The organism is Streptomyces sp. LX-29, assembly GCF_029541745.1.
Classification (GTDB): Bacteria; Actinomycetota; Actinomycetes; order Streptomycetales; family Streptomycetaceae; genus Streptomyces.
Genome location: NZ_CP089746.1, coordinates 3,731,199 through 4,192,571 on the forward strand (window position 1 = coordinate 3,731,199; position 461,373 = coordinate 4,192,571).

General features: G+C 72.0%; 377 protein-coding genes, 13 tRNA genes, 3 rRNA genes, 8 pseudogenes and 3 riboswitches (2 of these 404 running past the window's edge). Of the genes and pseudogenes, 207 read left to right on the forward strand and 194 right to left on the reverse strand.

Annotation, left to right across the window (positions count from 1 at the left end; translation table 11 throughout):
- The 3 genes from LRS74_RS16060 to LRS74_RS16070 form a co-directional block, all read right to left on the reverse strand.
- Positions 1–1,186: the 5' portion of a SulP family inorganic anion transporter gene (locus LRS74_RS16060; RefSeq protein ID WP_277741647.1), read on the reverse strand. The gene continues 335 nt to the left of window position 1, outside the view; 1,186 of the gene's 1,521 nt are visible here — the first part of the coding sequence; it begins with the start codon at positions 1,184–1,186; the stop codon falls past the left edge of the window.
- Positions 1,187–1,221: 35 nt separating this feature from the next.
- Positions 1,222–1,842, reverse strand: coding sequence for a carbonic anhydrase (locus LRS74_RS16065; RefSeq protein WP_277741648.1), 621 nt, complete (start codon positions 1,840–1,842; stop codon positions 1,222–1,224).
- An 811-nt stretch (positions 1,843–2,653) separates the two neighbouring features.
- Positions 2,654–3,154, reverse strand: a complete 501-nt coding sequence (locus tag LRS74_RS16070; protein WP_144383365.1) for an ATP-binding protein — start codon at positions 3,152–3,154, stop codon at positions 2,654–2,656.
- Positions 3,155–3,523: 369 nt separating this feature from the next.
- Between LRS74_RS16070 and LRS74_RS16075 the strand changes: the two genes are divergently transcribed.
- From LRS74_RS16075 to LRS74_RS16115, 9 genes are all read left to right on the forward strand, one after another.
- A complete protein-coding gene (locus LRS74_RS16075) occupies positions 3,524–4,309 on the forward strand; it encodes a hypothetical protein (protein ID WP_277741649.1) in 786 nt (261 codons plus the stop codon).
- 118 nt (positions 4,310–4,427) lie between these two features.
- Entirely contained in the window at positions 4,428–5,198 is a 771-nt protein-coding gene (locus LRS74_RS16080; protein WP_277741650.1) for a YcnI family protein, read from the forward strand.
- Between the two features lie 356 nt (positions 5,199–5,554).
- Positions 5,555–6,211: an SCO family protein gene (locus LRS74_RS16085; protein ID WP_277741651.1), complete on the forward strand. Its 657-nt coding sequence runs from the start codon at positions 5,555–5,557 to the stop codon at positions 6,209–6,211.
- Positions 6,211–6,711, forward strand: a complete 501-nt coding sequence (locus tag LRS74_RS16090) for a copper chaperone PCu(A)C (protein WP_277741652.1) — start codon at positions 6,211–6,213, stop codon at positions 6,709–6,711. Before LRS74_RS16085 ends, LRS74_RS16090 begins: the two co-directional genes overlap by 1 nt.
- A 20-nt stretch (positions 6,712–6,731) precedes the next feature.
- On the forward strand, positions 6,732–8,948 hold the full coding sequence (locus tag LRS74_RS16095; RefSeq protein ID WP_277741653.1) for a copper resistance protein CopC: 2,217 nt from the start codon (positions 6,732–6,734) through the stop codon (positions 8,946–8,948).
- On the forward strand, positions 8,945–10,426 hold the full coding sequence (gene efeB, locus LRS74_RS16100; RefSeq protein WP_277741654.1) for an iron uptake transporter deferrochelatase/peroxidase subunit: 1,482 nt from the start codon (positions 8,945–8,947) through the stop codon (positions 10,424–10,426). The genes LRS74_RS16095 and efeB overlap by 4 nt, the downstream gene beginning before the upstream one ends.
- 187 nt (positions 10,427–10,613) lie before the next feature.
- A complete protein-coding gene (gene pheA / locus LRS74_RS16105; protein WP_277744778.1) occupies positions 10,614–11,549 on the forward strand; it encodes a prephenate dehydratase in 936 nt (311 codons plus the stop codon).
- Positions 11,550–12,290: 741 nt separating this feature from the next.
- Positions 12,291–13,574 carry a serine--tRNA ligase gene (gene serS, locus LRS74_RS16110; RefSeq protein WP_277741655.1) on the forward strand — a complete coding sequence of 428 codons (1,284 nt, stop codon included), beginning with the start codon at positions 12,291–12,293 and terminating at the stop codon, positions 13,572–13,574.
- The gene (locus tag LRS74_RS16115) at positions 13,571–14,458 is read left to right on the forward strand and encodes an HAD family hydrolase (protein ID WP_277741656.1); all 888 of its coding nucleotides are present in this window, start codon (positions 13,571–13,573) and stop codon (positions 14,456–14,458) included. Before serS ends, LRS74_RS16115 begins: the two co-directional genes overlap by 4 nt.
- 124 nt (positions 14,459–14,582) lie before the next feature.
- Here the strand turns inward: LRS74_RS16115 and LRS74_RS16120 are convergent, their stop codons facing one another.
- From LRS74_RS16120 to LRS74_RS16140, 5 genes are all read right to left on the reverse strand, one after another.
- Complete coding sequence (locus LRS74_RS16120) at positions 14,583–15,032, reverse strand: phospholipase (protein WP_277741657.1); 450 nt, start codon at positions 15,030–15,032, stop codon at positions 14,583–14,585.
- A gap of 315 nt (positions 15,033–15,347) precedes the next feature.
- On the reverse strand, positions 15,348–16,454 hold the full coding sequence (locus tag LRS74_RS16125; protein ID WP_277744779.1) for a MerR family transcriptional regulator: 1,107 nt from the start codon (positions 16,452–16,454) through the stop codon (positions 15,348–15,350).
- A gap of 205 nt (positions 16,455–16,659) precedes the next feature.
- A complete protein-coding gene (locus LRS74_RS16130; RefSeq protein WP_277741658.1) occupies positions 16,660–17,562 on the reverse strand; it encodes a metal-dependent hydrolase in 903 nt (300 codons plus the stop codon).
- A 118-nt stretch (positions 17,563–17,680) separates the two neighbouring features.
- Positions 17,681–19,483 (reverse strand): SDR family oxidoreductase, encoded by a 1,803-nt coding sequence (locus LRS74_RS16135; RefSeq protein ID WP_277744780.1) that lies wholly within the window; start codon positions 19,481–19,483, stop codon positions 17,681–17,683.
- A 68-nt stretch (positions 19,484–19,551) separates the two neighbouring features.
- Positions 19,552–20,397 (reverse strand): M24 family metallopeptidase, encoded by an 846-nt coding sequence (locus tag LRS74_RS16140; RefSeq protein WP_277744781.1) that lies wholly within the window; start codon positions 20,395–20,397, stop codon positions 19,552–19,554.
- A gap of 372 nt (positions 20,398–20,769) precedes the next feature.
- Here LRS74_RS16140 and LRS74_RS16145 point away from each other — a divergent pair, with 372 nt between their 5' ends.
- From LRS74_RS16145 to LRS74_RS16160, 4 genes are read left to right on the forward strand one after another with little or no spacing between them, the layout of a single operon-like run.
- Positions 20,770–21,813: an ABC transporter ATP-binding protein gene (locus LRS74_RS16145; RefSeq protein ID WP_277741659.1), complete on the forward strand. Its 1,044-nt coding sequence runs from the start codon at positions 20,770–20,772 to the stop codon at positions 21,811–21,813.
- Complete coding sequence (locus tag LRS74_RS16150; protein ID WP_277741660.1) at positions 21,800–22,684, forward strand: ABC transporter permease; 885 nt, start codon at positions 21,800–21,802, stop codon at positions 22,682–22,684. Before LRS74_RS16145 ends, LRS74_RS16150 begins: the two co-directional genes overlap by 14 nt.
- Before the next feature lie 4 nt (positions 22,685–22,688).
- Complete coding sequence (locus tag LRS74_RS16155; RefSeq protein ID WP_144383088.1) at positions 22,689–23,606, forward strand: ABC transporter ATP-binding protein; 918 nt, start codon at positions 22,689–22,691, stop codon at positions 23,604–23,606.
- Positions 23,607–23,622: 16 nt separating this feature from the next.
- Complete coding sequence (locus LRS74_RS16160; protein WP_277741661.1) at positions 23,623–24,381, forward strand: ABC transporter permease subunit; 759 nt, start codon at positions 23,623–23,625, stop codon at positions 24,379–24,381.
- A 15-nt stretch (positions 24,382–24,396) separates the two neighbouring features.
- On the opposite strand, the gene LRS74_RS16165 is transcribed toward LRS74_RS16160, so the two are convergent.
- From LRS74_RS16165 to LRS74_RS16175, 3 genes are all read right to left on the reverse strand, one after another.
- Positions 24,397–25,365 carry an aminoglycoside phosphotransferase family protein gene (locus tag LRS74_RS16165; protein ID WP_277741662.1) on the reverse strand — a complete coding sequence of 323 codons (969 nt, stop codon included), beginning with the start codon at positions 25,363–25,365 and terminating at the stop codon, positions 24,397–24,399.
- 257 nt (positions 25,366–25,622) lie between these two features.
- Complete coding sequence (locus LRS74_RS16170) at positions 25,623–26,528, reverse strand: LysR family transcriptional regulator (protein ID WP_277741663.1); 906 nt, start codon at positions 26,526–26,528, stop codon at positions 25,623–25,625.
- Between the two features lie 311 nt (positions 26,529–26,839).
- Complete coding sequence (locus LRS74_RS16175; RefSeq protein ID WP_277741664.1) at positions 26,840–27,364, reverse strand: SMI1/KNR4 family protein; 525 nt, start codon at positions 27,362–27,364, stop codon at positions 26,840–26,842.
- A gap of 62 nt (positions 27,365–27,426) precedes the next feature.
- On the opposite strand from LRS74_RS16175, the gene LRS74_RS16180 reads away from it, so the two are divergent.
- Positions 27,427–27,879 carry a hypothetical protein gene (locus LRS74_RS16180; protein WP_277741665.1) on the forward strand — a complete coding sequence of 151 codons (453 nt, stop codon included), beginning with the start codon at positions 27,427–27,429 and terminating at the stop codon, positions 27,877–27,879.
- 26 nt (positions 27,880–27,905) lie between these two features.
- Here the strand turns inward: LRS74_RS16180 and LRS74_RS16185 are convergent, their stop codons facing one another.
- The 3 genes from LRS74_RS16185 to LRS74_RS16195 form a co-directional block, all read right to left on the reverse strand.
- A complete protein-coding gene (locus tag LRS74_RS16185) occupies positions 27,906–28,496 on the reverse strand; it encodes a hypothetical protein (protein ID WP_277741666.1) in 591 nt (196 codons plus the stop codon).
- 4 nt (positions 28,497–28,500) lie between these two features.
- Positions 28,501–29,415, reverse strand: coding sequence for a zinc metalloprotease HtpX (gene htpX / locus LRS74_RS16190; protein ID WP_277741667.1), 915 nt, complete (start codon positions 29,413–29,415; stop codon positions 28,501–28,503).
- A gap of 267 nt (positions 29,416–29,682) precedes the next feature.
- Positions 29,683–30,597 (reverse strand): LLM class flavin-dependent oxidoreductase, encoded by a 915-nt coding sequence (locus LRS74_RS16195; RefSeq protein ID WP_277741668.1) that lies wholly within the window; start codon positions 30,595–30,597, stop codon positions 29,683–29,685.
- A gap of 263 nt (positions 30,598–30,860) precedes the next feature.
- Here LRS74_RS16195 and LRS74_RS16200 point away from each other — a divergent pair, with 263 nt between their 5' ends.
- Positions 30,861–31,739, forward strand: a complete 879-nt coding sequence (locus LRS74_RS16200; RefSeq protein ID WP_277741669.1) for a Cof-type HAD-IIB family hydrolase — start codon at positions 30,861–30,863, stop codon at positions 31,737–31,739.
- A 47-nt stretch (positions 31,740–31,786) separates the two neighbouring features.
- Here LRS74_RS16200 and LRS74_RS16205 read toward each other — a convergent pair.
- From LRS74_RS16205 to hisC, 7 genes and pseudogenes are all read right to left on the reverse strand, one after another.
- A protein-coding gene (locus LRS74_RS16205) for an IS5 family transposase (RefSeq protein ID WP_277738995.1) occupies positions 31,787–32,658 on the reverse strand; the annotation gives its coding sequence in 2 pieces (ribosomal slippage) (positions 31,787–32,298 and positions 32,298–32,658; 873 coding nt in all).
- A gap of 10 nt (positions 32,659–32,668) precedes the next feature.
- Positions 32,669–33,070, reverse strand: a pseudogene (locus tag LRS74_RS16210) (M23 family metallopeptidase); the annotation flags it as partial.
- Between the two features lie 1,506 nt (positions 33,071–34,576).
- Complete coding sequence (locus LRS74_RS16215; protein ID WP_277741670.1) at positions 34,577–36,256, reverse strand: GAF domain-containing protein; 1,680 nt, start codon at positions 36,254–36,256, stop codon at positions 34,577–34,579.
- A 324-nt stretch (positions 36,257–36,580) separates the two neighbouring features.
- Positions 36,581–41,164 (reverse strand): annotated as a pseudogene (gene cydD, locus LRS74_RS16220) (thiol reductant ABC exporter subunit CydD); the annotation flags it as partial.
- Positions 41,165–41,176: 12 nt separating this feature from the next.
- Positions 41,177–42,178 carry a cytochrome d ubiquinol oxidase subunit II gene (gene cydB / locus LRS74_RS16225; RefSeq protein ID WP_277741671.1) on the reverse strand — a complete coding sequence of 334 codons (1,002 nt, stop codon included), beginning with the start codon at positions 42,176–42,178 and terminating at the stop codon, positions 41,177–41,179.
- 34 nt (positions 42,179–42,212) lie between these two features.
- Complete coding sequence (locus LRS74_RS16230; RefSeq protein ID WP_277744782.1) at positions 42,213–43,808, reverse strand: cytochrome ubiquinol oxidase subunit I; 1,596 nt, start codon at positions 43,806–43,808, stop codon at positions 42,213–42,215.
- 481 nt (positions 43,809–44,289) lie between these two features.
- The gene (gene hisC / locus LRS74_RS16235; RefSeq protein ID WP_277741672.1) at positions 44,290–45,369 is read right to left on the reverse strand and encodes a histidinol-phosphate transaminase; all 1,080 of its coding nucleotides are present in this window, start codon (positions 45,367–45,369) and stop codon (positions 44,290–44,292) included.
- Positions 45,370–45,783: 414 nt separating this feature from the next.
- Between hisC and LRS74_RS16240 the strand changes: the two genes are divergently transcribed.
- From LRS74_RS16240 to LRS74_RS16250, 3 genes are all read left to right on the forward strand, one after another.
- Positions 45,784–46,884, forward strand: a complete 1,101-nt coding sequence (locus LRS74_RS16240; protein ID WP_144383101.1) for a LacI family DNA-binding transcriptional regulator — start codon at positions 45,784–45,786, stop codon at positions 46,882–46,884.
- A gap of 915 nt (positions 46,885–47,799) precedes the next feature.
- Positions 47,800–48,837, forward strand: coding sequence for a metallophosphoesterase (locus LRS74_RS16245; RefSeq protein WP_347178197.1), 1,038 nt, complete (start codon positions 47,800–47,802; stop codon positions 48,835–48,837).
- Between the two features lie 188 nt (positions 48,838–49,025).
- A complete protein-coding gene (locus tag LRS74_RS16250; protein WP_277744783.1) occupies positions 49,026–49,910 on the forward strand; it encodes a hypothetical protein in 885 nt (294 codons plus the stop codon).
- Between the two features lie 57 nt (positions 49,911–49,967).
- On the opposite strand, the gene thiC is transcribed toward LRS74_RS16250, so the two are convergent.
- The gene (gene thiC, locus LRS74_RS16255) at positions 49,968–51,713 is read right to left on the reverse strand and encodes a phosphomethylpyrimidine synthase ThiC (RefSeq protein WP_277741674.1); all 1,746 of its coding nucleotides are present in this window, start codon (positions 51,711–51,713) and stop codon (positions 49,968–49,970) included.
- Positions 51,706–51,846: riboswitch (TPP riboswitch) on the reverse strand. It overlaps the preceding gene by 8 nt.
- 43 nt (positions 51,847–51,889) lie before the next feature.
- Here thiC and LRS74_RS16260 point away from each other — a divergent pair.
- Entirely contained in the window at positions 51,890–53,389 is a 1,500-nt protein-coding gene (locus LRS74_RS16260) for a YibE/F family protein (RefSeq protein WP_277741675.1), read from the forward strand.
- Positions 53,390–53,479: 90 nt separating this feature from the next.
- On the opposite strand, the gene LRS74_RS16265 is transcribed toward LRS74_RS16260, so the two are convergent.
- From LRS74_RS16265 to LRS74_RS16275, 3 genes are all read right to left on the reverse strand, one after another.
- A complete protein-coding gene (locus LRS74_RS16265; protein WP_277741676.1) occupies positions 53,480–53,917 on the reverse strand; it encodes an SsgA family sporulation/cell division regulator in 438 nt (145 codons plus the stop codon).
- Positions 53,918–54,457: 540 nt separating this feature from the next.
- A complete protein-coding gene (locus LRS74_RS16270) occupies positions 54,458–54,670 on the reverse strand; it encodes a DUF5326 family protein (protein WP_144383106.1) in 213 nt (70 codons plus the stop codon).
- Between the two features lie 164 nt (positions 54,671–54,834).
- Positions 54,835–55,152, reverse strand: a complete 318-nt coding sequence (locus LRS74_RS16275) for a cupin domain-containing protein (protein ID WP_144383107.1) — start codon at positions 55,150–55,152, stop codon at positions 54,835–54,837.
- Positions 55,153–55,200: 48 nt separating this feature from the next.
- On the opposite strand from LRS74_RS16275, the gene LRS74_RS16280 reads away from it, so the two are divergent.
- The 5 genes from LRS74_RS16280 to LRS74_RS16300 all read left to right on the forward strand — a co-directional run bounded on the left by LRS74_RS16280 (position 55,201) and on the right by LRS74_RS16300 (position 59,061).
- On the forward strand, positions 55,201–55,581 hold the full coding sequence (locus tag LRS74_RS16280) for a phage holin family protein (RefSeq protein ID WP_277741677.1): 381 nt from the start codon (positions 55,201–55,203) through the stop codon (positions 55,579–55,581).
- Between the two features lie 24 nt (positions 55,582–55,605).
- A complete protein-coding gene (locus tag LRS74_RS16285) occupies positions 55,606–56,118 on the forward strand; it encodes a low molecular weight protein-tyrosine-phosphatase (protein WP_277741678.1) in 513 nt (170 codons plus the stop codon).
- Between the two features lie 2 nt (positions 56,119–56,120).
- Entirely contained in the window at positions 56,121–57,407 is a 1,287-nt protein-coding gene (locus tag LRS74_RS16290; RefSeq protein ID WP_277741679.1) for a cystathionine gamma-lyase, read from the forward strand.
- Between the two features lie 215 nt (positions 57,408–57,622).
- Complete coding sequence (locus LRS74_RS16295) at positions 57,623–58,519, forward strand: LysR family transcriptional regulator (RefSeq protein WP_277741680.1); 897 nt, start codon at positions 57,623–57,625, stop codon at positions 58,517–58,519.
- 41 nt (positions 58,520–58,560) lie between these two features.
- The gene (locus LRS74_RS16300) at positions 58,561–59,061 is read left to right on the forward strand and encodes an NUDIX hydrolase (protein ID WP_277741681.1); all 501 of its coding nucleotides are present in this window, start codon (positions 58,561–58,563) and stop codon (positions 59,059–59,061) included.
- 52 nt (positions 59,062–59,113) lie between these two features.
- Here the strand turns inward: LRS74_RS16300 and LRS74_RS16305 are convergent, their stop codons facing one another.
- From LRS74_RS16305 to LRS74_RS16320, 4 genes are all read right to left on the reverse strand, one after another.
- Complete coding sequence (locus tag LRS74_RS16305) at positions 59,114–59,974, reverse strand: pyridoxamine 5'-phosphate oxidase family protein (RefSeq protein WP_277744784.1); 861 nt, start codon at positions 59,972–59,974, stop codon at positions 59,114–59,116.
- A gap of 112 nt (positions 59,975–60,086) precedes the next feature.
- A complete protein-coding gene (locus tag LRS74_RS16310; protein WP_277741682.1) occupies positions 60,087–62,126 on the reverse strand; it encodes a globin domain-containing protein in 2,040 nt (679 codons plus the stop codon).
- 363 nt (positions 62,127–62,489) lie between these two features.
- Complete coding sequence (locus LRS74_RS16315) at positions 62,490–63,122, reverse strand: HAD-IB family phosphatase (protein ID WP_277741683.1); 633 nt, start codon at positions 63,120–63,122, stop codon at positions 62,490–62,492.
- A gap of 196 nt (positions 63,123–63,318) precedes the next feature.
- Entirely contained in the window at positions 63,319–64,542 is a 1,224-nt protein-coding gene (locus LRS74_RS16320) for an MFS transporter (protein ID WP_277741684.1), read from the reverse strand.
- A gap of 184 nt (positions 64,543–64,726) precedes the next feature.
- On the opposite strand from LRS74_RS16320, the gene LRS74_RS16325 reads away from it, so the two are divergent.
- Together LRS74_RS16325 and LRS74_RS16330 are read left to right on the forward strand one after the other, a co-directional pair.
- Positions 64,727–65,266 (forward strand): MarR family transcriptional regulator, encoded by a 540-nt coding sequence (locus LRS74_RS16325; RefSeq protein WP_277741685.1) that lies wholly within the window; start codon positions 64,727–64,729, stop codon positions 65,264–65,266.
- Between the two features lie 272 nt (positions 65,267–65,538).
- On the forward strand, positions 65,539–65,994 hold the full coding sequence (locus tag LRS74_RS16330) for a GNAT family N-acetyltransferase (protein ID WP_277741686.1): 456 nt from the start codon (positions 65,539–65,541) through the stop codon (positions 65,992–65,994).
- 214 nt (positions 65,995–66,208) lie between these two features.
- Here LRS74_RS16330 and LRS74_RS16335 read toward each other — a convergent pair whose 3' ends face one another.
- Positions 66,209–67,621, reverse strand: a complete 1,413-nt coding sequence (locus LRS74_RS16335) for a serine hydrolase domain-containing protein (protein ID WP_277741687.1) — start codon at positions 67,619–67,621, stop codon at positions 66,209–66,211.
- Positions 67,622–67,873: 252 nt separating this feature from the next.
- Between LRS74_RS16335 and LRS74_RS16340 the strand changes: the two genes are divergently transcribed.
- Positions 67,874–68,599, forward strand: a complete 726-nt coding sequence (locus LRS74_RS16340) for a dienelactone hydrolase family protein (RefSeq protein ID WP_277741688.1) — start codon at positions 67,874–67,876, stop codon at positions 68,597–68,599.
- A gap of 16 nt (positions 68,600–68,615) precedes the next feature.
- On the opposite strand, the gene dnaB is transcribed toward LRS74_RS16340, so the two are convergent.
- Positions 68,616–70,115 (reverse strand): replicative DNA helicase, encoded by a 1,500-nt coding sequence (gene dnaB / locus LRS74_RS16345; protein ID WP_277741689.1) that lies wholly within the window; start codon positions 70,113–70,115, stop codon positions 68,616–68,618.
- A gap of 439 nt (positions 70,116–70,554) precedes the next feature.
- On the opposite strand from dnaB, the gene LRS74_RS16350 reads away from it, so the two are divergent.
- Positions 70,555–71,940 (forward strand): MATE family efflux transporter, encoded by a 1,386-nt coding sequence (locus LRS74_RS16350; RefSeq protein WP_277741690.1) that lies wholly within the window; start codon positions 70,555–70,557, stop codon positions 71,938–71,940.
- Between the two features lie 184 nt (positions 71,941–72,124).
- Here the strand turns inward: LRS74_RS16350 and rplI are convergent, their stop codons facing one another.
- The 4 genes from rplI to rpsF all read right to left on the reverse strand — a co-directional run bounded on the left by rplI (position 72,125) and on the right by rpsF (position 73,891).
- Positions 72,125–72,571: a 50S ribosomal protein L9 gene (rplI, locus tag LRS74_RS16355; protein WP_144383121.1), complete on the reverse strand. Its 447-nt coding sequence runs from the start codon at positions 72,569–72,571 to the stop codon at positions 72,125–72,127.
- 18 nt (positions 72,572–72,589) lie between these two features.
- Positions 72,590–72,826 (reverse strand): 30S ribosomal protein S18, encoded by a 237-nt coding sequence (gene rpsR, locus LRS74_RS16360; RefSeq protein ID WP_003978893.1) that lies wholly within the window; start codon positions 72,824–72,826, stop codon positions 72,590–72,592.
- 121 nt (positions 72,827–72,947) lie between these two features.
- Entirely contained in the window at positions 72,948–73,529 is a 582-nt protein-coding gene (locus LRS74_RS16365) for a single-stranded DNA-binding protein (RefSeq protein WP_277741691.1), read from the reverse strand.
- A 71-nt stretch (positions 73,530–73,600) separates the two neighbouring features.
- Positions 73,601–73,891, reverse strand: a complete 291-nt coding sequence (gene rpsF / locus LRS74_RS16370; protein WP_004950685.1) for a 30S ribosomal protein S6 — start codon at positions 73,889–73,891, stop codon at positions 73,601–73,603.
- 254 nt (positions 73,892–74,145) lie between these two features.
- Here rpsF and LRS74_RS16375 point away from each other — a divergent pair, with 254 nt between their 5' ends.
- The 3 genes from LRS74_RS16375 to LRS74_RS16385 all read left to right on the forward strand — a co-directional run bounded on the left by LRS74_RS16375 (position 74,146) and on the right by LRS74_RS16385 (position 76,882).
- Positions 74,146–74,469: a hypothetical protein gene (locus tag LRS74_RS16375; RefSeq protein WP_144383123.1), complete on the forward strand. Its 324-nt coding sequence runs from the start codon at positions 74,146–74,148 to the stop codon at positions 74,467–74,469.
- 180 nt (positions 74,470–74,649) lie between these two features.
- On the forward strand, positions 74,650–75,768 hold the full coding sequence (locus LRS74_RS16380) for a peptidoglycan bridge formation glycyltransferase FemA/FemB family protein (RefSeq protein WP_277741692.1): 1,119 nt from the start codon (positions 74,650–74,652) through the stop codon (positions 75,766–75,768).
- A gap of 82 nt (positions 75,769–75,850) precedes the next feature.
- Positions 75,851–76,882: an alanine racemase gene (locus LRS74_RS16385; protein WP_277741693.1), complete on the forward strand. Its 1,032-nt coding sequence runs from the start codon at positions 75,851–75,853 to the stop codon at positions 76,880–76,882.
- 22 nt (positions 76,883–76,904) lie between these two features.
- Here LRS74_RS16385 and LRS74_RS16390 read toward each other — a convergent pair whose 3' ends face one another.
- Both LRS74_RS16390 and LRS74_RS16395 read right to left on the reverse strand, forming a co-directional pair.
- Positions 76,905–78,440: a glycosyltransferase 87 family protein gene (locus LRS74_RS16390; RefSeq protein ID WP_277741694.1), complete on the reverse strand. Its 1,536-nt coding sequence runs from the start codon at positions 78,438–78,440 to the stop codon at positions 76,905–76,907.
- A 211-nt stretch (positions 78,441–78,651) separates the two neighbouring features.
- Positions 78,652–81,387, reverse strand: a complete 2,736-nt coding sequence (locus LRS74_RS16395) for a transglycosylase domain-containing protein (RefSeq protein WP_277741695.1) — start codon at positions 81,385–81,387, stop codon at positions 78,652–78,654.
- Between the two features lie 368 nt (positions 81,388–81,755).
- Here LRS74_RS16395 and LRS74_RS16400 point away from each other — a divergent pair, with 368 nt between their 5' ends.
- The 4 genes from LRS74_RS16400 (at position 81,756) to LRS74_RS16415 (ending at position 85,572) form a co-directional block, all read left to right on the forward strand.
- The gene (locus LRS74_RS16400) at positions 81,756–82,454 is read left to right on the forward strand and encodes a PadR family transcriptional regulator (RefSeq protein WP_277741696.1); all 699 of its coding nucleotides are present in this window, start codon (positions 81,756–81,758) and stop codon (positions 82,452–82,454) included.
- Between the two features lie 51 nt (positions 82,455–82,505).
- Entirely contained in the window at positions 82,506–83,588 is a 1,083-nt protein-coding gene (locus LRS74_RS16405; protein WP_277741697.1) for an inositol-3-phosphate synthase, read from the forward strand.
- A gap of 178 nt (positions 83,589–83,766) precedes the next feature.
- Positions 83,767–85,035 (forward strand): MFS transporter, encoded by a 1,269-nt coding sequence (locus LRS74_RS16410; RefSeq protein ID WP_277741698.1) that lies wholly within the window; start codon positions 83,767–83,769, stop codon positions 85,033–85,035.
- 108 nt (positions 85,036–85,143) lie between these two features.
- Entirely contained in the window at positions 85,144–85,572 is a 429-nt protein-coding gene (locus LRS74_RS16415) for a hypothetical protein (RefSeq protein ID WP_277741699.1), read from the forward strand.
- A 130-nt stretch (positions 85,573–85,702) separates the two neighbouring features.
- On the opposite strand, the gene LRS74_RS16420 is transcribed toward LRS74_RS16415, so the two are convergent.
- Positions 85,703–87,187 carry a CCA tRNA nucleotidyltransferase gene (locus LRS74_RS16420; RefSeq protein WP_144383132.1) on the reverse strand — a complete coding sequence of 495 codons (1,485 nt, stop codon included), beginning with the start codon at positions 87,185–87,187 and terminating at the stop codon, positions 85,703–85,705.
- Positions 87,188–87,370: 183 nt separating this feature from the next.
- Between LRS74_RS16420 and LRS74_RS16425 the strand changes: the two genes are divergently transcribed.
- The 7 genes from LRS74_RS16425 to trxA all read left to right on the forward strand — a co-directional run bounded on the left by LRS74_RS16425 (position 87,371) and on the right by trxA (position 97,243).
- Positions 87,371–89,737: a DUF6049 family protein gene (locus tag LRS74_RS16425; protein ID WP_277741700.1), complete on the forward strand. Its 2,367-nt coding sequence runs from the start codon at positions 87,371–87,373 to the stop codon at positions 89,735–89,737.
- A gap of 45 nt (positions 89,738–89,782) precedes the next feature.
- On the forward strand, positions 89,783–92,164 hold the full coding sequence (gene murJ / locus LRS74_RS16430; protein ID WP_277741701.1) for a murein biosynthesis integral membrane protein MurJ: 2,382 nt from the start codon (positions 89,783–89,785) through the stop codon (positions 92,162–92,164).
- Between the two features lie 118 nt (positions 92,165–92,282).
- Complete coding sequence (locus LRS74_RS16435) at positions 92,283–94,067, forward strand: protein kinase family protein (protein ID WP_277741702.1); 1,785 nt, start codon at positions 92,283–92,285, stop codon at positions 94,065–94,067.
- A 31-nt stretch (positions 94,068–94,098) separates the two neighbouring features.
- Complete coding sequence (sigM, locus tag LRS74_RS16440; protein ID WP_277741703.1) at positions 94,099–94,788, forward strand: RNA polymerase sigma factor SigM; 690 nt, start codon at positions 94,099–94,101, stop codon at positions 94,786–94,788.
- Entirely contained in the window at positions 94,785–95,810 is a 1,026-nt protein-coding gene (locus LRS74_RS16445) for a zf-HC2 domain-containing protein (protein WP_277741704.1), read from the forward strand. Before sigM ends, LRS74_RS16445 begins: the two co-directional genes overlap by 4 nt.
- A 105-nt stretch (positions 95,811–95,915) precedes the next feature.
- Positions 95,916–96,866, forward strand: a complete 951-nt coding sequence (trxB, locus tag LRS74_RS16450) for a thioredoxin-disulfide reductase (RefSeq protein ID WP_277741705.1) — start codon at positions 95,916–95,918, stop codon at positions 96,864–96,866.
- Between the two features lie 50 nt (positions 96,867–96,916).
- Entirely contained in the window at positions 96,917–97,243 is a 327-nt protein-coding gene (trxA, locus tag LRS74_RS16455) for a thioredoxin (protein ID WP_144383139.1), read from the forward strand.
- Between the two features lie 98 nt (positions 97,244–97,341).
- Here trxA and LRS74_RS16460 read toward each other — a convergent pair whose 3' ends face one another.
- From LRS74_RS16460 to rpmH, 9 genes are all read right to left on the reverse strand, one after another.
- Positions 97,342–97,959, reverse strand: coding sequence for a GNAT family N-acetyltransferase (locus LRS74_RS16460; RefSeq protein ID WP_277741706.1), 618 nt, complete (start codon positions 97,957–97,959; stop codon positions 97,342–97,344).
- Between the two features lie 179 nt (positions 97,960–98,138).
- Positions 98,139–99,248, reverse strand: a complete 1,110-nt coding sequence (locus LRS74_RS16465; protein ID WP_277741707.1) for a ParB/RepB/Spo0J family partition protein — start codon at positions 99,246–99,248, stop codon at positions 98,139–98,141.
- Positions 99,245–100,321, reverse strand: a complete 1,077-nt coding sequence (locus LRS74_RS16470) for a ParA family protein (RefSeq protein ID WP_277741708.1) — start codon at positions 100,319–100,321, stop codon at positions 99,245–99,247. Before LRS74_RS16470 ends, LRS74_RS16465 begins: the two co-directional genes overlap by 4 nt.
- Positions 100,322–100,639: 318 nt before the next feature.
- Positions 100,640–101,353: a 16S rRNA (guanine(527)-N(7))-methyltransferase RsmG gene (rsmG, locus tag LRS74_RS16475; RefSeq protein ID WP_144383143.1), complete on the reverse strand. Its 714-nt coding sequence runs from the start codon at positions 101,351–101,353 to the stop codon at positions 100,640–100,642.
- 115 nt (positions 101,354–101,468) lie between these two features.
- Positions 101,469–101,978 carry a R3H domain-containing nucleic acid-binding protein gene (locus LRS74_RS16480; RefSeq protein ID WP_144383144.1) on the reverse strand — a complete coding sequence of 170 codons (510 nt, stop codon included), beginning with the start codon at positions 101,976–101,978 and terminating at the stop codon, positions 101,469–101,471.
- Between the two features lie 14 nt (positions 101,979–101,992).
- Complete coding sequence (gene yidC, locus LRS74_RS16485) at positions 101,993–103,141, reverse strand: membrane protein insertase YidC (RefSeq protein WP_277741709.1); 1,149 nt, start codon at positions 103,139–103,141, stop codon at positions 101,993–101,995.
- A gap of 3 nt (positions 103,142–103,144) precedes the next feature.
- Positions 103,145–103,462, reverse strand: coding sequence for a membrane protein insertion efficiency factor YidD (yidD, locus tag LRS74_RS16490; RefSeq protein WP_277741710.1), 318 nt, complete (start codon positions 103,460–103,462; stop codon positions 103,145–103,147).
- Positions 103,459–103,830, reverse strand: coding sequence for a ribonuclease P protein component (gene rnpA, locus LRS74_RS16495; protein ID WP_277741711.1), 372 nt, complete (start codon positions 103,828–103,830; stop codon positions 103,459–103,461). The genes yidD and rnpA overlap by 4 nt, the downstream gene beginning before the upstream one ends.
- A 15-nt stretch (positions 103,831–103,845) precedes the next feature.
- Positions 103,846–103,983 (reverse strand): 50S ribosomal protein L34, encoded by a 138-nt coding sequence (gene rpmH / locus LRS74_RS16500; RefSeq protein WP_125638610.1) that lies wholly within the window; start codon positions 103,981–103,983, stop codon positions 103,846–103,848.
- A 414-nt stretch (positions 103,984–104,397) separates the two neighbouring features.
- Between rpmH and dnaA the strand changes: the two genes are divergently transcribed.
- From dnaA to LRS74_RS16555, 11 genes are all read left to right on the forward strand, one after another.
- A complete protein-coding gene (gene dnaA, locus LRS74_RS16505; protein WP_277741712.1) occupies positions 104,398–106,287 on the forward strand; it encodes a chromosomal replication initiator protein DnaA in 1,890 nt (629 codons plus the stop codon).
- A gap of 1,035 nt (positions 106,288–107,322) precedes the next feature.
- Positions 107,323–108,453: a DNA polymerase III subunit beta gene (dnaN, locus tag LRS74_RS16510; protein WP_277744785.1), complete on the forward strand. Its 1,131-nt coding sequence runs from the start codon at positions 107,323–107,325 to the stop codon at positions 108,451–108,453.
- Positions 108,454–108,576: 123 nt separating this feature from the next.
- Complete coding sequence (gene gnd, locus LRS74_RS16515; RefSeq protein ID WP_277741713.1) at positions 108,577–109,452, forward strand: phosphogluconate dehydrogenase (NAD(+)-dependent, decarboxylating); 876 nt, start codon at positions 108,577–108,579, stop codon at positions 109,450–109,452.
- Between the two features lie 74 nt (positions 109,453–109,526).
- Positions 109,527–110,708, forward strand: a complete 1,182-nt coding sequence (gene recF, locus LRS74_RS16520) for a DNA replication/repair protein RecF (RefSeq protein WP_277741714.1) — start codon at positions 109,527–109,529, stop codon at positions 110,706–110,708.
- Positions 110,705–111,283 (forward strand): DciA family protein, encoded by a 579-nt coding sequence (locus tag LRS74_RS16525; RefSeq protein ID WP_277741715.1) that lies wholly within the window; start codon positions 110,705–110,707, stop codon positions 111,281–111,283. The genes recF and LRS74_RS16525 overlap by 4 nt, the downstream gene beginning before the upstream one ends.
- Before the next feature lie 487 nt (positions 111,284–111,770).
- Positions 111,771–113,801, forward strand: a complete 2,031-nt coding sequence (gene gyrB, locus LRS74_RS16530; RefSeq protein WP_277741716.1) for a DNA topoisomerase (ATP-hydrolyzing) subunit B — start codon at positions 111,771–111,773, stop codon at positions 113,799–113,801.
- Between the two features lie 50 nt (positions 113,802–113,851).
- Complete coding sequence (gyrA, locus tag LRS74_RS16535; RefSeq protein ID WP_277741717.1) at positions 113,852–116,485, forward strand: DNA gyrase subunit A; 2,634 nt, start codon at positions 113,852–113,854, stop codon at positions 116,483–116,485.
- Between the two features lie 198 nt (positions 116,486–116,683).
- The gene (locus tag LRS74_RS16540; RefSeq protein WP_277744786.1) at positions 116,684–117,217 is read left to right on the forward strand and encodes a DUF3566 domain-containing protein; all 534 of its coding nucleotides are present in this window, start codon (positions 116,684–116,686) and stop codon (positions 117,215–117,217) included.
- 73 nt (positions 117,218–117,290) lie between these two features.
- Positions 117,291–117,364 (forward strand) — tRNA-Ile (locus tag LRS74_RS16545).
- 218 nt (positions 117,365–117,582) lie between these two features.
- The gene (locus LRS74_RS16550; RefSeq protein ID WP_003958712.1) at positions 117,583–117,717 is read left to right on the forward strand and encodes a DLW-39 family protein; all 135 of its coding nucleotides are present in this window, start codon (positions 117,583–117,585) and stop codon (positions 117,715–117,717) included.
- A 125-nt stretch (positions 117,718–117,842) separates the two neighbouring features.
- Entirely contained in the window at positions 117,843–119,216 is a 1,374-nt protein-coding gene (locus LRS74_RS16555; RefSeq protein ID WP_277741718.1) for a hypothetical protein, read from the forward strand.
- A 1,508-nt stretch (positions 119,217–120,724) separates the two neighbouring features.
- Here LRS74_RS16555 and LRS74_RS16560 read toward each other — a convergent pair.
- Both LRS74_RS16560 and LRS74_RS16565 read right to left on the reverse strand, forming a co-directional pair.
- Positions 120,725–121,600, reverse strand: a pseudogene (locus LRS74_RS16560) (serine/threonine-protein kinase); the annotation flags it as partial.
- Positions 121,601–121,625: 25 nt separating this feature from the next.
- Complete coding sequence (locus LRS74_RS16565; RefSeq protein ID WP_144383154.1) at positions 121,626–122,171, reverse strand: DNA-binding protein; 546 nt, start codon at positions 122,169–122,171, stop codon at positions 121,626–121,628.
- Between the two features lie 119 nt (positions 122,172–122,290).
- Between LRS74_RS16565 and LRS74_RS16570 the strand changes: the two genes are divergently transcribed.
- A tRNA-Ala gene (locus LRS74_RS16570) sits at positions 122,291–122,363 on the forward strand.
- Positions 122,364–122,621: 258 nt separating this feature from the next.
- Here the strand turns inward: LRS74_RS16570 and LRS74_RS16575 are convergent.
- The 8 genes from LRS74_RS16575 to LRS74_RS16610 all read right to left on the reverse strand — a co-directional run bounded on the left by LRS74_RS16575 (position 122,622) and on the right by LRS74_RS16610 (position 135,171).
- Positions 122,622–123,833, reverse strand: coding sequence for an amidase (locus LRS74_RS16575; protein WP_277741719.1), 1,212 nt, complete (start codon positions 123,831–123,833; stop codon positions 122,622–122,624).
- Positions 123,830–125,290 (reverse strand): hypothetical protein, encoded by a 1,461-nt coding sequence (locus tag LRS74_RS16580; RefSeq protein WP_277741720.1) that lies wholly within the window; start codon positions 125,288–125,290, stop codon positions 123,830–123,832. Before LRS74_RS16580 ends, LRS74_RS16575 begins: the two co-directional genes overlap by 4 nt.
- Positions 125,287–126,402 carry a hypothetical protein gene (locus LRS74_RS16585; RefSeq protein ID WP_277741721.1) on the reverse strand — a complete coding sequence of 372 codons (1,116 nt, stop codon included), beginning with the start codon at positions 126,400–126,402 and terminating at the stop codon, positions 125,287–125,289. The genes LRS74_RS16580 and LRS74_RS16585 overlap by 4 nt, the downstream gene beginning before the upstream one ends.
- 36 nt (positions 126,403–126,438) lie before the next feature.
- Positions 126,439–130,365: an FxSxx-COOH system tetratricopeptide repeat protein gene (fxsT, locus tag LRS74_RS16590; RefSeq protein ID WP_277741722.1), complete on the reverse strand. Its 3,927-nt coding sequence runs from the start codon at positions 130,363–130,365 to the stop codon at positions 126,439–126,441.
- Positions 130,362–131,891, reverse strand: a complete 1,530-nt coding sequence (locus LRS74_RS16595) for a hypothetical protein (RefSeq protein WP_277741723.1) — start codon at positions 131,889–131,891, stop codon at positions 130,362–130,364. The genes fxsT and LRS74_RS16595 overlap by 4 nt, the downstream gene beginning before the upstream one ends.
- A gap of 117 nt (positions 131,892–132,008) precedes the next feature.
- Positions 132,009–133,223, reverse strand: coding sequence for an FxsB family cyclophane-forming radical SAM/SPASM peptide maturase (locus LRS74_RS16600; protein WP_277741724.1), 1,215 nt, complete (start codon positions 133,221–133,223; stop codon positions 132,009–132,011).
- 191 nt (positions 133,224–133,414) lie between these two features.
- Positions 133,415–134,227 (reverse strand): effector-associated domain EAD1-containing protein, encoded by an 813-nt coding sequence (locus tag LRS74_RS16605; RefSeq protein WP_277741725.1) that lies wholly within the window; start codon positions 134,225–134,227, stop codon positions 133,415–133,417.
- 218 nt (positions 134,228–134,445) lie between these two features.
- The gene (locus tag LRS74_RS16610; RefSeq protein ID WP_277741726.1) at positions 134,446–135,171 is read right to left on the reverse strand and encodes a DUF5324 family protein; all 726 of its coding nucleotides are present in this window, start codon (positions 135,169–135,171) and stop codon (positions 134,446–134,448) included.
- A gap of 271 nt (positions 135,172–135,442) precedes the next feature.
- Here LRS74_RS16610 and LRS74_RS16615 point away from each other — a divergent pair, with 271 nt between their 5' ends.
- Together LRS74_RS16615 and LRS74_RS16620 are read left to right on the forward strand one after the other, a co-directional pair.
- Positions 135,443–135,976 carry a peptidylprolyl isomerase gene (locus LRS74_RS16615; protein WP_277741727.1) on the forward strand — a complete coding sequence of 178 codons (534 nt, stop codon included), beginning with the start codon at positions 135,443–135,445 and terminating at the stop codon, positions 135,974–135,976.
- Between the two features lie 101 nt (positions 135,977–136,077).
- The gene (locus tag LRS74_RS16620) at positions 136,078–136,977 is read left to right on the forward strand and encodes a rhomboid family intramembrane serine protease (RefSeq protein WP_277741728.1); all 900 of its coding nucleotides are present in this window, start codon (positions 136,078–136,080) and stop codon (positions 136,975–136,977) included.
- Between the two features lie 421 nt (positions 136,978–137,398).
- Here LRS74_RS16620 and crgA read toward each other — a convergent pair whose 3' ends face one another.
- Complete coding sequence (gene crgA, locus LRS74_RS16625) at positions 137,399–137,659, reverse strand: cell division protein CrgA (RefSeq protein ID WP_277741729.1); 261 nt, start codon at positions 137,657–137,659, stop codon at positions 137,399–137,401.
- Between the two features lie 148 nt (positions 137,660–137,807).
- Here crgA and LRS74_RS16630 point away from each other — a divergent pair, with 148 nt between their 5' ends.
- The 7 genes from LRS74_RS16630 (at position 137,808) to LRS74_RS16660 (ending at position 143,907) form a co-directional block, all read left to right on the forward strand.
- On the forward strand, positions 137,808–138,581 hold the full coding sequence (locus LRS74_RS16630; protein WP_277741730.1) for a DUF881 domain-containing protein: 774 nt from the start codon (positions 137,808–137,810) through the stop codon (positions 138,579–138,581).
- A gap of 92 nt (positions 138,582–138,673) precedes the next feature.
- Positions 138,674–139,345: a class E sortase gene (locus tag LRS74_RS16635; protein ID WP_277741731.1), complete on the forward strand. Its 672-nt coding sequence runs from the start codon at positions 138,674–138,676 to the stop codon at positions 139,343–139,345.
- Between the two features lie 60 nt (positions 139,346–139,405).
- Positions 139,406–139,582, forward strand: coding sequence for a hypothetical protein (locus tag LRS74_RS16640; RefSeq protein WP_186318980.1), 177 nt, complete (start codon positions 139,406–139,408; stop codon positions 139,580–139,582).
- Entirely contained in the window at positions 139,579–140,229 is a 651-nt protein-coding gene (locus tag LRS74_RS16645; protein WP_277741732.1) for an aminodeoxychorismate/anthranilate synthase component II, read from the forward strand. The genes LRS74_RS16640 and LRS74_RS16645 overlap by 4 nt, the downstream gene beginning before the upstream one ends.
- On the forward strand, positions 140,226–141,716 hold the full coding sequence (locus LRS74_RS16650; protein WP_277741733.1) for a class E sortase: 1,491 nt from the start codon (positions 140,226–140,228) through the stop codon (positions 141,714–141,716). Before LRS74_RS16645 ends, LRS74_RS16650 begins: the two co-directional genes overlap by 4 nt.
- Before the next feature lie 94 nt (positions 141,717–141,810).
- Complete coding sequence (locus tag LRS74_RS16655; RefSeq protein ID WP_277744787.1) at positions 141,811–142,500, forward strand: class E sortase; 690 nt, start codon at positions 141,811–141,813, stop codon at positions 142,498–142,500.
- A 192-nt stretch (positions 142,501–142,692) separates the two neighbouring features.
- Entirely contained in the window at positions 142,693–143,907 is a 1,215-nt protein-coding gene (locus LRS74_RS16660) for an IS30 family transposase (RefSeq protein WP_277740628.1), read from the forward strand.
- Positions 143,908–144,013: 106 nt separating this feature from the next.
- Here the strand turns inward: LRS74_RS16660 and pknB are convergent, their stop codons facing one another.
- From pknB to LRS74_RS16690, 6 genes are all read right to left on the reverse strand, one after another.
- The gene (gene pknB, locus LRS74_RS16665) at positions 144,014–146,041 is read right to left on the reverse strand and encodes a Stk1 family PASTA domain-containing Ser/Thr kinase (RefSeq protein ID WP_277741734.1); all 2,028 of its coding nucleotides are present in this window, start codon (positions 146,039–146,041) and stop codon (positions 144,014–144,016) included.
- 168 nt (positions 146,042–146,209) lie between these two features.
- A complete protein-coding gene (locus LRS74_RS16670) occupies positions 146,210–147,673 on the reverse strand; it encodes a penicillin-binding protein 2 (protein ID WP_277741735.1) in 1,464 nt (487 codons plus the stop codon).
- Positions 147,670–149,106: an FtsW/RodA/SpoVE family cell cycle protein gene (locus tag LRS74_RS16675; RefSeq protein ID WP_277741736.1), complete on the reverse strand. Its 1,437-nt coding sequence runs from the start codon at positions 149,104–149,106 to the stop codon at positions 147,670–147,672. Before LRS74_RS16675 ends, LRS74_RS16670 begins: the two co-directional genes overlap by 4 nt.
- A 22-nt stretch (positions 149,107–149,128) precedes the next feature.
- A complete protein-coding gene (locus LRS74_RS16680) occupies positions 149,129–150,793 on the reverse strand; it encodes a protein phosphatase 2C domain-containing protein (protein WP_277744788.1) in 1,665 nt (554 codons plus the stop codon).
- 75 nt (positions 150,794–150,868) lie between these two features.
- Positions 150,869–151,423, reverse strand: a complete 555-nt coding sequence (locus LRS74_RS16685; RefSeq protein WP_277741737.1) for an FHA domain-containing protein — start codon at positions 151,421–151,423, stop codon at positions 150,869–150,871.
- Positions 151,424–151,433: 10 nt separating this feature from the next.
- A complete protein-coding gene (locus LRS74_RS16690) occupies positions 151,434–152,300 on the reverse strand; it encodes a DUF3662 and FHA domain-containing protein (RefSeq protein WP_277741738.1) in 867 nt (288 codons plus the stop codon).
- A 339-nt stretch (positions 152,301–152,639) separates the two neighbouring features.
- On the opposite strand from LRS74_RS16690, the gene LRS74_RS16695 reads away from it, so the two are divergent.
- Together LRS74_RS16695 and LRS74_RS16700 are read left to right on the forward strand one after the other, a co-directional pair.
- Positions 152,640–152,723: transfer RNA gene (locus tag LRS74_RS16695), tRNA-Leu, on the forward strand.
- Positions 152,724–153,134: 411 nt separating this feature from the next.
- Positions 153,135–154,727 carry an AlkA N-terminal domain-containing protein gene (locus LRS74_RS16700; protein WP_277744789.1) on the forward strand — a complete coding sequence of 531 codons (1,593 nt, stop codon included), beginning with the start codon at positions 153,135–153,137 and terminating at the stop codon, positions 154,725–154,727.
- 73 nt (positions 154,728–154,800) lie between these two features.
- On the opposite strand, the gene LRS74_RS16705 is transcribed toward LRS74_RS16700, so the two are convergent.
- Complete coding sequence (locus LRS74_RS16705; RefSeq protein ID WP_277741739.1) at positions 154,801–155,454, reverse strand: NAD(P)H-dependent oxidoreductase; 654 nt, start codon at positions 155,452–155,454, stop codon at positions 154,801–154,803.
- Between the two features lie 143 nt (positions 155,455–155,597).
- On the opposite strand from LRS74_RS16705, the gene LRS74_RS16710 reads away from it, so the two are divergent.
- The 4 genes from LRS74_RS16710 to LRS74_RS16725 all read left to right on the forward strand — a co-directional run bounded on the left by LRS74_RS16710 (position 155,598) and on the right by LRS74_RS16725 (position 159,596).
- Complete coding sequence (locus LRS74_RS16710; RefSeq protein WP_277741740.1) at positions 155,598–155,969, forward strand: helix-turn-helix domain-containing protein; 372 nt, start codon at positions 155,598–155,600, stop codon at positions 155,967–155,969.
- Between the two features lie 398 nt (positions 155,970–156,367).
- A complete protein-coding gene (locus LRS74_RS16715; protein WP_277741741.1) occupies positions 156,368–157,798 on the forward strand; it encodes a DUF2252 domain-containing protein in 1,431 nt (476 codons plus the stop codon).
- A gap of 412 nt (positions 157,799–158,210) precedes the next feature.
- Complete coding sequence (locus tag LRS74_RS16720) at positions 158,211–159,212, forward strand: hypothetical protein (RefSeq protein WP_277741742.1); 1,002 nt, start codon at positions 158,211–158,213, stop codon at positions 159,210–159,212.
- Positions 159,213–159,251: 39 nt separating this feature from the next.
- The gene (locus LRS74_RS16725) at positions 159,252–159,596 is read left to right on the forward strand and encodes a rhodanese-like domain-containing protein (protein WP_144383179.1); all 345 of its coding nucleotides are present in this window, start codon (positions 159,252–159,254) and stop codon (positions 159,594–159,596) included.
- Between the two features lie 176 nt (positions 159,597–159,772).
- Here LRS74_RS16725 and LRS74_RS16730 read toward each other — a convergent pair whose 3' ends face one another.
- From LRS74_RS16730 to paaA, 6 genes are all read right to left on the reverse strand, one after another.
- Positions 159,773–160,924 (reverse strand): acyl-CoA dehydrogenase family protein, encoded by a 1,152-nt coding sequence (locus tag LRS74_RS16730; RefSeq protein WP_277741743.1) that lies wholly within the window; start codon positions 160,922–160,924, stop codon positions 159,773–159,775.
- Positions 160,925–161,162: 238 nt separating this feature from the next.
- Positions 161,163–162,257, reverse strand: coding sequence for a 2Fe-2S iron-sulfur cluster-binding protein (locus LRS74_RS16735; RefSeq protein ID WP_277741744.1), 1,095 nt, complete (start codon positions 162,255–162,257; stop codon positions 161,163–161,165).
- A complete protein-coding gene (paaD, locus tag LRS74_RS16740) occupies positions 162,257–162,754 on the reverse strand; it encodes a 1,2-phenylacetyl-CoA epoxidase subunit PaaD (RefSeq protein ID WP_277741745.1) in 498 nt (165 codons plus the stop codon). Before paaD ends, LRS74_RS16735 begins: the two co-directional genes overlap by 1 nt.
- Positions 162,748–163,449, reverse strand: coding sequence for a 1,2-phenylacetyl-CoA epoxidase subunit PaaC (gene paaC, locus LRS74_RS16745; protein ID WP_277741746.1), 702 nt, complete (start codon positions 163,447–163,449; stop codon positions 162,748–162,750). Before paaC ends, paaD begins: the two co-directional genes overlap by 7 nt.
- Positions 163,446–163,799 (reverse strand): 1,2-phenylacetyl-CoA epoxidase subunit PaaB, encoded by a 354-nt coding sequence (gene paaB / locus LRS74_RS16750; RefSeq protein ID WP_277741747.1) that lies wholly within the window; start codon positions 163,797–163,799, stop codon positions 163,446–163,448. The genes paaC and paaB overlap by 4 nt, the downstream gene beginning before the upstream one ends.
- Complete coding sequence (gene paaA / locus LRS74_RS16755) at positions 163,796–164,755, reverse strand: 1,2-phenylacetyl-CoA epoxidase subunit PaaA (protein WP_144383184.1); 960 nt, start codon at positions 164,753–164,755, stop codon at positions 163,796–163,798. The genes paaB and paaA overlap by 4 nt, the downstream gene beginning before the upstream one ends.
- Positions 164,756–164,939: 184 nt before the next feature.
- Here paaA and LRS74_RS16760 point away from each other — a divergent pair, with 184 nt between their 5' ends.
- The 3 genes from LRS74_RS16760 to LRS74_RS16770 all read left to right on the forward strand — a co-directional run bounded on the left by LRS74_RS16760 (position 164,940) and on the right by LRS74_RS16770 (position 168,313).
- The gene (locus LRS74_RS16760; protein ID WP_277741749.1) at positions 164,940–165,602 is read left to right on the forward strand and encodes a DUF5819 family protein; all 663 of its coding nucleotides are present in this window, start codon (positions 164,940–164,942) and stop codon (positions 165,600–165,602) included.
- A gap of 632 nt (positions 165,603–166,234) precedes the next feature.
- Complete coding sequence (locus tag LRS74_RS16765) at positions 166,235–167,536, forward strand: HTTM domain-containing protein (RefSeq protein ID WP_277744790.1); 1,302 nt, start codon at positions 166,235–166,237, stop codon at positions 167,534–167,536.
- 24 nt (positions 167,537–167,560) lie between these two features.
- On the forward strand, positions 167,561–168,313 hold the full coding sequence (locus LRS74_RS16770) for a TrmH family RNA methyltransferase (protein ID WP_277741751.1): 753 nt from the start codon (positions 167,561–167,563) through the stop codon (positions 168,311–168,313).
- 147 nt (positions 168,314–168,460) lie between these two features.
- Here the strand turns inward: LRS74_RS16770 and paaN are convergent, their stop codons facing one another.
- A complete protein-coding gene (gene paaN / locus LRS74_RS16775) occupies positions 168,461–170,164 on the reverse strand; it encodes a phenylacetic acid degradation protein PaaN (RefSeq protein WP_277741752.1) in 1,704 nt (567 codons plus the stop codon).
- A 177-nt stretch (positions 170,165–170,341) separates the two neighbouring features.
- Between paaN and LRS74_RS16780 the strand changes: the two genes are divergently transcribed.
- Together LRS74_RS16780 and LRS74_RS16785 are read left to right on the forward strand one after the other, a co-directional pair.
- Positions 170,342–171,928, forward strand: coding sequence for a 3-hydroxyacyl-CoA dehydrogenase (locus tag LRS74_RS16780; RefSeq protein ID WP_277741754.1), 1,587 nt, complete (start codon positions 170,342–170,344; stop codon positions 171,926–171,928).
- Entirely contained in the window at positions 171,925–172,512 is a 588-nt protein-coding gene (locus LRS74_RS16785; protein WP_144383189.1) for a TetR/AcrR family transcriptional regulator, read from the forward strand. The genes LRS74_RS16780 and LRS74_RS16785 overlap by 4 nt, the downstream gene beginning before the upstream one ends.
- Positions 172,513–173,147: 635 nt before the next feature.
- Here the strand turns inward: LRS74_RS16785 and LRS74_RS16790 are convergent.
- Positions 173,148–173,636: an Lrp/AsnC family transcriptional regulator gene (locus tag LRS74_RS16790; RefSeq protein WP_277741755.1), complete on the reverse strand. Its 489-nt coding sequence runs from the start codon at positions 173,634–173,636 to the stop codon at positions 173,148–173,150.
- Between the two features lie 171 nt (positions 173,637–173,807).
- Here LRS74_RS16790 and pdhA (LRS74_RS16795) point away from each other — a divergent pair, with 171 nt between their 5' ends.
- From pdhA (LRS74_RS16795) to LRS74_RS16840, 10 genes are all read left to right on the forward strand, one after another.
- Positions 173,808–174,968, forward strand: a complete 1,161-nt coding sequence (gene pdhA / locus LRS74_RS16795; RefSeq protein WP_277741756.1) for a pyruvate dehydrogenase (acetyl-transferring) E1 component subunit alpha — start codon at positions 173,808–173,810, stop codon at positions 174,966–174,968.
- Positions 174,965–176,014 carry an alpha-ketoacid dehydrogenase subunit beta gene (locus tag LRS74_RS16800; RefSeq protein ID WP_144383192.1) on the forward strand — a complete coding sequence of 350 codons (1,050 nt, stop codon included), beginning with the start codon at positions 174,965–174,967 and terminating at the stop codon, positions 176,012–176,014. The genes pdhA (LRS74_RS16795) and LRS74_RS16800 overlap by 4 nt, the downstream gene beginning before the upstream one ends.
- Entirely contained in the window at positions 176,014–177,540 is a 1,527-nt protein-coding gene (locus LRS74_RS16805) for a dihydrolipoamide acetyltransferase family protein (RefSeq protein ID WP_277741757.1), read from the forward strand. Before LRS74_RS16800 ends, LRS74_RS16805 begins: the two co-directional genes overlap by 1 nt.
- A 31-nt stretch (positions 177,541–177,571) precedes the next feature.
- Positions 177,572–178,615, forward strand: a complete 1,044-nt coding sequence (locus tag LRS74_RS16810; protein WP_277741758.1) for an NTP transferase domain-containing protein — start codon at positions 177,572–177,574, stop codon at positions 178,613–178,615.
- Between the two features lie 752 nt (positions 178,616–179,367).
- On the forward strand, positions 179,368–181,044 hold the full coding sequence (locus LRS74_RS16815) for a molybdopterin molybdotransferase MoeA (RefSeq protein ID WP_277744791.1): 1,677 nt from the start codon (positions 179,368–179,370) through the stop codon (positions 181,042–181,044).
- Positions 181,041–182,096 carry a potassium channel family protein gene (locus LRS74_RS16820; RefSeq protein WP_277741759.1) on the forward strand — a complete coding sequence of 352 codons (1,056 nt, stop codon included), beginning with the start codon at positions 181,041–181,043 and terminating at the stop codon, positions 182,094–182,096. Before LRS74_RS16815 ends, LRS74_RS16820 begins: the two co-directional genes overlap by 4 nt.
- 10 nt (positions 182,097–182,106) lie before the next feature.
- A complete protein-coding gene (locus LRS74_RS16825) occupies positions 182,107–183,084 on the forward strand; it encodes an NAD(P)H-quinone oxidoreductase (protein ID WP_277741760.1) in 978 nt (325 codons plus the stop codon).
- A 173-nt stretch (positions 183,085–183,257) separates the two neighbouring features.
- A complete protein-coding gene (locus LRS74_RS16830) occupies positions 183,258–184,052 on the forward strand; it encodes a hypothetical protein (protein WP_277741761.1) in 795 nt (264 codons plus the stop codon).
- Between the two features lie 225 nt (positions 184,053–184,277).
- A complete protein-coding gene (locus LRS74_RS16835) occupies positions 184,278–184,820 on the forward strand; it encodes a PadR family transcriptional regulator (protein ID WP_277741762.1) in 543 nt (180 codons plus the stop codon).
- A gap of 72 nt (positions 184,821–184,892) precedes the next feature.
- Positions 184,893–185,456 (forward strand): bacterial proteasome activator family protein, encoded by a 564-nt coding sequence (locus LRS74_RS16840; RefSeq protein WP_277741763.1) that lies wholly within the window; start codon positions 184,893–184,895, stop codon positions 185,454–185,456.
- A gap of 193 nt (positions 185,457–185,649) precedes the next feature.
- Here LRS74_RS16840 and LRS74_RS16845 read toward each other — a convergent pair whose 3' ends face one another.
- Positions 185,650–187,326 carry a protein kinase gene (locus tag LRS74_RS16845; RefSeq protein ID WP_277741764.1) on the reverse strand — a complete coding sequence of 559 codons (1,677 nt, stop codon included), beginning with the start codon at positions 187,324–187,326 and terminating at the stop codon, positions 185,650–185,652.
- A gap of 322 nt (positions 187,327–187,648) precedes the next feature.
- Between LRS74_RS16845 and LRS74_RS16850 the strand changes: the two genes are divergently transcribed.
- Positions 187,649–189,274, forward strand: a complete 1,626-nt coding sequence (locus LRS74_RS16850) for a protein kinase (protein WP_277741765.1) — start codon at positions 187,649–187,651, stop codon at positions 189,272–189,274.
- A gap of 293 nt (positions 189,275–189,567) precedes the next feature.
- Here LRS74_RS16850 and LRS74_RS16855 read toward each other — a convergent pair whose 3' ends face one another.
- The 3 genes from LRS74_RS16855 to LRS74_RS16865 form a co-directional block, all read right to left on the reverse strand.
- Positions 189,568–190,632, reverse strand: a complete 1,065-nt coding sequence (locus LRS74_RS16855; protein ID WP_277741766.1) for a phosphotransferase — start codon at positions 190,630–190,632, stop codon at positions 189,568–189,570.
- Between the two features lie 24 nt (positions 190,633–190,656).
- On the reverse strand, positions 190,657–191,082 hold the full coding sequence (locus tag LRS74_RS16860) for a pyridoxamine 5'-phosphate oxidase family protein (RefSeq protein ID WP_277741767.1): 426 nt from the start codon (positions 191,080–191,082) through the stop codon (positions 190,657–190,659).
- A gap of 305 nt (positions 191,083–191,387) precedes the next feature.
- Positions 191,388–192,089 carry a response regulator transcription factor gene (locus LRS74_RS16865; protein ID WP_277741769.1) on the reverse strand — a complete coding sequence of 234 codons (702 nt, stop codon included), beginning with the start codon at positions 192,087–192,089 and terminating at the stop codon, positions 191,388–191,390.
- 347 nt (positions 192,090–192,436) lie between these two features.
- Here LRS74_RS16865 and pdhA (LRS74_RS16870) point away from each other — a divergent pair, with 347 nt between their 5' ends.
- The 3 genes from pdhA (LRS74_RS16870) to LRS74_RS16880 are packed head-to-tail and all read left to right on the forward strand — an operon-like array spanning position 192,437 to position 196,009.
- The gene (pdhA, locus tag LRS74_RS16870) at positions 192,437–193,591 is read left to right on the forward strand and encodes a pyruvate dehydrogenase (acetyl-transferring) E1 component subunit alpha (protein WP_144383205.1); all 1,155 of its coding nucleotides are present in this window, start codon (positions 192,437–192,439) and stop codon (positions 193,589–193,591) included.
- 1 nt (position 193,592) lies between these two features.
- On the forward strand, positions 193,593–194,573 hold the full coding sequence (locus LRS74_RS16875; protein ID WP_144383206.1) for an alpha-ketoacid dehydrogenase subunit beta: 981 nt from the start codon (positions 193,593–193,595) through the stop codon (positions 194,571–194,573).
- A 23-nt stretch (positions 194,574–194,596) separates the two neighbouring features.
- A complete protein-coding gene (locus LRS74_RS16880) occupies positions 194,597–196,009 on the forward strand; it encodes a dihydrolipoamide acetyltransferase family protein (protein ID WP_277741770.1) in 1,413 nt (470 codons plus the stop codon).
- A gap of 177 nt (positions 196,010–196,186) precedes the next feature.
- Here LRS74_RS16880 and LRS74_RS16885 read toward each other — a convergent pair whose 3' ends face one another.
- Genes LRS74_RS16885 through LRS74_RS16895 form a run of 3 tightly spaced genes read right to left on the reverse strand, consistent with a single transcriptional unit; the run spans position 196,187 to position 198,231 of the window.
- Positions 196,187–196,531: a hypothetical protein gene (locus LRS74_RS16885; protein WP_277741771.1), complete on the reverse strand. Its 345-nt coding sequence runs from the start codon at positions 196,529–196,531 to the stop codon at positions 196,187–196,189.
- Positions 196,528–197,823: a hypothetical protein gene (locus tag LRS74_RS16890; RefSeq protein WP_277741772.1), complete on the reverse strand. Its 1,296-nt coding sequence runs from the start codon at positions 197,821–197,823 to the stop codon at positions 196,528–196,530. The genes LRS74_RS16885 and LRS74_RS16890 overlap by 4 nt, the downstream gene beginning before the upstream one ends.
- Before the next feature lie 24 nt (positions 197,824–197,847).
- Positions 197,848–198,231: a hypothetical protein gene (locus tag LRS74_RS16895; RefSeq protein ID WP_277741773.1), complete on the reverse strand. Its 384-nt coding sequence runs from the start codon at positions 198,229–198,231 to the stop codon at positions 197,848–197,850.
- 793 nt (positions 198,232–199,024) lie between these two features.
- Here LRS74_RS16895 and LRS74_RS16900 point away from each other — a divergent pair.
- The 4 genes from LRS74_RS16900 to LRS74_RS16915 all read left to right on the forward strand — a co-directional run bounded on the left by LRS74_RS16900 (position 199,025) and on the right by LRS74_RS16915 (position 203,523).
- Entirely contained in the window at positions 199,025–200,086 is a 1,062-nt protein-coding gene (locus LRS74_RS16900; RefSeq protein ID WP_277741774.1) for a type III polyketide synthase, read from the forward strand.
- Positions 200,087–200,179: 93 nt separating this feature from the next.
- On the forward strand, positions 200,180–201,379 hold the full coding sequence (locus LRS74_RS16905) for a cytochrome P450 (protein ID WP_277741775.1): 1,200 nt from the start codon (positions 200,180–200,182) through the stop codon (positions 201,377–201,379).
- A gap of 99 nt (positions 201,380–201,478) precedes the next feature.
- Positions 201,479–202,213 carry a GntR family transcriptional regulator gene (locus LRS74_RS16910; protein ID WP_277741776.1) on the forward strand — a complete coding sequence of 245 codons (735 nt, stop codon included), beginning with the start codon at positions 201,479–201,481 and terminating at the stop codon, positions 202,211–202,213.
- Positions 202,210–203,523, forward strand: coding sequence for an MFS transporter (locus LRS74_RS16915; protein WP_277741777.1), 1,314 nt, complete (start codon positions 202,210–202,212; stop codon positions 203,521–203,523). Before LRS74_RS16910 ends, LRS74_RS16915 begins: the two co-directional genes overlap by 4 nt.
- Before the next feature lie 168 nt (positions 203,524–203,691).
- Here LRS74_RS16915 and LRS74_RS16920 read toward each other — a convergent pair whose 3' ends face one another.
- Both LRS74_RS16920 and LRS74_RS16925 read right to left on the reverse strand, forming a co-directional pair.
- Positions 203,692–204,096, reverse strand: a complete 405-nt coding sequence (locus LRS74_RS16920; RefSeq protein WP_277741778.1) for a DUF1992 domain-containing protein — start codon at positions 204,094–204,096, stop codon at positions 203,692–203,694.
- 83 nt (positions 204,097–204,179) lie between these two features.
- A complete protein-coding gene (locus LRS74_RS16925; protein ID WP_277741779.1) occupies positions 204,180–205,007 on the reverse strand; it encodes a maleylpyruvate isomerase family mycothiol-dependent enzyme in 828 nt (275 codons plus the stop codon).
- 182 nt (positions 205,008–205,189) lie between these two features.
- Here LRS74_RS16925 and LRS74_RS16930 point away from each other — a divergent pair, with 182 nt between their 5' ends.
- Together LRS74_RS16930 and LRS74_RS16935 are read left to right on the forward strand one after the other, a co-directional pair.
- Positions 205,190–205,966: a carbon-nitrogen family hydrolase gene (locus LRS74_RS16930; RefSeq protein WP_277744792.1), complete on the forward strand. Its 777-nt coding sequence runs from the start codon at positions 205,190–205,192 to the stop codon at positions 205,964–205,966.
- 193 nt (positions 205,967–206,159) lie between these two features.
- Complete coding sequence (locus tag LRS74_RS16935; RefSeq protein WP_277741780.1) at positions 206,160–207,965, forward strand: NHL domain-containing thioredoxin family protein; 1,806 nt, start codon at positions 206,160–206,162, stop codon at positions 207,963–207,965.
- 76 nt (positions 207,966–208,041) lie between these two features.
- Here LRS74_RS16935 and LRS74_RS16940 read toward each other — a convergent pair whose 3' ends face one another.
- The 4 genes from LRS74_RS16940 to LRS74_RS16955 all read right to left on the reverse strand — a co-directional run bounded on the left by LRS74_RS16940 (position 208,042) and on the right by LRS74_RS16955 (position 214,366).
- The gene (locus tag LRS74_RS16940) at positions 208,042–208,893 is read right to left on the reverse strand and encodes a DUF4232 domain-containing protein (protein ID WP_277741781.1); all 852 of its coding nucleotides are present in this window, start codon (positions 208,891–208,893) and stop codon (positions 208,042–208,044) included.
- A gap of 145 nt (positions 208,894–209,038) precedes the next feature.
- Positions 209,039–211,090, reverse strand: coding sequence for an AfsR/SARP family transcriptional regulator (locus LRS74_RS16945; protein WP_277741782.1), 2,052 nt, complete (start codon positions 211,088–211,090; stop codon positions 209,039–209,041).
- Between the two features lies 1 nt (position 211,091).
- Positions 211,092–212,396: a M18 family aminopeptidase gene (locus LRS74_RS16950; RefSeq protein WP_277741783.1), complete on the reverse strand. Its 1,305-nt coding sequence runs from the start codon at positions 212,394–212,396 to the stop codon at positions 211,092–211,094.
- Positions 212,397–212,539: 143 nt separating this feature from the next.
- Positions 212,540–214,366, reverse strand: a complete 1,827-nt coding sequence (locus LRS74_RS16955; protein WP_277741784.1) for an acyl-CoA dehydrogenase — start codon at positions 214,364–214,366, stop codon at positions 212,540–212,542.
- Between the two features lie 216 nt (positions 214,367–214,582).
- On the opposite strand from LRS74_RS16955, the gene LRS74_RS16960 reads away from it, so the two are divergent.
- A complete protein-coding gene (locus LRS74_RS16960) occupies positions 214,583–215,080 on the forward strand; it encodes an SseB family protein (RefSeq protein WP_277741785.1) in 498 nt (165 codons plus the stop codon).
- Between the two features lie 308 nt (positions 215,081–215,388).
- The gene (locus tag LRS74_RS16965; protein ID WP_277741786.1) at positions 215,389–216,339 is read left to right on the forward strand and encodes a pirin family protein; all 951 of its coding nucleotides are present in this window, start codon (positions 215,389–215,391) and stop codon (positions 216,337–216,339) included.
- A 284-nt stretch (positions 216,340–216,623) separates the two neighbouring features.
- On the opposite strand, the gene LRS74_RS16970 is transcribed toward LRS74_RS16965, so the two are convergent.
- Positions 216,624–217,535, reverse strand: a complete 912-nt coding sequence (locus LRS74_RS16970; RefSeq protein WP_277741787.1) for a LysR family transcriptional regulator — start codon at positions 217,533–217,535, stop codon at positions 216,624–216,626.
- A 95-nt stretch (positions 217,536–217,630) separates the two neighbouring features.
- On the opposite strand from LRS74_RS16970, the gene LRS74_RS16975 reads away from it, so the two are divergent.
- Positions 217,631–217,981: a DoxX family protein gene (locus LRS74_RS16975; protein WP_277741788.1), complete on the forward strand. Its 351-nt coding sequence runs from the start codon at positions 217,631–217,633 to the stop codon at positions 217,979–217,981.
- 66 nt (positions 217,982–218,047) lie between these two features.
- Here the strand turns inward: LRS74_RS16975 and LRS74_RS16980 are convergent, their stop codons facing one another.
- From LRS74_RS16980 to LRS74_RS16995, 4 genes are all read right to left on the reverse strand, one after another.
- The gene (locus LRS74_RS16980) at positions 218,048–219,220 is read right to left on the reverse strand and encodes a methyltransferase domain-containing protein (protein ID WP_277741789.1); all 1,173 of its coding nucleotides are present in this window, start codon (positions 219,218–219,220) and stop codon (positions 218,048–218,050) included.
- A gap of 135 nt (positions 219,221–219,355) precedes the next feature.
- The gene (locus LRS74_RS16985; RefSeq protein WP_277741790.1) at positions 219,356–219,724 is read right to left on the reverse strand and encodes a hypothetical protein; all 369 of its coding nucleotides are present in this window, start codon (positions 219,722–219,724) and stop codon (positions 219,356–219,358) included.
- 244 nt (positions 219,725–219,968) lie between these two features.
- On the reverse strand, positions 219,969–220,163 hold the full coding sequence (locus LRS74_RS16990) for a DUF397 domain-containing protein (RefSeq protein ID WP_277741791.1): 195 nt from the start codon (positions 220,161–220,163) through the stop codon (positions 219,969–219,971).
- 11 nt (positions 220,164–220,174) lie between these two features.
- Positions 220,175–221,026 carry a helix-turn-helix transcriptional regulator gene (locus tag LRS74_RS16995; RefSeq protein ID WP_277741792.1) on the reverse strand — a complete coding sequence of 284 codons (852 nt, stop codon included), beginning with the start codon at positions 221,024–221,026 and terminating at the stop codon, positions 220,175–220,177.
- A gap of 230 nt (positions 221,027–221,256) precedes the next feature.
- Here LRS74_RS16995 and LRS74_RS17000 point away from each other — a divergent pair, with 230 nt between their 5' ends.
- The gene (locus LRS74_RS17000; protein WP_277741793.1) at positions 221,257–221,748 is read left to right on the forward strand and encodes an ATP-binding protein; all 492 of its coding nucleotides are present in this window, start codon (positions 221,257–221,259) and stop codon (positions 221,746–221,748) included.
- A 37-nt stretch (positions 221,749–221,785) separates the two neighbouring features.
- A pseudogene (locus LRS74_RS17005) lies at positions 221,786–222,817 on the forward strand (AI-2E family transporter); the annotation flags it as partial.
- Between the two features lie 5 nt (positions 222,818–222,822).
- Here LRS74_RS17005 and LRS74_RS17010 read toward each other — a convergent pair.
- On the reverse strand, positions 222,823–225,072 hold the full coding sequence (locus LRS74_RS17010; protein ID WP_347178139.1) for a SpoIIE family protein phosphatase: 2,250 nt from the start codon (positions 225,070–225,072) through the stop codon (positions 222,823–222,825).
- A 207-nt stretch (positions 225,073–225,279) separates the two neighbouring features.
- Between LRS74_RS17010 and aspS the strand changes: the two genes are divergently transcribed.
- From aspS to LRS74_RS17025, 3 genes are all read left to right on the forward strand, one after another.
- Positions 225,280–227,073 carry an aspartate--tRNA ligase gene (aspS, locus tag LRS74_RS17015; protein ID WP_277741795.1) on the forward strand — a complete coding sequence of 598 codons (1,794 nt, stop codon included), beginning with the start codon at positions 225,280–225,282 and terminating at the stop codon, positions 227,071–227,073.
- Positions 227,074–227,229: 156 nt separating this feature from the next.
- Positions 227,230–227,694, forward strand: a complete 465-nt coding sequence (locus LRS74_RS17020) for an Rrf2 family transcriptional regulator (protein ID WP_277741796.1) — start codon at positions 227,230–227,232, stop codon at positions 227,692–227,694.
- A 99-nt stretch (positions 227,695–227,793) separates the two neighbouring features.
- Entirely contained in the window at positions 227,794–228,990 is a 1,197-nt protein-coding gene (locus LRS74_RS17025) for a globin domain-containing protein (RefSeq protein ID WP_277741798.1), read from the forward strand.
- Between the two features lie 123 nt (positions 228,991–229,113).
- Here the strand turns inward: LRS74_RS17025 and LRS74_RS17030 are convergent, their stop codons facing one another.
- Positions 229,114–229,545 (reverse strand): DNA-binding response regulator, encoded by a 432-nt coding sequence (locus LRS74_RS17030; RefSeq protein WP_277741799.1) that lies wholly within the window; start codon positions 229,543–229,545, stop codon positions 229,114–229,116.
- A gap of 206 nt (positions 229,546–229,751) precedes the next feature.
- Between LRS74_RS17030 and LRS74_RS17035 the strand changes: the two genes are divergently transcribed.
- The 3 genes from LRS74_RS17035 to LRS74_RS17045 all read left to right on the forward strand — a co-directional run bounded on the left by LRS74_RS17035 (position 229,752) and on the right by LRS74_RS17045 (position 231,938).
- A complete protein-coding gene (locus LRS74_RS17035; protein WP_277741800.1) occupies positions 229,752–230,279 on the forward strand; it encodes a SigE family RNA polymerase sigma factor in 528 nt (175 codons plus the stop codon).
- Entirely contained in the window at positions 230,263–231,054 is a 792-nt protein-coding gene (locus LRS74_RS17040) for a hypothetical protein (RefSeq protein WP_277741801.1), read from the forward strand. The genes LRS74_RS17035 and LRS74_RS17040 overlap by 17 nt, the downstream gene beginning before the upstream one ends.
- A gap of 179 nt (positions 231,055–231,233) precedes the next feature.
- A complete protein-coding gene (locus tag LRS74_RS17045; protein WP_277744793.1) occupies positions 231,234–231,938 on the forward strand; it encodes a L,D-transpeptidase family protein in 705 nt (234 codons plus the stop codon).
- Between the two features lie 101 nt (positions 231,939–232,039).
- On the opposite strand, the gene metG is transcribed toward LRS74_RS17045, so the two are convergent.
- Complete coding sequence (gene metG, locus LRS74_RS17050; RefSeq protein ID WP_277741802.1) at positions 232,040–233,761, reverse strand: methionine--tRNA ligase; 1,722 nt, start codon at positions 233,759–233,761, stop codon at positions 232,040–232,042.
- 148 nt (positions 233,762–233,909) lie between these two features.
- Entirely contained in the window at positions 233,910–235,667 is a 1,758-nt protein-coding gene (locus LRS74_RS17055; protein WP_277741803.1) for a VWA domain-containing protein, read from the reverse strand.
- 284 nt (positions 235,668–235,951) lie between these two features.
- Between LRS74_RS17055 and LRS74_RS17060 the strand changes: the two genes are divergently transcribed.
- Positions 235,952–238,021: a PhoX family phosphatase gene (locus LRS74_RS17060; RefSeq protein WP_277741804.1), complete on the forward strand. Its 2,070-nt coding sequence runs from the start codon at positions 235,952–235,954 to the stop codon at positions 238,019–238,021.
- 332 nt (positions 238,022–238,353) lie between these two features.
- Entirely contained in the window at positions 238,354–239,859 is a 1,506-nt protein-coding gene (locus LRS74_RS17065) for an FAD/NAD(P)-binding protein (protein WP_277741805.1), read from the forward strand.
- Here the strand turns inward: LRS74_RS17065 and LRS74_RS17070 are convergent.
- Positions 239,827–240,915 carry an endonuclease/exonuclease/phosphatase family protein gene (locus tag LRS74_RS17070; RefSeq protein ID WP_277741806.1) on the reverse strand — a complete coding sequence of 363 codons (1,089 nt, stop codon included), beginning with the start codon at positions 240,913–240,915 and terminating at the stop codon, positions 239,827–239,829. The two genes, LRS74_RS17065 and LRS74_RS17070, sit on opposite strands and share 33 nt — an antisense overlap.
- A gap of 250 nt (positions 240,916–241,165) precedes the next feature.
- Positions 241,166–241,296, forward strand: a riboswitch (FMN riboswitch).
- A 201-nt stretch (positions 241,297–241,497) separates the two neighbouring features.
- Here LRS74_RS17070 and ribB point away from each other — a divergent pair.
- The gene (gene ribB, locus LRS74_RS17075; RefSeq protein WP_277741807.1) at positions 241,498–242,175 is read left to right on the forward strand and encodes a 3,4-dihydroxy-2-butanone-4-phosphate synthase; all 678 of its coding nucleotides are present in this window, start codon (positions 241,498–241,500) and stop codon (positions 242,173–242,175) included.
- A 341-nt stretch (positions 242,176–242,516) separates the two neighbouring features.
- Positions 242,517–244,001, forward strand: coding sequence for an MFS transporter (locus LRS74_RS17080; RefSeq protein ID WP_277744794.1), 1,485 nt, complete (start codon positions 242,517–242,519; stop codon positions 243,999–244,001).
- On the opposite strand, the gene LRS74_RS17085 is transcribed toward LRS74_RS17080, so the two are convergent.
- Together LRS74_RS17085 and LRS74_RS17090 are read right to left on the reverse strand one after the other, a co-directional pair.
- Complete coding sequence (locus tag LRS74_RS17085; RefSeq protein ID WP_277741808.1) at positions 243,967–245,682, reverse strand: ATP-dependent DNA ligase; 1,716 nt, start codon at positions 245,680–245,682, stop codon at positions 243,967–243,969. The two genes, LRS74_RS17080 and LRS74_RS17085, sit on opposite strands and share 35 nt — an antisense overlap.
- An 82-nt stretch (positions 245,683–245,764) precedes the next feature.
- Positions 245,765–245,992: a DUF2277 domain-containing protein gene (locus LRS74_RS17090; protein ID WP_277741809.1), complete on the reverse strand. Its 228-nt coding sequence runs from the start codon at positions 245,990–245,992 to the stop codon at positions 245,765–245,767.
- 121 nt (positions 245,993–246,113) lie between these two features.
- On the opposite strand from LRS74_RS17090, the gene LRS74_RS17095 reads away from it, so the two are divergent.
- The 3 genes from LRS74_RS17095 to LRS74_RS17105 all read left to right on the forward strand — a co-directional run bounded on the left by LRS74_RS17095 (position 246,114) and on the right by LRS74_RS17105 (position 248,627).
- The gene (locus LRS74_RS17095) at positions 246,114–247,247 is read left to right on the forward strand and encodes a sigma-70 family RNA polymerase sigma factor (protein WP_277741810.1); all 1,134 of its coding nucleotides are present in this window, start codon (positions 246,114–246,116) and stop codon (positions 247,245–247,247) included.
- A gap of 67 nt (positions 247,248–247,314) precedes the next feature.
- Positions 247,315–247,725 (forward strand): hypothetical protein, encoded by a 411-nt coding sequence (locus tag LRS74_RS17100; protein WP_277741811.1) that lies wholly within the window; start codon positions 247,315–247,317, stop codon positions 247,723–247,725.
- Between the two features lie 11 nt (positions 247,726–247,736).
- Positions 247,737–248,627, forward strand: a complete 891-nt coding sequence (locus LRS74_RS17105) for a hypothetical protein (RefSeq protein WP_277741812.1) — start codon at positions 247,737–247,739, stop codon at positions 248,625–248,627.
- An 89-nt stretch (positions 248,628–248,716) separates the two neighbouring features.
- Here LRS74_RS17105 and LRS74_RS17110 read toward each other — a convergent pair whose 3' ends face one another.
- Positions 248,717–248,878 carry a hypothetical protein gene (locus LRS74_RS17110; protein ID WP_186318985.1) on the reverse strand — a complete coding sequence of 54 codons (162 nt, stop codon included), beginning with the start codon at positions 248,876–248,878 and terminating at the stop codon, positions 248,717–248,719.
- A 63-nt stretch (positions 248,879–248,941) separates the two neighbouring features.
- The gene (locus tag LRS74_RS17115; RefSeq protein WP_277741813.1) at positions 248,942–249,337 is read right to left on the reverse strand and encodes a hypothetical protein; all 396 of its coding nucleotides are present in this window, start codon (positions 249,335–249,337) and stop codon (positions 248,942–248,944) included.
- Positions 249,338–249,537: 200 nt separating this feature from the next.
- Here LRS74_RS17115 and LRS74_RS17120 point away from each other — a divergent pair, with 200 nt between their 5' ends.
- Positions 249,538–250,026, forward strand: a complete 489-nt coding sequence (locus LRS74_RS17120) for a potassium channel family protein (protein ID WP_277741814.1) — start codon at positions 249,538–249,540, stop codon at positions 250,024–250,026.
- 143 nt (positions 250,027–250,169) lie between these two features.
- On the opposite strand, the gene LRS74_RS17125 is transcribed toward LRS74_RS17120, so the two are convergent.
- Genes LRS74_RS17125 through LRS74_RS17140 form a run of 4 tightly spaced genes read right to left on the reverse strand, consistent with a single transcriptional unit; the run spans position 250,170 to position 253,937 of the window.
- Entirely contained in the window at positions 250,170–251,486 is a 1,317-nt protein-coding gene (locus LRS74_RS17125; RefSeq protein WP_277741815.1) for a cytochrome P450, read from the reverse strand.
- Complete coding sequence (locus tag LRS74_RS17130; RefSeq protein ID WP_277741816.1) at positions 251,483–252,577, reverse strand: amidohydrolase family protein; 1,095 nt, start codon at positions 252,575–252,577, stop codon at positions 251,483–251,485. Before LRS74_RS17130 ends, LRS74_RS17125 begins: the two co-directional genes overlap by 4 nt.
- Positions 252,574–253,590, reverse strand: coding sequence for an NAD(P)-dependent oxidoreductase (locus LRS74_RS17135; RefSeq protein WP_277741817.1), 1,017 nt, complete (start codon positions 253,588–253,590; stop codon positions 252,574–252,576). The genes LRS74_RS17130 and LRS74_RS17135 overlap by 4 nt, the downstream gene beginning before the upstream one ends.
- Complete coding sequence (locus tag LRS74_RS17140) at positions 253,587–253,937, reverse strand: antibiotic biosynthesis monooxygenase family protein (protein ID WP_277741818.1); 351 nt, start codon at positions 253,935–253,937, stop codon at positions 253,587–253,589. The genes LRS74_RS17135 and LRS74_RS17140 overlap by 4 nt, the downstream gene beginning before the upstream one ends.
- A 398-nt stretch (positions 253,938–254,335) precedes the next feature.
- Here LRS74_RS17140 and LRS74_RS17145 point away from each other — a divergent pair, with 398 nt between their 5' ends.
- Positions 254,336–254,764: an SHOCT domain-containing protein gene (locus tag LRS74_RS17145; RefSeq protein WP_144383247.1), complete on the forward strand. Its 429-nt coding sequence runs from the start codon at positions 254,336–254,338 to the stop codon at positions 254,762–254,764.
- Positions 254,765–254,842: 78 nt separating this feature from the next.
- Here LRS74_RS17145 and LRS74_RS17150 read toward each other — a convergent pair whose 3' ends face one another.
- The gene (locus LRS74_RS17150; RefSeq protein WP_277741819.1) at positions 254,843–256,162 is read right to left on the reverse strand and encodes a hypothetical protein; all 1,320 of its coding nucleotides are present in this window, start codon (positions 256,160–256,162) and stop codon (positions 254,843–254,845) included.
- A 107-nt stretch (positions 256,163–256,269) separates the two neighbouring features.
- On the reverse strand, positions 256,270–257,667 hold the full coding sequence (locus tag LRS74_RS17155; protein WP_277744795.1) for a DUF2252 domain-containing protein: 1,398 nt from the start codon (positions 257,665–257,667) through the stop codon (positions 256,270–256,272).
- Positions 257,668–258,179: 512 nt separating this feature from the next.
- Between LRS74_RS17155 and LRS74_RS17160 the strand changes: the two genes are divergently transcribed.
- Positions 258,180–258,911, forward strand: a complete 732-nt coding sequence (locus LRS74_RS17160; RefSeq protein WP_277741820.1) for a flavodoxin family protein — start codon at positions 258,180–258,182, stop codon at positions 258,909–258,911.
- 198 nt (positions 258,912–259,109) lie between these two features.
- Positions 259,110–259,613, forward strand: a complete 504-nt coding sequence (locus LRS74_RS17165) for a hypothetical protein (RefSeq protein WP_277744796.1) — start codon at positions 259,110–259,112, stop codon at positions 259,611–259,613.
- Between the two features lie 48 nt (positions 259,614–259,661).
- Here the strand turns inward: LRS74_RS17165 and LRS74_RS17170 are convergent, their stop codons facing one another.
- Together LRS74_RS17170 and LRS74_RS17175 are read right to left on the reverse strand one after the other, a co-directional pair.
- Positions 259,662–260,027: a PH domain-containing protein gene (locus tag LRS74_RS17170; protein ID WP_277741821.1), complete on the reverse strand. Its 366-nt coding sequence runs from the start codon at positions 260,025–260,027 to the stop codon at positions 259,662–259,664.
- Positions 260,028–260,286: 259 nt separating this feature from the next.
- On the reverse strand, positions 260,287–260,889 hold the full coding sequence (locus LRS74_RS17175) for a TetR/AcrR family transcriptional regulator (protein WP_277741822.1): 603 nt from the start codon (positions 260,887–260,889) through the stop codon (positions 260,287–260,289).
- Positions 260,890–261,051: 162 nt separating this feature from the next.
- Here LRS74_RS17175 and LRS74_RS17180 point away from each other — a divergent pair, with 162 nt between their 5' ends.
- Positions 261,052–262,110: an aldo/keto reductase gene (locus LRS74_RS17180; RefSeq protein WP_277741823.1), complete on the forward strand. Its 1,059-nt coding sequence runs from the start codon at positions 261,052–261,054 to the stop codon at positions 262,108–262,110.
- 22 nt (positions 262,111–262,132) lie between these two features.
- On the opposite strand, the gene LRS74_RS17185 is transcribed toward LRS74_RS17180, so the two are convergent.
- Positions 262,133–263,098 (reverse strand): helix-turn-helix domain-containing protein, encoded by a 966-nt coding sequence (locus LRS74_RS17185; protein WP_277741824.1) that lies wholly within the window; start codon positions 263,096–263,098, stop codon positions 262,133–262,135.
- 128 nt (positions 263,099–263,226) lie between these two features.
- Between LRS74_RS17185 and LRS74_RS17190 the strand changes: the two genes are divergently transcribed.
- Positions 263,227–264,165, forward strand: a complete 939-nt coding sequence (locus tag LRS74_RS17190) for an NADP-dependent oxidoreductase (RefSeq protein ID WP_277741825.1) — start codon at positions 263,227–263,229, stop codon at positions 264,163–264,165.
- 12 nt (positions 264,166–264,177) lie between these two features.
- Here LRS74_RS17190 and LRS74_RS17195 read toward each other — a convergent pair whose 3' ends face one another.
- The 6 genes from LRS74_RS17195 to LRS74_RS17220 all read right to left on the reverse strand — a co-directional run bounded on the left by LRS74_RS17195 (position 264,178) and on the right by LRS74_RS17220 (position 272,240).
- Positions 264,178–264,552, reverse strand: coding sequence for a metalloregulator ArsR/SmtB family transcription factor (locus LRS74_RS17195; protein ID WP_277741826.1), 375 nt, complete (start codon positions 264,550–264,552; stop codon positions 264,178–264,180).
- A 175-nt stretch (positions 264,553–264,727) separates the two neighbouring features.
- Positions 264,728–267,283, reverse strand: coding sequence for an FtsX-like permease family protein (locus LRS74_RS17200; RefSeq protein WP_277741827.1), 2,556 nt, complete (start codon positions 267,281–267,283; stop codon positions 264,728–264,730).
- Between the two features lie 61 nt (positions 267,284–267,344).
- A complete protein-coding gene (locus tag LRS74_RS17205; protein ID WP_277741828.1) occupies positions 267,345–268,133 on the reverse strand; it encodes an ABC transporter ATP-binding protein in 789 nt (262 codons plus the stop codon).
- A gap of 295 nt (positions 268,134–268,428) precedes the next feature.
- Entirely contained in the window at positions 268,429–269,112 is a 684-nt protein-coding gene (locus LRS74_RS17210) for a response regulator transcription factor (RefSeq protein WP_277741829.1), read from the reverse strand.
- Entirely contained in the window at positions 269,105–270,817 is a 1,713-nt protein-coding gene (locus LRS74_RS17215; RefSeq protein ID WP_277741830.1) for a histidine kinase, read from the reverse strand. Before LRS74_RS17215 ends, LRS74_RS17210 begins: the two co-directional genes overlap by 8 nt.
- 193 nt (positions 270,818–271,010) lie before the next feature.
- A complete protein-coding gene (locus LRS74_RS17220; protein WP_277741831.1) occupies positions 271,011–272,240 on the reverse strand; it encodes a M6 family metalloprotease domain-containing protein in 1,230 nt (409 codons plus the stop codon).
- A 370-nt stretch (positions 272,241–272,610) separates the two neighbouring features.
- Here LRS74_RS17220 and LRS74_RS17225 point away from each other — a divergent pair.
- Both LRS74_RS17225 and LRS74_RS17230 read left to right on the forward strand, forming a co-directional pair.
- Positions 272,611–272,686 (forward strand) — tRNA-Trp (locus LRS74_RS17225).
- A 308-nt stretch (positions 272,687–272,994) separates the two neighbouring features.
- Positions 272,995–273,327, forward strand: a pseudogene (locus LRS74_RS17230) (DUF5994 family protein); the annotation flags it as partial.
- Between the two features lie 58 nt (positions 273,328–273,385).
- On the opposite strand, the gene LRS74_RS17235 reads toward LRS74_RS17230, so the two are convergent.
- From LRS74_RS17235 to LRS74_RS17260, 6 genes are all read right to left on the reverse strand, one after another.
- A complete protein-coding gene (locus LRS74_RS17235; protein WP_277741832.1) occupies positions 273,386–273,736 on the reverse strand; it encodes a MerR family transcriptional regulator in 351 nt (116 codons plus the stop codon).
- A gap of 784 nt (positions 273,737–274,520) precedes the next feature.
- Positions 274,521–274,838, reverse strand: a complete 318-nt coding sequence (locus LRS74_RS17240; RefSeq protein ID WP_277741833.1) for an SCO5918 family protein — start codon at positions 274,836–274,838, stop codon at positions 274,521–274,523.
- Complete coding sequence (locus LRS74_RS17245; RefSeq protein ID WP_277741834.1) at positions 274,826–275,155, reverse strand: CBS domain-containing protein; 330 nt, start codon at positions 275,153–275,155, stop codon at positions 274,826–274,828. Before LRS74_RS17245 ends, LRS74_RS17240 begins: the two co-directional genes overlap by 13 nt.
- Before the next feature lie 36 nt (positions 275,156–275,191).
- On the reverse strand, positions 275,192–276,550 hold the full coding sequence (locus LRS74_RS17250; protein WP_277741835.1) for a DEAD/DEAH box helicase: 1,359 nt from the start codon (positions 276,548–276,550) through the stop codon (positions 275,192–275,194).
- 231 nt (positions 276,551–276,781) lie between these two features.
- Positions 276,782–276,985 carry a cold-shock protein gene (locus LRS74_RS17255; RefSeq protein WP_030648194.1) on the reverse strand — a complete coding sequence of 68 codons (204 nt, stop codon included), beginning with the start codon at positions 276,983–276,985 and terminating at the stop codon, positions 276,782–276,784.
- 974 nt (positions 276,986–277,959) lie between these two features.
- Positions 277,960–279,255, reverse strand: a complete 1,296-nt coding sequence (locus tag LRS74_RS17260) for a hypothetical protein (protein ID WP_277741836.1) — start codon at positions 279,253–279,255, stop codon at positions 277,960–277,962.
- A 1,051-nt stretch (positions 279,256–280,306) separates the two neighbouring features.
- On the opposite strand from LRS74_RS17260, the gene LRS74_RS17265 reads away from it, so the two are divergent.
- Both LRS74_RS17265 and LRS74_RS17270 read left to right on the forward strand, forming a co-directional pair.
- Positions 280,307–281,155, forward strand: coding sequence for an IS5 family transposase (locus tag LRS74_RS17265; RefSeq protein ID WP_277741837.1), 849 nt, complete (start codon positions 280,307–280,309; stop codon positions 281,153–281,155).
- Positions 281,152–281,550: a hypothetical protein gene (locus LRS74_RS17270; RefSeq protein WP_277741838.1), complete on the forward strand. Its 399-nt coding sequence runs from the start codon at positions 281,152–281,154 to the stop codon at positions 281,548–281,550. Before LRS74_RS17265 ends, LRS74_RS17270 begins: the two co-directional genes overlap by 4 nt.
- Before the next feature lie 137 nt (positions 281,551–281,687).
- Here LRS74_RS17270 and LRS74_RS17275 read toward each other — a convergent pair whose 3' ends face one another.
- From LRS74_RS17275 to LRS74_RS17290, 4 genes are read right to left on the reverse strand one after another with little or no spacing between them, the layout of a single operon-like run.
- Entirely contained in the window at positions 281,688–282,452 is a 765-nt protein-coding gene (locus tag LRS74_RS17275; protein WP_277741839.1) for a GntR family transcriptional regulator, read from the reverse strand.
- Between the two features lie 4 nt (positions 282,453–282,456).
- A complete protein-coding gene (locus LRS74_RS17280) occupies positions 282,457–282,681 on the reverse strand; it encodes a hypothetical protein (protein ID WP_277741840.1) in 225 nt (74 codons plus the stop codon).
- Positions 282,681–282,896, reverse strand: coding sequence for a hypothetical protein (locus LRS74_RS17285; RefSeq protein ID WP_277741841.1), 216 nt, complete (start codon positions 282,894–282,896; stop codon positions 282,681–282,683). The genes LRS74_RS17280 and LRS74_RS17285 overlap by 1 nt, the downstream gene beginning before the upstream one ends.
- 4 nt (positions 282,897–282,900) lie before the next feature.
- Positions 282,901–283,245 carry a hypothetical protein gene (locus LRS74_RS17290; RefSeq protein WP_277741842.1) on the reverse strand — a complete coding sequence of 115 codons (345 nt, stop codon included), beginning with the start codon at positions 283,243–283,245 and terminating at the stop codon, positions 282,901–282,903.
- A gap of 79 nt (positions 283,246–283,324) precedes the next feature.
- Between LRS74_RS17290 and LRS74_RS17295 the strand changes: the two genes are divergently transcribed.
- The 3 genes from LRS74_RS17295 (at position 283,325) to LRS74_RS17305 (ending at position 288,065) form a co-directional block, all read left to right on the forward strand.
- A complete protein-coding gene (locus tag LRS74_RS17295) occupies positions 283,325–284,080 on the forward strand; it encodes a GntR family transcriptional regulator (RefSeq protein ID WP_277741843.1) in 756 nt (251 codons plus the stop codon).
- A 154-nt stretch (positions 284,081–284,234) separates the two neighbouring features.
- Positions 284,235–284,726, forward strand: coding sequence for a hypothetical protein (locus LRS74_RS17300; RefSeq protein WP_277741844.1), 492 nt, complete (start codon positions 284,235–284,237; stop codon positions 284,724–284,726).
- Between the two features lie 396 nt (positions 284,727–285,122).
- Entirely contained in the window at positions 285,123–288,065 is a 2,943-nt protein-coding gene (locus LRS74_RS17305) for a tetratricopeptide repeat protein (RefSeq protein ID WP_277741845.1), read from the forward strand.
- Between the two features lie 7 nt (positions 288,066–288,072).
- Here the strand turns inward: LRS74_RS17305 and LRS74_RS17310 are convergent, their stop codons facing one another.
- Positions 288,073–288,834, reverse strand: a complete 762-nt coding sequence (locus tag LRS74_RS17310; protein ID WP_277741846.1) for a glycosyltransferase family 2 protein — start codon at positions 288,832–288,834, stop codon at positions 288,073–288,075.
- 2 nt (positions 288,835–288,836) lie between these two features.
- On the reverse strand, positions 288,837–289,622 hold the full coding sequence (locus LRS74_RS17315) for a GntR family transcriptional regulator (RefSeq protein WP_277741847.1): 786 nt from the start codon (positions 289,620–289,622) through the stop codon (positions 288,837–288,839).
- Between the two features lie 213 nt (positions 289,623–289,835).
- Here LRS74_RS17315 and LRS74_RS17320 point away from each other — a divergent pair, with 213 nt between their 5' ends.
- The 11 genes from LRS74_RS17320 (at position 289,836) to LRS74_RS17370 (ending at position 298,786) form a co-directional block, all read left to right on the forward strand.
- Entirely contained in the window at positions 289,836–290,204 is a 369-nt protein-coding gene (locus tag LRS74_RS17320; protein ID WP_277741848.1) for a hypothetical protein, read from the forward strand.
- A gap of 107 nt (positions 290,205–290,311) precedes the next feature.
- Entirely contained in the window at positions 290,312–290,614 is a 303-nt protein-coding gene (locus LRS74_RS17325) for a hypothetical protein (protein ID WP_277741849.1), read from the forward strand.
- Positions 290,611–290,967, forward strand: a complete 357-nt coding sequence (locus tag LRS74_RS17330; RefSeq protein ID WP_277741850.1) for a hypothetical protein — start codon at positions 290,611–290,613, stop codon at positions 290,965–290,967. The genes LRS74_RS17325 and LRS74_RS17330 overlap by 4 nt, the downstream gene beginning before the upstream one ends.
- On the forward strand, positions 290,964–291,878 hold the full coding sequence (locus LRS74_RS17335) for a DUF2637 domain-containing protein (protein ID WP_277741851.1): 915 nt from the start codon (positions 290,964–290,966) through the stop codon (positions 291,876–291,878). The genes LRS74_RS17330 and LRS74_RS17335 overlap by 4 nt, the downstream gene beginning before the upstream one ends.
- Positions 291,879–292,032: 154 nt before the next feature.
- The gene (locus LRS74_RS17340; protein WP_277741852.1) at positions 292,033–294,255 is read left to right on the forward strand and encodes a cell division protein FtsK; all 2,223 of its coding nucleotides are present in this window, start codon (positions 292,033–292,035) and stop codon (positions 294,253–294,255) included.
- Between the two features lie 140 nt (positions 294,256–294,395).
- Positions 294,396–294,647, forward strand: a complete 252-nt coding sequence (locus LRS74_RS17345) for a hypothetical protein (RefSeq protein WP_277741853.1) — start codon at positions 294,396–294,398, stop codon at positions 294,645–294,647.
- A 34-nt stretch (positions 294,648–294,681) separates the two neighbouring features.
- Positions 294,682–294,921: a hypothetical protein gene (locus LRS74_RS17350; RefSeq protein WP_277741854.1), complete on the forward strand. Its 240-nt coding sequence runs from the start codon at positions 294,682–294,684 to the stop codon at positions 294,919–294,921.
- Between the two features lie 5 nt (positions 294,922–294,926).
- The gene (locus LRS74_RS17355) at positions 294,927–295,121 is read left to right on the forward strand and encodes a hypothetical protein (protein WP_277741855.1); all 195 of its coding nucleotides are present in this window, start codon (positions 294,927–294,929) and stop codon (positions 295,119–295,121) included.
- A 189-nt stretch (positions 295,122–295,310) separates the two neighbouring features.
- The gene (locus LRS74_RS17360; RefSeq protein WP_277741856.1) at positions 295,311–297,113 is read left to right on the forward strand and encodes a DnaB-like helicase N-terminal domain-containing protein; all 1,803 of its coding nucleotides are present in this window, start codon (positions 295,311–295,313) and stop codon (positions 297,111–297,113) included.
- A gap of 291 nt (positions 297,114–297,404) precedes the next feature.
- On the forward strand, positions 297,405–297,617 hold the full coding sequence (locus LRS74_RS17365; RefSeq protein WP_277741857.1) for an excisionase family DNA-binding protein: 213 nt from the start codon (positions 297,405–297,407) through the stop codon (positions 297,615–297,617).
- On the forward strand, positions 297,617–298,786 hold the full coding sequence (locus tag LRS74_RS17370; RefSeq protein WP_277741858.1) for a tyrosine-type recombinase/integrase: 1,170 nt from the start codon (positions 297,617–297,619) through the stop codon (positions 298,784–298,786). Before LRS74_RS17365 ends, LRS74_RS17370 begins: the two co-directional genes overlap by 1 nt.
- Before the next feature lie 51 nt (positions 298,787–298,837).
- On the opposite strand, the gene LRS74_RS17375 is transcribed toward LRS74_RS17370, so the two are convergent.
- Positions 298,838–298,911 (reverse strand) — tRNA-Gly (locus LRS74_RS17375).
- Between the two features lie 482 nt (positions 298,912–299,393).
- On the opposite strand from LRS74_RS17375, the gene dcd reads away from it, so the two are divergent.
- A complete protein-coding gene (gene dcd, locus LRS74_RS17380; RefSeq protein ID WP_277741859.1) occupies positions 299,394–299,969 on the forward strand; it encodes a dCTP deaminase in 576 nt (191 codons plus the stop codon).
- A 35-nt stretch (positions 299,970–300,004) separates the two neighbouring features.
- Positions 300,005–300,502 (forward strand): phosphoribosyltransferase, encoded by a 498-nt coding sequence (locus LRS74_RS17385; protein WP_277741860.1) that lies wholly within the window; start codon positions 300,005–300,007, stop codon positions 300,500–300,502.
- 131 nt (positions 300,503–300,633) lie between these two features.
- On the opposite strand, the gene LRS74_RS17390 is transcribed toward LRS74_RS17385, so the two are convergent.
- Positions 300,634–301,626: a Yip1 family protein gene (locus tag LRS74_RS17390; protein ID WP_277741861.1), complete on the reverse strand. Its 993-nt coding sequence runs from the start codon at positions 301,624–301,626 to the stop codon at positions 300,634–300,636.
- 1,352 nt (positions 301,627–302,978) lie between these two features.
- Here LRS74_RS17390 and LRS74_RS17395 point away from each other — a divergent pair.
- Positions 302,979–305,603 carry a SpoIIE family protein phosphatase/ATP-binding protein gene (locus LRS74_RS17395; protein WP_277741862.1) on the forward strand — a complete coding sequence of 875 codons (2,625 nt, stop codon included), beginning with the start codon at positions 302,979–302,981 and terminating at the stop codon, positions 305,601–305,603.
- A 134-nt stretch (positions 305,604–305,737) separates the two neighbouring features.
- Here the strand turns inward: LRS74_RS17395 and LRS74_RS17400 are convergent, their stop codons facing one another.
- On the reverse strand, positions 305,738–308,032 hold the full coding sequence (locus LRS74_RS17400; RefSeq protein WP_277741863.1) for a (Fe-S)-binding protein: 2,295 nt from the start codon (positions 308,030–308,032) through the stop codon (positions 305,738–305,740).
- A 359-nt stretch (positions 308,033–308,391) separates the two neighbouring features.
- Here LRS74_RS17400 and dnaK point away from each other — a divergent pair, with 359 nt between their 5' ends.
- The 4 genes from dnaK to LRS74_RS17420 all read left to right on the forward strand — a co-directional run bounded on the left by dnaK (position 308,392) and on the right by LRS74_RS17420 (position 312,618).
- Positions 308,392–310,242 carry a molecular chaperone DnaK gene (gene dnaK / locus LRS74_RS17405; RefSeq protein ID WP_277741864.1) on the forward strand — a complete coding sequence of 617 codons (1,851 nt, stop codon included), beginning with the start codon at positions 308,392–308,394 and terminating at the stop codon, positions 310,240–310,242.
- Positions 310,239–310,892 (forward strand): nucleotide exchange factor GrpE, encoded by a 654-nt coding sequence (grpE, locus tag LRS74_RS17410; protein ID WP_277741865.1) that lies wholly within the window; start codon positions 310,239–310,241, stop codon positions 310,890–310,892. The genes dnaK and grpE overlap by 4 nt, the downstream gene beginning before the upstream one ends.
- 63 nt (positions 310,893–310,955) lie before the next feature.
- Positions 310,956–312,134, forward strand: coding sequence for a molecular chaperone DnaJ (gene dnaJ / locus LRS74_RS17415; RefSeq protein WP_277741866.1), 1,179 nt, complete (start codon positions 310,956–310,958; stop codon positions 312,132–312,134).
- Positions 312,135–312,147: 13 nt separating this feature from the next.
- Entirely contained in the window at positions 312,148–312,618 is a 471-nt protein-coding gene (locus LRS74_RS17420) for a helix-turn-helix domain-containing protein (RefSeq protein WP_277744797.1), read from the forward strand.
- Positions 312,619–312,629: 11 nt separating this feature from the next.
- On the opposite strand, the gene LRS74_RS17425 is transcribed toward LRS74_RS17420, so the two are convergent.
- The 3 genes and pseudogenes from LRS74_RS17425 to LRS74_RS17435 all read right to left on the reverse strand — a co-directional run.
- Positions 312,630–313,385: a hypothetical protein gene (locus tag LRS74_RS17425; protein ID WP_277741867.1), complete on the reverse strand. Its 756-nt coding sequence runs from the start codon at positions 313,383–313,385 to the stop codon at positions 312,630–312,632.
- A gap of 67 nt (positions 313,386–313,452) precedes the next feature.
- A complete protein-coding gene (locus LRS74_RS17430) occupies positions 313,453–314,448 on the reverse strand; it encodes a helix-turn-helix transcriptional regulator (RefSeq protein ID WP_277741868.1) in 996 nt (331 codons plus the stop codon).
- 153 nt (positions 314,449–314,601) lie between these two features.
- A pseudogene (locus tag LRS74_RS17435) lies at positions 314,602–315,399 on the reverse strand (S41 family peptidase); the annotation flags it as partial.
- Positions 315,400–315,624: 225 nt separating this feature from the next.
- Here LRS74_RS17435 and LRS74_RS17440 point away from each other — a divergent pair.
- Positions 315,625–316,272, forward strand: coding sequence for a Uma2 family endonuclease (locus tag LRS74_RS17440; protein WP_277741869.1), 648 nt, complete (start codon positions 315,625–315,627; stop codon positions 316,270–316,272).
- Here LRS74_RS17440 and LRS74_RS17445 read toward each other — a convergent pair.
- Positions 316,250–317,521: an APC family permease gene (locus tag LRS74_RS17445; protein WP_277741870.1), complete on the reverse strand. Its 1,272-nt coding sequence runs from the start codon at positions 317,519–317,521 to the stop codon at positions 316,250–316,252. The genes LRS74_RS17440 and LRS74_RS17445 overlap by 23 nt on opposite strands.
- Before the next feature lie 181 nt (positions 317,522–317,702).
- Here LRS74_RS17445 and LRS74_RS17450 point away from each other — a divergent pair, with 181 nt between their 5' ends.
- Positions 317,703–318,062 carry a cupin domain-containing protein gene (locus tag LRS74_RS17450; RefSeq protein ID WP_144383277.1) on the forward strand — a complete coding sequence of 120 codons (360 nt, stop codon included), beginning with the start codon at positions 317,703–317,705 and terminating at the stop codon, positions 318,060–318,062.
- A gap of 17 nt (positions 318,063–318,079) precedes the next feature.
- Positions 318,080–318,373: a hypothetical protein gene (locus LRS74_RS17455; protein ID WP_277741871.1), complete on the forward strand. Its 294-nt coding sequence runs from the start codon at positions 318,080–318,082 to the stop codon at positions 318,371–318,373.
- Here the strand turns inward: LRS74_RS17455 and LRS74_RS17460 are convergent.
- Positions 318,354–318,773 (reverse strand): pyridoxamine 5'-phosphate oxidase family protein, encoded by a 420-nt coding sequence (locus LRS74_RS17460; protein ID WP_144383279.1) that lies wholly within the window; start codon positions 318,771–318,773, stop codon positions 318,354–318,356. The genes LRS74_RS17455 and LRS74_RS17460 overlap by 20 nt on opposite strands.
- 60 nt (positions 318,774–318,833) lie before the next feature.
- Complete coding sequence (locus tag LRS74_RS17465; protein WP_277741872.1) at positions 318,834–319,406, reverse strand: Uma2 family endonuclease; 573 nt, start codon at positions 319,404–319,406, stop codon at positions 318,834–318,836.
- Between the two features lie 220 nt (positions 319,407–319,626).
- Between LRS74_RS17465 and clpB the strand changes: the two genes are divergently transcribed.
- Together clpB and LRS74_RS17475 are read left to right on the forward strand one after the other, a co-directional pair.
- Positions 319,627–322,212: an ATP-dependent chaperone ClpB gene (clpB, locus tag LRS74_RS17470; protein WP_277741873.1), complete on the forward strand. Its 2,586-nt coding sequence runs from the start codon at positions 319,627–319,629 to the stop codon at positions 322,210–322,212.
- A 161-nt stretch (positions 322,213–322,373) separates the two neighbouring features.
- Complete coding sequence (locus tag LRS74_RS17475; protein WP_277741874.1) at positions 322,374–322,916, forward strand: YbjN domain-containing protein; 543 nt, start codon at positions 322,374–322,376, stop codon at positions 322,914–322,916.
- 30 nt (positions 322,917–322,946) lie between these two features.
- Here LRS74_RS17475 and LRS74_RS17480 read toward each other — a convergent pair whose 3' ends face one another.
- Positions 322,947–324,116, reverse strand: a complete 1,170-nt coding sequence (locus tag LRS74_RS17480) for a hypothetical protein (RefSeq protein WP_277741875.1) — start codon at positions 324,114–324,116, stop codon at positions 322,947–322,949.
- A gap of 155 nt (positions 324,117–324,271) precedes the next feature.
- Positions 324,272–325,477, reverse strand: a complete 1,206-nt coding sequence (locus tag LRS74_RS17485; RefSeq protein ID WP_277741876.1) for a pyridoxal phosphate-dependent aminotransferase — start codon at positions 325,475–325,477, stop codon at positions 324,272–324,274.
- A gap of 134 nt (positions 325,478–325,611) precedes the next feature.
- Between LRS74_RS17485 and LRS74_RS17490 the strand changes: the two genes are divergently transcribed.
- The 13 genes from LRS74_RS17490 (at position 325,612) to LRS74_RS17550 (ending at position 339,011) form a co-directional block, all read left to right on the forward strand.
- Positions 325,612–325,875 (forward strand): hypothetical protein, encoded by a 264-nt coding sequence (locus tag LRS74_RS17490; protein WP_277741877.1) that lies wholly within the window; start codon positions 325,612–325,614, stop codon positions 325,873–325,875.
- A gap of 300 nt (positions 325,876–326,175) precedes the next feature.
- Entirely contained in the window at positions 326,176–326,694 is a 519-nt protein-coding gene (locus LRS74_RS17495; RefSeq protein ID WP_277741878.1) for a DUF2617 family protein, read from the forward strand.
- A gap of 200 nt (positions 326,695–326,894) precedes the next feature.
- A complete protein-coding gene (locus LRS74_RS17500; RefSeq protein WP_277744798.1) occupies positions 326,895–328,544 on the forward strand; it encodes a polyamine aminopropyltransferase in 1,650 nt (549 codons plus the stop codon).
- Between the two features lie 104 nt (positions 328,545–328,648).
- Positions 328,649–329,428 (forward strand): SRPBCC family protein, encoded by a 780-nt coding sequence (locus LRS74_RS17505; RefSeq protein ID WP_277741879.1) that lies wholly within the window; start codon positions 328,649–328,651, stop codon positions 329,426–329,428.
- 43 nt (positions 329,429–329,471) lie between these two features.
- On the forward strand, positions 329,472–330,299 hold the full coding sequence (locus LRS74_RS17510) for an aldose 1-epimerase (protein ID WP_277741880.1): 828 nt from the start codon (positions 329,472–329,474) through the stop codon (positions 330,297–330,299).
- Between the two features lie 31 nt (positions 330,300–330,330).
- Positions 330,331–330,870, forward strand: coding sequence for an orotate phosphoribosyltransferase (gene pyrE, locus LRS74_RS17515; RefSeq protein ID WP_144383288.1), 540 nt, complete (start codon positions 330,331–330,333; stop codon positions 330,868–330,870).
- A 175-nt stretch (positions 330,871–331,045) separates the two neighbouring features.
- On the forward strand, positions 331,046–332,086 hold the full coding sequence (gene fbaA, locus LRS74_RS17520) for a class II fructose-bisphosphate aldolase (RefSeq protein WP_277744799.1): 1,041 nt from the start codon (positions 331,046–331,048) through the stop codon (positions 332,084–332,086).
- A gap of 190 nt (positions 332,087–332,276) precedes the next feature.
- Positions 332,277–333,878, forward strand: coding sequence for an MFS transporter (locus LRS74_RS17525; RefSeq protein WP_277741881.1), 1,602 nt, complete (start codon positions 332,277–332,279; stop codon positions 333,876–333,878).
- Positions 333,879–334,008: 130 nt separating this feature from the next.
- Positions 334,009–334,422, forward strand: a complete 414-nt coding sequence (locus LRS74_RS17530; RefSeq protein ID WP_277741882.1) for a DUF3151 domain-containing protein — start codon at positions 334,009–334,011, stop codon at positions 334,420–334,422.
- Positions 334,423–334,692: 270 nt separating this feature from the next.
- A complete protein-coding gene (locus LRS74_RS17535) occupies positions 334,693–335,583 on the forward strand; it encodes a tryptophan 2,3-dioxygenase family protein (RefSeq protein WP_277741883.1) in 891 nt (296 codons plus the stop codon).
- Positions 335,576–336,826 carry a kynureninase gene (gene kynU, locus LRS74_RS17540; RefSeq protein WP_277741885.1) on the forward strand — a complete coding sequence of 417 codons (1,251 nt, stop codon included), beginning with the start codon at positions 335,576–335,578 and terminating at the stop codon, positions 336,824–336,826. The genes LRS74_RS17535 and kynU overlap by 8 nt, the downstream gene beginning before the upstream one ends.
- 41 nt (positions 336,827–336,867) lie before the next feature.
- Positions 336,868–337,803 carry an alpha/beta hydrolase gene (locus LRS74_RS17545; RefSeq protein ID WP_277744800.1) on the forward strand — a complete coding sequence of 312 codons (936 nt, stop codon included), beginning with the start codon at positions 336,868–336,870 and terminating at the stop codon, positions 337,801–337,803.
- Entirely contained in the window at positions 337,800–339,011 is a 1,212-nt protein-coding gene (locus LRS74_RS17550) for a cytochrome P450 (protein WP_277741886.1), read from the forward strand. The genes LRS74_RS17545 and LRS74_RS17550 overlap by 4 nt, the downstream gene beginning before the upstream one ends.
- 72 nt (positions 339,012–339,083) lie before the next feature.
- On the opposite strand, the gene LRS74_RS17555 is transcribed toward LRS74_RS17550, so the two are convergent.
- Positions 339,084–340,739, reverse strand: coding sequence for an ABC transporter permease (locus LRS74_RS17555; protein WP_277741887.1), 1,656 nt, complete (start codon positions 340,737–340,739; stop codon positions 339,084–339,086).
- Positions 340,736–341,656, reverse strand: coding sequence for an ABC transporter ATP-binding protein (locus LRS74_RS17560; RefSeq protein ID WP_277741888.1), 921 nt, complete (start codon positions 341,654–341,656; stop codon positions 340,736–340,738). Before LRS74_RS17560 ends, LRS74_RS17555 begins: the two co-directional genes overlap by 4 nt.
- Before the next feature lie 105 nt (positions 341,657–341,761).
- Between LRS74_RS17560 and LRS74_RS17565 the strand changes: the two genes are divergently transcribed.
- Positions 341,762–342,394, forward strand: coding sequence for a MarR family transcriptional regulator (locus LRS74_RS17565; RefSeq protein ID WP_277741889.1), 633 nt, complete (start codon positions 341,762–341,764; stop codon positions 342,392–342,394).
- 100 nt (positions 342,395–342,494) lie between these two features.
- On the opposite strand, the gene LRS74_RS17570 is transcribed toward LRS74_RS17565, so the two are convergent.
- Positions 342,495–343,490, reverse strand: coding sequence for a hypothetical protein (locus tag LRS74_RS17570; protein ID WP_277741890.1), 996 nt, complete (start codon positions 343,488–343,490; stop codon positions 342,495–342,497).
- A 3-nt stretch (positions 343,491–343,493) separates the two neighbouring features.
- Here LRS74_RS17570 and LRS74_RS17575 point away from each other — a divergent pair, with 3 nt between their 5' ends.
- Both LRS74_RS17575 and LRS74_RS17580 read left to right on the forward strand, forming a co-directional pair.
- Entirely contained in the window at positions 343,494–343,685 is a 192-nt protein-coding gene (locus tag LRS74_RS17575; RefSeq protein ID WP_277741891.1) for a hypothetical protein, read from the forward strand.
- A gap of 207 nt (positions 343,686–343,892) precedes the next feature.
- Positions 343,893–345,179, forward strand: coding sequence for an adenylosuccinate synthase (locus tag LRS74_RS17580; RefSeq protein WP_277741892.1), 1,287 nt, complete (start codon positions 343,893–343,895; stop codon positions 345,177–345,179).
- Between the two features lie 1,473 nt (positions 345,180–346,652).
- Here the strand turns inward: LRS74_RS17580 and LRS74_RS17585 are convergent.
- The 3 genes and pseudogenes from LRS74_RS17585 to LRS74_RS17595 all read right to left on the reverse strand — a co-directional run.
- Positions 346,653–348,140: pseudogene (locus LRS74_RS17585) on the reverse strand (serine/threonine-protein kinase); the annotation flags it as partial.
- 105 nt (positions 348,141–348,245) lie between these two features.
- Positions 348,246–348,689, reverse strand: coding sequence for a MarR family transcriptional regulator (locus LRS74_RS17590; protein ID WP_277744801.1), 444 nt, complete (start codon positions 348,687–348,689; stop codon positions 348,246–348,248).
- A 227-nt stretch (positions 348,690–348,916) separates the two neighbouring features.
- On the reverse strand, positions 348,917–349,546 hold the full coding sequence (locus LRS74_RS17595; RefSeq protein ID WP_277741893.1) for a DJ-1/PfpI family protein: 630 nt from the start codon (positions 349,544–349,546) through the stop codon (positions 348,917–348,919).
- A gap of 155 nt (positions 349,547–349,701) precedes the next feature.
- Here LRS74_RS17595 and LRS74_RS17600 point away from each other — a divergent pair, with 155 nt between their 5' ends.
- The 5 genes from LRS74_RS17600 (at position 349,702) to LRS74_RS17620 (ending at position 354,523) form a co-directional block, all read left to right on the forward strand.
- On the forward strand, positions 349,702–350,361 hold the full coding sequence (locus LRS74_RS17600) for a DUF4956 domain-containing protein (protein ID WP_277741894.1): 660 nt from the start codon (positions 349,702–349,704) through the stop codon (positions 350,359–350,361).
- Positions 350,358–351,203 (forward strand): polyphosphate polymerase domain-containing protein, encoded by an 846-nt coding sequence (locus LRS74_RS17605; RefSeq protein ID WP_277741895.1) that lies wholly within the window; start codon positions 350,358–350,360, stop codon positions 351,201–351,203. The genes LRS74_RS17600 and LRS74_RS17605 overlap by 4 nt, the downstream gene beginning before the upstream one ends.
- Before the next feature lie 219 nt (positions 351,204–351,422).
- Positions 351,423–352,781, forward strand: a complete 1,359-nt coding sequence (locus LRS74_RS17610) for an aspartate aminotransferase family protein (RefSeq protein WP_277741896.1) — start codon at positions 351,423–351,425, stop codon at positions 352,779–352,781.
- Between the two features lie 116 nt (positions 352,782–352,897).
- On the forward strand, positions 352,898–353,638 hold the full coding sequence (locus LRS74_RS17615) for a GntR family transcriptional regulator (protein WP_277741897.1): 741 nt from the start codon (positions 352,898–352,900) through the stop codon (positions 353,636–353,638).
- A 234-nt stretch (positions 353,639–353,872) separates the two neighbouring features.
- Positions 353,873–354,523 (forward strand): hypothetical protein, encoded by a 651-nt coding sequence (locus LRS74_RS17620; RefSeq protein ID WP_277741898.1) that lies wholly within the window; start codon positions 353,873–353,875, stop codon positions 354,521–354,523.
- Between the two features lie 168 nt (positions 354,524–354,691).
- On the opposite strand, the gene LRS74_RS17625 is transcribed toward LRS74_RS17620, so the two are convergent.
- Positions 354,692–355,405: an SLATT domain-containing protein gene (locus LRS74_RS17625; protein ID WP_277744802.1), complete on the reverse strand. Its 714-nt coding sequence runs from the start codon at positions 355,403–355,405 to the stop codon at positions 354,692–354,694.
- A 259-nt stretch (positions 355,406–355,664) separates the two neighbouring features.
- Here LRS74_RS17625 and purD point away from each other — a divergent pair, with 259 nt between their 5' ends.
- From purD to LRS74_RS17645, 4 genes are all read left to right on the forward strand, one after another.
- Positions 355,665–356,921, forward strand: coding sequence for a phosphoribosylamine--glycine ligase (gene purD, locus LRS74_RS17630; protein ID WP_277741899.1), 1,257 nt, complete (start codon positions 355,665–355,667; stop codon positions 356,919–356,921).
- Positions 356,922–357,494: 573 nt separating this feature from the next.
- Complete coding sequence (locus LRS74_RS17635) at positions 357,495–359,759, forward strand: hypothetical protein (RefSeq protein WP_277741900.1); 2,265 nt, start codon at positions 357,495–357,497, stop codon at positions 359,757–359,759.
- A 351-nt stretch (positions 359,760–360,110) separates the two neighbouring features.
- Positions 360,111–361,694 carry a N,N-dimethylformamidase beta subunit family domain-containing protein gene (locus LRS74_RS17640; protein ID WP_277741901.1) on the forward strand — a complete coding sequence of 528 codons (1,584 nt, stop codon included), beginning with the start codon at positions 360,111–360,113 and terminating at the stop codon, positions 361,692–361,694.
- A gap of 104 nt (positions 361,695–361,798) precedes the next feature.
- Positions 361,799–362,698, forward strand: a complete 900-nt coding sequence (locus tag LRS74_RS17645; protein WP_277741902.1) for a phosphoribosylaminoimidazolesuccinocarboxamide synthase — start codon at positions 361,799–361,801, stop codon at positions 362,696–362,698.
- A 217-nt stretch (positions 362,699–362,915) separates the two neighbouring features.
- Here LRS74_RS17645 and LRS74_RS17650 read toward each other — a convergent pair.
- From LRS74_RS17650 to LRS74_RS17685, 8 genes are all read right to left on the reverse strand, one after another.
- Positions 362,916–362,991: transfer RNA gene (locus LRS74_RS17650), tRNA-Gly, on the reverse strand.
- Between the two features lie 33 nt (positions 362,992–363,024).
- Positions 363,025–363,621 (reverse strand): response regulator transcription factor, encoded by a 597-nt coding sequence (locus tag LRS74_RS17655; protein ID WP_277744803.1) that lies wholly within the window; start codon positions 363,619–363,621, stop codon positions 363,025–363,027.
- Between the two features lie 359 nt (positions 363,622–363,980).
- A complete protein-coding gene (locus tag LRS74_RS17660; protein ID WP_277741903.1) occupies positions 363,981–365,687 on the reverse strand; it encodes a histidine kinase in 1,707 nt (568 codons plus the stop codon).
- A gap of 61 nt (positions 365,688–365,748) precedes the next feature.
- Positions 365,749–366,492: an ABC transporter permease gene (locus tag LRS74_RS17665; protein WP_277741905.1), complete on the reverse strand. Its 744-nt coding sequence runs from the start codon at positions 366,490–366,492 to the stop codon at positions 365,749–365,751.
- Positions 366,489–367,508 carry an ABC transporter ATP-binding protein gene (locus LRS74_RS17670; RefSeq protein WP_277741906.1) on the reverse strand — a complete coding sequence of 340 codons (1,020 nt, stop codon included), beginning with the start codon at positions 367,506–367,508 and terminating at the stop codon, positions 366,489–366,491. Before LRS74_RS17670 ends, LRS74_RS17665 begins: the two co-directional genes overlap by 4 nt.
- Before the next feature lie 176 nt (positions 367,509–367,684).
- A tRNA-Gly gene (locus LRS74_RS17675) sits at positions 367,685–367,757 on the reverse strand.
- Between the two features lie 78 nt (positions 367,758–367,835).
- Positions 367,836–367,907, reverse strand: a tRNA-Gly gene (locus tag LRS74_RS17680).
- A gap of 133 nt (positions 367,908–368,040) precedes the next feature.
- Positions 368,041–368,358 carry an Lsr2 family protein gene (locus tag LRS74_RS17685; protein WP_277741907.1) on the reverse strand — a complete coding sequence of 106 codons (318 nt, stop codon included), beginning with the start codon at positions 368,356–368,358 and terminating at the stop codon, positions 368,041–368,043.
- A gap of 304 nt (positions 368,359–368,662) precedes the next feature.
- Here LRS74_RS17685 and purS point away from each other — a divergent pair, with 304 nt between their 5' ends.
- From purS to purL, 3 genes are read left to right on the forward strand one after another with little or no spacing between them, the layout of a single operon-like run.
- A complete protein-coding gene (gene purS, locus LRS74_RS17690; protein WP_144383312.1) occupies positions 368,663–368,908 on the forward strand; it encodes a phosphoribosylformylglycinamidine synthase subunit PurS in 246 nt (81 codons plus the stop codon).
- The gene (gene purQ / locus LRS74_RS17695) at positions 368,905–369,585 is read left to right on the forward strand and encodes a phosphoribosylformylglycinamidine synthase subunit PurQ (RefSeq protein WP_277741908.1); all 681 of its coding nucleotides are present in this window, start codon (positions 368,905–368,907) and stop codon (positions 369,583–369,585) included. The genes purS and purQ overlap by 4 nt, the downstream gene beginning before the upstream one ends.
- A complete protein-coding gene (gene purL / locus LRS74_RS17700; RefSeq protein WP_277741909.1) occupies positions 369,582–371,831 on the forward strand; it encodes a phosphoribosylformylglycinamidine synthase subunit PurL in 2,250 nt (749 codons plus the stop codon). The genes purQ and purL overlap by 4 nt, the downstream gene beginning before the upstream one ends.
- Positions 371,832–372,020: 189 nt before the next feature.
- On the opposite strand, the gene LRS74_RS17705 is transcribed toward purL, so the two are convergent.
- On the reverse strand, positions 372,021–372,419 hold the full coding sequence (locus LRS74_RS17705; RefSeq protein ID WP_277741910.1) for a nuclear transport factor 2 family protein: 399 nt from the start codon (positions 372,417–372,419) through the stop codon (positions 372,021–372,023).
- 107 nt (positions 372,420–372,526) lie between these two features.
- Here LRS74_RS17705 and LRS74_RS17710 point away from each other — a divergent pair, with 107 nt between their 5' ends.
- From LRS74_RS17710 to purM, 3 genes are all read left to right on the forward strand, one after another.
- Positions 372,527–373,351, forward strand: coding sequence for a sterol carrier family protein (locus LRS74_RS17710; protein ID WP_277741911.1), 825 nt, complete (start codon positions 372,527–372,529; stop codon positions 373,349–373,351).
- Between the two features lie 196 nt (positions 373,352–373,547).
- Positions 373,548–375,065, forward strand: coding sequence for an amidophosphoribosyltransferase (purF, locus tag LRS74_RS17715; RefSeq protein ID WP_277741913.1), 1,518 nt, complete (start codon positions 373,548–373,550; stop codon positions 375,063–375,065).
- A 171-nt stretch (positions 375,066–375,236) separates the two neighbouring features.
- A complete protein-coding gene (gene purM, locus LRS74_RS17720; protein WP_277741914.1) occupies positions 375,237–376,319 on the forward strand; it encodes a phosphoribosylformylglycinamidine cyclo-ligase in 1,083 nt (360 codons plus the stop codon).
- A gap of 298 nt (positions 376,320–376,617) precedes the next feature.
- Here purM and LRS74_RS17725 read toward each other — a convergent pair whose 3' ends face one another.
- The gene (locus LRS74_RS17725; RefSeq protein ID WP_144383319.1) at positions 376,618–376,875 is read right to left on the reverse strand and encodes a DUF3073 domain-containing protein; all 258 of its coding nucleotides are present in this window, start codon (positions 376,873–376,875) and stop codon (positions 376,618–376,620) included.
- 401 nt (positions 376,876–377,276) lie between these two features.
- Entirely contained in the window at positions 377,277–378,386 is a 1,110-nt protein-coding gene (locus LRS74_RS17730) for a Glu/Leu/Phe/Val dehydrogenase dimerization domain-containing protein (RefSeq protein WP_277741915.1), read from the reverse strand.
- Positions 378,387–378,558: 172 nt separating this feature from the next.
- Here LRS74_RS17730 and LRS74_RS17735 point away from each other — a divergent pair, with 172 nt between their 5' ends.
- Together LRS74_RS17735 and bldC are read left to right on the forward strand one after the other, a co-directional pair.
- Complete coding sequence (locus LRS74_RS17735; RefSeq protein WP_277741916.1) at positions 378,559–379,395, forward strand: hypothetical protein; 837 nt, start codon at positions 378,559–378,561, stop codon at positions 379,393–379,395.
- 557 nt (positions 379,396–379,952) lie between these two features.
- A complete protein-coding gene (bldC, locus tag LRS74_RS17740; RefSeq protein WP_020869672.1) occupies positions 379,953–380,159 on the forward strand; it encodes a developmental transcriptional regulator BldC in 207 nt (68 codons plus the stop codon).
- Positions 380,160–381,061: 902 nt separating this feature from the next.
- Here bldC and LRS74_RS17745 read toward each other — a convergent pair.
- The 7 genes from LRS74_RS17745 to LRS74_RS17775 form a co-directional block, all read right to left on the reverse strand.
- Positions 381,062–381,298: a DUF6274 family protein gene (locus LRS74_RS17745; RefSeq protein WP_277741917.1), complete on the reverse strand. Its 237-nt coding sequence runs from the start codon at positions 381,296–381,298 to the stop codon at positions 381,062–381,064.
- Positions 381,299–381,643: 345 nt separating this feature from the next.
- Positions 381,644–381,718 (reverse strand) — tRNA-Asp (locus LRS74_RS17750).
- Between the two features lie 221 nt (positions 381,719–381,939).
- Positions 381,940–385,896 (reverse strand): ATP-dependent RNA helicase HrpA, encoded by a 3,957-nt coding sequence (gene hrpA, locus LRS74_RS17755; protein WP_277741918.1) that lies wholly within the window; start codon positions 385,894–385,896, stop codon positions 381,940–381,942.
- A gap of 369 nt (positions 385,897–386,265) precedes the next feature.
- A tRNA-Phe gene (locus LRS74_RS17760) sits at positions 386,266–386,342 on the reverse strand.
- A gap of 20 nt (positions 386,343–386,362) precedes the next feature.
- A tRNA-Asp gene (locus tag LRS74_RS17765) sits at positions 386,363–386,437 on the reverse strand.
- Between the two features lie 38 nt (positions 386,438–386,475).
- Positions 386,476–386,548, reverse strand: a tRNA-Glu gene (locus LRS74_RS17770).
- 116 nt (positions 386,549–386,664) lie between these two features.
- Positions 386,665–388,044: a metallophosphoesterase gene (locus LRS74_RS17775; protein WP_277744804.1), complete on the reverse strand. Its 1,380-nt coding sequence runs from the start codon at positions 388,042–388,044 to the stop codon at positions 386,665–386,667.
- Positions 388,045–388,650: 606 nt separating this feature from the next.
- On the opposite strand from LRS74_RS17775, the gene LRS74_RS17780 reads away from it, so the two are divergent.
- The 7 genes from LRS74_RS17780 (at position 388,651) to LRS74_RS17810 (ending at position 397,822) form a co-directional block, all read left to right on the forward strand.
- The gene (locus tag LRS74_RS17780) at positions 388,651–389,001 is read left to right on the forward strand and encodes a metallopeptidase family protein (protein WP_277741919.1); all 351 of its coding nucleotides are present in this window, start codon (positions 388,651–388,653) and stop codon (positions 388,999–389,001) included.
- Positions 389,002–389,248: 247 nt separating this feature from the next.
- A complete protein-coding gene (locus LRS74_RS17785) occupies positions 389,249–389,830 on the forward strand; it encodes a hypothetical protein (protein ID WP_277741920.1) in 582 nt (193 codons plus the stop codon).
- Positions 389,831–390,243: 413 nt separating this feature from the next.
- The gene (locus LRS74_RS17790; protein ID WP_277741921.1) at positions 390,244–392,589 is read left to right on the forward strand and encodes a DEAD/DEAH box helicase; all 2,346 of its coding nucleotides are present in this window, start codon (positions 390,244–390,246) and stop codon (positions 392,587–392,589) included.
- A gap of 197 nt (positions 392,590–392,786) precedes the next feature.
- Positions 392,787–392,859 (forward strand) — tRNA-Lys (locus tag LRS74_RS17795).
- A 663-nt stretch (positions 392,860–393,522) separates the two neighbouring features.
- Complete coding sequence (locus LRS74_RS17800) at positions 393,523–394,293, forward strand: DUF6227 family protein (protein ID WP_277741922.1); 771 nt, start codon at positions 393,523–393,525, stop codon at positions 394,291–394,293.
- A 477-nt stretch (positions 394,294–394,770) separates the two neighbouring features.
- Positions 394,771–396,039: a PP2C family protein-serine/threonine phosphatase gene (locus LRS74_RS17805; protein WP_277741923.1), complete on the forward strand. Its 1,269-nt coding sequence runs from the start codon at positions 394,771–394,773 to the stop codon at positions 396,037–396,039.
- A gap of 275 nt (positions 396,040–396,314) precedes the next feature.
- A riboswitch (cyclic di-AMP (ydaO/yuaA leader) is annotated at positions 396,315–396,455 on the forward strand.
- 11 nt (positions 396,456–396,466) lie between these two features.
- Positions 396,467–397,822, forward strand: a complete 1,356-nt coding sequence (locus LRS74_RS17810) for a M23 family metallopeptidase (protein ID WP_277741924.1) — start codon at positions 396,467–396,469, stop codon at positions 397,820–397,822.
- A gap of 329 nt (positions 397,823–398,151) precedes the next feature.
- Here LRS74_RS17810 and LRS74_RS17815 read toward each other — a convergent pair whose 3' ends face one another.
- The 8 genes from LRS74_RS17815 to LRS74_RS17850 form a co-directional block, all read right to left on the reverse strand.
- Positions 398,152–398,457, reverse strand: coding sequence for a hypothetical protein (locus LRS74_RS17815; RefSeq protein ID WP_277741925.1), 306 nt, complete (start codon positions 398,455–398,457; stop codon positions 398,152–398,154).
- Between the two features lie 124 nt (positions 398,458–398,581).
- Complete coding sequence (locus LRS74_RS17820) at positions 398,582–399,799, reverse strand: Ig-like domain-containing protein (RefSeq protein ID WP_277741926.1); 1,218 nt, start codon at positions 399,797–399,799, stop codon at positions 398,582–398,584.
- A 68-nt stretch (positions 399,800–399,867) separates the two neighbouring features.
- Positions 399,868–400,722, reverse strand: coding sequence for a hypothetical protein (locus LRS74_RS17825; protein ID WP_277741927.1), 855 nt, complete (start codon positions 400,720–400,722; stop codon positions 399,868–399,870).
- Entirely contained in the window at positions 400,715–401,266 is a 552-nt protein-coding gene (locus LRS74_RS17830) for a SigE family RNA polymerase sigma factor (RefSeq protein ID WP_277741928.1), read from the reverse strand. The genes LRS74_RS17825 and LRS74_RS17830 overlap by 8 nt, the downstream gene beginning before the upstream one ends.
- Positions 401,267–401,344: 78 nt before the next feature.
- A complete protein-coding gene (locus tag LRS74_RS17835; protein ID WP_277741929.1) occupies positions 401,345–402,904 on the reverse strand; it encodes a PrsW family glutamic-type intramembrane protease in 1,560 nt (519 codons plus the stop codon).
- A gap of 185 nt (positions 402,905–403,089) precedes the next feature.
- Positions 403,090–403,815, reverse strand: coding sequence for a tRNA (guanosine(46)-N7)-methyltransferase TrmB (gene trmB / locus LRS74_RS17840; protein WP_277744805.1), 726 nt, complete (start codon positions 403,813–403,815; stop codon positions 403,090–403,092).
- 390 nt (positions 403,816–404,205) lie between these two features.
- A complete protein-coding gene (gene lhgO / locus LRS74_RS17845) occupies positions 404,206–405,642 on the reverse strand; it encodes an L-2-hydroxyglutarate oxidase (RefSeq protein WP_277741930.1) in 1,437 nt (478 codons plus the stop codon).
- Positions 405,643–405,918: 276 nt separating this feature from the next.
- On the reverse strand, positions 405,919–407,349 hold the full coding sequence (locus LRS74_RS17850; RefSeq protein ID WP_144383333.1) for an MFS transporter: 1,431 nt from the start codon (positions 407,347–407,349) through the stop codon (positions 405,919–405,921).
- Between the two features lie 759 nt (positions 407,350–408,108).
- Here LRS74_RS17850 and LRS74_RS17855 point away from each other — a divergent pair.
- Both LRS74_RS17855 and LRS74_RS17860 read left to right on the forward strand, forming a co-directional pair.
- Positions 408,109–410,202: an asparagine synthase-related protein gene (locus tag LRS74_RS17855; RefSeq protein ID WP_277741931.1), complete on the forward strand. Its 2,094-nt coding sequence runs from the start codon at positions 408,109–408,111 to the stop codon at positions 410,200–410,202.
- A 303-nt stretch (positions 410,203–410,505) separates the two neighbouring features.
- A complete protein-coding gene (locus tag LRS74_RS17860) occupies positions 410,506–414,030 on the forward strand; it encodes a BTAD domain-containing putative transcriptional regulator (RefSeq protein ID WP_277741932.1) in 3,525 nt (1,174 codons plus the stop codon).
- Between the two features lie 542 nt (positions 414,031–414,572).
- Here LRS74_RS17860 and LRS74_RS17865 read toward each other — a convergent pair.
- Both LRS74_RS17865 and LRS74_RS17870 read right to left on the reverse strand, forming a co-directional pair.
- Positions 414,573–416,696, reverse strand: a complete 2,124-nt coding sequence (locus LRS74_RS17865; RefSeq protein ID WP_277744806.1) for a sigma-70 family RNA polymerase sigma factor — start codon at positions 416,694–416,696, stop codon at positions 414,573–414,575.
- Between the two features lie 631 nt (positions 416,697–417,327).
- Complete coding sequence (locus LRS74_RS17870) at positions 417,328–418,053, reverse strand: helix-turn-helix domain-containing protein (protein ID WP_277741933.1); 726 nt, start codon at positions 418,051–418,053, stop codon at positions 417,328–417,330.
- Between the two features lie 322 nt (positions 418,054–418,375).
- Between LRS74_RS17870 and LRS74_RS17875 the strand changes: the two genes are divergently transcribed.
- Positions 418,376–419,731 (forward strand): NAD(P)/FAD-dependent oxidoreductase, encoded by a 1,356-nt coding sequence (locus LRS74_RS17875; protein WP_277741934.1) that lies wholly within the window; start codon positions 418,376–418,378, stop codon positions 419,729–419,731.
- 440 nt (positions 419,732–420,171) lie between these two features.
- Positions 420,172–422,391: a SpoIIE family protein phosphatase gene (locus LRS74_RS17880; protein WP_277741935.1), complete on the forward strand. Its 2,220-nt coding sequence runs from the start codon at positions 420,172–420,174 to the stop codon at positions 422,389–422,391.
- Positions 422,392–422,467: 76 nt separating this feature from the next.
- On the opposite strand, the gene LRS74_RS17885 is transcribed toward LRS74_RS17880, so the two are convergent.
- The gene (locus LRS74_RS17885) at positions 422,468–423,784 is read right to left on the reverse strand and encodes an MFS transporter (protein ID WP_277741936.1); all 1,317 of its coding nucleotides are present in this window, start codon (positions 423,782–423,784) and stop codon (positions 422,468–422,470) included.
- Between the two features lie 147 nt (positions 423,785–423,931).
- Between LRS74_RS17885 and LRS74_RS17890 the strand changes: the two genes are divergently transcribed.
- The 4 genes from LRS74_RS17890 to rrf all read left to right on the forward strand — a co-directional run bounded on the left by LRS74_RS17890 (position 423,932) and on the right by rrf (position 430,186).
- Positions 423,932–424,510 (forward strand): MarR family transcriptional regulator, encoded by a 579-nt coding sequence (locus tag LRS74_RS17890; RefSeq protein WP_277741937.1) that lies wholly within the window; start codon positions 423,932–423,934, stop codon positions 424,508–424,510.
- Between the two features lie 553 nt (positions 424,511–425,063).
- Positions 425,064–426,591: ribosomal RNA gene (locus tag LRS74_RS17895) — 16S ribosomal RNA — on the forward strand.
- Between the two features lie 285 nt (positions 426,592–426,876).
- Positions 426,877–429,998: ribosomal RNA gene (locus LRS74_RS17900) — 23S ribosomal RNA — on the forward strand.
- A gap of 71 nt (positions 429,999–430,069) precedes the next feature.
- A 5S ribosomal RNA gene (gene rrf / locus LRS74_RS17905) occupies positions 430,070–430,186 on the forward strand.
- Together the 16S, 23S and 5S rRNA genes form the textbook arrangement of a ribosomal RNA operon.
- Positions 430,187–430,359: 173 nt before the next feature.
- On the opposite strand, the gene LRS74_RS17910 is transcribed toward rrf, so the two are convergent.
- The 6 genes from LRS74_RS17910 to LRS74_RS17935 all read right to left on the reverse strand — a co-directional run bounded on the left by LRS74_RS17910 (position 430,360) and on the right by LRS74_RS17935 (position 438,220).
- Positions 430,360–432,363, reverse strand: coding sequence for a hypothetical protein (locus tag LRS74_RS17910; protein ID WP_277741938.1), 2,004 nt, complete (start codon positions 432,361–432,363; stop codon positions 430,360–430,362).
- A 1-nt stretch (position 432,364) separates the two neighbouring features.
- Positions 432,365–433,810, reverse strand: a complete 1,446-nt coding sequence (locus tag LRS74_RS17915; protein WP_277741939.1) for an ATP-binding protein — start codon at positions 433,808–433,810, stop codon at positions 432,365–432,367.
- 40 nt (positions 433,811–433,850) lie between these two features.
- Positions 433,851–435,404, reverse strand: a complete 1,554-nt coding sequence (locus tag LRS74_RS17920) for an SCO6880 family protein (protein WP_277744807.1) — start codon at positions 435,402–435,404, stop codon at positions 433,851–433,853.
- 2 nt (positions 435,405–435,406) lie between these two features.
- Complete coding sequence (locus LRS74_RS17925; RefSeq protein ID WP_277741940.1) at positions 435,407–436,726, reverse strand: hypothetical protein; 1,320 nt, start codon at positions 436,724–436,726, stop codon at positions 435,407–435,409.
- Positions 436,716–437,600 carry a hypothetical protein gene (locus tag LRS74_RS17930; RefSeq protein ID WP_277741941.1) on the reverse strand — a complete coding sequence of 295 codons (885 nt, stop codon included), beginning with the start codon at positions 437,598–437,600 and terminating at the stop codon, positions 436,716–436,718. Before LRS74_RS17930 ends, LRS74_RS17925 begins: the two co-directional genes overlap by 11 nt.
- 311 nt (positions 437,601–437,911) lie before the next feature.
- Positions 437,912–438,220 carry a hypothetical protein gene (locus LRS74_RS17935; protein WP_144386909.1) on the reverse strand — a complete coding sequence of 103 codons (309 nt, stop codon included), beginning with the start codon at positions 438,218–438,220 and terminating at the stop codon, positions 437,912–437,914.
- A gap of 504 nt (positions 438,221–438,724) precedes the next feature.
- On the opposite strand from LRS74_RS17935, the gene LRS74_RS17940 reads away from it, so the two are divergent.
- Complete coding sequence (locus tag LRS74_RS17940) at positions 438,725–439,732, forward strand: bifunctional lytic transglycosylase/C40 family peptidase (RefSeq protein WP_277741942.1); 1,008 nt, start codon at positions 438,725–438,727, stop codon at positions 439,730–439,732.
- A gap of 175 nt (positions 439,733–439,907) precedes the next feature.
- Positions 439,908–440,642 (forward strand): phosphatase PAP2 family protein, encoded by a 735-nt coding sequence (locus LRS74_RS17945; protein ID WP_277741943.1) that lies wholly within the window; start codon positions 439,908–439,910, stop codon positions 440,640–440,642.
- Between the two features lie 320 nt (positions 440,643–440,962).
- Here LRS74_RS17945 and LRS74_RS17950 read toward each other — a convergent pair whose 3' ends face one another.
- Together LRS74_RS17950 and LRS74_RS17955 are read right to left on the reverse strand one after the other, a co-directional pair.
- The gene (locus LRS74_RS17950; protein ID WP_277741944.1) at positions 440,963–442,570 is read right to left on the reverse strand and encodes an FAD-binding oxidoreductase; all 1,608 of its coding nucleotides are present in this window, start codon (positions 442,568–442,570) and stop codon (positions 440,963–440,965) included.
- A gap of 141 nt (positions 442,571–442,711) precedes the next feature.
- Positions 442,712–442,897, reverse strand: a complete 186-nt coding sequence (locus LRS74_RS17955) for a hypothetical protein (protein ID WP_277741945.1) — start codon at positions 442,895–442,897, stop codon at positions 442,712–442,714.
- A gap of 108 nt (positions 442,898–443,005) precedes the next feature.
- On the opposite strand from LRS74_RS17955, the gene LRS74_RS17960 reads away from it, so the two are divergent.
- Both LRS74_RS17960 and LRS74_RS17965 read left to right on the forward strand, forming a co-directional pair.
- Positions 443,006–444,046 (forward strand): hypothetical protein, encoded by a 1,041-nt coding sequence (locus LRS74_RS17960; protein WP_277741946.1) that lies wholly within the window; start codon positions 443,006–443,008, stop codon positions 444,044–444,046.
- Between the two features lie 199 nt (positions 444,047–444,245).
- On the forward strand, positions 444,246–444,443 hold the full coding sequence (locus LRS74_RS17965; RefSeq protein WP_277741947.1) for a hypothetical protein: 198 nt from the start codon (positions 444,246–444,248) through the stop codon (positions 444,441–444,443).
- 104 nt (positions 444,444–444,547) lie between these two features.
- Here LRS74_RS17965 and LRS74_RS17970 read toward each other — a convergent pair whose 3' ends face one another.
- A complete protein-coding gene (locus tag LRS74_RS17970) occupies positions 444,548–444,895 on the reverse strand; it encodes a metal-sensitive transcriptional regulator (RefSeq protein WP_277744808.1) in 348 nt (115 codons plus the stop codon).
- Positions 444,896–445,101: 206 nt separating this feature from the next.
- Here LRS74_RS17970 and LRS74_RS17975 point away from each other — a divergent pair, with 206 nt between their 5' ends.
- Together LRS74_RS17975 and LRS74_RS17980 are read left to right on the forward strand one after the other, a co-directional pair.
- On the forward strand, positions 445,102–445,722 hold the full coding sequence (locus LRS74_RS17975; protein WP_277741948.1) for a DUF47 family protein: 621 nt from the start codon (positions 445,102–445,104) through the stop codon (positions 445,720–445,722).
- Positions 445,723–445,731: 9 nt separating this feature from the next.
- The gene (locus LRS74_RS17980) at positions 445,732–446,730 is read left to right on the forward strand and encodes an inorganic phosphate transporter (protein WP_277741949.1); all 999 of its coding nucleotides are present in this window, start codon (positions 445,732–445,734) and stop codon (positions 446,728–446,730) included.
- Between the two features lie 191 nt (positions 446,731–446,921).
- On the opposite strand, the gene pstB is transcribed toward LRS74_RS17980, so the two are convergent.
- The 4 genes from pstB to pstS form a co-directional block, all read right to left on the reverse strand.
- Positions 446,922–447,698: a phosphate ABC transporter ATP-binding protein PstB gene (pstB, locus tag LRS74_RS17985; protein WP_144386918.1), complete on the reverse strand. Its 777-nt coding sequence runs from the start codon at positions 447,696–447,698 to the stop codon at positions 446,922–446,924.
- A gap of 51 nt (positions 447,699–447,749) precedes the next feature.
- A complete protein-coding gene (gene pstA, locus LRS74_RS17990; protein WP_277741950.1) occupies positions 447,750–448,829 on the reverse strand; it encodes a phosphate ABC transporter permease PstA in 1,080 nt (359 codons plus the stop codon).
- A gap of 91 nt (positions 448,830–448,920) precedes the next feature.
- Positions 448,921–449,919, reverse strand: coding sequence for a phosphate ABC transporter permease subunit PstC (gene pstC / locus LRS74_RS17995; RefSeq protein WP_277741951.1), 999 nt, complete (start codon positions 449,917–449,919; stop codon positions 448,921–448,923).
- Between the two features lie 140 nt (positions 449,920–450,059).
- A complete protein-coding gene (gene pstS, locus LRS74_RS18000; protein WP_277741952.1) occupies positions 450,060–451,184 on the reverse strand; it encodes a phosphate ABC transporter substrate-binding protein PstS in 1,125 nt (374 codons plus the stop codon).
- Positions 451,185–451,609: 425 nt separating this feature from the next.
- Between pstS and LRS74_RS18005 the strand changes: the two genes are divergently transcribed.
- Both LRS74_RS18005 and LRS74_RS18010 read left to right on the forward strand, forming a co-directional pair.
- A complete protein-coding gene (locus LRS74_RS18005) occupies positions 451,610–452,845 on the forward strand; it encodes a C40 family peptidase (RefSeq protein ID WP_277741953.1) in 1,236 nt (411 codons plus the stop codon).
- 468 nt (positions 452,846–453,313) lie between these two features.
- Entirely contained in the window at positions 453,314–454,570 is a 1,257-nt protein-coding gene (locus LRS74_RS18010; RefSeq protein WP_277741954.1) for a fused response regulator/phosphatase, read from the forward strand.
- Between the two features lie 98 nt (positions 454,571–454,668).
- Here LRS74_RS18010 and LRS74_RS18015 read toward each other — a convergent pair whose 3' ends face one another.
- From LRS74_RS18015 to LRS74_RS18025, 3 genes are all read right to left on the reverse strand, one after another.
- The gene (locus LRS74_RS18015) at positions 454,669–455,010 is read right to left on the reverse strand and encodes a DUF2516 family protein (protein ID WP_277744809.1); all 342 of its coding nucleotides are present in this window, start codon (positions 455,008–455,010) and stop codon (positions 454,669–454,671) included.
- 102 nt (positions 455,011–455,112) lie between these two features.
- Positions 455,113–455,805: a hypothetical protein gene (locus LRS74_RS18020; protein ID WP_277741955.1), complete on the reverse strand. Its 693-nt coding sequence runs from the start codon at positions 455,803–455,805 to the stop codon at positions 455,113–455,115.
- Between the two features lie 33 nt (positions 455,806–455,838).
- A complete protein-coding gene (locus LRS74_RS18025) occupies positions 455,839–456,264 on the reverse strand; it encodes a helix-turn-helix transcriptional regulator (RefSeq protein ID WP_260868049.1) in 426 nt (141 codons plus the stop codon).
- A gap of 286 nt (positions 456,265–456,550) precedes the next feature.
- Here LRS74_RS18025 and LRS74_RS18030 point away from each other — a divergent pair, with 286 nt between their 5' ends.
- Positions 456,551–457,381: a nitroreductase/quinone reductase family protein gene (locus LRS74_RS18030; RefSeq protein WP_277741956.1), complete on the forward strand. Its 831-nt coding sequence runs from the start codon at positions 456,551–456,553 to the stop codon at positions 457,379–457,381.
- Positions 457,382–457,444: 63 nt separating this feature from the next.
- Here the strand turns inward: LRS74_RS18030 and LRS74_RS18035 are convergent, their stop codons facing one another.
- Positions 457,445–458,383 (reverse strand): serine hydrolase, encoded by a 939-nt coding sequence (locus tag LRS74_RS18035; protein ID WP_277741957.1) that lies wholly within the window; start codon positions 458,381–458,383, stop codon positions 457,445–457,447.
- Positions 458,384–458,726: 343 nt separating this feature from the next.
- On the opposite strand from LRS74_RS18035, the gene LRS74_RS18040 reads away from it, so the two are divergent.
- Positions 458,727–459,356, forward strand: coding sequence for a TetR/AcrR family transcriptional regulator (locus LRS74_RS18040; protein WP_277741958.1), 630 nt, complete (start codon positions 458,727–458,729; stop codon positions 459,354–459,356).
- A gap of 345 nt (positions 459,357–459,701) precedes the next feature.
- Here the strand turns inward: LRS74_RS18040 and LRS74_RS18045 are convergent, their stop codons facing one another.
- Entirely contained in the window at positions 459,702–460,313 is a 612-nt protein-coding gene (locus tag LRS74_RS18045) for an NAD(P)H-dependent oxidoreductase (protein WP_277741959.1), read from the reverse strand.
- A gap of 52 nt (positions 460,314–460,365) precedes the next feature.
- On the opposite strand from LRS74_RS18045, the gene soxR reads away from it, so the two are divergent.
- A complete protein-coding gene (soxR, locus tag LRS74_RS18050; RefSeq protein ID WP_277741960.1) occupies positions 460,366–460,821 on the forward strand; it encodes a redox-sensitive transcriptional activator SoxR in 456 nt (151 codons plus the stop codon).
- Between the two features lie 50 nt (positions 460,822–460,871).
- Here the strand turns inward: soxR and LRS74_RS18055 are convergent.
- Positions 460,872–460,970, reverse strand: a pseudogene (locus tag LRS74_RS18055) (RNHCP domain protein); the annotation flags it as partial.
- A 154-nt stretch (positions 460,971–461,124) separates the two neighbouring features.
- On the reverse strand, positions 461,125–461,373 hold the 3' portion of the coding sequence (locus LRS74_RS18065) for an RNHCP domain-containing protein (RefSeq protein ID WP_277741961.1). 162 nt of this gene lie beyond the right edge of the window; the window shows 249 of its 411 coding nt (coding positions 163–411); the start codon falls outside the window, past its right edge; the stop codon is at positions 461,125–461,127.

A 461,373-nucleotide genomic window follows, 5' to 3' on the forward strand; every position in this document is an offset into this window, starting at 1 on the left:
GCACCACACCTTCGAACATGCTGGTCGTCACGATGGCGATGGCCGTGACGGCGAGGATGACGACCTCACCGCGGTGCTCCCGCCAGAGCGGGCCGATCTCCTTGACGGGGATCAGCTTGCAGCCCGCGTGCACCAGCACGCCCGCCAGCGCCGCGAGCGGGATGATCCCGATCGCCGCCGGCAGCAGCACGGTGAAGAGCAGCAGCCACAGCCCGTGCAGGATGCGGGAGAGCACGGTCTTGGCGCCCGCCTGGACGTTGGCGGAGCTGCGGACGATCACCGCGGTCATCGGCAGCGCCCCGAGGACGCCGCACACGGTGTTGCCCACGCCCTGCGCGACCAGTTCCTTGTCGTAGTGCGTACGCGGTCCGTCGTGCATCCGGTCCACCGCCGCCGCGCTGAAGAGCGACTCCGCCGAGGCGATCAGGGTGAAGGCGAGGACCGTACCGAGGGCGGCCACGGTGCCCAACGAGGTGAGGTCGTTCAGGGCCGGCGGCTGGATGGCGTCGACGAGCCCCTGGACCTTCACGTTCGCGACGTCCAGGTCGCCGATCGCCGTGACGGCCGTGGCCAGGGCCACCGCGACCAGCGGAGCCGGGACGAGCTGCGCCTTGGCGGGCAGCTTCTTCCAGCCGACCAGCACGACGATGGTGCCGAGGCCCACCGCGAAGGCGGTCAGGGCGGTGCGGCTGGTGGCGATGTCGCCGATCAGCCCCGGGATTCCGGCGATCTTGTCCAGGCCGGAGCGCGGCTGCTTGACGCCGGCCATCGTGTACAACTGCCCGAAGATGAGGACGAGTCCGATGCCGGCCAGCATGCCCTGCACGACCGAAACGGAGATCGCCCGGAACCAGCGGCCGAACCGCAGCAGGCCGAGGATGATCTGCAGCGCCCCGGTGGCCAGCACGATCGCGCCGAGCATGCCGAGGCCGAACTCCCGTACGGCCTCGAAGACGAGCACGGTCAGACCGGCGGCGGGGCCGCTGACCTGGAGGGCACTGCCGGGCATGAAGCCCACGACCAGGCCACCGACGATGCCGGTGATCAGGCCGAGTTCGGCGGGTACGCCCGACGCCACGGCCACGCCGACGCACAACGGCAGGGCCACGAGGAACACGACGAGCGAGGCGAGCGCGTCCTGACGGACGACGGCCGGGTTCTTGAGGTTGGAGAAGGCGGAAAGCACGGGTGAGGGTCCCCCTGTCTTCGTGTCGGGCCGGTTCACAGGGCTCCGAACGACAGACCGCCGTTGTCCGGCCGGTGCACTCTGACCGCACCGGTGTGTACCTCGTAGTACCAGGCGTGCAGGGAGAGCCGCCCCTCGGCGACGCCCTCCCTGACGCAGGGGTAGCCGCGCAACGTCTCCAACTGCGCGATGGCGTGGGCCTGTACGGCCTCCGCCACGTCCTCCGAGTCCGCCGCCAGCGAGCGGACGGACGCGTGCGGCGGCACGGCCTCCTCCAGCCAGCCGCGGACGGCGGGGACGGCGGAGAGATCCTCGTCCCGGACCACGGCGCCCACCGCGCCGCAGTGGGAGTGCCCACAGACGACGATGTCGCGGACGCCGAGCACCCGCACCGCGTATTCGATGGTGGCCGCCTCGCCCGTGGGGCGACTGTCGCCCGGGTACGACGGAACGATGTTGCCGGCGGTACGCAGTTCGAAGAGCTCACCCGGGCGCGCCCCGGTGATCAGAGCCGGCACCACGCGCGAGTCCGAGCACGTGATGAACAGGACTTCGGGGGCCTGGCCCGCTTCGAGGGCCCGGAAGGTTTCGGCGTGCCGGGGGTCGGCCACATGGGTGGCCGAGAAGGAGCGCGCGTGGTCGATCAGTGACTTCATGATGGCCTGCCTCCTGCGTCTCGACGGCGTTCGTCGAGACGCGGTGTGGTCGGGTCGGTCAAGAGCTGCGGGCGCGGCGGCGATGGGTCAGACACCACGCCCTCGGGGCTTACGCCGCGCCGCTGCGGCACATTCTGGTTCACGGCCGCATCCGGCAATTTACCAGCGCATTACCTCCCGATGACAGATTAAAATCTCGTCAAAACCGGTATGGAATCGGGCACTTGACAAGACTCCGGGTCGAACGGCCGCCACAGTCAGGGCTGTCGGAAAACCGCCGGTCGACGGACGCCCGCGGACCACGTTTGTATCGCCGACCGTCGTAGGGATCCACCTGGTCAAACCGCCGACGCGACCGCCCGGGGCGCCATCCTCGACGCCGTGCGCCAGGGAAAGATTTCAGCCACTTCCGCGACCGCCCAGGAATCGCCTCGGGCGGCCGAAGAGTGAAAAGCGACACAGCGGGAATAGCAGCGCGGCCATCGGTGCGTGGTGACCACACCGCTCGCCGCCGACGCGATCCGCGTTCCCATTCGCGACGATTGCTCGACCAGCCGAGAGCCACGCGGCGCGGCCGCTCCGGACCACCGCCGGCGCGGCGAACCGCCGCGACGCGCGACGCGAGGGGACGACGCACGTCATCACGCACGGTTCATCGATGCGCACTCGAGAAGAGACGGGGACGGGCCGGGGGACGCGGCGGGCACCGACCGTCGGGTCCGGCCCGCCGAGCTCGCCTACGGCGTGCGGGTCACGACGGCGGTCGCGAAGCCCTGCCCCCCGAAGCCCGGCCCCCGGTGCCCGTCCCCGATCAGGACGCCTTCAGCAGCGCGCCTTCCCGCCACTTGAGGATCTTGTCGAAGCTCACCACGGCGCCGGTCGCGTCCTGCCGGTTGCGATAGCGGACGTGGTCGGTCAGGGCCTCGATCAGGAACAGGCCGCGACCGTGCTCGGCGTGGACGCCGGCGGGGGCGGGCGACTCGGGGCGGTGCGGGAGGGGGGCGAGGCCCGACTCGAGGGTCGGCGGGGCGAGGGTCGGGTCCGGGGCGGGGGCGAAGCCCGGTCCGCAGTCCGTGACCTCGATGCGGCAGGTGTCGCCGTCGATGAACGCGGTGACGCGGTACGCCTCACCGGCGCCGCCTCTACCGCCGTGCTCGACCGCGTTGGCGCAGGCCTCGGAGACGGCGAGGGACAGATCGTGGCAGATCTCGGGGTCGACGCCGGCCGTCTCCATGGTGCGCCGCAAGAGCTTCCGGGCGAGGGGCACGCTGGCCAGCTCGCGCCGCAATTGCAGAGACCACCAGATGCTCATGTTCCAGCCTCCCGGCAGCGGCTCGACATACCGATACGTATTGCCGGTGTCCATGGTCGGTAAGCGCGTGGGGGATGTGACTCCACTCATCTGGCGGAAGCGCGACACGCGGCGACCGGTGTATGAGGCGGGGCGGCACCGGGCCATGTGGCGGAGGACGGCGGGCGCCGGACCGTAGCGCTCCCGCCCCGTCGTACCCACCCGTCACGGTCTCGAAGCCCTTCCGCCCCACCCGTCACGGCCTCGAAGCCTTGCCGCCCCACCCGTCACGGTCTCGCACCTCGGCCGCCGTCCCGTGGCCCTGCCGTGGGGAAGAAGCCACGCCCTGCCGTGGGGAAGAAAACGGGCCGATGGGATGATGGCGCAGCCATGTCTGCCCCCGTCGCGCGTGCCGGCGCCGATCTGCGAATGCTGCGGGCCGCGGTCTTCACCGCGGTCTGCGTCGTGCTGTCCGCGGGTGGCCACGCTCTCGCGTCGTGCGCGCCGGTGCCGCTGTGGGCGCTGGGCGTGGGATGTCTGGCGGTGTTCGCGGTGGCGGCGCCGCTGGCCGGTCGCGAGCGGTCGCTGCCCGGGATCGCGGTGGCGCTGGGCGTGGGGCAGCTCCTGCTGCACAGCCTGTTCACGATGGCCCAGCACGGCGACGCCACGGCGGTCGCCTGGGAGGCGCGACAGGACGCCCACAAGGGTCGGCTGGTCGCGTTCGCCGCGCAGATGCTGTGCGACTCCGGCCCGCGCGCCATGGACACGGAGCAGGCGAACCGCCTGATAGCGGACGCCGGCATCGACCCCGGCGCGGCCGGCGTCGCGCCGCCGCACCACGCCCCGTCCCTCTGGGAAGCGCTGCTGCCGTCCCTGCCCATGGTGCTCGGCCATCTGCTCGCCGCGCTGGCGGCCGGCTGGCTGCTGCGCCGCGGCGAGGCCGCGCTGTGGCGGCTGGCGCGGCTGTCGACGGACGGGGTCTCGGCGCGGGCGCTGCGCGTCGCCCTGCGACTGGTGCGGGCGCTGCGCGCCGGGCTGCTCGGCGGCGCCGAGGAGGCCGGCCGTGGCCTGCGGGCGGTCCGCGCGGACGAACGGGACGCCGTGGAGCCGCGCTCGGTGGTGCTCCAGCACAGCGTGATCAGGCGCGGTCCGCCGGCGGTCGAGCTCGCGGCCTGAGCCACGCGACCACCACTCCGGGCAGGGATCCGGGAGGGCGTCGCGCGGTGCCGCACGCGCCCACGCTCGTCTCTCCGCCATGACGTCTCCGACGTTTGATCCACCTGGAATATCTGCCATGAACGCCATGCTTCGTCGTCTCTCCGTCGTCGGCGGTGCCGCCGCCGGTACCGTCGCCCTCCTCGCCGCCCCCGCCTTCGCGCACGTCAGCGTGCAGCCCGGGCAGGCCGAGAAGGGCGGCTTCAGCACCATCAACCTCAAGGTGCCGAACGAGCGGGACAACGCCTCGACGGTCAAGCTCGAAGTCACTGTTCCGACCGACCACCCGCTCGCCTCGGTGATGCCGCAGCCCGTCCCGGGCTGGGACGTCGAGGTCACCAGGACCAAGCTCGACAAGCCGATCGAGATGCACGGCAAGAAGATCAGCGAGGCGGTCAGCAAGGTCACCTGGACCGGCGGCACCATCGAGCCGGGGATGTTCCAGCAGTTCCCGTTGTCCGTGGGCCAGCTCCCCGAGGACGCGGACCGGATCGTCTTCAAGGCGCTCCAGACGTACGACAACAAGGAGGTCGTGCGCTGGATCGAGGTGCCCGAGGAGGGCGAGGCGGAGCCGGACCACCCGGCGCCGGTCCTCAAGCTCGTCGAGCCCGCCGCGGGCTCGGGCGGCCACGGCCACGGAGCCGGCCACCAGGGCGGGAACGGCAAGGGCGGGCACGGCGAGGACGCCGCGGAGCATGACGCGCAGGCCGCGGCGGCGACGAAGCAGACCGCCGCCTCGAACGACGACAGCGACACCACCGCCCGGGTCCTCGGCATCGTCGGCATCGTCGTCGGCGTCGCCGGGGTCGCGTTCGGCGTGCTGGCCGGTCGCCGCCGGTCCGCCGCCTGATCGACCCGGAGCGGGCGGGTCGGGCGGAGCGCCGTGCGGCGCCTCGAACGACGACCCGTACGGACGGTGGCGATCCCCGCACGGACCGTGTCGACGAATCGACGTACCGACACCCGCGTGTCCCGGTACGTCGACCCGTCGACCGACCGACTGGTCGACTGACTGGCTCGGCGACTCGGTGATTCGGGGACTGGGCGACTCGGCGACCTGCCGACGCACCGATCCACCGACCTGTCGACCCGTCGACCCGTCGACGCGACGCCATGGCCACACGACGACGTACCGACCCGCCCGCTCCTGACCGAACCTCGATGTACCGGCCCACCGACCCATCGACCCCCTCTGGAGAGCACCCCATGCGCACCAAGATCCTTGCTGCTGCCCTGGCCGCCACGGCCGCGCTCGCCCTGACCGCCTGTGGCTCCGACGACAAGGCGCAGGACTCCGACTCCGTCGCCGACGTCAAGGGCGGCGACAGGAAGGAGTCGGCGATCGTCCTGGACAAGCCGAAGCCCAAGCCGGACCTGATCCTCAAGGACACCGACGGCAAGAAGTTCGACCTGCTGGAGCAGACCAAGGGCCGGCCCACGCTGGTCTACTTCGGCTACACCTTCTGCCCCGACGTCTGCTCGCTGGTGATGAGCAACGTCGCGATCGCGGAGCAGGAGCTCTCGCCGGAGGAGCGCGAGAAGCTCCAGGTCATCTTTGTGACCACGGACCCGGAGCGCGACACCCCCAAGCGGATGCGCTCCTGGCTGGACGGCCAGGGCGGCCAGGACTTCATCGGCCTGACCGGCGACTTCGACACCATCCAGGCCGCCGCCCGGCCGCTGGGCATCCTGGTGGATCCGCCCAAGAAGGAGAAGGACGGCAGCATCACCGTCAACCACGGCGCGCAGGTGCTCGGCTTCTCGCCCAAGGATGACAAGGCCCACTGGATCTACACCACCGAGACCACGTCGGAGACCTACACCAAGGACCTCCCGAAGATCATCAAGGGAGTCAACCCGTAATGCCCGCCACACCCGTACTGCGCACCAGGACCTACGCCGTCGCCGGGGTCACCGCCACCGGCGTGGCGCTGGCGCTGGCCCTCACCGCCTGCGGCGGCTCGGACGGGTCCGACGGCGCGAAGAAGAGCCCCGCGTCGCTGTCGGTCGACGACGCCTACCTGCCGCGGCCCGCCATGGACGACATGGCGGCCGGCTTTCTGACCGTGCGGAACACCGGCGACACCGCCGACCGGCTGACCAAGGTCACCACGCCGCTCTCCTCCGACGTCACCCTGCACGCCACGGAGGGGACCCGGATGAAGCAGGTGAGCTCGCTCGACGTGCCGGCGGGCGGGGAACTCACCCTCGCCAGCGGCGAGACCCACCTCATGCTGGGCAAGCTCGACCACAGACCCGAGGTCGGCGAGAAGGTGAGATTCACCCTCCACTTCGCCTCCTCGGACCCGATCGAGGTCGACGTCCCGGTGAAGCCGACGACGTACCGCCCCCAGCACCACTGAAACCGTAGGACCCTCCCCCCATGAGCTCCTCCCCGACCACGACCACCGAGCGGCCGGCCCGGCCGCGACGGTTGCCAGGGCCGGCCCGGCTGGGCGTCCTGCTGCTGGCCGTGCTGGCGTGCGCGCTGGGCTTCGGCGCCACCCCGGCGTCGGCGCACGCCGCGCTCACGGCGACCGACCCGGCCGACGGCGCGGTGCTGCCGACCCAGCCCCAGCGGGTCACCCTCACCTTCTCGGAGGGGGTGCTGGTCTCCGACGACTCCGTGCGGGTCCTGGACCCGCGGGGCCGGCGGGTGGACGACGGCGAGCCCGACCACCGGGACGGCGAGTCGTCGACCATGTCGGTGGCGCTCCGCGCGGGGCTGCCGGACGGCACCTACACGGTCGCCTGGGAGGCCGTGTCGGAGGACAGCCACCCGGTGGGCGGCGCGTTCACCTTCTCCATCGGCGCGCCGTCGGCGACCACGGTCTCGGTGCCGACCACCGCCGAGCCGGACCCGACCGTGGACACGCTCTACGGCGTCGGCCGGTACGCGGCCTACGCCGGCCTCGTGCTGCTCGTCGGCGGCTGCGTCTTCGCCGCGGCCTGCCGCTCGTCGAAGCCGGTGGAGCGGGTCGCCGCGGCCGGTTGGGCGACGCTGTTCGCCGCCACCGTGCTGCTGTTGCTGCTGCGCTCCCCGTACACCGGCGGCGACTCGCTCGGGGCGGCCCTCGACCCGGGCCGGCTGGACGAGGTGCTGTCCACCAAGCCGGGCGCGGCGCTGCTGGCCCGGCTGATCCTGCTCGGGGCGGCGGCCGGCTTCCTGGCCGTGCTGTTCGGGCCGTACGCGCGGCAGCGGACGAAGGCGGCGGCACGGCGCGAGCTCACCGTGGGGCTGGGCGTGGGCGGCGCGGTGCTCGCGGCCGGTCTCGGCGCCACCTGGGCGATGGCCGAGCACGCGTCGGTCGGCATCCAGCCGTGGCTGGCGATGCCGGTGGACGTGGCCCACCTGTTGGCGGTCGGCGTGTGGCTGGGCGGGCTGGTGGCCCTGCTGGTGACGCTCCGCGCGGGCGAGCCCGTCCCCGGCACGGCGGTGCGCCGCTTCTCGCGGCTGGCCTTCGGGTCGGTCCTGGTGCTGGTGGTCACCGGGCTCTACCAGTCGTGGCGGCAGGTCGGCGGCTGGTCCGCGCTGACCGGCACCGAGTACGGCAGGTGGCTGCTGGTGAAGGTGGCGCTGGTGGCCGTGCTCGTCGGGCTGGCCGCCGGCTCCCGCCGCTGGACGGCGCGGCTGACCGACGCCCCGGAGCCCGAGCCCGCGCCCCCCGGCAAGGGCGCCCGGAACAAGGCCACCAAGACCCGGGCGAAGGCGCCGAAGGCCGCGGTGCGGGAGGCCGCCGCACCGACGGCGACCACCCCGGGGGTCGGCACACGGGCGGCCGGCGCGCCGGGCCCGGGTACGCCGGGGGTGGGCTCGGCCACCTCGGGAGCGGCGGACGCGCCCCGCCACGTCCGCGCGGGGGCCGGTCTCCGTACCGCCGACACGCGCGGCCGCGCGGACGACGGCGGCAGTGGCGACGGCACCGACCGCCACGACGGCACCGGTCGCGGCGACGGCACCGGCCGCTCCGACGGCGCTCGCGCGGGGCGGCGCCGCGACCGCGCGGGGGCCGCGGCGGGCGATCCGGTGCGCGCCGCCCAGCTCGCCCGCCAGCGGGCCGCGGTGGACCGGACGGTGGGGCTCAGGCGGCGGGACGCCGACGCCGAGCGCAGCGGGCTGCGCCGCGCGGTGGCCGTGGAGACGGCCGTCGCCGTGGTGCTGCTGGCGGTGACCACCGTGCTGACCGGCACCCAGCCGGGCCGCGCGGAGGCCGCACAGGCGGCGGCCCGCGCGGGGGCCGCCGGGCCGGCCGCGGGCCCGGTCACCGTCACCGTCCCGTACGACACCGGCACCAAGAGCGGCCGGGGCACCGCCGAGCTCACCGTCGACCCCGCGCGGAAGGGCGCCAACGCCATCCACCTCTATCTGAAGGACCGCGCGGGGCGCGCCGTGGACGTGGCGGAGCTGAAGCTCTCGTTCACCCTGCGGAAGCAGGACATCGGCCCGCTCGTCGTCCCTCTTCGTCACCTGTCGACCGGCCACTGGAGCGTCGACCGCTTCCAGCTCCCGATGGCCGGCTCCTGGCAGCTGTCCCTGACCGTACGGACCTCCGACATCGACCAGGTGACCGAGGTCAAGACCGTGAAAGTCAGCCCATGACAGAGCAGAACTCCGCACGACCCAAACCCTCCAAGTCGAAGGCGGCCAACCGGCCCCCGCAGCAGAAGAACGCCAGGACCGCCGCGGCGACCGACTCCACCGCCAGGGCGGCCGACGGGACCGACGGGACCAGGGGCGCCGGTAAGGCGAAGGCCGCGGGCGGGACGGCTCCCGCCCCGGCGGCCTCGGTCCCCCCGCAGGGCGGCGTCACCCGGCGCCGGCTGCTGGGCACCGCGGGCGCGGCCGGCGCGGCGGGGCTGGTGGTCGGCGGCGCCGCGGGCGCCGCCGGGGCCGCGGCCCTGCGGGACGAGGCGCCCACCGCCCTGAGCACCGTCGGCTCCACCACCGTCCCCTTCTACCGGGAGGACCGGGCCGACGGCGCGGACGGGACCGACGGCACCGAGGGCCTGCACCAGGCGGGCATCACCACCCCGCTCCAGGCCCGCGGCCATCTGCTCGCCTTCGACCTCGCCCCGGGGGCGGACCGCAAGGCGGCCGCCGCGCTGCTGCGCCGCTGGTCGGCGCTGGCCGGGCAGCTGATGGCGGACGAGGAGCGGTTGGCGAACGACACCGGCATCGCGCTGGACGCCGGCCCCTCCTCGCTCACCGTCACCTTCGGTTTCGGCCGCGGCTTCTTCGACCGCACCGGCCTCACCGACCGGCTGCCGAACGCGCTCGCCCCGCTGCCGGACTTCTCCGCCGACGCGCTCGACGCCAAGCGCAGCAACGGCGACCTGTGGCTCCAGATCGGCGCCGACGACGCGCTCGTCGCCTTCCACGCGCTGCGCGCGCTCCAGCGGGAGGCCGGGGACACCGTGCGGCTGCGCTGGCAGATGAACGGCTTCAACCGCACCCCCGGCGCTACCGCACACCCGATGACCAGCCGCAATCTGATGGGGCAGGTCGACGGCACCAACAACCCCAAGCAGCACGACGCCGACTTCCAGAAGCGGATCTTCGTGCCCAAGGGCGGCTCCACCCGATCGCCCCAGTGGATGGCGGGCGGCTCGTACGCGGTGGTCCGACGCATCCGGATGCTGCTGGACTCCTGGGACAACCTCTCCCTCGACCAGCAGGAACGGGTGATAGGCCGCCGCAAGTCCGACGGCTCCCCGCTCTCCGGCGGCACCGAGACCACCCCCGTCGACCTCGCCAAGCTCACCAAGGAGGGCGCGCTGGCCATCGGCGGCGACGCGCATGTGCGGGTCGCGGCACCGGAGACCAACCAGGGCGCGGCGATGCTGCGGCGGCCGTTCTCGTACCACGACGGCTTCCGCGACGACGGCGCGCCGGACGCGGGTCTGCTGTTCATCGCCTGGCAGGCGGATCCGATGAAGGGATTCGTGCCGGTGCAGCGCAAGCTGGATCGTGGGGACGGACTGTCCCGGTTCCTGCGCCACGAGGCGAGCGCGCTGTTCGCCGTGCCGCCGGCGGCGGAGCGGGGCTCCTACGTGGGCCAGCCGCTGCTGGAGGGGTGAGCACCGTCTCGTCGCCGACGACGTCGGGCGCGGTGCCGCGCTCCACGGTTCCGCCGCCGGCGCCGTCCCCCACGGCCCCGCCGTCGGCCGCGTCGGCCCCGGTCCCACTGCTCGGACGGATCGAGGCCACCGGGTGTCGACGTGGGTATCGTGGCGGTTCTCGTCTGATCACAGGGAGTTCAGCGTGATGTCGGCCAGTCGCTATACCTATCTCGGGCCCGAGGGCACCTTCACCGAGGCCGCCCTGCGCACCCTGCCCGAGGCCGCCACCCGCGAGCTGGTCCCGATGGTGTCGGTCCCGGCGGCGCTGGACGCGGTGCGGTCCGGCTCGGCCGCCGCCGCTCTGGTGCCGATCGAGAACTCGGTCGAGGGCGGGGTGACCGCCACCGTCGACGAGCTGGCGACGGGCGAGCCGCTGATGATCTACCGCGAGGTGCTGCTGCCGATCGCGTTCGCGCTGCTGGTGCGGCCGGGCACCTCGCTGACGGACGTGAAGACCGTGACCGGGCACCCGGTGGCCCAGCCGCAGGTGCGCAACTGGCTCGCCGCGCACCTGCCGGACGCGGTGTGGGAGTCGGCGGCGTCCAACGCGGACGGCGCCCGGCTGGTCCAGGAGGGTCGCTACGACGCGGCCTTCGCCGGCGAGTTCGCGGCGCCCCGGTACGGTCTCGACCCGCTGGTCACCGAGATCCACGACGCGGCGAACGCGGTGACCCGCTTCGTCCTGGTCGGTCGCCCGGCCCGGCCCGCGGCCCGCACCGGAGCGGACAAGACCTCGGTGGTCATCTGGCTCGGCGACGACCACCCGGGCGCCCTGCTGGAGCTGCTGCAGGAGTACTCGGCGCGCGGGGTCAACCTGATGCGGATCGAGTCCCGTCCCACCGGCGAGGGGATGGGGCGCTACTGCTTCTCGGTGGACTGCGAGGGGCACATCACCGACCGGCGGGTGGGTTCGGCGCTGATGGGGCTGAAGCGGATCTGTCCCAAGGTGCGGTTCCTGGGGTCGTACCCTCGGGCCGGGGTGGATCCGGCGGACCTCGGCCGGCTGCGGCGCGGCACGTCCGACGACGAGTTCGTGGCGGCGGCGGACTGGTTGGCCCGCATCCAGGACGGGCGGACCTGAGCGGCGCTTGGACACCCCGGGGCCTTGGCGCCGCGGGACCGCGGGACCGCGGGACCCGTATGCCGGCGGGCCGCGATACCGGCATCACCGGATGCCGGTACTCCCGCATTCCGGTACTCCCGCATCCAGGTACTCCCGCATCCCGGCATCCCCATACACCGGCATCCCCAAGGTTATCCACAGGGCACTCACTCGACCTGGGGATAAGTCGACAGACCGATACCGCGGAGTCGACAAGTCTGCGTGGTCGCCTCTTCGGCGTCCACGGCCCCGATCGCGCTCCGACGCCACCGTCGCGTCACAGGAATTCCGCAAATCCACCCTTTAGGGCGAGGAGAAGGGAATCAATCCCACCCGAAAGAGTGCACAAAGAGGGTTTGCCACTTGAATGAACGGCGTATCGCCTCTATGCGGAATGATCAATTCCGAAGTCCACAGAACTCACACACAGGCTGTGGATAACGTCGGCTCATCCCCATGCCGCTGTGGACAAGTCCAAGCTCAACTCCGCTCACCCACAAGGCAGTCGGTCAGCCAAACCCGACGCGTATGCCCCATTTCGGCGAATGCGGGGGAATTCATTGACCCGGCCCGGAGGGGTGCCGGCGGGGGTCGCCGCGACCCCCGAGGGCGCCCCGCGATGCATTTCACCGCCTTCTTCACATCGCCCAAAAGGGATAAAACACAACACAAGGGAATATCGGGTCGAGCTTCTGGAGGACACACCGGTAACCTGGTGGGGTGATTGACCTTCGCCTGCTCCGTGAGGACCCCGACCGTGTGCGCGCCTCCCAGCGCGCCCGTGGAGAGGACGTCGCCCTCGTCGACGCGCTGCTCTCCGCCGACGAGCGGCGCAGGTCCTCCAGTGTCCGCTTCGATGAGCTGCGCGCCGAGCAGAAGTCGCTCGGCAAGCTCATCCCCAAGGCCGCCGGCGACGAGAAGGCCGCCCTGCTGAAGAAGGCCGGCGAGCTGTCCGCGGCGGTCAAGGCCGCCGACGCCGAGCAGGACGAGGCGGCGCAGGAGACCCAGCGGCTGCTGCTGCAGCTGGGCAACCTGGTCCACCCGGACGTGCCCGTGGGCGGCGAGGACGACTTCACCGTCCTGGAGGAGTTCGGCAGCGCGCGCGACTTCGCCGCCGAGGGCTTCGAGCCCAAGGACCACCTGGAGCTGGGCGAGCTGCTCGGCGCCATCGACACCGAGCGCGGCGCCAAGGTCTCCGGCTCCCGCTTCTACTACCTGACGGGCGTCGGCGCGCTGCTGGAGCTGGCCCTGGTCAACGCGGCCATGGCGCAGGCCACCGCGGCCGGCTTCACGCCCATGCTCACCCCCGCCCTGGTCAAGCCGAAGGCCATGGAGGGCACCGGCTTCCTCGGCCAGGCCGCCGAGGACGTCTACTACCTCGACAAGGAAGACCTCTTCCTGGTCGGTACGTCCGAGGTGCCGCTGGCCGCGTACCACATGGACGAGATCCTGGACGTCAGCGAGCTGCCGCGGCGCTACGCGGGCTTCTCGCCGTGCTTCCGGCGCGAGGCGGGTTCGTACGGCAAGGACACCCGCGGCATCTTCCGGGTGCACCAGTTCGACAAGGTGGAGATGTTCGTCTACACCACCCCGGAGGACGCCGAGGCCGAGCACCAGCGGCTGCTGGAGTGGGAGAAGCAGTGGCTGACCTCGCTGGAGCTGCCGTTCCGGGTGATCGACCTGGCCTCGGGCGACCTGGGCTCGTCGGCGACGCGGAAGTTCGACTGTGAGGCGTGGATCCCCACCCAGGGCAAGTACCGCGAGCTGACCTCCACCTCGAACACCACCGAGTTCCAGTCGCGCCGGCTGTCGATCCGGATGCGCGACGGCAAGCAGGTGCGCCCGCTGGCGACGCTCAACGGCACGCTGTGCGCGGTGCCGCGCACCATCGTGGCCATTCTGGAGAACCACCAGCAGCCCGACGGCTCGGTGCGGGTGCCCGAGGTGCTGCGCCCCTACCTGGGCGGGCGGGAGTTCCTGGAGCCGGTGAAGCGGACCAAATGAGCGACGCGGGCGCGGCCGCCGAGCCGCACAAGGCGACGACGGCCGCACCGCACGCGGAGCCTGAGGGCTCCGCGCCCGCGGGGCTTCCGTACCGGTTGATCGCGACGGATCTCGACGGGACGCTGCTGCGCTCCGACGAGACGATCTCGGCGCGCACCCGTGCGGCGCTGGAAGCCGTCTGCGCGCTGGGGGCGGCGCACATCGTGGTCACCGGCCGCGGCGTGCCGTGGACCCGGCACATACTGGACGACCTGGGCTACGAGGGCCTGGCGGTGTGCGGCCAGGGCGGCCAGGTCTACCACGCGGGCGAGCGGCGGCTGTTGACGTCGGTGACGATGGACCGGCAGCTCGCCGCGCTGGCGCTGGCCAAGATCGAGGCTGAGGTCGGTCCGCTGTTCCTGGCCGCGACCAGGGACGGCATCGAGGGTGAGGTGCTGGTCGGCCCCGGATACCGCACGCAGGAGGGGCCGCTGCCGGTGCGGCGGTTCGAGGATCCCACCGAGCTGTGGGCCGAGCCGATCAACAAGGTCTACATCCAGCATCCGCGGCTGGACGACGACGCGCTGGTGGCGGCGGCCCACGCGGCGGCCGGGGGCCTGGTCGGGGTCGTGTTGGCGGGTCCGGGCATCGTGGAGCTGCTGCCGCTGGGCCTGTCCAAGGCGACGGGGCTGTCGCTGGCCGCCCGTCGGCTGGGGCTGAAGGCCGCCGACACCATCGCCTTCGGCGACATGCCGAACGACATCCCGATGTTCCGCTGGGCCGGGCGCGGGGTCGCCATGGCCGACGCCCATCCGGAGCTCAAGGCCGTCGCGGACGAGGTCACGGCCTCGAACGACGCGGACGGCATCGCGGTCGTCCTGGAGCGGCTGTTCCCGATCGGCTGACGTTCCGTGTCGCCCTCGCTTCCGGAGACGGAGACGACGGCGACACGGACCGGTCACGCGCACCGAGCGGTGTACGCGCCCGCGCGGTGGCCGGGGTCGCTCGCGGTCGGGTGCGTCCGCGGGCTCAGCCGAAGATGCGCACGGCCTGGTAGTAGGTCCACGCCGTGGTGGTGCACGAGCTCTTGGTGGCGCCGCTGTAGCGGTTGCAGACCCGCTTGAGGTCCTCGTAGAAGGCACTGTCCAGGCGGGACTTGTTGGCCTCGAAGGTGCCGGCCGCCTTGTAGTTGCGGTAGCCGAAGTCGTGACGGGCACAGGAGAGTTCGAAGGGGAACCCGAAGGGGTTGTCGGGCGAGCTGCTGCAGTAGTCGGTGGACCAGTCGAAGCCGTAGGCGGACCAGCCGCCCTGGCTGGCGCGGGCGGCGGTCCAGGAGCTGTAGCTGGTGGCGCTGGTCTGGGTCCAACCGGAGAGGACCTGCTGCTTGTCCGCGGGGGCGGCCTCGGCGGGCGAGGCGAGGGCGATCGCCGCGGCCGTGGTGACGGCCGTCGCGGCGAGGCTGGTGGTCAGCCGACGCATGTGTTCCTCCGATGTCTGACGGTCCCTCCAGGCGTGCTTGTGGGGGCCTTTCGGGTGCCGTTGGTGTGGGGCGGAGCAAGAACGAGGTGACGCAGGCCAAGGGTTCGCCAGGTACCTGACAATGGTCAAGATCTCTGTCAGCGCTGGCATGAACAGGACGTGAAGCGGCGCGAAGCGGAAGCGGAACCGCCGGCCTGTCGGTCGGACCGGCTCGCCCGGAGGGCACCGGGCGCCGGGGCACCCACTCCGCTCGACCCTGTCAGCTCCGCCCGGTCAGCTCCGCCCGGTCAGGTCCGGCCTGTCAGCTCCGCCCTGTCAGCTCCGGCCGTCCGCGCCGCCTGATCCGGTCCCGCCGGCGGCTTCGCCGCGGCCGGCCACCAGGGCGTCCATCGTGCGAGCGTTCACCTCGCGGATGGCGGCGGCCGCGATGAAGGCGGGGGTGTCGGCGGGTCCGACGAGGGACCGGACGGCCCGCACCGCCTCGGCGGGGAGGAACACCGCCTCGGCGGAGAGGGGTCCCGGCTCGGCGGGGAGCGGACCCGGCTCGGCGGGGAGCGGACCCGGCTCGGCGGGGAGCGGACCCGGCTCGGTGGGAGGCGTCGTCGGGGCGGCGGGCGGCGTCAGGCGCCCGGCCGCGTGGGGTGGCGCCGTCGCCTCGTCGAGATGTCGACGCAGATAGCGGGTGGCGAGGGTGCGCATGGCGCGGGCCAGCTCGGCGTCGACCGTCTGCTGGGCGAGGGGCCGCAGCCGACGGACGAGGGCCGCTGCCTCGGCGGCCTCGGCGTCGGTCGGCGGGTGGTCCAGATACGGCTGGAAGACATGCTCGGTGGTGAAGTCGAGAAAGCGACCGGCGATGTGCTCGACCCGGGTGCGCAACTCCCGGAGGTGGCCCGAGATGGCGAGCAGGGGCACCCCGGCGGCGTGCAGCTCGGCGGCGACGGCGAGCTCCTGCGGGCTGGGGACGAGGAACTCGTCGTCGTGGCCGGGCAGCGGCTCCAGCACACCCAGCTCGAGCGCCTCCGCCACGGCCGCGTCGTCCGGCCGTCCGCCGAAGCGGGCGTTCAGCTCGGCACGGCTGATGCGGCCGGCCTCCTCGTCGGTCCAGGGGCCGTCGACCTCGGCGACCAGGCCGAGCACCCCGCCCAGGCCGCGGCCGGCGTCCCACGCCTCCAGCAGCTCCTTGATGCTGGCCAGGGTGTAGCCGCGGTCGAGCAGGTCGGCGATCTGCCGCAGTCGGGACAGGTGGGCGTCGCCGTAGACGTTGGCCCGGCCCCGCCGCTCCGGTCGGGGCAGCAGGCCGCGGTCCTGATAGGCGCGGATCGTGCGGACGGTGGCGCCACTGTGGTGGGCCAGGTCCTCGATCCGGTACTCCCGAGCCCGCCGCTCCTCACCCGGTGTGGCGGCGTGCCCGCTTCCCGGCACGTCGGGCCCCTCACCCGGCGCGACCTGCCCGTCGCCCGGTCCGCCGTACCCGTCGCCCGGTCCGGGGTGCTTCGCCTTCGGACCGCCGCGCCCGTCGCCCGGTCCGGAGTGCCGCGCCTTCTGCTCGCCGTGTCCGCCGTTCCCGCCCTGCCCGTCGTACCGCAACCGCCCGTCACCGTCGTGCTCGGACAACCTCGCCGCCTCCCTACGAGGCGGCCGCGCGGCCTGTCGCGCCCGCCGCGGCACGGGCCGCGGGTGAGGTGGCCAGATAGTCGACGGCCCGGCGCAGCGACCCCTCGTGCGAGGGATGGTACGACCTCCTGAGGTAGCGGGGTATCGCGCCGCCGAGCTCGCGCCAGCTCGGCAGCAGCCCCTTGCGCACGGCCCGGTTGTGCTCCCGCAGGGAGTACCGCAGCCGTCGGGCGAGCCGCGGGTCGTGGCGGATCAGGTAGGAGGCGCCGACGGCCCACAGCCACAGCAGCGCCGGGGCCGCCACGGCCATGCCCTCGACGCGGCGGGCGTAGCGCGGCAGGCCGGAGCCGCCGCAGTGCTGGTACATGTCGAACGCCACCGCGCGGTGCTCCACCTCCTCCGCGCCGTGCCAGCGCAGCAGGTCCAGCATGACCGGGTCGCAGTCGGCGCGGTCCAGCGCCTCCGCGCGCAGCACCCAGTCCCCGAGCACCGCGGTGAACTGCTCGATCGCCGCTATCAGCGAGAGCCGGTAGCGCAGCCACTCCCGGTCGGTCAGCGGGAGACCCAGCGGCGGCCGCTCGCCGAGCAGCCGGTCGAACATCCACTCCACGCGGCGGGTGTAGGGCCTGGTGTCCAGGCCCTGGTCCGCCAGGTGGTCCAGGACGTGGGAGTGCTGGACGCTGTGTGTGGCCTCCTGCCCCATGAAGCCCTTGACGTCCTTCAGCAGCACCGGGTCGTCCACCAGCGGCAGGGCCTCCTTGAAGACCTTGACGAACCAGCGCTCCCCGGCGGGCAGCAGCAGGTGCAGCACGTTGATGACATGAGTGGCGGTGGGCTCGTCCGGTATCCAGTGCAGCGGGGTGCGCTGCCAGTCGAAGGCGACCCGGCGCGGGCGGATCGGATAGGGGTCGGTCATCTCCCTGCCCTTCACGAGGGGTGGTCACGGGGCATCGGCGCCGGGTGGGTGCCGGGACACGGCTGCGGGGTGTGCGCGGGGCGTCGGGGGCGCCCCGCGCACACGGGCGGCCGCCGGGCTACAGCGGCGGCTTGATGCGGGCTATGGCGCGCAGGGCCCGCGGCGAGACGCGCGCCAGCAGCCGGGAGACGCGCGCCTCCGGGGTGACCGGCACCACCGCCTGGTCACGCAGCACCGCGCGCAGGATGGCGTCCGCGACCTTCTCCGGCGGGTAGTTGCGCCGCCCGTACAGTCGTGCGGCCTTCTCCTGTCGGTCCCGCTGCTCGTGCTCCGGGACGCCCGCGAAGCGCGCGGTGGCGGCGATGTTCGTGTTGACGAAGCCGGGGCAGACGGCGGAGACACCGATGCCCTGGTCGGCGAGGTCCGCCCGCAGGCACTCGCTGAGCATCAGCACGGCCGCCTTGGACGCGCCGTAGGCGGGCAGCGAGCGGGTGGGCTGGTAGGCCGCGGCCGAGGCGGTGTTGACGATGTGTCCGCCTTGGCCGCGCTCGGCCATCTGCCGGCCGAAGACCCGGCAGCCGTGGATCACGCCCCACAGATTGACGTCGAGGACCCTGCGCCAGTCGTCCGTGGTGGTGTCCAGGAAGGAGCCGGACAACCCGATGCCGGCGTTGTTGACCAGCACGTCCACCACCCCGTACTCGGCGGCGACCTTGTGCGCGAGCTTCTCCATGGCCTGCTCGTCGGCGACGTCGACGGTCTCCGCCCAGGCCCGGGGCGCGCCGATCAGCCGCGCCAGCTCGGCGGTGCGCGCGGCGCCCTCCGCGTCCCGGTCCACCGCCACCACCCGCGCCCCCGCCTCCGCGAAGGCGAAGGCCGTGGCCCGGCCGATGCCGCTGGCCGCGCCGGTCACCAGCACCAGCTGCCCGCCGAAGCGCTCGGCGTAGGCGCTGTTCACCTCGCGGGCGGATGCGGCCGGGCTCGGGACGCAGCCGCCGGTCTCCCGGCCGTCGCGCCCCTCGACCGAGGTGACGAACTCGGTGATCCAGGCCGCGAGCTGGTCGGGCCGGGTGCGCGGGACCCAGTGTTTGGCGGCGATGGTGCGCCGGGTCAGCCGCGGCACCCACTGCTCCAGGTCGTCGTAGATCCGCGGGGAGAGGAAGGCGTCCCCGGTCGGGACGATCAGCTGCACCGGCACATGGGCGTAGGCGTCCTCGCGCGGCCGGACCATCCGCTCCCGCACGTTGTCCCGGTAGAGCCAGGCGCCGTGCGCGGCGTCGTCGGGCAGCGACCGCGTCGGGTAGTCCCCGGCCGGCACCCCCTCGGTGCGCTCCAACAGCCGTGGCCAGCGCCTGCCGAGCGGGCCGCGCCACAGCGCCTCCGGGACGGTGGGGGTGTGCAGCGCGTACACATACCAGGACTTGGCGGTCTGGCCGAGCAGGTGGGCCATCCGGCGCGGGGTGGGGCGGGTCATCCGCCGCTTGATCCAGTGCCCGAAGTGGTCGAGAGAGGGGCCCGAGATGGAGGTGAAGGAGGCGATGCGCCCCTCGGCGCGGGGGACGGTGGCGCACTCCCACCCCTGGACCGAGCCCCAGTCGTGGCCCACCACGTGCACCGGGCGGTCCGGGCTCACCGCGGCGGCCACGGCCAGGAGGTCGTCGGTGAGCAGCTCCAGGCGGTAGCCGCCGCGCAGCGGGGAGGGGGCGGTGGAGCGCCCGCAGCCGCGCACGTCGTACGCGACCACATGGAAGCGGTCCGCCAGCCGCCGCGCGACCGGCGCCCAGACCTCCTTGCTGTCCGGGTAGCCGTGCAGCAGCAGCACGGTGGGGCGGTCGGGGTCCGCCGCCCCGGCGAGGCCCCACTCGGCCACGCACAGCTCGACCTCGCCGCTGCGGACCCGGCGCTCGCGCGCCTCGCCCATGCCGGGGGCGCCACCCGCGCCGGGGGCCGCGCCCCCGCCGCCGGTGCCGGGTGCCTGGGGTGCGTCGGTCACGAGACCTCCTCGTTCCAGCGCCGCACATGCGGCAGGTCGTCGTCCAGCCAGAAGGCGCTCTCCTCGGGGTCCCGGGAGTCGGTGACCACGAGGAGCTCCTCGAACTTCACTCCGGTGCCGCGGAAGCCGAGGTGCGGCTCGACCGCCCAGAGACCCGGCCGCGGCGGGTGGTCGGAGAAGCGGTGCGGGCTCCACAGCGGGGACCAGCCCTCGCGGTGGCCGCGCACCGCGTCCGAGGCCAGGCCCTTGAGGCTCTGGGTGCCGAACCCGAACAGCCGGGGCGACCAGCGGCGCTCCCGGACCCGGTCCACCCGGTGCGCGATGACCCCGAAGGGATAGGCCCGGTGTCGGTTGGCATAGCCCTGGCGGGCCATCAGCCGGTCCACGTCCGCGTAGATCTCGCGGAGCGAGCGCCGCTCGCGCACCTCGCGCAGGATCAGCTCACGGTGCTCCCGCAGGTCGGTCAGGAGCCGCTCGTGCAGGGCGTCGGGGCCGAGGCAGCCCGCGTACCCCACATCGGCCGGGTATCCCTTGAACACCGGGGCGAGATCGAGGATGAACGGCATGCCCGGCTCCAGGCGCCGGTTGGTGGGGAAGAACTGGAGCGGCACGCGGAAGCCCACGAAGGCGGTGCGGTCCCCGAACCAGGCGAAGGGCAGGTGGAACCAGTCCCGCACCCCGCGCTCGCGCAGCCACTCCCGCTGCATCCGGGCCGCCTCCCGCTCGGTCACCCCGGGGCGCAGCCGCGCGGCGACCGCCTCGGCGCACTCGTACCCCAGGCGCTGCGCCTCCCTGAAGCCCCGCAGCTCCGTGTCCTGCCACCCGCCCACCGCTGAGGTCATGGCCATGGCGCCACCGTCCCCGCTCTCCGTCTGTCCGCTCGTCCAGGGCGACGCGCGCGTGTGCGCGCTACGCGTCCGTAACGTGACACCAATGAATGTGACAATCTCCTGTGGCGACGTCAAGGGGTCTGCGCGCCCTGGGGATACTCGCGGTAACGGGCGCACGGCACAAGCCCGCGCCCCGGCCACCGACCCCAAGCCCCAGGCAGTCGCCAGCGCCCTCGCCAGGAACCCCCTCGTCGGGCACTCCCCAGACACGCCCCAGCTCCCCGCCGCGCCGGCAGGGCACGCGAAGGACCCGACCCCGCCCCCCCTACGGGTGTGTCAGACCCGAGGAGTACGCGAATCCAGCCGTCAGGACTGACGTCGGCTGTGGCGCGCGCCACTACCGTCGAAGGCGTGACTGTGATCGCTACCGAAGGCCTGAGCAAGCGGTACCCCCGGGTGACCGCGCTCGACCGGCTCTCCGTCGACATCACACCGGGCGTCACCGGCCTGGTGGGTGCCAACGGCGCCGGCAAATCCACGCTCATCAAGATCCTCCTGGGGCTCTCCCCCGCCAGCGAGGGCACCGCCCGCGTGCTCGGGCTCGACGTGGCCACCGAGGGCAGCGCCATCCGCGAGCGGGTCGGCTACATGCCCGAGCACGACTGTCTGCCGCCCGACGTCTCGGCCACCGAGTTCGTCGTCCACATGGCACGCATGTCGGGGCTGCCGCCGGCCGCCGCCCGCGAGCGCACCGCCGACACGCTGCGCCACGTCGGCCTCTACGAGGAGCGCTACCGCCCCATCGGCGGCTACTCCACCGGCATGAAACAGCGCGTCAAGCTGGCCCAGGCGCTGGTCCACGACCCGCAGCTGGTGCTGCTGGACGAGCCGACCAACGGCCTGGACCCGGTCGGCCGCGACGAGATGCTGGGCCTGATCCGCCGCGTCCACACCGACTTCGGCATCTCGGTCCTGGTCACCTCGCACCTCCTCGGCGAGCTGGAGCGGACCTGCGACCACGTCGTGGTCATCGACGGCGGCAGGCTGCTGCGCTCCAGCTCCACCAGCGACTTCACCCAGGCCACCGCCTCCCTCGCGGTCGAGGTGACCGACCACGAGGACGCGCTGCTGGCCCGGCTCACCGCCGCCGGCCTGGAGGTCGGCACCGACGGCCGGCTGCTGCTGGTCGACATCGCCGACGAGGAGACCTACGACACCGTGCGGGACGCGGTCGTCGACCTCGGCGTGGGCCTGGTGCGCATGGAACAGCGCCGGCACCGCATCGCCGAGATCTTCCGCGACGCGGACCGCGCGGCCGACACCGCGGACCGCGCGGGCGGCGCCCCGGCCCCGCACGCCCCGGGCACCGGCGACCACGCGCAGCACCCCGCACAGCAGAAGGAGGCGGTCGGCCATGACGCAGCCTGACGTCAACGTCATCCACAACATCGGCTACCGCCACTACGACGGACCGCGGCTGGGCCGCGCCTACGCCCGCCGCTCGCTGTTCTCCCAGAGCCTGCGCGGCGCCTACGGGCTGGGCCGGTCGGCGAAGTCCAAGGTGCTGCCGTTCATCCTGCTCGCCGTGATGTGCCTGCCCGCCGGGATCATCGTGGCGACGGCGGTCACCCTGAAGTCGGAGAAGCTGCCCGTGGAGTACACGGAGTACGCGCTCCTGCTCCAGGCCGTCATCGGGCTGTACATCGCCGCACAGGCCCCGCAGTCCGTCTCCCGCGATCTGCGCTTCAAGACCGTCCCGCTGTACTTCTCCCGCCCCATCGAGACGGTCGACTACGTCCTGGCCAAGTTCGCGGCCATGGCCTCCGCCCTCTTCCTGCTCACCGCCGCCCCCGTGCTGATCCTGTACGTGGGCGCCCTGCTCGCCAAGCTCGACTTCGTGGAACAGACGAAGGGCGTGGCGCAAGGACTGGTCTCCGTGGCCCTGTTGTCCCTCCTGTTCGCCGGCATCGGCCTGGTCATCGCCGCGCTCACCCCGCGCCGCGGCTTCGGCGTCGCCGCCATCATCGCCGTGCTCACCATCTCCTACGGGGCGGTCAGCGCGGTCCAGGCCATCGCCTTCGGCCAGGGCAGCACCGACGCCATCAGCTGGCTCGGCCTGTTCTCGCCGATCACCCTGGTCGACGGCGTGCAGACGGCCTTCCTGGGCGCCACCTCGCAGTTCCCCGGCCAGTACGGCCCCGACGCCGCGACCGGAGCCGTCTACCTCCTCGTCCTCCTCGGCCTCATCGCCGGCTCGTACGGCCTGCTGATGCGCCGCTACCGAAAGGCCGGGCTGTAACACCGTGACCACCATCGCCATCGACAACGTCTCGCGCTGGTTCGGAAACGTCGTCGCCGTGAACGACGTGACCATGACCATCGGCCCGGGGGTCACCGGCCTGCTCGGCCCCAACGGCGCCGGGAAGTCCACGCTCATCAACATGATGGGCGGCTTCCTGGCCCCCTCCACCGGAAGCGTCACCCTCGACGGCGCCCCGATCTGGCGCAACGAGCAGGCGTACCGGCACATCGGCATCGTCCCCGAGCGGGAGTCGATGTACGACTTCCTCACCGGGCGCGAGTTCGTGCTCGCCAACGCCGAGCTGCACGGCCTGGAGCGGCCGGTCGCCGCCGCCAAGAAGGCGCTCGCCACGGTCGAGATGGAGCACGCGGACACCCGCAGGATCTCCACGTACAGCAAGGGCATGCGGCAGCGCGTGAAGATGGCGTCGGCGCTGGTGCACGAGCCGTCGGTGCTGCTGCTGGACGAGCCGTTCAACGGAATGGACCCGCGCCAGCGCATGCAGCTGATGGACCTGCTGCGACGGATGGGCGCCGAGGGCCGCACCGTGCTGTTCTCCTCGCACATCCTGGAGGAGGTGGAGCAGCTCGCCGCGCACATCGAGGTGATCGTGGCCGGCCGGCACGCCGCCTCCGGCGACTTCCGCAAGATCCGCCGGCTGATGACCGACCGCCCGCACCGCTACCTGGTGCGCTCCAGCGACGACCGCGCGCTCGCCGCCGCGCTCATCGCCGACCCCTCCACCTCCGGGATCGAGGTCGACACCCGGGAGGGCGAGCTGCGCGTCCAGGCGGTCGACTTCGGCCGCTTCACCGAACTGCTGCCGCGCGTGGCCCGTGAGCACGGCATCCGACTCCTCACGGTCTCGCCCTCCGACGAGTCCCTGGAGAGCGTCTTCTCCTACCTCGTCGCGGCCTGAAAGGAGCCAAAGCGATATGTCCACCACCGCCGTCTCCGCCAGGTCCGGCCCCGTGCTCTACCACCCCACCGTCGCCCGGCTCACCTACCGCGCCCTGCTGGGCCGACGCCGTGCGCTGATCCTGGCGGCGCTGCCCGCCCTGCTGCTGCTCATCTCCGTCGCCGTGCGGGTGCTCAGCGGTGCCGACGACGCCACCGCCGACGGCGTCCTGGGCGGCTTCGCCCTCGCCACCATGGTGCCGCTCATCGGCGTGATCGCCGGCACCGGAGCGATCGGCCCGGAGATCGACGACGGCTCGGTGGTCTATCTGCTCGCCAAGCCCGTCAAGCGTCCGACGATCATCTTCACCAAGCTGGTCGTCGCCATCGGGGTCTCGGTCACCTTCTCCGCGCTGCCGACCCTGGTGGCCGGCTTCGTCCTCAACGGCAACAGCCAGGGCCTTGCGGTCGCCTACGCCGCGGCCGCCGCGGTGGCCTCCATCGCCTACAGCGCGATCTTCCTGCTGCTGGGCACGGTCACCCGACACGCGGTCGTCGCCGGCCTGGTCTACGCCCTCGTCTGGGAGTCCGTCTTCGGCAACCTGGTCGCCGGCGCGCGGACCCTCAGCGTCCAGCAGTGGTCGCTGGCGGTCGCGCAGAAGATCGCCGAGCACGACATGATCACCTCGGACGTGGGGCTGCCGCTCGCCGTCGTCCTGCTGGTCGGCGTGACGGTCACCGCCACCTGGTACGCGGGCCGCAAGCTGCGCGCGCTCACGCTCTCCGGGGAGGAGTGAGCCCGGGCCGCGGGCTCACTGCAGCCTGGGCGCCAAGGCCCTCGCTATGACGAGCTGCTCCTCCTGGAGCAGCTCGTCGTCGTCCTCGAAGTCGGCGGCGTCCTCGGCGTCCTCGGCGTCTTCCAGGTCCCACAGCGCGTTCTGCAGCACCCGGGTGAGCGTCCAGCGGGCGGCGCGCTGCCGGTCCAGGCCGAGCACCTCGGTCATCAGGTCGAAGCGACGACGGATCGCCCGCGGGAGGTCGTCGGTGGCGACCAGGTCCTCCCAGCGGTTGCGCAGCGCGGGCAACAGATCGAAGCCGGGGTCGCCGACGAGCGGCTTGGGGTCGATGGCCAGCCACGGTCCGCGCCCGGAGCCGGGCAGCGAGGCCAGCACGTTCTCGTAGTGCAGATCCCAGTGGAGCAGCCGGTCGCCGGGCTCGTCGCGGACCTCTTCCGCCGCCGCGAGACAGCGCTCCAGCAGCTCCCGATCATCGGCGTCGGGCACCGCCTTCAACGCCACCGGCGCGTCTGCGAGCACCCCGTCGACGACGTCGGCCAGGGTGCGCAGCCCGGCCGGGCCCGGGACGGCGACCAGCCGCGCCAGCAGCCCGGCCAGGGTCAGCAGCGCCACCTCCGGGTCCCGGACGGAGGCCAGCGAGCGCCGGCCGTCCAGCCGCTCCAAAAGCATGGTCCCGGACGGCTCGTCGTGCTCCAGCAGGCGCACGACGCCGTCGCCCGCCCAGGCTCGCAGGCCCAGCGGCTCGCCGACGGTCTCGTCGGTGACGTGCTGGAGCTTGAGCGCGGCCGGGGTGCCGTCGGCGCGCCGCACGGGCACGACGAGCGCGGCCGCGCCATGGGCCGAGGGGCCGTCCGGCCGCAGCTCCCACCGCTGGAGGAAGCCGTCCGCCAGCTCCGGCAGGGCGGCGATCCACGCCGCGGCGCTCTCGTCCCCGTGCTCCGCGTAGGCGGCGGCGAGACCGGCGGGAACGGCGATTCGGCTCATGAAGGGTGGCTCCTCGGTGCGGCTGTACGGGAACGAAGCCTCCGCACCCCTCAACGCCCCTGACCCGACGGCGCCTTATCCCCCTGCGGGCCGTCAGCCCATGGGGTGGCCCGGCGCTTCGCATCCTACGTTCGCGACCAGCGGCGAGTCCCGGGAGTACCGGGACTGCCCGGGACGCGTACAGCGCCGCCGGCGGCCACCCCCGACGGCCCGCCGGGGACGGCCCGATGACGTGTCAGAATCCGCCCTGCGGGGCGTCAGGAAGGCCCGACGGCACGTCGAACGAGGTCGGCGGTGACGGTCTCCGCGAACTCGATCGCGACCGGGCTGAGCGCCTCCCACCGCCGCACCGCCCACCCCGCCGCCAGCGGCGGAAGCCAGGGGATCGGGATCAGCCTCAGGTCGAGCCGGTCGGGCTCGCGCCAGCCGGGCAGCGCGGGCACGACCGCGTGGCCCAGGCCCAGTTCGGCCAGCAGGATGGCGGTGTCCCAGTCGGCGACGCTGGTGGTGGACACCGCCTCGGTGCCCCGCCGGGTGAGGTGCTCGTCCAGCCGCAGCCGGGACAGGGAGTTCTCGGGCAGCCGTATGTGGCGGATGGCGGCGAACTCCTCGGGCCCGATGGCCGCGCGCTCCGCGAGCGGGTCGTCGGCCCGTACGGCCAGCACCCAGGGCAGTTCGACGACGGTCCGCTGCTCCACGCCCCGCACCGGCTCCCGGATGGTGATCCAGGCCAGGTCGGCGCTGTTGGCGGCGAGCGCCTTCAGACAGCCGCGGCTGGAGTTCTCGGTCTGGAACTCCAGGCTCACCAGCGGGTGGCGGCGCCGGAAGTCCACCACGCCGGCCGCCATGAAGTGGCGGACGCTGGTCGCCCCGGTGGTCACGCGTACCGTGCCGACCTCGCCCTGCCGCAGGTCCCGCAGTCGGCGCAGCGCGTGGTCGAGGCCGCTCAGCCCCTCGGCCGCCGCGCGGTGCAGGATCCACCCCGCCTGGGTCGCCGCGACCCCGCGCGGCTGGCGTTCCAGCAGGGCGACGCCCAGCTCCCGTTCGAGCCGCTTCACCCGCTGGCTCACCGCGGACTGGGTGCAGCCGAGGTCGCGGGCGACGGCGCTGAGGCTGCCGGTGTCGCAGACGGCGACGAAGGCCCGTAGATCATCCAGAGTCACCAACCCAAGCTACGACTTGGGCCTTTGAAAGAAAATCCGAGGATTGACTTGGGGCTCGGCGCACCGCGACGATCTGTCTGGGCCCAGGGCGGCAACCCGTCCACCGCGGTCGGCCGGATCCGGACCGGACGGCCGCGGTGGGCGGGTGCCGACCCGCCGTCATCGGCGGGACCGGCGCGCCGGCTACGGCGATACGGCCGACCGCGCGGGACCGGCGTGCCGGCTTCAACGGCTTCACCCGCTTCGGCGGCTTCGGCGGCTTCGGCGGCTTCGGCGACAGGCGACCGCGCGGGCGCGGCGCGCCGCTCGCCTCAGCGACAGAGTGACTCGATGGTGCGTACGAAGCCCGGGAACTCCTCGCGCGCCCGGCGCAGCACCGCCGCGGCCGGCTGCCGCGGACCCCGCGCGTGACGCTCGGCGATGCGCGCCACCTCCGCGTTCGGGCCGGCCCCCTCCCACTCCGGGTTCTCGACGGCCTCCATCGGGCCGAAGCCGTCGGCCAGGAGCCACAGGAAGCCGTCGAGGTCGGGGGCGACCACGCCCAGGCTGCCCTCCGAGCCGAAGAAGACCACCGGCTGGTCGGCCAGCGGCCGGTCCGGGCGGGCCAGCCAGAACGCCGCGTACCCGCCGCTGCCGTCCTGGCCGAAGGGCCGGAGATCGTCGCCGTCCAGGTCGTGGTTGCCGGTCCAGTGCCGCAGCCAGAAGGTGGTCCGCTCGGCGGAGTGGAAGGCGTCGTAGGGCTCGTAGTCGACCCCGTCGCCGTCGGCGTAGTCGAACTCGACGCGGGCCAGGGCGGAGAGTGCGGCGGGGAAGTCACGATCGTCGGTGGTGGTCACCGGCGCAGGTTAACCCCGGGCACCGACACCCGGGCCACCGCCGTAGGGCAGGATCGGGTGGTATGGACCAACAACCCTTCGCCAGTACCGAATCCGTCCTCGCCGCGATCCGAGAGGTCGCGGAGGAGCGGGGACGCGCGATGGCGGTGACCCATGACATCGGGGCCGATCGGACGTCGCGGCGGCTCGCCGCGGGGGTCGGGACGGTGGCCGACGCGGACGGCTCGCTGCCGCACGAGGCGTTCGTGGAGCTGGGCGACTCGCCGCGGGTGGAGATCCAGCTGTACTCCGAGGGGGACGCGACGATCGACGTCGACGGGGTCGTCTTCCACGATCTGCCGCGGGCCGACGTGCCCGACTTCCTGCGCTCGGTCTACGGCGGAGCGGCGCACGTCAGCGGTCGACTGTTCCCTCCGGGGTGGCGGCTGGTGGTCCCGCTGCCGGGGGACCGGACCTACCGGGAGCTCGTCCAGACGCCCGGCCTGACACCCTGGCTGAGCTCGCGCGTGCGCTGAGCCCCGGCCCGGCCCGAGCGCCGGCGCTACAGCCCCGGCGCCCCCCAGACCGGGAACCACCGGTCGAGCTCCCTCTCCACCCGCAGGTCGTCCGCCAGCAGCGAGCGCACCTGGAGCTCCAGGGCGTTGTCGCGCCGCTCGCCGCGTGCGCCCGGGAGCGGGGCGAAGGGGTAGAAGGTGCCGCGCTTGTAGAGGTAGACGAGGGCGAGCACGCGCTCGGGGTCGGCGGCGCGGAAGGCCATCAGGGAGCAGAGCAGCTGTGGGCCGAAGCCGCCGTCCTGGAGGGCGGTGTTCACCGCGTGCAGGTCGTTGACGAGGGCCGGGGTGTCCTCGGGCGGCTGGCGGACCAGCAGCCAGGTGTAGCCGTAGCCGTCCCGGCTGAACTCGACGGGAACGCCGCCGCGCTCCGTGTCGGCGTCGAGCAGGGCCCGTACGTCCTGCCGCAGTTGCTCGAAGGCGCCGCCCTCCACGCTGGCGAAGCAGACGGAGCCGACGCCGGTGGGGGCGAACCCGGCCCCTGCTTGCAGGGTGATGGCCGCCGACGGCAGGGCGAAGAGCTGGTCGAGGTCGGGGCGGACCGGCTTGCTGCGCCCGAGGATGGTGTCCAGGAGGCCCACGGTCTCAGCCCCTGCCCAGCTCCGCGGAGATGCGCCCGAGCTGGTCGAGTCGCTGCTCCAGGGTGGGGTGCGAGGACAGCAGCCGGTTCAGCGCGGCGCCGGAGAAGGCCGGGGCGAAGTAGAAGGCGTTGAACGGCTCGGCCTGTCGCAGGTCGCGGGTCGGGATGCGGGCCATGTCGCCGGTCACCTTGGTGAGCGCGGCGGCCAGCGCCGAGGGGCGACCGGTCAGCAGCGCCGCGGAGCGGTCGGCGGTCAGCTCGCGGTAGCGGGACAGCATGCGGGTGAGCAGGAAGCTGATCGCGTAGACGACGGTGCTGACCAGCGGGACGAGCAGCAGGGCGAGGTGCGCGCCGCCGTCGTCCCCGTCTCCGTCGCCGTCCCCGCTGGCGAGCCCGCCCCAGAGCGCGACCCGCGTCATGAGCCCGGCCAGCACCCCCAGGAAGGAGGCGATGGTCATGACCGCCACATCGCGGTGCGCGACGTGGGACAGCTCGTGGGCCAGCACGCCCTCCAGCTCCTCCGGCTCCAGCCGCCGCAGCAGCCCGGTGGTGGCGCACACCAGCGCGGTCCGCTCGTTACGCCCGGTGGCGAAGGCGTTGGGCACGTCGCTCTCGGCGACGGCCACCCGCGGCTTGGGCATGTCGGCGAGCGCGCACAGCCGGTCCACCGCGCCGTGCAGCTCGGGCGCCTGCTCGGGGGTGACCTCGCGCGCGCCCATGCTCAGGGCGGCGATCCGGTCGCTGAACCAGAACTGCGCGACGAACAGCCCACCCGCGATGAGCAGGATCACCGGCCAGTAGCCGCTCAGCAGCACCAGCAGAACGCCGACGACGGCCACGTAGAGCAGCCCGATGAGGAACATCGTGCCGACCATCCGGGTGGCCAACCCCCGGTCCGGGGTGAATCGGGTGCGTGACATGGGATGACACCTCCGCGGGCGCACGCACCTCCGTGGGCGCGCACGCCCCTCACACACCCGATTTTCCCCTTTATCGGCCATATCAACCGAATTCCGACCGACTCACCCGAGGGCCGGTCCTCAGCCACCGAGGCCCGGTCCTCAGCCACCGAGGGCGGTTCTCAGCCCCTGAGGCCCCCTCGGTCGTCGAGAACGACCCCCGGTCGCCGAGAACGGTGCAGCCCCCGGGAACGGTCCATGGCCGCCGGGCCGGTCCGCGGCCGTCGGCTAGGCGTCCGCGCCCAGCTGCGCCGGCACCTCCATGGCGATCTTCTCGAAGATCGCCGGGTCGGACGCGAAGACCGAGTCGGCGATCGGCCAGTGCACCACGATCTCGTCGATGCCCAGCTCCGCGTGGGCGCCCGCGAAGTCCACGAAGGCGTCGACCGAGTCCAGCACCGTGTTCTGCTCCGGGGTGAAGCCGGTGAGCAGGATCCTGTCCAGCTCGGCCGCGTCCCGGCCGGCCTCGGCGCACGCCCCGCCCAGGGCCTCGATCTGCCGGGCGACCGCGTCCCGCGACTCCCCCGGGGTGCCGGTCTCGGCGAGCCTGGGGTCGCCGGTGGTCACCCACGCCTGCCCGTACCGCGCCGCCAGCCGCAGACCGCGCGGGCCGGTGGCCGCGATCGCGAAGGGCAGTCGGGGCCGCTGCACACAGCCGGGGATGTTCCGGACCTCGCGGGCGCTGTAGTACGTGCCCTCGGCGGTCACCACGTCCTCGCTGAGGAGCCGGTCCAGCAGCGGGACGAACTCGCCGAACCGCGCGGTGCGTTCGCGCACCGGCCAGGGCTCCTCGTCCGCGCCCAGCAGGGCGGTGGCGTCGAAGCCGACGCCACCCGCGCCGATGCCGAGGGTGACCCGCCCGCCCGAGATGTCGTCGAGCGAGATGAGCTCCTTGGCCAGGGTGACCGGGTGGCGGAAGTTCGGGGAGGTGACGAGCGTCCCCAGGCGCAGCCGGGAGGTGCTCGCCGCGGCGGCCGTGAGCGTCGGTATCGCCCCGAACCAGGGGCCGTCGCGGAAGGAACGCCAGGACAGGTGGTCATAGGTGTAGGCCGCGTGGAAGCCGAGCTCCTCGGCCCGCTGCCACACCTCGCGGCCGCCCTCGGACCAGCGGCGGACGGGAAGAATCACAGTGCTCAAGCGCATGCCGTCGAGGGTAAGCGGTGGCGGCCGCAGCGCGGCAGGCCACGGCGGACCGCCCGCGCGCCCGGGACGGGGCGGGGGCACGGCGCGGGGGCTTCCCCGGGCGCGCGCTGGGGCTGACGATGGGCGCGGGCGCGCATGGGGCGCGGGCCGGGCGTAAGCGGACAGTAGGCGCGCGACCCATTTCGCCTACGCCGAGTGAGCGAAACCGTGCGCAGGCCCGCGGTCCGGCCTTTCGGACGGACCTGTTCGGCATATGCGGGAGGATGGATGCCGTGACTCCAGCTACCGAGCAGCCCGAGACTCCGGCCGCGGACAGGACTCCCACCGCCACTCCCCGCCTGATCGCCACCGACCTCGACGGCACCCTGCTGCGCGACGACAAGACGGTCTCCGCCCGCACCGTCGCGGCGCTGGCCGCCGCGGAGCAGGCGGGCCTCCAGGTGTGCTTCGTCACCGGGCGCCCGGCCCGCTGGATGGACGTCGTCAGCGACCATGTGCACGGCCACGGGCTGGCCATCTGCGCCAACGGCGCGGCCCTGGTGGACCTCCACGACGGCGGGCGGCTGATCGACGTCCACCCGCTCGCGACCGCCGACGCGATCGCCGTGGTGGAGGCGGTGCGCGCCGTCGCCCCGGGCGCCTCCTTCGCCGTGGAGCGCACCTCCGGCATCCACTACGAGCCGCACTACCCGCCGTACATCGTCGACCCGAGGGCCGACATCGCTCCCGCCGAGAAGCTGCTCGCGGACGGGCACGACGCCGCCGACCACCCCATCCTCAAGCTGTTGGCTCACCACCCCGAGCTGGCCCCCGACGCGTTCCTGGAGCTGGCCCGCAAGGCCGCCGGGGCACACGGCTCCTTCACCCGCTCCAGCCCGACCGCGCTGCTGGAGATCAGCGGGCCCGGGGTGAGCAAGGCCAGCACCCTGGCCCGCTGGTGCGCCGAGCGCGGCATCCTGCCCGCGCAGGTGGTGGCCTTCGGCGACATGCCCAACGACCTGGAGATGCTGACCTGGGCGGGCACCTCGTACGCCATGGCCAACGCCCACCCGGCGGTGCTGGCCGCCACCACCCACCGCACCCACGCCAACAACGAGGACGGCGTGGCGGCGGTCATCGAGGAGCTCCTCGGCCGCCGCTGACGGACCGGGCGAGCGTGAGGCGCCCGCGCTAGGCGGTTTCGTTTGGATCACCGAGCGGACCAGAGGAAGATGCCCGCGATGTGGAGTCCGGCCAGGTAGATGACCGCTGTCTTCTCGTAGCGGGTGGCGATCCCTCGCCACTGCTTCAGGCGGTTGATGCACCGCTCGACGGTATTGCGCTGCTTGTACGCGTCACGGTCGAAAGCGGGTGGCCTCCCACCGTGTCTGCCGCGACGCAGCCGGTGGCCGCGCTGATCCGCCCGGGTGGGGATCACTGCCCGGATGCCGCGCTGGCGTAGATGCTCGCGGATCGCACGTGAGGAGTACGCCTTGTCGGCCAGGACGACGTCCGGCCTGGTGCGAGGTCGTCCACGTCGGCGGGGAACGCGCAGACGGGCCATGACCTCGCCGAAGGCGGGTGCATCGCCGGCCTGGCCGGCCGTGAGGACGAAGGCCAGGGGCCGGCAGTCGCCGTCGGCCGCGAGGTGGATCTTCGTGGTCAGCCCGCCGCGGGACCGGCCGATGGCGTGGTCGGCCGGTTCTCCAGCCGGGGCCCCCTTTTGCGGGCCCCGGCAGCGTGCTGGTGTGCTCGCACGATCGTGGAGTCCACAGAGACGGCCCAGTTCAGGTCCTCGTCCGCGTCGGCCTGGGCTATGAGAGCGGTGAACACTCGCTCCCAGGTGCCGTCGACGGCCCACATACGCAGCCGGTTGTAGACGCCTCGCCAGTTGCCGTACTTCTCCGGAAGGTGCACCCACTGGGTTCCGGTCTGGAACTTGAAGGCGATCGCGTCGATCACCTCCCGATGGTCCCGCCACCGACCACCGCGCCTCGGCGTCCGGTCCGGGAGCAACGGCTCGATCCGCGCCCACTGCGCGTCAGTCAACGGCACACCCAGACCAACGACCGGCTGATCCAAACGAAACTGCCTAGAGGCGCACGCCGCGCTTGCGCAGCCACGCCACCGGATCGATCGCCGAGCTGAGTTCGGGGGTCCGCCGCACCTCGAAGTGCAGGTGGGGCCCGGTGGAGTTGCCCGTGTCTCCGGAGAGCGCGATCCACTGTCCGGTGCGCACCGGCTCCCCCGGGACGGCGAGGACGGCGGCGAGGTGCGCGTACAGCGTGTAGTAGCCGTCCCAGTGCCGCACCAGCAGGCTCATGCCGAAGGCTCCGCCGCACCGCATGGAGACCACCTCGCCGGCGCCGACCGTCCGCACCGGGGTGCCGACCGGCACCGCGAAGTCCTGCCCGGTGTGGCGGTTGGCCCAGTGCGCCCCGGCGCTGCCGAAGCCCGCGGAGAGCTCATAGCGCTCCACCGGACGGGTCCAGGACGGTGTCGGCCGCGGCGCGGGGGAGCGCTCCTGGGCCAGCACCCGACGCGGGGTCCGGGCGTCGTAGCGCAGCGGCAGGTCGGGGCGTACGGCATAGGGGGGTACGCCGCGCAGCAGCCGCCCGCGCGGGAGGCGACGGCCGGAGGCGGGGGTGTACCGCTCCAGCGTCCTCGGGTCGAGGACGAAGCACTCCTTGTCGTCCGCCGCGTCTCTGGTCATCCAGCGCAGCCGCTCCCGCGCGACCTGCAACCTCCCCTGGACGCTTCGCTGTTCCGCGCCGAGTCGCCGCGCCCGCGCGGCGTGCACCCGCCCGGCCTCGGCCGCCCGGTCCAACTTCCGCTCCAGCCGCCGACCGTTCGCCCGTGCCGCCCCCAACCGCCGCGCCAGGGCCCGCTCTCCGCTCGGCTCGCCCACCGCCGGCGGCGGCTCCACGCGGAAGCCGCCCACTCCCGGAAGCACGGAAGGACGCGGGCCGGCCCGCCCTGCCGCGAAGGGCGGTGCCACGTACGGCGGCGTGCCACCGGCGCGCCACCGGACCGCGGAGGGTCCGTGCGACGACGGGCGCGAGACAGCGGCGGCGTGGGCCGGAGCGTACGGCGACACGGCGAGGTTCCACGGGGTGGCCGCGACGGAGCGGGGGCTGCCCGCGGCGAGGCCCCGAACGGCCGCGGCGGAGGACGGGGCGAGGGCCGCGGAGCCCCGGGACACCGTGGCGGAGGACCTGGTGACCGCGGCGGAGGAGGGGGCGAAGCCCCGGGACGCCGTGGCGGAGGACCTGGTGACCGCGGCGGAGGGGGCGTCCGCGGCCCGGCGGCTCGCGCCGCGTGGCGCCTTCGAGTCGTCCCCGCCGTCCGGTGACCCGGCCGCACCGTCCGCGCCGTAGTCGGTCGCGTCCTCCAACTGCACCACCGTGCCCCGGACGCGGCGCAACTCGCGCCAGACCCGTTCGGTGACGGCCAGTTGGTCGCGCACGGAGCGTCGCTCCCGCGTGTAGCGGCGGGCGATGCCGTCCGCACGTTCGCTGAGCCGGACCACGTCGACGCTCAACCGCGCGGCCTGCGCGGCGGCGCTCCGCTCCTCGCCGTCCACGACCCGTGTGTCCGCCCGCCCGGACTGGACCCCGGCCACCACGGCCCCGGATCCGGCCACGAGCAGCGCGCACACCGCCACCGAGAGGCGGCGCCTGACGCGGTGGGTGACGCCGTGGGTGACACCACTTCGCCGGTGCACATATCGCATGAAACGGATCGTGGCCCGCGCCGTCGGCGGCCGCCTGCCCACCCACCCGAACGCACCCGCAATCCCGTGCCGAACGGGGTACGGGGGCCGAGACGACCCCCCGTACGGCCGTACGGGGGGCACGATCGGGTCGGTCCACCGCGGCCGTGGCCCCGACGGGTCCCGGCCGCGCCGGCGGCCTCGTCCCCCGCCGGTAGACCGACCGCGCCGTCAGCCCCGACCACGCCGATAGACCGACCGCGCCGGCGGCCCGGCCGGGTCCTCGGCTCACAGCGGCGCCTCCCAGACCACCCGGGTGCCGCCGCCGCCCGGCCCCAGGCCCGGCCCGTAGACGCAGGAGCCGCCCAGCGCCTCGGCCCGATGGGCGAGGTTGCGCAGCCCGCTGCGACGGCCGCCCTCCGGAATGCCGACGCCGTCGTCGGCGACGGTCAGCCGTACCCCTTCCCGCCCGTCCGGCAGCCGCACGGTGGCGTCGACGGACACCTCGATGCGCTCCGCGCGGGCGTGCCGGAAGGCGTTGGAGAGGGCCTCGCGAAGCGCGGCGATGAGGTTCTTCGCGGTCAGCTCGCCGACCCGCGCGTCGACCGGCCCGTTGAAGACGACGGAGGGCTGGAAGCCGAGCGGCACCGCGGCCGTGCCGATCTCGCGCAGCACGCGGGTGCGCAGCCCCGACGGCACCTCGGCCGGCCCCTGTTGCAGCGCGAAGATGGCGGTGCGCACCTCGTGGATGGTGGCGTCCAGCTCGTCGACCGCCCGACCGACCTGCTCGCGCACCTCCTGTGGGGTGTCCGTGCGCCGCTGGGCGCTCTCCAGCATCAGCCCGGTCGCGAAGAGCCGCTGGATGACGAGGTCGTGCAGGTCGCGCGCGATGCGGTCACGGTCCTCGTAGACGGCGAGCTGCTCACGGTCGCGCTGCGCCTCGGCGAGGACCAGGGCCAGCGCGGCCTGGTCGGCGAACTGGGTGGCCAGGGTGCGCTCGGTCTCGCTGAAGGCCCGGTCGCCGCGCAGCCGCGGGGTGGCCAGGATGCCGAGCACCCGGTCTCCGCTGCGCAGCGGAAGCATCATGCTCGGGCCGTGGCGCCGGCCGAACTCGGCGGGCATGCGCGGGTCGGTCGCCGCGTCGTCGACGAAGACGGGTTCGCCGCCCAGCAGGTGCGGCACGATCGGCGACCGCGCGGGAACCACCGTGCCGAGCAGCCCCGCGGGGTCGTCGGCGGCCGCGGCGACGATCTCCAGGCCGCCGTCCTCCTCCGGCAGCAGCACCAGTCCGGCGGCCGCGACCGCCAACCGGCGGGCCTGTTCGGCCACGACCGACAGGGCCTCCTCGGCGTCGCCGCCGGAGAGCAGGGCGGTCGTCACCGCCACCGAGCCGTCGATCCAGCGCTCGCGCTGCCGGGTGGCCTCGTAGATCCGTGCGTTGCCGATGGCGATCCCCGCCTCGGTGGCGAGCACCTTCACCATGCCCACCTCCGACAGGCTGAACTCGCCGCCCCCACGCTTGTCGGTGAGGTAGAGATCGCCGAAGAGCTCGCCCTGGACCCGGATCGGGAACATGAGGCAGCCGGGCGCGGTGGGGGCGGCCGTGGGGTCGGCGAGCAGTTCGCGGATCCGGTCCCGGTCCGCGGGCGGAACGCCGTACATGATCACGTCGGCCAGCGCGCCGCCCCCGGTGGGGTCGAGCACCCCGATGGCGGCGCAGCGGGCGTCGGCGAACTCCGCGGCGGTCTCGGCGATCCGGTCCAGGACGGTGTGCACGTCCAGGCCGCTGCCGATGGTGCGCATGGCCTCCAGCAGGCGCGGGACGCGGGCGGTCAGCTCGAAGGACAGGCCCTGGAGGGACCGGGTCGCCTCGGTGGCGGCGTCGAGGGACTCACTGGGGTCCGGGGGCGGCTGCGCTGGTGCGCCGGAAGGGCCCTGGGGCTCCTGAGGTCCTGCGGAGGCTGCCATGCCCCGAGACTAATAAGACCCTTTTGCCAGGGAAAGCAACCGCTTGTCCTCCGCGCGCTGCCCGTCCCGATCCACCGCGGCCGCCTCAGCGCCCGGGGACGCCGCCTCCCGGTCTCCGCGGGCGCCTTCCCGCCACGCCACCTCCGGGCCTCCGTCCTCGGACGCCGCCTCCCGCTCTCCGCGGGCGCCTTCCCGCCACGCCACCTCCGGATCCCCGTCCTCGGACACCGCCTCCCGAGGCTCCCCGCCGCACCGCACCGCCGCCTCCGGGCCGTGCTCCCGCCCGCGGGGGCCCTGCTCATGTCCCGCGCCCAGGCCCTCCTGCTCCCGCTCGCGCTCCAGCATCCGCCGGAACGGCCCGTCCACGGCCGCCAGCGCCTCGTAGGCGCCGCGCTGCACCGTCCGGCCGCCGTCGAGGACGATCACCTCGTCCACCGCCCCCGCCAGCCCGGCCAGCCGATGGGTGATCAGGACCGTCGTCCGCCCGCGCGTGGCGGCCAGCAGATCGGCGGTCAGCGCGTCGGCGGTGGCCAGGTCGAGGTGTTCGGCGGGCTCGTCCAGCAGCAGGACGGGAAAGTCGGCGAGGACCGCGCGGGCCAGCGCCAGCCGCTGCCGCTGACCGCCGGAGAGTCGGGCGCCCGACTCCCCGACCAGGGTGTCCAGCCCGTCCGGCAGCCCGGTCACGAAGTCCGCCAGCCGCGCGGCGCGCAGCGCGCCCCAGAGCTCGTCGTCGGTGGCGGCGGTCCGCGCGATGCGGAGGTTCTCGCGCAGCGAGCTGTCGAAGATGTGCGCGTCCTGGGCGCACAGCCCCACCAGCCGCCGGACCCCGTCCCCGTCGGTCGCCGTGGCGTCGTGACCCGCCAGGGTGTAGGTGCCGGACTCCACGTCCACGAAGCGCAGCAGCACCTGGGCGAGGGTGGTCTTGCCGGCGCCGGACGCCCCGACCACGGCGACCCGCCGGCCGTCGGTCAGTTCCAGCGCGAAGTCCGCGAGGGCGGGGGCGGTACGGCCGGGGTAGCGAGCCGTCAGCCCGCTGACCACGAGCGGGAACGGCGACGCGGGAGCGGGCCCGTCGCCCTCGACGACCGGGGCGGGCGCGTCCACCACCTCGTACACCCGCTCCGCGGCACGGCGCACCCGCTGCCGGTACTGCACGGCGAGCGGCATCCCGGCGACGGCCTCGAAGGCGGCCAGCGGCGTCAGCACCACCACGGCCAGCCACACCCCGCCCAGCCGACCGTCCGCCACCGCGGCCACGCCCGCCCAGGCACTCGCGGCCACGGTCAGTCCGGCGGCCAGCGCGGACAGCCCCGCCCCGGCGGCGGTGGCGGCGGCGGTGCGGCGGGCGATGCCGGTGAGCGCGCGGTCGGCGCCGCGCACGTCCTCCAGCCGGCGCGGCAGCGCGCCGGCGACCGTCAGCTCCGCCGTGCCCGAGAGGAGGTCGACCACCTCGGCCGTCAGCGCGCCCCGCGCGGGGGCGAGTCGCCGCTCCGCGCGGCGGGCCACGGCGCCGGACACCAGGGGCACCAGTACTCCTGCCACCAGCAGCCCCACCGCGAGCGCGGCGCCCGCCTCGGGCAGCAGCCATCCGGTGAACGCCACGGCCACCACGCTCACGGTGACGGCCGCGCCCACCGGAAGCAGCCAGCGCAGGAAGTAGTCCTGGAGCGCGTCCACGTCGGCGACGAGCCGCGAGAGCAGGTCGCCGCGGCGCGCGTCCCGCAGCCCGGCCGGCGCCAGCTGCTGCAGCCTGCGGTACACGGTGACGCGCAGGTCCGCCAGGACCCGCAGCGCGGCGTCGTGCGAGACGAGGCGCTCGGCGTAGCGGAAGACGGCGCGGCCGATGCCGAACGCGCGGGTCGCGGTGACGGCCACCATCAGGTACAGCACCGGCGGCTGCTGCGAGGCCCGCGAGATCAGCCAGCCCGACACCGCCATGAGCCCTACGGCGCTGCCCAGCGCCAGCGCCGCCAGCAGCAACGCCGTCCCGAACCGCCCGGCCCGCGCCCGCCCCGCCCGACGCACCGCCGCCAACGGCCGCGCCGTCCCGACGGGATCGTCTCCGGCCCCCCGTCCGCCGCCCGCACCCACGGCAGACCCGGCACCGACCCCCACCGGAGGACGTACGCCGCCCTCCCGGCGAGCATCGCGGGCTCCCCCGTCCGCCCGCCCCGCACCTACAGCAGACCCGGCACCGACCCCCACCGGAGGACGTACGCCGCCCTCCCGGCGAGCATCGCGGGCTCCCCCGTCCGCCCGCCCCGCACCCACGACAAACCCGACACCGACCCCCACCGGAGGACGCACGCCACCCTCCCCGCGAGCACCGCGGCCTCCCCCATCCGCCCGGCCCGCGCTCGCGGAGGGGTCGGCACCGCCTCCGGCGACCGGACGGGCCTCCGCCCCCTCGGACTCCCCATGGGCCTCCTCGCCCGCCCGACCAGCGTCCGCACCGGCCGCCGCCGACGGGGTGGCGCCCTCGGGAACGGCCACGGCGGTGCCCACGGTGGTGCCCACGGCGGAGCCGCCGGGCGCGGCCGCCCGCGCCCCGGCCGAGAGGGCCTCGTCAGACGCGATCGCGGTCGCCCGAGCCCCACCCGGCAGCGCCGCCGCGCACGCGGGCGCGCCCGACCGGTCTGCCCGCGCGACGTCGCCAGCCACGGCCCCCGCCCCGGCTGACGGGCCCGTCATCGCCTCCCCGCCCCGCGGACCGGGACCTGCGAACGGCGAGCCGGGCATGCCGCCCTGTCCGAAAGACCGCCCCGCCCCGGCGACCGCACCCCTCGGGCCAGGGTGAACGGACACATCCTCCGACCCAGACAGCCCAGAACCACCACTCAGACCCGCGCCATCGGCCGAGCCCACCCCCGTGACACCGGCCGCTCCCCGCGGACCGGGGCGTACGGGCGAGTGGGTGGGCGCGTCCCCCGGCCCGAAGGGCCGGAAATCCCCCCGCGGCGCGGCGGACGCACGATCCCCCAAGCCTCCAGTCGCCAACGCCACCCCGCCCGGGAGCGCACCCGGCGACACGGCCCCGTCCGACAGGGCACCGTCCGACAGGTCCCCGTCCGACAGGGCACCGTCCGACAGGTCCCCGTCCGACACGGCCCCGTCCGACAGGGCACCGGGCAGGGCACCCGGCAAGGCACCCGGCAACGTGATGACCCGGTCCGCCACCGCGAGCAGCGCCGGGCGGTGGACGACCAGGAGGACGGTGCGGCCGGCGGCGAGGCGGCGGACGGCCGCCACGACGGCCGCCTCGGTCTCACCGTCGAGGGCCGCGGTGGGCTCGTCGAGCAGCAGCACCGGCCGGTCGGCGAGGAAGGCGCGCGCCAGCGCGATGCGCTGGCGCTGCCCGGCGGACAGCCCCGCGCCGTCGTCGCCGAGTGCGGCGTCCAGGCCGCCGGGCAGGGTGTCCACGAACTCCAGCGCGCCCGCCGCCCGCAGAGCGTCCCGTACGGCGGAGGCGTCGGCGTCCGGCCGGGCGATCCGCACGTTGTCGGCCACGGTGCCGGCGAAGAGACGGGGGCGCTGGGGGACCCAGGCGATCCGACGGTGCCACTCCTCGAGCGAGAGCTCGGCCAGGTCGACGCCGTCGACCAGAACGCGGCCCCGCGCGGGGCGCACAAAGCCCAGAACGGCGCTGAGCAGGGTGGACTTCCCGGCGCCGCTCGGCCCGACAAGGGCCACCGTCTCCCCCGCGCGGACCGCGAACGTCGTCTCCCGCAGGGCGGGTTCCGCCCGGCCGGGGTGTCGTACGACCAGTCCCTCGACCGCCAGCGTGCCCGGGGTGCCGGGCACGCCGGCCGTACCGGACGCGCCGGATCCATCAGCCGTACCGGACGCACGGTGGCCGTCACCCGTACCGGGCTGTCCGTCAGCCGTACCGGGCGCGCCCGGCGCTTCCCCTGTGCCGACCCCGTCCGGCACCGGCCGGCGCCCCGTCGCGGCCGGCTCGGTCTCCAGTACCGCGAAGACCTCGTCCGCGGCCGCCAGGCCCTCCGCGGCCGCGTGGTAGTGGGCGCCCACCTGACGCAGCGGCAGATACGCCTCAGGGGCCAGGATCAGGACCACCAGGCCGGTGGTGAGGTCGAGTTCGCCGTGGACCAGCCGCATACCGACACCGACGGCGACCAGGGCCACCGAGATGGTCGCCAGCAGCTCCAGGGCGAAGGAGGAGAGGAAGGCGATCCGCAGCGTGCGCAGGGTGGCCCGGCGGTAGTCGGCGGTGATGGCGCGGATGGACGCGGCCTGGGCCTTGGCGCGCCCGAAGACCTTGAGGGTGGGAAGTCCGGCCACGACGTCCAGGAAGTGGCCGGAGAGCCTGGTCAGCAGCCGCCACTGACGGTCCATCCGGGACTGGGTGACCCAGCCGATGAGCACCATGAACAGCGGGATCAGCGGCAGCGTGATCGCGATGATCAGCGCCGAGACCCAGTCGGCGGTGACGATCCGGGCCAGCACCGCCGCCGGCACCACCACCGCCAGCCCGAGCTGCGGCAGATAGCGCGCGAAGTAGTCGTCGAGCGCGTCGACGCCGCGCGTCGCCAGCGTCGTGAGCTCGCCGGTGCGTCGGGTGTCCAGCCAGCCCGGCCCCAGCCGGGTGGCGTGGGAGAGCAGCCGGGTCCGCAAGCAGGACTTGACCGCCGCGCTCGCGCGGTGCGCGGCCAGTTCGGTGAGCCAGGACACCACCGCCCGGCCGACGGCCACCGCGGCCAGCAGGGCGAGCGGCCGGGCCAGGTCGCCGGCGTCCCGGCCGCGTTCGAACGCGCCGACCACCACCTCGGCGATGAGCATCGCCTGGGCGATGACGAGCCCGGCGCCCGCCAGCCCGAGCGCCACGGAGGCTCCCAGGAAGAGGCGGGTGGCACGGGCGTGGCGCAGCAGCCGGGGGTCGACGGGCTTCATCGCGGCACCGCCTCAGTGCCCGACGGGGATGTGCTGGGTGCCTATCCGCTTGCGGAAGACCCAGTACGTCCACGCCTGGTAGGCCATGACCAGCGGCGTCATGATGAGCGCGACCCAGGTCATGATCTTGAGGGTGTACGGGCTGGAGGCCGCGTTCGACGCGGTCAGGCTCCAGGCGGGGTCGAGCGAGGAGGGCATCACGTCGGGGAAGAGAGCGAGGAAGAGCATGCCGACGGCGGCCGCGATGGTCACCCCGGACAGGGCGAAGGCCCAGCCCTCGCGCCCCGCGCGGTTCATCACCAGCGCCCCGGCCAGCGCCAGCACGGCGACACCGAGGGCGACCGCGCTGCGGCCGTTGCCGCCGTCGGCCTGGGTCCAGGCGAGGAAGGCCACCGCGAGCACCGCCGCCACCGGCCCCAGCACCCCGGCCTGGCGCCGGGCCCGGACCCGGATGTCGCCGACCGTCTTGAGCGCGGCGAAGACCGCGCCGTGGAAGGTGAAGAGCGCCAGCGTGGTGGCGCCGCCCAGCAGCGCGTACGGGTTCACCAGGTCCAGCAGGTCGCCGGCGTAGTTCTTGTCCGGCCCGATGGGCACCCCGCGCACCATGTTGGCGAAGGCCACGCCCCACAGGAAGGCGGGCACCAGCGAGCACCAGAAGATGGCGTGTTCCCAGTTGGTCTGCCAGCGCTCGTCGGTGCGCTTGTGCCGGTACTCGAAGGCGACGCCGCGCACGATCAGACAGACCAGGATGGCCAGCAGCGGCAGGTAGAAGCCGCTGAAGAGGGTGGCGTACCAGTCGGGGAAGGCGGCGAAGGTGGCCCCGGCCGCGGTCAGCAGCCACACCTCGTTGCCGTCCCAGACCGGCCCGATCGTGTTGATCAGGACGCGGCGCTCGGTGCGGCCCCGGGCCAGCGTCTTGGTCAGCACGCCGATGCCGAAGTCGAAGCCCTCGAGGAAGAAGTAGCCGATCCACAGGACGGCGATCAGCCCGAACCAGATGTCGTGAAGGTGCATGGCCTGGTGTCTCCTTGCCCGGTCGTCCGGCCGCTCAGTACGCGAAGGTCATCGGTCGGTCGGCCTCGGCCGCCGCCTCGGCGGCGGAGGCCCCCGTGCCGCCGGGGCCGCCCGGCAGCCGCAGCCGGGGGTCCTTCGCCGGCGGCCGCTCGTCGACGTCCGGCCCGGCCTTGGCGGTCTTGGCCAGCAGCCGCACCTCGATCACCGCGAGCACGCCGTAGAGCAGGGTGAAGACGCCCATGGAGATCAGCACCTGGCCCTGGCCGACGCCGGGCGAGACCGCGTCGCCGGTCTTCATCAGCCCGTAGACCGCCCAGGGCTGACGGCCCATCTCGGTGAAGATCCAGCCGAAGGAGTTGGCGAGCAGCGGGAAGCCCATGGTGAGGATCCCCAGTCGCCAGGCCCAGGCGGTGAGGAAGGGGGTGAGCTCGCGGTTCTTGGTGAGCATCAGGCGCGGCACCTCGTCCTCGCCGGTGCGGAACCGCGGCGCCAGCCACAGCTTCCTGCGGGTGGTCCACAGCCCGATGAGGCCGGCGGCGAAGGAGGTCATGCCGAAGCCGATCATCAGTCGGAAGCCCCAGAAGGCCATGAAGATGTCGGGGATGTAGTCCTCCGGCTCACCGCCGTAGAGCTCGGCCTCGCGCTCGGCGATGTCGTTGATGCCGGGCACGGGGTCGGTGAAGTTGTTGTGCGCGAGGAAGGAGAGGACGCCGGGTATCTCCAGCTCGGTGCTGTTGTGCCCCTCGCCGACCTCCCCGACGGCGAAGATCGCGAACGGCGCGGGTGCCTGGGTCTCCCACAGCGCCTCGGCGGCCGCCATCTTCATCGGCTGCTGTTCGAACATCACCTTGCCCAGCTGGTCGCCGCTGATCGCGGTGCCCATGCCGGACAGCACGGCGATGACCAGGCCGACCCGCAGCGAGGAGCGCATGGCGCCGATCTGCTTCTTCTGCTTCTCGCCCAGCTCCCGGCCCCGGTCCTGCGCCCGCTTGGCGCGCCACAGGTGGAGCGAGGAGATGCCGACCATGAAGGCGGCGCCGGTGAGGAAGGCGGCGGTGAGGGTGTGGAAGACGACGACCAGGGTGGTGTTCTGGGTCAGCACCGCCCAGAAGTCGGTGAGCTGCGCCTTTCCGGTGGCCTTGTCGATGGTGTAGCCGACCGGGTGCTGCATCCAGGAGTTCGCGGCGAGGATGAAGTACGAGGACAGCACCGTGCCCATGGCCACGATCCAGATGCAGGCGCAGTGCAGCTTCTTCGGCAGCTTGTCCCAGCCGAAGATCCACAGACCGATGAAGGTGGACTCGAAGAAGAAGGCGATCAGCGCCTCCATCGCCAGCGGGGCACCGAAGACGTCACCGACGAAGCGGGAGTAGTCCGACCAGTTCATGCCGAACTGGAACTCCTGCACGATGCCGGTGACCACCCCCATCGCGATGTTGATCAGGAAGAGCTTTCCCCAGAACTTCGTCGCGTGGAAGTACTTCTCCTTGCCCGTGCGCACCCACGCGGTCTCCAGCCCGGCCGTGATCGCGGCCAGGCTGATCGTGAGCGGGACGAAGAGGAAGTGATAGACGGTCGTGATGCCGAACTGCCATCTCGCCAGCGTCTCCGGCGCCAGGGCCAGGGTCACCGTATCCACGCAGGACTCTCCTTACCGTCGTGCCCTCCGCCCCCGCACCCCTCGTGACACACGACTATGTCCGCACAAAGAGGGACGAAACACGGAGCTTGTGAACGCGTTCACATTCACAAGCAATTATGGCGCACCCGGATTCGCCCCTTTCCACCGGGGGGTCGCAAGGGCCGAACGGGCCAATGTGAGAGTGTGGAAAGGTTGAGCCGAAAAAGACCGACCGAAACCGGTCGGTTCCCACCGGCTCGTTCCGCCGCGTCCGGCGGCTCACTCCGTCGCGCGTCGGCGGCTCGATCCGCCGCACGCCACCGCGCGCCCCGCGCCGTGCGCCGCGCGACGCCGTCCCCCCTGGCCGGGCCCGCCCCCTCGGGTGACTCGCCCGGCCCGCCACCCCCGTCAACGCCGACGAGGGCCGCCGCGCGACGCGACGACCCTCGATCACCGGGGTACGAGAGCGACCTCTCGCCCACCCTGGGTGCTACATGGCCTTGCGGAACTCCTCCGCCGCCCGCAGGAAGATGTCGTTCGCCTCGACCTCGCCGATCGTGATGCGCACACCGTCGCCCGGGTACGGACGGACGATCACGCCCGCCTTCTCACAGGCCGCCGCGAAGTCCGCGGTGCGCTCGCCCAGCCGCAGGAAGACGAAGTTGGCCTGCGACTCGGGCACCGTCCAGCCCTGTCCGACGAGCGCCTCGTAGACCCGGGCCCGCTCCGCCACCAGTGCCTCGACCCGCTCCCACAGCGCCTCCTCGCTGCGCAGCGAGGCGATCGCCGCCTCCTGGGCGATGTGGCTCACTCCGAAGGGGACCGCCGTCTTGCGCAGCGCCGCGGCGACCGGCTCGTGCGCGATCGCGAAGCCGATACGCAGTCCGGCCAGCCCGTACGCCTTGGAGAAGGTGCGCAGCACGCAGACGTTCGGCCGGTCCCGGTAGAGGTCGACGCCGTTGGGGACCTGCGGGTCGCGGATGAACTCCAGGTACGCCTCGTCCAGCACCACCAGGATGTCCGAGGGGACCCGGTCGAGGAATCGTTCCAGCTCCTCGCGGTGGAGCACGGTGCCGGTCGGGTTGTTCGGGTTGCAGACGAAAATGAGCCGGGTGCGGTCGGTGATCGCGGCCGCCATCGCGTCCAGATCGTGCGCCTCGCCCTCGGTGAGCGGCACCTGGACCGAGGTGGCCCCCGCGATCTGGGTGATGATCGGGTACGCCTCGAAGGACCGCCAGGCGTAGAGCACCTCGTCGCCCGGACCGGCCGTCGCCTGCACCAGCTGCTGCGCGACACCGACCGAGCCGGTGCCGGTGGCGATGTGCTCCGCCGGTACGCCGAAGCGCTCGGCGAGCTCGGCGACCAGGGCCGTGCAGGCCAGGTCGGGGTAGCGGTTGATGGTGCCGGCGGCGCGCGTCGCCTGCTCCAGCACCCCCGGCAGCGGCGGGTACGGGTTCTCGTTGGAGGACAGCTTGAAGCTCACCGGGCCGTCGGCGGCCGCCGGCTTGCCGGGCTTGTACGTCGGAATGCCATCCAGCGCAGGGCGCAGCTTGGGGCTCTTCTCAGACACCGCAGGTCCTCCTCGACCGTTCCGAGCACATCAGCACATCAATACTGCACACCTTAAGAGGATTCCCGGCTGCTCCGTAAGGACCAAAGGTCCAGGGATCCGGGGACCGGCGACACGCACCGGGTCGGGTGGCAGGAGACGCGAGGGCGCGGACCCGGCGCTCCCCGCGCGCTTCCGTGCGCGGGTGGCGGAAGCGGTGGCGCGCTTCACCCGTGCAGGTGAGTTGAGACCTCTTCGAAACATGGACCAATCGCCAGGTGTAGATATGCCAGGGGCCTCCGGAGGCTTACCTATTCTTCCAACTGCCTGCATTTCCAAGGTAGTTAGCGCAAGCGGTCTTGCAGAATCGTGCCTTCCCAGGGCCGTTTGGGGGACCCCGCAGACCTGCCACCCGAGCCCTACTATCGGCTCGCCATGACAGCAGCAGGGAAGCACCAGGTGAGCCGGTCGGCCGGCCGCCGGTTGGGGCGGGCGGGCATCCGGGACGTGGCCGCCGCAGCCGGTGTCTCGATCACGACTGTCTCCGACGCGCTCAACGGCAAGGGCCGGCTCCCGGACGCCACCCGCCGCCATGTCCGCGAGGTCGCCGACCGACTGGGCTACCGCCCGTCGGCGGCTGCCCGCACGCTCCGTACCGGCAAGTCAGGGCTCATCGGCCTGACCGTGACGACCTACGGGGATGAACCTTTCACCTTCACCGAATTCGCCTATTTCGCGGAGATGGCCAGGGCCGCCACCTCCGCGGCCCTGGCCCGCGGCTACGCCCTCGTCATCCTCCCCGCCACCTCCCGCCACGACGTGTGGTCCAACGTCGCCCTCGACGGCACCGTGGTCATCGACCCCTCCGACCACGACCCGGTCGTGGCCGAGCTGCTGCGCCAGGGCATCCCGGTGGTGAGCGACGGCCGCCCGGCCGGCACCCTGCCGGTCACGGCCTGGGTCGACAACGACCACGAGGCCGCGGTGGAGGGGCTCCTCGACCACCTCGCGGACGCCGGGGCCCGCCGCATCGGGCTGCTCACCGGGACCACGACCGACACCTACACCCGGCTCTCCACCACGGCGTATCTCAACTGGTGCCGCCGGGTCGGCCAGGACCCGGTGTACGAGGAGTACCCGGCCCACGACCCGTGCGCCGGGGCCGTCGCCGCCGACCGGCTGCTCGCCCGCCCCGATCGGCCCGACGCCGTATACGGCCTGTTCGATCCCAACGGCACCGATCTGCTCGCCGCCGCCCGGCGCTACGGGCTGCGGGTCCCGGACGACCTGTTGCTGGTGTGCTGCAGCGAGTCGGCGGTCTACGCCAACACCGAGCCGCCCATCACCACCCTGTCGCTCAAGCCGCGCCGGATCGGCACCGCCGTGGTCCAGCTGCTGATCGACGCCATCGAGGGGCTGGACAGCGAGCGCCCGGTGGAGCAGGTGATACCGACCGAGCTGATGGTGCGCACCTCCTCCCAGCGTCGGCCGCCGCGCACCACGATCAGCCCGCAACGGGGCCCCGCGGGCGACTGACGGCACGGCGAGCGAGCCTCGGACCGGCTCCCGGACCTGCTGGGGACCGGGCTCCGGGACAGGTCCCCGGATCGGGCCGCCGGCTCGTCCGCGTGCCCGGGCGGTGGGGTTCCGGGAGGTCCGCCGGGGACGCCGTGGCGCGTCCCGGGCCCGCCCCGTGGGACGGACGCGCGGCCTTCGGGCGGCTGACGGCCGGCCGGGCGAAGCCGGACTAGAGTCGGAGCGGACCCGCCTACCGGGCCAATTCGGGAGAAAACACCGGCCGAGTGGAGCCTCACCTCGATTGACGGCACCCTGGTGCGTCACAAGCCCTGACGGTCATTCCTATGATGGGCGGACGACACCGTGGACCGCCCTCGACCAGGCACGGTCCACAAGGTGCACGGCGGCGCGATGGTGGAGGGGTCGATGACTCAGGGGGCCGGTCTGGGACCCACGGCACGGACCACGGCGGACGTTCCGCCCGTACCCGCGTACGCCGCGTCGCCCGCGCCCGTACCCCCGCCCGTGCGCCCGCGCCCTTATGCCACCACCGAGCCCCGCGCCACCTCGCCGCAGCCACCCCATCCGGTGCCGCCGGCGGAGTACGCCTCCCCGGCCGGTGACCAGCCCGCGCCCGCCCGGCCGACCGCGGAGCACGCCGCCGCGCGACAGCCCGCGGCGGAGCACGCCCCCGCGCACCAGCCCGTGACGGAGCACGCCGCCGCGCGACAGTCCGCGACGGAGCACCCGCACGCCCAGCGCCCCACCGCTCAGCCGTCCGTCGCGGAGCACACCCACGCGCCGCACCAGGCCGCCGGCCAGCCGCACCCGCACCACCCGGCTCCGGAGCCCGCGGCACCGCCCCGGCACCCGGACGCCGAGCAGCCGCGGCCCGTCGTCGCGGAGCACCCGCACCACTCCGAGCACCCGCCCGTGGCCCCTGCCTCGCAGCCCCCGCGCCCCGAGCACCGGGAGCCGGAGTACGTCGAGCCCGCCGAGTACACCCCCACCGAGCGCAGCCTGCCGCTGATGGGCCCGGGCCACACGCTGCCGGACACCCCGCTGGTGCCGCCGGGGGGCCTCCCGGACCGCCCGACGGTGACCCTCACCCCGGTGCCCGACCCGGCCCGCGGCGCCGCACCCGAGGGCCCCGGCCCGCTGTACGTCGTCGGCGATGTGCACGGCTACCACGACGAGCTGCGCGAGGCGCTGGCCGCCGAGGGGCTCATCGACGCCAAGGGCGACTGGGCCGCGGGCAACACCCGGCTGTGGTTCCTCGGCGACTTCACCGACCGCGGCCCGGACGGCATCGGCGTCATCGACCTCGTGATGCAGCTGTCCGCCCAGGCCGCCGCGGCCGGCGGCTACTGCAAGGCGCTCATGGGCAACCACGAGCTGCTGCTGCTGGGGGCCAAGCGGTTCGGCGACACCCCGGTCAACTCCGGTGCCGGAACCGCCTCGTTCCAGGCCGCCTGGCTGCTCAACGGCGGCCAGCGCACCGACATGGAGCGACTCCAGGACCACCACCTGCAGTGGATGGCGCGGCTGGACGCGATGGCCGAGGAGGACGACCACCTGCTGGTGCACTCCGACACCACCGCCTACCTCGAGTACGGCGACTCCATCGAGGCCGTCAACGACGCGGTGACCGAGGCGCTGCAGCGCAGCGACGCCGACGAGTGCTGGGAGCTGTTCCGCAAGTTCACCAAGCGGTTCGCCTTCCGCGACGAGGAGGCGGGGCCGCAGGCGGTGCGGGAGCTGCTGGAGACCTACGGCGGCCGCCGGCTGGTCCACGGCCACAGCCCGATCCCGTACCTGCTCGGCGAGGTCGGTTCGGAGGACGGCGAGGACGACGGCGCACCCTCCGTGGACGGTCCGCACGTCTACGCCGACGACCTCGTGGTGGCGATGGACGGCGGCGTCACGATGGCCGGAAAGCTGCTGGTCGCGCAACTTCCCCTGGCCGGCTGAGGATTCGACGGAAGGCCGTGGGGGCGGGCGGGGAGTTCCACCCGGGCGGGGCCAATTCGGGAAACACCCTGTCACCCCGTCCCGGATCCGCTCTACCATCGGCTTATCCGTAGCAAGGCTCTCCTCCGTTTCCGCCCCACTGCCCGGCACCACCCGGCCGGCACCAAGGCCCTACGGAGCATCGGGGGATCCATATGAACAGCGCTCCGCACCTGCTGAAGGAGGACCGCCCGGAATTCGAGCGCGTCCTCAACGAGGCACTGCGTTCCGCGGACCGTCACCCTGAGCTGGCCGCCATGGGAGAACGGCTCACCACCGCACAGCTGCGCACCATGGCGCTCAGCGCCTCCGCCGCCATTTCCGCGTGCGCGGCCAACGAGTACCAGGCGTATGTGGAAATGCGCGAGCGTTTCCGCGCGCCCGCGCCGCGCGGTCCGCACCCCGCCGAGGGCGGTGGCGGCTCGTCCGACCCGGAGGGCGACGCGGCGCCGGGCCTCGGGAGCGGCCCCGATCCCGGTCCCGGTCCCGGTCCCGGGATAGTGGCCGTGGTGGCCGTGCTGGCGCCGGTGCTGGCCGGCGCCGCCTCGGTGATCTTCCTCATCTTCGGCTATGCGCTGCGGATGATCCACCCCGTGCCCTCCATCGCCCAGCCGATGGTCACCGCCGGCTGGCTGTTCGCCGCCCTCACCGCGGCGGGCATCCTGCTCGCCGCGGTCGGCCTGCTGCTCACGGCGGTGCGCAACGGCGCCAGCGCGATCCGCGGCGCGGCGGCCCTGGAGCGGGCGGAGGAGGTGGCGCGGGCCAGAGAGACCTGGCGCCGGGCGCTGCTGGAGCGCGGCGTGCTGCCGTTCCTGCACGAGGCCCTGACGGAGGCCGCCGCGTCCCCACCTTCCGCGGCGGCCTCCCCGCACCCTCCCCGCTCGGCGGAGGGCGCCGGCCGCACCCCCCACCTGGGCTACTCCCGTCCCGGCTTCAGCACCGACGGCGATGGCAGCCCCACCACCCGTCCCCGCTTCAGCAGTCCGGACTTCACCAGCCCCGACTTCGGGGGCCCGGAGCACGGACCGGAATGACGGAAGGACCCGAAGTCGCCTTCCTGTAAGGCGACTTCGGGCCGCCCACTCCGCGCGTCAGTCGGCGATCGGGAGATAGACCCGGTTGCCGGACGCGGCGAACTCCTTGGACTTCTCGGCCATTCCGGCCTCGGCCTCGTCCATTTCCCCGCCGTGCTGGCGCCGGATGTCCTGCGAGATCTTCATGGAGCAGAACTTGGGACCGCACATGGAACAGAAGTGCGCGGTCTTCGCGGGCTCCGCCGGAAGGGTCTCGTCGTGGAATTCGCGGGCGGTGTCCGGGTCCAGGGCCAGATTGAACTGGTCCTCCCAGCGGAACTCGAAGCGGGCGTCGGAGAGGGCGTCGTCCCACTCCTGGGCGCCCGGGTGGCCCTTGGCCAGATCCGCCGCATGGGCGGCGATCTTGTAGGTGATGACGCCGGTCTTGACGTCGTCCCGGTCCGGCAGGCCCAGGTGCTCCTTCGGCGTCACGTAGCAGAGCATCGCGGTGCCCCACCAGGCGATCATCGCGGCGCCGATGCCGGAGGTGATGTGGTCGTAGGCGGGCGCGATGTCGGTGGTGAGGGGGCCGAGGGTGTAGAACGGCGCCTCCTCGCAGATCTCCTGCTGGAGGTCGATGTTCTCCTTGATCTTGTGCATCGGGACATGGCCCGGGCCCTCGATCATGGTCTGCACGTGGTGGCGCTTGGCGATCCGGTTGAGCTCGCCCAGCGTGCGGAGCTCGGCGAACTGCGCCTCGTCGTTGGCGTCGGCGATGGAGCCCGGACGCAGCCCGTCGCCGAGGGAGTAGGTGATGTCGTAGGCCGCGAGGATCTCGCAGAGCTCCTCGAAGTTCTCGTAGAGGAAGTTCTCCCTGTGGTGCGCCAGGCACCAGGCGGCCATGATCGAGCCGCCGCGGGAGACGATGCCGGTCTTGCGGCGGGCGGTGAGGGGGACGTACCGCAGCAGCACGCCGGCGTGGACCGTCATGTAGTCGACGCCCTGCTCGGCCTGCTCGATGACGGTGTCCTTGTAGACCTCCCAGGTCAGCTCCTCGGCCTTGCCGTCGACCTTCTCCAGCGCCTGGTAGAGCGGGACGGTGCCGATGGGGACCGGGGAGTTGCGCAGCACCCACTCGCGGGTGGTGTGGATGTTGCGGCCGGTGGAGAGGTCCATGACCGTGTCGGCACCCCAGCGGGTGGCCCAGGTCATCTTCTCCACCTCCTCCTCGATGGAGGAGGTGACGGCGGAGTTGCCGATGTTGGCGTTCACCTTCACCAGGAACCGCTTGCCGATGATCATCGGCTCGATCTCCGGGTGGTTGACGTTGGCGGGGAGCACCGCGCGGCCCGCGGCGATCTCCTCGCGCACCACCTCCGGGGAGACGTTCTCGCGGATCGCGACGTACTCCATCTCCGGGGTGATCTCGCCCCTGCGGGCGTAGGCCAGCTGCGTCACCGGCTGCCCGTCGCGGCCGCGGCGCGGCAGCCGGGGCCGGCCGGGAAAGACCGCGTCGAGGTTGCGCAGCCCGCCGCGCGGCGAGGTGTGCTTGATCCCGTCGTCCTCGGGGCGCGGTGGACGGCCGGCGTACTCCTCGGTGTCGCCGCGCGCCACGATCCAGTTCTCCCGCAGCGGCGACAGCCCGCGCCGGACGTCCGTCTCGATGTCGGGATCGGTGTACGGGCCGGAGGTGTCGTACAGCGTCACGTCCTGGCCATTGGTGAGGTGCACCTGACGGACCGGGACCTTCAGGTCCGGTCGCGAGCCCGCGATGTACGACTTGTGCCAGCCGATCGCGCGCGTGCGTGCATCCTGCATGGTCATGAGACCCACTCCCTACGCCGGCATTACCCGGTAACAGGTTCAGCGGTCGACGCAGCGGCTTCCGTACGTGTCCGATCCGTACGGAGGTCAGCGCCCTCTCAGCCCGGTGCTCCGAGCTCCCGCGATTGCAAAGGTGCCCCAACGCTAACGGTTGCTCCGGCGTGCTGAACAGGGGGATGGACTTTCCTTGCGATGATCGAACGGTGAGCCCCTCAGCACAGCCCCCACCGCACCCCCCGTCCAGCGAACCGCCCGCCGCCCCCGGAGCCGGCGGCGACCACGGCGGCGGCCCCGGCGCCGGATCCGGCGGCGGCCACGGCCATGCGCACGGCCATGGTCACGGCCATGGCCCCGCCACCCCGGTCTCGGCCCACCTCCGCAAGATCATCGCCGCCGTGCTCATCCCCTTCACCGCCGCCGTCGTCGTCGGCCTGGTCGTGCTGTGGCCGGGCGGGGCGCCCGAGGGCAAGGGCGGCGAGCGCTCCGGCCTCGGCTTCGACCAGCAGACCGTCTCCGGCCGGGTGGTGAAGGTCGAGGAGGTGAAGTGCGCCGACGTCAACGCGCAGCCGCAGGCGCCGCCGCCGGGCGAACCGGGGCAGCCGGCGCAGGGGGAGCCCCCGGCCGAGAGGGACGACCTCTGCAAGCGAGCGACGATCGAGGTCACCTCGGGCAAGGACAAGGGCCGCAGGTTCTCCGAGATCGTGCAGCCGAACGCCTCGCGGCAGTACTCCACCGGCCAGGAGTTGAAGCTGGCGTACGCGCCCAAGGCACCCGAGAACCTCCAGTACTCGGTCAGCGACATCGACCGGTCCGTGCCGATGGCCGTGCTCGCCGCGCTGTTCGCGCTCGCCGTGGTGGCCGTGGGACGGCTGCGCGGCGTCTTCGCGCTGCTGGCGCTGGCCATCAGTTTCGCGGTGCTGACGATGTTCATCCTGCCGGCCATCCTCCAGGGGTCGAACCCGCTGGTGGTGGCGATCGTCGGCGGCAGCGCGATCATGCTCATCGCGCTCTATCTGTGTCACGGACTGACGGCCCGCACCTCGGTGGCCGTAGTCGGGACGCTCATCTCCCTGCTGCTGATCGGGGTGTTGGGCTCGGTGTTCATCGAGTGGGCGGCGCTGACCGGCGACACCGACGACCTGACCGGCCTGGTGCACGGCCTCTACCCGGACATCGAGCTCCAGGGCCTGCTGCTGGCGGGCGTCATCATCGGCTCGCTGGGTGTGCTGGACGACGTGACGGTCACCCAGACCTCGGCGGTGTGGGAGCTCAAGGACGCCGACCCCGAGGCGGGTTGGCGCAAACTGTACGCATCCGCGATGCGGATCGGACGGGATCACATCGCTTCGGTGGTCAACACGCTGGTGCTGGCCTACGCGGGCGCCTCGCTGCCGCTGTTGTTGCTGTTCTCGATCGCGGACAGCAGCGTCGGCACGGTGGCCACCAGCGAGCTCGTCGCCCAGGAGATCGTACGGACGCTGGTGGGCAGCATCGGGCTGGTCGCGTCGGTGCCGGTGACCACCGCGCTCGCCGCGCTGGTGGTCTCCGCCGACCGCGGGCCGGCGGGCGCCGGGCGCGGGGCCGCACGGGCCGGGGCGGGCGGCGGAGACGGCGCGTCCCGAGCCGGGGCGGGCGGCCGCGGCCGACGTCGGCGGGCGAAGCCTCGCGGGCGGTAGGAGCCCGCGCGGCACGCCGCCGAGGGATCGGGCCGCACGGGCCCGGTCCGCCTCCGTCCGCGTCAGCGGACCCCGCCGCGTCAGCGGACCTCAGCCCGCGTAGCGGTCCTCCGCCAGGATGCGGTCCAACTCCGCCTCCAGGTCGCCCACCGGGTCGATGGCGGTGCGCTCCTCGCCGAACGGCACCAACCGGTCCGTGCGGTCCAGGAACGCCACCAGCGGGGCGGCGGCGGAGCGGAACAGGGCCCGCTCGCCGCCCACCTGGAGCCGGATGAAGACGTCGGAGAGGCCCTTGGGGGAGGTGGGGGCGATATGGACATCGCCCTCGCCGGTGGGTGCGCTGAGCCCGTCGAGCAGCAGCTCCCGGGCGAAAGCCCAGGTCACCGGGGCGTCTCCGGGTAGATGGAAGGTGATCTCCACCGCGTACGGGTCGGCGCTGTCGTATCCCAGCTCGACCGGGATGCGGAAGGAGAGGTCGTGGGAGACCACGAAGGACATCGTCACTTCCGCCTGGACTGTGTCGCGCATGTCTCGCATCGTTCGCCGCCCCGAATTCGATTGGGAATGGCCAGGTTTGGATGCCAAGCCCTCTTGACGCCATGCTCCGCCGAGGGCTAGCTGATCACAAGGAGTGGGTCTTCAGATACCGAAAGAGAACGAGAGCGTGCTGATGACCCGGTCGACTCTGGAGCGTAGCGAACCGCTTGCGGAACGCAGTCATCGTGCGCGGATCAAGGGCATGGAAATGGCCAGCGCCTCCGCCCCGCTCAGCCGGAATCGGTGCGATCGATGGGCTCGATGCGGCCGATGTGCTCGATGTGATCAGGACCGGCGCATACACCGCGCCCCACTGCTCCGTCGCCAACAGGCACCCCCTGGGTGTGTCTTCACAGGAGTAATCCCTCACGGCGGCGGATGGGTGCGCGATGTCCCTCCCGAGGCGTACTTGTGGGGCGTTGACACGACGGCAGTAGGACTTCCGCCATGGGCGGGTGATGACTTTCCCATGGGTGGGGAGTGACGCCCGCCCTGGGGGCGCGGGAGTTCGTCAGGGGCGGTGCCGAAAGATCACCAATCGCGGCGCGACGAGGAGGCGGTGAATTTACGGACCGCGTAGATCAGTCCGCCGACGAGCGCCACCAGAAGCAGGATCCGGAAGACCAGCCAGAGGACGACGCTGACCACACTCATGATCAATCCGCCGAAGACCGCGAGCACCAGCACCGGAATGGCGATCCACGTCACCCACCACGGCAAACCCTTGAAGATCTTGGTGGTCACACTCGGTCCCTGCCTTCTCCTGGAATCCGTCGTCTCGCACTTTCGATGCTAGGACGCCAGGACGAGGAAATCCGGCCGCCCGGCCCCCGTCCTCCCCTGACCGTCCCCCTACGGGGTGGCCGGGGCCGCGTCGGCTCCGAGGCGGAGGAGCCGCCTCCGTGGGCTCAGCCCTCCGGCGGGGAGAAGACCACGACGACCCGCAGATCCTCGCTGATGTGGTGGAACTTGTGCGCCACACCGGCCGGCACGTACACCACGCTGCCGCGCGCCACCTGTGTCGTCTCCATGCCGACCGTGATGGACGCGCGTCCGCTGACCACCAGATAGACCTCGTCCTGGCCGTGCGGCCGCTGCGGGTCCACGGCGCCCGCGTCCAATGCGTACAGCCCCACCGACATATTGCGCTCGCGCAGGAACTGCAGATACGCGCCGTCGTTGGCGGCGCGCTCGGCCTCCAGCTCGTCGAGTCGGAACGCCTTCATGTGATCTATCCCCTTGTCCGGCCGCCGTCGTCTGCAACGATCTCAGCCATGAGGAATTTCCTAGTCAAGACGATCGCCAACGCGGCGGCCCTGGCGGTCGCCATCTGGCTGCTCAAGGACATCACTCTCACCGGAGAGAACACCGGCCGCAAGATACTGACCCTGCTCCTGGTCGCGCTTCTCTTCGGCGTGGTGAACGCCATCGTCAAGCCCGTGGTCAAACTGCTGGCGCTGCCGCTGTTCATCCTCACCCTCGGCCTGATCACCCTGGTGATCAACGCGCTGATGCTGCTGTTGACCAGTTGGCTCGCCGAAGAGTTCGACCTCGGCTTCCATGTGGACGGCTTCGGCACGGCCGTGCTCGGCGGCCTGATCATCGCCGTGGTCTCCTGGGCGATGAACGCGGTACTGCCCGATGACAAGGACTGAACACCGTCGAGGATGATGGGGCTCATGAGAGTCCCGTCATTCCGTGTCTGTTTCGTCTGCACCGGCAACATATGCCGTTCCCCCATAGCCGAAGCGGTCTTCCGCGCCCGCGTCGAGGAGGCCGGCCTCGGCGACCTCGTCACGGTCGACAGCGCCGGCACCGGTGGCTGGCACGAGGGGGACGGGGCGGACCGCCGCGCCCTGGCCGTCCTCACCGAGAACGACTACGAGCTCGACCACACCGCCCGCGAGTTCCAGCCCGACTGGTTCGACGAGCTCGACCTGGTGATCGCCCTGGACGGCGAGCACCTGAGCACGCTGCGCGACCTCGCCCCGACCCCCGAGGACGCCGCGAAGGTACGGCTGCTGCGCTCCTACGACCCTTCCGAGCCCGACGACCTGGACGTCCCCGACCCGTACTACGGCAGCATGGACCATTTCCACGAGTGCCTGGAGATGGTCGAGTCGGCCAGCGAGGGACTGCTGGACGCGGTCCGTGCGGCGGTCGCCGACCGTGGGGTCCGAGCGGCGGTGTGACCATGGGCGGCGAGGACGTGCGCGCCGGCGGGCACGAGCCCGCGAGCCCGGACCCGGCGCGAGGGACACCCACCGGCGACGGCGCGACCACCGGCGGCTCCCCGCCGACCGGCCCCGCACCGGCCGGCGAGCCGAGGCGCCGGGGCGACGCCGACGCCACCCGGGCGGTACGGGTCGGGCTCCCCGACGCCGAGACCTACCGGCCGAGCCTGCCGGGCCCCGTCTTCGCCGCGCACTACCACCTGCCCGACGCCGTCGACCTCGGGCAGGCCCCGTACGCCTACGGCCGGGACGCCAACCCCACCTGGACGCTGCTGGAGCGGGCGATCGGCGAGCTGGAATCGCCGGACGCCGCCGCCGAGACCGTCGCCTTCGCCTCCGGCATGGGCGCGATCTCGGCCGTGCTCTTCTCCCAGCTGCGCCAGGGCGACGCGGTGGTCCTCCCCGACGACGGCTACCAGCTGCTGACCGCCGTGCGCGGGCGACTGGAGGGCTACGGCATCGAGGTGCGCACCGCGCCCACCGCCGACGACGGCCAGCTGGCCGTGCTGGACGGGGCGCGGCTGCTGTGGCTGGAGACGCCCTCCAACCCCGGTCTGGACGTCTGCGACATCCGCCGACTCGCCGCCGCGGCGCACGCGCGCGGCGCGCTGGTCGCGGTGGACAACACCCTGGCCACCCCGCTCGGCCAGCGGCCCCTGGAGCTCGGCGCCGACTTCTCGGTCGCCAGCGGCACCAAGGCGCTGTCCGGCCACGGGGACGTGCTGCTGGGCTACGCGGCCACCCGCGACCCGGAGCTGGCCGCCGCCGTGCGCGCGTGGCGCAAAACGGTCGGCGCGATCCCCGGCCCCATGGAGGCCTGGCTCGCCCACCGCTCCCTGGCCACCCTCGCGCTGCGGGTGGACCGACAGGCCGCCAACGCGCTCGCCGTGGCCACCGCGCTGGCCGCGCGCCCCGAGGTCACCGGGGTGCGCCACCCGGGCCTGCCGGGCGACCCCGCGCACCCGGTCGCGGCGCGGCAGATGCGCGCCGGACGGTACGGCTGCGTGGTCTCCTTCGCGCTGCCGGACCGGGCGCACGCCCGACGCTTCCTCGACGCGCTGCGGCTGGTGGACGACGCCACGAGCTTCGGCAGCGTGCGCTCCACGGCCGAGCGCCGCGCGCGGTGGGGCGGCGACGCCGTGCCGGAGGGCTTCATCCGGCTGTCGGTGGGCGTCGAGGACCCCGAGGACCTGATCGCGGATCTGCTGGGCGCGCTGGACCGGGCCGCCGCCCGATCGGCCGACTGAACGCGCCGCACGCCCGCGCTACGCCGCCCCTACGTCAGGCGGGCGTCTCAAGCCTCCCCCCTCGTGGCTTGAGACGCCCCGGCTCTCAGCTTCGAGAGCCGCTCGAACAAGGCTAGTTGACTCTGCGTCAGTGTCCAATCACCGTAGCGACATGGCCCTATCGGCATATTTATAGTTGACCGGCGGCCAGGGCCCGTCGAGCCGAGGGGAACCGTATGGATCTGGCCCTCTTACGCACCTTCGTCACCGTGCACCGCGCCGGGTCCTTCACCCGCGCCGCCGCCCTCCTCGGACTCTCCCAGCCTGCCGTCACGGGCCAGATCCGCGCCCTGGAGCGACAGTTGGGACGCCCGTTGTTCCTGCGCAAGGCGCGCGGGGTGACCCCCACGACCGTCGGCGACGAGCTCGCCCACAAGGTCGCCCCGCACATGGACGCGCTGGTGGAGATCGCCGAGGCCGGGCTGGACGACCCGACCATGCCACGCACCCTGCACCTGGCCGGGCCCCCGGAGTTCACCGCGCTGCGCGTGCTGCCCGCGCTGACTCCGCTGATCGCCCAGGGGCTGACGGTGCGCACCGCCTTCGGCGGCACCGAGGAGTTGTTCGCCGGGATGGCCGCGGGCCACCATGATCTGGCCATCACCACCGGCCGTCCGCGCGGCCGAATGCTCAGGGCCACCCCGCTCTGTGACGAGGAGCATGTGCTGGTGGCGGCGCCGCGGTGGGCGGCCAGGCTGGGCGGCCAGGCGATGCTCCGCATGAAGGGCGTCGACGCGCTGGAACGCCTCCCGATCGTCGAGGTGCACGAGTGCCTCCCCTTCGTCAGCCGCTACTGGACCACGGTCTTCGACGCCAAGCCGGCCGCGCCCGGCACGGTGATAGCGCCGGATCTGCGCGCCGTGTTGGCCACGGTGGCGGCCGGGGCCGGGCTCGGCGTGCTCCCCCGCTATCTGTGCATGGACGCGCTGGACAGCGGTGAGGTGGTGGCACTGCTCAACCCCCCGGTGCCGCCGCTGCGCACGTACTTCCTGGTCGTCCGGGTCGGAGCACTCGCCCATCCGCACCTCGCGCGGGCGCACGAGTGGCTGCTGCGCGCCGCCGTGGACTGGTGAACCGGTGTTTCACCAGGCGCCGCGCGCGGCATCTGTCCTCTATGGCCGAACGACTCGTGGTCAAGCGCACCGCCCGCGCCATCCTGCTGGACGGCGTCGGCTCCAGCCTCGAAATGATCGTGATCAAGCGGACCAAACCCGGTGAGGCTCCCTACTGGATCACCCCGGGCGGCGGGGTGGAGCCCGGTGACGCGAGCGTCGTGGCCGCGCTGCACCGCGAGGTCGACGAGGAGCTGGGGGCGACGGTGACCCGGGTCGTCCCGGCCTTCGTCGACACGGTCGCGCACAGCCTGCACCACGCCGCGCACGGGGTGAAGGTCCAGCACTTCTTCGTCTGCCGACTGGAAACGATGGACCTGTCCCGGCGGCACGGCCCCGAGGTCGAGGAGCCGTGCGGGGAGTACGAGGTGGTGCGCATCCCCTTCACCCGCAAGGGGATCGCCTCCGTGGGCCTGGTGCCGCCCTCGCTCGCCGCCTACCTCGACGCCAACCTCGAGGGCGTGCTGGCGCTGCTCGCCGACGACTTCGGCGCCACCGGATAGCACCGTCCCGGGCACCCGCCCGGCGCACGGTCGTACGGCGGCGGGCGGCCGGTCAGCCGAACCAGTGGGTGAACGGCTGCCCCACGGCCAGATCCGGGCGCTCCGCGCGGTCCAGCGTGCGCCGCACCTCCTGGTGCCACCGCTCGTGGTGGGCCGTGGCCCGCTCCGCACGACGCTGGGGCGCCTGGGCCGCGGCGCCGAAGAAGTCACCGCCCTTGCGCCGGTGGTCGTCCGTCCCCCAGTCCCGCTCGCGGTCGCCGTCGCCGTCGGTCTCGTTCCCGCGGTCCGTACGCCCGCTCCGGCCGGCCGGGTCGCCCTCGCGGTCGACGGCGGCGCGCGGCCGGGGCGGATCCGCCCTGCGCAGCCGCGGGATGTGCTTGGAGCAGTGGATGTACGCCTCCTCGACCGTGATCTCCACCCAGATCACCGCGCGGCGGCCGGGCACCGGGTCGACCGGAACCCCGGGCCGCTCGGCGCGCAGCTCGGCGTCGCCCAGCAGCCGGGCCCGCCCGTTGACGTGCAGGCCGATACGGTCGCGGACGAAGTCCACCAGCAACAGGCCGACATGGGGGTTCTCCTCGATGTTGCCGAGGCTGGCCAGCACCCCGTTGCCCCGGTACTCGGGGTAGGCGAGCGTCCGGTCGTCGAAGACGCGGAGGAAACCGGGCGGCCCGGCGCGGAAGGTGCTGTCGCACTCGCCCCGCCGGTCGGCGGTGGCCAGGAAGAACATCTCCTGGCGGGCGATGAACTCCCGCATCCGGGGGTTGAGCCGGTCCAGCACCTGCTCGTCGTAGAAGCGGTCGGCGCGCGCGGTGGTGTCGAGGCGCTGCTGGAGCGCGCGCTCACCCTCGCTGCCCGGCCTGGCGGCGGCGCCCCGGCCCGAAGCGGGACCCTGGGCCGGCACGCCGTCCAGGGTCGGGACGGGCCCCTGGGCCGGCGCGGCACCGGGCGCCGGCGCGTCGGTCTCCCACCTCATCCCGGCCTCCCGCCCCCTCTCGGCCTCGTGGTCTGCTCGCGGCCCCAACTCAGCTCCCGGCCGCGACGAGTTCTTCGACGGAGTCATGGCGTATCCGGTGGGACGGGATGCCGATGCCCTGCAGGGCGTGCACACCGCTGCGGATCATTCCGGGCGGGCCGGACAGATAGGCGTCGTAGCTGTTCCAGGGGCCGTACTGGCGTACCGCGTCGGGGAGCCGGCCGCTGATCCCGTTGGTCGGGCCGTCCGCGACGACCGGCCGGACCGCGAGCCACGGATGCGACTCGGCCAGCCGCAGCATGGTGTCGATGTCGTAGAGGTCCTGGTCGCTGCGGGCGCCGTAGAAGACCTCGACCGGGCGCTGTCGCCCGTGCTCCGCGACGTCCTCCACCAGCGCCTTGATGGGGGCGATCCCGGTGCCACCGCCCAGGCACAGCAGGCCGTTGTCGGTGCTGTGGTCCACGGTCATGGAGCCGGCCGGGGGACCGAGGCGGATCACGTCGCCGAGTCGGGCGCGGTGCACCAGGGCGGTGGAGACCCAGCCCGCCGGGACCGCCTTCACATGGAAGGCGAGCAGGCCGTCCGGGCGGGGGGCGGCGGCGAAGGAGTAGTGCCGCCAGACCCGAGGCCACCACGGCGTCTCCAGGGAGGCGTACTGCCCGGCGAGGAACGGATAGGGCTGGTCGGGCCGGAGGGTGATCACGGCGATGTCGGAGGTGCGCCGTTCGTGCGCGACCACCTCGGCGTTCCACCAGGCGGGAGCCCGCAGCTCGTCCTCGGCCGCGGCGTCGATCATGATCTGGGAGATGGCGGTGTAGGCGCGCACCCAGGCCGCCTCGGTCGCCGCGTCCCAGGACTCCGGGGCGTAGCGGATGAGTGCGTCGATCAGACACTCGCCGACGGCCGGGTAGTGCTCGGCCAGCGTGCCGTACTTGCGGTGGCCGCGGCCGAGGTTGGTGAGGTACTCGGTGAGGATGTCGGTGTCGTCGACGTGCTTGGCGGCGGTCAGCAGCGCCTTGAAGAGCCGGTCCCGCTGGGCGTCCATGGCGGCGGGGAACAGGTCCCGCACCCCGGGGTTGCGGAGGAAGAGCAGCGCGTAGAAGTACGAGGTCGCCTTGTCGGCGATCGGCTCCAACTCGGCCATGGTGCGGCGGATGAGGATCGCGTCCGGCGACGGGGCGGCCGTGCCGCGTGGGGACGCCGCGGCCGGGAGCGGCGGCGCGGCGGGCGGCATCGGCCCGGGGAGCGGCGGCACGGCGGCGGGCATCGGCCCTGGTGGGGTGGAGGGCGTCGACGGGGCCGGGGCCGGGGTGGTCGGGGCCGGGGCGGACAGGGCCGGCGCCGTCGGGGACATCGCACCGGCCCGCGCGGTCGGCTCTCCGGCAGGGAGGGGGCCCGAGACCCCGGTGCCCGGTGCCGGGGTCGCGTCCCGTCGGGGCGGCTGGGTCCGGGCCGGAGCCGGAGCCGGTCCGGCGCCCGGTCTGGTGGCGGCAGGACCGGGTACCGACTCCGCGGAGCGCTGGTGCTCGATCCGGGCCGGGGCGGGCGGCGTCGGTGCCGGTGTCGACGCCGGGGACGGTGCTGCGGGGGCTCGGTACGGGACGGAGGCGGGGGCGGCGGCGGCCGTCCGGTGCAGAGCGGTCGCCGGGACGGCCGGGGCCGGGCCGGAGACCCGTTCCCACTGTGCCGGTGCGGGCCCCGCCGCCGGCTCGGTACGGCGCTCCGGCGCGCCGCCCGCCGGCACGGCCGGGCTCACCGACCGGCCGGACGGGTGCGGTGCTCGGCCCTCCGGGGACCAGGCCCGACCGCCCGGGCCTGGTCGGGGCGGGTCGGCCGCCAGAGGCGCGTCCGGGGTGCGGGCCGCGGCGCCCGCGGGGTCGGGGTGCTCCGCGAGCCGTGTGTGCTCGAGGCGACCGGTGTGCTCGGCGCGCTCTCCGTAGGCCGTGTTCGCCGGATACGGGGTGGGCTCGACGAGCTCGGCGTGCTCCGCGCCCTTCCCGCTCCCCCTGCTCGGGGTGAACCAGCCCCAGTCGCCGCTGTTGCCGCCGGAGTCGTCGCCGTCGGACGACGTGGTGGTCGGAGCGTCCATGGTTGCCTCGCCTCGAACATCTCTCTGCCGGTCTTCGCACTTCCACGGCGGTCCGCGATCGAGAGAGCGGAGACGCCGTGTGGTGCCCTGCGCATTCCCGTTCCGATGCACTCGGTTCAGCCGGTCTTCGAACGTTCGAGGCCGGCCGCGTATCCCGTCGTGCAGCATGCCAGCAGTCCTGGGTGGCATAGGACAAAAGCCGGAAGTCCACGTGGCGGGAGCCGATTTACCCTAGGGTGGTCGGCTGTCGCGGCACCGCGCTCCGTGCCCTCCCGGCGGGTAACCGCAGTCGACCCTACCGGCCTGGAATAAATGCACAACCCCCTGCCGTGAACACCTCGCCGATCGCGGCATTACCGGCAATTACCCGCGGTTACTCACCAATTCGTATGCCTCGCGGAGATCCCTCCCGGCATACGCGTATGACGCGATTCCACTGAGATGATGGTCGGCGTTCACCGCCACCGACCGCGGTAGCACGGCGAACAGTTCGGCGTCCGACATCGAGTCCCCGTACGCCACGCAGTCGGCCCGGGTCAGCCCGTACTCCGCGCAGAGCTCGTCGGCGATCCGCACCTTGGCGGCCGGGGTGAGGATGCCCGTCGGGTCCACCGGATCGCGGAACGGCACCGAGGGCCAGTGCGAGCCGCGCGCCGCGTGGGCGCCCCAGTCCAGCAGCCGTTCCACGAAGAAGTTGGGCGAGAGGGAGATCACCGCGCAGCGCTCGCCGCGGGCCCGGATGTCCGCCCACACCTCCCGGATCCCGGCCAGCCAGGGCGCTCCCTCGAAGGCGGCGGTCACCTGCGCCTCGGACAGCTCGCCCCACAACGCGCAGGCGCGCTCCGCGAAGCGCGCCGTGCTGAGCCCGCCGGCCGCGAACTCCCGCTCCAGCTCGTGGATTTCCCGCTCGACGCCGAGCTGCCGGGATATCTCGATCGCGGCGGCCGACCCGTGGATCAGCGTGCCGTCGAGGTCGAACAGATGCAGTCTGGTCATGGCCTTGAGGGTAGGCGTCGGCTCGGGGGCGGCCCGGTACCGGCGTCTCCCGGCCGAGCCGCCCCCGGACGTGTCCGTGACACGGGAGGGGCCGTGCACGGACAGCCGTGCCACGGGAGCGGCCGTGACACGGGGGCAGCCGTGACGCCGGGGCCGGTGGCTGCGTCCTCGCCTCCCGGCCCCCGCGGTCGGCGCGTCAGTGTGTGGCGGCCGCGGCCTCCTCCGTGGTCGGGGTCGCCGCCGCGCCGCCGCGCGTCACGATCCGACCACCGCGCGCGGCGCGCCGCTCCAGGGTGGCGGAGAGGATGGCGGTGCCGAGGGCGGCCGCGGCCATCGCGGCGCCGACCCAGCTGGTGGCCGTGTAGCCCAGGCCGCCCGAGATGACCAGGCCGCCGAGCCAGGCGGCGAGGGCGTTGCCGAGGTTGAAGGCGCCGATGTTGGCCGCGGAGGCGAGCGTGGGGGCGGTCGGCGCCTGGTCCATCACCCGCTTCTGGAGCGGCGGCACGGTCGCGAAGCCGAGCATGCCGATGAGGGCGAGGGTGACGGCCGCGGCGACCTTGTGGTGGGCGGTGAAGGCGAAGAGGGCGAGGACCACGGCGAGACCGCCCAGGGAGACGTAGAGCATCGGCATCAGCGCACGGTCGGCGAAGCGTCCGCCGATCAGGTTGCCGACGACCAGTCCGAGCCCGAACAGGACGAGCAGCCAGGCGACGGAGGACTCCGCGTATCCGGCGGCCTCGGCCATCATCGGCGTGATGTAGGTGATGGCCGAGAAGACGCCGCCGAAGCCGAGCACCGTCATGGTCATGGCCAGCCAGACCTGCGGGTTGCGGAAGGCGGCCAGCTCACTGCCGAGCCGGGCCGCGGCCGGGCCCGGGCGGGCCGGAACGAGCGCGGCGATGCCGGCCAGGCCCAGCAGGCCGAGCGCGGCGACGGCGTAGAAGGTGGCGCGCCAGCCGAAGTGCTGCCCGATCCAGGTGCCCATCGGCACGCCGACGACATTGGCGATCGTCAGTCCGGTGAACATGGTCGCGATGGCCTTGGCCCGCTTGTCCGGGGCGACGAGGTCGGCGGCGACCACCGCGCCGATGCCGAAGAACGCGCCGTGCGAGAACGAGGCCAGCACCCGGCCGGCGAGCAGCAACCCGAAACTGGGGGCGAGGGCGGAGAGCAGGTTGCCCGCGATGAAGACGCCCATGAGCAGCATCAGCATCTGCTTGCGGGTGAAGCGGGTGCCGAGGAGCGTCAGCAGTGGGGCGCCGACCGCGACACCGAGGGCGTACCCGGTGGTCGCGTACCCGGCGACGGGGATGGAGACGTCGTAGGTGTCGGCCACCTCGGGCAGCAGACCCATGATCACGAACTCGGTGGTGCCGATACCGAAGGCGCCGATCGCGAGCGCCAGCAGGGCGAGAGGCATAGGGGGTTCCTCGGTCGGGGTGCGCGGGCATCCCGGGGTGGGATCCATTGCGCCAGGACGTAAGAAGCGAACACAATAGTTGCATGCGCGCTTTACTTGCAAGGGCTGACTATTTCGCTGTTGCCCTATCCTGGGAGGGGGCCGCGTCAGGGGAGGCCCCGGTCACATCGGAAGAGGAGGGCCCATGCCGCAACAGCAGGAGCCGAAGACCGTCGAGAACGGCGCGACCGGCGACCCCGGGGGCGGACGGGTGCTGACGCGGGGCTGGTGCGCCCTGTCCTCCCTGCACGGCCGCATCGAGTCCCATGTCGAGCGCGCCCTCCAGGCGGGGCACGGGCTGAGCGCCCGCGAGTTCTCCGTCCTGGACGTGCTCAGCTACCAGCACGACGGGGACGGCGGGCACCTCCAGATGCACCAGCTCGCCGATGTCGTCGTGCTGAGCCAGAGCGCCACGACCCGGCTGGTCAGCCGCCTGGAGGAGCGCGGTCTGCTGTCCCGCTACATCTGCCCGACCGACCGGCGCGGGATCTACACGGACGTGAGCCCGGCCGGTCTCGCGCTCCTGGAGGAGGCGCGCCCCACCAATGAGGCCGCGCTGCGCGAGGCCCTCCAGGAGGCCGCCCGGCGCCCCGAGCTGGCCCCCCTGGTCGAGGCCGTGAAATCCCTGAGACCGACGGGGCCCTGGGCCCTCCTGTCGCCGCGGAAGACCCCGGCGCGCCGCTGAGCGCCGGCGCGGCGGAGAGGCCGGCGCGGCGGACAGGCCGGCGCGGCGGATACGCGGGCGCGGCGGATACGCGGGCGAGACAGGACCCGCGGGCGAGGTGGGCGCGCCGCCGGGCGGGACGCGCCGGCGCGCGGGTCCGCGGGCGAGGTGGTGGCCCGACGGCCGAGCCGCCCCGGCGCGGCGGACAGGCGGGCGAGACGGAACGCCCAGCCGGCGCGGAACGCCTCGCCGGACGCGCCGGCGGGCGAGCGACGGGCCATAGGGTCGCGGGCATGAGCGACTTCGAGATACGCCGCGCCGCCTCCGAGGACGTCCCCGCGATCGTGGCGATGCTGGCCGACGACCCGCTGGGCGCCCGCCGCGAGTCCCCCGACGACCTCGATCCGTACTACCCGGCCTTCGAGCGGGTGGCCGCCGACCCGAACCAGCACCTGATGGTGGCGGTCCGGGACGGCCGCACCATCGGGACGCTGCACCTGACCGTCATCCCCGGGCTGTCCCGGCGCGGGGCCGCCCGCTCCCTCATCGAGGCGGTGCGCATCCACGCCGACGAGCGCGGCAGCGGGCTCGGCACCCTGCTGATCGAGTGGGCGATCGAGGAGTCGCGCCGCCAGGGCTGCCAACTGGTGCAGCTCACCTCGGACGCGACCCGCACCGACGCGCACCGGTTCTACGAGCGGCTGGGATTCGTCGCCTCCCATGTGGGCTTCAAGCTCCCGCTCGGCTGAGCGCCCGCGAAGCGGGGCCCAACTCGGCTGAGCGCCCGTGGCGCGAGGGCCACTCGGCTGAGCACCCGCGAAGCGGGGTCCGTTTCGGCTGAGCACCCGGGAAACGGCGGCCACTCGGCTGAGCGCCCGTGGCACGGGGTGGCCCGGCGGCGGGCCCGCCCCGTTCCGGCTCACTCGGGCGCCATCCGGGCCTGATCCGGGCACGCTCCCGGCGTCAGAGCCCCCGCCAGCCCTGCGGGTCGACCCCGCCGGGCACCACGTCGTCCGATCCGTAGGGCTCGCGGGTGAAGACGAAGGTGCCCACGTCGAGGTGGCTGAGCGCGCCGTCCGCGTCGAGGACCACGCGCAGCGTCTCGCCCAGGTAGTAGCCGTCCAGCCCGGTCCAGGTGCCGTCCGGCTCCGGCCGGAACCGCGAGGCGCGCCCGACGGCGCCGACCGGGGACAGCTCCAGCATCCGCCCGGCCCACAGCCGCAGCACGAAGGGGGTGGCGCCCCAGAACCAGGGGCCGGTCAGCTCCAACAGCGCCGGGTCGACCTCCTCGGCGGGGAGCGGCCGCCAGGGCTCGGGGATGCGCGGCTCGTGCTCGGCCACGATCCGCACCAGGTCGGCGGCGACCGGGCCGACCTGCGGGCCGGAGGTGGCGTTCGCCAGCACGACGGCGGCGAGCCGGTCCTCGGGGCTGATCCACAGGGCGGCCAGGAAGCCGGGCATGGAGCCGCCGTGGCCGAAGAGGAACCGGTCCTGGTGGTGGGTCAGCTGCAGGCCCAGCCCCCAGCCGCCGTCCCGGTCGCCGGGCTGCTGGACGGCGGCCGGCGTACGCATCTCGGCCAGGGTCGCGGCGTCGAGCACCCGATCGTCGCCGTCGAGCAGGAACGCCGCCCACCGGCCCAGGTCCTCGGTGGTCGACCACAGCTCCCCGGCGGGGCCCATCAGCCCGGTCTCGGCGGCCGGTTCGGGCAGCAGCACATCCGCCCAGGGGTGCACGGCCCAGCCGCCGGCGTGCGGCGCGCACGGCCGGGTCGTCGTCCGGCGCAGGTCCAGCGGCTCCAGCACCTCGCGGCGCAGCACCTCGTCCCAGGGCGCGCCGCGCAGCCGCTGCACCAGCGCGCCGAGCAGCGCGAAGCCCGAGTTGGAGTAGTGGAACCGGCGGCCGGCCGGGTGCACCAGCGGCCGTTCACCGAACACGTCTCCCGGCTCGGGGCGCAGCTCTCCCGGCGTCCGCTCCCACCAGGGCCCGCGCGGCTCGGCGGCGAGTCCGGCGGTGTGGGAGAGCAGGTGGGCGACGGTGGCGGTGCCGGCCTCGGTGGCCTCCGGCAGATGGTCGACCAGCGGGTCGTCGAGGCCCAGCAGCCCCTCGTTCCGCAGCCTGAGCACCAGCACCGCGACGAAGGTCTTGGTCAGCGAGCCGATGCGGTACTGGGTGTCGCCGTCCGGGGCGTGCCCGTCCACGCAGCTGCGCGCCCCCGTCCACACCACCCGGCCATCCCGGACCACGGAGCCCACCAGTGACGGGGCGCGCCCCTCCGTCTGGCCGACCGCGAGCCGGTGCAGCAGTGCGCGGCGGGTGGCGGGGAGCGGTGCGGCGAACTCGAGGGCGTCGTACGGGGCGACGGATTCGGCGGTCATGCCCCGCACCCTAGACGCCGATGATCTCGGGACCGTAGACGACCGGCACGGCCGCCTCGCGCGGAGTGGCCGTGGTCGGACGGGACTCCACTGACGTGGTGGTGGCCGGCGGCCTGGTTCGCGTCGGTGCCGATGTGGTCCGCCGGAACCAGAGCCTCCGCAGCGCCCGCCCAACGGGCCCACACCCGCGCTGTTTCCGCCGACGGTGAAGACCGGCCCGACCGGGCTCGACGATCACTACAGTCCCGTCTTATGACGACGGTCACCACGCGCACGGTCGAATACCCCGCCGACGGCCTGACGATGGTCGGGCACCTCGCGCTTCCCGCCGGTGTCGAACGCCGGCCCGCGGTCCTGGTCGGTCCTGAGGGGACGGGCCTGAACGACTTCCAGCGCCGCCGGGCCGACGCCCTCGCCGAGCTGGGGTACGTGGCCCTGGCCTTCGACCTCCACGGCGGGCGCTGGTTCACCGACCCACAGGAGATGCTGGCGCGCGTGATGCCGCTGCTCGCCGACCCCGACCGGATGCGGGGTATCGGCCATGCGGCACTCGATGTGCTGCGGGCCGAACCGCGGACCGACCCCGACCGGATCGCCGCCATCGGCTACGGCACCGGGGGCGCGATCGCGCTGGAACTCGGGCGCGACGGCGTCGACCTGCGGGCGATCGGGACGGTCAACGCGCTGACCACGGGCCGACCGGGCGAGGCGGCGCGCATCCGTTGCCCCGTGTGGGCCGGGGTCGGATCGGAGGACCCGATCATGCCCGCTGGGCAACGGGACGCCTTCGCCGCCGAGATGCAGGCCGCGGGCGTCGACTGGCGCCTCGTGGTCTACGGCGGTGCCCTGCACGCCTTCCACCACCCGCCGGTCGACCAGCCCGTGGTCCCCGGCGTCGGCTACCACCCGCAGCACGCGCGGCGGGCCTGGCGCGACATCGTCGACCTGCTCGCCGAGTGCCTGCCCGTAACGGAGTGAGCGGGCAAGGGACGGCTCAGGTCTGGGCCATGTCCACGAAGCGTGAGTAGTGACCCTGGAAGGCGACCGTGATGGTGGCGGTCGGGCCGTTACGGTGCTTGCCGACGATGATGTCCGCCTCGCCCGCGCGGGGCGACTCCTTCTCGTAGGCGTCCTCACGGTGCAGCAGGATGACCATGTCGGCGTCCTGCTCGATCGACCCGGACTCACGCAGGTCGGAGACCATCGGCTTCTTGTCCGTGCGCTGCTCGGGGCCACGGTTCAGCTGGGAGAGCGCGATGACCGGCAGCTCCAGCTCCTTGGCCAGCAGCTTGAGGTTACGGGACATGTCCGAGACCTCCTGCTGACGGCTCTCGGCACGCCGGGAGCCACCGGACTGCATCAGCTGGAGATAGTCGATGATCACCAGCTTGAGGTCGCTGCGCTGCTTCAACCGACGGCACTTGGCGCGGATCTCCATCATCGACAGGTTCGGCGAGTCGTCGATGTACAGCGGGGCGGCGGAGACGTCGGGCATCCGGCGGGCGAGCCGGGTCCAGTCGTCGTCCGTCATCGAGCCGGAGCGCATGTGGTGCAGGGCGACGCGGGCCTCGGCCGAGAGCAGACGCATCGCGATCTCGTTGCGGCCCATCTCGAGCGAGAAGATCACGCTCGGCATGTTGTGCTTGATGGAGCAGGCCCGTGCGAAGTCCAGGGCCAGCGTGGACTTACCCATCGCGGGGCGGGCCGCGATGACGATCATCTGGCCGGGGTGGAGACCGTTGGTCAGCGCGTCCAGATCGGTGAAGCCGGTCGGCACGCCGGTCATCTCGCCGCTGCGTGAGCCGATCGCCTCGATCTCGTCGAGCGCGCCCTCCATGATGTCGCCGAGCGGCAGGTAGTCCTCGCTGGTGCGCTGCTCGGTGACGGCGTAGACCTCCGCCTGGGCCCTGTTGACGATCTCGTCGACGTCCCCGTCGGCCGCGTAGCCCATCTGCGTGATGCGGGTGCCCGCCTCGACCAGGCGGCGCAGCACGGCGCGCTCGTGGACGATCTCGGCGTAGTACTCCGCGTTCGCGGCGGTCGGCACGGACTGCACCAGGGTGTGCAGATAGGAGGCGCCGCCGACCCGGGTGATCTCGCCGCGCTTGGTGAGCTCGGCGGCGATGGTGATCGGGTCGGCGGGCTCACCCTTGGCGTAGAGATCCAGGATGGCCTGGTAGATCGTCTCGTGCGCGGGGCGGTAGAAGTCGTGGCCCTTGAGGACCTCGACCACGTCCGCGATGGCGTCCTTGGAGAGCAGCATGCCGCCGAGCACCGACTGCTCGGCGTCCAGGTCCTGGGGCGGGACCCGCTCGAACCCCGCGCCGTCCCCCCAGGCGCCGCCGTCCCGGTCGCGGTCGTGCTGGTCGTCGCGGCCGCCTCGGGCACCGCCTCCGCCTCCGCCACCACCGCCGCCGCCGCGGCGCGGCCGGGGAGCGGGGAGCCGGTCACCGGGGCCGGCGTCGGCCCAGGGGTCGTCCAGGGGCTCGGGCATGCTCACCCCGCCACCTCCTCCCGTCCGCGGTGCGGACTTCGCGGTGCCCCTTCTGCTGACGGCACGGCTCTGACAACGCTCTGAAAACTAGGGCGCTCGGGCTCCGGTCACAGCGGCGGGCGCCGGACCACGGTAGGCCCATCAGGGCCGTCCGCCAATCTGGTTATCCACAGGCCATGTGGACGAGGGAGCGCTTCCTGTGGAGAACGCGGCTGAACCTGTGCACGACACGGGGGACAGCGTTGTGGACAACACCACACACACCCCTGCGCCACGGCTCTGACCTGCGGATTCTCCATCCAAGGACTGTGAGGAAGAAAAACTTCCCCGGCCAGCGCAAGATCGCGACAAAGGGCGCAGAGAAGATCGCCTTGCGTGACGGGAAGTAAGGAGTGCAATGCACTTGAGTATCTTACCTGTGGAAGATTAGATTGACGCCATGAATCAGGCACCCGCGACCGCGCCGAGCGAGCGTTCCCGCATCCGGCGCCCGGCCCGGCGTGCCCCCCGCGGCGGCGCCCGCCGCCACGACCGCGAGATCATCGCGCTCGCCGTCCCCGCCTTCGGCGCACTCGTCGCCGAGCCCCTTTTCGTCATGGTCGACAGCGCCGTCGTCGGCCACCTCGGCACCCCGCAGTTGGCCGGCCTCGGCGTCGCCGCCGCACTGCTGACCAGTGTGGTCAGCATCTTCGTCTTCCTCGCCTACGCCACCACCGCCGCCGTCGCCCGCCGCATCGGCGCGGGCGAACCGGCCGCCGCGGTCCGCCAGGGCATGGACGGCGTCTGGCTCGCCCTGCTCATCGGCGCCGTGCTCGTCGCCGTCGCCCAGCCCGCCGCGCCCGCCCTCGTCGACCTCTTCGGCGCCTCCGGCTCCGCCGCCCCGCACGCCATCAGCTATCTGCGGATCAGCGCCCTCGGCATCCCCGCCATGCTCATGGTGCTCGCCGCCACCGGCGTGCTGCGCGGCCTCCAGGACACCCGTACACCGCTGTACGTCGCCGTCGGCGGCTTCGCCGCCAACGCCGCGCTCAACGCCATCCTGGTCTACGGGGCCGATCTGGGCATCGCCGGCTCCGCCTGGGGCACGGTCATCGCCCAGTGCGGCATGGCCGCCGTCTACCTCGCCGTCGTGGTCCGGGGCGCCAGACGGCACGGTGCCTCGTTGCGCCCCGAAGCCGTCGGGATACGGGCCTGCGCCCGCGCCGGCGTCCCGCTGCTGGTCCGCACCCTGTCGCTGCGCGCCGTGCTGCTGCTGGCCACGGCCGTGGCCGCCCGCCTCGGGGACGCGGACATCGCCGCCCACCAGATCATCATGACCCTGTGGAGCCTGCTCAGCTTCGCCCTGGACGCCATCGCCATCGCCGGGCAGGCCATCATCGCCCGCTACCTGGGCGCGGGCGACACGGAGGGCGCCCGAGCCGTCTGTCGCCGCATGGTCCAGTGGGGGATCGCCTCAGGGATGGTGCTGGGGCTGCTCGTCGTGGCTTCCCGGCCCCTGTTCATCCCGCTCTTCACCGGCGACCACGCGGTCCGGGAGGCCCTGCTTCCCGCGCTGCTCGTGGTGGCCCTCACCCAACCGGTCGCGGGCGTCGTCTACGTCCTCGACGGGGTCCTGATGGGGGCCGGAGACGGCCCGTACCTGGCCTGGGCGATGCTCGCCACGCTCGCCGTCTTCGCTCCCGTCGCCCTGCTCGTCCCCTCGCTGGACGGCGGCCTGACGGCCCTGTGGTGGGCCATGGCGCTGATGACCACGGCCCGCATGGCGACCCTCTGGTTCCGCGCCCGGTCGGGCCGCTGGCTCATCACGGGCGCGGTGCGCGGATAGCCGCTCCGCCGGGTCCCGCCGCCGGATCGCCCACCCGGGAACCACAAGGCGACCCACCTGGGAACCACGGCCGGCTCACCCGGGAACCCCGGGCGACCGCCCACGAAGCATGAGTGAGGGGCCGCACCCCCATGGGATGCGGCCCCTCACCACGCTATGCCGAGCGGCAGCGATCACGCTGCACTCAGGCGGCGACGACCTCGACGCCGAGCTTGGCGACAACGTCGCTGTGCAGACGCACGGACACCTGGTGGGCGCCCAGGGTCTTGATCGGCGCGGAGACCTCGACGCGGCGCTTGTCCACGTCCGGACCACCGGCGGCCTTGATCGCGGAGGCGATGTCGGCCTGGGTGATGGAGCCGAACAGACGGCCGGCCTCGCCGGCACGCGTGTTCAGGCGGACCTTGAGGCCCTCGAGCTGAGCCTTGATCTCGTTGGCCTGCTCGATCGTGGCGATCTCGCGGATCTTGCGGGCGCGACGGATCTGCTCGACGTCCTTCTCGCCACCCTTGGTCCAGCGGATCGCGAAACCGCGCGGGACCAGGTAGTTGCGAGCGTAACCGTCCTTGACGTCCACGACGTCGCCGGCGGTGCCGAGGCCGGAGACCTCGTGGGTGAGGATGATCTTCATGTTTCGGTCACCCTTCCCTTAGCGCGCGGTGGAGGTGTAGGGCAGCAGCGCCATCTCACGGCTGTTCTTCACGGCCGTGGCGACGTCACGCTGGTGCTGGGTGCAGTTACCGGTCACCCGGCGGGCACGGATCTTGCCGCGGTCGGAAATGAACTTCCGCAGCAGGTTCGTGTCCTTGTAGTCGACGTAGGAGATCTTCTCCTTGCAGAACACGCAAACCTTCTTCTTAGGCTTGCGAGCAGGCGGCTTCGCCATTGTCTCTCTCCAGTGTGATCAAGAAGTTTGTGCTGTCGCCCTTGATCCGCGTCGCGCGCTGTTTCACGTGAAACCGAGGCTTCACGCGACCCGCGTTTCACGTGAAACAGCGCGTACGGACCTAGAAGGGCGGCTCGTCCGAGTAGCCGCCGCCGGAGTTGCCGGAGCCACCGCCCCAGCCACCACCACCGCCGCCGCTCTGCTGACCACCGGAGGGCGCGCTGGACGCCCACGGGTCGTCGGCCGGAGCGCCGCCGCCCTGCTGGCCGCCGCCGGGGCCGCCGCCCCAGCCGCCGCCACCCTGGCCACCGCCGCCGTAGCCGCCCTGGCCGCCGCGACCGGTGGTCTTGGTGACCTTGGCCGTGGCGTTCTTGAGGCTGGGGCCGACTTCCTCGACGTCCAGCTCGAAGACCGTGCGCTTGACGCCCTCTCGGTCCTCATAGGACCGCTGCTTCAGTCGGCCCTGCACGATGACGCGCATGCCTCGCTGGAGCGACTCGGCGACGTTCTCCGCTGCCTGACGCCACACCGAGCAGGTGAGGAACAGGCTCTCGCCGTCCTTCCACTCATTGGTCTGGCGGTCGAACATGCGGGGAGTGGACGCGACACGGAACTTCGCGACCGCCGCACCGGACGGGGTGAAGCGCAGCTCGGGGTCGTCGACAAGATTGCCGACGACCGTGATGACGGTCTCGCCTGCCATGGGTGAACCTCTCGGCGGGGATTGCTTCTGGCTGCTTGTAGCTACTCGGACCCGAGCAGTGAGCTAGGAGCTCAGTGGGTCTCGGGACGGAGGACCTTGGTCCGGAGGACCGACTCGTTCAGGTTCATCTGGCGGTCGAGCTCCTTGACGACCGCAGGCTCGGCCTGCAGGTCGATGACCGAGTAGATGCCCTCGGGCTTCTTCTTGATCTCGTAAGCGAGACGACGACGGCCCCAGGTGTCGACCTTCTCAACCTTGCCGTTGCCCTCGCGGACCACGGAAAGGAAGTTCTCGATCAGGGGGGAGACAGCGCGCTCCTCCAGATCGGGGTCGAGGATGACCATCACCTCGTAGTGACGCATGTGGAACCCACCTCCTTTGGACTCAGCGGCCACGGTCGTTCCGTGGCAGGAGGGTCGTGATGCGTTCCGCACCGGCGTCGACCGTCGTTTCAGCCGTTCGCATGGTCCCGGCATCCAGACAGACACCAGTGCAGACCGTACAGAGTACCCGGCCCGGCGCTTCCGGTTGAAATCCGCCCGGGGATCGCCGCAATCTGTACGCATCGGGTGTGAGCGGCGTTACAGTGCGCCGCCTTGGCCTATGGAGGTGCCACATGGCACAGGCAGCACGGACCAACCACCGCCACGGCCTCTTCTCCCTGCTCGACACGGACGGCAAGCCACATCCGCTGGAGAACACGCTCGCGGTCGTGACGCTGGCCCTCGGCGCTGTCGCGTTCATCACCGCCCAGTTCGACCACCTGCACCTGCTCAGCTCCTGGACGGGGCTGGTGGGCATCGGGGTCGGACTGTGGGGTCAGATGATCTCGGCGACCACCGGCGAACGATTCCTGCTGATGATCGGCCTGGGCGCATCCGGTGTCGGCTTCTACCTCGGCCTGGCCCACGGCGGCCTGTGGGGCGGTGTGATCGGCTAGCGGTCGGACCCGCCGCCGGCGCGCCGCGGCCCGCTACGGGACGCGGCGCGCGAGGCTGAACGGGCGCGGCACACGGGCCTGAACCCGAACGCCCAGACGGTGCGCTCCACGGTCACAGTAGGCTTCGGCGCGAGAGCCGGAGCCCCGACCCTGGGGACAAACCTGCCGAGGAGCGCCCGCATGAGCCTGACCCTGAGGACTATCAGCCGTGAGCAGCATCTGGCGTACATCCAGAGCCTGCCCGCGGCCAGCCACATGCAGGTGCCGGCCTGGGCGGACGTGAAGTCGGAGTGGCGCTCCGAGAACCTGGGCTGGTTCGACCCCACCGGACAGCTGGTCGGCGTCGGTCTGGTCCTCTACCGCCAGCTGCCGAAGATCAAGCGCTACCTGGCCTATCTGCCCGAGGGGCCGGTCATCAACTGGTACGCGCCCAACCTGGAGGACTGGCTGCGCCCCATGCTGGCCCACCTCAAGCAGCAGGGCGCCTTCTCGGTGAAGATGGGCCCGCCGGTCATCATCCGCCGCTGGGACGCCGCCGCCATCAAGTCCGGCATCCAGAGCCCGGAGGTCAAGCGGCTGCGCGATGTGCAGCCGACCTTCATCGAGCCGCGGGCCTTCGAGGTCTCCGACAAGCTGCGCCGCATGGGCTGGCAGCAGGGCGAGGAGGACGGCGCGGGCTTCGGCGACGTGCAGCCCCGCTATGTCTTCCAGGTGCCCCTGCAGCAGCGTTCGCTGGAGGACGTCCACAAGGGCTTCAACCAGCTGTGGCGCCGCAACATCAAGAAGGCCGAGAAGGCCGGCGTCCAGGTCGTCCAGGGCGGCTACGAGCACCTGAGCGAGTGGCAGCGGCTGTACGAGATCACCGCCGAGCGCGACAAGTTCCGGCCGCGCCCGCTCAGCTACTTCCAGCGCATGTGGAGCGTCCTCAACTCCGAGGACCCCAACCGGATGCGGCTGTACTTCGCCCTGCACGAGGGCGAGGCCGTCGCCGCCGCCACGATGCTCATCGTCGGCGGGCACGTCTGGTACTCCTACGGCGCCTCCGCCAACCACAAGCGCGAGGTCCGTCCGTCCAACGCCATGCAGTGGCAGATGCTGCGCGACGCCTACGGCATGGGTGCCTCCGTCTACGACCTGCGCGGCATCAGCGACTCGCTGGACGAGACCGACCACCTCTTCGGCCTGATCCAGTTCAAGGTGGGCACCGGTGGCGAGGCCGCCGAGTACCTCGGTGAGTGGGACTTCCCGCTCAACAAGCTGCTCCACAAGGCGCTCGACATCTACATGTCGCGTCGCTAGACCCGTGCGCGGGGCCCGAACGGCCCCGCACCACTCCAGCCCTCGGATTCACCGCCGGAAACGAGAAAGGTCCGCTCCCGCCATGGCGCTCACCCTCTACGTCGACACCGCACGCTGGCGGGCGCATCAGCAGTCCGTGCTCCAGCAGTTCCCGGGCATAGTGCCCGTCTGCAAGGGCAACGGATACGGCTTCGGCCACGAGCGGCTGGCCGAGGAGGCCACCCGCATCGGCGCCGACGTCCTCGCCGTGGGCACCACCTACGAGGCCGCCCGGATGAAGGACCTCTTCAGCGGCGACCTGCTGGTGCTGACCCCGTTCCGCCGCGGCGAGGAACCGGTGCCGCTGCCGGACCGGGTGATCCGCTCGGTCTCCTCGATCGACGGTCTGCACGGCCTGGCCGGGGCGCGGGTCGTCATAGAGGTCATGAGCAGCATGAAGCGGCATGGCGTCTCCGAGCACGACCTGCCGGCGCTGCACGCGGCCATCGAGAACGTCCGGCTGGAGGGCTTCGCCATCCACCTGCCGCTGGACCGCGCCGACGGCATCGACGCGGTGGAGGAGGTCATCGCCTGGATGGACCGGCTCCGCGCGGCCGGGCTGCCGCTGCACACCATGCTGGTCAGCCATCTGAAGTCGGACGAGCTGGCCCGCCTCCAGCAGCAGTTCCCGCAGACCCGGTTCCGCGCCCGTATCGGCACCCGGCTCTGGCTGGGCGACCACGAGTCGACGCAGTACCGGGGCTCGGTGCTCGACGTCACCCGGGTCGTCAAGGGCGACCGCTTCGGCTACCGCCAGCAGAAGGTGGCCTCCGACGGCTATCTGGTGGTGGTCGCGGGCGGCACCTCGCACGGCGTCGGCCTGGAGGCCCCGAAGGCCCTGCACGGCGTGATGCCGCGGGCCAAGGGCGTGGCGCGGGCGGGTCTGGCGACGGTCAACCGCAACCTCTCGCCGTTCGTCTGGGCCGGCAAGCAGCGCTGGTTCGCCGAGCCCCCGCACATGCAGGTGTCGATCCTGTTCGTGCCGGGCGACGTGGCGGCCCCGCAGGTGGGTGACGAGCTGGTGGCCCATCTGCGGCACACCACCACGCAGTTCGACCGGATGCTCGACTGCTAGGACCGGCCACGCCGGTCGTGGATCAGCCCTTCGGGGATATCGGCGGGGGCGGCGGGGTGCCGCCGCCCTCCGGCCGGCCCCAGTGCACCACCGGGGCGTCCTCGGGCCGTCCGCGGTGGCCGTGGTGCCCGCCGAGGTCCCGCAGGACGAACACGTCGGGCGCCCCGTCCAGGACGCCGCCCGAGGGGTCGTCCGAGCCGTCCTTGCGCACCACGTCCCGCTCCGGCAGCAGCACGTCCCGCACCACCAGCGCGCACAGGTACAGCGTGCCCAGCAAGTGGATCGCGATCGCCAACTGGTAGCCCTCCGGCGGCAGGCCGTGGCGCTGGTCGCCGCTGGTGGTGTACGCGAGGTACATCCAGATGCCGACGAAGTACACCACCTCACATGCCTGCCAGATCAGGAAGTCCCGCCACTTGGGGCGGGCCAGCGCGGCGAGCGGAACCAGCCACAGCACGTACTGCGGCGAGTAGACCTTGTTGGTGAGCACGAAGGCCGCGACGATCAGGAAGGCCAACTGCGCCAGCCGCGGCCGGCGCGGCGCGCACAGCGCCAGGGCCGCCACTCCGGCGCAGGCGAAGAGCATCAGCACCGTGGCGTAGGTGTTGACGTCCTCCAGCGGGTTCCCGGTGCGCTGCGAGATGATCAGCCAGAACGAGCCGAAGTCGACCGGCCGTTCCTGGCTGAAGGTGTAGAACTTCAGCCAGCCCTCGCGGAGGTGCAGACTGCCGCCCGCGGTGCTGAGCATGATCGGCAGGTTGATCGCCAGCCAGGCCCCCACCGCCCCGACCGCCACCCGGGCGAACGCCCGCCAGCGGCCCGCGCGCAGACAGAGCAGCAGCAGCGGCCCGAGCAGGAACACCGGGTAGAGCTTGGCGGCGGTCGCCAGGCCGATGAGGATGCCCGCGTTGAAGGACCGGCCGCGTGACCACATGAGCATGGCGCCGGCGGCGAACGCCACCGCGAACAGGTCCCAGTTGATGGTGGCGGTGAGCGCGAAGGCCGGGGCGAGGGCGACCAGCAGGCCGTCCCAGGGGCGGCGCCGGTGGGTACGGGCCACGCAGACGGCGACCACCGCCGCACAGGCCATCAGCATCCCTGAGTTGACCATCCAGTACATCTGCTCGCGGTCCTGGATGGAGCCGTCCCCCGGGGTCAGCCAGGAGGCGACCTCCATGAAGAGCCCGGTGAGCACCGGGTACTCCAGGTAGTCCATGCCGCCGGAGACGTTGACCGGGATCCGGTCGAAGTACGGGACCAGGTCGGTGGCGAAGCCCCGCCCGCTGTAGAGGTGCGGGATGTCGGAGTAGCAGGCGTGGGTGTACTGGCTGCTGGCGCCGTAGAACCAGGCGCCGTTGTAGCACGGCGCCTTCTGCACCATGCCGAGGGCGAACATGCCGATGGCGACGAGCGCGATCACCCGCACCGGTGTCCACCAACTGGTGCCGAACAGCGCGCGGCGTCCTGCCGGCCCGCCGATCAGCTCGCTGCCGGCCGCCGCCACCTCGTCCTCGGCGGTCGGCCGCGTCGGCTGAGAATCGTCACGCGCGCTCTTCATGCGGCCATCCTGCCGTACGGGCCTGTGGGCGGCAGCGGGAGCCGCCCCAGTCGAGCGACCTGCGCGGTGTACGCCGTACGGGCGCACGCCGCCCACATGCGCGACCGCGCGGTCCGTGGTAGCGGGCGTGGAAAAGGCCGTGGCCGCGCGGAGCGGGTGCTCCGCGCGGCCACGGCCGTCTGGGAATGTGCCGGTGGGTTCCTCCGGTGGGCTAGTAGCCCGATCCACCGCCGAAGAAGTCCTCGTCCCCGGTCGCCGGCGGACTCGACGACGGGCTGGGGCTGGTGTCGCCGGAGCCGCCGGGGCCGTTCCCGCCGCCGTTGCCGTTGCCGCCGCCCGGGCCGCCGGGGCCGCCTCCGGAATCGCCCTCACAGGTCGGGTCGAACAGGTCGCACGACGGGCTCGGGGACGGGCTGGTGCTGGACGGGGACTGGGACGGAATTTTGGAGGGCTTCTTGGACGGCTTCTTCTCCGGCTCCTCCGTCTTCTCCTTCTCCTTCTCCTCCTCGGTCTGGGTCGGCTCGGCGGTCGTCGCGGAGGGGCTGGCGCCCTCGCCGTAGACCGTGTCGCCGATCGGACCGGGCTTCGGGAAGCTCTTGGCCTTGGTGCCCTCCAGCGCCTCGCGCATGTAGTCCGCCCAGATCTCGGACGGGAAGGAGGCACCGTGGATGGAGGGCTGGCCGCCCACGCCGTACATCGGCAGGAACTTCTGGTTGGTGGCCCGGTCGTCCACGCGCCACATGCCGATCGCGGTCGCCAACTGGGGGGTGTAGCCGGAGAACCAGGCCGACTTGTTGTCGTCGGTGGTGCCGGTCTTGCCCGCCGCCGGGCGGCCGATCTGCGCGTTGGTGCCGGTGCCCTTCTCCACCACGGTCTTGAGCACGTCGGTGACGTTGTCGGCCACCTCGGGCGAGAACGCCTGCTTGATCTCGGCGTCGTCCTTGTGGTCGTAGACCACGATGCCCTTGCGCTCCACGGACTCCACCGAGTACGGGTCGGCCTGCTTGCCGCTGGCGGCGAAGGTCGCGTACGCCCCGGCGAGCCGGATGGCACTGGGCGCCGAGGTGCCGAGCGAGAAGGTCGGGGTGATGGAGGTCAGCTGGTCCTTGTGCAGACCGGCGGCGATGGCCGCGTCCCGCACCTTGTCGGTGCCGACGTCCATGCCGAGCTGGATGTAGGGCGTGTTCACCGAGTACTGCATCGCGGTGCGCAGGTCGACCTTGCCCTTGCTCTCGTCACCGTCGTTGCGCTGGTGCCACTCCTTGCCGTTCTTGTCGTGCCAGACGGTGCCGTTGTAGTCGAGGAGGGTCAGCTTGTTGTCGCCGTTGTAGATGCTCTTCGGCGAGACGGGGGTGCGCATCGAGGCCGGCTGGTCCCGCGGCCCGCTCTTGTCGCGGACGCCGTCGGTCATCGCGGCGGCGAGCACGAACGGCTTGAAGGTCGAGCCCACCTGGACGCCCGTGTAGTCGGCGTTGTTGGTGTAGTGCTCCAGCGCGTCCTCGCCACCGTAGATCGCCACGATCTTTCCGGTCTTCGGCTCCACGGATGCGCCGCCGAACTGCACGAAGGTGTCCTTGTCGGGGCGCTCCTTCGGCTTGATGTTCTCCTTGCTCACCTTGGCGACGGCCTTCTCCAGCGCCTGCACCTTCTTGCGGTCGAAGGTGGTGTGGATCTGGTAGCCGCCCCGGTCCAGCTCGGCCTTGGAGATGGTGCTGTTGGCGATGATGTAGTTGTCGGCCAGGTCGGTCAGGTAGCCGATCTGGCCGGCCTTGTTGGTCGCGGGCCTGGGCTTCTGCGGCTGCGGGAAGCCCTTGGCGACCCACTCGTCGCGCTCGGACGCCTTGAGCCGGTCCGTCTCGACCTCGCGCTTGAGCGTCCACTCCCAACGCGCCTTGGCGCGGTTGGTGTTCTTCTTCGCGGTGGCGTTGGCGCCCACGCCGCCGGCCGGGTCGTAGAGGTTGGGGCCGTTGAGCGTCGCTGCCAGGAAGGCGCTCTCGCTCGCGGTCAGGTCCTTGCAGTCCTTGCCGTAGTACGCCTGGGCGGCGGCCTGGATGCCGTAGGCGCCCCGGCCGTAGTAGGCGGTGTTCAGATAGCCCTCGAGAATGTCGGTCTTCTTCTTGGTGGCGCCGACCTTTATCGAGATGAACAGCTCGGTGACCTTGCGCTTGAGCGTCTGCTCCTGGCCCAGGTAGGTGTTCTTCACGAACTGCTGGGTGATGGTCGAACCACTCTGGGTCTGACCGCCCTTGGCCATGTTGACCACCGCGCGCGCGATGCCCATCGGGTCGACGCCGGAGTCCTCGTAGAAGCTGGCGTTCTCGGCCGCGATGACCGCGTTCTGCATGGACTCGGGGATGTCGCTCAGCGGCACGATCTGGCGGTTGAGGTCACCACCGCCGGAGACGACCATGCGCTCGCCGTCCGCCCAGTAGTAGACGTTCTTCTGGGTCTTGGAGGCGGCCTGCGCGGTCGGCACCTCCACCAGCATCAGTCCGATGCCGACGGCCGCGACCAGCAGCGCCATGAAGGTCAGACAGGTGCCCGTGACCAGCTTCCACGAGGGCAGCCAGCGACGGAAGCCGCTCTTGCCGAACCGCGGATAGTCGATGAGGCGCTTCTTGCCGGGGCGGCCGCCGCCACCGGGGCCATGGCCCCGGCCACCCGCGCCGCCTCCTCCGCCGCCGCGGCGCCCGCCGCCGGAGCCGCCGGGGCCCGAGCCGTGGGCGGCCACCGGATCGGCTCCGCGTCGTCTGCCACCGCGCTGCGCGGCGCGCCGGGCCTCCGCCCGGCCGCCGTACGGGTGTTCCTCGCTGTGCGGGCCGGAGGCCGACCCCGTGGTGCTGTGCGGTGGTGTCGCGCGGCGCCCTGGTGGCTGCTGCGCGGCACGTCGGGCCGCTGCGCGTCCGCCACCTTGCGGCTGCGGCGGCTTGCGACGGTGCTCGCTCATGGAACGACTACTCCTCGGGCAGGCTCTATCGCCTGAAAGCGGCAGGTGGCTTCCGGTCCCCCCGATGCGCAATCCGGCCGCTGGCAGCGTCCGGGCGCACTGCATCCGGGACGAGGACGTTTTCTGGTGTCACACGGTTCCCGGTGGTCTGCATGGCGACCAGAGTACGCACGGTCAAAAGACGCTGACCCGACATCTTCACTCCAAATCAGGCAGGTTGACTCCCACGAATCGGTGATGTGATGCCGTTCACCGTGCCCCCACTTGTCGCAACAGGGGGCTCGTTCTATCGTCAGGATGTATCGAGTCGATACATCAGCACGGCATAGTCCGGCATAGGGGCACGTAAGCGACAAGGGAGGCGGGGGATGAGCAGGCGCTCCGGCATCCTTGAGTTCGCCGTCCTCGGCCTGTTGCGCGAGTCTCCCATGCACGGCTATGAGCTGCGGAAACGCCTCAACACCTCACTCGGGGTGTTCCGTGCCTTCAGCTATGGCAGCCTCTACCCCTGCCTCAAGACGCTGGTCGCCAACGGCTGGCTGATCGAGGAGCCCGGCAGCGCGCCGGAAGAGGCCCTCGCGGCCACCCTGGCCGGCCGGCGGGCGAAGATCGTCTATCGGTTGACGGCCGAGGGGAAGGAGCGGTTCGAAGAACTGCTCTCCCACACCGGGCCGGACACCTGGGAGGACGAGCACTTCGGCGTGCGCTTCGCCTTCTTCGGCCAGACCTCGCGCGATGTGCGGATGCGGGTGCTGGAGGGCCGGCGCAGCCGGCTCGAAGAGCGCCTGGAGAAGATGCGGGCCTCCTTGGCCCGCACCCGCGAGCGCCTGGACGACTACACGCTCGAGCTGCAACGGCACGGCATGGAGTCGGTGGAGCGCGAGGTCCGGTGGCTGAACGAGCTGATCGAGAGCGAGCGGGCCGGGCGCGACCAGCGCAACGGCGCCGCCGAGCCGGAGTCCCCCGGGCCGCAGGCCCGGAAACAGGACCGGTCAGAAGAAACGGGCGGCCTGCCCCGGCACCGGGGTGGTTCCCGGCCGGATCCGTCCGATGACACCGCTAAGTGAGGCTCTGCACCCCCGCAGAGCTCTGTCGAGTACACACAGGGAGCAACCGGAATGGGTTCGGTTCGCGTAGCCATCGTCGGCGTGGGCAACTGCGCCGCGTCGCTGGTCCAGGGCGTCGAGTACTACAAGGACGCCGACCCGAACAGCCGCGTGCCGGGTCTTATGCACGTGCAGTTCGGCGACTACCACGTCCGTGACGTGGAGTTCGTGGCCGCCTTCGACGTGGACGCGAAGAAGGTCGGCCTCGACCTCGCGGACGCCATCGGTGCCAGCGAGAACAACACCATCAAGATCTGCGACGTGCCGAGCACCGGCGTGACCGTCCAGCGCGGCCACACCCTCGACGGCCTCGGCAAGTACTACCAGGCCACCATCGAGGAGTCCGCCGAGGAGCCGGCCGACATCGTCCAGGTCCTCAAGGACAAGCAGGTCGACGTTCTGGTCTGCTACCTCCCGGTCGGCTCCGAGGACGCGGCGAAGTTCTACGCGCAGTGCGCCATCGACGCGAAGGTCGCCTTCGTCAACGCCCTCCCGGTCTTCATCGCCGGCACCAAGGAGTGGGCGGACAAGTTCACCGAGGCCGGTGTGCCGATCGTCGGTGACGACATCAAGTCGCAGGTCGGCGCCACCATCACGCACCGCGTGATGGCCAAGCTGTTCGAGGACCGGGGCGTCATCCTGGACCGCACGATGCAGCTGAACGTCGGCGGCAACATGGACTTCAAGAACATGCTCGAGCGCGAGCGCCTGGAGTCCAAGAAGATCTCCAAGACGCAGGCCGTCACCTCGCAGATCCCCGACCGGGAGCTCGGCGAGAAGAACGTGCACATCGGCCCGTCCGACTACGTGGCGTGGCTCGACGACCGCAAGTGGGCCTACGTCCGCCTTGAGGGCCGTGCGTTCGGCGACGTCCCGCTGAACCTGGAGTACAAGCTGGAGGTCTGGGACTCCCCGAACTCCGCGGGTGTGATCATCGACGCGGTGCGCGCCGCGAAGATCGCCAAGGACCGTGGCGTGGGCGGCCCGATCCTCTCCGCCTCCTCCTACTTCATGAAGTCCCCGCCGGTGCAGTACTTCGACGACGAGGCGCGGGAGAACGTCGAGAAGTTCATCAAGGGCGAGGTCGAGAGCTGACAAGCGCTCATGACGCGTCGGCACCCGAGCCGCTCGGCGCGTTAGGTCGGCACACCGCCGGGCTCGCCCCGCGCATCGCGCCATGCGCCGGGTCCCCCCTCGCGGAAGGCCCAACCGATGATCACCGGCCCCCGGGTAATCCCCCCGGGGGCCGGTGCGGTGTGTGAGGCTGAGCGCCATGCCTGTTGTGCGCGATCTGCGGGTGCTGCTCCAGCTACGCGACTTCCGCCACCTCTTGACCGTCCGTCTGCTGTCACAGCTGGCCGACGGCGTCTACCAGGTCGCGCTCGCCGCCTATGTCGTCTTCTCCCCGGAGAAGGAGACCTCGGCGGCCGCCATCGCCTCCGCCATGGCCGTGCTGCTGCTTCCCTACTCCGTGCTCGGTCCCTTCGCCGGGGTGCTCCTGGACCGCTGGCGGCGCCGCCAGGTGCTGCTCAACGGCAATCTGCTGCGCGGCGCCCTCGCCGGCGGCACCGCGGTGCTGATGCTCGCGGACGTCCCCGACGGCCTCTTCTACGCCTCGGCGCTCACCGTCACGGCGATCAACCGCTTCGTCCTCGCCGGTCTCTCGGCCGCCCTGCCGCGCGTCGTCGACACCCACGAGCGGCTCGTGATGGCCAACGCGCTCTCACCCACCGCCGGCACCCTCGCGGCGACCCTGGGCGGCACCCTGGCGTTCGCCGTGCGCCTCGCGGCCCCGGAGGGCTCGACCTCGGACGCGCTGGTGGTGCTGGTCGGTGCGGTGATCTACCTCGGCGCCGGGCTCGCCGCCCTCCGCATGTCGCCCGGTCTGCTGGGACCCGACCCGGGCCAACTCCAGCCACGGCTGCGTACGGCCCTGCACAGCACCGCCCATGGTCTCGCGGCCGGTCTGCGCCACCTGCGGGAGCGGCCCCTGGCGGCGCGTGTGCTGGCCGCGATGTCGCTGATGCGCTTCTGCTACGGCGCGCTCACCGTCATGCTGCTCATGCTCTGCCGGTACGCCTGGGGCGACAGCGAGTCCGACGGGCTGGCGCTGCTGGGGCTCGCCGTCGCACTCTCGGGGGCGGGCTTCTTCACCGCGGCGGTGGTCACCCCCTGGGCGGCGGCCCGCTTCGGCACCACCGGCTGGATCGGTCTCTGCGCCGCGGCGGCGGCCGTTCTCGAACCCGGCCTCGGTCTCCCCTTCGAGCCCGCCCCGATGCTCGCCGCCGCCTTCATCCTGGGGTTCACCACACAGGGCGCGAAGATCGCCACGGACACGGTTGTCCAGGCCACCGTCGACGACGAGTTCCGCGGCCGGATCTTCTCCTTCTACGACGTCTTCTTCAACGTCGCCTTCGTCGGCGCCGCGGGGGTCGCCGCGCTGATGCTGCCGCCTGACGGACGGTCGGTCGTGCTGGTGGTGGGGGTGGCGGTGATCTATGGGGTGATTGCAGCCGCTTTCCTGGGATTTCGCCGCCGGTAAGTGTCACATCAGTGCCACAGAGCCTCTGCAAATTGCAGTTCGGCGGCGACGCGCAGGTAATTTACGCCCGGCAATCACCTGTCTGCACGCATCAGTTCGAGGAACTCCGTGACCACTCCGCCTCAGGGCAACCCGTTCGCTCAGCAGCCCACTGCTCCGGGCGGGCAGTTCAACGCCTACCCGGCTCCGCCGGCCCCCGCACCGCCCCGCCGCAACTTCAAGAAGATCGCCCGGAACATCGTTCTTCCGATCGCGGGCATCGGCATCGCGGTGGGCGCGTACCTCGGCGGCGTCGGAGACGACACGCTGGAGCTGGCCGTCGGCGACTGCCTGCAGAACACCGGCTCCTCCAGCAACCCTGACATCGAGAAGCTGGAGTGCACCGATGCCAAGGCCACCCACAAGGTGCTGAAGAAGGTCGACGGCACCAGCATCTCGACGCTTGCCTGCCAGAGCACCGAGGGCACCGTCGCCGCCATCACCTGGAAGGAAGGCAGCGACTCCTTCGTGCTCTGCCTGGGCAACGCCAAGAAGTAACCCCGCGGACCCTCCACCGAGGGGCCGTTCCACGCGACGAGGGGCCGTTGTTTCACGTGAAACAACGGCCCCTCGTCGCGTGGGTCGGAGGGCGGTTTCACGTTGTTTCACGTGAAACCGCCCCGTGGCATCAGCCCTGCGCGGCCCACCACTCCTTGAGCGCCGCGATCGCCGCGTCGCGTTCCATCGGCCCGTGCTCCAGCCGCAGCTCCAGCAGGTGCTTGTAGGCCTTGCCGATCTGCGGGCCCGGGCCGATGCCGAGGATCTCCATGATCTCGTTGCCGTCCAGGTCGGGACGGATCGCGTCCAGCTCCTCCTGCTCCTGGAGTCGGGCGATGCGCTCCTCCAGGCTGTCGTAGGCACGGGAGAGGGCGGCGGCCTTGCGCTTGTTCCGCGTGGTGCAGTCCGAGCGGGTCAGCTTGTGCAGCCGGTCCAGCAGCGGCCCGGCGTCGCGGACGTAGCGGCGCACGGCCGAGTCGGTCCACTCCCCGGTGCCGTAGCCGTGGAAGCGCAGGTGCAGTTCGACGAGCCGGGAGACGTCCTTCACCAGGTCGTTGGAGTACTTCAGCTTCGTCATGCGGAACTTGGTCTGCTTCGCCCCGACCACCTCGTGGTGGTGGAAGGAGACCCGGCCGTCCTTCTCGAACCGGCGGGTCTTCGGCTTGCCGATGTCGTGCAGCAGCGCGGCCAGCCGCAGCACCAGGTCCGGGCCGTTCTCCTCCAGGGCGATCGCCTGGTCCAGCACGGTCAGCGTGTGCTCGTAGACGTCCTTGTGCCGGTGGTGCTCATCGCGCTCCAGCCGGAGCGCCGGCAGCTCCGGCAGCACCCGATCGGCCAGACCGGTCTCCACCAGCAGCGTGAGCCCCTTCCGGGGGTACGCCGCCACGATCAGCTTGTTGAGCTCATCCCGCACGCGCTCCGCGGAGACGATCTCGATCCGGTCGGCCATCGCCTTCATCGCGTCGACGACCTCGGGGGCCACCTCGAAGTCGAGCTGCGCGGCGAAGCGCGCGGCGCGCATCATGCGCAGCGGGTCGTCGGAGAAGGACTCCTCCGGGGTCCCCGGAGTGCGCAGCACCCGCGCGGCCAGGTCCTCCAGGCCGTTGTGCGGGTCGATGAACTCCTTCTGCGGCAGGGCGACCGCCATCGCGTTGACCGTGAAGTCCCGGCGGACCAGATCCTCCTCGATGGAGTCGCCGTAGGACACCTCCGGCTTGCGCGAGGTGCGGTCATACGCTTCGGAGCGATAAGTCGTGATCTCGATCTGATAGTCCTGAACGGCCGCGTTGGCGATCGGGGACTTCTTGCGGCAGCCGACCGTGCCGAAGGCGATGCCGACCTCCCACACCGCGTCGGCCCACGGCCGGACGATCTTCAGCACATCCTCCGGACGGGCGTCCGTGGTGAAGTCGAGATCGTTGCCGAGCCGCCCGAGCAGCGCGTCGCGGACCGAGCCACCGACCAGGGCGAGGTGGAACCCGGCCTCCTGGAATCGGCTGGCAAGATCGTCGGCGACGGGGGACACCCGCAGAAGTTCACTCACGGCCCGGCGCTGGGCCTGGCTCAGTTCGGTCGTCGGCTGCTGGGTGGGGCTGTCATTGTTGGCATTCGGCACAACAGAACAGGGTACGTGGCCGCACGGAGGGAAGCGTCCTCGTTTTTGCCCGGGTTTGTGAACGCGTCAATCGTGGCGTGATCTTGTGGAACCCTCCGCGGCACTTCGCTCCAGCAGGCATCGTTACCATGCGTGGACGCACAATCCGACGACCACTGACGACGACGAGGGACGGGCGAGCGCGTGGCCGAGGCGGCAGAGTTCCAGGGGACCCCTTCTGCTCCCGCCCGCCGGTGGTTCCGGCGCACCGCGGCGCTGCTCGCCGGTGTGCCGCTCCTCGCGGGGGTGCTCCAGCTCCCCGCGGCACCGGCGGCCCGGGCGACGGGACCCCAGCCGGCCGCCGCCCCCAGCGGCTCCCGCACGGTCGACGTCGACATCACCGGCCTCACCCCCACCACGCCGTCGGAGAACGACACCCTGACGATCACCGGGACGGTGACCAACAACGGCCGCTCCACGGTCAGCGGCGCCTCCGTCGCCCTGCGGGTCGGCCCGCCCATGAACAGCCGCACCGCGATCGAGGACGCGGCCGAGCGCAAGGGGTACGACTCCAGCCGTGACGGTCTGGAGATCGGCGGCAAGTACGCCAGGAAGGTCGGCAAGCTGCGGGCCGGAGTCAGCCGCGACTTCACGCTCTCCGTGCCGGTCAAGGAGCTCAGGCTGAACCAGCCCGGCGCCTACCTCATCGGGGTCGCGCTCAGCGGCGAGTCCGGCAGCGAGCCCTGGCCGCACGTGCTCGGCATCGAGCGGACCTTCCTGCCCTGGCAGCCGTCCGGCGCCCCCAAGAAGACCCGCCTCACCTACCTGTGGCCGCTGATCTCCACCAGCCACCTGATGGCCCGCACCGAGGCCGACGAGCAGCAGACCCCGATCTTCCGTGACGACACCCTGCGGGCCGACCTCGCCCCCGGCGGGCGGCTGCAGCAGATGGTCGCGCTCGGCAAGGACCTACCGGTCACCTGGGTCATCGACCCCGACCTCCTGGCCTCGGCCCATGCGATGACCGAGGACTACCTGATCGAGAAGGAGGACGGCTCCACCGAGGAGGGGGAGGGCCAGGCCGACGCCAGGCAGTGGCTCGGCGAGCTCCAGAAGGCGGTACAGGGGCACCAGGTGGTCGCCCTGCCCTTCGCCGACCCCGACCTCGCCTCGCTCGCCCACCGGGGCACCAAGGTCTCCGGGGCGCTCAGCCACCTCCAGTCGGCCACCAGGCTCTCCGCGACCACCGTGGAGTCCATCCTCGGGGTGAAGCCGCGCACGGACTTCGCCTGGCCGGTGGACGGCGCGATCGACCGCTCGATCGTCGGCGTGGCCACCTCGGCCGGCGCCCACAACATCATCGCCCGCGGCGACAGCCTGCGCGAGACCGGTGACCTGCTGTACACGCCCACCGCCGCGCGGCAGATCGGCGGCGGCAACACAGCGATCGTCGCGGACGCCCGGCTGTCCACCGTGTTCTCCGGGGACATGACCCGCGCCGAGAACGCCACCCCGGCCGTGCAGCGCTTCCTCGCCCAGAGCCAGATGCTCACCATGCAGGCGCCCGACAAGCAGCGCAGCATCGTCGTCGCGCCACAGCGCATGCCGACCACCAGCCAGGCCCAGGCCATGGCCGCCGCCCTCGGCGGGCTCCAGGGCGGCCGCTGGACCCAGCCCTCCACCCTCGGGGACGCCGCCAAGGCCAAGCCCGACCCCGGAGCCACCCGCAAGGTGCCGGGCGACCGCGCGTACCGCACCGCGCTGCGCCGCCACGAGCTGCCGACCGGCGCCTTCGAGGAGATCCAGAAGACCCAGGTGGCGCTGAACCGCTTCAAGGTCATCCTCACGGCCAAGGAGCGGGTGGTCACCCCGTTCGGCACCGCGATCATGCGGGAGATGTCCACGTCCTGGCGCGCCGACGCCACGGGCGCCACCGACTACCGCCGCTCCATCAACGCGTACCTGAAGGAGCTCAGCGGCAAGGTCAGGCTGATTCCCAAGACCAAGGTCACGCTGTCGGGGCGGAGCGCGACGATCCCGGTGACCGTGCAGAACGGGCTGGCCCAGGACGTGAAGGGGCTGACCCTGAGCCTCAAGTCCAGCCAGCCCATCCGCCTCCAGGTGAGCGACGCCCAGACGATCGACATCGAGCGCGGCCACAGCCAGTCGCTGAAGTTCGGCACCACGGCCAAGGCCAACGGCCGGGTCTTCGTCACGGCCCAGCTGATCACCGCCGACGGTCAGCCCTACGGCGAGGAGATGCCCTTCGAGGTGAACGTCACCGAGGCCACCTCGACCGTCATCCTGGTCATCGCGGGCGGCGTCCTGCTGCTGGTCCTGGCGGGGATCCGGATCTACGTCCAGCGCAAGCGCGCCGGCCATGACGGCGACAGTGACGAAAACAACAAAACCGACATGACCGACGGGTCCAAAGCCGCGGACGAGGACGAAAGGGCTGACGAGAGCGGTGGTCCGAACGCCGTCGTCCCCGAGCAGCCGAGTGACCCGACCCCGGACACCGGTTCGCAAAACGCTGAGCCATCCGGCTCAGGTGAGAAAGTGGACCATTGAGCAATGGCGGGGCCGGTCGGCCGCAGATGATGAGGTGGGGTAGCGATGAACGCGCCGTACGACGGTGATCGCGGCCATGGCCGGGGTGAGGACCCGGCAGGCCGGGTGCCGCACGCGCCCCACGATCCGTATGCCCCGGAGCCGCACCAGCAGGACCCGTATCTGGGCGACCCCCGCCAGATCTCGTACAGCCGGCTGCCGTACCTCCAGGACCCGTACGCGCACGATCCGTACGGCGGAGGCACCTACGACACCGGCACCTTCGAGGCCTACCCGTACCCGACGCAGGATCCCTATGCGCATGATCCGCTGACGGACGCCCGCTACGACCGCGCCGCGCACCCGCCGCCGCCCGCCGGTCCCCCGGCGCAGGGGCAGCTGTACGGCCAGCCAGCGCCCGGCCAGCACGCCCCGGACCCCCAGGTGTGGGCGCCCACGCCCGCGCCCCAGCCCGAGGGGCCCTCCCAGTACCTCCCGTACGGCGACGACCCGGCACACACCCAGTACGTGGGCGTGGACGACCTGGTCACCCATGCCGCCGACGACCGGCCGCAGCCGGACGCCTTCGCGCACCTCTACCGCGACCAGCAGCCGTACGGGCAGCAGACCACCATGGAGCCCGCCCACACCATGGAGTCCGCGCAGCAGCAGACCCAGCCCTACCCCCAGGTGCAGCAGCACCAGCAGGCGTACCCGCCGGTGCCGCCGCCGATGGGCGGGCCCATGCCGCCTCCCGCGGCGGAGCCCGAGCCCCTGGAGGAGACCGAGGCGCCCGCCCCGGCCACCGCCCGCAAGCGCGGCAAGGCCGCGAGCGTCCTCCAGTCCAGCGCGCTGATGGCCGCCGGCACCCTGGTCTCCCGGCTGACCGGCTTCATCCGCCAGATCGTGATCGTCGCGGCGCTCGGCGGCGCGATGCTCGGCGACGCCTACGGCGTCGCGTACCAGCTCCCGGCGATGGTCTACTTCCTCACCGTCGGTGGCGGCCTGAACTCCGTCTTCGTGCCCCAGCTCGTCCGCGCCATGAAGGAGGACGACGACGGGGGCGTCGCCTTCGCCAACCGGCTGCTCACCCTGGCCATGGTGATCCTCGGCGCCCTGGTGGCGGTGTCGATGTTCGCCGCCCCCTGGCTCATCCAGCTGCTCTCCCCCGAGATCGCGAGCAAACCCGCAGGCAACGAGGTCGCCGTCACCTTCGCCCGCTACTGCCTGCCCACCCTCTTCTTCATGGGTGTGCACGTGGTGGTGGGGCAGATCCTCAACGCGCGCGGCCGCTTCGGCGCCATGATGTGGACACCGGTCCTCAACAACGTCGTCGTGATCGCCTCCTTCTCCCTGTTCATCTGGGTGTTCGGCACCCACGCCGAGTCCAATATGACGGAAACGACGATCACCGCCGAGGGCATCCGGCTGCTCGGCATGGGCACCCTGCTCGGCCTCACCGTCCAGGCGCTGGCGATGTTCCCCTACCTCCGGGCGACCGGCTTCCGCTACCGGCCGCGCTTCGACTGGCGCGGCAAGGGCCTGGGCAAGTCCGCCAGGCTCGCCAAGTGGACCGTGCTGTTCGTCCTGGCCAACCAGGTCGGCCTGGTCGTGGTCACCCGGCTGTCCACCGCGGCCGGTGCCGAGTCCGGCGTCAAGGGCGCCGGCTTCGTCGGCTACACCAGTGCCCAGCTGATCTGGGGCATGCCGCAGGCGATCATCACCGTCTCCGTGATGGCCGCGCTGCTGCCCCGGCTCTCCCGGGCCGCCCACGACGGGGACGCGGGCGCCGTCCGCGACGACATCTCGCAGGGCCTGCGCACCTCCGCGGTGGCCATCGTCCCGGTCGCCTTCGCCTTCCTCGCGCTGGGCGTCCCCATCAGCACCCTGCTGTTCGGCGCCTCGGGTACCAACCAGGCCGTGACCATGGGCTACATCCTCATGGCGTTCAGCCTCGGCCTGATCCCGTTCTCCGTGCAGTACGTCGTCCTGCGCGGCTTCTACGCCTACGAGGACACCCGCACCCCCTTCTACAACACGGTGATCGTCGCCGCCGTGAACGCCGTCGCCTCCGCCCTCTGCTACGTGCTGCTCCCCGCACAGTGGGCCGTGGCCGGCATGGCCGCCTCTTACGGCCTCGCCTACGCGACCGGCGTAGGCGTCGCCTGGAAGCGCCTGCGCACGCGGCTGGGCGGCGATCTGGACGGCCGCCACGTGGTCCGTACGTACACCCGTCTGGCGGGTGCCAGCATCCCCGCCGCGCTGCTGGGCGGCGCCGCCGCATACGCCGTCATGAACGTGCTGGGCAAGGGCATCGCGGGCTCCCTCGCGGCCTTGACCGCGGGCGGCATTACCCTGATCGTCATCTTCTATCTGGCTGCGAAGCGGATGCGCATCGCCGAGCTGAACGCCATGGTTGGTATGGTCCGCGGACGTCTCGGCCGTTGACCTGAGCACAACCTTCGTGAGCCACCGTGTGTCGTGCATAGCGGCGGACTGTGGGCACAATTGGTCTTGGCTTTCGGCTGTGGACCAAAGCGCAACGGATGGGGAGGCAGGAACGACGGTGGCGGAACGGAGCACGGCTGCCGTCGACGTGGCTGACAGCGGCGGCGAGAAGCCGCTGACCGCTGAGGCGGACGAGGCCATGACCGACGGGGCGGGGACCGACAAGAAGGCCGGCGCGGACGCCGGGCAATCCGGCGAGGCGGCGGCCAACTCGGCTGCGGGCAAAGGCTCCGCGGCCAAGGCGAGCCCTCCTGAACTGCACAGCGGCCACAAACTCGCCAGACGGTATCGCCTCGAAGAGTGCGTCACACGTCTGGACGGATTCAGCAGTTGGCGCGCCGTCGACGAGAAGTTGCGCCGGGCCGTGGGCATTCACGTGCTGCCCGCCGACCACTCCCGCGCCCGCCCCGTGCTCGCCGCCGCGCGCTCCGCGGCGCTGCTGGGCGACCCGCGCTTCGTCCAGGTCCTCGACGCCGTCGAGGAGAACGACCTCGTCTACGTGGTCCACGAGTGGCTTCCTGACGCCACGGAGCTGACCGCGGTCCTCGCCAGCGGTCCGCTGGAGCCACACGACGCCTACCAACTCGTCAGCCAGGTCTCCCAGGCCATGGCCGCCGCCCACCGCGAGGGCCTGGCCCACCTCCGACTCACCCCCGGCTCCGTGCTGCGCACCTCCTCGGGGCAGTACCGCATTCGCGGCCTCGCCGTCATGGCCGCGCTCCGCGGGATCTCCTCCGACCATCCGCAGCGCACCGACACCGAGTCGATCGGCGCGCTGCTGTACGCCGCGCTGACCCAGCGCTGGCCCTACGAGGACGACGCGTACGGCCTCGCGGGCCTTCCCAAGGGCGTCGGGCTGATCGCGCCGGACCAGGTCCGCGCGGGGGTCCACCGCGGGCTCTCCGACCTCGCCATGCGCGCCCTGGTCAACGACGGCGCCACGGCGTCCCGCCAGGAGCCGCCCTGCACCACGCCTGAAGAGCTGGCCAAGGCGGTGGCCGCGATGCCCCGTATCCGGCCCCCGGAGCCCGTTTTCACACCTCCTGAGGCGTACCAGCACCAGAGCTACCAGCACCAGGGCTACCACCGCGGCGGATACGGTCAGCCGCCGTCCCACGGCGCCCACCCCCGTGCCGGCCGCCCCATGCCGATGCCTCCGCCGCCCCCGCCGCCGCTGCAGACCCGCACCGGCAAGGCCCTGAAGTGGACCGTCTCCGCCCTGCTGATCGCGGCCCTCGGCCTGGGCAGCTGGCAGCTGGCGGACGCCCTGCTGAAGAAGGAGCAGTCGGGGGGGCAGGACCACGGCGAGGAGAAGAAGGACGACGACAAGCCGAAGCCGGTCGCCAAGAAGCTGGACATCAAGGACGCGGCGGAGTTCTCTCCGGGCTCCAAGGCACAGCATCCCGCCGACGCAGACGACACCCATGACGGCGATGCGTCGACGACCTGGCGAACAAGCAGCTTCATCGACGGCCCCGAGTTCGCTCCCACGGTCAAGAAGGGCGTCGGGATCATCTACGACCTCGGGTCTCCGCAGAAGGTCACCGGGGCCTCCCTCGACCTGCAGTACAGCGCGAACCCGAGGGGTTACACCACGGTCACCCTCTATGCCACGGACTCCCTGACACCCTGGGCCGATACCAAGAATCCGGTCAGCGGCTTCAAGAAGCTCGCAACGACCACTGAGCCTGGCACGACCGCCAAGCTCTCCGTCCCCGAGAACAAGATCGTCAAGACCCGCTACGTCCTCGTCTGGATCACGGCGCTTCCCTACTCGCCGCCTGAGGCGGACTCCACGCACCCCTACAAGCAGGCCATCAGAGAGATCACGTTCACCGGCTGAGCAAGAGGCCACACGGGGAGGGGGTTGGACGTTGGATGACGCCGTGTACGGCGGGGTGAGCGACGCCGACCTCCTGTCCGCCCATGTGCGGGGCGATCGCGAGGCCTTCGGGGAGATCGTCCGGCGGCACCGGGACAGGCTGTGGGCGGTGGCCCTGCGCACGCTGGGGGACCGCGAGGAGGCCGCTGACGCGGTCCAGGACGCCCTGGTGTCCGCCTACCGGGCCGCTCATACCTTCCGGGGCCAGTCGGCCGTCACCACCTGGCTGCATCGCATCACGGTCAACGCCTGCCTCGACCGTGCCCGCAAGTCGGCCACGCGGCGCACCTCCCCGGTCGCCGACACCGAGCGGCTGGAGCAGCTTCTCGAACCCCATGAGTCCGCCGCCGCTCCCGCCGAGCGCAGCGATCTGCATCGGCAGGTACTGCGCGCCCTGGAGCGGCTGCCCGCCGAGCAGCGCGCCGCCCTGGTGCTGGTCGACATGCAGGGATACCCGGTCGCCGAGGCGGCGCGGATCCTGGATATCCCCATGGGAACGGTGAAAAGTCGCTGTGCCCGGGGGCGTGCTCGGCTGCTGCCGCTGATCTCGCATCTCCACCCGCGTGCGAGGGATAGCGAACCATCGGACCGGGCAAGGAACCGGACGCAGGGGACATCCGTCCCACCGGCGGCAGGACCGAACGACGCAGATGCCGTGAAGGGCGGAGGTGGGCGAGCGTGACATCCACGACCGACACGGATGAGCACCCGGAGGTCGCGGAGATCTCCGCCATGAACGACGGTCTGCTGTCGCCGACCCGCGCCGCCGATCTTCGGAAGCACCTTGAGGGCTGCGAGCTGTGTGCGGACGTCCGTACCTCGCTCGACGAGATCCGTTCCCTGCTGGGCACCCTCCCCGGCCCTGTGCGGATGCCCGCCGACATCGCGGGCCGTATCGACGCGGCCCTCGCCGCCGAGGCGCTCCTCGACGCGACCGCCCCGGAGACCCACGTCGACGTTTCACGTGAAACGCCCACCTCCACGGCCGACCGTGGCTCCGTCCTCGTTTCACGTGAAACCTCACGCGAAACCTCACGTGAGTCCGAGCACACCGCCGAACCGGCACCGAAGGTCGTCGAGAGCGTTCCGCCCACGGCCACCACGGCCACCACGGCCACCGCGTCCGACCGGCCGGCAGGGCGTCCGCGGGCCGCCAGCGGGCCCGGCCGACAGACTTCCCGCCCCGGTGGCCCCCGGCGTGGCCGGCGCTGGCCGAGGGTGCTGCTCGGCACCGCGTGCGCGGCCGCCGTGCTGGGCGTGGGCAGCCTCTTCCTCCCCTCGAGCTCCGACGACGGTCGTCACAAGGCGACGTCCGAAGGCGACACCCGCGCCGAGGCGAGCGGGTCCCCCGCCCTCTCGTCGAGCGAGCTGGAGTCCCAGGTCCGGCAGCTGCTGGCCGGCCAGCAGGGCGGGAGCCAGGCCGACGGCACACGGGGCCTCACCACCAAGGAGTCGTCCAACGCGCCGCTCCAGGGCGGGGACCTCCAGGTACCGTCCTGTATCCAGGCGGGCACCGGCCGCGCCGAGATGCCCCTTGCGGCCCAGCAGAGGACCTATGACGGCTCCGCCGCCTATCTGGTCGTCCTGCCGCACCCGGCCGACAGCGCGCGCGTCGACGCCTTCGTGATCGATGCCTCCTGTGTGGGCGACTCGCCGGCGTCCGCCGGAAGGATTCTGGTCACCGGGACCTTCAAGCGAGGCTGAGCTCGGGCGAGCGTTGGCGTCTTCGGGAATGTTGGGCCCGTAGGATCCGTTGGGTGGGATGAGCCTCCCCGACCGTCACCGTCCGCATAGACAAGGAAGACATCAGTGAGCGACGTCCGCAACGTGATCATCATCGGTTCCGGGCCCGCGGGGTACGCGGCCGCGCTCTACACCGCCCGCGCCGCGCTGAAGCCCCTGGTCTTCGAGGGTTCGGTAACGGCGGGCGGTGCGCTGATGAACACCACCGAAGTCGAGAACTACCCCGGCTTCCGGGACGGCATCATGGGCCCGGACCTGATGGACAACATGCGCGCCCAGGCCGAGCGCTTCGGCGCCGAGCTGGTGGCGGACGACGTGACCGCGGTCGACCTCAGCGAGGAGATCAAGACCGTCACGGACTCCGCGGGCACCGTCTACCGCGCCAAGGCCGTCATCGTGGCCACCGGCTCCCAGCACCGCAAGCTGGGCCTGCCGCGTGAGGACGAGCTCTCCGGTCGTGGTGTCTCCTGGTGCGCCACCTGTGACGGGTTCTTCTTCAAGGACCAGGACATCGCCGTGGTCGGCGGCGGCGACACCGCCATGGAGGAGGCGACGTTCCTCTCCCGCTTCGCCAAGTCGGTCACCGTGATCCACCGCCGGGGCACGCTGCGCGCCAGCAAGGCCATGCAGGAGCGGGCCTTCGCGGACCCGAAGATCTCGTTCGCCTGGGACAGCGAGGTGGCCGAGGTCCACGGCGACGGCAAGCTCTCCGGCGTGACCCTGCGCAACACCACGACGGGGGAGACCTCGGAGCTGGCGGTGACCGGTCTCTTCATCGCGATCGGCCACGACCCGCGCACCGAGCTGTTCAAGGGCGTTCTGGAGCTCGACGACGACGGCTACCTGAAGGTCGACTCCCCGTCCACTCGGACCAACGTGCCCGGTGTCTTCGGCGCGGGCGACGTCGTGGACCACACCTACCGCCAGGCGATCACCGCCGCCGGCACCGGCTGCTCCGCCGCTCTGGACGCGGAGCGCTACCTCGCCGTGCGGGCCGACGCCCAGGGCGCCGTCTGACCACTCCGCTTCCCTGCTTCCCCCAGCACACACTGATTAAGGAGATTGCCATGGCCGGTGCCACGGTGACCGTGACCGACGCCGACTTCGAGGAGCTCGTCCTCAAGAGCGACAAGCCGGTGCTCGTCGACTTCTGGGCGGCCTGGTGCGGTCCGTGCAAGCAGATCGCACCGTCCCTGGAGGCCATCGCGTCCGAGCACGACGAGATCGTCATCGCCAAGCTCAACATCGATGAGAACCCGGCCACGGCCGCGAAGTACGGCGTGATGTCCATCCCGACGCTCAACGTCTACCAGGGCGGCGAGGTCGTCAAGACCATCGTCGGTGCCAAGCCGAAGGCCGCCATCGAGCGCGATCTGAGCGACTTCCTCGCCTGAGCCGAGCAGACATGACGAAGGGGCCGCCCGATGGCGGCCCCTTCGTCATATGTCTCCGTATTCGGTTTCACGTGAAACCGAGCAGCGTGGAAGACCTCTCACAGCGGTCGAAGCGCCGGTTCCTTCTGCACCGCGCCCAGCAGCCGGTCCAAGGCGAGCTCGACGTCTTCCTTCCACGAGATCGTGGTGCGCAGTTCCAGCCGCAGCCGCGGATAGCGCGGGTGGGGGCGCACGGTCTTGAAGCCGACGGCCAACAGGTGGTCGGCCGGCAGCACACAGGCCGGCTCCTTCCAGCGGGCGTCGCCGAACGCCTCGATGGCCTTGAACCCCCGTCGGATCAGATCCTTGGCGACCGTCTGCACCATGACCCGGCCGAGTCCCTGGCCCTGGTACCCCGGCATCAGCCAGGCGGTCATCAGCTGCACCGCATCCGCGGCCACCGGGCTGGTGGGAAACGCCGTGGAGCGCGGCACATACGCCGGGGGCGCATAGAGCACAAAGCCCACGGGAACCTCGTCGACATAGACCACACGGCCGCAGGAGCCCCACTCCAGCAGCACCGCCGAGATCCAGGCTTCCTTCTCCAACTCCGGTCGACCAGCTCTGACAGCGGCCTCACCGCTGACGGGGTCGAGCTCCCAGAAGACACACGCCCGACAGCGCTTGGGGATATCCGGAAGGTTGTCCAGCGTGAGCGGTACGAGCCGACGCCCCATGCAGCACCAGTTCCTCACTCCATCGCCGGCCGCGCCGAGAGCAGCCGACTGGTCAATGGATGCGCCCTACCTGATCGCATCGTATCCGCGCGTACATCGCGCTGATACCGCCAAAGGAGAAAGAGAACGGGTCGTGCTCCGATCATGTGGAACCCGACCCGTCCTGTGCGCGCTCTGCCCTACTCGGACGCGCCCGCGTCTTCCTCGGACAGCTTCTGTTCCAGAACCCTGCCCTCACCCGGCGCCATCGTGCCCAGGATGCGCTCAAGGTCCTCCATCGAGGCGAACTCGACGACGATCTTGCCCTTCTTCTGACCGAGGTCCACCTTCACCCGGGTCTCGAAGCGGTCGGAGAGGCGGGTGGCGAGGTCGCTGAGCGCGGGCGAGACGCGCGCCCCGGCGCGCGGCCCCTTGGCCTTCCGGTTGCTCTCCGGCCGCTTCCCCATCAGGGTCACGATCTCTTCCACCGCACGCACCGAGAGTCCCTCCGCGACGATGCGGTGCGCGAGGCGATCCTGCTCCTCGGCGTCATCGACCGACAGCAGCGCGCGGGCGTGGCCCGCGGAGAGCACACCGGCCGCCACTCGGCGCTGCACCGCCGGGGAGAGCTTCAGCAGGCGCAGCGTGTTGGAGACCTGGGGCCGCGAGCGCCCGATCCGGTCGGCCAGCTCGTCGTGGGTACAGCTGAAGTCCTTGAGCAGCTGGTCGTACGCGGCCGCCTCTTCCAGCGGGTTGAGCTGCGCGCGGTGCAGATTCTCCAGCAGCGCGTCGAGGAGCAGCTTCTCGTCGTCGGTGTCCCGGACGATCGCTGGAATCCTCTCCAGCCCCGCCTCGCGGCAGGCACGCCAGCGGCGCTCGCCCATGATGAGCTCGTACCACTCGGGTCCCAGCTGCCGTACGACGACCGGCTGGAGGAGACCGACCTCCTGGATGGAGGTGACCAGCTCGGCGAGGGCGTCCTCGTCGAAGACCTTCCGCGGCTGCTGCGGGTTCGGCTTGATGGCATCCAGGGGGAGCTCGGCGAAGTGCGCTCCGGCCACCTTTTCGATGACCGTCGTCGCGGGCTCCGCCTCAGTCGTGGACACGAGCTCCGTTTCACGTGAAACGGGCGCCGAGGGCAACGCGGTGACCTTGGCGGCGGCCACACCCCGCTCCGGGGTCAGCACCGGCACCGCGGCGGGCGAGGTGGCTCCGGTCGAGACCGCAGGGCCGGCGCTGTCCGCCGCCTTCGGCGCGGGAGGAATCAACGCACCGAGCCCACGGCCCAGCCCTCTGCGTCGCTCGCTCACTGAATCCCCTCCTGCACACTGTGCTGGTTGTTCTGGGCCAGCACATGGGCGTGCCGGCCGTCGTAGTGCACTCCGACCCCCCGGAGCGCGAGTTCACGGGCGGCCTCCATATAGGACAGCGCGCCGCTGGATCCCGGGTCATAGGTGAGGACCGTCTGCCCGTAGCTGGGGGCCTCCGAGATGCGGACCGACCGCGGAATGCTCGTCCGCAGCACCTCGCTGCCGAAGTGGCTGCGCACCTCCTCCGCCACCTGCGAGGCCAGCCGGGTGCGGCCGTCGTACATCGTGAGCAGGATCGTGGAGACATGGAGCTTGGGGTTGAGGTGCCCCCGCACCAGATCGACGTTCCGCAGCAGCTGTCCCAGACCCTCCAGCGCGTAGTACTCGCACTGGATGGGGATCAGCACCTCAGCGCCCGCGACCAGCGCGTTCACGGTCAGCAGGCCGAGCGAGGGCGGGCAGTCGATCAAGATGTAGTCCAGCGGCTGCTCATACGCCTGGATGGCCCGCTGGAGCCTGCTCTCCCGGGCCACCAGCGAGACCAGCTCGATCTCGGCTCCGGCCAGGTCGATGGTGGCGGGGGCACAGAACAGCCCTTCCACATCGGGGACCGGCTGCACCACGTCGGAGAGGGGCTTGCTGTCGACCAGGACGTCGTAGATCGAGGGCACCTCGGCGTGGTGGTCGATGCCCAGGGCCGTGGACGCGTTGCCCTGGGGGTCGAGGTCGATCACCAGCACACGCCCACCGTGGAGCGCCAGGGAGGCGGCGAGGTTGACCGTGGTGGTCGTCTTGCCCACCCCGCCCTTCTGGTTAGCGACCACGATCACGCGGGTCTGCTCGGGCCGGGGTAGACCGTTGCCCGTGCGGCCGATCGACTCGACTGCCAGCTGTGCGGCGCCCGCGATGGGGGCGCTGTCCATCGGGGGCGGTGTTTCACGTGAAACACCCTCTCCCGCCGATTCGGTACGGGGGCCGGGGACCGGGTCGGTCATCGGCCCCGCGATGTTGGCGTCGGACCGCAAGGATTCACTCTCCTCGACATCAGGCTCGCGATGAACAGAGCCTGCCATGCTTTGGGGTTCGTGAACCAGCGAGGCCCGTTCTTCTGTGGAGGAATCCACCGTTGTGGACAACTCCGTGCCCCTCATGACGGGCTTGCGACCACGCGGCGCGGCAGCCGCGCGACCGCGACTGATGATTCCATGCAGCAGAGAGCGACGTTTCACGTGAAACACGATGCACGCGCACTACTGCCCAGCCGCCACGACACTCCGGAATGGGTAGTTTTGACAGCTTGTATGGAGCATTGTGCTTAAAATCGAAGGCCCGTCACGGGCCCAGCCAAGGCGCTGGACCCGGCAACGGGCCTTCGTTCCACGCAAGCCGACTCAGCGACGCCGGCGGGTGCCCTTCCGGGCCGCCTTGGCTCGCTTCGCGGCGAACCGCACACCTCCGGGGCTCTCACCGACCTCGACGCGCACCACGGTGGAGGGCGGGTCCACGATCCCCTCACCGACGTGCAGCACCTCGGTGTCCACCACGCCGAGCTTGCTCAGCGCCGCCCGGGCGTGCTTCAGCTCCTCCTCGGCCGTGTCGCCCTTGAGCGCGAGCATCTCCCCGTAGGGGCGCAGCAACGGGACGCCCCAGCCTGCGAGCCGGTCCAGCGGGGCCACCGCCCGCGCCGTGACCACATGCACCGGCGGCAGCTTCCCCAGGACCTCCTCGGCCCGTCCGCGCACCACCGTCACATGGTCGAGCCCCAGCAGCTCCACGATCTCCTGGAGGAAATTGGTGCGGCGCAGCAGCGGCTCGAGCAGGGTGATCCGCAGGTCCGGGCGGGTCAGGGCCAGCGGGATGCCGGGCAGACCGGCGCCGGAGCCCACATCGCACACCGAGACGCCCTCCGGGACCACCTCGGAGAGCACCGCGCAGTTCAGCAGATGGCGCTCCCAGAGCCGAGGCACCTCACGCGGGCCGATCAGGCCGCGGGTGACGCCGACGTCGGCCAGGAGCTCGGCATAGCGCACAGCCTCCGGAAAGCAGTCGCCGAATACGTCCCGAGCCACCTCCGGCGCCGGGGGGAGCTCCGCTGCTTCCGTCACGGGGACCGTCCTTCCGTACAAGCACTCTGGGAACGCTGATGTCAGGCTGACAAGATTCGGCCCCGTCTGCGAGCAGACGGGGCCGAGTACGGCATGAAGCCGGAAACCGAGCCGGTCAGGCCGGGAGGACGACCACTCGGCGCTCGGGCTCTTCGCCCTCGGACTCGCTGCGCAGCCCCGCGGCCGCGACGGCGTCATGGACGACCTTCCGCTCGAAGGGCGTCATCGGCTTGAGCTTCACCGGCTCACCGCTGCCCTTGGCCTCCTCGGCGGCCTTGGCGCCCAGGGCGGTGAGCTCCTCGCGCTTGCGGGCGCGGAAGCCGGCGATGTCCAGCATCAGCCGGCTGCGGTCACCGGTCTCCCGGTGCACGGCGAGGCGGGTGAGCTCCTGGAGGGCCTCCAGGACCTCGCCATCGCGACCCACCAGCTTCTGCAGGTCACGGCTGGTCGAGTCGCTGATGATCGACACCGCGGCGCGATCGGCCTCGACATCCATGTCGATGTCGCCGTCGAGGTCCGCGATGTCCAGCAGCCCCTCAAGGTAGTCGGCCGCGATCTCCCCCTCCTGCTCCAGGCGGGTCAGGGTGTCGACACCCTCGGCAGCGGGCGTGGTGCCTTCCGTCACGGATGGGCTCCTTCTTACTTCTTGGACGGGTGCTTGGGCCGCTGCTGGCCGCCCTTGCGCTGTCCGGACTTGGCGTTACGGGAGGAGCCAGAAGCCGTGCCGCCGGCCGGCTTACCGCCCTGCGCCCCGCCCTTCTTCTCCTTGGAGATCTTCTGCCCCGAGGGCGTCGAAGCCAGGGAGCGCTGCTCGCCGGACTCGGCCTGGTCGGCCCCCGCGGGACGCTGGGCGGTCCCGGACTGGCGCTTCGACTTCGTCTGCCGCTTCGGCTGCTGGCGAGCCGCACGGGCCGCCTCGGCGGCCTTCTTCGACTCGACCTCGGCCGGGTCCTCCTGGAGCTTGCCCTTGGCACGCAGCCGCTCCTGGCGCTGCGTGTAGGCGATGCTGCCCGGGGTGGGGTTCCGGCGGATGATGAACATCTGCTGGCCCATGGTCCAGACGTTGGTGGTCAGCCAGTAGACGAGCACACCGACCGGGAAGTTGATGCCGAAGACGGCGAACATGATCGGGAAGACGTACATCAGCATCTTCTGCTGCTGCATGAACGGCGTCTTCACCGTCAGGTCGACGTTCTTCGTCATCAGCTGGCGCTGCGTGTAGAACTGCGACAGCGACATCAGCACGATCATGGTGACCGTGACGACCCGGACGTCGAGCAGCGAGGCGCCCAGCGACTCGACCTTCTCCGCCGAGTCCATGAACTTCGCGGCCAGCGGGGCGCCGAAGATGTGGGCGTTACGCGCACTGTCCAGCAGCGCCTGGTCGTCGATGACGCCGACCGTGTGGTTGTTCGCGATCTTGTTGAGGACCTGGTAGAGCGCGAGGAAGAACGGCGACTGGGCCAGGATCGGGAGACAGCTCGAGAGCGGGTTGGTGCCCGTCTCCTTGTAGAGCTTCATCATCTCTTCGGACTGGCGCTGCCGGTCGCTCTTGTAGCGCTCCTGGATGGCCTTCATCTTCGGCTGGAGCGCCTGCATGTTCCGGGTCGCCTTGATCTGCTTCACGAAGAGCGGGATCAGGCAGATACGGACCACGACCACCAGGGAGACGATGGACAGACCCCAGGCCCAGCCACTGTCCTTGTCGAAGACAAGGCTGTACAGCGAGTGGAACTGGACGATGATCCAGGAAACTGCGGTATAGAGAGGACCGAGGATCGTGTCCACGAATCAGACTCCTTGGGCGTTGGGCTGAGTCTCGGGCTGTGCGGCAGGCGGGACGGCTGTGTGCCCACCGAGGCGGCTCCTCAGCCGCTGATGCCAGACCGGACGCTTCCGGGGAGGGACGTGGTCGACGCCCCCGAGCGACCACGGATTGCAGCGCAGGATGCGCCAGGCCGTCAGAGCCGTCCCTTTCACCGCACCGTGCACCTTGATGGCCTCATAGCCATAGTGTGAGCACGACGGGTAGTACTTGCAGACCGGTCCCAGCAGGGGACTGATGGTCCACTGGTACAGCTTGATCAGCCAGAGCAACGGGTACTTCACGTCGGCACCCCTCCCAGCAGCCGCTGCAGAGCAGTGTCGAGATCGCGGGCCAGCTGGTCGTGACCCGCTTCACCCGCACCGGGCAGCGCCCGTACGACCACCAGGCTACCTTCGGGGAACCGATCGAGGCGGTCGCGCATCAGGTGGCGCAGCCGCCGCTTCACCAGATTGCGGACGACGGCGCCGCCGACGGCCTTGCTGACGACGAAACCCGCACGCACCGGGGGAGCACTCTCCCCAGGTGCGTGCGGGTCCGTTGCACCGCTTCGAAGGTGGACGACGAGGAGCGGGCGTCCGGCCCTGCGTCCTCGGCGTACCGCGGTCGCGAAGTCCTCGCGCCGCCTCAGCCGATGCTGGTCAGGCAGCACGTCACGACCTTGCGATCAGGCGGACAGGCGCGCGCGACCCTTGCCACGGCGGGCCGCGAGGATGGCGCGACCGGCACGGGTGCGCATCCGCAGCCGGAAGCCGTGGGTCTTCGCGCGGCGGCGGTTGTTCGGCTGGAAGGTGCGCTTGCTCACTCGGGGGCTCCAGAAATGAATCGGGTGGTGGCGGGACATCGCCTGGCTGTCACCGTGCGCCCACGAGAAGCTCGCAATACGCCCGAGTGCACCGCTTCTTAACCACTATGTCTGTGGTCTTTGCCCATCGGAGGCAGGCGGCAGCAGCCATCGACAACTCGACCTGGTTACGGTACGCGCGACTACGCCATCCGGTCAAACCGGCGGGTGGTGGGTGTCCCACCGTCCTCGGGGTCGGTAGAACGCCGGGGAACATCGCATGGCACATTTGTACACACCCTGTGGACAACGACTTGAACCACGCCCCGGGCCTGACTACCGTGGCTGGGCTTCGATTCCTTCCCGCCCGTCCCGAGAACCACACATTCGTGGGACCTTTCGGCGTCCCCCACCCCGAGTGAGAGAGCGTGCCCTGTGGCTGACGTACCTGCCGATCTTGCCGCAGTGTGGCCGCGCGTGCTGGAACAGCTCCTCGGCGAAGGCCGCGGCCATGGCGTCGAGGCGAAGGACGAGCACTGGATCAAGCGGTGCCAGCCGCTGGCCCTCGTCGCCGACACGGCGCTGCTCGCGGTCCCCAACGAGTTCGCCAAGGGCGTGCTCGAAGGCCGGCTGTCGCCGCTGATCAGCGACACGCTGAGCCGTGAGTGCGGCCGCCCGATCCGCATCGCGATCACCGTCGACGACTCCGCCGGCGAGCCCCCGGCCCCGCCGCAGCGCCACCAGCCGCAGCCTCCGCAGCGCGAGGCGTATGAGAATCGCGACACATACGAGGCCCGCGACGCGTACGAGAGCCGCGACGCGTACGAGGGTCGCGACGCGTACGAGAGCCGCCAGCCGTACGAGGGCTACGGGCGCGGCGGCGACGAGCTGCCCACGGCCCGCCCCGCCTACCCCGACTACCCCTCGAACCGCCCCGAGCCCGGCGCGTGGCCCCGACCGCAGGACGACTACGGCTGGCAGCAGCAGCGCCTCGGCGGCTTCCCCGAGGGCGGCGACCCCTACGCCTCACAGCACGGCCAGCACGGCCAGCACGGCTACGAGCCGTCCGGGCGCGAGCTCCCCGAGCCGGTCGACCGGCCCCGCGGCGGACCGGGTGTCCCCGGCGGCCCCGGCACGCCCGGCAGCGGTCCGGTGCTCCCCGCCCGCCCCGGTGGTCCGGGCGGCCCCGGTGGCTCCGGCGGCCCGGGGGGTTCCGGTGGACCGGGCGGGAGCTCCGGCGGGAGCGGTGCGCTCACCGGGCAGCCCGCCCCGGCCTCCGGCCCCGGCGAGCCGACCGCGCGGCTGAACCCGAAGTACCTCTTCGACACCTTCGTCATCGGCGCGTCCAACCGCTTCGCGCACGCCGCCGCGGTCGCGGTGGCCGAGGCGCCCGCCAAGGCGTACAACCCCCTGTTCATCTACGGGGAGTCGGGGCTGGGCAAGACCCACCTGCTGCACGCCATCGGGCACTACGCGCGCAGCCTGTACCCGGGCACCCGGGTGCGCTATGTGAGCTCGGAGGAGTTCACCAACGAGTTCATCAACTCCATCCGCGACGGCAAGGCGGACGCGTTCCGCAAGCGCTACCGCGACATGGACATCCTGCTGGTCGACGACATCCAGTTCCTGGCGAGCAAGGAGTCGACGCAGGAGGAGTTCTTCCACACCTTCAACACGCTCCACAACGCCAACAAGCAGATCGTGCTCTCCTCGGACCGGCCGCCCAAGCAGCTGGTGACCCTGGAGGACCGGCTGCGCAACCGCTTCGAGTGGGGCCTGATCACCGACGTCCAGCCGCCCGAGCTGGAGACGCGTATCGCGATCCTGCGCAAGAAGGCGGTGCAGGAGCAGCTGAACGCCCCGCCGGAGGTGCTGGAGTTCATCGCCTCGCGGATCTCGCGCAACATCCGCGAGCTGGAGGGCGCGCTGATCCGGGTGACCGCCTTCGCCAGCCTCAACCGCCAGCCGGTGGACCTCGGGCTGACGGAGATCGTGCTGAAGGACCTGATCCCCGGCGGCGAGGACACCGCCCCCGAGATCACCGCCACCGCCATCATGGCCGCGACCGCGGACTACTTCGGGCACACGGTCGACGACCTGTGCGGCGCCTCGCGCAGCCGGGTGCTGGTGACCGCGCGGCAGATCGCGATGTACCTCTGCCGGGAGCTCACCGACCTGTCGCTGCCGAAGATCGGGGCCCAGTTCGGCGGCCGCGACCACACGACGGTGATGCACGCGGACCGCAAGATCCGGGCGCTGATGGCGGAGCGACGCTCCATCTACAACCAGGTGACCGAGCTGACCAACCGCATCAAGAACGGCTAGGCAGGCCGAGGGCGCCGTGCTTCTCGCCGAAGGGCGCCCCGGGGACTCTCCCCGGGGCGCCCTCGCCGTTCCCGGCGGCCTCCGCATGGGCCGCGTCGGACGTCTCCGCCGCGGCCCACAGCCACTCCACAGCCGGTGGACAACCGCGCTCCCCAGAGGCTCCCGAACGCCCTCCGACCGGCACCCGGCCAGCCCTGGGGATGGGCTCCACGGCCCGCTCCACGACCGGTTCTCGGCATCTTCCGGCCGCTTCGTGACCGCCTCTGTCGGCGTCTGTCCCCCGAACACATCCACGGCGGTGTTCGATTTCCGTGCCGAGCCGCCGGTTCTCCACAGATCCGGGGGATATCCACGATCCACACCCTGGGGAAGCGGAAGTTATCCCGAAGCTGTCCACAGGGCCGATCGCTCGAGCAAGATCCACCCAGGTCAGGGGTCTGTGGAATTGTGGCAATCGGGAGTCCACAGACTGTGGACGACGGAACTGTCCACAGGGGGCCGACTCCGTTGTCCACCGCCCGCCCACAGCCGGACCGTCGTTGCCCACAGCTTCTCCACACCCCTGTCCACTGTTCGGCAAGGAAAAGCCCTCCGTAGCTGACAAGAGTGAAAGGCGTCACACCGAGAAGCCTGGTTGGGCTGTGGGGAACCTGGGTAAAACTGGGGACAGCGCTGGGGAGAACCGGGGCTCCCCTGTGCATGGGGTGTGTGTAACTTCGCGCGGTCCACAGACACCCCCGGTTATCCACCGTGTCCGCCCACAGGGGCAGTGGATAAAAAATCCGTGTTGACCTGCGCAAACGCAGTTGTCCACGGTTTCCACAGGCCCTACTACTACGACCACGTAGTTAGAGCGAGAAATTCGGTTCGAAGCGGGGCCTGTGCACAACTCGGCTCCGCGGCGCCCGACACCCCGAACCTCGACTTGACCCCGAGCCGCACCGTCTGTCGGTGGCGTACGTCAGACTGGTCTCCGGCACTCAGCCGACGACGAAGGCCAGCAGGGCGAGCCAGCAACAGCAGGAGGCGGTTCCGGTGAAGATCCGGGTGGAGCGCGATGTACTCGCGGAGGCGGTGGCCTGGGCGGCCCGCAGCCTCCCGGCCCGTCCGCCGGTGCCCGTCCTCGCGGGCCTGCTGCTGAAGGCCGAGGAGGGCTCGCTGAGCCTCTCCAGCTTCGACTACGAGGTCTCGGCCCGCGTCTCCGTCGAGGCGGACGTCGACGAGGAGGGCACCGTCCTCGTCTCCGGCCGGCTGCTCGCCGACATCTGCCGCGCCCTCCCCAACCGCCCGGTGGAGATTTCCACCGACGGTGTACGAGTGACCGTGCTGTGCGGCTCCTCCCGGTTCACCCTCCACACCCTGCCTGTGGAGGAGTACCCGGCGCTGCCGCAGATGCCGACCGCCACCGGCACCGTCCCCGGCGAGGTCTTCGCCTCCGCGGTCGCCCAGGTCGCCATCGCCGCCGGCCGCGACGACACCCTCCCGGTGCTCACCGGCGTCCGGATCGAGATCGAGGGCGACACCGTCACCCTGGCCTCCACCGACCGCTACCGCTTCGCGGTCCGCGAGTTCCTGTGGAAGCCGGAGACCCCGGACGTCTCCGCCGTCGCCCTGGTGCCCGCCAAGACGCTGCTCGACACCGCCAAGTCGCTGACCAGCGGTGACACCGTGTCGCTGGCGCTCTCCGGCTCCGGCGCGGGTGAGGGCCTGATCGGTTTCGAGGGCGCCGGCCGGCGCACCACCACCCGGCTGCTCGAGGGCGACCTCCCGAAGTACCGGACGCTCTTCCCGACCGAGTTCAACTCCGTCGCGGTGATCGAGACGGCGCCGTTCGTCGAGGCCGTCAAGCGTGTGGCGCTGGTCGCCGAGCGGAACACCCCGGTGCGGCTCAGCTTCGAGCAGGGCGTGCTGATCCTGGAGGCCGGCTCCAGCGACGACGCACAGGCTGTGGAGCGCGTGGACGCGCAGCTGGAGGGCGACGACATCTCGATCGCCTTCAACCCCACCTTCCTGCTGGACGGTCTCAGCGCGATCGACGCCCCAGTGGCGCAGCTGTCGTTCACCACCTCCACCAAGCCGGCGCTGCTGAGTGGCAAGCCGGCCCTGGACGCCGAGGCGGACGACGCGTACAAGTACCTGATCATGCCGGTGCGGCTGTCCGGCTGAGGCCGCACAGCCGATCGGTTCGCGGCGCTCAGACTGAGCGGCTGAGCCCACAGGTGTGCACGAACCTGCGGGCGTAGGCTCGACGCAGGCACAGCGCTACGACTACGGCACGAAGGATCACTGATGGAGCTCGGTCTCGTCGGTCTCGGCAAGATGGGCGGCAACATGCGCGAGCGCATTCGCCGCGCAGGCCACACCGTCATCGGATACGACCGCAACCCGGACCTCGCGGATGTCCACAGCCTCAAGGAGCTTGTGGATTCCCTGACGGGTCCGCGGGTGGTGTGGGTCATGGTCCCGGCGGGCCAGGCGACCCAGTCCACGGTCGACGAGCTGGCCGAGCTGCTCTCCCCCGGCGATGTCGTCGTGGACGGCGGCAACTCGCGCTGGACGGATGACGAGAAGCACGCCGAGGAGCTCGCGGCCAAGGGCATCGGCTTCGTGGACTGCGGCGTCTCCGGTGGCGTCTGGGGCCTGGAGAACGGCTACGCGCTCATGTACGGCGGCGACGCCGAGCATGTGGCGCGGGTGCAGCCGATCTTCGACGCGCTCAAGCCCGAGGGCGAGTTCGGCGCGGTGCACGCGGGCAAGGTCGGCGCGGGCCACTTCGCCAAGATGGTCCACAACGGCATCGAGTACGCGATGATGCAGGCCTTCGCCGAGGGCTGGGAGCTGCTGGAGGCGGTGGACTCGGTCACCGACGTCCGCGAGGTCTTCCGCTCCTGGCAGGAGGGCACGGTCATCCGCTCCTGGCTGCTGGACCTGGCCGTTCGCGCGCTGGACGACGACGAGCACCTGGAGAAGCTGCGGGGCTACGCGGCCGACTCCGGCGAGGGCCGCTGGACGGTGGAGGCCGCGATCGACAACGCGGTGCCGCTGCCGGCGATCACCGCCTCGCTGTTCGCCCGCTTCGCCTCGCGCCAGGACGACTCGCCGCAGATGAAGATGATCGCGGCGCTGCGTAACCAGTTCGGCGGCCACGCCGTGGAGAACAAGTAGGAAAGCACGTCGGCGCCCAGGCGCCGACGTCGTGGAGTACCCAGCTCAGCAGCCGGGGGAGGTCGGCGGTCACCGTGCACGTTTCACATCTGTCGCTGGCCGACTTCCGCTCGTACGCCCGGGTCGAGGTCGAGCTCGACCCGGGCGTCACCGCGTTCGTGGGCCCCAACGGCCAGGGCAAGACCAACCTGGTCGAGGCGATCGGCTATCTGGCCACGCTCGGCAGCCACCGGGTCTCCTCCGACGCCCCGTTGGTGCGGATGGGTGCCGACCGGGCCGTGATACGGGCCGCGGTGACCCAGGGCGAGCGGCGTCAGCTGATCGAGCTGGAGCTCAACCCGGGCCGGGCCAACCGGGCCCGCATCAACCGTTCCTCGCAGGTCAGGCCGCGCGATGTGCTGGGCATCGTGCGCACGGTGCTGTTCGCGCCGGAGGACCTGGCGCTGATCAAGGGGGATCCGGGGGAGCGGCGCCGCTTCCTCGACGAGCTGGTCACGGCGCGCGCGCCGCGCATGGCGGGTGTGCGCTCCGACTACGACCGGGTCCTCAAGCAGCGCAACACACTGCTGAAGTCGGCCGCCATGGCCCGGCGGCACGGCGGTCGTTCCCTGGACCTGTCCACGCTGGACGTCTGGGACCAGCACCTGGCGCGGGCCGGCGCCGAGCTGCTGGCGCACCGGCTCGACCTGATCGCCACCCTTCAGCCGCTGGCCGACAAGGCGTACGAGCAGCTGGCGCCCGGCGGCGGGCCGCTCGCCCTCGAGTACCGGGGCTCCGCGGGCGAGGCGATGGCGGGCGCGCACACCCGTGAGGAGCTGTACGAGGTGCTGCTCGCGGCCCTCGGGGCGGCCCGCAAGCAGGAGATCGAGCGCGGCGTCACGCTGGTCGGACCGCACCGGGACGACCTGCTGCTGCGGCTCGGTCAGCTGCCCGCGAAGGGGTACGCGAGCCATGGCGAGTCCTGGTCGTACGCGCTGGCGCTGCGGCTGGGTTCGTACGAGTTGCTGCGCGCCGAGAGCCCGGCGGGCCCCGGAGGACCCGCGTACGAGGGCGCCGGGGGTCCGCGGGCGAACGAGCCGGTGCTGGTGCTGGACGACGTCTTCGCCGAGCTGGACGAGCGGCGTCGGACGCGGCTGGCGGAGCTGGTCGCGCCGGGGGAGCAGGTGCTGGTGACGGCGGCGGTCGACGACGACGTGCCGGGCGTGCTGCGGGGGACGCGGTTCTCGGTGTCCGACGGCGTGGTGGAGCGGGCATGAACGGGCAGTCGCAGCACCAGCCGGGGCACCAGCCGGGGCAGACCCCGGGGTCGGGGACCGGGGGATCCGGGACTCCGGAGCCGTCCGGCATCGATCTGGCGCGGGTGGCGCTGCGCGCCGCCAAGGAGCAGGCGCGGGCCCGCGGGGCCGCCGCCCAGCAGCGCAAGCAGGCGCGCCGCGGGGGCCTGCGCTCCGGCGCGCGCGCCGACGGCCGCGACCCGCTGCCGCTCGGCGCGGCGATCAACCGGCTGATCACCGAGCGCGGTTGGGAGACCCCCGCGGCGGTCGGCGGGGTGATGGGCCGCTGGCCGCAGCTGGTCGGCCCCGAGGTGGCGCAGCACTGCGAGCCCCAGCGGTACGACGAGGAGGCGCGGGTGCTGACCGTGCGCTGCGACTCCACGGCCTGGGCGACGCAGCTGCGCTTGCTGGCCCCGCAACTGGTGGCGCGGCTCAACCAGGACCTGGGGCAGGGCACGGTCAAGATGATCAAGGTCTGGGGTCCGGGGGGCCCGCCCCGGCGCTACGGTCCGCTCCGGGCGCCGGGCAGCTCCGGACCCGGCGACACCTACGGCTGATCGGACCGCCCGTGGTGGCCCGTCCCTGGTGGGCCGCGGGCGGTGCGGAGGCGAAGACGAGGGGCGAGGACGGGGCGCCGCACGCGCAGGGGGTCACCGCACCCGCCGGATCGCACACCAGTGCCATCGGTGCGCCGGGGGCGCGTCTTTCGGGCCCGGGTGAGCCTGCGTGCGCGGGGGGCCGGCGCGGGCGGGGTGAGCCCCCGGCGCGTGGAGATCGCCGCGGCTGTGGTTGAGACCCCGCTCACGGTAGCCGTTGGTTGACATCCCGAAGCGCTGAGTGCCGGCGTGAGCCTCCTGAAGCCCTCACCCAGATATGGGGAGTCGGTGGAGGTCGGTTCAGGGCGGCACACGCGGACTCAGGCGCCAGCAAACCCCCATTCATGTCAGTGCTACCGGTAGACTGGAAGCTAATCCCGCCTAGATGGCGGGACACGTCGACTAACGCAGAACGACGCAGCCGCTCCCGCCTGTCCGGGGCCGGCTTGTGCTGTGCCAGAAAGGGCGCTTCGTGGCCGATTCCGGCAACCTCAACGAGAACATCCCGTCCACCGACGACGGCCAGACCGTGTCAACGCCGTCGTACGACGCCAGCGCGATCACCGTCCTGGAGGGTCTGGACGCGGTCCGTAAGCGACCCGGCATGTACATCGGCTCGACCGGTGAGCGCGGCCTCCACCACCTGGTCTACGAGGTGGTCGACAACTCCGTCGACGAGGCGCTGGCCGGACACGCGGACACCATCGACGTCACGCTGCTTCCCGACGGAGGCGTGCGCGTCGTCGACAACGGCCGTGGCATCCCGGTCGACCTGCACCCGGTGGAGAAGAAGCCGGCCGTGGAGGTCGTGCTGACCGTGCTGCACGCGGGCGGCAAGTTCGGCGGCGGCGGCTACGCCGTCTCCGGCGGTCTGCACGGCGTCGGCGTCTCCGTCGTCAACGCGCTGTCCACCAAGGTGGCGGTCGAGGTCAAGCGGGACGGCTTCCGCTGGACCCAGGACTACAAGCTGGGCACGCCCACCGCGCCGCTGCAGAAGAACGAGGCCATTGAGGAGACCGGTACCACGGTCACCTTCTGGGCCGACCCGGACATCTTCGAGACCACCGAGTACTCCTTCGAGACGCTGTCGCGGCGCTTCCAGGAGATGGCGTTCCTCAACAAGGGCCTGACCATCTCGCTGACCGACCAGCGCGAGGCGCACGTCGACGAGGAGGGCAAGCCGCTCAGCGTCCGTTACCGCTACGACGGCGGCATCGTCGACTTCGTCAAGTACCTCAACTCCCGCAAGGGCGAGCTGATCCACCCGACCGTCATCGGCTTCGAGTCCGAGGACAAGGAGCGGATGCTCTCGGTCGAGGTGGCGATGCAGTGGAACACCCAGTACAGCGAGGGTGTCTACAGCTTCGCCAACACCATCCACACGCACGAGGGCGGCACCCACGAAGAGGGCTTCCGCGCGGCGCTCACCACGCTGATCAACAAGTACGCGCGTGAGAAGAAGCTGCTCCGCGAGAAGGACGACAACCTCACCGGTGAGGACATCCGCGAGGGTCTGACCGCGATCATCTCGGTCAAGCTGGGCGAGCCGCAGTTCGAGGGCCAGACCAAGACCAAGCTGGGCAACACCGAGGCGAAGACCTACGTCCACAAGATCGTCTTCGAGCACCTCGCGGACTGGCTGGACCGGAACCCCAACGAGGCCGCGGACATCATCCGCAAGGGCATCCAGGCGGCCACCGCGCGCGTCGCGGCCCGCAAGGCCCGCGACCTGACGCGCCGCAAGGGTCTGCTGGAGACGGCCTCGCTGCCGGGCAAGCTGAGCGACTGCCAGTCCAACGACCCGACCAAGTGCGAGATCTTCATCGTCGAGGGTGACTCCGCCGGTGGCTCGGCCAAGTCCGGCCGCGACCCGCAGTACCAGGCGATCCTGCCGATCCGCGGAAAGATCCTCAACGTCGAGAAGGCGCGCGTCGACAAGATCCTGCACAACAACGAGGTGCAGGCGCTGATCTCGGCCTTCGGCACCGGTGTGCACGACGACTTCGACATCGGCAAGCTCCGCTATCACAAGATCATCCTGATGGCGGACGCCGACGTCGACGGTCAGCACATCAACACCCTGCTGCTCACCTTCCTCTTCCGCTTCATGCGGCCGCTGGTGGAGGCCGGGCACGTCTACCTCTCCCGCCCCCCGCTGTACAAGATCAAGTGGGGCCGGGACGAGGTGGAGTACGCCTACTCCGACCGCGAGCGCGACGTGCTGATCCAGGCGGGCCGGGAGAACGGCAAGCGCATCAAGGACGACTCGGTGCAGCGCTTCAAGGGTCTGGGCGAGATGAACGCCGAGGAGCTGCGGGTGACCACCATGGACATCGAGCACCGGGTGCTCGGCCAGGTCACCCTCGACGACGCGGCCCAGGCGGACGACCTGTTCTCCGTGCTCATGGGCGAGGACGTCGAGGCACGGCGCTCCTTCATCCAGCGCAACGCCAAGGACGTCCGCTTCCTCGACATCTGAGTCGGCCGGCAGCAAGCCTCGGACCGCTTCGAAAGGAACTCTGACCAGCAATGGCCGACGACACTCCCACCACCACCCCGGGCACCGGCACGCCGGACGGCGAGCGGCCCACCGACGCCGTCACCCCTCAGGAAGAGGAAGGCACCGTCCGCATCGAGACCGTCGGCCTCGAGACGGAGATGCAGCGCTCGTACCTCGACTACGCGATGAGCGTGATCGTGAGCCGCGCGCTGCCGGACGTCCGGGACGGCCTCAAGCCGGTGCACCGCCGCGTGCTGTACGCGATGTACGACGGCGGCTACCGCCCCGAGAAGGGCTTCTACAAGTGCGCCCGCGTGGTCGGCGACGTCATGGGTACGTACCACCCGCACGGCGACGCCTCGATCTACGACGCGCTGGTGCGCCTGGCCCAGCACTGGTCCATGCGGATGCCGCTGGTCGACTCCAACGGCAACTTCGGCTCGCCGGGCAACGACCCGGCGGCGGCCATGCGCTACACCGAGTGCAAGATGGCCCCGCTGGCCATGGAGATGCTCCGGGACATCGACGAGGACACCGTCGACTTCCAGGACAACTACGACGGCCGTAACCAGGAGCCGACGGTCCTGCCGTCCCGCATCCCGAACCTCCTGGTGAACGGCTCCGCGGGCATCGCGGTCGGCATGGCGACCAACATCCCGCCGCACAACCTGCGCGAGGTCGCCGAGGGCGCCCAGTGGTACCTGGCCAACCCCGACGCCACCCCCGAGGAGCTGCTGGACGCGCTCATCGAGCGCATCAAGGGCCCGGACTTCCCCACCGGCGCGCTGGTGGTGGGCCGCAAGGGCATCGAGGAGGCGTACCGCACCGGCCGCGGCTCCATCACGATGCGCGCGGTGGTCGAGGTCGAGGAGATCCAGGGCCGGCAGTGCCTGGTCGTCACCGAGCTGCCGTACCAGGTGAATCCGGACAACCTGGCGCAGAAGATCGCCGACCTGGTGAAGGACGCCAAGATCGGCGGCATCGCCGACGTGCGGGACGAGACCTCCTCCCGCACCGGCCAGCGGCTGGTCATCGTCCTCAAGCGGGACGCCGTCGCCAAGGTCGTGCTGAACAACCTCTACAAGCACACCGACCTCCAGACCAACTTCGGCGCCAACATGCTCGCGCTGGTCGACGGGGTGCCGCGCACGCTCTCGCTGGACGCGTTCATCCGCAACTGGGTGACGCACCAGATCGAGGTCATCGTCCGGCGCACCCGCTTCCGGCTGCGCAAGGCCGAGGAGCGGGCCCACATCCTGCGTGGTCTACTCAAGGCGCTGGACGCGATCGACGAGGTCATCGCGCTGATCCGGCGCAGCGACACGGTCGAGGTGGCGCGTGAGGGCCTGATGGGCCTGCTGCAGATCGACGAGATCCAGGCCAACGCGATCCTGGAGATGCAGCTCCGCCGGCTGGCGGCCCTGGAGCGCCAGAAGATCGTGGCCGAGCACGACGAGCTCCAGCAGAAGATCAACGAGTACAACGCCATCCTGGCCTCGCCGGAGCGGCAGCGGCAGATCATCAGCGAGGAGCTGACCGCGATCGTCGAGAAGTTCGGCGACGACCGGCGCTCCCAGCTGGTGCCCTTCGACGGCGACATGTCCATCGAGGACCTGATCGCCGAAGAGGACATCGTCGTCACCATCACCCGCAGCGGCTACGTCAAGCGCACCAAGACCGAGGACTACCGCTCGCAGAAGCGCGGCGGCAAGGGCGTGCGCGGCACCAAGCTGCGGGAAGACGACATCGTCGACCACTTCTTCGTCTCCACCACCCACCACTGGCTGCTGTTCTTCACCAACAAGGGCCGGGTCTACCGGGCCAAGGCGTACGAGCTGCCGGACGCCGGCCGGGACGCGCGCGGCCAGCACGTGGCCAACCTGCTGGCCTTCCAGCCGGACGAGCAGATCGCCCAGATTCTCGCGGTCCGGGACTACGAGGCGGCGGACTACCTGGTGCTCGCCACCAAGTCCGGCCTGGTGAAGAAGACCCCGCTGAAGGACTACGACTCGCCCCGCTCCGGCGGCGTCATCGCGATCAACCTCCGGGAGGCCGAGGACGGCCGCGAGGACGAGCTGATCGGCGCCGAGCTGATCGGCGCCGAGGACGACCTGCTGCTGATCAGCAAGAAGGCGCAGTCGATCCGGTTCACCGCCACGGACGAGGCGCTGCGCCCCATGGGGCGCGCCACCTCCGGCGTCAAGGGCATGAGTTTCCGCGGGGGTGACGAGCTCCTCTCGATGAATGTCGTCCGGCCCGGTACGTTCGTCTTCACCGCCACCGACGGTGGATACGCCAAGCGCACCAACGTGGACGAGTACCGCGTCCAGGGACGTGGCGGCCTCGGCATCAAGGCTGCCAAGATCGTCGAGGACCGGGGCTCGCTGGTCGGCGCGCTGGTGGTCGAGGAGAACGACGAGATCCTCGCCATCACGCTCGGCGGCGGTGTGATCCGTACGCGGGTCAACGAGGTCAGGGAGACGGGCCGTGACACCATGGGCGTCCAGCTGATCAACCTGGGCAAGCGGGATGCCGTCGTGGGCATCGCCAGGAACGCCGAGGCGGGCCGCGAGGCTGAAGAGGTCGACGAGGGCGCCGAGAGCGGTCCCGAGGCCGAGGCAGCCGAGGGCGCCGTGTCCTCGGCCGAGCAGACCGAGGAGTAGGTCGTGAGTCGAGCCACGGGCACCGCGTCGAGCGGCGGCAAGGACGCCAAGCGGACGCCGCCGAAGGCGCCGGAAGGCGACGGTGCCCGTGGCTCCGCCGACTCCCGCGAGTCCCAAGGGGGAACGCGTACCGTGACGGACGCTCGCGACGCCGCCCGCGGCTCGAAGCGGCAGCAGGAGGCGTTCACCCCGGGCCCGCTGCCCGGCGAGCGCTCCGGAGGCAAGCAGCGCGCCCAGCCCTATCAGCCACCGCAGGCGTACGCGCCGCCGGCGGACTCCGGAGCCCCCGCGGGCGGCTCCGGCAAGTCCGCCGCCCGGCGGGGCCGCGGCGGGGCCGCCGTGGCCGCCCGCACGGTCCCCCGGACCCGCAAGGCGCGGCTGAGGGTGGCCAAGGTCGACCCCTGGTCGGTCATGAAGGTCAGCTTCCTGCTGGCCATAGCGCTGGGCATCTGCACCGTCGTGGCCTGTGGGGTGCTGTGGATGGTGATGGACGCGATGGGCGTCTTCTCCACCGTGGGCGGCACCATCAGCGAGGCCACCGAGTCCAAGCAGGACAGCGGCTTCGACCTGGAGTCCTTCCTGTCCCTGCCGCGGGTGCTGGGCTTCACCTCGATCGTCGCCGCGATCAACGTGGTCCTGGCCACCGCTCTGGCCACCCTCGGGGCCTTCATCTACAACATCTCCGCGGGCTTCGTGGGCGGTGTCGAGGTGACCCTGGCGGAGGACGAGTAGCCCCTCCCGGGGCGGTCGGCGGAGACCGATTTTGGGACACGGGCTCTGGTGCGCTAATCTTTCGGTGCAGCGCGGGGCTATAGCTCAGACGGTTAGAGCGCTTCCCTGATAAGGAAGAGGCCACAGGTTCAAGTCCTGTTAGCCCCACCGTGCGAAAGACCCCCAATCCCTCGGGATTGGGGGTCTTTTGGTTCCCGGCGCCGTCGACCCGGCCGACCGGCGGCGGAGTTGGTGCCATGGGCGAACGGATGTCTGTCCGGTTGTTGCCGCCCGCAAGGCGGAGATAGGTAACCGATCGATATCGGCTGGTGTGTATCATCGGGCGCCAGAGGTCCCCTACGTCAAGGAAGAGACGAGGTCGCGCGGTGAAGAAGCTTCTCCTGGTCGCACTGGCCGCCATCGGCGGGCTCCTCGTGTACCGCCAGATCCAGGCGGATCGCGCCGAGCAGGATCTGTGGACGGAGGCGACCGACTCCGTGCCCGCAGGTTCGGGTGTGTGAGACAAAGCGTTCTACGCGAGGCCCTGGCCGCTGTGGCGGTCGGGGCCTCGTTGGCTTTTGCGAACGAAATGCTTGCATAGGCAAAGAGTGCGCTGTTCGGCGGCTGGTGCGGCGAGGGGTGACGCGTGGTGAAGGTCGGCGGCGGGGGCGGCGGCCGGGGACGGCTGGCCGTGATGGCGGCGGTGTGCGCGCTGGCCGTGGCCGCGGCCCCGGGAGCCGGGGCGGTGCCGCAGAAGGCCGGGGAGGCCTCGGAGCGCGGCGCGTTCCTCCCCCACCGGCCCGCTGACGAGGCCGCGAACGCGGAGTCCTACGAGCCGCAGGGAGAGCGGATACGCGGGGCGTCGCGGGCCGGGAAGGGGCCGTCGATGACCGTGCGGCGCGGCTACCGGGACGACATCGGTCCGGGCGAGACGCGGCACTACACGGTGCGGCTGGACGCCGAGTCCACGGCCCATGTCTCGGCCGTGGCGGTGCCCGCGCCGGGCTCGACGGTGACCGCGGACGTCGACGGCATCCGGATCTCGCTGCGGAGCGGGTCCGGAGCGCTCTGCGGGCAGGCCCGCCCGACGATCGTGATGCGGGGGACCGCGCAGCCGCTGGCCGACTCCGCCTCCCGGCAGCCGGGCCCCGGCACGCCGCCGGAGTGCCAGCGGGCCGGGGCCTACGACGTCGCCGTGGAGCGGGTCGGCGGCGAAGGAGCCGGCCCCGACCGCTGGCCGATGGAGCTGAGGTTCACCCTGGAGCGTCCGGTGGCGGCGGACGACGGGCGCGAGGCCCGGCCGCCGCGGGACGGCTGGAGCACCGAGCCGCCCACGGTGCCCGACCAGCCGGCCCGGGCCCGCAAGGGCGGCAGCGCGTTCCGCGACGCGGAGTTCCTGTCCACAGGTGTGTGGGAAGGCGAGATCAAGCCCGGCGAGACCCGCTTCTACCGGGTGCCGCTGCTGTGGGGCCAGCGGCTCTACGCGGTCGTCGGGCCGCCCACCGACGCCGACCGGAAAGGCCCGGGAGCCCTGGGCGACGCCGTCGGGCTGACCGTGTACAACCCCGAGCGCGGCCTCGTCGGGCACGGCCGGGCCGTCGAGGCCGCCGGCCGGCCCACCGAGGACGCGGTCGGCCCGACCGCCCCGGTGGCGTACGCCAACCGCTATGACCGGACGAGAGGCGAGGTCCGGGCGATGAGCCTCGCCGGGTCCTACTACCTCGCCGTCACCCTCGACCCGAAGGCGAAGACCCTCGCCGGCGGCGCCGTCCCGGTCACCCTGCGGGTGGTCGTCACGGGCCGGGCCCAGGTCGGCCCGCGCTACGCGCCGGCCGCCACCGGCGGCCCGGAGGGGCCGGACCGGGCGGACGGCGCCGCGGCCGACACCGACGACGACGGCCTGCGGGCCGTCGCGTACGCCGGCTTCGGCACGGGGACGGCCCTGCTGCTGGGGCTGGGGCTGTGGACGCTGGTCGCCCGGCGCCGCACGGGAGCGGGGCACAGGCCCACGACTGGCTGAACCGGGCTTGCGGTCCGCGGCGCCGTTCTCGTCACAGGCGGCGGCGCCGCCCCCGCCGCTCCCGCGGTGGTGACTGGTCGCGCGGGGCCACGGGCGAGGACGCCCCGCAGGTCCGCTCAGCCCGGGCCACGGGCGAGGACGCCCGGCAGGTCCGCTCAGCCCGAGGCCAGCCAGGCCCACAGCCCGACCGCGTAGCAGAGCGCGGCGATGACCAGGATCGCCATGACCGCCTTCGCGGGCGGCCCGTCCCGCCGCCGCCGTCCAACGCCTGGAGTCGACGCCACCGCCCCGGCCCCGGCCCCGGAGACCGGGGTGCCCGGTGCGGGCGTGGGCGGGTGCGCCGGGGCGAGCGGGACGTGCGACGGCGCCGGCGCGGCGACGGCGCCCGGCGGGGGCGGCGTCACCGGCGGCAGCGGAAGCCCGCCCGTTTCCGACCGCGACGGCGTACCGGACGGGGCGGACCCGCCGGGCCAGGGCGGGCCGCCCGGCGTGCCGAAAGCTCGGGGGTGCGAGCCGGCTTCGGGTGGGGACGGTGTGGCCGGCCAGGGGGACGGCTGGCGAGGGGGCGCGTGTCCCGCCGCCTGGTGCCCGGCGGCGGGAGGGCAGGGCGTGCCGGGCCAGGGGGGTGTGCCCGGAGTCGGCGAGGGCTCGGAGCCGAGGCCGGCACTGGGCGGTGCGTGGTGTGGGTCGTGGTGTCCGGGCTGGTGCCCGGTGGCGGCTGGTGAGGGCGTGCCGGGCCAGGGTGTGTCCGGTGGGGGCCCGTGGTCGACGCCGGCTTGGGCGGGGGCGGCCGTCCACAGCGGTGCGCCGGGGTGTGGCGGCCATGGCGGGGCTGTCGCCCCAGCCCCGGGCGGGGCGACGGAAGGTGGCGTGCCCGGGGCGGGCGATGGCGGACCTGGAACGGGCGGGGGCGTGCCTGGGGCGGCTGGCGGCGTACCGGGGGCGACCGGGTGGACGCCCGGATGGGCGTCGGGGGCGGGCGATGGCGGACCCGAGACGGGCGGGGGCGTGCCCGGGGCGGCCGGCGATGTACCGGGGGCGGCCGGTTGGATGCCCGGGTGGGCGCCGGGCGGGGGCTGGGCGCCTGGGTGGGCGCCGGGCGGGGTGGGGATCCCGGGCGGGGGCTGGGCGCCTGGGTGGGCGCCGGGCGGGGTGGGGATCCCGGGCGGGGGCTGGGCGCCTGGGTGGGCGCCGGGCGGGGTGGGGATCCCGGGCGGGGGGGGCTGGGCGCCTGGGTGGGCGCCGGGCGGGGTGGGGATCCCGTACGGGGGCTGGACGCCCGGGTGGGCGCCGGGCGGGGTGGGGATCCCGTACGGGGGCTGGACGCCCGGGTGGGCGCCGGGCGGGGGCTGGACGCCCGGATGGGCAAGGGTTCCCGGGTGGGCGGGGGGTCCCGGCGGCGGCGGGTTGTCCGGCAGTGGGGCGGTCTCCGGGGTGGGCGCGGTGCCCGGGGTCGCGGTCGGCGGTTCCGGGGGCGGCTTGCGGTGGGAGCGGCGGGGCCTGCGCTCCGGGCCGTCGGGGCCGAAGCCCGCCGGCAACGGGCCGAGCTGGTCGAAGACCTCGATGACATCGTCGTCGAGGTCGGGCTCGGGGAGCAGCTCCGTGGCGTCGCGCAGCGCCTTGCGGGCTCCGGTCGCGGTGCGGAAGCGGACGTCCGGATCAGGCTGCAGCAGGCCGGCCATCACCTGCCACAGCGGCTCGGGCACCTCGTCCGGCGGATGGGGCACCCCGTGCTCGGTGAACCGCCGTACCAGCGCCTCCGCGTCGGGTTTTCGACCGCTGATCAGATAGAGCGCCACCAGCCCGACGGCGAAGAGGTCGGCGGGGAAGTCGGGTTCGGCTCCCCTCATCTGCTCCGGCGCGAAGTAGCCGGGGGTGCCCATCACGAAGTCGGCCTCGGTGAGCCGTGGTTCACCCTTCGTCAGGGCGATGCCGAAGTCGGAGAGGCGGACATGGGGGCGGCCGGTGCCGGTCGCCTCCAGCAGGATGTTGGCCGGCTTGATGTCGCGGTGCACCACGCCCTCGGCGTGTACCGCCGCGAGCCCGGCCAGCAACTGGTCCAGCAGCACGCACACATAGCGCGCCGGCAGGGGGCCGTAGTCGCCTATCAGGTGGGCCAGCGACCCGCCGCCGACGAGGTCCATGGTGAACAGGACCTTGTCGTCGTCGGCCATCCAGCTGGCCGGCGCCAGCACATGGGGGTGGTCGATCCGCAGCGCCTGCTCGCGCACGAAGCGCAGGAGGGTGTGCGCGTCGCTCTGCTGGAGCACCTTGGCCGCCACATAGCGCTGTCGACGCTGGTCCCAGGCCCGCCACACCTCGCCCACGCCGCCGCGGCCGATCGGGTCCACCAGTTCGTAACGGCCCGCGAAGACCTCGCCCATCGCCCCGCCCCCGCGCTGTCCGTGGTCAGTTCTGGTGCGCCTCGTAGTGGGCCACCGCGTCGGCGGTCCGCCCGGCGCCGTAGACGCGGAGGAACTCCGCCAGTTCGGGGTGGGTCGCGGCGAGCGCGTCGGCGGCGTCGATGATGTCGCCCGCGGCGGAGACCGAGCGCAGCAGCGACTGGATCTCGCGCACCACGCGGCGCACGGTCGGGGCGCCGGTGCTGGCCGCGGTCTGGCTGGTGTTGAGGACCGAGCCGCCGGCGGTCTTCTTGATCTCCTCCATGCGCTCGGCGGCCTCGGCCGCACTGACCCTGCCGTCCGCCACCTGGCTGGAGAGCTCCTGGAGCGCCTGCACCCGCTGCACCACCGCGGGATTGCCGATCTTCGCGCGCTGGCCGCTCATCAGCTGGGAGAGCATGGGCGCCGAGAGACCGAGAATGGACGCCAGGCGGGCCTGGTTGAGACCGAGGTCATCGATGAGGCGGCGGAAGAGCGCCCCCAGCGGCTCCCCGTACCAGCTGCGCTGCAGCTCTCGTGCGCGGGCGGTGGCATCCTGCTGTGCTGCGTCCATACGCTCTCTCCCCTTCGCTTCGCTGCCGCGAATCTCGCGTGGCATCCTACGGAGAGCGGTACGTACGGGCGATACCCGGTCGGGAAAGGTGGCCGGCACCGGGTATCCTGATCCGCGTCGGGGCCTTAGCTCAGTTGGTAGAGCGCCGTCTTTGCATGGCGGATGTCAGGAGTTCGACTCTCCTAGGCTCCACCCCTTAACCCTCCTGACCTGCGAGAACGCGGTCAGGGGGGTCTTTTTTCGGCCCAGCGCAGGTGGGGATCCCGACGGGGACCGGGCGTGGTCACCGGTGCCCGGGAGATGGGGTTGATCTTTTAGAGGAACGCTTTTCCCGCCGCCCGTGGGGGAGACCGGGGCCGCTTCTGTCGGTCGGCTCCAGGTTCCTCTTCTCCACGCGGTGTGCCGGGCCATGACATGTGTGGGTCTGGTGTGGTGTCCGTGGCCGAAGTTTCACCTGGGTGCCGTGTGCGCTGGAGCGCTCGGCGCCGGCGGTGCACTGTTCAAGGACTCCGCGACGGTGGCGAGGGCCATGAGATCCGCTTCCCTGTGGTGTCGGGCGACCACATGCAGTCCGACCGGTTCGCCCGATGCCGTAAAACCCGCGGGAATGCTGATGGCGGGGTGCCCGCTGATGTTGAAGGCCCAGGTCAGCGCCACGCTCATGGCCTCCCCCGGCCCCTGGTGACCATGGGGTGCGCCGGGTGTGGTGGGGGTGGCTATGAGGTCACACCGGGTGAGTACGCGCTCGATCTCTCTATCGTTGCCGGCTTTCACGCCGCGGGCCTGAGTGTCCATCACGGGAGATCGGCGCAGCGCTTGCCAGCACGGGGCAGGATCGACGAGTCGCACGGAGGCGTCGCGGATCTCGACCGCCCCGGCGTCCGCCAGCCTGCTCAGGAACGCGTACGCCGTCTCGGCGATCCTCGCCTCCGTCGTGGCGAATCCCAGCGTGGCCGACCATGCGGTGCGCAAGGCTCGTGGTGGGGCTGTGAGAGTGCTTCGCGTCGTCATGCCGGCGACCGCGTCCAGATAGGCGGCGGCGTCCTCCGTGGAGCGGGCCAGCGGGCCGCCGACGTTCAGGCCCGCCCGGTCGCGGGCGGGCAGCCGGCCGTTGGTGGGCTTCAGCCCGAGGACTCCGCACCAGGCCGCGGGGATGCGGACGGATCCAGCGCCGTCGCTCCCCGTCGCGAGGGGGACCATCCGTGCGGCGACGGCGACCGCTGATCCGGCCGACGACCCCCCTGGGGTCCAGGAGGAGTCGAAGGGGTTGAGCGTCGGGCCGCGATCGGTGTGCCCCCAGGTCTGCCAACGCGTCCCCCTGCCCGGGGTGGCGGTGGTGCCCACAGGCACGCAGCCCGCTTCGATGAGGCGTACCGCCTGCACGGACGTGGCCCCCTCGGTGCCCTTGAGGGCCAGGGGCACCCCGGCGAGAGGCAGGTGCACTCCGGAGCGCACCTGTCGCTCCACCGCATCCGCCCGCTCGGCGGCGAAGGACGGCCACAGCGCGGTGAAGGCCCTCAACTCCGCATCCATATCGCTGATCCGGGACAGTGCGACCGCGACGGTCTCCCGTGCCGACAGACGGCCGGCATTGACCTCGGTGGCGATCCGGCAGGCGGACAGCCGGCCGTATTCCTCGACGCCGAGCCCGGAAGGCTTCACAGGGACCTGCTTCTCCGGCCATGCCGTGACGTGGGTGACGGCTCAGTCAAGCACGCGTCCTGTGGCGGCGCATCGGGTCCGGGTGCGGGCGTGCCGGCACGCCCGCGGGCGGACAGCGCCAGCAGACCCGTCGCCGCCGCGTGCAGGGCGTTGACGGTGATGATCGCCGGGGCGATGATCGCGACGGCCTCCGGCAGCAGCGGCTGGAGCAGCAGGGCGAGGATGATCGCCGTGATGCCGTTCTGCTGGCTCACCGCCAGGGCGAGCCGGTCGCGGCGGTCGAACCCGCGCGTGATCACGGTCGCCACCACCATCTGCGCCAGGAAGGTGGTCGCGCCGAGCAGCACCCCGGTGCCCAAGCGCACCCCCTGGGTGAGCAGCATGCCCAGCAGCAGGGTCGCCACCAGCAGTGACAGCGAGGTGGCCCGGCCGAGCAGCCGGCTGAGGGCGGGGCGGAAGAAGAGCGCGGTGACCGCGAGCCCGAGCATGAGGAACTGCCAGGTGGCGAGGGCCAGCAGGGCCAGCAGCGCGGTGGTCTGCGCGGCGGTGCGGAGCCGGCCGGTCCCCGAGCCCGCGGTGGTGGGGACCCCGTCGTCCGAGGAGTCCGCCGCGGACGCGGGGGCCCCGCCGGCGGCGGATGCCGTCGCGGCCGTCGGGGCCCCGCCCGGCGCGGACTCCCCCGCGGGAGCGCGCCCGCGCAGCGCCGCCCAGAGGGCCGCCGCGAGGAGCACCAGTGCCAGGTTGAGCGGCAGCGTGGCCCCGTAGGCGGCGCTGCCGGCGCCCACGCTCTCGGCCCCGTCCAGCACCAGCGCGCCGGCGTACACCACCAGGATCGTGGTGACCGGATCGTCGAAGGAGGCCCAGGCCGCGAGCAGCGACTTCGCGCGGGGCGACATCTCCCGACGCTCCATCAGCGCGGCGACCGACAGCGGATCGATCTGCGCCATCGCCACCGCGAGCACCAGGTACTCGGGCCGGTCCGGGTGGGCCAGGGTCAGCACTCCGGCGATCAGCGCGGCCTTCAGCAGCACGCCGAAGGTGACGGCGACGAGGATCCGGCCCAGGTCCCGGCGGGCCTGGGGGCGCGCGATGCCGTACGCGCTGCCGTACAGGCCGACGGCCAGCAGCCCGCCGGTCAGATAGGTGTAACCGGGGTCCTCGATGTGGTCCGCCAGCGGAAGCCACTGCCCGAGCAGCACGCCGAGGGCGGCGAGGGCGGCTGGCAGCAGGAGTGGCCTGAGGAGCGCGTCCCGCAGCACCGCCCTCCGCCGCGCCGGCTTCCGTGGTGCGTCCCGACCTGCCGTGTCCTGCCCGGCGTCCCGCGGCGCGTCCCGCGGCGCGTCCTGCCCGGCGTCCCACAGCGCGTCCCGTGGCGCGTCCCGCCCGGCGTCCCGTGGCGCGCTCCAGGCGGGCGGGGGGTCGCGGGCCTCCGCGGGCTCCGCGGCGGGCGTGCTCATCCTCCCTCCCCTATGAGCTCGTGGCCCAGCTGCGCCAGGCGCTCGTCCGCCTCGGCCACCCGCTCCTGGTCGACGGTGACGCCCATCAGATAGCCGCCGTCGGGCAGCGCGTGGTAGTAGATGGCGCCCTGCTCCACGTCGAGGACCACCCGCACCAGTTCGCCGCCGGTCACCGCGCACAGCGAGCTGTTGAGCCGCGCCACCAGGCCGGGCAGCAGCGCGCCGACCCGCTGGTAGCGCTCCCGGCGCTGGTCGCGGCTGATGTGCCGGAAGAAGTCGCTCAGCTCCGGGTGGTCGAGCAGGTCGGCGACGGCGCGCGGGGCGCGGTCGGGGGCGTGGTGGGCGAGGTAGTGCAGCCCGGGCACGGCCAGGGCGCGGGCGAGCGGGGCGGCGGCCGAGCCCGGGGTGGAGGTGGAGACGTAGGGCCGGACGGGCTCCGGCGCGTCCGGCGGCGCACCTCCGGATACCTCCGCCGGGCCCCGCGGGCTCGCGTCGGACGTCTCGTCCGGGGGCGCACCGGGTGCGCCGTCCGCGGTGGTCTCCGGACCGCCGACCGTGGTGCCGGGCGCGCCGGTGTCGAGCGTGTCGTGCGACAGCGCCTCCGCGGCCTTCCAGTGGGTGTCGCCGCGGCGCCAGGTGGAGTACGCGCCGTAGTTCAGCTCGCTGTACCGCACCGATCGACGGAGCTCGTTGACCGTGCGGGCTATCGTCTGGTCGGCGGCCTCGATCCGGTCCGGGCGCGAGGTGGCGCCGTACAGGTGCGAGCCGGCCTCGACCAGGTAGAAGAAGAGGGCGCCGTCGGGCACCCGGACCACGGTGCGGATCAGCGCGCCGCTGCGTAGCTCGGCCAGCTCCGGCTCCAGACCACTGAGCAGGTAGTAGAGCTGGCGGCCGGTCCGTTCATGGCGGCTGTCGGACGGCTCGGCCTCCTCGGGACCGGCCGCGGTGACGGAGATCTTGGCGATGTCGTGGTCGTAGAGGACGAGGTGCGGCAGCTCCTCCGGGTCCAGCGCCGGGCTCAGCCGTCGCGACAGGGCGCGCAGTTGCGGACTCTCACCGTCCGGGAACCGTACCCGGGGTCCCTCCACGGTGTCCGCTCCGTTCTGTGCCATCGATGAGTTTCCCCCCTGCATCAGACACATCCGACGTCAGACACTGCTGATCTCCACGTCCGTGCCGAGCCGCCGGTACGGCAGGGCCGTGAGCGCCCGGGTCAGCGGGTGCCCGGCGCCGAGCGCGTCCCTGCCGCGCACCTCGACGGAGGTGCGCAGCTCCGCCGCCGCCTCCGGCGGCCCGCTGGCCGCGAGGTTGGCGGTGGCCATCAGGGCGGTCGGATGGTCGCGGTCCCACCGCCGTACGCACTCGGCGTGGATCTTCCGGTCCTCGGCGGGCACGTACTCCAGATCGCCCAGCGCGGCACGGCAGTTGTTGAAGTTCATCCGGGCGACCAGCGTGAACGGATGGTCGTGGCCCAGGGTGCGGGTGAGCTGGTCGGCGGCGTCGGTGGCGTAGCCGTGCGCCTCCCCGGGCAGCCCGCCGTCCAGCAGGTACAGGGCGAGGTTGGATCGACAGACATCGGTGAACGGATGCTGGTCGCCGAAGACCCGGACATAGCGGTCCAGCGCCTTGCGGGCGTAGTCGGCCGCCTCGTCGTCCCGGTCGAGCGCGTGCAGTCCGGCGGCCATGGCCAGCGCGCCCTCCATGGTGGCGGGGTGGTCGTCGCCCCACTGGTCGCGGCTGTGCTCGTGGGCGCGCCGCAACAGCGGCACCGCGGCGTTCGGGTCGCCGGCGCGCAGATAGCTGACGCCCAGGCTGCGCAGGGTGCTCAGGGTCTGGTGCCCGCTGCCGCCCTCGATCTCCGTCAGCCGGTCCCGGGCCTCCCGCAGATGGGTGAACGACGACTCGAGATCGCCCAGTTCGCGGTGGTAGCGGCCGAGGTTGGCGTACGAGGCCCAGGTCCGCGGGTGATCGTCGGTCAGCAGTCGCCGGGAGACGTCGAACGCCATCTGCCCGTACTGCACCGCGTCCCGGTAGGAGCCCATGAAGTACCAGGACAGGGCGAGGTTGTTGGCGGCCATGGCGGTGTCGGGGTGCTCGTCGGTGAACACGTCGCGGAACCGCAGCAGGGTGCCCTGGTCCTCGACCAGCGCGTCGGCGAAGTGACCCAGCGCGCGCAGGTCCGCGGCGTACCCCCGGGCGGTCATCAGGGTGTACGGGTCGTCCCGACCCAGCGCGGCACGCTGGGCGCGCAGGGTGGCCGAATCCAGTTCGTACGCCCGCTGGTACTCGCCCAGCGAGCGGTGCGCGTTGGCGATCTGGGTGGCGAGCCGCAGCGCGGCGGCGTCCTCGGCGGGGAAGCGCTCCCGCCAGTCGGCCAGGATGCGCAGCCCCAGGTCGCGGGCGGAGGCCCACTGCCCGCGTCGCCAGCGGTAGCGCACCTGGTTGACCACCCAGCGGCGCACCACGGGCTCGTCGCACTCCAGCGCGCCGGAGACCACCAGATGCCGGTCCAGCTCGGTGAAGGTGGCGTCGTGCCGCAGGTCGTCGCCCTCCACATCGCCGGGGGCGAGCGAGGCCAGCACCCCCAGCACCTCGCGGCGGGTCCGTTCGCGCAGCTCCTCGCCCATCCGGGCGCGGCGCAGGGTCTGCACGATGCGGTGCACCCGGACCGTGGTGGTGGACTGGTCCACCACGGCCAGCGCCCGGCGGTCCAGGCTGGTGAGCACGGTGCCCAGCCGCATGCTGTCCCGCAGCCGCTCGTCCACCGCGGCCAGCAGCTCCAGCATGGCCGGCGACTGGACGACGGAGAGCGACACCCCGTCCGGGGAGAGGAAGGCGCACAGGTCCAGCAGCTTGGCCGCCGCCGGGTCCTCCTTCTTGAGCCGGTCGTAGGCCAGGTCGTAGGTGGCCGCGAAGGAGAGCGGGTAGTCCGGGGCGGAGCCCTCGTCCAGCAGGTTCACATTGGTCGCGACCCGCTCGATGAACTGGGCGACCGAGAGCGAGCCGCTCTGCAGCCAGGCCGCCGCCTGCTCCTCGGCCAGCGGCAGGTGTCCCAGCGCGTCGGCCAGCCGGGCCAGCTCCCCCTCGGGGGCCGTGGGCAGTCGGGTGCCCATCAGGCTGAGGCTCTCCTCCGGGCTGAACTCCTCCACCCGCGCCGGCTCCGCGAACCGGTTCCACGCGCTGTTCCGCGAGGTGACCAGGGTGTGCCCGTGGCCGGTGCCGGGCAGCAGGTCCCGTACGACGTGCGGGTCGGCCGCGTCGTCCAGGATCAGCAGCCACCGCTCGAAGGGTCGGCCCAGCCGCAGGTCCCGGCGCAGCTGGTCCAGGTCCTCGCCGGGCCCCGGGGCCCCGGGGGCGCCGGACGCCCGGTGCAGCTCGCGCGCCAGCTCGGTGAGGGAGGTGCGGATGTTGTCCGGGGCGGAGGCGGGGACCCACCACACCACGTCGTACTCGGAGGCGAAGCGGTGGGCGTACTCCAGGGCGATCTGGCTCTTGCCCACGCCGCCCATCCCGTACAGCACCTGGGCGGAGCCCGGGGAGCCGACGCCGCGGCCGAAGCGCTCGCGGAGCAGGGAGAGCGTCCCGGCGCGGCCGGTGAAGGCGGAGTTGCGCAGCCCGAGGTTCCACACCTCGGGGAGCCGTCCGGGGAAGCGCGGGCCGGCCGCGGCGTCCGGCGGCGGGTTCTCGCCCCAGCCCGGGAAGCCGAAGCGGGACAGCAGGGCGACGGTGGCCGCCTGCGCGGTCAGCCCGAACAGGTTGACCGCGTCGTGCCAGGCGAAGCGGGTGGGCAGCCGGGCGCCGCTGACCCGCACCCCGACGGTGCGCCGGCTGCGCGGCCGGCCGACCGGGGCGCCCTCGGCCAGCCGGGTGGCGGTCTCCCCGTCGGGCGAGCCGTGCAGGTGGGAGGAGAGCAGCACCACGACGGCGTCGGTCTGCTCGGGGATCTCGTCGGGGGTCGCCTCGACATCGTCGCGGTCGGCCACCCGAACGCCGATCAGCCGCAGCTGCTCGCGGATCCAGTCCGCCCAGACCTGGTCCTCGGGGGCGTGCAGCAGCACCACGGTCTCCGGCTCGACACCGCGGCGCGCCGCGTCGTAGGCGCGGTTGTACAGCCGGCGCAGCTGCTCGGAGGTGGGCTGGAAGGTGGCGACCGCTCCGCGGGAGACCCGCGCGGTGAGCTTGACGTACTGCGACAGCAGGCCGAGCGGGTTCCGCGGGTCCTCGCGCAGGACCGCCAGCTCCTCACCGAGGGCGTAGAAGGGGTGGTAGGGGATCTGGAGCTCGCTCCAGTACCCCTCCTGCGTCTGGTCGTCGGCGGGGCGCACGAAGGGGCCGAAGGTGTGGCGGAGCTCCGTCAGCCGGTGCGCCAGCCGGTCGTCCTGCGAGGTCTCGACCCGGAGCGGCACCACATGGATGCGGATCTCCCGGCCGTCCCGGTGGGCCCGCTCCCGGATGCGGCGGGCGACCTCCGCGCAGCCCTCGGTCGACGGCTCGTTCATGGTCAGCCCGAGGACCACGGAGTCGGGCAGCACCAGCGTGCAGACGTCGGCACCGTCGGACAGCCCGGTGCGGCCGTTGATCAGCACGTAGTCGTAGCCGCTGTGCCGGATCCGCTCGCGCAGCTCGGTGAGGAAGCCCAGGCCCTCCTGCCGGAGGAAGTAGCTCCAGTTGATCCTGGCCATGCGGTTGCGGTACTCGCCGTCGTGGATGCCGGGGCCGAGGTAGTCCAGCCGTCCGCCGCCGGCGAAGTGCGCGTCGAGCTGGACGGTGAACGGCAGCAGGTTGGCGTGGTCCTCGTACAGCCGGTGCAGCTCGTCGGGGCGGGTGTGGCCGGCCTGGATCGCGAACTCGATCAGGATGTCCAGCACGCCACGGCTGGCGGAGAGCTCATGGTCGGTCAGGAACCGCTGGTAGTAGCGGTGCAGACCCGGCGCGTCCAGGTCCCAGTCGACGGTCAGCACCGACTTGCCCGCGCTGGCCAGGATCCAGGCGGTGTTGGCCACCGCCATGGTGCGCCCGGCGCCGCTCTTGAAGGTGTAGAAGGAGATGATCTCAGCGGAGCCGTCGACGGTCATCCATCACCCCAGATTCCACCGGACCGGTGGGACAACAACGCGGAACGAGGCCCGGCCGGGACCGGGGACCAGGCGTCCCGCTCCCGAGAGCGGCGGGTCGGCCACTCGGCGCGCTCCTCCGGCTCCCGAGCCCCGCGCAGGGGTCTGCCGTCCGGTTCGCCCGGCTCGCTCCGGCCCTGGCCGTGGCCGCCCGGCCACACGGTGAGCACGTCCGCCATCGCCCCGATCACGGTGTGGGCCAGCCCCTCGGCGCTGCCGACCTCGTGGTGCGGCGCCCGCAGCCGGCAGCCGGCCGCCTGGGCCAGCAGGGCGTCGCGCAGCTGCGGGGTGTTCTCCCAGGTCTCCGCGTCGGTACGGGGCAGGACGGAGACCACCCCGGCGAACGCCGCGCCCCGGGCGGAGAGCCGCTCGCACAGCGCGGACAGTCCCGGATCCCGGCTGGGCCTGGCCTCGCGGGCCAGCCAGGGGTCGACGAGCAGCAGCACGACCGGCGGGTCGGGGTCGGCGCCCGGCGGCTCCGGAGGCAGCGCCACCGGCTCGGCCGCGCCGGTCTCCGGGGTGAACGGGCAGACCGTCACCTCCGCCACCCCGTAGTCCTCCAGGGCGCGTTGGACGACGTCGACCGCGCTCTCCTCGGTGTGCGGCCAGAACGGCTGCCAGTCCTCGGGACTGTCCCCGTACGGGGCTAACGCGGTGCGCAGGGCCGCCATGCGGGAGCGGGTGCCGGCCAGCAGCAGCAGGGTCACGCGGTGGCGCCTGGCGGCCGTGGCGGGCCCGCGGTCCGCGCGCGGCCGGCCCGCGGCCCGCGGCAGGTCGTACACCGGCCGCCACTTGGCGCGCGGCGGCCCGGGCGGCGCGGCGGGCGGCGGGTGCGGGGTCGGTGTGCCGGGGCGCAGGGCGCCGGCCGGGCGGGTCGCGCGGGGAGGCGCCGCCGGGGCGGGGGGCGCGGTGCCCGCGTGCGGATCGAAGCGGAGCGGGATCGACCGGGCGTCCGCCGTGGACATGGCCGGAAGGTCCGCCTGCACACCCGTGATCAGTCGGTCGGCCACCAGCCGGACCAGGTCCCGGTACTGCGCCCAGTGCTCCGGGTCCCGCAGCGTGCCGAACTCGCCCGCCGGATAGCCCTGTCCGCCGCTGGGCAGCAGCGGGCCTGCCTCGGCCACGGACAGGGGCAGCACCAGCCCGTCCGGGCGCCAGACGACGCCCACCAGCGCCCGTGGTTCACGGCCGGTCTGCCGGGCGCTGCGGGCCATCCGCTCGCGGAAGACGGACCACTCGCGGGCGCAGTCCGGGCTGCGCAGATAGGCGTCGGAGTAGAGCGCCAGCAGCGCGCGGCAGTCCAGCGCGGCCGGGTCCGGTTCCGGGACCGGAGCGGGGCTCTTCAGATGCCCTCGTGAACTCGCCTCGCGCCCCAGGCGGCTGTAGAGTTCGCTCTGAACATCGTAGTGAAACCGCTGGACTTGTCCGCGGTCGCCGGCTGACGCGGCGTAGCTCGTGAAGAAGAGCGGCCTCACAGCATCCCCCAAGCACCGTCTTCCGTTTCGACAACCGGCCGGCAAGACGTGTTGTTGTGCGACGCCGTGTGGTCGGATCGCACAACCCCAATATAGGGAAGGTGACGCGGTCCGTCCCTCAAGAACGCGTCAATCAGCCAAATGACGCAGGGTGTTCCGGATGTGCGTGATGAGAAGCCCCAGGTCGCGGCAGTAGACCGAGGGGTTGTCGAAACCTTGACCGCGTCCGAACCGGTGGGCGCGCAGCCCGCCGCCGCAGATTCCGGACACCGGACAGGCCCGGCAGGTCCGGCACAGCCCGTCGTCGAGGGCCGCGACGGTCTCCTCCAGGGCGAACGCCGCGTCCAGTGAGTGCCGGTGGATGTCGAGGCCGGTGGCGGCCGCGCCGTTCGCCACCGCCTTGAGCGAGTCGGTCCACTCGATCGAGCCGTCCGTCTCGATGACGACGGCCGCGGCGGGCGCCGTCCCGACCGTCTCGCTGTGACCGGTGCCGCCCCGGCACAGGTCCACCACGGAGTCGAAGAGTCGTACCCGCAGCGGCCGGCCCGCCGCCCACCACCGGTCGAAGGCCACCGCCAGCCAGCGCCCGTACGGGGCGTCGCCCGCGGCCGCGCCGGCCGGCGGGTGGTCCCAGGTGGCGTGGGGCAACAGGAAGTCGATCATCGGCGGGCGGTGGGCGGCCAGCGCGTCGTAGCAGCGCTCGGGGTCGTTGGCCAGGTCGACGGTGCACAGCAGCCCCTCGAACAGCGGGCGGTGTTCGGGCCGGCGCAGCAGTTCCAGGGCCCGCTCCACCTCGGCGTGGCTGCCCCGGCCGTCGCGGTGTCGGCGGTGCCGGTCGTGGCCCGCGCGGTCGCCGTCCAGGCTGAGGCCGACCCGGATGTCATGACGGGCGAGCTCGGCCAGCAGCGGGGCGTCGAGCAGCACGCCGTTGCTCTGCACCGTGAACCGCGCCGTCGCGCCGGTGCCGCGCAGCCGGTCGCGCACCGTCTCCACCAGCCGGGTGACCGGGCCGGCCCCGCCGAGCAGCGGCTCGCCGCCGTGCACGATCACCCGGACCGCGGGCAGCCGGTGGCGCCGGGCGTGCTCCGCGATCCGCTCGGCGAGCCGGTCCACGGTCCGCGCCGACATGGTGCGCGGCCGGTCCCGCCAGCCGGTGTCCCGCAGGGCGTAGACGTAGCAGTAGTCGCAGGAGAGGTTGCAGCGGCTGTGCAGCTTCACGATGAACTGGTCGAACGCGCGGGCGCGCGGGAGGCCGTCCGGCGCCGGGGGCGCCGGCCAGGGTGGGCTCGGGGCGGTGGCCGACTGGAAGGTGGGTGCCTGCCGCCACGGAGCGGAAGTCTTCACGTACGGGTACCCCCCGATTCGCCTGAGCCTGACGGCGCCGCCGCGTGGTCGCAATCCCCCCAGTCCACCGTAGCGAGGGCCCCCGGCCCGGTGGAGTCGCTGCTCGGCCAATCCCCGGGGCCGGTTCGGTCGCCTCCGGCGCGCCGAGGGTGGGCCGGCGCCCGGTCCACCACGCGCCGTCCAGCCGCCGGTCACCCCCCGGCGCCGAGGGCGGGCCAGGTGCCCAGCACCCGCACCAGGTCCCCGTCGTCGAGCCCCGCCTCCCGCACCGTCGCCGACGGGTCGAGCTCCTCGCACCGGCCGTCGGGCAGCACGCGCTCCACCCGGCGCCCGGTGCGGTCCTCGCCCGGGGCGATCGGCCAGCAGCTGAGCGCCCACACCGCGAGGTCGCCTATCCGGCTGCCGCGCGCCACCTCCAGGTCGCTGTGGAGCTGCCCGGAGCCGTCCTCCACGGTGAGGGCCACCGTCGCCCGCGCGGGGATGACGTCCACCGGCTCGGGCGGCGCCACGGGGGCGGGCGCGGGGGCGGGTACGGGCACGACGGCGGACGCGAGTTCGACGGTGGGCACGGGGGTCAGCGCGGGCGTCGGTTCGTGGGCCGGCGCGGGGGCGACGACGGGTACGGGCCCGACGACGGGTACCGGTTCGACGACGGGGTCCGGCGGCGCCGGCGGTCCCAGGTGGCGCTCGATCAGCCGGCGGAAGACGGGCTGGAAGGGGTACTGGGCGCGGAGGGCGCTCAGCATCCGGCGGTAGGGGTGCTCGACGACGCCGTTGTCGAGCCTCTCGAAGAGCAGGGTCCACGCCTCGTCCGAGCCGCCGTCGAACGACACGCGAGCGCTCCTGGGCACCTTCATGGCGGAGAGCAGAAGACGCGCCTCGCCCAGGGTGCTGTAGACCTCCGCCACCGCGCTGAGCAGTTCGTCCCGCTCGGCGTCGGTGATATCGACGTCCCCCGGCAGCCGCCGTTCGGAGTCGGACGCGGACAGGTCGTGTGTCGACATGTGCTCTCCCCCGAAGTCACGCCAGAACCATGGCAATTATGCGTGTTCTGACATCAAGAGGGCAGGAGAGCTGCCGATTTCTCCACGGTCGAGACCCAGCGGACCGCGGACCGCGCGGCCGACTGCTACGCGCGGCACGCGCGCCCCCGACCGCTACGCGCGGCCGGGGGCGCGCGTAGCGGTGTGCGCCGCCGTCCGGCGGCGGGTGGTCCGCGCGGTCAGCGGTTCTCCTCGCCGTCGTCGTCGGTCTCCGCCTGCTTGGCCTGGACCTCCGGGTCGAGGGTGGAGTTCGGGCCGCTGCCGTCGACGGAGGAGAACGAGGAGCGGTCGTCCAGCTCGGTGGCGGCGGACGGCTCGACCAGCCAGTCCGGGTTGGACTGCCGGTCCCACCACTTCCAGGCGCCGTAGGCGCAGCCCGCGACCAGCGCGACCAGCGCCATCCGCTTGAGCGCCCGGCCCGTCCGGGCCCGGCGGGCGCGCTTCTTGGCGATCTTGTGGATCTCGGCCGGGGTCACCTCGCCGCGCAGCGCGGCGATGGCCGCGGCGGAGCGCGAGATGGCCTCTTCTCGGGCGGGTCCGGCCGCCGCCCGGGTCACCGCGACGGCGTGCTCCATCCGCGGGGCGGTGTACTCCGCCGCGTGTCGGGCGGCCTCGCGGGTGCGGTTGGCGGCGCGGGTGGCGGCGGCGTCGACCTTGGGCGGCAGCGCGCCGCGGGCGTGTTCGATGCGGGGTGCCAGGTGCGCGTGGTACTGCTCGCCGGCGGCGCACCGGGCCTGGTGGGCGGCGTGGGACACCTTGGGCGCGACGCGGGTACGGGCCTCGTGGGCGTAGTGCACGGCGGCGTCCTTGGCTGTGCCGGCGTACGGCGCCACCACCTCCGCAGCGTGCCGGACACTGTCCTTCGCGGTGCCGGTCACGGCGCGCACGCTGTCTTTGCGGGTCACGGATCCTCCTCGTCGGTTCCTTGCGTGGCGTACTCGGTGGCGTACTCCGGGTTTGGGGTCTGTACCCCCGGGCGTCTGTCCTCAATACGCGATGTGTCGTCTTTCCACCCTTTTGAAGATCATGCCTGTTGACGGGATATGAGGCATGCGTGAATCGGCATCCGGGTCAAGCGGGACTCCGGCGGAGCCCGCGACCGGGCCGGCGGCTACTCGTTGTACTCAGGTCCGTGCGAGGATCGAGATGTCCGTGAAGACTGATGGAAGGTAGATCGTGGCTGAGGAGCTCTACGCCACCCTGAAGACCAACCAGGGCGACATCCAGATCCGGCTGCTGCCGAATCACGCGCCCAAGACGGTCCGGAACTTCGTCGAGCTCGCCAAGGGCGAGCGCGAGTGGATCAACCCGGAGACCGGTGCGAAGACCACGGAGAAGCTGTACGACGGCACGATCTTCCACCGTGTCATCAGCGGCTTCATGATCCAGGGCGGTGACCCGCTGGGAAACGGCACCGGTGGCCCGGGCTACAAGTTCGCGGACGAGTTCCACCCGGACCTGGCCTTCACCAAGCCGTACCTGCTGGCCATGGCCAACGCCGGCCCGGGCACCAACGGCTCGCAGTTCTTCGTCACCGTGGCGCCGACCACCTGGCTGACCGGCAAGCACACCATCTTCGGCGAGGTCGCCGACGAGGCCAGCAAGAAGGTCGTGGACGCCATCGCGGGCGCCCAGACCAACCCGCGCACCGACCGCCCGGTGAACGACGTCGTCATCCAGAGCGTCGTCGTGGAGACCCGCGAGGGCTGATACGCCCGGTTCGTACGGGAACCCTGTGCCCCGCCCGTCCGTCTTGAGGGCAGGCGGGGCGGTTCCCGTGTGCAGGCAGGAAACGGGGGACAAGGGGAGACATGGAAGACCAGGCGGTCTGCTGCTACCGGCACCCGGACCGGGAGACCGGCATCAGCTGCACGCGCTGTGAGCGGCCGATCTGCCCCGAGTGCATGATCTCCGCTTCGGTCGGCTTCCAGTGCCCCGAGTGCGTCAGCGGCGGCCACGCCGCGGGGGCCACGGCGGCGTCCGGCATCGCGGGGACCAGCGGGCGTTCGTACCGCACGGCCGCGCGGCCGCGCACCATAGCCGGCGGCGCGATCAGCGACGACCCGCGGTTGATCACCAAGATCCTGCTGGCGATCAACGTCGCGGTGTGGATCGCGGTGCTGGCCGTCGGCGACCGGCTGCTGAACGACCTGGTGCTGGTCGGCGCCTTCCCCCCGGAGCCCTTCGCGCGCGAGGGTGTCGCCGAGGGCGAGTGGTACCGGCTGGTCACGGCGATGTTCCTGCACGAACAGCCGATGCACATCGCCTTCAACATGCTCTCTCTGTGGTGGCTGGGTCCGCCGCTGGAGGCCGCGCTCGGCCGCGCCCGCTTCCTCGCCCTCTACCTGCTCTCCGGCCTGGGCGGCAGCGCGCTCACCTATCTTCTGGCCGACCAGACGCAGGCATCCCTGGGCGCCTCCGGCGCGATCTTCGGGCTGCTCGGAGCCACCGCGGTGCTGATGCGCCGGCTCAACTACGACATGCGGCCGGTCATCGCGCTGCTGGCGCTGAACCTGCTCTTCACCTTCACCTGGTCCAACATCGCCTGGCAGGCGCACATCGGCGGTCTGATCGCCGGCACGCTGGTGGCCTACGGGATGGTGCACGCCCCGCGCGACCGCCGCGACCTGGTGCAGGCCGTGACCTGCGCGGTGGTGCTGCTGGGCATCGTGGTGATGATCTGTGTCCGCACCCTGGAGCTCACGCACTGATCGTCCCCGCCGGGGCGGGCGGTGAAGGTCCGTCGGTCGGTCGGGTCATCGGCCGTGCGACCGGGTGTGTGACCGGCCGTGCGGCGGTTCCGCCGGCCCCGGCTGTGGACGGTGGTCGAGGGGTGCCGACGGGAGGTCGTGGGGCGCCCGGTGTCCTCGTCCCCAACGCCGCGAAGCCGAACCGCCGGTGACCGTGGGGGCCACTCGGCGATCGGCTTGGATCACAGTTGTCCACAGCATGTGCCCGATCTTGTGCAACCTGTGGAGAACATCTGTCCGCTCCACGCTGACCTGCGGTGCTGTGGTGTCTCGACTGTCAGACCGGCGTCAACCTCGCAGAGGTTATCCACAGATCTTCTGAGTTTTCCCCCGCTGTGGATAACTCTGTGGACACCTTAGGGGGAAGGTACGGCCGAGACGGCTATTTCCACTGGGTGGAGACGACGAAACCGGCCGCGATGAAGCCGAATCCGACCACGATGTTCCAGTTCCCGAACGCCTTGATCGGCATGTCCCCGGTAGTCACGTAGAAGACGACGATCCAGGCCAGGCCGATCAGGAACATCGCCAGCATCAGCGGCGCGACCCAGCTGCGACCGCTGCTGAGGTTGATGGTGGTCGCCTGCTTCGACGAGGACGGCGGTGTGTAGTCGTCCTTCTTGCGGATCCGTGACTTCGGCACGAGGAACTCTCCTGTCGATGCGCTGCGTAACCGCGCGGGGCTGGTCTGGGTAGGGCGGCGCCGAGGCGGACGGCGACGCTGAGATCTTCCTTCCCCCGGCCGTCCGTTAGCGTAGTCCTTCCGCGGCGTCGTAAGGAGTAAGGGTACGTTGAGCAATTCCGCTGACTCCCCCACCCCGAGCCCGCGCCGCCCCTCCTTCCGGCCCGTACGGCTGCTGACCGTCGCCGTGTTCGCCCTCGCCGGTCTGATCTTCTGGATCAGCTTCAACACCGCCAAGGGCACCGATCTGCGCAGCGACGAATCGATGCTGCGGCTGTCGGACCTCATCCAGGAGCGCAGCCGCAAGAACGCCAAGCTGGACGACTCCACGGCGCGGGTGCGCGACCAGGTGGACGCCCTGACCCGCGGCGCCGACGAGGGTGGTTCCAAGGCGGCCCAGGCCCGGCTCAAGCAGCTGGAGGGCGCGGCGGGCACCCGCCCGCTGAGCGGGTCGGGGCTGAGCGTCACCCTCAACGACGCCCCGCCGAACGCCACCCCCCGGATCCCCGGGGTGCCCGACCCGCAACCCAACGACCTCGTCATCCACCAGCAGGACCTCCAGGCCGTGGTCAACGCCCTGTGGCAGGGCGGCGCCGAGGGCATCCAGGTGATGGACCAGCGGCTGATCTCCACCAGCGCGGTGCGCTGCGTCGGCAACACCCTGATCCTCCAGGGCCGGCTGTACTCGCCGCCGTACAAGGTGACCGCGGTCGGCGATCCGGAGAAGCTGCGCGAAGCGCTGAGCGCCTCGCCGGCGATCCAGAACTACCGGCAGTACGTCGAGGCGTACGGCCTCGGCTGGAAGGTCGACAACGAGGACGCCGTGACGCTGCCGGGCTACTCGGGCACAGTGGAACTCCACGAGGCGCAGCCTCTGAAGTAGAGGGCCGAAGCCTCTGACGTGGAGGGCCGAGACCTCTGGGAGAGAAACCTCTGGGGTGGAGGCGCCTCCAGGGGAGAGGGGGCGGTCCGGCGATGTCGGTGCGGCTGGTCGTCAGGGCGCTCAGCGAGCTGTGCATCACGGTCGGCGCCGTGCTCGTGCTCTTCGTCGGCTACGTCCTCTACTGGAGCGGGGTGCGCGCGGACGCCGCCATGGACGAGCAGCTGGACCGGTTACGGGACCGCTGGTCGACCGGCGCGGTCGCCACCTCCCCCGAGCCGCGACGGCGGCCCTACGCTCCCGGCGAGCCCTTCGCCGCCATGTACGTCCCCCGCTTCGGCGCCGACTGGGTGAAGCCCGTGCTGGAGGGCACGTCCCCCGGAACCCTCGCCAAGGGGCTCGGTCACTACCCGCGCACCGCGCGGCTCGGCGAGCGGGGAAACTTCGCGGTGGCCGGTCACCGGCGCACCCACGGCGACCCGTTCAAGGACTTCCCCCGGCTGCGCCCCGGTGACGCCGTGGTGCTCAGTGACGGCACCACCTGGTACACCTACCGCGTCGACCGCCGGCCGTACCGCACCCGGCCCAGCGACACCGCCGTCCTCGACCCGGTGCCGGCCGCCTCCGGCCACCGGCGGTCCGGCCGCTATCTGACGCTCACCACCTGCGACCCGGAGTGGGGCCACAGCCACCGGCTGATCGCCTGGGCCCACCTGGACGCCACGGCGCCGGTCGGCGCGGGCAAGCCGGACGCTTTGCGCAGCTGAGCCTCCGGCGCCCGGTCCGGCCCCTTAGTCTGGTGCTGCACCGCGATCGGAAGGGACGGCATGTACGGCTGGATCTGGCGACATCTGCCGGGGAACGCGTGGGTTCGGGCACTGATCTCCCTCGTGCTGATCCTGGCGATCGTCTTCGTGCTCTTCCAGTACGTCTTCCCCTGGGCGGAGCCACTGCTGCCGTTCAACGACGTGACCGTGGACGAGGGAATGGCAGGGAACCGATGAGCGCGCGCATCCTGGTCGTGGACAACTACGACAGCTTCGTCTTCAACCTCGTCCAGTACCTCTACCAACTCGGTGCCGAGTGCGAGGTGCTGCGCAACGACGAGGTCTCCACCGCGCACGCGCAGGACGGCTTCGACGGCGTGCTGCTGTCGCCCGGCCCCGGCGCCCCGGAACAGGCGGGCGTCTGCGTGGAGATGGTGCGGCACTGCGCCGACACCGGCGTCCCGGTCTTCGGCGTCTGCCTGGGCATGCAGTCCATGGCGGTGGCCTACGGCGGGGTCGTGGACCGCGCCCCCGAGCTGCTGCACGGCAAGACCTCGCCGGTCACCCACGAGGGCGCCGGGGTCTTCCGGGGCCTGCCCTCCCCGTTCACCGCCACCCGCTACCACTCGCTGGCCGCCGAGCCGTCCGCGCTGCCGGACGAGCTGGAGGTCACCGCGCGGACCGCCGACGGCATCATCATGGGGCTGCGCCACCGTGAACTTCCGGTCGAGGGTGTGCAGTTCCACCCCGAGTCGGTGCTCACCGAGTGGGGTCACCTGATGCTGGCCAACTGGCTGGCCATGTGCGGGGACACCGGGGCGGTGGAGCGGTCCGCGGGGCTGGCGCCCGTGGTCGGCACGGCGGGCGGCAAGGCCGACGAGTGACCGCACTCCGCCCCGAGCGCGAGGGCGCCCCGCACGGCGCCCCGCGGCCCGTCCCGTACCCGCCCGACGTCCCGGACGTCCGCGGTGGCTACGAGGACGAGGACGCCGCGTTCGTGGCGGCCGTCGAGGGCCTTGAGGACCCGCTGAACGACCCGCTGCCGACGGCGGAGCCGCCGGGCACGGCGCCCGACGCCGCCACCACGAGCGGAGTGGGCTACGGGTCGTATGCGTCGCTCCAGGTGGCACAGCCGCTGCGGGACGACGAGACGATGATGCTGCGCGTGGCCGACGTGACCGACGTGGTCGCCGCCGGTCGGACGCCGCCGCCGGCCGACGCGACCGCGGTGCTCCGCAGGATCGAGGCGGAGCCCGCCGACCCGCGGCCCACCGACCCCGAGCCCGCCGACCCCCGGCCCGCCGCTCCGAAGCCCGCCACCCCGAAGTCTCCCGCGTCGAGGCCCTCCTCCGCGGGCGCGCCCACGGAGCCGGCGGCCGAGGACGGGACGACGGTGCTGCGGCGGGTCGAGCCGGAGTCCGCGGCCGAGGCGACCACCGTGCTCCGCAGGGTCGAGTCGGAGCCCCCGCGCGGGGCGGGAGAAGAGCGTGCGGCGTCGCCGAAGGCCGCGGGGCCGGTCGCCGAGGGGCGGGCCGCCCGCCGCAGGGCCGCCCAGGAGGCCGCCCGCCGCGGCAGACGCGGGCGCGGCCCGCGCGGGACGCCGGAAGCGGCGCCGCGGCCGCGGGGCCGCGCGGAGACCGCCGGTGCGGGGCCGCCCCGCACTCGTATGGAGGCCAGACAGGCGGCGCGGGCGCGCAGGGCCGGCCCCGGTGTGATCATCAGCCGGCTGGTCGGCGAGCTGTTCATCACCGTCGGCGTGCTGATGCTGCTGTTCGTCACGTACCAGCTGTGGTGGAGCAACATACGAGCCCACCAGCTCGCCAACGGCGCGGCGAACAACCTCCACGAGAAGTGGGACCGGGGCGACCGGGACCCGGGTGTCTTCTCGCCCGGCGAGGGGTTCGCCATCATCTACATCCCGAAGCTCGATGTGAAGGCGCCCATCGCGGAGGGCATCGACAAGCACAAGGTCCTGGACCGCGGGATGGTCGGGCACTACGCCGACGGCCGGCTGAAGACCGCGATGCCGTGGGACGAGAAGGGGAACTTCGCCGTCGCCGGCCACCGCAACACCCATGGCGAGCCGTTCCGCTACATCAACCGGCTGCGGCCCGGCGACAAGATCGTCGTGGAGACCCAGCGGGCCTTCTTCACCTACGAGATGCGCAGCATCCTCCCGCAGACCCCGCCCTCGAACACCGGTGTCATCGACCCCGTGCCGGCGGGTTCCGGCTTCCGGAGCCCCGGCCGGTACATCACCCTGACCACGTGCACGCCGGAGTTCACCAGTACGTACCGAATGATCGTCTGGGGCAAGATGGTCGACGAGCGGCCGCGCAGCGAGGGCAAGCCGGACGCGCTCGTCGGGTGAGCGAGGAACGGAGCACGACGCGGTGGCAGGCACGAGCACGACAGACGACCGGGACGAGAGCGCCGAGGCCGCACCGGAGACGACCCCCACGGCCGTGCCCTCGCGCCCGAACCGTGGCGCCCGGGGCCGGATCGCCACCGCCGTCGGCGTCTTCGGTGAGCTGCTGATCACCGTCGGTGTGCTGCTCGCGCTCTTCGTCGTCTACTCCCTGTGGTGGACCAACGTGCTCGCCGACCGCGAGGCCAGGAAGCAGGGCGACCGGGTGCGCAAGCAGTGGGCCCAGGGCCCCGGCGGCCTCGACACCAAGGACGGCATCGGCTTCCTCCACGTACCGGCGTTGAAGGAGGGCGAGATCCTGGTCAAGAAGGGCACCTCGACCGGCGTCCTCAACAACGGCGTGGCGGGCTTCTACACCGAGCCGGTGAAGTCCGCGATGCCGTGGGAGAAGACGGGCAACTTCACCCTGGCCGCCCACCGGGACGGGCACGGCGCGAAGTTCCACAACATCCACCGGCTGGACGACGGCGATCCGATGGTCTTCGAGACCCGCGACACCTGGTACGTCTACAAGGTCTTCGCGAAGCTCGACGAGACCTCGAAGTTCGACGTCGGCGTGCTGAACCCGGTCCCCGAGGGCTCGGGCAGGAAGAAGCCCGGCCGCTACCTCACCCTCTCGACCTGCACCCCGGTCTACACCTCGAAGTACCGCTACATCGTCTGGGGCGAGCTGGTGCGCACCGAGAAGGTCGACGCCGACCGCACGCCGCCCGCGGAGCTGCGCTAGCCGACCACGTGAGCCGCTGACCCCGCGCCCATGACCCCGCGCCCGTGAGCCCGCGAGCCCGTGCTCCGCAGCCGACCGACGTGGCGGCCTCCCCGGGGCTCCCAGAGGATCCCCCGAGGCCACGGAGAAGCCCCCGGCACCTGAATGCTTGGGTTCTAGTGGTCGTCGCAACACCCCAGCTCAGGGGATGCGATGGACTTCAAGATCCGTGAGAGCCGCAAGGAACAGGGGCCCCGGAAGCTGCACCGGGAACGGGAGGAATACTTCCGGCTCGTGCAGCTGGGATTTGGCAACGTAGAAGCGAGCCGACGCGTCGGCGTCAACCCTCGGACCGGCCGTGAATGGCGTAACGGTCGGCCCGAGGGCCGCAAGAAGCGGCCGAGGCCGCCCGCGCATCTGGTGCGGGCGGCCTCCGCGCCATCCCGGTACCTCTCGGAGGCCGACCGGATCCACATCGCCGACCGGTTGCGGGAGAAGGCCACCGTCCGCACGATCGCGGCCGAGCTGGGCCGCAGCCCGTCCACGGTCAGCCGGGAGATCCGCCGCAACCGGCACCCGGTGGGCGGCCAGTACCGGCCGCACGCGGCCCAGGCCCGGGCCGATGCCCGCCGGCCCCGCCCCAAGCCGGGGAAGATCGGCCGGAACACCGCACTGCGGGACTTCATCCAGGACGCTCTGGACCTGAAGTGGAGTCCGGAGCAGATCTGCGAGAGTCTGCGCCGGACGTTCCCTGACCGGCCGGAGATGCACGTGGTCCACGAAACGATCTACCAGGCCCTCTACGTCCAGGGCCGCGGCGAACTACGCCGCGAGCTGGCCCGAGCCCTGCGTTCGGGACGCGCCCGGCGCATGCCACGCCGCCAGGCCCAGCAGCGGCAGCCTCGTTTCTCCACCCCGATGGTCATGATCAGCGAGCGTCCGGCCGAGGCAGAGGACCGGGCGGTGCCCGGCCACTGGGAGGGCGACCTGATCATCGGCAAGGACAACGGCTCCGCGATCGGCACCCTGGTCGAACGCGCGACCCGCTACGTGATGCTCCTGCACCTGCCCGAGGGCCGCAGCGCGGAACTCGTCCGCGACGCCCTCGTGACAACCGTGAAGACCCTCCCTGCACACCTGGTGCGCTCGCTGACCTGGGACCAGGGCTCGGAGATGGCCGCCCACGGCGCGTTCACCCTCGCCACCGACATCCCGGTCTACTTCTGCGACCCGGCCAGTCCCTGGCAGCGCGGCTCGAACGAGAACACGAACGGCCTGCTGCGGCAGTACTTCCCCAAGGGCACCGACCTGTCCACCCACAGCCGCGAGCACCTCGACGCCGTCGCCGCCGAACTCAACGGCCGCCCACGCAAAACGCTCGGCTGGGAAACCCCAGCCGAGCGCCTGCATAAACTGCTCGCGGCCTGATCAACACGACCACGTGTTGCAACGACCCCTAGAAACCGCCATGGGCGGTGCCGGGGGCTCTCTCGTGGCTGTCGGTGGGCCGCTGGGCGGCCCGGCGGCGCTGGCGTCAGCCGCTGGTGCCGCCCCACCAGCCGTCGTCTTCCTCTTCGCCCTCGGGCTTGCCGTTCCCGCCGTTGTCGCCACCGGGCTGGCCGACCATGGTCAGCAGGTTGACCGCGGTGCCCTCGGGCACCTGGGTGCCGGCGGCCGGGGTGCTGATCAGCACGGTCGCGTTGTCGTCCTGCGGGCCGGTGACGGTGCCGATGGTGAGCTTGGCGTCCTCCAGGGCCTTCTTGGCGTCCTTGAGGGTCATCCGGCTCATGTCCGGCACCGGGACGTTCTGCGGGGTCGCCGGGGCCTTGGCGACGTCGAGGTTGACCGTCGAGTTGACCGCGACCTCCTGGCCGCCGGGCGGAGTCTGGCTGATCACCGTGCCGGGCGCCACGTCGGCGTTCTCGACCTCCTTCGACTGGACCTTGAAGCCCTTGCCGGTCAGGGTCGCGGTGGCCTCGGCGAGCGACTTGTTGGTGACGTCCGGGACGACGGCCTTGGTCTGCGCGATCGCCACCGTGAGAGTGACCTCGGTGTCCGGGGTGACCCGCTTGTCGCGCGGGCTCTGGTCGATGACCTTGCCCGCGGTCTGCTCGGAGATCTGGGTGACCTGCTTGACGTTGGTGAAGCCCTTGGCCGCCAGCGCCGCCTTGGCGTCCTCGAACTGGATGTTCAGGACGTCCGGCACCAGGACCTTCTCCGCGGGCTTCTTGCCCTTGGACAGGACCACCTCGACCGTGCCGTTCCGCTCGACCTGGGCGCCCTCGCCGCTCGGCTCCTGGCTGCAGATGGTGTTGCGTTTCTGATCGCAGAACTCCGAGCCGGTCGCCTTGACCGTGAAGCCGCCGTTGACGCCCGCCTCCTGGGCCTCCTTCAGCGTCTTCCCGGTGAGCACGGGCACATCGACCTTGTTGTCCTTGTTGCCGCCCCCTCCGAACACCGCCTTGCCGATGAAGATCGCGCCGACCAGCACCAGGATGCCGGCGACGACCAGCAGCACGGTGGAGGTGTGGCTCTTCTTCTCGCCGCCGCCGCGGCGCCGGTCCGGGCGGTCGTCGTAGCCGAAGCCGCCGTCGTCGTCCCGCACGGGCGGCAGCATCGAGGTCGGCGCGGCCGTCGGGTCCTGCGGGCGGAGCATGGTGGTGGGCTGGTCCTCGGGGCCGCCGTAGCCGGCCTGGCCCAGCGCGGCGGTGGCCGCGACCGGCTGACCCTCCAGGGCCGCCTCGATGTCGGCCCGCATCTCGTCGGCCGACTGGTAGCGGTAGTCCGGGTCCTTGACCAGCGCCCGCAGGACGATCGCGTCCATCTCCGGGGTGATCTCGGGGTCGTAGGTGCTCGGCGGCTGCGGCTCCTCGCGCACGTGCTGGTAGGCCACCGCCACCGGGGAGTCCCCGACGAACGGCGGGCGCACCGTCAGCAGCTCGTACAGCAGGCAGCCGGTGGAGTAGAGGTCGGAGCGCGCGTCCACGCTCTCGCCCTTGGCCTGCTCGGGCGAGAGGTACTGCGCGGTGCCGATCACCGCGGCGGTCTGCGTCATGGTCATGCCGGCGTCGCCCATCGCGCGGGCGATGCCGAAGTCCATCACCTTGACCTGGCCGGTGCGCGTCAGCATGACGTTCGCCGGCTTGATGTCGCGGTGCACGATGCCGCTGCGGTGCGAGTACTCCAGCGCCTGGAGGATGCCGATGGTCATCTCCATCGAGCGCTCGGGCAGCAGCTTCCTGCCGGAGTGCAGCAGCTCACGCAGGGTGGAGCCGTCGACGTACTCCATCACGATGTACGGGATCGAGACGCCGTCGACGTAGTCTTCGCCGGTGTCGTAGACGGCGACGATCGCCGGATGGTTGAGCGAGGCGGCCGACTGGGCCTCTCGGCGGAACCGGGCCTGGAAGGACGGATCGCGGGCGAGGTCCACCCGCAGCGTCTTCACGGCGACGGTGCGGCCGAGGCGGGTGTCGTGCGCGAGGTACACCTCCGCCATGCCACCGCGGCCCAGCACCGAGCCCAGCTCGTACCGGCCGCCGAGGCGACGCGGCTCTTCCATAGCTACTCCAGCCCTCTTCCGTCTTTCCCGACCGCACCGGTGTGGGGCCCGGCGATGTGCTGCTTGCGCCTACGCTACCCGGCACGGTGTGCGGGTCCCGGCCGTGACCTTCACCTGATACCCGACCGGTACAGGGATCTGCGGAATCGGCGTCAGGCGTGACCGGTGTCACTTCTCGCTGTCGAGCACCGCCTTCATCACCGAGCGGGCGATGGGGGCGGCGAGCTTGCCACCCGCGATGTCGTCACGGGTGGTGTCCGAGCCCTCGATCACCACGGCGACCGCGACCGGGGAGCCGTTGTCACCCTTGGCGTACGAGATGAACCAGGCGTAGGGGTTCTTGCTGTTCGCCACGCCGTGCTGGGCGGTACCCGTCTTGCCGCCGACCGTGACGCCGGGGATCCTGGCGTTCTGGCCGGTGCCCTTCTCGACCACCGTCTCCATGATGTCCTGCAGCTTGTGCGCGGTGTCGGAGGAGATCGGCTCGCCCATCGGCTTGGGCTCGTGCTGCTCGATGATGCTCAGGTTCGGGGCGCGCAGCTTGTCGACCATGTACGGCTCCATGAGCTCGCCGTCGTTGGCGATCGCAGCGGCGACCATGGCCATCTGGAGCGGGGTGGCGCGGTTGCTGGCCTGGCCGATGCCGGCCATGGCGTTCTGCGGCCGGTTGTCCTTCGGGTAGATGCTGGCGTCGGCGCGGACCGGGGTGAAGACCTCTTCGTTGAACCCGAACTTCTCCGCCTGCTCCTGCATCTTCTTGTTGCCGAGGTCGGCGCTGATCTTGCCGAAGACGGTGTTGCAGGACCACTGGAGGGCGACCCGCAGAGAAGCGTTCTTGCAGGGAATGCTGCCCTCGTTCTTCAGCTGGACCCGGGTGTCGGGCAGGGTCCAGGGCAGCGGGGAGTCCGTGGGCTCGTCGACGCTGCCGTACTTCCCGTCCTCCAGCGCGGCGGCCGCGGTGACGACCTTGAAGGTGGAGCCCGGCGGGTAGGTCTGACGCAGCGCCCGGTTGAGCATCGGGTCGTCGGGGTTGTTCTTCTTGTCCAGCGCCTTCCAGGCGTCCTCGTCCTTGTCGGTCCCGCCGGCGATGGTCGACGGGTCGTAGGACGGGGTGGAGGCGAGCGCCAGGATCTTGCCGGTGCGCGGGTCGATCGCGGCGACGGCGCCGCGCTTGTCGCCCAGCCCCTTGAAGGCGGCCTCCTGGGCCTTGGGGTTGAGGGTGGTGATCACGTCACCGCCCTTGCGCTCCTTGCCGGTGAACATGTCGACCGTGCGGTTGAAGAACAGCCGGTCGTCGTCGCCGGTGAGGATCTTGTCCTCGAGGTTCTCGATCTGGTTGGAGCCGTAGACCTGCGAGGCGTAGCCGGTGACCGGCGCCCACATCTCGCCGTTCTTGTACGTGCGCTTGTACTTGAAGTCCGTGCTGTCGGTCTCCACCGAACCGGTGATCGCCCGGCCGTCCACGATGATGTTGCCGCGTGGCTGGCTGTAGCGGGCGATCAGCACCCGGCGGTTGTGCTCGTGGTCCTTGAGCTCGTCGGCCTGGACGAACTGCAGCCAGTTGTCCCGGAGCAGCAGGGCGAAGACCAGAAGGCCGCAGAAGATGGCGATGCGGCGCACGGGCTTGTTCACGGGCGGACCACCTGGGTCATCTCGGCGTCTGGGTTCGGTGCCGGCGCCGGTGCCGGACGGCGCGCGGTGTCGCTGATACGGATCAGCACGGCGATCAGCGCCCAGTTGGCGATCACCGATGAACCACCGTTGGCCATGAACGGCATGGTCATACCGGTCAGCGGGATCAGCCCCATGACGCCGCCGGCGACCACGAACACCTGGATGGCGAAGGCCGCGGACATGCCGACCGCCAGCAGCTTGCCGAACGGGTCGCGGGCCGCCAGCGCGGTGCGCACGCCGCGCTCCACGATCAGTGCGTAGATCAGCAGGATGGCCATGGTGCCGCCCAGGCCCAGCTCCTCGCCGACCGTGGCGAGGATGAAGTCGGAGTTGGCGGCGAAGCCGATCAGGTCGGAGTTGCCCTGGCCCAGCCCGGTGCCCATGGTGCCGCCGGAGCCGAACGCCATCATCGCCTGCGCGATCTGGTCGGTCTCGGCCCAGCTCGGGCGCGGGTCGTCGTAGACGGCGAAGGGGTGCAGCCAGGCCATCACGCGGACGTTGACATGCGGCTCGACGGAGCCGACGACCGCCGCGCCGCCCGCGGCCATCAGCAGACCGAACACGATCCAGCTGGTGCGCTCGGTCGCCACGTACAGCATGACGACGAACATGCCGAAGAACAGCAGCGAGGTGCCCAGGTCGGTCTCGAAGACCAGGATCAGGATGGACATCGCCCACACCACGAGGATGGGGCCGAGGTCACGGCCGCGGGGCAGGTACAGGCCCATGAAGCGACGGCTGGCCAGCGCCAGCGCGTCCCGCTTCACCATCAGATAGCCGGCGAAGAAGATCGCGATGACGATCTTCGCGAACTCTCCCGGCTGGATGGAAAAGCCGGCGACCCGGATCCAGATCTTGGCGCCGAAGACGTTCATGCCCAGGCCGGGCACGAGCGGCAGGAGCAGCAGCACCAGCGCCCCGGCCATGGAGATGTAGGTGTAGCGCTGGAGCCGGCGGTGGTCCTTGAGCATCAGCAGCACGGCGACGAACAGGGCGATGCCGATCGCGGAGTACATCAGCTGCCTGGGGGCGGAGGCGATGAACTCGCCGTTCTGCGCCACGGCCGTCCGCGCCAGCCGCTTGGACTGGTCCAGCCGCCAGATCAGCACCAGGCCCAGACCGTTGAGCAGGGTGGCCAGCGGCAGCAGCAGCGGGTCGGCGTACGGCGCGAACTTGCGCACGATGATGTGGCCGACCGCGGCCATGAAGCCGAGGCCCAGGCCGTAGTTGAGCAGCCCGGAGGGCAGCTCGTCACTGAGCGCCAGGCCGACGTTGGCGTACGCGAAGACCGGGATGATCACCGCGAAGACGAGCAACGCCAGCTCGGTGTTGCGCCGACTGGGCGGCCCCACCGTGCTGATGGTGGTCGTAGTGGTGGTACTGCTGCTCATTGCTGGATGGCCCCCTACGGCTTCACTGCTGGGCGCTGCTGCACTGCGGGACCACCTGACGCTCCTCCTCGGTGAGGCTGGGGCCCGGCCTCGGGGTGGGAGTGGCGCTCGGCGTCGCGGGCTTGGTGGACGGCGTGGAGGTCGACGGGTCGGCGGTCGGGGTCGGCGTCGGGGCGGCCACGAAGGAGGTGCGGACGACGATGCCGCCCTCGGTGTCGCCGGCCGGGCTGGCCGGCGGCGTGGTGCCCGGCTGGCCGGCGGCGCCGCCGCCCCGGCCGTCCTTGGCGAGGTCCTTCTGTCGCTCCTCGGCCTTGCGCCGGTCCGCCTCGGCCTTGCGCCGCTGCTCCTCGGCCTTGGCCAGATCGTCCGCCTTCTTGCAGGCGCTGGCGAGCGTCTGCAGGTCCTTGGTCTTCTTCCGGGCGTCGCTCAGGTCACTGACCGCGATGGTGTCCTCGACCCGGTCACGCTGGTCGACGGGGAGGTACTTGAGTTCGATCTCGGCGTGGTCCTCGTGGACCTTGCTGAGGCTGATCCACGCCAGGTCCTGGCTGATGCCCTGGTAGATCGCGACGTGGTCGCCGTTGGCGCCCACGTAGTACTGCTTCTGCGTCCAGCGGTACCCGCCGTAGAGCCCGCCCGCGATCACGGCCAGGCCCAGGCCGATGTACAGCGACCGCTTGATCCACCTGCCGCGGCCGCCCTTCTTGGTGAAGTCCGCGTCGGCGAAGGCCCCGTAGCTGCCGTCCGGCAGCTCGCCCAGGCTCGGGTCGCCGCTGCCGGGCGGCCCGAAGCCGCCGGGGACCTCGCCCTGCTGCGGCACCGAGCGGTTGGCGCGGCCCAGCTCGGCGGCGCGGCCGGCCGGCGTCTGCGCGGCACCGCCGTCGCCCAGCTGGATCTGGTTCTCGGCCACCGCGCCCACGATCACCGGGGTGTCGCTGAGCTGCGCGGCCAGGGTGTCGCTGTCGTCCACGTCCATGACGTCGGCGACGATGCAGGTGATGTTGTCGGGGCCGCCGCCGCGCAGGGCGAGCTGGATCAGCTCCTGCACCGTCTCGTGCGGGCCCTGGTAGCTGGCGAGGGTGTCCTCCAGGGTCTGGTGGCTCACCACCCCGGAGAGGCCGTCCGAGCAGATCAGATACCGGTCGCCGGCCCGGACCTCGCGGATCGACAGATCGGGCTCGACGTGGTCGCCACTGCCCAGCGCGCGCATCAGCAGGGAGCGCTGCGGGTGGGTGGTGGCCTCCTCCTCGGTGATCCGGCCCTCGTCGACCAGCCGCTGCACCCAGGTGTGGTCCTGGGTGATCTGGGTCAGCACCCCGTCCCGCAGCAGGTACGCGCGGGAGTCGCCGACGTGCACCAGACCCAGCCGCTGCCCGGTCCACAGCAGGGCGGTGAGCGTGGTGCCCATGCCCTCCAGCTGCGGGTCCTCCTCGACCATCACCCGCAGCTGCTCGTTGGCGCGCTGCACGGCGGAGCCGAGCGAGGTCAGGAGGTCGGAGCCGGGGACGTCGTCGTCGAGCTGGACGAGGGTCGAGATCACCTCGGAGCTGGCGACCTCACCGGCGGCCTGACCGCCCATGCCGTCGGCGATGGCGAGCAGCCGCGGACCGGCGTAGCCGGAGTCCTCGTTGCCCTCCCGGATCATGCCCTTGTGCGACCCGGCGGCGAAACGCAGTGACAGACTCATGCGCACCTCGCCCGTCGGCTCCGGGAACAGCCCCTTTGCTGCCACGCTGCCCACCCTCCGGTCGTCATGGTCGTACTACTTCCGCAGCTCGATGACGGTCTTGCCGATACGGATCGGCGCGCCCAGCGGAACAGGGGTCGGCGTGGTGAGCCGGGTCCGGTCGAGATACGTGCCGTTGGTGGACCCGAGATCCTCGACGATCCACTGGCCGTCACGGTCCGGGTAGATCCTGGCATGCCGGCTGGAGGCGTAGTCGTCGTCCAGCACGATCGTCGAATCGTGGGCCCGGCCGAGCGTGATGGTCTGCCCCTGCAGGGCCACGGTGGTGCCGGTGAGCGTCCCCTCGGAGACGACCAGCTTGGTCGGCGCGCCGCGCCGGCCGCGGTTGGCGGCCCGGCCGCCGGACTGCTGGCGCTGCTGCGGCGGGGCGGACTGCTGCTGCTGTTGCCGCTGCTGCTGCTGGCCGCGGTCGGGGCCGGCGGGTCCGCGCCCGCCGCGGCGGGCCGATCCACGCTGCGTCACCCGGGTCCCGAACAGGTCACTCCGGATGACCTGTACGGCCACGATGACGAACAGCCACAGTACGGCGAGGAAACCCAACCGCATGACCGTGAGGGTCAGCTCTGACATTGCCCCCGCTTCACCCTTCGGCTTGCCGGTAAACGATGGTGGTGCTGCCCACGACGACACGCGAGCCGTCGCGGAGCGTAGCGCGCGTGGTGTGCTGCCCGTCTACCACGATGCCGTTGGTCGACCCCAGATCCTGGATGGTCGAGGGTGTCCCGACCCGGATCTCGCAGTGTCTGCGCGAGACTCCGGGGTCGTCGATGCGGACGTCCGCATCGGTGCTGCGGCCCAGTACGAGCGTGGGCCGGGAGATCTGATGGCGCGTGCCGTTGATCTCGATCCAACGTCGGACCTGCGGATACGAGGCCCCGCCGGCCCCCGGAGGCCGCGCTCCGGACCGGGCCCCGCCGGCGGGCGGCGGCGCACTCGGCATGGGAGGCGCGCCCGCGGGCCGGTCGGGGAAGCCGGACGAGCCCGGGCGCCCCCCGGTCGGCCGCTGGGTGGGCGGCTGCGGGTGCTGCTGGAGCTGGGGCTCCTGTCCGCCGGACGCCCCGCCCTGCGACTCGCTGGCGGCCAGCGTGCGGCTGCGCACGCGGTACAGCCCGGTGTCGAGGTCGTCGGCCTTCTGCAGGTGGACCTTGATCGCGCCCATGAAGGTGTAGCGCTGCTGCTTGGCGTAGTCCCGCACCATGCCCGACAGCTCGTCGCCGAGCTGTCCGGCGTACGGGCTGAGCCGCTCGTAGTCGGGCGCGCTCAGCTCGACGATGAAGTCGTTGGGGACGACGGTCCGGTCGCGGTTCCAGATCGTGGCGTTGTTGTCGCACTCGCGCTGGAGCGCGCCCGCGATCTCAACCGGCTGCACCTCGGACTTGAACACCTTGGCGAAGGTGCCGTTCACGAGTCCTTCGAGACGCTGCTCGAAGCGCTTCAGTACTCCCACGGGGCACCTCCTTCCTCAGTCATCCTCAGTGTCGTCCTGATACTGCTTACTGATCGTATCCACGCGTCGGGAAATCGGGTGGTTCCCCTTCCTGGCCCTGTGGAGCAGTGTCACCTCTCACAGGGGATCGTAGAGGCGCCTTCAAGACAGTGTCCCGCAACCGGCGAGGTCTCCGGTCGGGGGGAGGGCGGCCGGGCGGAGGCCGACGAGAACGCGTGTGAAGGCACGCTCCACAGCGTGCTAATGTTCTGCATGTCGGAAGGCGCCGCACACGGGGCCCGGAGAGATCCGGACCGAAACACTCCGGTGAGTGTGTGACAAACTAACGACAGCACCCATGCGCGGGTGGCGGAATAGGCAGACGCGCTGGATTCAGGTTCCAGTGCCCGAAAGGGCGTGGGGGTTCAACTCCCCCCTCGCGCACAAGTGAGACGGGTCTCCGTCGGTGACGAAAGTCATCGGTGGGGGCCCGTTTCTCGTTGTGCGTCCGCGTTTCCCCTGTGGCCTCTGTTGGCCTTGTCTGCCCGAGCGGACCGGGGCGGCGCCCTTTTCCGCTCGCGTCTCCGGTTGCCCCTCCGGTTGCTTCTCTGGTTTCTCTCCGGTTGCCGTCTCCGACGGTCTCGCCGGCGGTCTCGTCGACGGTGTCGCCGGTGGTCTCTTCGGTGGTCTCCGGCGTGATCGAGAGCCGACGGCGTGATCCGGCTCACATCGCGGCGGAGTGAAGGTGACCGCCGCGTGGAGTGGCGGATTCGTCGCGGACGTCATGTCCGATTTCCGCCAGCGGCCCGGCCCGGCCGGCAGCACAGTGGAGGCGTGAAGACGGATGCGGATGTGCTGGGCGATGACGGCAGGTACGAGGCGGTGCGCAGCCGGGACGCACGCTTCGACGGGGAGTTCTTCTTCGCCGTCGCCACGACCGGGATCTACTGTCGGCCGAGCTGCCCGGCGACCACCCCCAAGCGCCGGAACGTCAGGTTCTACCGCACCGCGGCGGCCGCGCAGCGTGAGGGCTACCGGGCCTGCCGTCGGTGCCGGCCGGACGCCGTGCCGGGCTCCGCGGACTGGAACGCCCGAGCAGACGTGGTGGGTCGTGCCATGCGGCTGATCGGTGACGGAGTCGTGGACCGGGAGGGCGTGGCGGGGCTGGCGGCCCGGCTCGGCTACAGCGCCCGGCAGGTGCAGCGCCAGCTCAACGCGGAGTTGGGCGCCGGGCCGGTGGCGTTGGCCCGGGCGCAGCGCGCGCACACCGCGCGGGTTCTGTTGCAGACCACCGGACTCCAGGCGGCCGAGATCGCCTTCGCCTCCGGCTTCTCCAGCATCCGTCAGTTCAACGACACCATCCGGGAGATCTACGCGGCCACGCCGAGCGAGCTGCGGGTCGCCGTTCCCGGCCGCACCTCGCGCTTCGGGCCGGTGGCGCGACCGGCGGGCGGGACGACTTCGGGGGCGCGACCGGTGGGCGGGACGGCCGCGGTGAGCGGGGCGGCCGCAGTGGGGGGCGCCGGGGTGGCCGCGGGCGAGGCTGCCGGCCCGGCGAACGGCTCCGGCCCGGGCGGGATCCCGCTGCGCCTGGCGTTCCGCGGCCCCTACGCGGCGGCCGAGGTCTTCGACTACCTCGCGCGGCGCGCGATCGCCGGTGTCGAGGAGGTGGTGGGCGAGCGCGGGTCCCGCAGCTACCGGCGCACCCTGCGACTGCCGGCCGGGGTCGGCATCGCGGAGGTGGACGAGGTGGTGGGCGACGGGTGGCTGGAGTGCCGGCTGTTCCTGAGCGACCTGCGTGACCTGACCACCGCCGCCCAGCGCATGCGCCGGCTCTTCGACCTGGACGCCGACCCGTACGCGGTCGTGGCACGGCTCGGCGCGGACCCGGTGCTCGGCCGCCTGGTGGCGGCCCGGCCGGGGCTGCGCTCGCCGGGTGCCGCGGACCCGCACGAGCTGGCCGTGCGCGCCGTCCTCGGACAGCAGGTGTCCGTGGCGGCGGGGCGCCGCCTGGGGGACGCCCTGGTGGCGGCGTACGGGCAGCCGCTGTGCGCCCCCAGCGGCACTCTCACCCATCTCTTCCCGCAGGTCGCGGAGCTGGCCGCGGCGGAGCTGACGGAGACCGGCATGCCCGAGACCCGGCGGGCCACGCTGCGCGCGCTGAGCGTGGCCCTGGCCGAGGGCTCCATCCGGCTCGACGCGGGCGCCGACCGCGAGCGGACCCGGCGGGACCTGTTGGCGCTGCGCGGCATCGGGCCCTGGACCGCCGGCTACATCCGGATGCGCGCGCTGGGCGACCCCGACGTCCTGCTGGAGGGCGACGCGGCGGTGCGGGTCGGGATGCGCCGGGTGGGTGCCTCGCCCGCGGACGCGGACGGTTGGCGGCCGTGGCGTTCGTACGCCATGCACCACCTGTGGAACGCGCCCGGAGACGAGGGCCCTCTCTGAGGGCGGCGGTCTCTGAGGGCGGGCGGTCTGGAGGTGGGCGGTCTCGACGTGGGTGGGCGGTCCCGAGGTGGGATCAGGCGGCGAAGCGGGTGGCGAGGCTCTTGGCCTTCGCGACGGCCGCCGCGTGGGCGTTCTCCCGGGAGGCGTCGGCGAGCGGGACGAGGTCGGCCATGGCCGGGACCGAGCGGGCCAGGGTCAGCTCGGGAACGATGAACTCGACCTCCAGGCCGAGTCCGCCGTTGAGCACCTTCTCCAGGTACGTGGTCACGAACTCGAAGCTCTCGCGCGGGGTGCCCGGGCCGTAGCCGCCGCCACGGCTGGCGACGACGACCACCGGGGTGCCGGCGGCGGTGGGGTTCTCCGTGCCGAAGGTGCGCCCGTTGATGATCACGTGGTCCAGCCACGCCTTGAGGCCGGACGGAATCGTGAAGTTGTACATCGGGGCGCCGATCAGCACCGCGTCGGCCTGCTCCAGTTCGCCGGCCAGCTCCTCGCGGAGCGCGAAGGCGGCCTGCTGCTCCGGGGTGCGCTCATCGGGACCTATGAAGCCGGCGGACGCGCCGTCGAAGGCCAGGTGGGGCAGTGGGTCGGCGTGGAGGTCGCGGTAGACGACCCTGCCGTTCGGGTGCTGGGCCTCCCACTCCTTGCGGAAGGCGGCCGTGACCGCCCGGGAGGCGGACCCCGCGGCGGGGAAGACGGACGAGTCGATGTGCAGCAGCGTGGGCATGCGGGGGCTCCGTATCAGCTCGGTCGGGTCGGCTCGGGTGGGATCGGTGGCGGGGGAAGGGCCGCCGTTCCGTACGTAGCTATTGTTAACACAGCTACTTACTTTTTTATAGCCCCCTACCGGGCGGCAGTACGCTGGTGTGCATGACAGACCGCAGCGCACACCCCGAGCAGAGGTGCAAGAGGGTCGGGGACGACATGACGCGCGTCTTCGAGCTGTTCGGGAAGCGGTGGACCGGCCTGGTCGTGGCCGTGCTGTTGGAGCAGCAGGCGTACTTCGCCGACCTGCGGCGGGCCATCCCGGGGATCAGCGAGCGCATGCTGTCGGACCGGCTCGCCGAGCTGTCGGCGGCCGGCCTGGTCGTGCGGGAAGTGGACGCGGGACCGCCGCTGCGGGTCAGCTACCGGCTGACCGAGGCGGGCCGGGCGATGGAGCCCGCGCTGCGCGAGCTGGGGCGGTGGGCGGAGACCTATCTGTCGAACGGCGGGGGCTGCCCGGAGCGGTTCCGGGGCTGAGGCCGTTACAGCGGGGGCGGCCGGCCGGGCGTCGGCCCGGGCAGCCGTAGCAGGCCGTTGCCGTCTGACGCCGGCCGTCGCTGGACGCCGCCCCTGTTTGTCGCCGGCCGTTGCTGTCTGTCGAGGGGCGTCGCGGAACTGTCGCCGACCGTCGCCGGACGTTGTCCACAGGCGGTTATCCACAGGATCTGACGGCTGCGGTGGAGCGGGGTACGGTCGTGCTCGGGTCGACGCTGATCTGCGGCCGGCCGGAGGAACGGGGGTGCGCGATGTCCGAAGCCATGCACGCGACGGAGGCGGCGGGGCCGCCGGCGCGGTCCCTGGCGGGGGCCTCGGCGCGGGCGTCGGTTGCGGGGCCTACATCGACATCGGCGTCATCAGGGTCATCGGGGCCGGCGGTGGGGACGCGGGCGGCCGACGGGCGGGAAGCGGTCGCGCCCCGGCGGTTGCCCCATGTGCCGGGCTTCGCGCGCGAGCCCTACGGCGGGGTGCTGCGCCGGCGCGGCAAGGAGCTGCGGCAGCGGGTGCCGCGGGCCGCGCACCAGGAGCTGTCGATCGGTGCCGGGCGACCGGACGCGGTATCGGCGGTCGAGCAGTCCAGCGCCGGCCGGCTGCCGGAGCTGACCCCGATCCGGGTGGGCCGGATGGCGGCCTCCCCGTTCGCCTTCCTCCGCGGCTCGGCCGGGTTGATGGCGTACGACCTGGCGACGACGCCGGTCACGGGCGTGGGTGCCCAGCTCTGCGGTGACGCGCACGCCGCCAACTTCGGGCTGTACGGCGACGCGCGCGGCCATCTGGTCATGGATCTGAACGACTTCGACGAGACCATCCACGGCCCCTGGGAGTGGGACGTGAAGCGGCTCGCGACCTCGCTGGTGCTGGTGGGGCGGGAGGTCGGTGCGGATGCGGCCACCTGTCGTACGGCCGCCTTCGACATGGTCGGCGCGTACCGCCGCACGTTGCGGCTGCTGGCCAAGCTGTCCGCGGCGGACGCCTGGAACGCGATCGCGGACGAGGAGCTCGTCTCGCACGCGGACGCCAAGGACCTCCTCGGCACCCTGGAGCGCGTCGCCGACAAGGCCCGGCGGAACACCAGTGCCCGCTTCGCGGCCAAGGCGACGGAGGCCGTCCCCGGCGCGGGCGACGGGCGGCGCTTCGTGGACGCGCCGCCGGTGCTGCGGCGGGTGCCGGACGCCGAGGCGGCGGCGGTCACGGCATCGCTCGGGCACTATCTGGACACGCTGCCGGAGGACCGGTTGCCGCTGCTGGCCCGCTACGCGGTGCAGGACGTGGCCTTCCGTGTGGTGGGCACGGGCAGCGTGGGCACGCGCTCCTATGTGGTGCTGCTGCTCGATCACCGAGGCGAGCCCCTGGTGCTCCAGGTCAAGGAGGCCCGGCCGTCGGCGCTGGTGCCCCATGTGGTGAAGGCCGGGTTCGAGGTGCCGGAGGTCTCCCACGAGGGGCGGCGAGTGATCCGCGGGCAGCAGCGGATGCAGGTCGTCAGCGACATCCTGCTCGGCTGGACGACGGTCGAGGGGCGGCCCTACCAGGTGCGGCAGTTCCGCAACCGCAAGGGCAGCGTGGATCCCGCCGCCCTCGCCCCCGCGGAGGTCGACGACTACGCACGGATGACCGGCGCCCTGCTGGCCCGCGCCCACACCCACAGCGTCGACCCCCGGCTGCTCGCCGGGTACTGCGGCAAGAACGACGAACTGGACGCGGCGGTGGCGACCTTCGCCGTCGCCTACGCCGACCGCACCGAGGCCGATCACGCCGAGCTCGTGACCGCGGTCCGCAACGGTCGAATAGCGGCCGAGCCGGGCGTCTGACCGGGGCGGGGTGCGTGTCCGGGCGGCCGGGGGCGGGCGTTCGGGCCGGGCCCAGAACGGGTCCGGGCCCAGAACGGGTCCGGGTCCGGGGCCGGGTGCGATACGGGTGGCGCGCGGGCGTGGTCCGGGGCGTTGGAACCGGGACCGCGCGCGGAGCAGCCGGTCTGGGCAGGGCGCGTGGCGGGCTGGCGAGCGGTGTGGGCCCGGCGCGCGGGGTGGCACGGCGAGCGGGGGGTGACACGGCGCGCGGGGTGGGCCAAACGAGCAGGGTGGGCCAACGAGCGGGGCGGCCCGGCGAGCGGGGTGGGCCCGCCTTCCCTGGGCCGGTCGGGTGGCCGCGTAGGTCTGGGTCGGTGACCGGTGGGCGAAGCCGTTGACGTCCGGCGACGGTCGCCGGACGTAGGCTGTGCGGGTGACGAACCCGGAAGCGCAGCACGCCCGCCAGTCGGCCTCGGCCGCGGAGTCGCGGCCGGAGAACGAGACGGCGGCCGAGACGGTGCAGAACACCGCCTCGGAGCCCGCCGAGCCCACCGAGCCGGCTGGGCAGCCCGCCGACCCCGGCCCCACCGAGTCCACCGAGTCCGGGACGGCGGCCGCGCGGTCCGCCGAGTCTGCCGACGAGGCGGCGGAGCCGGCGCAGGACGAGGGCACACGACGGCTGGACCACGCGGTGCGGGCCGCGGAGCAGGCGCTGATCGAGTTCGAGATCGCGGTGGAGACCTTCAGGGTCGAGGTGGAGAACTTCTCCCGCCTGCACCATCAGCGGCTCGGCCCGATGTACTCGCGGCTGGACGAGCTCGACGCGCTGATCGCGGAGGCGGTCGCGGCGCGCACCGGCGACCCCGAGGATCAGCGTCGGGCGCGGGAGGCACGGGGCCTGGTGCTGCCGATGCCTTCGGTCGAAGAGCTGTTCCACGGCTGGATGGACTCCGAGGGGCTGTCCCCGGAGGCGACCGCGATGCTCACCGAGCAGCCGGTGCGGCCGCCGGCGCGGGTGCGGCCGAGTGAGGAGGCCCGGCGCCTCTACCGTGAGCTGGCTCGCAAGGCGCACCCCGACCTCGCGGAGGACGAGGCGGAGCGGCGGCGGCGCGGCGAGTTCATCGTGCGGGTCAACGCCGCCTACGCCGCCGGCGACGAGGGCGTGCTCCAGGCGCTGGCCGAGGAGTGGGCGGCGGGGCCGCGCCCGGCGGAGCGACGGCCGAGCCGCAGCGAGGAGCTGTACGCGCGGCTGGAGTGGCTGGCCGAGCGCAAGGAGCGGTTGGCGGCGATGGCCGCGGAGCTGGAGTCCAGCGCCATCGGCGCCATGTTGAAGATGGCACCGGAGGACCCGGACGGGCTGCTGGAGGAGATCGCCGAACAGCTGCTCGCCCAGGTCGCCGAGAAGGAAGCCCGCCTGGCGGAGCTGGTGGGTTAAGTTCCTCAGGTCCGAGGCGACGCGAGAAAGGTACGGATCATGCAGTTTGCCGGGGTGCCCGAGGTGGCGGCCGCCGAGGTGCCGTCTGATGGATTCCTGCTGGACGTCCGGGAGGACGACGAGTGGGCTGCCGGGCACGCCGAGGGAGCGCTGCACCTCCCGATGAGCGAGTTCGTGGCGCGCTACGGCGAGCTGACCGAGAAGGCCCCCGCCGATGGCACGGTCTATGTGATCTGCCGCGCGGGCGGTCGCTCAGCCCAGGTGGCCGCGTATCTGCTGCAGCAGGGCGTGGACGCGGTGAACGTCGGTGGCGGCATGCAGCACTGGGCGGCCGTCGGTCGACCGGTGGTGGACGCCGCGGGCGGCGCCGGCAGCGTCATCTGACCGTCCCCCGTCCCGTCTCACCCGTCCCGTTCCGCCGCTCCTGGCTCGGCCACCGGGGCGGAGCGCCACCGGTGCCGGCGTGTCCGCGGACCGGTGGCGGGTGAACGGCTGGGTGCGCCGCCTCGGCCGTGACGGTCGATCGCGTCCGTCGGCTCCCCGCGTTCGGAGGTGCCGGCTCAGCTCGGCGGATGGGCGGCGAGCAGCTCACCCAGCGCCTCCTCATGGGCCGCGGCGGGGCCCAGCGACAGCTCCAGCTGCTTGGCCCAGGCGTGGTAGCGGTGGAGCGCGTAGTCGGTGACGGCGCCGAAGCCGCCGTGGAGATGTTGCGCCGTCTGCACCACGCGACGCACCCCCTCCGCGGCCCAGATCTTGGCCACGGCGACATCCGCGGCGAGCGGCAGCCCACCGCGGGCGGCCGGTGTGTCCGGGCCGTCGGCGGAGAGCCGCCAGGCGGCCTGCCACAAGGTGGCCTCCATGGCGCGCAGGTCGATATAGCGGTCGGCAGTCTGGACGGCGACGGCCTGGAAGGTGGCCAGCGGGAACCCGAACTGCTCGCGCTTGCTGGTGTATCCGCTGGTCAGATCCAGTACCGCCGATCCCACACCGAGCGCCAGCGCACAGGTGCCGGTGGTCAGCAGGAGACGCAGCCGCTCCCAGGCGCCGTCCGCCGTGATGACCTCGCGGCCGGTGATCTGTACGGCCTCCAGCCGGAGCCGGGCGTACCGCTCCCCGCTGGTGGAGACCTGCTCCTCCAAGGTCATTCCCTCCTGGCCGCGGGGAACCAGGGCCAACACCGTCCGACCGGTGTCGGTGTGCGCCGGGAGCAGCACATCGTCGGCGCTCTGAGCCCAGGGGACGGCGGTCTGGACGCCGTCCAGGGTCCATGTGCCGCCGTCGTGGTCCGCCCGGACGGCGAGTTCGGCCGGATCGTGGCCGGTGCGGCCGTGGGCCGCGACGGTCAGCACGCGCTCCCCCCGCCCCGCGCTGACCGCCACCGCCTCGCGCAGCTCCGCGCTGCCGTGGTGCTGCACGGTGAGCGCGGCGGCGCAGTGCTCCAGCAGAGGCACCCGGGCCAGGACCCGTCCGGCCTCCCGTAGCACCAGGCAGAGGGCGATGGGGTCCAGTCCGGCGCCGCCGTAGCGGGGGTCGAGGGTGAGGGAGAGCAGGTCCGCCGAGGCGAGACGCCGCCACAGGGGGCGGTCGAAGTCCTCGGCCACCGCACCGCGTCCCCGGGCCGGGCTGGGAACGCCGTCCGGGTCGACCCCGGAGAAGACGGCTTGCGCCGCCTCGACGGCCGCCTGCTGCTCTTCGGTGAAGGTGAAGTCCACGTCTCGCCGTCCCCTCCGCGCACCCTGCCGCTCCGACGGTCTGTCAGGGAGCTCTTCAGCCCCACCTGACAGCCCGTCAAGATAGAACAGGTTCTAGAAGAAGGGAACGGTCCTCGTCGGTGCAGGTGCCGGCGCCGGTGCCGGCGCCCGTGCGGTGCATCGCGCCGGTGCATCGGGCCGGCCGTCTCTTCGGTGGCGTCAACCGCCGTGTCGGGCGGCCGCTGCCGTCGTCGCGTCGTCAGCGGTCGAAGTCGAGCTCCACCTCCTCGCCCGCCGGGTGGGACTGGCAGGCCAGCACATAGCCCGCCTCGACCTCGTCCGGCTCCAGCGCGAAGTTCCGATCCATCCGCACCTCGCCCGAGACCAGGAACGCCCGACAGGTCCCGCAGACCCCGCCCTTGCAGGCGTAGGGCGCGTCCGCGCGGTGTCGCAGCACCGAATCCAGCAGCGTTTCGCCGTCCTCGACGGGCCAGCTGCCGGAGCGACCGTCCAGGGTGGCGGTCAGCGTGGCGTGCACCGGGGGTCCCGAGCGGCTCGGTTGCGCGGGGGAGGCGCCGTCGTCCACATGGAAGATCTCCTGGTGGACGCGGCCGCGCGGCACGCCCAGAGCGCGCAACGCCTGCTCCGCGCCCTGCACCAGGCCGTAGGGCCCGCACAGGAACCAGCCGTCCACCGATCCCACCGAAAGCAGCGTGGGGAGCAGCGTGGTCATCCGCTCCTGGTCCAGCCGACCGGAGACCAGCCCGGCCTGCTGGTCTTCCCGGGACAACACGCTCACCAGCTGGAACCGGTCCGGCCAGCGGTCCTTCAGGTCCGCGACCTCCTCCAGGAACATCGTGGAGGCGGCCGTGCGGTCGCTGCGGATCAGGCAGAAGCGGGCGTCCGGCCGGGTGGCGAGCAGGGTGGCCGCCATCGACAGCACGGGGGTGATGCCGCTGCCGCCGACGATCGCGGCGAAGCTGCCCGCCCGCGGGGCGAGGGTGAAGCGGCCGGCCGGAGGCAGCACCTCCACCACATCGCCGACCGCCAGCTCCTTGAGGGCGTATGTGGAGAACTCACCGCCGTCCACCAGCCGCACTCCGACCTGCACGGCCTCCGGCCCCTCGGTGCCGAGGACCGGGGTGCAGATGGAGTACGTACGGCGGATCTCCGAGCCGTTGGCCACACGGCGGACCGCGATGTGCTGCCCCGGGGTGTAGCGGAAGGTCTCGCGCAGCTCGGGGGGCACGCCGAAGGTCACGGCCACCGCGTCGGCGGTCAGGCGGTCGACCGCCGTCACCCGCAGCGGGTGGAAGGCGCCGTGGTGGACCGCGGCGGTCGAGGTGCGGGCCATCACAACTCCTTGAAGTGGTCGAACGGTTCGCGACATGTCTCGCAGCGGCGCAGCGCCTTGCAGGCGGTGGAGGAGAAGCGGCTGAGCAGCGCGGTGTCGGTGGAGCCGCAGTGGGGGCAGCGGATGGCCAGCGCCAGCGGCACGGGGCCGTGGGCGGGGCCGGTGGGGCGCGGCGGGGATATCCCGGACTCGGCCAGCTTGCGGCGGCCCTCATCGGTGATGGCGTCCGTGCTCCAGGGCGGCGAGAGCACGGTGCGCACCTCGATCTCGGCTATGCCGTGGTCGTGCAGCACCGTCTCGATGTCGGCGGCCATCGTCTCGATCGCCGGGCAACCGGTGTAGGTCGGGGTGAGCTCGACCTCGACCCGGCCGGACGTCAGCATCCGCACGCCCCGCACCACGCCCAGCTCGGCCAGCGTCACCATCGGCAGCTCGGGGTCGGGCACCGAGCCCGCCAGCTCGAGCAGCCTCGCCTCCAGGGGGGTCGTGGTCACCATGTCGCCCCCGGGTGGCTGCGGTGCAGATGCTGCATCTCGGCGAGCATCCGGCCGAACGACTCGGTGTGGATGCCCTGGCGCCCGCCGCCCGCCATCCAGGCGGTCTGCCGTGGCCCCTCGGGGAGCGACAGCGTCGCGCGGGCCAGGACGTCGCTGACCCGGGTCAACCAGCCGTCGTGCAGCGCGGTCCAGTCGACCTCGCACCCCTCGACGGGCTCGAACAGCTCGCCGGTGAACCGCCAGAGCGCCTCCAGCCCCGCGCGCATCCGCTCATGGCTCTCCGCCGTGCCGTCGCCGAGCCGCAGCGTCCAGTGCTCGGCGTGGTCCCGGTGGTACGTGACCTCCTTGACCGCCTTCGCGGCGAGCGGGGCGAAGGGTCCGGAGCCGGCGGCCAACTGGTCGTAGAGCAGCTCCTGGTAGGTGGAGAAGTACAGCTGGCGGGCGATGGTGTGGGCGAAGTCCCCGTTGGGCTGCTCCACCAGCTGGAGGTTGCGGAAGGCCCGCTCCTCGCGGAGGTAGGCCAGCTCGTCCTCGTCGCCGGCCATGGACAGCAGCACCCGGGCCTGTCCGAGCAGGTCGAGGGCGATGTTGGCGAGGGCCACCTCCTCCTCCAGCACGGGGGCGTGGCCGGCCCACTCCCCCAGCCGGTGAGAGAGCACCAGCGCGTCGTCGCCCAGGGCGAGTGCGGCGATCACAGGTGACGCACCCCCTCCGGGATGGCGTAGAAGGTCGGGTGGCGGTAGGGCTTGTCGGCGGAGGGCTCGAAGAAGGGGTCCTTCTCGTCCGGCGAGGAGGCGGTGATCGCCGTCGACGGCACCACCCATATCGAGATGCCTTCGGAGCGGCGGGTGTACAGATCGCGCGCGTTGCGCAGGGCCATGGCGGCGTCCGGGGCGTGCAGACTGCCGGCATGGGTGTGGCTGAGCCCACGCCGGCTGCGGACGAAGACCTCCCACAGCGGCCACTCGGCCGGATCGCCGGCCGCCTCCGGGCGGGTGTCCGGCTGTCGCGCATCCGCGGGGTGTGTGTTCGCGCCCGTGCTCATGACCGTGCCTCTCCGTGCTTCGCGGCGTAGGCCGCGGCCGCTTCGCGCACCCAGGCGCCTTCCTCATGGGCCCGGCGGCGCTGGGAGAGCCGCTGCTCGTTGCACGGGCCGTTGCCCCGCAGCACCTGGCGGAACTCGTCCCAGTCGATCGGGCCGAAGTCGTAGTGCTCGCGGGTCTCGTTCCACCGCAGGTCCGGGTCGGGCAGTGTGAGGCCCAGCGCCTCGGCCTGGGGCACGCAGATGTCGACGAAGCGCTGGCGCAGCTCGTCGTTCGAGTGGCGCTTGATCTTCCAGGCCATGGACTGGGCGGAGTGCGCCGACTCGTCGTCCGGGGGGCCGAACATCATCAGCGACGGCCACCACCAGCGGTCCACCGCGTCCTGCGCCATGGCGTGCTGCTCCTCGGTGCCCTGGCTGAGGGCCAGCAGCAGCTCGAACCCCTGGCGCTGGTGGAAGGACTCCTCCTTGCAGATCCGGACCATCGCGCGCGCGTACGGCCCGTAGGAGCAGCGGCACAGCGGCACCTGGTTGGTGATCGCCGCGCCGTCCACCAGCCAGCCGATGGCGCCGACATCGGCCCAGGTGAGGGTGGGGTAGTTGAAGATCGAGGAGTACTTCTGGCGGCCCGCGTGGAGCTTGTCGAGCAGCTCCTCGCGGCTGGTCCCCAGGGTCTCGGCGGCGCTGTACAGATACAGGCCGTGGCCGGCCTCGTCCTGCACCTTGGCGATCAGGATCGCCTTGCGGCGCAGCGAGGGCGCGCGGGTGATCCAGTTCGCCTCGGGCTGCATGCCGATGATCTCGGAGTGGGCGTGCTGCGCTATCTGCCGGACCAGCGACGCCCGGTACTCCTCGGGCATCCAGTCACGCGGCTCGATGCGCTCCTCCGCGGCCAGCGCGGCGTCGAACACCGCCTCATACGCCGCGGTGTCCGCGGCATCCGCCGCCATCGTGGTCATGCGAAGCCCCCTCGCTGCCGGGCGACCGGCCGACCAACCGACCGATCGTTCGGTTCAATGGTGAGCCGAGGGCACGTAGGGTGTCAACCCTGTGGATAACTCGGGCCCGCTGGGCCTGGTGGGTCCCTGTGGGTACCGTTCCGGGGGCGTACAGGTCAGGCCGCACGGGGATCGGGGCGGGGATATGGAGCCGGAAGCCGGGAAGCCGGGCGGCGTGGCCGGGCTCTCCACGCCCGCGCAACTGATCGTCGCGGTGGCGGTCGCGGTCGTCGCGGTGGCCGCGGTGGTGCACGTGGCCATGGTCTTTCTGCACGTCGCTCCGCCCAACACGGCCAGCAAGCAGCACGGCGACCTGATCGACGAGTACGTCTACCCCGAGTTCGAACAGAACTGGAAGCTCTTCGCCCCCAATCCGCTCCAGCAGAACATCGCCGTCCAGGCACGCGCCGAGATCCGCACCCCCGACGGCGGGACCGCCGTCACCGACTGGGTCGATCTGTCCGCGCAGGACGGCGCGGCCATCCGGCACAACCTGCTGCCCAGCCACATGCAGCAGAACGTGCTGCGCCGCGCCTGGGACTTCTACGCGGGCTCGCACGACGCCAGGGAGCAGCCGGTGACCGAGCGCGCCCTGCTCTTCGAGCGGTATCTGCGGCGGATCGTGATGTACCGCCTCGGGGCGAAGGAGGGCGGCGGCACGGTGGAGCGGGTGCAGGTGCGTTCGGTGACCACGCCGGTCGCCCCGCCGCCGTGGAGCGACGAGAAGATCAACACGAAGCCGTTCCACAGGGTCCTGCCCTGGTGGCCGGTGACCGAAGCCGACCTGCCGGAAGGGACGAACCGGTGACCGACCCCGCCATCCCCGCCGGCGCCCCCGACCCCGAGGCGGACCCGGCGATCGCCCCGGCCGCTCCTGCGGAATCCGGCACCCCCGCGGACTCCCGCGCAAGCGAGCTCGGGGGCGGGCCGACGCGCGACCACGCTGGTGCGGCGGGTGTCCCTGTCCCCGATCCCGAGTGTGATCCCGATCCGGATCCTGCTTCCGAGCTCGAACCCGATCTCGACCCCGAGCGTGATCCAGGGCTCGAACCCGGGTCCGGTCCCGCTCCCGTCAGCTCCACGCCCCGCCCGGCCGACCTCGCCGTCGGCCCCGAGGCGGGTCCCGCGGGCGGCGCGGGGCAGGCGGCACCAGCCGTGCCGCCGCCGCCCGCCCTGCCGCCGCCCGCCCTGCCGCCGGCGCCTGTCGTACCGCCTCCGCCTGCCGCGCCGCCGTCCGCCGTGCCGCGGCAGGGCCGTGCCGGTGTTCCCTTGCGGACCGGTGCAACGGTGCCGCCGCGGAGCGGTGCCTCGGTGCCGCCGCAGGGTGGTGCTGGCCTGCCCTCGCGGGCGGGAGGCCCGGTGGATCCCGGTGTTTCTCCGGGCTTCGCGGGCCCCGCCGGTTCCGCTGCCCGCTCCGCGCGGTCGTCCGTCGCCGCCCGCCTGAGTGCGCCGGTCGAGGCGGCCTTCGGGCGGGGCCTCGCACGGGTCACCGGCTCCGCGCTCGGCCCGTACCAGACCGCCGTCATACGCATCGGATTCGCGTTCACCTGGCTGGCCTTCCTGGTGCGCGAGTGGCCGCACCGACGCCAGCTGTACGGGCCGGACGCCCCCCTGGACTGGGACATGGCCCGTCAGGTGCTCGACGCCAACCACGCCTTCAGCGCGCTGATGTGGTCGAGCGGCACGCTGTGGTTCGAGATCGTCTACGGCCTGTCCCTCGCCTCCAGCGCGCTGCTGCTGCTCGGCTGGCGCACCCGGACGATGTCCGTGCTCTTCATGATCGGTGTGCTGTCGCTGCAGAACCGCAGCATCTTCATCGGGGACGGCGGGGACAACGTCGTCCATCTGATGGCGACCTACCTGGTGCTCACGCGATGCGGCCAGGTCTGGTCGCTGGACGCGCGCCGCGCGGCCCGGCGGGCCGCGCGGGAGCGGGAGGGCCGGCTTCCACCTGACAGGGCCGGCATCGTGCTCTGGGCTGCGACCGGCATCGCACTCGCCGTGGTCCACCTCGGTACCGACGCCGACCTGGCCTGGACCGCCCGCGGCCCGCTCCCCGGTCTGGGCTGGGCCGCGGTGCTGTGGGGCCTGTGGCTGGTGCACGCGGCCTGGTGGCTGGCACGGCGGTACGCGCCCGGAGAGCCGCGCCTCGTCCTGGACGCGCTCGCGAACCTCGTGCACAACGGCGCCTTGCTGGTGATCATGGCCGAGGTGTGTCTGATCTACGCGACCGCCGGCTGGTACAAGATCCAGGGCAGTCGCTGGCAGGACGGCACCGCGCTCTACTACGCGCTGCACCTGGACTACTTCTCTCCCTGGCCCGGCCTCGCCGACCAACTGGCCGACAACGGTCTGCTGGTGATGGCGCTGACATACGGCACCGTCGCCGTCCAGGTCGCCTTCCCCTTCACGCTCTTCAACCGGCGTGTGAAGAACGTCCTGCTCGCCGTGATGGTGATGGAACACATCGGGATCGCGATCGCCCTGGGCCTGCCCTTCCTTTCTCTGGCGATGATCGCGGCGGACTCGGTCTTCCTGCCGACGAGCGCGCTGCGCTGGCTCGGGGGCCGCGTCCGGCGGATACGAGACCGGCTCCTGCCCGGCCCCGCGGCGACCACACCCGGTGTGCCGGGAACGGGAGTGCCGGAGGCGGAAAGTGCCGCGGACGGGCGTGTCCGAGGGGGCGTGGCCGCGGCGGGTCGTGTCGCCCGCGTGGAGCGAAGGCCGCGCGTCGGCCGGTGACGGCCAGGGCCGTAGGCTGACGAAGTGACCGACCACGAAGCCGCGCGTGCCCTTCGGCAATGGCGCGAGGCCGCCCCCGACGCCGTGTTGCTCGACGGCTTCCACGCTCTGAAGCACGCCCTCCGCTTCGGGGCGGACATCCGGTGCGCGATCACCAGCGACAAGGAGTCCGTGCTGGCTCTGGCCGCCGGGCTGGCCGAGGACGTGACGGGCGCGCTCGACGACCGCGTGGTCGAGGTGCCGAAGGAAGCCCTGCGCGAGCTGGTGCCCAAGGGGCACGCCACCCAGGTCGCCGCGCTGGCGACCCGGCGCGCCCGCGCGGACAACCGGCAGGCGCTGGACCGGCGCCCCAGGTCCGCGCCGATCGTGGTGCTGGACAACCCCCGCAATCTCGGCAACGTCGGCGCGGTGGTTCGGCTGGCCGCCGGCTTCGGCGTCACCGGGGTGGTCACCACCGGCGACCTGGACCCCTGGCACACCAACGCGGTGCGCGCGGGCGCCGGCCTCCACTACGCCACCGCCGTGGAGCACGTCGACCGTGACGCGCTGCCCACCGGTCCGCTGTACGCCCTGGACCCGGAGGGGGAGGACATCCGATCCGTCGTCCTCCCCGACGACGCGCTGCTCGCCTTCGGCTCCGAGCGGCACGGCATCTCCCCGGAGCTCCGCGGCCGGGCGGACCGGCTGCTCTCGCTCCCCATGCGGCCCCAGGTCTCCAGCTACAACCTCGCGACCAGCGTGGCCATGACGCTCTTCCATTGGGGAGGGCCGCGCTAGCCGGACGGGACGACCGCGCCAGCCGGCGGAGGGACCGTGTCGGCCGGCGGGACGACCACGCCGGCCGCTGTGCGGGACCGCGTCGGCCGGCCTTGGTGGACCGGGTCGACCGGGCCTCGACGCCTCGAGGCCCGGCCACCCCGAGGGTCAGCCCTGGCGGCGGACCTCCACCATGCGGAAGCGGGTGGCGACGAACGCGCCGTCGCACAGCGTGGAGTTGGCCGAGGGGTTGCCACCGGTGCCGTGGAAGTCGGAGAACGCGGCGGTCTGGTTCACGTACACGCCCCCTGTCAGGTTGAGGGAGAGCTGCGCCGACTCCTCCAGGCACGCCTCCTCCATCAGGCGCTCCACCTCAGCCGAGGTGGTGTAGGCGCCGACCGTCATGGCGCCCTTCTCCCGGATCGTGTGACGCAGCAGATCGGCCGCATCCGCCGTGGAGTCCACGGCGACGGCGAACGAGACGGGTCCGAAGCACTCCGCCAGATAGGCCGGCTCCTCGGTGCCCTCCCACTGCTTGCGCGCGCCGTCCTGCTTGACGATCACCGGCGTGCGTACGGTGGCGCCGGGGAAGTCGGGGTTGGCCACGGTACGGGAGGCGAGGGCCACCTCGCCGAGGCCCGGCGCCGCGTCGAGGCGCTCGCCGACCTGGGGGTTGACGATGGCTCCCAGCAGGGCGTTGGCCCGGGCGTCGTCGCCCAGCAGCCCGCCGACGGCCGCCGCCAGGTCGGCGACGACCTCGTCGAAGCTCTTGGGCCCGGCGTCGGTGGTGATCCCGTCGCGGGGGATCAGCAGGTTCTGCGGGGTGGTGCACATCTGGCCGCTGTAGAGGGAGAGGGAGAAGGCCAGGTTGCCCAGCATCCCCTTGTAGTCGTCGGTGGAGTCGATGACGACGGTGTTGACGCCGGCCTTCTCGGTGAAGACCTGCGCCTGGCGGGCGTTGGCCTCCAGCCAGTCGCCGAAGGCGGTCGAGCCCGTGTAGTCGATGATGCGGATCTCGGGGCGCACCGCGAGGGTCTTGGCGATGCCCTCGCCGGGCCGCTCGGCGACCAGGGCGACCAGGTTGGGGTCGAAGCCCGCGTCGCGCAGCGCCTCGCGCGCCACCTGGACGGTCAGCGCCAGCGGCAGCACGGCCCGCGGATGGGGCTTGACCAGCACCGCGTTCCCCGTGGCGAGGGAGGCGAAGAGGCCGGGGTAGCCATTCCACGTGGGGAAGGTGTTGCAGCCGATCAGGAGCGAGATGCCGCGCGGGGCGGCGATGAACGCCTTGCGCAGCTCCAGCGGGTCGCGCTTGCCCTGAGGCTTGGACCAGTCGGCGGTCTGCGGGGTGCGGGTCTGCTCGGCGAAGGCGTACGCCACCGCCTCCAGGCCACGGTCCTGCGCGTGCGGCCCGCCCGCCTGGAAGGCCATCATGAAGGCCTGGCCGCTGGTGTGCATGACGGCGTGCGCGAACTCATGGGTGCGGGCGCTGATCCGCGACAGGATCTCCACACAGACCGCCGCGCGCGCCTCCGGCCCGGCATCCCGCCAGGCCGCCATCCCGGCCCGCATCGCCGGGAGCAACACGTCCAGGTCCGCGTGCGGATACTCCACGCCCACATCGATCCCGTACGGCGAGACCTCGCCGCCGGTCCAGCCGACCGTCCCCGGCTGGTCCAGCTCCAGGCGCTTGCCGCGCAGCGCCTCGAAGGCCGCCTGGCCGTCGGCGGCGCTCAGGCTGCCGCCCTCTCCGTACGCCTTGGGGTGCTCGGGGTGCGGCGACCAGTACGCCCGCGTGCGGATCGCGTCCAGGGCCTGGTCGAGGGTGGGGCGGTGCTTCTCGATCAACTGCGCTGTGGTGAATCCGGCGGTCACGACTGACCAACTCCTCGGTGAGCTCCATGGATCGGGGCGCGGAGGGTGCCCCGGGTGCGGTCGATGGTGCGGAACGGTGGGCGACGGCGTGCCGACAGAGATAGATTAACCGAACGATCGGTCGGTACAAGGGGGCCTGTCGAAGCTGTGGACAACTTGTCCGAGAGGATGAGCGGCATGACTGCGAACGACCGGGAAGACACCCTGGGGATTGCGCGCACGAGCACCGTCGCCGTCGTCGGCACCGGCACCATGGGGCAGGGAATCGCCCAGGTGGCGCTGGTCGCCGGCCACACCGTGCGACTTCACGACGTGGCCCCGGGACGGGCCGAGACGGCCGCCGGGGCGATCATGGCCCGGCTCGACCGGCTGGTCGCCAAGGGCGGGCTTTCGGCCGCCGAGCGCGACGCGGCGCGGGCCCGGCTGCACCCCGTGGCCGAGCTCTCCGGGCTGGCGGACTGCGCCCTGGTCATCGAGGCCATCCTCGAGGAACTCGGTGCCAAGCAGCAGCTGTTCACCGCGCTTGAGACGGTCGTCTCCGACGACTGCCTGCTGGCCACCAACACCTCCTCGCTGTCGGTGACGGCCGTGCAGGGTGCGCTGCGGGTGCCCGGGCGCGTCGTCGGCCTGCACTTCTTCAACCCGGCTCCGCTGCTGCCGCTGGTCGAGGTGGTGAGCGGCTTCGCCACCGACACGGCCGCCGCCGACCGCGCGTACGCCGCCGTGGCCGGCTGGGGGAAGACGCCGGTGCGCTGCACCGACACCCCCGGCTTCATCGTCAATCGGATCGCCCGCCCCTTCTACGCCGAGGCGTTCCGGGTCTACGAGGAGCGGGTCGCCGACCCGGCCACCATCGACGCCGTGCTCCGCGAGTGCGGCGGCTTCGCCATGGGGCCCTTCGAGCTCACCGACCTGATCGGCCAGGACGTGAACGAGGCGGTGACCCGATCGGTGTGGACCTCCTTCTTCCAGGACCCGAAGTTCACGCCCTCCCTGGCGCAGCGGAGGCTGGTGGAGGCCGGGCTGCACGGCCGGAAGACGGGTCGCGGCTGGTACGACTACGCGGACGGCGCGGAACGCCCGCTGCCGCACACCGCGCCGCCCGCGGAGCCCCCGGCGCACGTCGTGGTCGAGGGCGATCTGGGGCCCGCCGCCGAGCTGATCGCCCTGGCGCGCGAGGCGGGCATCGAGGTGCGCCAAGTGGACGAGGACCGGGGCACCCGGTTCGTGCTGCCCGGCGGGGGACAGCTGGTGCTGGCCGACGGCCAGACCTCGATGGAGTTCCGGGACGTCGTCTACTTCGACCTGGCGCTGGACTACCGCGCGGCCACCCGGATCGCCCTGTCCGCCGCCCGCGACACCACCGAGCGCACCCGCGCGGAGTCCATCGGCTTCTTCCAGGCGCTGGGCAAGCAGGTCAGCCTGGTCGGCGACACCCCCGGCATGATCGTGGCCCGTACCGTCGCGATGCTCGTGGACCTCGCCGCCGACGCCGTGGCCCGGGGCGTGGCGAGCGCCGAGGACATCGACACCGCGATGCGGCTCGGCGTGAACTACCCGCTGGGGCCGGTCGAGTGGGGGCGGCGGCTGGGCGCCGACTGGGCCCGTGACGTCCTCGACGAGCTTCATCAGCGCTACCCGACCGGTCGCTACGCCCCGTGCCTGGCGCTGTGCGAGGCGGCGTTCGCGGCCGTCGACGCGGACGACGGTGACCGCGACACGGACACCGACGACGCCGGCGCGAAGGATGTGATTTCCTCATGACCATGGCCAAGCGCGACACCTACACGCCGGATTCGCTGCTCGCGGTCGCCGTCGAGGTGTTCAACGAGCGGGGCTATGACGGCACCTCGATGGAGCACCTCTCACGCGCCGCGGGGATCTCCAAGTCCTCCATCTACCACCACGTCAAGGGCAAGGAGGAGCTGCTCCAGCGGGCGATAACCCGCGCCCTGGACGGGCTCTTCGGCATCCTCCAGGAGCCCGGCGCGGTCGAGGGCCGGGCGGTGCAGCGGCTGGAGTACGTGGCTCGGCGCACCGCCGAGGTGCTCATGGCGGAGCTGCCGTACGTCACCCTGCTGCTGCGGGTGCGCGGGAACACCGACACCGAGCGGTGGGCGATGGCGCGCCGCCGCGAGTTCGACCACGAGGTCGCCGAGCTGCTCAAGCAGGCCGCGGCCGACGGCGACCTGCGCGGTGACGTGGACGCGCGGCTGGCGACCCGACTGCTCTTCGGAATGATCAACTCGATCGTGGAGTGGTACCGGCCCGACCGCGGCGGGGTCGCCAGCAGCGAAGACGTGGCCGAGGCCGTGGTCCGCACCGCCTTCGCCGGCCTGCGCACCTGATCGAACCGGCGGCCTGCGGATCGGGCGCTTCGGCCCCGGCCTGCCCGCACCGGCCCGCGAAGGGCCCCGCTCCCGAACAACGCCGGGCGTGCCATACGGACCCGATCCGTACGGCACGCCCGGCGCTTACGCGCTTGCGTATGGACCGGGAGCCGCACGGCTGCGCCCCGCGCCGGCGCGCCCGTGTACGGTCCCGCCACCTCCGGCGGCCGTCCACACTCCCGCTCGCCGCGGCCACGCCGCCGGCCCCGCCGGCCCCGACGACCTTCCCGACCGGACGAGGGCGTGTCCCCGACCGGGCGAGGACGCGCCGGTCCGGCGATCACCGCGGCGGGAAGCGGCGGACGCGGTGCCGCGGTGCCGGCGTCCGCCGCCTCGCCGACCGCCGTGTCGGGCCGCCGTGCGCCGTGCCGGTCCCGAGCCGCCCTAAAGCCCGCCCGCGCCGCCGTCCGCCGTGTCGGTCCCGAGCCGCCCTGAAGCCCGCCCGCGCTGCCGTCCGTCGTGTCGGTCCCGAGCCGCCCTGAAGCCCGCCCGCGCCGCCTTCCGTCGTGTCGGTCCCGAAGCGCCCTGAAGCCCGCGCGCGCCGCCGTCCGCCGTGCTGGTCTCGAGCCGCCCCAAAGATCGCCGCGCCGCCGTCAGGGCTCCGCGTCGAGGTCCGTCTCCTCGAAGACCAGCAGGGTGCGGGTGCTCAGCACCTCCGGTATGGCCTGGATGCGGGTGAGGACGAGCTCGCGCAGGGAGCGGTTGTCGGGCGTGTGGACCAGCAGCAGGACGTCGAAGTCCCCGCTGACCAGGGCGATGTGCGCGGCACCCGGCAGTTCGCCGAGCTTCTCGCGGACCGTGCGCCAGGAGTTCTGCACGATCTTGAGCGTGATGTAGGCCGACGCGCCCTGCCCGGCCCGCTCCTGGTTGACGCGGGCGGTGAAGCCCCGGATCACCCCGTCGTCCAGCAGCCGGTTGATCCGCGCGTAGGCGTTGGCGCGCGAGATGTGTACATGCTCGGCGACTGAGCGTATCGAGGCGCGGCCGTCGGCCTGCAGCATGCGCAGGATGTCGCGGTCGATCGGGTCGAGGGGACGTGCCGGGGGTTTCTCACCGGAACTGGCCATCTGTTCGCCCTGCATACCGTCCCGCCTCCCCTTCATGGACGCCCTGCTTTCATCTCAGGCTGTGGAGAACCGTTTGTCCACAGGCCGCCGTCGCCTGTAGCCAAAATGTGCCATCGACCGAACAATCGGTAGGGGAGGGCCGTGAGGCCCTGCCCACTCCCCGACGATGAGGAGGTTGAGGTCGCCATGACGGTCCTTGAGCAGCCCGGTGCGTACCGGCCCACGCCCCCGCCCGCCTGGCGCCCCCGCGTCGACGCCGCGCCGCTGTTGCCCGACGCCGAGCCGTACCGTCTGCTGGGCACCTCAGCCGCCGACGACGTCTCGCCCGACCTGCTGACCAGGCTCTACGCGGAGCTGGTGCGCGGTCGCCGGTACAACACCCAGGCCACCGCGCTCACCCGCCAGGGCCGACTGGCCGTCTACCCCTCCTCGACCGGTCAGGAGGCGTGCCAGGTGGCCGCCGCGCTGGTGCTGGAGGAGCAGGACTGGCTCTTCCCCAGCTACCGCGACACCCTGGCGGCCGTGGTGCGCGGCCTCGACCCGGTGCAGGCGCTCACGCTGCTGCGAGGCGACTGGCACACCGGCTACGACCCGCACGAGCACCGGGTGGCCCCGCTGTGCACCCCGCTGGCCACCCAGCTGCCGCACGCCGTCGGCCTCGCGCACGCCGCGCGCCTCAAGGGGGACGACGTGGTGGCGCTCGCCCTGGTCGGCGACGGCGGCACCAGCGAGGGCGACTTCCACGAGGCGCTGAACTTCGCGGCGGTCTGGCAGGCCCCCGTCGTCTTCCTGGTGCAGAACAACGGCTTCGCCATCTCCGTGCCGCTCGCCAAGCAGACCGCCGCCCCGTCCCTGGCGCACAAGGCGGTCGGGTACGGCATGCCGGGCCGGCTGGTCGACGGCAACGACGCGGCCGCCGTGCACCAGGTGCTGGGCGAGGCCGTGCGGCGGGCCCGGGAGGGCGGCGGCCCCACCCTGGTCGAGGCCATCACCTACCGCGTCGACGCGCACACCAACGCCGACGACGCGACCCGCTACCGCTCGGACAAGGAGCTGGAGGCGTGGCGCGGCCACGACCCCATCGACCTGATCACCGCGGAGTTGAGGAGGCGGGACCTCATCGACGACGACCGCGTCGAGGCGATACGCCAGGACGCGGAGGCGATGGCCGCGGCGCTGCGCGAGCGGATGAACGAGGACCCGGTCCTCGACCCGATGGACCTGTTCGAGCACGTGTACGCGGAGAAGACCGACCAACTGCGCGAGCAGGCGGCGCAGCTGCGCGCCGAGCTCGACGCCGAGGGCCAGGAAGACCGCGAGAACGAGGCCCAGGAGGGGACACGATGACCGCCACGGCCGTGGAGACCGCCCGTAAGCCCGCCACCATGGCGCAGGCGCTCGGTCGCGCCATGCGCGACGCGATGGCCGCGGACCCGACCGTGCATGTCATGGGCGAGGACGTCGGCACGCTCGGCGGGGTCTTCCGGATCACCGACGGGCTCGCCAAGGAGTTTGGAGACGACCGCTGTACGGACACCCCGCTGGCCGAGGCGGGGATCCTGGGCACCGCCGTGGGCATGGCGATGTACGGGCTGCGGCCGGTGGTCGAGATGCAGTTCGACGCCTTCGCCTACCCGGCGTTCGAGCAGCTCATCAGCCATGTCGCGCGTATGCGCAACCGGACGCGCGGAGCCATGCCGCTGCCCATCACCGTCCGGGTGCCCTACGGCGGCGGCATCGGCGGCGTGGAGCACCACAGCGACTCCTCCGAGGCGTACTACATGGCCACCCCCGGCCTCCATGTGGTCACCCCGGCCACCGTCGCCGACGCCTACGGGCTGCTGCGCGCCGCCATCGCCTCCGACGACCCCGTGGTCTTCCTGGAGCCGAAGCGGCTGTACTGGTCCAAGGCCGACTGGTCGCCCGACCACCCTGAGGAGGTCGCGCCGATCGGCCGCGCGGTGGTGCGCCGCCGCGCCTCGGTGCCCGGCGGCCGCGCGGCCACGCTGGTCACCTACGGACCGTCCGTGCCCGTGTGCCTGGAGGCCGCGGAGGCGGCCCGCGCGGAGGGGTGGGACCTCGAGGTCGTCGACCTGCGCTCGCTGGTGCCCTTCGACGACGAGACGGTCTGCGCCTCGGTCCGCCGCACCGGACGGGCGGTGATCGTGCACGAGTCCACCGGCTTCGGCGGTCCTGGAGGGGAGATCGCCGCGCGGATCACGGAGCGCTGCTTCCACCACCTGGAGGCGCCCGTGCTGCGGGTCGCGGGATTCGACATCCCGTATCCGCCGCCGATGCTGGAGCGGCATCATCTGCCCGGCGTGGACCGGGTCCTGGACGCCGTGGCCCGCCTGCAGTGGGAGTCCGACTGGACCGAGGGGAGCGTGGGCTGATGCCCGTCGTGCGCGAGTTCACCCTGCCCGACCTCGGGGAGGGGCTCACCGAGGCGTTGATCGTCCGCTGGCTGGTCGAGGTGGGTGACGTCGTCACCGTCGACCAGCTGGTGGTCGAGGTGGAGACGGCCAAGGCGATGGTGGAGGTGCCCTGCCCGTACGGCGGGGTGGTGACCGCCCGGTTCGGTGAAGAGGGCACCGAACTGCCGGTGGGCGCCCCGCTGCTGACGGTCGCGGTGCCGACGGTCCACGGCGACGGCGCGCCTGCCGAGGGCGACGGCGGCGCGGAGGGCCACGGCGCCGAGGGCGGCGCGGGCGGCGCTCGGGGAGGCGCCGACGAGGGCTCGGGCAACGTCCTCGTCGGGTACGGCACGGGGGCTCCCGCCGCCCGTCGTCGGCGGATCCGGCCGACGGGTCCGGGTCGGGTGCCCGGAGCGGGGTCGCTCCCGTCGGGCGCCCCGGCCACCGGGGCCTGGGACGGCGCCGCCGCCCACGCCCGCTCCGCGCCCCGCGCGGACGCCGCCTCCGCGGCCCGCTCCGGGGGTGACGCCGGCTCCGCACGGTCGGTGGTCTCCGGCGGTTCGGCGGCCCCCGCGGCCGTCGGCGTGATGGCGCGGCCGCAGAGCGCTCCGGAAGGTCCCATCCCGGTGATCTCGCCGCTGGTGCGGCGCCTGGCGCGCGAGCACGGGCTGGATCTCCGGGAGGTGCGCGGCAGCGGACCGGAGGGCCTGATCCTGCGGGCCGACGTCGAGCGGGTGGTCCGCGCGGGCCGTGCTGCCGAGCCGGTCCCGGCGGCGCGGCTCCAGGAGGCCCCCGCGGCGGTCGCGACGGTGCCGGGCGAGGAGCGGGTGCCGCTGCGCGGCCTGCGCGGCACGGTGGCCGACAAGCTCTCCCGCAGCCGGAGCGAGATCCCCGACGCCACCTGCTGGGTGGACGCCGACGCGACCGAACTCCTCGCCGCGCGGGCGGCGATGAACGCGGCCGGCGGTGCCAAGGTGTCGCTGCTCGCGCTCCTGGCCCGGATCTGCACGGCGGCGCTGGCCCGCTACCCCGAGCTGAACGCCACCGTCGACATGGCGGCCCGGGAGATCGTCCGGCTGCCCTCGGTGCACCTCGGGTTCGCCGCGCAGACCGACCGCGGGCTGGTGGTGCCCGTCATACGGGACGCGCACACCCGGAGCGCGGAGGACCTCTCGGCCGAGATGGGGCGGCTGACGGAGGCGGCCCGGGAGGGCAGGCTCACCCCCGCGGAGCTGACGGGCGGCACCTTCACGCTCAACAACTACGGGGTCTTCGGAGTCGACGGATCCACGCCGATCATCAACCACCCCGAGGCCGCCATGCTGGGCGTGGGGCGGATCGTGCCCAAGCCGTGGGTGCACGAGGGCGAGCTGGCGGTGCGGCAGGTGGTGCAGCTGTCGTTCACCTTCGACCACCGGGTCTGCGACGGAGGGACCGCCGGCGGGTTCCTGCGGTACGTGGCGGACTGCGTCGAGCGGCCGGTGATGCTGCTGCGGACGCTGTAGCGCCGCCGCGCGGAGCGGCCATACTCGTGGGGTGAGCGCGGGTGGATATGACGCGGTGGTGCTGGCCGGAGGCGCGGCGCGGCGGCTGGGCGGGGCCGACAAACCCGGCCTGAGCGTGGGCGGACGGCCGTTGCTCGACCGGGTGCTGAGCGCCTGCGCGGACGCCGGGCGCACGGTCGTGGTCGGGCCGCGCCGCACCACCGGGCGGCCCGTGCGCTGGACACGCGAGGCACCGCCCGGCGGCGGACCGCTGGCCGCGCTGGCGGCGGGCCTGGGTGAGGTGACCGCCCCGGTCGTCCTGGTCGTCTCCGCGGACCTGCCGTTTCTCACCGCCGCGACGGTACGGGCGCTCCGCGCCGGGCTCGGCGGCGCCGCGGGCGGCGACGGGGTGCTGTCGACCGATGCCTCCGGTCGGGAGCAGCCGCTGGTCGCCGTCTACCGCGCCGAGGCCCTGCGCCGCGAGCTCGGACTGCTGGCGGCCGAGCACGGCACCCTCTCCGGGCTGCCGCTGCGGCTGCTCACCGCGGAGCTGTCGCTCGGCCGCCTCCACCAGCCCACCGCCTCCTTCGACTGCGACACCTGGGACGACATCGGCGCCGCCCGCGCGCGCATCAGGGAGCATGGGCATGTGCTGGATGAATGGATCACCGCAGTCAAGGCCGAGCTCGGGGTCGACCTCGATGTCGACACCGCCGCGCTCCTCGACCTCGCCCGGGACGCCGCGCACGGCGTGGCGCGGCCCGCCGCCCCGCTGACCACCTTCCTGGTCGGCTACGCGGCGGCGCAGCGGGGCGGTGGCCCCGAAGCCCTCGCCGACGCGATGCGGAAGGCCACCGACCTGGCCGCGCGGTGGGCGGCGGAGGCCACCGAGTCCGGCGCCACCGAGTCCGACGCCGCCGGGACGCCCGCCGCCGGTGGCGCGGGCCAGACGGGTGGCGCGGGCCAGTCCGGTGGCATGGGCCAGCCTGGTGACCCGGGCCAGTCGAGTGGCACGGGCCGGTCCGGTGGATTCGGGGAGGCCGGCGAGTCCGACCGGACCGGTGGCAGCGCGGCACCCGGGCAGTCCGCGGGATGACGGAGCGGGACGTGGATCGCGAGCTCGAACAGGCGCTGGCGCTCGCCAACGAGGGGCGTCGGCCGCGTGCGGAGACCGGCCCCGCGCAGGGCCGGGGCGAGCCCGGCGCGGCCCAGGGCCACAGCGAGCCCGGGGACTTCGAGGGGGCGGGTGCCGCGGGTGCCACGCGCGGCTCGCGTCGCTTCTCGGCGGCGGCCGAGGACCCGTACGACGACGTTCTCGGGATGTGGAACGGTCCGAGCAGCCGGGAGCCGCAGCCACCGCGGGCCGGGGCGGGCGGGAGGCGGCGCTCCGCCCGCGACGACGATCCGTACGGCGACGTCCTGGGACTGAGCGACGGCCGCGATCGCCGCCAGGGTGACGATGACCGCGCTCACCGCGATGGTCGTGATGAGCGCGACGCCCGCGACGGTCGGGATGCCCGCGACGGTCGGAGCGCGCGCGACGCCCGCGACGGGTATGGCCCCTCCGCCCGGGCTCGCCACGCCGAAGGCGACGGGCGCTCCAGCTACGGCGGCTACTCCGGCTACTCCGGTAACTCCGGTAGCTCCAGCCACTCCGGTCGCGACGGTGGCATGGACGGCCATGCCGGCCGCACCCAGGGCAGCCGCGACGGCCGCGACGGCCGGGACAGCCGCGACAGCCGCGACGACCGCGATGGTCGGAGTGGGCGACAGGGGGAGCGCCGGGGGGAGCGGCAGGGTGGCCAGGACCCGCGGCCCCCTCGCGAGCGCCATGCCACCGGCGGTTCGATCGGCCCGCACGGCTCCGGCAGTGCGCACGGTTCCGGCGGTTCGACCGGCCCGCACGGCTCGGGCGGCCCGCATGGTTCCGGTGGTGCGCACGGTTCCGGCGGCCCGCTCGGCTCCAACAGTGCGCACAGCCCCCACAACTCGCACGGCCCCAACAGCCCTGGGGGCTCAGGTGGCTCCGGCTGGCCGAGTGAGCCCGGCCAGCACCCCAAGCCCCGGTCCGGGGCGCTGGCCTGGGCGGCCGCCCGCCGCCTCGCCTTTGACGCGGGCGGCGCCTGGGCGGCCGAGGCCGTCGGCCGCGAGGACCAGCCCGGTGGCGCCGGGATGCCGGCGACCGTGAAGCGCCCCTTGGCGGAGGCGCTCGGACAGGTGCTCGCCGCCCCGCTCACCGCGCTGACCGACCTGCCCTCCTTCGACACCTCCGCCATGGACGGTTGGGCCCTGGCGGGGCCCGGACCGTGGCGGCTGCCGGCGCCCGGCAAGGGCGAGCGGACGGCGCGGGGCATCCTCGCCGGCGACGGGCGGGCGGCGCCGCTCGCCGACGGGCACGCGGTGCGGATCGCCACCGGGGCCCCGGTGCCGCCCGGGACGACCGCCGTGTTGCGCACCGAGCACGGTGTCGTCGACGAGAGCGGGGGCGTCGGCAGTTGGCTGCGCGCCCGCCCGGCGCACCCCGTCGTCCCCGGGCAGGACATCCGGCCCCGCGGCCAGGAGTGCGTCGAGGGCGACCGGTTGCTGTCCGCCGGGACGCTGATCACGCCCGCCGTGCTCGGTCTCGCCGCGGCCGCCGGCTACGACGAGCTGGAGACCGCCCGCAAGCCGTGCGTGGAAGTGCTGGTCGTCGGCGACGAGTTGCTGACCGCCGGGTTGCCGGAGAGCGGCCGGATCCGTGACGCGTTGGGTCCGATGCTCGGCCCCTGGCTGGCGGCGCTCGGGGCGGAGGTGCTGGCCACCCGCCATGTCCCCGATGACGCCGAGGCGTTGTACGCGGCGGTGGTGGAGGCGTCCTCCGCCGACCTCGTCCTCACCACCGGCGGCACCGCCGCCGGCCCGGTCGACCACGTCCATCCGACCCTGCGCCGGCTCGGGGCGGAGCTGCTGGTCGACGGGGTCGCGGTACGCCCCGGCCACCCCATGCTGCTGGCGCGGTTGCCGCGCGGCGGGGTCGACGGGGGCGAGACCCAGCGCGCCGGTAGGAAGCGCCGTACCGCCAAGCGCCCGGCACCCGAACACCCCCTGCCCCACCAGTATCTGGTCGGGCTGCCCGGCAACCCGCTCGCGGCCGTCGCCGGGCTGCTGACCCTGGCCGAGCCGCTGCTCCACGGGCTCAGCGCACGCCCGGCGCCCGGGGCGCCCGGCTCGGCGGCCCCGCTGGCCGCCGCCGTGCCCGGTCACGCGCGCGACACCCGCCTCGTCCCCGTCGCCCACCGCGGCGGAGAAGCGGTTCCGCTGCGCTTCAGCGGCCCCGCCATGCTGCGCGGCCTGGCGCTGGCCGACGGGCTCGCCGCCATCCCGCCCGGCGGGGCGGAGCGCGGGGAGGCGGTCGAGGTCCTGCGCCTGCCGTGGGCCGCCGCGAACCCGGACACCCGGCCCCCCGGGGCCGCCGACGGCTGGCCTCCCACGCCACCCGGACTCCGCGGCGGCCGCCCCACCACCCCGCCCTGGAGCACCTCGTGAAGCTGCCCGCGCACGACTCCGCCGCCCGCCCGCCCGAGGACCGCGGACTCCGGGTCCAGCTGCCCCACCTCGTGGCGGGCAGCCCGCTGCGGCAGGTCGGTCGCCGGATGCTGCTGGCGCTGCTGGTGCTGGTCGCCACGGTGGCCATCGTTTACGCGGACCGCGAGGGGTACCACGACAACGCCGACGGCAGCGTCGACTTCCTCGACTCGGTCTACTACTCCACCGTCACCCTGTCGACGACCGGGTACGGCGACATCGTCCCGCACAGCGACAGCGCGCGGCTGACCAACATCCTGCTGGTCACCCCGCTCCGCGTGCTCTTCCTGATCATCCTGGTCGGTACCACCCTCGAGGTGCTCACCGAGCGCACCCGCGAGCAGTACCGCCTCAACCGCTGGAGGTCCGCGTTGCGCGACCACACCGTCGTCGTCGGCTTCGGCACCAAGGGCCGTTCCGCCGTGCAGACCCTTCGCGCGACCGGCCTGCCGAAGGACCGGGTGGTGGTCGTGGACCCCAATCCCAAGGTGATCGAGGCGGCCAACTCCGAGGGCTTCGTGGGCGTCGTGGGCGATGCCACCCGCAGCGACGTGCTGCTCCGCGCGGAGGCGCAGCGGGCCCGGCAGTTCGTCATCGCCACCCAGCGGGACGACACCGCCGTGCTGGTCACGCTCACCGCGCGGCAGCTCAACAAGGGCGCCAACATCGTGGCCGCCGTCCGGGAGGAGGAGAACGCCCCGCTGCTCCGCCAGTCCGGCGCCGACGCCGTGATCACGAGCGCCAGCGCGGCCGGCCGGCTGCTGGGCATGAGCGTGCAGAGCCCCAGCGCGGGCGCGGTGATCGAGGACCTGATCCAGCAGGGCACCGGACTGGACCTGGTGGAGCGCACGGTCGTCAAGGCGGAGGTGGGCAGGTCGGTCCGGGAGACGGAAGACCTGGTGGTCTCGGTGCTGCGCGGCCACCGGCTGATCGGCTACGACGATCCGGAGGCGAGCCCGTTGCAGGCCACCGACCGCCTGATCACCATCGTCCGGGCGCGGCCCCCGGAGTAGCCTCGCGGCCATGCATGCGATCACCATTCCCGAACCCGGTGGCCCCGAGGCCCTCGTGTGGGCGGAGGTCCCGGACCCCGTGCCCGGCGAGGGCGAAGTCCTGGTCGAGGTCGTGGCCAGTGCCGTCAACCGCGCCGATCTGCTGCAACGCCGGGGCCACTACCCACCGCCGCCCGGCGCCTCCCCGTACCCGGGTCTGGAGTGCTCCGGCCGGATCGCGGCGCTCGGCCCCGGGGTGTCCGGCTGGTCCGTCGGCGACGAGGTGTGCGCGCTGCTGACGGGAGGCGGCTACGCGGAGAAGGTCGCCGTGCCGGCGGGCCAGTTGCTGCCCGTTCCGAACGGCGTCGACCTGGTCACGGCGGCCGCGCTGCCCGAAGTCGTCTGCACCGTCTGGTCGAACATCTTCATGATCGCCCATCTCCGGCCCGGTGAGACGCTGTTGGTGCACGGCGGCGCCAGCGGCATCGGCACCATGGCCATCCAGCTGGCGAAGGCGGTCGGGGCGCGGGTCGCGGTCACCGCCGGCGGCCCGGAGAAGCTGGCCGCCTGCCGTGAGCTGGGCGCGGACATCCTGATCGACTACCGCGCGCAGGACTTCGTCGAGGAGGTCCGCGCGGCCACCGACGGTGCCGGCGCCGATGTCATCCTCGACATCATGGGGGCGAAGTACCTCGACCGGAACGTCTCCGCGCTCGCGGTCAACGGCCGGCTCGTGATCATCGGCCTCCAGGGCGGCACCCGCGCGGAGCTCAACCTGGGCGCGCTGCTCGCCAAGAACTGCGCCGTGACCGGCACCGGGCTGCGGCGGCGCCCGCTGTCGGAGAAGGCGGCGATCGTGGCGGCCGTGCGGGAGCACGTCTGGCCGCTGATCGGCGGCGGCCGGGTGCGGCCGATCGTGCACGGGACGTTCCCGCTGCGGGACGCGGCCGCGGCGCACGCGGTGCTGGAGGAGAGCGGGCACGTGGGGAAGGTGCTGCTGACCCGCTGACCGACGGCTTACGACCGACGACACGATGACCAGCCCCGTCGACGGGCTCGACCGGGCTCGCCGACGGGTGTGACCGGGCCGCCCACCGACGGACCGCCTGAGGTGCCGTATCCCTCCCCTCATGTGACGCTGAATCCGTCACTCGACGGCGCCGGCACGGGAGGGATACGGCCGTGGCTACCGCGCTTGGTTCACGACTGGTGGTCCCCCTGCTGACCGCGGTATGCGCCCTGACCGGGCCCGCGGCGCTGGCGCACGAGGACCCCCGAGACCACGCGGGCGTAGCCGTCGACGACGGACGTGGCGCGAGCGACCGGACGTCCCCCGGGGAGGACCCGGCGACCCCCGCGAACGGTGCGGCGGCGCCCGCGGACGGGGAGGCCGCGGACGAGGAAGCCGCGCTCGACGGCTGGCCCGCCCCCGAGCCGGGGTGGGCGCCCCCGGCCGGGAAGGCCGCGACGGCGCGCCCCGACGCCCCCGCCGAGCCCCAGGTGCCGGGCGGCGTACCTCCGGCGGCCGGTGCCGCCCCACAGGACCCCGCACCCGCTCCCACCCCCGCTCCCGGCCCGGCTTCCCCTTCCGGGCCGGCATCCCCTTCCGCCGGCGCCCCCCTCACCGCCACCGCCGCCGCGTCCCCCTCGACCACGGTCTCGCCGACGCCCGGCCCCAGCGAGCGGCCCCCGCTCGTCACCCGCGACGCGCAGCGGCCCCGCCCCCGGCAGCCCGGACAGCTGATCGTGCCGGCCTGGACCTCGCCGGCCCCGACCTCGTATCCGGCCCCGCCGCCGTATGTCTCCGGGGCTGGCGGGACCGCGGCGCCGCCGGACGGGGCGGCGACCGGGTGGGACGGAAGGACACAGCAGGCGGTGCACTCGGGGCGGGTGACGCGGGTGCTTCCGCTGGGCACCGGACTGGCCCTCACCGGCCTCGGCCTGGCCTTTCTGGGCCTCCGCCTCCGGCGTTCCTGAGCGCCTCACCTCGCCCCCGCCTGTCCCGTCCGCGCCCGAGCGCCTCGCCCCTGGGTGCCCGGCCCGCGCGGCGACGTCCAGCCCGCGCGGCAACACCTCGCCCACGCGTGTCCAGCCCGCGCGGCGACGTCCCGCCCATGCGTGCCCAGCCCACACGGCGACGTCTCGCCCGCGCCTGTCCCCCCGATATTCCGTTCATCGTCCGAGCGGCTATACATACGCGATATGTCGATTCGCCACGGACTGTTGGCCCTCCTCGAAAGCGGCACCCGGTACGGCGCCCAACTGCGGACCGAGTTCCAGGCGCGGACCGCGACGACCTGGCCGCTGAACGTCGGTCAGGTCTACACGACCCTGGGCCGTCTGGAGCGCGATGGCCTGGTCGTCCAGGACGGGGTGGACGCCGCGGGGCGCGTGCTCTACGCCATCACCGACGCCGGCCGGGCGGAGCTGCGCGACTGGTACGAGTCCCCGGTCGACCGCGCCCACCCGCCGCGTGACGAACTCGCCATCAAACTGGCCATGGCCGTCGTGGCGCCGGACGTGGACGTCCGCGCGGTCATCGAGGAGCAGCGCCGCCACACCGCGCGGGCCCTGCGGGACTACGCGCGGCTACGGGCCGACGCGGCGCGGCCCGCCACGCGCGACGGGATCGCCCGGCTGCTGGTCCTCGACCGGCTCATCGCCCAGGCCGAGGCGGAGGCCCGGTGGCTGGACGGGTGCGAGGCCCGGCTGACCGGCTCTCTCGCCGCGCTGGAGTGTCCGTAGCCTCCGGGGAGGTGGATCAGCCCGCGATGGGGGCACCATCTCCGTGACAGACGGGTGCGAGAGAATGGGCACATGAACCAGCCGATGAACGAACGGTCGCAGGAGAGCCCGCACATCCTGGTCGTCGGCCCGGACGGCATGGCCCTCGGCGGCGCCGCCCCTGGCGACGGCAGCAATGACGACGAGTCGCGCGAGGTTCCCGTGACGGACATGGTCGAACAGCCGGCGAAGGTCATGCGCATCGGCAGCATGATCAAGCAGCTTCTGGAGGAGGTCAGGGCGGCACCTCTGGACGAGGCCAGCCGGGTCCGGCTGAAGGAGATCCACTCCAGCTCGGTGAAGGAGCTGGAGGACGGCCTGGCGCCGGAGCTGATCGAGGAGCTGGAGCGCCTCTCGCTGCCCTTCACGGACGAGGCGATCCCGACCGAGGCCGAGCTGCGGATCGCCCAGGCGCAGCTGGTCGGCTGGCTGGAGGGGCTGTTCCACGGCATTCAGACGGCGCTCTTCGCCCAGCAGATGGCCGCCCGCGCGCAGCTGGAGCAGATGCGCCGCGCGCTGCCGCCGGGTGTGCTCGGCGGAGACGACTCCGACGGGGGCCAGCATCGCGGCGGTGAGCGCTCCGGCCCGTACCTCTGATCTTCAGGTCCCGGGGATCTTCAGGTCCCGCTGATCTTCAGACCCTGCTGATCTTCGGATCACCGCCGAGTCCCCGCTGATCTTCGGATCACCGCCGAGTCCCCGCTGATCTTCGGATCGCCACCGAGTGCGATCCGACCGCCCCCGACCGCCCCCCGCGGCTCTCGCCGCGCGGGGGCGTCGCGCGTGCGGGTTACGCCCCCGGCTTGCCGGTCGAGACGGTCAGCTCGATCGTCTCGGTCTGCGGGTTGTAGGGGTCGCCGTCCTTGTGCGTGTAGCTGATGATCGAGCCCTTGCCGAAGACGTTCTCGTCGACCTCGACGACCTTGTACTTCCAGCCCGCCGCCTTGATGCACGCCTTCACGGAGTCGACGTACAGGTACTGGAAGTCCGGCACGTTGTAGGCGCCCGCCTCGTCGTACGCCTCGGTGGCGTTCTGGCACTCCTCCGGGTCGATGGTCTTCGTCTTGACGTCCTCGCCGGCGTTGAAGCCCGAGGGGGTGTCGGAGGGCGTCGGGGCGGAGGAGCTGCTGTGGGTGTCGTCCGCCTTCGGGTCGTCGTCGGACTTGCCCCCGCCGCTGACCGCGATGGCGACGATCACGCCGATCACGGCGAGCGCCGCGACGACCGCCGAACCGATGATCACCCGCTTGTTGCCGTTGTCGCGGTTGCCGCCGCCGGAGGGGACCGGGGTGGGCGTGGCGTTGTACGGGGGCGGGGTGTGGGCGCCGCCCTGGAACGCGGGCGTCGGGGTCGTCGCGTAGCCCTGCTGGTGCGTGGGGGGCGCCGGGGTCGACGGGCCGAAGCCGCTGTACTGGCCGGAGCCGGGCTGCCCCGGCCCCTGGGGTCCCGCGGGGCCCTGCGGCGCCTGGTACGGCGTCTGGACGCCGTGCGCGCCCGCGGCGGGGGCGTCCACGGGCGGGAAGACCGCCGCGCCCAGGCCGGCGCCGCTCTGCGCCGGCGGGCCGCCGGAGATGATGATCGGGGAGGCGCCGGTCTGGCCGACCCGGGCGCACTCGTCGCGCATCGCCTCGGCGGTGGGGAAGCGCTCGTTCGGGTTCTTCTTCAGTACCCGCGCGATCAGCGCGTCCACCGCCGGGGGGATGGACTGGTTGATGGTGGACGGCGCGACCGGCTCCTCCTGGACATGCGCGTACGCGATGGCCAGCGGGGAGTCCGCGTCGAAGGGGAGCCGTCCGGTCAGCAGCTCGAAGAGCATGATGCCGACCGAGTACAGGTCGCTGCGGGCGTCGACGCCGCGGCCCAGGGCCTGCTCGGGGGAGAGGTACTGCGGGGTGCCGACCACCATGCCGGTCTGGGTCATCGAGGTGACCCCGGACTGCATGGCGCGGGCGATGCCGAAGTCCATGACCTTGACGACGCCGCGCTTGGTCATCATCACGTTGCCGGGCTTGATGTCGCGGTGGACCAGCCCCATCTCGTGGCTGACCTCGAGCGCCGCCAGCACATCGCCGGTGATCTTCAGCGCCTTGTCGGTGGGCATCGCGCCGTACTGCCGCACGTCCTCGTCGAGCACCGCGCGCAGCGGCTTGCCCTCGACGTACTCCATGATGATGTACGGCATCAGCGCGCCGTCGATCTCGTCCTCGCCGGTGTCGAAGACGGAGACGATGTTGGTGTGCGAGAGCTTGGCCACCGCCTGCGCCTCGCGCCGGAAGCGCTCGCGGAAGGACGCCTCCCGACCCAGCTCGGTGTGGAGCGTCTTGATGGCGACCTGGCGATCCAGCGCGGTGTCGTACGCCAGGTGCACGGAGGCCATGCCGCCTTCACCCAGCAGATCCTGCAGCTGGTAACGACCCCCGCCGATCGACTGGCCCGCGTAGCGGCCCGAAGCGCCATGCTGGCTCATCGTTCTTACTTCCCCCTCGGCGCCCTGCCCCGACGCTGAAACCCGCGCTTGGATCGGCGTGTCTTGATCTAGATGACTCGATATCTTGGCCAAGTCTGCCCCAGGCCACGGACACGTCAAGCCGAGTGCCCGTTCCGTGACCGGATGCGCAAGAAGCCGTCACGTGATTTGCGTCGCTTCGACCTCAACGGGTTTGATGACCGGTCCATCACGGACCGGTGCACCCCGCGGAGCCTGTAGCGTTCACTATCAGAGCAATCAGCGCGCACCGTACGCACCGTAACCGCCCGCGCGAGCGGACAGACCACGACGGCGAGGACCGATGGCACAGACCCAGAGCGCCCAGGGGCCCTCCGAACCTGACGCCAACGGGACGTCCGGAATGTCGGATTCTGCAGAGTTGTGGGGCAACGGCGGACTGGTCGGTGACGGCCGCTACCGCCTCACCGGCCGCCTCGGCCGCGGCGGCATGGCGGAGGTGTTCGCCGCCGAGGACGTCCGGTTGGGCCGCACCGTCGCGGTGAAGCTGCTCCGCGCCGACCTCGCCGAGGACCCGGTCTCCAAGGCCCGCTTCACGCGCGAGGCGCAGTCGGTCGCCGGTCTGAACCACCACGCCGTGGTCGCCGTCTACGACTCCGGCGAGGACGTGGTCGGCCAGCAGACCGTCCCCTACATCGTGATGGAACTGGTCGAGGGCCACACCATCCGCGATCTGCTGCTCAACGCGGACGCGCCGCCGCCGGACCAGGCGCTGATCATCGTCTCCGGGGTGCTGGAGGCGCTGGCCTACAGCCACCAGCACGGCATCGTGCACCGCGACATCAAGCCCGCGAACGTGATCATCACCAACAGCGGCGCGGTCAAGGTCATGGACTTCGGCATCGCCCGCGCGCTGCACGGGGCGTCCACCACCATGACCCAGACCGGCATGGTCATGGGCACCCCCCAGTACCTCTCGCCGGAGCAGGCGCTGGGCAAGGCCGTCGACCACCGCTCGGACCTCTACGCCACCGGCTGTCTGCTGTACGAGCTGCTGGCGCAGCGCCCGCCGTTCGTCGGCGAGACCCCGCTCTCCGTCGTCTACCAGCACGTCCAGGACATCCCGGTGCCGCCCTCGGAGGTCTCCGGCGGCGCGGTGCCGCCGGAGCTGGACGGCATGGTGATGCGCGCCCTGGCCAAGGACCCGGACGACCGGTTCCAGAGCGCCGAGGAGATGCGCGGGCTGGTGCAGTACGCGCTGCAGATGCTCCAGGAGGCCGGCGGCCACACCGGCACCTGGAACACCGGTCCGGTCACCCAGCACCTCGGCGCCTCCACCCCGGCCATGGGCATGCCGAGCACCACCGCCCTGCCGCACCCCGGCCACGGCGACACCTCCCAGCAGCCGCTGCTGACCGGCGGCTACCGCGACGACGACGGCGGCTTCGACGGCGGCTCGCGGCCCTCCGGCGGGGGCGGCCGCCGCCGGGTGTGGCTGCTGGCGGTGCTCGCCGTCATCGCGATCGCGGCCGGCGTCGCCTTCGCGATGAAGCTCAGTGGCAACGACAAGGAAACGCCGACCAAGCCCAAGCAGAGCCAGAGCTCCAGCAAGGATCCGAAGTCCGAGGAGCCGAGCAAGAAGCCGACGACGGCCCCGCCCGACACCGGGATCCCGGGCGGCGGCGATGTGCCGGACAACAACACCGGCGCCCCGCAGACGGGTGGCGGCGGCGGGAACTGGCCGACGGGCAACAGGCCGACCAACACCTACAGCCCCGGCCCGACCGGCGTGCCCAGCGGTGAGCCGAGCGGCGGCGTGACGACCGCCCCGACCGACGTGCCGTCGGATCCGGTCACCACGCCGCCGCCGACGGTCCCGACGGGCGACGACAGCGGCGGTGGCGGGGAGAGCCCGCCCACGGACCCGGAGCCGCCCACGGGCGGCGGCGAGGACCCCGTGGACGGCTGACCGGCCCCGAGGCCACGAGCTGTCCGTACGCCCCGCGCGGGGGCTCTCCACGCCCCGCGCGGGGCGTACGTGTTCCCGCGGCCGTTTGTGGCAGCGGCAGCGGCAGCGCCGGGAGACGGCAGTGGCGGCGGCAGGGGCGGTGGCCTTCCCGCCGTCCGTGGCCGCCCGGCCGCACCCGTACGTCTCGGCCGTCTCGGCCGCACACATGCCCTCGGGGCCGGTACGCCCGCTCCGGCGGCCGTACGGGCTGCCGCGTGGCCCGGCCACCCGCCCGGGACCTCCACGGCACCGGGTCAGGCGACGAACGCCTCGCGTACGGCGTCGTATTCGCGGGTCCACCACACCGCCAGGGCCGCCGCGGCGGGGAACTGGGGGTCCGCGCGGTGGTCGCCGAGCTGGTAGTGCCAGCGCAGCATCCAGAAGTCGTTGAGGCGCTCCCACCACACGCGGTGCACGGCGGCGGCGAGTTCGTCCTGTCCGGCGCCGATGGCGCAGCGGTAGGCCCGCGCGTACGGGCGCACCTTCGACAGCTCCAGGGTGCCGCAGGGGCGCACGAAGAAGATGGCGGCGGCCCGTACCGCCTCCTCCGCGCGCGGCTGTACGCCCAGCCGGTCCCAGTCGACGATCGCGGCGGGCTCGGCGTCCCGGTAGAGCAGGTTGAGCGGGTGGAAGTCGCCGTGCACCCAGCCGGTGGCGGGGACGGTGCTCGCTTCCGGGCGGCGGTGGGCGTGCCGTTCCAGCAGGGCGCGGCGTTCGAGCAGCCGGTGTTCGGCCAGTTCGTCGAAGGCGTCGCGGGAGCGGCGGGCGCGGGCGAGGGCCAACAGCTGGTCGATGAGGGCGAAGGTGTGCTCCGGGTCGGCGCCGGTGACGTCCGGGGCGTGCGAGGCGTCGCGGGGCGCGGGCGTCCGCGGGTCGATGACCTCTTCCAGGCAGGTGTGGACCAGCCCGAGCAGGGCGCCCAGCCGCCACGACTGGGCGCGGTTGAGTTCGGCGCCGTCCCGGTGGCGCCCCTCCACCCACGGGTGCAGGGCGTAGCAGCGCCCGTCGAGGACCGAGACCGTGGCGCCGTCGACGTCGGCGATCGGCGGCGCCACCGGCAGTCCGCGCGCGCCCAGCCGGCGGGTGACGCGGTGTTGTCGGGCGAGGGCGGTCCGGTCGCCGTCGAGATGGTGTTTGAGGAAGAACCGGCCGCGGGTGGTGGTGAGGTGGTACCCGCGGTTGAGCAGGCCCTGCGTGAGCGGTTCGCAGGACAGCAACTCCCCGATGAGTGTGGATTCGTAGCGGCGCAGCAGGGCGTTCAGTGTCGCCCCGTCGGGAGAAGCGGTGGTCTCGGCGAGGGTGACATGTGAGCGCGGCACGCGCCAGATGTTAAATCACCCGGGTCATCCGGGTTGCCGGGGTTGACGGTTGGGCACGCCTGCGATGTGATGGACGGTCATGAACCGTGGCCGGACCCGGAGATAGACCGGCTCGAAGGGGGCGCCGTCGGCGGTCCGCGGGGCCGCGCCGAAGCGTTCCAACTCCGCCGGTGCCGGGGTGCTCACGCGTGCGGTGCCGACGCACTGCACGCTCCAGAACTCGTCCTCGCCCGCGTCAACGGTGTCCACCCCGTACGCCACCACATGGCCGTCGCACGCGCGGTGGTATCCGTGCCCGCGGTGCATCCGCAGCACCACCTCGTCGTCGATGACGATGTGCCGTGTCACGGTGACGGACGGTAGCGCCCCCATGCTGACCGAGAGCCGCCCGTACGGGCTGCGGGCCAGCAGCGCCATGGCGCGGTGGTCGACGGTGGCATCGGGAGGCATGGCCCCCACCTTCGCGGCACGCCGCCGCCCTTCGATAGGGGCGGCGGCCCCTCTCCGGTGGGGCCGTAGGTCCCGATTGCGGCGGAAAGGCCACGGGCTGGGACGTGCCGGGACGCTCCGGTCCTTAACTCCCCCGAACGGAGGCGTGCGCTATCACCCGATGGGGCACATTTTGGACGTCTCACCGCTCGGCCCTCCCGTCCGTCCGCGCGCTGTCCCGGCCCACCGCCTCGGTCGGGCATTCCTGATCGGGCGCTCGGTCGTCCCGCCGGGCCCGGGGGCTCGGCCGGGCCGCTCGCGGTCCTTCAGCCGGCCTTGCCGCCCTCTCCAGGTCTCCGGCCCTCCCGGGACGGTCCGGAGGCCTGGAGGCGGGCGACGTAGGCCGCGGCCTGGGAGCGCCGCTCCATGCCCAGCTTCGACAGCAGGCTGGAGACGTAGTTCTTGATGGTCTTCTCCGCGAGGTGGAGCCGCTCGCCGATGGCGCGGTTGGTGAGGCCCTCGCCGATCAGGTCGAGGATCCGGCGCTCCTGCTCGGTGAGGGCGGCCAGCCGCTCGTCGCCCTTGGGGCTGGTCCCGTCCCGCAGCCGCTCCAGGACGCGCGCGGTGGCGACCGGGTCCAGCAGCGACTTCCCGGCGGCCACGTCCCGTACGGCGGAGAGCAGTTCGCTGCCGCGGATGGCCTTGAGGACATAGCCCGAGGCGCCCGCCATGATCGCGTCGAACAGGGCCTCGTCGTCCGCGAAGGAGGTGAGCATGAGGCACTTGATGGAGTCGTCACGCGAGCGGACCTCACGGCAGACCTCGACGCCGCTGCCGTCCGGCAGGCGAACGTCCAGTACGGCGACATCGGGGTGGGCGGCCGGGATGCGGGCGAGCGCGTCCGCCGCGGTACCGGCCTCTCCGACCACCTCGATGTCCGGTTCCACGGCCAGGAGCTCGTGCACGCCACGCCGGACTACTTCATGGTCATCGAGCAGAAATACCGTGATTTTTCCTTCTTCGCGCACGGAATCCAGTCTCACACACAAAGTCTTCCCTTGCTCTTGTCCTGCGGGATAACGTGCCGCTGTTCCGGCGTCCTGTGGGGCCGTGACCAGTGCATGTTCCCGACGGCTGTCGATTTACTTGGAAATCCAAGCAAAATTGCAGGTCAGAGGGGGTTTCGCAGAGATGCGACGCACTGGGTAACGTGCTTTTTGCGGGCCAACCGCCGGGACACCTGTCGCGCCTCGTCGGACCACGACGCACCCACCCCGTGCGCCGCGGGCCCACAGGCGAGCCTCCCCCAGTCTTCGACCGGGGGGACACCAAGGCCACCGGCGAACCCGGAGGCCGGACAGACGGAGGAGCACACGTGACCGTGGACAGCCCTGCCGCGCGCAAGCCACGCCGCAGCAGCAGCAAGCGCGCCAGCAGCGCCAAGCAACGCCCGGCGGACGAACCCCAGCTCGTCCAGCTGCTGACCCCCGAAGGCAAGCGGGTCGAGCACCCGGACTACTCCATCGACCTGACCGCCGAAGAGCTGCGCGGGCTGTACCGGGACATGGTGCTCACCCGCCGTTTCGACGGCGAGGCCACCACCCTCCAGCGCCAGGGCGAGCTGGGCCTGTGGGCCTCGCTGCTGGGCCAGGAGGCCGCGCAGATCGGCTCCGGCCGTGCGCTGCGCGACGACGACTACGTCTTCCCGACCTACCGCGAACACGGCGTCGCCTGGTGTCGGGGGGTCGACCCGACCAATCTGCTGGGCATGTTCCGCGGCGTGAACCACGGCGGCTGGGACCCCAACAGCAACAACTTCCACCTCTACACCATCGTGATCGGTTCGCAGACGCTGCACGCGACCGGATACGCGATGGGTGTGGCGAAGGACGGCGCGGACTCCGCCGTCATCGCGTATTTCGGCGACGGTGCCTCCAGCCAGGGTGATGTGGCCGAGGCGTTCACCTTCTCCGCGGTCTACAACGCGCCGGTCGTGTTCTTCTGCCAGAACAACCAGTGGGCCATCTCCGAGCCCACCGAGCGGCAGACCCGCGTTCCGCTCTACCAGCGCGCCCAGGGCTTCGGCTTCCCCGGCGTCCGGGTCGACGGCAACGACGTCCTGGCCTGCCTCGCGGTCACCAGGGCCGCCCTGGAGCGGGCCCGCACCGGCCAGGGGCCGATGCTGATCGAGGCGTTCACCTACCGGATGGGCGCCCACACCACCTCCGACGACCCCACCCGCTACCGCACCTCCGAGGAGCGGGAGCTGTGGGAGGCCAAGGACCCGATCCTGCGGCTGCGCACCCTGCTCACCGAGGAGGGCCACGCGGACGAGGCGTACTTCGCCGAGGTCGAGGCCGAGGCCGACGCGCTCGCCAAGCGGGTCCGGGAGGCCGTGCGGTCCATGCCGGACCCGGAGGACATGGCCATGTTCGACCACATCTACGCCGACGGTCACGCCCTGGTGGACGAGGAGCGCGCCGCCTACGCCGAGTACCAGGCTTCGTTCGTGACCGAGGAGGGCAACTGACATGGCCGGCGAGAAGATGTCGCTCTCCAAGGCGATCAACGCGTCGCTGCGCACCGCGCTGGAGAACGACCCCAAGGTCCTGATCATGGGTGAGGACGTCGGCAAGCTCGGCGGCGTCTTCCGGATCACCGACGGTCTGCAGAAGGACTTCGGCGAGGACCGTGTCATCGACACCCCGCTGGCCGAGTCCGGCATCATCGGCACCGCCATCGGTCTGGCGCTGCGCGGCTACCGCCCCGTCGCCGAGATCCAGTTCGACGGCTTCGTCTTCCCCGCGTACGACCAGATCGTCACGCAGCTGGCGAAGATGCACGCCCGTGCGCTCGGCAAGGTCAAGCTGCCGGTCGTCATCCGCATTCCCTACGGCGGTGCCATCGGCGCCGTCGAGCACCACAGCGAGTCTCCCGAGGCCCTGTTCGCGCACGTCGCGGGCCTGAAGGTGGTCTCCCCGTCGAACGCCTCGGACGCCTACTGGATGCTCCAGCAGGCCATCCAGAGCGACGACCCGGTGATCTACTTCGAGCCCAAGCGCCGCTATCACGACAAGTCCGAGGTCGACGTCTCCGCCATCCCCGACCCGCTGCACGCGGCGCGGGTGGCGCGCGAGGGCGCCGACCTGACGCTGGCGGCCTACGGCCCGATGGTGAAGGTCTGCCTGGACGCCGCCGCGGCCGCCGCCGAGGAGGGCAAGTCGATCGAGGTGCTGGACCTGCGGTCCATGTCGCCGATCGACTTCGACAGCATCCAGCGATCGGTCGAGAAGACCGGCAGGCTGGTGGTGGTGCACGAGGCTCCGGTCTTCCTGGGCACGGGCTCGGAGATCGCCGCTCGGATCACCGAGCGGTGCTTCTACCACCTGGAGGCCCCGGTGCTGCGGGTTGGCGGCTTCCACGCCCCGTACCCGCCGTCCCGACTCGAGGACGAGTACCTTCCGGGACTGGACCGAGTACTCGACGCCGTCGACCGCGCGCTGGCGTACTGAAGGGCTTGAGGAGAGTCGTGACCATGGCTGCAACCGATCAGCGCTTCCGCGAGTTCAAGATGCCCGACGTGGGCGAGGGGCTCACCGAGGCCGAGATCCTCAAGTGGTACGTCGCCCCGGGCGACACGGTGTCGGACGGTCAGGTGGTCTGCGAGGTCGAGACCGCCAAGGCCGCCGTCGAACTGCCCATCCCCTACGACGGCGTGGTGCACGAGCTGCGCTTCGGCGAGGGCGTCACGGTGGACGTCGGTACGGTGATCATCACCGTGGACACGGGGGCGTCCGAGGGCGAGCCGGCACCGGCCCCCGCGGCCGCCGCCTCCACCGCTTCCACCCCCTCCACCGAGGACGAGGAGCCCCAGGGCCGTCAGGCGGTGCTCGTCGGCTACGGCGCCGCCCCGTCCTCCACCAAGCGCCGCCCGCGCAAGCCGCGCCCGGGCCAGCCGGTCCCGGCGCAGCCGAACCCCGCGGCGGCGGCCCTCCAGGGGGAGCTCAACGGCCATGTCGGCGTGCCGTTGCCGACCGCCTCCGCCTTCGCGGCCCCCACCACCGCCCGGCCGCTGGCCAAGCCCCCGGTCCGCAAGCTCGCCAAGGACCTGGGCATCGACCTGACCACGGTCACCCCGACCGGCCCGGACGGCACCATCACCCGCGAGGACGTCCACAAGGCGGCCGCGCCCGTGGCCCCGGTCGCCGAGCCGGTGGCGGAGCCCGTCGCGGAGGTCCCGGCCGGCGCCCGCGAGCGTCGCGTCCCCGTCAAGGGCGTACGGAAGGCCACCGCCCAGGCGATGGTCGCCAGCGCCTTCACCGCCCCGCACGTCACGGAGTTCATCACCGTCGACGTCACCCGCACCATGAAGCTCGTGGCGGAGCTCAAGCAGGACCCGGACCTGGCCGGGCTGCGCATCAACCCGCTGCTGCTGGTCGCCAAGGCGCTGCTGCTCGCCATCCGGCGCAACCCGGAGATCAGCGCCGCCTGGGACGAGGCCGCGCAGGAGATCGTCTACAAGGACTACGTCAACCTCGGCATCGCGGCCGCCACGCCGCGCGGTCTGATCGTCCCGAACATCAAGGACGCGGGCGCCAAGACCCTCCCCGAGCTGGCGACGGCCCTGGCCGACCTGGTCGCGACCGCCCGCGAGGGCAAGACCAGCCCGGCGGACATGTCCGGCGGCACGGTCACCATCACCAACGTCGGCGTCTTCGGCGTCGACACCGGCACCCCCATCCTCAACCCCGGCGAGTCGGCGATCCTCGCTGTCGGAGCCATCAAGCTCCAACCGTGGGTCCACAAGGGCAAGGTCAAGCCGCGCCAGGTGACCACCCTCGCCCTCTCCTTCGACCACCGCCTGGTCGACGGCGAACTGGGCTCCAAGGTCCTCGCCGACACGGCGGCCATCCTGGAGAACCCGAAGCGGCTCATCACCTGGGGCTGATCCCGTCACATCATGACCGGCCGGGCCAGGAGCAAGGCGTCCTGGCCCGGCCGGTCGTGTCTCGCCGGCCACCGCTCATACCGGAGGAACGCGTCCGTCCCGACCGGCCACCGGGTCGACCGGAACGACCGTACGGTCCAGGGCGCCTCCACCGTGTGGGAACTCCTTCTTAGACGCTTACACCGTGGGGGCGAGGAGCGTGAGTCGTAGTACGGCGGCGACGGCCATCAGCCCGGGAATCGCGCACCACCACGCACGCAGCCAGCCCGTCGCGGTGAAGAACAGAGTGGGAAGCGAGAGCAGCACGCAGGCCCCAAGCGCCATGCCCGAGGCGAGCTGGGAATGGAAGACGGCTTCTTTGTCCCACGGTCCGGATGGCTCGACCTCGTATGCGACGAAGGTGAAGTAGCCGATCACGAGGTTACAAGGAATGAGGATGGCGATGCATACCGCCGTGCGGAGCCAGGCGTGACTGGTCCGGGCTGGGCGGGTGTGCGGCCTCTCCGTGCTGCCGTTGCTCATTTCAGGGCGCCCTTGGCTTGGTCCAGTTTGCTGTTGAAGCCCCGACCGTAGGCTTGGGCGTCATCGCCGGCGTAGTAAGGGCCGCCGTTGTAGCGCGCGGCGAGATCCTGCATCTGCTCGCGGGTCATCTCGTTCGGTGGAACGTCGGCGTACGGGCTTTCCGCTTTGAGTTGGGCCAGGTACTCGGCGGCGATGAATATGTTCTGTGCCGGGTCACGAGCCGCCTTGTAGACCTGGACCCGTTCCTGCTCACTCATGTCGGTGGGGTCGTAGCCCAGCACCTCGGCGGCACGTCGGACCTGGATGGCTATGGGCCCCACTGAGGTCTTGTCCGCGTCGCCGGGAATTTCGGGATACAGGGCACGCCACTTGAATACCTGAGCGTCTAGCCAGGAGGGTTGTCCTTCAACTTCCTGCCAAGCGATGCCGGCGAGCATCTCAGGCGGAAGTCCCGAGTCCTGCGCGGCAGCCTGGATGAGCGCTTTGTTGCCGGAGATGTAGTCACGACGGTTGTCGTCGGAATCCGACCGCCACATGAGGTAGTGACCCTGTGCCTCCGGTAGCCCGGCCACCCGCATCTGGATCTGGTACAGCTTCTCGTTGACCCCCTTGTTCTGGTTGTCCATGGGGAAGTAGTCCGTCTTGGTGCCCGAGCCGGACAGCTGCACGTTCGGGTCGCGGCTTGCCTCCTTCGCCTCGCCGCGCAGGATGCCCAGGCCCTTCAGGATCTGCTCCGAGTCGCCGAAGTCGCCCCGGAAGTCGGGCAGGTCCCGCTTGGCCGCCTTGACCGCTGCCACGCAGGTGCTGCGCGCTTCGGACTCCACGCGCAGGGCGTCGCCGTAGTGCGTCTTGGTCTGGCTGTAGTAGGTGGCGGCTTTCTCCCGGACCTCGCCGGCTATGCCTCCGATCTCAAGCCACCGCCAGGCATCCTCGGAGTCCCGTACCGCCTCCCACTGGCGCAGCGGCTCGCTGGCTCCGTCGGCTTCGCCGGGCATGATCTCGACGAGTTTCGCTTCGGTGGTCTTGCCGCTCGTGTAGTGCTCCTGGGCGACGGCGTCGGCGTAGGTCGCCAGGGCCGTGGCCACCTTGCGGAAGCCCTGCGACAAGGCGTCGGCGAGGTCCTTGGCCTCCTTGAGCCGATGGACGTAGAGGTCCTTGGCCTCGCTGCGCCAGTCGGTCCCTTCGGCCTTCAGGAAGGCGCTGTCGGTGGACTCGATCAGGTCGTGGAGTCGCCGGAACTCCTGGCTGTTGCGCTCGATGAGGACTGGATTGGAGTGCTCAAGAAACTCCACTGATTCACGGTATGCCACAGCGGATCACCGATCCTCGGAGGCGACGAGACGGCCGTGTTTGAGGATCGCCTCCATGCTCTTGCGGGCAGCGAGGTCGGTCTCGGTGTAGTCGTTGCCGGCTGCGGACAGCTTCGTGGAGAGCGCCGCCAGCAGTAGCACCATGTCCTCGTACTGGTCCTTGGCGAAGTCGGCGAACGACCAGACGGTTCCGGCTATCTCGTAGTGCGACCGCGGCACACGGCACAATGTCGCGTTCTCGCCGTCCATTCGGCCTTCGTAGAGCAGGCCAGCGATCTCGACGAGCAGGTGCGAGCTTCCGTTGATGGAAGCGGCATTCGCCGTGAATCCATCATCAGACGTGGTCGACTGGCCTTCGTGGGAGACACCGTCGGCGTGGTTCAACTGCATCTGCCCGGACCCTGCCTCGGCTATGGCTGGATCTCCGTCGTAGGACAAGGTTCCCCCCTCTTCCCTTGGCGCAACAGCCCCCGAATGATGGCACGGGCACGGGGCACGGGTTGTCGAGCCATCGCGTTGTGGCCGGAATGCGTGGGGCGGCTCAGCGGCGTTGGGCGGCATGCGGATCGGCCGGGTGCACGTATCGTCTCGCGCCTCCGGCGCAGAGCGGGCAGCAGCGGAGGGGGAGGGGCGGGCTCAGCACCATCGCCGGCTGCGGGGTGGTGCTCGGTGACCGGTGGATGAGAGGCAGGGCGGGGCGGCGGGGGAGCTTCCGGTTTCCGCCGGACTCAGAACACCCCCTCAGAGTTGCTTGACCAAGAGCAAGTATCCAGTTAAGCGATTCTGAGAAGGGGTACCGCAGTCGTCGCGGATCAGCGGATGAGATGGATCAGACGGGCGATCTCGGGCACCGGTGCCGTGCCGCTGCCGGTGGGTGCCGTCACCTTCCACCGGGCCGCCGGGCGGCGATGGTGCTGAGCCCGCCTCGTTCCTCGCCGCTGCTGCCCGTTCTGCGCCGCAGGCGCGAGACGAAAGCCGCACCCGGCAGGGCTGAATGCCGCCCCGCGGTGCGTCGCCGGAAGGCAGTGCGCAGGGCAGTGCGCAAGGCACTGCCCTTCCGGGCGGTGCGGTCGGCGGGGTCGCTCGTACGGACGTACACCGCAGGCGGGCCGCCCGAGGCCGTGGTGCCATCGGGTTACAGCCCAGGGGACATGCCCTTGGCCAGGCGCGAAGGATGCGAACCGTGGCGGTCTTGTGCAGGCCAGCGGTGGCGGTGCCGGAGCACGTCGTCACCCTGGACGAAACCCTCGAACTGGCCAGTCGAATACATGCGGACCATCCGCATCTACCGCTGGTACTGCGGCTCATCGAGCACACGGGGGTGTGTGAGCGTCACATCATCCGGCCGATGGCCGAGACCCTGGAGCACCCGGGTTTCGAGACCCGGAACCGGTTGTACGAGGAGCACGCGAAGAAGCGGGTGCCGGACGTGATCCGGCAGGCGCTGGCCAACGCGGAGCTGGAGACGGAGGACATCGACCTGATCGTCTACGTCTCGTGTACCGGCTTCATGATGCCGTCGATGACGGCGTGGTTGATCAACGCGATGGACTTCAAGCCGGTGACGCGACAGCTGCCCATCGCGCAGATGGGCTGTGCCGCCGGTGGGGCGGCGATCAATCGGGCACATGACTTCTGCATGGCCTACCCGGACAAGAACGCGCTGATCGTGGCGTGTGAGTTCTGCTCGCTGTGCTACCAGCCGACGGACGTGGGCATCGGGCAGCTGCTGTCGGACGGGCTGTTCGGCGACGGCATCGCGGCGGCGGTCATCAAGGGTGGGGAGACCGGGAGCGGGATCCGGCTGGAGCGGAACGGCTCGCACCTGGTGCCGGGGACCGAGGACTGGATCAGCTACGCGATCAAGGCCACCGGCTTCCACTTCCAGTTGGACAAGCGGGTGCCGGGGACGATGGAGCAGCTCGCCCCGGTGCTGCGGGAGTTGATGGAAGGCCATGGCTGGGACGCCTCCGGGCTGGACTTCTACATCGTGCACGCGGGCGGCCCCCGGCTCCTGGACGACCTGGTCAAGTTCCTGGACGTGCCGCCGGAGGTGTTCCGGCACAGCAAGGCGACGCTGACCGAGTACGGCAACATCGCCAGCGCGCTGGTGCTGGACGCGCTGGACCGGCTCTTCGAGGAGGGCTCGATGAAGCACTCCGCGCGCGGCATCATCGCGGGCTTCGGGCCGGGGATCACCGCCGAGATGACGATCGGCACCTGGCAGGAGAACGGCCACCGCTGAGGCGGCGGCTCCCGCGTCGCGCCCGTAGCCGTGCCGTACCGCACCCCGTACCGCCGTACCCGCCGCGTACCCGCCTAGTTTGGAGCACCCGTCATGAAACCCGACGTCACGACCTGCCCCTTCGACTTCGCCCAGGGGCTGGAGTTCGACCCCACGCTGCGGCAGCTGATGGAGGAGGGCCCCATCGCCCGCATCCGGCTGCCGTACGGCGACGGCGAGGCATGGCTGGTCACCCGGTACGAGGACGTGCGGACGGTCACCACCGACCGCCGGTTCAGCCGGAACGCGGTCGTGGGCCGGGACTACCCGCGGCTGACGCCGGAGCCCATCGTGCAGCCCGAAGCGATCAACGTGATGGACCCGCCCGCCAGCAGCCGGCTGCGCAGCCTGGTCTCCAAGGGCTTCGCGCCGCGCCATGTGGAGCGCATGCGGGAGCGCACCCAGCACGTGGTGAACGAGCTGCTGGACCGGATGGCGGAGCACGGCCCGCCCGCCGACCTGTTCAAGCACCTCGCGCAGCCGCTGCCCATGACGACGATCTGCGAGGTCCTCGACATTCCGGAGTCGGACCGTCCCACGCTGCGCTCCCACGCCTGGACGATGATGCGCATGGGCGCCGCGGGCAAGGAGGACGCCATCCGGGCCAAGGCCGAGCTGCGCGCCTATTTCGCCGAGGTGACCGCGGAGCGACGGGCGAACCCCGGGGACGACCTGATCAGCACCCTGGCCACGGCCCGTGACGGGGACGAGATCCTCGACGACGACGAACTGACCGTCATGGCCATGGTGTTGCTCATCACCGGCCAGGACACCACCACGTACGAGATCGGGAACATCTCGTACACCATGCTCACCCGGCCCGAGGTGCTCTCCGTGCTGCGCGACCGGCCGGAGAAGCGCGCGCAGGCGATCGAGGAGCTGCTGCGCTACATCCCGTTCCGCAAGGGCGTCGGCATTCCGCGGGTCGCTCTGGAGGACGTGGAGCTGGGTGGGGTGAGGATCCGCGCCGGCGACTTCGTGCACGTCTCCTACCTGGCCGCCAACCGGGACGGGGACAGGTTCGAGCGGCCCGACGAGCTGGACCTGGAGCGGCCCTCGCAGCCGCACATGACCTTCGGCTGGGGAGGTCACCACTGTCTCGGCGCCCCGCTGGCCTCCCTGGAGTTCGAGGTCGCGATCGGCACCCTGCTGGACCGCTTCCCCGGCCTGAAGCTGGCCGTGGCGGAGGACGAGGTGCCCTGGAACACCAACTCGATCTGGCGCTACCCGTTGGAGCTGCCGGTCGCCTGGTGAGGGCCGAACTCCCGTCGAGGGAAGCGGCTTTGGGCAGGGCTCATCCCGGATCGCGGACGGGCCCTGCCCACGTATACGTGTTGTATCTATGATGTGTTCATGGCCCCCGCCCCCGCTCCCGCAGCCCATCGCCCGCTTGCCTCCGCCGCGGGGGCCGAAACCGCCTCACCCTCCGCGGCGGCCCCCGCGTCGGCCAAGCAGCCACCCGCCGCCGAGCGCGTCTACGCCCACGTCAAACGTGCCGTCCTCGACCGCAGCTACGAGGGCGGCACGCTGCTGACCGAGGGCGATCTCGCCGAGGCGGTCGGCGTCTCCCGCACCCCCGTCCGGGAGGCCCTGCTGCGCCTGGAGGTCGAGGGGCTGATCAAGCTCTACCCCAAGAAGGGCGCCCTGGTGCTGCCGGTGTCGGCGCAGGAGATCGCCGACGTGGTGGAGACCCGGCTGCTGGTCGAGGAGCACGCGGTGCGCAGGGCCGCCCCGGCGCCGCGCGCCGAGCTGCTGGACCGGCTGGCGCTGCTCCTCGCCGAGCAGCAGCGGCACGCGGACGCCGGCGACCTGGCCGCCGTCGCCGACAGCGACCGCGCCTTCCACGCCGAGATCGTCCGCAGCGCGGGCAACCAGATCCTCTACCGGCTCTACGACCAGTTGCGCGACCGACAGCTGCGGATGGGCGTCGCCGTGATGCACGCCCACCCCGACCGGATCGCGAAGAACATCGCCGAGCACGGCGAGATCCTCGACGCGCTGCGCGCGGGCGACGCGGACGCGGCCGCCGCCGTGGTGCACCGGCACGTGGGATGGGTGCGCAACCTCGCCCGCGGTGACGTGCGATGAGCACGGCGGGGGGAGAGATAGCCGCCCTGCCCGGCGACCCACCGGGCGGGCGCCGCGCGGTCCTCGTCTGGGGGCTGGGCGTGGCGGTCTACTTCGTCGCCATCACCTACCGGACCAGTCTGGGAGTCGCGGGGCTGGACGCGGCGGAGCGCTTCGACATCAACGCCTCCGCGCTGTCCACCTTCTCCATCCTCCAACTGCTGGTCTACGCCGGCATGCAGATACCCGTCGGCCTGATGGTCGACCGGCTGGGCACCCGCAAGGTCCTCACGCTGGGCGCGCTGCTCTTCACCCTGGGCCAGACCGGCTTCGCCTTCTCGCACTCCTACGGCATGGCGCTGGCCTCCCGCGCGCTGCTCGGCTGCGGGGACGCGATGACCTTCATCAGCGTGCTGCGGCTGGGCGCCCGCTGGTTCCCCGCGCGCAGGGGTCCGCTGATAGCCCAGGTGGCGGCGTTGTGCGGGATGGCGGGCAACCTGATCTCGACGCTGGTCCTCGCCCAACTGCTGCACCACTTCGGCTGGACGCGCACCTTCGCGGGCAGCGCCGTCGGCGGGGCGCTGGTGGTGTCGCTGGCGGTGCTCTTCCTGCGCGACCACCCCAAGGGGCACGAGCCGCCCCCGGCGGCCCGCGGCGGCGGCCGTGGCTTCGTCCGGCGGCAGATCGCCGACGCCTGGCGGGAGCCGGGCACCCGGCTGGGGATGTGGGTGCACTTCACCGGCCAGTTCCCCGCCCTGGTCTTCCTGCTGCTGTGGGGGATGCCGTTCCTGGTGGAGGCGCAGGGGCTGTCCCGTGCGACCGCCAGCGAGCTGCTGACCCTGGTGGTGCTCTCCAGCATGGTGATCGGTCTGGTCTACGGGCAGATCATCGCCCGCCACCACGCGGCCCGTACGCCGCTGGCGCTGGGCACCGTCGCCGCTACCGCGCTCAGCTGGGCGGCGGTGCTGACCTGGCCGCGCGGGCACGCCCCGCTGTGGCTGCTGATCACGCTCTGCGTGGTGCTGGGCGCCTGCGGCCCCGCCTCAATGATCGGTTTCGACTTCGCCCGGCCGGCCAACCCGCCCGAGCGCATCGGCACCGCCTCCGGCATCGTCAACATGGGCGGTTTCATCGCGTCCATGACCACCCTGCTGGCCATCGGCGTGCTCCTGGACGCCACCGGCGACGACTACCGGGCCGCCTTCGCCTCGATCTTCGTACTCCAGGCGCTGGGCACCGCCCAGATCCTGCGGCTGCGCGGACGCGCGCACCGACGGGAGCGGGAGCGGGTGGTGGCCAGCCGCGTGGAGGCCGTCCACGTACCGGCCTGAGCGGCTGTAGTGAATTCGGCTGTGGCGCAGCAGCGCCCGAAGGGGCGCGGGGCTGTGCCAGATGTGCGGCTGCCGCCGCGTGGGCGCGACCAGCGACAACGGACCCGCAGACGATCGACGGCCCATGCAGGCACGTCCCGCGGAGCCCCTGCGTACGCCGGCAGGCTCTCAGGCGCCGTGGCGGCGTTCACGCCAGTCGCGTACGACGGCCTCCGGGTCGAAGGGCGTCAGGCCCAGCGGGGGACCGCTGGGCGGGCGCCGGAGGTTCTCCCGGATCCTCTCGTTGATCTCGGCGATGATCCGGCGCACCTGGGACTCGCTCGCGGCGTGCTCCGCCGCGGCGAGCGCGTCCTCCGCGTCCCTCCGCAGGGCGAGCGTCGGAGGCAGCACGGACAGGTGCTCGCGGGCCATCTTGCGCTTGATCCACCACTCCTCGTCGTACGGCACGTCGAGGCCGGGAAGGGGCTTTCCGAAGCCGGGCAGGTCGGCGAAGTCGCCGCGGGCCTCGGCCTCGCGTATCTGCTTGTCGGCGAACGACTCGAAGCTGACGCCGGGGGGCTTGCGCTCGGTCATACCTCGATTGTCGCGCGACCGGCCGCGAGGGCCAGGGGCGCCGGCCACGGGGTCCGGTAGCAGGGTCCGGCCAGGGGGATCGGCTACGGGGTCAGGGAGAAGTTCCGCAGGATCGCCTGGGCGAGCTCCAGGTCGCCATCGGTCTTGAGCCGGTCGGCGACGGCCTCCGGGCGCACCCGGCCGCAGCTCAGCCGCACATACGTCTCCCAGTCCATGGAGAGCGTGACGGTGGGCCCGAGCGAGACGCTGCCGTCGAGCGTCGCGCGCCCCTCGGCGTCGACGCGGACGGTGCGCATGAACTCCACGGGGCCGGTGACGTCGAGCACCACGGTCGAGTGGGCGGGCGCGGCGGCGAGCTTGGCGACGATCTCGGGCAGGCCGTCCAGAAGCACGTCACGGGCGACGTGGGCGCCGGGGGAGTCCAGGTTGCCGGGCTGGTTCAGCGCCCGGCGCAGGTCCTGTTCGTGCACCCAGACGTCGAAGGCCCGCAGCAGCAGGGCGTGTTCCAGGGTGACCTCCGCGCCGCCGAGCGGGCCGCGCACCAGGGTGTCGGGGGACCGCTTCTCGTTGCGCAGCTGGCGGGACCGGCGGATGACGGTGTACTCCAGTTCGGACGTCATCTCGGGCGCGGTGTGGCAGCGCCGCACATCCACCTGAACCTCCATGTACCGGGAGAGTTCGTCGGTGACGTGGAACAGGTCGCGCGGCAGCGAGTGGATCGGGCGGGGGTCGCCGAGCATCTCGGTCTCCAGGCCGATGACGTGCGAGACGACGTCCCGCACCGACCAACCGGGGCATTCGGTGGCCCGGTTCCACTCGCCCTCCACGAGTGGCGCCACCAACTCGGATATCGCTTCGACGGAATGGGTCCAAGCGTCGACGGAGGTCTGCAGGCTGGGATGGACGGTCACGGGACCCCTCGGGCGGTTGTACGCGGGCTGGGTGCTGTTAGGCGATTAAGTTACGCTGCGCAAGGGCACCCCGGCAGGTCTTTCGCCTCTGATCGTAGGCTCTGCGTAAGGCTCCTCGTAGGTCCCGGTGACCGGACCGACGTGGCTCGACGTGACTCGACACGATGAGAGCGGTGGTAGTTGTGCGCGCCTCCCTGATCCAGATCGGTGTGGACCCGGACGAGTCGGTGGAAAGGCGCCGGGAGCGCGCCGCCGGACTGGTCCGCGAGCAGGAGGGCCGGGCGGACCTGGTGGTGCTGCCGGAGCTGTGGCCGGTCGGTGCCTTCGCCTACGAGTCCTTCGCCGCCGAGGCCGAGGCCCTCGACGGGCCCACCGCCGAGGCGATGTCGGCGGCCGCCCGCGACGCGCGGCTGTGGCTGCACGCGGGCTCCGTCGTGGAGCGGGCCGAGGGCGGTGTCCTCTACAACACCTCGCTGGTCTTCGCGCCCGACGGTGCGCTGGTCCGCACCTACCGCAAGATCCACCGCTTCGGCTTCGACCAGGGCGAGGCGGTCATGATGGCGCCGGGCGAGGAGGCCGTCACCGTCTCCCTGCCCGGGGTCACCCTGGGCCTGGCCACCTGCTACGACCTGCGCTTCCCCGAGCTGTTCCGGCTGTTGGTCGACGGCGGCGCCCAGCTGCTGGTGATCCCCGCCGGCTGGCCGGCCCGCCGCCGCGAGCACTGGACCCTGCTGGCCCGCGCCCGCGCCGTGGAGAACCAGGCGTACGTCCTCGCCTGCGGCACCGCCGGCACCCACGGCGGCGTTCCGCAGGCCGGGCACAGCATCGTCGTCGACCCCTGGGGCGAGGTCCTCGCCGAGGCGGGCGCCGAGGAGGAGGTGCTCAGCGTCGAGCTGGACCTGGCGCGGGTGGCCAAGACCCGCGAGGAGTTCCCGGCGCTGAAGGACCGGCGGCTGTAGCGGGACGCGCCGTACCGGGGGCCCGTCGTCCGGCCTGACCGCCGTACGGGTGTCCGTCGTGACCGCCGTGCCGGGTGTCCGTCGGGCCGCGTGTCCGGCGTGACCCCGTACCGGGTGTCCGCCGTACGACACCGGGCGTCCCGGATGTCGGACGCCGGGAATGGGCCCCCGGGGGGTGAGGTTGGATGTCGACATGGCTACACGTGCACGCGTCCGCGCCCCCGAGCTCATCGGCAGGGGCGGCTGGCTGAACACCGGTGGTACCGATCTCTCGCTCGCCGCGCTGCGCGGGCGCATCGTGATCCTGGACTTCTGGACGTTCTGCTGTGTGAACTGCCTGCACGTCCTGGACGAGCTGCGGGAGCTGGAGGAGAAGCACCGCGACACCCTGGTGATCATCGGGGTGCACTCCCCGAAGTTCGTGCACGAGGCCGATCACCAGGCGGTCGTCGACGCCGTGGAGCGGTACGAGGTGCACCACCCGGTGCTGGACGACCCGGAGCTCGCCACCTGGAAGCAGTACGCGGTGCGGGCCTGGCCGACGCTGGTGGTGATCGACCCCGAGGGCTATGTGGTCGCCCAGCACGCCGGCGAGGGCCATGCGCACGCCATCGCCACGCTGGTGGCCGAGCTGGAGGCGGAGCACGGGGCCAAGGGCACGCTGCGCCGCGGCGACGGCCCGTATGTGGCGCCGGAGCCGGTCGCCACCGATCTGCGCTTCCCCGGCAAGGCGCTGCTGCTGGAGGGCGGCGGCTTCCTGGTCTCCGACACCACCCGGCACCAGCTCGTGGAGCTGGCCGCCGACGGGGAGACGGTGGTGCGGCGGATCGGCACCGGCGAGCGCGGCCTCGTCGACGGGCCGGCCGAGCAGACCCGGTTCAGCGAGCCGCAGGGGCTCGCGTCGCTGCCGGACGGCGCGGTGGTCGTCGCCGACACCGTCAACCACGCCCTGCGCCGGCTCGACCCGGCCACCGGTGAGGTGACCACGATCGCCGGCACCGGCCGTCAGTGGTGGCAGGGCTCGGCGACGAGCGGGCCCGCCCGGGAGGTGGACCTCTCCTCGCCGTGGGACCTGGCCTGGTTCGCCGACCGGCTGTGGATCGCGATGGCCGGCGTCCACCAGCTGTGGACCTACGACCCGGCGGAGGGCACCGTCGCGGTCGCCGCCGGCACGACCAACGAGGGGCTGGTCGACGGGCCCGCGGCCGAGGCGTGGTTCGCCCAGCCCTCGGGGCTCGCCGCCACCGAGGACCGGCTGTGGATCGCCGACTCCGAGACCAGCGCGCTGCGCTGGATCGACCGGGAGCTGGTGGTGCACACCGCCGTCGGCACCGGGCTCTTCGACTTCGGCCACCGCGACGGCACCGCCGACCAGGCGCTGTTCCAGCACCCGCTGGGCGTCACCGCGCTGCCCGACGGCTCGGTCGCGGTCAGCGACACGTACAACCACGCGCTGCGTCGCTACGAGCCCGCCACCGGCGAGGTCACCACCCTCGCCACCGATCTGCGCGAGCCCTCCGACGCGGTGCTGGTCGACGGGGACATCGTGGTGGTGGAGTCCGCGCGGCACCGGCTGACGCGGCTGCGCCTGCCCGAGGAGGCCGTGCGGGTGGAGGCGGTGGCGCACCGCACTCAGCGCGCGGCCACCGAGGTCGCCCCGGGCACCCTCCGGCTGGACGTGATCTTCCAGGCGCCGGCCGGTCAGAAGCTCGACACCCGCTACGGGCCCTCGACCCGGCTGCTGGTCAGCTCCACCCCGCCGGAGCTGCTGGCCGAGGGCGCGGGCCAGGGGACCGATCTGAGCCGGGAGCTGGTGCTCGCCGAGGGCGTCACGGAGGGCGTGCTGCACGTCTCCGCGATGGCCGCCTCCTGCGACGACGACCCGGCCAACGAGTACCCCGCCTGCCATGTCCACCAACAGGACTGGGGCGTGCCGGTCCGCGTGACCGCGGAGGGCACGCCCCGGCTGCCGCTGGTGCTGGCGGGCATGGACGCCTGACGTCGTTCGGGTCCGGGCGCCCGGCCTCGGGCGCTTCGGTGCGGGCGCCCGGCCTCGGGCGCTTCGGTGCGGGCGCTCAGAGGAGGGCGTCGGCGACGTCCTGCTGCCAGGCAGTGACGGTCGGGTCGGAGACGAAGAGGTCCGAGACCGGCGAGCGGCGCGGCTGGCCGACATAGGTCGCGCCGTCCTCCTTCATCAGGTCCACCGAGATCGACGTGGCGTGCGGGCGCTTGCCGTCGTCCTGCTGGTCCGCCGGGCTGGTGTTCAGCCCGGCGTAGGCCGACTCGCCCGGCTTCAGGGTCACCACGGCCTGCGGGTGGGTGTCCCGGCGCTTGTCGGCGGAGCCGTCCAGGTCGGGGCCGAAGGTCACCACCGGGAAGCTGATCACCGTGCAGGTGCGGCTTCCGGTGTTGGTCAGGGTGATCAGCTGGTAGTTGACCGGGCGCTTGGCGGGGGCGACGCTGAGCGAGGTGCCGGCGTTGGTGCACGGCGTGATGGCGCCCTTCTCGGTGCCGCCGCCGGTGCCGCCGTTCTTCGCGGTGTCCGAGCCGCCGTTCTTCTCTGCGCCGGTGCCACCGTTCTTCTCTGCGCCGGTGCCGGTGCCCGTGCCACCGTTCTTCCCCTGGGTGCCGGAGCCGCCCGTCACGTCGGTCGCGCCGGAGCCGGGCTTGTGGGCGCCGCCGCCCGTACCGCCGTTGCCGCCGGTCTTCCCGGTCGACGCGGTGTCCGCCTCGGTGCCCCCGGCACCCTGCGGCGCGTCCGCCTCCGGCGTCACCGTGGTGCTCGCCTGACCCCGGGACTTCTTCACCCCGTCGTCGTCGGAGCCGCAGGCGCTCAGCACGACCGTGGCGGCCAGCGCGGCCACGGCGGTGGCGGCGATGCGAACGGAGTGGAGGCGGGCGCGGCGGGCGGCGGAGTTGATGCTCATGACGGGTCCCCCGAGGGTGAAGCGAGCGGCTGGTGACGGCCTGTCGGTCGGTACGGCTATGAGCCTGCCGTGCCGCGCTGCCGCTTCACTGCCAGCCCGTTGCCGCGCCGCTAACGTCTCGCTAACGCGATCGGGGTGTCCGTCGTTAACGGTAGCGACCGTCCCCCTCACGCGGCTCCGTCGGGCCCTCCTCGTCCTGGGCGAACAGCTTGACCAGGTCCGTCATGACGTACCGGTTGGTGGCCTCCTCGTCGATCAGGTGCATCTCGGCCAGCCGGTCCAGCGCGTCCCTGGTGCGCTCGGGGTCGGCGCCGGCCACCGCGGCCACCGCGGCCGCGTCCACCTCTCGGGCGAAGCCGGTGCCGAGGGTGGCGAGGAGCCGTACGTCGTCGGCCGAGAGCCGGGCGACGGAGGCCCGCAGGGCCGCCGCCACGCCGGTGTCCTCGGCGGAGAGCAGGGCGAGCCGCTGGCGCTCGTCGCGCAGCGCGGCGGCGAGGCGGGCGAGCCGCCAGCGGGGGCGGGCGGTGAGCTGGGCGGCGGCCGCGCGCAGCGCCAGCGGCAGCCCGTTGCAGAGCGCGACCAGCTCCTGGGCCGCCGCCGGATCCTCGGCGACGCGATCGGGCCCGAGCACGGCGCCGAGCAGCGCCACGCCGTCCTGGGGGCCGAGCGGGTGCAGCCGCAGCGAGCGGGCCGAGTCGGTGGCCACCAGCCCGTCCAGCCGACTGCGGCTGGTCACCAGGGTCACGCAGTTCAGGCCGGCCGGCAGCAGGGGACGCACCTGGGCGGAGCTGCCCGCGTTGTCCAGCACCACCAGCAGCCGGCGGCCGGCCGCCAGCGACCGGTACAGCGCGGAGGCCGCCTCCACCGACTCGGGTATGCGGTCGGCGGCCACACCCAGGGTCAGCAGGAAGTCCCGCAGGATGTGGGCGGGTTCGGCCGACTCCTGCGCGCTGAACCCGCGCAGGTCGGCGAAGAGCCGCCCGTCGGGGAAGGCCCTCGCGTGCGCGTGCCCCCAGCGCACCGCCAGCGCCGTCTTGCCGACTCCCGCCGGCCCGGTCACCAGGGCCACCCTGCTGTCCTCCGCGCACTCCGCCTCCGGCAGCGCCAGCCGGGTGAGCTGCGCCAACTCCGCGTCCCTGCCCAGGAATCCGGCGGGCGGCCGCGGCAGCAGCTGCGGCGCGGGCGTCGCGGGGGCCTCGCCCCCGGAGGCGGCGGGGTCCGCCGGCCGCGCCCATCGCGGGCGGGGCACGGCGGCCTCGGTCCCGCCCGCCGGACCCACGCCCCACGACACGGCGGGAGTGTCTCCCGGCTGCTGGGGGGCGGTGGTGTCCTTCGGCCTGCCGAGGCCGGAGCCGGGGCCGGAGCCGGGGCCGGTGCCGGGGCCGGCGGGGGACGGCGCCCCGTACGGAGCGGGCCGACCGGACGGGTGTCCGTGGGGCTCCGGGCGGCGGGTCGGGGCCCCGGTGATGATCTCCTCATAGGCCCCGCGCAGCCGTTCGCCCGGGTCGACGCCGAGGTCGTCGGCGAGCATCCGGCGGGTGCGGTGGTAGCAGTCGATGGCGTCGGACTGCCGGCCGATGCGGTAGAGGGCGAGCATGAGGGCGGCCACGAGCCCCTCGCGGAGGGGGTGGGCGGCGGCCTGGGGGGCCAGGGCGGCGGCGGCGCGGTCGTGTTCGCCCAGCGTGACGTGGGCGGTGGCGAGGGACTCCACGGCGGCCAGGCGGCGCTCCTCCAGCGCGTGCGCGGCCGCGGCGAACGGGGGGCTGGAGACGGTGCCGGTCAGGGCCGGGCCGCGCCACAGCGACAGCGCCTCGCGGAGCAGGTCGATGGCGTGGGCCGGCTCGTCCTCCGGCCGGGCCAGCGCGGCCAGTTCGCTGAACCGGTGCGCGTCCACCAGCGTCTCCGGGGTGCGCAGCCGGTAGGCGCGGCCGACGGTGTCCAGCTCGACGCCGTACGCCTCCGCGCCCCCGGTGGCGAGGGCGGCGCGGAGCTGGGAGACATGGCCCTGGATGACCGTGCGCGCGTGGACCGGCGGCTCCTCCTCCCACAGACAGGCGATCAACTGCTCCACCGAGACGGTGGTGTTGGGCTGGAGCAGCAGCATGGCCAGCACGCTGCGCCGCTTGGTCGGGCCCAGGGGCAGCGGTCCGTGCCCGGGGGTGGCGACGGCTACCGGGCCGAGCAGTCCGAACTCCACCTCAGCCTTCCAGGAACGAGGCGAGGGCGGTGGCCAGCAGATGGGGGTCGTCGGCGCCGCACAGCTCGCGCGCCGAGTGCATGGACAGGATCGCGACACCGATGTCGACGGTGGTGATGCCGTGTCGGGCGGCGGTGATGGGGCCGATGGTGGTGCCGCAGGGCACCGCGTTGTTCGAGACGAAGCTCTGCCACGGCACGCCGGCGCGCTCGCAGGCGGCGGCGAAGACGGACCGGCCGCGGCCGTCGGTGGCGTACCGCTGGTTGACGTTGACCTTGAGGATGGGGCCGCCGTTGGGCACCGGGTGGTGGCCCGGCTCGTGGCGGTCGGCGTAGTTGGGGTGGACGGCGTGGCCGGTGTCGGAGGACAGGCAGACGGTGCCGGCGAGGGACCGTGCCCGGTCCTCGTAGCTGCCGCCGCGGGCGAAGACCGAGCGCTCCAGCACGTTGCCGAGCAGCGGGCCCTCGGCGCCGGTGTCGGACTGGCTGCCGTTCTCCTCGTGGTCGAAGGCGGCGAGCACCGGGATGTACGGCAGCGGGGTGGTGCGGTCGGTGCGGGAGGCGACGGCGGCGAGCGCGGCCGTACCGGCGTGCACCGACAGCAGGTTGTCCATCCGCGGACCGGCCACCAGCTCCCCGTCGCGGCCCAGATAGGCCGGGGGCTCCACGCTGTGGGTCATCAGGTCCCAGCCGGTGATGTCGGCCGCGTGCACCCCGCACTCCTCGGCGAGGAAGCGCAGCAGGTCGCCCTCGCGGGTGTCGCCGAGGCCCCAGATGGGGGTCATGTGGCGCTGGCGGTCGAGCTTGAGGCCCTCGGTGTTGACCGACCTGTCGAGGTGGATGGCGAGTTGGGGCACGCGCAGCAGGGGTCTGTCGATGTTGACCAGGCGTTCGCCGCCGTCGCGCAGCGAGAGCCGGCCGGCGAGCCCCAGGTCGCGGTCGAGCCAGGTGTTGAGCAGCGGGCCGCCGTAGATCTCGACGGCGATCTGCCGCCAGCCGTGCGCGCCGGTGTCCGGGATCGGCTTCACCCGCAGGTTGGGCGAGTCGGTGTGGGCGCCCACGATGCGGTACGGGGTGGCGGGGCTCGCGCCCTCGGGCACGTACCAGGCGACGATCGCGCCGCCGCGGAGCACGTACATGCCGCCCGCCCGGCCGTCCCAGGCGTCGGTCTCCTCGACCTGACGGAAGCCGGCCTTCTCCAGGCGCTCGGCGGCGGCTGCCACCGCGTGGTACGGGGAGGGGCCGGCCGCGAGGAAGGAGAGCAGGTCGTCGGTGTGGCCGCGGTCGAAGCGGTACGCGTAGCTCATGTCCTCAGGATAAAGAGCGGCCGGGGCCCGCTCCTTGGAGAAGCGGGCCCCGGCGGGGTCCAAGGCGGATGCCCGGAGGTCCGGGGGGTGGTGCCCCGGGGGTCCAGGGGGCGGAGCCCCCTGGGAGAAAACCACCATCCGTCCTAGTAAGCCGCCTCGTCCAGCTCCATCAGCGACTGGTCGACGCTCTCGGCGATCGTGCGCTGCACGGAGACGCCCGGCAGGATCTCCTTGGCGAAGAACTTCGCGGCGGCGATCTTTCCGGTGTAGAAGGCCACGTCCTTGGCGGAGGCGGACGGCAGCTTCTCGGTGGCGACGGCGGCACCCTTGAGCAGCAGGTAGCCGAGGGCCACGTCACCGGTGGCCATCAGCAGCCGGGTGGCGTTGAGGCCGACCTTGTAGATCGCCTTGACGTCCTGCTCGGTGGCGGCGAGGTCGGTCAGCATCGCGCCGACGATCCCCTCCAGGTCCACCGCGGCCTTGGCGAGCTGGTCGCGGGCGGCGGCCAGGTCCTCGCCGCCGGCGGCCTCGGCCAGGAACTTCTTGATCTCCTCGGAGAGGGTGGTGAGCGCCAGGCCCTGGTCGCGGACGATCTTCCGGAAGAAGAAGTCCTGGCCCTGGATGGCGGTGGTGCCCTCGTAGAGGGTGTCGATCTTGGCGTCCCGGATGTACTGCTCCAGCGGGTACTCCTGGAGGTAGCCGGAGCCGCCGATGGTCTGCAGGGACTGCGCCAGCTGCTCGTACGCCTTCTCCGAGCCGTAGCCCTTGACGATGGGCAGCAGCAGGTCGTTGAGGCGGTGCGCGGCGGAGGCGTCCTCGCCGGCGGCGGTCAGGACCTCGATCTCGTCCTGGACGCTGGCGGTGTAGAGGACGAGCGCGCGCAGGCCCTCCGCGTACGCCTTCTGCGTCATCAGCGAGCGGCGCACGTCGGGGTGGTGGGTGATGGAGACGCGCGGCGAGGCCTTGTCGGTGAAGGCGGCCAGGTCCGGGCCCTGCACCCGCTCCTTGGCGTACTCCAGGGCGTTGAGGTAGCCGGTGGAGAGGGTGGCCATGGCCTTCGTGCCGACCATCATCCGGGCGAACTCGATGATCTTGAACATCTGGCGGATGCCGTCGTGCTTCTCGCCGAGCAGCCAGCCCTTGGCCGGGTGGTTGGCGCCGAAGGTCATCTCGCAGGTGTTGGAGGCCTTCAGGCCCATCTTGTGCTCGACGTTGGTGGCGTAGGCGCCGTTGCGCTCGCCGAGCTCGCCGGTCTCCCAGTCGAAGTCGTACTTCGGGACGACGAACAGCGACAGGCCCTTGGTGCCCGGACCCGCGCCCTCGGGACGCGCCAGCACGAAGTGGATGATGTTCTCGGAGAGGTCGTGCTCACCCGAGGTGATGAAGCGCTTGACGCCCTCGATGTGCCAGGAGCCGTCCTCCTGCTTGATCGCCTTGGTGCGGCCGGCGCCCACGTCCGAGCCGGCGTCCGGCTCGGTCAGCACCATGGTGGAGCCCCACTGCTTGTCCACCATCTGCTGGGCGATCTTCAGCTGCTCCTCGGTGCCCTCCTGGTGCAGCACGCCGGCGAAGGCCGGGCCCGACGCGTACATCCATATCGGGGTGTTGGAGCCCAGGATCGTCTCCGCGCAGGCCCAGAGCAGCGAGCGCGGGCAGGCGGTGCCGCCGAGGTCCTCCGGCACGCCCAGGCGCCACCACTCGGCGTCCATGTACGCCTCGTAGCTCTTCCGGAAGGAGGCCGGGACGGGGGCGGTGTTGGTCTCGGGGTCGAAGACCGGCGGGTTGCGGTCGCTGTCCGCGTAGGAGTCGGCGAGCTCGTTCTCCGAGAGCCGGGCGATCTCGGAGAGCACGCTCTTGGCGGTCTCGACGTCCATCTCAGCGAACGGGCCGGTGCCGTACAGCTTGTCGCGGCCGAGAACCTCGAAGAGGTTGAACTCGATGTCGCGGAGATTCGACTTGTAGTGCCCCATGGCGACGGGCTCCGTAAGGCTCGGGAGGCAGGACCTCTTCAGGCTTCGATCGGTAGTCGCCATGATGCTACCCGTCGGTAATAAGAGGCAACCCTCTATCGGACAACTGTGACCAAGGCCCCTGGGTGCGGTCGTCCGGTGACGGCGGGTGGTCGGTCGACGTCGGGAAACCGCGCCCTTTAGCCGGGGAGCGCCGCAGTCAGTACGCTGCTGCGCATGTACGGCTACGACCAGAACGCGGGTGCGGGCCAGGGCTACGCGGCGCCGCCGCCACCGCCGCAGCAGCCGCAGATGCACATGTCGCCCGAGATGCAGATGCCGGGCTACGGCGAGCAGCCGCTCTACCCCGAGCCGTCGCCGCCGTCGCTGGCCGACGCGGTCCGGGCCTTCACCACGGGGTCGATGTCGGCCGAGGACTTCCAGCAGATCTTCGCCACCTCCAAGGTCTACTGCCCGCGCGGCGACAACCCCGGCTTCCTGGCCCTGCACAACACCCAGCAGCCGGTCATCCCGATGTTCACCTCGCTGAAGGAGCTGCGCCGCTACGCGGGCAAGGAGTCGAAGTACTTCGTGATCACGGGTGCCGAGGTGATCGACCTGCTGCCCACCGGCTACGGCTTCGTGCTCGACATGGAGGGGGACCACCGGATGGTCTTCGACGCCAAGGCGGTGGAGCAGATGGTCGACTTCGCGATGCGGCGGATGTACGGATAGCCGGTGGTCCGGGTGCCCGTCGCCCGGCGCTCGTGGCGCGGGCGGGAGTCCGGCGCTCGCCGCGCGGTCGCGAGGCCCGGCTCCTGCCGCGCGGGCGCGGGGCCCGGCTCCTGCCGCGCGGGCGCGGGGCCCGGCTCCTGCCGCGTGGGGGCGGGACCTGGGGCTCGTGGCGCGGGCGCGGGACCTGGCGCTCGTGGCGCGGGCGCGGGGGTCGAGGCGCATTCCGGACATGGCTGGGAAATAAAGGCGCCCTTGCGGGTCGTTCACCCTTCAACTAAGTTGAAAGTTGAACGACCGAGGAGGCCGTGATGCCAGCTGTGACCGTTGACAACCCGTTGACCCTCCCGCGCGTGGCGGCGCCGGCGGAGGGACGGCAGCGCCCGGTGCTCGGTGTCGCCACCGCGCCCAGCGGATTCGAGGGGGAGGGCTTCCCCGTCCGCCGCGCCTTCGCGGGCATCGACTACAAGCACCTCGACCCGTTCATCATGATGGACCAGATGGGCGAGGTGGACTACGCGGCCGGGGAGCCGAAGGGCACGCCCTGGCACCCGCACCGCGGCTTCGAGACCGTCACGTACATCATGGACGGCACCTTCGTGCACCGGGACTCGCACGGTGGCGGCGGTGTGATCACCGACGGTGACACCCAGTGGATGACCGCGGGCTCCGGCCTGCTGCACATCGAGACCCCGCCCGAGTCGCTCGTCCTGAGCGGTGGCCTCTTCCACGGCCTCCAGCTGTGGGTGAACCTGCCGCGCAAGGACAAGATGATCGCGCCGAAGTACCAGGACATCCGGGGCGGCAGCGTCAAGCTGCTCGCCTCGGCCGACGGCGGCGCGCTGATCCGACTGATCGCCGGCGACATCGCGGGTCACGAGGGGCCGGGGGCCACCCACACCCCCATCACCATGACCCACCTTTCGGTGAGCCCCGGTGCCGAGGTCGTGCTGCCCTGGCGCGCCGACTTCAACGCCCTCGCCTACGGTCTGGCCGGCAGCGGCCTCGCCGGTGCGGAGGGTCGCCCGTTCCGGATGGGCCAGGCCGTCGTCTTCGGCGCCGGCGACACGCTCACCCTGCGCGCCGACCGCACCCAGGACTCCCGCTCGGCCAACTTCGAGGTCGTCCTGCTCGGCGGGCTCCCCATCCGCGAGCCGATGATGCACTACGGCCCGTTCGTGATGAACACCCACGCCGAGCTGGCCCAGGCCTTCGAGGACTTCCAGGCCGGCCGTCTGGGCACCATCCCGGCCGACGCCTGAGCCCTCCGGGCCGAGCCCGGGTGCGACCGCCGGGCCCGGCCCCGCAGGGGTCGTACGAGCCGGGCCCTGACCTGCCGGTTCAGGTTCCCGGCCCGGAGGCCGAGGCTTCTGGCCCAGCCGCCCGAGGGCCCCGGCGCCCCCTCTTCCCCACCCACCCGCCCCCCCCCGGGGGCGAGTGGCATCCCGGCCCCGGGCCGGACCCAGACGCGCCGCGCGGTTCCTGCACCTGCCGCGCGGCGCTCGCCCACCCCCTCCGGTGCGGGCGCGCCCCACCGGCTGGGTGATCAGGCGGGGGGCTCCTCCAGCCGGGGGATGTTGTCCAGGCAGCAGCGGACGAAGTCCTGGACGACGGGATGGGTGTCGTCGGCGGGGGCCCAGGCGACGCCGACCCGACTGGGGCTGACGCCGCTGACGGGGCGGTAGGTGACGCCGGGGCGGGCGTAGAAGCGGGCGGCGGACGCGGGGGCGAGGGCGATGCCGTAGCCGTTGGCGATCGCGCTGAGCCAGTCGTCCGGCTGTTCGGTGACGGCGCCGATGCGGACCGGGTGGCCGTCGCGTTCGTCGGTGGCCAGCCAGTGGTCCCGCCACCGTCCTGATTCGGCCGGGGCGGCCACGAAGGGCTCGTCCCACAGATCGCGGAAGGGGATCAGGTCGCGGGCGGCGAACGGGTGCCCCGCGGGGAGAGCGACCCAGCGGGGCTCGGTGAACAGCACCGCTGTCCGCAGAGCGTCCTGGCCGGGGAAGGGCAGCCGCAGCAGGGCGACGTCGACGTCCCCGTCGGCGAGCCCGGCGCTCGGATTCGACCAGGCAGCCTGCCGCATGTCCGCCCGCCAGCCCGGTCGGCGTCGGGCGAACTCCGCGATGATGCGCGGGGTCGCCTCGTTGGCGGCGCTGGCCAGAAAGCCGACCCGCAGCACGCGGGCCTCCTGGCCGGCCGCGCTTTTGGTCTCCCGCATCGCCTGGTCCCAGGCGGCCAGCAGGGCGGGCACCCGCTCTGCCAGGGCCCCGCCCGCTTCGGTGAGGGTCATGCCGAGGTGGGACCGTGTGAACAGCCGCACGCCGAGCTGGGTTTCCAGCTGCTTGATCTGCTTGGTGAGCGCCGGCTGGGAGACGAACAGTCGTTCCGCGGCACGGGTGAGGGTCCCCTCCTCCGCCACGGCCGCGAAGTAACGCAGCAGCCGGGTGTCGACGTCCATGCCTCCAGGTTATGGATGCAGGTATTGGACGCCAAGATCCCTCTCGATGAGCCTTGTCGTAGCGCCGTGCTCGGCTGAGAGGGAGGCACCGGCACATGTTCACCGCCTACGTGATCATCACCGTCATCGCGATCGTGGCCAACGCCGGGATCGCCGTCGCGGACGTGGTCAGGGCCGAGTTCGTCCTCGCCAACTCCGCCGAGGTGGGCCTCCCGGAGTTCTGGCTCCCCTGGCTCGCCGCAGTCAAGGCCGCGGGAGCCGCCGGGCTCCTGCTCGGGCTCATGGGTGTCCGCTTCATCGGCGTCGCCGCCGCGACGGGGCTCGTCCTGTTCTTCATCGGCGCCGTCGCCGCACACATTCGTGCTCGCGTCTACCGCAACCTCGCGTTTCCCGGCGGCTACCTGGGGCTGGCCGCCGCGTCTCTCGTCTTCGTGGTCGCGCGATAGCCGGCAGAGTCTGGGCACCGTTGCACCCCGCCACCGGCGCCCTTCGGGGCGGGTGTTCCACCGGGTTCAGAGGAGCCAGCGGCGGCCGGTGGTGGTGTGCCATGCGTGGTGGCTACCGTCCGGGTCGCGGCGGTAGCCGAACTGGTCTTGGGCGGGGCGATCGTGCGCGTTCCACCAGGTCCAGGCGTCTTCGACCTGCTGCCACAGTTCAGGCGGGCCGCCGTAGGTGACGGTCGCAGGTCCCGCGAGGGGTGTGCGGGCCCATGAGCCGTCGGGCTGCTGGATCTGCAGCGCCACGGTCCCGTCGTCGTCGGCGTGGTAGACGAGCTCGGCGGAGGGCAGGTGGAAGGCGAGGAGCAGCCGGAAGGGATAGTGGCTCCGGATGTCCGCCGCGGTGACGGTGGTGGGCCGGGTGCCGGTCTCCGCCACCTGTGGCGCGTGTGCCTGATGGGGGTAGGCCAGGGCGTCGCCACGAGCGGCCATGAAGCGTCCCCCGGTCGCGGTGTAGCAGCCCACGGCGCGTCGCTCCTCATCGACGGTGACGCGGACGAGTCCGCCCTCGATGCCGAGGGCGATGTCGGCGAGGATGACCCCGCCGGTCCGGGACTGTTCGACCCACGCAGAGGGGATGCCCGGAACGGAGCAGGTGGCGATGGTCCGGTCGAACGAGGTCTGGTCCGGGTATCCGTCGCGGCCGTCGGCGGCGGCCAGGTGCGGCGTGTAACCGATCTGGGCGAGGCGACCGCGAGCGGCTTCGACGAGATCCGGGGCGACGTCGACCGAGTGGACAAGGCCGGCGCCGAGCCGGGCGGACAGCAGGGCTGCGTTGTAGCCGGTTCCGGTGCCGATTTCCAGCACCCGGTGCCCGTCCTCGACGCCGAGGTCTTCCAGCATGCCGGCCATGAGGCCGGGCATGGTGCTCGACGACGTCGGGACGCCCGTCCAGGCGCGGTCGTCGACCTGGGCGGCGGTGACGGGGTCGAGGGCGGTGACGAGGGTCTGATCGCTGTAGACGGCCGAGAGCCATGCCGCGCGGTCGGATGTGTCGGCGCGCTCCCATACCGCGATGCCCTTCTCGTCGGTCCCCTGCCTGTACCACTGGGGCACGAAGAGGTGACGGGGCACCTTGCCGAACGCGTCGGCCCACTGCGGCGTGCGGAGCGCTCCCGCTGCGCGTAACCCGTCGACGAGGGCGCTGAGATACGGACGGATCTCGTCGCGGGCGGGGTCGTCGCTCATGCGGGCACTCCTTGCAGTTCGTCGGCGATGGCCTCAGCGATGGGCAGATCCGTGTGGTGCTGTATCCAGTCCCACTCGCCGCAGGGGTTGGCTTCCAGGAACGTCCTTCTCGTAACGCACCTGTGCTGAGCACGGCTAGGGCGCGTGTGGTGTCAGCTTCCAGGTGATCTTCCCGCCGTCCGCATAGACGGAGATGCCGTACGGCTCGCCGCGTTCCAGCTGCGACAGCGCCGTGCGGTGTCCGTCGCCGTCGGCCCAGGAGAGGACGTGGCGGCGTTTCTGCGGGGGCAGGGCGGGTGCGGCGGCGCGGAGGGCTACGCGGATCCAGTCGATGGCTTCGGCCGGGGTCCTGGCTCGCTTCTGCGCGGTGGTGCACAGGGTGATTCCCGATGGCCCGGGTTTGGCGACGACGCATGCGCAGAGGACACCGAGGCCGGCTGTGGTGGGGACATTGAAGAGGGATGCGGTCCCGAGTGTGCTGAGCGGTAGGGGGTGGGTGGGCATGGCGGCTCCGGTTCTCGGCGCGGCGGTTGCCTCGGCGGGCGGACGAGTGAGCTGAGAGGTGCCCGAACGCAGGCACGAAAACACGTCCGGGTGCGTGCCCGCGGCGGTGACGCACCGCAACCGTAGCGCTACTCAACCGGAGGGAGCAATGGTGTTGCCGTAGCTATGTTGAGCACTCTCGGGTTGGCATATGCAGAGCGGCCCTCCACCGCACGCCGGTGGAGGGCCGCTCTGGGGTGGCCGGTCAGATCAGGTGGTCGTACTCGCCGGCTTTCGCCCCGTGGACGAAGGCGGCGAGCTGTGCGCGGGTCATGGTGATCACGGTGTCCGGTGCCTGGCTCTCCCGCATCTGGATCAGTCCGCCTTCAGGGCGCACCTCTATGCAGTTGTTTCCGCCACCGCCGCAGAAGGATGACCGCTGCCACGTGTTTTCCGCCATTTCCCGACCTTTCACAATGTGTGCGCGATTTCTCGGATCAGGTCTCGCGACTGTCGCGCATTCAGGCTACGTCTCTCCACCGCCGAGAGTAGGTCCCGGTAGGCGTTGAGCTGGGCCTCCGCGTCCAGGAACAGTGCGCCGTGCGCGGAGTCGAGCTGAACCGTGTCGAGTTGCGGCAGTGGGCCGCCGGCGAGCAGTACGGCCTGCCCGGAACCGGCGAAGCCGTCGGCCTCGAAGGTGAGCACGCGGATCGTGCAGTTCGGCCGCTCCGACAGGGAGAGCAGGTGTTCCAGCTGCTTACGCGCCAAATCCCGGCCACCGAAGCGCATGCGCAGCGCTGCCTCGTGGACCACGGCGGTGAATTTCGGGCCGTCGCGACGGTCGAGGACGTGTGCCCGTTTCATCCGATGGGCGGTTCTCGCCTCGGCGTCTTCCTTCGACAGGCGGGGGAAGGTGAAATCGAAAACGGCTCGCGCGTAGTCTTCGGTCTGGGTGAGCCCTGGAAGGTGGGCGATCTGGTACGTGCGGAGAAATGTGGCCCTGGATTCCAGCTCGGAGAGGTCGAGAAATCCGGCGGGCAGGATTCCGCGGTACTCCTCCCACCAACCCTTGTCACGTTCCGTCGCCATGGCGATGAGTGCGTCGACGTACGCCTGGTCCGTGCAGCCGTAGTTGCTGGCGAGGACCCGCAGTCGGTCGGAACCGATGCCGAACCGCGCCGTCTCCATGTGGCTGATTCTCGTGTGATCGATGCCGAGGAGTGTCGAGGCTTCCCGGGCGTTGAGGCCGGCGGCCTCCCGCATCTTCCGAAGCTCGGCGCCCAGCCGTCGTTGGCGAGCCGTCGTGACTGTCCTTGGTGGCATGGCTGCAGTCTGCCCCCGTAGGGGGACGCGGTCCAACACGGATCTACGTTGTTCCCCAAGTTAGTAGCTACGTTGCTACCGAGTGCCCTAAGGTCTCCCGTGAACGCCGCGCGGCACGCCGGCAACTCCGTGGCGGCGTCGACCCGTTGGGCACCCCCGGGTCGGCGATGCCACGGCGGCGAGCCGTACGCACACCCAGGCAGCGACAGTCCGCGTTGGGAGACCACGACATGACGATGGCCTTGACCGCTCCCGTACCGCCGCCCGGCCGTCCGCCCGAGAACTACAGCTTCACCGGGCCCAACACACCCGCTCTCGCCGGCCTGGCGCGCTGGTTCCTCAGGGATCTGCTGCTGGCCACCGGCCACCGGAATGCCCAGCTCGTCTCCGTGGCGCAGCTGTGCGTGTCCGAAGTGGTCACCAACGCCCACCGACACACCCGGGCGCCCCTGGTCACCGTCTCCGTCACGGTCACGGACCGTCAGGTGACCGTGCACGTCCACGACGACAGCACCGCCCTCCCCGTGCCGAGAGCCCTGTCCGAGAAGGCGGAACGCGGGCGCGGGCTGCGCATTCTGGACGCCTTCGCCGACGCCTGGGGGACCGACCTCTACGGTGGCCGGCAGCCGCGGTCCAAGTCCGTCTGGTTCCGGCTGGACGACGACGGGAGATACGACGCCCCTCGCGGAGATGATGGAGTGTCACCCCGCCGGGGCCTTTGAGCGGGCGCCCCCGGCGGGCCCGTGGTGGGCTGGGTGGGTGGCCACCGGAGAGTCAGGGGAGCGTGTTCTGCTGCCGCGCGCCGCGCGGCGGGTCGCCGCGTGGTGTGGGGTGGTGCTGCTGGTCGCCGGGGTGGGGGCGGTGGGGCTGTGGCTGTGTTGGCACCTGAAGGCGGCCGTCACGCCCGTGCTGCTCGCGGTGCTCGGCACCGGGCTGCTCGCGCCGCTGCACCGGCGGCTGATCCGGGTGGGGGTGCAGCGCTCGCTGGCCGCCGGGCTGACCTGTCTGGTGCTCGTGGCCGTGGTCGGCGGCGCCGGCTACATCGTGGTCAGCGCGCTGATCGAGAGCGGGGACCAGATCGTCAGCTCCATCAAGCAGGTCGTCACCCGGTTCCGGGAGCACTTCGGGATCGCGGGCTCGCTCGACGACATAGCCTCCAACGTCAGGGAGCTGGGCCGTAGGTACGGCGGCAAGGCCGCGACCGGGCTGCTGGCCGGCATCAGCCTCGTCGGCGAGATGATCGCCATCTCGGTGCTTGCGCTGCTGCTGACCTTCTTCTTCCTGCGCGACGCCGACCGGGTGTCCGCCGCCCTGCACACGCTGGCGCCCGGCGGACGCGGGCCGCACCTGGAGGCGATGGGCAGGCGGGCCTTCCAGGCGGTCGAGGGCTTCATGCGCGGCACCACGCTCATCGCGTTGATCGACGCCACCCTCATCACCATCGGGCTGCTGATCCTGGGCGTGCCGGGCGCGGTGGGGCTGGGCGCGCTGGTCTTCGTGGGTGCCTACATCCCGTACCTCGGCGCCTTCCTCTCCGGCGCCGTCGCCGTGCTGGTGGCGCTGGCCGACGGCGGCATCGTCACCGCGCTGTGGGCGCTGGGAGTGGTGGTGGCGGTCCAGGTGATCGAGGGGCATGTGCTCCAGCCGGTGATCCAGAGCCGCACGGTCCAGATGCACCCCGCCATCGTCATGATCACCATCACGGCGGGCGCCAGCGTCGCCGGCATCCTGGGGATGCTGCTCGCGGTGCCGCTCACGGCCGCCGCCTTCGGCATCCTCTCCGAGCTGCGGGCCGGCTACTCGGCCGTCGCGGCCGCCGGCTCGCCCAGCCCCGGAGGCTCCGGGGACGGTCCCGGTCCCGACTCCGGACCCGACTCCGGTTCCGGCTCCGACGCCGTCGAGCGCTCCCCCGACGACCCCGGTCCGGTCGACGGTCCGGATTCGGCCTCGTAGAGCTCGAACCAGATGCACTTGCCCGCGCCCCGCGGGTCCACGCCCCAGGAGTCGGCCAGCATCTCCATCAGCAGCAGCCCGCGCCCGGAGGAGGCCAGCTCGCCGGGGTGGCGGCGGTGCGGCAGCTCGTCGCTGCCGTCGGCGACGTCGACGCGCAGCCGTCGGGTGCCCTGTCTGCCGCTGACCTCGGCGACGATGAGTGCGTCGCCGTCGGTGTGCACCAGCACATTGGTGATCATCTCGGAGAGCATCAGCACGCCGGACTCGATCTGCTCGGCGTCCGACCAGTCGTGCAGCATCTCGCGGAGCTGGTGCCGGGAGCTGGCGATGCGCTCGGGCTCGGCCTGGGCGACGGTGACCGCGGTGCGGCGGACCGGGGCGGTGCCGGGGCCGACCACGCAGACCTCGGAGTCCCGACTGACCAGCAGCAGCGCGATGTCGTCCTCGCGGCGGTCGGCGAGCGGGCCGGTGGTGTGGTGCGAGAAGGGACCGTGGACGGCCTGCACCAGGGCGTCGGCGAGCGCCTCCAGGTCCTCGTCGGGGATCTCCTGGAGCTGCCCCCGCTCCTCACAGACGGAGCGGATCCGCTCCCAGCCGGACTCCAGGTCGTGGCCGCCGGTCTCCAGCAGGCCGTCGGTGCACATCAGCAGCGTCTCGCCGGGGTCCAGCAGGATGCGGGTGGTGGGGTAGTCGCTGTCGGGGTTGACGCCCAGCGGCAGCCCGCCGGCGGTGGGCCGGGTGACCAGGGTGCCGTCGGCGAGTCGCACGGCGGGGTCGCAGTGGCCCGCGCGGGCGATGTCGAGGGTTCCGGCGACCGGGTCCAACTCGGCGTAGAGACAGGTGGCGAAGCGCGGGTCGGCGGCGATCTCCTCGTGCCCCTCGCCGTCGATCAGTCCGTACAGGAAGCGGGAGGCGCGGGAGAGCACGGCGTCGGGGTGGTGGCCCTCGGCGGCGTAGGCGCGCAGCGCGATCCGCAGCTGGCCCATGAGCCCCGCCGCCCGTACGTCATGGCCCTGGACGTCCCCGATGACCAGCGCGGTACGGCCGGAGGGCAGCGGGATCACGTCGTACCAGTCGCCGCCGACCTGGAGCCCGCCGCCGGTCGGGATGTACCGGGCGGCCACCGTCAGGCCGGGGATGTCGGGCTTGCGGGCGGGCAGCATGGACCGCTGGAGGCCGTCCGCCAGCTCCCGCTCGGTCTCCTGGAGGGAGGCGCGGGAGAGCGCCTGGGCGAGCATCCGGGCGACGGTGGTGAGCACCGAGCGCTCGTCGGGGGAGAAGCTGACCGGGCTGTCGAAGGTCGCCACCCAGGCGCCGATGGTGCGCCCGGCGGCGACCAGCGGCAGATAGGCCCAGGACTGGCGCCGGTACGGGGCGACGATCGGCCAGGCGGTCGGGTAGCGCTTGCGGTAGCTGTCGGGGGACGGCAGATAGATCGCTCGGCCGGTGCGTATCACCTCCGCCGCCGGGTAGGCGGCGTCCAGGCTCAGGTCCATGAAGGCCCGCTCGTTGCCGAGGTCGTGGCCATGCTGCCCGATGATGTGGATGCGGTCGCCCTCCAGGCTGAAGACGGCCAGCCCCGAGGGCTCGAAGCCGGGCATCGACAGGCCGGCGGCCACCCGCAGCACCTCCGCGGTGGACCGGGCCTCGGCCAGCGCCCGCCCGGCGTCCAGCAGGAACGCCTCCCGGTTGCGCCGCCAGTCGCCGGTGATCGCGGGGCCGGCGGTGGCGGTGGTGCCCGGCTGCGGCTCGACGACCTCCTGAATGGTGCCGATCAGCTCGAAGTCCCCCGAGGTGCGGACCGGGCGGGTGCGGCTGCGCACCGTGCGCAGCACCTTGCCCTGCTCGTCCACGATGCGCACCCGGGCCTCGGCCAGGGTGCCCTCGGCGACGGCGAGCCGCACGATCCCCATGACCTCGACCCAGTCCACCGGGTGGAATCGGGCCCGCGCGGCGGCCTCGGTGAGCGTCGTGGGCTCGGCGGGCAGCCCCATGAGTCGGGCCGCCTCGGCGTCGAGGTTGACCGTGCGCGAGGCATTGACCCAGCGCCAGAGGCCCGTCGCGATGGCCGCCAGGAGATCCTCGGTGTGCATTGCACCACCTTAGGGGGATTTGCTACGGGCTTACCAGTGAACGCCGTGACGCCGGTACCCTTGCGGGTGGCCTCCTGCGTGGTATGTACCGCCCACTGTGATCCAGCGTGATTCAACGTTCAAGATTCACCGTAGATCACCGCCCGTGGCGGCACGGCCCCAGTGCCCGACCAGACGACGTGCCCGACCAGACGACTTGGATGAACGATGCATCGGTACCGGTCCCACACCTGCGGCGAGCTCCGCGCCGCTGATGTCGACTCCGACGTGCGGCTGAGCGGCTGGCTGCACAATCGGCGCGATCTGGGCGGCATCCTCTTCATCGATCTGCGCGACCACCACGGCCTGGTCCAGCTGGTCGCCCGCCCGGGCACCCCGGCCAACGAGGCGCTCAGCCACCTCACCAAGGAGACCGTGGTCCGGGTCGACGGCAAGGTCGTCAGCCGCGGCGCCGACAACGTGAACCCGGAGCTCCCGACCGGCGAGATCGAGGTCGAGGTCACCGAGGTCGAGGTGCTCGGCGCCGCCGAGCCGCTGCCCTTCACCGTCTTCCCCGAGGACGGGGTGAACGAGGAGCGCCGGCTGGAGTACCGCTTCCTCGACCTGCGTCGCGAGCGGATGCACCGCAACATCATGCTGCGCTCCGCGGTGATCGCCGCGATCCGGCAGAAGATGACCGCGCAGGGCTTCAACGAGATGGCGACCCCGATCCTGTCCGCCACCTCCCCCGAGGGCGCGCGCGACTTCCTGGTCCCCTCCCGGCTGCACGCGGGCCGGTTCTACGCGCTGCCGCAGGCCCCGCAGCAGTTCAAGCAGCTGCTGATGATCGCCGGCTTCGACCGCTACTTCCAGATCGCGCCGTGCTTCCGCGACGAGGACGCCCGCGCGGACCGCTCCCCGGGCGAGTTCTACCAGCTCGACGTCGAGATGAGCTTCGTCGAGCAGGAGGACGTCTTCCAGGTCATCGAGAAGGTCATGACCGAGCTCTTCGAGGAGTTCGGCAAGGGCCGCCACGTGACCTCGCCCTTCCCGCGCATCCCCTTCCGCGAGGCGCTGCTGAAGTACGGCTCCGACAAGCCGGACCTGCGCGCCAAGCTGGAGCTGACCGACGTCACCGACGTCTTCGCCGGCTCCGACTTCAAGGCCTTCGCGGGCAAGCACGTGCGCGCGCTGGCCGTGCCGGACACCGCCGACCAGCCGCGCAAGTTCTTCGACGGGCTCGGTGAGTTCGCGGTGGAGCACGGCGCCAAGGGCCTGGCCTGGGTGCGCGTCGGCGAAGGACTCCCCGACAAGGCCGCGCTGACCGGCCCGATCGCCAAGTTCCTCACCGAGGACGACGTCAAGGCGCTCACCGAGCGGCTCGGCCTCGCCCCCGGCCACGCGGTCTTCTTCGGCGCCGGCGAGTTCGACGAGGTCTCGAAGATCATGGGCGCGGTGCGGGTCGAGGCCGCGCGGCGCGCCGGCCACTTCGAGGAGAACGTCTTCCGCTTCTGCTGGATCGTCGACTTCCCGATGTTCGAGAAGAACGAGGACACCGGCCAGATCGAGTTCTCCCACAACCCGTTCTCCATGCCGCAGGGCGGCCTGGAGGCGCTGCAGACCAAGGACCCGCTGGACATCCTGGCCTGGCAGTACGACATCGTCTGCAACGGCGTCGAGCTGTCCTCCGGCGCCATCCGGAACCACGAGCCGGACATCATGTACAAGGCGTTCGAGATCGCCGGTTACAGCAAGGACGACGTGGAGCGCGAGTTCGGCGGCATGCTGCGCGCCTTCAAGTTCGGCGCCCCGCCGCACGGTGGCATCGCGCCGGGCGTCGACCGCATCGTGATGCTGCTGGCCGACGAGCCGAACATCCGCGAGACCATCGCCTTCCCGCTCAACGGCAACGCGCAGGACCTGCTGATGGGCGCGCCGAGCGAGGTGGACGAGGCGCGGCTGAAGGAGCTGCACCTGTCGATCCGCAAGCCGGTCCAGGTCAAGCAGGCCGACAAGGGCTGATCCGGCACCGTTCGTTCGACTCGGCCCCGGCCGGCGGCGCATCCGCGCCCCGGCCGGGGCCGAGTCGTCTCCGTGTCGGGGCCGCGGCGGCCGCCGTGGCTGTCATCACACCCCAACTAATTGGTATCTGAGATGCCAATTAGTTAGCGTGCTGGTGTGCGACTGACGAAGAGCACCGACATCGCGCTGCGGATCGCGATGCGCCTGGCGGTGCTGGACGACGAGGCCGAGGCCCCGGCCACCCGCGAGGTGGCGGAGGCCGTGGCGGTGCCGTACACCCACGCGGCCAAGGTGGTCAGCAGGCTCCAGCGGCTCGGGGTGGTCGAGGCGCGGCGCGGCCGCGGCGGCGGCCTCACCCTCACCCACGCGGGCCGCACCGGCTCGCTCGGGCGGCTGCTGCGGGAGCTGGAGGGTGTCGGGGACGTGGTCGGCTGCGAGGACGAGCCGCCCTGTCCGCTGCGGAGCGCCTGCCGGCTGCGGTCGGCGCTGCGCACGGCGCAGGAGGCGTTCTTCGCCTCCCTCGACCCGCTCACCATCGACGACCTGGTCGGCCCCCCGACCGGTCCGGTGCTGCTGTCCCTGAGTCCGGGCCCGCCCGTCGAGGGATCCCCGGCGGGCTGAGGTCATCGAGTCCGGCCCGACGGGCCCGCTCGATGAGCCCCGCTCGCGATGGCGCACGCCCTTAAATACGAATCTCACATTCATATTTGGAGCCACAGGATGCTGTCAGCGAAGTCCGCCGAGACCGTGCGCGCCACCCTGCCCGTGGTGGGCGCCTCCATCGGCGAGATCACCCCGCTCTTCTACGCGAAGCTCTTCGCCGCCCACCCCGAGCTGGCCCGCGACCTCTTCAACCGGGGCAACCAGGCCCAGGGGACCCAGCCGCAGGCCCTGGCCGGCTCCATCGCCACGTTCGCCACCGTCCTGCTCCAGCATCCGGAGGCCCGCCCGGACGCGCTGCTGGCGCGCATCGCCCACAAGCACGCGTCGCTCGGGGTCACCGCCGAGCAGTACCCCGTGGTGCACCGGCACCTGTTCGCGGCCATCGCCGAGGTGCTCGGCGACGCGGCCACCGAGGAGGTGGTGGCCGCCTGGGAGGACGTGTACTGGCTGATGGCGAACGCCCTGATCGCCATCGAGGCCGGGCTGTACGCCGAGGCGGGGGTGGCCGCCGGAGACGTGTGGCGCGAGTACCGGGTGGTGGACCGGGTCCCGGAGACGGACGAGGTCACCAGCTTCGTCGTCACCCCGCTGGACGGCGCCCCGCTGCCGCCCGCGCGACCCGGCCAGTACGTCTCCGTCCAGGTCGAACTCCCCGACGGCGCCCGGCAGATCCGGCAGTACAGCCTGTCCGGGGCCACCGAGGGCGCCCTGCGGTTCTCGGTCAAACGCGTGGCCGCCGACGCCTCCGGCGCCCCGGAGGGCGAGGTCTCGGCCCATCTGCACGACCGGGTGGACCGCGGCGCCGGCCTGCGGATCAGCGCCCCGGCCGGTGATGTCGTCCTCGACGAGGGGGACGGGCCGCTGCTGCTGGTCTCGGCGGGCATCGGCGGCACCCCGATGATCGGCATGCTGAACCACCTGGCGGGCACCGGCTCCCGGCGCCCGGTCGTCGTGGCGCACGCCGACCGCACCCCGGCCACCCACGCCTTCCGCGCCGAGCTGGAGCAGCTGGTCGCCAAGCTGCCGGACGCCGTGGCGCACCTGTGGTACGAGCGGCCCGACGGCGAGTGGCCCGCCGAGCGCACCGGGCTGATGGACCTCGGACGGATCGACGTCCCCGCGGGGGCCACCGCCTATCTGTGCGGACCGGTGCCGTTCATGCGCGCCGCCCGCGCCCAGCTGCTGGCGGCGGGGGTCCCGGCCCGCGCCATCCACTACGAGGTCTTCGGTCCGGACCTGGGCCTGGACGGCTGACCCGACGGGGACGGCCGACCTGGGCCTGGACGGCTGACCTGGGCCTGGACGGCGGAGGAAGGCACCCGCCCGCCGGTGTCCCCGCACCCCGGCGGGCGGGCGCCTGCGGCCGGGCCCCCGGCCTCAGAGCCGGGACCACGGCCCCGGCGCGTCCCCCAGCCGTCGGTCCACGCCGCACGGTGCCGCGCCCTCCGTGCGCGCCGCCCGGTGCACCGCGCGCAGCAGCCGCCGCGGCGTGGCGCGGTCTCGCCACAGCACGGCCCGTACGCCGTACTCCACCACCGCCATCAGCTCCACCTCCCGCAGCTCCCCGGCGACCAGCACCACCCGCTGACGCCCGCCGCACAGCAGTCGGCGCAGCTCCGCGCCGGCCCCCGCGTCCAGCCGCTCGGCGAGCATCACCGCGACCGCGCCGTGCGGCCGCTCGTCGCACTCGGGCGGCCGGTCCAGGAGTTCCACGCTGGGCTCGTCCCGCAACAGGCGGGCGACGCCGGCCCGGAAGCGCGGGTCGGGGCCGTGGACCGTCACCGTGACGGGGCTGTCCGGCACTGACACTGCGGTTCCTCGACTTCCCTGACTTTCCTGTGGTCCTCGGATGACACAGGGTCAGCGAAGGGGTTAAACGATCGGTTGCCGCCGGATCAACGCCCCCTGGAGCGGGGGCTTTTCGACGCGGGGCAACCCGATGCGCCGGCCACCGCGTTCCCTGGGTGTGGAGTACACCGTGAGAGCAGGAGAGCGGCGATGGCGAGGACAGGTCGGTGACGGGTGCGGGCACCACACCGGGCCTCGGCTTCGAGGAGTTCGTGGCGGCTCGCGGGCCCCGGCTGCTGCGCGTGGCCTGGCTGCTGACCGGCGACCGGCACCTGGCGGAGGACCTGCTGCAGACCGTGCTGGCCAAGGTGTGGCCCCGCTGGCGGGCGATCGCGGCGGACGACCCGGAGGCGTATGTCCGCCGGGCCCTGGTCAACACGCACACCTCGTGGTGGCGGCGGCGCTGGCGCGGCGAGGTGCCGCACGGCGAACTGCCGGACGCCGGCGCGGGGACGGACCCCTTCGCGGAGGTCGACCTGGAGCGCTCGCTGGCCTCGGCGGTGCGCGGACTGCCCGCCCGACAGCGGGCGGTGGTGGTGCTGCGCTACTTCGAGGACCTGAGCGTGGAGGAGACCGCGCGGGTGCTCGGCTGCGGCCCCGGCACCGTCAAGAGCCAGGCCGCCAAGGCGCTGCGCAGCCTGCGGGCCGTGCTGCCCGTCGCGACGCTGGTCGAGGGCGGTGACCGCCGTGGATGAGGCCGAGCGGAACGCCTACGAGCGGGAACTGCGGGTCCTGTTGGACCGGGCGGTGCCCCGGCTGGCCGCGCCCGCCGAGCGGATGCCGCAGATCCGGGAGCGGGTCAGGCGCCGCGCACGGCGCCGCCGCGCGGCCGGGGCCGCCGGCGGGGTGGTGGTACTGGCGGCGCTGGCCACGCTGGTGGCGCCTCGATTCGGCGCCGGCGGCCCGGCGCCCGGCGATCCCGGGCCGCCCGTCGACCCCGTGCCGCCGGCCGCCTCCGGGACCGCCGGGCGGCAGGCCGGAGCCGAGGTCCGCTACCCCCGCCTCGGCGGGCTCACGGTCCGCCTCCCGGCGGGCTGGACCGCGCTGGAGACCACCACCACCTCCGCCTCCCCGGGCGCGGAGGCGCTGGGCTTCGCCGGAAACCGGCCGCGGGAGGCGTACGGCCGTCCCTGCCAGGAGTCCCCCGCGGGCGACTGCGTGCCGCTGGACCTGCTGTCGCCCGGCGACGCGCTGGTCGCCTTCCGCCCGCTGACCGACAAGACCCCGAGGGGCGAGGCCGGGCCCGGGGCGCTGACGAAGCGGGCGCTGAGCTCGGCGTGCGCGCAGGCCGGCGCCACATGGGAGGCGGAAGGTCGGCTCGCCGTCCCCGAACGCCGGGGCGGCGGTGCGGTGCGGGTCTCCGTCTGCCTGACCCGGCCCGGCGCCGAGGACATCCGCCGGATCCGGGACCTGTACGCCTCCGCTCGGTTCGGCGACGACGCCCCGGTTGCGCCCGGCGCCGTCCGCTGATCCGGCCTCGCCCGGAACGGCCTGTCATTCACCGTTTTCCCCCTCATCACTTCCCGAAGGTGCCGCCCATGCCGCTCCCCGAGTCCCCGACCGCGTCCCCGCGCAAGGCCCGTCCGCGTACGGTGTCGCCCCAGGCCCGGCTGCGCACGGCCACGGCCGCCGCCGCTCTGCTGCTGTCCATGGGAGGGCTGGCCGGCTGTGGCTCGGGTGCCGGCTCCGGCGGGTCCGGCGGCGTGGTGGCCGCCCCCTCGACGACCCCTTCCGCCACCCGGGCCGCCGCCCCCGCGCGGACCTCGGGTCGGCTGCCCGGCCTCGGCCCGCACACGCTGGCGAAGGTCCCGGAGGAGGCCCGGCAGGCCGTGGTGGTCACCGGAAAGGGCGCCGACTCCTCCGACTCCACCGTGGTGTTGTACGAACGCACCGCCGACGGCTGGCGGGCCGCCGGCCCGGCCTGGCCCGCCCACAACGCCCTGCGCGGCTGGACCGACGACCACCGGGCGGGCGATCTGCGCTCACCCCGGGGCGTCTTCACGCTGACCGACGCGGGCGGTCGGCTGCCGGACCCGGGCACCCGGCTCCCGTACCACCGCTCCGCCGCCTTCGTCGTCAACGGCACCGGCTTCCGGGGCGAACCGCTGGCCGGGTCCTTCGACTACGTCGTGGCCATCGACTACAACCGGGTGCGCGGCACCTCGCCGATGGACTGGAGCCGCCCGCTGGGCGCGGCCAAGGGCGGCGGCATCTGGATCCACGTGGACCACGACGGCCCCACGCAGGGCTGTGTCAGCCTCATCGAGCCCCATATGCGGGCGCTGCTGCGCGCGCTCGACCCGGCGCGGCACCCGGTGGTGGTGATGGGCGACGCGGCGGCGCTGGCGCGCTGACGCCAGGGCGGCCGGGCCCGGCCGGGTGACGCGAAGGCGCCGGGTGGGCTGGAGGTCCAGCCCACCCGGCGCCTTTGGAACGAACGTCCGCGGGGAGTCCGCTACGCGGCGGCGTCCTGGCCGCCGAACCGCTCGCGGTACCCCGCCAGGTCGTCCTCGGTGATCTTCGCGAAGAGCACCGGCGGGACGGTGAAGGGCGTGCCGGCCGGGACGGAGGCGAGCGCCCTGGCCTCGTCGGGGCTCACCCAGACGGCCGTGTCATCGGTCAGCGAGAAGGCGGAGCGCATGGCGGCCGCCGACGCCGGGATGAAGGGCTCGGAGACCACGGCGTAGAGGTGGATGAGGTTCATCGCGGTGCGCAGGGTGAGCGCCGCGCCCTCCGGGTTGGTCTTGATCTCCAGCCAGGGGGCCTTCTCCTCCAGGTAGGAGTTGCCCGCGCTCCACAGCGCGCGCAGCGCGGCGGCCGCCTTGCGGTACTGGAGGGTGTCCATGTGGCCCTCGTACTCCGCCAGCAGCTCGGCGATCTGCTCGCCCAGCTTGGCCTCCGCCTCGCCGGCCTCGGCACCGGCCGGCACCTCGTCGCCGAAGCGCTTGCGGGAGAAGGACAGCACCCGGTTGACGAAGTTGCCCAAGGTGTCGGCGAGGTCCTTGTTGACCGTCGCGGTGAAGTGCTCCCAGGTGAACGAGGTGTCGTCGGACTCCGGGGCGTTGGCGATCAGGAAGTAGCGCCAGTAGTCGGCGGGCAGCACCTCCAGCGCCGCGTCGGTGAAGACGCCGCGCTTCTGCGAGGTGGAGAACTTGCCGCCGTAGTACGTCAGCCAGTTGAACGCCTTGACGTAGTCGACCTTCTTCCAGGCGTCACGGGTGCCCAGCAGCGTGGCCGGGAACATCACCGTGTGGAAGGGGACGTTGTCCTTGGCCATGAACTCGGTGTAACGGACGGTGTCGTCCGCCTCGTACCACCACGACTTCCAGTCGCGCTCGGCCGGGTTCTGGTCGGCCCACTCCTTCGTCGCGCCGATGTACTCGATCGGGGCGTCGAACCAGACGTAGAAGACCTTGCCCTCGGCGGCCAGGTCCGGCCAGGTGTCGGCCGGGACCGGCACGCCCCAGTCCAGGTCGCGGGTGATGGCGCGGTCCTGGAGCCCCTCGGTCAGCCACTTGCGGGCGATGGAGGAGGCCAGCGTCGGCCAGTCCTTGCCGTGCTCGTCGACCCAGGCCGCGACCTCCTCGGCCAGCTTGGACTGGAGCAGGAAGAGGTGCTTGGTCTCGCGGACCTCCAGGTCGCTGCTGCCGCTGATCGCGGAGCGCGGCTCGATGAGGTCGGTCGGGTCGAGCACGCGGGTGCAGTTCTCGCACTGGTCGCCGCGCGCCTTGTCGTAGCCGCAGTGCGGGCAGGTGCCCTCGATGTAACGGTCGGGCAGGAAGCGGTCGTCGGTGTTGGAGTACACCTGGCGGATCGAGCGCTCCTCGATGAAGCCGTTGGCCTTCAGCTCGCGCGCGATGGTCTGGGTGATCTCCACGTTCTGCCGCGAGGAGCTGCGCCCGAAGTAGTCGAAGGACAGCCCGAAGCCGTCGTAGATCGCCTTCTGGGCGTCGTGCTGCTGCGCGCAGAAGACGTCGACCGGCAGCCCCGCCTCCTTGGCGGCCAGCTCGGCCGGGGTGCCGTGCTCGTCGGTGGCACAGATGTAGAGCACGTCGTGGCCGCGCTGGCGCATATAGCGGGCATAGACGTCGGCCGGGAGCATGGACCCCACCATGTTGCCCAGGTGCTTGATCCCGTTGATGTAGGGAAGGGCGCTGGTGATGAGGTGTCGAGCCATTTCAGGCTGCTCCCGAGTCGATACCGTGGGTGACTGAATCCTTGTAGCTGCTTTTTGCGGCTACAGAATCTCAGTATCGTACTGGACCACCCACGGCCGCCCGCGCCCCGTTTTTCCCGGAACGCGGGCGGTCCGACGCGGCTGTCGCCTACCGCTCGTGACCGGCTTCGGGGAGCACCCCGGCGGCCCGGGCGTCCGCCAGCCACTGCGGGAAGCCCCGCACCAACTGCCCGTACAGCTCGCCGTCGGAGAGCTCGCGCGGCTCCAGGCCGGCGTGGAAGAACCCGGCGTTGTCCACCACCCGCCGCTCCGGCACCGCGAGCTCGTCCAGCTTCCGCAGGAAGTCGAAGCCCCGCGCCTCCGGGTCGCCGAACCCGACGAACTGCCAGAAGATCGGCAGCCGTGCCGCCTCGCACAGCGCCTTCTCGGCGGCGGGCTTGCTGGTCGGGGCGCCATCGGTCTGGAAGATCACGAGAGCGGGGGCCGTGGCGCCCGACTCCTCGTGGTGCTTCACGACGGCGTCGATCGCCCAGTGGTAGTTGGTGCGGCCCATGTGACCGAGCGCGGAGTGCGCCTCCTCGATCCGGCCCGCGTAGTGGGCCAGGTCGATCTCGGCGGTGCCGTCCACATCGGTGGAGAAGAACACGACGGGTACGGTCCCGTCGTCGTCGAGGTTGGCCGACAGCGCCAGCACCCGCTCCGCCAGGTGCTGCGCCGACCCGTCCTTGTAGTACCGCCGCATCGACCCCGACCGGTCCAGCACCAGGTACACGGCCGCCCGCTCCCCGCTCAGCCCGCGCGCGTCCAGCGCGTCGGCCGCCGCCTTGACGAGCGACACGAGCCCGGGCGCCTGCGCGGCGACCTTCGCCTCCAGCGCGGCCGTCGGCTTCGGGGCCTGCTCCGGCTCCGCGACGGGTGCCGCCTCCGGCGTGGGCGCCGGCTCGGGGGTCTCGCCCGCGGGGTCCCGTACGTCGGTCTCGGCGGCCGACTCGGGCCGCTGCTCCGGCACGGAGGCCGGCTCCGCCGGGGCCTCGGGCTCGGTCTCGGCCTCCACCACGGCCACCGACGTGACCGCCGGCTCCGTCGCGGCGGCGACGTCCTCCGGGGCGGTGCCGCCCTGCGTCGTGGGCTCGGCGGCGCCCGCCACGGTGTCGTCGGCCGGGCGCTCGGCCTGGGCCGGGACGGCCGGCTCGGCCTCGGCGTCGGGCTCGGGGGCCGGGCTGGTCTCGGGGGTGTCGGCCGCCGCGGGGGCGGTCTCCTCGGCGGTGACGGTCACGTCGGCCGTGGGGGCGGCGCCCGGCTCGGGCCGGTCCTTCACCGCGGCCACCGGCTCCGCCTCGCCCGCACCGGCAGGGGCGGCGGGCTCGGACTCCTGGGCCGGGGACGTCAGGATCTCGTCGAGGCTCTTGAGCGGGGTGGTGAAGGCCGGGTCGGTGAGGGTGGACTCGGCGGCGGGGGGCTCCTCGGCCGGGGTGGCCGGGGTCGCCGGGGCGACGTCCGGCTCCTCGGTCGCGGGCCGCGGTTCGGGGGCCGAGGCGTCCGAGGCCGGAGCGAGGGCCGGGGACTCCGCGGCCGGGGCGAGGGCCTCCGCGATCGGGGCGGAGGTCTCCGTGTCGCCCGGAGCGGCGGCGCTCTCGGTGTCCTCGCGCGTCTCGTCCTCGCGCGTCTGGTCCTCGCTCGCCCGGGGAGCGGCCCCGTGTGGAGCGGCCGGCTCCGTCTCGGCGGCGGCACCCCCGGGCGTCTCCTCCTCGGTCCCCCGCGGAGCGGCCTCGGCGGCGCCCTCACCGGCGGACGGGGCCTCCGTCGGGGTGGTGGGCGGGGTGGAGTCCGCTTCCGGGGCGGCGGGTTCCTCCCGCTTCGTCCGGGAGCGGCCGAAAACAGTGCGCAGCAGGTCCCGTATGCCCATGGGAGAAAACCCCTCACTATCGAGCGCGGTGCGGTGTGCGAAGTGCGGTGCACAGCGTATGGCCATCTGTGGTGCCGAAAGGCTAGCGGTACGGGCGGGCGGCGCCCGCCCGCGCCGGAATGGCCGAAACGCGATCGCACAGTCGTTCAAGTCGCCTGTCGTTCACTCTCGGTTCATGGTGCGGTCGTCGGCTCGCGGGCCACGCCCCGTAGCTTCGCGGCGGATCGATTCCGACGTCATGTCGGCGCAGGACGCGCCGGTGATGCCCATACGGAGGGGAAGACGTGCGCAAGTTCCTGCCGCTGATCGGCTCGCACCCGGGCGGCCGTTCCGCCATGACCTGTCGCTACCGCTGTGGCGACGCATGCTTCCAGGACGTCCCCAACACCAGCGACAACGCCTACCTCGGCGATGTCATCGCGGACGCCCTCTCGCGCCGCAACGTGCTGCGCGCCAGCGCCGTGGTGACCGTGGCCGCCGCCACCGGGGTGACCGCGCTGGGCCAGGCCCCGCAGGCGCGGGCCGCCGGCCAGTCCCCGGCCGCCATGCCCGGCGGGGTGAAGGACGCCGCGCGCGGCCTGCGCTTCGCGCCGGTGAAGCCGAACACCAAGGACGCCGTGACCGTCCCCGAGGGGTACGGCCAGAACGTGGTGATCCGCTGGGGCGAGCCGATCCTGCGCGGCGCCCCCGCCTTCGACCCCGCGAAGCAGACCGCGAAGGCCCAGGCCGGCCAGTTCGGTTACAACAACGACTTCCTCTCCCTGCTCCCGCTCCGCGGCGAGAAGCACCGCCAGGTGCTCGTGGCCAACCACGAGTACACCGACGAGGTGCTGATGTTCGAGAAGTACGACCCGGAGAACCCGACCCGCGAGCAGGTCGAGATCGCCTGGGCCGCGCACGGCCTCTCCGTGGTCGTCGTCCAGGAGGAGCAGAAGACCGGCAAGCTCACCGCGGTCCCCCGGCACCACCTCAACCGTCGCGTCACCGCCACCACCCCCTTCAAGGTCACCGGCCCGGCGGCCGGCAGCGCCCTGCTGCGCACCTCCGCCGACCCGGCCGGCACCAAGGTCCTCGGCACGCTCAACAACTGCGCCGGCGGCACCACCCCGTGGGGCACCACGCTGCACGGCGAGGAGAACTTCAACCAGTACTTCGCCAACGGCGGCGGTGTGACCGACCCGACCGAGGCCGCCCGCCTCAAGCGGTACGGCATCACCGGCGGCGCCTCCGAGCGCAAGTGGGAGCGTTTCGACAAGCGCTTCGACGTCACCAAGGAGCCGAACGAGCCGCACCGCTTCGGCTGGGTGGTCGAGCTCGACCCGTACGACCCGCACTCCACGCCCCGCAAGCGCACCGCGCTGGGCCGCTTCAAGCACGAGGCCGCGCAGCCGCGGCTGACCGCCAGCGGCCGCCCGGTGGTCTACATGGGTGACGACGAGCGCTTCGACTACTTCTACAAGTTCGTGTCCTCGAAGCGGATGATGAAGGGCGACTCGCGCGCCGCCCGCGAGCACAACCTCACCCTGCTCGACGAGGGCACGCTGTACGTCGCCAAGCTGACCGGCGACAGCCCGGCCGAGCAGATCGACGGCAGCGGCCGGCTCCCGGCGGACGGCCAGTTCGACGGCAGCGGTGAATGGATCCCGCTGGCCAGCGGCAAGAAGTCCTTCGTGGAGGGGATGACCGCCGAGGAGGTCTACGTCTTCACGCGGATGGCCGCCGACAAGGTCGGCGCCACCAAGATGGACCGCCCCGAGGACGTCGAGCCCAGCCCGCGCACCGGCCGGGTGTACGTCGCGCTGACCAACAACAGCGACCGCGGCAAGCCGGGCAAGGCCGGCGCCGACGAGGCCAACCCGCGCAACCTCAACAAGCACGGGCAGATCCTGGAGCTGGCCGAGCACTGGGACGACCCGGCCTCCGACCGCTTCGCCTGGCGGCTCTTCCTGGTCGCCGGCGACCCCAAGGACCCGTCGACCTACTTCGCGGGCTTCCCCAAGGACCGGGTCTCCCCGATCTCCTGCCCGGACAACGTCACCTTCGACCCGCACGGCAACCTGTGGATCTCCACCGACGGCAACCAGCTCGGCAGCCACGACGGCCTGTTCGGCGTGGCCACCGCCGGCAGCCGGCGCGGTGAGGTGCGGCAGTTCCTGACCGTGCCGACCGGGGCCGAGACCTGCGGCCCGATCGTGCAGGGCCGCCGGGTGCTGGTCTCCGTGCAGCACCCGGGTGAGGTGGACGGCGCCAGCGTCGAGAAGCCCGCCTCGCACTGGCCCGACGGCCCGGGCCGGATCACCCGCCCGGCCGTGGTGAGCGTCTGGCGCCGGGACGGCCGCGACATCGGCGTCTGACACCGTCGACGCCGATCCCAGGGGGGGAGGTGGTGGCCGGGCAGTGGGGGGACCCGCCCGGCCACCACCGTCGTCACCGCCCGGGCGGTCGTCCGCCACGCCGGCGCCAGGGCACGCACGCCGCGCCCGCGCTGAGGCCGTACGCCGCGCCGGCCCCAAGGCCCCGTACGCCGCGCCGGCGCCCGCCCTCCGACCCGGTGCCGCGCGTGTTTCGGCGTCGTGTGGTGAGGGGCGTGCGATGGGGCGCGCGCTCGGCGGGTGGCCGGCAGACCACCCCGACGGCCGCGCGTCGCGGGGGCCCGGCCGGGGCACCGTGTCCGGTGGAGGTGCGGATGCGCAGCATGGGCCGGGATGTCGTGGTCATCGGCGGCGGGGCCGCCGGGGCGAGTGTGTTCGTCCAACTGGTGGCCGCGGCCACCAGCGCGGAGGCGCGCGAGGAGGTCCGGACGATCGCGGTGGTGGACCCCCATCAGATCGGCTGGGGGCTGGCGTTCGGCGACGACGATCCGCTGCTGCTGTGCAACTCCGCGGTGGGGATCAACTCCCTGCTGCCGAGCCGCCCCGACGACTTCGCCGACTATCTCCGGTCCGCCGGCTGGCAGGGGCGGCGCGAGGACTGCGTGGAGCGCTCCCGGATGGCCGAGTACTGCCACCACCGCTATCTGCGCGCCCGTGATCGGGCCGCCGCGCACGGCATCGAGGTGCGACACGTCCGCGACCTGGCCCTGGCGGTCGAGGTGGTGGGCGAGGAGCGGTACGCGGTGGTGTCGGCGGGCGGCGGGCCGGTGTCCGCCACCGATGTGGTGGTCTGCACGGGGGTGCGCACGCCGCGCGTGCCGGCCGGCTTCGACCGGTACACGCACGCGCCGCGGTTCCTGGAGAGCCCCTACCCGGCCTCGCGCGTCCGGGCGCTGCGCGACGAGCACCCGGCCGGGGCCCGGGTGTTGGTGGTCGGCTCCCGGCAGTCCGCCGTGGACGCCGCCCTGCTGCTGTGCCGGGACGGCCACCGCACCGTGATGACCTCGCCGTCCGGGCAGCTGCCGGCCGTACGGACCTCGCTCGGGCCGCCCGCCCGGGCCCGCTTGCCACCGCTGGAGCGGATCCCGCGGATCGACCCCGACGACCCGCTGCTGGAGTGGAAGGTGATGCGGCGCGCGGTGGAGGCGGTGCGCTCGCTGGGGCCGCGCCCCCTGCGCGAGCAGATCTCGACGGAGACCGACCCCGAGCGGCGGCTGCGCGAGGAGATCGCGCTGGTGGACTCGGACGCCTGCCAGTGGGAGGGGGTGATGGTGAGCCTGATCGAGACCCTGATCGACTTCGCCCCGGCGCTGCCGCCGGGCCGGCTCCAGCGGCTGCTGGACGAGAACCCCTGGTTCACCGGCCGGTACGCCACCGCGCTCACCGTCGTCAACGCCCGCCGGCTGCTCGGTCACTTCGAGTCCGGCGCGCTGACCGTCGCGCCGGGCTATCCGGACGAGGTGGCGTACGAGGCCGGCCCCGGGCCGGGCGGGCTCGGGGGCGGCTGGCGGGTGGGGTGGCCCGACGGCACCGTGGAGCGCTTCGACCACGTGGTCTCCGGCACCGGCTTTCACCCGCCCGTGCTCCACCGCGAGCGCGGCAGCGGGACGCTGCACCTGGCGGCCCGCCCCCCGGTGGCCGCGGCCGAGCCGGTGGAGTGGCTGGGCCCGAGGCTGCGGCTGGTCCCGGAGCGGATCTGGGTCTGCGGGGTGGGCACCCATGTGCGGATCCCGTTCGCCAACCACCTGCGCAACGTGACCCGTCAGGCGAGCTGGGTGGTGGACCAGCTAACGGGCCGGGGCGGCGGAGGCGGCGGGTAGGTCGTGCAGGTCGAGGTCGACCAGCAGCGCGCGGTGGTCGGTGTCCGCCAGGTCCAGGAAGCGGGTGGCGCGCGGCCACAGCGCCTCGCTGACCAGCACGTGGTCGATCTGGGCGCCGAGCGGCGGGGCGGTGAGGCTGGGCCAGGTCGGGGTGCGGGCGGCGCCGGTGAGCCGGGCGCTGTCGCGCAGCCCGGTGTCCAGGAGGGCGCGGAAGGCGGCGTGGTCCTGGGTGGCGTTGAAGTCGCCGGCGATCAGGGTCGGCAGGCTGCCGCGTCCGGCGGCGTGGTCGCGCAGCCAGCCCAACTCGGTGCGCCACAGGTCCACTCCCCCGGGCACCGGGGGCATGGGGTGCGCGACCTGCACCCGCACCAGGTGCCCGGCGACGGTGGCCACCGAGCCCGGCATGGAGAGCGTGCCCGGCACCCCCTCCTCGTCCGTCAGCGGATAGCGGCTGAGGATCGCCGAGCCCTCGGCCGGTCCGCCGATGACGACGTTGCGGTGCGGATAGGCCCGGCGCACGGCGGGGGTGTCCAGCGCCGCCGCGCAGCGGACGTCGCACTCCTGGACGGAGACCAGGTCCGGCCGCTCCGCGCGCAGCGCCGCCAACAGCCCCTCGGTGGCCCGGCCGAACTCCAGGTTCGCCGTCAACACCCGCACCCTGGCGACCACCCGCCCCCGCGGTTCGGAGGCGGCGGTCCCGTCGTACGGCTGGATGAACCACCCGGTGACGACCCCCGCCACCAGGGCCCACACACACCCGGCGGGCCAGCGGCCGACGATCGCCAGCAGCAGCCCCAGCGCGGCGGGGACCAGCAGCCAGGGCAGGAACGCCAGCAGCTGCGGCACCGGAGTGACTCCGTCGACATCCGCCGCCCGGCATCCCATGACCACGCTGACCACGGTCAGCGGAGCCACGGCGACCCAGGCCGCCGCCCGACGCGCCCGACCGACCCCGCCGGGCGGCGCCAGGAGGCGTAGGGCGCGCGACCCGCCCGCCGACCGCCACCCCGGTGCCGATCGGTCCGGGCTCCGCTCCTCGGTGACCGGTGTCTCCACGCCCACGCTTCAGCCTTTCGGTTCCATTCCGCTCGGGCGGAGGCCCCTGACGACGGCGCCCCGCGCGACGCCAGCCTTTCAGCAGCGGACGGGCGGCCTGGCCATCCGTCGCGTCGGCCCTCGGCTGTCGGTCGTCGCTGGCGCTAACTGGCCTGGTGGCCAAGCAAACTGATCTTCACTCAGCACCGAGAGATGTGATACTTGACACTTCGTCACCTCTCGGCTCTGTGTCAAAATGCTCGCAGAGTACTCGCGTGCTCCGGGGTCGGTGAAACTCCGAACCGGCGGTGAAAGTCCGCGACCCGGCCGAACCCATCGGCCGGTTGACCCGGTGGAACTCCGGGACCGACGGTCAAAGTCCGGATGGTAGGAAGTACGCGGCGGCACGAGGTTCGTGCGATGGCTCGCCCTGCGCCGGTCCGGCCGAGAACCGGGCCCGGGGCTCCGCCCATCGCGTCGGCCGTGCTCGCGATCCCCGGAACTGCGCAGGCGGACGGGGAGCGGCACCGGCTTCCGACATCCCACACCACGCCCCCGCCCGCTCCTGGCAGACCCGTATGGAAGGGCAGGAGGGCCACTCCCATGGCAGTGGTGGATCAGACCGCACACACGACGCAGCAGGCCGGGGCCACGACCGAGCGTCTGCTCGCGGTGGAGCAGGCGATCGAGGCGTTCGCCGAGGGCGGTTTCGTCGTCGTCTTCGACGCCGAATCCCGTGAGAACGAGGGCGATCTGATGGTCGCCGCCGAACACACCGATGAGCAGGCGCTCCAGCAGTTGCTGGACCACACCTCCGGGGTGGTCTGCGTGGCGCTCCCCGACGAGCGCGCCGCCGAGCTGCGGCTGCCGCAGATGGTGACGGACAACACCGGGCTGCACGAGACCGCGTTCACCGTCTCCGTCGACCTGAAGGAGGGCGGCACCACCGGCATCTCCGTGCAGGAGCGCGCCCGCACCATCCGGGCCCTGGCCGACCCGACCACCGCTCCGGACGACCTGTGCCGGCCCGGCCATGTCTTTCCGGTGCGGGCCCAGCCGGGCGGGGTGCTCCAGCGCGACGGCCACACCGAGGCCGCCGTCGACCTCTCCCTGCTGGCCGGGCTGTCCGGCGTCACCACCATGTGCGAAGTGGTCAAGCCGGACTGGAGCATGGCGCGCTACGAGGACCTGAGCCGGCTGGCGGCGAGTCGGTTGATGCCGCTGATCTCCGTGCGCGACCTGGCGGCCTATCGACTGGCGCGGGCGGCCAGGAGGCTCTGACACCCGAAGATCGACTGGTGGCCGTCCCGGGGCGGGTCTACGGTCGGGGGTAACGAGCGCCGCCGCGCGTCGACGCCCGCATCGGGGCCGGAGCCCGCATCAGGGCCGGTGCCCCGGTCGGGGCCGGAGCCCTGATCAGGGCCGGCTCGACCGTCACGGACGAGCGCGGAGGCCGCGGGGAACGGGCGTGTGCCCCCCCCCGAGCGGCGACGGCGTGGGCCCGGGCGACGGCGTGGGCCCGGCAGGACCGACCGAGCACGATCATGGCGACCTCCCGCCCGGCGGGCCCGGCGCAGACGGGTACGGCCGGGCGCCGCGGAGACGGCGGTGGCGGCAAGGGCATGGCACTCGCCGTCATCGCCGCGTGCCAGCTGATGGTGGTGCTGGACATCACCATCGTCAACATCGCGCTGCCGGACATCCAGAGCGCGTTGGACTTCTCCACGACCGGTCTGTCCTGGGTGGTCAACGCCTACACCCTCGCCTTCGGCGGGCTGCTGCTGCTCGGCGGCCGGGTCGGCGACATCCTGGGCCGCAGACGGGTGTTCAGCTACGGGGTGCTGCTCTTCGCGTTCGCCTCGCTGCTCGGCGGGCTGGCGCAGACCTCCGGCTGGCTGTTGGCGGCCCGGGCGCTCCAGGGCGCCGGGGGCGCCATCGCCTCCCCGACCGCGCTGGCGCTGATCACCACGACCTTCACCGAAGGCCCGGAGCGCAACCGGGCCTTCGGCGTCTTCTCCGCCGTCTCGGCGGCCGGTGGGGCGATCGGGGTGCTGGCGGGCGGGATGTTGGTCGAGTGGCTCGACTGGCGCTGGATCTTCTTCGTGAACGTGCCGATCGGCCTGGCCATCGCGTTCATCGCACCGCGCCGGCTGGCCGAATCCGAGCGCCATCCAGGCCACTTCGACCTGTCCGGCGCGCTCACCTCCACCCTCGGCATGGCCTCGCTGGTCTACGGCTTCATCCGGGCCGCGCAGGACGGCTGGCGGGACCCGCTGACGCTGACCGCGTTCGGGGCGGCGGTGGTGCTGTTGACGGCGTTCGTCGTGGTCGAGCGGCGGTCGCCGCAGCCCATCACCCCCCTGTGGATGTTCGGCGACCGCAACCGCGCGGCCACCTACGGGATCGCGCTCAACCTGGCCGCCGCCATCTTCGGCGTCTTCTTCTTCCTGACCCTCTTCGTGCAGGACGTGCTGGACTACAGCCCGCTCCAGGCCGGGGTGGCGTTTCTGCCGGTGAGCGCGCTCATCGTGGTCGGCGCGGGGCTCGCCTCCCAGCTGCTGCCGCGCTTCGGCCCGAAGCCGCACCTGGTGGCCGGCGCGCTGCTCACCACCGCCGGACTGGTTTGGCTGACCCGGGTCGAGCCGGACAGCGGCTACCCCGGGTCCATCCTCGGCCCGATGCTGGTCTTCGCGCTCGGCATGGGGCTCCAGTTCATCTGCCTCACCCTGATGGCCGTCTCGCGCGTGGCCCCACGCGAGGCCGGGGCCGCGTCGGGGCTGCTCAACGCCACCCAGCAGGTGGGCGGTTCGCTCGGGCTGTCCATCCTGGTGACCGTCTTCTCCACCGCCAGCCGCAACCGGGCCGAGGAGGTCGTCCCGCGCTTCCTGGCCGAGGCCACCGCGAGCGAGCGGGCCGCGTTCGCGACCACGGGGCGGCTGCCGCCGCCCTGGAACGACGAGATCCTGACGGCGGGCATCAGCACGGCCTTCACGGCAGCCGCCGTGTTCACCGCGATCGGGGCGCTGATCGCGCTGCTGGCCATCCAGGTGCTGGCGTCCGACCTGGACAACTTCAAGGGGCGGGGCCACCCTCCGGCGGGGTCCTGACATCGGATGCGGTCGCGCCTGGCGGTGTGGTCGTGTCCTGCGGTGTGGTCGTGCCCTCCGTAGTGGCCGTGCCTGGCGGTGTGGCCGTGACGCCCGGTGTGGTCGTGGCCTCCGGTGTGGTCGTGGCCTCCGGTGTGGTCGTGGCCCCCGCGCGCAGCGCCAGCACCGTCTCCACCGTGTCCGCCTCCGCCGCCGACTTGTCCTCGCGATAGCGCACGACGCGGGCGAAGCGCAGGGTGACTCCGGCGGGGTAGCGGGAGGAGCGCTGGAGGCCGTCGAAGGCGATCTCCACCACCAGCTCGGGGCGGACCCGCACCACCCAGCCGTCGTCGCTGACCGCGATCCGCTGGAGCGCCTCGGTCTGCCAGGCGAGGGTGGCGTCGGTCAGCCCCTTGAAGGTCTTGCCGAGCATGGCGAAGCCGCCGTCCGGGAGACGGGCGCCCAGGTGCAGGTTGGAGAGCCTGCCGGTGCGACGGCCGTGGCCCCACTCGGCGGCGAGCACCACCAGATCGAGGGTGAGCACCGGCTTCACCTTCAACCAGGCCGCGCCGCGCCGGCCCGCGCTGTACGGGGCGTCCAGCGCCTTGGCCATCACCCCCTCGTGGCCCTGCTCCAGCACCTCCCGGGCGAACTCCCGCACCGCGTGGCGGGTGTCGGGGTCCGTCGGGTCCTCGGCCACCAGCCGTCGCACCCGGCGCCTTGCCGGGGCGATGCGCGCCAGCTCCGCGTGGCGCTCGCGGGTCGGACGGCCGAGCAGCTCCCGGTCGTCGAGGGCGAGAAGGTCGAAGAAGACCGGGTGCAGCGGCAGCGCGGCCCGGGCGCCGGCCACGTCGAGCGTGGAGCCGACCCGGCTGGAGACCTCCTGGAAGGGGCGGGGCCGGCCGTCCTCGTCGAGGGCGATCACCTCGCCGTCGAGCACGGCCCGGTCGGCGGCCAGCTCGCGGGCGGCCGCGACGACGTCCGGCAGCCGGTCGGTGATCTCGTCCAGGGTGCGGGTGTAGATCCGCACCGTCTCGCCGTCGCGGTGCACCTGCACCCGGATGCCGTCCAGCTTCTCCTCGACCGCGCAGGGGCCCAGCCGGTCCAGTGCCTCGTCCACGTCCTTGGCGCTGTGCGCCAGCATGGGCTGCACCGGCCGCCCCAGCTCCAGCCGGAACGCCGCCAGCGCCGACGGGCCGCCGGCCAGCAGCGCCCGCGCCACCGCGCCGAGCGAGCCGCCCAGCATCACCGCCCGGCGTACCTCCTCGGGCTGGGCGTCGGCGGCCACGGCGAGCCCCTCGACGGCGAGCGCGTCCAGGGCGCCCTGGCGCGGCTCCCCGCCGATCAGTCGGAGCAGAAAGCCCTGTTCCTCCTCGGTGGCGGCGGACATCAGCGCGGCCAGCAGCCGCTTGCGCTCGGCGGTCGCGCCCTTCCCGGCCACGGCCGCGATGCGGTCGAGCGCCGCGTGCACCTCCGCCACCTCCAGCCGCGCCTCGGTGGCCGGCGGCGGTCGCTCGCGCAGCGTGCTCCAGCCCAGCCCGGTGCGGCGCTGCGGCAGCCGGCCGGCGAGGTAGGTGATCACTACAGGCGCCTCGTCCGGCGGCGTCCGCGCGAAGAGCCGGGCCAGGGCCGCGACCTTCGCCGAGCGGGCCGCGGTGGCCGCGACCTCCCCGGAGGTCCGGGCTACGTCGGCCAGCAGCATGCGTCCATCGTCGCCCGCGCCGGGCGGCCGCGCAGGTCCGCCACCGGCCCGACCGGGCCCGTCGGTCGTGGCAGGGCGCTCGTCAGGGGCTCGGGGACCGTGCCGCGCCGCGCACCTCCAGCCCGTCCAGCAGCTCCCGCGTCGCCTCCGCCACGGCCGTGACCGCCTGGTCGAAGACCAGCCGGTTGTGCGCGGCCGGGGCGTGGAAGCCGGACACCTTGCGTACGTACTGCAACGCGGCGGCCGCGATGTCCTCGTCCGAGACCTCCGGCGTCATGGGCGGTCGCAGCGTCTTGATGCTTCGGCACATGGCTCCAGTGTCCGCCTTCCCCGTCCGTCACCGTCGGCAACGGCCTCCGGGACCGTCCTCGACCTCGGTGGCGCTGTCAGTGGCCCGTCCTAGGCTGAGGGACGAGGCGGAGGGCTGGCTCATGACGGATGCCGTGGCGACACACCCCGAGAGCACCGAGAGCACCGAGAACACCCAGAGCACCGGGAGCACCACGAGCGCTGAACGTACCGAGGGCGCCGCGCGGGACGAGGGCGTGGAAGCGCGCCTGGAGCGCCATCGCGTCGAGCTGACCGGGTACTGCTACCGGATGCTGGGCTCCCCCTTCGAGGCGGAGGACGCCGTCCAGGAGACCATGGTGCGCGCCTGGCGGAGCTTCGGCACCTTCGAGGGGCGCGCGACGCTGCGGTCCTGGCTGTATCGCATCGCGACCAACGTCTGCCTGGACATGCTCGGCGGCAGCCGGCGGCGGGCCCGTCCGATGGATCTGGCCTCGCCGGTGAGCCCCGGCGTCCCGCTGCCCGACACGCTGCCCGAGGCCACCTGGATATCCCCGGTGCCCGACGGTCGGGTGGTGCCCGAGGGCGGCGACCCGGCGGAGGTGGCGGTGGCCCGGGAGAGCGTCCGGCTGGCGTTCGTCGCCGCGCTCCAGCACCTCGCGCCGCGCCAGCGCGCGGTGCTCATCCTGCGCGAGGTGCTCGCCTGGCGCGCCAGCGAGGTCGCCGAGCTGCTGGGCACCACCGTCGCCTCGGTCAACAGCGCCCTCCAGCGGGCCCGGGCCACCCTCGCCGCCCGCGACGTGGCCGACACCGTCACCGTGACGTCCCTGGACGCGGAGCTCGCTGCCCTGCTGGCGCGCTATGTGGACGCCTTCGAGGCGTACGACCTGGACGCGCTGACCGCGCTGCTGCACGAGGACGCCACGCTCTCCATGCCGCCGTACGGGCTGTGGCTGCGCGGCCACGCCGACATCCGCGGCTGGCTGCTGGGCCGGGGCATCGGCTGCCGCGGCTCCCGGCTGCTGCCGGTGGTGGCCAACGGCACGCCCGCCTTCGCGCAGTACCGCCGCGACCCCTCGGGCGCCGGTCACCGGCCCTGGGCGCTCCAGGTCCTCGAGATCACGGACGGCCGGATCGGCGGGCTGAACGCCTTCCTCGACACCGACCGGCTCTTCCCGCTCTTCGGCCTCCCGCCCCACCTGGGCGAATGCCGCGGTCCCTCACCCGAATGGGCTAACAAATGGCGCCGCCGTGCCGGCGCGGCCGGACGCTCTTGATGCACGGCGTGTGCCCGCGCGAGGGCCGCACAGGCGCACGGCACAGGCTCTCGGAAGGGAGATCCCCATGAGCCAGCAGACCCAGCACGCGCGGGCGGGGAGCGACACCGTCCACGGCGGGGTGATCTTCGCCGCGGTTCTGATGATCGTGGCAGGTGTTCTCGCGATCCTGCAGGGCATCGGCGCCATCGCCGAGGACGACGTGTACGCCCGCATCGGCGACTACGTCTTCGAGTTCGACCTCACCGGATGGGGCTGGATCCATCTGATCCTCGGCATCCTGGTGTTGCTCACCGGCTTCGCCCTGCTGAGCGGCCAGGGCTGGTCCTTCATCGCCGGCATCATCTTCGCCGGGCTGAGCATCATCGCGAACTTCATGTGGCTGCCGTACACGCCCGTGTGGTCGATCATCCTGATCGCCATCGCGATCTTCGTGATCTGGGCGCTGTGCGTGTACCGGCCGGTCAACCGCCGCTGACCGGAGTCCGGATGACCGACGACCACCCCGGTCCGCTGCCGCTGCCGCCGGTCTCCGAGCCGTACTTCCTCCCGTTCTTCTACGGGGCGTGGCACAACCTCGGGCTGGACTTCGCCACCGATCCCGGCCCGGCCGTCGAACTGCTGGCCGAGCACCACCCCGCGCTGCGGGTGGCCGAGTTCGACGGCCGGGCCTGCGTCTCCCTCAACTACCAGCTCTACTTCGCGCAGTTCCCCGAGGGATTCGGGGTCACCCAGGAGGTGGAGCTCAACGTCATCGCCTATCCGACCGCCGCGGCCGGCCGGCTGCCCCGGGTCGGCTACGAGGAGTACGCCCGGGGCTTCGACCAGACCGGGCTGCGGGGCATCGCCCGGCTGAAGGTGCTGTGCGACAACCCGGTGGCCATCGACGCGGGCCGCACCCTCTACGCGGAGCCGAAGGAGGCGGCCTGGTTCGCGGCCACCATGCCCTCCCTCAACGGTCCGCCCGCGGACGTCTGGTCGGTGACCTGCGGCGCGGCCGAGCTGAGCGGGGACGGGCGGACGATCGCCGGCCGGGGCGGGGAGCTGTTCCGGCTCCACGCCGACCTGACCGGACTGGCCCGGGAACCCGTCGCCGCCACCCCCGTCACCGGCTACGGCACCGAGCCCGACGGCCGGCTGCTGGCCGGCGCGCTCCTCGTACACCACCCGTACCAGCGCTACGCGCTCGAGGGCGCCCCGCGGCCCGAGGCGGGCGGGGAACCCGACCGGGTGCGGCTGACCGTGGAGGATCCGTCCTCCGCCGTCGGCCGCCTGCTCACCGAGCTGATCGGGGACGCTCCCGTCGCGGGCGTCTGGACCTGCCAGTCGCCCCCGGTCGCCGCGAACCACCGCCCGTACTACCTCCCCGACCGGGGCTGAGTCCGGGGGTGAGTCGGGTCGGTGCCCGTGGCCGGGCCGGCGAACCGAAGGCGGGTCGTGACCGGCGACCGGGCGGCGGGCCGGGGTCGCTAGGGCCGGTCCGGATCCGGCGCGTCGGCTTCCCCGGTGTCGTCGGCGGCACCGTCGTCGTCGAGGCGGTCGTTCTTCCGCTGGCGCGGCCGCTCGTTGAGCGCGCGCATGACTTCGGCCCGTACCAGGGCGTTCAGGACTGCGTAGGGATCGATGGGCATGGCGGTGTCCTCACGGGGCGCAGGGGTGGTCGTGGGCTGGTGAGGCGCGTCGAACGCGCGGGCTCAGCAGCGCAGGACCACACGGCGCGCCGCGTGAGCGGCGGCCGCCGGCGACTCGACGCCCGCGGTGGCGAGGCAGTCCGTGTGCGGCTCCGTCGGGGCGGCGGGCGCGGGCCGTGGCGGGGGAGCGCCGCCCGGGCACCGCCGCCCGCCGTGCAGCCGGACCGCGGCCCCATCCGCCGCCCCGTCCGCGTAACCCTCGCCGCCCGGCTCGCTGGAGGCGGAGACGGTGCGCGGCTCCACGGGCTGCCCGGCCGCTGCCAGACCGGGTACGAGCGCCGTGCTGACCACCGTGACCAGCACCAACAGCGTCATGGCCGCACGCCCGCGCAGTGCGCGAGCCGCGTCGTGCGCGGCCCCCGCTACGGCGCTGCGCACGGTGTTCGCTGCGGTGGGCACGGCATTCATGGCACCGACGGACCTCGCAGACCTCCCGGTTCCTGGACAGCTCATCTGTCTCACACGGCTGACCGATTCGCTCCACCTACCCGGAAGAAACACCCTATTGGGGGTATTTCATGGCGCTCGATGGGTGTCCCTCGTGCGCCCCGCGGTGCCGGCGCGCTCCTCACGCACGCCGGGTGGGTAGCGTGCCGGCCGTGGTGTCGTCGTTCTTCGGGCTGCTGATGGGCCGGCTGCTGGGCAGCGGCTGGTGGCGCAGGTTCCATGTGCGGGCCGCGCTGTGGGGCACGGCGGTCACCGTGCTGGTGCTCCTGGGCGGCTCGGCGCTGATCGTGCCGGCCGAGGAGAACGCGCCGGACGCCAGCATCACCTCGTTCCCGCGGGCGGTGTGGTGGGCGATCGAGACCGCCACCACCGTCGGCTACGGGGACCTGTATCCGGTGACCGCGCTGGGGCGGGTCATCGCCACCGTGGTGATGCTCGCCGGGATCACCACCTTCAGCGTGGTGACGGCCGCGGTCGCCACCTGGTTCGTGGGCAGGGCGGCGCACGACATGCACCACCTGGGCGCGACGCTGCACGACTTCACCCAGGAGCGCGAGCAGGCGCTGGCCCGGGAGATGCGCGCCGTGCACGACCGGTTCGACCACATCGAGCGGCTGCTGCGCGACCGGCAGCAGCGCTGAGGGGATCCGCCGGGCCCACCCGGAGGATCCCCTCGCGCCCTGCTCGGCCGGCGCCGCACGGGCCCTGACCGAGGGGCGTACGTGCTCCGGCGGAGCGGTGTACGGGGCCGCGGCCCGGAGGCACCGGACCGCGGCCCCGGTGGTCACGCCGGGGCGAGCACCACCGGCAGCTCGGCCAGCCCCCGGAAGGCCGGGAACGGCACCTCCAGCCAGGGCACCTCGTCCGCCGGGACGGCCAGCGCCAGCTCGGGGAAGCGGGTGAACAGCGTGGTCAGGGCGGTCCGCAGCTCCATCCGGGCCAGCGGGGCGCCCAGGCAGTAGTGCACGCCGTGACCGAGCGCCAGATGCCCGGTCTGGATGTTCTCCTGACGCGTCACATCGAGCCGGTCGGGGTCCGTGAACCGCCGCGGGTCACGGTTGGCCGAGGTCAGCGAGATCTGCACCAGGGCGCCCTTGGGGATGGGCACCCCGCCGAGCTCCAGCTCCTCGGCGGCGTAGCGGAAGGTGGAGCTCTCCACCGAGCCGTCGTACCGCATCAGCTCCTCGACCGCGTGCTCCATCAGCTCCGGCCGCTCGCGCAGCGCGCGCAGCTGCTCCGGCTCCCGCAGCAGGTGGAAGACCGAGTTGCCGATCATGTACGCGGTGCTCTTGTGCCCCGCGAAGACCAGCAGGAACGCGGTGGACACCAGCTCGTGGTCGGTGAGTCGGCCGCGGCCGTCCTCCGCGTCCTCGTCCCGCACCGCGGCCAGCGCGCTGAGCAGGTCCTCGCCCGGCCGGTCCCGCTTGTCGCCGATGAGCTCGGTGAGGTAGCCGAGGAGCCGCCGCTCCGCCTCCGCCCCGGCCCGCTTGGACTCCGGGCTGAAGCCGGTGTGGGCGATGGTGGTCGACCACGTCTGCACGTCCCGGCGGTCGCTCTCGGGCACGCCGAGCAGTTCGCAGATCACCACCACCGGCAGCGGGAAGGCGAACGCGGTCAGCAGGTCGACCGGCTCGTGCGCGGGGCACGTGTCCAGCAGCCGGTCGGTGATCTGCTGGATCCCGGGGCCCAGCGCCTCCACCCGGCGGGGCGTGAAGGCGGCGGTGACCAGCTTGCGCAGCCGGGTGTGCTTGGGCGGGTCGCAGTTGAGCATGTGGTCGTCGAGCGCGACCGACGTCTCGCCGAAGATGCGCTGGTAGACGTCCATCGCCCCGTACATGTCCTTGCTCAGCCGGGGGTCGGCCAGCGCGGTCCGGGCGTCCTCGTACCGGGTGACCAGGTACGTGTCGACGCCGTGCGGCGGGCGCATCGGGCACACCGGGGCCGACTCCCGCAGCCGGGCGTAGACGGAGTGGGGGTCGCGCCGGAACTCCGGGGCTCCGCGGGCGGCCTGGGCCGCGGCGGCGGCCGTGGGGCCGTCGGCCGGGGCCCCGGCCCCGTCGACCGGTTCGTCGACGGGGCCGGGGCGGTCGAGTGTGGTCACGGTCTGCTCCTCAGGTCGAAGAGGGCCTCGGCGTTGCCGCCGAGGACGAGCTGCTGGGCCGCCGCGTCGATCGGAAGCTTCTCGATCGTGCGCAGCAGGTCCTCCAGCGGCGCGGTCAGCGGCGGGGAGTCGGTGCCGAACAGCATCCGCTCGGGGCCCAGGACCTCCGCGTTGAGCCGCAGATGGGCGGCGCTGAAGGTGCTGGTGTCCACGTACATGCGGCGCAGTGCGGCGACCGGGTCGGTGGCGGCGGCGGCCGGCGGGGGAGCCGTGGGGCGTCCGCCCCCGGCTGCCGGAGTGCCGCCTCCGGGGCGCGGAGCGCCCTCGCGGGCCGGGCGCTCGGGCGCCGCCCGGCCGGTCCCGCGCGGCGGGCCGCTCCCGCCCGCCGCGCGGCCCCCGGCCACCGGGGCGCCGCCCCGGCTGTGCCCCTCCCGGGGCCGCGCCGCCGCGGCCAGCCGCTCCGGCAGCAGCGCCAGCGCGCCGCCGCCGGTGGCGCCGATCAGCCGCAGTTCGGGGTACTTCTCCAGCCAGCCCGCGAAAGCGATCATCGCGAGGCCGGTGGTGACGTCGCCGAAGCGGCCGATCATCTCGACGAAGCGCGGGTCCTCGACCTGTTCGGTGCCGGCCGGTTCGGCCGGCGGGTGCACCATCACGGGCACCCCCAGCTCGGCCGCCAGCGCGAAGAAGGAGTCCGCGCGGGGCGAGCCGAGCTGCTCGCCGTGGACGCTGGAGTTGGTGATCAGGCCGACGAAGGCCGGATCGGCCAGGGTCTCCCGGACCCCCTCCAGATGGTCGTCGTCGCCGAACGGGTTGGCGTACACATAGCCGCGCAACTGGTCCGGGTGGGCGGCGATCAGGCCGGACATCCAGGAGTGGAAGGCGCGCAGCCGGTCGCGTGGTTGGGCGTAGTTGTCGACGCCGGGGACCCGGGCCATCGCGCCGGCCCCGACGGGGCTGCCGATGATGGTGAGGTCGATCCCCGCCTGGGCCCGGGCGGCGAGCATGCCGTCGACGTCGGTGAGGCTGGGCGGCATGGGGAACCGCTCGGCCGCCTCGGGCGGCGACAGGTGCCCGTGGATGTCGATGATCATGCGACCCTCCCCAGGTCGGGGGCGATCGCATGGACGACCGCCACACAGTCCTCGTCGCCGTGGCCCCGGTCGGTGGCGTCCCGGTGGGTGTGGGCGGCGGCGTCCACCAGCGGCAGCCGCAGCCCGGCCGCCGTCGACTGCTCGGCCGCCAGCGCCAGGTCCTTGGCCATCAGCCGGAGCCGGAAGTCCGGCTCGTCCCAGTGCCGGGCCGCCAGCCGGCGGGCCTTGAAGGACATCACCGGGGAGGCGAATCCGCTGCCGGAGATGGTGCGCAGCACCAGCTCACGGTCCAGCCCGACGGCCGCCCCCAGCTCCACGGCCTCGGCCAGCGCCTGCACCTCGATGCCCATGAGCAGGTTGAGGAGCAGCTTGACGCGCATGCCGGCGCCGAGCTCGCCGACGTGCACGACCTCCTTGCCGAGCAGCTCCAGCAGCGGCCGGCCGGCGGCGAAGTCGTCCCGCGGGCCGCCGACGAAGAGCCGTAGCTCGCCGTCGCGGGCGTGCTTGCGGTTGCCCAGCATCCCGACGTCCAGCACGGACGGGGTGCGGCCGGCGATGCGGGCGACCTCCTCGGGGGAGACGGTGCTGGCGCAGTAGAGGGTGCCCGGGTAGGGGCCCTCGGTCAGCACCCCGTCGGGGCCGTGCAGCACGGCGTCCAACGCGTCGCTGTCGGCCACGGCGCAGATCGCGGCGGTGGAGCCGGCGACGGCCTCGGCCGGGTGCGCCGCGGCGACGGCGCCCGCGCCGGTGAGCGGTGCGGTGCGCCGCGCGGTGCGGTTCCACACCCGGACCGGCACGCCCCGGTCGAGCAGCCGGGCGGCGAGCCCGCCGCCCATGGTGCCGACGCCGAGCACGGCCACGGGGCCGTCGGGGCGGAAGTCGGGGGTGTCGCGGCGGGCCTCGGGGCCGGCCTCCGGTGTGGTGCCGGAGGCCGGCCGCCTCCCCGCGGTGGGGTTCTCCGCGGTGGCGTTGTCCGTGGTGGCGTTCCTCGCGGTGGCGTGGGCGGGCCTCATGACAGCCCCCCACCGGTCTCCTCGACGATCCGGAACCGCAGCGATTCCGTCCGTTCCACCCAGACGCGCAGCGGGGCCACCAGCGCCTGGTGCTCCTCGCTCTGCTGCCAGGTGAAGAAGTGCTCCGGGGTCTCCCACTCGCTGGTGATCACCCAGCGGCGGGAGCCGTCGACGGGCTCGCCGAGCTGGTCCAGCAGATGTCCGGGTGTGCCGACGACGGATTCGCGGATCTGCCGGTACGCCTCGCGGAACCCGCGCTCGCCGCCTTCGACGACGTCGACGAAGAACACCACGCGCAGCTTCTGGCCGATGCGTTCGTGTTCGGGGGTCGTGTGGATCGTGCTCATGTCTCCTCCAAAGGGGTGAAGTCGGGCAGAGCACGATGTCTACGGACTCATGGCGGTCAACCGGTCGCAACTCTGTCCGATGCCCCGGGGCCGGAAAGCCCGTCAGGGCGGGGGTGTGCGCCGAGTGACTGGGCCGATCGAGTGAGCGCTTCTCACGCTGTGTGACCGGCTCCGGAGGGGGTTCGGAGGTGGCCCCGGAGCTTTCGGGGGCGGCCACGGGGTTTGGGGACGGCCCCCGGGGTTCGGGGATGGCCCCGGGGGGTTCGGGGGTGACGCCGGGGTCCTGGATTCACCCTCGCCGGGTGAGGGCGGCCTCCGTGTCCGGGCGGACGCTGATGGCGACGTGATCGGCGGACGACGGCGCCGCCGATGACCGCCGACGAGCAGGAGGAGAAGCGATGGACGGCTATCAGTTCCTGGCCGCGCAGACCTTGGCGTACGACTACCCCGTACTGGGCGCCTTCTGGACCGTGATGTGGATCTTCCTCTGGGTCTTCTGGCTGGTGCTGCTGTTCCGGGTGTTCGTCGACGTCTTCCGTGATCACGAGATGAGCGGCTGGGGGAAGGCCGGGTGGCTGCTCTTCGTGATCGTCGTGCCGTTCCTCGGCGTGCTGGTGTACGTGATCGCGCGCGGCCGGGACATGGGCCGGCGCGAGATCCAGCACGCGCGCGAGCAGCAGCGGGCGTTCGACGAGTACATCCGCCAGGCCGCGGGGACGGGCACGGTCGGCAGCGCGGACGAGCTGAGCAGGCTCTCGGAGCTCAAGGCGCGGGGTGACCTCACCGAGGAGGAGTTCCAGCGCGCCAAGGAGAAACTCCTGCGCTGACCCCTGCCGGGCGGCACCACGCGTCCCGCGCCCCCAGGGCGCGGGACGCGTGCCGTGTTCGACACGGGGGCGCCGTGGTCAGTGGCCGGCGGCCGGGCGCTCCGGCCTCGGGGGTCCGTTTCCGCCGGCCGCCGCCAGCACCCCGAGGATCAGCAGCACCAGAAGGACCAGTCCGAAGACCAGGGCCACGGCACCGGCGGTCGGGTAGTTCCAGATCACCAGGGCCAGCGCCCCGGCGCCGATGACGATGCCGGTGGTCCAGCGTCGGTGGGTGTCGAGCCAGCGCCCCGCCTGGCCGGTGCGCATCCCCTCGCGGGCGGCGGCCCGGCCGAGGGCGCCGACGGTCCGCCGGGCACCGGAGCGCAGGGCGCGGGCGCCGCGCCCCGGTCCGTAGAGATAGCCGGCGACGGCGGCGATCACGGCGATGACCAGCACCGTGCCGGTGGACTGGCGCAGATACCGCACGAGGGTGTCGTAGATCTCGGCGGCGGCGTCCGGGGACTGGGTGCCGAGCGGCACCGAATCCAGATAGATCTGGCGCGCCACCGCCAGGCCGACGAAGAGCACGACCATCATCACCGCCACCCCGATGCCGGCGGCCATCAGCGCCACCCGGTGCGAGGGCGCCAGCCAGATGGCGGCGCCGGCGAGCACCACGACCGCGACGGGCAGCCAGGTGCCGACGATGTCCAACAGCCGCATGCCCTCCTGGGCGTCGTTCAGCTTGTCGGTGTGCACCAGCACCACCGACTTGTCGACCTGCGGGATCGCCGCGGCCTGCTGGAATCCGGCGTCGACCAGCCGCTTCTGCACGTTCTCCACGACCGTGCCGATGTCGAGCACGATGTCGTCGCCCTTGGCCTGCACCGCGCTGCTGCCCTGCCCGGTGAGGACCTTGACGACGGCCGCGTGTGCCCGCTCGTTGGCGTCCACCCAGACGGTCTTGAACTGGTCGCTGGTCACCACCCGGTGCACCACGTTGTGCACGAACCCGTTGATCGCGCCCTTCAGCGGGTCGGTCAGCAGACGCGCGCCCTGGACGGCGGCCGGCGGCGCGTTGTCGGCGGCGAGTGTGTCGGCCAGCTCGTCGGTGATCTTCTTGACGTCGATCTGGTCCATCACCCGGTCGGTCAGCCGATCGGTCACCGCGTTCTGGATGGCCGGCTTGGAGGCGAGCGGGGCCACCGTCGCCACATACCGGTCCGCGTCGGTGACCTGGGAGTTCACCCAGCGGGCGAGCACCCCGACCGGCGCGAGCACGAAGACCAGCAGCAGCAGGACGGACGCCCCGAGGGTGCGCAGCCGCCGGTGCCGCACGGCGGCGTGGGCGCGGAGCCGTTCGTACTCCTCCCGCTCGTTGGAGGTGAGCGGCCGGTCGTCTGCGGGCTGTGCGTTCATGGGGAGATCCCCTGTCTCCGGGGGCGGCTGTCCTCGACCCAGCGTCGGCCGCTGGTCACGGCGCCCACATCGCCCGCCGCGGGGGAGATGGCCGGGTGGGCCCCGCGTCACTCGGGGTCGGCGTGCGGGACGCGCCCCGCGCGGGCGGCGGCGGCCAGGGCGGCGTGGTCACGCTCGTTCTGGTCCGCGTACGCCTCGGCGAAGTCCGGCAGCGCCCGGTCGAAGGCGTCGCCGGAGCCCAGGTAGGCGGCGATGGCGATCCGGTCCCCGGACCGCGCGTGCGCGCGGGCGAGCGTGGCGCCGCACAGCTGTCCGAAGAACCCCATGCCGGCCGGGTGCATCGCCTCGACCTGGGCGATGGCCTTCCAGTCGCGCAACTGGCGCACGTAGAAGTCGCGTCGCCGGCCGTCGATGCCCTCGACCCGGTCCCAGCCGAGGAAGATGTCGCCGGCGGCCTGCATCAGTCGCTGCCCCGCGACGACCCGCTGCCCCTGGTTCTCATGGACGCTCGGGCCGGCGTACGGCGCCAGCACCGAGGTGTCCGCCTCCTTGGCCTGGAGCAGCAGCGGATCCTCGTCGTCCCGCCCGAGCAGCAGCAGGATCCAGCAGCGGGTGCCGACGCTGCCGACCCCGACCACCTTGCGGGCCATGTCGACCAGCTGGAACTGGTCGAGCAGATGCCGCCGGTGGGAGGGGAGGGTGAGCCGGTAGTCCGTCAGCAGCCCGTGCAGCCGCTCCTCCAGCGCCTCCCGCTCCAGATCGGGCAGCAGCTCGCTCAGCGGGGTGATCAGCGGCGGGTCGGCCAGGATCCGCCGGGCGCCGTCCACGACCCCGGTGAGCTGGTGGTACGCGTGGACGTTGTCGTTGCGGCGGGCCGCCTCCACCGTACGGGCGAGCTGTCGCCGCCCCCGCTTGCCCAGCCCCGTCCCCGGCTGGGTCAACAGCCCGTCGAGCCGTTCGGCTTCGGCCTGGGTGTACCAGACGGCCAGGTTTCCCATGGTGGCGAAGCGGCGCATCCAGGTGCGGTAGGCGTGTGCGCAGGCCCGCACGATCTCGGCGCGCTCCGCGTCCGTGAAGCCGTTGCCGCGACCGGCGATCACCAGGCTGGCGGCCAGCCGCTTGACGTCCCACTCCCACGGGCCGGGCAGCGTCTCGTCGAAGTCGTTGATGTCGAAGACCAGGCGCCGCTCGGCGGAGCCCAGCAGCCGGAAGTTGAGCATGTGGGCGTCGCCGCACAGCTGCACCGTGATCCCGGTGTGCGGGGCCGCGCCCAGGTCCCCCGCCATGATCGCGGCCGCGCCCCGGTAGAAGCGGAACGGCGATTCCAGCATCCGCCCGTACCGGATCGGCACCAGCTCCGGCACCCGGAGCGCCGACTGTCGCTCCACCACGGCCACCGGGTCCTCGCGCCGGGTGCTCGGGGTGAACTCCCCCATGGCCGAGCGGGGCACCAGGGCCCGCACGGACCTGCCCCACGCGGTCCGCTCGCTGGGCGTGGCGCGCATCGGCGGCGTGACGCGGCCGCGGTCGGCGGCCCTGCGGTCACCCTCCACGACGCCTCCTCTCCGCCCCCTCGGGCTCGGCGGATGCTCGGGTTCTCGGGTCCTCGGCGCTCGGGTCCTCGGTGCTCGGCTTCTCGGCGCTCGGGTTCCTCGGCTCGATGCTGCGGAGCCGCCCGCCACGGGACATCACCCGGGCCGGGTGAGGCTCAGGGGTGACGGCCTGTCGCCCACACGCCGCGGCCGCGTTCCTGCGGTGAGGCGGCCACACCTCGCCGCTGCCGGTGCGGGACCCGATCCGGCACCTCGGGGACGTCCTCGACGACGTGGCCGGGGGGCGTGGCGGTGCGGGCGGTGTGAGCGCCCGGCGCACCGGCGCGCCACGGCGGGCCACGGCGGGCCACGGCGGCCCGGCGCGCCACGGCGGCCCGGACTCCGCGGTCCGGTAGACCGGTGACCGGAGGGGGAGCGGCAGGCGCCCGTGCGCGGGCGCACCAGGAACGGGTAAGGAGCCCGAGATGACCCCACCGGCCGAGACCCCCGGCCCCTACCGCTTCAACGACCTGCGCGCGCTCTTCGTCAACTGCACCCTCAAGCGCACCCCCGAGGTCAGCAACACCCAGGGCCTGATCGACCGGAGCCGCGCGTTGATGGAGGCGCACGGCGTCGTCACGGAGCTGGTCCGCGCGGTCGACCTCGACATCGCCACCGGCGTCTGGCCCGACATGACCGAGCACGGGTGGGATACCGACCACTGGCCGGTGCTGTACTCCCAGGTCATGGCCGCCGACATCCTGGTGCTCTGCGGACCGATCTGGCTGGGCGACAACAGCTCGGTGACGAAGCGGGTCATCGAGCGGCTCTACTCCTGCTCCAGCCTCCTGAACGACCGCGGTCAGTACGCCTACTACGGACGCGTCGGCGGCTGTCTGATCACCGGCAACGAGGACGGCGTCAAGCACTGCGCCATGAACGTCCTCTACAGCCTCCAGCACCTCGGCTACACCGTCCCGCCGCAGGCGGACGCCGGCTGGATCGGCGAGGCCGGCCCCGGCCCCTCCTACCTGGACCCCGGCTCCGGCGGCCCGCAGAACGACTTCACCAACCGCAACACCTCGTTCATGACGTGGAACCTGATGCACCTCGCGGCGCTGCTCAAGCGGTCCGGGGGCATCCCGGCCCACGGCAACCAGCGCTCCGCCTGGGACGCCGGCTGCCGCGCCGACTTCCCCAACCCCGAGCACCGCTGACCGACGGCGGGACCGTACCGAGACCCGGGGCCGTACCGAGACCTGGCTCCGTACCGAGACCCGGGCGGCACCCGCGGCCGTGCGGGACCTCGGGGGAGCGGCGACCCTGGAGGGATGACACGTCGGAAGCCCGCGCGGGGACCGGACGACGACCGCCCGCCCGACGGTGGTGGGGCGGTCGGGGACGCCGGTGAGGACATGGAGGGCATCGTCGCCGACGCGGCCACGGGCACGATCCGTACCGACTACGGCGGCGCGGTCTACGGCTCGCTGCTGGCCGCCTCGGTGGTCGCCGGCACCGCGGCCAGCGGCGACTACTCGCGGGTGGAGCTCATCGTGCTGCTGCTCGCCACCGGGGTGGTCTTCTGGGCGGCGCACGTCTACGCCCGGCTGGCCGGGGAACGCATCCTGCACCAGGCGGTGACCTGGCGCGAGGTCCGCCGGGTGGGCGTCGCGGAGAGGCCGACGGTGGAGGCGGCGGTGCCGCCCGCCGTCGCGGTGGCGGTCAGCCCGCTGCTGGGGCTGGGGCTGGTCGGCGCGGCCTATCTGTCGCTCGCCGTCGCCGTGACGCAGCAGATCGGGTGGGGGGTCGTGGCGCTGCGCCGGGCGGGGGCCTCCGCCCGCATGATGGCGGTGGCGGCGGCGGTGAACCTGGTGCTGGGACTGATGATCGTGGTGCTCAAGGCGGTGCTCCAACACTGAGCCGGAGCGCCGGTCCGCGCGTCACGCGCGGACCGGTCCGGCCGCGTCCTACCGGGCGACGAACTGCGTCAGGATCGCCTGCACCTCGTAGATGTCGACGCCCTTGGTGAACGTCTTCTCGATCGGGACGGGGTTGCTGGAGATCCAGATCTTCAGCTCCGCGTCGAGGTCGAAGGTGCCGGCGGTCTCCACCGCGAAGTGCGTGATGCTCCGGTACGGGATGGAGTGGTACTCCACCTTCTTGCCGGTGATCCCCTGCTTGTCGACGAGGATGAGCCGCCGGTCGGTGAAAAGGATGGTGTCGCGGACCAGCTGGAAGGCGGCGTGCACCTGCTCACCGTGGCCCAGCAGTCGCGCGAAGTCCCGCTGTGCCGCCCCCACGTCGACCGTGTGCGCGTTTCCGAACAGCCCCATGAAGATCCCCCATTAGGTGAAGATGCAACGAGTTTCCGCACTGTATACCGGCCGGGGCGCGGTGTCGCCGGTGGATTTCGCGGGGCCCGGGTGGGGGGCCGTGCACGGCGTGGGCGGTGAGGGCGGCGGCGAGCGCCGCCTTCGGGTACGCCCGTCCGGCGTTCGCCCGGCCGGCCGGCGTCCCGTCAGGTGTAGGCGCTCGCCCCGTCGGTCGGTGTCCCGTCAGGTGTAGGCGCTCGCCCCGTCGGTCGGTGTCCCGTCAGGTGTAGGCGCCCGCCCGTGCCGCGGCCGCGGCCGCCTCCGCCGCGCGGTCCGCCACGGCCTCGTCGAGGGGTCCGCCGCTGGCCAGCAGGCGGTAGTAGAGGGGGGCCGAGACGGCGCGGATCACCTCGTGGGCGTCGGTGCCCTCGGGCAGCTCGCCCCGGTCGACGGCCGCTCGCACGCACGGCGCCCACTCCGCGACGCGGATCTCGTAGAAGCGGTGCAGGGCCTCTGCCGTCCTCGCGTCGGTCGTGGCCGCGGCGATGATCGCCTTGAACAGCGCGCCCTGGCGCGGGTCGGTGAGGGTGCGCTGCACGAGCGAGGCGTTGGCCTTCAGGTCGCCGAGCAGCGACCCCGTCTCGGTGCGTGGCAGCGACTGTTCGGCCATGTCCGCCAGCAGGTCCGCGACCAGGCCGGCCACGGTCCCCCAGCGGCGGTAGACGGTGGTCTTCCCGACCTCCGCGCGGCGCGCGACGTCGGCGAGGTCCAGCTGGGCGAAGCCGTGTTCGGCCAGCGCGTCCCCGGCCGCCTGGAGCACCGCCGCCCGCACCCGCGCCGTCCGTCCACCGGGGCGGACGGTGCCGGGCCCGGCACCCTCCACGCCCTCATGGCCTTCTCCGCGGCCTTCTCCCCGGCCTTCCCCGTGTGCATCGCCTTCATGAGCCATAACGGGTCTCCAGTTCCATTAGTTGCTGATCTCTGTTACGGTGAAGCCATCTTAAAGGGGCTCCAGTCCCATTAACTCTCCTTGGAGGGATCGACCATGGAATACCGGCAGTTGGGTGCGTCCGGACTCAAGGTTCCCGCTCTGAGCTTCGGCGCCGGCACCTTCGGCGGCCAGGGGCCGCTCTTCGGCGCCTGGGGCACCACGGACGCCGAGGAGGCCCGTCGGCTGGTGGACATCTGCCTGGAGGCCGGCATCACCATGTTCGACACCGCGGACGTCTACTCGGCGGGCGCCTCGGAGGAGGTCCTCGGTGCGGCGATCAAGGGCCGCCGGGACCAGGTGCTGCTGTCCACCAAGGCCGGTCTGCCGATGGGGGACGGGCCGGGCGACGCCGGCACCTCGCGCTCCCGGCTGATCAGGGCGACCGAGGACGCGCTGCGGCGGCTCGACACCGACCACATCGACCTGTTCCAGCTGCACGCCTTCGACGCGAGCACCCCCGTCGAAGAGGTGCTGTCCACGCTCGACCTGCTGGTGCGGGCCGGGAAGATCCGTTACGTCGGGGTCTCCAACTTCGCCGGCTGGCAGCTGATGAAGTCCCTCGCCACCGCCGAGAAGCACGGCTACCCGCGCTATGTGGCGCACCAGGTCTACTACTCGCTCGTCGGCCGTGACTACGAGTGGGAGCTCATGCCGCTCGGCCTCGACCAGGGGGTCGGCGCCATGGTCTGGAGCCCGCTCGGCTGGGGGCGGCTCACCGGCAAGCTGCGCCGCGGCCGCCCGCTGCCGGCGGAGAGCCGGCTGCACCAGACCGCCGACTACGGGCCGCCCGTCGAGGACGAGCACCTGTTCCGCGTGGTCGACGTCCTCGACGAGATCGCGGAGGAGACGGGCAGGACGATCCCGCAGATCGCCATCAACTGGCTGCTCCAGCGGCCCACCGTGTCCTCCGTCATCATCGGCGCCCGCAACGAGGCCCAGCTGCGGCAGAACATCGGCGCCGTCGGCTGGTCGCTCTCGCCCGAGCAGGTGGCCAGGCTCGACGCGGCCGGCCACAAGCCGGCCCCGTACCCGTACTTCCCGTACGAGCGGCAGGAGGGGTTCGCCCGGCTCAACCCGCCGGTCATCGCCCCCGCTCCGCGGCCGGCCTCCTGACGTCGAGGCGCGGGGCCCCGGTTCAGGCTCCGGTGCGGAACGTGTGCCGATACGCCGAGGGCGACACCCCGATCGTCGCGGTCAGGTGCTGCCGGAGCGAGGCGCCCGTGCCGAATCCCGCCTCCGCGGCGACCCGGTCCACGGGCAGGTCGGTGGTCTCCAGCAGGCGGCGAGCGCGCTCGACGCGCTGCCGGGTCAGCCACTGGCCGGGCGCCACCCCCACCTCGTCCCGGAACCGCCGGGAGAACGTGCGGACGCTCATCCGGGCGTGCCCGGCCATCTCGGCCAGCGAGACGGGCCGGTGGAGCTGGGTGAGCGCCCAGGAGCGCGTCGCCGAGGTGGTCGCCGCGGCGGGTTCGGGCATCGGCCGCTCGATGAACTGCGCCTGACCGCCCTCCCGCCAGGGCGGCACCACACACAGCCGCGCGACGCGGTTGGCGACCTCGCTGCCGTGGTCGCGGCGGACGAGGTGCAGACAGAGGTCCACGCCGGCGGCGACGCCCGCCGCGGTGAGCACCTCCCCGTCGTCCACGAACAGCACCTCCGCGTCGACCTTGACGTTCGGGAAGGCCCGTTGGAAGTGCGCGGCCTCGTTCCAGTGCGTGGTCGCGGGGCGGCCGTCGAGCAGACCGGCCGCGGCCAGGACGTACGAGGCGGTGCAGATCGAGACGATGCGGGTGCCCGGCCGCAGCCCGGCCAGGGCCGCCGCGACCGGTTCGGGGAGCCAGACCCGGTCGTCCTGCGGGCCGCAGGTGAAGGGCGGGATCACCAGCGTGTCCGCCGTCGGGACGACCGTGCTCCCGTGCTCCACCGCCACCGCGAAGTCGGCGCTGGTGCGCACCGGCCGGCCGTCCAGGCTGCAGGTGAGCACCTCGTAGAGCGGCTCGCCGTCCGGTCCGGACGCGGTGCCGAATATCCGCACCGGGATGCTCAGTTCGAAGGGGTAGACCCCGTCGAGCGCGAGGACGACGACGCGATGGATGGCCATGGCCAGATCCTTTCAGATTATGGCCATCTGGCCAATCGTTGAGGGTGGCCGGACTTGGCAATCTTGTCCGCACGAGGCCGTCCACCAGGGAGAACGGCCATCCCGACGGCGGAGAAGGAGAGTTGACGATGCGTGCGATCGGTCAGGACACGTTCGGCGGGCCCGAGGTGCTGAAGGTGGTCGAGGTGGAGCGTCCGGAGCCCGGTCCGGCCGAGGTGCTCGTGCGGGTGCACGCCGCGGGCGTCAACCCGACCGACTGGTGGCACCGCGCCACCGGCGGCCTGGCCGGCGACGCCGCCCCGGTCCGGCTCGGCTGGGACGTCTCCGGCGTGGTCGAGGCGGTCGGCCCGGGGGTCACCCTCTTCCAGCCCGGCGACGAGGTGTTCGGCATGCCCCGCCAACCGCTCCCGGCCGGCACCTACGCCGAGTACGTCACCTCGCCCGCCCGCCATCTGGTGCGCAAGCCCGCGTCCCTCACCCATGTCCAGGCGGCCGCCCTGCCGCTGGCCGCCCTCACCGCCTGGCAGGCCCTCGTCGACACCGCCGACGTCCGGCCCGGCCAGCGCGTCCTCATCCACGCCGCCGCCGGCGGCGTGGGCCACCTCGCCGTCCAGATCGCCAAGTCCCGCGGCGCGTATGTCATCGGCACCGCCCGTGCGGCCAAGCACGACTTCCTGCGCGGCCTCGGTGCCGACGAGGTCGTGGACTACACCGAGACCGACTTCGCCACCGCCGTCGGCGCCATCGACGTCGTGCTCGACACCATCGGCGGCGACTACGGCCCTCGCTCCCTGCGCACCCTGCGCCCCGGTGGTCTCGTCGTCTCCCTCGCCTCCCCGGCCGAGGCCGCACTCGCCGCCGAAGCCCGCGAGCTGGGGCTGCGCTCCACCTTCATGGTCGTCGAGGCGGACCAGGCGGGCATGCGGGAGATCGCCGCCCTGGCCGAGTCCGGACGGCTCCGCGCCGAGATCGCCACCGCTCTGCCGCTCGAACTGGCCGCCAAGGCACACGAGATCGGGGAGGCCGGCCGCACCACCGGGAAGATCGTCCTCACCGTCGCCGACTGAGCCCGCGGGCCACTACACGGGGCGGGGCTCCGTGCGCCCCGCACCCCGTGGAGCCACCCCGGCCGGGGCCGGCCCCTGGGCCGACATCGCGGTCGGAGCCGCCAGAAGTGAGGAGAGCCGCGCCAACGCCGCGGGCAGCGCCCGGTAGTACACCCAGGTGCCCCGCTTCTCGGAGGCCACGAGCCCGGCCTCGCGCAGCACCTTGAGGTGGTGCGAGATCGTCGGCTGGGTGACGTCGAACCGGCCGATGAGGTCGCCCACCCCGGCCCTGCCCCCCTCATGCGAGGCGATCAGCGACAACAGCCGCAGCCGGACGGGGTCCGCGAGCGCCTTGAACACCTTCGCCAGATCGGTGGCCGCCGCCTCGTCCAACGGTTCGCGCGCCATCGGCGCGGGCTCACCGACTCGGCCCCCCGGACTCACTGTCGACGCTCCTGTGTGTGGCATGCGCACATGTCTACCGGTGACCGTGCCGGGCGCGATCGGCCGGGGCGCATGACGCACGTCGTACCCGGGGAACGTGGCAGCGGGACCGGAGTGGCCGGCGCGCCCCTCGCGGGCCCTACTGGGCCTGGATGGACTGGAGCATGTTCAACCGGGCGGCCCTGCGGGCCGGCCAGATGGCCGCCAGGACGCCGATCAGCAGGGCCAGCGCGAGGAAGATCCCGAGCCTGTCCCACGGGGGCACCGTCTCGTACGTGGCGAACGAGGACGCCGTGAGGGCGCCTCCGGCCCAGGCCAGGAAGACGCCCGTGCCGATCCCGAGCACCGCGCCGAACAGCGAGATCACCACCGACTCCAGCCGCACCATCTGCTTGATCCCGGACCGGTCGAGCCCGATGGCCCGCAGCATCCCGATCTCCCGGGTGCGCTCGAAGACCGACATGGCCAGGGTGTTGACGACCCCGAGCACCGCGATGACGACGGCCATGCCGAGCAGCCCGTACATCATGTTCAGCACCACGGTGATCGCCCCGCTCTCGGCCTCGATGATCTGCTCCTGGGTCTGGACCTTCAGCAGCGGGCTGTTGCCGAGGGCGTCGCGGATCTCCTCCGCCAGCCCGGGGGCCTTGCCGGGCTCGGCCTTGACCAGCACGTCGTCCAGCTTCTTGTCGCCGGAGTACGGCAGCACGTCGGTCAGGACGCCCAGCGCGTCCTGCGCGGCACGGCTCTCGGCGTAGACGCCGACGACCTTCAGCTTCCTCCCGGGCTGGCCGGAGCCCACGCCGGCGTCGAGCGTGTCGCCCGCCCGGAGCCCGGCCCGCTCGGCGAATTCGGCGGACACCGCGATCCTGCCCGGGCCGAGGTCGCGCAGCGAGCCGGTGTGGAAGTCCAGCTCCGCGGCCTTGCCGAACGCCTCCGGGTCCGTTCCCGTGATCATGCCGAACGCGCCCTCGGCGTCGAGGCTCGCCGAGGTGACGGGCGCGGCGACGGCGACCCCCGGCACCCGCGCGACCCGGTCCGCCGCGCTCGCGTCCAGGCCCCGGTACGAGCTGTTGGAGACCTTGTAATCGGCCGTCAGACCCTGGGTCGCCTCCAGGTCCATGGCCCGCTGGGTGGAGTGCCCGGTGACGGTCAGACCGGTGATCAGAGAGAGGCCGATCATCAGCGCCGACGCGGTGGCGGCGGTACGGCGCGGGTTGCGCAGCGCGTTCTCCTTGGCCAGCTTGCCGCTGACGCCGAAGAAGCGGGTGGTGACCCGTCCGGCCAGGGTGATCAGCGGCCGGGAGAGCAGCGGGGCCAGCACGATCATGCCGGTCAGGGTCAGCGCGGAGCCGAGCATCGCGATCATCAGGTTCGACTCCTCGCTGGTCCTGAGCGTGGAGACGTACAGCATGACCAGCACGCCGAGCCCGGTGAGGAGCGCGCCGAGCACGTTGCGGACCACCAGGGAGCGGGTCGGCGGTGCCAGCTCGACGCTGTTCAGGGCCTCGATGGGGGCGATCTTCGCGGCCTTGCGGGACGGCAGCCAGGCGGCCAGGACGGTGACGACGACGCCGACCGCGAGCGACCACAGCAGGGACGCGGGCGAGATGACCAGCGGGCCGTCCGGGAGCCCGGCGCCACCGGCGTTGAGCAGCGGGCGCAGGGCGGTGGCGATGCCGAGACCGAGCGCGAAGCCCGCGGCGGAGGCGCCGAGGCCGAGCAGTGCGGCCTCGACGAGGACGGCGCGCACGACCTGGCGGCGCGAGGCGCCCACGGCCCGCATCAGCGCGATCTCGCGGCTGCGCTGGGCGATCAGCATGGTGAAGGTGTTGGCGATGATGAACACGCCGACGAACAGCGCGATGCCGGCGAAGACCAGCAGCACCTTGGTGAACGCCGCGGTGTCCGCGGTGATCTGGCGGGACTGCTCGGCTGCCAGGTCGGCGCCGCTGGTGGCCGTGGCGCCCTGGGCGGGCAGCAGCGTCTGCACCTCGGCGGTCAGCTCGCCCTGGTCGGTGCCGGGCTCGGCCGCGACCGCGACCTCGTCGAAACGGCCCGGGGCGAGGAACAGCTTCTGCGCGGTCTCGGTGTCGAACAGGGTCAGCGTGCCGCCCGCGGTGATGCGCGGGTCGTCGGTGGAGACGATGCCGACCAGCTTCTTGGTCAGCGCGGGCCCGTCGGTGGCGAAGCGGACGGTGTCGCCGACCTTGTATCCGGCCTTCTCGGCGGTCTTCGCCTCCAGGGCCAGCTCGCCTCCCCCGGCGGGGCCGCGACCCTGCTCGAGCGGGTAGCGGTTGTCCTCGCCGTCCTTGCCGGGCTGGTAGTTGGTGGCGAGGTTTCGCCAGGCGTCGTCGGCGTTGACCGGGCGGCCGTCCTTGCCGGCCAGGGTGGCCTCGCCGTTGACGGTGGGGCGCACCGCGCTGACGCCGGGCAGGGAACGGATCCTGCTCGTGAGCGCGGCATCCAGCACGGTGGTCCGCTCGCCGTCCTCACCGTCGCTGGTCTCAACCGCCTGGACGGCGACGGCGACGTCCTTGAGGCTCTTGGCGGAGGCGCTGCGGAAGGCGTTGGCGGTGGTGTCGCCGAAGACGAGCGTGCCGGAGACGAAGGCGACGCCGAGCAGCACCGCGAGCGCGGTCATGACCAGTCGGGCTTTGTGCGCAAGGACGTTGCGCAGGGCTGTACGCAGCATGGTGGTGGTTTCGGTCCTGGAGATTCGCGGTGGGAGGTGCGGGGGTGAGGGAGGGGGCGCCTCAGCTCGTCCGGCCTTGGGTGTCGAAGCGCCGCATGCGGTCGAGCACGGCTTCGGGGGTGGGGGCGGGCAACTCGTCGGTGATGTGTCCGTCGGCGAGGAAGACGACGCGGTCGGCGTAGGAGGCGGCCACCGGGTCGTGGGTGACCATCACGACGGTCTGCCCCAACTCCCGCACGGACTTCCGGAGGAAGCCGAGGACCTCGGCCCCGGATCGGGAGTCGAGGTTGCCCGTCGGCTCGTCCGCGAAGATGATCTCCGGCCGGCCGGCCAGCGCGCGGGCCACGGCGACCCGCTGCTGCTGGCCGCCGGAGAGCTGAGAGGGGCGGTGCCGCAGCCGCCCGGCCAGGCCGACGGTCTGGATGACCAGGTCCAGCCACTGCTGGTCGGGCTTGCGGCCCGCGATGTCCATCGGCAGCGTGATGTTCTCGAGGGCGTTCAGCGTGGGCAGCAGGTTGAACGCCTGGAAGATGAAGCCGATCTTGTCGCGGCGGAGCGTGGTGAGTTGCCGGTCTGTCAGGCGGGAGAGTTCGGTGTCCCCGATCCGTGCGGACCCGCCGGAGATCGTGTCGAGCCCCGCCATGCAGTGCATCAGGGTCGACTTGCCGGAGCCGGACGGGCCCATGATCGCGGTGAACCGGCCGCGCCCGAACTCCACGCAGACCGAGTCCAGCGCCATGACGCGGGTCTCGCCCTCGCCGTAGACCTTGGTCAGTCCGGTGGCGGATGCGGCGGCTCCGGCGGGGGCCTGGGCCTGGGGGGCGGTGGGACTGGTGGCTGCCTGCGACATGGGGACTCCTGGAAGGGGCGCTCAACTGCCCCACCATCGTTGCCGCGTGGGTGCCCCGGATCCGTCGCTCTCAGGGCGCGGATCAGGGGCCTGCCGAAGGTGAGAGCCGCCGGGGGTGCGTACCTCTCGGGGACCACGGTGCCTCTGCCCAAAGGAAGACCCGGCCCGCCGCTGAGCGGCTGCCCGCCGAGGGCCCGACGGCGGAGCCCGCTGGCGGATGCCGCGGAGGGTGGCTCGTCGCAGTCGTCGTGACCCTGCACCGGACGTCGTCCGGGAGGGTGCCGCCCAGGCGCCGCTAACCCATCAGGCCCGCCTGGTGCGCCAGCAGCGCCGCCTGAACCCGGCTGTCCGACCCCGTCTTCTCCAGGATCGACCGGACGTGCGTCTTGACCGTCCCCACGCCGATGGCGAGCCGCTTGGCGATGTCGAGGTTGGACAGCCCCTCTCCGAGCATGGCCAGCACTTGGCGCTCCCGGTCCGTCAGCCTGGCCAGCCGCTGGTCCGGCGGGGCGGTCCCGGGGTGGGCGCCGCCGCGCAGCATCCGCCGGATGACGGTTCCGGTGACTCCGGGGGAGAGGACCGCGTCCCCCGCGGCCGCGGCCCGTACCGCGCTGATCAGCTCCTGCGGCCCCTCGTCCTTGAGCAGGAAGCCGGTGGCACCGGACTGCAGTGCGCGGAGGACGTTCTCCTCCTCGCCGAAGGTGGTGAGCATGACGACGTGGGGTTTGGGGGTGAGGGCGGTCAGCGGCTCGACGGCGGCGAGCCCGTCCAGCACGGGCATCCGGATGTCGAGGAGCACCACGTCGGGTCGGTGCTCGGCGGCGAGCCGGACGGCCTCGGCGCCGTTGACGGCTTCGCCCACCACCTCGACGCCCTCGGCGTGCCGGAGGATCAGCCGGACGCCGTGCCGGATCATCTCCTCGTCGTCGGCGAGCAGCACCCGGATCGCGGCGCCCGCCGAGTCGGTCCGGTCAGTCATGTGTCCTCCTGCTTCCACGGGGCGGTTCGGTCGCCATGGGCACCAGAAAACGGTTGATCTCGATCAAGCGGTCGGACCGGAAGCAGTAGCGGACGACTTCGAGCCGCCGGCCCTTGGTCTCGCCGGCCCCGTACGGGTAGATGCACTCCGTCGCGGACTTCGGCCGCGGCGGCTCGCGCCCGGCGGCGGCCGCGCGCACCACGTCGTCGTCGAAGGCCAGGGCCTCCTCCACCTGTTCCTTGTCCATGCCGACCCGGGGCGTCGGGGGCGGCTGGTACTCAGGCCGCCACGCCTCGTCCACCATCACCAGCCCGAACAGCATCATCACACCGATCCCGGCCAACCCGAGCAGCCCGGCGACCGCGCTCGCCAGGCGCCGCTGGACGCGGGAGAGCCCCGGACCGGGCCCGCCGGCGGTGGCCCCCGGCCCCTTCTCGTACGGCTGTACGTGTGCGGTCTCCGCGCCGGCCCCGGCGTCGGCGGGGATGTCGGCCGCCACGGCGAACCCACCGCCCGGCGTCGGGCCCGCCTCGAAGCCGCCGCCGAGCAGCGCCACCCGTTCCCGGAGGCCGGTCAGCCCGCGCCCGGAGCCGAGCCCCGTGGCAGCGGTGGGCGGCGCGGGCGGCACGCCGTTGCGCACCCGGATCTCCACCCGCTGGTCGGTGTGGGTGACGGCGACGGCCACATGGGCCCCGGCCGCGTACCGGTGCACGTTGGTGAGCGACTCGCGCACCACGCGGTGCACCGCCCGCCGCACCCGGCTCGGCCGCGCTTCGAGATCGGCACCCTCCCAGGAGAAGTCGACGGGGATGCCGCCGCCGCGCGACTCCGCCACCAGCGCCTCGATGTCCGCGCGGGTGCCCGTAGCGTCGGTCAGCGCGTCGGTGCCGGTGTCCCGTCCCAGCGGGCCGAGGACCCCCAGCGCCTCCCGTAGCTCCTGCATCGCGTCACGGGTGGCGCCGCGCACCAGCGCCGCCTCCTCCCGCAGCTCGGGCGCCTCCTTGTGCAGCGCCATCTCCAGGCCGCCCGCGTGCAGCGAGATCAGACTCAGCCGGTGCCCGACCAGATCGTGCATCTCCGCGGCGATCCGCGACCGCTCGTGCATGCGCGACTCGCTGTCCGCGAGCCGACGCGCCTCCTCGGCGGCCGCGGCGCGCTCCCGCAGCGCCCGCAGCAGCCGGTCCTGCTGTCCCGCCGTGGTGCCGACCAGCCCCGGGACGATCACCGTGGTGGCGGCGAGCACGGCACCGAGCGCCAGCCCGAACGCCCTGCTGCCCAGCCCCGTATCGGGACCGAACGCGAATGCGGTCAGCATCGTCAGCGCGGCCCCCGAGAGCAGCAGCGCGACCCGCCTCCGCGGCGCCTCCGTCTGCCGGGCCGCGGTGTAGGCGGCCACCGCGGTGAGGAGCGCCACGGGGGGCATGACCCCCATCAGCGCGGCCAGTCCGAGGACGCTTCCCGCCGGGAACCGCCGCCGCACCAGCACCAGGGCGATCCCGCCGAGCGCCAGGGCCGCTCCGCTCCCACCGTCGAGGAGCCTGCCGGACATGGATGACTCGCCCTGGTACGTGAGCAGCACCAGCAGCCCGGCGAGGACCGCCTCACCCACCGCCCGCCACAGCCGCCGCCCCTGTTCGCCGTGCCCGGCGAAGGGGCCTCGGGCGGCCGGGCACGGTGGGAAGGCTGGTGGGGCGCTCGCAGACATACCGCCGATTATTTGGCACGTACGCGTGTGGTCCCTGCGCCTTGCGGGGGATCGTGCCTCTACCGGAAGGCAGAGGGCCGCGGGCTGGTGCGGCTCGCATCTGTGGCGATCTCGCCGTTCGGCGCGGTGCTCTTCCCGGGGCCGCCCGCCGACTCCCGGCGGGCGGCCCCCAGAGCCGTTTCGCGCTAGGTGGTCACCACTTGTAGGTCCAGACCGTGTCGTCGTACGCGCCGGAGCTGTTCACATGGATCCGGATGCGGGCGGTGTCGTCCTGGAACGTCTGGCCGGGTTTCCAGGTCTGCATGTCCAGCGTGGTGCAGTTCCCGGCGGGTGCGGCGGCCTTGGGGTTGGTCACCACGCGGACCGGTCCGTCGCCGCTGGCGACCGAGGTGTCGATCTTGTAGATCAGTACGCCGGTGGCGCAGGCTCTGGAGTCGTTGTTGGCGGCCTTGCGGGACTCGGCGACGTAGGCCGTGGTGGCGCTGGTCTTGATCACCGCCAGCTTGTAGCCGTTGCCCCCGTACTCCACTCCGTTCAGCTTGGTGGCGTACGTGCCCGACGTGGACAGGCAGGAGACCTGGCTGTCGTTGATCCATCCGAGCTTCCACGTGTGCCAGCCGAGGAACTGCGGGGCCGGGCCGCTCACCTTGCCCATGAGGTCCCACCCGCCGACGTACTGGTGCTGTTCGCCGTTGAAGGCGTAGAGGTCGGGCAGGCCGAAGGTGTGTCCGGTCTCGTGGTCGGCGACCTTGTAGCCCCAGTGCCACATGTCCTGACCGAAGGTCACCGCCCACTTGATCGCCACCCAGGCGTTCGTCGCCTTGTTCCAGACCCAGGTCGGGTTGGCGGGGTCCTGGACCCAGGTGGGGGTGTGCGTGATCGCGGCCGCGGTACTGGTCGGCACGATGTAGAACATGTCGTAGTCGGCGAGGTTGACGCCTGCGTCGGCGGCACCGGCGAGCGCGTCCTTCACATAGACACGGTGCGTGTCCCAGGAGAACCCGCGCGCCCAGTTGTAGTCGGTGGATTTCTTCGGCATGCGCACCCAGTTGCCGTACGGGGCTCGCATGTCCAGCCAGACCTTGCCGTTGGACGCCTTCCACATCCAGTCGGCGGCGCCGGATATCTGGTGGTAGTAGCGATCGAGGGGCGTGGTGGTCCCGACGGCGTCGGGGAAGTCCACGTAGATCACGCCTACGCGCTTGGTTCCCTCCGGCTTCTGGAAGCGGTCGTAGCCGGTTTGTTGGCCCTCGTCGGTGTAGCCGGTCGTTCCCTGGAGCGCGCAAACCGAGGTGCTTCCGTTGGACCCCTGGGCGGTGTCGGCGGGGGCGACGACCAGGGAGAGCAAGGCGACCAGGGCTGCGAACAGGACAAGGACGGGCACCGCGACGCGCGGGCGCCACGACGCGAGTGGGGATCTCATGGTGTGCCTCCGTGGGGGGTGCCCGCTCTCTGCCGTGCGGGCATGACTTTCCGTTGCCTGCCGATGGATATGTTGGGGACAGGATGCCGATGCGGCGGCGGTGCCGAAAGCTAGTGGATCTCCACAACAGCGCGCTATGGGGCGGGAATCGTGCCGCCGCGATCACCAGCGGTTATCGGGAATCCGCGCGCTGCCGCGCATCGAAACGCCGGTCCGGGCCTTCCCCGTACGGGCCCTGTGCCTTGCCCGCCACGGTGATCCCCTGCGATCAGCGGCCACCGGTCCCCGCCGGCGGCGCGGGGCAGCGGAAGCGTCCGCCAAAAAACCCGTGGCGCCACGTGCTCGGCCATGTCAGGCTGGGCGGCGTCCAAGGGGTGTAGCTCAGAGGCCAGAGCGCCGGTCTCCAAAACCGGATGTCGCAGGTTCGACTCCTGCCACCCCTGCCATGGCCTCCACAACCAGGCGTCGAATCCGCCGGGCTTGTGGGGCGAGGTCCAGACAAACAACAAGGCCCAGGTCTCCGACCTGGGCCTTCGCTATGGAGCGGGTGACGAGAATCGAACTCGCGCTCTGAGCTTGGGAATCCCGAGGCTTGACCGGGCCCTCTGCCGTCCTGACCTGCGAAAACTCGGTTATGGGCGCATGGTGGTAAGCCTGATCACTGCCCTGTTGTGACCGCCGCTTACCGCCCGATGTGGCACGGAAGTGGCACGGGGAGTCCGCGCGCGGGCAGAGCCTCTGATCGTGGGGGCGCAGTCTGATCACCGCGTTGAGCCGGCATCTCGGCCCGATCACCCGCGTCGGACTGGACGCGAGTGCCTGGGAGGAACTGCCGACGCGACTGGTCATCGACGATCGGGTCGTCCACCTCGACTCCTTCCCGGTCGGTGACGACACCGTCCTCATCACCCGGGGCGACCAGGATCATTTCTCCCTGCTGGTCGTCCCCCCGCAGGCGGCGCCGGACGCCGCACGCGCCGCGATGGCCCAGGCCGTACGAGCCGACAACATCACCTCAGCCGAGCACATCCTCATCGACACCGGGACCAATCCCGGCACACCTGGCCTCAAGGGGTCCTGGCCGTAGCCACCCGCTTTCACACATGTCCGTCCGGGGCTCGAGCCGACCGCCCGCGCCCACGCGATCAGCTCGAACCGGGACGGGAGCTGTCGGACGCTTCCTTCGCGGCACGGCGGTACTCGGCGTTGATGCGCTGAGCTTCCTCAAGCTGGTCCTCCAGGATGACGATGCGGCAAGCAGCCTCGATCGGGGTTCCCCTGTCGACGAGCTCGCGGGCGCGAGCGGCGATCCGCAGTTGGTAGCGGGAGTACCGGCGATGTCCGCCTTCCGAGCGCAGCGGAGTGATCAGACGGGCCTCACCGATGGCTCGGAGGAAGGCGGGGGTCGTGCCGAGCATTTCGGCGGCCCGGCCCATGGTGTATGCCGGGTAGTCGTCGTCGTCCAGACGATCGCTGAGTGGAGTGTCTGCTGCCATGTCACCTCGCTGTGCAAACGCGTCGAGGGGCCCTGGCGCCGTACGGCACCAGGGCCCCGAAGGAAATTCAACACCATCTGTCGGCCCTAATGCTGTGCCGACCTTCTGTTTCCGCTACCCGGCCCGTGAGGCGAGGGGTGCGGGGATCGCGGCTGCGTGACCGGGGACCACCATCCAATCCGGGGTCTTGCGGTACCCGGACCGAGAGCTTCCCGGGCCGGGCGATCCTGATGGCGTCTGCTCCTCCGTCCTTCCTCTGAACCAACCACTGGGTGAACGGGTACTGCGGTACTGCATCGGTGACGCTGGTGGCAGCCCTTCGACCTGCGGCTGCCCAGTGCGGCTCTCAGCCCTGTCACCGCTTCTGCGAATGCCTTGGCTTCGGAGCTCCAGAGCCGCACTGACCTGCGAACTTCAGGTACTGCTACCCGCCAGTTCGTGTCTGCCGGGTCTCACTTGACCGTGTCAACGAGAAAAAGGTTAACCGTGCCGGGTCTCAATGTCTACTCTGGCAAAAGTAGATTTTGGCGCTGGCAGGCCACAGGTATCCTGTGGCCTGCGATAACGGTGGAACAAGTCGTCGTGGGCGGCGGCAACGGATGCGTGTGCCAGCGGTCCCGAAGGACTGCTTCCGTCTCGGCCACCGCGGGCAGCGAGACGCTGCTTTCCCCCGCCCGGCCAGGAGCCTTCGCACGGACGGCGAGGCGGCGAAACGGCGGTGAGGGCCCTGCCGACGACGCGTCGGCAGGGCCCTCACCGGGTCTCTGGTGGCGGTTTCCGCCTGTCACCACACCTCTAGGGAAGCGGCGTCCCCGAGAGGCGCCGATGTGGTTCGAGGCGACGTGAGGACACCCATCGGCGCGGTCTCGAGTCGGTCGTGGCAGGTGAAGCCGAGGCGGGTCATGGCCCGGACGACTTCGCCGCTGGTGAAGTCGCGGCGGTCCTGTCGGGTGATGACCTGGCCCACTTGCTCGACCGGGTAGCGGCGGCGGCCGATGGTCACGGACTCACCCGTGACGAGCTCAGGCCTGACGCCCTTCATCGAGGCCAGCACCCCGCTCTTGGTCAGCTCGAACGGATACCGGGCGATCACACAGCGCATGACGCCTCACAGAGAAGAAAGAGAACGGACTGACCGGACGAGGTGGACGGTCCGGGGAGGACGTCCCGTAGACGGACGCGGTCCGTGTAGGTGGGGCTGTCGCGGAGAACGGCGAGCCGTGCCAGGGTGATCAGGCCGGTGCTCTGGTCGTCCCCGTCGCAGAGGACGAGGTGATCGACACGGGCACCGGCCATGAGGGACAGAGCCACCTCGACCGTCATGTCGTCACAGACCCGAGGTCCGGACGCGTCCCTGCCGTCGACCACGGCGTTGGGGGAGGGAGCCACTACCTTGTGCTGCGTCTGAGTCGGCGTCATACGTGCCTCCTGGTGCGTGAGGGGGTGGGCTCGTGATCATTCCGGCGCGGTGATGACGACCGGGACACCGGAAGGAGCCTGGGCGCCTGTGATGCGGCTCAGCTCCGCCTCGCCCGAACGCACCTGGGCGACTCGGGGGGTGATGCCTGCCGAAGCCATCAGTCGGCTCATACCGCGCCGCTGGTCAGGGGTCACCAGGGTGACGACGCTGCCGTACTCGCCGGCGCGGGCCGTACGGCCGCCGCGGTGCAGGTAGTCCTTGTGGTCACTGGGCGGATCTACATTGACGACCAGATCGAGGTTGTCGACGTGGATCCCGCGCGCCGCGACGTTGGTCGCCACCAGTACCCTCACATGCCCGCTCTTGAACTGGGCCAGGGTCCGCGTGCGCTGCGGCTGGGACTTGCCACCGTGCAGGGCTGCGGCGCGGACACCGTTGCTCAGCAGGTGCTTGGTCAGCCGGTCCACCGCGTGCTTGGTATCGAGGAACATGATCACTCGACCGTCTCGCGCCGCGATCTCGGTGGTCGTCCGATGCTTGTCCGCGTCGTGCACGTGGAGTACGTGGTGCTCCATCGTGGTGACCGCGCCCGCCGACGGGTCGACGGAGTGGACCACCGGGTCCGTCAGGTAGCGGCGGACCAGCAGGTCGACGTTGCGGTCCAGAGTGGCCGAGAAGAGCATCCGCTGCCCGTCGGGACGCACCTGGTCGAGCAGGGCGGTGACCTGGGGCATGAAGCCCATGTCGGCCATTTGGTCGGCCTCGTCGAGCACCGTACTGCCGACATCGTCCAGTCGGCAGTCGCCCCGGTCGATGAGGTCCTTGAGCCGCCCGGGCGTCGCGACGACCACCTCGACCCCGGCGCGCAGCGCACCGGCCTGCCTGCCGATGGACATCCCGCCGACGACGGTGGCCAGCCGCAGGCCCACGGAGCGGGCGTACGGAGTGAGCGCGTCGGTGACCTGCTGGGCGAGCTCGCGGGTGGGGACGAGGACGAGGGCGAGCGGCTGCCGTGGCTCGGCACGCCGCCCCGCTGTACGGGCCAGTACGGCGAGGCCGAAAGCGAGGGTCTTGCCCGAGCCGGTGCGGCCACGGCCGAGTACGTCACGACCGGCCAGGGAGTTCGGCAGGGTCGCCGCCTGGATCGGGAAGGGTGCGGTCACGCCTTCGCGGCCGAGCGTGGCCAACAGCCGCGCAGGCATGGCGAGATCGGCGAACGACCCGACGGCGGGCAGCGCGGGCGTGATCGTCTTCGGCGGCGCGAACTCGCCCCGTACGGCCCGTCCGGGCTGTCGATTTCCGTAGCCCTTTAAATGGCGCGGACCACCGGAGCGGTGGGTACCGGCGCCTCCTCCGAAGCGGTCATCCGTGTGAGTTGTGCGGGCACGCTTCATGCGGAACCTTCCTTGACGAGGCACGTAGCAAGGAATTCCCGCAGCAGATGAGCGGCGCAGAGAATCTCGAGACGGGCCAAATGAGAAGTGGGCCGAGTCGGACCGACGGGGAATGTGTCACCCGTCGGAGATGCGGGGAGCCTTTCCGTCGCGCGCCCTGAAAAGCAGCGAGATGGGGCCCGCACCCCAGAGGTGCGGGCCCCATCTACGAAGTAAGCGTCAGCGCCGGTGTCAGGCGGGAACGATGTTCTCTGCCGTCGGGCCCTTCTGGCCCTGCGCGATGTCGAACGACACCTTCTGGCCTTCCAGCAGCTCGCGGAAGCCCTGGGTGGCGATGTTCGAGTAGTGGGCGAAGACGTCGGGGCCACCGCCGTCCTGCTCGATGAAGCCGAAGCCCTTTTCCGCGTTGAACCACTTCACGGTGCCAGTAGCCATGTCATTTCTCCTTGGGATAGACGGTGTCAGGAATTCACCCTGTGCGAATTCCGTGTCGCCGTGATGATCACCCGTGGAAATGAATCTTCTGGCAACCACACCTGCAACTGACATCGACAGTAGCACGGTGAGACCGGCTCTGCATGGCGATAATTCTGCTCCGGTCGACGGTCGGGGAATGCTCGCCGAGCCCCGCACCTATTTTCTCATTCCGCGGGAACAGATATTGGTCTCCGGGGGCGTGGCCTTTTCTGCCGTGCACTTCCGCCCGCAGCCACCTCTGTCGACGGGAGATGTGCCGCTGCCCCTGTCGTCAGGCGAGTGGGCATCCCCTCGCCCGTCGGCGAGATCTGTACGGCCATCTGGGTACCCGAACGCCTTGGCTGACAAGGGAGTTGGGAGAATTGCACAGCGGGGAGATGCTTCGTCGTGTGTCGGATGTCGACGAGAGAGCCCCCAGGTTGAGGAGCACGGATCACAGTGAGGGCGTCTCAAGTTGCGGGATGGAGTCGAACAAGCAAGCGAGCCCTCTGGGCGGGTGGGGCGCCTGCGGGTCGATTTCGTTGCCAAGTGGTGCGCAAGTGGAGTGCGAGCCCGCAGAGGTCCGCAGAAGCAACAAGGCCCAGGTCTCTGACCTGGGCCTTCGCTATGGAGCGGGTGACGAGAATCGAACTCGCGCTCTGAGCTTGGGAATCACCGGATGGTCGGCGTCGATCATTGCGCTGACCTGCGTGAACGGTGCCGGGTGCGATCGTGAATGTGGGCTCCTGGTAGCCCGTGTTGACCGTGGTTTACCGCTCGTTCTGGCACGCATCTGGCACGGTAGTAGCTTCGATCACTCGCACACGACTACGGCGCTCAGGGCGCGGGCGAAGAACGTGCAGTTGTCGTCCGTCGGCATCTCCTAGCCGAAGCAAGGTGCCAGCCAGTTCGGTGAGCTCTCGGGCCACGCTGCCAGCGCCTCTGGGCGGCTCTTAAACGACGGTCTCCTTTAGGTGTAGAACCCCCTTTCTGTCGCCAGACTCCTCAATAATCCGACCCTCTCGCAGTAGCCAGCGCACGACGGACAAAACGCGGTCAAAGTGCTCATCATTCCTACTGTTGTAAAGGGCTCCCGAAATATCCGCTACGTCCGCTAGTGAAAGCTGGACTCGTTTCTCTAGCAAGAAACATATCAATTCTCCGTCAAGCCTCGTTGTCCAATTTTCGAGAAGGTCATCAACGCGCTTATCGGCCTCCGCCCAGGAATGAGAAACGAGTTCACCTTGAGAGAGGAAGACCGGACACCGGTTAGTGAGGGAGATGATGAACGTACGCACCTTTGCCCAGGGGATGGGCTTCTCATCCTCGGATGCCGACCTATTTTCTCGGACTGCTTCGATCGAGTCGCGAATCAACTTTGGGACAGTCGAGTGGCCGTCTCTAACCAGCCTTTCTATCTCTTCGTAGATGGAAAGTCGAATCTGCTGGAATGGGCCAAAACTAGAAGTCCTAAGCACGGTAACAAATTCATCCGAACGCCGCGGGAAGATATTTTTTGGTTTAGGCTCCCCTGGGGGTGATGTGGCGGCCCCTGAACTTAGAACGGAGAATTCGCCTGGTGTCATGCGGTGTGCCTCTTGCTTCCCTTTCGGGGTTAGAATTACATAGGGGTTCGGGCTGCCAATGGGCCCTTGCTCGGTGACGAGACCTCTTTCGGCGGCGAGCGAGACTATATCGGAGATAAAGCGCGGCTTACCCGGGTATGTTCCTGGCTGTTTGCGGAATCGGGGATCTTGGATTTGGAGTACGCTTCTGAGATCTGTCTTACGAATTGGGTTCCCGTAGCGTGTAAGGGCGATCAAGAGGTGTTCGATTACCTCCTGCGGTTGCATGAATTCCTTGGGCCAAGTCGCCGGGAATGTCTCCGTGGTTGGTGCGAAATCATTCAAATCGATGAAGCTAACGCGATGAGAATGATTCGCTGCGAGAGTCTCAACGTTCTGTCTGATCGCGGAGTGAAAGGAAGCTACTGAGATGACCTCGCAGGCGACCAGGGCAATGAGGACTCTATCCACTATTGCGGCGGTGGCGCTATCTTCGCTTGTTCCGGCAGGAAGGGCCACAAGATCAAAATCGTAATCGTCCTGGGTGAATTCGCCGCGCTGTGTTTCGAGAATGAGCAATTCAATTTCATCGCTAGCTGTCGCGTCGACAAATGAAAGAAAAGCGTTCAGGATGCTTCCCGCGCTGCCTGAATGGGCTCTCGTTATATCGACTATGTAGCGCACCACGGATTACCTCCTAATGCGTGAGGGGCAGGCGCTCGCGAAATTATGAACGCCTGCCCCATATCGCTTACTCATCCTCCATTGCAAAGCCTCTAGCTCTGATTCTTATTTATTGCCCAGTTGAGGAGAGCTCCTGCAGCAATCGCCCACAGAAAATGCAGTGTCATCTCCTGATGTTCCGGGGCAACAAGAGCCACGGCAACCAGTGCAAAAGAGTAGAGAATGAGTTCAGTTTCGCGATCCAATGCCGTCCCACTTTCGTGATCAGATGGTTTCTCTGTCAGGAATGGGACTGTGACTGGAGGATTTATAGGATCCGACTTTTCGAAGGTGCGGCTATGCCGACGGCTCCATCGGACTACGGAAAGGCGACTACGGGACTCAGACTGTATCGCGGGTGTTCCGCTACATGTCCAGCATACGAGCACTGACTTGGCAATGCACTCCGGCGTCATCGGTAGGTCAGGGTCTCTTGCAGCTCTGATCTTGAGGCACGCCTGCTAGCAGCATGCTGAAGCTCGCGAGGTCGGTGGAGCGGGTTTGGGCGGTGGCCTGCCCGGTCTGGGGTCGGGCATGGTCAGGGGGCCGTACGCTCGTTGGCAACTCGGGCAGGCTTTGGACCTGCCCGCAATTAGCACGAGTGGCCCCCTGGCCTTGCCCGACGCGGGACCCGGACTGGGGAGGTGCCTAAAGCCGTGGAGCCGACCCCCAGCCACGACGGTGCTCTTCTTCTCAGCCAAGGCGCTTGCTGCTGTCGCGCGGCCTGGCGGTCGAGCCGGAGCGGGGGCAGAGACAGGAGCGGCGGCCCGCGCCGCTGGGCCGCGCGCCGCGCTTGCGCGGCGCCTTGACGGTGTAGGGAATTCGTATTGAGCTCGGGCAGCGACGGTTTTCGAAATCCACGGCGCCTGTGCCGCCGGTAGCCGAACTGAGGGCAAGACGAGGTCCTGAGTGGGCGGTTCGTGACTCTTTGAGTGGATCTGCTGTCGCCTGATGGTGTGGCGGCGGGGCGGAATCTGCCGGTCCGCGGTTGGTGATCTGGTGATGTGACCGGGTGAGTGAACGCAAGCCGTATCCGAGTGACTTATCGGACGAGCAGTGGTCGTTGATCGAGCCGGTGATCACCGCGTGGAAGGACCGGCACCGTTCGGTCAGCGGCCACCAGGGTGCCTACGACATGCGGGAGATCGTGAACGCGATCCTTTACCAGGGGCGGACCGGCTGCCAGTGGGCCTATCTCCCGCACGACCTGCCGCCCAAGAGCGCGACCTACTACTACTTCGCCGCCTGGCGGGACGACGGGACCGACCAGGTCATCCATGAACTCCTGCGCTGCCAGGTCCGTGAACGCGCCCGACGATTAGAGGACCCGACCCTGGTGGTCCTGGACACCCAGAGTGTCCACGTGGCCGCCGGGGTCCCCGCCTCCACGAGCGGCCACGATCCGGCCAAGCGGGTGCCCGGCCGCAAGCGGGGTCTTGCCGTGGACGTCCTCGGCCTGGTCATCGCGGTCGTCGTCCTCGCCGCGAACACCCACGACAACGCCGCGGGCATCGTCCTGCTGGACCAGGTCGCCGAGCACGCCGGCGGAAGCGTCCGCAAAGCCCTGGTCGACCAGGGCTTCAAGAACCAGGTCGTCGAACACGGCGCCGGCCTGGGCATCGACGTCGAGATCGTCGCACGCAACCCGCAGGACAAGGGGTTCGTGCCGCAGCCGAAGCGGTGGAGGGTCGAGCAGACCTACGGGATCCTGATACTGCACCGGCGCCTGGTCCGCGACTACGAGCACCGCCCCTCCTCCTCCGCCTCCCGCGTCTACTGGGCGATGACCCACGTCATGACCCGACGCCTCACCGGCGCGAACGCCCCCACCTGGCGCACGGCGCAGGCGGTGGCAGCGTGAACATCCAGCCCCTGCTTGACGCCCTGGACCTCCAGGAAGACGCCGCCCGGGCCCTGGCCAACGACCTCCGCGCACAAATCAACGACCTGCAGACCCGGCTGCGGGAGGCCGAGATGCACCTGGAGCACCTCGCGATCACCCGCAAGACCATCACCGGCCTCGCCGACCGGCTCCCCGCATCCCCGCCGGAACTGCCCGAGCACCCGGACTACCCCCGCATCCTCGCCGCCTTCAACCACGCGACCGGGCCGCTACGGGCCAAGGACGTCTGCGAAGCCCTCGGCCACGAACTGCTGCCGAAGAACGTCGAAGGCACCCGCGCCAAGCTGAAACGCCTGGTCAAACTCGGGATCCTCACCGAGGCCGACACCGGCAACTTCGCCAGGAAGCAATAGCAGACGGAACCTCCACCAGCGACCTTGCCCCAACCTCAACCGGAAACGGACATCACCTCACGAACCGCCCACTGAGAGCAGCAGAAGGCGGCCGCACTGATCGCCTTCATCAGTGCGGCCGCCGTGACTCCCGTAGATCAGCCTGGACGTTGAACGCCATCCAAGGGCGTGGTGTAGACCGCCGTGACGCGGTCCCCCGCCATCACCAGGTCGGCGACCTCCACCACCTGGCCATGTACGTCGATGGACTTCCTCTTGATCACCAGTAGGGACACGCCTGCTGAGACGCCGAGAGTGATTGCCTCGGACTCGGACGGCATGCGAGTCGATAGGTGTTCCTGGAAGTGGTCGAGCTCCACACCCGTTTGGACGAGCCAGCTACCGGCCTTGTCTTCTCTCGGTGCTCCCTCGCCCATGGGCTCAGGGGAGTCCGTGGCCTCGGTGTCGTACGGCTGGTATGAGTGCACGATCGCGTGCGGCGCAGCGTCGCCGCATCGCTGGCAGTGGTAGACGAACTCCACCAGTGGCGTGCCCTTCTCGACGCCCATGCGGGTCGCGAGCTCCTCGTCGGCAGTCAGCTCGCGGGAGCTGACGAAGGCGACGCTGATCTCGCGGCCGTCGCAGGTGTAGCTCCTCGCGCCGGATTCCTGCGCGGGCCAGTGTCGGCTGCTGACGTACTCGATCCGGCGGGGTGCGGCGAGGACGAAGGTGCCGACGCCGTGGCGTCGCTCGATCAGGCCGTCGAGCCGAAGCGCTTCGAGGGCGCGCCGCAGGGTCGGCGTGCCGATCCTGTACTGACTGGCGAGGTCCCTTTCCGCGGGGAGGCGTGCCCCGCTGGCGAGCGCGCCGGTGGAGATGAGTCGACGGAGATCGGCCGCGACCTGCTCGTACCGGTATGCCATGTGGTCACTGCTCCTTGGCTCGGGTGGGGTCCGGGGTGGTGCGGTGGCATTCGCAGTCGCAGCGCTCGGTGAGGACGAGCGTTCCGAGCGCCCAGGGCGGCTTCGGGGGAAGCCGCACCTCGTGCGGGCCCGGACACTTCTGGTGCAGGTCGGCGTACTCGGGCCGGGGCCACTTCTCGACGAGGTGGCAGTGCGGCGCCAAGTAGCGGTCTTTGGTGGGCCTGCTCATCAGGCCCGTCCGAGCGTCCGGGCGCGGCGCATGGCGGCGGCCGCGGCCACGGCGTCGTAGCCCTGCTCCAGCGAGAGCGGGGCGCAGTCCGGGCAGTAGTGCCGGGTATGGCCACCGCCGGACGCGCCGTGGATCAGTGCAGTCCTGGGCTTGTCGGTCGGCTTCTCGCAGCGATTGCAGGTCCGTGTGGTGGGGTGGTCGGTACCGTCGGTCATGTCGTCAGCTCCCTGTGGCTGGTGGCCACTCCCGGCGACGGCGCCCACCGCCGTCGCCGGGAGGCTCTTCTGGCTCGCCCACCCCGTGGTGACTCACACCCGCCTGCGGTCGCGTACCGCCCGTGTCGACGACCGCCCAGGCGACGCTTCCTGCGGCGTTGCCGTAGTGGCCGAACCGGTCGGCCATCTCTAACGCGGCGAGGACCGCACGCCACCGCACCGGAGACAGCGGCTCGGGGACCTCCGCCTCCAGGCGAATCCGACCAGGCTGCCGGAGCAGCCGCGGCACGCAGCCGGCGGCGGAGAGGAGCGCCTCGATCGCCTGCGCTCGTGATGCAGAAGCAGGCACAGCAGTCCCTCCGCCACAATGAAGTCACTCAGGGTGAAGCTAGTTAACTAGATTAGAGCTAGTGGACTAGATTTGCCACATGCCTGCGGAGCTGCCGCCCTATCTCGCCGTCGCCGACCAACTGCGGCAGCGCGTCGCCAGCGGAGAATGGTCGCCCGGCGACCGACTTCCCTCCCGCGCCCAACTCGCGCAGGACTACGCTGTCGGCGACAACGTCGTCCGCCGCGCGCAGGAACTACTCATCGCCCAGGGGCTCCTCGAAGGCCGCGCCGGATCCGGTACCTACGTGGCCGAACCGCGGGAGCGAGTGCGCATGGTCCGGTCCTCGGCCCGCGAACAGCACGGCGGGTCGCCGTTCCGCGCGGACCTGGCCAGCCTGGGCAAGGACGGCTCCTGGGAACATCGAACCGAAGCCAAGGTCCCGGCCCCGGCGGGGATCGCGGCGCGGCTCGGCCTCGCCCCTGGCGAGCTGTGCGTCCGTACGGAGTACGAGTTCCTGCTCGACGGCAAACCCGTGCAGCTGTCGACCAGTTGGGAGCCGTACGCCCTCACCGGCGGCACCATCGTGGTCCTGCCCGAGGGCGGCCCCTACGCCGGCCGCGGTGTGGTCGAGCGCATGGCCGCGATCGACGTGGTGGTCAGCCACGCGGTGGAACAGCCGGAACCGAGGCTCGCTACCGCCGACGAGGCGAATCTCCTGGGCGTGCCGAAGGGTGCCCTCGTGACCCACATCCAGCGGACGTACTACAGCGAGGACGGCCGCCCGGTAGAGACGGCGGACATCGTCATCCCGGCGGCCTACAGCGAGATCGTCTACGAGATCCCCGTCCGATAGGGGCTCGGGCCGGCCAGAACGACCGAGAGGAAGAGCTCCCGGCCCCGAGCCGACGAGCCTTGCGGGGGGAAATTCCTTGGACGCGATCGCCCAGTTAGTAACGATCGCCGCGGTCATACTCGGCGCCCTGACTTCGTACGCTACGAATGAGCTCATGGAACGGAGCAGGCGCAAGCAGGCACTCCGCACCCGCTGGGACGGGCACAAGCTCGACGCCTACGCGGAGTACATAGGTCGGGTCCGGTCCTCGATCCACGCCTCAGTGCTGCTGTACGAAGTCCGCGAGGAGATGCGCACGGTGGCGCGAACCGAGCGTGAGCTGGAGGAAGACCTCACGAGCATGGGCATCGCCCAGGCGCTCGCGTTCGAACGCGTGATGCTGCTCGCCGGGGACGAGGTGATCGAGGTCGCCCACTCGGTGCAGGAGGCAACGGCCGCCATCGGGTGGCAGGCGCGAGGCGTGGTGGACGGCACCTTGGCTGCGTGGCGTCAACTGCACACCGTCGCCTTCGAAGCGATCAACCGTTTCCACGAGCGGGCGAGGTACGACCTCGGGGTGAGCGGCGATTTTGACGGACAGCAGCACACGGCGCGTGGGCTGCTCCTCCCCAACTCGCGGGCCGAGGTCGAGAACGACGGATCATGACCATTCCCGGCTGGTCACGACGGGCGTTGACCGAAGCGCTGTTGTGACCTTCGCGGATGGGGGACCATAGCGGTGCCGGGTTTACGGGGAGGCACGAGTGACACGTACCGCGCGTTGGTTGTTAGTGACCGTCGGGGCCTTGGCCGTCTTCGGCTTGTGCGTATGGCTGGGCGACCTCGTTTTGCCGTGGGATCGGCCGGAGCGCATCGCCACCGGAGCAGGCGCGGGGGCGGTCATCGCCGGCTTGCTGGGCGCCTGGGCGGCATCGGTGATCGGTTCCGCTCCAGGGCCGGCACCCGGACCACCGCAGGGAAACACCGCATCGGGAGAACGGTCCGTGGCCGCAGGTGACAACTCCGGCGTCATCATCACCGGTGACGGAGGCACGGTCCGACGATGAGCCTGTCGCACGGTCCCGCTGCGGCCGGAGGGCGATCGGCTGCGGCGGACAGCAACTCTGGGGTTGTCGCCACGGGCGACAATCCTCGGATCGAACAGCGAACCCTGGTCCTGCCTCCTGATGCGCTGCGGCCGGCGGTGACCGAGGAATCGGCGGCGTGCCTCAACAACCTGCCGAACCCTGCCAGCACGGTCTTCGAAGGCCGAGAAGACGCCTTGGAGACGCTGGCGTCACTACCCTCCACCGGTACGGGGATCGTCGCCCAGAGTGTGCGCGGCATGGGTGGGGTGGGCAAGAGCACCCTGGTGCTGCATCATGCGCGACGTCACCTGAGTAGCGGACGCGGGCCGGTGTGGTGGATCACCGCCGAGTCTGCCGAGGAGGTGACCGCAGGCCTGGCAGCGCTGGCAGTCACGCTGAACCCAGTGCATGTCGCCCTGCCTCTGGACGAGGCAGCAGCCTGGGCGGTGAGCTGGCTTCAAGGTCGCACCGGCTGGCTTTTGGTCTTGGACAACGTGGAGGATGCCGCTCACCTGCACGATCTCTTGGGGCGCCTTTCGACGGGACAAGTGCTGATCACCACCAGACGCCACCTCCCATGGGACGGAATGGGGGCCCTGATTTACCTGGACACCCTTCACCCCGAGGCGTCCCTAGCCGTCCTGCGTGACCTCACCGGCCGCCGTGAGGACGCTGACACCGAAGTGTTGAACGAGCTTGCTGCCGAGCTCGGACACCTTCCCTTGGCTCTTCAGCAGGCCGGCGCATATCTTGCGCGGACCTGCACGAGTCCCAGCTCCTACGTGGCGCGGTTCCGGGACGATCCGGCAGCAGTCCTCGCCACCACCACTCCCGGCGACCCTCATCAGCGGACAATTGCTCGTCTCTGGCATCTGTCCTTCGACGCGCTCCAGGCCGCCGACCCCAACGCGGTCTACCTGCTGCGCATTCTTGCCTACCTTGGCCCGACCCCTCTGCCCCGCAGTGTCCTTGAGTTCCTCCCCATACATGTGGATGTCGATCAGGCATTGGGGCTCCTTGCTGCCTACAGCATGGTGTCTCTGAGCGAGAATGCCGTCGTTGTGCACCGACTCCTGCAAGCCGTGTTGCGCACCACCACGCTGTCTCGTCCCTCAGCTAAGAGGCGATGGCGTCTGCCGATCGTTCGACGACGTCGACCGAACCCAGCTCCCCCTCATCCAGCCAACGTCGCTGTTGTGCTGCTTTTGACGGCTGCCGAACGCCAAGATCCTCGAGAGGCGCGGGATTGGCCGTACTGGCAAGAGCTTCTACCCCATGTCCAAGCTGCCGCTGGTCACTATCCTCCGCACCAGGCTGACGCAGATTTGGCTCTGCTACTCAACTTTGCGGGAATCTATGCGAGGGCGCGTGGGCGAGCTGGCCATGCGTTGCCCCTAGATGAGCGTGCTTTGGCGATCGCCGAGGCTGCGTTGGGCTCCGACCACCCGACCACTGCCGTGTGTCTTGGCAACCTTGCAGCGACTTATGGCGAGCTGGGGCGGCACGCTGAAGCCCTGCCTCTGGAGGAGCGTGCTTTGGCGATCGCCGAGGCTGTGCTGGGCTCCGACCACCCCAGTACTGGCCTGCGGCTTGGCAACCTTGCAGCGACTTATGGCGAGCTGGGGCGGCACGCTGAAGCCTTGCCTTTGAAGGAGCGTGCTTTGGCGATCGCCGAGGCTGCGTTGGGCTCCGACCACCCGACCGCTGCCGTGTGTCTTGGCAACCTTGCAGTGACTTATGGCGAGCTGGGGCGGCACGCTGAAGCTCTGCCTTTGAAGGAGCGTGCTTTGGCGATCACCGAGGCTGTGCTGGGCTCCGACCACCCAGACACTGGCCTGCGGCTTGGCAACCTTGCGATGACTTATGGCGAGCTGGGGCGGCACGCTGAAGCCTTGCCTTTGCAGGAGCGTGCTTTGGCGATCACCGAGGCTGCGTTGGGCTCCGACCACCCGACCACTGCCGTGTGTCTTGGCAACCTTGCGATGACTTATGGCGAGCTGGGGCGGCACGCTGAAGCTCTGCCTTTGAAGGAGCGTGCTTTGGCGATCACCGAGGCTGTGCTGGGCTCCGACCACCCAGACACTGCCGTGTGTCTTGGCAACCTTGCAGCGACTTATGGCGAGCTGGGGCGGCACGCTGAAGCCTTGCCTTTGCAGGAGCGTGCTTTGGCGATCACCGAGGCTGTGCTGGGCTCCGACCACCCAGACACTGGTCTGTGTCTTGGCAACCTTGCAGCGACTTATAGCGAGCTGGGGCGGCACGCTGAAGCTCTGCCTCTGGAGGAGCGTGCTTTGGCGATCGCCGAGGCTGTGCTGGGCTCCGACCACCCCAGTACTGGTCTGTGTCTTGGCAACCTTGCAGCGACTTATAGCGAGCTGGGGCGGCACGCTGAAGCTCTGCCTCTGCAGGAGCGTGCTTTGGCGATCGCCGAGGCTGTGCTGGGCTCCGACCACCCCAGTACTGGCCTGCGGCTTGGCAACCTTGCAGCGACTTATAGCGCACTGGGGCGGCACGCTGAAGCCTTGCCTTTGAAGGAGCGTGCTTTGGCGATCGCCGAGGCTGCGTTGGGCTCCGACCACCCAGACACTGGTCTGTGTCTTGGCAACCTTGCAGCGACTTATGGCGAGTTGGGGCGGCACGCTGAAGCTCTGCCTTTGCAGGAGCGTGCTTTGGCGATCATCGAGGCTGTGCTGGGCTCCGACCACCCAGACACTGGTCTGTGTCTTGGCAACCTTGCAGTGAATTATGGCGAGTTGGGGCGGCACGCTGAAGCTCTGCCTCTGCAGGAGCGTGCTTTGGCGATTACCGAGGCCACGCTGGGCCCCGACCACCCGAAGACCGCCGTACGTCGTCGCAACCTTGCCCGAGCACGTGAAGCCCTCAACGAGACAGAAGGCAGCAATCAGTCGCCCTCGTAGCAGGTGATCAGCCGTTCCCCCCGAACCGCCACCCATCCATCGCCGCCAGCACCCGAGCCCGAGCCTCGACCACCGCGAACCGCGCCTCCCGCTCTCCCTCGTTCACGTGCGCCGCCTGGCTCGTGACCTGTCCCGGCCACTTCCGGTAGAGCAGCCCCGTCTCCGCGCTGAACCACCCGCGGCTCACCGCGCTCAGGGCCAGCAACAGCCCCGTGTCCTCCGACGCCGGCAGGGCCATCCACCCACCCAGCGCCAACAACAGGTCACGGCGCACGAAAAGCGTCGCAGGGTGGACCTGGGCGCGGTAGTTGTGCGCCTTCCAGTGGGCTAGGACGGCGCCCATGTCGATGGGTCCTTCGGGCGGGTCCTGGTCGAAGCCGACGGTTGAGCCGTCGGGCAGGAGGTCCAGTACGCGCGAGGTGGCCCAGCCGAGCTCCGGGTCGTGCTCCAGCGCGGCCAGGTCGCGGGCGAGGGAGCCCGGGGTCAGCATGTCGTCGGCGTCCAGAACCTTGACGTATCGGCCTTCGGCGCGGGAGAGCGCCATCGTGCGGGCGACGCCGGCGCGGCCGGGGCGGCCCTGGCCGAAGCTGATGCGGGCGTCGTCGGGGACGTACGGTCGGACGGCGTCCGTCTCGCCGTCTTCCTGGATGACCCACTGCCAGTCCCAGCCATCGGGCAACTCCTGGTCCAGGAGCGACTTGTAGGCGTCGGCCAGGTACTCGGCGGCCGGCGCGTGCACCGGGGTGATCACGGAGATCAGATTCGTCATGGTTACCACCTGGTCAGGGGAGTCGTGAAGACCAGTTCCGTCCGGTCTCCGGGCAGGGTCACGTCCGAGATCTCCACCACGCGTCCGGTGGTGTCGATCGAGGTCTTTCGCAGGACGATCACGGAGACGCCCTTGCTGAGGCCGAGCTCCTCGGTCTCTTCCACGGTCGGCGGTCGGGCCGTGATCCGCTCGACGATGCGGTCGAGCTCGATGCCGACGCGGTGGAGCTGGTTCTGTGTACCCCCGGGCCACGGCTCCTTGGTCTCGTCCAGGAGATCGGGGTCGACCGCGACCATGTCGTGGATGAGGTATGAGTGCGCGAGGTTGAACGGCGCGTCCTCGCCGTCGGAGCGCGTGCGGTAGACCCGCTCCAGCAGTCGCGTGCCGACCGGCACGCCGAAGGCGTCGGCCAGGTCCTCGTTGGCCTTGGTGTCGCGGTATGAGGCCCTGAACACGAGGTCGGAGATGGTGAGCCCGGTGTCGTGCTCGGTGGCGCCGGTCGTCAGGCGCTCTTCCTCGGAACGGCGGGCCCGGTCCTTCTCCCACTGGTGGCGCGAGTTGTTCCGCTCGACCCGCTGGCGGGGCTTGCGGACGAAGTTCCCCACGCCGTGCCGCTTGTCGATCAGCCCCTCGGCCTGGAGCTCGGCCAGGGCCTTGCGCAGCGTCGGCTGCGTGGTCTTGTACTCCGTCACCAGTTCGGCCTCGGCCGGCAGCTTCTGTCCCGGCTGGAGGTGACCGGTCCTGATGCGCTGCCGGAGCGCATCCGCGATCCGCTCGTACCTCGCCATGGTGCCCACCGCCTTTCACGTCGTCCGACACCCACAGCTTAAGTCCTTAAGAGGTGTTGACGACATGAGGTCTGCGTCTCTATGGTCGGGTCAAGTCCTTAAGAGGTCTTAAGCACAAGACCTCTTAAGGACTCGCCAGCAGTGCTGTGCCATGCCCGCCGACCGAGGCGCGGCGCCGCGCGGCCACCGGCCTAATCCGCGAAGGAGATCCCCGTGCTTCTCGCCCTCGGCGACGTCGTCCGCGTCCACAACGACCAGACCCTCGGCACCGTGGCCGGCTTCGCCAGCCACAGCCACGGCAACATGGTCTGCGTCCAGGTCAGCGGCGGCACCGTGCGCGCCATCCAGCCGCATGACCTGGAGCTCGTGGCCCGCTCCTTCAAGCCGGTGACCACCGGCCAGTCGCTCGCGACGCTGCTCTTCGTCGTGCTCGGGCTGGCCGTCGCCGTGGTGAACGGGATCTCGGTCCACAACCTGGGGGCGGACCTGTTGCTGACCACCTTCGTGACCATCGCCTCGCTGACCACGATCACCGGTGGCCTGGTCAACACCTTCCAGCGGCCGCGCCGGATCCGCGTCTGATCACAGCCCTCGTCTGGCCTTGCTCCACCCCGGCGCGGCGGTCCTCCCGTGCAAAGGACATCGCCGTCGCTCCGGTCTCCCTGTCCACGCGAGAACAGGAGCACACCGTGACGCATTACCTCGTCGGCGGCCGCCTGGTCGCCATCCACGACGAGACCGTTGAACTGTCCCTCGGCACGCCGCCCGAACTCTGGCTTGGCGTGAAGGGGGAGAGCGAGGAGGAGCGGGCGGGCCGGCTGGCCGCGGCGCGCGACATCTTCGCCGAGGAGCAGGACCCGAACGTCATCGACCTCGTGATCCGGCTGACGGTCGCCGCGATCGAGGCGGACGCCGAGGACCTGTTGAGCATGGCCGCGCCGGCGCCTCGGCGCGGGGCCGAGGACGGCGCCGCCGGGAAGGGGGACCGATGACGACCAGGAAGGACTTCGGGTCGCAGGAGTTCCGCCCGCTGACCCTGGGGGAGCTGAGCACGCCCGTGCTTGCCCTGCACGCGCTGGCCACCGTGCACGCGAGCCTTCCGGCTCCGTCCCTGTCGATCTCCACCATCTACCCGGATCAGTTGAGCCTCCAGTTCTTCGGCGACCTCGCCGCGTTCGAGGCGTGGCGCGAGGCGTTGAGCATCGAGCCCGGCGGTATCGAGTACGGCGAACAGAGCGGCGGCCGCACCCGTGTGTTGACCGGATACACCGAGTACGCCGGCGCCCGCATCCGACTGACCGCATACGGCGATGTCCTCATCGCCACAGCGGGCGGTGGCGCGTGAACCGCACTGGTAGGACGCTGCTCGTTCTCGCGCTGGTCGCCGTGGTCGGCATGGCGTTCCGCGTCTCGTGGAACGCGCTGCGAGACGTGGCGAAGGCGGTCGGGGCGGACAACACGGCCGCGACGCTGTACCCGTTCGTGGTCGACGGCCTCATGGCGCTGGCGCTGGTCGCCACGCTGGTGCTCGATCGCGCCGACAAGCGGTTCGCGTTGCGCGTGCTGGCCGCGTACACCCTGGCCTCGCTCGTTCTGAACTACGTACACGGGCTGGTGCCACAGTTCCACGCCCGGTCGGTCGTCTGGGGCCGGTTGGCTGACTGGGACCCGGCGAACTGGGCACTCGTGCTGCTGGCCACCTCGTTGCCGGTCGGCTCCATCTTCTTCGGTTCCGACCTGGTCGCCCGAGTCCTGCACCACCGCCCCGACGCTGACGCGGTCGCGGCCGTACCGGCCGCGGGAGAGGGCGAGCGTACGGCCCCGGAGGGGCCGCGTACGCACCCCGTACACCCGGAGTCGAACGCGCGCTCCATTTCCGCCGCTGAGGTGGAGCCGGAGCGCACGGGCGCCCGTACGCGGGAGCCCTCGTACGGTCCGAACGCGCAGGTCACACCCCGTACGCCCGCACCTGAGAAGACGCTGCGTACGACCACCGCACGCACCGGCCGTACGGCCGGGCGGAAGGCGGCGGACCGGGCGTTCGACGAGGCGGAGCTGGAGCGTACGCGTCAGCGTGCAGAACAGGCGTACGCCGAGTCCCTCGATGCCGGAAACCCGATCGGCCCGGCCGCGCTGGGCCGGGAGTTCGGGTTCTCAGAGGGCTGGGGCCGCAAACGCATCAAGGCCGTGGAAGAACGCCGGACCGCCGAAGCGGACCGCCGCCCGCACCTAGTCGGCGCGGCCGCCGGCTCCTGACGGCGCTGCCCGGCCTGGGCATCGAGCGCCAATCGTGCGCCCAACGAACCAGCTCTGATCCGCACGGCCTGACACGGGGCCCGGTCTCACACCGACCAAAGCAGCGGCCGGGCCCCGGCACTCCCAACACATCAGTGAAGGAGCACGCACCATCATGACGGAGACAACCACCTCCCCTCCGCCGAAAGCCCCCAAAGCGCCGGAAGACACGACGGCCGAGGTACTGCCGTTCCCGTTGAAGAAGAAGCCGGCCGACCCCGATGCTCTCGCCGCGGGCGAGGTCAAGCCCGGCGAGTGGGAGGCCGAGCTTCCCGACGAGAACCCGGACGACGACGGGCAGGTGGCGGAGGGTGATCCGGTCGACCCGTCCCCACACCTCTACCCGCCGTCGATCGCCGACGTGATCGAGGCCAAGGACAAGGCCCGCCGGCCGGTCCTGCCGGACTGGCTGACCAGCGCCAAGCAGCGCGCCGCGGTCGCCAGGTGGGCCGCCGGCCACTACGGCCAGACCAGCCTCTACCACCTGCTCCGCACACCCGTGTACTCGGCCAAGCTCCTCGGCTACGCGCCGCGCGGCGTGTGGCGCTGCACGGCCGGCACCTTCCGGTGGGTCTTCGACGCCGAGGGCAGGCCGTTGCGGGCCGCGGCGGTGCTCGCCGAGGACGCCGGGGAATACATGGTGCTCGCCCGCAGGCGGGACGCGCGGGTACGCCTGCGCGGCGCCATCACCGCGTTGGCCGCCATCGTTGGGCTGGGTGCAGCGCTGGCGCTCTACGTGCTGGCGCCCACCTGGCTGGGCTGGCTGTCGGCCCTCGCCGTCACCGCCGTGCTCGGTGCGGTGGGGACGCCGGCGGACCGGCCGCTGATCGATGTGGCCAAGGTGAAGTTCCGGCACCGCAAGCTGACGTCCGACATCGTCAGCCGCGCGTTCGTGGCGGCCGGGCTGACCACCAAGGACCAGGGCATCGCGTTCCCGCAGCCGATCCGGCAGGACGGCGACGGCTGGCGGGTGGTGGTCGATCTGCCGTACGGCAAGACGTTCGCCGACGCCGTCAAGAAGCGCGAAGCTCTCGCCTCCGGCATCGACGTGGCCGAGACCCAGGTCTTCCTGGACCGCGATACGACCAGCTCCCGGCGGGTGTCGATGTGGGTGGCCAACCGCGACCCGCTCGCGGTGCCCACCGGCCGCACCCCGCTGCTGGGCGCTTCGCGGGTGGACTTCTGGAAGCCGTTCCCCTGGGGCCGTGACGAGCGCGGCAACGAGGTCGCCATCAGCATGCTGTGGCTCTCGTTGCTGGTCGGCGCGGTCCCGCGGCAGGGCAAGACGTTCTCCGCCCGTACGATCGCGCTCGCCGCGGCGCTGGATCCGTACGTCAGGTTGTACGTGTTCGACGGGAAGGCGTCGCCGGACTGGCGCGCGTTCGTCAACGTCGCGCACCGGATCGGGTTCGGGACCGTGGCGCAGAAGGGTGTGGACCCGGTGATGCACCTGGTCTCCTCCCTCCAGGAGCTGAAGGCCGACGTGGAGGACCGCTACCACCGGCTGTCCGAACTCCCGCTGCACATCTGCCCGGAGGGCAAGCTCACCCCGGCCATCTCTCAGGACATGCGGTACAACATGCCGCTGGTGCTGTTCGTGGTCGATGAGGTGCAGGAGTACCTGATGCACCCGGTGCACGGGAAGACCATCCTGGAGCTGCTGGTCTTCCTCGCCAGGGTCGCCCCGGCGGTCGGGGTCTCGGTGATGACCGCGACGCAGAAGCCGGACGACACAGCGTGCCCGTCGGTGCTTCGTGATCAGCACCAGGCGCGGTTCGCGCTGCGGGTCGGCGCGTACCAGGTCTCTGACACCATCCTCGGCGCCGGCTCCTACAGCGAAGGTCTGGACGCGTCCCGGCTGCTGAAGTCCCACAAGGGCGTGGGTCTCCTCAAGGGCATGACCGACGACTCCGGGATCGTGCGCACCTACCTCGCCGACGGACGCGACGCGGAGACGATCCTCATCCGCGCCCGTGCCCTGCGAGAGGCCGAGGAGACCCTGACCGGCGACGCCGCCGGTGAGGCGCCCAAGGACGCTGCGCTCACCTCCGTCTTGGACGACGTGGCCGCCGTGCTGGGCCGCGGTGAGACCAAGGTGTGGTCCGAGACCGTGGTCGACCGGCTCGCCGAGACCCGGCCCGAGGTCTACGGCGCCTGGGCCCAGATGGAGCCCAAGCCGAAGGCCGAACAGCTCACCACCGCTCTCAAGCCGTACGGCATCGGCACCGAGCAGATCAGCCGCCGCATCGACGGCAAGCAGGTCAACAAGCGCGGAATCGTCCGCGCCGACATCGTCAAGGCGATCACAGAGCGCGACAAGAAGCGCGGCGCTCACTAGCCCGGGAAGCCCGCTACCGGTAGCGGCGGAACTCGCTACCGGTAGCGACCCCGCTAGCAGCTCACACACCCACTGATCAGTCCGCTAGCAGATAGCGGCCGACCCGGGGAAACCCCGGAATCAGCCCTGGAAGGCACCTGGTGACCCTCGCGCTGCTCGCTAACCTCACCCTCTTTGTCGTCACTCTTGGTTACGTCGTGCTGTGTGCGGTCTCGCCGTTCGGCGACTGCCGCAAGTGCGACGGCTTCGGCGCGAAGGTCCGCGTCACCCGCCGCGGTCGAGCCAAGGTCGGCCGCATCTGCCGCCGCTGCCGCGGCGAAGGCAAGCGCCTCCGGATCGGCCGCCGCCTCCACAACCGCGCCCGCCGCCTTCGCCGCGACGGCACCCGCTGAATCCATACCCATCACCCGAAGGAGACCCGCCACCATGCCGCTTCCCGAGCGCTCCTACACCGCCGCCGAACGCCTCAAGCGCCTGCGCCTCATCGCCAAGGGCTCCCGGCTGATCCTCGCCGACGAGCACGCCAACACCCGCCGCATCGACAAGCAGATCGATGCCATCGAGGCCCGGGCCGAGCAGCGCGCCCGCGACAACGCCCGCGCTCGCCGCGAGGCCGAGTTGGCCGCGGCCCGCGAGAAGGCCGCCAAGAAGCGCGGACGACGGTGATCTGAATGGCCATCACCGTATCCGTCGTCGTCCTGCTGGGCGTCGCGCTGCTGGTCGCGCTCAAGATGCGCACCCTCGCCGCCGGCGGTGCGCTCCTGGCGGTGCTGTTCGGCTTCTACCTCGCCGACACCGACGCCGCCCCGGCCATCAACCAACTGACCGACTCCATCGCCACCGCTATCGCCGACATCGGGGACTAGCCATGACGAACACCGAGCGGCTCAGGGCTCCGCACGTCCCCGCCGCACCGATCAACAAGTCGCATCGGGGATGCCCCATCCGCCCCGCCACGCAGCCGTAGAAACACCCGAGGCGGCGGCGCTCCCGTGCAAGGACATCGCCGCCGCCCCGGTCTCCCTGCCGCCCGAAGACAACAGGAGACGCCCATCATGACAGCCGAGGCCATGCCGCCGCACGGTGGCCTCGTACGGCACCACTACGGCGGTCCGGAGCCGCGCGCCGACTGGTTGCCGCCTCAGGATCTGGACGCAGAACAGAGCGTGCTGGGGGCAATGCTGCTCTCCGCAGCCGCCATCGACGAGGTGGTCGAGGTCATGGACCCGGCCGACCACTACCGGCCCGCGCACGAGACCATCCACCGCGCGATCCGCGAGATGCACGACGGAGCACAGCCGGTCGACCCGGTCACCCTCGCCCACCACCTCGACGAGCGCGGCGACCTGAGCCGCATCGGCGGCGCAAGCTACCTGCACACCCTCGTCCAGGCCGTGCCCACGGTCGCGAACGCCGGGTACTACGCGGAGATCGTCCGCGACAAGGCGGAGCGCCGCCGACTGATCGAGACCGGACACCGGCTCGCGAGTCTGGCCGCCGACCCGGGGATGGGTACAGAGGACGTCCGCGCCGCCGTGCTCGCCGAGGCGCGCGAGCTGGAGGCCCGGCCCGCGGCCGCGGAGGACCCGACGGCCGACAAGCCGGCCCCGCCGTCCAACCCGCTCTACGACCCGCTCCCCGGGCTCCGCCGCCCCCACCGGCCGGGCCCGACCCCTCACCCGGACGTGTTCTGCGGCTGGATCGGCGAGACCGTGGCCCAACTGGACGCCACCACGGAGGCGGACCCCATCGCCGTCCTGGTCAACCTGCTCTCCGCCGCAGGAGCCGTCATCGGCCGCGGTCCGCATCTGATGGTGGGCAACGATCGGCACCCCTGCCTGATCTGGGCCCTGACCATCGGCCCCACCTCATCTGGCCGCAAGGGCTCCGCCACCTCCACGGCACGTCGCGTGCTCGCCGAGGCGCTGCCGGACTTCTTCGGGCCCGACCACACCCCGCGCGGACTGAACTCCGGTGAGGGGCTGATCGAGTACGTGAAGGACGACCAGGGCGAGACCGCCAAGCCCGCCAGCCTCGACAAGCGGCTGTGGGTCGTCGAGTCCGAATACGCCGTCACGATGGCCCGCGGCCGGCGCGAGGGCAGCAGCCTGCCCGGCGTGCTGCGGCAGGCGTGGGACGGCGACTCGCTCGGCTCGATGGTCCGCGAATCCCTCAAGGCCACCGACCCCCACATCGCGATCCTGGGCCACATCACCCCCGAGGAGTTCCGGGCCAAGATGCAGGGCTCCGAGATGGCCGGCGGCACATACAACCGCTTCCTGCCGATCTTCTGCCACCGCAACCTCGTCCTGCCCGGAGCGCGGGGCGCCAGCCCGGAGCTGGTCGCCAACCTCGCAGCCGGCTGGCGCACGGTCCTCGCCGACGCCGCCCGCGTGGAGGAGGTCGGGTTCAGCCCCGATGCCTGGGCCCTCTACTGCGACGAGGTCTATCCGGCGCTCAGCGACGACTCCGCGGGCGGCGTGATCGCCCAGTTCACCGCCCGCGCCGCGCCGTATGTCCAGCGGGTCGCCATGGTCTACGCCCTGTGCGATCACACGGACACGATCGCCGAACAGCACATGAGGGCGGCCTGGCACTTGCTGAACTACGCCCGCGCGTCGGCCTTACATCTCCTGGGCGATGTCTCCGGAGATCCGAAGGTCGACAAGCTCGCCGCCGCCGTGCGTGCGGCCGGAGCCGACGGTCTGACCGCCGACCAGGTCCGGAAGCTGTTCAAGAACACCCTCAAGGCCGAGCGCGACCGGCTCATCGCGGCTCTCCTCGACCTGCCCGGCTACATCCGAACCCAGCGTCCGAGCGGCGGCCGCCCGGCCACCGTTCTCGCCTACATCGGCTAGGTGGAAGGGCGCGAAGGGCGATAAGCCGCCTGAGCTGGGAGAACACCGAGTCGATAACGGCGGCGGAAAGCCGGCCGAAAGATCCGCAGCGCATAACAGCCCGCTCTTTCCGCCTGCTTCCAGGATCCCTTACCGCCCCGGCAAAGACCCAGCTCAGACCGCTTACCACCCTTACCGCTCTTTCCGCCCCAGCGACACCGGGGCGGCGGCACTCCCGTGCAAAGGACATCGCCGCCGCCCTGATCTCCCCGCCCGCACAGATCAGGAGAGTTCATGAAGGGGAACCGACCCATGCATGACCGGTACCTCAGCGTCGCCCAGGTCGCCGAGCTCCTCGGCACCACCGACCGCTTCCCCCGCCGGCTGATCGCCGAACGCCGCATCGCTTACGTCAAGGTCGGGCGCCACGTCCGGATCCCGGAAAGCATCATCCGCGAGTACATCGAGGCCAACACCGTGCGCCCGGTGCAGCCTCGCCGACGCCGCATCGGAAGGGCCGCCTGATGGCCAACAAGAAGGGCAAGCGGCGTCGGTTCGGAGCGGTTCGGAAGTTGCCGTCCGGTCGCTTCCAAGCGCGCTATCCGGGTCCCGACGGGGTCATGCGCCCGGCTCCCAAGACCTTTGAGACCTCCGGTGAGGCTGACGACTGGTTGGCCGAGAAACAGACCGAAGTGCGTCGGGGCGACTGGCAGGACCCGGACGCCGGTGCGGTCAACTTCGAGGAGTACGCCCTGCGGTGGGTGAAGGAGCGCGGGCTGTCCGCCACCACCGACGAGCTGTACAGGAGGCTTCTGCGGCTGCACATCCTCCCGACGTTCCGCGGTTGGGACCTGGACGAGATCACCCCGCCCCGCGTCCGCACCTGGCGTGCTGAGCGGCTGGAGGTGACCGGGGACACCACCGTCGCCAAGTCCTACCGGCTGCTGAAGGCCGTCCTGGAGACTGCCGTCGAGGACGAGTTGATCCGCCGGAATCCGTGCCGGATCAGGGGCGCTGGCAAGGAGTCGGCGGGGGAGCGCCCGACCGCCACTGTGGACCAGGTGGACGTGCTGGCTGACGCCATGGGGCCTCGCTGGCGGCTGATGGTCTACATCGCCGCGTACGGGCCCGCCCGTCCGGAGGAGCAGGCGGAGTTGCGGCGGCCGGACGTGGATCTCGACGCCGTCGGCGTGTGGGTCCGCCGGGCCGCCCCGGAGCTGACGACCGGGCGTCGGGTCGTCGGCGATACGAAGTCCGCGGCGGGTATGCGGTTCATCGTCCTGCCGGCCTTCATGCGGAAGGACCTGGAGAGGCACCTGAAGTGGTTCGCGGAGAAGGAGCCGAACGGCCTGCTGTTCGTGGGGGAGAAGGGAGCCCCGTTCCGACGGTCGACCTTTGGACGGAAGTGGCGGAAGGCGCGGGTGAAGGCCGGACTGCCGGAGAACTTCCGCTTTTACGATCTACGTCACACCGGGCACACCCTCTCGACGCAGTCGGGCGCGACGCTCAAGGACACCATGGTCCGCGCCGGGCAGTCCTCCGAGCGGGCCGCGATGATCTACCAGCACTCGACGCGTGAGCGGCAACGGGAGGTGGCAGCGGGGATCGACGCCCGCGTCAGGGCCGACCGGAAGGCGGTCGCCGAGAAGCGCGGCGAGCGGGCATCTGGCACGGATCTGGCACGAGATGCTTGAGCCGGTCTAGACAACAAAGAAGCCCCGGGCCGCTGGCCTGGGGCTTTTGCTTGGAGCGGGTGACGAGAATCGAACTCGCGCTCTGAGCTTGGGAAGCTCATGTTCTACCATTAAACTACACCCGCGTAAGACGCTGATTCGCTCAGCGCTTCATTCGTCGCACACTGTACCCCATTCCTGACCCCGGGCGCACTTGTCTCGGGGTCTTTCTGTTGTGCGGAGGGTCGGGACGCGGCTGTGGGCGGGGGGAGTTGGGGCGTACGGTGGGGTAGCCCCGGTGCGGCGGAGTGCCGCTTGGAGCGGCGGGTGGTTCATCCCCTAATGTGGCTTTTGTCGTTCACGTCTTGGGGAAGGGACTCGATGGAGCGCACCATCGTCCGTTGTGCCGAAGGGCACATGTTCAGCACCTCTTCGTTCCCGATGCGGAATCTCACGGCCGCGCGGCTCGGCCCCGGGCGGCTGTTGCGCTGCCCGCGGTGTGCGCGGCTTCGGCACGCGGTGCCGGTGGTGCCGGACAAGCGGTAGCGGTACGTAAGGGGAGCACGGCGCGGGGTGGTCCGGTTGGGGCGGGCCCGCGCCGTGCGGGTTGTTTGCGTATCCTCGTCCCGTGCTTCTCTCAGACAAGGACATCCGGACCGAGATCGACGCCGGGCGGGTGCGGATCGATCCTTACGACCCCGGCATGGTGCAGCCGTCCAGTATCGACGTGCGCCTGGACCGCTTTTTCCGGGTGTTCGAGAACCACCGTTACCCGCACATCGACCCCGCCGTCGAGCAGGCCGACCTGACGCGGCTGGTGGAGCCGGAGGGGGATGAGGCGTTCATCCTGCACCCCGGCGAATTCGTGCTGGCCTCGACGTACGAGGTCATCTCGCTTCCCGACGACATCGCCTCCCGGCTGGAGGGGAAGTCCTCGCTCGGGCGGCTGGGGCTGCTGACGCACTCCACGGCCGGGTTCATCGACCCCGGTTTCTCCGGGCATGTCACCCTGGAGCTCAGCAACGTCGCCACGCTGCCGATCAAGCTGTGGCCCGGGATGAAGATCGGGCAGCTGTGCATGTTCCGGCTCACCTCGCCGGCCGAGCACCCCTATGGCTCCTCGCGGTACGGCTCCCGTTACCAGGGGCAGCGCGGGCCGACGCCGTCCCGTTCCTACATGAATTTCCATCGGTCCCAGGTCTGAGCCGCAAGAGCCTATAGAGAGTGTCTGAATTCCCCATGAGTACGCCCCGGGAGAACCTCACCTACGAGCGCTTCGGTCTCGCCATTCGCGAGCTGGCGCAGACGATCGCCGATGACGGCTACGAGCCCGACATCGTGCTCTCCATCGCCCGTGGCGGGGTCTTCGTCGCCGGCGGTCTCGCCTACGCGCTCGACTGCAAGAACATCCACCTGGTGAACGTGGAGTTCTACACCGGGGTCGGCACCACGCTGGAAATGCCGGTCATGCTCGCCCCCGTCCCGAACGCGATCGACTTCTCCGACAAGAAGGTCCTGATCGCCGACGACGTGGCCGACACCGGGAAGACGCTCAAGCTCGTCCACGACTTCTGCCTCGGCACGGTCGCCGAGGTCCGCAGCGCCGTCATCTACGAGAAGCCGCACTCCCTCGTGAAGTGCGAGTACGTCTGGAAGCGCACCGACGACTGGATCAACTTCCCGTGGAGTGTCGAGCCGCCCGTCGTCCGCCGCGAGGGCCAGGTACTCGACGCCTGACGTCGCCGGCGTTCGCCGCACGACACGGACGCACCACACGGACGAGGGCCTCGGGGTTGATCCAACCCCGAGGCCCTCGTGTTTCTCCGTCCTCTCGGTGCCCGGCGGCCGCGGCCGCCCGGCACCGACCGCTACAGCATCCCCAGCTTGATCAGGCTCAGCAGCGCTAGCAGCTGGATCGCCGAGGCGCCCAGCGCCTTCGGCCACGGCAGATCGTGCGACTTGCTCACCATCGAGGTGAACAGGGCCCCCGCCATCAGCCAGGTCGCCCAGCCCAGCACCTGCACGAACGTGCTGTCGCCACCCAGGAACATCGCGAACACCAGCCGCGGCGCGTCCGTGATCGACATGATCAGCATAGACAGGCCGATCGTCGGCGCCCAGGTGCCGTCGCCGCCCAGCTGGCGGGCGAGCGTGTGGGTCACGGCGCCCAGGATCAGTCCACTGATCACCACGGCGACGCCCGTGCTGAGGATCCACGGGACGCTCTGGGACATCGGCGCGTTCAGCACGTCCTCACGCGCCTTGTCGAAGCCGAAGACGGCGAGCAGGCCGTAGATGAACGTCACGATGAGGGCGGGGACCCACATCGCGTAGTCCCGCATCTGCCAGAAGGTATCCGCGGGGCGCAGCACGATGCCGCTCAGCAGCGCCTTCCACGGAAGGCGGGGGCCCGCCGGCGGGGCGGGGGGCTGGCCCGTGCGGTAGCCGTCGTCGCGGTAGTCGTCACCCTCGCCGTACGGGTCGTAGCCCGGCGCCTCGCCCACGCTGAACTGCTGCGTCTGACCCGGTTCGCCGCCCGGAGCCCCGTACGACGGGCCGCCGCCGTAGCCGCCACCCCCGCCGTTGCCGTAGCCCGACGGTCCGCCGCCGTTGCCATAACCCGACGGTCCGCCGCCGTTGCCGCCGCCCCCGTAACCGTGCTGACCGTCGAAGTACTCCGGCTCACCCTGCTGCGAGGGCTGCTGCCACTGCGGCTGCCCGCCGTGCCGGGGCTGCTGCCCGTACGGCTGCCGCGGTGGTTGCTGCCCCGGGTACGGCCCCTGCCGGCCATGCGGTCCCTGTTGCGCGGAGCGGGGGTCCCGCTGCGGGTCCCGTCCACGTCCGATCCTGAATCCAGCCACGAATCGAACGTACCTGGTCGGCGAGGGCGCCATGGCTACCTGTGGGAACAGGACGGGCATTGCGGCCTAGCTGTGACATCCCCTAGGGGGATTCCCCACCCCGGCAGGGGGGTTGTGCCTCGGGAGCGACGCCCCGTCGCCCCCGCCCCACCCGGCTCACCGCCCCCGGGCCGATGTACGGCCTCCGAGGTGCGGTCTCCGGAGCGTGGCGCACAGTCCGTCTGAGACTATCCCCGTCGCGGCGCCGATGTTTCGTGCAAATGGGTTAATCGTCTCGTACCTGGCGAGAAGTCAGACATGAAGCTGTCGAGATGGTCAACGGTGTTGTGGTGCGGGGCGGTTCATGGCAAGGATCGGCGCACCAGATCCATCGGCACGGCCCGGGAGGGCACTGTTCACAGGCACGGAACGGGGGACTACTGCCATGTTCGCGTCGCGGGGTGAGGGTGAGCGGGCGCTCGACCGGAACGGGGCGTGGGCGTGGGGGTGGGGTGCGGGGTAGTCCGATGCCCGATCGCATGTCGGATCGCATGTCCGATCGCCTGCCTGGCCGCGTGCCTGATCGCGTGTCGGGCGCCACGCCTGGTGGGGTGTCCGACCGTGTGCCTGGCGGCAAGTCCGACCGCGTGCCCGGTGGCATGACCGGCCCCATGACCGGTGGCGTGACCGGCCCCGCGTCCGGTGCCGCGCCCGCCGGCCGCCCGTCCGAGCCCGCCGCCGGTCGTCGGTCCGAGTCGGCCGCCGGTCGTCGGCGCGATTCGGCCGCCCCGTCTCCGTCACCCGACGCCGTCGCGCCGCCGTCCCCCGATCATGCCGCGCCCACCGTCCCCGACGCCGTCGCGCCGCCGTCCCCCGATCATGCCGCGCCGACCGTCCCCGGCCCCGCCGCGCCGCCGTCCCCCGACCATGCCGCGCCGACCGTCCCCGGCCCCGTCGCGCCGCCGTCCCCCGATCATGCCGCGCCCACCGTCCCCGGCCCCGCCGCGCCGCCGCCCCCCGACCATGCCGCGTTCACCGTCCCCGTCCCCGACGCCGCCGCACCCTCGCCCCCCGGCCCGCGCCCCGCCGCTCGGGCGGCCGCGTACCCCGTCAGCCCGCCCCCGACGCCCCGCCCGTCCCCGTCCCCACCCGCGCCCCCCTCCCCGTCCCCGCGCCGCGTCCGTGGCGGCGGCGACTCCGCCTGGTGGCGGACGGGTGACCCCCGACTGGCGCAGACCGCTCGCCCCGCTTCCGCTCAGGATGCTAGAAATGACGATATGGCCGGACTCTTCGGCCGATCTTGGGTGCCCTCCGTCCGGTCGCTGGCCGGCTGGCGGCGTCCACGCAGTCGGCGCCTGCGCTCGCTCACAGGTATGCGCACGGTCGCCGGCCAGGTGTTCGTGCTTCAGGTGGCCGTGGTGCTGCTGATCGTCGTCGCGGCGTCGACGGCGCTGGTGCTCCAGGCGCGGCACGACAGCTCGCGCGAGGCCCGCAACCGCTCCCTCGCCGTCGCCGAGTCCTTCGCCAACTCCCCCGGCATGGTCGCCGCGCTGCGCTCGCCCGATCCCACCGCGATCCTCCAGCCCCGCGCGGAGCAGGTCCAGAAGGAGTCCGGGGTCGACTTCGTCGTGGTCATGTCGACCGAGGGGATCCGCTACACCCACCCCAACCCGGATCTCATCGGCAAGCGCTTCATCGGCCACATCGGGCCGGCGCTGCGCGGCAACACGGTCGTCGAGACCTTCACCGGCACCCTGGGACCCTCCGTACGGGCCGTGGTGCCGGTCGTGGACGCCCGGGGCGAGGTCGTCGGACTGGTGGCGGCCGGGATCACCATCGACAAGGTCAGCGGGGCCGTGGAGCGGCAGCTGCCGCTGCTGGTCGCGGCCGCGGTCGCCGCGCTGCTGCTGGCCACCGCCGGCGCGGCGCTGGTCAGCAGACGGCTGCGGCGTCAGACGCATGGGCTGGGGCCGGCCGAGATGACCCGGATGTACGAGCACCACGACGCGGTGTTGCACGCCGTGCGCGAGGGGGTGCTGATCGTCGGCGGTGACGGGCGGTTGCTGCTGGCCAACGACGAGGCGCGACGGCTGCTGGAGCTGCCGCCGAACGCCGAGGGGCGGCTCGTGGACGAGCTGGGCCTGGAGCCCCGCGCCGCCGCGCTGCTGATGTCGGGGCGTGCCGCCACCGACGAGATGCACCCGGCGGGGGAGCGGCTGCTGTCGCTCAGCAACCGGCCGACCGACCGCAACGGCGGCCCGCCCGGCAGCGTCGCCACGCTCCGCGACACCACCGAGCTGCACGCGCTCACCGGCAAGGTCGACGCCGCCCGCAAGCGGCTGACGCTGCTGTACGAGGCGAGCGTGCGGATCGGCACCACCCTGGACGTGGTCCGTACGGCCGAGGAGCTCACCGAGTACGTGGTGCCGCGCTTCGCCGACTACGCCTCCGTCGACCTGCTGGACGCCGCCGTCACCGGCGAGGAGCCCGGCCAGCGGACGATGGACCTGCGGCGGCTGGCGGTCAGCGGCATCCGCGACGACGCACCGCTCTTCCCGCTGGGCGCGCTGATCACCTTCTCCACCAGCTCCCCGCAGGGCTGGGGCTTCTATACGGCCGAGGCGGCCGTCGTGCCCGACCTGCGGAACTTCACGGCCTGGCAGACGCAGGACCCCAATCGGGCCCGCGACATCGTGGCCTTCGGCATCCACACCATGGTCACCGTGCCGCTGCGCGCCCGTGGGGTGATCCTCGGCATGGCCACCTTCTGGCGCTCGGAGAAGCCGGAGCCCTTCGAGGCGGAGGACCTGTCGATCGCCGAGGAGCTGGTCGCGCGGGCGGCGGTCAGCATCGACAACGCCCGCCGCTACACCCGCGAGCACACCATGGCGGTCACGCTCCAGCGCAGCCTGCTGCCCCGGGTGCTGCCGGAACAGAGCGCGCTCGACGTCGCCTACCGCTATCTGCCCGCGCAGTCGGGGGTGGGCGGCGACTGGTTCGACGTCATTCCGCTGCCGGGCGCCCGGGTGGCGCTGATCGTCGGCGACGTCGTCGGCCACGGGCTGCACGCCGCCGCCACCATGGGCCGGCTGCGGACCGCCGTGCACAACTTCTCCACCCTCGACCTGGCCCCCGACGAGCTGCTCGCCCACCTCGACGAGCTGATCGCGGCCATCGACCGCGAGGAGGAGGTGGTGGCCGGCGGCCACAAGGCGATCACCGGTGCCACCTGCCTGTACGCGGTCTACGACCCGGTCTCGCAGCGCTGCGCCATGGCCCGGGCCGGCCATCCGCCGCCCGCCCTGGTGCACCCCGACGGCAGCATCGAGTTCGTCGACCTGCCCGTCGCCCCGCCGCTGGGCCTCGGCGGGCTGCCGTTCGAGACGGCGGAGTTCACCGTGCCGGAGGGCAGCAGCATCGTGCTCTACACCGACGGACTGGTGGAGAAGCGCGACCGGGACATCGACGAGGGTCTGGACCTGCTGAGGGACGCCCTACGGCGGGCGAACCGGGCCGGGCGGACGCCGGAGGAGACCTGCCAGACCGTCCTGGACGAGCTGCTGCCCGGCCGGCCCAGCGACGACGTCGCGCTGATCGTCGCCCGTACCCGGGTTCTGGACCGCTCGCGGATCGCCGACTGGGAGGTGCCCGCCGAGCCGTCCGCGGTGGCCGGGATGCGGGCCGCGGTCACCGAGAGGCTCACCGACTGGGGGCTGGACGAGGTCGCCTTCACCACCGAGCTGATCCTCAGCGAGCTGATCACCAACGCCATCCGGCACGCCTCCGGCCCGATCCGGGTGCGACTCCTCCACGACCGCGCCCTGATCTGCGAGGTCTCGGACGGCAGCAGCACCTCCCCGCATCTGCGCTACGCCACCAGCACCGACGAGGGCGGCCGTGGCCTCTTCCTCGTCTCCCAGTTCGCCGAGCGCTGGGGCACCCGCTACACGGCCGAGGGCAAGGTCATCTGGGCCGAGCAGCTCCTGCCGGGCGGCTAGGCGCCCGCCGGGTGCCGCCCGCCGCCCTCGCGGCCCGTGGCGCCGTACGCAGACGGAAGGGGGGGGGGGGGGGGGGGGGCCCCCCCCCCCCCCCCCCTTCCACGTACGACCGTGGCCGCGGGGGACCCGCGCCGCTACTTCACCGGCTCCGGCTCCGGCGCGTCCGCCGGCTCACCGTCGCCCTCGCCCTCCGGCGCCGCCGGCGTCCGCACGGAGTCCAGCAGCAGCTGGGCCACGTCGACGACCTGGAGCGACTCCTTGGCCTGGCCGCCCGTGGCGGAGCCGCCATCGGCTGCAGCCTTCTTGCCGTTGACCGAGTCGGTGAGCATGACCAGGCAGAACGGGCATGCGGTGGAGATGATGTCAGGGTTCAGCGAGAGCGCTTCATCAACCCGCTCGTTATTGATGCGCTTGCCGATGCGCTCTTCCATCCACATGCGCGCGCCGCCGGCGCCACAGCAGAAGCCGCGCTCCTTGTGGCGGTGCATCTCCTCGTTGCGCAGGCCCGGCACCTTGGCGATGATCTCGCGCGGCGGGGTGTAGACCTTGTTGTGGCGGCCCAGGTAGCAGGGGTCGTGGTAGGTGATCAGGCCCTCGACCGGGGTCACCGGGATCAGCTTGCCCTCGTCGATGAGGTGCTGGAGCAGCTGGGTGTGGTGGATGACCTCGTAGTGGCCGCCCAGCTGCGGGTACTCGTTGGCGATGGTGTTGAAGCAGTGCGGGCAGGTGGCGACGATCTTCTTCTTCGCCTTCTCGACGACGACGCCCTCCTCGGCGTCCTCACCGAACGCCATGTTCAGCATCTCGACGTTCTGCTGGCCGAGCTGCTGGAAGAGGAACTCGTTGCCCAGGCGGCGGGCCGAGTCGCCGGTGCACGCCTCGTCGCCGCCCATGATCGCGAACTTCACGCCGGCGATGTGCAGCAGCTCCGCGAACGCCTTGGTGGTCTTCTTGGCGCGGTCCTCCAGGGCGCCGGCGCAGCCGACCCAGTAGAGGTAGTCGACCTCGGTGAGGTCCTCGATGTCCTTGCCGACCACCGGGACCTCGAAGTCGACCTCCTTGGTCCACTGGAGGCGCTGCTTCTTGGCCAGGCCCCAGGGGTTGCCCTTCTTCTCCAGGTTCTTGAGCATCGTCCCGGCCTCGCTCGGGAAGGAGCTCTCGATCATCACCTGGTAGCGGCGCATGTCGACGATGTGGTCGACGTGCTCGATGTCGACCGGGCACTGCTCGACGCAGGCGCCGCAGGTGGTGCAGGACCACAGCACGTCCGGGTCGATGACGCCGTTCTCTTCGAGGGTGCCGATCAGCGGGCGCTCGGCCTCGGCGAGGGCGGCCGCGGGGACGTCCTTCAGCTGCTCCTCGGTGGCCTTCTCCTCGCCCTCCATGGTCTTGCCGCCGCCGGCCAGCAGGTACGGGGCCTTGGCGTGCGCGTGGTCGCGCAGCGACATGATCAGCAGCTTCGGGGAGAGCGGCTTGCCGGTGTTCCAGGCCGGGCACTGCGACTGGCAGCGCCCGCACTCGGTGCAGGTGGAGAAGTCGAGGATGCCCTTCCAGGAGAACTGCTCGACCTGGGAGACGCCGAAGACGTCGTCCTCGCCCGGGTCCTCGAAGTCGATCGGCTTGCCGCCGGAGGTCATCGGCAGCAGGGCGCCCAGGGCCACGTCGCCGGAGGACTCGCGCTTGAACCAGATGTTGGGGAAGGCGAGGAAGCGGTGCCAGGCCACGCCCATGTCGGTCTTCAGGGAGACCGTGATCATCCAGATGAAGGAGGTCGCGATCTTCAGACCGGCGAAGAAGTAGGTGAGGTTCTGGAGCGTGGAGACGTCCATGCCCTCCAGCCACGACACCACCGGGTACGAGATGAAGAACGAGGCCTCGTAGCCGTCCACGTGGTGCTGGGCGCCTTCGAGGGCGTGCAGCATGAAGATGCAGACGCCGACGATGAGGATGACGGCCTCGACGAAGTACGCCTGGCCGAAGTTGGAGCCGGCGAAGCGGGACTTGCGGCCCGGCTTGTTCGGCTTGCTCAGCTGGCGGATGACGATCAGGACGAGGATGCCGAGCGCCGTCATCGTGCCGAGGAACTCGACGAAGACGTTGTACGGGGCCCAGTCGCCGATGATCGGCAGGATCCAGTCCGCCTTGAACAGCTGTCCGAAGGCGTTGACGATCGTCAGCAGCAGCGAGAAGAAGCCCACCGCCACGAACCAGTGCGCGACGCCGACGACGCCCCAGCGGTTCATCCGGGTGTGACCGAGGAACTCCTTGGCGACCGTGATGGTGCGCTGTGTGGGATCGTCGGTGCGGGTGCCGGCGGGCACGGGCTGACCGAGCCGTACGAAGCGGTAGATCTGCAGGATGGCACGGCCGAACAGCGCGACGCCGACCGCGATTAGGACCAGCGACACGATGATCGCGGCGAGTTGCATGGGCGGGCTCCTCGAACCTGCGAGAGCGGTGGGTTACGTCAGCGACCTCGGTGAGCCCGGCGGGCTCGGCGAGCTGACGATCAGGGATTACTAAGCAGTAACTTATCCGGTCTCTGCCGAGATTACCGATGATTCGCGGCCCCTTGCAGTCGACCGGCCGGTGATCTGTGTCGCTCAGGGTCCCCTCTCTTCGCGGGGTGTGTCCTCGCCCCCTCGCACCACTCGACGTCCCCGGCTGTCACTGCGGGTGAGGCCGATATGAAAGTTGAGCCGGGTCGACTCAGCTCTGTTGACACCGAAAAGTGGATCATGCACTCTTGAGTCTGTTGCACTCAATGATGTAGCTGGAGGACTCCGAAATGGCACGTGCGGTCGGCATCGACCTGGGTACGACGAACTCCGTCGTCAGTGTTCTCGAAGGCGGTGAGCCCACCGTCATCACCAACGCCGAGGGCGCCAGGACCACGCCGTCCGTTGTGGCCTTCGCGAAGAACGGCGAGGTGCTGGTCGGCGAGGTCGCCAAGCGCCAGGCCGTGACCAACGTGGACCGGACCATCCGCTCGGTCAAGCGCCACATGGGCACCGACTGGAAGATCAACCTCGACGGCAAGGACTTCAACCCGCAGCAGATCAGCGCCTTCATCCTGCAGAAGCTGAAGCGGGACGCCGAGGCCTACCTGGGCGAGAAGGTCACCGACGCGGTCATCACCGTCCCGGCGTACTTCAACGACTCCGAGCGTCAGGCCACCAAGGAGGCCGGTGAGATCGCGGGCCTCAACGTCCTGCGCATCGTCAACGAGCCCACCGCGGCCGCGCTCGCCTACGGCCTCGACAAGGACGAGCAGATCATCCTCGTCTTCGACCTCGGTGGCGGCACCTTCGACGTCTCGCTGCTGGAGATCGGCGACGGCGTCGTCGAGGTGAAGGCCACCAACGGCGACAACCACCTCGGTGGTGACGACTGGGACCAGCGCGTCGTCGACTACCTGGTGAAGCAGTTCCACAACGGCCACGGCGTGGACCTCTCCAAGGACAAGATGGCCCTCCAGCGCCTCCGTGAGGCCGCGGAGAAGGCGAAGATCGAGCTGTCCTCGTCCACCGAGACCACGATCAACCTGCCCTACATCACGGCCTCCGCCGAGGGCCCGCTGCACCTGGACGAGAAGCTCACCCGGGCCCAGTTCCAGCAGCTGACCGCGGACCTCCTGGAGCGCTGCAAGACCCCGTTCCACAACGTCATCAAGGACGCGGGCATCGCCCTGTCCGAGATCGACCACGTGGTCCTGGTCGGTGGCTCCACCCGTATGCCCGCCGTCGCCGAGCTCGTCAAGGAGCTGACCGGCGGCCAGGAGGCCAACAAGGGTGTGAACCCGGACGAGGTCGTCGCCATCGGCGCCGCCCTGCAGGCCGGTGTCCTCAAGGGTGAGGTCAAGGACGTCCTGCTCCTCGACGTGACCCCGCTGTCCCTCGGTATCGAGACCAAGGGCGGCATCATGACCAAGCTGATCGAGCGCAACACCACGATCCCGACCAAGCGCTCCGAGATCTTCACCACGGCCGAGGACAACCAGCCGTCCGTGCAGATCCAGGTCTACCAGGGCGAGCGCGAGATCGCGGCGTACAACAAGAAGCTCGGCATGTTCGAGCTGACCGGCCTGCCGCCGGCCCCCCGTGGCGTCCCGCAGATCGAGGTCGCCTTCGACATCGACGCCAACGGCATCATGCACGTGACCGCCAAGGACCTGGGCACGGGCAAGGAGCAGAAGATGACCGTCACCGGCGGCTCCTCGCTGCCGAAGGACGAGGTCGACCGGATGCGCCAGGAGGCCGAGCAGTACGCGGAGGAGGACCACCGCCGCCGCGAGGCCGCCGAGACCCGCAACCAGGGCGAGCAGCTCGTCTACCAGACGGAGAAGTTCCTCAAGGACAACGAGGACAAGGTCCCGGGTGACGTGAAGTCCGAGGTCGAGGCCGCCCTCTCCGAGCTCAAGGAGAAGCTGAAGGGCGAGGACACCGCGGAGATCCGCACCGCCACCGAGAAGGTCGCGGCCGTCTCCCAGAAGCTCGGCCAGGCGATGTACGCCGACGCCCAGGCCGCCGGCGCGGCCGGTGCCGCCGGTCCGGACGGTGCCGCGCCCAAGGCCGACGACGACGTCGTCGACGCCGAGATCGTGGACGAGGCCGACAAGGGCCGGGGCGGTGCGGCGTGACGGAGGAGACCCCGGGCTTCGAGGAGCAGCCCGACGTCCCCTCCGAGTCCGCGAAGACCCCTGACGACGCGGCGCAGGGCGCCGGGTCCGCCGACAAGGCGGGCCCGGCCGCGGCCCCGACCGGGGACGAACTGGTGGAGGTCGGTCTGAAGGCGCAGCTGGACCAGGTCCAGACGGCGCTGAACGAGCGCACCACGGACCTGCAGCGACTCCAGGCGGAGTACCAGAACTACCGCCGCCGGGTCGAGCGGGACCGCGCCACGGTCAAGGAGATCGCGGTCGCGAACCTGCTCACCGAGCTGCTGCCGGTGCTCGACGACATCGGCCGCGCCCGGGACCACGGCGAGCTGGTCGGCGGCTTCAAGTCCGTCGCCGAGTCGCTGGAGACCGTGGCCGCCAAGATGGGGTTGCAGCAGTTCGGCAAGGAGGGCGAGCCCTTCGACCCGCTGGTGCACGAGGCGCTGATGCACAGCTACGCGCCGGACGTCACCGAGACGACGTGCGTGCAGATCCTCCAGCCGGGGTACCGGATCGGCGAGCGTACGATCCGCCCGGCGCGGGTCGCGGTCGCCGAGCCGCAGCCGGGTGCTCAGCCCAAGGGCGAGGACGCGGCGGCCGACGAGGAGAACGGTGGCCCGGACGAGGGCTGACGGCATAGCGGTTTCAACCGACACTGACGTCATGACGATGGCAGGAGAGGAGGGACGTCGAGGATGAGTCTGAGCAGGGATGTGCTGGAGAAGGATCTCTACAAGGTCCTCGGCGTCCCCAAGGACGCCACCGAGGCGGAGATCAAGAAGGCGTACCGGAAGCTCGCCCGCGAGTTCCACCCGGACGCCAACAAGGGCGACGCCAAGGCCGAGGAGCGCTTCAAGGAGATCTCCGAGGCCAACGACGTGCTCGGCGACGCCAAGCGGCGCAAGGAGTACGACGAGGCCCGCGCGCTGTTCGGGAACGGCGGATTCCGCGCCGGCCCGGGCGCCGGCGGGCCCGGTGGCTTCAACTTCGACCTGAGTGATCTCTTCGGAGGCTCCACGTCGGGCGGCGGGGGCGCGGGCGGCGGTTTCGGCGGCGGGCTGGGCGACGTGTTCGGCGGCCTGTTCAACCGGGGTGCCACCCGTACCCAGCCGCGCCGTGGCCAGGACATCGAGTCCGAGGTGACGCTGAGCTTCACCGAGGCCGTCGAGGGGGCCACGGTCCCGCTGCGGATGTCCAGCCAGGCGCCGTGCAAGGGCTGCTCCGGCACCGGCGACAAGAACGGCACCCCGCGGGTCTGCCCGACCTGCGTCGGCACCGGCCAGGTCTCCCGCGGCAGCGGCGGCGGCTTCTCGCTCACCGACCCCTGCGCGGACTGCCGGGGCCGGGGCCTGATCGCCGAGAACCCCTGTGACGTGTGCAAGGGCAGCGGGCGCGCCCGCTCCTCGCGCACCATGCAGGTCCGGATCCCGGCCGGGGTCACCGACGGGCAGCGCATCCGGCTGCGCGGCAAGGGCGCCCCAGGCGAGACCGGCGGCCCCGCCGGCGACCTCTATGTGGTCGTCCACGTCGACGCCCACCCGGTCTTCGGCCGCAAGGACGACAACCTCACCGTCACCGTCCCGGTCAGCTACCCGGAGGCGGCGCTCGGCGGCGAGATCAAGGTGCCCACCCTCGGCGGGCCCCCGGTCACCCTGAAGCTGCCGGCCGGCACCCCCAACGGCCGGACCATGCGCGCCCGCGGCAAGGGCGCCGTGCGCAAGGACGGCACCCGCGGCGATCTGCTGGTCACCGTGGAGGTGTCGGTGCCCAAGGATCTTGACGAGAAGGCGCGTGAGGCGCTGGAGTCGTACCGCGAGGCGACCGCGGACCAGGACCCGCGGGCGGAGCTGTTCCAGGCGGCGAAGGGAGCATGACCCCATGGACCCGATGGACCCGGCAGGCAGGGACGCTCGGCGGCGCAATCCGTACGAGCTGACCGACGAATCACCGGTGTACGTCATCTCGGTGGCGGCCCAGCTGTCCGGTCTGCACCCGCAGACCCTGCGCCAGTACGACCGGCTCGGCCTGGTCTCCCCCGACCGCACCGCCGGCCGTGGGCGCCGCTACTCGGCCCGTGACATCCAGCTGCTCCGCCAGGTGCAGGCGCTCTCCCAGGACGAGGGCATCAACCTCGCCGGTATCAAGCGGATCATCGAGCTGGAGAACCAGGTGAGCGCGCTCCAGGCGCGGGTGGCCGAGCTCCAGCAGGCGGTCGAGGGCGCGGCCGTCGCCATGCAGCAGCGTGAGGCCCAGGTCCACGCGTCCTACCGGCGCGACCTGGTGCCGTACCACGAGGTGCAGCAGACGAGCGCGCTGGTGGTCTGGCGGCCCAAGCCGAACCGCAAGCGGCCCGAGTAGCCCGTCCCGCATCAGGCGGTCGGCGCTCGGGCCCCGGCCCGGGCCCCCGCCTCCTGCGGCTCGCCCGTCACCGCCTCCATGAAGGTGCCGCGGCCGTCGGCGATCCGATAGCTGCGGAACAGCTCCGGCCCGCCCGTCACCTGGACGAACAGCGTGTCCCGATGGACCCGCAGGGCCCGGGCGCCGGCGTCCAGCGGCGGGTCCAGCGGGAGCCCGGCACGGGGCCGTCCGGCCCTGTCGTGGCGTCGTAGCTCCGCCCGCTCTCCGGGCTCCAGCAGGAACAGCGTCCCGTCGTCGCCGACGTCCCATCCGCCGCGCCGGTGCAGCTCCAGCGAGCGCGGGTTGACGGCGGTCGGCCGCCGCCACAGCTCGCCCCAGCGGTCGCCCCGCCGCCCCAGGCGCCGGACGTGGTTGCCGCCCGCGACGTCGAGGACCAGCACGGTGAAGACCGGCGCTCCGTCCGCGTCCTCGTGCACCCGCAGGTCGATGGCGACCCCGCTGTCGGCGGGCGGGGTCACACTGCGCTCGACCATCCCGCCCGGCGAGACCACGTCGATGACTCCGGAGTGCCGTAGCAGGTAGAAGCGGCTCGCCCCCGCCTCCACGCACCGGGCGTCGAATCCGTCGCAGCGGGCCACCACCCCCGTCGCGTTCGCGGTCACATGGCACCCGCCCGTGGAGACGAGATAGACATGACCGTCCTTGCCGACGCTCATCTGCGCCGCATCGGGGTGGAAGTGTCGACGGTTTTCGATCACGTTCGCCATGGCCTGAGCGTAGGAAGATCGGGCAAACGACCATATCCCCAATGTTCGGGGGCGGCTGTCGGGTTTATCAGCCGCCGAGTACGGCGATGAGCTCGTCCCGCCCGCTCGTTCGGGTCTTCCGGAATATGGATTTCAGATGGTCGTTAACCGTATAAGGAGAAAGCCCGAGCCGATGTGCGATTTGCTTGGGCGCCCGGCCGGTGCGCAGTAGCGCGACGACCCCGCGCTCCCGGGGCGTCAGTCCGTACCACGCCGCGAAGATGGGCAACAACACGTCACCGCTGGCCGCCTGGACGACGACCGCCACCTCGCCCGCCCCGGACAGCGGCTGGCCCTGGAGGGCGACCCAGCGGCCCGCGTGCGCGGCCGGCACACAGATCATCGGCTGCGGCCCGGGGGCCTCCGGCGGCGACGCCGCCACCTCGCTCGCCAGCATCGCCGCGGCCCACTCCGGGGACGACAGCCACTCCGACGGCAACGCGCGCAGCCACGCCCGCGCCTCGGCGGTCACCGCCCGGACGGTGTGGTCCCCGCCGATCAGGATCACCCCGGGCGGCGGCGGGGGCCCGGCCGGGAGCCACGGACCCGCCCGGACGTAGCCGCGCAGCGCGGCGGTCAGGGTGGGGGTCAGCTGCCGTAACCGGTCCGCCTCCTCCGGCTGGAAGACCGGGCAGCCCTCCTCCCGGAACAGACACAGCGTCCCCCACACCCCGTGCGCGTCCCGCAGTGCCAGCCGCAGTTCGCACCCCATCCCGTGCTCCTTGAGGATCTCCCGCGCCCGCAGCCCGCCGTCGGCGCCGTCCTCGCCCGCGTCCGCCCGCAGCATCGCCACCGGCACCGGTCGGCGGGCGAGCTCGGTGGGGCGGAACGGATCGTCCCCCAGGTAGCAGTTGAGCATTTCCGCACGGGCGAATTCCCGTTCGTATCGGTGCCAGAATCCGAACGACACCGTGCCCGTGACCGGATTCATTCCGATCAGATGCAGCGCGTCATGCGGAACCCGAGGGGTGATCTCGCGGGAAAACCATGCGCCCATGTCGTCCGGGCTCGGGTCGTGAACCACACGATGATTCTAGAGATCGCGCGACCGAGGAGCGTGCGGGTTCCCTCCGAACGCACACCGTTCGGCCCTTCGGTCCGGCCCCCGAATCGCCTTCCAGCGCAAAGGTGTTCCCTTTCGGGTGGCAAAGGGGGGCGCGGTCAGCCGAGTTCGCGGTCAGCCGAGTTCGCGGACCGCGCGGTCGAACGCCTCGGAGAACGGCGCCCGCATGCCCGGGGACGGCGGGATGCCCGGCCCGTCGAAGGTGTGGCCGTCCCGGGTCAGGTACTCCTCGTTCGGCAGGCCGAGGCGCCAGCCGTTGGGGAGCGTGCGGACGAGCACGTCGGAGAAGACGCCCTGCGTCGGCTCGCCGACGCGGATCGTCCGCCCGGGCCGGTTCATCAGGGCCTGGGTGAGGGTCTCGCCCGCGCTGAAGGTGGAGCCGCTGGTGAGGACCGCGACCGGACCGGTGTAGGACGCGGCGCCGGTCGCCGGTCGCACGGTCGCCCGCTGCGGGTGGGTGTGCCGGGTGGGATCGGTCGGGTGGTTCCGGGCGCGCTTGGCGTAGGCGAAGTGGAGCCGGTCGGTGAGGCGTTCGGCGAGGCCCAGGGCGAGCGCGTCGGAGCCGCCGCCGTTGATGCGGAGGTCGAGGACCAGGCCGCGCAGCCTTGCGGTGCTCTCGGGGGTGAAGACCGCGTCGAGAGCCTTGTCGAGCTCGGCCCGGTTCGCGGCGTAGCCGTTGTCGCCGCCCTCGCCGGTGTAGCCGCCGAAGCCGGAGACGCGCAGATACCCCTTCCCGCCGGGCAGGTCCGCGTAGGTGATCCGACCGGCGGCGAACTCCCGTACGGGCGCGCCCCTCAGCTCGTGTTGCAGGGTGTGGGCCTTGGCCTCGGCGTCCACCTTCTCACCGATGGGACCGGTGCCGGGTCGGAGCTGGAAGAACCGGCGGTCGCTCGCGGGGTCGGCCAGGGAGACGCCAGGGCTTTGGCGGCGGTGGACCTGAGTCGCGTCATGGTGCCGTCTGATGAGTCGCCGATAGCAGGCCACCTCGTCGTGGGCACAGGCTGGGCCGGAACATGCCGCTAACAGGTGAGTTGAGGGTGGGGACAACCCCCGTACGGTCTCTCGTCCGCCTAGCGTGGTGCGTCGCTTGTGCCACATGCCAGAAGCTGCCCACACTTGCGGAGGAGGTGCTGCGCCATGACCGCTCTCGCCCACGACGCTCCTGTGGAGGTGCCCGACGTGCCCGACGTGCCCCCCGCGGAGGCGACTCTCGATGAGGCCCTGTGGCAGGCGTGGAGGACTCTCGAACTCCCCGAGGGCTTTCATGCGGAGATCGTCGAGGAGTTCATCGAGGTGTCGCCTACCGGAAGCTCAAGCCATGGTCTTGTCGTCAACCGCCTGCGTGACGCTTTGTATGAGTACCTGAAGGGCGGTGAGTACGCCGCTCGCAACGACCTGAACGTCATCCATGGACTCAAGCCCTGGGTGCCGGACGTGTTCGTCGCCCCCAGAGAGACGGACGAGTGCCTCAGCGAGGACGGACTGGGGATCGTCGCCTCCGCCGTGAAACTTGTGGTGGAAGTCGTCTCTCCCGGCCATGAGAACCAGCAGCGCGACAGGGTTCGCAAGCGCCGTGCCTATGCGGAGGCGGGCATCCCCGTGTACGTGCTCGTCGACGCCTACGACAGGCACGGCACGGTCACCGTGCTCACCTCCCCCTCCCCGGATGAGGGTGAGTACGCCGCGTCCGTCTCCGTCCCGTACGGCACCGAGGTGCAGATTCCCGAGGGCCCGGCGAAGGGCTTCCCGATCACGGAGGAGATCACCGGCCCGCCGCGCGGCTGACCGCCGCGCGCACCCCGTACCCGGCGGCCCCGGCCGCGAGCACCGCGGCGCCGGTCAGGACCGAGGCGGCGGGCAGGGCGAAGGCGAGGGCGAGGCAGCCGGCCAGGCCGAGGATCGGGACGGGCGGGGCGGGGCGGCCCTCGGCGGGTGTGAGGGTCCAGGCGGCGGCGTTGGCGATCGCGTAGTAGGCCAGCACGCCGAAGGAGGAGAAGCCGATCGCGCCGCGCAGGTCCACGGTGGCGGCGAGGACGGCGACGGCGGCGCCGACGGCGACTTCGGCGCGGTGCGGGACGTGGAAGCGGGGGTGGACCGCCGCGAGCGCGTGGGGCAGATGGCGGTCGCGGGCCATGGCGAGCGTGGTGCGCGAGACGCCCAGGATGAGGGCGAGCAGCGAGCCGAGGGCCGCGACGGCGGCGCCCACGCGGACGACGGGGACCAGACCGGGCGCGCCGGCGGCGCGGACCGCGTCGGCCAACGGGGCGGTGGCGTGGGCGAGTCGGTCGGGGCCGAGGACGGCGAGCACGGCGACGGCGACGGCCGCGTAGCAGACCAGGGTGATGGCGAGGGCGAGGGGGATCGCGCGGGGGATGGTGCGGGCGGGGTCGCGCACCTCCTCGCCGAGCGTGGCGACGCGCGCGTATCCGGCGAAGGCGAAGAACAGCAGCCCGGCGGCCTGGAGCACCCCGCCGGGGGTGGCGTCCGCGCCGATGTCCAGCCGGGCGGCGTCCGCGGCACCGGAGGTCAGACAGGTGACCACCGCCGCCGCGAGGACGGCCAGCACCAGGGCGACGATCACCCGGGTGAGCCAGGCGGACTTCTGAACTCCGGTGTAGTTCACGGCCGTCAGCGCCACCACCGCCGCGACCGCCACGGCGTGCGCGTGGTCGGGCCAGACGTAGGAGCCGACGGTGAGCGCCATCGCCGCGCAGGAGGCGGTCTTGCCGACCACGAACGCCCAGCCGGCCAAGTAGCCCCAGAAGTCGCCGAGTCGCTCGCGGCCGTAGACGTAGGTGCCGCCGGAGCGCGGGTACCGCGCGGCCAGCCGCGCGGAGGACGTCGCGTTGCAGTAGGCCACCACGGCCGCCACGGCGAGGCCCGGCAGCAGGCCCGAACCGGCCGCGCCGGCGGCCGGGGCCAAGGCGACGAAGACGCCTGCGCCGATCATCGACCCCAGCCCGATCACCACGGCGTCGAAGAGGCCCAGCCGCCGCTTCAGCCCGCGCGGCTCGGCCGCCTCCGATGCCCTCATGTGTCACTCCTCGGCCGTGGACTCCTGGGCGGAATGTAGCGCGGCGGCCGCCGTCCGGCGCGGGCGCCGGCACGACGATGCGGGCCGAGGGGCGCGGGCCGCGGGGACGGGGCGAGGCGTCGGAATGTGGCGCGGGGTGCCCCGGGCGCACCATGGAGATGAGGCACGGGAGGAGACAACCATGATCGAGGTCAAGACGATCGAGAAGCCGGACGAGCGGCGCGATTTCCCCCAAGGTCACCTCGAAGCCCTGCACCTGAGCGGGTTGGACTTCGCCGTGGGCACCTTCGAGCCGGGCTGGCGCTGGTCCGAGTCGGTGGCGCCGATCGCGGGCACGGACAGCTGCGAGGTGCACCACAACTGCTTCGTGGTCCAGGGCCGCATGCGCCTTCGGATGAACGACGGCGCGGAGGCCGAGGTGGGGCCGGGCGACGTGTTCGTGCTCCCGTCGGGGCACGACGCCTGGGTGGTGGGGGACGAGCCGGTGGTTCTCTACGACTTCGCCGGCGCCATGGCCAGGGAGTACGCGAAGAGCGACTGACCGCTGGAGGTCGGGTCATGAAGTTCGTGCAGGTCATCGAGTACGAGACCACACAGGAAGAGGAGATGTCGCGGCTGTTCGACGAGTGGATGATGGCCACCGAGGGCCGGCGCACGGTGACCCGGGAGTTCCACACCCGGGACCGCGAGCGACCGACCCACTACGTGGACATCGTCGAGTTCCCCTCGTACGAGCAGGCGATGAGGAACAACGAGCTGCCGGAGACGCAGAAGATCGCGGAGGAGTTCCGCAGGCTGTGCGAGAGCGAGCCGCGCTTCATGAACCTGGAGGTCATCGACGAGGAGCCGTGACCCGGCCCAGGGCACGGGTGAGGGTGATCTCGATCAGGACCCGGTCCGGGTTCGGGGCGGGAGTGCGCTCGTAGCGTTCCGCGTAGCGGCGCACGGCGTCGGCGATCAGCTCGGGTTCGGTGCGCACGACGGCGAGCCCCTCCAGGGTGGCCCAGCGGACGTCGGCCCACTGGCAGACGGCGACCGGGGCCGGCTCCGGGCTCGTGGCGAGGATGTTCGCCACCTTCCGGCTGTCCTTGCGGGTGATCACGCGCGCCAGCCCGGCCTCCGGGTCGTAGGTGACGCCCACGGGCACGACGTGCGGGGTTCCGTTGGGCCGCAGCGTGGTCAGCGTGCACAGCTGCCGCTCGCGCCAGAAGGCGAGGTAGTCGGGGTCCGGGTTCCGCGGGTCCATGGCCATGGGGGCAGCCTAGACGCCGACCCCCGGCGGGGGACCGGCGTCGGTGAGGCTCGCGGTCGGTCAGAGGAAGTCCGCGGTGTCCAACTCGAAGTCGAAGGGCGCGGGGAGAGGGAGCGGCTTGCCGAACGCCGTGGAGTGCGCGTCCGTGTAGTCCCGCCCCTCGGGCTGGCTGAACAGGGTGACCATGGACTCGTCGCGGTCGATCAGCAGGTAGAGCGGGATCCCGGCGCGGGCGTAACCCTTGCGCTTTCCGACCCGGTCGGCCTCGGCCCGGCTGGAGGTCACCTCGACCACCATGGCGATGCCGTCGCACTCCATCCACGACGGGGCGCCCCTGAAGAGCCGCAGCTCACGAGGGGCGAAGGTGGCGTCGGGGATGACGTGGTTCGCGCTCGGCGATCCGGCGCTGGGGACGATGAGCCCCTTGTTACCGGAGTGACTCATGCGTGTCGCGGCCTTGTGGGACACCTGCCAGGTGACCGTGTCCAGGTAGTCCTCGTGATCGCCATCCGGTGGTGGTGTCACAACGATCTCCCCCTCGATGAGCTCTGCCCTGTACCCCTCGGGGGTGTTCAGGGCCAGAAAGTCAGCCAGGAGGATGTCGTCCTGCGTGAGCTTGGGCTCTTGCGCCATAGCCGTCATGCTGCCCCTCCTTGTGGTCGGACGCCAGTGTTTCCCGGTAGCCGGGGGCGGCAGAGTGTTTATCCGACCCGTTCACCCGCAGGAGTGGCCCACGCCCCCGTCCGGCTACGGGAAGGGGCTCCGCGACAGCCTTGAGCGGAATAGACTCAACTTATCGTACGCTGACCATGGCAGGGTTTTGCCCGGGCGAGAATCAGGAGGATCACAGGCCGTGGACGCCGAGCTGACCAACAAGAGCCAGGCCGCGCTGAGCGCCGCCAATGAGCGGGCGGTGTCCGCCGGACACGCGGACCTCACCCCCGCGCATCTGCTGCTCGCCCTGCTCCAGGGGCAGGACAACGAGAACCTGATGGACCTGCTGGCCGCCGTCGAGGCCGACGCGGCCGCCGTGCGCTCGGAGTCCGAGCGGCTGCTGGCCCGCCTGCCCAGCGTGCAGGGGTCGACCGTGGCCCCGCCGCGCCCCAACCGGGAGCTGCTGGCCGTGCTGGCGGACGCCTCGCAGCGCGCCCGCGGGCTCGGGGACGCGTTCGTCTCCACCGAGCACCTGCTGATCGGGATCGCCGCCAAGGGCGGACAGGCCGGGCAGGTGCTGGACGACCAGGGCGCCTCCGCCAAGAAGCTGCTGGCGGCCTTCGAGGACATCCGGGGCACCCAGCGCGTCTCCAGCGCCGACCCCGAGGGGACGTACAAGGCCCTGGAGAAGTTCGGCACCGACTTCACCGCCGCCGCCCGCGACGGCAAGCTCGACCCCGTCATCGGCCGGGACCACGAGATCCGTCGGGTGGTGCAGGTGCTCTCCCGGCGCACCAAGAACAACCCGGTGCTGATCGGCGAGCCCGGCGTCGGCAAGACCGCGGTCGTGGAGGGCCTGGCCCAGCGGATCGTCAAGGGCGATGTGCCCGAGTCGCTGCGGAACAAGCGGCTGGTCGCCCTCGACCTGGGGGCGATGGTCGCGGGGGCGAAGTACCGGGGCGAGTTCGAGGAGCGGCTGAAGTCCGTCCTGAAGGAGATCAAGGACTCCGACGGTCGGATCATCACCTTCATCGACGAGCTGCACACGGTCGTCGGCGCGGGCGCCGGCGGCGACTCCGCCATGGACGCGGGGAACATGCTCAAGCCGATGCTGGCCCGCGGCGAGCTGCGCATGGTCGGCGCCACCACTCTGGACGAGTACCGGGAGCGGATCGAGAAGGACCCGGCGCTGGAGCGCCGCTTCCAGCAGGTGCTGGTCGCGGAGCCGACCGTCGAGGACACCATCGCCATCCTGCGCGGCCTCAAGGGTCGGTACGAGGCGCACCACAAGGTGCAGATCGCGGACGGCGCGCTGGTGGCCGCGGCCACCCTCTCCGACCGGTACATCACCTCCCGCTTCCTCCCCGACAAGGCGATCGACCTGGTCGACGAGGCGGCCTCCCGGCTGCGCATGGAGATCGACTCCTCCCCCATGGAGATCGACGAGCTCCAGCGCCAGGTGGACCGGCTGAAGATGGAGGAGCTGGCGCTGAAGAACGAGTCGGACGACGCCAGCCGGGAGCGGCTGGAGCGGCTGCGCCGCGACCTCGCCGACAAGGAGGAGGAGCTGCGCGGCCTGACCGCCCGCTGGGAGAAGGAGAAGGAGGGGCTGAACCGGGTCGGCGCGCTCAAGGAGCGGCTGGACGACCTGCGCGGCCAGGCCGAGCGCGCCCAGCGCGACGGCGACTTCGACACCGCCTCCAAGCTGCTCTACGGGGAGATCCCGGGGGTGGAGCGCGAGCTGGAGGCGGCCGCCGCGGCGGAGGAGGAGGCCAAGAAGGAGACCATGGTCAAGGACGAGGTCGGCCCGGACGACGTGGCCGATGTCGTCGGCTCCTGGACCGGCATCCCGGCCGGGCGGCTGCTGGAGGGCGAGACCCAGAAGCTGCTGCGCATGGAGGAGGAGCTGGGCCGGCGGCTGATCGGCCAGACCGAGGCCGTGCGCGCGGTCTCCGACGCGGTGCGGCGCACCCGCGCCGGGATCGCCGACCCCGACCGGCCCACCGGTTCCTTCCTCTTCCTCGGCCCCACCGGCGTCGGCAAGACCGAGCTGGCCAAGGCCCTCGCGGACTTCCTCTTCGACGACGAGCGGGCCATGGTCCGCATCGACATGAGCGAGTACGGCGAGAAGCACAGCGTGGCCCGGCTGGTCGGCGCCCCGCCCGGCTACGTCGGCTACGAGGAGGGCGGTCAGCTGACCGAGGCGGTGCGCCGCCGCCCGTACAGCGTGGTGCTGCTGGACGAGGTGGAGAAGGCCCATCCGGAGGTCTTCGACATCCTGCTCCAGGTGCTGGACGACGGCAGGCTCACCGACGGCCAGGGCCGGACGGTCGACTTCCGCAACACCATCCTGATCCTCACCTCCAACCTGGGCAGCCAGTATCTGGTCGACCCCGCGATGGGCGACGAGGAGAAGCGGAAGCGGGTCCTGGACACCGTGCGTACCGCCTTCAAGCCGGAGTTCCTGAACCGGCTGGACGACATCGTGGTCTTCTCCGCCCTCTCCCTGGGCGAGCTGGAGCGCATCGCCCAGCTCCAGGTCGATCGGCTGGCCCGACGGCTGGCCGAGCGGCGGCTCAGCCTGGAGGTCAGCCCCGAGGCGCTCGTCTGGCTGGCCGAGGAGGGCAACGACCCGGCGTACGGCGCCCGGCCGCTGCGCCGCCTGGTGCAGACCGTCATCGGCGACCGGCTGGCGCGGGAGATCCTCGCCGGGGAGGTCCGCGAGGGCGACACGGTGCGGGTCTCGCGGGTCGGGGACGAGCTGCTGGTGGGCCCAGCGCGGTGACCCCGCCGCCGGCGTGGCCGGGCCCCCGCGGGCGCCCGCGGCGGCCGTGCCCGCCGGCGGCGTGGTTTCCGGTGCCGGGCGGGCCCGAGGTCGAGTCGGGGTTGCGGGGACGGGGCGGGTGTGGGGGAGGATGGCGGCATCCGTACGAAGGGAAATCCACGGTGAGCATCGACCCGTCCTCGATTCCGAATTTCGGGGGCCAGCCCGAACCGGAGCCGACCGGCCCCGCGGGCCCAGTCATTCCGGACCAGGACCTGGTCAAGCAGCTGCTCGAGCAGATGGAGCTGAAGTACGTCGTCGACGACGAGGGTGACCTCGCCGCGCCGTGGGAGCAGTTCCGGACGTACTTCATGTTCCGCGGCGAGCAGGAGCAGCAGGTCTTCTCGGTTCGTACGTTCTACGACCGGCCGCACGAGATCGAGCGGAAGCACCAGCTTCTCGAGGTCATCGACGACTGGAACCGTCGCACCCTGTGGCCGAAGGTCTACAGCCACACCAACGACGACGGCACCGTCCGGCTGATCGGCGAGGCGCAGATGCTGATCGGCACCGGCGTCAGCCTGGAGCACTTCGTGTCCAGCACGGTCAGCTGGGTGCGGGCGTCGATCGAGTTCGACCGGTGGCTGGTGGAGCAGCTGGGTCTCGAGTCCGACATCGAGTCCGAGGAAGGTGACGGCCCGTCGCCCGACGGCGACCAGAGCTGATCACCCCCGTTCGCGGGCCGCGCACGCCGATCACATCGGAATGGGCGCGACCGTGAGCAGATATGTGCCGTAACACCAGGAGAGCCCGGCCAGCGCGCCGACCGTCACCAGGACGGTGCGCCGCCGGGCTCTCGCCATGGCCAGCGCCGCCGGCAGCAGCAGCGGGAACGCCGGCAGCAGGAAGCGCGGCTTGGAGGGGAAGTAGCCGTCGCCGCCGAGCGCGATGACCGTCAGGGCGAGGGTGTAGACCAGCAGCGCCAGCGGCGGCCGGTCCAGCACCAGCAGCGCCAGACACACCAGCGCGGCGGCGACGATCACCGGGACCATGTAGGCGGCCAGGAGGTCCTGGCCGATCAGCAGGTGGCGCACGTAGCGCAGCGCGCCGATCCCGAAGTCGAAGTGCGAGCCCCACTCCTCCTGCACCTTGAAGTAGCCCAGGGGCCCGCCGCGCTGGACGCCGACCCAGGCCACATAGCCGAGCCAGCCCAGCGGGGCCACCGCGGCGGCCGTCCACACCCGCCATCGCCGCCGGCCGGCCCGGCCGCCCCGCCACAGCTCCACCGCCGCGCAGACGCAGACCGCGGCCGGTACCGCGACGCCGCTGGGCCGGGAGACCCCGGCCAGCAGCGCCAGCGCCCCGGCCCACAGCCAGCGGTGGGTCAGCAGCGCGTACAGCGACCAGGCGGCCAACGCCGTCATCAGCGGTTCGGTGTAGACCATCGACTGCACGATGGCGTGGGGCAGCACCCCCCACAGCACCACCAGCAGGGTGGCCACCCGGCGCCCGTACAGCAGCTCCCCGATGGCGTAGATGCCCCAGGCCGCGACGCCCGCGGCCACCCAGGCCACCAGCAGTCCGGCGCTGACCGCGCCCAGTGGGGTGATCGTCGCCACCGCCCGCACCAGACCGGGCAGCAGGGGGAAGAAGGCCAGGTCGCTGAAGGTCTGATGGGGCCCGCCGGCGACGGGGAAGCCGACGCCGTAGCCGTAGCGGGCGATGCCCGTGTACCACATGCCGTCCCAGGAGAACCCGAGCAGCGTGCGCGGGTGCTTGCCGATCCACCACGCCCACGCCGCCATGCACACCATCCCGGCCAGCCGTGTCGCCGCGTACAGCGCGAGGGCCGGCGCCGCCCGACGCAGTGAGCCGGGGTCCTTCCGTGGGGTCGCTACGGGCGCGGCGGTGGCGGTCGGCGGCACGGGGCAGCACCTCCGGGGCGGGGCCGGGCGGGCGCGGGGCAGGCGTCGAGCCCCCGGGAATGCGGCGGGGGCTCGACACCACCGACGATGCGTGATGGACCCCGCGCGCGCGAGCGGGCACGCTGCGATTGCACCCGGTCGGGTCAGCCCCCCGCTCAGCCCGCCAGGGACTTCAGCCGGTCCACGGCCTCCTCGAGGACGGCGGTGCGCTTGCAGAAGGCGAAGCGGACGAAGGGGGCGCCCTGCTCCCGGTGGTCGTAGAAGACGGCGTTCGGGATGGCGACGACGCCGCAGCGCTCGGGCAGGGCGCGGCAGAACGCGAAGCCGTCCGTGTGGCCGAGCGGGCGGATGTCGGTGGTGATGAAGTACGTGCCGGCCGGTCGGTAGACGGTGAAGCCCGCGTTCCGCAGGCCGTCGGCCAGCAGGTCCCGCCTGGCGTGGTGGTCCCGGCGCAGCGCGTGGAAGTACGAGTCGGGCAGCCGCAGCGCCTCGGCGACGGCGTACTGGAAGGGGCCGGCGGAGACGAAGGTGAGGTACTGCTTCGCGGACCGGACGGCGGCGACCAGCGGCGGCGCGGCGGTCACCCAGCCCACCTTCCAGCCGGTGAAGGAGAAGGTCTTGCCGGCCGAGCTGATGGTGACGGTGCGCTCCCGCATGCCGGGGAGGCTCGCCAGCGGGGTGTGCTCGGTGCCGTAGACGAGGTGCTCGTAGACCTCGTCGGTGACCACGAGCAGATCGCGCTCGCAGGCCAGCTCCGCGACGGCGGTCAGCTCCTCGCGGGTGAGGACGGTGCCGGTGGGGTTGTGCGGGGTGTTGAGCAGGATGAGCCGGGTGCGGTCGGTGACGGCGGCCCGCAGTTCGTCCACGTCCAGGTGGTACGTGCCGGTCGCGGCGTCCGGCCGCAGTGTCACCGGGACCCGGGTGCCGCCCGCCATCGCGACGCACGCCGCGTACGAGTCGTAGTAGGGCTCCAGGGCGATCACCTCGTCGCCGGGCTCCAGCAGTGCCAGCAGCGAGGCGGCGATCGCCTCCGTGGCGCCCGCGGTGACGAGCACCTCGGTGTCGGGGTCGTAGGACAGCCCGTACCAGCGCCGCTGGTGCTCGGCGATCGCCGTCCGCAGTTCGGGGACGCCGGGGCCGGGCGGGTACTGGTTCCCGCGGCCCTCGCGCAGGGCGCGCACCGCGGCCTCCCGCACGGAGTCGGGTCCGTCGGTGTCGGGGAAGCCCTGACCGAGGTTGATGGCGCCGGTGCGGGCGGCCAGGGCCGACATCTCGGCGAAGATCGTGGTGCCGAACTCGGCGAGGCGTCGGTTGAGCAGCGGCCGTTCGGTCCGGGAGTCCGGTGCGTCGATGGGAGCCATGACGACATCGTGCGGTGAACCTCTGGACTTCCTCAACTCTGCTTTCGTCGCGATTCGGCCAGGGAATCAGCCCAGCACATACGGAGTGGACCTCGCTTCGGGGGACACGGGGGAAGTAAGGAGAGTGAGGGCTGATGGTCGAGATCTTCCTGGTCGTGGTGCTGATCGCGCTGGTGGTGACGGGGGTGGCGGCGGTGGCCTCGACCTCGCGCCGCGGTGGCGGGGGTTCGCGTGGCGGCTCGTCGCGGCGCTCCAGCAACGACAGCTGGTGGGCGGGGAGCGGCGGCGGCTCGTCCTGCGGCGGCTCGTCCTCCTGCGGAAGCAGCTCCTCGTGCAGCAGTTCCTCCTCCTGCGGCGGTGGCGGCGGGGGCGGCTGCGGCGGTGGCGGGGGCAGCTGACGGCGGCTGATGCCGTTGTCCCGTGCCACGCGCACTCGCCGAAGAGTTCACGATTGCAATGCGCCCGGCGTGCCCATGCACGCCGGGCGCATACTGGTTGAACAGGTGAACGTGCCTGCGCCCGCGGGGATGGAAACCCGGTGAAGATGGGCAAAAACGCTGTGGCGCCGCTCATTTCATGATTCCGTATTCCCGGACCCTACGGACCCCACGTAGGCACGAGCCGCGTACCCGAAGACCAGGTCCTCCCCGGGACGGTCCGGCCCACCTTCTCTCACTGCGTGCTTGCGGAGCCGATCCATGCTCACGACCCTTAAGACGGCCTATATCGACACCCGTGCCGCCGATCTCGCCTGGTGTCTCGGGCGAGAGCCCCTCCCCGCCCTCGCGGTCCTCGACCTCCGATTCGGCGAGGCGTCGGTGCAGTTGAGGCTGCTCGGCGCCTCCCATCAGGTGATCCTCGACGAGGCGCACGGCATGTGCTCGGAGACGGTCGCCTGTATGCCCGGCAGCAGCACCCCGCTTCCCCTGGGGGTGTCCACGCTGGTCGGCGACCGGGAGTACGAGTTCGCCGCGCGGGTGGAGACGCTGTCCCGCGGCTCCTTCGCCGGACGTGCTCAAGAGTTGCTCGCGCTCGTCGCTGACCACCCGCACGGGCTGGCCGGAACCTTTCCGGGCAGCCCGCACGCTTTTACGGCGATGCTCGCCCAGCGACACGAAGGGCGGGTGGGCTGGCGCACCTGGCACGCCTATCCGCAGGAGGGGCGACTGGTCGCGACCCGTACCCGCGTGGGGGTACGGGTCGCGGCGTCTCTCTAGGTCTCCCCCTCCCCGAGGCCCGGCGGGCGTCCCGCCCGCGTGGACGGGGCCCGCTTGGCGGTGAAACGGGTGGGGCCCGAGAGCTCTCCCGGGGCTGGATGGACAGCCTCGACCGACCTCAACTCGCCCGTCGGCGAGGGGCATTGCACTCGCGTGGGTGACAGAGGGTGAAGGGGTAGTGACGTAGCGTTCCCTTCGTGATGGAGTCGCCGCTGCCCACCGTCCCGGGCGCGTCCCCGGAGCCGAGCCGGGAGCCGGCGCCGGACGCTCCCGTGGAGGGTGCGCCGCGGTTGCCCGTGCCGGCCGGGCTCGGCCGCTTCCTGCTGCTGCTCACCGCCTTCGTCTGCGCCGCCTGCGGCCTGGTCTACGAGCTGGAACTGGTGGCCCTGGCCTCGTATCTGACGGGGGACTCGGTCACCCAGGCGTCCGTGGTGCTGTCGCTGATGGTCTTCGCCATGGGCATCGGATCCCTGCTCGCCAAGCGATTGCGCTGCCGGGCCGCGGTCGGGTTCGGGGCGATCGAGGCGGTGCTGGCGCTGGTCGGCGGGGGCTCGGCGATGGCGCTGTACGCGTGCTTCGCCTGGGTCGGCCGCCCCTGCCTCGCGCTGGTGGGCTTCTCCCTGGCCATCGGGGTGTTGATCGGCGCCGAGGTGCCGCTGTTGATGACGCTGATCCAGCGGGTGCGGCGACAGGACGCGGGCGGCGCGGTGGCCGATCTGTTCGCGGCCGACTATGTGGGCGCGCTCGTCGGCGGACTGGCCTTCCCCTTTCTGCTGCTGCCCGCGCTGGGGCAGCTGACCGGGGCGCTGCTGACCGGCGCGGTCAACGCGATCGCGGGTGGGGTGCTGGTGCTGTGGCTCTTCCGCGGCGACCTGACGGCGCGGGCGCGCTGGACGCTGGTGGTGGCCAACCTGCTGGTCCTCTCCCTGTTGGCCGTCGGCGCCGTGCTGACCGGCCCCTTCGAGAGGGCCGCGCGGCGGGCGGTGTACGGGGCGGAGGTGCGGCTGGCGCTGGACACCCCGGTCCAGGAGGTGGTGCTGACCGGGGGCGGGGGCACCGGGCGGCCGCTGTCCCTCTTCCTCGACGGGCGGCTGCGGTTGAGCGGGCGGGACGCCCATCGCTACGGCGAGGCGCTGGTGCACCCGGCGATGGCCGGCCCGCACCGCCGGGTGCTGGTGCTGGGCGGCGGCGACGGGCTCGCGGCGCGGGAGATCCTGCGGTACGCGGGCGTGGAGTCGGTCACCGTCGTCGAACGCGACGCGGAGCTGGTCGAGTTGGCCCGCACCCACCCCGAACTGTCCGCCCTCAACGCCGGGTCGCTCGCCGATCGGCGGGTGCGCGTGGACATCGGGGACGCCTTCGCCTGGCTGCGGGCGCGGGGGCCCACACACGACGGCTACGACGTGGTCGTCTCCGACCTCCCCGAGCCCGGTCCGACCGACACCGCCAAGCTCTACTCCCAGGAGTTCTACGGGCTGGTGCGGCGGGTGCTCGCGCCCGGCGGGCGGCTGGTGGTCCACGCGGGCGCCCTCAGCGCACGGCCGCGCGCGTACTGGACGGTCGACGCCACGATCCGGTCGGTGGGACTGCACCCCGTGCCGTACACGGTCGGTGGTCGGGTGCCCGTCCGTGCCGGTCGGCTGGAACGCTTCTCCTCGGCCGACGCCCCGGACGACTGGGCCTTTCTGCTGGCCGGTCGCGCCCGTCCCGAGCTGCGGCTGCCCGCATGGGCGCCCGCCCTCCGCTCGCTGACCGAGGAGGCGCTGTGGGCGGGCCGGCGCGGTGCGGCCCGGGAGCGCGTGGCCGGGCTGCCCGTCTCCACCCTGATGCATCCGCGCTACCGGGGTTGAGCCGCGCCGCCGCCCCCGTCCGACGGGGGCGGCCGGGGCCGTTGGTACGAAAGTCCGGGTGGGTGCGGCACTGGTGCGGGGGATCGTGGGTAGTCTCGGTTGTCATGGAGCATGAGGTGTTCGTGCCGTACCCCGTCGGCACCGTCCGCCGGGCCCTGTCCGACCCGGCCCGCGTCGCCCGTAGCATCCCCGGGCTGCATCGGGACCCCGACGCCTCGGCGGACGATGCGATCGCCGGGCGGCTGCGCATCCGCGTCGGCGGCTCCACGATCACCTATCGCGGGGTGTTGCGGGTGGCCGGGCACGAGGGTGTGTTCACCGCCGAGGGCGAGGGCACCGAGGCGCGGGGGAACGGCTCCGCGCGGATCTCCTTGACGATCGTCCCGAAGCCGGCGGAGGGCGGGACGCTGCTGGTCTGCTCCGGGACCGCGCACAGCGAGGGCCGGCTGTCCGAGGCCGGCGCGGAGTCGGTGGACGCGGTCGCGCGTCGACTGCTGGATCGTTTCGGGACCGGGCTCACGGCGGATCTGGAGGCCCATCCGGAGGCGGTCGCGGGCGAGTCCGCCTCCCTCTTCGACGCCGATGTGCCGCCGCCCTCCCTGGACCCACGCGTCGGCGAGGTCGTGGAGGGGGTGGACGGCTTCGACGGCTTCGAGGAGACGGGCGAGGAGCCCCCGGCCGAGGCCGCGCACGCCCGCCGCACGATGATCGGCCGCTCCACCGAGGAGGTCGACCACGCGCCCCCGCGCGGCCGGTACGCCCCGGTGCCCGCGCCCGAGGCCGCGCCGGCCTCGCTCGCCCTGCGCTGGGCGGCTCCGGCCGCCGCGCTGGTGCTCGCGTCCGCGGTCGTGGTGGGCCGCCGGGTGTTGCGCCGCCGCCGCTGAGCGCCTGCTACCTCGGCGTCCCCCGGGCGCCTAGAGTCGACCCGTGACCATCGACGACTCCACGCAAGGCTCCCCGGGGGCCACGGGTGTTCGGCTCACGGCCGGCGACGCCGAACTGACCGTGCTGCCGGACCACGGCTGCCGCATCGGCTCGTTGCGGATCGGCGGCATGGAAGTGCTGCGCCAGGGGGCCGAGTTCGGTGCCTTCCCGATGGTGCCGTGGTGCGGACGGGTGGAACTCGGGCAGTTCCGCAACGGCGGCGAGCGGCACCAGCTTCCCGTCAACGCCCCGCCCCACGCCATCCACGGCACCGGTCGGGACACCGCCTGGCGCACGGCGCGGGCGGACGGGGCGAGCGCGGTCTTCACCTACGAGCTCGCCGAGCCCTGGCCGTACCCGGGCCTGGTCACGCAGGTGTTCGAGCTGGCCGAGGGCGGCCTGACGATCACGATGAGCGTGGAGGCGACCGGCGACTCCTTCCCGGCGCAGGCCGGCTGGCACCCGTGGTTCCTGCGCAACCTGGGGCGGGGCGGCTCGGACGTCGAGCTCTCCTTCACCCCCGAGTGGCAGGAGGAGCGGGGCGACGACCATCTGCCCACCGGCCGCCGTATCGCTCCCCGCCCCGGGCCGTGGGACGACTGCTTCGGCATGCCGGAGGGCGTGGACACCACCCTCACCTGGCCGGGCGAGCTGGAGCTGAAGGTCACCAGCCGCAGTGAGTGGGTCGTCGTCTTCGACGAGCTGGAGGAGGCGGTGTGCGTCGAGCCGCAGTCCGGTCCGCCCAACGGGCTGAACACCCTGCCGCGCCTGGTCACCCCCATCGACCCGCTGGAGATGTCCACGACGTGGCGCTGGCGCGCACTGGCCTGACGGCCGGCCGTGAGCGCTTAAGCTCGTGCGTATGAGCGATGCCCGTGACGCCCTGCTTCAGCAGATCAAGGACAAGGCCGTGGTCCACGGCAAGGTCACCCTCTCCTCCGGGCTGGAGGCCGACTACTACATCGATCTGCGCCGGATCACCCTCGATGCCGAGGCCGCGCCGCTGGTCGGGCAGGTCATGCTCGACACCACGGCCGACCTGGAGTACGACGCCGTGGGCGGGTTGACCCTGGGCGCGGACCCGGTGGCCACGTCGATGCTGCACGCCGCCGCGGCGCGCGGGCGCAAGCTCGACGCCTTCGTGGTGCGCAAGGCGCAGAAGACCCACGGCATGCAGCGCCGGATCGAGGGCCCGGACATCAAGGGCCGTCGGGTGCTGGTGGTCGAGGACACCTCCACCACCGGTGGCTCCCCGTTGACCGCGGTGGAGGCGGCCCGGGAGGCCGGCGCCGAGGTGGTCGCGGTCGCGACGATCGTGGACCGCGGCGCGGCCGGGGCGATCGAGGAGGCGGGCCTGCGCTATGTGCCCGCGTTCCAGCTGGCCGATCTTGACCTCGGCTGACGGGGCTCTGAGCTGGGGCTTTACCAAGGGGCGGGGTGTTTCACGTGAAACACCCCGCCCCTTTGTGATGCCCGGGCAGTGCGCCGTCTGGAGCAAATGAAGGAGTCTGGGAAGATGGGCCGGACGACGACGTCGCCCACCGGTTAGGTCAGGGCCAAGAACCACACCCCGCCACATCACAAGGAGCGGACAGATGCCCATCGCATCCCCCGAGATCTACAACGAGATGCTTGACCGGGCGAAGGCAGGCAAGTTCGCCTACCCGGCGATCAATGTGACCTCGACGCAGACGCTGCACGCCGCACTCCGTGGTTTCGCCGAGGCTGAGAGCGACGGCATCATCCAGATCTCCACCGGTGGCGCCGAGTTCCTGGGCGGGCAGTACAGCAAGGACATGGTGTCCGGTGCGGTCGCCCTCGCCGAGTTCGCGCACGTGGTCGCCAAGAAGTACCCGGTGAACATCGCGCTGCACACCGACCACTGCCCGAAGGACAAGCTCGACGGCTACGTCCGTCCGCTGCTGGCCATCTCGCAGGAGCGCGTCGCGGCCGGCCAGAACCCGCTCTTCCAGTCCCACATGTGGGACGGCTCCGCGGAGAAGCTCGACGACAACCTGGCCATCGCCCAGGAGCTGCTCGCCGAGGCGGTCAAGGCCAAGATCATCCTTGAGGTCGAGATCACCCCGACCGGTGGCGAGGAGGACGGCGTCACCCACGAGATCAACGACGAGCTCTACACCACCGTCGCCGACGCGGAGCGCACCGCCGAGGCGCTGGGCCTGGGCGAGAAGGGCCGCTACCTGCTGGCCGCCTCCTTCGGCAACGTCCACGGCGTCTACAAGCCGGGCAACGTCGTGCTCCGCCCGGAGCTGCTCCGTGACCTCCAGGACGGCATCGCCGCCAAGCACGGCAAGGCCGACCCGTTCGACTTCGTCTTCCACGGCGGCTCCGGCTCCACCGAGGAGGAGATCCGCACCGCGCTGGAGAACGGCGTCGTGAAGATGAACCTCGACACCGACACCCAGTACGCCTTCACCCGTCCGGTCGCGGACCACATGTTCCGCAACTACGACGGCGTCCTGAAGATCGACGGCGAGGTCGGCGACAAGAAGACCTACGACCCGCGCAGCTGGGGCAAGCTGGCGGAGAAGGGCATGGCCGAGCGCGTCACCAAGGCGTGCGCGGACCTGCGCTCCACCGGTACCAAGCTGAAGTAACGCCTCGCGCGCCCGCACAGGGGCCCGGCCGCCGCCCGGCGGCCGGGCCTTCGTGCGTCCGGTGCGGCCGGGCCCTCGTGCGTCCGGCGGCCGGGTCCCCGGTGTCGTCCGGCGGGCCGGCCCGCGTGACGTGGGCGGGGATGCGGCCGGCCACCGCGCACACCGCGCCCCCGCGAGGCATCATCCCCCTATGAGCGACACCGTCGCCGGCGCACTGCGGCTCGCCCAGCCGCGGGGCCGCTGGGTGCTGCTGACCGCCGTGCTCGGATCCGGGATGGCGATGCTCGACAGCACGGTGGTCAATGTCGCGCTGCCCCGCATCGGGGAGGACCTCGACGCCGACCTGGCGGCGCTCCAGTGGACCGTCAACGCCTACATGCTCACGCTCGCCGGCCTGATCCTGCTCGGCGGCGCGCTGGGCGACCGCTTCGGGCGGCGGCGGATCTTCGTGGTCGGCGTGGTCTGGTTCGCGCTGGCCTCGCTGCTGTGCGGGCTGGCCCCCAGCGCCGGGGTGCTCATCGCCGCTCGCGCCCTCCAGGGCATCGGCGGTGCCCTCCTCACCCCCGGCTCCCTGGCGCTGATCCAGGCCAGCTTCCACCCCGACCAGCGGGCCCGCGCGGTCGGCGCCTGGTCCGGGCTCGGCGGCGTCGCCGCGGCGGTCGGACCGTTCCTCGGCGGCTGGCTGGTGGACGGGCCGGGCTGGCGCTGGGTGTTCTTCCTCAACGTGCCGCTGGCCGCCGTCTGTGTGCCCGTCGCGCTCCGGCACGTCCCCGAGAGCCGCGACCCCGACGCCGGCGGTCGCTTCGATGTCGCGGGCGCCGTGCTCGGCGCGCTCGCGCTGGGCGCCGTCACGTACGCCCTGATCGCCGCGCCCGAACAGGGGCCCTCCCCGGCGGTGATCGCCTCCGGCGTCGGCGGGCTGCTGCTCGGGGCCGCGTTCGTCGTGCTGGAGCGACGGCTCCCCGCCCCCATGCTGCCGCCGCGGATCTTCCGCTCCCGGCAGTTCACCGCGGTCAACACCGTCACCCTGTGCGTCTACGCCGCCTTCAGCGGCTTCTTCTTCCTCTCCGTGCTCCAGCTCCAGGTCGTCCTCGACTACTCGGCGCTGGCCGCCGGCACCGCGCTGCTCCCGACCACCCTGCTGATGCTGCTGCTCTCCGCGCGCTCGGGCGAGCTCGGCCAGCGGATCGGGCCCCGCATCCCGCTCACGGTGGGTCCGCTGCTGTGCGCGGTCGGGATCCTGCTGATGACGCGGGCCGGGCCCGGCGCCTCGTACTGGACCGTGATCCTGCCCGCGCTGCTGGTCCTCGGCGCCGGCATGGTCCTGCTGGTGGCCCCGCTGACCGCCACCGTCCTGGCCTCCGTCGAGGTGGCGCGCGCCGGGCTCGCCAGCGGCGTCAACAACGCGGTCGCCCGAGCCGCCGGGCTGATGGCCGTCGCCGCGCTGCCGCTGCTCGCCGGGATGGGGCCGGAGGCGTACCGGGAGGCCGACGCGTTCGACGCCGCCTTCGTCAGGGCCATGCTGATCTGCGCCGGCCTGCTGGTCCTGGGGGCGCTGATCGCCTGGTGCACGGTCCGCGACGACGTGCTGGAGGAGAAGCCCGCCCCCGCGCCCGCCCCCGCCCCCGGCGAGGCGGTCCCGGCCAGCGAGGGGCGGCCGGCGGCCGGGACCCCGGAGGCCGGCGAGTGCGAGGAGCACTGTCACCTCGAGTGCACCTACCACTGCGGTGTGGTGTCCCCGCCGCTGGACCCGGGCGAGCGGCCCCGCCCGGGCCGCGCGCGCGAGCCGTAGCCGCCGGCCGGGCCCGCCGTCGACGCACCGGCCTCACGGGCCCGTACCGGCCCCCACCCGCCCCCACCGGCCCGTACCCGTGGGGTACGCGACGCGTCCGTCCGGCCCCCGGTCCGGCAGACTGGAGGTCATGGCCATTCACGAGAACCTGCTCGGGGGACCGCCCCCGACCCACCTGCCCGACGACCCCGAGCCGCGTGAGCTGCTCGCGTCCGGCGCGGCCCCCGCCGAGGTCGCCGCGAAGTACCCCACATCCTCGCTGGCGTGGGCGCAGCTCGCCGACGACGCCTTCGAGGCCGGGCGGGTCGTCGAGTCCTACGCGTACGCCCGCACGGGCTACCACCGGGGGCTGGACGCGCTGCGCCGCAACGGCTGGAAGGGCCACGGGCCGGTGCCGTTCGAGCACGAGCCGAACCGCGGCTTCCTGCGGTCGCTGCACGCGCTCGCCCGCGCCGCCCAGGCCATCGGGGAGCAGGAGGAGTACGAGCGCTGCGCCACGTTCCTGCGGGACAGCTCGCCGACCGCGGCGGACACCCTCTCCTGAACCCGTCCGGGTCAACGCCGAGGGCGTTTTCCGCTGCTGAGCGTTTTCAAGCGAACACAAGCGAACGTGTCCGATGACCGTCCGCATTCGGGGCCTGCCTGTTCCGTATATCGATCAGGCAGGCCCTTGTCGTACGCGCTCGCGGCACGCATGATGCGCATGGGCACGCTGGTCCGGCCGGACGCGTGGCCCGAGAGGGGACCGGGGCTCCGATGCCGAGAAGGAAGGGGCGGACCGCTACCCGGACGCACGCTGTACTAGGAGACAGTGATGTCGCACGACCCCGACGTGTACGAAGCCGAGCCGGTGGCGGACGCCGTACCGGGCGCCGACTCCGAGACGCCGAACCTCGACTTCGAAGGAACCACTCCCTACGAGGACTACGTGAAGGCGTCCGTCCTCACCCATCTCCAGCACCCGCTCTCCGACGACCCGGGCGAGATGGTGTTCCTGGTGACGACCCAGGTGATGGAGTTGTGGTTCACCGTCATCGTCCATGAGTGGGAGACCGCGGCCAAGGCGCTGCGCGAGGACGACCTGCCGGCCGCGATGGCCGCGCTGCTCCGCTCCACCCATGAGCTGGAGGCGCTCAACGCCTCCTGGAAGCCGCTGGCGCGACTGACGCCGGCGCAGTTCAACGGCTACCGCTCGGCGCTCGGCGAGGGCTCCGGGTTCCAGTCCGCGATGTACCGCCGGATGGAGTTCCTGCTCGGGGACAAGGCCGCGTCGATGCTCGTCCCGCACCGGGGCTCGCCGCGGGTCCACGCCGAGTTGGAGAAGGCGCTCGCCGAGCCCAGCCTCTACGACGAGGTGCTGCGCTACCTGGCCCGCCGGGGCTTCGAGATCCAGGAGTCCGTCCTGGAACGCGACCTCACCCAGCGCTACCAGCCCGATCCGTCGGTCGAGGCCGCCTGGCAGCGGATCTACTCCGAGCCCGCCCTGGCCACCGGCCTCGGCGGTGGCGAGCTCGCCCAGCTGGGCGAGGCGCTCACCGAGGTCGCCGAGCTGGTGTGGCGCTGGCGCAACGACCACCTGGTGGCCACCCGGCGCGCGATGGGCGCCAAGACCGGCACCGGCGGTTCGGCGGGCGTGGCCTGGCTGGAGAAGCGGGCCGGCAAGCACGTCTTCCCCGAGCTGTGGACGGCGCGCAGCCATGTCTGAGAACTCCACGAACGAGCTCGTCGCGGAGGCGGCCCGCCTGGACGACGGCGATGAACTCGCCAAGCTCCGCGAGCGCTTCGCCCTCGACGACGACACCGTCTACCTCGACGGCAACTCGCTGGGCGCGCTGCCGCACACCGTCGCCCCGCGGCTGGCGGAGGTCGTCACCCACGAGTGGGGGCGGCTGCGCATCCGGTCCTGGGACGAGAGCGGCTGGTGGACCGCACCGGAGCGGGTCGGCGACCGGGTCGGCCGGCTGATCGGGGCCGCACCGGGCCAGGTGGTCGTGGGCGACTCGACCAGCGTCAACGTCTTCAAGGCGGTGGTCGCGGCCGTGCGGATCGCCCAGGAGGACGCCCGCGGGGACAACCGGGGGGACATCGTCCGTGACGAGATCCTCGTCGACGAGACGACCTTCCCCACCGACGGCTACATCGCCCGCTCGGCGGCGCGGCTGACCGGTTGTGAGCCGCGGCCCCTGCCACCCGGCGAGATCGCGGCCGCGGTGGGTCCGCGCACCGCCGTCGTGCTGGTCAACCACGTCGACTACCGCACGGGCCGGCTGCACGACCTGCCCGGCATCACCGCCGCCGCGCGGGCGGCCGGGGCGCGCGTGGTGTGGGACCTCTGCCACAGCGCGGGCGCGCTGCCGGTGGACCTGGACGCCCATGGCGTCGACTTCGCCGTGGGGTGCACGTACAAGTACCTGAACGGCGGGCCCGGCTCGCCGGCGTACCTGTACGTGGCGCGGGAGCTCCAGCCGCGCTTCGACTCCCCGCTGCCCGGCTGGAACTCGCACGCCGACCCGTTCGGGATGGACCCGGCGTACCGGCCGGCCGACGGGGCGCTCCGCGGCCGGGTCGGCACCCCCGACATCCTGTCGCTGCTCGCCCTGGAGGCGGCGCTGGACGTCTGGGACGGCGTCACCGTCGAGGCGGTGCGCGCCAAGAGCCTGGCCCTGACGGACTTCTTCCTCTCCTGCGTCGAGCGTCACGTCCCGGCCGGGAGGGTGGAGTCGGTCAGCCCCGCCGCGCACGCCGAGCGCGGCAGCCAGGTCTCGCTCCGCTGCCTTGACGCGGCTGCGGTGATGGCCGAGCTCATCCGGCGCGGCGTGGTCGGCGACTTCCGCCGCCCCGACGTGCTGCGCTTCGGCTTCACCCCGCTGTACACCTCCTTCGCCGACGCGGAGCGCGCCGCGCGCGTGCTCGGCGAGGTGCTGCGGGACGTCGGGGAGGTGGGCTGACCGTGCCGCCCGAGCCGGACTCCGAGGCCGCGGCTCCCGCGCTGTCGGCCGCCGCGCAGGCGGCGGTCGCCGACGCGGTCGCCGACGCGGCGGAGGAGGCGTCCGCCTTCGCGCATCCGCCCGTGGCGCCGGACGCCACCGGCTCGTACGGCCCGCACCCGGACCAGGTGGTGGACTTCCATCTGCCACCGTCTGACGCGGCGTCCGCGCCCGCGCCCCTCGTGGTCCTCTTCCACGGGGGCGCGTGGCGCTCCCCCTACGACCGTCTCCACATCTCGCCGCTGGCCGCCTTCCTCGCCGGCCGAGGGCTGGCCGTCGCGTCGGTGGAGTACCGGCGAGGGCCGGCCTCGGAGGCGAGGACCCCGGGTACGGGCGCGGCGCCCCGGCCCCGGGCGGGCCGGTGGCCGGAGACCTTCGACGACCTCGCCGCGGCGGTGGACGCCGTGCCGAGGCTGGTGGCCGAGCTCGGGCTGACCGGGGTGGACGCCGGACGGATGGTGCTGTGCGGGCACTCGGCGGGCGGGCACGCCGCGCTGTGGGCGGCGGCGCGGCATGTGCTGCCGGCCGACGCGCCGTGGCGCGCCCCGGCCGCGGCCCCGGCCGTACGTGGCGTGGTGGCCCTCGCTCCGATCGCCGACTTCGCGGTCGCGCGGGAGCTGGGCGTGTGCTCCGACGCGGTCGACGAACTGCTCGACGGGGAGGCGGCCCTGCCGCGGCGGCTGCCGTACGCCGACCCGGCCGCGCTGCTGCCCACCGGCGTGCCGACGACGATCGTGCAGGGCGCTCGGGACGCCGACGTGCCCGCGCGGGTCGCGGAGGCGTTCGCGGCCGCGGCGGAGCGTGCCGGACAGCCGGTGCGGCTGACGCTCCTGGCAGACGTGGGGCACTTTCCGCCGATCGACCCCGCGACGGCGGCCGCCCGCACCGTGGCTGACGAGATCGAGGGGATCGTCCGGCGATACGCTCCCGGAGCATGAACACCGTCGCCGACTTCGACCCGTGGTCCCCGTCGTTCACGGCGGACCCGTATCCGGTCTACGCGAGCCTGCGCGAGCGCGGCCGCGCGCACTGGTTCGAGCCCGCCCGGCAGTGGCTGATCCCGCACTACGACGACGTCAGCGCCCTGTTGCGGGACCGCAGGTTGGGGCGGACGTATCTGCACCGCTTCAGCCACGAGGAGTTCGGGCGGACCGCTCCGTCCGCGGCGCACGGCCCCTTCCACACGCTCAACGGCAGCGGCCTGCTCGACCTCGAAGGGGAGGACCACACCCGGATCCGCCGGCTGGTCGCCAAGGCGTTCACCCCGCGTACGGTCGAGCGGCTGGTGCCCACCATCCGGCGGTTGGCCGAGGAACTGGTGGACGACCTGGTCGCGCGGGGCGGCGGGGACCTGATCGCGGCGGTCGCCGAGCCGCTGCCGGTGGCGGTGATCGCCGAGATGCTGGGCATCCCGGAGTCGGACCGGGGGCTGCTGCGGCCGTGGTCGGCGGACATCTGCGGGATGTTCGAACTGAACCCGAGCGAGGAGACCGCGCGCCGCGCGGTGAGCGCCTCGCTGGAGTTCACCGCGTATCTGCGGGACCTGATCGTCGAACGCCGTCGCTCGCCGGGTGAGGACCTGGTCAGCGCGCTGATCGCGGCCCACGACGCGGAGGACCGGCTCACCGAGCAGGAGATGATCTCCACCTGTGTGCTGCTGCTGAACGCGGGACACGAGGCCACGGTCAACTCCACCGGAAACGGCTGGCTGACCCTCTTCCACCATCCGGAGCAGCTGGCCCGGCTGCGCGCGGCACCGGAGGCGCTGCTGGCGCCGGCGATCGAGGAACTGCTGCGCTACGACACGCCGTTGCAGATGTTCGAGCGCTGGGTGCTGGAGGACATCGAGGTCGGTGGCACGGTCATCCCGCGCGGCAGCGAGGTGGCGCTGCTCTTCGGCTCCGCCAACCGCGACCCGGCCCGCTTCGAGCGCCCGGACGAGCTGGACCTGTCCCGCGCGGACAATCCGCACATCACCTTCGGCGCCGGCATCCACTACTGCCTCGGCGCACCGCTGGCCCGCCTCGAACTCGCCGCCTCCTTCGGCACCCTGCTGCGCCGCGCCCCGCGGCTGCGGCTGGCGGCGGAGCCGGAGTGGACGGGGTTCGTCATCCGCGGGCTGCGGGAGCTGCGGGTCGAGGTGTGAGCGTGCCGGGTTCCTGTCCACAGCCTGTGGACAAGAACCCGGACTTCGGCGCGCCGGAGGTCACGCCCCGGGTCACGCCCCCATGTCGCGACGCCGCAGCGCGGCCAGGCCGGTCACGGCGAACGCCGTCGCCAGGGCCGGCAGCCAGACGAACGGGGCGGCGGAGACGTCGGCGCCCGGCAGCTTGGGGAGATGGCCGTAGGGCGACAGGTTCAGGACCGCCCGGGGGAGGTCGAGGGCCGGGCCGAGCCAGCCGACGGCGATGCACGCGCCCACCACGCCCCAGGTGGCCGGGGCCAGCCTGGGTAGCGCGCCGACGATCAGCGTGGCCAGCCCGGCGAACGTCCACACCGCCGGGACCTGCGCCAGCGCCGCGCCGAGCACCCGCGGGAGCTGCCCGCCGAGGTCGTCGGCGGCGAGCCCGTAGGTCAGTCCCATCGCCGTGCCGCCGACCGCGAGCACCGCGGCCGAGCCGGCGAAGGCGATGAGGAGGTGGCCGGCCGCCCAGCGCAGCCGGCTCAGCGGCAGGGCCAGCAGCGGCTCCGCGCGTTCGCCGGTCTCCTCACCGCGCAGCCGCAGCACCGCGCCGGTCGCGTACAGCGCGCAGAGCAGGCCGAGCGAGGTGACCAGGGAGGCCAGGAAGGCGTCGGCGAGGCCCTGTTGTCCCCCCATCCGCTCGAACAGCTCGCGCGTGCTCTCGTTGTCGCCGACCAGCTCGTCAGCGCCGTTCGCGAGGGATCCGAAGACGGCGCCGGCCAAGGCGAAGCCGAGGGCCCAGCCGAGCAGGGTGCCGCGCTGGAGCCGCCAGGCCAGTCCGAAGGCGCCGCCGAGCGAGCGGCCCGCGGCGGCCGGGCCGGGGCGGGGCGGGAAGAAGCCGGCGCCGAGGTCGCGGCGGCCGACCAGCGCGTAGGCCGTGCCGGAGGCCACCGCCGCGAGCAGCAGCGGGAGCAGCAGCACCCACCAGCGCTCGTCCCCGTACGGGCGCACCGACGCGGCCCAGCCCAGCGGGGTGAACCAGCTGAGCGGGGAGGTGGTGCCCGGGGTGTCCTGGGCGGCGTCGCCCGCTCCGCGCAGCGCGAAGGCCAGACCCACGAGGGCGCCGGACAGCCCCCTGGCCAGCCGGGTGTTCTCGGTGAGCTGGCAGACCACGACCGCCAGGCCCGCGAACGCCATGCCGGTGGTCGCGACGGAGAGGCCGAGCGCCACGGCGCCGCCGCCACCGGCGCCGAGGGCGGCCATCCCGAGGGCCACCAGCGCCCCCGCGGCGACATCGGCGACGGCGGCGGTGAGCAGGGCGCAGGTGAGCGGGGCGTGCCGGCCGACCATCGCGGAGGAGAGCATCTCCTGACGGCCCGACTCCTCCTCCTCACGGGTGTGGCGCACCACGATCACCAGGCTCATCACGCCGGCCAGCACGGCCGCGTAGCCGCCCACCCGCCATGTGGCCAGTCCGCCGAGCGAGTCGTCGTACAGCACCCCGTACAGCGCGCGCAGCGAGCCGTTGGCGCTCATGTCCCGTGCGAAGTCGGCCCGCTCGGCCGCCGTGTCGTAGAGGTTCTTGAAGGAGTCGGCGGTGCCGAGCACCATCAGGGCGATGGCGAAGACCCACACCGGGACCATCACCCGGTCGCGGCGCAGGGCGAGCCGCAGCAGCCGGCCGGTGCCCGCGAGCTCGTCCGAGCGGCGGGTGGCCCGGGGGTGGGCGTGATACGGGGAGACGGCGCTCATCGGGCGGTCCCCGCTTCGCGCACCGCGTCAGCGTCCTCGTCGGCGTAGTGCCGCAGGAAGAGCTCCTCCAGCGTGGGCGGGCTGCTGATCAGGCTGCGCACCCCCGACTCGCCGAGCCGGCGCAGCACCCCGTCCAGCTTGTCGGTGTCCACCTGGAGCCGCACCCGCCGGCCCTGGACGGTCAGGTCGTGGACGCCGGGGAGGGTGGAGAGCCCGTCGGGCGGGCCGGCCAGCTCGGCGGTGACCGAGGTCCGGGTGAGGTGGCGCAGGTCGGCGAGCGATCCGGACTCGACCGTGCGCCCCTTGCGGATGATGCTGACCCGGTCGCACAGCGCCTCCACCTCGCTGAGCACATGGCTGGAGAGCAGCACGGTGCAGCCGCGGTCCCGGGCCTCGCCGACGCACCGCTGGAAGACCTCCTCCATGAGCGGGTCGAGGCCGGAGGTGGGCTCGTCCAGGATCAGCAGCGAGGCGTCCGAGGCGAAGGCGGCCACCAGGGCGACCTTCTGCCGGTTGCCCTTCGAATAGGTGCGGCCCTTCTTCGTCGGGTCGAGCTCGAAGCGCTCCAGCAGCTCGGCGCGGCGCGTCCGGTCCAGGCCGCCGCGCAGCCGCCCGTAGAGGTCGATCACCTCGCCGCCGCTGAGGTTGTGCCACAGCGTGACGTCTCCGGGCACGTACGCCACATGGCGGTGGAGCGCGACCGCCTCGCGCCACGGGTCGACCCCGAGCACCTGGGCGGCGCCGCGGTCGGCGCGTATCAGGCCGAGGAGGACCCGGATGGTGGTGGACTTCCCGGCGCCGTTGGGGCCCAGGAAGCCATGCACCTCGCCGGTCTCGACGCTCAGGTCGAGACCGTCCAGCGCATGGGTCCGGCCGAAGGACTTGCGCAGGCCGGACACGGTGATAGCCGTCGTCATGGTTCTGAAGTTACTGTGGTTTCACAAATTTGTGAAGATAAGAAAGTGTTTAAACTTAGGGCGGCTCAGCGGTGGTGCGAGAGTGGGCGGCGAAGGGTGGCGGAGATGGCGGAGAGGGCGCACGAGCGGGATGAGGACGCGGTGTCGCGCTTCGTCGAGCGGTTCGCGGGCGAGCTGGCCGACGCCGGGATGCAGCGGATGGCGGCCCGGGTCTTCGCGGCGCTGCTCGCCTCCGACAGCGGGACCCTGACCTCGGCCGAGCTCGCCGAGCGGCTCCAGATCTCCCCGGCGGCGGTCTCCGGCGCGATCCGCTACCTCAGCCAGGTCCACATGGTCGGCCGGGAGCGCGACCCCGGTTCTCGGCGCGACCGCTACCGACTGCACAACGAGCTCTGGTACGAGACCTTCACCCGCCGCGACCAGTTGTTGAGCCGCTGGGAGTCCACCCTGCGGGACGGCGCAGCGTCGCTGGGACCGGGCACTCCGGCCGGTGAGCGGGTGGCTGAGACGGCGGCCTTCTTCGAGTTCCTCCAGGGGGAGATGCTCTCGATGATGGACCGCTGGCGCGCGTACCAGGCCGCCCGCCGCGAGGCTCTCGCGGCGACACCCGCGACCGCCGCCGCACCCGGGCTTGCCGCGTCCGACACCGTCGCAGCCGAGATCGCCGGGTCCGAGGTCCTCGCGTCCGAGTCCGGCGCGGGCCCGCACCCCCGGGCCACGGCCGCCCGGGAGGGCTGAGCCGGCTCGCCTCGGTGCGGCGCGCCGCCCGCGCGGTGCGCTCCCGCGGCCGCGCGGCTCTCCTCCGCGTCCGCACGGCCGCGCGGACGCGCCGCCCGGGTTACGGGTGCGGAACCAGCAGGCGCAGCGCCTCGCCGAGGACCGTCCAGGTGCGGGTGCGGACCGGGCCCGCGATGTGCGCGTCCGCGCGGTAGCGGAAATCGGGGCCGGAGACGGTGATCGCGCGGGCCCTGGCCCGCACCGGGGCCTCGGCGGCGTGCGAGCGGACCAGCACCTCCGCCAGGCCCGCGCCGGGCGTGGAGACCGTGATCCGCTCCACCGGCTGGTCGAGGTCGGCCAGCAGCACGCCGTCCGCCTCCACCCGCAGCCGCTGCCCCGGCTCCCGGCCGCGGCGGCGCGCGGTTCCGGGGCCGAGACCCGGCACCGGGAGGGTGAGCAGCGCCAGCGCGGAGCGCGCGGTGCGGGCGGCGGGGGACCACCAGGCGTGGTGCCGGTCCGCCGCCGATCCACCGCCGCCGTCGGACCCGGACGGCCCGCCGGTCCCGGCGAGGCCGTCGTCGCCGACACCGGGCTCGGGCGACGCGGCGTCCGGCGTCACGCCCCCGCGCCGCTCCCCGTCCCCGGGCCGGTCCCGGTCCCGTGCGCCGGGGATCCCGCGCGGGCCAGGCCCGCCCGCGCGGTCGCCGTCGTACGTCCGGTCGGGGGAGCCGTCCCCGGTCCCGTGCGGTGGGGAGGCGGCGCCGCCCCGCGGATACGCCCCGTACCCGCCGTGCCCCGCACCGTCCTCGACGTCGTCGGCGTAACCGTCCTGGTCCGGATGGGCGGCGCGCCGGTCATGGCCGTCGAACGGCGGGTCGTAGGCGCCGTACGCGGCGCCGCCCGAGGGAATGTGCAGACCGCCGAGGACCACTCCGCCGCTGTCGTCCACCAGCACGTCCAGCCGGCGCTCCCGGCCGTCCAGGACCGTGCGCGCGGCGGCCACGGCGCCGGTGGGCACGCCGAGTGAACGCGCGAGTGCCACCGAGGGCGACGTGCCGACCGGGACCATGGAGAGCGCCGCGTCCGCGAGCTCGCGGTGTTGGTGCAGAAGCCGCACGACGTGCAGCAACGCGCGGTCGTCGCCGATCACGACGGGGCGCCGGCTGCCCCTGCGGGCCAGCGCCCGCGCCACCTCGGCCGGCCCGTCCGGAAGAAGGATTTTCGTCTGTGCGCCGGCACACAGAACATCTTTCGCGATCCGCACGGATTCGCCGTCGACACGGCGCGCGAGCGGGTCGATGATCACGAGTAGCGGGGACTCCCGGACGTCGGGGGGAGAGTCTCCGGCAGGGTCTGGAGCCGACACCTCGGTCCTTCCTCAGGTAATCTCTCGGTGCAAGAGCCCCTGTCGCTGTTGCGCCAGGGGCTTCGTCTATCCGGGGCACCGGTTCGACGGCTCTTGTGGTGGCACAGCCACTGCGCACGTTGGACATGCCCCGCCCGGAAGGGGTGTACGCCTGTGCCCGCACTTGTGCTGCTCGGTGCTCAGTGGGGTGATGAGGGCAAGGGAAAGGCCACCGACCTGCTCGGCGGCTCAGTGGACTACGTGGTGCGCTACCAGGGTGGCAACAACGCCGGCCACACGGTCGTCGTCGGCGACCAGAAGTACGCGCTTCACCTCCTCCCTTCCGGAATCCTCTCGCCGGGGTGTACCCCGGTCATCGGCAACGGCGTCGTCGTCGACCCGGCGGTCCTGCTCTCCGAGCTGAGCGGGCTGAACGAGCGTGGCGTCGACACGTCCAAGCTGCTGCTCAGCGGTAACGCGCATCTGATCACTCCGTACCACACGACCATCGACAAGGTGACGGAACGCTTCCTCGGAAAGCGGAAGATCGGCACCACCGGGCGCGGCATCGGCCCGACGTACGCCGACAAGATCAACCGAGTCGGCATCCGCGTCCAGGACATCTTCGACGAGTCGATCCTCCAGCAGAAGGTGGAGGCGGCTCTCGATTTCAAAAACCAGATCCTCGCCAAGCTCTACAACCGGCGCGCGATCACCGTGGAGCAGGTCGTCGAGGAGCTGCTGGCCTACTCGGACCAGCTGCGGCCCTTCGTCACCGACACCACGCTGGTGCTGAACAACGCCATCGACGAGGGCAAGGTCGTGCTCTTCGAGGGCGGCCAGGGCACCCTGCTCGACGTCGACCACGGCACGTACCCCTTCGTCACCTCCTCCAACCCGACCGCCGGCGGCGCCTGCACCGGCGCCGGCGTGGGCCCGACGAAGATCAGCCGCGTCATCGGCATCCTGAAGGCGTACACCACGCGCGTCGGCGCGGGTCCGTTCCCGACGGAGCTGTTCGACGAGGACGGCGAGAAGCTGCGCACCATCGGCCACGAGCGCGGTGTGACCACCGGCCGGGACCGGCGCTGCGGCTGGTTCGACGCGGTCATCGCGCGCTACGCCACCCGGGTCAACGGCCTCACCGACTTCTTCCTCACCAAGCTGGACGTGCTCACCGGCTGGGAGCAGATCCCGGTGTGTGTGGCGTACGAGATCGACGGCCGGCGGGTCGAGGAGCTGCCGTACAGCCAGACCGACTTCCACCACGCGAAGCCGATCTACGAGATGCTGCCGGGCTGGTCCGAGGACATCAGCAAGGCCAAGTCCTTCTCCGACCTGCCGAAGAACGCGCAGGCGTATGTGAAGGCCCTGGAGGAGATGTCGGGCGCGCCGATCTCGGCGATCGGCGTCGGCCCGGGCCGGGACGAGACGATCGAGATCAACTCGTTCCTGTCCTAGCCCCCGGGCACCGGCCCCTCGAAGCACAGGGGCCTTCGGGCGCATGAGAAACGGCGCGCCGGCCGACAGCAGTCGGCCGGCGCGCCGTTTCCCGTTCCGGGCGGCCGCGGTGGGCGGTCAGTCGAGGCGGGTGAAGGTCACGGTGCCGGTCTCGCTGGTGTTGGAGTCGACGTACTGGAACCGCAGCTTGTTCGCGCCGGCCGTGGTGAAGGTGTGCGCCTCCTCCGGGGTGCAGCTGTCGACCGGCGTCTCCTTGACGACCTCCTCGGTGCTGAGGCGGAGTCCGTCCTCGGCCACCGAGACCAGCCGCATGTTGCCCTCGCAGTCGGCCTTGTCGCTCTGCCAGGAGGTCTCGGCCACCGGGGTGCCGTGGACGCCCTGCTTGATGACGAGCTTCAGGATCGCGTTCTTCTCGCCGTACGCGTCCTTCGCCTGCCAGGTGCCCAGGTAGGCGTCGGGGATCGGGGTGTCGTCCTGCGCGACCCGGCGCAGCGTGGCCTCGCCGGAGTCGTCCTTGCGGCTCCAGGCGATCGAGCCGTCGTCGCGCAGCTTCAGGGTCTGCTCGCCGATCGGGCTGCAGGAGCCCTCGGGCACGCTGGTGGTCACGTCGGTGTCGATGACGAGCAGGCTCTCCACCGACTTCAGGGTGCCCGCGCCCTGGCAGAACGACTCGTCGGTCGAGGTCAGCGTGTCGGCGACCTGCGAGCCGATGGTGCCCTGGGCGAGCACGATCCGGCGGACCTTGCCGGTCGGCTCGTCGTTCTCGTAGATCTCGCCCTCCCACGCGCCCAGGTAACCCTGCGGGACGTCACCGGTGGTCGCGGGGCGCGTGGCCGCGTCGGACGGCGAGGACGAGGCGGAGGGGGTGGCGGGCGACTTCGGGTCGCCGGTGGCCGGGCCGCTGCTCGCCGAGGTCTTGCCCTTGGGCTTGGCCTGGTCGTCCTTGTCCTTGTCGTTCCCGCGCAGCACCGCCACCGCGGCCACGCCCGCGATCAGCAGCGTCGCCACGGCGGCCGCCGTCACGATGAGCGCGGTGCGCTTGCGCCGCTTCGCGGGCGGGGCGGGCGGGGTGGGGCCGCCGACGACCGGGCCGAGGGGCGTCGATCCGCCCGGCGGGGTGTGCCCCTCCCCGCCGGAGGCCGCGAACGACGCCATGGCGGGCGGGCCGAAGCCGGGCGGAGGCGTGGACACGGGCTCACCGGCGGACGCGGCGCCGGCCGGGACGGCGCCGGCCGGGACGGCGGCCGCGGGTGTGGCGCCCCCGGCGGCCGAAGGGGCCTGCGGGGTCTGCGGAGCTTGCGGGGCCTGAGGGGCCTGCGGGGTCGGCGCCGGGGGGCCGGCCGGTGTGCCGTGGGCGGCCGCGGGAGTTCCGCCGCCGGCGGCCGGCGGCGTGGCCGGTCCGGCGGGGGTGCTCGGCGTGCTCGGCACCGGCTGTCCGGACGGCGGGTTCGCGAACCCGTGCGGCGTGGCGGCTCCGGCGGGGGCGCCGGGAGACGCGGCCGGGGTCGCGGGCTGGGCCACGGGCTGGGCCACGGGGGTGGCCGGCGGCGCCGCGTGGGCCGCGGGCGCTGCCGCCGGCGGCGTGGCGGGCTGGGCCACGGGTGCGCCGGACGGCGGGGTGTGCGGGGTGTGCGGGGTGGCGGCGGCCGGGGTCGCCGGTGTGGCCGGGGTCGCGGGGGCGGCCGGGGTGTCGTTCTGCGGCGTGGCCTGGCCCGCGGCGGGCGTGGCCGGCGGCGCGCCGCCCGGCGGGGTGTGCGGGTGCGGCGGGGTGGCCGGCGCCGCCGGCGGGGTGAGCGGATACGACGTCGGGGCCGCCGGGGCCGCCGGGGCAGCCGGTGGCGGCGGAACGGTCGGCGGCGGGGGCGTGGCCGGCGCCGACGCCGAGGGAGCGGCCGAGGGCGGCGGGGGCGTCGCCGGGGCGGACGGAGGCGGCGGGGTGGCACCGGTGCCCGGCGGGGTCGTCGGGGGCGGCGGGACCGTTCCACCGCCGCCCGCGGTGGGCGGGGCGCCGGGCGGCGCGGGCACGCCCGGGTGTGCCGGGGCGGCGGGGGACTCCGCGTCGAGGAGCTCCACCGCGTGCCGGCCGAGCTGGGCGACGAGGCTGCCCGGCAGCCACGGCTCGCCCGGGTCCACCTCCTCGTCCTCCGGGGTGGCCGTGCGCTCCAGCAGCTCGTCCAGCGTGGGACGCGCCTCCGGGTCCTTGGCCAGACAGTCCGTCACCAGGTCCAGCAGCCCCTCGGGCAGACCGGTCAGGTCCGCCTCCTCCTGGGCGATGCGGTACATCACCGCGTGCACCCCGCTGGTGGCGGCGGCGAAGGGCTGCCGGCCGGTGGCCGCGAAGGCCAGCACCGAGCCGAGGCAGAAGATGTCGCTGGCCGGGGTGACCCGCTCGCCGCGGACCTGCTCGGGCGACATGAAGCCGGGGGAGCCGACGACCGCGCCACTGCGCGTCATGATGCCGTCGGTGACGGTCTCCAGGGCGCGCGCGATGCCGAAGTCGATGACGCGCGGCCCGTCGATGGTGACGAGGATGTTGGAGGGCTTCAGGTCACGGTGGATCAGACCGGCCCCGTGGATGTCCTGGAGCGCGCGGGTCAGCCCGTTGCCGAGGATCCGCACCGAGCGCTCCGGCAGCGGCCGGCCGCCTTCCGCTATGACCGCGTGCAGCGAGGGACCGGCGATGTAGCCGGTGGCGACCCAGGGCGTCGCCGCCTCGGTGTCGGCGTCGAGGACCGGTGCGGTCCACTCGCCACCCACCCGCTTCGCCGCCTTGACCTCCTGCTTGAAACGGCGTCGGAACTCCGGCTGTTGTGCCAGCTCGGTTTGGACGAGCTTGACCGCGACGGTGCGGCCGCGCGCCGAGTGAGCCAGGAACACCCGGCCCATACCGCCCGCGCCGAGGCGCCGCAGCAGCCGGTACTCACCGATCCAACGAGGGTCCTCCGCCCCCAGGTCTTCCATGTGCGCTGTTCCTTCCCTGTTCAACCCTCGCCGGACCCGCCTGAGAATATGAGGCGGCGGTGAGCATTGGGGACCACGCGCACAATCCGTTATCGGTTCCGTATTCTACGGAGTCACTTCCCCGGGAGGCTCCAGCGTGTCCAGCGCCCACGACAGCCGCCGTAGCGCCTCCGTCACCTCGCGCAACTCCTCTGCGCCGCCGAGCGCTTCGGCCAGCCGCCCGGCGAACTCGCGGTGTCCGGGCACGATCCGCCGCACCGCCGCGTAACCCTCCTCGGTCGGAGCCAGCAGCTTCGCCCGGCGATGGGCGGGGTTGGGGCGGTACTCGGCCAGCCCCGCCTCGACGAGGAGGTCCGCGACGCGCTGCACGCTCTGCCGGGTGATGCCCATCGCGCGGGCGATCCCGGCGACCGACAGCGGCTCGCCCAGCACGGCGCCGAGCACCTGCCAGCGGGCGGCGGTCAGCCCGGCGGGCGACGCCAGCCGCTCGGACACCGCCAGCAGTTGGCCGTTGAGCCGGAAGGTGGTGAGCGCGGTCGCGCTGAGCAGCGCCGGGACCTCGGCGGCGGCCGCGTCCGCGCCGGAAGCCGGCTCCGCCGCGGCGGCCCCCGGGGCGTCAGAAGTCGGCCGCGCGCCGGGAGTCCGTCCGGCCTGGGAGGCCGAGGCCGGCTGAGGGGCCCGCTCGGTGTCGGGAGTCCGCTCCGCCGCGGAGGCCGACGCGGCGTCAGACTGCCGCTCCGTTCGGGAGGCGCGTCGGGCCCGGGGTGCGTCGGCGCTCATCGCTGCGCCGCCTCGGCCAGCACGCCGAAGGCGCTCGCGTCCGAGGCGGAGAAGAGCCGGTACCAGGCGTCGAGCACCTCCGGTTCGTATACATCCAGCAGGGCCAGGACCTCCCGGGCGAAGGCCACCGGCTCGGTCGGGCCGGCCGTCACCAGATTCCCGTCCGTCACGGCCGCCGCTTCGCGATAGCGATCTCCGCCCTGATAGCCGGTGGCCGCGAGATACCCGGCGGCGCCGCTGGTGTGGTCCCGGTCGTCCAGCAGCCCCTCCCGGGCGAGGCCGGCCGTGGCGCCGCAGATCGCCGCCACCGGAACGTCCGCGTCCAGGAAGGCGCGGGCCGCGCGGGCGAAGGGGGCGTTGGTGTCGCCCGTGTCCCAGGTGGAGGCGCCCGGCAGGATCAGCAGGGCGCTGTCCTGGGGCCGCAGCGCGTCGACCGTCAGGTCGGGCTGGATCCGCATGCCGCCCATCGTCACCACCGGCTCCCCGCTCAGTCCGACGGTCGCGATGGCGAATCCGGCGCGCGGCGGGCGGTGGTAGGAGGTCTCGCGGATGTGGGCGGTGGCGAAGCCGACCTCCCAGTCGGCGAGCGCGTCGTAGACCGCCACATGCACCGTCTGCTGTCCCATTGCTCCTCCTCGGTAGCTCGTATGACAGTAGGCTGTCAAAAAGACAGGCTGCTGTCAATGCATGTTAAGAACTCGCTCATTCACCCTCCGGTTGCCTTCCGTTCACCTAAAGTTTCCTACGTTCTGTAGTCGAACCGACACGGAAAAGGGGATCCATGGAGTTCCTGCCGCAGCTCGGCGTTCATCTGGCACTCGACCTCGGAGCCGTATCCCTGCTGACCTTCGCGGTGTACTACCCCCGCCATCGGCGCCGCGACCTGATACCCGCCTACCTCGCGCTGAACGTCGCGCTGTTCGCCGTCGTCGCCGCGCTCGCGCGGGTCGGCGGCAACGGAGGCATGGCGCTGGGCTTCGGCCTCTTCGGCGTGCTGTCGATGATCCGGCTGCGCTCGGACGCCATCCAGCACGAGGAGGTGGCGTACTACTTCACCACCCTCGTCCTCGGTCTCATCTGCGGTCTGCCGCACCTGGGGCTCTCCGTCGCGGCCCCACTGGCCGCCCTGCTCCTGCTGGTGCTCTACGTCGCCGACCACCCCCGGCTGTACGCCCGCTCCCGGCGCACCGTCGTCACCCTCGACGCGGTGCACGAGGACCCCGCCGCGCTCCGCGCCGACCTCGCCCGACGGCTCGGCGAGCCGCTCCACTGGACGGTCATGGAGGTCGACTTCGTCCGCGACCTGACCGTCGTCGACGTGCGCTACCGCGAGCACCTGCCGGTGCCGCGGGCCGCCCGCGCCGACCACCCCGGGCCGGCCGAACAGTCCGCCCCGGGCCGTCGTCCCGGCCGGGTCGCCCCCACCTGGGAGGCGGCGTGACCACGCCGGTGGCGCCGCCGCCGGAGCCGGCGGCGGTCAGCGGGCCCATCCAGGGCGCGCGCCCCATCTCGCTCGCCGAGGTCAACGAGCGCTCCGCGCTGCTCGCCCGGATCGACCGCTGCTACCTGGTGCCCGCCACGGTCTTCACCGCACTCGCGGCGCACCTGACCGCCCCGGACCGCCCCGGCGGCCCCTTCCGGGCGCTCACCATCGACGGACGGCGCTGGTTCCGCTACCACTCCGTCTACTACGACACCCCCGGCCTCCGCTCGTTCCACGACCACCGCCAGGGGCGCCGGTTGCGCTTCAAGATCCGGGAGCGGGTCTACCAGGACTCCGGGGAGCGGCAGTTCGAGATCAAGCTCAAGGGCGGGCGCGGGGAGACGGTCAAACAGCGGTGCCCGCTCACCGGCGCGGCCACCCCGCTGGACGCCCCGTTCCGCGCCTTCCTCGCCGACGCGCTGGAGCGCGCGTACGGCATCGAGCCGCCCGCGGAGCTGCGCCCCTCCCTCACCACCGACTACCGGCGGGCCACGCTGGTGGCCGACGGCGAGCGCGTCACCTGCGACACCGGGCTGATCTGCCGGGACGTCCCGCTGGGCGCCGCCGTCCACTGCGACAGCGATCTGGTCCTGGTGGAGACCAAGACGGCCGGGCACCTCACCGAGGCCGACCACTTCCTGCACGCCCACGGGGTGCGGCCAGCCGTCTTCACCAAGTACTGCGGGGCGCTGGCCGCGCTGCGCCCGGCGCTCCCCGGCAACCGCTGGCGTCGCGCCGCCCGCCGCGCCTTCCCGCGCTGGGCGGGAGCGCTCCCCGCGCCGTGCGGGGACGTGCGCTGAGGTTCGGCGGGAGCCGTTTTCCCGCGGCGAGCGGGGACGTGCGCTGACACTCGGCGGGAGCCCTTTCCACGCTGAACGGGAGCCGCGGCGGGCGCCGGAAGACGGTGCCGGAGGGCGCCGGCGGCGGCCACTTCGCCCGACAGGATGCCGGGCGAAGTGGCCTAAGCCATACACCTTGGCGGTGTCTGCGGGCGGCCGGAGATCCATACGCTGGGCCCCATGACCCCTCCGCACGCTGATCCTCAGGTCGGGAAGGCCGTCAAGGCGGCCGACCGCGCCCACGTCTTCCACTCCTGGTCCGCTCAGGGGCTCATCGACCCGCTCGCCATCGCGGGCGCCGAGGGCTCGTACTTCTGGGACTACGACGGCAACCGCTACCTCGACTTCTCCTCCCAGCTGGTCAACACCAACATCGGGCACCAACACCCCAAGGTCGTCGCGGCCATCCAGGAACAGGCCGCGAAGCTGTGCACCATCGCCCCCGGCTTCGCCGTGGACGTACGGTCCGAGGCGGCGCGGCTGATCGCCGAGCGGACCCCGGGCGACCTGGACAAGATCTTCTTCACCAACGGCGGTGCGGAGGCGGTCGAGAACGCGGTACGGATGGCCCGGCTGCACACCGGCCGGCACAAGGTGCTCTCCGCCTACCGCTCGTACCACGGCGCCACCGCCGCCGCGATCAACCTGACCGGCGACCCGCGCCGCTGGGCCTCCGACACCGCCTCCGCGGGCGTGGTCCACTTCTGGGCCCCGTTCCTCTACCGCTCGCCGTTCCACGCCGAGACCGAGGAGCAGGAGCGCGACCGGGCGCTGCGCCACCTGGAGGACACCATCGCCTTCGAGGGTCCGCAGACCATCGCCGCGATCATCCTGGAGACCGTGCCAGGGACCGCCGGCATCATGGTCCCGCCGCCCGGCTACCTGGCCGGCGTCCGGGAGATCTGCGACCGGTACGGGATCGTCTTCGTCCTGGACGAGGTCATGGCCGGCTTCGGGCGCACCGGCGCCTGGTTCGCGGCCGACCACTTCGAGGTGGTCCCGGACCTGCTGACCTTCGCCAAGGGCGTCAACTCCGGCTATGTCCCGCTCGGCGGCGTGGCGATCTCCGCCGAGATCGCCGCCACCTTCGACCAGCGGCCCTACCCCGGTGGGCTCACCTACTCCGGCCACCCGCTGGCCTGCGCCTCGGCCGTCGCCACCATCAACGCGATGGCGGAGGAGCGGATCGTGGAGAACGCCGCGGAGATCGGCGAGAAGGTCATCGGCCCCGGGCTGCGCGAGATCGCCGAACGCCACCCGTCGGTGGGCGAGGTGCGCGGCCTCGGCGCCTTCTGGGCGGTGGAGCTGGTGCGGAACAAGGAGACCCGCGAGCCGCTGGTCCCGTACAACGCCAGCGGCCCGGCCAACCAGCCGATGGCGGACTTCGCGGCGGCCTGCAAGCAGCGCGGGCTGTGGCCGTTCGTCAACATGAACCGCACGCATGTGGTCCCGGCCTGCACCATCAGCGAGGCCGAGGCCAAGGAGGGGCTGGCCGTCCTCGACGAGGCGCTGACGGCCGCCGACGCCCACGCGGCGTAGATCACAGCTGTACTCCACGCGACGGCCCTCGCATATCGTGAGGCGAGGGCCGTCGTGTCGCGCGTGCGCGCGAGGCGCGGGACGGCCGGACCAGAGCACGAAGGAGACGGTCATCGATGCCCGTGCCCGGCAGCAGCCCAGGCACCAGTCCCGGCGCCGGACCCGGCACCGGCCGCCGCGCCAGCCCGGTCAGGCGCAGCACGCTGCGGCAACAGATCGCCGACGCGCTGTGCGACGAGGTGATCGCGGGCCGGCTCCCCGCCGGCCGCCAGTTCACGGTCAAGGAGATGGCCGACCAGTACGGCGTCTCCGCCACTCCGGTACGCGAAGCGCTGATCGACCTGTGCGCCCAGGGGCTGCTCGACGTCGAGGAGCACCGCGGTTTCCGCGTGCACGAGTTCACCCTCGACGACTTCCGCGCCATGGTCCAGGCGCGCTCGCTGATCTCGGAGGGGATGTTCCAGCACTACGCGGATCGGGTGCTGAGCGAGGTGTCGCCGGAGGCGCTGGCGTCGGTGCGCCGCCGGGCGGAGGAGGCCGAGCGCGCCGCGCGCCTCGGTGATCTGGACATCCTCATCGGCTACGACATGCGGTTCTGGCGTGAGCTCGTGGGGCTGGTCGGCAATCCGTACGTCTCGGACTTCCTCCAGCGGCTCCGGGTGCAGAGCTGGGTGTTCACCGTCCCGTTCCTGCGCCGGGTGCCGGACCTGACCGGCCGGCTGTGGGCCCGGCACCGCGAGCTGACCGACGCGGTGACCCGCGCCGACGCGGCGGAGGCGGAACGCATCATCGCGGCGTACAACGCGCATTCGCTGGCGTTGATCGAGGAGCTGGCCACGGGCGCGGCGCCGGCGTGATCGGACGCCCGAACGGTCCAGATGATCCGTCTTCTTGATCCGACTTCGGGGCGAATTACGGCCGTACCGCACGCTTCGCGGAGCGAAGCCGGAGGACTACGCTGATCCGGCCGGCTCTTCGGCTCCAGCCGTCGTCGGAGAACTCCGATCGTGCACGCCGACGCCGACTCCGATCCCACGCCGGTTCCGAACGCCGACCACGCAAACGCCGACCTCGAACGAGAGCGAGATCACGTGGCCTGTGACCTCTGGCTGGTCCCCCTCGTGGATGTGCTGTGCCACAGCCCCGACAACCCCTTCGCCGAGGAGATCGCGGTCTACGACCGGGCGCTGAGCGCCTCCGGGCTGCCGCCCGTGCCCGTCTTCGGCTATATGCCGGGGCTCTCCGGGGACGTCGCCCCGGTGGCGGGCTTCGACTACGACGCGCTGCACTTCCTCCGCCGCGCCTACCTGCTCCAGCTGTGCGGGCTGGCGGTCACCCCGGTCGACGAACTGGGGGGCGACTACGAGCAGTTGCTGGAGATGTTCGAGTCCACCGCCAAGCAGTCGCACCTGGTGTGGCACTACGACCACGCCGGCGCGTACGTCCCGGTGGACTTCGCGGCTCCACTCTCCTCGGACGAACTCCTGGAGGGCGGCGGCCCCCTGGGGTCCAGCCACGGTCTGCTGCGCGAACTCCACGCGGTCGCCCCGGCGCTCGGCATCGACCCCGGCAACCCGCCGGCGGCCCCGGCACCCCCGCCGCGTCCCACCAGCCTGGAGGAGCCGGCGGCACCGATCTCCTACGACGCCGGGCCCTTCGCGCGGGAGCGGCACGTATGGCTCGGGCTGCACGCGGCGGCCACCCGCAGCCTGGGGCAGGGCTCGATGATCGTCTTCAGCTGAGCGGTCGCCCCGCTCGCTTCGGCCGCCTCGGTCGTCCCGGTCGGCTCGGTGGGTCCGGTCGGCTTGGTGGGTCCGGTCGGCTCGGTGAGCCTGGTCGGCTCGGCGGGACTGGTCGGCCGGCCCGGCAGCCGTGCGCGGGCCGGGTGCGCGCGCTCTTCGCGGGACGGGTCAGCGGGGCGACTCCGGGGGGCGCTGCCGCGGCATGTTCGGACGGGTGGCCGGCGGCATCGGGAAGCGGTTCGAGGGCGGCGGGCTGTCCGGCCGCGCGCTCCAGGCCAGGGACTGGGTGAACAGCGGCGCCGAGCCGGAGCGGAACTCCACCATCCAGTCCGCGGTCTCGGTGCGGACCAGCTCCGAGACATCCTCGCTGAACCGCCGCAGCACGGTCAGACAGCGCTCCGCCGCCTCGCTCGCGGTGCCCTCGGCCGGGCCGAGCACCTCCCGCACGCTCTCCGACGCCCAGTCGAACTGCAGCGCCTCCAGCCGTCGGTGCACCGCCTGGGCGGTGGCCACATCGCGCATCCAGCCCGCGGTCAGCCCGAAGCAGCGGTCGGCCGCCACGCAGGCGACCGCGAACAGCAGCGCCAGATAGCCCCAGGCGGCGCCGCCGTCCAGCAGCCCGTTGAGATCCAGCAGCGGCAGCGACGCCCCGACCACCGCGCCCACCGTGGCCCCGATCCGCAGCGCGTGCGCGGTGCGCCGCTTCCAGACCCGGTCGGCGAGATACCAGTCGGCCACCCGCAGCGCGCCGCTCTCCACCCACCGGTAGAGCTCGTCGAGCCGTTCCGCGGGCTCGCCCCAGTCGCCGTGCGGGAAGGGCCGACCCAGCAGGTCGCCCTGTTTGCCCCCGCGCCCCTGCCGAGGGGGCCCCTCGGGCTGCATCTCCGGCTGACTCACCCGTGCACTCCCTGCTGCGGCTGCATGTCTCTCTAAGAACGCGCAGCCTCCATTCCTACCGCCGAACGGTTGGCCTCGCGGACAAGATCGCGAGAATTCCGCTCGTACGTGGCGGTGGTCGGGTATAGGCGCGTCCTTGACCTCACCCGAAAGAGTGTGCCCGGTCGTCTTCGCGCCGCCGCGCCGACCCCGCGGGGGGCGCCCGCGCGGAGCGCCGCCACCGAGAGGCAATAGGGTGCCTACCGTGAAGGTCCTCGTCATCGGCGGCGGCGCCCGCGAACACGCCCTGTGCCGCGCCCTCTCGCTCGACCCCGACGTCACCGCGCTGCACTGCGCCCCCGGCAACGCAGGCATCGCCGAGCTGGCCACGCTGCACGCGGTGGACGCGCTCGACGGCGCGGCCGTCGCCGACCTGGCCGCCGCCCTGGAGGCGGACCTGGTGGTCATCGGCCCCGAGGCGCCGCTGGTCGCCGGCGTCTCCGACGTGCTGCGGGAGCGCGGGATCCCCGCCTTCGGCCCGTCCGCGCAGGCCGCCCAGCTGGAGGGGTCCAAGGCGTTCGCCAAGGACGTGATGGCCTCCGCCGGCGTTCCCACCGCGCGCGCCTACGTCTGCACCACCCCCGAGGAGATCGACGAGGCCCTGGACGCCTTCGGCGCGCCGTACGTCGTCAAGGACGACGGTCTCGCCGCCGGCAAGGGCGTGGTCGTGACCTCCGACGTCGAGGCGGCCCGGGCGCACGCCCTGGCCTGCGAGCGGGTCGTCATCGAGGAGTTCCTGGACGGCCCCGAGGTCTCGCTGTTCGCGATCACCGACGGTGAGACGGTGCTGCCGCTCCAGCCCGCGCAGGACTTCAAGCGCGCCTACGACGCCGACGAGGGCCCGAACACCGGTGGCATGGGGGCCTACTCCCCGCTGCCGTGGGCGGACCCGCGGCTGGTCGACGAGGTCATGGAGACCGTGCTCCAGCCCACCGTCGACGAGTTGCGCCGGCGCGGCACGCCCTTCTCCGGGCTGCTGTACGCGGGGCTCGCGATCACCTCGCGCGGGGTGCGGGTGATCGAGTTCAACGCGCGCTTCGGGGACCCGGAGACCCAGGTGGTCCTGGCCCGTCTGAAGACGCCGATCGCCGGCGTGCTGCTGAACGCGGCCACCGGCCGGCTGGACACGCAGCCGCCGCTGCGCTGGCACGAGGACGCGGCCGTCACCGTGGTCATCGCCTCCCACAACTACCCCGACACCCCGCGCACCGGCGACCCGATCGACGGCCTGGCGGAGGTCGCCGAGCAGGACGCCCCGACGGCGTACGTGCTGCACGCGGGCACCAGGCGGGACGCCGAGTCCGGCGAGGTGGTCAGCGCGGGCGGCCGGGTGCTCTCCGTCACCGCGACCGGCGCCGACCTGGCGACGGCGCGCGAGCGCGTCTACCGCGCGGTCGCGCGCATCACCCTGGAGGGCTCGCACCACCGCTCGGACATCGCCGAGAAGGCGGCCTCCGCCTAGCCGGCGCCCCTTTTCCAGGGCCCGGTTCGCCTCCGGGCGCTGTGAGCGGCTGTCGCGCGCTCTTCGGGTCACTCCCCGGTGTGTGCGGGCGGGGTCGGAGTGCGTGCGCGGCCGCGAGGGCGGGCGATGCGCGCGCTCCAGTGCGCATCCGCGCGGGGGCGGCCGCGGTACGCGTGGCGGCAACGGTCCGCGTGGCGGCCGCGGTACCCGGGACGCGCCAGCGGCTGGTCGCGTCCGCCAGTTCCCCGTGGCCCCTCGAAGGCCCGCCACCGACTGGAATCGGACGAAGTCAGTCCGGTTTTCGTCCGGGCGGTGTTCGTTCGTGATCACTTTCGGCGGGCTTTCGTGCGCGAAAGCCCAGATGGTTGCCTCACTCTGCCCAAGGCCATTCCATCGAGTGACCGCTACCCCATCCTGCTGACGCACGCGCGGGCCCCAACTAGGGTGCCGCTCAGGAGCGCTGCGGCAAGTGGCCCACCGGCATTGCGGTGTCGGTGTCCGGTGTGACAGTGGGGGAGTAAGAGCAACGCCGCCGGCGTCCGCTGGTTTCACTCATCGGCAGGGCAGTAGGGGGTGATCAGACTCGTGACAGGTCCGGAAGCAGGTGCTCAGGCAGCGCGCGTCCGCGCACTCGCGGTGTTGCGCATTCGAAGCACCGCGCTGGCGGTCGCGCTCCTGCCGGCCGCCGCGGCCGTGGTGCTGCTGGTCGGGGGCGCCACCGGGCGGATCGGCGGCTCGGACGGGGGCGGCTGGACCGCCCTGCGCTGGGTGGCCGTGGTCGGGGCCGTGGTGGCCCTGCTGCTGGCGGCCGGTGTCGCCGCGGTGGTCGTGCGGGCCAGACCCGCGCTCTCCCCGACCGTGCCCATCCCCGAGGCGATGGCCCCGGACCTCTACCGCCTGGTGCGCGACCTCGCCGACCGGCTGGACGTCCCCCCGCCCTCCGCCATAGCCCTCACCCCCGACTGCGACAGCTGGCTGGAGGACCGCACCCATCCGGCGCACGGGGCGTCCGCCGCCGAGGCGCCGCCGGCCGACGGGCCCGCCGCCCTCGCCGGGGCGGCGGCATGGCCCGACGCGGCGACGCGGCTCAGACGGCAGATGGAGGGCGGTCCGGCGGACTCCGGGGGGCTCGGCCGGGCCCGCCGGGTGCCGCGGCCCCCGGTGCTGGTGATCGGCTCGCCCTTCCTGTGGTGGATGCGGGTCGCCGAGCTGAGGGCGATCCTCGCCCCGGTGGTGGCGGGCACCGGCCCCTCCGTGCACCCCGATATAGCCGCCGCCCGTCGCTTCGTGCGCGGCCTGGACGCGGCGGTGGCCGTGGCCGGCCGTTCCGCCGTGGCCGCGCCGGGCACCCGCCGGTCGGGCGCCCGGCGCTCGAGCGCCGCGGCAGCGGCCCTCTCCGTCGTCTTCGACCACTCCGTGCGCCGCCCCGCGCTGGCGTTCGTCGGCTGGGTCGCCCGGCTGCTGCTGCGCGGCTGCCGGGACCATGCGGCCGAGATGGAGCGCGGCGTCGCGGCCGCCGCCTCCGAGCGCGCCCAGACCGTCGACTACGGGCTGCGGATCGTCGCCCAGGAGCAGGTCGGCCTCGCCTACGCCGGCTGGGACCGGCTGCTGACCCGGGTGGCGCTGCCCGCCTGGCGGATGGGCCGCTGGCCGTCCCGGCTGGACGCCGGCGTCGTCGCCGCCCTCACCGAGCTCTCCCGCCGCGACCGGCTGGCCGAGGGTTTCGCCTCCCGCCTCGGAGAGCGGCCGGCCTGCGATCTGCTGGAGGAGCCGGGGCTCATCGACGAGGCGACATCACTCCTGGCCGCCCGGCTCTTCCACGGCGGGCCGGCCGAGCCGAGACCCGACTGGTCGCCCATCGACTGGGACCGGTATCCGGAGGAGGTCGTGGACCGCAAGTGGCGGCTGGAGTCCGCCCGGCTGCAGCGGGTCCTGGACGACCTCCCGCCGCCCGACGCCGTGCGTCCGGGCGCGGCACGCCCCGTCGGGCCCACCCTGGCCCATGTCATCGACCGGCTCACCGAGGGCGACGACGCCGGCGGGGCGGGCGAGATGCTGGCCGCGCGGCTCAGCGGCGAGCTGGCCCGTGAGGAGGCCGCCGAGCGGTCGGCACGCCGGGCGGCGGCCATGGTGGCCGCGCTGGGCGGTGAGAGGGACACGGCAGGGCCCGGAGCGGGGCCCTCGGGGCCCGCCGGGACCTCGACCGAGCGTCGGGAGACACCCGGTTCGACCGGGCCGACCGGGGCCGCTTCCGAGCGTCGGGAGGAGCCCGGGTCCGCCGGTGGCCCGCAAGGGCCCGCCCCGGTGGCCGCCACCCCCTCTGTCGCGTCCGCCGTGGCCGCGGTGGCCTCCGGGACCGGCGGCGCGTCCGGCGCCGCCACGGCCGTCGGAACGGATCTCCGGGCGACGGCTCATCGTGCCGGGGTCGGTGGCGCCGCCGTCGCCGCCGCGGCCGCGGGGCCGGCCGGAGCCACCGCCGTCTCGGCGGTCCCCGGCGGCTCCGACGACCCGGGCCCGCTGGCCGCCTCCGGCGGCTCGGGCACCGATCCGTGGATCGACGGATTCGTCCCCCTGTTCCCGCTCCAGCCGCCCCGCACCGATCGCGAGCTGCTCGCCGACCATGTCACCGCGATGGTCTGCTGCACCGCCGTGGACAGCGCCGGCGCGGCCCCCGGCCTGGACTGGCTCGACGGGCCGGCGCTGCTGGTCGGCGGCCGTCGGGTCGGGGACCTCACCCTGCCCGTGCTGAGCCTGGTGGAGGACGGCGACGCCGAGCCGCTGCGTGCCTGGCTGGGCGAGCACGGTGTGCGCCCGGACAAGCCCGTCCGCCTGGTGTGACCCGCCCGCGCGGAGGGTGACACGCGGGCCGGCCGATCGAGGTGACGCCGGGCGGCGTCGCTCCGCCCCGGCCGCGTCACCCTGGCGCGATCAGAGACCTCGGTAGTCGGTTCGCCCTCGCCTCGGCCGGCGCCCGCGATCACGCTCGGCCGGTGTCCGCGATCACGCTCGGTCCCGTCCGGGAAAGTTCGGTCTCGCCAATTCGCGACGATCAGTGACGGAGTGGGTGCGTTATGTGATGTGCTGTAGCCAAACGCTGTCACTCGGCCCCGTAAGGGCGGACCTACAGAACAGTGAGCGAGGCAGCAGGACAGCAGCCAGCCGTCGGGGGAGGCAGGGAGGGGAGCGAGCATGGGCACGGAGCAGATCCGGCGCTGGGAGTCAGGAGCACTCGCACATGCGGTCAACGACCCTTTCGGTCAGGGACCGCTGCCCTGGCTGCGGGGAAGTGAGAGCTATTTCGACGACACCGGCCACATGGTGCCGTGGTACGTGGACCACGGCACCGCGGCCGGTGCGGGGACTCACGAAGTCTCCGGGGCCGGCGGGCGGCTCCCCGACGCCCGGCCGGCGGCCGGCGCGCGGGCGGGCGGTCCGTCCGGCGCCCGCCTCGGCGCCCGCGCGGGCCGCGCCACCAGCCAGCGCTCCTCCGGCCCCCGCACGGCCGACGACGTGCACCGTCAGATCAAGGGGTTCACCTCCACCCCGGCCGCCGCCCCCGGCGAGGCCATCGACTTCCGGATCACGGTCGACCCGCCACAGCAGTTCGGCGTGGACGTCTATCGCATCGGTCACTACGGCGGCGACGGCGCCGCGAAGATCACCACCAGTCCGCGGCTGTCGGGCATCGTCCAGCCGCCCCCGCTCACCGCCGACCGGACCGTCTCCTGTCACCACTGGTGGCTGTCCTGGCGGCTCCAGATCCCCACCTACTGGAAGCTGGGCGCGTATGTCGCCGTGCTGACCACGGCCGACGGCTACCGCAGCCACATCCCGTTCACGGTCCGCGACCACCACCCCGCCGACCTGTTGCTGGTCCTCCCCGAGATCACCTGGCAGGCGTACAACCTCTACCCGGAGGACGGTCGCACCGGGGCCAGCCTCTACCACGCCTGGGACGAGCGGGGCCGGCTGCTGGGCGAGCAGGACGCGGCCGTCACCGTCTCCTTCGACCGCCCCTACGCGGGCGCCGGGCTGCCGTTGCACGTCGGCCATGCCTACGACTTCATCCGCTGGGCCGAGCGTTACGGCTACGACCTCGCCTACGCCGACACCCGCGATCTGCACGCGGGCCGGGTCGATCCGACCCGCTACCGGGGCCTGATCTTCCCCGGGCACGACGAGTACTGGTCGATGTCGATGCGCCGCACCGTGGAGCTCGCCCGCGACACCGGCACCTCGCTGGTCTTCCTCTCCGCCAACACCATGTACTGGCAGGTCGAGCTGGCCCCCTCACCCGCCGGCCCGGACCGGCTGCTGACCTGCCGCAAGCGCCGAGGCCCCGGACGCTCGGCGCTGTGGCGCGAGACGGCGTCGCCGGAGCAGGAGCTGATCGGCATCCAGTACGCCGGCCGGGTACCGGAGCCGCACCCGCTGGTGGTGCGGAACGCCGACCACTGGCTCTGGGAGGCCACCGGCGCGCGGGACGGGGACGAGCTGCCCGGCCTGGTCGCGGGCGAGGCAGATCGTTACTTCCCGCGCACCAGCCTGCCCGAGCACACCCGCCGCATCCTGCTGGCGCACTCCCCGTACACGGACGGCGAGGGCGCCACCCGGCACCAGGAGACCTCGCTGTACCGGGCCCCCAGCGGCGCCCTGGTCTTCGCCTCGGGCACCTTCGCCTGGTCACCGGCGCTGGACCGGCCGGGCCACGCCGACGTGCGCATCCAGCGCGCGACGGCCAATCTCCTCGACCGGATGTGCAAGCGCGACTGACCCGCGTGGACCCGCCCGGACCGAACCGCCTCCCACCCGCATCGCGGGTGGTCAGACGAGTGAGGGACAATCGAGGGACTTGGTCGATTCGCACAGGAGGACCCGTGTCCGGATTCGTAGAGAAGCCCGAACCGGTAGAGGTGCCGGGCCTTGAGCACCTGCACACCGGCAAGGTGCGCGACCTCTACCGGAACGAGAAGGGCGATCTCGTGATGGTCGCCAGCGACCGGATGTCGGCCTTCGACTGGGTGCTGCCCACCGAGATCCCCGACAAGGGCCGGGTCCTCACCCAGCTCTCCCTGTGGTGGTTCGACCAGCTCGCGGACCTGGTCCCGAACCATGTGCTGTCCACCGAGCTCCCCGAGGGTGCCCCGGCCGACTGGGCCGGCCGCACCCTGATCTGCCGTCCGCTGCGGATGGTGCCGGTCGAGTGCGTGGCGCGCGGCTATCTGACCGGCTCCGGGCTGCTCGAGTACCAGGAGGACCGCACGGTCTGCGGTCTGGCCCTGCCCGAGGGGCTGACCGACGGCTCCGAGCTGCCCCTGCCGATCTTCACCCCGGCCACCAAGGCCGCCGTCGGCGAGCACGACGAGAACGTCTCCTACGAGGACGTGGCGCACCGCGTCGGCGCCGAGACCGCCGCCCGGCTGCGCCAGGCCACCCTCGCGGTCTACGGGCGCGCCCGTGACACCGCGCGCGCCCGCGGCATCATCCTCGCGGACACCAAGTTCGAGTTCGGCTTCGACGGCGAGGAACTGGTGCTCGCCGACGAGGTGCTCACCCCGGACTCCTCCCGGTTCTGGCCCGCCGCCGAGTGGCAGCCCGGCCGCCCTCAGCCCTCCTTCGACAAGCAGTTCATCCGCGACTGGCTCGTCTCCCCGGCGTCCGGCTGGGACCGCCACAGCGAGCTGCCGCCGCCCCCGCTCCCCGCGGAGGTCGTCGAGCAGACCCGCGCCAAGTACATCGAGGCGTACGAGCGCCTCACCGGACTCTCCTGGTCGTAACGCCGGTCGCAACGCCGGTCGCGACGTCGGTCGCGACGTCGGGTGGCCGGGCCGCCGCCCGGCCCTCCGCTCCGGCTCGCTCCTCCGCCCCCTCCACGGTGACCGACGTCACGACACAAGGGGGGCTGGGGGAGGGGCCGCGGGCGGAGAGGCGAGGTCCTCGATGGCCCCGTGAACGCACGAAAAAGCCCCGGCCTCCCGGCCGGGGCTTTCCCTCTGGAGCGGACGACGAGGCTCGAACTCGCGACCTCAACCTTGGCAAGGTTGCGCTCTACCAACTGAGCTACGTCCGCATGCGCCGCGCTTTCCGTGCGGTGCGAAGTCCACTATAGCCAACCTCGCTCGCGAGCGATGCGCACTGCCGCATGACGGTTCTCCGCACCCAGCTTCGCGGCGGCCGCCGAGAGGTAGTTGCGGACCGTCCCCTGGGTCAGCGAGGCCCGCTCGGCGATCTCCGCGATCGGCGTCCCGCCCTCCGCCAGCTCCAGCAGCTCGGCCTCTCGCGCGGTCAGCGGAGAGTCCCCCGCGCTGATCGCGTCGGCCGCCAACTCCGGGTCCACATAGCGGCTTCCGCCGTGTACGGTGCGGATGATCTCCGCCAGCCGCTGCGCCGAGACCGTCTTCGGCACGAACGCCCGCACCCCCGCCTCCAGCGCCCGCTTGAGGTGCCCGGGGCGCCCGTGACTAGTGACGATCATGGTGCGGCAGCCGGGCAGCTCGGCCCGTAGAGATGTGGCCACCGCCACACCGTCCACCCCCGGCATCTGGAGATCCAGCACCGCCACATCCGGCCGGTGCGCCCGTGCCATCGCCAGCGCCTCGGGCCCCGACGCGGCCTCGGCCACCACCCGCAGATCGTCCTCCAGCGCCAGCAGCGCGGCCAGCGCTCCCCGGATCAGATGCTCGTCGTCGGCGAGCAGCACCCGCACCACCCCACGGCCCCCGCCCAAGCCTCCGGATCCGGCGACCCCGACTCCCGCCCGATCCCCACTCTCGCCCGCGGCCCCGATGCCCGCCCGGGTCCCGCCCTCGCCCTCGGCCGTGCTCTTGATCCCGGTCCCGGCACCGGCCCTGACGTCGGTGCCGACCTCGGTCACGGCCTGGTCCTCGCCTATGGCCTCGAACTCGTCCCCGAGCCCGCCGCCGGTCCCGGTCCCCGCCTCGCCCACGGTCTTCAACCCGTCCCCCGACACGAATCCGGCCCCGGTGTCGGTTCCGATCCCGGGCTGGGCACCGGTCTCGGTCCCGATCTCGCCCCCCGCGTCGGCCTCAGTGGGCCCCATCACCTGATCCCCTCCGTCAGCCGGGCGGCTGTCCCTGGCACCCGGAGGAGCGGCGGCCCGGCAGCCGCACCGTCCTCGTATCCCGCCTCTGTCGGGTCAGGCTCGGCGCCCCGGCCCTGCGCCGGCCATGGCCCCGGCTTCGAGGCCGGAGGCGAGGTGGGCGGGGAGCCGAGCGGGGAGTCGGGGAGCGGGGCGGCCGTTCCGCGTCGGACACGGGCGGTGGCCGGGGCCTCTCCCGCCGGAGCCTCCTCCGCCGGGCCTCCAGCCAGGGAGGCGTCGTCCAGCGAAGCGTCGTCCAGCGGGATCCGCGCCGTGAGCCGGAACCGCCCGCCAGGGTGCGCTCCGGTGACGACGGTGCCCCCCAGGGCGGCGAGCCGCTCGCGAAGCCCGGCCAGCCCGGAACCCCCCGGTGCGGCACCGCTCGCGGCGGCGTCGGCCGTCTCGCCGCGGTCGGTCGCCGCGGTGCCCGGCACGCCGTCGTTCTCCATGACCAGCACCGCCACCCGGCCCCTCGGCGCGGCATCCCGCCCTGCGGGAGCGCCCTCGGCGGGGCGCCCGGTTATGCGTCCGGCGACTCGTGCCGCCGTGCGGCCGACCGTGCTCGTCGCCGAACGCCCGGCGGCCGGGGCCGACCCGCGTCCCGGTGGGTCGCCCGCCGCGATCTCGACCCGGATCGCACAGTGCCGGGCGGCGTCCGCGTGTCGCAGGACGTTGGTGGTGCCCTCGCGGACCACCCAGCCCAGCGCCGACTGCACCGCGGAGGGCAGCGGGTCCGTGCCGTCCGGTCCGGCCGTGGCGCCCTCTATGCGGCAGTCGATGCCGGCGGCGGCCAGCACCCCCCTGGCACCCACCAGTTCGGTGTGCAGATCGGCCTCCCGATAGCCGCGCACCACGTCCCGTATCTCCCGCTGTGACTCCTGGGTGATCCGGAGCACCTCCACCATCTGCTCGACGGCCTCCGGCCGCCCGCGCCGGGCCAGCTGCACCGCGAGCTCGCTCTTCAAGGCGATGACCGCCAGATTGCGCCCGAGCACGTCGTGCATGTCCCGACCGAACCGCAGCCGCTCCTCCGCGACCGCCAGTCGCGCCTGCACCGCCCGGGCGTCGTGCACCTCCCACATCACCCCCAGCATCCAGCCCGAGCAGCGGATGGTGAGCAGGGAGAAGCCGCACTGGAAGGCGACCACCAGCACCACGGCGCAGAGCCGCCCGTCATGCACGCCGACGAGGAAGAAACCCAGGGTGGTCAGCGCCGCGATCCCCCCGTAGACCGCGGCGAAGGTCCACTTGGGGACCAGCAGGCAGGAGACCCCGCCGAAGGGCATGGTGACCCAGCCCACCAGCAACACCGCCGTGCCGACGTCCAGCCCGCCGACCGCGCACAGCGCCAGGGTCAGCCCGAGAGTGAGCACCATCAGCAGCGCCGCGAGGCCCGCCTGCCGTCGGGGGACGCCCCCCTTCCCCAGGTAGTGGTCGAGGGCGCGCTGGGTCGCCCCCATGCCGGTGGCGCACTGCACCACGGACAGCAGCACCAGCGCGGCGGCCAGGGACAGCGGGAGGGGGCGGCTCTCCACGGCCCCCAGCAGCGGTAGCAGGCCCCAGGAGAGCATCAAGACCCAGGGCGCGATGCGCAGCATCCACCGGCTGAAGAGATCGACCTGCGCGATCTTGCTCCGACCGCGCCACTTCTGCACCCGTCCGAACACGGGCCTCACCCCCGAAACGTCCCACCCGTGACCCCACCCGGGAACCCCGGGAACCCGCCCCTCAGCGCCGGGGCTCCCAACGGAACCAGCGCTGCACCGACCACACCGCGGCGGCTATCCACGCCACGCCCGTGACCAGCTGTGTCAGTGTGTCACCCACCCCGTCGCCGCCGGTCCAGCCGGCGCGCACCAACTCGATGGCCGGGGTGAGCGGGAGCACCTCGCACACCGCCGCCAGCCGGTCCGGCATGACGTCGAGCGGGAAGACCATGCCCGACCCCATCAGGGATATGAGCATCAGCGGCATCGGGCTCAGCTGGGCGCCCTCGGTGGACTTGGTGACGCCGGCGGTGACCGCGGCCATCGCCACCATCAGCGCCAGGCCCAGCAGCACTCCGACGGCCGCCAGATGCGGAGCCTTCGGCGCCTCCAGATCCAGCACCAGCCCGCCGCCGACGGCGAGCAGCGCGCACTGCGCCAAGGCCACCACCACCGCGGGCAGCGTGGTGCCGGCCAGGATCTGTCGGTCGCTCAGCTCACCGCAGCGCAGCCGCTTGAGGACCAACTCCTCGCGGCGCGCCACGAAGACACCGACCAGGTTCGTGTACACGGCGAAGAGCAGCACGAAGCCGATCGCGCCGGGGAGCAGCACCGTGCCGACCGTCAGCCCGGTGGACTTCAGGTCCAACTCCTCGATCGGCGACTTCATGCTGAAGGTCATGGTGGCGGGCAGCACCAGGGCCGCGAACAGCGCCGCCTTGTTCCGGCTGAGCAGGGTCAGCTCCGCCTGTGCCAGTGCCTTCATCGACCCTCACTCCCCGCGGACACCAGCGCGGACGCCGATCCCGGCTCCGATCCCCTCGCCGCGGATCCGCCCCCCGACGCCGGATCCGCGGCCCGCTCCGACTCCTTGGCGATGTGCAGGAACGCCTCCTCCAGTGAGGCCGAGCGGGCGTCCAGGCCGCGCAGCTCGACACCGGCGTCCCGGGCCCACACCAGCAGGCCGGTGGCGGTCCGCTGGAGGTCGTCCGTGCGCAACCGCATCGTCCGCCCCTCCAGCTCGTGTGCGGTGACGCCCAGCCCGGGCAGCGGCGGCAGGTCGCCCGGCAGCAGGTCCGACGGGAGCTGGAAGGAGATCTGGGAGGGACGCCGGGCCACGATCTCGCCGACGGTGCCCTCGACCGCTATCCGGCCCTCGTGCATGATCGCGAGCCGGTCGGCGAGCTCCTCGGCCTCTTCCAGATAGTGCGTGGTGAGCAGCACGGTGGTGCCGCTGTCGCGCAGCGCGCGGACCAGCTCCCAGGTGTCCCGGCGCGCCTCGGCGTCCAGCCCGGTGGTGGGCTCGTCCAGGAAGAGCACCTCGGGCTCGCCGAGCAGCGCCAGCGCCAGGTCGAGCCGCCGCCGCTCGCCACCGGAGAGCTGCTTGACCCGCACCCCCCGGCGCTGGGCCAGCCCGACCGCCTCCAGCACCTCCGCCGCGGGCCGGGCACCGGTGGTGCAGCCCGCCCACATCCGCAGGGTCTCGGCCACGGTCAGCTCGGACGGGAAGCCGCCCTCCTGGAGCATGATCCCGACCCGCGGTCGGACCGCGGCCCGCTCGCGGTACGGATCATGGCCCAGCACCCGCACCTCGCCTCCGCTGGGAGCGGCCAGGCCCTCCAGCAGTTCGAGGGTGGAGGTCTTCCCCGCCCCGTTCGTCCCCAACAGCGCGAAGAGTTCGCCGCGCCCGACGGAGAAGGTGATGCCGCGCACCGCCTCGAAGCCGCCCGCGTATTGCCGTTGGAGCCCCGTGGCTTCCATCACACGCTCGCCGATTTCCATGACACCAGGCTCGCCCGGGGAATCGCCCCTCGGCAGTGCGGGCTGTCATCGCCCCAGATGACGAATGTCATCACGTGGCGGACGCCGGGTACGGCGGGGAGGGCGGGGCCCCTGACAGAACAGTCGGAGCACATGAGAAAGGCCCCGATCTCCAGGAGACCGGGGCCTTCAATCTGAGCGGACGACGAGATTCGAACTCGCGACCCTCACCTTGGCAAGGTGATGCTCTACCAACTGAGCCACGTCCGCATGCTTCCGACCGGCCTTCACCGATCGGTGCGAACACCACTGTACCTGATCCACTTGCGTGGATCGGTAAGTGATGAGAGCGGGTGACAGGGATCGCACACTGCGCCTCCCCCTTGGAAAGGGGGCGCTCTACTACTGAGCTACACCCGCATGTTCCTCGGGGCTTCTGCCTTTCGGCCTCGCCCCTCGGCGTGCTCCAGACTCTAGCGGATCACCAGGGGTGTTGTGCAACTCGGCCGGGAGGCCACTCGGCGAAGCGCCCTCCCGGGACGGCTGGCGGCTCTCAGTGGGCGGCGTCGTACGCCTCGTAGACCTTCTTCGGGATACGGCCGCGCGGCGGGACGTCCATCTGGTTGGAGCGCGCCCAGGCGCGCACCACGGCGGGGTCCGGCGCGAGCGTGGTCCGCTTGTACGCCTTGCCGGACCGGCTCCGCTTGCGGCCGGCCTCCACGTAAGGGGCCAGGGCGACGCGGAGTTTCTTTGCATTGGCGGAGCTCAGGTCGATCTCGTACGACTTGCCGTCGAGACCGAAGGCGACCGTCTCCTCGGCTTCTCCGCCGTCGATGTCGTCAGAGAGCGTGACCACTACGCGCTGCGCCACGGATACCGGTCCTTTCGGGGTGACATCGATGCGTTGACGTGCATAGATGCCGGTTGTGAGGGTGTATGGGCTCTTTACTTTTTCATTTGTACAGCGGCGGACATTGCATTGTGAAGCCCCGCGAATTCCGTCCGCGTGTCACGCTGCAATCGGGACCATACGTTTTTCGGTGTCTTTTCCCCAGGGGCTGCCGACGCCGATGCATAAACGTGATCGTGTGCGCACTATATCTACCCGCGTAGATTTTTCCTAGGGGTACGCTAAGGCCACCGCCTTACGCACCACATCACCACCGGGAGTGCCAGTGGCACGCGTCGTAGTCGACGTCATGCTCAAGCCGGAGATCCTCGACCCGCAGGGCCAGGCGGTGCAGCGCGCACTGCCCCGCCTCGGATTCGAGGGGATCGCCGACGTCCGTCAGGGCAAGCGTTTTGAACTTGAGGTGGAGGGGCCGGTCGACGACGCCGCCCTCGGCCGCATCCGCGAGATGGCAGAGACCTTCCTCGCCAACACCGTCATCGAAGACTTCACCATCCGGGTCGACTCATGACAGCTCGTATCGGGGTCATCACCTTCCCCGGCACCCTCGACGACCGTGACACCCAGCGCGCGGTTCGCCTCGCCGGACTGGAAGCGGTGCCGCTGTGGCACCGCGACAAGGACCTGAAGCAGGTCGACGCCGTGGTGCTGCCCGGCGGCTTCTCCTATGGCGACTATCTGCGGGCCGGGGCCATCTCCCGGTTCTCGCCCGTCATGGAGTCGGTCATCGACCAGGCGAAGGCCGGCATGCCGGTCCTCGGCATCTGCAATGGCTTTCAGGTGCTCACCGAGACGCACCTGTTGCCCGGCGCGATGCTCCGCAACAACCACCTGCACTTCATCTGCCGGGACCAGAAGCTGCGGGTGGAAAACAACGCGACCGCCTGGACGACTTCCTACGCGGCCGGCCAGGACATCAGCATTCCGCTGAAGAACATCGACGGCCGCTACGTCGCGGACGAGCGCGTCCTGGACGAGCTCGAAGCCGAGGGCCGCGTGGTCTTCCGCTATCAGGACTTCAACCCGAACGGTTCACTGCGCGACATCGCCGGTATCACCAATGCCGCGGGCAATGTGGTGGGGCTCATGCCGCATCCCGAGCACGCCGTGGAGCCGCTGGTCGGCACCGGCCGCACCGACGGCCTCGGATTCTTCACCTCGATCCTCAAGAAGCTGGTCACCTCATGAGCCTGGACACGGTCAAGCACGCGGCCGAGACCCCGGACACCGAGCAGCCGTGGGCCGAACTCGGCCTGAAGCAGGACGAGTACGAGCGCATTCGCGCGATTCTCGATCGCCGCCCCACCGGCGCCGAGCTCGCCATGTACTCCGTGATGTGGTCCGAGCACTGCTCGTACAAGAGCAGCAAGGTCCATCTGCGGCAGTTCGGCGAGAAGGCTCCGGAGAACGACGCCCTGCTGGTGGGCATCGGCGAGAACGCCGGCGTGGTCGACGTCGGCCAGGGCTACGCGGTCACCTTCAAGGTCGAGTCGCACAACCACCCCTCGTACATCGAGCCCTACCAGGGCGCGGCCACCGGCGTCGGCGGCATCGTCCGCGACATCCTGGCCATGGGTGCCCGTCCGGTCGCCGTGATGGACCCGCTGCGCTTCGGCGCCGCGGACCACCCCGACACCAAGCGCGTCCTGCCGGGCGTCGTCGCGGGCATCGGCGGCTACGGCAACTGCCTGGGCCTGCCCAACATCGGCGGCGAGGTCGTCTTCGACTCCTGCTACCAGGGCAACCCGCTGGTCAACGCCCTGTGCGTGGGTGTGATGAAGCACGAGGACATCCACCTCGCCAAGGCTTCCGGCGCCGGCAACAAGGTCATCCTTTACGGGGCCAGGACCGGCGGCGACGGCATCGGCGGCGTCTCCGTGCTCGCCTCGGAGACCTTCGACGACAGCAAGCCGACCAAGCGGCCCGCGGTCCAGGTCGGCGACCCGTTCCAGGAGAAGCTGCTCATCGAGTGCACCCTGGAGGTCTTCCGGGAGCAGCTCGTCGAGGGCATCCAGGACCTCGGCGGCGCCGGTCTGTCCTGCGCCACCAGCGAGCTGGCCAGCGCCGGCTCCGGCGGCATGCGGGTCGAGCTGGACACCGTGCCGCTGCGCGACGCGACCCTCTCGCCCGAGGAGATCCTCATGAGCGAGTCGCAGGAGCGCATGTGCGCGATCGTCCGCCCGGACAAGGTCGCCCGCTTCATGGAGATCTGCGAGAAGTGGGACGTCATCGCCACCGTGATCGGTGAGGTGACCGACGGCGAGCGGCTGGAGATCTTCTGGCACGGCGAGCAGATCGTCGACGTGCCGCCGCGGACCGTGGCGCATGAGGGCCCGGTCTACGAGCGCCCCTACGCGCGCCCGGAGTGGCAGGACGCGCTCCAGGCCGACGACGCCGCCAAGCTGCCCCGGCCGGAGACGGGCGAGGAGCTGCGGGCGCAGGTGCTCGCGGTGGTCTCCTCCCCGAACCAGGCGTCCAAGTCCTGGGTCACCGACCAGTACGACCGCTTCGTGCAGGGCAACACCGTGCTGGCCCAGCCCGAGGACTCCGGCATGATCCGCATCGACGAGGAGACCAACCTCGGCGTCGCGGTGGCCACGGACGGCAACGGCCGGTACGCCAAGCTCGACCCGTACGCGGGCGCCCAGCTCGCGCTCGCCGAGTCGTACCGCAACGTCGCCGCGTCCGGCGCCAAGCCGCTGGCGATCTCCAACTGCCTCAACTTCGGCTCGCCGGAGGACCCGGCGGTGATGTGGCAGTTCGCCGAGGCCACGCGCGGTCTCGCGGACGGCTGCCTGCAGCTCGGCACCCCGGTGACCGGCGGCAACGTCTCGCTGTACAACCAGACCGGCGAGGTCGCCATCCACCCGACGCCGGTCGTCGCGGTGCTCGGCGTGATCGACGACGTCACCCGCCGCACCCCGATCGCCTTCGCCGAGGAGGGGCAGCTGCTCTACCTGCTGGGCGACACCCGCGAGGAGCTGGGCGGCTCGGCCTGGTCGCAGGTGATCCACGACCACCTCGGCGGGCTGCCGCCCCAGGTGGACCTGGAGCGCGAGCGGCTGCTGGCCGAGATCCTGATCTCGGCCTCCCGCGACGGCATGATCGACGCGGCGCACGACCTGTCCGACGGCGGTCTGGCGCAGGCCGTGGTCGAGTCCTGCCTGCGCGGCGGCAAGGGCGCGCGCCTGGTGGTGCCGGACGGCCTGGACGCCTTCACCCTGCTCTTCTCCGAGTCGGCGGGCCGCGCCGTCGTGGCCGTGCCGCGCAGCGAGGAGGTCCGCTTCACCGACATGTGCGGCGCGCGCGGGCTGCCCGCCGCGCGGGTCGGCGTCATCGACGGGGAAGCGCTGGAGGTCCAGGGCGCGTTCGACATCCCGCTGGCCGAGCTCAAGGAGGCGCACGAGGCGACGATTCCGGGCCTGCTGGTCTGAGTCCCGCCCCGTCCGCCGCGGTTCCGCGCCCCGCGCGGACCCGCACCCGCACGGAAGCGGCCGGGCGCCCGTCATGGGCGCCCGGCCGCTCCGGCGTCTCCGGGGCCGGCGCGACGGCCGCCGCGGACCACGCCGGGATCGCGCCGGGCTCTCGCCGGTCAGGATCTCCAGAAGTCGGGCTCTCGCCGGTCAGGATCTCCAGAACGCGTCGGATGCCTCGATGTCGTCGTGGCACTCGTCGATGTCGCTGATCTTGCCGCCGACGATGGTGAAGAACATGCCCTCGTGCATCTCCAGCCCGCGGTCCTTGCGGTCCGCGTAGAACTTGTGCACCGAGATCACATGCCCACGGCCGTCGGCCAGGATGTGCTTGACGTCGATCCGCAGGGTGCCGCCGGTCTCCTCGTGCAGGCGGCGGTACAGCCGCAGACAGGTGTCACGGCCCTTGTGGTGCCCCGATATCGGGCTGTTTCCGGGTACGTGGTGGACGCAGTCCGACGTCAACAGCGTGGCGAGGGTGTCCATGTCGCCCTTGGTGAACGCTTCGTAGCCCTGGCGGATCAGGGCGCTGTCCGGGTGCTCGCCCATGGCGGTTCATGCCCTTCCCGTCGACGGAGTCCTGGCGGCCCGCCGACTGCCGGGTGATGTCGATTTGTCTCCATCATCGGACCGTACGGCTGAGTAAGCTCGCGCTCATGCCTCCCGCGCGCCGTAAGCCCCGTGCCCGCACCTACGACGACGCCAGGACGCGGGCCGCCGTCATCGCCCAGCTCGGACACGTCCGGGAGGCGGTGGCCGGGCTGACCGAGGCACAGCTCGCGGCCCCTGCCGGGCCGACCGGCCGGACCGTGCGCGAGCTGGCGGCCCGGCTGGGCGCGTCCGTCGAGCAACTCAACCGGGACCTGGAGCTGCCCGCGCCCCCGGCGCGGGAGGTCGCGCTCGACGACTGGGTCGCGGCGTCGGCCGCGCGCGGCGCCGACGTCGCCCGGGGCCCGGAGACGGCCGCGGAGGGAGCCGAGGCGGGGCCGGCGGCCGGGGCCGCGGAGCTCGGCGCACGGCTGGAGCGCGCCACCGCGCGGTTGGCCGCGCTCGTCGCGGACGCCCCCGCCGGGCGGCTGGTGCCGGCCCGCGCGGGCGCGATGCGGCTGGAGGACGTCCTCGTCACGCGGTGCGTCGAGCTCGTCGTGGACGCCGACGACATGGCGGCCGCCACCGGGGTGGCGGTCCGGCACGACCGGCACGCGCTGGCCGCCGCCACCCGGCTGTTGGCGGACGCCCTGGCGGCGAAGGCCCCCGGCGGTTCGGTGGAGGTCCGGGTTCCGCCCTACGCCGTCGTCCAGTGCGTCGAGGGCCCCCGGCACACTCGAGGCACCCCGCCCAACGTCGTGGAGACCGCCCCGCTGACCTGGCTGCGGCTCGCCACCGGTCGTCTCACCTGGGCCGATGCCCTGGAGTCGGCGGAGGTGACGGCGAGTGGCGAGCGGGCGGACCTGGCCGCGCTGCTGCCTCTGCTCGTCTGACGTCCGCCGGGCCGCCGCGCGGCGGAGCGGGCGTCGCGGCGTACCGCGGGGGCTGGCCGAAATGTGATCCTCGCCGCAGCCGAGGGCTGGTTTGGAGGCTCCTCCGCTGGCAGTAGCGCATTCGAGTGGTGTGATGTGTGACTTTTCAGCGTTCCCACGTTCGGAGGTGCGCACAAACTGGCCTAGACTCGATGACGTGCCACGTGGTGACGGACGACTCAGCCACGACCTGCTCCCCGGTGAGAAGGGCCCCCAGGACGCTTGTGGCGTCTTCGGTGTCTGGGCTCCGGGTGAAGAGGTCGCCAAACTCACCTATTTCGGGCTGTATGCCCTGCAGCACCGCGGACAGGAGTCCGCGGGCATCGCAGTGAGCAACGGCTCCCAGATCCTGGTCTTCAAAGACATGGGACTTGTGTCCCAGGTCTTTGACGAGACCTCCCTCGGCTCTCTCCAGGGCCATATCGCGGTCGGTCACGCCCGCTACTCCACCACCGGTGCCTCGGTGTGGGAGAACGCCCAGCCGACCTTCCGGGCGACCGCACACGGTTCGATCGCCCTCGGTCACAACGGCAACCTGGTCAACACCGCCGAGCTGGCCGAGATGGTCGCCGCGCTGCCGCGTGAGAACGGCCGGGCCACCCAGGTGGCGGCCACCAACGACACCGACCTGGTGACCGCGCTGCTGGCCGGGCAGGTGGACGACGAGGGCAAGCCGCTCACCGTCGAGGAGTCGGCTGCCGCCGTGCTCCCCAAGGTCAGGGGCGCCTTCAGCCTGGTGTTCATGGACGAGCACACGCTGTACGCCGCTCGGGACCCGCAGGGCATCCGCCCGCTGGTGCTGGGCCGCCTGGAGCGTGGCTGGGTGGTGGCCTCCGAGACCGCCGCGCTGGACATCGTCGGCGCCAGCTTCATCCGCGAGATCGAGCCCGGCGAGCTGATCGCCATCGACGAGAACGGGATGCGTGCCTCCCGCTTCGCCGAGGCCCGGCCCAAGGGCTGCGTCTTCGAGTACGTCTATCTGGCCCGCCCCGACACCGACATCGCCGGGCGGAACGTTTACCTGTCCCGCGTGGAGATGGGCCGCCGGCTGGCCAAGGAGGCCCCGGCCGACGCCGACCTGGTGATAGCCACGCCGGAGTCGGGCACCCCGGCCGCCGTCGGCTACGCCGAGGCCAGCGGCATTCCGTACGGCTCCGGCCTGGTGAAGAACGCCTACGTGGGCCGCACCTTCATCCAGCCCTCGCAGACCATCCGGCAGCTGGGTATCCGGCTCAAGCTGAACCCGCTCAAGGAAGTCATCCGCGGCAAGCGGCTGGTCGTCGTCGACGACTCGATCGTGCGCGGCAACACCCAGCGCGCGCTGGTGCGGATGCTGCGCGAGGCCGGGGCGGCCGAGGTGCACATCCGGATCTCGTCCCCGCCGATCAAGTGGCCCTGCTTCTTCGGCATCGACTTCGCCACCCGCGCGGAGCTCATCGCCAACGGCCTGTCGGTCGAGGAGATCGGCAAGTCGCTGGGCGCCGACTCGCTGGCGTACATCTCCATCGACGGCATGATCGAGGCGACCTCGATCGCCAAGCCGAACCTGTGCCGCGCCTGCTTCGACGGGGAGTACCCGATGGAGCTGCCGGACCCCGAGCTGCTCGGCAAGCACCTGCTGGAGACCGAGCTCGCGGGTGGTCCCGACGCCGCGGACGCGCTGCGGCGCCCGTAGGACCGCCCTCGACAGCGCGTCGTCGACAGGTCGGCGGGCTCCTCGGCGGCCCGCCGGGTCGGCGGGCGGCCCTCACGCGTCGGTCGCGGACGGCGTGGGCGGCCCGGCATGGCCGGACCGCCCCGTCCGCACCCGGACGTCCCTCATCACGACACGAAAGATCTCAACGCAATGTCTGAGTCTGTTTCTGCCGCGGGCGGCGCGAGCTATGCGAGCGCGGGCGTCGACATCGAGGCGGGAGACCGCGCGGTCGAGCTGATGAAGGAGTGGGTGAAGAAGTCGACCCGTCCGGAGGTCGTCGGCGGTCTCGGCGGCTTCGCGGGGCTCTTCGACGCCTCCGCCCTCAAGCGCTACCAGCGTCCGCTGCTGGCCTCCGCCACCGACGGCGTCGGCACCAAGGTGGACATCGCGCGCCGGATGGGCGTCTACGACACCATCGGCCACGACCTGGTCGGCATGGTCGTCGACGACCTCGTGGTCTGCGGCGCCGAGCCGCTGTTCATGACGGACTACATCTGCGTGGGCAAGGTCCACCCGGAGCGGGTCGCGGCGATCGTCAAGGGCATTGCCGAGGGCTGTGTGCTGGCCGGCTGCGCGCTGGTCGGCGGCGAGACCGCCGAGCACCCCGGGCTGCTGGCCGCGGACGACTTCGACGTCGCGGGCGCCGGCACCGGCGTGGTCGAGGCCGACCAGGTGCTGGGCGCGGATCGTATCCGTAAGGGTGACGTGGTGATCGCGATGGCGTCCTCCGGACTTCACTCGAACGGGTACTCGCTGGTTCGGCATGTTCTCTTCGACCGCGCCGGCTGGGCGCTGGACCGCGAGGTTCCGGAGCTCGGCCGCACCCTCGGCGAGGAGCTGCTGGAGCCCACCCGGATCTACTCGCTGGACTGCCTGGCGCTGCTGCGCACGGCCGAGGTGCACGGCTTCTCGCACATCACCGGTGGTGGGCTGGCCAACAACCTGGCCCGGGTGATCCCGGACCACCTGCACGCCTCCATCGACCGCTCCAGCTGGACCCCGGGCGCGATCTTCGACCTGGTGGGCACGGCCGGCTCGGTGGAGCGGCTGGAGCTGGAGAAGACGCTCAACATGGGCGTCGGCATGGTCGCGGTGGTGCCCGAGCAGTCGGTGGACGTCGCCTTGACCGCGCTCGCGGACCGGGACGTCGACGCCTGGGTGTGCGGTGAGGTCACCGAGCGCACCGACGCGCACACCGCGGCCGTGACGCTGACCGGCGACTACGCGGGCTGAGCCGGACCCGCGGCGCGGAACCCGGCCGAGCGGAACCCGTCCGAGCCGGACCTGTTCCGGGGCCGGACCTGCTCCGGTGCGGGGCCGCCGTGCCCGAACCTCGTGGCAGACCCTCCCCGGGCCGTTCCGGCGGCCCGGGGCTCCGCCGTGCCGAGGCAATAGATCACTGCTGTGGACGGGGGCGCTACGCCCTCTGTACGCCCGCTTCCGGGCAGCACAGAAGCCGGTCCGAGGCAGAGGCCCCGGACCGGCCGAAGTACAGCGAGAAGCCGAACGTCAGAAGCGCGTATGGGCGCGCTCAGGCGCGCCGACGCTGCGCCGACGAACCGGACGGCTGGTCGTCGTCCTCATCGTCGTCGTCGTTGTACAGATCCGCGTACTGTGCGTACGGGTCGTCGTCCAGCTCATCGTCTTCGAACCGCTCGCCATTCGGCGGCTGGCTCGATGTCGATGCGCCCAGCTCCTCGGCCAGGCGTGAGAGATCCGTCCCACCGCTGTTGTACTTCAGCTGGCGGGCGACCTTCGTCTGCTTGGCCTTGGCCCGGCCGCGCCCCATGGCTCGACCCCCTCAACGACGGGGCTCGACGGCCCCAGAGTCTTGACACGCGTTCACGTTCACATGAGTCGGAGCGGACTCTCGGGGGGAGAGACCGGTCCGTAGGGCTTCAACGGTACCTGCTTCTGTGGCCATACGGTACGTCGCCCGCACGACGTGCCACTCGGCAGTCCCCGCGAGGCGCCCTGTCCTCGCTGGTCAACTGCGATTTTAACGTGTATTGAGCGCCGACCCGCCGACAAGCCGTGAGAGATCTCTCCCCGCGCGGCCTGTCCGTGTGCCGACAAATGTCGCAGCGGCCCGTCCCGGCGCCATGACGATGCCGGAGATCCGCCACAGGCAGCCTACCCCGACGAATCATTTCGTATGAAGGTACGAAATGATTCGTCGGGGCGAGGGGGTCAGCCCTGGCGGCCTTCCGCCATCCGCTGCTCCGCCAGCCGGTCGGCGGCCACCGCCGGCGGCACCCCGTCCGCCTTCGCCCGCTCGAATATGGCCAGCGTGGTGTCGAAGATCCCGTCCGCCTTCGCCTTCGCCCGCTCGAAGTCGAAACCGTGCAGCTCGTCAGCCACCTGGATGACGCCGCCGGCGTTCACCACGTAGTCGGGGGCGTAGAGGACGCCGCGGTCGGCGAGGTCCTTCTCCACCCCCGGGTGGGCGAGCTGGTTGTTGGCCGCACCGCAGACCACCGTGGCGGTCAGGGCCGGAACGGTCTCGTCGTTCAGGGCGCCGCCCAGCGCGCACGGGGCGTAGACGTCCAGGTCGGCGCGGATGAGGGTGTCCGTGTCGAGGACGGCGGTCACCTTCGGATGCCGGCTCATGATCCGGTCGACGGACTCCTGGCGCACATCGGTGATGAACACCTCGGCACCGTCCTCCAACAGGTGCTCGACCAGGTGGTGGCCCACCTTGCCGACACCCGCGACGCCCACCCGGCGGCCGGCGAGCGTGGGCTCGCCCCAGGCGGCCTGGGCGGAGGCCCGCATGCCCTGGAAGACGCCGAAGGCGGTGAGCACGGAGGAGTCGCCGGCGCCGCCGTTCTCGGGGGAGCGGCCGGTCGTCCACCGGCAGACGCGGGAGACCACGTCCATGTCCGCGACATAGGTGCCGACATCGCAGGCGGTGACATAGCGGCCGCCCAGGGAGGCCACGAAGCGCCCGTAGGCGAGCAGCAGCTCCTCCGTCTTGATCGTGTCGGGGTCACCGATGATCACGGCCTTGCCGCCGCCGTGGTCCAGCCCGGCGAGCGCGTTCTTATAGGACATGCCGCGGGCGAGGTTCAGCGCGTCGAGCACCGCCGCCTCGTCGGACGGATAGGCGTGGAAACGGGTGCCGCCCAGGGCCGGGCCCAGGGCGGTGGAGTGGATGGCGATGACGGCCTTCAGGCCGGTCTCGCGGTCCTGGCAGAGGACGACCTGTTCGTGGCCGCCCTGATCGGAGCGGAACAGGGTGTGCAGCACGCCGTCAGCATCGTCGGTGAGACGTACGTCAGTCACGGTGGTGACTCCCATATGTCGCTGGACGCCCCCCTGCGGGTGGGGAGGGCCGGTCGGCAAGAGGGTAAGCCCTCAAGGTCGCGGTGAGCGGTCAAGGAGACCGTTCTGTCATGCGTCTGGCATGGGACGATTCGAGCATCCGGCAGAGAGAACTCGAAGCACTCGAATCGGCCTTGAGGGAGCGTGCGTGGCGTTGGCGACTTCGGTGACTGTCCCGTACGCGGCGTATCTCCGGGTCTACGAGCCGCTCGCCGCGTTTCCGGAGCCGGAGCGCACGCACTGGGCGCGCTACGCGCGGCGTGATCGGCTGCCGGGGGCCCAGGACGAACTGCGCCGGTCGCTGGCGGACTTGCTTCCGGTGCCGCCGGTTCCGGTCCCCGTGCACGAGAGCGGCGACGCCTTCGTGGCCGTCGTCGACGGGGTGGTCTGCGTCTGCCCCTGGCGTACCCGGCTCCGGGGCTGGATCGCCCTGGAAGAGCTCGCCGAGCGCTTCCCGGCGCCGCTGCTGGACGCGGTGCTGCCGCCGGTGGTGCGGCGGCAGGCGGAGGCGGACTTCGCCCGCTGGCTGGAGCGCAACCCGGACGCACGACCCTGGATCCGCTCCGCGACCTGGCACGTTCCGGTGCGCTGGTTCGTCCTCTTCGCCGACGAGGAGCGCGAGTACACCAAGGGGGAGGAGGGGCTGCTGCTCCGCTACCGGACCCCGATGGTGGAGGCCCGGCGCCGGGTGGCGCGCGCCTTGAAGGTGCTGCGGGAGGCGCTCGGCGAGGGACCCCTGATCGACGGCCTGGTAGATGTTGGTCGATGGCTGGAGGAGTTCCACCCGCGCTCACTGGTCGAGCTCGACTACGGCGGACTGGTGCACGCGGTGCCCGAGGAGCGGCTGCAGGATGATCACTCGGCCGCCGATGTGGCGGAGGGGCTCGCGGCGCTGCGCGACGGGGACGGCGAGCGGGCCGGGCTTGCGTACGAACGGCTGACGGAGCGCTGGAGCATGGTGCGCGGACGGCAGAATGCAAGCTGAGGCGTGCGCCGGGCGCGTATGGGAGCGCGGCTGCGGGCGTCGGCCGGGGCGCGCGGGGCGTGAGCCGGCGGGTGCTCCGGGCGCGCGGGCGTCGGGCGACGGACCAACGGCCGGGACGTAGGTCCCGATCCGGGCTATTGCGGCAACAGTGACCTAACCCACTTACTTCGGGTCTTGCGGCTATCCCCTACCCTCGTGCCAAAATAGGACAAGGAGTCCAGGAGGGCCTCCTTCCGTCCAAGTAAGGGCGGATTCATCGGTATTGCACTCCTTGATGGTGCTGATGGCGCTTGGTCCCACCGTGACTGATCGTCACGGTTGGGTGACTGTCCGTTATGGCATGGTCCATCGGGTTCCGTCGAGGTTGAACACCTGAGAGGGCAATTCCATCGGTTTGGCCGACGGGGCTGGACAGATGGTGTAGTTGTAGTGCCGAGGACAAGCCGTTCGTCCTATAACCGACTCGGCCCGCGTCCGCCATTTCGGGCAACGCGGGTCAAGGTGCAGAATTTAGAGGAAAGAACCGTGATGGTTCGGTTCTCCCGAGGAGGCCGCTCATGACCGCTCGCACCCCTGATGCCGAGCCGCTGCTGACCCCGGCTGAGGTTGCCACGATGTTCCGCGTGGACCCGAAGACGGTCACGCGCTGGGCCAAGGCAGGCAAGCTCACGTCGATCCGCACGCTCGGTGGTCACCGGCGCTACCGCGAAGCGGAGGTCCGCGCGCTGCTGGCGGGCATCCCGCAGCAGCGCAGCGAGGGCTGAAACAACTGCATAACCGGGCATTTCCAGGCCCCCCAGCCTGGTTGATGGCCCACCACTAGCTCCACACGACAGCGCCTGCCCCAACAGGTGTGCCGCCCGTACGATGCGGGCGAGTCGTAGATCGCGCTGGACTCCGCCGGGTCCAGCGCGATTTTTCATGCCCGCGCGAAGGGGTGAACGCGCCGTCTACGAGGGCGGCGTGGCCGTGTCGGCCGGACCCGCCCCACCTCCTGCGGAGTCCGCATATTCCGTGCAAGGCGGCCCTTCAGGGCGGTGGGGGAGGGGGTGGAAGCGCTTCCCTGGGGGCACCCGAAAGGGTGGTGCAATTGCACATATTAAATTGACCTGTTGTAGGAGGGGTGTAAGTTGACCCCCTTTGGAAAGCCGTTCGGTGACTCCCGTCACATCGCATGCTGCTTGTCGTCACGTGCATACCTACGGTAAAGGGATTTCGGCCTTCCGTGCCGTGGAGGAAGAGGGCGCGGAAGGCGCATTGGATGCGTTCGCCGCGCGGAATCGAGCGCGTCTGTTTAGGCGCGTGAATCGCTGCCGAGGCGGCGCGGGGGTGGGTGGCTCTCCCGTGGGCGCCTCTGTCGTGAGTCCCGTGGGTGCCTCTGCCGTGGGTGCCTCTCCCGTGAGTCCCGTGGGGGCTTCTTCTCTGGGTGCCTCCCCCGTGGGCGGATCGGATCCCTCCGCCAGGGACGGGGCTGTCGCCGCCCGCGCGGGCCGACGTCCGGGCGGTGTCGGCCGTGTGAGGGCCGGAGTCGACGGCCGCCTGCGGCCGAGCGCTGCCGGCCATGCGGCGCCGGCCGGCGGTCGCGCGGCGAGGTACGGCGGCGGCGCGGCGCGGGACGGCAGTCGGGCGGTGCCGGTGGGAGCCGGCCGCGGGGAGCTGGACGGTGTCAGCCGCACGCGGTGCTCTTTCCGCCCTCTGCGGCGTCGGCGGCGCGCACGGCCTCCGCGGCGCGCACGGCCTCCGCGGCGCCCCTGTCGGCGCCTCGGGCCTCCTGGGGCTCCATCGCCAGCCGCAGCAGCCGGTGGCAGACCGGGCAGTGCCGGGTGGAATGGCGATACCCCATCGCCGCTGACAGATGGGCGCGTAACAACGCCCTGGTCTCATGCCTCGCGGTCGTCGTCATGAGCCGCACCTCCCGCGCGCCCCAGGCCACTTAAGTGATGGGTACCCCTGGTACGTGCCCCAGTCAAGACACGCAAAGGCCCGGATCCTCGTGCGGATCCGGGCCCGTATCCATTATGAGCCAGCACCCTGGGGGTGGACAGTGTCATGGCCGTCGCACGCGTCCGCGCGGTCGTGCGGAGCGCGTCGCGCGCGGGATGGGCGGTGCGGCGTCGGCGGGTGGGACACGATGCGGTTCGCGGTGCCTGCCGTGCCGCCGTGGAGTCCGGTCCCGGGGCGGGCCGTTGGGGCCGCGCAAACACCACGGCCCGCGATTCCAGGGGAATCGCGGGCCGTGATCCAGAGGCGGTCCTGACGGGATTTGAACCCGCGGCCTCCACCTTGACAGGGTGGCGAGCACTCCAAACTGCTCCACAGGACCTTGCTTCGCTTCCCACCTCGGTGGGCTGCGGAGACAGACTCTACAGCAGGTCAGGCCACCTGGTCGAACTCACTCTTGGCGACGGCGGGACTACGGGCGGACCGCGGCCGAACGGCGGCCGGCCGGCAGTCGGACGGCGGGTGGAACGAGCCTGGAACGGCTCGTTCCACGGGGTGCGCCGGGTGAGCGCCCGCCGGGTCGGCCGGCCGGCCGACCCGCACCTAGGGTGCCGCGGCGTCGATCGCCTTGACGATCCGCTTGTCCGAGATCGGGTACGCGGTGCCCAGGGCGTGCGCGAAGTAGCTCACCCGAAGCTCCTCGATCATCCAGCGGATCTCCCGGACCTCGCGTGACACCGGGCGCCCCTGCGGGAACTGCTCCAGCAGCCAGAGGTACTCGTCCCGCATCTCGTGCACCTTCGCCATCCGGGTGCGGTCCCGCTCCGCGTTGTTCGGCAGCTGCTGCAGCCGGCGGTCGACGGCCACCAGGTAGCGCATCAGGTCCGGGAGGCGACGCACGCCGTGCTCGGTCACGAAGCCGGGCTTGACCAGCTCCCCCAGCTGTTCCCTGACGTCGGTCAGGGAGGGCAGCAGGACCGGGCTCTTGGTGGCCTTGAGCCGGCGTTCGCACGCCTGCCAGGCGGCCAGCACCTCCTGCACCTTGCGGACGGTGTCCAGGGTGGCGTCGGTGATGTCCGCGCGGACGGCGTCGAAGAGCTTGCGAAAGGACTCCTCGTCCCAGGCCGGACCGCCGCGGGCGGCGATCAGTCGGTCCGCGGCGGCCGAGACGCAGTCCTCGAAGAGCACCTGGACGCTGCCGTGCGGGCTGGCGGAGAGCGCCAGCTTGGCCTGGTTGGTCAGCTTGCCCTGGGCGAACTTCGCGGGGTTGGAGGGCAGGTTGAGCAGGATCAGCCGGCGGGTGCCGCGCCACATCGCCTGCTGCTGCTCGACCTCGGTGTCGAAGAGCCGCACGGCGACCGAGGCGCCCTCGTCGACCAGCGCCGGGTACGCCTTCACCGGCTGCCCCGCGCGGCGCGTCTCGAAGGTGCGCGGCAGGGTGCCGATCGTCCACTGGGTCAGCCCGGTGCGCTGCTCGATGCCCGCGCCCTCCTTGGAGGACTCGAAGGCGCGGGAGATGGCCGCGCGGGTCTTCGGCTTCAGCCGCAGCCGCAGCGCCTCCAGGTCCTTGTCCTCGGCGAGCTTGCGGCGTCGCTCGTCGACCACCCGGAAGGTGATCTTCAGGTGGTCCGGGACCTTCTCCAGATCCCAGTCCTCGGGGGCGATCTTCACCCCCTGCATGCGCTGGAGCTCACGGGCGAGGGTGACCGTCAGCGACTCCTGGAGCGGCACCGCGCCGTCCAGAAAGCGCTTGGCGTAGTTGGGGGCGGGGACGTAGGCGCGCCGGATCGGCTTGGGCAGGGACCGGATCAGCTCGGTGACGAGGTCCTCGCGCAGCCCGGGGATCTGCCAGTCGAAGCCCTCCGGGGTGACCTGGTTGAGCACCTGGAGCGGGATGTGGACGGTCACGCCGTCGGCGTCCGCGCCGGGCTCGAACTGGTACGTCACCTTGAACTTGAGGGACCCCTGGCGCCAGGTGTCCGGGTAGTCGTCCTTGGTGACGCCCTCCGCGCGCTCGTTGATGAGCATCGACTTCTCGAAGCTCAGCAGCTCCGGCTCGTCCCGCCGCTTGTGCTTCCACCAGGAGTCGAAGTGCGCGCCGGAGACGACGTGCGCGGGGATGCGCTGGTCGTAGAAGTCGAAGAGCGTCTCGTCGTCGACCAGGATGTCGCGGCGGCGGGCGCGGTGCTCCAGCTCCTCGACCTCGCCGAGCAGCTTGCGGTTGTCGTGGAAGAACTGGTGGTGGGTGCGCCAGTCGCCCTCGACCAGCGCGTTACGGATGAACAGGTCGCGGCTGGTCTCCGGGTCGATGCGGCCGTAGTTGACCTTGCGCTGGGCGACGATCGGCACGCCGTAGAGCGTGACCTTCTCGTACGCCATCACCGCCGCCTGCTTCTGCTCCCAGTGCGGCTCGCTGTAGGTCCGCTTCACCAGGTGCTGGGCGAGCGGCTCGATCCACTCCGGCTCGATCCTGGCGTTGACCCGCGCCCACAGCCGGGAGGTCTCCACCAGCTCCGCCGACATGATCCAGCGCGGTGGCTTCTTGAAGAGCGCGGAGCCGGGGAAGACGGCGAACTTGGCGCTGCGCGCGCCCAGGTACTCGTTGCCCTTGCCGGTCGTCTCCTTGCCGCCTTCCGCCACGACGCTCTTGAGCCCGACGTGGGACAACAGGCCGGCCAGCAGGGAGGTGTGGATGTGGTCGGGCGCCGCGTCCTGCTCGGACAGGTGGATGCCCATGGTCTTGGCGACCGTGCGCAGCTGGCTGTAGATGTCCTGCCACTCGCGTATGCGCAGGTAGTTGAGGAACTCAGAGCGGCACATGCGGCGGAAGGCGGAGGAGGACAGCACCTTCTGCTGCTCGCGGATGTACCGCCACAGGTTGAGGAAGGCCAGGAAGTCGGAGGACTCGTCCTTGAAGCGGGCGTGCTGCTGGTCCGCCTGCTGCTGCTTGTCCGACGGGCGCTCGCGCGGGTCCTGGATGGAGAGCGCGGAGGCGATCACCATGACCTCGCGGACGCAGTTGTTGCGGTCCGCCTCCAGGACCATGCGGGCCAACCGCGGGTCGACGGGGAGCTGCGAGAGCTTCCGCCCCATCTGGGTGAGCCGCTTTTTCGGGTCCTTCTGCGTGCCGTCGATGGCGCCCAGCTCCTCCAGGAGCTGCACGCCGTCCTTGATGTTGCGCCGGTCCGGCGGGTCGATGAACGGGAACTTCTCGATGTCCCCGAGCCCGGCGGCGGTCATCTGGAGGATGACGGAGGCCAGGTTGGTGCGGAGGATCTCGGCGTCGGTGAACTCCGGACGGCTCAGGAAGTCGTCCTCGGAGTAGAGCCGGACGCAGATGCCGTCGCTGGTGCGGCCGCAGCGGCCCTTGCGCTGGTTGGCGCTGGCCTGGCTGATCGGCTCGATGGGCAGCCGCTGCACCTTGGTGCGGTAGCTGTAGCGCGAGATGCGGGCCATGCCGGTGTCGATGACATAGCGGATGCCGGGGACGGTGAGCGAGGTCTCGGCGACGTTGGTCGCCAGCACGATCCGGCGGCCGGTGTGGCGCTGGAAGACCCGGTGCTGCTCGGCGTGGGACAGCCGCGCGTACAGCGGCAGCACCTCGGTGAACGGCAGCGCCTTCCTGTTGAGCGCGTCGGCGGTGTCGCGGATCTCGCGCTCGCCGGAGAGGAAGACCAGGATGTCGCCCGACCCCTCGGCCTGGAGCTCGTCGACCGCGTCGCAGATCGCGGTGATCTGGTCCCGATCGGCGTCGTCGCCGCCCTCCTCCAGCAGCGGGCGGTACCGCACCTCCACCGGATACGTGCGCCCGCTGACCTCGACGATCGGCGCGTCGCCGAAGTGTCGGGAGAAGCGCTCCGGGTCGATGGTCGCCGAGGTGATGACGACCTTGAGGTCGGGTCGCCTGGGCAGCAGCTGGGCCAGGTAGCCGAGGATGAAGTCGATGTTGAGGCTGCGCTCGTGCGCCTCGTCGATGATGATCGTGTCGTAGGCGCGCAGCTCGCGGTCGGTCTGGATCTCGGCGAGCAGGATGCCGTCGGTCATCAGCTTGATGTGGGTGTCCTGGCTCACCTGGTCGGTGAAACGGACCTTCCAGCCGACCGACTCGCCCAGCGGGGTGCGCAGCTCCTCGGCGACGCGCTCGGCGACGGTGCGGGCGGCGATCCGGCGGGGCTGGGTGTGCCCGATCAGGCCCCGCACGCCGCGCCCCAGCTCCAGGCAGATCTTGGGGATCTGGGTGGTCTTGCCGGAGCCGGTCTCACCCGCGACGATCACCACCTGGTGGTCCCGGATCGCCTCCAGGATCACGTCCTTCTTCTGGCTGACCGGGAGCGACTCCGGGTAGTCGACCTCGGGTACCGCCGCCCGGCGTGTGGCCACGCGCAGCTCGGCTTGCTCGATGTCGGCGGCGATCTCGGAGAGCACGGCGGAGCGCGCCTCTGGCTTACGGATCCGGCGCGCGCCGTCGAGCCGGCGGCCGAGCCGCTGCTGGTCGCGCAGCGTCAGCTCGGGCAGGCGGTCCAGCAGGGCGGGCAGGGCGGGGGCAGGCGTGGTGGACATACGCGATCCAGGATCTCACTTCGCCGAAACGGCTGGCGAACCATTTCCGTCTGGGCCGGTCTGGGGGCTTATGCCCCGCTTGATTGCTTTAGCGGTTATCGCATGCGCGAAGGGTGCGGAGGGCGCGGGGCGGAGGCGGGGGGCGAGGAGCGACGGGGTGGACGACGGCCTGCGGAGCGGCCTTCCCGGCGATCGAGCGGTCGCGGTCCATGCGTGCGCGGAACGAAGCCCGCAAAGGGTGAGCGCCGGCTGGGCCGGACGGGTGAGGCCGGGGTCCGGGACAGGGGCGGGGCGCAGGTGCGAGGTTGCGGGGGTGCGAAGTGGCGGGAGAACGCGAAAGGCCCTGATCCGAGGATCAGGGCCTTTCTGTGGTGGCTGGGGCCGGGGTCGAACCGGCGACCTTCCGCTTTTCAGGCGGACGCTCGTACCAACTGAGCTACCCAGCCACGCAACCTCGCGGCTGCAGCGGTCCTGACGGGATTTGAACCCGCGGCCTCCACCTTGACAGGGTGGCGAGCACTCCAAACTGCTCCACAGGACCAAGCTCGTGCGAGCACTAGTCTCGCACATGATCTTACGTGCCCCCAACGGGATTCGAACCCGTGCTACCGCCTTGAAAGGGCGGCGTCCTGGGCCACTAGACGATGAGGGCTGATGGCCCACCTTGTGCGCCTCTCGGCGCCGTCGGGGACGTGAGAAGCATATGGGATGTCGGGATGGTTCGCCAAAACGGTTTACCGCGAGGCCCCCGAAGCGCCCCGAACGCGCTTATGACTCCTCCGGTAGATGGCGGCTGACCTCGGCCTTTGTCAGCCCGAGTCCATCCAGCTCGATCTCGTCCCAGACCTGGAGCCGATGGGTGTCGCGGTCCAGGTAGAGCACGGACGCCCGCACCTCGTCGGGTTCCGTGCCGCCGAACGCGCCGAACCCGGTGCCCCCGGTCGAGCCCCCGATCATCAGTCGGGTACCCCCCGGCAGCAGCTCGCTCTCCCGGTGGCGCGCATGGCCGGCCAGGACGAGCGGGACCGCGCCGTCGGCCTCCCGCGCGGCGGCCGGGTGGTGCGCGAGCGCGATGTCGACGGGGGTGCCGGCCGCGCGCTGGGCCCGAAGACCGGCGGCCAACCGCCGGCCCGCGCGGCGCTCGGTCGACTTGTCGTCGTCGGCGGCGGTCGCCGAGCGGTCGGCGGCGGACCGCGGAGCTCCGACGCCGGCGATGCGCAGCCCGGCGACGGTCACCGCGCGGCCGTCGTCCAGAACCGTCACTCCCCTGCGCCCGGAGAGGTACGCCTGTGTGTCGCGCGAGTCGCGGTCGCCGCGCACCCACACGTACGGGGCGCCGAGGTCGGAGACCGGGGCCAGGAAGCCGTTCTCGGCGGTGGTGCCGCGGCCGGTCGTGTCGCCCGTGTCGACGATGACGTCGATCTCGTACCGCTGCACGAGTGACCGGACCACGTGCCAGGACAGTGGGTTGAGACGGATGTCCGAGACGTGCAGCACCCGCATGGTCGTGGGGTCCGGCTGGTACGCGGGGAGGGTGGAGGTGGCCTCGTACACCTTGGTGACGTTGGCGACCAGGCGCGCCAACTCGCCCTGGTAGACGTCGAAGTCGTCGGCGATGGTCCGCGCGGAGCCCACCACCGCCGGGGCGCTGGAGAGCAGCCCCGAGTACCTCGGCTCCAGCACGGACTTCGGGTTCCAGGTGGCGTACGCCGCGACACCCGAGGAGGCGAGCAGCGCGAGCGCCAGCCCCCCGGCGGCCAGCGCGCGGCGCGGGCGTCGGAAGACGGCCAGGCCGAGCGCGGTGGCGCCGAAGGCCACCGCCGCGCAGGAGCGGATCGCCAGCTCACGGGTGCCGTGGACGACGTCGTCGGCGACCTCCTCCTGGAGCCCGGAGAGCCGCTCGGGGTGCTCCACCAGCGCCTCGGAGCGGACCGGATCGAGCCGGTCGACATCGACGTCCAGCCGGAGCGGGGCGCGATGGCTGCGGAATTCGAGCGAGCCGAGCGGGGACACGTCGATCGAGGTGCCGCCGGTGAGCGAGGGGCGCAGCGCCATCCGCGTCTCCATCGGGCCGACGGAGGCGTGGACGCCGCCGACGGCGAGCAGCCCCAGCCAGGAGCCGAGCACGGTGACGGCGATCAGGACGATCGCGCGGGGGAGCGGGCCCGAGGCCCGGAGGAGATCGGCGGAGTCGTCGGGGCGGAGACCCGGCTCGCCCGGGAAACGCGTCCCGCGCGGGCGGTGCTCCGGCGATCGGGCGCGGCGCCGTCGTCGTAGCCGTACGAGCGCCTCCCGGGCGCGCCGGGCCGCCTCCGCGGGGCTCCCGAGGGTCGTGGCCCCGGGTGCGCGCCGCGCGGTCGCGTGGTCGGTCGCACGCAAGCACCGGATGGTCGTGCGCAAGCGTCGGTCGGTCGTGCGCAAGCGCCGGACGGTCGTGCGGAGGCGCCGGGCGGCGGCCGGGAGGCGCGCGACGGCGGTGTGGAGCGGGCGGACCGGACGGAGCGGGCGGGCGGCGGCGGGGCCGGGCGGCGTGGTCCCGGACGGGGCGGTACGGGCCATTGGGCCCGTATGCCCGTTTCCCGGCCCGCTATGCGGCGACCGGGGCGAGGGCACCCTCCGGGGTGCGGAGCTGGTGGCGGTGGGCGGTGTGGGATTCACGGGATGCGGGGCTTCCCGACGACCGGCGGTGCGCCCGGGTGGGCCGCGCGCGTGCGGGTCGGGGTCCGCGGGCCGTTCTTCGCGGACAATGGCGGCGTGCTGGAGATGACGCGCGAGGAGTTCGAGGAACTGGTCGCCGAGGCGCTGGACCGGATCCCGCCCGAGCTGACGAGGCTGATGGACAACGTGGCGGTCTTCGTCGAGGACGAGCCGCCGACGGACGATCCCGAGCTGCTCGGGCTCTACGAGGGGACGCCGCTGACCGACCGAGGCGAGTGGTACGCGGGCGTGCTGCCGGACCGGATCACCATCTACCGCAATCCGACGCTGCGGATGTGCGAGACGCGCGAGGACGTGGTCGCCGAGACCGAGGTGACCGTCGTCCACGAGATCGCCCACCATTTCGGCATCGACGACGAGCGGCTGCACGCACTCGGCTACGGGTGACGCGCGGGCGCCACGGGTGACGCGTAGGCCCACGGGTGACGCGGGGGCGCCGCGCGGCGTGGTGCGGGCCGGGTACGGCAGCGGGGCGACGGCCTGCGGGAGGGCGAGGGCGTGCGGTCGTCGCGAGCCCCGCGGGGTTCGCCGCGCGCGTACGGGACCGGAGCCGGGCGCGGCGCGCGTGTCCTGGGCGGGGCGCGGCCAGTTGGGCAGTGCGCCTGCACCCCGTGGCCTGAGAGGTGTCCCGCCCATGCCTGGAATCTCCGCTCCGTCCCCCCGCGCGGCCGCGCGCATCGCGGCCGTCATGGCTGCCGCCATGACCCTGGGGGGCTGCATGAGCGTGTCCGACGACCCGGAGCGGCCCGGGACGCGTGGCAGCAGCACCGAGCACCGCGGCGGTGTGACGGAGCCGGACGGCGGCACGCTCCCGTCGGCCGCGGCGGCGCGCACGGTCGACGACGCCAAGGGGGAGCACGGCCGGAGCAAGGGCAAGGGCAAGAAGAAGCCGGGCGGTCGGGACGGGAAGGAGGGCGCGAAGCCCTCGGAGTCCGCCCCGGAGCCCTCCACGTCCGCCGGGCGCAGCCGTAGCCCGCGGCCGCGCACCAGCTCGCCGGCGCCGACTCCGGGCGGCGGTGGCAAGAGCGAGCCGACGTCGGCCCCCACGTCCCAGGCGCCGCGCCCGCCGCGTCCCACGACTCCGCCGCCCACCACCCCGGCGCCGCAGCCGACCACCAGCGAGCCGACGACCCCGCCGCCGACCACGGAGGACCCGGGCTCGACCGGCGGGGGCGGTGGGAGCGGGGGCGGCGGCTCCTCGCCGCAGGCGGGCTGAGCGGCGCACGCAGCCGGGACGGGGGCTGGTCGGTACGGGGGTCGAGCGTGCGGCGGGCTGGCCGGTACGGGGGCTGGTCGGGCGCGGCCGCGCGGGCCGAGCGCGGCCGCGGAGCGGGGAACGGCGGGTGGCGGGCGGGGCCGCGGGGCCGGGGTGGAGGAGCCGGTGGTCGAGGCGGGGAGGCGGGCGTCGGACCGGGGCGGAGAGCGGGTGGCTCCGGACCGGATTTGCTTTCCGGGGGTGGGAGTGCGTATGGTGGTAGATCGTTTGATCCCATTTGCCCGGCGCCAAACCGAAGCGCGCCGCGTGGCGCGTTCCTACCCTTGCCGTGGCTGACCGCATTGAGGCGGTCGTTTGCGAAATGACACGGAGTTCGGGCGCGTGCCGAGACTCCGGAAGGTTTCGCATTTCGCATGTCCATTTCCACTGATAACACCGCCATGCCCAGCGCCGTGACCGAGCAGGTCGAGCAGGACGAGCAGATGTCCGCGGCGACGGTCGAGGCGATCGAGTCCCAGGTCGAGACCGGCGCCGAGGCGGACGTCGAGGCCGACGTCGAGGTCGAGGCCGACGTCGAGGCCGCCGCCGAGGCGGACGACCAGGACGCGGCTCCCCAGATCACCTTCGGCGACCTCGGGCTCCCCGAGCAGATCGTCCGCAAGCTGGCGCAGAACGGTGTGACCACCCCGTTCCCGATCCAGGCCGCGACCATCCCGGACGCGCTGGCCGGCAAGGACATCCTCGGCCGCGGTCGTACCGGCTCCGGCAAGACCCTCTCCTTCGGCCTGCCGCTGCTGACCACCCTCGCCGGCGGCCACACCGAGAAGAAGCGCCCGCGCGGTCTGATCCTGACCCCGACCCGTGAGCTCGCCATGCAGGTGAGCGACGCGCTCCAGCCGTACGGCGACGTCCTCGGCCTCAAGCTCAAGGTCGTCTGCGGCGGCACCTCGATGGGCAACCAGATCTACGCCCTGGAACGCGGTGTCGACATCCTCGTCGCCACCCCGGGCCGACTGCGCGACATCATCGACCGCGGCGCCGCCTCGCTCGACAAGGTCCAGGTCGCCGTCCTCGACGAGGCCGACCAGATGGCCGACATGGGCTTCCTGCCCGAGGTCACCGAGATCCTCGACCTGGTGCCGCAGGGCGGTCAGCGGCTGCTCTTCTCCGCCACGCTGGAGAACGAGATCGACACCCTGGTCAAGCGTTACCTGGTCGACCAGGTCACCCACGAGGTCGACCCGTCGGCCGGCGCGGTGTCCACCATGACCCACCACGTCCTGGTCGTGAAGCCCAAGGACAAGGCCCCGGTCACCGCCGCCATCGCGGCGCGCAAGGGCCGCACCATCATCTTCGTGCGGACCCAGCTCGGCGCCGACCGCGTCGCCGACCAGCTGCGCGAGGCGGGCGTGCGTGCCGACGCGCTGCACGGCGGCATGACCCAGGGTGCCCGCACCCGCACCCTGGCCGACTTCAAGGACGGGTACGTCAACGTGCTCGTCGCCACCGACGTGGCCGCCCGCGGTATCCACGTCGACGGCATCGACCTGGTGCTCAACGTCGACCCGGCCGGCGACCACAAGGACTACCTGCACCGCAGCGGCCGCACCGCCCGTGCCGGCCAGTCCGGCACCGTCGTCTCGCTGGCGCTGCCGCACCAGCGCCGACAGATCTTCCGCCTGATGGAGGACGCGGGCGTGGACGCCTCGCGTCACATCGTGGGCGGCGCCGGCGCCTTCGACGAGGACGTGGCCCGGATCACCGGCGCCCGCTCGCTCACCGAGGTGCAGGCGGAGTCGGCGGCCAACTCGGCCAAGCAGGCCGAGCGCGAGGTGCAGCAGCTCACCCGCGAGCTGGAGAAGGTCCAGCGCCGGGCGCTCGAACTCCGCGAGGAGGCCGACCGGCTGGCCGCCCGCGTGGCGCGCGAGCGGGGCGAGGCCCCGGAGGCCGCCGCCGCGAGCTCGGAGGAGGGCGTGACCGCCGCCGAGACCCCGGTCGTCCCGCACCAGGCCCCCGCGGCCGAGGTCGAGACCCCCGTGGTGGCCGAGGAGGGCCCGCGTCGGGCGTCCTCGTACGAGCGTCGTGACGAGCGCGGCAACTTCGAGCGTCGGGACCGGGAGCGCGGCGGTTTCGACCGCGACCGTGACCGCGGCTTCAACCGTGACCGCGACCGGGACCGTCGCGACGACCGCGGTGGTTTCGACCGCGACCGTGACCGGGACCGTGGTTTCAATCGGGACCGTGGTGACCGTGGCGGTGACCGCGGTGGTTTCAACCGTGACCGTCGTGACGGCGACCGTGGCGGCTTCGGTGGCGGCCGTTCGTTCGAGCGCCGTGACGACCGTGGCAACTTCGAGCGTCGGGACCGTCGCGACGACCGCGGTGGTTTCGACCGCGACCGTGACCGGGACCGTGGTTTCAATCGGGACCGTCGTGAGGACCGTGGTGACCGTGGCGGTGACCGCGGTGGTTTCAACCGCGAGCGTCGTGACGGCGACCGTGGCGGCTTCGGTGGCGGCCGTTCGTTCGAGCGCCGTGACGACCGTCAGGGCCGCTCCTTCGAGCGTCGCGACCACAACCACCGTGGCGGCGACCGTCCGTTCCACCGTGAGCGCCGCGAGGACCGTCCGTTCAACCGCGACGACCGTCCCTTCAACCGGGACCGTCGCGACGACCGTCCGGCCCGTCGTGACGACCACCGGGGTGCCCGGCCCCTCGACCGCCGCGCCGACAAGCCCCGCTGGAAGCGGAACGGCTGATCCCGTTGCGGGACTGAGGGTTTGAGCGTCTGAGGGCCCGTACGGCACGGAAGTGTCGTACGGGCCCTCTCGCGCGAAGATCGCAGTGACGTCCCCCCATGCCGTGCGCCGAAGAGCGCCCCCGAAACCGGGCCCGCTCGGGCAAGGGGCGGTATTGGCTCGGGCCGGAGCCGGGGGCGGGCTATGCTGCGGTGTGCGGGCCGTTAGCTCAATTGGCAGAGCAGTGGACTTTTAATCCATTGGTTCAGGGTTCGAGCCCCTGACGGCCCACCGTTACGAGGGGCGAGCATGTCGCCTCTGACCTGCGTATACATCCAACGGCCCGATCGGAGATCTCCGGTCGGGCCGTCGCTCGTCCGCCGGCCTCACGGCCGTTCCGCGCTGCCGGAGGGTTCCGCCGGGCTCCGAGGGGTGTCCGCCCCTGCCCGCGCGTCTCCGCGGCGGAGGACGCGTCTCCCGGGTCGTGCCACGCCCGCCCGCGCGGTCCGCCGTTCGCGTACGGGGCGCGTCGCCATGCCGGGGCAGCGGCGAGCACCGAGCGCGTCCCCAGGCGCCGCCCCGGATTTTCCTATGAGCCCCCGGTGGTGGGCGGTCGCCGGTGACGTTGCGTCAAACCGGTGAGCCTTTCGGGGCGTCCGGCGCGACGGCGTGGGTCCTGACGTCGCACCACGGCGGGCCCCGCCGTCGCGGAGGGTAGCGGAGTCGGTCATACCGGATAGCGCGCTGAAATCGGGGAAGTGATCGAATCTGTCGTGGATCAGGCCCACAGTGTGATGTATCTGAGCCTTCCGGCGCAGGAGTGGATGGGGAGGACACGCCGCCGGGGCCGCTTCGCCGAAACACCGCACGCGTCGCGTGGCCGCGCCGCTACGGTAAGTCGCGATGTGGTCGCTGGGGGGCGCGGCGAGCCGATGGCCGGGAGGTAGAGACGACATGGGGCACTCACAGCAGGGCGGAACGCATGCCGAACTGCTCGACGGGCTGCTCGCCCGTGCCCAGAACGGGTTCGAGATCGACGAGGCGCTGCTCGTCCGGTTGCGTGACGCCCTGATGCACCAGACCGAGCTGCGCTCGTGCCGTCAGTGCAACGAGCCGCGCGGGCCGCTCGGTTACAGCACGTACCGGCACATCTTCCTGCTGCCCGACGGCAGCAGCGTGATGCTGTGGGAGCTGGAGCACAACACCGGCGCCGAGGAGCGCCCGCTGTACGAGCTGTACGACGACGAGGGTGCGTTGCTGGCCGCGGAGCGCCGGGTGCACGAGCGGACCGGTGGCGGCCGGTGGGACGAGTTCGACTCCGTGCCGCTGTGGATCCCGGAGCAACTGCTCAACGGCGCACCGCCGATGACGACGTCCCGCGCCTACGTCGCCGACAACTCGCCCGACCACGCCCGCCGTGTGCTGCGCCGCGCGGAGAACCCGGACCGGCCGGGCGAGGACGTGGAGCGACTGCTCACCACCGCCTTCGCGCACGACATCGCGCTCGCCCCCAAGCCGCGCCGGCGGTCGGGCGGTCCCGACGGGACGTGGTGCCGCTTCTACGAGCACGCGTTCCTGCTCGCCGACGGCGACGAGATCAGCCTGTGGGAGCTGGAGCACAACCTGACCAGCGACGGGCGGCTGGTGTGCGAGGTCTACCTCGACGAGGTCGCCGCGGAGCTCGCGGCCGACCGGCACGCCCGCGCGCTCGGGGTGGAGCTGTGAGGGCCCCACGCGCTCGGGATGGAGCGGTGAGCGGCCGCGCTCGGGGTGGAGCCGTGAGCGGCCGCGCCTAGCCGCCGTCGAGCCGTCTGGCCGCTGTCGGGCCGTCTGGCCGTGGTCGTGTCGCCTGGCCGCCGTCGCGCGGTCTGGCCGCCGTCGGGCCGTCTGACCGTGCTCGTGTCGCCTGGCCGCCGTCGCGCGTCCTCGCGTCCTGTGTCCGTCGGCGGGCCCCGCGCCCGAGCGCCGAGCGCCCACGGCCTACGCCGGATGGCTGCTGTCGAGTCGCCCCGCGGGGCGCCAGCCGCGAGCCTTGTGGGAGCCGGCGGCGGGAGCGGTGGCGCCGCCCGACGACGAAGCGACGAAGGCGGCCCGGTGGCGGCGGATCGGCGGCGGGGAGTCGGCGACGGCGAGTCGGCGGCGGGTCCGAACCCCGGGTCTGTCTGACGGCGGCGGAGCGGTACGCGGGAGAAGCCGGTGCGGGTGCGAGGCGGCAGGGCCGCGGTGGCGGAAGGCGAGGTCTACGAGACCGCGCCCGCCCGCCGCTTCGCCACCTGGCTGCCGGCGGCACTGATCGTCGGCGGGATCGTCTTCGAGTTGGCCACGCCGCCTGCGTACACCGCCGTGCCCTTCCTCTCCGCCGCACCGCTCATCGCCGCCCCCTTCTCCACCCTGAGGGTGACGCTGGCGATCGCCGCGGCCTCGGTGGCGGCGGCCTTAGGGCTGATGGTGGTGCAGGGGCTGCGGCACGCGGGGGAGGCGCAGACGCTCACGGAGCTGGCCACGGCGTGCACCGTGGGGCTCCTCGCCATCGCGACCAACCGGATGATGCGGCGCAGCGAGCGGCGGCTGGCCTCCGCGCGGGTCATCGCCGAGGCGGCACAGCGCGCCGTGCTGCCCACGCCCGCCGCCCGTCTGGGCGGATTGCGCATCGCCGCGCGGTACCAGGCGGCGCAGGCCGAGGCGCGCATCGGCGGAGACCTGTACGCGGTGCAGGGGACGCCGTACGGCGCGCGCGTCCTCGTCGCCGACGTCCGGGGCAAGGGGCTGGCGGCGGTCGAGGCCGTGGTGATCGTCCTCGGGGCGTTCCGGGAGGCGGCGGAGCAGGAGGCGACGCTGGCGGGCGTGGCGGGGCGGCTGGACCGGGCGCTGCGCCGGGAGGCCGAGCGGCGGGCGAGCGTGGAGCTGCGCGAGGGGTTCGCCACGGCGGTGCTGGTGGAGATCCCGCCCGGCGAGGCCACGCTGCGCCTGCTGAACCGCGGTCACCCGGCCCCGTTGCTGCTCCGCGCGGACGGCGGCGCGGGCTACCTGGAACCGACGGCGCCGGCGCTGCCCCTGGGCATGACGGACCTGGGGGAGTGGCCGGACGTGGTGGACGAGCGACCGTTCCCGGCCAGGGCGACGCTGCTGCTCTTCACGGACGGGGTGACCGAGGCGCGGGACCGGCACGGCGAGTTCTACGAACCGGCGGAGCGGTTGCGCGGCCACACCTTCGCGGGGCCGGACGCCCTGCTGGACGCGCTGGTCGTGGATGTCGCGCGCCATGCGCGCGGGAGGACGGCGGACGACATGGCGGTGCTCGCCGTCCACCGGCAGTCGAGCGCGGAGGGGCCGCCGGCCGACTCCCGCGCGGAGCGGCCGGTGCCGGCTGACTCCCGCGCGGAGCGGCCGGCCGACCCCTGGCGACCGGGCCACCCGGCCGGCCTCGCACACCCGGCGGACCGGGCGAGCAGCGCCGATAGCGGAACGTAGTCGACCGCCGCCCCTGCGCATAACAATTGACGCACGATCAGCGGTGGCGGGTTTCCGCCGCGCGATCTTGGTGACTCAACTCTCCGGCAACTTGCTCAGATTTGCCGGAAAGTGACCGAATGTGGGGCGTCGATTCTGCACGGATTCCAGGGAACGGCTTGGAAACACGCCGGGCGGTCTATTAACGTTCGATAACGCAGCGCGGTCGTCACAGCCGCCGCAAGAGGCGGCACCGTGCGCCGTCGCCGAATCCCGCACGCACAGCAGCGCGAGCACCAACAGCATCACCGCAGCACCTAGGGAACCGGGGAACCACCATCCTTGGGGTGAATCGGGCGCTTCCTCGGAGGAGCCCGTAGGAGACCTTCCTGCTCCGAACCCGTCAGCTAACCCGGTAGGCGAGACGGAAGGAAAGGAGTACGCCCCCGTGGCGTCCAACAGGTCTGCCTTCGACGAGGCGCCGTACAGCCCCTCCGGTGTTTCCGGCGCCCCCTACGGTCCGGGTGTCCTTCCCGGCCCGGGTGGTGGTCCGACCTCGACCATGGCCCCCGCTCGCGCTGTCCCCTCGGCCGCCTCCGCGATGCCCTCGGGCCCCGCCACATCCGGCGCCCCCACCATCGCCAGCCCCGTCGTGGCCCCTCCGCACGATGCCTTCGGGCCCGAGGACGAGGACGGGGAGGAGTGGAATCCCACGGCGGACTCCATAGCCCCGGTCCGCGGCCGGCACCGGGTGGTCAAGCAGCGCGGCGGCGGCATGGCGCGCAGCGGCGCGGTGCTCGGCGTCGGTGTCATCGCGGCGGTGGGCGCGGGCGGCATGGCGACCGCCAAGGACCGACCCAACCCGCCGATCTCCATGCCCGACCTGGGGCAGGTCGCCGACGAGGTGCAGGGCGTGCTCCCGGAGGCGAGGGAGCTGCCCGGTGCCACGCGGCTCGTCTCCGACGCGGTCGGCCCGGGCAACGTCGCCTCCGCACCGGGCGCGCCCGCGGCCGCGGCCCCGCTCTCCACGGCCGGTCTGACCGCCGAGGACGCGGCGAACGGCGCCACCGACGCCGGCGAGGCGCTGCGCGCCCGCATCATGCAGCAGGCCGAGTATCAGCAGAACGCGGCCGACGACGCCCAGCGCGAGGCCGCCGCGCGAGCCGCCGCCGAGCAGGCCGCCAAGGCGGCCGCGGCCCAGGCCAAGGCCGAGGCCGACGAGGCGAAGAAGGCCGCCGAGGCCGAGGCCGAGCGCAAGGCGGAGGAGGCCGCACGCAAGGCCGAGGCCGAGCGGAAGGCGGAGGCCGCGGCCAAGGCGAAGGCCGAAGCGGAGGCAGAGGCTGAGGCGGACGCGGAGGCGGACGCGGGGTCGGAATCCGGCTCCGGAGGCGACAGCGGGACCAGCGCCGGCGCGTATGCCCTCCCGGTCGCCTCCTACACCCTCACCTCCACCTTCGGCCAGGCCGGCGACCTGTGGTCCGCCGACCACACGGGGCAGGACTTCGCCGCTCCCACCGGCACCCCGGTCAAGGCGGTCCACGGGGGCACGATCACCTCCGCCGGCTGGGCCGGCGCCTACGGCTACCGCATCGTCCTCACGCTCCCCGACGGCACCGAGATCTGGTACTGCCACCTGTCATCCATGGTCAAGACCTCGGGCACGGTGTCCACCGGCGACGTCATCGGCCGCGTCGGCGCCACCGGCAACGTGACCGGTCCCCACCTCCACCTGGAGGTCCGCCCGGGCGGCGGCTCCCCGGTCGATCCCCTGGCGTGGCTGCGCCAGCACGGCCTGAACCCGTGACCACGACAGCCGTGATCACACCACCCGTGACCGCACCCGCGAGCACGACACCGTGACCGCACTCGCGAGCTCGACACGCGTGAGCACGCCGGCCTGAACCCGAGGCCAGCCTCTCCCCCCACAGCCCCGATACGCCGGCGGCTCTGGCGCTCTCTCCCCCCTTGACGCCAGGGCCGCCGGTTCGTTTTCCCGCGCTCTCGGGAGCCCGGGTGCGGCGCGCGCCGCGACGGCGAGCGGGCCGACCCCTGTGGCACCAGCGCCGCGGGGTCACCGGGCCCGGGTCACGGAGCCCGGGTCACGTGGCCACGGGCGCGGGGTGTCGGCGGTGCTCAGCCGGCGCGGCGGTCGGCGGCCGCCCAGGAGGCGAGGGCGACCCCGCCCGCCACGGCGGCGACGGCCGGCCAGGCGCCGATCTTCTTGGCCAGCGGGTGGGAGCCCGCGAACGCGGCCACATACAGCCCGCTCAGGGCCGCCGCGGTTCCGGCACCGCCCCGCTCCTTCCAGCCCCGCGCCGCCGCGACCCCCGCTGCGGCCAGCACCACACCGCCCAGGGGCCGCCTCTTCGTCCACCGGGCGACCCCGTAGCCGCCCACGAGACCGCCCGCGGCCACCACGCCTGTCGGAACCCCAGCCATAGCCACACCTTCCACATGTGCCGATCCGGATCCTCTCGGGACCATTCGACAACACCGGTCGTCCCGAACGCCCCACGGGCCCGTCACGGTCCCGCCCCGGTCCGGAGAGAGCGGACCGTCGGGCTCAGTCGAGGGCGCTGAGCTTCTTCCACTCCTCGTAGGAGAGGTTCCAGTCGCCGTAGCCGTTGCCGGTGGCGACGGTCTCCCGAGTGGAGCCGGTGACCTCGATGATGTCGCCGGGGGTGGCGCGGTCGTAGAAGCTCTTGCCGTCCGCTTCCGACATGCCTATGCAGCCGTGGCTCATGTTGACACGGCCGAAGTAGCCCTTGCCCTCGTTCCAGGGGGCGGCGTGGGCGTAGGTGCCGGAGGTGGTCAGATGGACCGCCCAGGGGACGTCCTTGTTGTACGGGTCGGCTATGTTCACCGACTCGCTGGTCATGTTGACCATGGGTGCCTTGCCGAGGACGACCATGGTGCCGTTCCAGGTGGGGTAGGCGGTGGAGCCGGCGGAGACCGGGATGGTGTCGACCTTCTTGCCGTCCTCGTAGACGGTCATCGTGTGCTGCTTCAGGTCGGCCTTGGCGACGCGGACGGTGCCGACGGTGAAGGTGCTGGAGACGTCGCGGCGGAGGTAGCGCCCCTCGCCCGTGTTGACGCCGCTGAGCTTGGCGCGGAGGGTCACCTTGGTGCCCTTGGCCCAGTAGCTCTCGGGGCGCCAGTCGACGCGCTCGACGCCGGTGAGCGGGTCGCGGGTCCAGCCCCAGGAGCCCTCCGTCTTGGGGGAGGTGCTGACGGAGAGCCGGCGCTCGACCGCCGCCTTGTCCTTCACCGGGTGGTCGAAGGCGATGGACACCGGCTGGCCGGCGCCGACGACCTTGTTGTTGGACGGGGTGACGGAGACGCCGTTGAAGACCTTGGCCGCACGGGTGCGGAAGGCCGAACGGTGGGTGGTGACCTCGCCGGCCGCGTTGGTCGCGGTGGCCAGGACGGCGTAGGAGGCCCCCGGGGTCATGGTGCGGGTGGAGCGCCAGCTCTTCTTGGCGTCGGACCATGAGCCCGTCACCGCGACCGCGTCGGCGCTGCTCGGGTCGGGAGTGACCTGGACCTTGGTCAGGGTGCCGCCGGCCACGTCGACCTTGATGCCGCCGTCGGGGGCCACCGCCGGGCCGTCGCTGCCCGGCGTCACGGTGATGCGGGCGGGCTTGGCGTCGGCCGGGTCGACCGAGGCGCCGCCCTTCCCGTCCGAGCCGGAGGAGGACTGACAGGCCACCAGCGAGGCCAGGGCCAGGGAGGACGCCGCAAGCAGGCGGAGAGGGCGGCGTATGGGACGTATGGATCGCACAGAGGACCTCTTGGGACGGTCGTGACGGTTGGTGAAGGCGTGGTGGGGGTGGTCGGAGCGACGGTCGGTCAGCAACGCTGCTCCACCCCCTCCGGGTTGCTCTTGTACGGCGGCGGCAGGGGCGTCGTGTCGGGGTGCAGCCGCCAGAGGGACAGGGACATGCAGTGGGTGGCGACCATGTCGACGTAGGACGCGCCGAACACGCCCAGACCGTCGACCTGCACGAGGGCGACCTCCGTGCCGGAGCGCATCAGCGAGACCTGGTGCTCTCCGCCCGAGCCGTCGGACTCCGAGCCGTAGACCCGGACCGTGGGCTTCCGCACCGAGCCCGGGGCTTCCGCGGAGAACGGGCGGCCGACCCTGACGAGCCCGCAGCGGGTCCGCAGCACCTCCTGCAGCGAGCTGAACACCCGGACGGCGTCCCGCTCGGTCCGGTAGGCGTTGATCGTGTGCCGTGCGGTCTCCTTGGCCTGGCGGCCCTGGAAGACGCGGGCGCGCTGGGCCGCCGGGAGCGGGTGCGCGTCGCCGTCCAGACCGGTCAGCCGGCAGTCGGCTTCGAGGTCCAGGAGCGGTGAGTCGAGCCGGTCGGTGGTGCGGACCGTCTTCCACCGGGCCGCCGCCTCGAAGGGCAGCGCCGTGGGGCGGAGCAGCGCCTCGACGGCGATGTCCGGAGCCGGCGATTCGGTACGGCCGGAGGGTGGTGGGCCCGCCGGCAGGGTGCGGGTCGGATCGTCGCCGGGGAGGAGCTGCCACGAGCCGATCGCGAGCGCGACGGCCGCGAGCACCGCGGAGACGGCGGTCACCGCACGCGTGCGGATCGTGCGCCGACGGCCCCGGGCACGCACGGCCTCCGGGCCCGCGAGGCGTATGCAGGGCTCGGTGGCGCGCGCTATCTCCCGAAGCCGCTCATCCAGGTCAGCCATGGGTGGGCACCTCCTTCGGGGAGCGGGCTGAGGCGGGGGCGGGGGCCGGAGGGTGGGGCGCGGGGTGGTCGGAGTCGGTCAGATGGCGGCCCAGCGCCTTGCGGGCACGGCTGAGGCGGGTCCGCACGGCGCCCTCGGAGACGCCCGTCTCCCGGGCCACCTGCTCGATGGGCAGGTCGAGCAGGTGGTGCAGGACGACGACGGTGCGCTGGTCGGGCTTCAGCCCGCGCAGTGCGTCGACCAACGCCACCCGGTCCGGGGCGAGGCCGGGCACGTCGGCCGGTGGGCCGTGCCGGAGGTGAGCCCGCATCCGGTTGCGGGCCCGGCGCCAGGAACTGACGGCCAGCCGCAGGGCGACGGTGCGCACCCACGGCGTCGGGTCGCCGTCCCTGGTGAGCCGGTCCCAACGCTGCCAGGCGCGGGCATACGCCTCCTGCACCGCGTCCTCGGCCTCGGACAGGTCGCCGGTGGCGGCATAGACCGCCGCGACGAGCCGTTTGGCCGTGGCCGCGTAGAACTGGTCGAAGTCGGATTGTGCTGACATGTGCCCCCCGATGGCCCCCGTGCCCCGCTGGTCGTGCAAGTCCCTCCTGTAATGAGCACGTCCGATGGCCGCGAAAGGTTACAGATGACTTTGCGGAGGCCGTCCGGGGGCGCCGTACGGGCCGTACGGCTGGGTGCTCCAGGGGCCGTACTGCGGCGGCTGCCGGTGCGGCGCGGGCGCCGACGCCTGAGTCTCGGCGTGAGGCGTCGGCATGGGCTGGGCGTGGTGCTGGGGCTGGGGGTGGTGCTGGGCGTGGGACCCCGGCGTGGCCGGGGGCATGGCGTGCGCGAGGGGCATCGGCATGGGCTGCGGCATCGGCGGCCGCGGCGGCCGCACCGACAGCGCCGCGTGCGCCAGCGCGGGCTGGGCGACCTCCCTGCGCTGCCAGAGCTGCTGGAGGAGCTCCCGTTCGCGGGCGGAGAAGTCGGGGTCCGCGATGCCGCGGTGCGCGCGCTGGCGGAGCAGGGCCAGGGAGGTCGCGTAGGCGATGTACTCGCCGACCGTGCGGGCCGCCGCCGGGCCCCGGGAGCGGCGGGCGAGGTCGCGGGCGATGCCACGGGCCCGCATGGAGGACAGGGCGGGCGGCTCGGGCGGGGTGAGCCAGCCGGCGGCCTGGTAGGTGGTGAGCTGGGCGCCGACGGCGCGCAGTTCGTTGCCGCGCGACCAGATGGTGAGCCAGGTCAGCAGGCCGAAGAGGGGGACCATGAACAGGGCGTAGACGGCGAGGAAGCCGTAGCCGCCGAAGGTCGCGGAACCGTTCCAGACGCCGTGCAGGACCATCGCGGCGAGCAGCGCGGCGATCGGTATGAGGATCCGGCGGGCGCGCTGCCGCTGGGTCGCCACGGCCGCCAGCCCGAAGCCCACTCCGGTCATGGCGGTGAAGAGGGGGTGGGCGAAGGGCGACATCACCGCGCGTATGAAGAAGGTCGCGGCGGTGGTCGAGCGCAGCCCCGAGTAGCCGAACTCCTGGTCGCTGACGAACGCGGTGCCCAGGTAGAGGATGTTCTCGGTGAAGGCGAAGCCGGTCGCCGTGACGCCGGCGACGACGACGCCGTCCACGATCCCGTTGAAGTCGCGTCGCCGGAAGAGGAAGAGCAGCAGTACGGCGGCGGCCTTGGCGCTCTCCTCCACGACCGGCGCGACGAAGGTGGCGCCCCATGCGTCGGCGTCCGCCTCGTCGTCGGGGGAGGTCTCGACGATGGTCGTGGTGAGCCACTGGGTCGCGAAGCCGTTGGCTATGAGCGCGACCAGCGTCGCCGCGCACGCGCCCCAGGCGAAGGCGAAGGCCAGGTTCCGCCAGGGCTTCGGCTCCACGCGGTCCGCCCAGCGGAAGGCCGCGAGGAGCAGCGGCACGGGCAGGGTGGCCAGCCCCAGACCCACCAGGAAGCCCTTGGTGCCGGTCTGCTCCCGGACGAGCGCCAGGATGACCAGCCCGGAGAGGGCGAGGAGGACGACGAGTCCGGTCGCACGGAGCGCCTTGTTGCCCCACAGCGCGGCCCAGCGCGTCTGGCGCGGTGGACCGCTCCAGCTCGCGCCCCCTGGTCCGACGGCCCCGTGCGGCTGCTGCGCGTACGCCGGGATCGGCGGGGCGGGCTGCCAGGGCTGCTGCGGCTGCTGTGGGGACGCGGGTTGATGCACTCGATGACCCTAACCAGGAGGGAGAGTGGGGGACTCGTGGATTATCCCCGGCAGACACCGGTCTCCTCATGCCGCCTCGGGCGACCGGGTGACGGACGGGCCCCGAGACGGGTCGACCGTACGTCGGCCGGCCGTGTGTCGGCCGGCCGAAGCGGTGGAGGTCGGGGGGTCTGTGGTCGGGCCCGTCAGCCCGACGTACGACGGAAGATCAGATCGTGGACGACATGGCCCTTGTCCAGGCCCTGGCCCTCGAACTTCGTCAGCGGCCGGAAGTCGGGGCGTGGCGTGTAGCCGCCGTCAGGCTGGGTGTTCTCGAAGTCCGGGCTGGCGGTGAGCACCTCCAGCATCTGCTCGGCGTACGGCTCCCAGTCGGTCGCGCAGTGCAGCAGGGCGCCCGGCTTGAGGCGGGTGGCGGCGAGCGCGAGGAACTCGGGCTGGATCAGGCGGCGCTTGTGGTGGCGCTTCTTGGGCCACGGGTCGGGGAAGTAGACCCGCATGCCGGAGAGCGAGTCGGGCCGCAGCATCTCGCGGAGGAGGATGATCGCGTCGCCGTTGGCGACCCGGATGTTGGACAGCCCGTTCCGCTCCGCGAGCGCGAGCAGATTCCCCTGGCCGGGGGTGTGGACGTCGGTCGCGAGGATGCCGGTCTCCGGGTCCGCGGCGGCCATCTGCGCGGTGGCCTCGCCCATCCCGAAGCCGATCTCGAGGACGACGGGCAACTGGGGGTCGCCGAACAGTTGACCGAGGTCAAGCGGTTGCAGCCCGTCGATGTCCAGGCCCCACTGCGACCACAGACGGCGCAGGGCGTCGCCCTGCCCCGGGGTGACGCGGCTGCGCCGGGGGCGGAAGGAGCGGATGCGCCGCTCGTGGTGCGAGCCCGCGGGGTCCGCGACGGGGCCGCCGGGGAACATCGGCTGGCTGCGGTCGCGCGCTCCGTGCGGCGCGCTGGGATCGACGGTGGTCTGATCGGCGGAGGTCTGATCGACGGTGGTCTGATCGGCGGCGGTGTGATTCTCGGACACAGTGTTTCGATTCTACGGTCGGCCGGCACGGCCCTCGGTCGGCCGACCGAGGCCGCGGCAGACCGGGAGCAGGACCCAGGCGTGCATGCCCTGCCTGGGAGCGGTGCCGGGGCGCCGAGGCCGGTACGGTCGGCCCGCCGCAGGCACCGCCCGCCGCAGGCGCGGCCCGCCCCGGGCGCGGCGGATTCCGGGATGCGGCCAGCCGCAGGCCCGGCTCGCCCCGGGCGTCGCTCGCCCCGAGAGCGGCCGTTCCCAGCCGTGGCTCGTCCCGGGTGCCCCTCAGGCCGCCAGCGCCGCCAGGACCCGCCGGGCCACCTCTCGGCCGATGGGGAGCGAGGCGGTGGCCGCGGGAGAGGGGGCGTTCAGCACATGGACCATGCGGGGGGACTCGGCGATGAGGAAGTCGTCCACCAGCGTCCCGTCCCGCAGCACCGCCTGGGCGCGCACCCCCGCGGGGGCCGGCGTCAGATCGTCCGCCGTCACCTCGGGAAGCAGCCGGCGGACCGCGGTCGTGAAGGCGGCCTTGGACAGGGAGCGCTGGAGCTCGCCCGCCCCGTAGCGCCAGTGGCGGCGGGCTATCCGCCACGAGCCCGGGTAGGCGAGCGTCTCGGCCAGCTCGCGCGGGCGCACCGTATGCCATGCGTACCCCTCCCTGGCCAGGGCGGGGACGGCATTGGGTCCGATGTGGACGCCGCCGTCGACGCCGCGGGTCAGATGCACGCCCAGGAAGGGGAAGGCGGGATCCGGAACGGGGTAGACGAGGCCGCGCACGAGGTGGGCGCGGGACGGCGACAGCGCGTAGTACTCGCCGCGGAAGGGCACGATCCGCATGCGGGGGTCGTCCCCGGCCAGCCGGGCGATGTGGTCGCAGTGCAGGCCCGCGCAGTTGACCAGCATCCGGGCGCGCAGCACCGTCCCGTCGGTCGTGCGCACGGCGACCGCCGCGGCGCCCCGCCCCGTCGATCCCGCGCGGGTGGCAAGGCCCTCGCCTGTCCGCCCGTCGAGCACGGCCACGGCCGATTCGTCGACCGCGGCCTGCCCACGCGGGACGGCCGACCCCGCCGGGCCGTCGTCCACCGCCGCGTAGTCACCTCCGGAGGCGCCGCTTCGGACGGTGGCGCCGCCCGCCGGCGGTGTCGCGCCGCTCCGCGCCCGGACGCCGCCGGTCCTCGTGCGGCGTCCGATGGTGCGCACCTCCGCCCCGTACCGCACCGAGGCGCCCGCCTCCTGGGCCAGCTCGGCGAGCCGGGCGGCCACGGCCGCGAAGTCGCAGACACCGGTGGTGCCGACATGGATGGCGGCGAGGCCGCGCACATGGGGTTCGTACTCGGTGATCTGGGCGGGGCCCAGCTCGCGCACCGGAATGCCGTTCTCCCGGCCGCGCTGCACGAGGGCGTGGAGTCGGGGCAGCTCGGCGCGGTCCGTCGCGACGATGAGCTTGCCGGTCACCTCGTGCGGGATGGCGTGCTCGGCGCAGAACCTCACCATCTCCGCGGCACCCCGCACCGCGAACCGCGCCTTCAGCGAGTCCGGCCGGTAGTAGATGCCGCTGTGGATGACGCCGCTGTTGCGGCCGGTCTGGTGGCGGGCGGGGCCCGCCTCCTTCTCCAGCACCACCACGTCGATGCCCGGGGCGGCCCGCGTCAGCGCATACGCGGTCGACAGGCCGACGATCCCGCCCCCGATCACCAGCACATCGCAGTCCAACGCCGTCACACCACCACACCTCCCCCCGCGCCTCGCCGCTCAACCGCTCCCCGACGATCACTATCATGACCCGCCCCACTGACAACGGGCCCGAACAGGACGAGATCACGCCCCTAGCGGGAGATCACGCCTATCGGTGATCACGCCGCCCGCCGTTGATCACCTCGGATGCGCCCGGCCGAGGTGGCGGTCGGCCACCCTGAGGCGACGGGCGGACGCACACGGCCGACGTGCCGGACGCGCTCGGTCCCCGCGCCGGACGCGCCCGGTCCACGCGGAGGCCGATCATGCCGGAGCGACCAGCAGCGGCCGCGCCCGCTCCCGCAGCTCCATCACCCGCGGCTCGTCCCCGTAGGGCTCGAGCCGGTGCAGCAGATCGCGCACGTACTCGGTGGTGCGCGCCGAGGAGATGCGGCCGGCGACCTCGACCGCGCGGGTGCCCTGTGCGCACGCCGCGTCCAGGTTGCCGGACTCCAGCTCGGCGACGGCCGACACCACCAGCCGCAGCCCGTGCGAGCGGACGAACTCCTCGGTGGGCCGGGCCAGCGCCTGCTCCGTGAAGCGCCGCACCTGACGGGGGAGGCGCAGGTCGCGGTAGCACTCGGCGGCGTCGGCGGCGAACCGCTCCTGGCTGTAGAAGTCCAACCACGACGGGTCCGGATCGCCCGCGCGGGCGCGCTCAAGCCACCCCTCCGCTGCCTTGAGCGCGGCCCCACAGGCCGGTCCGTCGCCGGCCTTGGCCTGGGCGCGGGCCTCCACGAGGCGGAAGAAACTCATCGTCCGGGCGGTGGCCAGTCCGCGGTTGCGCTCCAGGGCGGCTTGGGCGAGGTCCACGCCCTCGTCCGCGAAGCCCCGGTAGGTGGCCTGCAGGCTCATCGACGCCAGCACATAGCCGCCCAGCGGCACATCGGCCGCCGCGCGGGCCAGCCGCAGCGCCTGGATGTAGTAGCGCTGCGCGGCCTCCTGCTGCCCGGTGTCGAAGGCCATCCAGCCGGCCAGCCGGGTCAGTTCGGCGGTGGCGCCGAACAGGGCGCGGCCGACCTCGTCGCTGTAGGAGCCGAGCAGCAGGGGCGCGGCGTCGACCCGCAGACACTCGGGGACCATGGACGAACGCCAGTCGCCGCCGCCGTACTTGGAGTCCCAGCGGCGCGCGTCCTCGGCCGCCTCCCGCAACTTGGTGACGTCGCTGTGGCCCACCCGCTGGGGTAAGCCGTCCGCGCTGTGGACCTCGGCCTCTTTGGGCTCCCGCGCGACGGAGCTGTCGGCGGGGGATATCAGCCATCGTGAGGCAGGGGTGGCGTACGCGCTTACTGCGAACGATCCGGCCAGGCTCTGCCAGATGCCGCCCCCGCCGCGGCGTCCGGCCAGATCCAGCCGGTAGAGCTCGGTGGCGCTGCGCACGGCCTGGCCTATGTCGCGTGGGAAGGCGAGGCCGACCTCGGGCGCGGGGTCGGCGTCGGCCAGGCCGATCTCGTGCAACGGCACCGGGCGACCCAGCTTGGAGCCGATGGCGGCGGCGATGAGATGAGGCGCGGCGCCCTGCGGGACCATGCCCTTCGACACCCACCTGGCCACCGACGTCTTGTCATAGCGAAGTGTCAGGCCACGTTGGGCGCCGAGGTCGTTGACTCTGCGCGCGAGCCCGGCATTGCTGATCCCCGCGAGGGCGAGAACGGTGCCGAGCTTCTCGTTCGGCCCGCGTGGCTCCCTGGACATGCGCACCCCTCGAACAGCACCGACGGCCGCCCCGGCATAGGCACGGGGCATTCGTAAACCCAGCGTAGTTCGCCGCATCCCGACCGTTAAGAGGTGGTGTCCCGGATGGCGAGATTCTTGTACGAACGGGCGTGCGGCGCGGGGCGTGTGCTCCCGGTGTGTGTGGCTGTGCGCCCGTGTGTGCGCTCTGCCTGGTCCCTCGCGGGAGCGTTTCCATGGGTGGTGCGTGGGTCGGCCCGCTGCACTGGAGCCAGTGGGCTGGGGGACGCCGCCGCCTCATTCCCCGCGGGCGGCGGAACGGTCCGGGAGGCGAACGCGCCTCCCGGACTGTGGCGTTGGGCCACCGCAAGCCCATGGCGAGCGCCTCGGCAGATTGGCCGAATGACGCTCATCGAGGCCGGGCTCCGCGGCGGGCCGGGGAGGGGGAGGCCCGGCGCGGAAGTCCCTTGTGTCACCACCGAGTCATCACCTCTGATGACATTCGCATCCTTGCGCGCGGCCGCGGACGCGGGCTCTCGCGCGGGCCACTCGTGGCAGCATGGGCCCCAGCGGGAGCGCCGTCGTGCGCCGGCGGAGAGAACGGCGGGAGCGGGAAGCGCGCCATGAACGGCCCCGCGCGGTGCACGCGTCGGAGCGCGGGTCCGCTGGGGCGTCGTTGACGTTGTTGACCGAGTGTTGCCCGGATGGATGCCGAAATCGTCGACGTGCTGTGCATGATGGCTGCTACTTCTTGGTTGTCCACAGCCTGTGGAGGCGGCGATGCGGTGGTTGGTGGGGTGGAGCAGTACCGCCTCGGGGGCCGCCGCGGCCGAGGGCGGCGCGGTGCAGCCGGTGGGCGCCCAGCTCCTGTGGGCCGACCCGGACCCCCTGTGGGCGGTCGGTGACTGGCGCCCGGACGAGGTACGCGTCGTCCAGGCCGACCCGTTCACCCGGCTCGCCGTCCTCGGCTGCTGCGCGGCGAGCGACGAGGAACTGCGCGTCGGGCTGTTCGCCGCGCGGGGCGGCGCGCTGCGCCATCTGACCGCCTGGCCCGGCAGCTACACCGCCGTCACCCAGGTCGGCCGCCGCGTCACCGTGGTCGGCGACCTGGCCGGGGCCCGCCCGGTCTTCCACGCCCCCTGGGCGGACGGCACCGCCTACGCCACGGCCGCGCTTCCGCTGGCCGACCTCATCGAGGCGCAGCTCGACGTCAGCCATCTCGCCGCCCTCCTGGCCTGCCCCGACTCGCCGGAGGCCGTCGGCGACGGCACGCCCTACGCCGGCGTGCGCCGGGTGCCTCCGGGCCACGCGCTGATTCTGCGGGAGGGCATCCGCGACATCGTCGGCTACGAGCCCATCGCCTCGCTCGCCGTGGCCGCGCCCCAACTCGACGCGGACAAGGCGGTGGACGGCGTGCGCGACGCCCTCGTCGACGCGGTCCGCGCGAGGCTGGCCGCCCCGCGCCACGCCCCCCATGTCGACGTCCGCCTGGATCCCGGCCCGGTACCCGGCATGGGCCCCGCGGACCGGCGTGCCGCGCGGGGCGTGCCCGCCCCCGGCGTGGGCGCCGACCTCTCCGGCGGCAGCGCCTCCGGCACGCTGGCGCTGCTGGCCGCCGGCCTGCCGGGGCTGCCGGGGATGCTGGGCCACGGCACCGAGGCCGGCGAGCGGCTGCTCGCCGTCACCTTCAACGACCTGGTGCCGGACGCGGGCGGCGGGCGAGCCCGCGAGGCCGAGCTGGAGCGCGCCCGCGCGATCGCCGCCAACCCGCGGCTGCACCACGTGGTCGTGGCCGCGGGCACCGAGGCGCTGCCGTACGCCGCCCTCGGCGGCGGGCCGCTCACCGACGAGCCCGGGCCCTCGCTGATCCTCGCCGAGCGCCACCGCCGCCGGTTGGCGGCAGGCAGCGCTGACCACCTCGTCGGGCACGGCGCGCGCCAGGTCATCGACGCGCACCCGGCACGCCTGGCCGACCTGCTGCTCGACCGGCGCCGCCGCCATCTGCTGCGCCCCGCCACCGCCTTGGCGCGCGCCGACGGCACCACCGCCTACTCCTTCGTCGTGCCGTTCACCGTCTACCGCGCGGCACGCCGGTTGGCCCGCACGCCCTACCGGGAAGGCGTCCAGGCGGCCGCGCACCGCCTCTTGGAGCGCCGCGTCGCGGGCGAGCACGGTCCAGGAGGCAGCGCGGACGCCGTCGCCGCCTCGCTCGCCGCGCTCACCTGGTGCAGACCCGGTCCGGCCGCGCGCTGGCTGACGGGTGAGGCCTTGGCGGAAGTATCGGTTCGTCTGGAGGCGGCGGCCGCCCGTCCCGGTACGCTGCGCCGCCCCGGCGAGCGGCGGGCCGACGCGGCGCTCGCCCGCCACGCCGCCGACCACCGGGTGCTGGAACAGGCCGCGGAGGTGCGCAGCCAGCGCCTCCACGCGCCGTTCCTCGACAACCAGGTCGTACGCGCCTGCCGTGCGCTCCCCGAGGCCCTCCGTGTGCAGCCGGGGGCGCGCGCCGCGGTCTTGCGCGCCGTCCTCGCCGGTGCCGGCATCCGCGAACTCCCCGCCGGGTGGGGCGCCACCTCCCACGCCTCCCACAACGCGGCCGTACGGGCCGGACTCACCGCCTCCGTCGGCGAACTGGTCGACCTCTTCCGCGCCCCGCTGCTGGCCGACGCCGGCCTGGTCGAGGCGCGTGTCGTGCGGAAGGCCCTGCGGGCGGCCGCCGAAGGCGAGCGACTGCCGCTGGACGGCCTGGCCGAACTGGTCTCCACCGAGCTGTGGCTGCGGCGGCTGCTGGCCCGACGCGGCACCTGCTGGACCGGGACAGCCGCGCCGAGACAGCGTGCGGTCGCCGGCGGCGTGGTCCCCCGCCCCAGCCTGTGAGCGCCGAAGTGGCCGCGGCAGCCCCCGCGTCGCGGGGGTACGCCGGCCGCCGGCCCCGGCGTGAGAGCGACAGCCGATGAGCCCGGCTCGGTCCGGCGCGCGTACGCCGTGGCGCACGGCCGCGAGACCGCGCCCGTGCGCCACCCCCGCCGCGAACCCGCAAGTCCCCGAACCCGCAACCCCCTTCCGCACCTCGCGCCGTCCGTGTCATGCCCTGCCCCACCCACCACCGTCGTGGCGGAACGCACAGGGGTTGTCCACAGGCCCCGGCGCTTCCTCCCGTGACCGGAGACAATGACCACCGTGCGGTATCTCATCCTCGGCGCCACAGAGGCGCGCGACAGTCATGGGCAGCCCGTGCCGCTCGGCGGCGCACGGCTGCGGGCACTGCTGGCCGCGCTCGCGCTGCGCGCCCCGCGTCCCGCCGCCACCCCGGTCGACGTGCTCATCGACGAGGTGTGGGGCGACGATCCCCCGCACGACGCCCCCGCGGCCCTCCAGGCGCTGGTCGGCCGGCTGCGCCGGGCCATCGGCAAGGAGGCCGTCCGCTCCGCCCCCGGCGGCTACCGCCTCGACGCGGCCGCCGACGATATCGACCTCTTCCGCTTCGAGCGCCTCGTCGACGAGGGCGGTCGCGCCCTGGACGCCGGAGACGCGGACACCGCCGCCGTCACGCTTCGCGCGGCGCTCGCCCTGTGGCGCGGGCCGGCCCTCGCCGACCTCCCCGACCGGGAGGCGGCCGCCGCCCGCCCCGAGGCCCTGCGGCTGACCGCGCTGCACCAGCGGGTGGCGGCGGACCTGGCGCTCGGACGAGCCGTGGAGGTCGTGCCCGAGCTGCGCGAGCTCGTCGCCGGCCATCCGCTGGACGAGCCGTTCCACGCCCAGCTGATCCGGGCGCTGCGCGCCGCCGGCCGGTCGGCCGACGCCCTCGCCGCCTACGAGGACGCGCGCCGGTCCCTGGCCGACCACCTCGGCGCGGACCCCGGGGCGGAGCTCCAGGCGCTGCATCAGCAGCTGCTGAACGGCACAGACCCGGCCGCCCCGCCCGCCGCGGCCGCCCCCGCCCCCACGGTGCTCGCAACGCCCCCGCGCTCGGCGACCCTCGGAAACCTGCGCTCCCGGCTGACCAGCTTCATCGGCCGCCAGCATGAGGTCCATGCCCTCCGGGCGGAGCTCGGCGGCGCCCGCCTGGTCACCCTCACCGGCCCCGGCGGCTCCGGCAAGACCCGGCTCTCGGAGGAGACCGCCGCGACCCTGGCGGCCGACGACTACCCCGACGGCGTCTGGGCCGCCGAGCTCGCCCCGCTCGACGACCCACGCGCCGTGCCCGGCGCCGTCCTGAGCGCGATCGGCCGCCGCGACACCACCCTTCTCGCCTCGGGGCTCGAGGGCCGCACGAGCGGCCTGGAGGGCGCCGACCCGACCGCGCGGCTCATCGAACACTGCGCCCAGCGCCGTCTGCTGCTCCTCCTCGACAACTGCGAGCACGTCATCGACGCCGCCGCCCGACTCGCCGAGGCGCTGCTCGCGCACTGCCCGGGCGTCACCGTGTTGGCCACCAGCCGCGAGCCGCTCGGGGTGCCCGGGGAGACCGTCCGCCCCGTGGAGCCGCTGCGTCCCGTCCCGGCCCACCAGCTCTTCGCCGAGCGCGCCGCCGCCGTGCGCCCCGGATTCGACCCCGCGAGCGACCCCGAGACCGAGGCCGCCGTCGCCGAGATCTGTCGGCGGTTGGACGGGCTGCCGCTGGCGATCGAGTTGGCGGCTGCCCGGCTGCGGCTGTTGACCCCGCGACAGATCGCGGACCGACTGGACGACCGGTTCCGGCTGCTGACCAGCGGCAGTCGTACGGTGCTGCCGCGCCAGCAGACGCTGCGCGCGGTCGTGGACTGGTCCTGGGAGCTGCTGGACGAGCGCGAGCGCACCGTGCTGCGCCGGCTGTCGGTCTTCGCGGGCGGCTGCGACCTGCCGGCGGCCGAAGCCGTCTGCGCCGACGAGGACGCCCCCGGCGCGGCCTTCGGGGCCGCCGAGCCCGCCGCCGCCCTCGCCGGGCGGTCCACGGGTGAGCCCGCCGCGACCGACCGCACCGGCCCCGAGCGGCTCACCCGCGCTCAGGACCCTGCCCCGGACCTCGTCCGGGACCCTGGCCGAGACCCCGACCCGGAGGGGCCCGGCGTGCGCGTCCGGCGCGAGGAGATCCTCGATGTGCTCGGCGCCCTGGTCGACAAGTCGCTGCTGGTGGTCGGCTATCCCCAGGGCACCGGCGGCGAGCCGGGCGAGACCCGGTACGGGATGCTGGAGACCATCCACGAGTACGTGAGCGAGCGCGCCGCCGAGCACCCCGCCGCCCGGCGCGACCACACCGCCGCCGTCCGCCGCCACATCGCCCACGTCCGTGCCTTCCTCCACACCGCGGAGCCCCGTCTTCGCTCGGCTGAGCAGCTGCCGTGGCTGCGCCGTGTGGAGAGCGACCTGGACAACATCCGCGCCGCCTTGCACCGTGCGCTCCTCGCGTCGGACGTCGACGCGGCGCTGGGGATCGTCTTCGACATGGGCTGGTTCTGGTGGTTGCGCAACTACCGGGACGAGGGCGCCTCATGGGTCGCCCGCACCGCCGAGCTGCTGGCCGCCGCGAGGGCGGACGAGGGCGGAGCCGACGAGTCCGGAGCGGACGAGGACGCGGCGCACTTCTGGGACCGGCTCGACCTCGAACTCCTCCGCTACTTCCTGCTCGCGGAACAGCGCGTCGAGCACGAACTGCGGAGCGAGAAGGCGCTGGCCGGAGCCGAGCGCATCCGCAAGGCCTACGGAGGCAACCCCGGCCCGCGCGCGGCCCGGTTCCCCGGCCTGATGTGGCCCTTCGCGGCCTTTCTCGTCCACGGCCTCAAGGGCGTGGCCCCGCTGCTCGACACGGCCGTGGCCAACTGCCGGGCGCACGGCGGCGACTGGGCCCTCGGCGTGCTGCTGATGTTCCGCACCCACATAGCCATCGACCTGCCCGGCGGCGTCGCGCGGGCCAAGAACGACTGGAGGGAGCTCCGCGAGCTCAGCAGGCTGGTCGGCGACCGCTGGGTACTCGCCCAGGTGGAGGGCGCGAACGGCGAGATGGCGACGGCGTACGGCCGGTACGCCGAGGCGCGCGAATCATACGAGGAGGCCCTACGCCTCGCGCGGGAGCTCGGCGCCTACACCGAGACGCCCTTCCTGATCACCCGACTGGCCGACCTCGCCTGTCACGAGGGGGATCTGGAAGGGGCGGTGAAGCTGCTGGACCGCTCTGAGGAGGAGGCGGAGCGCTATGGGGTACGGGACGCGCGCGCCTTCAACCGAGCGCTGCGAGCCCTGATCGAGCTGCTCAACGACAATGTGGCGGCGGCCAGGACGCTGCTCGAGCAGGCCCGGGACGTCGGGTTCCAGGCCAGCCCGCCCCCGCAGTTCTGGGTCGTGGTCGAGAGCCTGGACGCCCGCATCACGGCGAGCGAGGGCGATCTGCGCGGGGCGCTCTCGAAGATCCGCTCCGCCCTTCGCAGCGGCCTCGAATCGAGCAGCACGGAAGTGGTGCTCGCGTCACAGGCGGAGACCGCCGGCTATGTGCTGACGAGTCTGGGGGAGCACGCGCTCGCGGCCCGGATGCTGGGCGCGGCCGACGGCTGGCGAGGCGAGCTGCCCCGCTCCGGGGCGCTCCAGCAGGATGCCGCGATGGTCGAGCGGGCCGGACGCGCGGCGCTGGGAGAGGCGGCGTTCGAGGAGCTGCGCGGTGGCGGCAGTCGACTGTCGGTGGAGGAGTGCATAGCCCTGCTCCGTGGGCTGGAGGACGGCGAGCGGCCGTAACGGCGCGGCGGCGGTCCACGGGTGGCCACCCGGATCGCCGACCGCGGAACGCGAATCGTTGATGGCGGCTCGCGGCTCGCGGCTCGCGGCTCGCGGCTCGCGGGCCGAGAGGGCCCGCACCGGGGCCCAGGCCGCGGGTCACACCGGGGCCCACGCCGCCACGCGCGGGCGGCGGGCCGTGGCCTGTCGTCGGAGCCGCGCCCGCCCGGCACCCCCGCTGCGAGCCGTCGGCCGGGAGCCGCGGCTTCACCACCGCGTGCGGTGATGCTCTGGGCCGGAAGCCTGAGGGGAGCGGGAGACCTGGAGGGCCCAGAGCCCTGCACCTCGGCAGCCCCGAGGGGAACGGGAGACCTGGAGGGCCCAGAGCCCCGGACCTCGGCAGCCCCGAAGGGGGCGGGGGCCCTGGCGGCCCTCGACTCCCAGGCCCCGAAAGCCCTGACAGGACAGCGCGGGAGGCCCGGAAGCCCCGAACCCCGGACTCTTCGAAGGGCCGGGGCTCCGGACCGGAAGCTCCGGAGCCGGGAAGCCCCAGGAGGCGCGGGCTAAGAGCAGCTGATCCGGGACTCGGCCCAGTCGGCCAGCGCCAGGCCGTGCCCGGGCGGCCCGTGCGACTCGACCACCAAGCGGATGGTGGAGCGGCCGGAGAGGGACACATGCACCGGCTCGGCCGGATCGCCGCCGCGCACCACCCCGGACCGCCACAGCCGCTCCCCGTCCGCGTAGACGGAGAACCGGGCGGCGCCGAGCCCCAGCATCGTGTCGTCGATTCCGACGACGGCGTCGTACGCGGTGCAGGAGCGGTTGAGATCGATGGTCACCGACGACGCGGCGTGCACGGTCACCCCGTGTCCGTACCGTTCACCGCCGATGGACATGCCCCGCCGCTGCCAGAGCCAGGTGCTCTCGCGGCCCCTGATCTCCGGCTTCGTGCCATCCCCGAAGCGTGCGAACTGCAATCGGCTGAGCGGGTAGGACGTGGACGGCTCGGGCTCGGGCTCAGGCTCGGGCGTGGGTGTCCGGGTGGGGGATGGGGTCGGCGACGGCGCCGGGCGGGTCGGCGTCGGCGTCGGCGCGGGCGTACGGGTCGGGGAGGACGTCGGCGTGGAGCTGGGCCGCGGCTCGGCGGGGGCGGACGGCGTCGGCCCGGGCGGCGTGGGACGAGGCGCCGGCGTCTTTCCCGAAGGAGCAGGAGCGGGACGAGGGGACGCGCCGGCCGACGGGGGCCGACTACCGGCGGGCGGCGTCGTGGCATGGGCCGGCCCCGCCTTCGGCCCCGGAGACTTCGAGGTCGGAGTGGGCTTGGGCGTCGCCGGCCCCGGCAGCTCCGGAGCGGCGGGCGCGGCGGGCCCGGCCGTGGTCTTCTTGTCGCCGTCCCCGGAGGTCAGCGCCAGCGCCGTGGCGGCGGCCACGACGACCACGCCGGCCGCGATGCCGAGCTTCGCCACGGCGCCGAGCCCCTCGGCGACGCCGGCTCCCGCTCCACCCCCGCCTCCGACACCGGCGCCCGCACCGGCCGCCGCGCCCGCACCAGAGCCGGCCGCGCCCGCACCAGAGCCGGCCGTGCCCGCCCCGGTGCCCGCACCTGCCCCGGTGCCCGCACCCGCGCCGGCTGCCGCGCCTGCGGCTCCCGCTCCGGCGGCTCCCGCCACCACCCCGGCTGTCTTGAGCGAGAAGTCGGCGGCGAACCAGCCGACGACGGCGACGGGCAGCACGGCGCGCAGTCGCGCGTTGACGTCCGCGACCTCCAGCGCGGCCATGCGGCACCGCGCGCAGTGGTCCAGGTGTTTGCGCAGGCCGAGCTCGGCGCGCGAGCGCAGGCCGCCGCGCGCGTAGGCGCCCAGCCGGTCGGCGAAGCGCGCGCAGTCGCCGCCCTCGGTCAGCGCGCTGCTCACATGCGCCTGGAGGTAGGCCTGCTTGAGCTTCTCCCGCGCCCGGTGTGCCAGCACCGCGGTGGCGTTGTCCGACAGCCCCAGCAGCGGGGCCACCTCGCGCGGCGACTCCTCCTCGACCGTGGTGTGCCAGAGCACGGTCTGGTAGCGCTCCGGCAGACTGCGGAAGGCCCGTACGGCCAGGGACTGTTCGGCCTCGTGCATCGCCCTGACGTCCGCGCCCAGGTCATGGGTGTCGGCCGTGGCGGCGGGCCGGGCCGCCTCGGCGGCGAAGGTCGCGAAGTCCTCGACCAACTGCTCCCGCTTGGCCGACTTCCCCCATGCGGCGGCGACCCGCCGCACCGTGGTGAACAGATAGGCGCGCACCGCGGTGTCCGGCCCGGCGCCGCCGCGCACCGCCTGCAGCGTGCGGGCGAACACCTCGGCCGTCAGATCGTCGGCGGTGAACGTGTCGCGGCAACAGGTCCGGGCGTAGCGGCGCACCGCGTCGGCGTGACGCCGGTACAGCTCCTCGTACGCGTCGTCGTCGCCGTCGCGCAGCCGCGCGACCAGCTCGACGTCGGACGCCACCGGGTCGGTCGACGGACCGGGCCGCGGTGTCGACCCCGCATCGCCCGACGAGCCCGTCCCCGGCTCCCGTCCCGTCGCGTCCCAGGGGCCGGAGTCAGCGCCGGGGCCAGGTCGCCCACCGGCGCCCGCCGGGGAACCGGAACCGCCGGCGCGGCTGGGGCCACCGGTGCCGCTCAGCCGTTCCCGCTGTTGGGGCACCTGGGGCACCTGGGGCACCTGGGGCACCTGGGGCGCGGGAGCGCCGTGTGCGAGGGCGCGACCGACCTCGGGGCCGCCGGCCTTGCGGCGCGCATGACGTCCGCGTCCACGACGGCCGCCGGAGTCCACGCCGCCGGAGTCCACGACGGCCGAGTCCACGCCCGCAGCGCCCTCACGGCGTGCCACACCGCCGGAGCCCACGCCGTCAGAACCCAGCCCGTCAGGACCCACACCGTCAGAACCCGCACCACCCGACGGGGCTCTGCCCGAATTCACGCCGCCAGGATCCGCGCCGTCAGAACCGGCGCCGGTCGGCTCTACACCGCCCGACTCCGCGTCACCCGCCACGGCGTCGCCCGCGGGGGAGCCGCCCGCCTCGGGGTCGGTGGCCCACTCGCTGCCATGTGGGTCATCCCACCCGCCACCACTCATAAGGGAAGCTCCCGAACCGGCCGACACGCCCGAAAAACCGGGCTAGTACCGGGCAAGCGTGCCACAGCCGTCGAGCCGTGCTCCCCGCGCGGTCCGGGCAACCACCCGTCCGGGGCGAAAGGGCGTATGCCAGCACTACCGTTCACTCGTACGGGGAAGACTCGGTGAACGCGCCTTCCGCGTACGAGCGAACGTCCTCACTTCGTGGTCAGGCCGTGGGCCGCGACCGCAGACCGTCCAGCAGGATGTCCAGCAGTCGCGCGGACGCCGCCGCCTGCTGCGCCGCGTCCGGCAGCGACGGGGCAGCCGTCGCGATCACCAGCAGCACATCCGCGACCGTGACATCCGCGCGGAGCTGACCCGCCGACCGTGCCCGCTCCACGAGCTGGCCCACGACGTCCAGCAGCGCGGCGACCCCCGCGTCGTCCCGCTCGTCCTGCACCGCGGTCCGCTGGTCGACCAGGCGCAGCTCCGGCTGGCCGCCCGATCCCGGCTGCCGCTGGTGCGGCACCCGGGCCTCCTCCGCCTCCACGTCCACGCCCACCCGCAGCACCTGCGGCGGCAGCAGCCTGCCGGCGCCGGACGCCACCGAGGTGCGCAGAAAACGGGAGAGCGCCGACCACGGCTCGTTCTCCTGACCCAAGGCGGCCCGCGCCTGGTCGGTCAGCCGGGCCGTCTCCTCCTCGGCTATGCGTCGGACCAGCACGTCCTTGCTGGGAAAGCGGCGGTAGACGGTGCCCACCCCGACGCGGGCGCGACGGGCCACGTCTTCCATCGGCGCGCCGTACCCCAGCTCGCCGAACACCTCGCGGGCCGCGCGCAGGACGTGCTCCAGGTTGCGCTGCGCGTCGACACGGAGAGGAGTGCTACGGCCGCCGTTCCCGTCCGACGACGCGGCGATGGCCGTCGACCAATGAGAACCCTGAATGTGCATATGTAATCCCCCGGTAATGATGTCTCCCCCCGGAGACTCCCCGCCCTGACATCGAGGCGGTCTCAACACCCCGACGAAGTACGAACATAGTTGAGCCCAGGTCAAGAAAGAAGGGGGTAGTTCCGCACAGACCGCCCCCCGATCGGAGTACGGGCCCGTTCCCTCCCGTTTCCGTACCCGTCCGCGGCCCGCTACTCCCGCGCTGACCTGCGAACTTTTCGGGCGTCTAGGCCGAACGGCGGGACCGGAGTACCCGCCACCGCCGGTCACACAATTCGTCGAGCCTGTGGACAAACGCGGGTCGCGCGTGCGTCATGGGAGAGTGAAGGAACCTGCGCGCATTCTCGTTGTCGGCGGTGGCTACGTCGGGATGTACACCGCGCTGCGTCTCCAGCGGAAGCTCAAACGGGAGCTGAGGCAAGGCGCCGTACAGGTCATCGTGGTCGACCCCGAGCCCTACATGACCTACCAGCCCTTCCTGCCCGAAGCGGCCGCCGGCTCCATCTCGCCCCGCCATGTCGTGGTGCCGCTGCGCCGCGTGCTGCCGCTCTGTCAGGTCGTCATCGGAGCCGCCACCGAGATCGACCACGCCGAGCGCACCGCGACCGTGCGGACTCTCGCCGCCGAGGAGGAGGGGAACGGCGCGATCGCGATCCACTACGACGAGCTCGTACTGGCCCCCGGCTCCATCTCCCGCGCCCTCCCGATCCCCGGCCTGGCCGACTACGCCATCGGCTTCAAGACCGTCGAGGAGGCCATCGGGCTGCGCAACCACGTCCTGGAACAGATGGACATCGCCTCCTCCACCCGTGATCCCGACGTCCGGGACGCCGCGCTGACCTTCGTCTTCGTGGGCGGCGGCTACGCCGGCGTGGAGGCCCTGGGCGAGCTGGAGGACATGGCCCGCTACGCCACCCGCTACTACCACAACATCGCCCCAGAGGACCTCAGGTGGATCCTCGTGGAGGCGACCGGGCGGATCCTGCCCGAGGTCGGCGAGGAGCTGGGCCGGTACACCGTCCGCGAGCTGCGGGGCCGCAACATCGACGTACGCCTGGACACCCGCCTGGAGTCGTGTGAGAACCGGGTCGCCGTGCTGAGCGACGGCTCCCGCTTCCCCACCCGCACGGTGGTGTGGACCGCCGGCGTCAAACCCCATCCCATCCTGGCCGCCACCGACCTGCCGCGGAACGACCACGGCCGGCTGGTCTGCACCGCCGCCCTCACGGTGGACGGCGTCGAGCACGCCTGGGCGGCCGGGGACGCCGCCGCCGTACCGGACATCACGGCGGACGAGCCGGGCGCGATCTGCGCCCCCAACGCGCAGCACGCCGTGCGCCAGGCCAAGGTGCTCGCCGAGAACCTGCTCGCGACCCTGCACGGCCGGCCGCTCACGGACTACGCGCACAAGTACGTGGGCTCGGTCGCCTCGCTCGGCCTCCACAAGGGCGTCGCACATGTCTACGGGCGGAAGCTGAAGGGCTACCCCGCCTGGTTCATGCACCGCGCGTACCACCTCAGCCGGGTGCCGACCTTCAACCGGAAGGCACGGGTGTTCGCCGAATGGGCCCTCGCCGGGCTCTTCAAACGTGAGATCGTCTCGCTCGGCTCGCTGGAGAACCCACGAGCCGAGTTCGAACTCGCGGCGGGCACCGGTCGCCATCCCGAGGCCAGTTGAACCCCCGCGCGACGGAGTCCGGAACTCCCCCCGCGCGGTCACCGTCTGACGGATGTCAGTCCGGTCCGCCACACTGGACGTGTGACCATGGGTGGGCTCACATCTACGAAGAGTGACAATCTTGTTAAGGCTGACCATCACGAGGACCTGGACGTTTGCTGCACTCCCCCGGGGATCGCGCCCCATACGCCGCCGCCCGACCGTCCGACGCCGCTGACCTGCTGTTCCGTCATGCCGCCCGACCCTCCCAGGCCGGCGTGCCCCGCTGCCGCGCCCGCCGCGCGGGCTCCGGCGAGAAGCGTCGCCACGACGGTCGCGCAGGTAGGGAGAGCGGCGACGGGGCCAGACGCGGCTGACGCCGCCGGAGCCGCTCCGGGCGCCGACCCCCGACCGCCATCCCATGGGCCGCCCCTCATCACGACACCGCGAGGCAGACCTCAGTGAACTTCACGCGCTGGAGCGCCCGGCTCCCCGGAACACAGCGACGCGCCGCCGCGCGGGCCGACCGCGGCGCGGGTCGGTCGGCGTCCTCGGCCCCGACCGGCGGCGGCTCCGTACCGGCGGCCCGGGGCGAGCGCGCCGACTCCGCCCACCCCGGAGCTGAGGCCCCGACGACCGCCCCGGCCGGCGCCGTCGACCCCGCGCGGCTCGTGCCCACCCTCGACGGGCTGTCCGTGCCCGACGTCCTCGGCCATGTGCCGGCCCTGGTCGCCGTCGTCTACGGCCCCGAGCACCGCATCGCGTACGTCAACGACGCCTATGCCGCGCTCTTCGGGCCCCGAGCCCCCGGCGCCCCCGCCGGCCAGGCGCTTCCCGAGCTGCGCGAGCTGGGTCTGCTGCCGCTGATGGACCAGGTGCTGCGCAGCGGCAAGCCCCGCACGGTCAAATCCCGCCGGGTCCCGCGCGGCGGCTTCCCCAGCCCGCACGCCCCGTGCGCCGAGGCGGCGCCGGACGAGGCGACCGAACAGGAGACCCGCGCGCCCCGCGCGACGGTGGACGAGGAGCCCCGCGCGGCGATGGACGCGAAGGCGAGCGGGGCGGCGGACCGGGAGCCCGGCACGGGGGCGGACCAGCAGACGACCGCGGTGCACGCGGCCGAGCCCGTCGAGCCCGCCCCTGACCACGCCGCGAGCCTGACCCCGGACCGCGCCGACGCGGCGGATGAGCCGGGCGTTGTGCGGCCGGACAAGCCGTCCGCCCCGCCGGGCGAACCGCCCACCGCGCGGGACGACGCCCCGCCCGCCGGCCCGCGTGCCGCCACCGCGATCGCCAGCGGGCGGTCGGTGATCGTGACGGGGGCCGCGATGCCCGGCAAGACCGTGATCGCCCCGGCCTGCTCCGTACGGTTCCCGCGCGGCACCGCGCGGGGGCCGGTTCCGGCGGCCGGCCGACGGTCGCGCGACGGCTACTACACCTTCACCTGCACCCCGATCGAGGTCGCCGCCCCCTCGCCCACCGCCGCCGCGCACCGCGGCGTCCTCATCTTCGGCGCCGACGTCACCGACCAGGTCGAGGCCGCCGAGCGGCTGCGGGCCAGCGAGCGCCGGCAGCGCGAGGCCGCCGTCACCCTCCAGCGCAGCCTGCTGCCGCAGGAGCTGGAGCAGCCCGACGACCTGCGGGTCGCCGCGACGTACCAGCCGGGCGGCACAGACGCCGCCGTCGGCGGCGACTGGTACGACGTGATCACCCTCGGCGCGGGCCGCACCGCCCTGGTCATCGGCGACGTCATGGGCCGCGGGGTGCGGGCGGCCGCCGTGATGGGCCAGCTGCGGACCGCCGTGCGCGCCTACGCCCGGCTCGACCTGCCGCCGCACGAGGTGCTCCAACTCCTCGACGGCCTCGCCGCCGAGATCGACCCCCATCAGATCGCCACCTGTGTGTACGCGGTCCACGACCCCAACGAGGGACGTCTCGTCTACGCCTCGGCGGGCCATCTGCCGATCCTGGTCCGCGAGCCCGACGGCAGCGTGCACCGCGCGGACGAGCCCACCGGTCCGCCGCTGGGCACCGGCGGCTGGCTGCACACCTCCGGTTCGGTGCCCCTCGGCCCCGGTGCCAGCGCTGTCCTCTATACGGACGGCCTGGTGGAGCGGCGTGACATGGACATCGACGCGGGCGTCGCCGCGCTGGAGCAGGCCTTCGCGGGGGCGACCGGCTCCCCGCAGGTGATGTGCGACCGGCTGATCCGCGCCCTGGGCATCACCGCGGAGCACGACGACGACGTCGCCGTGCTCGTCCTCCAGCACCCGGCCCGCACCGGCCACGACGCGGAGCTCTTCCACAACGCCGCGCTGGAGCTCCTCGGCGGGGTGGAGGCCGCTCCCCGCGCGCGGGCCTTCGCCTCGGGCGTCCTGGCCAGCTGGCGCTTCCCGATGGAGCTGCGCGACCTGGGCGTGCTCGCCGCCAGCGAGCTCGTCGCCAACTCGCTCCAGCACGGCACGCCTCCGATGCGGCTGCGGCTGCGACGCACGGACCGGCGGCTGATCATCGAGGTGACGGACGGCGACGACCATCTGCCGCGGCGCCGTCGCGCGGAGCCGGTGGACGAGGCGGGGCGCGGCATCTCGATCGTCGCGACCATCGCCTCCTCCTGGGGCTCGCGCCGCACTCCGGGGGGTGGAAAGGCCGTCTGGTGCGAGTTCGCCCTGCCGGAGGGGTGACCCGGCGGGGGCGGGCGCGAGCGGAGGAAGCCCGGACCGGCCCGCCCGGGGGGACGGCCGGCCCGTCGATGGCCGATCAGACGGCGGCGGGCACCGGCTCCGCGGGCACCTGCTCCGTCGCCGCGCTCCGCGGCGCGGGCACCGGCGCGGCGGCGAGCGCCCGCAGCGGGCTGTCCTGGGCGGGGCTCAGCCGCCGGCCGAGCCGCAACGCGAGCGCCGTGATGCCCAGCGAGCAGAGGACGAGCATCAGGATGTACGCCACGTACATCCCGGCGCCCGCCAGCAGCCCGCCCACCGCCGGGCCGACCGCCAGGGCCAGCTGCTTCACCAGGGCGAACGCGGAGTTGTACTGCCCGAGCAGCGGCGACGGCGCCAGATCCGCGACCAGCGGGGCGATGGTCGGCGACAGCATCGCCTCGCCGAGCCCGAAGAGCGCGTACGTGGAGATGATCGCCGCGGTCGCGATCGCGTGACTGCCGTGCATCAGACCGGCCGCGGCCGCGACCAACCAGGCCACGGTCCAGATGAGGCCGACGAGCGCGATGACGCGGCTGCGCCGGTGCCGCTCGACGAGCCGGAGCACGACGAACTGCGCGATCACGATCATCGCGGTGTTCGCGGCCAGGGCCACGCCCAGGGTCGCGGGGGAGATCCGGGTGACCTCGACGGCGTAGGCGGCCAGGCCGGACTCGAACTGTCCGTAGCAGGCGAAGAACATCACGAAGCCCAGCACGCACAGCTGCACCATCGCGCGGTCCGCGAGCAGCGCCCGCCAGCCGCCGCGCGCCCGGTCGTCGGAGGGCACCGGGTCCTCGACCCGCGGCACCTTCGGCAGCCGGACGGTCGCCACCGTCGCCCCCAGGACCAGGAACATGACGGACTCGATGGAGAAGAGCCGCACGAAGCTCGACGGGTCCGAGGTGTCGACCAGCAGCCCGCCCAGCAGACCGCCGACACCGAGGCCGAGGTTGTTGAGGAAGAACTGCATGGCGAAGGCGCGCGAGCGGGTCGCGGTGGTCGAGCACCAGACGATCATGGTGGCGAGCGCCGGCTGGATCACCGCGATGCCCGCGCCGAGCGCCGCGGCGGCCAGCACGACGAGCGGCTCGGTGGCGGCGAGCCCGAGCCCCATCGAACCGGCGGACGCGGCGATCGTGCCCGCGACGGCGACGGGCAGCGGCCCGCGCCGGTCGATCACCCGACCGGTGAAGGGCAGCACGACCAGGGCGGCCACGGCGAACGTCGCCAGCACCACGCCCGCGGTGCTCGCCCCGAGCTCCCGCACCTGCGCCACATAGATGAACAGGAACGGGACGGTGAAGCCGTTGCCGAACGCGCTCAGCGCGTTGCCCAGCTGGATTCGACGCAGCGCGGCGCCCATCGCGGTGGTCACACTCACCTACCTAGGTCGAAGCGTCGGCGAGGCGACGCATGGAGGTCGGAGAGTCGAAGCTTGAAGACTTCAACCCTAAAGTTCGAAGCTAAAGAGTACACATCGAAGGACTTCAAGTCGAATGAGTTACGTGCGATACTTCGCGGCATGCCTGACACCCCCGTCCCGGGCCCCGGCCCGGCCCCGGCCCCCGGGCCGGCCGAGCCGAGCCTCGAGGAACAGATCGCGGCCTACCAGCGCGAGTTCCAGGACCTGGATCCCCAGGTCGAGAAGGTCGTCTCGGCGCTCTCCCGGCTCAACCGCCGCATGAGCGTCGCGTACGGGCGCCAGACCGCGACCCTCGGCATCAGCAACGCCGAGTGGGAGGTCCTCAAGGCGCTGGTCCTCTCCGGTGCTCCGTACCGCCTGGGCCCCGGCGAGCTCGCCAAGCGGCTGGGGCTCACCCCGGCCGCCATGACCCACCGCATCGACCGCATGGCGGGCGAGGGGCTGGTGACCCGGGAGCGGGACGAGAACAACCGGGTGCGGGTCATCGTCGAGCTGACGGACGAGGGGCGCGAGAAGTGGCTGGAGGCCATGCGGATGGCCTCGGGCTTCGAGGAGGACCTGCTCCAGGACCTCACGAGCGAGGAGCGCGGGCAGCTCGGTGAGCTGCTGCGACGGGTGCTCTGCCGGGTCGAGGAGGCCCAGCCGGACGCCGGCGGACGGCTCAACGACCTGAGCTGAGCGGCTGGTCGGGCGAGGGTTGACACGGGTCTACCCGATGCGTAGTGTTCTCCGGGTTGCCACGGGGCCGTAACGGTTCTGCGGGCGACATTCGAGCCGCACCGGCGGCAAATCACCACTGCACGGCCCCTGATCGGGAACGACTTCGGCATGCCGAAATTCGAACCGAAAAGCTCGATTATGAGCTGCCAGGGAAATCCGCTAAAGTAGTGATCACGCCGGAAGGCGCGAAACAAACCCCCTCCAACGGGGACCGGAAACAAATTCGGGCCGGGAACGGAACGAAAAAGAATCTGGTAAGGTTGGAAACACCGAAGGGAAGCGCCCGGAGGGCCCGGTGAAACGGGACCGAAGGAAGCGTCCGTTCCTTGAGAACTCAACAGCGTGCCAAAAGTCAACGCCAGATATGTTGATACCCCGTCGAAGGGCCATCACGGCCCGATGACGAGGTTCCTTTGAAGAAAAAACACAGCGAGGACGCTGTGAACGGGTGGGACTATTCCTCCTACCTGTTCCGCTCAACGCGAGTGTGCATCCCGATTACGGGAAAACATTCACGGAGAGTTTGATCCTGGCTCAGGACGAACGCTGGCGGCGTGCTTAACACATGCAAGTCGAACGATGAACCCGCTTCGGTGGGGGATTAGTGGCGAACGGGTGAGTAACACGTGGGCAATCTGCCCTGCACTCTGGGACAAGCCCTGGAAACGGGGTCTAATACCGGATATGACCACTGACCGCATGGTTGGTGGTGGAAAGCTCCGGCGGTGCAGGATGAGCCCGCGGCCTATCAGCTTGTTGGTGGGGTGATGGCCTACCAAGGCGACGACGGGTAGCCGGCCTGAGAGGGCGACCGGCCACACTGGGACTGAGACACGGCCCAGACTCCTACGGGAGGCAGCAGTGGGGAATATTGCACAATGGGCGAAAGCCTGATGCAGCGACGCCGCGTGAGGGATGACGGCCTTCGGGTTGTAAACCTCTTTCAGCAGGGAAGAAGCGAAAGTGACGGTACCTGCAGAAGAAGCGCCGGCTAACTACGTGCCAGCAGCCGCGGTAATACGTAGGGCGCGAGCGTTGTCCGGAATTATTGGGCGTAAAGAGCTCGTAGGCGGCTTGTCACGTCGGATGTGAAAGCCCGGGGCTTAACCCCGGGTCTGCATTCGATACGGGCAGGCTAGAGTTCGGTAGGGGAGATCGGAATTCCTGGTGTAGCGGTGAAATGCGCAGATATCAGGAGGAACACCGGTGGCGAAGGCGGATCTCTGGGCCGATACTGACGCTGAGGAGCGAAAGCGTGGGGAGCGAACAGGATTAGATACCCTGGTAGTCCACGCCGTAAACGTTGGGAACTAGGTGTGGGCGACATTCCACGTTGTCCGTGCCGCAGCTAACGCATTAAGTTCCCCGCCTGGGGAGTACGGCCGCAAGGCTAAAACTCAAAGGAATTGACGGGGGCCCGCACAAGCGGCGGAGCATGTGGCTTAATTCGACGCAACGCGAAGAACCTTACCAAGGCTTGACATACACCGGAAAGCTGCAGAGATGTAGCCCCCCTTGTGGTCGGTGTACAGGTGGTGCATGGCTGTCGTCAGCTCGTGTCGTGAGATGTTGGGTTAAGTCCCGCAACGAGCGCAACCCTTGTTCTGTGTTGCCAGCATGCCCTTCGGGGTGATGGGGACTCACAGGAGACTGCCGGGGTCAACTCGGAGGAAGGTGGGGACGACGTCAAGTCATCATGCCCCTTATGTCTTGGGCTGCACACGTGCTACAATGGCCGGTACAATGAGCTGCGATACCGCGAGGTGGAGCGAATCTCAAAAAGCCGGTCTCAGTTCGGATTGGGGTCTGCAACTCGACCCCATGAAGTCGGAGTCGCTAGTAATCGCAGATCAGCATTGCTGCGGTGAATACGTTCCCGGGCCTTGTACACACCGCCCGTCACGTCACGAAAGTCGGTAACACCCGAAGCCGGTGGCCCAACCCCTTGTGGGAGGGAATCGTCGAAGGTGGGACTGGCGATTGGGACGAAGTCGTAACAAGGTAGCCGTACCGGAAGGTGCGGCTGGATCACCTCCTTTCTAAGGAGCACATGGCCGACTGCGAGCGAATGTCTCGCACGGTTAGCTCATGGGTGGAACGTTGACTACTCGGCACACTTGGTCTGCTGTGACTGTTAGTACTGCTTCGGCGTGGAACACGGTGCATGGTGGCTGGGAGTGTCGGGCACGCTGTTGGGTGTCTGAGGGTGCGAGCGTAGAGCTTGTTCCTTCGGGTGCCGGCCCCGGTGAAGCATCATCTTTGAGTGGTGTGTGACGGGTGGCTGGTTGTTGCTTGAGAACTGCACAGTGGACGCGAGCATCTGTGGCCAAGTTTTTAAGGGCGCACGGTGGATGCCTTGGCACCAGGAACCGATGAAGGACGTGGGAGGCCACGATAGGCCCCGGGGAGCTGTCAACCGAGCTTTGATCCGGGGGTGTCCGAATGGGGAAACCCGGCAGTCGTCATGGGCTGTCACCCATACCTGAACACATAGGGTATGTGGAGGGAACGCGGGGAAGTGAAACATCTCAGTACCCGCAGGAAGAGAAAACAACCGTGATTCCGGGAGTAGTGGCGAGCGAAACCGGATGAGGCTAAACCGTATGTGTGTGATACCCGGCAGGGGTTGCGCATGCGGGGTTGTGGGAGTGAGCTTCAGCAGTCTGCCGGCTGTTGGGCGAGTCAGAAACCGCATGGATAGGCGAAGGGCATGCGAAAGGCCCGGCGTAGAGGGTAAGACCCCCGTAGCTGAAATCTTTGCGGCTTGCTTGCTCATTTCCCAAGTAGCACGGGGCCCGAGAAATCCCGTGTGAATCTGGCGGGACCACCCGCTAAGCCTAAATATTCCCTGGTGACCGATAGCGGATAGTACCGTGAGGGAATGGTGAAAAGTACCGCGGGAGCGGAGTGAAATAGTACCTGAAACCGTGTGCCTACAAGCCGTGGGAGCGTCGCCGTGTTCTTCGGAGCACGGTCGTGACTGCGTGCCTTTTGAAGAATGAGCCTGCGAGTTTGCGGTGTGTTGCGAGGTTAACCCGTGTGGGGAAGCCGTAGCGAAAGCGAGTCCGAATAGGGCGATTGAGTAGCGCGCCCAAGACCCGAAGCGGAGTGATCTAGCCATGGGCAGGTTGAAGCGGAGGTAAGACTTCGTGGAGGACCGAACCCACCAGGGTTGAAAACCTGGGGGATGACCTGTGGTTAGGGGTGAAAGGCCAATCAAACTCCGTGATAGCTGGTTCTCCCCGAAATGCATTTAGGTGCAGCGTCGTGTGTTTCTTGCCGGAGGTAGAGCACTGGATAGGCGATGGGCCCTACCGGGTTACTGACCTTAGCCAAACTCCGAATGCCGGTAAGTGAGAGCGCGGCAGTGAGACTGTGGGGGATAAGCTCCATGGTCGAGAGGGAAACAGCCCAGAACATCGACTAAGGCCCCTAAGCGTGCGCTAAGTGGGAAAGGATGTGGAGTCGCAGAGACAACCAGGAGGTTGGCTTAGAAGCAGCCACCCTTGAAAGAGTGCGTAATAGCTCACTGGTCAAGTGATTCCGCGCCGACAATGTAGCGGGGCTCAAGCGTACCGCCGAAGTCATGTCATTCCAGCGTGAGGACCAACGTCTGCTGGGATGGGTAGGGGAGCGTCGTGTGCCGGGTGAAGCAGCCGTGGAAACGAGTTGTGGACGGTTCACGAGTGAGAATGCAGGCATGAGTAGCGATTCACACGTGGGAAACGTGTGCGCCGATTGACTAAGGGTTCCTGGGTCAAGCTGATCTGCCCAGGGTAAGTCGGGACCTAAGGCGAGGCCGACAGGCGTAGTCGATGGACAACCGGTTGATATTCCGGTACCCGCTTTGAAGCGCCAAACATCGAATCAGGCGATGCTAAGTCCGTGAAGCCGTCCTGGATCCTTCGGGTGAAGGGGAGTGGTGGAGCCGACGAACCAGACTTGTAGTAGGTGAGTGATGGGGTGACGCAGGAAGGTAGTCCAGCCCGGGCGGTGGTTGTCCCGGGGTAAGGGTGTAGGCCGTGCGGTAGGTAAATCCGTCGCACATGTAAGGCTGAGACCTGATGCCGAGCCGATTGTGGTGAAGTGGATGATCCTATGCTGTCGAGAAAAGCCTCTAGCGAGTTTCATGGCGGCCCGTACCCTAAACCGACTCAGGTGGTCAGGTAGAGAATACCGAGGCGTTCGGGTGAACTATGGTTAAGGAACTCGGCAAAATGCCCCCGTAACTTCGGGAGAAGGGGGGCCATTGCTGGTGAGGGAACTTGCTTCCTGAGCTGGTGGTGGCCGCAGAGACCAGCGAGAAGCGACTGTTTACTAAAAACACAGGTCCGTGCGAAGCCGTAAGGCGATGTATACGGACTGACGCCTGCCCGGTGCTGGAACGTTAAGGGGACCGGTTAGCTCTGTTTCGACGGGGCGAAGCTGAGAACTTAAGCGCCAGTAAACGGCGGTGGTAACTATAACCATCCTAAGGTAGCGAAATTCCTTGTCGGGTAAGTTCCGACCTGCACGAATGGCGTAACGACTTCTCGACTGTCTCAACCATAGGCCCGGTGAAATTGCATTACGAGTAAAGATGCTCGTTTCGCGCAGCAGGACGGAAAGACCCCGGGACCTTTACTATAGCTTGATATTGGTGTTCGGTTCGGCTTGTGTAGGATAGGTGGGAGACTGTGAAGCGGGCACGCCAGTGTTCGTGGAGTCATCGTTGAAATACCACTCTGGTCGTGCTGGATGTCTAACCTCGGTCCGTGATCCGGATCAGGGACAGTGTCTGGTGGGTAGTTTAACTGGGGCGGTTGCCTCCTAAAGAGTAACGGAGGCGCCCAAAGGTTCCCTCAGCCTGGTTGGCAATCAGGTGTTGAGTGTAAGTGCACAAGGGAGCTTGACTGTGAGACCGACGGGTCGAGCAGGGACGAAAGTCGGGACTAGTGATCCGGCGGTGGCTTGTGGAAGCGCCGTCGCTCAACGGATAAAAGGTACCCCGGGGATAACAGGCTGATCTTCCCCAAGAGTCCATATCGACGGGATGGTTTGGCACCTCGATGTCGGCTCGTCGCATCCTGGGGCTGGAGTCGGTCCCAAGGGTTGGGCTGTTCGCCCATTAAAGCGGTACGCGAGCTGGGTTTAGAACGTCGTGAGACAGTTCGGTCCCTATCCGCTGTGCGCGTAGGAGTCTTGAGAAGGGCTGTCCCTAGTACGAGAGGACCGGGACGGACGAACCTCTGGTGTGCCAGTTGTTCTGCCAAGGGCATGGCTGGTTGGCTACGTTCGGGAGGGATAACCGCTGAAAGCATCTAAGCGGGAAGCCTGCTTCGAGATGAGGACTCCCACCCACTTGATGGGGTAAGGCTCCCAGTAGACGACTGGGTTGATAGGCCGGATATGGAAGCCAGGTAACTGGTGGAGTTGACCGGTACTAATAGGCCGAGGGCTTGTCCTCAGTTGCTCGCGTCCACTGTGTTGGTTCTGAAGCCACAACCAGGTATATCCGGTTGATGTGTTTCATAGTGTTTCGGTGGTTATAGCGTTAGGGAAACGCCCGGTTACATACCGAACCCGGAAGCTAAGCCTTTCAGCGCCGATGGTACTGCAGGGGGGACCCTGTGGGAGAGTAGGACGCCGCCGAACAAATTTTAAAAAAAGCTCTGTCCCCGGTATCACCGGGGACAGAGCTTTTTTGCGTTTACCGGTCCTTTCTCGCTGCGAGGGCGCATGTGAGGGCAGGCGCGTGCGGGTGCCCTGTCGGAGTTGCAGCCGGGGCGGTAGCTGGTGGCTGGTAACTCCCGAACAGCCCCCGCCGGCTATCGCGCGAGCGTCTTGTGGGCGTCGGGCCAGCGGGTGCGGGCCTGTTCCTGGGAACGCATCAGGGCCAGCGTCAGCAGGCCCTGGGGGCCGCCCGCGACCAGCAGATCCGGCAGGGCCGGGATGGGCGCCACCGCGGCCACATCGTCCAGGACCAGGGTGAGTGGTGGGTCGAGCCGACCGGAGGATGACCGTTCGGCCATGCGCCGGCCGCGCTCGACCACGCTCGATGCGAGTGCGGTGAGCAGCGGCATCGCACCCGGGTGGGTCCGCGGATCCTCGATGGATTCCCCCACCACGTAGAGCGTTCCCCCCTCGGTGATGAATGACTCCAGCGCCAGCCCATCGGCTCTGCCGGGGTTGCAGGCGTCCCGGATGTGAATGGAGGAGAGCGCGCCCAGAGCACGGGCCGTCAGCTCCTGTGCCATGTCGCGCCGTTCAGGGTGTGCGGTCAGCGTGGCCTCCAGTTCCCCGGCCGTGCCGCCCGCCGCCTTCGGGTGTGTCCGCAGGATCCGCACCGGCTCATGAGCCGCGTTGCCCTGCGCCCACCGGTGCACCTGGCGGAAGGGCCGGCCGTCCACCGCGGCGGCGTGCAGCCAGCAGCGCAGAAGCGTCTCCGCGGCCTCCGCCGTGGGCCGGTCCAGCGCGTGGCCGGGCCGCACGGGGGCCAGCAGCGCGGCCGCGCGGGCCGCGGCGACTTCCCGGGCGGCGCACCCGGCCGCCGGGTTCCAGCGGAGCCTGGCGGGGGTGTCGAGGAGGTGCGAGGGGTCGAAGACATGCACCGGGCCCAGCTTCGCGCGGGCGTCCTTGGTGGTCTTCCAGAGTTCCGGGTCGCTGGTGACGGCGAGGACGGGGCCCTCGGCGTCCAGTACGGCGCGTACGGCGGCGTCTCCGCGCTGGGTGCCGTAGACGAGGCGGGGAAGGGCCGCTTCGGACGCGGGGAAGGCCGCGCCGCGCGGAGTGGGCACCGGACCGGCGTCGACACCGGCGGCCTGAGGGCCCGACATATGTGCATCCGACATGTGAGCCCCCGACACATGAGGTCCCGACATCTGAGGTGCCGGCGCATGGGATCCCGCCGTAGGGGGACTCGGGACGTGGGCTCCGGCGACGGGCGGGGCATCCGGGGCCGGAACCGTCAGCGGGCCTGTCGCGGCCTCGGAGGGGGCGGAGGCGCCGTTGCTCGGCGCGGGTCGGCCGAGGGCCGCGGGACCGGCTTCGTAGGCGCTCACGCCCTGAGGAATCCCCGGAACACTCGGCCCCGCGGGAGGGCCCGCTGCCCCGGGGGCCACCGCGCCCGCGGCGTAGGGCTGTCCGGGGGCGCTGGGGCTCGGGATGGCACCCGGAGGGGTCGCGTCGCCGCGGCCGAAGACGAAAGCGGTGTCCGCGTCGCGCGTCGCGGGTGGCGACGGCGTGGGCCGCGGGGCCGAGCGCGGATCCGGGGCGGCCGGGAGCCGCTGCCCGCCCGCCCCCATGCCGTTGCCGTCCGCGCCCATGGTGTCCCCCGCGCTCAAGCCCGTGCCTGTCGCCGGGCCCGCGCGGCGTGGATCCGTACCGGCGGCCTCCGCGGGGACCGCGCCCTTGAGCCGCTCGGCGCGGCGGCGGGCGCGCACCAGCCGGTAGCGCGTCGTCGTACCGATCACGAAGACGGCGAGGACGAACAGCACCATCAGCTCGCCGATGAGGATGCCCCAGAACAGCCCGTACCCGGACAGCTGGTCCGGAGGGGTCTCCGGCCAGGCGGCCGGTAGGTCCTGTGGCTCGCCGACCAGGTGGCGCAGCGCCATGGGCGTGCGTAGGAAGCTGACGTTCCGCGGCCAGGAGCCGTGGGCGAGCAGGGCCGAGAGCCCGGTCGCGGACCACACCAGCAGCGTCAGCCCGAGCAGCAAGCCGAGCACGCCGACCAGCAGGCCGTCCGGGATGCCGCGCTCGGCCGACCCACCGCGCCCGCGGGCCCCCGGCCCGCCGCCGTACCCGTCGCCCGGTCCCGGTCGCGCGCTCATGTCACGCCACCGTCGACCCGTACGACGACCCGCCGTACGCCGCGTCGGCGGTCGCCGCCGCCTCCTCGGCCAGATGTTGCTCCACGGCGGCGGCCGCGCGCTCCTCGGCCTCCGCGTCCGCGCGGGCGGCGAGCTCCAGGGTGAGCCCGTCCTCCGTCATCGCGCGGTCGGTGTAGACGAGGGGCCGTTCCGCCTCGGTGATCAGGTGCTTGACCACCTGGACGTTGCCGTTGACGTCCCAGACCGCGATGCCCGGGGTGAGGGTGGGGATGATCTCGACCGCCCAGCGGGGCAGACCGAGCACGCGTCCGGTGGCGCGGGCCTCGTCCGCCTTCTGGGCGTAGATGGTGCGGGTCGAGGCCATCTTGAGGATCGCCGCGGCCTCCTTGGCGGCGGCGCCGTCGACCACGTCCGAGAGGTGGTGGACGACGGCCACGAACGACAGGCCGAGACGGCGGCCGAACTTCAGCAGCCGCTGGAAGAGCTGGGCGACGAACGGACTGTTGATGATGTGCCACGCCTCTTCGACCAGGAAGATGCGCTTCTTGCGGTCCGGCCGGATCCAGGTGTGCTCCAGCCAGACGCCGACGATGGCCATGAGGATGGGCATCGCGATCGAGTTGCGGTCGATGTGGGAGAGGTCGAAGACGATCAGGGGCGCTTCGAGGTCGATGCCGGCGGTGGTCGGGCCGTCGAACATGCCGCGCAGGTCGCCGTCGACCAGGCGGTCCAGTACGAGGGCGACGTCCAGGCCCCAGGCGCGCACGTCGTCTATGTCGACGTTCATCGACTCGGCCGACTCGGCCTCCGGGTGGCGCAGCTGCTCCACGATGTCGGTGAGGACGGGCTGGCGGTCGACGATGGTCTCGTTGACGTAGGCGTGGGCGACCTTCAGGGCGAAGCCGGAGCGCTCGTCCAGGCCGTGCCCCATGGCGACCTCGATGATCGTACGCAGCAGGGCCAGCTGTCCGGTCGTGGTGATCGACGGGTCGAGCGGGTTGAGCCGGATGCCGCCCTCGCGGGCGGCCATCGGGTCGAGCCGGATGGGGGTTATCCCCAGCTCCTGGGCGATGAGGTTCCACTCGCCGACGCCGTCCTCGCCCTGTGCGTCGAGCACGACGACCTGGCGGTCGCGGAACCGGAGCTGGCGGAGGACGTAGGTCTTCTCCAGGGCCGACTTGCCGTTGCCGGACTCGCCCAGGACCAGCCAGTGCGGGGCGGGCAGCTGCTGCCCGTACAGCTGGAAGGGATCGTAGATATAGCCCTTGCCGGAGTAGACCTCCCGGCCGATGATCACACCTGAGTCGCCGAGGCCCGGGGCCGCGGTGGGCAGGTAGACGGCCTGCGCCTGCCCCGTGGACGTGCGGACCGGCAGCCGTGTCGTCTCCACCTTTCCGAACAGCAGACTGGTGAAGGCGTCGGTGACGGCGCCAATCGGATCGACCACGGCAGAACCCCTCTCGTCCTCTCTACTCTCTCCGGAGCCGCTACCGGCGGATGCCGGTGGCGAACGGCAGGGTGTTCACGAAGGCCCGGTGGTGTTCGCGGTCGCACCACTCCAGCTTCAGATAGCTCTTGCCGGCGGAGGCCCGGATGGTCCGCTTGTCGCGCCCGAGCGCCTCGGGGGAGCGGGCGGAGACGGTGATGTAGCCGACGAGGTTGACGCCGGCGGCGCCGCTGGCGAGGTCCTCGCCGCGCTGGTCGAGCCGGCCGTGGGCGGCGATGTCGCGAGGGTCGACGGTGCGGTTCATCTTCGCCGCGCGGCTGGCCTCGGCCTCGTCGTTGGTCTTCTCGGTCAGCATCCGTTCGATGGCGACCTCGGTCGGCTCCAGGTCCATACAGACCGCCACGGTGCGGATGACGTCGGGGGTGTGGACGAGCAGGGGCGCCAGGAAGTTGACGCCCACCGGGGTCATGGGCCACTCCTTCACCCACGCGGTGGCGTGGCACCAGGGCTCGCGGGTGCTCGACTCGCGGGTCTTGGCCTGGAGGTACGTCGGTTCCATCGCGTCCAGCTCGGCCGGCCAGGCGTTGCGCTGGGTCATGGCCTGGATGTGGTCGATTGGGTGGTCCGGGTCGTACATGGAGTGGATCAGGGAGGCCAGCCGACCCTGGCCGAGCGGCTGCCGGACCCGGATGTCGGCCTCGGCGAGCCGGGCACAGATGTCGGTCAGCTCGCGGGCCATGACCACGGCAAGACCGGCGTCCTTGTCGAGCTTGCGGGTGCCCGCGGTGTGGCGGGCCGCGCGGGCGATGGCCTGGGCCTCGTTGGCGAGCTCGCGGGTGTAGTGCATGCAGGCGACGAGGTAGGCGCGGTGCTGCTCGGAGGAGGTGGAGACCATCGACTGGAGCTGGTCGTAGGAGTCCTTGAGCCAGCCGGGCGCCTCGGGGTCGCCGCGCCGCTCGACGTCCTTGGCGTGCGCGTCGGGGTCGGCCGGGAGCGTACGGGCCAGCATCTGCAGCCGGGTCACGAAGCCGTCCCCGTTGGCGACGTGCTTGAGCAGGGTGCCGAACCGGTCGACCAGGGCCTCCTGGTCCTCGCTGTCGCGCAGGCCCACGCCCGGGCCCTCGATCTCGATGGCGGCGGTGACGGTGCGGCGGTCGGCGTGCAGCAGGACGGCGATCTCGTCCGGGCCGAAGGGGGCGGCGAGCCAGCTGATGCGGCCGATGCCGGGCGGCGGGCCGACCTCGATCTCCCGGCCGTCGAAGCGGGTGCCGGCCTCGGCCGCGACCGAGCGGTAGGTGCCGCTCTTGCGGAGCGTCCTCTTGTACGAGCGCTTGATTTCAAACCACTTGTAGAAGGTGCGGCCGTTGTACGGCACGTAGACGGCGGCCAGGGCGAGCGTCGGGAAACCGACCAGGGTGACGATGCGCAGGGTGAGCAGCGGCACCAGCAGGCCGCACATCATGCCGATGAACGCGCCGGCGATGATCAGGGTGATCTCGCCGGTCTCGCGGTTCTTGCCGACGATCGCGCTGGGACGGGCACGACCGATGAGATAGGTACGGCGGGGCGTGATGGGGTGGGACTGGGCCTCAATCGTCAACGCCGGTCACCTCCCGGATTGTTGCTGGTGCGGTTGGACGGGGTGGTGCGGGGGGCGGGGGTGCCGGCGGTGGAGCCGACGCCGGCGCTGCCCGAACCGGACGTGGAGCTGCCGCCTCCGGAACGCGTGCTGTGGGCGGCGACCCCGCCGGAGACGGGGTTGGCCGGCTTGGGCTGACCACCGCCGCGGGCGCCCCCGCCGGCGTCGCCACCGGTGCCGCGGGCGCTGTGGGTGGTGATGCCCTGCTTCACCAGCGCGGCCGGGGAGCTGACGATCGCCGCGGCCTGGCGCGAGGCCGGGTCGGCGCTGGCGCTGCGGGCCTTGACGATCTCGTCGCCGAAGCCGGGGACGAAGCGGTAGATCATCGCGCTGGCGAAGATGGCCAGGATGATGATCGACAGACCGGAGACGACCGCGGAGAAGGCGTCCGGCCCCTCCTCGTCGGCGGAGAGCGCGCCGGCGAGAGCGAGGACGACGACGATGACCGGCTTCACCAGGATGACGGCGATCATGATCCCGGCCCAGCGGCGCACATGGCCCCACATGTTCTTGTCGACCAGCCCGGCGTACACGGCGGTGCCCAGCAGCGCCCCCACGTACAGCAGGGCGGCCCGGATCACCAGCTCCAGGCAGAGCACGCCCGCGGCCAGGATGGTCACCAGCGAGACGACGATCAGCATGATCGGTCCGCCGCCGATGTCCTCGTCCTTCTTGAGCGCCTGCGCGAACGAGCCAAAGAAGGCGTCGTTGTCGGCGCCGGTGCCCGAGGCGATGGCGTCGGTGACGGCGTCGGTCGCCGTGACCACCGTGTAGAGGATCAGCGGCGTGAAGGCCGAGGCCAGCACGGTCAGCCACAGGAAGCCGATCGCCTCGCTGATCGCCTCGGTGAAGGGCACGCCCCGGATGGCGCGCTTGGCCACGGCGAGCAGCCAGAGGATCAGGGTGAGGATGGTCGAGGCGGCGAAGACCACCGCGTACTGGCGCAGGAACGCTTCGTTGGTGAAGTCGACGCTGGCCGTCTCCTCGACGAGCTTGGAGACCTTGCCCACGATCCACGCGGCGGCGTCGGCACAACCGCGGGCTAGGGAGGCGGCGGGGTCGAGGGGGGTGGAGGGGTCCGTCAGGTCTGATGGGGAATTGTCCCCGTCGCCCGGCTTGCAGAGGTCCTTGAACTCTTCGGGGTAGTCCTCACAGTTCTTCCCCGAGGGCCTAGGAGAAGGATCGGCGTGCGCCTGAGTCGTCAGCGCCAACACGGCTGTGTGGGCGGCTGCCAAGACGGTGGCGAACGAGAAGAGGCCACGGCGGTTAACGGGCATACGTGAACCCTCCGAACCCTTGCACGGCATCAGCCATCTCCTCGGCCGAGGAAGCTGCCTGGTCACGGCCGACGGGCGTCGGTCCGTCCTTCTGCGTGACACCGGTGATCTTCCAGTCACCATTGAGCCACTTCAGCTCGAACGTTCTGGTGTACCAGTTCTCGGACACCGGGTTCGTGGAGCCTGTGCCGGCCATCCCGAGAAGAGAGGAGCACCACACGGCAACGCTTGCCGTGTCACCCTCGAACTTCTCCGCTCGGGCGCCCACTGGCGTGGTGCGTGAGACGAAGGTCATGCCCTCGGGAACATCCCCGTTGGGCTTGAGGCCGACCGCACCGAGGAGTTCCTTGTCTGTGTAGACCTTGTCCAGGTCGCTCTGCTTGGTCTCGGCGATGCCTGGGGCGTAAATGGTTCCTACGATGGCGCGCCGGCTCTCGTCCTGGAACATCTCCGCCGACCCCAGCGCCACCGCGTAGTTCGCCGCCGCGCTCTGGGCGCCCTGCTCCGACTGGGCGAAGCCGGTGGCGATGCCGGTTGCCGTGTCCTTGCCGGAGACGGGGCGTTCTCCCGTGGGGGCCGTCGACTGGGCCTTGGGGCTGCGGCCGCCGGAGGAGCCGTCGGAGCCGGAGTCGGAGTCGCCGGAGCCGCCGCCGCGGTTGGCGAAGGCGATGGCGGCGATGAGGAGGACCACCACGCTGACGACGGTGATGAGGTTGCGGCTGGGTTTGGCGGTGCGGGCGCCGCGGCGCGGGGAGCCGAAGGCGTCGGCATCGCCTTCGGGAAGACGGGTACGCGTCAGATGGCCGCCGCCGGAGCGGCCGGTGTCGCCGCCGTAGCCGTCGCTGCCATAGCCGTCGTCGCCGCCGAGACTCATCGCGCGTACGCCCCTTCAGCCGTCACTGTCATGCCGCCCACATATGACGGTAGCGGCGTGGACCGCTGATCGGGGACGACGGTGTGAGTGCACATCAGGCTGACACGACCTCAGCAGCAGGACCGGAGGCGGCGGCCTCGGTGGGGGAGGGGGACCGGTGGGGGTGTGGATGGGGCGGGAGCATGAGCGGGAGGGGCGTCGGGAAGCCGGGCGCCCGTACGCCCAGACGGGTGGCCGGGCGGGTGTCGGGGCGTACGGACGGCGTACCGACGCCGCGCGATGGAGCGGGGTCGAGCAGATCGGACCGTGGGTCAGATGGCCATGCCGTACACGATCGTGAACAGCGTGCCCAGGGATCCGATGATGAACACTCCGGTCAGGCCGGCCACGATCAGACCCTTGCCCTGCTCGGCGCTGAAGGTGTCGCGCAGGGCGGTGGCGCCGATGCGCTGCTTCGCGGCGCCCCAGATCGCGATGCCGAGGCAGAGCAGGATGGAGACCGCCATCACGACCTCGATCATCACCTGCGCCTCGGCGCCCAGCCGTCCGAAGGGGCCCCAGTCTGGGGCGATCCCGCCGATGATGGTCGTGATGTCGCCCTTGTCGGCCGCCAGCAACATTTGAACTCACCGCCCCTTATGGGTCGTTGTGTGCGCCTGCCGTGTGTCACGCACGTCAGGCTCTATCTTCGCCGACGTTGCCGCTCTCGCATGTCGACTTGACGGCATTTCTTGCCGGATCGGGTACGTGTTGTAGACCACGCTCGCCCGACTGGGTGCTGGGAGTGTCGACAGGGCGACTTTGCGTCACTCTGTGTATCATGGCCGGTCACGGTCGGCAATCGTCGGTCAGTCGACTGCCGGACCTCGGCGACTCCGGCCGGACCTTGTGCATCGGGCGGCTGATGCGGAGTCATGCCGTCCGGTGGGCATGTCGCCCGACGGTTCCGGGGCGTCGATCACCCGGCCGTTCCAGGGGCACGTGCCCGACCGCTCCGGTGCCCGTTCGCCCGGCCCCGACCTCGGCCCCCTGCCCCTACCCCAGGCCCGACCCCCGGCGGGTCATTTCGCGCCGTGCATGCGGAAACACGTTCGTAAGGTCGTCGCATGGGGGAGGATTGGCGAGTGCGTAAGGTCTGGCTGGGTGTCAGTGTCGGTGTCGCGCTGTGCTCTTCGTTTGTGGCACTGCTGGTCATCGGCACCTATGTGGTGGCCGGAAACCTGATGTCCGGTCAGGGTGGCAACACGGTGGGGCTGGCGAAGGGCGCCGTGCCCGCCTCCTACGCCCCGCTGGTGCAGCGCTGGGGGAACCTCTGCCCCGCCATCAACCCGGCACTGCTCGCCGCCCAGCTCTACCAGGAGAGCGGCTGGAACCCCAAGGCGCAGAGTCCGGCGAACGCCAAGGGCATAGCGCAGTTCATCCCCGGCACCTGGGCCACCCACGGCGTCGACGGCGACAAGGACGGCGACCGCGACATCTGGGATCCCAAGGACGCGATCCCCTCCGCGGCCGCCTACGACTGCTCGCTCGCCAAGTACGTGAAGGACGTCCCGGGCGATCCGACCCACAACATGCTGGCGTCCTACAACGCGGGCGCCTACGCGGTGATCAAGTACTCGGGCGTGCCGCCGTACCGGGAGACGCAGAACTATGTGAAGACCATCACCACCCTCGCCAAGAGCTTCGAGGCTCCGGTGCAGAAGGTGCCGTCCTCGCGGCAGGCCGCCGGGGCGATCTACTTCGCCCAGGACAAGCTGGGCACGGAGTATCTGTGGGGCGGTGACGGCACGCCGGAGGAGGGCGGGAGGTTCGACTGTTCGGGGCTGACCAAGGCGGCCTACCACTCGGTGGGGATCGAGCTGCCCCGCGTCGCCAACGATCAGTGGAACGCCGGTCCGCACCCCAAACGGGACGAGTTGCTCCCCGGTGACCTGGTGTTCTTCGCCTACGACCTCAATGATCCACGCTCGATCCACCACGTGGGGATCTACGTCGGGGGCGGACAGATGATCAACGCGCCCTACACTGGCGCCGTCATCCGTTACGACAAGATCGACACCCCCGACTACATCGGTGCCACGAGGGTGACGGCCGATGGCGCGAAAGCGCTGCCCAAGCCGGACTCCGTGTGAAGCGTTGGCCCTGAGCTGCGACTACGGGTCACCCTTCGATAACGTCCCGGTGATCTTTGGGTGGAGAGTGGAACGCAGCGTGTGATGTGAGCGTTCCCTGGGGGTGAGGTAGCAGCACTACCCAGCGGGGGCCGGCAGCTGCACGAGCGACAGGCAAGAGAAGGGGCCGCGGCATATGGCTGGACTCTCACTGGGGTCCCCCCTGGCGGAGTCAGGGACAGGGTCCAACCCCGACGTCACCCTGCTCTACGACATCAACGGGTTGGCCAAGGACGCCCCGCACTGGTTCGACCGCGTCATGGAGTTCGTGGGCGAGTTCGGCATCATCTTCGGGCTGGCCCTGGTGATGCTCGGCGCCTGGTGGGGCGCGCGCAAGCGGGGCGCTGACGCCCCCAGCGCCGTCGCCGGCCTGGTGTGGGCCCCGCTGGCCGCGGGTGTCGCCCTGATCGCCAACATCCCCATCCGCAACTTCGTGGAGCGCCCCCGGCCCTTCAAGGACCATCAGGGGCTCGAGGTCCTGGTGGCCGGCAAGAGCGACTACTCCTTCGTGAGCGATCACGCCACGCTGGCCATGGCGCTCGCCGTCGGTGTCTTCATGGCCAGCCGGAAGTACGGCCTCGCCGCCATCGGCCTCGCGCTCTTCGAGGGCTTCTGCCGCGTCTACATGGGCGTGCACTACCCGACCGACGTCATCGGCGGCTTCGCCCTCGGCACGGCCGTGGCCCTGCTGCTCGCCCCGCTCGCCATGATGCTGCTGACGCCGCTGGCGACCGCGGTCGCCGGCTCCCCGGTCGGCTGGCTGGTGCGCGCCGCCCCGCGCGGTCGTCCGGGCCACGGGCCGGCCGCCGCCGACCGTCCGGCCATGCCGGGGCCCCGCCGCCGCGGACAGGACGAGGACCTGGCCGCCTGAGCCACGACGCTCTGGTTCGACCGGTTCGACCGGTTCGACCGGATCGGCCCCGTCGGCCGGATCGGCGGCCCGGCCGGCTCGCCCGGTCATACGGTCCCGGGCCCGCCCGCGGACCGCATGGTCGAACGGCTACGAGACCCGGGAACCACGGGAACGGCCCGCCGCTTCACTCAGAAGCGGCGGGCCGTTCCCGTATCCGCGACACTTGCGCCGTAGCCCGTAGCCCGTAGCCCGTAGCCCGTAGCCCGTAGCCCGTAGCCCGTAGCCCGTAGCCCGTAGCGCGGCCGCGCGCGGCGGGCCGTCCGGCCCCGGCGCGCGGTCTACAGCGCCTGCGGGAAGTCGAAGAGGCGGTGCGGGTCGTAGTGCTTCTTCAGCTTCGTCAGCCGGCCCGCGGCGTCCCCGTAGTACGCCTTGCGCCAGTCCTTCAGCCCGGCGTCGGTGTAGTTCTGGTACGCGGCGCCCGAGGCGTACCGGCGCATCGCCGCGTGCGCCCCGTCCAGCCAGGCGGCCTGTACGCCGCCCGAGCCGCCCGCCGCCCAGGAGGCGGTGTACTGCGCCAGGAAGCGCGAGCGTCGGTGGACGAAGGCGGTGGCCGTCGGGGAGACGCGGTTGACGGCACCGCCCAGCGCGGTGAGCGCGATCGCGACCCCGCCGCCGCCGCTCGTCCGTCGGCCGTACCGCTCCGCTTGGTCGAGCAGCGCCCGGATGCCGGCCGCGCTGAGCGAGCGGTCGAAGAAGTCCGAGCGCGCCGCGTAGGTCTCGCGCTTGAGGACGCCGCTCCTGGTGCGGCCGGGCGTCTTGCCGGGCAGATGGCACTGGGTGGTGCTGACGGACCCGCAGCCCGCGTACCGCTCCATGGCGTCCAGGTACGAGCGGCGGCGCAGCGTCACGCTGGAGGCCGGGCCCGGGCCGCCGGCCCGGTCGGCGAGCCGGTCGAGGGCGTTCTGCAGATCGCCGTAGGTGCCCAGCGAGAAGCAGCTCACCGAGACGCGGGGGGTGCTGCCTGGGGTCGCGGAGAGGTGCAGGGCCGACCAGATCTCGTCGGGCTGGCTGGGGCCCCACTCCTGCCAGGCGCGCAGCACGGCCGCCGCCTTCTTCCAAGGCCAGGTCAGATACGCCGATACGCCGTCGGCCGCCCGGTGGGTGCGGAAGCGCAGCTCGGTCACCACGCCGAAGTTGCCGTTACCGGCGCCGCGCAGCGCCCAGAAGAGATCGGCCTCCCGGTCCTTGGAGACGTCGAGGGTCCGGCCGTCGGCGGTGACGATCCGCGCGCCGGTGAGGCTGTCGGCGGTGAGCCCGTACGCCCGGGACACCACGCCGTGGCCGCCGCCCAGGGTGAGTCCGGAGACCCCCACGGTGGGGCAGGAGCCGGCCGGGATGGTGACGCCGTGCGCCCCGAGCCGGGTGTAGACGTCGATGAGCTTGGCGCCCGCGCCGATGGTCGCGCCGCCGGAGGTGGTGCGGACCGAGGACAGCAGGGAGACGTCGATGACCAGCCGGCCGTTTCCGCTGGACCAACCCGCGTAGCTGTGGCCGCCGTTGCGGATCGAGACCCGGGTGCCGTGGCGCCGGGCGAAGGCCAGGCACTCGGCGATGTCGGTGCTGTTGGAGACGTACGCGACGGCCGCGGGGCGCAGTCCGTCGAAGCGGGTGTTGTACAGCTGTCGGGCGGTGGCGTAGTCCGCGTCGCCCGGGCGTATCAGTCGCCCCTGGAGGCCCTTGCCGAGGGCCGTCCAGTCCTTGGTGCCCGGCTTGCCTCCGCCGGCCGCGCGGGTGCGCAGCGCGGTGGAGCGGAGGTCGGTGGGGTCGGTGGCGGACGCGGCGCCCGGGCCGCGCCCTGAGGTGGCCGACCCGTCGTCACATCCCGTCGTCCATGCGGCTGCCGCCGCGAGTCCCGTGCCGGCTGCCAGCAGTGTGCGCCTGTCCATAGCGGCCTTCGCCTCCCCATCTGTCACGGCTCTGCTTCCCCCTTAGCCAGAGGGCTACCGGGGGGCCGCGGTTCCCTTGAAGAAAGGGGAAACGGAGGGCGGAGGTCCGGGATGTGGGCCCGGGGCGCGTGGTGCGGGGGGTCAGGCCGGGGTGTGGGAGTCGGCGTCCGTGCGGGCGCGGGAGCGTGCCCGCCGCGCGGGGCCGAGCCAGCCGCAGGAGCAGCGGGCCATGGCGAACGCGCCCTTCTCCAGGACGTATGTGCGGTGTTCAGCGAGGCCGGTGTGGTCGGCGTTTCCGGTGTTGCCTGAGTCGCCTTGGTCGAGCACGAGACCACGCTACCTGGCCGTGACGGCCCGCTGGGCCGGGTCGTTGCACACGGTGGGTCTCACGGCAGGGGCGCGTGAGCACGAGCGTGGCCAGGGGGTCGGCGGCCGATGGTGAGACAGCAGCGCGGGCGCGGGTTCGAGGCGCCGGAGCGCGGTGCCTCCCCAGCGGACGGCGGCGTCCGGCGCGGGGCGCTCGCGACCGCGGTGACCGGGAGTCTGGTGGCCGGCCTGATGGTGACCTCGGCGGCCTGCTCGGCCGAGACGGTGGTGGTGGACGACCGGCCGGGGGCCCACGGCCACGCCGGGAAGCCGGGGGAGTCCGGGTTCGGTGGGCCCGGAAGGCCGGGGGAGCCCGGGGCCGACGCCGGGCCGGGCGCGCTCGGGGCGTCCGGGGAGCGGGAGACGACGACGGGCCGGGGCGAGCTGGTCCGGGCCGCGGACGTGCTGGTCCGGGCCGAGAGCTCGCGGGTGCGCACCACCATGGAGACGGCGAGCGGCGGCACCCGGGTCGCGATCCGGGGCAGCGGCCGCTACGACTTCGCGCGCCGGATGGGCCGGCTGCGCGTGGTGCTGCCGAAGGACGCGATGGGGGAGGTCGAGCATGAGCCGATCACGGAGCTGCTGGCGTCGGGCGCGTTGTTCATGCGCAACCGGGGCGCCGGCGTGCCCGCCGGGAAGTGGGTCCGGGTGGACGTCTCGGGCGCCTCGGACGGGAACCTGGTCACCGGCGGGGCGACCGATCCGCTGGCCGCCGCCGAGCTGCTCCGCGCGGCGCGCCGGGTGACCCTGGTCGGCGAGGAGCGGCTGGACGGTGCCGTGGTGCGGCACTACCGCGGCACCGCCGACATCGGCGCCGCCGCGCGGGCCTCCTCCTCCTCCGGGGTGCGGGAGGCGCTGGCCGCCGCGGCGAAAGGGTTCGCCGAGGACACGGTGGCCTTCGACGCGTACGTCGATGAGCGGGGGCGGCTGCGGAAGGTCCGGCATCGCTTCACCGTGAGCAAGGGCTGGGGCGACGGCTCCGGCCGGCAGGACGTCGTGTCGACGGTCGTATCGACGACGGAGCTGTATGACTTCGGGATCGAGGTCTCGGTGCGGCTGCCCGCGCCCGCGGACATCTACACGGGCACGGTCGGACCGCGCCGGGGCTAGCCCCGCGGGGGCCGATTCCGGCTCGGCGCCTTGGCAATCGTCTCCGGACCGGCCCTTGAGCAGCGCGCGGTGGGGTAGGGCCGTTCGGATCCCTTCGAAATGGTCCGTCCGTGCCATGCGCGGAGTGTGTACCGATCCCTACGCTGGGAAGCCGCTGCTCGTAGGTGCTCGCGTGTGTGCGCAAGAGGAGGTGTGACACGTGGTTGCGCGTCGTGGCTCGGCGGGCCCGGACCCCGTGGCCCTCATCGAGATCGATCTGTACGGCGACCTGATGATCGCCGCATCGAGCGCGGATGAGGACCGGCTCAGTCCGGACCGGATCGACGAGGTTCTCGGGGTGGACGCCGACCGGCCGGACCGATCAGATCCAGCCGCGGAATCCGACCCCGGACAGTAACGTTCCGTAGCCGGGCCGCTCTCGCCGGCCGGCGAGAGGAAGGCCCGGGAGAAAGGGGTCGCGGGGCGCGGGTGCGGCGGGTCGGCGCCGGGCGGGCCCGGTCCTCAGGTCCGCAGCAGTCGGGCGATGGCCGCGGTGGCCTCCTCGACCTTGGTGTCGATCTCCTCGCCGCCCTTGACCGCGGCGCTCGCGACGCAGTGCCGCAGGTGCTCTTCGAGCAGCTGGAGGGCGAAGGACTGGAGCGCCTTGGTGCCGGCGGAGACCTGGGTGAGGATGTCGATGCAGTAGACGTCCTCCTCGACCATCCGCTGCAGGCCCCGGATCTGGCCTTCGATCCGGCGCAGTCGCTTGAGGTGCTGGTCCTTCTGCTTGCTGTAGCCGTGTGGACCGAGCGGCCGGTCGGGGGCCTTCGCCTGCTCCTCGTCGTCCGCCGCGCCGGTGCCGGCTGCCATGGTCGTCATCGCGTCCTCCCGTTGCTTTCGCGATACAGCCAGCATACCCCCCGCGGGTATGCGATACCCCATTTGTCCACCCGCGTCAGGACCCTGTGATGAGCGCGCTGCCTGATAAGCGACACTGGGTGAATGCCGGTTAGCCGTGGCCGGATGATGCGCCTAGCATCAACGAGACCGAATCCGCTGTACCCCGAGGATCCCCAGTGCGCTTTCGTCTGACCCCCAGGGAGACGAGCTTCTACGACATGTTCGCCGCCTCCGCGGACAACATCGTCACGGGCTCGAAGCTCCTGATGGAACTGCTCGGGGCGGACTCCTCCGCTCGGGCCGAGATTGCCGAACGGATGCGGGCCGCGGAGCACGCGGGGGACGACGCGACGCACGCGATCTTCCACCAGCTGAACTCCTCCTTCATCACGCCGTTCGACCGTGAGGACATCTACTCCCTCGCCTCGTCGCTCGACGACATCATGGACGCCATGGAGGAGGCCGTCGACCTGGTGGTTCTCTACCAGGTCGAGGAGCTGCCCAAGGGGGTCGAGCAGCAGATCGAGGTGCTGGCGCGGGCCGCGGAGCTGACCGCCGAGGCCATGCCCAACCTCCGCACGATGACCAACCTCACCGAATACTGGATCGAGGTCAACCGTCTGGAGAACCAGGCGGACCAGATCCACCGCAAGCTGCTGGCGCACCTCTTCAACGGCAAGTACGACGCCATCGAGGTGCTCAAGCTCAAGCAGATCGTGGATGTGCTGGAAGAGGCCGCCGACGCCTTCGAGCACGTGGCGAACACCGTCGAGACCATCGCGGTCAAGGAGTCCTGACCCCCGGCCATGGACACCTTCGCGCTTGTCGTGACCATCGGGGTCGCGCTCTTCTTCACCTACACCAACGGCTTCCACGACTCCGCGAACGCCATCGCGACCTCGGTCTCCACGCGAGCGCTGACCCCGCGGGCCGCGCTGGCGATGGCCGCGGTGATGAACCTCGCGGGTGCCTTCCTGGGCAGCGGCGTCGCCAAGACCGTCAGTGAGGGCCTCATCGAGACGCCCCACGGCGACAAGGGGATGGGCATCCTCTTCGCCGCCCTGGTCGGCGCCATCGCCTGGAACCTGATCACCTGGTACTTCGGACTGCCCTCGTCCTCCTCGCACGCCCTCTTCGGCGGCATGGTGGGCGCGGCGCTGGCCGGCGGGACCGAGGTCATCTGGTCGGGCGTGCTGGAGAAGATCGTCATTCCGATGTTCGTCTCCCCCTTCGTCGGGCTGCTCCTCGGCTACCTGGTGATGGTCCTCATCATGTGGATCTTCCGCAGGGCCAACCCGCACAAGGCCAAGCGCGGCTTCCGCATCGCCCAGACCGTCTCGGCGGCGGGCATGGCCCTCGGTCACGGTCTGCAGGACGCCCAGAAGACCATGGGCATCGTGGTGATGGCCCTGGTCATCGCCGATGTGGAGGACGCGGGCGACCCCATCCCGGTCTGGGTGAAGATCGTCTGTGCGCTGATGCTCTCGCTCGGCACCTACGCGGGCGGCTGGCGCATCATGCGCACCCTCGGCCGCCGGATCATCGAGCTGGACCCGCCGCAGGGCTTCGCCGCCGAGACCACCGCGGCGTCCGTGATGTACACGGCGTCCTTCATGTTCCACGCCCCGATCTCCACCACGCATGTGATCACCTCGGCGATCATGGGTGTCGGTGCGACGAAGCGGGTGAGCGCGGTGCGCTGGGGCGTCGCGAAGAACATCATCCTCGGGTGGTTCATCACGATGCCGGCCGCGGCCCTGGTCGCCGCGTTCAGCTTCTGGGTCGTGAGCCTCGCCTTCGGCTGACGGTCGGGGCGGGGCGTCGACCGACGCCCGCCCCGACCCGAACATCGCACGCAGAGAGAAGGGCCCGCCCCCGGGAGCCGGGGGCGGGCCCTCTTTCTCACCTTGCGGCGGCACCGCCATGCAGCGCCGCAAGGCAGCCTCCGTCGGCCGTGGGCGCCGGGCCGGTCAGCCGGCCCCGGACGCCGCGCCGGTCAGCCGAAGCGGCCCGAGATGTAGTCCTCGGTGGCCTGGACCGACGGGTTGGAGAAGATCCGCTCCGTCTCGTCGATCTCGATCAGCTTGCCCGGCTGCCCGACGCCCGCCAGGTTGAAGAAGGCCGTGCGGTCCGAGACGCGCGCCGCCTGCTGCATGTTGTGGGTCACGATCACGATCGTGAACCGCTCCTTGAGCTCGCCGATCAGGTCCTCGATGGCGAGGGTCGAGATCGGGTCGAGCGCCGAGCAGGGCTCGTCCATCAGCAGCACCTGCGGCTCGACGGCGATCGCCCGGGCGATGCACAGTCGCTGCTGCTGACCGCCGGAGAGGCCGGCGCCCGGCTTGTTGAGCCGGTCCTTGACCTCGTTCCAGAGGTTGGCGCCCTTGAGGGACTTCTCCACGACGTCGGCCAGCTCGCTCTTCTTGTACGAGCCGTTGAGCCGGAGCCCGGCCGCGACATTGTCGAAGATCGACATGGTCGGGAAGGGGTTGGGGCGCTGGAAGACCATGCCGACCGTGCGGCGCACCGCCACCGGGTCGACACCGGCCCCGTAGAGGTTCTCGTCGTCCAGCATCACCTTGCCCTCGACGCGGCCGCCGGGGGTGACCTCGTGCATGCGGTTCAGGGTGCGCAGGAAGGTGGACTTGCCGCAGCCGGACGGGCCGATGAAGGCGGTCACGGAGCGGGGTTCAACGGTCATCGAGATATCCTCGATGGCCTTGTGGTTGCCGTAGAAGGCGGTGAGGCCGCTGACGTCGATTCGCTTGGCCATGGAAATCACTTCTCTTCGAGGTTGGCCGCCTCGCGGCGGAGCCGCAATTGCTTAGCGACCGGTCTTCGGGGCCTTCCAGCGGGCGATGCCGCGGGCCACCAGGTTCAGGATCATGACGAAGGCGATGAGGAGCAGCGCCGCTGCCCAGGCCCGGTCGAAGGAGGGTTCGTTGCCCTGGCCCCACTGCTCGTAGATGTAGTACGGCAGGGAGGACTGCGCGCCGTTGAACGGGTCGTTGTTGATCGAGTTCGACCCGAAGACCAACAGCATGATCGGGGCCGTCTCACCGGCGATACGGGCCACCGCGAGCATCACGCCCGTGGTGATGCCGCCGATGGCGGTGGGCACGACCACCTTGAGGATGGTGCGCCACTTGGGCACACCCAGGGCGAGCGAGGCCTCACGCAGCTCGTTGGGGACGAGCTTGAGCATCTCCTCGGTGGAGCGGACGACCACCGGCATCATCAGGATCGCGAGGGCCATCGCGCCCGCGAAGCCGGAGTACTCGAAGTCCAGCGCGATGATCCAGAAGCTGAGGATGAACAGGCCGGCCACGATCGACGGGACGCCGGTCATGACGTCGACGAAGAAGGTGACGGCCTTGGCGAGCCTCCCGCGGCCGTACTCCACCAGGTAGATGGCGGTCAGCAGGCCGATCGGGGTCGCGATCAGGGTGGCGATGCCGACCTGCTCCAGGGTCCCGATGAGCGCGTGGTAGGCGCCGCCGCCGGGGAAGATGCCCTGGGTGCCCTCCATGGAGTGGCTGAGGAAGTAGCCGTCGAGGACCTTGCGGCCGCGGTCGATGGTCTCCCAGATCAGCGAGACCAGCGGGATCACGGCGAGCAGGAAGCAGACCCAGACCAGGCTGGTCGCCAGCCGGTCCTTGGCCTGGCGGGTGCCCTCGACCTTGGCGGCGAGGACATAGCTGACCAGGACGAAGAGCAGGGAGGCGATCAGGCCCCACTGGATCTTGCTGTGCAGGTCGAAGCCGAGCCCGATGCCGGAGCCCGCGGCGACGGCGCCGACGGCGATGGCGTACGGGGTCCAGCGGGGAAGCCGCGGCTGGCGCAGCGGGGCGGGCGGCGGAACGTTGTCCGCGGTCGGCCGCTTGTCCATCACGACGTCGCTCATGCGTGGGCCCCTTCATTCGCTTCTCCGCCCGCGCGGCGCAGAGGTGCGACCTTCGTACTCGTCTGCGGCTGAGCGGCCGCGCGTGCGTCGCTCATGCGTTGGCCCCCGAGTACTCCTTGCGGCGGGCGATGATCATGCGGGCCGCTCCGTTGACCAGCAGGGTGATGACGAAGAGCACCAGGCCCGAGGCGATCAGGGCGTCACGGCTGATGCTGCCCTCGATGTCGGTGGCCTCCTTGAAGCGCGCGGCGATGTTCTGCGCGAAGGTGCCGCCACCCGGGTCCAGCAGGCTGGTGATGATGTCGTTGCTCGGGGAGAGCACGGTGGCCACGGCCATGGTCTCGCCCAGCGCGCGGCCCAGGCCGAGCATCGAGGCGCTGATGATGCCGGAGCGGCCGAAGGGCAGCACCGACATCCGGATGACCTCCCAGCGCGTGGCGCCGAGGGCCAGCGCGGCCTCCTCGTGCATCTTGGGGACCTGGAGGAAGACCTCGCGGCTGACGCTGGTGACGATCGGCAGGATCATGATCGCCAGCAGGATGCCGACGGTGAACAGCGAGCGGGCGGCGCCGTCGTTGTACTCGAAGATCCCCGTCCAGCCCAGGTACTCGTCGAACCACCGGTAGAGGCCGCTCAGGTGCGGGACCAGGAAGAGCGCGCCCCACAGGCCGTAGACGATGCTGGGGACGGCGGCGAGCAGGTCGATCACGTACGCGATGGGCGCGGCGAGCCGGCGCGGCGCGTAGTGCGAGATGAACAGCGCGATGCCGACGGCGACCGGGACGGCGATCACCAGCGCGATGATCGAGGTCACGATGGTGCCGTAGGCGAGCACCGCGATGCCGAACACCGGCGGGTTGGCGTTGGCGTTCCACTCGAAGGTGGTGAAGAAGTTGCCCTCGTCCTTGGAGATGGCGTTCACCGAGCGGACGGTGAGGAAGACCGCGATCGCGGCCATGATCACCAGGAGGGTGACGCCGGCGCCCCGGGCCAGGCCGACGAAGACCTTGTCACCGATGCGGCCGGTGCTCTTTTCGCGCGCCGCCGGTGGAGGCGCGGCTGGGAAGTCTGGCTTTATATCCGTTTTCATGGGTTCTCCGGTCTGCGAAGCGCGCCGGGGCGCGGCGGCTTCTGGTGCGGCGGTGCACCGGATGGCGCGGCCGGCTCCGCTCCAGCGGGGCTGAAGGGGAACCGACCGCACTCTTCAGATCAGGTCGGGCCGGATACGGGTCAGGAGATGCTGCTGACGCTCTGGCGGACCTTGGCGATGATCTCGGCCGGGATCGGGGCGTAGCCGAGCTCCTTGAGGGAGGTCTGCCCGCCCTCGCTGGCGGCGTACTCGAGGAAGGACTTGGTCGCGGCCAGGGTGTCGGCCTTGTTGCCCTTGTCGCAGGCGATCTCGTAGGTCACCAGGGTGATCGGGTAGGCGCCGTCGGCCTTGGTGGCGTAGTTGAGGTCCAGGCCGAGGTCCTTGCCCTGGCCGACGATCTTGGCCTCGGCGATCGCCTTGGAGGCGTTGTCGACGGTGGCCGGGACCGGGGCGGAGGCGCCGGTGTTCAGGTCGACGGTCTTGAGGCTCTGGGAGGTGGCGTAGGACAGCTCGAAGTAGGAGATCGCGCCGTTGACCTGCTTCACCTGGGAGGAGACACCGGAAGAGCCGTCGGCGGACTGGCCGCCCTTGCCCTCCCAGGCCTTGCCCGGCTCGTGCGGCCACGCCTTCGGGGCGGCGGCCTTGAGGTACTTGGTGAAGTTGTCGGTGGTGCCCGACTCGTCGGAGCGGTGGAACGCCTGGATCTTCAGGTCGGGGAGCTTGGCGTCCGGGTTCAGCTTCTGGATCGCCTCGTCGTTCCAGTTGGTGATCTCCGAGTTGAAGATCTTGCCCAGGGTCTCGGCGTCCAGGACCAGCTTGTCCACGCCGGAGACGTTGAAGCCGACCGCGATCGGGCCGCCGACCATCGGCAGGTTGATCCCCTTGCCGCCCTTGCAGACCTTCTCGGAGGCGGTGACCTCTTCGGGCTTCAGCTTGGAGTCCGAACCGGCGAAGGCGGTCTTGCCCTGCAGGAACTCCTGGATGCCGGCGCCGGAACCGGTGGCCTTGTAGTTGATCTTGACGTCGTCGCAGGCGCCGCCGTAGTTCTTGATCCACAGGTCCATGGCGTTCTTCTGCGCCGAGGAGCCGGAGGCGAGCAGGTTGCCCGAGCCATCGCACTTGATGTTGCTGGTCGCCTTCGACGAGCCGCCGCCCGAGGAGCCGCTGTTGTCATCCGAACCACACGCCGAGAGGACGAGGACACCGGAGACGACGAGGGCACCGGCGGCGATGGCGCGAAGCCGGTTGTTGCGCTGAAGCTTCACTTTTCGGGAGTTCCTTCCAGGAGCCGCCGGTGGGGACGGCGTGTGAGGAGGCAGGTGGGGTGCGGTCCGACATCAGTCGTGACGCGCTGCGACCGCATCCGTCGCGGTCCGCACCTCGTAGCGCCGAAATTAGGCAGATCAGGTGAAGCCGCCGATGGGGGTGAGTGAACGAGAGGTGAACCTCGCCCGTCAGGGTGGTGGCGCACCCCGGCGTGCATTCCATGGTGCGCCTCAGGCCGCGCACGCGGGTCCCGCAGGCGCACCACCCGCCGCGCGCCCGTCGCGCGCGCCGTGCGCCGGCCCGGTTCGCCACGCGGGCCGCGCTCTGTCGGAACGCGTAAGGGCGTGTCACTATCCGTACCTACGCGTCAGTAAGGCGTCGGCCGCGGGACTCCGGCGCCTGCGGGAGGGACGGAGGCGGCCGGGTGGGGCGCGACGGCAGGGCGGGGCGCGACGGCGAGGCGGGGCGCGGCAGGGGAAGGGGTGCGGGCGTCCTCACGGCGACCGCGGTGGTCTGTGCGGTGGGGATGCTGTCCCTCCCCGACGGGGCGTACGCGGCGCCGGGACGCCCGGAGCCCCCACCCAGACCGACGCCGTCCGCGGGTCCGGGGGGCGGCCCGGAGGCGGGATCGCCCTCGGCGGCGGCGTCCCCCGGCTCCCCCGACCCCTCCGGCTCCCCTCGCCCCTCCGGCTCGGCGGATTCCTCCGGCTCGGCGGACGACCGGCCCGACGTGGCCGAGGTGCACCGACAGGTGGAGACCCTCTACCGGCAGGCCGAGGCCGCGACCGACGCCTACAACCTGGCACGCGAGAAGCAGGCCCGCCAGGAGAAGGAGATCGTGCGGATCGCCCAGGCGGTGGTGCGCACCCAGGGCGAGCTGGTCACGCTCAAGCAGCAGGCGGGCGCGATGGCCCGGGCGCAGTACCGGCACGGTGGCAGCGTGCCGCCCGAGGCCAGGCTGCTGCTCTCGGACGACCCGGAGGACTTCCTCAAGGGGGTCGATCTGGTACGCAAGGGGCAGCGGGCCACGCATGGGGTGATCGCCCGGCTGGCGGCGACCCAGACCACCCTCGACCGCTACGCCGAGTCCGCCACCCGGGAGTGGCAGAACCTCGACCGGAGCCGGGCGCGGAAGGCGGCCGCGCGGCAGCGGGTGCGGGCCAAGCTGGCGCGGGCGAAGCAGTTGGAGGCGCGGCTGAAGAGGGAGGAGCGGGAGCGGCTGCGGAAGCTGGAGGAGGAGAAGGAGCGCGCGGCCCAGAGCCGCTGGCTCGGCTCCGGAATACTCGACGACATCACCGGCAGGGCCACCCCGGGGGGTCAGCGGGCGGTCGACTTCGCGACGGCGCAGATCGGCAAGGACTATGTGTGGGGTGCCGAGGGGCCGGACTCTTTCGACTGTTCGGGGCTGACCTCGAAGGCGTGGTCGGCGGCCGGCCGCACGATACCGCGGACCTCGCAGGAGCAGTGGAAACAGCTGCCGAAAGTGGATATCGAGCACATGCGCCCCGGCGATCTCATCATTTATTTCAAAGACGCCAGTCATGTCGGCATCTATGTCGGGGACGGCACGATGGTGCACGCGCCGCGGCCGGGTCGGCAGATCACCATGGCGGGCGCCGGCTCCATGCCGATCCTGGGCGTGGTGCGGCCGGACAAGTGAGCCGCGGGGGCGCCACAGGTGAGCCGCAGGGCGCGCCCACGGATGAGTCGCGGGGGCATGTCGGCGCCGTTCCACGGGGCCGTTCCCGGAACGCGGGTGGCGCTCCGTGGTGGTGCGTACCGTGGTGGTGCGGTGACGTTCCGCTGACCGATTCGGGACCGCAATCCGTTTGCGTGGATCGGGTGACGAACCATGACGGAATGTGTGACGGGCGCGTGATTCTCTCGCCCCTCGCGTGACATTCGTCATCCCGGGTTTCAGTTCTGAGCGTCAAATCTCCGAAGCGCAGCGGCATATGACAAAAGTCGCTTGCCGGAGGTCATTCCGTTTCGGCCCGCCCTACCGCTAGGGTCGCCAGGCAGTGTTTCCGGAGCACACCGCCAGGACGAACGGCGGGGGGCACCGGGACCGGCGATCCGCCGCTTGGGCGGGGAGCCGTGCCCTCGGGGGGAGGGAAGGATGCCAAGCATGTCCGTACCCGTGCCACGGCAACGGGAGGTGTTGACCGCTCAGCCCCGACCCGTAGCGATGCCCGAGACAGGGCTCACGCTGCTGGTGATCGAGGACGATCCGGCCTGCGCCGTCACCGTGCCGGAGTTGCTCGACGACGACGGCACCCGGCTGCGCATCCGCACCGCCCGCAACCTCACCGAGGCGGCCCGACTGCTCACCGAGGACGTCCACTGCATCCTGCTCGACCTGGCCCTGCCCGACCGCGGCAAGGCCGCCGGTGACGCCCTCGACACGCTGCGGCAGGTGCTGCGGCTGGCTCCGGCGCACGCCGTGTTGGCGCTGACCTCCGAGGGCGACGCGGAGCGCGCCACCGAGGCGGTGCGCGTCGGGGCGCAGGACTACCTCTTCCGCGACGAGCTCAACGGTCGGGTGCTCGGCCGCGCCATCCGCTACGCCGTGGAGCGCAAGCGCGCCGATCTCGCGCAGCGCCAGCTCAGCGAGTCGCGGCTGCGCGCCCAGGAGAACGCCCGGCTGGAGCGCGGGCTGTTGCCCACCCCGCTGCTGGACGGCTCCAACCTGCGCTTCGCCGCCCGCTACCGCCCGGGCCGCAGCCGGGCGCTGCTCGGCGGGGACTTCTACGACGCGGTGCGCACCGCGGACGGCACGGTGCACGCGATGATCGGCGATGTCTGCGGACACGGCCCCGACGAGGCGGCGCTCGGTGTCGAACTGCGCATCGCCTGGCGCGCGTTGACCTTCGCCGGGCTCTGCGGCGACCGGCTGCTGGACACCCTGCAGCAGGTGTTGGAGCACGAGCGCGCGGATGACGAGATCTTCGCGACGCTGTGCACGATCGACATCGCCCCGGACGGCCGCCGCGCCGGGGTCTGCCTGGCCGGCCATCCCTCCCCGCTGGCGATGCGCCCCGGCCAGCCGCCGCGGCTGCTGCCGTACGAGGAGAGCGGCCCGGCGCTGGGTCTGTTGCCGAACGCCCGCTGGCCGCGCCGGCAGGTCGAACTCGGCGACTCCTGGAGCCTGATGATGTACACCGACGGGCTGATCGAGGGCCGCGTCGGACAGGGCAGCCGCCAACGCCTCGGCCAGGAGGGCATGGTGGACATCGCCACCCGGCAGCTGGCGGCCGGGCTGCGCGGCGAGTCGCTGCTGGACGCCATGGTCACCGAGGTGCGGGCGTTGAACGGCGGGGAGTTGACGGACGATCTGGCGGTGCTGCTGCTGGAGCGGGGCGGCGGGTCCGAGCCGAGGCCCTGACGTTCGCCGAGGAGCACGTACGGCGCGTGCCGCGGCCCTGACGTTCCCCAAGGGGCACGTACGGCGCGTGCGCGCCGTGGACCTGGCGGTCGTGCGGGTCAGCGGCCGTTGAAGGGGCCGTACGGCCCGTCCGAGCTGGAGCCGCGGCGGCGTCCGCCGCCGCGGCCGCCGGAGATCTGCCGCAGGGCGGGCCGCACGTCGACGATGTACACGATCGTCGCGATCAGCCCGATGATCGGCAGGAACGAGAAGATCCCCATGAAGAGGTTCACCGCCGTCGCCAGCCCCAGGATGATCAGCCAGAAGGGCTTGGTCTGCTTGTCGGCGGCGCGATAGGCGTCCTCGCGCCGGAAGGCGGAGTCGACGAACGCGAACAGGCTGAAGAGCAGCAGGCCAAGGGAAACATAGGAGAGGAGCTCGCCGAATTTCTCCATGAGCACGTGGTCCACCGCCTCGTTGATGTGTCGATGTGCCTGGCCTGCCACGGTACCGGGTGGGCGGAGCGATGACGCGGGGCGTGCCCGCTCCGCCCGTGCCGGGTGCTACTCGCCGGCCTTGGCGCCCGGCTTCTTCGCGGCGGGCTTGCGACCCGGGGCCGGCTTCTTGGCGGCGGGCTTGGCGGCCGCGGCGGCGGCCCGGGGCTGGGTGGAGCCGCCGGCGGCGCTCGCGGTCCCGTTGGCGCCCGCGGACCCGTTGGCCGCACCGCCCGCGGGGGCCGTGCCGGAGCCGGTGGTGGTTGCCCCGGAACCGGCGGTGGACGCCCCGGAACCGGCGGTGGAGCCAGAGTCGGCCGGTGGCTGGGCGGGCCGGCTGGCGGCGCTCTCGGTCGCCTCCTCGGGCTCGCCGCGCCAGTTCCGCACGGTCTCCCGCCCGTGCTCGGCGACCTCCTCGTAGGTCTCCCGCGCCTTGACGACCAGCTCGACGGCGCGCCCCACGCCCTGCAGGGCCAGGTCCTGCGCGGTGTCCCGGACCTTCTTCAGGTCGGTGTCGAGCGAGCCGAGCAGCTCGACGAGCTTCTCCTGGGCGTCCTTGGCCTGCTGCGTCACCAGGTCCTGCACGGCCTGCGGGTCGGTGTTCCGCACGGCGGCGATGCGCTCCGGAGCCTCGGCGCGGATCTTGTCGACGAGCGCCGGCACCTCCTTGAGCTTCTGGGCGGCCAGGTCGGCCGTGCCCGCCATGAAGTAGAGGGGGGTGGGGTCGGTGAGGGACTTGCGCACGTCGTCGGTGATGGCCATGGCGGATGGTCCTCCCGGATGGGTGGTCGAGGGTCAGGCGTCGTCGGCGCGGACGCCGCCGTCGGTGGTGCTGGAGTCGTGGGTGTCGCCGGCTTCGGCGCCGCCGGTGGGCGCGTGTCCGTTCTCCTTGCGGAAGGACTCGTAGATCTGGAGCAGCACCTGCTTCTGCCGCTCGTTGATCGACGGATCGGCCAGGATCACGCTTCTGACCTCCGCCTCCTCCCGATCCCGCTCGTCGAGGATGCCGGCCTGGACGTAGAGCGTCTCGGCGGATATCCGCAGCGCCTTGGCGAGCTGCTGCAGGATCTCGGCGCTCGGCTTGCGCAGCCCGCGCTCGATCTGGCTGAGGTACGGGTTCGACACCCCCGCGGCATCGGCGAGCTGGCGCAGCGAGAGTTGCGCGGTGCGCCGCTGCTCGCGCAGAAAGTCGCCCAGGTTGCCGACGTTCAGTGATGCCATGGCTTCGATGGTGCCGCGCCCTGCTAACTTTTGCAAGCGAATGCTTGCAAGAGTGCTATGTGTCGCCCTCCCGGGAAAAGATCTTGTGCCGGGGCGACGGGGGGCGTTAGCGTCGTGCCCATGACTGCCGGGTCGGCCATGGGCCGTGAGCGAGTAAGGTACCCGGCCTCCGCTTGAGGCCGGGGTGGGCGAGGGGCCCACCGTTTCGTTTGGCGCTTTCAGTTCTCTGCTCTGAGCACTTCCCCCTCAACGGGTCCCGCCGTGTGGCGGACCAGGAAAGCAGCGCATGCCAAACGATTTCAATCAGCAGGTCATCGAGGAGTTCCGCGCCAACGGTGGGCGGGTGGGAGGCCCCTTCGAGGGGGCGCGCCTGCTGCTGTTGACCACCACCGGGGCGCGGTCGGGGGCCCGGCACACCACGCCGGTGGGCTTCCTCCCCGATGTGGAGCGGGTGTTGGTGATCGCCTCCGCGGGAGGCGCGCCGAAGCACCCGGCCTGGTTCCACAACCTCGTGGCCCATCCCCGAGTGACCGTCGAGGACGGGCTGTTCACCTATGACGCGCGGGCCGTCGTGCTCCAGGGCGCGGAGCGGGACGAGGCGTTCGCGCGGGCGGTGGAGTCGGACCCCGGATGGGCCGAGTACCAGGCGAAGACGGAGCGCGTGATACCGGTGGTGGCGCTGGAGCCGATCCCGGACGGCCCGCCGAAGCCGGCGGCGGCGTCCATGGGGGCGGTGCTCCAGCAGGCGCACGACGGCATACGTCGCGAACTGGCGCTGGTGCGCGCGGAGATCGCCGCGTCCGGGCCGGGGATCGGCGCCCAGCTGCGCATCAACTGTCTGACGCTCTGCCAGGGACTGCACAACCACCACGCCGGCGAGGACGCCGGGATGTTCCCGTTCCTGGTCGGGCGCCACCCGGAGCTCGCGCCGGTGCTGGAGCGGTTGCGCGAGGAGCATGTGAAGATCGCGGCCGCCCTTGAGGGGCTGCGCGAGGCGGTCTCCGCGCGGGGGGTGGAGCCGGCGCTGGTGCTGGCCGAGGTGGAGCGGCTCGCGGACGAGCTCGAAGGTCATCTGCGGTACGAGGAGCAGGAGTTGATCCCGCTCCTCGACGCGTGAGCTCGGGCGCCGCGGAGCCGGTACGCCCGGGGAAGGGCGTATCCGCTCCGCGGCGCGGGAGTGTCAGCCGCCGACGGGCGGGATGACCGCCTCCGGGGTGCGGGTCGGGACGAGGGTGACCTTCTTGGCGCCCGGGTTGAGGTCCTTGTGGACCACGCGGGCGACGGCCTGGATGGCGTTGATGCCGTCGGTCTGGGTGCGGACGTCGTGGGTGAGGACCGTCATCGTGTAGGTGCGGCCGCCGCCGGTGAAGGCGCCCAGGCTGTGCACCCGCCAGACGTGCCTGTCGTCCCGCGGCAGCCAGCCGTTCTTGACGTGGACCTTCATGCTGCTCGGGGCGCCGGCCGGGGTGCCCCAGCGCTGGTCGGCGACGACCTTGTTCATCAGCTTGAGGATGTAGGCACGCGCGTTGTCGCTGAGGACGTTGTTCTTGGTGGTGAGCAGGGACAGCAGCTTCTGCTCGTCCCGCACGTTGATCTGGGTCAGGCCCCAGGCCCCGCCGGAGTCGAGGGTGGTCCTGGTCATCCCGGCGGCCTTCAGGAAGCCCTTGACCTTGGAGGTCCCGAGCTGCCTCCACAGCGCCGTGGTGGAGGCGTTGTCCGAGCGCGTGATCATCGCGGTGGCGAGCCGGGACTCGCGCTCGGTGAGCTTCCGGTTGCTCTTCTTGGCGTCCCACAGCAGCGTCGCCAGGACGGTGACCTTCACGGTGCTCGCCGAGTCGTACCGCTGGTCCCCGCGCAGGGTGCAGACGGTCTTGGTGGCCGGGTCGTTGAGCCCCACGGCCACCGTGCCGGGGCGGCCGCGCAGCGCCGCGGTGATGTCCTTGGTGAGCTTGTCCGCGAGGCCCGCCTTGGCCGAGGTGCAGACGACCTTGGGAGCGGCCGCCGCGCCCGGGGCGGCGTGGGCGGTCCCGGCGGCCAGCACCGTCGGGACGAGCACGCCGGCGGCCACGGCCGCGGAGAGCGCCCCGCGGGCGCGCCGAGATATCCCGTTCTGCGACATGAGAGGTTCCCCCGTTGCGACTAGATGATGATCTTTGTACTCCGACTCACTAGATGCGTCGGCCACGGGAAACGGTTGTGCGAGGAATGTTGAGGTCTGGCAACGATGCTGGCCGGAATGGGGTGTCGGGGCACGGGGCGCGCCTGCCACCCTGATGGCAGTGACGGTCCTGATGCTCCGCTCAGATCTGTGGCCGCCAGTAGGGTGAGCCCAGAGCGGTACGACGCGAGACGGGGGCAACGCCGTGCAGAACGACGGGATTTCACCCGGCGCCACGAAGACGCGGGAGACGCCGGCGGGGCAGCCCAGGGGGGCCCGGGCCCGGCGGGCCGGGGCGGGCGCGGTGACCGGCGCCACCCGCACGGACCGCCGGCGCGCGCGGACGCGCGGCGCGCTGATCGGCGCGGCCCGCGCGATCCTCTCCGACCAGGGGCCCGCCGACGTCAGCATCCAGCAGATCACCGACCGCGCCGATGTCGGCTTCGGCTCCTTCTACAACCACTTCACCAGCAAGGCCGAGCTGTTCGAGGCGGCCGTCGCGGACACGCTGGAGGAGTACGCCGCGCTGCTGGAGGAGCGCACCGCCCGGCTCGACGACCCCGCCGAGTCCTTCGCGGTGGGCGTCCGACTGACCGGCCGGCTCGCCGAGACCCACCCCGAGGTCGCCCGCATCCTGCTCCGCACCGGCATGAACTGCCTGCACGAGGAGTGCGGTCTGACCACGCGCGCGATGCGCGACATCGAGCTGGCGGTGGCCGCCGGCAGCTTCCGCGTGGCCAACCCCCAGGTGGCGCTGGCGGGCGTCGCCGGGGCGCTGCTGGGGCTGGTCGAGCTGACCCTCTCCCGCCCGGACGGCGCCGGCCCGGAGGTGTGCGAGGAGATGGCGGAGCTGATGCTGCGCATGCTGGGCATGGCCCCGGACGACGCCCAGGAGGTCGCGCGGCGACCGCTGCCGGGGGAGCGGCACCCGTGACCGCGCGGACGGCGACCGCCGCGCCGCTACCTCGCGCCGGGGCGGAGGCCGTCGGTTTCCGGCCGGACGCCGGGGCGCCGCCCGGGTGAGGGGTGCGCGACCCCCCGGCGTACGGGGCGCGGAAGCCGAACGGGCGGCCCGGGGCCGGCGGTACGCCCTGCCGTCGGGGGAGCCGCCCCTTCGGCACCGGGGTCGCTCCCGCCCGGGCGCCGTGGCCTCGCGGCGCCCGGACGTCGCGGTGTCGTACCCCGCAGGCGTCGCGGCGCCGTGCCGCTCAGCCGTCGCGGTGTCGTACCTCTCAGGCGTCGTGGCGTGGTACCCCTCAGATGTCGCGGTGCCATGCCCTCAGACGGTGTACGGCCGCACCGCGCGGGCGTCCTTCAGGGCCCGCGCCCACCAGACGAGCTGGTCGAGCAGGCTCTTGGCGGCGCCGTCGGGACCCGCCGGGTCCTTGGGGCGGCCGTCCTCGTCGAAGCGCGCCCAGGCCTGGTGGAAGCTGACGGTCTCGCGGATGGTGACCGCGTGCAGTTCGGCGAAGACCGGGCGCAGATGCTCGACGGCGCGCAGGCCGCCGGAGAGCCCACCGTAGGAGACGAAGCCCACGGGCTTGGCGTGCCACTCGGTGGAGTGCCAGTCGAGCGCGTTCTTCAGGGAGGCGGGGTAGCTGTGGTTGTACTCCGGGGTGATCACGACGAACGCGTCGGCGGCGGCAAGCCGCGGGGTGACCTCGGCCAGCGCGGCGGCCGCCTCCGCGTCGGGCTTGTGGCTGAGGTCCGGCGGCAGCGGTGTCCTGGCCAGGTCGATCACATCGACCTCCAGGCCGCCGTGGGCGCGGGCGCGCTCGGTGAACCAGTCGGCGACGACCGGGCCGAAACGGCCGTCGCGGGTGGAGCCGACGATGACGGCGACGCGGAGCGGAGCGGCGGGGGCTGCGGAAACATGCTGCGTGGTGTCCATGCGTCGAGAATCGGACTTAAACCAAGGTTGAAGTCAAGCTAGTCTCGGGATCATGTCCCAACTTTCCTGGAAGACCCACGAACTCACCGTCGGAGAGCTGTCCCAGCGCAGTGGGGTGCCCGCCTCCGCGTTGCGCTTCTACGAGCGGGAGGGCCTCATCCACAGCCGCCGGACCAGCGGCAACCAGCGCCGCTACACCCGTGACACGCTGCGCCGGGTGGCGTTCGTGCGCGCGTCGCAGCGGGTGGGCATGCCGCTGGCGCAGATCCGCGACGTCCTCTCGATGTTCCCCGACGACCATGTGCTGACCAAGGACGACTGGGCGCAGATCTCCCGGTGCTGGAGCAAGGATCTCAACGAGCGGATCGAACAGTTGGAGAACCTGCGCGACCATCTGACGGACTGCATCGGCTGCGGCTGTCTCTCCATCGCCAACTGCGCGCTGGCCAACCCGTACGACCAGTTCGCCGAACAGGGCGCGGGGCCGCACCGGTTGCTCAGGAACTGACCCCGACGGGGGTGCGGACGCGCCGCGCGGGCACGGCCGCACCCCCTCGCTCACAGGGCCAGCAGCGCCCGCGCCGGGAGCCGGGCGTCGGACAGCGGCCGCATGGCCATGCGCAGCAGCGCCAGCGCGTTGTCATCGCCGGCGATACGGCATCGGCTGCGGCTGTCTCTCCATCGCCAACTGCGCGCTGGCCAACCCGTACGATCAGTTCGCCGAACAGGGCGCGGGGCCGCACCGGTTGCTCAGGAACCGACCCCGACGGGGGTGCGGACGCGCCGCGCGGGCACGGCCGCACCCCCTCGCTCACAGGGCCAGCAGCGCCCGTGCCGGGAGCCGGGCGTCGGACAGCGGCCGCATGGCCATGCGCAGCAGCGCCAGCGCGTTGTCATCGCCGGCGATACGGTTCGCGCTGAGCTCGTCGCAGGCCAGGCAGTGGTGGATGATCAGCCACTCGCCGTCCGGCCGCACCGACAGGCTCAGCGCCACCATCCGTCCCCGGCAGCTCTCGCCCCGGTCGCCCGGCACCCGCCGGTCGACATGCAGGCTGGTCAG

Excerpts from the sequence above, each read along its gene's own strand:
- LRS74_RS16065 (WP_277741648.1), bottom strand. The coding sequence starts at position 1,842 with ATGAAGTCACTGATCGACCACGCGCGCTCCTTCTCGGCCACCCATGTG.
- LRS74_RS16070 (WP_144383365.1), bottom strand. The coding sequence starts at position 3,154 with ATGAGCATCTGGTGGTCTCTGCAATTGCGGCGCGAGCTGGCCAGCGTG.
- LRS74_RS16075 (WP_277741649.1), top strand. The coding sequence starts at position 3,524 with ATGTCTGCCCCCGTCGCGCGTGCCGGCGCCGATCTGCGAATGCTGCGG.
- LRS74_RS16080 (WP_277741650.1), top strand. The coding sequence starts at position 4,428 with ATGAACGCCATGCTTCGTCGTCTCTCCGTCGTCGGCGGTGCCGCCGCC.
- LRS74_RS16085 (WP_277741651.1), top strand. The coding sequence starts at position 5,555 with ATGCGCACCAAGATCCTTGCTGCTGCCCTGGCCGCCACGGCCGCGCTC.
- LRS74_RS16090 (WP_277741652.1), top strand. The coding sequence starts at position 6,211 with ATGCCCGCCACACCCGTACTGCGCACCAGGACCTACGCCGTCGCCGGG.
- LRS74_RS16095 (WP_277741653.1), top strand. The coding sequence starts at position 6,732 with ATGAGCTCCTCCCCGACCACGACCACCGAGCGGCCGGCCCGGCCGCGA.
- efeB (WP_277741654.1), top strand. The coding sequence starts at position 8,945 with ATGACAGAGCAGAACTCCGCACGACCCAAACCCTCCAAGTCGAAGGCG.
- pheA (WP_277744778.1), top strand. The coding sequence starts at position 10,614 with ATGTCGGCCAGTCGCTATACCTATCTCGGGCCCGAGGGCACCTTCACC.
- LRS74_RS16115 (WP_277741656.1), top strand. The coding sequence starts at position 13,571 with ATGAGCGACGCGGGCGCGGCCGCCGAGCCGCACAAGGCGACGACGGCC.
- LRS74_RS16120 (WP_277741657.1), bottom strand. The coding sequence starts at position 15,032 with ATGCGTCGGCTGACCACCAGCCTCGCCGCGACGGCCGTCACCACGGCC.
- LRS74_RS16130 (WP_277741658.1), bottom strand. The coding sequence starts at position 17,562 with ATGACCGACCCCTATCCGATCCGCCCGCGCCGGGTCGCCTTCGACTGG.
- LRS74_RS16135 (WP_277744780.1), bottom strand. The coding sequence starts at position 19,483 with ATGGGCGAGGCGCGCGAGCGCCGGGTCCGCAGCGGCGAGGTCGAGCTG.
- LRS74_RS16140 (WP_277744781.1), bottom strand. The coding sequence starts at position 20,397 with ATGACCTCAGCGGTGGGCGGGTGGCAGGACACGGAGCTGCGGGGCTTC.
- LRS74_RS16150 (WP_277741660.1), top strand. The coding sequence starts at position 21,800 with ATGACGCAGCCTGACGTCAACGTCATCCACAACATCGGCTACCGCCAC.
- LRS74_RS16160 (WP_277741661.1), top strand. The coding sequence starts at position 23,623 with ATGTCCACCACCGCCGTCTCCGCCAGGTCCGGCCCCGTGCTCTACCAC.
- LRS74_RS16165 (WP_277741662.1), bottom strand. The coding sequence starts at position 25,365 with ATGAGCCGAATCGCCGTTCCCGCCGGTCTCGCCGCCGCCTACGCGGAG.
- LRS74_RS16180 (WP_277741665.1), top strand. The coding sequence starts at position 27,427 with ATGGACCAACAACCCTTCGCCAGTACCGAATCCGTCCTCGCCGCGATC.
- htpX (WP_277741667.1), bottom strand. The coding sequence starts at position 29,415 with ATGTCACGCACCCGATTCACCCCGGACCGGGGGTTGGCCACCCGGATG.
- LRS74_RS16195 (WP_277741668.1), bottom strand. The coding sequence starts at position 30,597 with ATGCGCTTGAGCACTGTGATTCTTCCCGTCCGCCGCTGGTCCGAGGGC.
- LRS74_RS16200 (WP_277741669.1), top strand. The coding sequence starts at position 30,861 with ATGGATGCCGTGACTCCAGCTACCGAGCAGCCCGAGACTCCGGCCGCG.
- LRS74_RS16215 (WP_277741670.1), bottom strand. The coding sequence starts at position 36,256 with ATGGCAGCCTCCGCAGGACCTCAGGAGCCCCAGGGCCCTTCCGGCGCA.
- cydB (WP_277741671.1), bottom strand. The coding sequence starts at position 42,178 with ATGCACCTTCACGACATCTGGTTCGGGCTGATCGCCGTCCTGTGGATC.
- LRS74_RS16240 (WP_144383101.1), top strand. The coding sequence starts at position 45,784 with ATGACAGCAGCAGGGAAGCACCAGGTGAGCCGGTCGGCCGGCCGCCGG.
- thiC (WP_277741674.1), bottom strand. The coding sequence starts at position 51,713 with ATGACCATGCAGGATGCACGCACGCGCGCGATCGGCTGGCACAAGTCG.
- LRS74_RS16260 (WP_277741675.1), top strand. The coding sequence starts at position 51,890 with ATGGACTTTCCTTGCGATGATCGAACGGTGAGCCCCTCAGCACAGCCC.
- LRS74_RS16265 (WP_277741676.1), bottom strand. The coding sequence starts at position 53,917 with ATGCGCGACACAGTCCAGGCGGAAGTGACGATGTCCTTCGTGGTCTCC.
- LRS74_RS16275 (WP_144383107.1), bottom strand. The coding sequence starts at position 55,152 with ATGAAGGCGTTCCGACTCGACGAGCTGGAGGCCGAGCGCGCCGCCAAC.
- LRS74_RS16280 (WP_277741677.1), top strand. The coding sequence starts at position 55,201 with ATGAGGAATTTCCTAGTCAAGACGATCGCCAACGCGGCGGCCCTGGCG.
- LRS74_RS16285 (WP_277741678.1), top strand. The coding sequence starts at position 55,606 with ATGAGAGTCCCGTCATTCCGTGTCTGTTTCGTCTGCACCGGCAACATA.
- LRS74_RS16290 (WP_277741679.1), top strand. The coding sequence starts at position 56,121 with ATGGGCGGCGAGGACGTGCGCGCCGGCGGGCACGAGCCCGCGAGCCCG.
- LRS74_RS16295 (WP_277741680.1), top strand. The coding sequence starts at position 57,623 with ATGGATCTGGCCCTCTTACGCACCTTCGTCACCGTGCACCGCGCCGGG.
- LRS74_RS16300 (WP_277741681.1), top strand. The coding sequence starts at position 58,561 with ATGGCCGAACGACTCGTGGTCAAGCGCACCGCCCGCGCCATCCTGCTG.
- LRS74_RS16310 (WP_277741682.1), bottom strand. The coding sequence starts at position 62,126 with ATGGACGCTCCGACCACCACGTCGTCCGACGGCGACGACTCCGGCGGC.
- LRS74_RS16315 (WP_277741683.1), bottom strand. The coding sequence starts at position 63,122 with ATGACCAGACTGCATCTGTTCGACCTCGACGGCACGCTGATCCACGGG.
- LRS74_RS16320 (WP_277741684.1), bottom strand. The coding sequence starts at position 64,542 with ATGCCTCTCGCCCTGCTGGCGCTCGCGATCGGCGCCTTCGGTATCGGC.
- LRS74_RS16325 (WP_277741685.1), top strand. The coding sequence starts at position 64,727 with ATGCCGCAACAGCAGGAGCCGAAGACCGTCGAGAACGGCGCGACCGGC.
- LRS74_RS16330 (WP_277741686.1), top strand. The coding sequence starts at position 65,539 with ATGAGCGACTTCGAGATACGCCGCGCCGCCTCCGAGGACGTCCCCGCG.
- LRS74_RS16335 (WP_277741687.1), bottom strand. The coding sequence starts at position 67,621 with ATGACCGCCGAATCCGTCGCCCCGTACGACGCCCTCGAGTTCGCCGCA.
- LRS74_RS16340 (WP_277741688.1), top strand. The coding sequence starts at position 67,874 with ATGACGACGGTCACCACGCGCACGGTCGAATACCCCGCCGACGGCCTG.
- dnaB (WP_277741689.1), bottom strand. The coding sequence starts at position 70,115 with ATGCCCGAGCCCCTGGACGACCCCTGGGCCGACGCCGGCCCCGGTGAC.
- LRS74_RS16350 (WP_277741690.1), top strand. The coding sequence starts at position 70,555 with ATGAATCAGGCACCCGCGACCGCGCCGAGCGAGCGTTCCCGCATCCGG.
- rplI (WP_144383121.1), bottom strand. The coding sequence starts at position 72,571 with ATGAAGATCATCCTCACCCACGAGGTCTCCGGCCTCGGCACCGCCGGC.
- rpsR (WP_003978893.1), bottom strand. The coding sequence starts at position 72,826 with ATGGCGAAGCCGCCTGCTCGCAAGCCTAAGAAGAAGGTTTGCGTGTTC.
- LRS74_RS16365 (WP_277741691.1), bottom strand. The coding sequence starts at position 73,529 with ATGGCAGGCGAGACCGTCATCACGGTCGTCGGCAATCTTGTCGACGAC.
- rpsF (WP_004950685.1), bottom strand. The coding sequence starts at position 73,891 with ATGCGTCACTACGAGGTGATGGTCATCCTCGACCCCGATCTGGAGGAG.
- LRS74_RS16375 (WP_144383123.1), top strand. The coding sequence starts at position 74,146 with ATGGCACAGGCAGCACGGACCAACCACCGCCACGGCCTCTTCTCCCTG.
- LRS74_RS16380 (WP_277741692.1), top strand. The coding sequence starts at position 74,650 with ATGAGCCTGACCCTGAGGACTATCAGCCGTGAGCAGCATCTGGCGTAC.
- LRS74_RS16385 (WP_277741693.1), top strand. The coding sequence starts at position 75,851 with ATGGCGCTCACCCTCTACGTCGACACCGCACGCTGGCGGGCGCATCAG.
- LRS74_RS16390 (WP_277741694.1), bottom strand. The coding sequence starts at position 78,440 with ATGAAGAGCGCGCGTGACGATTCTCAGCCGACGCGGCCGACCGCCGAG.
- LRS74_RS16395 (WP_277741695.1), bottom strand. The coding sequence starts at position 81,387 with ATGAGCGAGCACCGTCGCAAGCCGCCGCAGCCGCAAGGTGGCGGACGC.
- LRS74_RS16400 (WP_277741696.1), top strand. The coding sequence starts at position 81,756 with ATGAGCAGGCGCTCCGGCATCCTTGAGTTCGCCGTCCTCGGCCTGTTG.
- LRS74_RS16405 (WP_277741697.1), top strand. The coding sequence starts at position 82,506 with ATGGGTTCGGTTCGCGTAGCCATCGTCGGCGTGGGCAACTGCGCCGCG.
- LRS74_RS16410 (WP_277741698.1), top strand. The coding sequence starts at position 83,767 with ATGCCTGTTGTGCGCGATCTGCGGGTGCTGCTCCAGCTACGCGACTTC.
- murJ (WP_277741701.1), top strand. The coding sequence starts at position 89,783 with ATGAACGCGCCGTACGACGGTGATCGCGGCCATGGCCGGGGTGAGGAC.
- trxA (WP_144383139.1), top strand. The coding sequence starts at position 96,917 with ATGGCCGGTGCCACGGTGACCGTGACCGACGCCGACTTCGAGGAGCTC.
- LRS74_RS16460 (WP_277741706.1), bottom strand. The coding sequence starts at position 97,959 with ATGGGGCGTCGGCTCGTACCGCTCACGCTGGACAACCTTCCGGATATC.
- LRS74_RS16470 (WP_277741708.1), bottom strand. The coding sequence starts at position 100,321 with ATGGCAGGCTCTGTTCATCGCGAGCCTGATGTCGAGGAGAGTGAATCC.
- gnd (WP_277741713.1), top strand. The coding sequence starts at position 108,577 with ATGGAGCTCGGTCTCGTCGGTCTCGGCAAGATGGGCGGCAACATGCGC.
- LRS74_RS16525 (WP_277741715.1), top strand. The coding sequence starts at position 110,705 with ATGAACGGGCAGTCGCAGCACCAGCCGGGGCACCAGCCGGGGCAGACC.
- gyrA (WP_277741717.1), top strand. The coding sequence starts at position 113,852 with ATGGCCGACGACACTCCCACCACCACCCCGGGCACCGGCACGCCGGAC.
- LRS74_RS16565 (WP_144383154.1), bottom strand. The coding sequence starts at position 122,171 with ATGGACGCAGCACAGCAGGATGCCACCGCCCGCGCACGAGAGCTGCAG.
- LRS74_RS16580 (WP_277741720.1), bottom strand. The coding sequence starts at position 125,290 with ATGAGCACGCCCGCCGCGGAGCCCGCGGAGGCCCGCGACCCCCCGCCC.
- LRS74_RS16585 (WP_277741721.1), bottom strand. The coding sequence starts at position 126,402 with ATGGCACAGAACGGAGCGGACACCGTGGAGGGACCCCGGGTACGGTTC.
- fxsT (WP_277741722.1), bottom strand. The coding sequence starts at position 130,365 with ATGACCGTCGACGGCTCCGCTGAGATCATCTCCTTCTACACCTTCAAG.
- LRS74_RS16605 (WP_277741725.1), bottom strand. The coding sequence starts at position 134,227 with ATGTCGACACACGACCTGTCCGCGTCCGACTCCGAACGGCGGCTGCCG.
- LRS74_RS16620 (WP_277741728.1), top strand. The coding sequence starts at position 136,078 with ATGGAAGACCAGGCGGTCTGCTGCTACCGGCACCCGGACCGGGAGACC.
- LRS74_RS16635 (WP_277741731.1), top strand. The coding sequence starts at position 138,674 with ATGTCGGTGCGGCTGGTCGTCAGGGCGCTCAGCGAGCTGTGCATCACG.
- LRS74_RS16640 (WP_186318980.1), top strand. The coding sequence starts at position 139,406 with ATGTACGGCTGGATCTGGCGACATCTGCCGGGGAACGCGTGGGTTCGG.
- LRS74_RS16645 (WP_277741732.1), top strand. The coding sequence starts at position 139,579 with ATGAGCGCGCGCATCCTGGTCGTGGACAACTACGACAGCTTCGTCTTC.
- LRS74_RS16660 (WP_277740628.1), top strand. The coding sequence starts at position 142,693 with ATGGACTTCAAGATCCGTGAGAGCCGCAAGGAACAGGGGCCCCGGAAG.
- pknB (WP_277741734.1), bottom strand. The coding sequence starts at position 146,041 with ATGGAAGAGCCGCGTCGCCTCGGCGGCCGGTACGAGCTGGGCTCGGTG.
- LRS74_RS16675 (WP_277741736.1), bottom strand. The coding sequence starts at position 149,106 with ATGAGCAGCAGTACCACCACTACGACCACCATCAGCACGGTGGGGCCG.
- LRS74_RS16680 (WP_277744788.1), bottom strand. The coding sequence starts at position 150,793 with ATGAGTCTGTCACTGCGTTTCGCCGCCGGGTCGCACAAGGGCATGATC.
- LRS74_RS16685 (WP_277741737.1), bottom strand. The coding sequence starts at position 151,423 with ATGTCAGAGCTGACCCTCACGGTCATGCGGTTGGGTTTCCTCGCCGTA.
- LRS74_RS16705 (WP_277741739.1), bottom strand. The coding sequence starts at position 155,454 with ATGCCCACGCTGCTGCACATCGACTCGTCCGTCTTCCCCGCCGCGGGG.
- LRS74_RS16710 (WP_277741740.1), top strand. The coding sequence starts at position 155,598 with ATGACAGACCGCAGCGCACACCCCGAGCAGAGGTGCAAGAGGGTCGGG.
- LRS74_RS16725 (WP_144383179.1), top strand. The coding sequence starts at position 159,252 with ATGCAGTTTGCCGGGGTGCCCGAGGTGGCGGCCGCCGAGGTGCCGTCT.
- LRS74_RS16735 (WP_277741744.1), bottom strand. The coding sequence starts at position 162,257 with ATGGCCCGCACCTCGACCGCCGCGGTCCACCACGGCGCCTTCCACCCG.
- paaD (WP_277741745.1), bottom strand. The coding sequence starts at position 162,754 with ATGGTGACCACGACCCCCCTGGAGGCGAGGCTGCTCGAGCTGGCGGGC.
- paaB (WP_277741747.1), bottom strand. The coding sequence starts at position 163,799 with ATGAGCACGGGCGCGAACACACACCCCGCGGATGCGCGACAGCCGGAC.
- paaA (WP_144383184.1), bottom strand. The coding sequence starts at position 164,755 with ATGACCACGATGGCGGCGGATGCCGCGGACACCGCGGCGTATGAGGCG.
- LRS74_RS16760 (WP_277741749.1), top strand. The coding sequence starts at position 164,940 with ATGGAGCCGGAAGCCGGGAAGCCGGGCGGCGTGGCCGGGCTCTCCACG.
- LRS74_RS16780 (WP_277741754.1), top strand. The coding sequence starts at position 170,342 with ATGACTGCGAACGACCGGGAAGACACCCTGGGGATTGCGCGCACGAGC.
- LRS74_RS16785 (WP_144383189.1), top strand. The coding sequence starts at position 171,925 with ATGACCATGGCCAAGCGCGACACCTACACGCCGGATTCGCTGCTCGCG.
- LRS74_RS16790 (WP_277741755.1), bottom strand. The coding sequence starts at position 173,636 with ATGCAGGGCGAACAGATGGCCAGTTCCGGTGAGAAACCCCCGGCACGT.
- pdhA (WP_277741756.1), top strand. The coding sequence starts at position 173,808 with ATGACGGTCCTTGAGCAGCCCGGTGCGTACCGGCCCACGCCCCCGCCC.
- LRS74_RS16800 (WP_144383192.1), top strand. The coding sequence starts at position 174,965 with ATGACCGCCACGGCCGTGGAGACCGCCCGTAAGCCCGCCACCATGGCG.
- LRS74_RS16805 (WP_277741757.1), top strand. The coding sequence starts at position 176,014 with ATGCCCGTCGTGCGCGAGTTCACCCTGCCCGACCTCGGGGAGGGGCTC.
- LRS74_RS16825 (WP_277741760.1), top strand. The coding sequence starts at position 182,107 with ATGCATGCGATCACCATTCCCGAACCCGGTGGCCCCGAGGCCCTCGTG.
- LRS74_RS16835 (WP_277741762.1), top strand. The coding sequence starts at position 184,278 with ATGTCGATTCGCCACGGACTGTTGGCCCTCCTCGAAAGCGGCACCCGG.
- LRS74_RS16840 (WP_277741763.1), top strand. The coding sequence starts at position 184,893 with ATGAACCAGCCGATGAACGAACGGTCGCAGGAGAGCCCGCACATCCTG.
- LRS74_RS16845 (WP_277741764.1), bottom strand. The coding sequence starts at position 187,326 with ATGAGCCAGCATGGCGCTTCGGGCCGCTACGCGGGCCAGTCGATCGGC.
- LRS74_RS16850 (WP_277741765.1), top strand. The coding sequence starts at position 187,649 with ATGGCACAGACCCAGAGCGCCCAGGGGCCCTCCGAACCTGACGCCAAC.
- LRS74_RS16860 (WP_277741767.1), bottom strand. The coding sequence starts at position 191,082 with ATGCCTCCCGATGCCACCGTCGACCACCGCGCCATGGCGCTGCTGGCC.
- LRS74_RS16875 (WP_144383206.1), top strand. The coding sequence starts at position 193,593 with ATGGCCGGCGAGAAGATGTCGCTCTCCAAGGCGATCAACGCGTCGCTG.
- LRS74_RS16880 (WP_277741770.1), top strand. The coding sequence starts at position 194,597 with ATGGCTGCAACCGATCAGCGCTTCCGCGAGTTCAAGATGCCCGACGTG.
- LRS74_RS16885 (WP_277741771.1), bottom strand. The coding sequence starts at position 196,531 with ATGAGCAACGGCAGCACGGAGAGGCCGCACACCCGCCCAGCCCGGACC.
- LRS74_RS16895 (WP_277741773.1), bottom strand. The coding sequence starts at position 198,231 with ATGCAGTTGAACCACGCCGACGGTGTCTCCCACGAAGGCCAGTCGACC.
- LRS74_RS16905 (WP_277741775.1), top strand. The coding sequence starts at position 200,180 with ATGAAACCCGACGTCACGACCTGCCCCTTCGACTTCGCCCAGGGGCTG.
- LRS74_RS16910 (WP_277741776.1), top strand. The coding sequence starts at position 201,479 with ATGGCCCCCGCCCCCGCTCCCGCAGCCCATCGCCCGCTTGCCTCCGCC.
- LRS74_RS16915 (WP_277741777.1), top strand. The coding sequence starts at position 202,210 with ATGAGCACGGCGGGGGGAGAGATAGCCGCCCTGCCCGGCGACCCACCG.
- LRS74_RS16920 (WP_277741778.1), bottom strand. The coding sequence starts at position 204,096 with ATGACCGAGCGCAAGCCCCCCGGCGTCAGCTTCGAGTCGTTCGCCGAC.
- LRS74_RS16935 (WP_277741780.1), top strand. The coding sequence starts at position 206,160 with ATGGCTACACGTGCACGCGTCCGCGCCCCCGAGCTCATCGGCAGGGGC.
- LRS74_RS16940 (WP_277741781.1), bottom strand. The coding sequence starts at position 208,893 with ATGAGCATCAACTCCGCCGCCCGCCGCGCCCGCCTCCACTCCGTTCGC.
- LRS74_RS16950 (WP_277741783.1), bottom strand. The coding sequence starts at position 212,396 with ATGAGCTACGCGTACCGCTTCGACCGCGGCCACACCGACGACCTGCTC.
- LRS74_RS16955 (WP_277741784.1), bottom strand. The coding sequence starts at position 214,366 with ATGGGGCACTACAAGTCGAATCTCCGCGACATCGAGTTCAACCTCTTC.
- LRS74_RS16960 (WP_277741785.1), top strand. The coding sequence starts at position 214,583 with ATGTACGGCTACGACCAGAACGCGGGTGCGGGCCAGGGCTACGCGGCG.
- LRS74_RS16965 (WP_277741786.1), top strand. The coding sequence starts at position 215,389 with ATGCCAGCTGTGACCGTTGACAACCCGTTGACCCTCCCGCGCGTGGCG.
- LRS74_RS16970 (WP_277741787.1), bottom strand. The coding sequence starts at position 217,535 with ATGGACGTCGACACCCGGCTGCTGCGTTACTTCGCGGCCGTGGCGGAG.
- LRS74_RS16975 (WP_277741788.1), top strand. The coding sequence starts at position 217,631 with ATGTTCACCGCCTACGTGATCATCACCGTCATCGCGATCGTGGCCAAC.
- LRS74_RS16980 (WP_277741789.1), bottom strand. The coding sequence starts at position 219,220 with ATGAGCGACGACCCCGCCCGCGACGAGATCCGTCCGTATCTCAGCGCC.
- LRS74_RS16985 (WP_277741790.1), bottom strand. The coding sequence starts at position 219,724 with ATGCCCACCCACCCCCTACCGCTCAGCACACTCGGGACCGCATCCCTC.
- LRS74_RS16990 (WP_277741791.1), bottom strand. The coding sequence starts at position 220,163 with ATGGCGGAAAACACGTGGCAGCGGTCATCCTTCTGCGGCGGTGGCGGA.
- LRS74_RS16995 (WP_277741792.1), bottom strand. The coding sequence starts at position 221,026 with ATGCCACCAAGGACAGTCACGACGGCTCGCCAACGACGGCTGGGCGCC.
- LRS74_RS17000 (WP_277741793.1), top strand. The coding sequence starts at position 221,257 with ATGACGATGGCCTTGACCGCTCCCGTACCGCCGCCCGGCCGTCCGCCC.
- LRS74_RS17010 (WP_347178139.1), bottom strand. The coding sequence starts at position 225,072 with ATGCACACCGAGGATCTCCTGGCGGCCATCGCGACGGGCCTCTGGCGC.
- aspS (WP_277741795.1), top strand. The coding sequence starts at position 225,280 with ATGCATCGGTACCGGTCCCACACCTGCGGCGAGCTCCGCGCCGCTGAT.
- LRS74_RS17025 (WP_277741798.1), top strand. The coding sequence starts at position 227,794 with ATGCTGTCAGCGAAGTCCGCCGAGACCGTGCGCGCCACCCTGCCCGTG.
- LRS74_RS17045 (WP_277744793.1), top strand. The coding sequence starts at position 231,234 with ATGGGAGGGCTGGCCGGCTGTGGCTCGGGTGCCGGCTCCGGCGGGTCC.
- metG (WP_277741802.1), bottom strand. The coding sequence starts at position 233,761 with ATGGCTCGACACCTCATCACCAGCGCCCTTCCCTACATCAACGGGATC.
- LRS74_RS17055 (WP_277741803.1), bottom strand. The coding sequence starts at position 235,667 with ATGGGCATACGGGACCTGCTGCGCACTGTTTTCGGCCGCTCCCGGACG.
- LRS74_RS17065 (WP_277741805.1), top strand. The coding sequence starts at position 238,354 with ATGCGCAGCATGGGCCGGGATGTCGTGGTCATCGGCGGCGGGGCCGCC.
- ribB (WP_277741807.1), top strand. The coding sequence starts at position 241,498 with ATGGCAGTGGTGGATCAGACCGCACACACGACGCAGCAGGCCGGGGCC.
- LRS74_RS17080 (WP_277744794.1), top strand. The coding sequence starts at position 242,517 with ATGGCACTCGCCGTCATCGCCGCGTGCCAGCTGATGGTGGTGCTGGAC.
- LRS74_RS17085 (WP_277741808.1), bottom strand. The coding sequence starts at position 245,682 with ATGCTGCTGGCCGACGTAGCCCGGACCTCCGGGGAGGTCGCGGCCACC.
- LRS74_RS17090 (WP_277741809.1), bottom strand. The coding sequence starts at position 245,992 with ATGTGCCGAAGCATCAAGACGCTGCGACCGCCCATGACGCCGGAGGTC.
- LRS74_RS17095 (WP_277741810.1), top strand. The coding sequence starts at position 246,114 with ATGACGGATGCCGTGGCGACACACCCCGAGAGCACCGAGAGCACCGAG.
- LRS74_RS17100 (WP_277741811.1), top strand. The coding sequence starts at position 247,315 with ATGAGCCAGCAGACCCAGCACGCGCGGGCGGGGAGCGACACCGTCCAC.
- LRS74_RS17105 (WP_277741812.1), top strand. The coding sequence starts at position 247,737 with ATGACCGACGACCACCCCGGTCCGCTGCCGCTGCCGCCGGTCTCCGAG.
- LRS74_RS17110 (WP_186318985.1), bottom strand. The coding sequence starts at position 248,878 with ATGCCCATCGATCCCTACGCAGTCCTGAACGCCCTGGTACGGGCCGAA.
- LRS74_RS17130 (WP_277741816.1), bottom strand. The coding sequence starts at position 252,577 with ATGATCATCGACATCCACGGGCACCTGTCGCCGCCCGAGGCGGCCGAG.
- LRS74_RS17135 (WP_277741817.1), bottom strand. The coding sequence starts at position 253,590 with ATGAGGCCCGCCCACGCCACCGCGAGGAACGCCACCACGGACAACGCC.
- LRS74_RS17140 (WP_277741818.1), bottom strand. The coding sequence starts at position 253,937 with ATGAGCACGATCCACACGACCCCCGAACACGAACGCATCGGCCAGAAG.
- LRS74_RS17145 (WP_144383247.1), top strand. The coding sequence starts at position 254,336 with ATGGACGGCTATCAGTTCCTGGCCGCGCAGACCTTGGCGTACGACTAC.
- LRS74_RS17150 (WP_277741819.1), bottom strand. The coding sequence starts at position 256,162 with ATGAACGCACAGCCCGCAGACGACCGGCCGCTCACCTCCAACGAGCGG.
- LRS74_RS17155 (WP_277744795.1), bottom strand. The coding sequence starts at position 257,667 with ATGCGCGCCACGCCCAGCGAGCGGACCGCGTGGGGCAGGTCCGTGCGG.
- LRS74_RS17160 (WP_277741820.1), top strand. The coding sequence starts at position 258,180 with ATGACCCCACCGGCCGAGACCCCCGGCCCCTACCGCTTCAACGACCTG.
- LRS74_RS17165 (WP_277744796.1), top strand. The coding sequence starts at position 259,110 with ATGGAGGGCATCGTCGCCGACGCGGCCACGGGCACGATCCGTACCGAC.
- LRS74_RS17170 (WP_277741821.1), bottom strand. The coding sequence starts at position 260,027 with ATGGGGCTGTTCGGAAACGCGCACACGGTCGACGTGGGGGCGGCACAG.
- LRS74_RS17180 (WP_277741823.1), top strand. The coding sequence starts at position 261,052 with ATGGAATACCGGCAGTTGGGTGCGTCCGGACTCAAGGTTCCCGCTCTG.
- LRS74_RS17185 (WP_277741824.1), bottom strand. The coding sequence starts at position 263,098 with ATGGCCATCCATCGCGTCGTCGTCCTCGCGCTCGACGGGGTCTACCCC.
- LRS74_RS17190 (WP_277741825.1), top strand. The coding sequence starts at position 263,227 with ATGCGTGCGATCGGTCAGGACACGTTCGGCGGGCCCGAGGTGCTGAAG.
- LRS74_RS17195 (WP_277741826.1), bottom strand. The coding sequence starts at position 264,552 with ATGGCGCGCGAACCGTTGGACGAGGCGGCGGCCACCGATCTGGCGAAG.
- LRS74_RS17200 (WP_277741827.1), bottom strand. The coding sequence starts at position 267,283 with ATGCTGCGTACAGCCCTGCGCAACGTCCTTGCGCACAAAGCCCGACTG.
- LRS74_RS17205 (WP_277741828.1), bottom strand. The coding sequence starts at position 268,133 with ATGTCGCAGGCAGCCACCAGTCCCACCGCCCCCCAGGCCCAGGCCCCC.
- LRS74_RS17210 (WP_277741829.1), bottom strand. The coding sequence starts at position 269,112 with ATGACTGACCGGACCGACTCGGCGGGCGCCGCGATCCGGGTGCTGCTC.
- LRS74_RS17215 (WP_277741830.1), bottom strand. The coding sequence starts at position 270,817 with ATGTCTGCGAGCGCCCCACCAGCCTTCCCACCGTGCCCGGCCGCCCGA.
- LRS74_RS17220 (WP_277741831.1), bottom strand. The coding sequence starts at position 272,240 with ATGAGATCCCCACTCGCGTCGTGGCGCCCGCGCGTCGCGGTGCCCGTC.
- LRS74_RS17235 (WP_277741832.1), bottom strand. The coding sequence starts at position 273,736 with ATGGCAGCAGACACTCCACTCAGCGATCGTCTGGACGACGACGACTAC.
- LRS74_RS17240 (WP_277741833.1), bottom strand. The coding sequence starts at position 274,838 with ATGCGCTGTGTGATCGCCCGGTATCCGTTCGAGCTGACCAAGAGCGGG.
- LRS74_RS17245 (WP_277741834.1), bottom strand. The coding sequence starts at position 275,155 with ATGACGCCGACTCAGACGCAGCACAAGGTAGTGGCTCCCTCCCCCAAC.
- LRS74_RS17250 (WP_277741835.1), bottom strand. The coding sequence starts at position 276,550 with ATGAAGCGTGCCCGCACAACTCACACGGATGACCGCTTCGGAGGAGGC.
- LRS74_RS17255 (WP_030648194.1), bottom strand. The coding sequence starts at position 276,985 with ATGGCTACTGGCACCGTGAAGTGGTTCAACGCGGAAAAGGGCTTCGGC.
- LRS74_RS17275 (WP_277741839.1), bottom strand. The coding sequence starts at position 282,452 with ATGGCATACCGGTACGAGCAGGTCGCGGCCGATCTCCGTCGACTCATC.
- LRS74_RS17280 (WP_277741840.1), bottom strand. The coding sequence starts at position 282,681 with ATGAGCAGGCCCACCAAAGACCGCTACTTGGCGCCGCACTGCCACCTC.
- LRS74_RS17285 (WP_277741841.1), bottom strand. The coding sequence starts at position 282,896 with ATGACCGACGGTACCGACCACCCCACCACACGGACCTGCAATCGCTGC.
- LRS74_RS17295 (WP_277741843.1), top strand. The coding sequence starts at position 283,325 with ATGCCTGCGGAGCTGCCGCCCTATCTCGCCGTCGCCGACCAACTGCGG.
- LRS74_RS17300 (WP_277741844.1), top strand. The coding sequence starts at position 284,235 with ATGGAACGGAGCAGGCGCAAGCAGGCACTCCGCACCCGCTGGGACGGG.
- LRS74_RS17305 (WP_277741845.1), top strand. The coding sequence starts at position 285,123 with ATGAGCCTGTCGCACGGTCCCGCTGCGGCCGGAGGGCGATCGGCTGCG.
- LRS74_RS17310 (WP_277741846.1), bottom strand. The coding sequence starts at position 288,834 with ATGACGAATCTGATCTCCGTGATCACCCCGGTGCACGCGCCGGCCGCC.
- LRS74_RS17315 (WP_277741847.1), bottom strand. The coding sequence starts at position 289,622 with ATGGCGAGGTACGAGCGGATCGCGGATGCGCTCCGGCAGCGCATCAGG.
- LRS74_RS17330 (WP_277741850.1), top strand. The coding sequence starts at position 290,611 with ATGACGACCAGGAAGGACTTCGGGTCGCAGGAGTTCCGCCCGCTGACC.
- LRS74_RS17340 (WP_277741852.1), top strand. The coding sequence starts at position 292,033 with ATGACGGAGACAACCACCTCCCCTCCGCCGAAAGCCCCCAAAGCGCCG.
- LRS74_RS17350 (WP_277741854.1), top strand. The coding sequence starts at position 294,682 with ATGCCGCTTCCCGAGCGCTCCTACACCGCCGCCGAACGCCTCAAGCGC.
- LRS74_RS17355 (WP_277741855.1), top strand. The coding sequence starts at position 294,927 with ATGGCCATCACCGTATCCGTCGTCGTCCTGCTGGGCGTCGCGCTGCTG.
- LRS74_RS17360 (WP_277741856.1), top strand. The coding sequence starts at position 295,311 with ATGACAGCCGAGGCCATGCCGCCGCACGGTGGCCTCGTACGGCACCAC.
- LRS74_RS17365 (WP_277741857.1), top strand. The coding sequence starts at position 297,405 with ATGCATGACCGGTACCTCAGCGTCGCCCAGGTCGCCGAGCTCCTCGGC.
- LRS74_RS17370 (WP_277741858.1), top strand. The coding sequence starts at position 297,617 with ATGGCCAACAAGAAGGGCAAGCGGCGTCGGTTCGGAGCGGTTCGGAAG.
- LRS74_RS17385 (WP_277741860.1), top strand. The coding sequence starts at position 300,005 with ATGAGTACGCCCCGGGAGAACCTCACCTACGAGCGCTTCGGTCTCGCC.
- LRS74_RS17395 (WP_277741862.1), top strand. The coding sequence starts at position 302,979 with ATGCGCACGGTCGCCGGCCAGGTGTTCGTGCTTCAGGTGGCCGTGGTG.
- LRS74_RS17400 (WP_277741863.1), bottom strand. The coding sequence starts at position 308,032 with ATGCAACTCGCCGCGATCATCGTGTCGCTGGTCCTAATCGCGGTCGGC.
- dnaK (WP_277741864.1), top strand. The coding sequence starts at position 308,392 with ATGGCACGTGCGGTCGGCATCGACCTGGGTACGACGAACTCCGTCGTC.
- dnaJ (WP_277741866.1), top strand. The coding sequence starts at position 310,956 with ATGAGTCTGAGCAGGGATGTGCTGGAGAAGGATCTCTACAAGGTCCTC.
- LRS74_RS17420 (WP_277744797.1), top strand. The coding sequence starts at position 312,148 with ATGGACCCGGCAGGCAGGGACGCTCGGCGGCGCAATCCGTACGAGCTG.
- LRS74_RS17425 (WP_277741867.1), bottom strand. The coding sequence starts at position 313,385 with ATGGCGAACGTGATCGAAAACCGTCGACACTTCCACCCCGATGCGGCG.
- LRS74_RS17440 (WP_277741869.1), top strand. The coding sequence starts at position 315,625 with ATGACCGCTCTCGCCCACGACGCTCCTGTGGAGGTGCCCGACGTGCCC.
- LRS74_RS17445 (WP_277741870.1), bottom strand. The coding sequence starts at position 317,521 with ATGAGGGCATCGGAGGCGGCCGAGCCGCGCGGGCTGAAGCGGCGGCTG.
- LRS74_RS17450 (WP_144383277.1), top strand. The coding sequence starts at position 317,703 with ATGATCGAGGTCAAGACGATCGAGAAGCCGGACGAGCGGCGCGATTTC.
- LRS74_RS17455 (WP_277741871.1), top strand. The coding sequence starts at position 318,080 with ATGAAGTTCGTGCAGGTCATCGAGTACGAGACCACACAGGAAGAGGAG.
- LRS74_RS17460 (WP_144383279.1), bottom strand. The coding sequence starts at position 318,773 with ATGGCCATGGACCCGCGGAACCCGGACCCCGACTACCTCGCCTTCTGG.
- LRS74_RS17465 (WP_277741872.1), bottom strand. The coding sequence starts at position 319,406 with ATGGCGCAAGAGCCCAAGCTCACGCAGGACGACATCCTCCTGGCTGAC.
- LRS74_RS17485 (WP_277741876.1), bottom strand. The coding sequence starts at position 325,477 with ATGGCTCCCATCGACGCACCGGACTCCCGGACCGAACGGCCGCTGCTC.
- LRS74_RS17490 (WP_277741877.1), top strand. The coding sequence starts at position 325,612 with ATGGTCGAGATCTTCCTGGTCGTGGTGCTGATCGCGCTGGTGGTGACG.
- LRS74_RS17495 (WP_277741878.1), top strand. The coding sequence starts at position 326,176 with ATGCTCACGACCCTTAAGACGGCCTATATCGACACCCGTGCCGCCGAT.
- LRS74_RS17500 (WP_277744798.1), top strand. The coding sequence starts at position 326,895 with ATGGAGTCGCCGCTGCCCACCGTCCCGGGCGCGTCCCCGGAGCCGAGC.
- LRS74_RS17505 (WP_277741879.1), top strand. The coding sequence starts at position 328,649 with ATGGAGCATGAGGTGTTCGTGCCGTACCCCGTCGGCACCGTCCGCCGG.
- pyrE (WP_144383288.1), top strand. The coding sequence starts at position 330,331 with ATGAGCGATGCCCGTGACGCCCTGCTTCAGCAGATCAAGGACAAGGCC.
- LRS74_RS17525 (WP_277741881.1), top strand. The coding sequence starts at position 332,277 with ATGAGCGACACCGTCGCCGGCGCACTGCGGCTCGCCCAGCCGCGGGGC.
- LRS74_RS17530 (WP_277741882.1), top strand. The coding sequence starts at position 334,009 with ATGGCCATTCACGAGAACCTGCTCGGGGGACCGCCCCCGACCCACCTG.
- LRS74_RS17535 (WP_277741883.1), top strand. The coding sequence starts at position 334,693 with ATGTCGCACGACCCCGACGTGTACGAAGCCGAGCCGGTGGCGGACGCC.
- kynU (WP_277741885.1), top strand. The coding sequence starts at position 335,576 with ATGTCTGAGAACTCCACGAACGAGCTCGTCGCGGAGGCGGCCCGCCTG.
- LRS74_RS17550 (WP_277741886.1), top strand. The coding sequence starts at position 337,800 with ATGAACACCGTCGCCGACTTCGACCCGTGGTCCCCGTCGTTCACGGCG.
- LRS74_RS17555 (WP_277741887.1), bottom strand. The coding sequence starts at position 340,739 with ATGAGCGCCGTCTCCCCGTATCACGCCCACCCCCGGGCCACCCGCCGC.
- LRS74_RS17560 (WP_277741888.1), bottom strand. The coding sequence starts at position 341,656 with ATGACGACGGCTATCACCGTGTCCGGCCTGCGCAAGTCCTTCGGCCGG.
- LRS74_RS17565 (WP_277741889.1), top strand. The coding sequence starts at position 341,762 with ATGGCGGAGAGGGCGCACGAGCGGGATGAGGACGCGGTGTCGCGCTTC.
- LRS74_RS17595 (WP_277741893.1), bottom strand. The coding sequence starts at position 349,546 with ATGGGACAGCAGACGGTGCATGTGGCGGTCTACGACGCGCTCGCCGAC.
- LRS74_RS17600 (WP_277741894.1), top strand. The coding sequence starts at position 349,702 with ATGGAGTTCCTGCCGCAGCTCGGCGTTCATCTGGCACTCGACCTCGGA.
- LRS74_RS17610 (WP_277741896.1), top strand. The coding sequence starts at position 351,423 with ATGACCCCTCCGCACGCTGATCCTCAGGTCGGGAAGGCCGTCAAGGCG.
- LRS74_RS17615 (WP_277741897.1), top strand. The coding sequence starts at position 352,898 with ATGCCCGTGCCCGGCAGCAGCCCAGGCACCAGTCCCGGCGCCGGACCC.
- LRS74_RS17625 (WP_277744802.1), bottom strand. The coding sequence starts at position 355,405 with ATGCAGCCCGAGGGGCCCCCTCGGCAGGGGCGCGGGGGCAAACAGGGC.
- LRS74_RS17640 (WP_277741901.1), top strand. The coding sequence starts at position 360,111 with ATGGGCACGGAGCAGATCCGGCGCTGGGAGTCAGGAGCACTCGCACAT.
- LRS74_RS17665 (WP_277741905.1), bottom strand. The coding sequence starts at position 366,492 with ATGAAGGCACTGGCACAGGCGGAGCTGACCCTGCTCAGCCGGAACAAG.
- LRS74_RS17670 (WP_277741906.1), bottom strand. The coding sequence starts at position 367,508 with ATGGAAATCGGCGAGCGTGTGATGGAAGCCACGGGGCTCCAACGGCAA.
- purQ (WP_277741908.1), top strand. The coding sequence starts at position 368,905 with ATGACAGCTCGTATCGGGGTCATCACCTTCCCCGGCACCCTCGACGAC.
- purL (WP_277741909.1), top strand. The coding sequence starts at position 369,582 with ATGAGCCTGGACACGGTCAAGCACGCGGCCGAGACCCCGGACACCGAG.
- LRS74_RS17705 (WP_277741910.1), bottom strand. The coding sequence starts at position 372,419 with ATGGGCGAGCACCCGGACAGCGCCCTGATCCGCCAGGGCTACGAAGCG.
- LRS74_RS17710 (WP_277741911.1), top strand. The coding sequence starts at position 372,527 with ATGCCTCCCGCGCGCCGTAAGCCCCGTGCCCGCACCTACGACGACGCC.
- purM (WP_277741914.1), top strand. The coding sequence starts at position 375,237 with ATGTCTGAGTCTGTTTCTGCCGCGGGCGGCGCGAGCTATGCGAGCGCG.
- LRS74_RS17725 (WP_144383319.1), bottom strand. The coding sequence starts at position 376,875 with ATGGGGCGCGGCCGGGCCAAGGCCAAGCAGACGAAGGTCGCCCGCCAG.
- LRS74_RS17730 (WP_277741915.1), bottom strand. The coding sequence starts at position 378,386 with ATGGGAGTCACCACCGTGACTGACGTACGTCTCACCGACGATGCTGAC.
- bldC (WP_020869672.1), top strand. The coding sequence starts at position 379,953 with ATGACCGCTCGCACCCCTGATGCCGAGCCGCTGCTGACCCCGGCTGAG.
- LRS74_RS17745 (WP_277741917.1), bottom strand. The coding sequence starts at position 381,298 with ATGACGACGACCGCGAGGCATGAGACCAGGGCGTTGTTACGCGCCCAT.
- hrpA (WP_277741918.1), bottom strand. The coding sequence starts at position 385,896 with ATGTCCACCACGCCTGCCCCCGCCCTGCCCGCCCTGCTGGACCGCCTG.
- LRS74_RS17785 (WP_277741920.1), top strand. The coding sequence starts at position 389,249 with ATGCCTGGAATCTCCGCTCCGTCCCCCCGCGCGGCCGCGCGCATCGCG.
- LRS74_RS17790 (WP_277741921.1), top strand. The coding sequence starts at position 390,244 with ATGTCCATTTCCACTGATAACACCGCCATGCCCAGCGCCGTGACCGAG.
- LRS74_RS17800 (WP_277741922.1), top strand. The coding sequence starts at position 393,523 with ATGGGGCACTCACAGCAGGGCGGAACGCATGCCGAACTGCTCGACGGG.
- LRS74_RS17815 (WP_277741925.1), bottom strand. The coding sequence starts at position 398,457 with ATGGCTGGGGTTCCGACAGGCGTGGTGGCCGCGGGCGGTCTCGTGGGC.
- LRS74_RS17825 (WP_277741927.1), bottom strand. The coding sequence starts at position 400,722 with ATGGCTGACCTGGATGAGCGGCTTCGGGAGATAGCGCGCGCCACCGAG.
- LRS74_RS17830 (WP_277741928.1), bottom strand. The coding sequence starts at position 401,266 with ATGTCAGCACAATCCGACTTCGACCAGTTCTACGCGGCCACGGCCAAA.
- trmB (WP_277744805.1), bottom strand. The coding sequence starts at position 403,815 with ATGTTCCCCGGCGGCCCCGTCGCGGACCCCGCGGGCTCGCACCACGAG.
- LRS74_RS17850 (WP_144383333.1), bottom strand. The coding sequence starts at position 407,349 with ATGTCCAGGGAGCCACGCGGGCCGAACGAGAAGCTCGGCACCGTTCTC.
- LRS74_RS17855 (WP_277741931.1), top strand. The coding sequence starts at position 408,109 with ATGCGGTGGTTGGTGGGGTGGAGCAGTACCGCCTCGGGGGCCGCCGCG.
- LRS74_RS17870 (WP_277741933.1), bottom strand. The coding sequence starts at position 418,053 with ATGCACATTCAGGGTTCTCATTGGTCGACGGCCATCGCCGCGTCGTCG.
- LRS74_RS17890 (WP_277741937.1), top strand. The coding sequence starts at position 423,932 with ATGCCTGACACCCCCGTCCCGGGCCCCGGCCCGGCCCCGGCCCCCGGG.
- LRS74_RS17910 (WP_277741938.1), bottom strand. The coding sequence starts at position 432,363 with ATGAGCGCGCGACCGGGACCGGGCGACGGGTACGGCGGCGGGCCGGGG.
- LRS74_RS17925 (WP_277741940.1), bottom strand. The coding sequence starts at position 436,726 with ATGCCCGTTAACCGCCGTGGCCTCTTCTCGTTCGCCACCGTCTTGGCA.
- LRS74_RS17930 (WP_277741941.1), bottom strand. The coding sequence starts at position 437,600 with ATGAGTCTCGGCGGCGACGACGGCTATGGCAGCGACGGCTACGGCGGC.
- LRS74_RS17935 (WP_144386909.1), bottom strand. The coding sequence starts at position 438,220 with ATGTTGCTGGCGGCCGACAAGGGCGACATCACGACCATCATCGGCGGG.
- LRS74_RS17945 (WP_277741943.1), top strand. The coding sequence starts at position 439,908 with ATGGCTGGACTCTCACTGGGGTCCCCCCTGGCGGAGTCAGGGACAGGG.
- LRS74_RS17950 (WP_277741944.1), bottom strand. The coding sequence starts at position 442,570 with ATGGACAGGCGCACACTGCTGGCAGCCGGCACGGGACTCGCGGCGGCA.
- LRS74_RS17960 (WP_277741946.1), top strand. The coding sequence starts at position 443,006 with ATGGTGAGACAGCAGCGCGGGCGCGGGTTCGAGGCGCCGGAGCGCGGT.
- LRS74_RS17970 (WP_277744808.1), bottom strand. The coding sequence starts at position 444,895 with ATGGCAGCCGGCACCGGCGCGGCGGACGACGAGGAGCAGGCGAAGGCC.
- LRS74_RS17980 (WP_277741949.1), top strand. The coding sequence starts at position 445,732 with ATGGACACCTTCGCGCTTGTCGTGACCATCGGGGTCGCGCTCTTCTTC.
- pstB (WP_144386918.1), bottom strand. The coding sequence starts at position 447,698 with ATGGCCAAGCGAATCGACGTCAGCGGCCTCACCGCCTTCTACGGCAAC.
- pstA (WP_277741950.1), bottom strand. The coding sequence starts at position 448,829 with ATGAGCGACGTCGTGATGGACAAGCGGCCGACCGCGGACAACGTTCCG.
- pstC (WP_277741951.1), bottom strand. The coding sequence starts at position 449,919 with ATGAAAACGGATATAAAGCCAGACTTCCCAGCCGCGCCTCCACCGGCG.
- LRS74_RS18010 (WP_277741954.1), top strand. The coding sequence starts at position 453,314 with ATGTCCGTACCCGTGCCACGGCAACGGGAGGTGTTGACCGCTCAGCCC.
- LRS74_RS18020 (WP_277741955.1), bottom strand. The coding sequence starts at position 455,805 with ATGGCCATCACCGACGACGTGCGCAAGTCCCTCACCGACCCCACCCCC.
- LRS74_RS18025 (WP_260868049.1), bottom strand. The coding sequence starts at position 456,264 with ATGGCATCACTGAACGTCGGCAACCTGGGCGACTTTCTGCGCGAGCAG.
- LRS74_RS18030 (WP_277741956.1), top strand. The coding sequence starts at position 456,551 with ATGCCAAACGATTTCAATCAGCAGGTCATCGAGGAGTTCCGCGCCAAC.
- LRS74_RS18035 (WP_277741957.1), bottom strand. The coding sequence starts at position 458,383 with ATGTCGCAGAACGGGATATCTCGGCGCGCCCGCGGGGCGCTCTCCGCG.
- LRS74_RS18045 (WP_277741959.1), bottom strand. The coding sequence starts at position 460,313 with ATGGACACCACGCAGCATGTTTCCGCAGCCCCCGCCGCTCCGCTCCGC.
- soxR (WP_277741960.1), top strand. The coding sequence starts at position 460,366 with ATGTCCCAACTTTCCTGGAAGACCCACGAACTCACCGTCGGAGAGCTG.